Source organism: Stenotrophomonas sp. YJH_SMC_73, from assembly GCF_059370155.1.
In genome coordinates this window covers 338,745-727,923 of record NZ_JCAFTJ010000001.1, presented here as the reverse complement: position 1 = coordinate 727,923, position 389,179 = coordinate 338,745, and the positions used below count along the sequence as shown (strand labels likewise).

330 protein-coding genes, 3 tRNA genes, 1 other RNA gene, 1 pseudogene and 1 riboswitch (1 of these 336 running past the window's edge) are annotated in these 389,179 nt (G+C 67.3%); of the genes and pseudogenes, 140 read left to right on the top strand and 195 right to left on the bottom strand.

Annotated elements, in window-relative coordinates; translation table 11 throughout:
* Positions 1-164: 164 nt before the first annotated feature.
* Positions 165-278: pseudogene (locus tag AC5P8R_RS03225) on the top strand (16S rRNA (uracil(1498)-N(3))-methyltransferase); the annotation flags it as partial.
* Positions 279-377: 99 nt separating this feature from the next.
* Here AC5P8R_RS03225 and AC5P8R_RS03220 read toward each other — a convergent pair.
* The 7 genes from AC5P8R_RS03220 to pilG all read right to left on the bottom strand — a co-directional run bounded on the left by AC5P8R_RS03220 (position 378) and on the right by pilG (position 12,385).
* On the bottom strand, positions 378-842 hold the full coding sequence (locus tag AC5P8R_RS03220; RefSeq protein ID WP_014648089.1) for a chemotaxis protein CheW: 465 nt from the start codon (positions 840-842) through the stop codon (positions 378-380).
* The gene (locus AC5P8R_RS03215; RefSeq protein ID WP_049441322.1) at positions 839-2,176 is read right to left on the bottom strand and encodes a chemotaxis protein CheB; all 1,338 of its coding nucleotides are present in this window, start codon (positions 2,174-2,176) and stop codon (positions 839-841) included. Before AC5P8R_RS03215 ends, AC5P8R_RS03220 begins: the two co-directional genes overlap by 4 nt.
* The gene (locus tag AC5P8R_RS03210; protein WP_495222981.1) at positions 2,163-8,894 is read right to left on the bottom strand and encodes an Hpt domain-containing protein; all 6,732 of its coding nucleotides are present in this window, start codon (positions 8,892-8,894) and stop codon (positions 2,163-2,165) included. The genes AC5P8R_RS03215 and AC5P8R_RS03210 overlap by 14 nt, the downstream gene beginning before the upstream one ends.
* A 100-nt stretch (positions 8,895-8,994) precedes the next feature.
* Positions 8,995-11,031, bottom strand: a complete 2,037-nt coding sequence (locus tag AC5P8R_RS03205) for a methyl-accepting chemotaxis protein (RefSeq protein WP_014038185.1) — start codon at positions 11,029-11,031, stop codon at positions 8,995-8,997.
* Between the two features lie 41 nt (positions 11,032-11,072).
* On the bottom strand, positions 11,073-11,603 hold the full coding sequence (locus tag AC5P8R_RS03200) for a chemotaxis protein CheW (RefSeq protein WP_014648092.1): 531 nt from the start codon (positions 11,601-11,603) through the stop codon (positions 11,073-11,075).
* Positions 11,603-11,965, bottom strand: a complete 363-nt coding sequence (locus AC5P8R_RS03195) for a response regulator transcription factor (protein ID WP_014648093.1) — start codon at positions 11,963-11,965, stop codon at positions 11,603-11,605. Before AC5P8R_RS03195 ends, AC5P8R_RS03200 begins: the two co-directional genes overlap by 1 nt.
* 18 nt (positions 11,966-11,983) lie before the next feature.
* Positions 11,984-12,385, bottom strand: coding sequence for a twitching motility response regulator PilG (gene pilG, locus AC5P8R_RS03190; protein WP_005418455.1), 402 nt, complete (start codon positions 12,383-12,385; stop codon positions 11,984-11,986).
* A 240-nt stretch (positions 12,386-12,625) separates the two neighbouring features.
* Here pilG and gshB point away from each other — a divergent pair, with 240 nt between their 5' ends.
* Together gshB and AC5P8R_RS03180 are read left to right on the top strand one after the other, a co-directional pair.
* On the top strand, positions 12,626-13,573 hold the full coding sequence (gene gshB / locus AC5P8R_RS03185) for a glutathione synthase (RefSeq protein ID WP_032959093.1): 948 nt from the start codon (positions 12,626-12,628) through the stop codon (positions 13,571-13,573).
* Entirely contained in the window at positions 13,573-14,457 is an 885-nt protein-coding gene (locus tag AC5P8R_RS03180) for an energy transducer TonB family protein (RefSeq protein WP_014648095.1), read from the top strand. Before gshB ends, AC5P8R_RS03180 begins: the two co-directional genes overlap by 1 nt.
* 574 nt (positions 14,458-15,031) lie before the next feature.
* Here the strand turns inward: AC5P8R_RS03180 and tsaB are convergent.
* The 4 genes from tsaB to mrcB form a co-directional block, all read right to left on the bottom strand.
* Positions 15,032-15,745, bottom strand: a complete 714-nt coding sequence (gene tsaB / locus AC5P8R_RS03175; RefSeq protein WP_049440310.1) for a tRNA (adenosine(37)-N6)-threonylcarbamoyltransferase complex dimerization subunit type 1 TsaB — start codon at positions 15,743-15,745, stop codon at positions 15,032-15,034.
* Positions 15,746-15,754: 9 nt separating this feature from the next.
* The gene (gene yoaA / locus AC5P8R_RS03170) at positions 15,755-17,803 is read right to left on the bottom strand and encodes a DNA repair helicase YoaA (protein ID WP_495222980.1); all 2,049 of its coding nucleotides are present in this window, start codon (positions 17,801-17,803) and stop codon (positions 15,755-15,757) included.
* A gap of 603 nt (positions 17,804-18,406) precedes the next feature.
* Positions 18,407-18,943: a hypothetical protein gene (locus AC5P8R_RS03165; protein ID WP_014648099.1), complete on the bottom strand. Its 537-nt coding sequence runs from the start codon at positions 18,941-18,943 to the stop codon at positions 18,407-18,409.
* The gene (gene mrcB, locus AC5P8R_RS03160) at positions 18,940-21,378 is read right to left on the bottom strand and encodes a penicillin-binding protein 1B (RefSeq protein WP_014648100.1); all 2,439 of its coding nucleotides are present in this window, start codon (positions 21,376-21,378) and stop codon (positions 18,940-18,942) included. The genes AC5P8R_RS03165 and mrcB overlap by 4 nt, the downstream gene beginning before the upstream one ends.
* A 96-nt stretch (positions 21,379-21,474) precedes the next feature.
* On the opposite strand from mrcB, the gene AC5P8R_RS03155 reads away from it, so the two are divergent.
* Positions 21,475-23,574: a glycosyltransferase gene (locus tag AC5P8R_RS03155; protein WP_262088065.1), complete on the top strand. Its 2,100-nt coding sequence runs from the start codon at positions 21,475-21,477 to the stop codon at positions 23,572-23,574.
* Here the strand turns inward: AC5P8R_RS03155 and AC5P8R_RS03150 are convergent.
* Positions 23,571-25,136, bottom strand: a complete 1,566-nt coding sequence (locus tag AC5P8R_RS03150) for a hypothetical protein (protein ID WP_046432065.1) — start codon at positions 25,134-25,136, stop codon at positions 23,571-23,573. The genes AC5P8R_RS03155 and AC5P8R_RS03150 overlap by 4 nt on opposite strands.
* A 30-nt stretch (positions 25,137-25,166) precedes the next feature.
* Complete coding sequence (locus AC5P8R_RS03145) at positions 25,167-27,323, bottom strand: RelA/SpoT family protein (RefSeq protein WP_142235268.1); 2,157 nt, start codon at positions 27,321-27,323, stop codon at positions 25,167-25,169.
* A 130-nt stretch (positions 27,324-27,453) separates the two neighbouring features.
* Between AC5P8R_RS03145 and AC5P8R_RS03140 the strand changes: the two genes are divergently transcribed.
* Positions 27,454-27,978 (top strand): hypothetical protein, encoded by a 525-nt coding sequence (locus AC5P8R_RS03140; protein WP_014648104.1) that lies wholly within the window; start codon positions 27,454-27,456, stop codon positions 27,976-27,978.
* 75 nt (positions 27,979-28,053) lie between these two features.
* Here the strand turns inward: AC5P8R_RS03140 and hrpA are convergent, their stop codons facing one another.
* On the bottom strand, positions 28,054-32,136 hold the full coding sequence (gene hrpA, locus AC5P8R_RS03135) for an ATP-dependent RNA helicase HrpA (RefSeq protein ID WP_049440316.1): 4,083 nt from the start codon (positions 32,134-32,136) through the stop codon (positions 28,054-28,056).
* A gap of 86 nt (positions 32,137-32,222) precedes the next feature.
* On the opposite strand from hrpA, the gene AC5P8R_RS03130 reads away from it, so the two are divergent.
* The 6 genes from AC5P8R_RS03130 (at position 32,223) to AC5P8R_RS03105 (ending at position 39,221) form a co-directional block, all read left to right on the top strand.
* Positions 32,223-32,771 (top strand): Dps family protein, encoded by a 549-nt coding sequence (locus AC5P8R_RS03130; protein WP_005410730.1) that lies wholly within the window; start codon positions 32,223-32,225, stop codon positions 32,769-32,771.
* 571 nt (positions 32,772-33,342) lie between these two features.
* Positions 33,343-35,148 (top strand): DNA helicase RecQ, encoded by a 1,806-nt coding sequence (gene recQ / locus AC5P8R_RS03125; protein ID WP_032958973.1) that lies wholly within the window; start codon positions 33,343-33,345, stop codon positions 35,146-35,148.
* Positions 35,149-35,352: 204 nt separating this feature from the next.
* Positions 35,353-35,733 carry a CopL family metal-binding regulatory protein gene (locus AC5P8R_RS03120; protein ID WP_014648107.1) on the top strand — a complete coding sequence of 127 codons (381 nt, stop codon included), beginning with the start codon at positions 35,353-35,355 and terminating at the stop codon, positions 35,731-35,733.
* A 75-nt stretch (positions 35,734-35,808) separates the two neighbouring features.
* Complete coding sequence (locus AC5P8R_RS03115; RefSeq protein ID WP_227864318.1) at positions 35,809-37,620, top strand: copper resistance system multicopper oxidase; 1,812 nt, start codon at positions 35,809-35,811, stop codon at positions 37,618-37,620.
* Positions 37,617-38,627: a copper resistance protein B gene (locus AC5P8R_RS03110; RefSeq protein ID WP_495222979.1), complete on the top strand. Its 1,011-nt coding sequence runs from the start codon at positions 37,617-37,619 to the stop codon at positions 38,625-38,627. Before AC5P8R_RS03115 ends, AC5P8R_RS03110 begins: the two co-directional genes overlap by 4 nt.
* Before the next feature lie 81 nt (positions 38,628-38,708).
* Entirely contained in the window at positions 38,709-39,221 is a 513-nt protein-coding gene (locus AC5P8R_RS03105; RefSeq protein WP_495222978.1) for a GNAT family N-acetyltransferase, read from the top strand.
* Between the two features lie 78 nt (positions 39,222-39,299).
* Here the strand turns inward: AC5P8R_RS03105 and AC5P8R_RS03100 are convergent, their stop codons facing one another.
* Complete coding sequence (locus AC5P8R_RS03100; RefSeq protein ID WP_046432080.1) at positions 39,300-39,605, bottom strand: TFIIB-type zinc ribbon-containing protein; 306 nt, start codon at positions 39,603-39,605, stop codon at positions 39,300-39,302.
* A 149-nt stretch (positions 39,606-39,754) separates the two neighbouring features.
* On the opposite strand from AC5P8R_RS03100, the gene AC5P8R_RS03095 reads away from it, so the two are divergent.
* Both AC5P8R_RS03095 and AC5P8R_RS03090 read left to right on the top strand, forming a co-directional pair.
* A complete protein-coding gene (locus AC5P8R_RS03095) occupies positions 39,755-40,522 on the top strand; it encodes a CPBP family glutamic-type intramembrane protease (protein ID WP_495222977.1) in 768 nt (255 codons plus the stop codon).
* Positions 40,523-40,614: 92 nt separating this feature from the next.
* Positions 40,615-41,037, top strand: a complete 423-nt coding sequence (locus tag AC5P8R_RS03090; protein WP_014648113.1) for a response regulator — start codon at positions 40,615-40,617, stop codon at positions 41,035-41,037.
* An 8-nt stretch (positions 41,038-41,045) separates the two neighbouring features.
* On the opposite strand, the gene AC5P8R_RS03085 is transcribed toward AC5P8R_RS03090, so the two are convergent.
* From AC5P8R_RS03085 to AC5P8R_RS03055, 7 genes are all read right to left on the bottom strand, one after another.
* Positions 41,046-41,984, bottom strand: a complete 939-nt coding sequence (locus AC5P8R_RS03085) for an alpha/beta hydrolase (RefSeq protein ID WP_046432083.1) — start codon at positions 41,982-41,984, stop codon at positions 41,046-41,048.
* A gap of 84 nt (positions 41,985-42,068) precedes the next feature.
* A complete protein-coding gene (locus AC5P8R_RS03080) occupies positions 42,069-42,932 on the bottom strand; it encodes an alpha/beta hydrolase (RefSeq protein WP_014648115.1) in 864 nt (287 codons plus the stop codon).
* A 49-nt stretch (positions 42,933-42,981) separates the two neighbouring features.
* Positions 42,982-43,446, bottom strand: coding sequence for a lysis system spanin subunit (locus tag AC5P8R_RS03075; RefSeq protein ID WP_014648116.1), 465 nt, complete (start codon positions 43,444-43,446; stop codon positions 42,982-42,984).
* Between the two features lie 3 nt (positions 43,447-43,449).
* On the bottom strand, positions 43,450-43,986 hold the full coding sequence (locus AC5P8R_RS03070) for a glycoside hydrolase family protein (RefSeq protein WP_014648117.1): 537 nt from the start codon (positions 43,984-43,986) through the stop codon (positions 43,450-43,452).
* Positions 43,983-44,180, bottom strand: a complete 198-nt coding sequence (locus AC5P8R_RS03065) for a hypothetical protein (RefSeq protein WP_014038210.1) — start codon at positions 44,178-44,180, stop codon at positions 43,983-43,985. The genes AC5P8R_RS03070 and AC5P8R_RS03065 overlap by 4 nt, the downstream gene beginning before the upstream one ends.
* Before the next feature lie 125 nt (positions 44,181-44,305).
* On the bottom strand, positions 44,306-44,734 hold the full coding sequence (locus AC5P8R_RS03060) for a hypothetical protein (protein ID WP_014038211.1): 429 nt from the start codon (positions 44,732-44,734) through the stop codon (positions 44,306-44,308).
* On the bottom strand, positions 44,724-44,984 hold the full coding sequence (locus AC5P8R_RS03055) for a helix-turn-helix domain-containing protein (protein WP_032958958.1): 261 nt from the start codon (positions 44,982-44,984) through the stop codon (positions 44,724-44,726). Before AC5P8R_RS03055 ends, AC5P8R_RS03060 begins: the two co-directional genes overlap by 11 nt.
* An 85-nt stretch (positions 44,985-45,069) precedes the next feature.
* Between AC5P8R_RS03055 and AC5P8R_RS03050 the strand changes: the two genes are divergently transcribed.
* Both AC5P8R_RS03050 and AC5P8R_RS03045 read left to right on the top strand, forming a co-directional pair.
* Positions 45,070-45,576 (top strand): hypothetical protein, encoded by a 507-nt coding sequence (locus tag AC5P8R_RS03050; RefSeq protein WP_069116304.1) that lies wholly within the window; start codon positions 45,070-45,072, stop codon positions 45,574-45,576.
* Positions 45,577-45,664: 88 nt separating this feature from the next.
* Positions 45,665-45,898, top strand: a complete 234-nt coding sequence (locus AC5P8R_RS03045; RefSeq protein WP_032958956.1) for a hypothetical protein — start codon at positions 45,665-45,667, stop codon at positions 45,896-45,898.
* Positions 45,899-46,184: 286 nt separating this feature from the next.
* Here AC5P8R_RS03045 and AC5P8R_RS03040 read toward each other — a convergent pair.
* Positions 46,185-46,260: transfer RNA gene (locus tag AC5P8R_RS03040), tRNA-Lys, on the bottom strand.
* Between the two features lie 177 nt (positions 46,261-46,437).
* On the opposite strand from AC5P8R_RS03040, the gene AC5P8R_RS03035 reads away from it, so the two are divergent.
* Entirely contained in the window at positions 46,438-47,394 is a 957-nt protein-coding gene (locus tag AC5P8R_RS03035) for a DUF2268 domain-containing putative Zn-dependent protease (RefSeq protein WP_329890341.1), read from the top strand.
* Between the two features lie 139 nt (positions 47,395-47,533).
* On the opposite strand, the gene queC is transcribed toward AC5P8R_RS03035, so the two are convergent.
* The 18 genes from queC to aspS all read right to left on the bottom strand — a co-directional run bounded on the left by queC (position 47,534) and on the right by aspS (position 63,544).
* Entirely contained in the window at positions 47,534-48,199 is a 666-nt protein-coding gene (gene queC, locus AC5P8R_RS03030) for a 7-cyano-7-deazaguanine synthase QueC (protein WP_032958954.1), read from the bottom strand.
* Positions 48,200-48,277: 78 nt separating this feature from the next.
* Positions 48,278-48,979 (bottom strand): 7-carboxy-7-deazaguanine synthase QueE, encoded by a 702-nt coding sequence (queE, locus tag AC5P8R_RS03025; protein ID WP_014648156.1) that lies wholly within the window; start codon positions 48,977-48,979, stop codon positions 48,278-48,280.
* A 206-nt stretch (positions 48,980-49,185) separates the two neighbouring features.
* Positions 49,186-50,004 (bottom strand): tol-pal system protein YbgF, encoded by an 819-nt coding sequence (ybgF, locus tag AC5P8R_RS03020; RefSeq protein WP_014648157.1) that lies wholly within the window; start codon positions 50,002-50,004, stop codon positions 49,186-49,188.
* A gap of 3 nt (positions 50,005-50,007) precedes the next feature.
* On the bottom strand, positions 50,008-50,526 hold the full coding sequence (gene pal / locus AC5P8R_RS03015; RefSeq protein ID WP_014648158.1) for a peptidoglycan-associated lipoprotein Pal: 519 nt from the start codon (positions 50,524-50,526) through the stop codon (positions 50,008-50,010).
* 64 nt (positions 50,527-50,590) lie between these two features.
* Positions 50,591-51,910 carry a Tol-Pal system beta propeller repeat protein TolB gene (gene tolB, locus AC5P8R_RS03010; protein WP_014038220.1) on the bottom strand — a complete coding sequence of 440 codons (1,320 nt, stop codon included), beginning with the start codon at positions 51,908-51,910 and terminating at the stop codon, positions 50,591-50,593.
* 284 nt (positions 51,911-52,194) lie between these two features.
* Positions 52,195-53,250: a cell envelope integrity protein TolA gene (tolA, locus tag AC5P8R_RS03005; RefSeq protein WP_014648159.1), complete on the bottom strand. Its 1,056-nt coding sequence runs from the start codon at positions 53,248-53,250 to the stop codon at positions 52,195-52,197.
* On the bottom strand, positions 53,240-53,668 hold the full coding sequence (gene tolR, locus AC5P8R_RS03000) for a protein TolR (protein WP_006438804.1): 429 nt from the start codon (positions 53,666-53,668) through the stop codon (positions 53,240-53,242). Before tolR ends, tolA begins: the two co-directional genes overlap by 11 nt.
* A gap of 24 nt (positions 53,669-53,692) precedes the next feature.
* Positions 53,693-54,472: a protein TolQ gene (tolQ, locus tag AC5P8R_RS02995; RefSeq protein WP_005410752.1), complete on the bottom strand. Its 780-nt coding sequence runs from the start codon at positions 54,470-54,472 to the stop codon at positions 53,693-53,695.
* 10 nt (positions 54,473-54,482) lie between these two features.
* Positions 54,483-54,914 carry a tol-pal system-associated acyl-CoA thioesterase gene (ybgC, locus tag AC5P8R_RS02990; RefSeq protein WP_014648160.1) on the bottom strand — a complete coding sequence of 144 codons (432 nt, stop codon included), beginning with the start codon at positions 54,912-54,914 and terminating at the stop codon, positions 54,483-54,485.
* Positions 54,904-55,944 (bottom strand): Holliday junction branch migration DNA helicase RuvB, encoded by a 1,041-nt coding sequence (gene ruvB, locus AC5P8R_RS02985; protein WP_495222976.1) that lies wholly within the window; start codon positions 55,942-55,944, stop codon positions 54,904-54,906. Before ruvB ends, ybgC begins: the two co-directional genes overlap by 11 nt.
* Before the next feature lie 136 nt (positions 55,945-56,080).
* A complete protein-coding gene (locus tag AC5P8R_RS02980) occupies positions 56,081-58,000 on the bottom strand; it encodes a potassium transporter Kup (protein WP_075075726.1) in 1,920 nt (639 codons plus the stop codon).
* A gap of 49 nt (positions 58,001-58,049) precedes the next feature.
* Positions 58,050-58,643, bottom strand: a complete 594-nt coding sequence (gene ruvA, locus AC5P8R_RS02975) for a Holliday junction branch migration protein RuvA (protein WP_014648163.1) — start codon at positions 58,641-58,643, stop codon at positions 58,050-58,052.
* A 13-nt stretch (positions 58,644-58,656) separates the two neighbouring features.
* Positions 58,657-59,178: a crossover junction endodeoxyribonuclease RuvC gene (gene ruvC / locus AC5P8R_RS02970; RefSeq protein ID WP_014648164.1), complete on the bottom strand. Its 522-nt coding sequence runs from the start codon at positions 59,176-59,178 to the stop codon at positions 58,657-58,659.
* Positions 59,179-59,283: 105 nt separating this feature from the next.
* The gene (locus AC5P8R_RS02965) at positions 59,284-60,015 is read right to left on the bottom strand and encodes a YebC/PmpR family DNA-binding transcriptional regulator (RefSeq protein WP_014648165.1); all 732 of its coding nucleotides are present in this window, start codon (positions 60,013-60,015) and stop codon (positions 59,284-59,286) included.
* Between the two features lie 176 nt (positions 60,016-60,191).
* On the bottom strand, positions 60,192-60,824 hold the full coding sequence (locus AC5P8R_RS02960; protein ID WP_032958946.1) for an esterase/lipase family protein: 633 nt from the start codon (positions 60,822-60,824) through the stop codon (positions 60,192-60,194).
* A 75-nt stretch (positions 60,825-60,899) separates the two neighbouring features.
* Positions 60,900-61,421 carry a GNAT family N-acetyltransferase gene (locus AC5P8R_RS02955; protein WP_014648167.1) on the bottom strand — a complete coding sequence of 174 codons (522 nt, stop codon included), beginning with the start codon at positions 61,419-61,421 and terminating at the stop codon, positions 60,900-60,902.
* 31 nt (positions 61,422-61,452) lie between these two features.
* A complete protein-coding gene (locus AC5P8R_RS02950) occupies positions 61,453-61,776 on the bottom strand; it encodes a hypothetical protein (RefSeq protein WP_014648168.1) in 324 nt (107 codons plus the stop codon).
* Between the two features lie 16 nt (positions 61,777-61,792).
* Positions 61,793-63,544, bottom strand: coding sequence for an aspartate--tRNA ligase (gene aspS, locus AC5P8R_RS02945; RefSeq protein WP_046432163.1), 1,752 nt, complete (start codon positions 63,542-63,544; stop codon positions 61,793-61,795).
* A 157-nt stretch (positions 63,545-63,701) separates the two neighbouring features.
* Here aspS and AC5P8R_RS02940 point away from each other — a divergent pair, with 157 nt between their 5' ends.
* Complete coding sequence (locus AC5P8R_RS02940; RefSeq protein WP_032958942.1) at positions 63,702-64,436, top strand: DUF3011 domain-containing protein; 735 nt, start codon at positions 63,702-63,704, stop codon at positions 64,434-64,436.
* Between the two features lie 99 nt (positions 64,437-64,535).
* Here AC5P8R_RS02940 and AC5P8R_RS02935 read toward each other — a convergent pair whose 3' ends face one another.
* From AC5P8R_RS02935 to blaL2, 3 genes are all read right to left on the bottom strand, one after another.
* Complete coding sequence (locus tag AC5P8R_RS02935) at positions 64,536-65,177, bottom strand: hypothetical protein (protein ID WP_495222975.1); 642 nt, start codon at positions 65,175-65,177, stop codon at positions 64,536-64,538.
* Positions 65,178-65,230: 53 nt separating this feature from the next.
* Positions 65,231-66,445, bottom strand: a complete 1,215-nt coding sequence (locus tag AC5P8R_RS02930) for a cation:proton antiporter (RefSeq protein ID WP_169410653.1) — start codon at positions 66,443-66,445, stop codon at positions 65,231-65,233.
* Between the two features lie 85 nt (positions 66,446-66,530).
* The gene (gene blaL2 / locus AC5P8R_RS02925) at positions 66,531-67,445 is read right to left on the bottom strand and encodes a L2 family extended-spectrum class A beta-lactamase (RefSeq protein WP_049440342.1); all 915 of its coding nucleotides are present in this window, start codon (positions 67,443-67,445) and stop codon (positions 66,531-66,533) included.
* 175 nt (positions 67,446-67,620) lie between these two features.
* Between blaL2 and ampR the strand changes: the two genes are divergently transcribed.
* Complete coding sequence (ampR, locus tag AC5P8R_RS02920; protein WP_049440344.1) at positions 67,621-68,487, top strand: LysR family transcriptional regulator AmpR; 867 nt, start codon at positions 67,621-67,623, stop codon at positions 68,485-68,487.
* Between the two features lie 76 nt (positions 68,488-68,563).
* Here ampR and AC5P8R_RS02915 read toward each other — a convergent pair whose 3' ends face one another.
* Positions 68,564-70,429 (bottom strand): ABC-F family ATP-binding cassette domain-containing protein, encoded by a 1,866-nt coding sequence (locus tag AC5P8R_RS02915; protein ID WP_014648175.1) that lies wholly within the window; start codon positions 70,427-70,429, stop codon positions 68,564-68,566.
* Between the two features lie 334 nt (positions 70,430-70,763).
* Between AC5P8R_RS02915 and AC5P8R_RS02910 the strand changes: the two genes are divergently transcribed.
* The 4 genes from AC5P8R_RS02910 to ybaL all read left to right on the top strand — a co-directional run bounded on the left by AC5P8R_RS02910 (position 70,764) and on the right by ybaL (position 76,521).
* The gene (locus tag AC5P8R_RS02910; RefSeq protein WP_495222974.1) at positions 70,764-73,151 is read left to right on the top strand and encodes a TonB-dependent receptor plug domain-containing protein; all 2,388 of its coding nucleotides are present in this window, start codon (positions 70,764-70,766) and stop codon (positions 73,149-73,151) included.
* 279 nt (positions 73,152-73,430) lie between these two features.
* Entirely contained in the window at positions 73,431-73,739 is a 309-nt protein-coding gene (locus tag AC5P8R_RS02905) for a hypothetical protein (protein WP_005418535.1), read from the top strand.
* A 9-nt stretch (positions 73,740-73,748) separates the two neighbouring features.
* Positions 73,749-74,630: an XVIPCD domain-containing protein gene (locus tag AC5P8R_RS02900; protein ID WP_053496367.1), complete on the top strand. Its 882-nt coding sequence runs from the start codon at positions 73,749-73,751 to the stop codon at positions 74,628-74,630.
* 193 nt (positions 74,631-74,823) lie between these two features.
* Complete coding sequence (ybaL, locus tag AC5P8R_RS02895) at positions 74,824-76,521, top strand: YbaL family putative K(+) efflux transporter (protein ID WP_041863753.1); 1,698 nt, start codon at positions 74,824-74,826, stop codon at positions 76,519-76,521.
* A 417-nt stretch (positions 76,522-76,938) separates the two neighbouring features.
* Here ybaL and AC5P8R_RS02890 read toward each other — a convergent pair whose 3' ends face one another.
* Positions 76,939-78,225: an O-acetylhomoserine aminocarboxypropyltransferase/cysteine synthase family protein gene (locus tag AC5P8R_RS02890; RefSeq protein ID WP_495222973.1), complete on the bottom strand. Its 1,287-nt coding sequence runs from the start codon at positions 78,223-78,225 to the stop codon at positions 76,939-76,941.
* Between the two features lie 179 nt (positions 78,226-78,404).
* Here AC5P8R_RS02890 and AC5P8R_RS02885 point away from each other — a divergent pair, with 179 nt between their 5' ends.
* From AC5P8R_RS02885 to AC5P8R_RS02875, 3 genes are all read left to right on the top strand, one after another.
* Complete coding sequence (locus AC5P8R_RS02885) at positions 78,405-79,142, top strand: winged helix-turn-helix domain-containing protein (protein WP_014648178.1); 738 nt, start codon at positions 78,405-78,407, stop codon at positions 79,140-79,142.
* Positions 79,139-80,428 (top strand): ATP-binding protein, encoded by a 1,290-nt coding sequence (locus AC5P8R_RS02880; RefSeq protein WP_495222972.1) that lies wholly within the window; start codon positions 79,139-79,141, stop codon positions 80,426-80,428. The genes AC5P8R_RS02885 and AC5P8R_RS02880 overlap by 4 nt, the downstream gene beginning before the upstream one ends.
* 140 nt (positions 80,429-80,568) lie before the next feature.
* Positions 80,569-81,369, top strand: coding sequence for a MipA/OmpV family protein (locus AC5P8R_RS02875; RefSeq protein WP_046432175.1), 801 nt, complete (start codon positions 80,569-80,571; stop codon positions 81,367-81,369).
* A gap of 39 nt (positions 81,370-81,408) precedes the next feature.
* On the opposite strand, the gene AC5P8R_RS02870 is transcribed toward AC5P8R_RS02875, so the two are convergent.
* From AC5P8R_RS02870 to AC5P8R_RS02860, 3 genes are all read right to left on the bottom strand, one after another.
* Positions 81,409-81,954 (bottom strand): hypothetical protein, encoded by a 546-nt coding sequence (locus tag AC5P8R_RS02870; RefSeq protein WP_329857740.1) that lies wholly within the window; start codon positions 81,952-81,954, stop codon positions 81,409-81,411.
* A gap of 93 nt (positions 81,955-82,047) precedes the next feature.
* A complete protein-coding gene (gene clpB / locus AC5P8R_RS02865; RefSeq protein WP_012481080.1) occupies positions 82,048-84,633 on the bottom strand; it encodes an ATP-dependent chaperone ClpB in 2,586 nt (861 codons plus the stop codon).
* 181 nt (positions 84,634-84,814) lie between these two features.
* Entirely contained in the window at positions 84,815-85,636 is an 822-nt protein-coding gene (locus AC5P8R_RS02860; RefSeq protein WP_046432180.1) for a DUF3014 domain-containing protein, read from the bottom strand.
* 169 nt (positions 85,637-85,805) lie between these two features.
* On the opposite strand from AC5P8R_RS02860, the gene AC5P8R_RS02855 reads away from it, so the two are divergent.
* Entirely contained in the window at positions 85,806-86,516 is a 711-nt protein-coding gene (locus AC5P8R_RS02855; RefSeq protein ID WP_014648184.1) for a glutathione S-transferase, read from the top strand.
* Between the two features lie 165 nt (positions 86,517-86,681).
* Here the strand turns inward: AC5P8R_RS02855 and AC5P8R_RS02850 are convergent, their stop codons facing one another.
* The 4 genes from AC5P8R_RS02850 to AC5P8R_RS02835 form a co-directional block, all read right to left on the bottom strand.
* Positions 86,682-88,292: a SulP family inorganic anion transporter gene (locus tag AC5P8R_RS02850; RefSeq protein ID WP_049440354.1), complete on the bottom strand. Its 1,611-nt coding sequence runs from the start codon at positions 88,290-88,292 to the stop codon at positions 86,682-86,684.
* 629 nt (positions 88,293-88,921) lie between these two features.
* Positions 88,922-90,640: a thiamine pyrophosphate-dependent enzyme gene (locus AC5P8R_RS02845; protein ID WP_169410659.1), complete on the bottom strand. Its 1,719-nt coding sequence runs from the start codon at positions 90,638-90,640 to the stop codon at positions 88,922-88,924.
* A gap of 108 nt (positions 90,641-90,748) precedes the next feature.
* On the bottom strand, positions 90,749-91,606 hold the full coding sequence (locus tag AC5P8R_RS02840; protein WP_169410661.1) for an SH3 domain-containing protein: 858 nt from the start codon (positions 91,604-91,606) through the stop codon (positions 90,749-90,751).
* Between the two features lie 36 nt (positions 91,607-91,642).
* Complete coding sequence (locus AC5P8R_RS02835) at positions 91,643-92,125, bottom strand: DUF3574 domain-containing protein (protein ID WP_126411289.1); 483 nt, start codon at positions 92,123-92,125, stop codon at positions 91,643-91,645.
* A 216-nt stretch (positions 92,126-92,341) separates the two neighbouring features.
* Here AC5P8R_RS02835 and AC5P8R_RS02830 point away from each other — a divergent pair, with 216 nt between their 5' ends.
* From AC5P8R_RS02830 to otsA, 4 genes are all read left to right on the top strand, one after another.
* The gene (locus AC5P8R_RS02830) at positions 92,342-94,777 is read left to right on the top strand and encodes a TonB-dependent receptor plug domain-containing protein (RefSeq protein WP_169410663.1); all 2,436 of its coding nucleotides are present in this window, start codon (positions 92,342-92,344) and stop codon (positions 94,775-94,777) included.
* Between the two features lie 236 nt (positions 94,778-95,013).
* The gene (gene otsB / locus AC5P8R_RS02825; protein WP_014648189.1) at positions 95,014-95,772 is read left to right on the top strand and encodes a trehalose-phosphatase; all 759 of its coding nucleotides are present in this window, start codon (positions 95,014-95,016) and stop codon (positions 95,770-95,772) included.
* Between the two features lie 41 nt (positions 95,773-95,813).
* Positions 95,814-97,595: a glycoside hydrolase family 15 protein gene (locus tag AC5P8R_RS02820; RefSeq protein WP_032960733.1), complete on the top strand. Its 1,782-nt coding sequence runs from the start codon at positions 95,814-95,816 to the stop codon at positions 97,593-97,595.
* The gene (gene otsA, locus AC5P8R_RS02815; RefSeq protein WP_014648191.1) at positions 97,592-98,956 is read left to right on the top strand and encodes an alpha,alpha-trehalose-phosphate synthase (UDP-forming); all 1,365 of its coding nucleotides are present in this window, start codon (positions 97,592-97,594) and stop codon (positions 98,954-98,956) included. The genes AC5P8R_RS02820 and otsA overlap by 4 nt, the downstream gene beginning before the upstream one ends.
* Before the next feature lie 70 nt (positions 98,957-99,026).
* On the opposite strand, the gene AC5P8R_RS02810 is transcribed toward otsA, so the two are convergent.
* From AC5P8R_RS02810 to rluD, 4 genes are read right to left on the bottom strand one after another with little or no spacing between them, the layout of a single operon-like run.
* Positions 99,027-99,464, bottom strand: a complete 438-nt coding sequence (locus AC5P8R_RS02810; protein ID WP_169410665.1) for a thiol-disulfide oxidoreductase DCC family protein — start codon at positions 99,462-99,464, stop codon at positions 99,027-99,029.
* On the bottom strand, positions 99,439-99,945 hold the full coding sequence (locus AC5P8R_RS02805; protein WP_495222971.1) for a DUF4166 domain-containing protein: 507 nt from the start codon (positions 99,943-99,945) through the stop codon (positions 99,439-99,441). The genes AC5P8R_RS02810 and AC5P8R_RS02805 overlap by 26 nt, the downstream gene beginning before the upstream one ends.
* Positions 99,946-99,965: 20 nt before the next feature.
* Positions 99,966-100,736, bottom strand: coding sequence for a peptidoglycan editing factor PgeF (gene pgeF, locus AC5P8R_RS02800; RefSeq protein WP_495222970.1), 771 nt, complete (start codon positions 100,734-100,736; stop codon positions 99,966-99,968).
* Positions 100,736-101,725, bottom strand: coding sequence for a 23S rRNA pseudouridine(1911/1915/1917) synthase RluD (gene rluD, locus AC5P8R_RS02795; RefSeq protein WP_014038257.1), 990 nt, complete (start codon positions 101,723-101,725; stop codon positions 100,736-100,738). The genes pgeF and rluD overlap by 1 nt, the downstream gene beginning before the upstream one ends.
* A 113-nt stretch (positions 101,726-101,838) precedes the next feature.
* Between rluD and AC5P8R_RS02790 the strand changes: the two genes are divergently transcribed.
* Positions 101,839-102,726 (top strand): outer membrane protein assembly factor BamD, encoded by an 888-nt coding sequence (locus AC5P8R_RS02790; protein WP_032960726.1) that lies wholly within the window; start codon positions 101,839-101,841, stop codon positions 102,724-102,726.
* Between the two features lie 199 nt (positions 102,727-102,925).
* Positions 102,926-104,128: a lipase family protein gene (locus tag AC5P8R_RS02785; protein WP_495222969.1), complete on the top strand. Its 1,203-nt coding sequence runs from the start codon at positions 102,926-102,928 to the stop codon at positions 104,126-104,128.
* A 142-nt stretch (positions 104,129-104,270) separates the two neighbouring features.
* On the opposite strand, the gene AC5P8R_RS02780 is transcribed toward AC5P8R_RS02785, so the two are convergent.
* From AC5P8R_RS02780 to sucC, 3 genes are all read right to left on the bottom strand, one after another.
* Positions 104,271-105,905, bottom strand: coding sequence for an NAD+ synthase (locus AC5P8R_RS02780; protein ID WP_014648197.1), 1,635 nt, complete (start codon positions 105,903-105,905; stop codon positions 104,271-104,273).
* A gap of 181 nt (positions 105,906-106,086) precedes the next feature.
* Positions 106,087-106,962, bottom strand: coding sequence for a succinate--CoA ligase subunit alpha (sucD, locus tag AC5P8R_RS02775; protein ID WP_005410793.1), 876 nt, complete (start codon positions 106,960-106,962; stop codon positions 106,087-106,089).
* Between the two features lie 20 nt (positions 106,963-106,982).
* Positions 106,983-108,152 (bottom strand): ADP-forming succinate--CoA ligase subunit beta, encoded by a 1,170-nt coding sequence (sucC, locus tag AC5P8R_RS02770; RefSeq protein ID WP_004154430.1) that lies wholly within the window; start codon positions 108,150-108,152, stop codon positions 106,983-106,985.
* Between the two features lie 405 nt (positions 108,153-108,557).
* Between sucC and AC5P8R_RS02765 the strand changes: the two genes are divergently transcribed.
* From AC5P8R_RS02765 to AC5P8R_RS02750, 4 genes are all read left to right on the top strand, one after another.
* Positions 108,558-110,171: a sensor histidine kinase gene (locus tag AC5P8R_RS02765; RefSeq protein WP_014648198.1), complete on the top strand. Its 1,614-nt coding sequence runs from the start codon at positions 108,558-108,560 to the stop codon at positions 110,169-110,171.
* Positions 110,172-110,231: 60 nt separating this feature from the next.
* Positions 110,232-111,605 (top strand): sigma-54-dependent transcriptional regulator, encoded by a 1,374-nt coding sequence (locus AC5P8R_RS02760; RefSeq protein WP_014648199.1) that lies wholly within the window; start codon positions 110,232-110,234, stop codon positions 111,603-111,605.
* 171 nt (positions 111,606-111,776) lie between these two features.
* A complete protein-coding gene (locus tag AC5P8R_RS02755) occupies positions 111,777-112,106 on the top strand; it encodes a hypothetical protein (protein ID WP_141098642.1) in 330 nt (109 codons plus the stop codon).
* Complete coding sequence (locus AC5P8R_RS02750) at positions 112,078-112,833, top strand: zeta toxin family protein (RefSeq protein ID WP_046432224.1); 756 nt, start codon at positions 112,078-112,080, stop codon at positions 112,831-112,833. Before AC5P8R_RS02755 ends, AC5P8R_RS02750 begins: the two co-directional genes overlap by 29 nt.
* A 50-nt stretch (positions 112,834-112,883) precedes the next feature.
* On the opposite strand, the gene pilB is transcribed toward AC5P8R_RS02750, so the two are convergent.
* The 3 genes from pilB to AC5P8R_RS02735 all read right to left on the bottom strand — a co-directional run bounded on the left by pilB (position 112,884) and on the right by AC5P8R_RS02735 (position 115,740).
* Positions 112,884-114,614 carry a type IV-A pilus assembly ATPase PilB gene (pilB, locus tag AC5P8R_RS02745; RefSeq protein ID WP_014648200.1) on the bottom strand — a complete coding sequence of 577 codons (1,731 nt, stop codon included), beginning with the start codon at positions 114,612-114,614 and terminating at the stop codon, positions 112,884-112,886.
* Positions 114,615-114,838: 224 nt separating this feature from the next.
* On the bottom strand, positions 114,839-115,246 hold the full coding sequence (locus AC5P8R_RS02740) for a pilin (protein WP_075076080.1): 408 nt from the start codon (positions 115,244-115,246) through the stop codon (positions 114,839-114,841).
* An 80-nt stretch (positions 115,247-115,326) separates the two neighbouring features.
* Positions 115,327-115,740 (bottom strand): pilin, encoded by a 414-nt coding sequence (locus AC5P8R_RS02735; protein WP_075076079.1) that lies wholly within the window; start codon positions 115,738-115,740, stop codon positions 115,327-115,329.
* A 355-nt stretch (positions 115,741-116,095) separates the two neighbouring features.
* Between AC5P8R_RS02735 and AC5P8R_RS02730 the strand changes: the two genes are divergently transcribed.
* From AC5P8R_RS02730 to coaE, 3 genes are read left to right on the top strand one after another with little or no spacing between them, the layout of a single operon-like run.
* Positions 116,096-117,355, top strand: a complete 1,260-nt coding sequence (locus AC5P8R_RS02730) for a type II secretion system F family protein (protein ID WP_075076078.1) — start codon at positions 116,096-116,098, stop codon at positions 117,353-117,355.
* Between the two features lie 7 nt (positions 117,356-117,362).
* The gene (locus tag AC5P8R_RS02725; RefSeq protein ID WP_075076077.1) at positions 117,363-118,226 is read left to right on the top strand and encodes a prepilin peptidase; all 864 of its coding nucleotides are present in this window, start codon (positions 117,363-117,365) and stop codon (positions 118,224-118,226) included.
* An 11-nt stretch (positions 118,227-118,237) separates the two neighbouring features.
* Positions 118,238-118,849: a dephospho-CoA kinase gene (coaE, locus tag AC5P8R_RS02720; RefSeq protein ID WP_075076076.1), complete on the top strand. Its 612-nt coding sequence runs from the start codon at positions 118,238-118,240 to the stop codon at positions 118,847-118,849.
* A 172-nt stretch (positions 118,850-119,021) separates the two neighbouring features.
* Here the strand turns inward: coaE and AC5P8R_RS02715 are convergent, their stop codons facing one another.
* The 10 genes from AC5P8R_RS02715 to AC5P8R_RS02670 all read right to left on the bottom strand — a co-directional run bounded on the left by AC5P8R_RS02715 (position 119,022) and on the right by AC5P8R_RS02670 (position 127,478).
* Entirely contained in the window at positions 119,022-119,408 is a 387-nt protein-coding gene (locus tag AC5P8R_RS02715) for a hypothetical protein (protein WP_495222968.1), read from the bottom strand.
* A 531-nt stretch (positions 119,409-119,939) separates the two neighbouring features.
* Positions 119,940-121,310 (bottom strand): sensor histidine kinase, encoded by a 1,371-nt coding sequence (locus AC5P8R_RS02710; RefSeq protein ID WP_032957212.1) that lies wholly within the window; start codon positions 121,308-121,310, stop codon positions 119,940-119,942.
* Positions 121,273-121,950, bottom strand: coding sequence for a response regulator transcription factor (locus tag AC5P8R_RS02705; RefSeq protein WP_005410804.1), 678 nt, complete (start codon positions 121,948-121,950; stop codon positions 121,273-121,275). Before AC5P8R_RS02705 ends, AC5P8R_RS02710 begins: the two co-directional genes overlap by 38 nt.
* 162 nt (positions 121,951-122,112) lie before the next feature.
* Positions 122,113-122,574 (bottom strand): hypothetical protein, encoded by a 462-nt coding sequence (locus tag AC5P8R_RS02700; protein ID WP_014648206.1) that lies wholly within the window; start codon positions 122,572-122,574, stop codon positions 122,113-122,115.
* Between the two features lie 115 nt (positions 122,575-122,689).
* Positions 122,690-123,160, bottom strand: a complete 471-nt coding sequence (locus AC5P8R_RS02695; RefSeq protein WP_014648207.1) for a hypothetical protein — start codon at positions 123,158-123,160, stop codon at positions 122,690-122,692.
* Positions 123,161-123,255: 95 nt separating this feature from the next.
* The gene (locus tag AC5P8R_RS02690) at positions 123,256-123,735 is read right to left on the bottom strand and encodes a hypothetical protein (RefSeq protein ID WP_032957208.1); all 480 of its coding nucleotides are present in this window, start codon (positions 123,733-123,735) and stop codon (positions 123,256-123,258) included.
* Between the two features lie 258 nt (positions 123,736-123,993).
* Complete coding sequence (gene rimK / locus AC5P8R_RS02685; protein ID WP_005418651.1) at positions 123,994-124,872, bottom strand: 30S ribosomal protein S6--L-glutamate ligase; 879 nt, start codon at positions 124,870-124,872, stop codon at positions 123,994-123,996.
* A gap of 177 nt (positions 124,873-125,049) precedes the next feature.
* On the bottom strand, positions 125,050-125,268 hold the full coding sequence (locus AC5P8R_RS02680) for a hypothetical protein (protein WP_046432239.1): 219 nt from the start codon (positions 125,266-125,268) through the stop codon (positions 125,050-125,052).
* Between the two features lie 123 nt (positions 125,269-125,391).
* Positions 125,392-125,465: transfer RNA gene (locus AC5P8R_RS02675), tRNA-Gly, on the bottom strand.
* 159 nt (positions 125,466-125,624) lie between these two features.
* Entirely contained in the window at positions 125,625-127,478 is a 1,854-nt protein-coding gene (locus tag AC5P8R_RS02670) for an autotransporter domain-containing esterase (RefSeq protein ID WP_046432240.1), read from the bottom strand.
* A 207-nt stretch (positions 127,479-127,685) separates the two neighbouring features.
* On the opposite strand from AC5P8R_RS02670, the gene thiS reads away from it, so the two are divergent.
* The 4 genes from thiS to AC5P8R_RS02650 all read left to right on the top strand — a co-directional run bounded on the left by thiS (position 127,686) and on the right by AC5P8R_RS02650 (position 131,408).
* The gene (gene thiS, locus AC5P8R_RS02665) at positions 127,686-127,886 is read left to right on the top strand and encodes a sulfur carrier protein ThiS (RefSeq protein WP_005418796.1); all 201 of its coding nucleotides are present in this window, start codon (positions 127,686-127,688) and stop codon (positions 127,884-127,886) included.
* 118 nt (positions 127,887-128,004) lie between these two features.
* Complete coding sequence (locus AC5P8R_RS02660; RefSeq protein WP_005418798.1) at positions 128,005-128,799, top strand: thiazole synthase; 795 nt, start codon at positions 128,005-128,007, stop codon at positions 128,797-128,799.
* Positions 128,799-129,533, top strand: a complete 735-nt coding sequence (gene trmB / locus AC5P8R_RS02655; RefSeq protein WP_019660186.1) for a tRNA (guanosine(46)-N7)-methyltransferase TrmB — start codon at positions 128,799-128,801, stop codon at positions 129,531-129,533. The genes AC5P8R_RS02660 and trmB overlap by 1 nt, the downstream gene beginning before the upstream one ends.
* A gap of 27 nt (positions 129,534-129,560) precedes the next feature.
* Positions 129,561-131,408, top strand: a complete 1,848-nt coding sequence (locus AC5P8R_RS02650; RefSeq protein ID WP_032957191.1) for an SLC13 family permease — start codon at positions 129,561-129,563, stop codon at positions 131,406-131,408.
* A gap of 304 nt (positions 131,409-131,712) precedes the next feature.
* Here AC5P8R_RS02650 and AC5P8R_RS02645 read toward each other — a convergent pair whose 3' ends face one another.
* Positions 131,713-132,048, bottom strand: coding sequence for a Rieske (2Fe-2S) protein (locus AC5P8R_RS02645; RefSeq protein ID WP_012511947.1), 336 nt, complete (start codon positions 132,046-132,048; stop codon positions 131,713-131,715).
* A 178-nt stretch (positions 132,049-132,226) separates the two neighbouring features.
* Here AC5P8R_RS02645 and AC5P8R_RS02640 point away from each other — a divergent pair, with 178 nt between their 5' ends.
* The 4 genes from AC5P8R_RS02640 (at position 132,227) to AC5P8R_RS02625 (ending at position 135,426) form a co-directional block, all read left to right on the top strand.
* Complete coding sequence (locus tag AC5P8R_RS02640) at positions 132,227-132,508, top strand: hypothetical protein (protein ID WP_005410817.1); 282 nt, start codon at positions 132,227-132,229, stop codon at positions 132,506-132,508.
* 75 nt (positions 132,509-132,583) lie between these two features.
* The gene (locus tag AC5P8R_RS02635) at positions 132,584-133,300 is read left to right on the top strand and encodes a fumarylacetoacetate hydrolase family protein (protein ID WP_019660190.1); all 717 of its coding nucleotides are present in this window, start codon (positions 132,584-132,586) and stop codon (positions 133,298-133,300) included.
* A 54-nt stretch (positions 133,301-133,354) separates the two neighbouring features.
* Complete coding sequence (gene mscL / locus AC5P8R_RS02630; RefSeq protein WP_005418809.1) at positions 133,355-133,759, top strand: large-conductance mechanosensitive channel protein MscL; 405 nt, start codon at positions 133,355-133,357, stop codon at positions 133,757-133,759.
* 245 nt (positions 133,760-134,004) lie between these two features.
* Positions 134,005-135,426 carry a M28 family peptidase gene (locus AC5P8R_RS02625; protein WP_032957185.1) on the top strand — a complete coding sequence of 474 codons (1,422 nt, stop codon included), beginning with the start codon at positions 134,005-134,007 and terminating at the stop codon, positions 135,424-135,426.
* A gap of 60 nt (positions 135,427-135,486) precedes the next feature.
* Here AC5P8R_RS02625 and AC5P8R_RS02620 read toward each other — a convergent pair whose 3' ends face one another.
* The 10 genes from AC5P8R_RS02620 to AC5P8R_RS02575 form a co-directional block, all read right to left on the bottom strand.
* On the bottom strand, positions 135,487-136,938 hold the full coding sequence (locus AC5P8R_RS02620; RefSeq protein WP_134966441.1) for an alanine/glycine:cation symporter family protein: 1,452 nt from the start codon (positions 136,936-136,938) through the stop codon (positions 135,487-135,489).
* A gap of 10 nt (positions 136,939-136,948) precedes the next feature.
* Complete coding sequence (locus AC5P8R_RS02615; protein ID WP_262088094.1) at positions 136,949-137,935, bottom strand: hypothetical protein; 987 nt, start codon at positions 137,933-137,935, stop codon at positions 136,949-136,951.
* Positions 137,936-138,101: 166 nt separating this feature from the next.
* On the bottom strand, positions 138,102-138,935 hold the full coding sequence (locus tag AC5P8R_RS02610) for a TrmH family RNA methyltransferase (RefSeq protein WP_478441833.1): 834 nt from the start codon (positions 138,933-138,935) through the stop codon (positions 138,102-138,104).
* The gene (locus AC5P8R_RS02605; RefSeq protein WP_495222967.1) at positions 138,936-140,447 is read right to left on the bottom strand and encodes an alanine/glycine:cation symporter family protein; all 1,512 of its coding nucleotides are present in this window, start codon (positions 140,445-140,447) and stop codon (positions 138,936-138,938) included.
* 180 nt (positions 140,448-140,627) lie between these two features.
* Positions 140,628-141,224, bottom strand: coding sequence for a GNAT family N-acetyltransferase (locus AC5P8R_RS02600; protein ID WP_495222966.1), 597 nt, complete (start codon positions 141,222-141,224; stop codon positions 140,628-140,630).
* Positions 141,217-144,342 (bottom strand): efflux RND transporter permease subunit, encoded by a 3,126-nt coding sequence (locus AC5P8R_RS02595; RefSeq protein ID WP_014648225.1) that lies wholly within the window; start codon positions 144,340-144,342, stop codon positions 141,217-141,219. Before AC5P8R_RS02595 ends, AC5P8R_RS02600 begins: the two co-directional genes overlap by 8 nt.
* A complete protein-coding gene (locus tag AC5P8R_RS02590) occupies positions 144,339-145,445 on the bottom strand; it encodes an efflux RND transporter periplasmic adaptor subunit (protein ID WP_032957171.1) in 1,107 nt (368 codons plus the stop codon). Before AC5P8R_RS02590 ends, AC5P8R_RS02595 begins: the two co-directional genes overlap by 4 nt.
* 273 nt (positions 145,446-145,718) lie before the next feature.
* Positions 145,719-147,782 (bottom strand): TonB-dependent copper receptor, encoded by a 2,064-nt coding sequence (locus tag AC5P8R_RS02585; protein ID WP_495222965.1) that lies wholly within the window; start codon positions 147,780-147,782, stop codon positions 145,719-145,721.
* Positions 147,783-147,854: 72 nt separating this feature from the next.
* Positions 147,855-148,274 carry a DUF2946 family protein gene (locus AC5P8R_RS02580; protein ID WP_495222964.1) on the bottom strand — a complete coding sequence of 140 codons (420 nt, stop codon included), beginning with the start codon at positions 148,272-148,274 and terminating at the stop codon, positions 147,855-147,857.
* A 627-nt stretch (positions 148,275-148,901) separates the two neighbouring features.
* Positions 148,902-149,885 carry a LysR family transcriptional regulator gene (locus AC5P8R_RS02575; RefSeq protein ID WP_010481448.1) on the bottom strand — a complete coding sequence of 328 codons (984 nt, stop codon included), beginning with the start codon at positions 149,883-149,885 and terminating at the stop codon, positions 148,902-148,904.
* A 208-nt stretch (positions 149,886-150,093) separates the two neighbouring features.
* Between AC5P8R_RS02575 and cysK the strand changes: the two genes are divergently transcribed.
* Together cysK and AC5P8R_RS02565 are read left to right on the top strand one after the other, a co-directional pair.
* On the top strand, positions 150,094-151,053 hold the full coding sequence (gene cysK / locus AC5P8R_RS02570) for a cysteine synthase A (protein ID WP_014648230.1): 960 nt from the start codon (positions 150,094-150,096) through the stop codon (positions 151,051-151,053).
* A gap of 273 nt (positions 151,054-151,326) precedes the next feature.
* Complete coding sequence (locus tag AC5P8R_RS02565; RefSeq protein WP_014648231.1) at positions 151,327-151,926, top strand: O-acetyl-ADP-ribose deacetylase; 600 nt, start codon at positions 151,327-151,329, stop codon at positions 151,924-151,926.
* 92 nt (positions 151,927-152,018) lie between these two features.
* Here AC5P8R_RS02565 and AC5P8R_RS02560 read toward each other — a convergent pair whose 3' ends face one another.
* The 8 genes from AC5P8R_RS02560 to gap all read right to left on the bottom strand — a co-directional run bounded on the left by AC5P8R_RS02560 (position 152,019) and on the right by gap (position 163,827).
* A complete protein-coding gene (locus tag AC5P8R_RS02560) occupies positions 152,019-153,161 on the bottom strand; it encodes an ABC transporter substrate-binding protein (protein WP_495222963.1) in 1,143 nt (380 codons plus the stop codon).
* A 129-nt stretch (positions 153,162-153,290) separates the two neighbouring features.
* The gene (locus AC5P8R_RS02555) at positions 153,291-154,295 is read right to left on the bottom strand and encodes a class I fructose-bisphosphate aldolase (RefSeq protein WP_014648233.1); all 1,005 of its coding nucleotides are present in this window, start codon (positions 154,293-154,295) and stop codon (positions 153,291-153,293) included.
* Positions 154,296-154,518: 223 nt separating this feature from the next.
* The gene (gene pyk / locus AC5P8R_RS02550; protein ID WP_032959168.1) at positions 154,519-155,985 is read right to left on the bottom strand and encodes a pyruvate kinase; all 1,467 of its coding nucleotides are present in this window, start codon (positions 155,983-155,985) and stop codon (positions 154,519-154,521) included.
* A gap of 210 nt (positions 155,986-156,195) precedes the next feature.
* A complete protein-coding gene (locus AC5P8R_RS02545) occupies positions 156,196-156,849 on the bottom strand; it encodes an HAD hydrolase-like protein (protein WP_014648235.1) in 654 nt (217 codons plus the stop codon).
* A complete protein-coding gene (locus tag AC5P8R_RS02540) occupies positions 156,846-158,021 on the bottom strand; it encodes a phosphoglycerate kinase (protein WP_014648236.1) in 1,176 nt (391 codons plus the stop codon). The genes AC5P8R_RS02545 and AC5P8R_RS02540 overlap by 4 nt, the downstream gene beginning before the upstream one ends.
* Positions 158,022-158,645: 624 nt before the next feature.
* Positions 158,646-160,022, bottom strand: coding sequence for a DUF3999 domain-containing protein (locus tag AC5P8R_RS02535; protein ID WP_032962132.1), 1,377 nt, complete (start codon positions 160,020-160,022; stop codon positions 158,646-158,648).
* Complete coding sequence (locus AC5P8R_RS02530; RefSeq protein WP_495222962.1) at positions 160,019-162,697, bottom strand: DUF2339 domain-containing protein; 2,679 nt, start codon at positions 162,695-162,697, stop codon at positions 160,019-160,021. Before AC5P8R_RS02530 ends, AC5P8R_RS02535 begins: the two co-directional genes overlap by 4 nt.
* A 125-nt stretch (positions 162,698-162,822) precedes the next feature.
* Positions 162,823-163,827 carry a type I glyceraldehyde-3-phosphate dehydrogenase gene (gene gap, locus AC5P8R_RS02525; RefSeq protein ID WP_005414333.1) on the bottom strand — a complete coding sequence of 335 codons (1,005 nt, stop codon included), beginning with the start codon at positions 163,825-163,827 and terminating at the stop codon, positions 162,823-162,825.
* A 192-nt stretch (positions 163,828-164,019) separates the two neighbouring features.
* Here gap and AC5P8R_RS02520 point away from each other — a divergent pair, with 192 nt between their 5' ends.
* The 3 genes from AC5P8R_RS02520 (at position 164,020) to AC5P8R_RS02510 (ending at position 166,838) form a co-directional block, all read left to right on the top strand.
* Positions 164,020-164,649, top strand: a complete 630-nt coding sequence (locus AC5P8R_RS02520; RefSeq protein WP_014648239.1) for an OmpW/AlkL family protein — start codon at positions 164,020-164,022, stop codon at positions 164,647-164,649.
* Positions 164,650-165,207: 558 nt separating this feature from the next.
* A complete protein-coding gene (locus tag AC5P8R_RS02515) occupies positions 165,208-166,026 on the top strand; it encodes a S1/P1 nuclease (protein ID WP_014648240.1) in 819 nt (272 codons plus the stop codon).
* A gap of 11 nt (positions 166,027-166,037) precedes the next feature.
* Positions 166,038-166,838 (top strand): MBL fold metallo-hydrolase, encoded by an 801-nt coding sequence (locus AC5P8R_RS02510; RefSeq protein WP_014648241.1) that lies wholly within the window; start codon positions 166,038-166,040, stop codon positions 166,836-166,838.
* 53 nt (positions 166,839-166,891) lie between these two features.
* Here AC5P8R_RS02510 and AC5P8R_RS02505 read toward each other — a convergent pair whose 3' ends face one another.
* Genes AC5P8R_RS02505 through AC5P8R_RS02495 form a run of 3 tightly spaced genes read right to left on the bottom strand, consistent with a single transcriptional unit; the run spans position 166,892 to position 169,051 of the window.
* Positions 166,892-167,455 carry a hypothetical protein gene (locus tag AC5P8R_RS02505; protein ID WP_014648242.1) on the bottom strand — a complete coding sequence of 188 codons (564 nt, stop codon included), beginning with the start codon at positions 167,453-167,455 and terminating at the stop codon, positions 166,892-166,894.
* The gene (locus AC5P8R_RS02500) at positions 167,452-168,693 is read right to left on the bottom strand and encodes a M56 family metallopeptidase (protein WP_495222961.1); all 1,242 of its coding nucleotides are present in this window, start codon (positions 168,691-168,693) and stop codon (positions 167,452-167,454) included. The genes AC5P8R_RS02505 and AC5P8R_RS02500 overlap by 4 nt, the downstream gene beginning before the upstream one ends.
* On the bottom strand, positions 168,686-169,051 hold the full coding sequence (locus AC5P8R_RS02495; RefSeq protein ID WP_014648244.1) for a BlaI/MecI/CopY family transcriptional regulator: 366 nt from the start codon (positions 169,049-169,051) through the stop codon (positions 168,686-168,688). Before AC5P8R_RS02495 ends, AC5P8R_RS02500 begins: the two co-directional genes overlap by 8 nt.
* Before the next feature lie 118 nt (positions 169,052-169,169).
* Between AC5P8R_RS02495 and AC5P8R_RS02490 the strand changes: the two genes are divergently transcribed.
* Together AC5P8R_RS02490 and AC5P8R_RS02485 are read left to right on the top strand one after the other, a co-directional pair.
* Positions 169,170-169,727 carry a flavin reductase family protein gene (locus tag AC5P8R_RS02490; RefSeq protein WP_014648245.1) on the top strand — a complete coding sequence of 186 codons (558 nt, stop codon included), beginning with the start codon at positions 169,170-169,172 and terminating at the stop codon, positions 169,725-169,727.
* A 33-nt stretch (positions 169,728-169,760) separates the two neighbouring features.
* On the top strand, positions 169,761-171,713 hold the full coding sequence (locus AC5P8R_RS02485; protein ID WP_049406588.1) for an acetyl-CoA hydrolase/transferase C-terminal domain-containing protein: 1,953 nt from the start codon (positions 169,761-169,763) through the stop codon (positions 171,711-171,713).
* Between the two features lie 125 nt (positions 171,714-171,838).
* On the opposite strand, the gene tkt is transcribed toward AC5P8R_RS02485, so the two are convergent.
* The 13 genes from tkt to AC5P8R_RS02420 all read right to left on the bottom strand — a co-directional run bounded on the left by tkt (position 171,839) and on the right by AC5P8R_RS02420 (position 187,689).
* Positions 171,839-173,836, bottom strand: a complete 1,998-nt coding sequence (tkt, locus tag AC5P8R_RS02480; RefSeq protein WP_014648248.1) for a transketolase — start codon at positions 173,834-173,836, stop codon at positions 171,839-171,841.
* Between the two features lie 214 nt (positions 173,837-174,050).
* Complete coding sequence (locus AC5P8R_RS02475) at positions 174,051-175,370, bottom strand: dicarboxylate/amino acid:cation symporter (RefSeq protein ID WP_014648249.1); 1,320 nt, start codon at positions 175,368-175,370, stop codon at positions 174,051-174,053.
* Between the two features lie 57 nt (positions 175,371-175,427).
* Complete coding sequence (locus AC5P8R_RS02470; RefSeq protein WP_227864371.1) at positions 175,428-177,143, bottom strand: BatD family protein; 1,716 nt, start codon at positions 177,141-177,143, stop codon at positions 175,428-175,430.
* On the bottom strand, positions 177,140-178,978 hold the full coding sequence (locus AC5P8R_RS02465; protein ID WP_495222960.1) for a VWA domain-containing protein: 1,839 nt from the start codon (positions 178,976-178,978) through the stop codon (positions 177,140-177,142). The genes AC5P8R_RS02470 and AC5P8R_RS02465 overlap by 4 nt, the downstream gene beginning before the upstream one ends.
* Entirely contained in the window at positions 178,975-179,979 is a 1,005-nt protein-coding gene (locus AC5P8R_RS02460; protein WP_014648252.1) for a vWA domain-containing protein, read from the bottom strand. Before AC5P8R_RS02460 ends, AC5P8R_RS02465 begins: the two co-directional genes overlap by 4 nt.
* Entirely contained in the window at positions 179,976-180,425 is a 450-nt protein-coding gene (locus tag AC5P8R_RS02455) for a DUF4381 family protein (RefSeq protein ID WP_014648253.1), read from the bottom strand. The genes AC5P8R_RS02460 and AC5P8R_RS02455 overlap by 4 nt, the downstream gene beginning before the upstream one ends.
* Complete coding sequence (locus tag AC5P8R_RS02450) at positions 180,422-181,351, bottom strand: DUF58 domain-containing protein (protein WP_046432294.1); 930 nt, start codon at positions 181,349-181,351, stop codon at positions 180,422-180,424. Before AC5P8R_RS02450 ends, AC5P8R_RS02455 begins: the two co-directional genes overlap by 4 nt.
* Positions 181,352-181,359: 8 nt before the next feature.
* Positions 181,360-182,385 carry an AAA family ATPase gene (locus AC5P8R_RS02445; RefSeq protein WP_014648255.1) on the bottom strand — a complete coding sequence of 342 codons (1,026 nt, stop codon included), beginning with the start codon at positions 182,383-182,385 and terminating at the stop codon, positions 181,360-181,362.
* 186 nt (positions 182,386-182,571) lie between these two features.
* The gene (locus AC5P8R_RS02440) at positions 182,572-184,542 is read right to left on the bottom strand and encodes a type IV pilus secretin PilQ (protein WP_262224771.1); all 1,971 of its coding nucleotides are present in this window, start codon (positions 184,540-184,542) and stop codon (positions 182,572-182,574) included.
* 21 nt (positions 184,543-184,563) lie between these two features.
* Positions 184,564-185,097: a pilus assembly protein PilP gene (locus AC5P8R_RS02435; RefSeq protein ID WP_005418914.1), complete on the bottom strand. Its 534-nt coding sequence runs from the start codon at positions 185,095-185,097 to the stop codon at positions 184,564-184,566.
* Positions 185,097-185,753 carry a type IV pilus inner membrane component PilO gene (locus tag AC5P8R_RS02430; RefSeq protein WP_014648258.1) on the bottom strand — a complete coding sequence of 219 codons (657 nt, stop codon included), beginning with the start codon at positions 185,751-185,753 and terminating at the stop codon, positions 185,097-185,099. The genes AC5P8R_RS02435 and AC5P8R_RS02430 overlap by 1 nt, the downstream gene beginning before the upstream one ends.
* Positions 185,750-186,631, bottom strand: a complete 882-nt coding sequence (locus AC5P8R_RS02425; protein WP_014648259.1) for a PilN domain-containing protein — start codon at positions 186,629-186,631, stop codon at positions 185,750-185,752. The genes AC5P8R_RS02430 and AC5P8R_RS02425 overlap by 4 nt, the downstream gene beginning before the upstream one ends.
* Positions 186,631-187,689 carry a pilus assembly protein PilM gene (locus AC5P8R_RS02420; protein WP_014038321.1) on the bottom strand — a complete coding sequence of 353 codons (1,059 nt, stop codon included), beginning with the start codon at positions 187,687-187,689 and terminating at the stop codon, positions 186,631-186,633. The genes AC5P8R_RS02425 and AC5P8R_RS02420 overlap by 1 nt, the downstream gene beginning before the upstream one ends.
* Before the next feature lie 219 nt (positions 187,690-187,908).
* Here AC5P8R_RS02420 and AC5P8R_RS02415 point away from each other — a divergent pair, with 219 nt between their 5' ends.
* Both AC5P8R_RS02415 and AC5P8R_RS02410 read left to right on the top strand, forming a co-directional pair.
* A complete protein-coding gene (locus AC5P8R_RS02415; protein WP_014648261.1) occupies positions 187,909-190,332 on the top strand; it encodes a penicillin-binding protein 1A in 2,424 nt (807 codons plus the stop codon).
* A gap of 212 nt (positions 190,333-190,544) precedes the next feature.
* Positions 190,545-191,189, top strand: coding sequence for a hypothetical protein (locus tag AC5P8R_RS02410; RefSeq protein ID WP_043034094.1), 645 nt, complete (start codon positions 190,545-190,547; stop codon positions 191,187-191,189).
* 357 nt (positions 191,190-191,546) lie between these two features.
* Here the strand turns inward: AC5P8R_RS02410 and AC5P8R_RS02405 are convergent, their stop codons facing one another.
* The 15 genes from AC5P8R_RS02405 to gmk all read right to left on the bottom strand — a co-directional run bounded on the left by AC5P8R_RS02405 (position 191,547) and on the right by gmk (position 213,260).
* Positions 191,547-192,293 (bottom strand): membrane protein, encoded by a 747-nt coding sequence (locus AC5P8R_RS02405; protein WP_014648263.1) that lies wholly within the window; start codon positions 192,291-192,293, stop codon positions 191,547-191,549.
* Positions 192,294-192,362: 69 nt separating this feature from the next.
* On the bottom strand, positions 192,363-197,018 hold the full coding sequence (locus tag AC5P8R_RS02400) for an ESPR-type extended signal peptide-containing protein (protein WP_495222959.1): 4,656 nt from the start codon (positions 197,016-197,018) through the stop codon (positions 192,363-192,365).
* 62 nt (positions 197,019-197,080) lie between these two features.
* Complete coding sequence (locus tag AC5P8R_RS02395; protein ID WP_014648264.1) at positions 197,081-197,788, bottom strand: alpha-fimbriae chaperone protein; 708 nt, start codon at positions 197,786-197,788, stop codon at positions 197,081-197,083.
* Positions 197,789-197,805: 17 nt separating this feature from the next.
* Complete coding sequence (locus AC5P8R_RS02390; protein ID WP_495222985.1) at positions 197,806-198,891, bottom strand: CblD like pilus biogenesis initiator family protein; 1,086 nt, start codon at positions 198,889-198,891, stop codon at positions 197,806-197,808.
* Positions 198,892-198,941: 50 nt separating this feature from the next.
* A complete protein-coding gene (locus tag AC5P8R_RS02385; protein WP_495222958.1) occupies positions 198,942-201,668 on the bottom strand; it encodes a TcfC E-set like domain-containing protein in 2,727 nt (908 codons plus the stop codon).
* Between the two features lie 60 nt (positions 201,669-201,728).
* Positions 201,729-202,226 carry a CS1 type fimbrial major subunit gene (locus tag AC5P8R_RS02380; RefSeq protein WP_014648266.1) on the bottom strand — a complete coding sequence of 166 codons (498 nt, stop codon included), beginning with the start codon at positions 202,224-202,226 and terminating at the stop codon, positions 201,729-201,731.
* A gap of 460 nt (positions 202,227-202,686) precedes the next feature.
* Positions 202,687-203,751 carry a hypothetical protein gene (locus tag AC5P8R_RS02375; RefSeq protein ID WP_495222957.1) on the bottom strand — a complete coding sequence of 355 codons (1,065 nt, stop codon included), beginning with the start codon at positions 203,749-203,751 and terminating at the stop codon, positions 202,687-202,689.
* Between the two features lie 344 nt (positions 203,752-204,095).
* Positions 204,096-205,373 (bottom strand): citrate synthase, encoded by a 1,278-nt coding sequence (locus AC5P8R_RS02370; protein WP_014648268.1) that lies wholly within the window; start codon positions 205,371-205,373, stop codon positions 204,096-204,098.
* Between the two features lie 296 nt (positions 205,374-205,669).
* The gene (locus AC5P8R_RS02365; protein WP_010484049.1) at positions 205,670-205,912 is read right to left on the bottom strand and encodes a type B 50S ribosomal protein L31; all 243 of its coding nucleotides are present in this window, start codon (positions 205,910-205,912) and stop codon (positions 205,670-205,672) included.
* 88 nt (positions 205,913-206,000) lie between these two features.
* A complete protein-coding gene (locus tag AC5P8R_RS02360) occupies positions 206,001-206,939 on the bottom strand; it encodes a nucleoside hydrolase (RefSeq protein ID WP_049407499.1) in 939 nt (312 codons plus the stop codon).
* A gap of 321 nt (positions 206,940-207,260) precedes the next feature.
* Entirely contained in the window at positions 207,261-209,372 is a 2,112-nt protein-coding gene (gene recG, locus AC5P8R_RS02355; protein ID WP_495222956.1) for an ATP-dependent DNA helicase RecG, read from the bottom strand.
* A gap of 7 nt (positions 209,373-209,379) precedes the next feature.
* Positions 209,380-209,766, bottom strand: a complete 387-nt coding sequence (locus AC5P8R_RS02350) for a RidA family protein (RefSeq protein WP_005418954.1) — start codon at positions 209,764-209,766, stop codon at positions 209,380-209,382.
* Positions 209,767-209,915: 149 nt separating this feature from the next.
* Complete coding sequence (locus tag AC5P8R_RS02345) at positions 209,916-212,078, bottom strand: RelA/SpoT family protein (RefSeq protein ID WP_005418955.1); 2,163 nt, start codon at positions 212,076-212,078, stop codon at positions 209,916-209,918.
* 106 nt (positions 212,079-212,184) lie between these two features.
* The gene (gene rpoZ / locus AC5P8R_RS02340; RefSeq protein WP_005410877.1) at positions 212,185-212,484 is read right to left on the bottom strand and encodes a DNA-directed RNA polymerase subunit omega; all 300 of its coding nucleotides are present in this window, start codon (positions 212,482-212,484) and stop codon (positions 212,185-212,187) included.
* Positions 212,485-212,594: 110 nt separating this feature from the next.
* A complete protein-coding gene (gene gmk / locus AC5P8R_RS02335) occupies positions 212,595-213,260 on the bottom strand; it encodes a guanylate kinase (protein ID WP_014648271.1) in 666 nt (221 codons plus the stop codon).
* A gap of 291 nt (positions 213,261-213,551) precedes the next feature.
* Between gmk and fdnG the strand changes: the two genes are divergently transcribed.
* From fdnG to selD, 8 genes are all read left to right on the top strand, one after another.
* A complete protein-coding gene (gene fdnG, locus AC5P8R_RS02330; protein ID WP_495222955.1) occupies positions 213,552-216,620 on the top strand; it encodes a formate dehydrogenase-N subunit alpha in 3,069 nt (1,022 codons plus the stop codon).
* 10 nt (positions 216,621-216,630) lie between these two features.
* Positions 216,631-217,548: a formate dehydrogenase subunit beta gene (gene fdxH, locus AC5P8R_RS02325; protein WP_005410881.1), complete on the top strand. Its 918-nt coding sequence runs from the start codon at positions 216,631-216,633 to the stop codon at positions 217,546-217,548.
* A complete protein-coding gene (locus tag AC5P8R_RS02320) occupies positions 217,545-218,192 on the top strand; it encodes a formate dehydrogenase subunit gamma (protein WP_049440476.1) in 648 nt (215 codons plus the stop codon). The genes fdxH and AC5P8R_RS02320 overlap by 4 nt, the downstream gene beginning before the upstream one ends.
* Before the next feature lie 231 nt (positions 218,193-218,423).
* The gene (gene fdhE / locus AC5P8R_RS02315; RefSeq protein WP_032956068.1) at positions 218,424-219,407 is read left to right on the top strand and encodes a formate dehydrogenase accessory protein FdhE; all 984 of its coding nucleotides are present in this window, start codon (positions 218,424-218,426) and stop codon (positions 219,405-219,407) included.
* A gap of 4 nt (positions 219,408-219,411) precedes the next feature.
* Positions 219,412-220,836, top strand: coding sequence for an L-seryl-tRNA(Sec) selenium transferase (selA, locus tag AC5P8R_RS02310; protein WP_495222954.1), 1,425 nt, complete (start codon positions 219,412-219,414; stop codon positions 220,834-220,836).
* Complete coding sequence (selB, locus tag AC5P8R_RS02305; protein ID WP_495222953.1) at positions 220,833-222,764, top strand: selenocysteine-specific translation elongation factor; 1,932 nt, start codon at positions 220,833-220,835, stop codon at positions 222,762-222,764. The genes selA and selB overlap by 4 nt, the downstream gene beginning before the upstream one ends.
* Positions 222,765-222,788: 24 nt before the next feature.
* Positions 222,789-222,884 (top strand) — tRNA-Sec (locus AC5P8R_RS02300).
* A 26-nt stretch (positions 222,885-222,910) separates the two neighbouring features.
* Positions 222,911-223,990, top strand: a complete 1,080-nt coding sequence (gene selD, locus AC5P8R_RS02295; RefSeq protein WP_495222952.1) for a selenide, water dikinase SelD — start codon at positions 222,911-222,913, stop codon at positions 223,988-223,990.
* A gap of 57 nt (positions 223,991-224,047) precedes the next feature.
* Here selD and AC5P8R_RS02290 read toward each other — a convergent pair whose 3' ends face one another.
* Positions 224,048-224,908 (bottom strand): YicC/YloC family endoribonuclease, encoded by an 861-nt coding sequence (locus tag AC5P8R_RS02290; RefSeq protein WP_005410888.1) that lies wholly within the window; start codon positions 224,906-224,908, stop codon positions 224,048-224,050.
* A 124-nt stretch (positions 224,909-225,032) separates the two neighbouring features.
* Between AC5P8R_RS02290 and rph the strand changes: the two genes are divergently transcribed.
* The 7 genes from rph (at position 225,033) to pepQ (ending at position 232,281) form a co-directional block, all read left to right on the top strand.
* A complete protein-coding gene (gene rph / locus AC5P8R_RS02285; RefSeq protein WP_046432330.1) occupies positions 225,033-225,758 on the top strand; it encodes a ribonuclease PH in 726 nt (241 codons plus the stop codon).
* Complete coding sequence (locus tag AC5P8R_RS02280; RefSeq protein ID WP_069117953.1) at positions 225,755-226,144, top strand: VOC family protein; 390 nt, start codon at positions 225,755-225,757, stop codon at positions 226,142-226,144. Before rph ends, AC5P8R_RS02280 begins: the two co-directional genes overlap by 4 nt.
* Positions 226,141-226,737 (top strand): RdgB/HAM1 family non-canonical purine NTP pyrophosphatase, encoded by a 597-nt coding sequence (rdgB, locus tag AC5P8R_RS02275; RefSeq protein WP_014648282.1) that lies wholly within the window; start codon positions 226,141-226,143, stop codon positions 226,735-226,737. The genes AC5P8R_RS02280 and rdgB overlap by 4 nt, the downstream gene beginning before the upstream one ends.
* 58 nt (positions 226,738-226,795) lie before the next feature.
* Positions 226,796-228,022 (top strand): radical SAM family heme chaperone HemW, encoded by a 1,227-nt coding sequence (gene hemW, locus AC5P8R_RS02270; protein WP_014648283.1) that lies wholly within the window; start codon positions 226,796-226,798, stop codon positions 228,020-228,022.
* A 201-nt stretch (positions 228,023-228,223) separates the two neighbouring features.
* Positions 228,224-230,503, top strand: coding sequence for a DUF1631 family protein (locus AC5P8R_RS02265; protein ID WP_046432332.1), 2,280 nt, complete (start codon positions 228,224-228,226; stop codon positions 230,501-230,503).
* Positions 230,500-230,874, top strand: a complete 375-nt coding sequence (locus tag AC5P8R_RS02260) for a PilZ domain-containing protein (RefSeq protein WP_014648285.1) — start codon at positions 230,500-230,502, stop codon at positions 230,872-230,874. Before AC5P8R_RS02265 ends, AC5P8R_RS02260 begins: the two co-directional genes overlap by 4 nt.
* 75 nt (positions 230,875-230,949) lie before the next feature.
* Positions 230,950-232,281, top strand: coding sequence for a Xaa-Pro dipeptidase (pepQ, locus tag AC5P8R_RS02255; protein ID WP_495222951.1), 1,332 nt, complete (start codon positions 230,950-230,952; stop codon positions 232,279-232,281).
* 515 nt (positions 232,282-232,796) lie between these two features.
* Here the strand turns inward: pepQ and AC5P8R_RS02250 are convergent.
* Both AC5P8R_RS02250 and AC5P8R_RS02245 read right to left on the bottom strand, forming a co-directional pair.
* The gene (locus AC5P8R_RS02250) at positions 232,797-234,119 is read right to left on the bottom strand and encodes an aminopeptidase P N-terminal domain-containing protein (RefSeq protein WP_087786593.1); all 1,323 of its coding nucleotides are present in this window, start codon (positions 234,117-234,119) and stop codon (positions 232,797-232,799) included.
* A gap of 5 nt (positions 234,120-234,124) precedes the next feature.
* Positions 234,125-234,673, bottom strand: a complete 549-nt coding sequence (locus AC5P8R_RS02245) for a YecA/YgfB family protein (protein ID WP_014648288.1) — start codon at positions 234,671-234,673, stop codon at positions 234,125-234,127.
* Positions 234,674-234,827: 154 nt separating this feature from the next.
* Here AC5P8R_RS02245 and AC5P8R_RS02240 point away from each other — a divergent pair, with 154 nt between their 5' ends.
* The 8 genes from AC5P8R_RS02240 (at position 234,828) to AC5P8R_RS02205 (ending at position 239,016) form a co-directional block, all read left to right on the top strand.
* On the top strand, positions 234,828-235,049 hold the full coding sequence (locus tag AC5P8R_RS02240; protein WP_005410898.1) for a TIGR02449 family protein: 222 nt from the start codon (positions 234,828-234,830) through the stop codon (positions 235,047-235,049).
* A complete protein-coding gene (locus AC5P8R_RS02235) occupies positions 235,046-235,342 on the top strand; it encodes a cell division protein ZapA (RefSeq protein WP_005410899.1) in 297 nt (98 codons plus the stop codon). Before AC5P8R_RS02240 ends, AC5P8R_RS02235 begins: the two co-directional genes overlap by 4 nt.
* A 193-nt stretch (positions 235,343-235,535) precedes the next feature.
* Positions 235,536-235,721: non-coding RNA, 6S RNA (ssrS, locus tag AC5P8R_RS02230), on the top strand.
* An 83-nt stretch (positions 235,722-235,804) separates the two neighbouring features.
* The gene (locus AC5P8R_RS02225; protein WP_014648289.1) at positions 235,805-236,398 is read left to right on the top strand and encodes a 5-formyltetrahydrofolate cyclo-ligase; all 594 of its coding nucleotides are present in this window, start codon (positions 235,805-235,807) and stop codon (positions 236,396-236,398) included.
* On the top strand, positions 236,395-236,874 hold the full coding sequence (locus AC5P8R_RS02220; RefSeq protein WP_014648290.1) for an EVE domain-containing protein: 480 nt from the start codon (positions 236,395-236,397) through the stop codon (positions 236,872-236,874). The genes AC5P8R_RS02225 and AC5P8R_RS02220 overlap by 4 nt, the downstream gene beginning before the upstream one ends.
* 22 nt (positions 236,875-236,896) lie before the next feature.
* Positions 236,897-237,544 carry a ribose-5-phosphate isomerase RpiA gene (gene rpiA, locus AC5P8R_RS02215; RefSeq protein WP_014648291.1) on the top strand — a complete coding sequence of 216 codons (648 nt, stop codon included), beginning with the start codon at positions 236,897-236,899 and terminating at the stop codon, positions 237,542-237,544.
* A 21-nt stretch (positions 237,545-237,565) separates the two neighbouring features.
* Positions 237,566-238,012, top strand: a complete 447-nt coding sequence (locus tag AC5P8R_RS02210; RefSeq protein WP_014648292.1) for a DUF192 domain-containing protein — start codon at positions 237,566-237,568, stop codon at positions 238,010-238,012.
* 158 nt (positions 238,013-238,170) lie between these two features.
* Complete coding sequence (locus AC5P8R_RS02205) at positions 238,171-239,016, top strand: SirB1 family protein (RefSeq protein ID WP_024957828.1); 846 nt, start codon at positions 238,171-238,173, stop codon at positions 239,014-239,016.
* Positions 239,017-239,056: 40 nt separating this feature from the next.
* Here the strand turns inward: AC5P8R_RS02205 and AC5P8R_RS02200 are convergent, their stop codons facing one another.
* Entirely contained in the window at positions 239,057-239,281 is a 225-nt protein-coding gene (locus AC5P8R_RS02200) for a rubredoxin (protein ID WP_075076014.1), read from the bottom strand.
* Between the two features lie 34 nt (positions 239,282-239,315).
* Between AC5P8R_RS02200 and thiE the strand changes: the two genes are divergently transcribed.
* Together thiE and hemL are read left to right on the top strand one after the other, a co-directional pair.
* Positions 239,316-239,942, top strand: a complete 627-nt coding sequence (gene thiE / locus AC5P8R_RS02195) for a thiamine phosphate synthase (RefSeq protein WP_014648295.1) — start codon at positions 239,316-239,318, stop codon at positions 239,940-239,942.
* Between the two features lie 16 nt (positions 239,943-239,958).
* Complete coding sequence (gene hemL / locus AC5P8R_RS02190; protein WP_049407023.1) at positions 239,959-241,248, top strand: glutamate-1-semialdehyde 2,1-aminomutase; 1,290 nt, start codon at positions 239,959-239,961, stop codon at positions 241,246-241,248.
* 73 nt (positions 241,249-241,321) lie between these two features.
* Here the strand turns inward: hemL and azu are convergent, their stop codons facing one another.
* Complete coding sequence (azu, locus tag AC5P8R_RS02185; RefSeq protein ID WP_032956045.1) at positions 241,322-241,771, bottom strand: azurin; 450 nt, start codon at positions 241,769-241,771, stop codon at positions 241,322-241,324.
* A gap of 123 nt (positions 241,772-241,894) precedes the next feature.
* Between azu and AC5P8R_RS02180 the strand changes: the two genes are divergently transcribed.
* Positions 241,895-242,497, top strand: a complete 603-nt coding sequence (locus AC5P8R_RS02180; RefSeq protein WP_495222950.1) for an HAD-IA family hydrolase — start codon at positions 241,895-241,897, stop codon at positions 242,495-242,497.
* A gap of 144 nt (positions 242,498-242,641) precedes the next feature.
* Here AC5P8R_RS02180 and AC5P8R_RS02175 read toward each other — a convergent pair whose 3' ends face one another.
* Entirely contained in the window at positions 242,642-243,868 is a 1,227-nt protein-coding gene (locus tag AC5P8R_RS02175) for an acetylornithine transaminase (RefSeq protein ID WP_014648299.1), read from the bottom strand.
* A 63-nt stretch (positions 243,869-243,931) separates the two neighbouring features.
* On the opposite strand from AC5P8R_RS02175, the gene AC5P8R_RS02170 reads away from it, so the two are divergent.
* Complete coding sequence (locus AC5P8R_RS02170; RefSeq protein ID WP_014648300.1) at positions 243,932-244,804, top strand: ion transporter; 873 nt, start codon at positions 243,932-243,934, stop codon at positions 244,802-244,804.
* Positions 244,805-244,906: 102 nt separating this feature from the next.
* Here AC5P8R_RS02170 and AC5P8R_RS02165 read toward each other — a convergent pair whose 3' ends face one another.
* From AC5P8R_RS02165 to AC5P8R_RS02155, 3 genes are all read right to left on the bottom strand, one after another.
* Positions 244,907-245,848, bottom strand: a complete 942-nt coding sequence (locus tag AC5P8R_RS02165; protein WP_142235213.1) for a YiiG family protein — start codon at positions 245,846-245,848, stop codon at positions 244,907-244,909.
* Positions 245,849-246,003: 155 nt separating this feature from the next.
* Positions 246,004-246,996 carry a YiiG family protein gene (locus AC5P8R_RS02160; protein WP_046432348.1) on the bottom strand — a complete coding sequence of 331 codons (993 nt, stop codon included), beginning with the start codon at positions 246,994-246,996 and terminating at the stop codon, positions 246,004-246,006.
* A 93-nt stretch (positions 246,997-247,089) separates the two neighbouring features.
* A complete protein-coding gene (locus AC5P8R_RS02155; RefSeq protein ID WP_495222949.1) occupies positions 247,090-247,932 on the bottom strand; it encodes an SDR family oxidoreductase in 843 nt (280 codons plus the stop codon).
* 84 nt (positions 247,933-248,016) lie between these two features.
* Here AC5P8R_RS02155 and AC5P8R_RS02150 point away from each other — a divergent pair, with 84 nt between their 5' ends.
* Positions 248,017-248,700 carry a hypothetical protein gene (locus tag AC5P8R_RS02150; protein ID WP_032956036.1) on the top strand — a complete coding sequence of 228 codons (684 nt, stop codon included), beginning with the start codon at positions 248,017-248,019 and terminating at the stop codon, positions 248,698-248,700.
* A gap of 502 nt (positions 248,701-249,202) precedes the next feature.
* Here AC5P8R_RS02150 and AC5P8R_RS02145 read toward each other — a convergent pair.
* The 5 genes from AC5P8R_RS02145 to AC5P8R_RS02125 form a co-directional block, all read right to left on the bottom strand.
* Positions 249,203-249,463: a hypothetical protein gene (locus AC5P8R_RS02145; RefSeq protein WP_481479049.1), complete on the bottom strand. Its 261-nt coding sequence runs from the start codon at positions 249,461-249,463 to the stop codon at positions 249,203-249,205.
* A 153-nt stretch (positions 249,464-249,616) separates the two neighbouring features.
* Positions 249,617-250,171: a hypothetical protein gene (locus AC5P8R_RS02140; protein WP_495222948.1), complete on the bottom strand. Its 555-nt coding sequence runs from the start codon at positions 250,169-250,171 to the stop codon at positions 249,617-249,619.
* Position 250,172: 1 nt separating this feature from the next.
* Positions 250,173-250,520: a DUF6984 family protein gene (locus AC5P8R_RS02135; RefSeq protein ID WP_032956031.1), complete on the bottom strand. Its 348-nt coding sequence runs from the start codon at positions 250,518-250,520 to the stop codon at positions 250,173-250,175.
* A gap of 767 nt (positions 250,521-251,287) precedes the next feature.
* Positions 251,288-251,794: a DUF2867 domain-containing protein gene (locus tag AC5P8R_RS02130; RefSeq protein ID WP_032956030.1), complete on the bottom strand. Its 507-nt coding sequence runs from the start codon at positions 251,792-251,794 to the stop codon at positions 251,288-251,290.
* Entirely contained in the window at positions 251,791-252,453 is a 663-nt protein-coding gene (locus AC5P8R_RS02125) for a serine/threonine-protein kinase (protein ID WP_262224758.1), read from the bottom strand. Before AC5P8R_RS02125 ends, AC5P8R_RS02130 begins: the two co-directional genes overlap by 4 nt.
* 85 nt (positions 252,454-252,538) lie before the next feature.
* Between AC5P8R_RS02125 and AC5P8R_RS02120 the strand changes: the two genes are divergently transcribed.
* Entirely contained in the window at positions 252,539-254,536 is a 1,998-nt protein-coding gene (locus tag AC5P8R_RS02120) for a bifunctional DedA family/phosphatase PAP2 family protein (protein ID WP_046432354.1), read from the top strand.
* Positions 254,537-254,721: 185 nt separating this feature from the next.
* Here AC5P8R_RS02120 and AC5P8R_RS02115 read toward each other — a convergent pair whose 3' ends face one another.
* The 3 genes from AC5P8R_RS02115 to AC5P8R_RS02105 all read right to left on the bottom strand — a co-directional run bounded on the left by AC5P8R_RS02115 (position 254,722) and on the right by AC5P8R_RS02105 (position 257,556).
* On the bottom strand, positions 254,722-255,300 hold the full coding sequence (locus AC5P8R_RS02115; RefSeq protein WP_032956024.1) for an LON peptidase substrate-binding domain-containing protein: 579 nt from the start codon (positions 255,298-255,300) through the stop codon (positions 254,722-254,724).
* Positions 255,297-256,661, bottom strand: a complete 1,365-nt coding sequence (mpl, locus tag AC5P8R_RS02110; RefSeq protein WP_014648310.1) for a UDP-N-acetylmuramate:L-alanyl-gamma-D-glutamyl-meso-diaminopimelate ligase — start codon at positions 256,659-256,661, stop codon at positions 255,297-255,299. Before mpl ends, AC5P8R_RS02115 begins: the two co-directional genes overlap by 4 nt.
* Positions 256,662-256,992: 331 nt before the next feature.
* Positions 256,993-257,556, bottom strand: coding sequence for an adenylate kinase (locus AC5P8R_RS02105; protein WP_032956019.1), 564 nt, complete (start codon positions 257,554-257,556; stop codon positions 256,993-256,995).
* Positions 257,557-257,692: 136 nt separating this feature from the next.
* On the opposite strand from AC5P8R_RS02105, the gene AC5P8R_RS02100 reads away from it, so the two are divergent.
* Together AC5P8R_RS02100 and AC5P8R_RS02095 are read left to right on the top strand one after the other, a co-directional pair.
* Positions 257,693-258,949, top strand: coding sequence for a 6-phosphofructokinase (locus AC5P8R_RS02100; protein WP_495222947.1), 1,257 nt, complete (start codon positions 257,693-257,695; stop codon positions 258,947-258,949).
* Between the two features lie 117 nt (positions 258,950-259,066).
* Positions 259,067-259,456, top strand: a complete 390-nt coding sequence (locus AC5P8R_RS02095; protein ID WP_495222946.1) for a DUF488 domain-containing protein — start codon at positions 259,067-259,069, stop codon at positions 259,454-259,456.
* A gap of 74 nt (positions 259,457-259,530) precedes the next feature.
* Here AC5P8R_RS02095 and AC5P8R_RS02090 read toward each other — a convergent pair whose 3' ends face one another.
* On the bottom strand, positions 259,531-260,034 hold the full coding sequence (locus AC5P8R_RS02090; RefSeq protein WP_014648314.1) for a hypothetical protein: 504 nt from the start codon (positions 260,032-260,034) through the stop codon (positions 259,531-259,533).
* Between the two features lie 355 nt (positions 260,035-260,389).
* Here AC5P8R_RS02090 and AC5P8R_RS02085 point away from each other — a divergent pair, with 355 nt between their 5' ends.
* Positions 260,390-262,417, top strand: coding sequence for a sodium-translocating pyrophosphatase (locus AC5P8R_RS02085; RefSeq protein ID WP_032956016.1), 2,028 nt, complete (start codon positions 260,390-260,392; stop codon positions 262,415-262,417).
* A 78-nt stretch (positions 262,418-262,495) separates the two neighbouring features.
* Here AC5P8R_RS02085 and AC5P8R_RS02080 read toward each other — a convergent pair whose 3' ends face one another.
* Genes AC5P8R_RS02080 through AC5P8R_RS02060 form a run of 5 tightly spaced genes read right to left on the bottom strand, consistent with a single transcriptional unit; the run spans position 262,496 to position 265,451 of the window.
* A complete protein-coding gene (locus tag AC5P8R_RS02080; RefSeq protein WP_014648316.1) occupies positions 262,496-263,218 on the bottom strand; it encodes an energy transducer TonB in 723 nt (240 codons plus the stop codon).
* Positions 263,215-263,640 (bottom strand): TonB system transport protein ExbD, encoded by a 426-nt coding sequence (gene exbD, locus AC5P8R_RS02075; RefSeq protein WP_053495202.1) that lies wholly within the window; start codon positions 263,638-263,640, stop codon positions 263,215-263,217. Before exbD ends, AC5P8R_RS02080 begins: the two co-directional genes overlap by 4 nt.
* Positions 263,641-263,649: 9 nt before the next feature.
* Positions 263,650-264,378, bottom strand: coding sequence for a tonB-system energizer ExbB (exbB, locus tag AC5P8R_RS02070; protein ID WP_014648318.1), 729 nt, complete (start codon positions 264,376-264,378; stop codon positions 263,650-263,652).
* A complete protein-coding gene (locus tag AC5P8R_RS02065; RefSeq protein ID WP_014648319.1) occupies positions 264,365-264,832 on the bottom strand; it encodes a YbaN family protein in 468 nt (155 codons plus the stop codon). The genes exbB and AC5P8R_RS02065 overlap by 14 nt, the downstream gene beginning before the upstream one ends.
* A gap of 31 nt (positions 264,833-264,863) precedes the next feature.
* Positions 264,864-265,451: a biliverdin-producing heme oxygenase gene (locus AC5P8R_RS02060; protein WP_075076023.1), complete on the bottom strand. Its 588-nt coding sequence runs from the start codon at positions 265,449-265,451 to the stop codon at positions 264,864-264,866.
* A 105-nt stretch (positions 265,452-265,556) separates the two neighbouring features.
* On the opposite strand from AC5P8R_RS02060, the gene AC5P8R_RS02055 reads away from it, so the two are divergent.
* Positions 265,557-265,814, top strand: coding sequence for a DUF2789 domain-containing protein (locus AC5P8R_RS02055; RefSeq protein ID WP_006390068.1), 258 nt, complete (start codon positions 265,557-265,559; stop codon positions 265,812-265,814).
* Between the two features lie 115 nt (positions 265,815-265,929).
* On the opposite strand, the gene AC5P8R_RS02050 is transcribed toward AC5P8R_RS02055, so the two are convergent.
* From AC5P8R_RS02050 to AC5P8R_RS02030, 5 genes are all read right to left on the bottom strand, one after another.
* Complete coding sequence (locus tag AC5P8R_RS02050) at positions 265,930-268,848, bottom strand: TonB-dependent receptor (RefSeq protein ID WP_495222945.1); 2,919 nt, start codon at positions 268,846-268,848, stop codon at positions 265,930-265,932.
* Between the two features lie 222 nt (positions 268,849-269,070).
* Complete coding sequence (locus tag AC5P8R_RS02045) at positions 269,071-270,006, bottom strand: FecR family protein (protein ID WP_049408701.1); 936 nt, start codon at positions 270,004-270,006, stop codon at positions 269,071-269,073.
* A 105-nt stretch (positions 270,007-270,111) separates the two neighbouring features.
* The gene (locus AC5P8R_RS02040) at positions 270,112-270,612 is read right to left on the bottom strand and encodes an RNA polymerase sigma factor (RefSeq protein ID WP_014038389.1); all 501 of its coding nucleotides are present in this window, start codon (positions 270,610-270,612) and stop codon (positions 270,112-270,114) included.
* An 84-nt stretch (positions 270,613-270,696) separates the two neighbouring features.
* A complete protein-coding gene (locus tag AC5P8R_RS02035) occupies positions 270,697-271,170 on the bottom strand; it encodes a hypothetical protein (RefSeq protein WP_075076025.1) in 474 nt (157 codons plus the stop codon).
* A complete protein-coding gene (locus tag AC5P8R_RS02030) occupies positions 271,170-271,661 on the bottom strand; it encodes a hypothetical protein (RefSeq protein WP_075076026.1) in 492 nt (163 codons plus the stop codon). The genes AC5P8R_RS02035 and AC5P8R_RS02030 overlap by 1 nt, the downstream gene beginning before the upstream one ends.
* 187 nt (positions 271,662-271,848) lie before the next feature.
* On the opposite strand from AC5P8R_RS02030, the gene ppa reads away from it, so the two are divergent.
* A complete protein-coding gene (gene ppa, locus AC5P8R_RS02025) occupies positions 271,849-272,385 on the top strand; it encodes an inorganic diphosphatase (protein WP_005410935.1) in 537 nt (178 codons plus the stop codon).
* A 152-nt stretch (positions 272,386-272,537) separates the two neighbouring features.
* Positions 272,538-273,659 carry an HDOD domain-containing protein gene (locus tag AC5P8R_RS02020; protein WP_014038392.1) on the top strand — a complete coding sequence of 374 codons (1,122 nt, stop codon included), beginning with the start codon at positions 272,538-272,540 and terminating at the stop codon, positions 273,657-273,659.
* Between the two features lie 59 nt (positions 273,660-273,718).
* Here AC5P8R_RS02020 and AC5P8R_RS02015 read toward each other — a convergent pair whose 3' ends face one another.
* From AC5P8R_RS02015 to thiC, 6 genes are all read right to left on the bottom strand, one after another.
* Complete coding sequence (locus AC5P8R_RS02015) at positions 273,719-273,928, bottom strand: hypothetical protein (protein WP_014648325.1); 210 nt, start codon at positions 273,926-273,928, stop codon at positions 273,719-273,721.
* 169 nt (positions 273,929-274,097) lie between these two features.
* Positions 274,098-276,947 carry a TonB-dependent receptor plug domain-containing protein gene (locus AC5P8R_RS02010; RefSeq protein WP_014648326.1) on the bottom strand — a complete coding sequence of 950 codons (2,850 nt, stop codon included), beginning with the start codon at positions 276,945-276,947 and terminating at the stop codon, positions 274,098-274,100.
* Between the two features lie 49 nt (positions 276,948-276,996).
* Positions 276,997-277,896 carry a helix-turn-helix transcriptional regulator gene (locus tag AC5P8R_RS02005; RefSeq protein WP_032955994.1) on the bottom strand — a complete coding sequence of 300 codons (900 nt, stop codon included), beginning with the start codon at positions 277,894-277,896 and terminating at the stop codon, positions 276,997-276,999.
* Positions 277,897-278,011: 115 nt separating this feature from the next.
* On the bottom strand, positions 278,012-280,336 hold the full coding sequence (locus AC5P8R_RS02000; RefSeq protein WP_014648328.1) for a winged helix-turn-helix domain-containing protein: 2,325 nt from the start codon (positions 280,334-280,336) through the stop codon (positions 278,012-278,014).
* Positions 280,337-280,595: 259 nt separating this feature from the next.
* On the bottom strand, positions 280,596-281,267 hold the full coding sequence (locus AC5P8R_RS01995; protein WP_014648329.1) for an ion channel: 672 nt from the start codon (positions 281,265-281,267) through the stop codon (positions 280,596-280,598).
* A 93-nt stretch (positions 281,268-281,360) separates the two neighbouring features.
* Positions 281,361-283,205, bottom strand: a complete 1,845-nt coding sequence (gene thiC / locus AC5P8R_RS01990; protein WP_329890645.1) for a phosphomethylpyrimidine synthase ThiC — start codon at positions 283,203-283,205, stop codon at positions 281,361-281,363.
* Positions 283,206-283,287: 82 nt separating this feature from the next.
* Positions 283,288-283,388, bottom strand: a riboswitch (TPP riboswitch).
* Between the two features lie 253 nt (positions 283,389-283,641).
* Between thiC and AC5P8R_RS01985 the strand changes: the two genes are divergently transcribed.
* Complete coding sequence (locus tag AC5P8R_RS01985) at positions 283,642-285,219, top strand: BCCT family transporter (protein WP_014038399.1); 1,578 nt, start codon at positions 283,642-283,644, stop codon at positions 285,217-285,219.
* 563 nt (positions 285,220-285,782) lie between these two features.
* On the opposite strand, the gene ggt is transcribed toward AC5P8R_RS01985, so the two are convergent.
* Positions 285,783-287,501, bottom strand: a complete 1,719-nt coding sequence (gene ggt, locus AC5P8R_RS01980; protein WP_169412634.1) for a gamma-glutamyltransferase — start codon at positions 287,499-287,501, stop codon at positions 285,783-285,785.
* A gap of 688 nt (positions 287,502-288,189) precedes the next feature.
* Between ggt and ilvC the strand changes: the two genes are divergently transcribed.
* The 9 genes from ilvC to leuB all read left to right on the top strand — a co-directional run bounded on the left by ilvC (position 288,190) and on the right by leuB (position 297,844).
* Positions 288,190-289,164: a ketol-acid reductoisomerase gene (gene ilvC, locus AC5P8R_RS01975; RefSeq protein WP_014648333.1), complete on the top strand. Its 975-nt coding sequence runs from the start codon at positions 288,190-288,192 to the stop codon at positions 289,162-289,164.
* 39 nt (positions 289,165-289,203) lie between these two features.
* Positions 289,204-290,940 carry an acetolactate synthase 2 catalytic subunit gene (gene ilvG, locus AC5P8R_RS01970; RefSeq protein ID WP_014648334.1) on the top strand — a complete coding sequence of 579 codons (1,737 nt, stop codon included), beginning with the start codon at positions 289,204-289,206 and terminating at the stop codon, positions 290,938-290,940.
* The gene (locus AC5P8R_RS01965) at positions 290,924-291,175 is read left to right on the top strand and encodes an ACT domain-containing protein (RefSeq protein WP_014648335.1); all 252 of its coding nucleotides are present in this window, start codon (positions 290,924-290,926) and stop codon (positions 291,173-291,175) included. Before ilvG ends, AC5P8R_RS01965 begins: the two co-directional genes overlap by 17 nt.
* Positions 291,176-291,271: 96 nt before the next feature.
* Positions 291,272-292,363: a threonine dehydratase gene (locus AC5P8R_RS01960; protein WP_014648336.1), complete on the top strand. Its 1,092-nt coding sequence runs from the start codon at positions 291,272-291,274 to the stop codon at positions 292,361-292,363.
* Positions 292,360-293,946 (top strand): 2-isopropylmalate synthase, encoded by a 1,587-nt coding sequence (locus AC5P8R_RS01955; protein WP_134967015.1) that lies wholly within the window; start codon positions 292,360-292,362, stop codon positions 293,944-293,946. The genes AC5P8R_RS01960 and AC5P8R_RS01955 overlap by 4 nt, the downstream gene beginning before the upstream one ends.
* Positions 293,947-293,956: 10 nt before the next feature.
* Positions 293,957-294,736 carry a class I SAM-dependent methyltransferase gene (locus tag AC5P8R_RS01950; RefSeq protein ID WP_014648338.1) on the top strand — a complete coding sequence of 260 codons (780 nt, stop codon included), beginning with the start codon at positions 293,957-293,959 and terminating at the stop codon, positions 294,734-294,736.
* 60 nt (positions 294,737-294,796) lie between these two features.
* Complete coding sequence (gene leuC, locus AC5P8R_RS01945) at positions 294,797-296,215, top strand: 3-isopropylmalate dehydratase large subunit (RefSeq protein WP_032958185.1); 1,419 nt, start codon at positions 294,797-294,799, stop codon at positions 296,213-296,215.
* Positions 296,215-296,793: a 3-isopropylmalate dehydratase small subunit gene (gene leuD / locus AC5P8R_RS01940; RefSeq protein WP_005410953.1), complete on the top strand. Its 579-nt coding sequence runs from the start codon at positions 296,215-296,217 to the stop codon at positions 296,791-296,793. Before leuC ends, leuD begins: the two co-directional genes overlap by 1 nt.
* Positions 296,783-297,844 carry a 3-isopropylmalate dehydrogenase gene (gene leuB / locus AC5P8R_RS01935; RefSeq protein ID WP_329890605.1) on the top strand — a complete coding sequence of 354 codons (1,062 nt, stop codon included), beginning with the start codon at positions 296,783-296,785 and terminating at the stop codon, positions 297,842-297,844. Before leuD ends, leuB begins: the two co-directional genes overlap by 11 nt.
* Positions 297,845-297,985: 141 nt before the next feature.
* Here leuB and AC5P8R_RS01930 read toward each other — a convergent pair whose 3' ends face one another.
* A complete protein-coding gene (locus AC5P8R_RS01930; RefSeq protein WP_053496223.1) occupies positions 297,986-298,759 on the bottom strand; it encodes an SDR family oxidoreductase in 774 nt (257 codons plus the stop codon).
* 117 nt (positions 298,760-298,876) lie between these two features.
* Between AC5P8R_RS01930 and AC5P8R_RS01925 the strand changes: the two genes are divergently transcribed.
* Entirely contained in the window at positions 298,877-299,782 is a 906-nt protein-coding gene (locus AC5P8R_RS01925; RefSeq protein ID WP_053496224.1) for a LysR family transcriptional regulator, read from the top strand.
* A 585-nt stretch (positions 299,783-300,367) separates the two neighbouring features.
* Here the strand turns inward: AC5P8R_RS01925 and AC5P8R_RS01920 are convergent.
* The gene (locus AC5P8R_RS01920) at positions 300,368-303,529 is read right to left on the bottom strand and encodes an efflux RND transporter permease subunit (protein ID WP_053496227.1); all 3,162 of its coding nucleotides are present in this window, start codon (positions 303,527-303,529) and stop codon (positions 300,368-300,370) included.
* Positions 303,530-303,533: 4 nt separating this feature from the next.
* Positions 303,534-304,664: an efflux RND transporter periplasmic adaptor subunit gene (locus AC5P8R_RS01915; protein ID WP_032958176.1), complete on the bottom strand. Its 1,131-nt coding sequence runs from the start codon at positions 304,662-304,664 to the stop codon at positions 303,534-303,536.
* Positions 304,665-304,783: 119 nt separating this feature from the next.
* Here AC5P8R_RS01915 and AC5P8R_RS01910 point away from each other — a divergent pair, with 119 nt between their 5' ends.
* The 3 genes from AC5P8R_RS01910 (at position 304,784) to AC5P8R_RS01900 (ending at position 307,623) form a co-directional block, all read left to right on the top strand.
* On the top strand, positions 304,784-305,464 hold the full coding sequence (locus tag AC5P8R_RS01910) for a TetR/AcrR family transcriptional regulator (RefSeq protein WP_032958174.1): 681 nt from the start codon (positions 304,784-304,786) through the stop codon (positions 305,462-305,464).
* 136 nt (positions 305,465-305,600) lie between these two features.
* Positions 305,601-306,248: a protein-L-isoaspartate O-methyltransferase family protein gene (locus tag AC5P8R_RS01905; protein WP_014648346.1), complete on the top strand. Its 648-nt coding sequence runs from the start codon at positions 305,601-305,603 to the stop codon at positions 306,246-306,248.
* Between the two features lie 16 nt (positions 306,249-306,264).
* Entirely contained in the window at positions 306,265-307,623 is a 1,359-nt protein-coding gene (locus AC5P8R_RS01900; RefSeq protein WP_014648347.1) for a TolC family outer membrane protein, read from the top strand.
* Between the two features lie 100 nt (positions 307,624-307,723).
* Here the strand turns inward: AC5P8R_RS01900 and AC5P8R_RS01895 are convergent, their stop codons facing one another.
* Positions 307,724-308,968 (bottom strand): amino acid transporter, encoded by a 1,245-nt coding sequence (locus AC5P8R_RS01895; RefSeq protein ID WP_262088122.1) that lies wholly within the window; start codon positions 308,966-308,968, stop codon positions 307,724-307,726.
* A gap of 223 nt (positions 308,969-309,191) precedes the next feature.
* A complete protein-coding gene (gene waaA / locus AC5P8R_RS01890; protein ID WP_014648349.1) occupies positions 309,192-310,490 on the bottom strand; it encodes a lipid IV(A) 3-deoxy-D-manno-octulosonic acid transferase in 1,299 nt (432 codons plus the stop codon).
* A gap of 60 nt (positions 310,491-310,550) precedes the next feature.
* On the opposite strand from waaA, the gene AC5P8R_RS01885 reads away from it, so the two are divergent.
* Positions 310,551-311,468, top strand: a complete 918-nt coding sequence (locus AC5P8R_RS01885) for an LpxL/LpxP family Kdo(2)-lipid IV(A) lauroyl/palmitoleoyl acyltransferase (RefSeq protein WP_014648350.1) — start codon at positions 310,551-310,553, stop codon at positions 311,466-311,468.
* A gap of 101 nt (positions 311,469-311,569) precedes the next feature.
* Here AC5P8R_RS01885 and AC5P8R_RS01880 read toward each other — a convergent pair whose 3' ends face one another.
* From AC5P8R_RS01880 to AC5P8R_RS01870, 3 genes are read right to left on the bottom strand one after another with little or no spacing between them, the layout of a single operon-like run.
* Positions 311,570-312,901, bottom strand: coding sequence for an O-antigen ligase family protein (locus AC5P8R_RS01880; RefSeq protein WP_046432437.1), 1,332 nt, complete (start codon positions 312,899-312,901; stop codon positions 311,570-311,572).
* Entirely contained in the window at positions 312,882-313,997 is a 1,116-nt protein-coding gene (locus AC5P8R_RS01875; protein WP_014648352.1) for a glycosyltransferase, read from the bottom strand. Before AC5P8R_RS01875 ends, AC5P8R_RS01880 begins: the two co-directional genes overlap by 20 nt.
* 15 nt (positions 313,998-314,012) lie before the next feature.
* Positions 314,013-314,210 (bottom strand): zinc-finger domain-containing protein, encoded by a 198-nt coding sequence (locus AC5P8R_RS01870; protein WP_005410967.1) that lies wholly within the window; start codon positions 314,208-314,210, stop codon positions 314,013-314,015.
* Between the two features lie 420 nt (positions 314,211-314,630).
* Between AC5P8R_RS01870 and AC5P8R_RS01865 the strand changes: the two genes are divergently transcribed.
* On the top strand, positions 314,631-317,975 hold the full coding sequence (locus AC5P8R_RS01865; protein WP_495222944.1) for a GH92 family glycosyl hydrolase: 3,345 nt from the start codon (positions 314,631-314,633) through the stop codon (positions 317,973-317,975).
* The gene (locus AC5P8R_RS01860; protein ID WP_032959489.1) at positions 317,972-318,715 is read left to right on the top strand and encodes a basic secretory protein-like protein; all 744 of its coding nucleotides are present in this window, start codon (positions 317,972-317,974) and stop codon (positions 318,713-318,715) included. Before AC5P8R_RS01865 ends, AC5P8R_RS01860 begins: the two co-directional genes overlap by 4 nt.
* Positions 318,716-319,246: 531 nt before the next feature.
* Here AC5P8R_RS01860 and AC5P8R_RS01855 read toward each other — a convergent pair.
* Together AC5P8R_RS01855 and AC5P8R_RS01850 are read right to left on the bottom strand one after the other, a co-directional pair.
* On the bottom strand, positions 319,247-321,538 hold the full coding sequence (locus AC5P8R_RS01855; RefSeq protein WP_014648356.1) for an NADP-dependent malic enzyme: 2,292 nt from the start codon (positions 321,536-321,538) through the stop codon (positions 319,247-319,249).
* Between the two features lie 230 nt (positions 321,539-321,768).
* Complete coding sequence (locus AC5P8R_RS01850) at positions 321,769-323,112, bottom strand: dicarboxylate/amino acid:cation symporter (RefSeq protein ID WP_014648357.1); 1,344 nt, start codon at positions 323,110-323,112, stop codon at positions 321,769-321,771.
* Positions 323,113-323,444: 332 nt separating this feature from the next.
* On the opposite strand from AC5P8R_RS01850, the gene AC5P8R_RS01845 reads away from it, so the two are divergent.
* Positions 323,445-324,614 carry an OprO/OprP family phosphate-selective porin gene (locus tag AC5P8R_RS01845; protein ID WP_032959491.1) on the top strand — a complete coding sequence of 390 codons (1,170 nt, stop codon included), beginning with the start codon at positions 323,445-323,447 and terminating at the stop codon, positions 324,612-324,614.
* A gap of 66 nt (positions 324,615-324,680) precedes the next feature.
* On the top strand, positions 324,681-327,323 hold the full coding sequence (locus tag AC5P8R_RS01840; protein WP_014648359.1) for a hybrid sensor histidine kinase/response regulator: 2,643 nt from the start codon (positions 324,681-324,683) through the stop codon (positions 327,321-327,323).
* A gap of 451 nt (positions 327,324-327,774) precedes the next feature.
* Here AC5P8R_RS01840 and AC5P8R_RS01835 read toward each other — a convergent pair whose 3' ends face one another.
* From AC5P8R_RS01835 to AC5P8R_RS01820, 4 genes are read right to left on the bottom strand one after another with little or no spacing between them, the layout of a single operon-like run.
* A complete protein-coding gene (locus AC5P8R_RS01835; protein WP_014648360.1) occupies positions 327,775-328,425 on the bottom strand; it encodes a response regulator in 651 nt (216 codons plus the stop codon).
* Positions 328,426-328,453: 28 nt separating this feature from the next.
* Entirely contained in the window at positions 328,454-329,509 is a 1,056-nt protein-coding gene (locus AC5P8R_RS01830; RefSeq protein ID WP_495222943.1) for an ABC transporter substrate-binding protein, read from the bottom strand.
* Positions 329,506-330,897 carry a sensor histidine kinase gene (locus AC5P8R_RS01825; RefSeq protein ID WP_014648362.1) on the bottom strand — a complete coding sequence of 464 codons (1,392 nt, stop codon included), beginning with the start codon at positions 330,895-330,897 and terminating at the stop codon, positions 329,506-329,508. Before AC5P8R_RS01825 ends, AC5P8R_RS01830 begins: the two co-directional genes overlap by 4 nt.
* Positions 330,890-331,579 carry a response regulator transcription factor gene (locus AC5P8R_RS01820; protein WP_005419188.1) on the bottom strand — a complete coding sequence of 230 codons (690 nt, stop codon included), beginning with the start codon at positions 331,577-331,579 and terminating at the stop codon, positions 330,890-330,892. Before AC5P8R_RS01820 ends, AC5P8R_RS01825 begins: the two co-directional genes overlap by 8 nt.
* Before the next feature lie 244 nt (positions 331,580-331,823).
* On the opposite strand from AC5P8R_RS01820, the gene AC5P8R_RS01815 reads away from it, so the two are divergent.
* The 4 genes from AC5P8R_RS01815 (at position 331,824) to AC5P8R_RS01800 (ending at position 337,657) form a co-directional block, all read left to right on the top strand.
* Complete coding sequence (locus AC5P8R_RS01815) at positions 331,824-332,963, top strand: OprO/OprP family phosphate-selective porin (protein ID WP_053496099.1); 1,140 nt, start codon at positions 331,824-331,826, stop codon at positions 332,961-332,963.
* Positions 332,964-333,038: 75 nt separating this feature from the next.
* Positions 333,039-334,367 (top strand): CitMHS family transporter, encoded by a 1,329-nt coding sequence (locus tag AC5P8R_RS01810; RefSeq protein ID WP_005419191.1) that lies wholly within the window; start codon positions 333,039-333,041, stop codon positions 334,365-334,367.
* Between the two features lie 24 nt (positions 334,368-334,391).
* Positions 334,392-335,132, top strand: a complete 741-nt coding sequence (phbB, locus tag AC5P8R_RS01805; RefSeq protein WP_005419193.1) for an acetoacetyl-CoA reductase — start codon at positions 334,392-334,394, stop codon at positions 335,130-335,132.
* Positions 335,133-335,359: 227 nt separating this feature from the next.
* Positions 335,360-337,657, top strand: coding sequence for a TonB-dependent receptor (locus AC5P8R_RS01800; protein WP_169412036.1), 2,298 nt, complete (start codon positions 335,360-335,362; stop codon positions 337,655-337,657).
* A 419-nt stretch (positions 337,658-338,076) separates the two neighbouring features.
* Here the strand turns inward: AC5P8R_RS01800 and AC5P8R_RS01795 are convergent, their stop codons facing one another.
* Both AC5P8R_RS01795 and rsgA read right to left on the bottom strand, forming a co-directional pair.
* Complete coding sequence (locus AC5P8R_RS01795) at positions 338,077-339,330, bottom strand: flavohemoglobin expression-modulating QEGLA motif protein (RefSeq protein ID WP_014648365.1); 1,254 nt, start codon at positions 339,328-339,330, stop codon at positions 338,077-338,079.
* 126 nt (positions 339,331-339,456) lie between these two features.
* Positions 339,457-340,566 carry a ribosome small subunit-dependent GTPase A gene (rsgA, locus tag AC5P8R_RS01790; RefSeq protein ID WP_041863803.1) on the bottom strand — a complete coding sequence of 370 codons (1,110 nt, stop codon included), beginning with the start codon at positions 340,564-340,566 and terminating at the stop codon, positions 339,457-339,459.
* A 114-nt stretch (positions 340,567-340,680) separates the two neighbouring features.
* On the opposite strand from rsgA, the gene AC5P8R_RS01785 reads away from it, so the two are divergent.
* The 3 genes from AC5P8R_RS01785 to AC5P8R_RS01775 are packed head-to-tail and all read left to right on the top strand — an operon-like array spanning position 340,681 to position 343,300.
* Positions 340,681-341,955 (top strand): pyridoxal phosphate-dependent aminotransferase, encoded by a 1,275-nt coding sequence (locus tag AC5P8R_RS01785; RefSeq protein ID WP_046432453.1) that lies wholly within the window; start codon positions 340,681-340,683, stop codon positions 341,953-341,955.
* Between the two features lie 3 nt (positions 341,956-341,958).
* The gene (locus tag AC5P8R_RS01780) at positions 341,959-342,576 is read left to right on the top strand and encodes an SGNH/GDSL hydrolase family protein (RefSeq protein WP_014648368.1); all 618 of its coding nucleotides are present in this window, start codon (positions 341,959-341,961) and stop codon (positions 342,574-342,576) included.
* A 4-nt stretch (positions 342,577-342,580) separates the two neighbouring features.
* On the top strand, positions 342,581-343,300 hold the full coding sequence (locus AC5P8R_RS01775) for a class I SAM-dependent methyltransferase (protein ID WP_478406095.1): 720 nt from the start codon (positions 342,581-342,583) through the stop codon (positions 343,298-343,300).
* A gap of 100 nt (positions 343,301-343,400) precedes the next feature.
* Here AC5P8R_RS01775 and AC5P8R_RS01770 read toward each other — a convergent pair whose 3' ends face one another.
* On the bottom strand, positions 343,401-344,180 hold the full coding sequence (locus AC5P8R_RS01770; RefSeq protein ID WP_049440647.1) for a polysaccharide deacetylase family protein: 780 nt from the start codon (positions 344,178-344,180) through the stop codon (positions 343,401-343,403).
* 59 nt (positions 344,181-344,239) lie between these two features.
* Between AC5P8R_RS01770 and grxD the strand changes: the two genes are divergently transcribed.
* A complete protein-coding gene (gene grxD, locus AC5P8R_RS01765; protein WP_032956577.1) occupies positions 344,240-345,166 on the top strand; it encodes a Grx4 family monothiol glutaredoxin in 927 nt (308 codons plus the stop codon).
* A 119-nt stretch (positions 345,167-345,285) separates the two neighbouring features.
* Here the strand turns inward: grxD and AC5P8R_RS01760 are convergent, their stop codons facing one another.
* The 3 genes from AC5P8R_RS01760 to AC5P8R_RS01750 all read right to left on the bottom strand — a co-directional run bounded on the left by AC5P8R_RS01760 (position 345,286) and on the right by AC5P8R_RS01750 (position 350,149).
* Positions 345,286-345,825, bottom strand: a complete 540-nt coding sequence (locus tag AC5P8R_RS01760; protein WP_495222942.1) for a DUF924 family protein — start codon at positions 345,823-345,825, stop codon at positions 345,286-345,288.
* 43 nt (positions 345,826-345,868) lie between these two features.
* Positions 345,869-346,645, bottom strand: coding sequence for an AMP nucleosidase (locus AC5P8R_RS01755; protein WP_005419211.1), 777 nt, complete (start codon positions 346,643-346,645; stop codon positions 345,869-345,871).
* 117 nt (positions 346,646-346,762) lie between these two features.
* Complete coding sequence (locus AC5P8R_RS01750; protein ID WP_095377940.1) at positions 346,763-350,149, bottom strand: autotransporter domain-containing protein; 3,387 nt, start codon at positions 350,147-350,149, stop codon at positions 346,763-346,765.
* 255 nt (positions 350,150-350,404) lie between these two features.
* Here AC5P8R_RS01750 and AC5P8R_RS01745 point away from each other — a divergent pair, with 255 nt between their 5' ends.
* The 6 genes from AC5P8R_RS01745 (at position 350,405) to AC5P8R_RS01720 (ending at position 355,991) form a co-directional block, all read left to right on the top strand.
* Positions 350,405-351,814: an amidohydrolase gene (locus tag AC5P8R_RS01745; RefSeq protein WP_111205465.1), complete on the top strand. Its 1,410-nt coding sequence runs from the start codon at positions 350,405-350,407 to the stop codon at positions 351,812-351,814.
* Positions 351,814-353,076, top strand: a complete 1,263-nt coding sequence (locus AC5P8R_RS01740) for an amidohydrolase family protein (protein WP_014648375.1) — start codon at positions 351,814-351,816, stop codon at positions 353,074-353,076. The genes AC5P8R_RS01745 and AC5P8R_RS01740 overlap by 1 nt, the downstream gene beginning before the upstream one ends.
* 20 nt (positions 353,077-353,096) lie before the next feature.
* Positions 353,097-353,729: a DsbA family protein gene (locus AC5P8R_RS01735; RefSeq protein ID WP_164077735.1), complete on the top strand. Its 633-nt coding sequence runs from the start codon at positions 353,097-353,099 to the stop codon at positions 353,727-353,729.
* Between the two features lie 95 nt (positions 353,730-353,824).
* Complete coding sequence (locus tag AC5P8R_RS01730) at positions 353,825-354,766, top strand: DegV family protein (protein ID WP_032956590.1); 942 nt, start codon at positions 353,825-353,827, stop codon at positions 354,764-354,766.
* A 77-nt stretch (positions 354,767-354,843) separates the two neighbouring features.
* The gene (locus tag AC5P8R_RS01725) at positions 354,844-355,182 is read left to right on the top strand and encodes a hypothetical protein (protein ID WP_005410998.1); all 339 of its coding nucleotides are present in this window, start codon (positions 354,844-354,846) and stop codon (positions 355,180-355,182) included.
* A gap of 245 nt (positions 355,183-355,427) precedes the next feature.
* A complete protein-coding gene (locus AC5P8R_RS01720; RefSeq protein WP_495222941.1) occupies positions 355,428-355,991 on the top strand; it encodes a DUF3916 domain-containing protein in 564 nt (187 codons plus the stop codon).
* Positions 355,992-356,135: 144 nt separating this feature from the next.
* On the opposite strand, the gene AC5P8R_RS01715 is transcribed toward AC5P8R_RS01720, so the two are convergent.
* The 4 genes from AC5P8R_RS01715 to AC5P8R_RS01700 form a co-directional block, all read right to left on the bottom strand.
* Positions 356,136-357,548: an efflux transporter outer membrane subunit gene (locus AC5P8R_RS01715; protein WP_495222940.1), complete on the bottom strand. Its 1,413-nt coding sequence runs from the start codon at positions 357,546-357,548 to the stop codon at positions 356,136-356,138.
* The gene (locus tag AC5P8R_RS01710) at positions 357,545-358,627 is read right to left on the bottom strand and encodes an HlyD family secretion protein (RefSeq protein WP_169412046.1); all 1,083 of its coding nucleotides are present in this window, start codon (positions 358,625-358,627) and stop codon (positions 357,545-357,547) included. The genes AC5P8R_RS01715 and AC5P8R_RS01710 overlap by 4 nt, the downstream gene beginning before the upstream one ends.
* 20 nt (positions 358,628-358,647) lie before the next feature.
* Complete coding sequence (locus tag AC5P8R_RS01705) at positions 358,648-360,177, bottom strand: MFS transporter (RefSeq protein ID WP_495222939.1); 1,530 nt, start codon at positions 360,175-360,177, stop codon at positions 358,648-358,650.
* A gap of 153 nt (positions 360,178-360,330) precedes the next feature.
* A complete protein-coding gene (locus AC5P8R_RS01700; protein WP_014648381.1) occupies positions 360,331-361,248 on the bottom strand; it encodes a LysR family transcriptional regulator in 918 nt (305 codons plus the stop codon).
* Positions 361,249-361,389: 141 nt separating this feature from the next.
* Here AC5P8R_RS01700 and AC5P8R_RS01695 point away from each other — a divergent pair, with 141 nt between their 5' ends.
* Together AC5P8R_RS01695 and AC5P8R_RS01690 are read left to right on the top strand one after the other, a co-directional pair.
* Positions 361,390-361,836 carry a universal stress protein gene (locus AC5P8R_RS01695; protein WP_046432504.1) on the top strand — a complete coding sequence of 149 codons (447 nt, stop codon included), beginning with the start codon at positions 361,390-361,392 and terminating at the stop codon, positions 361,834-361,836.
* Between the two features lie 5 nt (positions 361,837-361,841).
* Positions 361,842-362,312, top strand: coding sequence for a hypothetical protein (locus AC5P8R_RS01690; protein WP_262224743.1), 471 nt, complete (start codon positions 361,842-361,844; stop codon positions 362,310-362,312).
* A 39-nt stretch (positions 362,313-362,351) separates the two neighbouring features.
* Here AC5P8R_RS01690 and AC5P8R_RS01685 read toward each other — a convergent pair whose 3' ends face one another.
* The 6 genes from AC5P8R_RS01685 to AC5P8R_RS01660 form a co-directional block, all read right to left on the bottom strand.
* Positions 362,352-363,797 (bottom strand): GGDEF domain-containing protein, encoded by a 1,446-nt coding sequence (locus AC5P8R_RS01685; protein WP_049408786.1) that lies wholly within the window; start codon positions 363,795-363,797, stop codon positions 362,352-362,354.
* Between the two features lie 160 nt (positions 363,798-363,957).
* A complete protein-coding gene (gene fghA / locus AC5P8R_RS01680; protein WP_495222938.1) occupies positions 363,958-364,788 on the bottom strand; it encodes an S-formylglutathione hydrolase in 831 nt (276 codons plus the stop codon).
* A gap of 63 nt (positions 364,789-364,851) precedes the next feature.
* Complete coding sequence (locus AC5P8R_RS01675) at positions 364,852-365,208, bottom strand: YqcC family protein (RefSeq protein ID WP_053496250.1); 357 nt, start codon at positions 365,206-365,208, stop codon at positions 364,852-364,854.
* 8 nt (positions 365,209-365,216) lie between these two features.
* A complete protein-coding gene (locus AC5P8R_RS01670; protein ID WP_014648387.1) occupies positions 365,217-366,326 on the bottom strand; it encodes an S-(hydroxymethyl)glutathione dehydrogenase/class III alcohol dehydrogenase in 1,110 nt (369 codons plus the stop codon).
* A gap of 58 nt (positions 366,327-366,384) precedes the next feature.
* Positions 366,385-366,660 (bottom strand): formaldehyde-responsive transcriptional repressor FrmR, encoded by a 276-nt coding sequence (gene frmR, locus AC5P8R_RS01665; RefSeq protein ID WP_005411009.1) that lies wholly within the window; start codon positions 366,658-366,660, stop codon positions 366,385-366,387.
* A 70-nt stretch (positions 366,661-366,730) separates the two neighbouring features.
* Positions 366,731-367,636, bottom strand: a complete 906-nt coding sequence (locus AC5P8R_RS01660) for a LysR family transcriptional regulator (RefSeq protein WP_046432481.1) — start codon at positions 367,634-367,636, stop codon at positions 366,731-366,733.
* A gap of 129 nt (positions 367,637-367,765) precedes the next feature.
* Here AC5P8R_RS01660 and AC5P8R_RS01655 point away from each other — a divergent pair, with 129 nt between their 5' ends.
* Complete coding sequence (locus AC5P8R_RS01655; protein WP_169412053.1) at positions 367,766-368,869, top strand: alkene reductase; 1,104 nt, start codon at positions 367,766-367,768, stop codon at positions 368,867-368,869.
* Positions 368,870-368,981: 112 nt separating this feature from the next.
* Here AC5P8R_RS01655 and AC5P8R_RS01650 read toward each other — a convergent pair whose 3' ends face one another.
* Positions 368,982-369,659 carry an SMI1/KNR4 family protein gene (locus tag AC5P8R_RS01650; protein ID WP_049440660.1) on the bottom strand — a complete coding sequence of 226 codons (678 nt, stop codon included), beginning with the start codon at positions 369,657-369,659 and terminating at the stop codon, positions 368,982-368,984.
* Positions 369,660-369,773: 114 nt separating this feature from the next.
* Between AC5P8R_RS01650 and AC5P8R_RS01645 the strand changes: the two genes are divergently transcribed.
* Positions 369,774-370,190, top strand: a complete 417-nt coding sequence (locus tag AC5P8R_RS01645; protein ID WP_014648391.1) for a VOC family protein — start codon at positions 369,774-369,776, stop codon at positions 370,188-370,190.
* A gap of 12 nt (positions 370,191-370,202) precedes the next feature.
* Here the strand turns inward: AC5P8R_RS01645 and AC5P8R_RS01640 are convergent, their stop codons facing one another.
* Positions 370,203-370,898: a DAPG hydrolase family protein gene (locus AC5P8R_RS01640; protein ID WP_046432484.1), complete on the bottom strand. Its 696-nt coding sequence runs from the start codon at positions 370,896-370,898 to the stop codon at positions 370,203-370,205.
* A gap of 75 nt (positions 370,899-370,973) precedes the next feature.
* Between AC5P8R_RS01640 and AC5P8R_RS01635 the strand changes: the two genes are divergently transcribed.
* Positions 370,974-371,636: a TetR/AcrR family transcriptional regulator gene (locus tag AC5P8R_RS01635; protein WP_046432486.1), complete on the top strand. Its 663-nt coding sequence runs from the start codon at positions 370,974-370,976 to the stop codon at positions 371,634-371,636.
* 152 nt (positions 371,637-371,788) lie between these two features.
* Here AC5P8R_RS01635 and AC5P8R_RS01630 read toward each other — a convergent pair whose 3' ends face one another.
* On the bottom strand, positions 371,789-372,673 hold the full coding sequence (locus AC5P8R_RS01630; protein ID WP_495222937.1) for a LysR family transcriptional regulator: 885 nt from the start codon (positions 372,671-372,673) through the stop codon (positions 371,789-371,791).
* Between the two features lie 107 nt (positions 372,674-372,780).
* Here AC5P8R_RS01630 and AC5P8R_RS01625 point away from each other — a divergent pair, with 107 nt between their 5' ends.
* On the top strand, positions 372,781-373,839 hold the full coding sequence (locus tag AC5P8R_RS01625) for an NAD(P)-dependent alcohol dehydrogenase (RefSeq protein WP_014648395.1): 1,059 nt from the start codon (positions 372,781-372,783) through the stop codon (positions 373,837-373,839).
* 122 nt (positions 373,840-373,961) lie between these two features.
* Here AC5P8R_RS01625 and AC5P8R_RS01620 read toward each other — a convergent pair whose 3' ends face one another.
* On the bottom strand, positions 373,962-375,326 hold the full coding sequence (locus AC5P8R_RS01620) for a glutamate--cysteine ligase (protein WP_111205457.1): 1,365 nt from the start codon (positions 375,324-375,326) through the stop codon (positions 373,962-373,964).
* Between the two features lie 152 nt (positions 375,327-375,478).
* On the opposite strand from AC5P8R_RS01620, the gene AC5P8R_RS01615 reads away from it, so the two are divergent.
* From AC5P8R_RS01615 to AC5P8R_RS01605, 3 genes are all read left to right on the top strand, one after another.
* On the top strand, positions 375,479-376,183 hold the full coding sequence (locus tag AC5P8R_RS01615; RefSeq protein ID WP_014648397.1) for a VIT1/CCC1 transporter family protein: 705 nt from the start codon (positions 375,479-375,481) through the stop codon (positions 376,181-376,183).
* Positions 376,180-377,004: a helix-turn-helix transcriptional regulator gene (locus AC5P8R_RS01610; protein ID WP_069117884.1), complete on the top strand. Its 825-nt coding sequence runs from the start codon at positions 376,180-376,182 to the stop codon at positions 377,002-377,004. The genes AC5P8R_RS01615 and AC5P8R_RS01610 overlap by 4 nt, the downstream gene beginning before the upstream one ends.
* A gap of 707 nt (positions 377,005-377,711) precedes the next feature.
* Positions 377,712-378,683, top strand: a complete 972-nt coding sequence (locus AC5P8R_RS01605) for an MBL fold metallo-hydrolase (RefSeq protein ID WP_014648399.1) — start codon at positions 377,712-377,714, stop codon at positions 378,681-378,683.
* A gap of 73 nt (positions 378,684-378,756) precedes the next feature.
* On the opposite strand, the gene yihA is transcribed toward AC5P8R_RS01605, so the two are convergent.
* Entirely contained in the window at positions 378,757-379,359 is a 603-nt protein-coding gene (gene yihA, locus AC5P8R_RS01600; protein ID WP_005411022.1) for a ribosome biogenesis GTP-binding protein YihA/YsxC, read from the bottom strand.
* Positions 379,360-379,515: 156 nt separating this feature from the next.
* Between yihA and AC5P8R_RS01595 the strand changes: the two genes are divergently transcribed.
* The 4 genes from AC5P8R_RS01595 to AC5P8R_RS01580 all read left to right on the top strand — a co-directional run bounded on the left by AC5P8R_RS01595 (position 379,516) and on the right by AC5P8R_RS01580 (position 382,805).
* Complete coding sequence (locus AC5P8R_RS01595; protein ID WP_014648400.1) at positions 379,516-380,316, top strand: c-type cytochrome; 801 nt, start codon at positions 379,516-379,518, stop codon at positions 380,314-380,316.
* Positions 380,317-380,422: 106 nt separating this feature from the next.
* A complete protein-coding gene (locus tag AC5P8R_RS01590; protein WP_032960695.1) occupies positions 380,423-381,073 on the top strand; it encodes a thiol:disulfide interchange protein DsbA/DsbL in 651 nt (216 codons plus the stop codon).
* A gap of 107 nt (positions 381,074-381,180) precedes the next feature.
* Positions 381,181-382,014 (top strand): thiol:disulfide interchange protein DsbA/DsbL, encoded by an 834-nt coding sequence (locus AC5P8R_RS01585; protein ID WP_014648402.1) that lies wholly within the window; start codon positions 381,181-381,183, stop codon positions 382,012-382,014.
* 53 nt (positions 382,015-382,067) lie between these two features.
* Positions 382,068-382,805 carry an endonuclease/exonuclease/phosphatase family protein gene (locus tag AC5P8R_RS01580; RefSeq protein WP_014648403.1) on the top strand — a complete coding sequence of 246 codons (738 nt, stop codon included), beginning with the start codon at positions 382,068-382,070 and terminating at the stop codon, positions 382,803-382,805.
* Between the two features lie 87 nt (positions 382,806-382,892).
* Here the strand turns inward: AC5P8R_RS01580 and AC5P8R_RS01575 are convergent, their stop codons facing one another.
* The gene (locus AC5P8R_RS01575) at positions 382,893-383,762 is read right to left on the bottom strand and encodes an EamA family transporter (RefSeq protein ID WP_126411362.1); all 870 of its coding nucleotides are present in this window, start codon (positions 383,760-383,762) and stop codon (positions 382,893-382,895) included.
* A gap of 72 nt (positions 383,763-383,834) precedes the next feature.
* On the opposite strand from AC5P8R_RS01575, the gene AC5P8R_RS01570 reads away from it, so the two are divergent.
* The 3 genes from AC5P8R_RS01570 to fhuE all read left to right on the top strand — a co-directional run bounded on the left by AC5P8R_RS01570 (position 383,835) and on the right by fhuE (position 387,270).
* Positions 383,835-384,317: an Lrp/AsnC family transcriptional regulator gene (locus AC5P8R_RS01570; RefSeq protein WP_495222936.1), complete on the top strand. Its 483-nt coding sequence runs from the start codon at positions 383,835-383,837 to the stop codon at positions 384,315-384,317.
* 77 nt (positions 384,318-384,394) lie between these two features.
* Positions 384,395-384,946 carry a M23 family metallopeptidase gene (locus AC5P8R_RS01565; RefSeq protein WP_111205678.1) on the top strand — a complete coding sequence of 184 codons (552 nt, stop codon included), beginning with the start codon at positions 384,395-384,397 and terminating at the stop codon, positions 384,944-384,946.
* Between the two features lie 185 nt (positions 384,947-385,131).
* Positions 385,132-387,270, top strand: a complete 2,139-nt coding sequence (gene fhuE, locus AC5P8R_RS01560; RefSeq protein WP_495222935.1) for a ferric-rhodotorulic acid/ferric-coprogen receptor FhuE — start codon at positions 385,132-385,134, stop codon at positions 387,268-387,270.
* Positions 387,271-387,402: 132 nt separating this feature from the next.
* Here fhuE and AC5P8R_RS01555 read toward each other — a convergent pair whose 3' ends face one another.
* On the bottom strand, positions 387,403-389,179 hold the 3' portion of the coding sequence (locus AC5P8R_RS01555) for a TonB-dependent receptor plug domain-containing protein (RefSeq protein ID WP_032957323.1). Its footprint extends 1,085 nt past the window's final position; only the last 1,777 of its 2,862 coding nucleotides appear in the window; the start codon falls outside the window, past its right edge; the stop codon is at positions 387,403-387,405.

Sequence of the window (389,179 nt, the reverse complement as noted above, 5' to 3'; positions counted from 1 at the left end):
TCTGGGGTAAGGCTTCGTGGTAGTGCCGGCCGCTGGCCGGCATCCACGGGATCATGAGGTTGCCGGCCAGCGGCCGGCACTACCAGCTACCCGACCGGCGGATTGCCGATCAGGCCGCCTGCGGATGTCGACGCTGGAAGCCGCTCCCGCTGGCGGCATCGTGATTGCAATCGGCGGGATTCCAGGGGCTGCAACTGGGGCCGCGGATCCTGCGCACGGAAACGGCCGGGCTGGCCGCGATCGCGGCGTTGCAGGCGCGGTTGGGCGATCTGGGGTAAGGCTTCGTGGTAGTGCCGGCCTCTGGCCGGCATCCACGGGATCATGAGGTTGCCGGCCAGCGGCCGGCACTACCAGCTACCCGACCGGCGGATTGCCGATCAGGCCGCCAGCGAATCCAGCGCCGCTTCCAGTGCATCCAGGTTCGGCAGCAGCGCGCTCTGCTCACCCAGCAGCACGCGCATGTGCACGATCTGCGGCAGGGTTTCTTCGGAGGCGTCGGCCAGCAGGCCGTCGCGCGGCACCGAGATCAGCTGCGGGAAGTTCTGCGTCAGCAGCGCGTAGTACGGGCGCTGCGCGTTGCCGCTGAGGGACTTCAGTACCACCACCTTGTTGTGGCCGGCCACCGTCTCTTCGCCCAGCCCGGAAAGGCGTGCGAACGACACCAGCGGCACCTGCCAGCCGTGCCAGCCGATCTCGCCAACCAGCCAGCGCGGCGCATCGGAGACCGGCTGCACCGGTACGCGCGACATCATTTCGGCCACGGTGGCATTGGGCAGCAGTACGCGCTCGTTGCCGGCCTGGATCAGGACGCCGCGTATTTCGTCGTTGCTGGCGTAGCTCATGGTGCCTCTCCGTTGTCGTCCTGCTCACCCCAGCGCGCGGCAATTGCCTGCGCCAGCTCCTGCGGTTCACCGGCCACCATGCCGGCAGCAACCACGGCGGTGGCCGCAGCCGGGTCGTAGCAGCCCTCGCCTACCTGCCCGGCCACCCACGCACCGGCGGCCGCCAGGTCCAGCGCCGGGCCGACATGGGCCAGGTCGGCACCGCTGAGCAGCACCAGCGCAGTGTGTGCGGCCGGCAATGCAGCGAGCGAAATACCGGTGGCATCGCTCTGGAAATGCAGGCCATCGCTGGCCGCGCGCACGCCGATATCATCAGCCAGCACGTGGACCTCGCCCGGCGCGGCGCGCTGGCCGGCCTCGGCCAGCTGCACCGGCAACGGCGAAACACGCGACATCTGCTTGACCAGGTTGCCGTAGCGGCCACCGTCCAGGCGCATGTGCACCAGGACCGGCACGCTCAACGACGCGGGCAGTGCGCCGAGCAGGCGACGCAACGCATCCGGGCCACCGATGCCGGCCAGCACCAGCACTGATGCGGCGCGCGCACCGGCCGGGGCGGCGGCATCCAGATCGACCAGGGTCAAATGATCGGTATCGAAGGAGGGCTGCGGCGCAGCGGCCGGCGCCGCCACTTCTGCCGGTGCCGGCGCTTCGATCGATTCCTCGACCAGCGACCAGGCGGTGTGATCGAAGGAGATCGGCGGTGCCGCAGGCGCCGCCGGTTCGGCCGGCGCTTGCGGCGGCGAAGGCGGATCCCGTGGTTCGGGCACGTCCGGCTGCAGTGCCGCCAGGGCCTGCTCCAGCGCGATCGGTTCGTGCAGGTGTGCCGGCGGCGAATACAGACCGTCGGCCGGAACGTCATCGGCCCAGCTCAGCGCCTGCGCCAGATGCGGCTGCAGGGCTTCTTCCTGCGGTGCCGGCGCGGGCGCCGGATGGCCGGGCTCCAGCTGCAGGCTGGGCTCTTCCTCGGCACCCGGCGGCAACACCTGCTGGTGGCCGTGCAGCTTGGCCGCCAGATGGCGCCCCCAACGCTGCGCCTCCCAGCCGTCGCGGCGCGCGGCCAGCTCGGCCTCATCGAACACCAGGGTCAGCCCCGGTGCCGAGAGCGCGGCGTCCAGCCGTTCCAGTGCGTCCTCGATGGCCGCTTCCAGCGCGATCACCACGAACTGCGGATCCGCAGCCTGCAGGACCTGTGGCTCCAGGCCGTTCGGGTCATCTTCCAGAACCAGCTGCACATCTGCATGCGACAGCGCCTCGCGCAGGCGTTCGCGCGCCGCACCGGGGCGGGCCAGCAGGGCGACGGCCGGGGCCGGATGGGTTTCACTCACGGACACGGGCGATCCCCAGCAGGTCGTACACGTTACGCATCAGGTCCAGTTCCTGGTACGGCTTGCCCAGGTAACGCTGGACACCGATCTCGAAGGCGCGCTGGCGGTGCTTGTCGCCGCTGCGCGAGGTGATCATCACGATCGGCACATCCTTGTAGCGCGGGTCGGCGCGCATCGCCGTGGCCAGCTCGTAGCCGTCCATGCGCGGCATCTCGATATCCAGCAGCATCAGGTCCGGCACGCGCTCTTCCAGCCGCTCCAGTGCTTCCACGCCATCGCGGGCGACGCTGACTTCGAAGTTGTGCCGTTCGAGGATGCGTCCGGTCACTTTGCGCATGGTCAGCGAGTCATCGACCACCATCACCAGCGGCACCTGGCGTTCGTCGCGCGGTGCATTGGCCAGCACCGGTGCGGTCGGATTGGCGAGGAAACGGCGCACCAGCGGCGCGACGTCCAGGATCACCACCACGCGACCATCGCCGGTGATGGTGGCACCGTAGATGCCCGGTACCGATGCGATCTGCAGGCCGACCGGCTTGACCACGATTTCGCGGTTGCCCAGCACCTGGTCGATCGCCACGGCAGCGCGCAGGTCACCGGCACGCACCAGCAGCAGCGGCACCTGCTCCTGGCCATCGGCGCGTGCCGGGGCCTGCCCGACCAGGCTGCCGAGGTCATACAGCGGATAGTCTTCGCCGCTGTAGCGGTAGCTGCTGTCGGCGGCCTCGAAGCGTTCGCGTGACAGGCGGCCGATACCACTGACCGAGGCCACCGGCACGGCGAAGGTGGTTTCACCGATCTGCACGAACACCGCCTGGGTGACGGCCAGCGTCTGCGGCAGGCGCAAGGTGAAGCGCACGCCCTGGCCACGCACCGACTGGATGTCGACCGAGCCGCCGAGCTGGCGCACTTCGTTGCGCACCACGTCCATGCCCACGCCACGACCCGCCAGCTGGCTGACCTGGTCGGCGGTGGAGAAACCGGAGGCGAAGATCAGGTTGTCCAGTTCCTGCTCGCTGGGCTGCGCATCGGCGGCCAACAGGCCACGATCGATGGCGCGGCGGCGGATCGCTTCGCGGTCCAGGCCAGCACCGTCATCGGCCACTTCCAGCACGATTTCCGAGCCTTCACGGTGCAGGCGGATGGCGACTTCGCCCTCCTCCGGCTTGCCGGCGGCGCGACGCTGTTCCGGCGCCTCCAGGCCGTGGGCCACGGAGTTGCGCAGCATGTGTTCGAGCGGCGCGACCATGCGATCGAGGACATTGCGGTCCAGTTCGCCGTGGGTGCCCTCCAGGGTCAGGTGCACCTGCTTGCCGGTATCCATTCCGGACTGGCGGACCACGCGGCGCAGGCGCGGCACCAGGCCATCGAACGGCACCATGCGCGCGCGCATCAGGCCATCCTGCAGCTCGGAGCTGACGCGCGACTGCTGTTGCAGCAACGAATCGTACTGGCGTGACAGATCGTCGAGCACGCCCTGCAGGCCCCCGAGATCGGCCGCCGACTCGTTCAGTGCACGGCTGAGCTGCTGCAGCGTGGAGAAGCGGTCCAGTTCCAGCGGATCGAACTTCTGATCGGCCTGGTCCTGCTCACGCTGGTAGCGGGCGACGATCTGCGCCTCGGTTTCCAGGTCGAGTCGGCGCAGCTGGTCGCGCAGTCGCGCATTGGTGCGCTCCAGCTCGCCCATCGCGCCGCGGAAGGCACCAAGCTGCTGTTCCAGGCGCGAGCGGTAGATCGCCACTTCACCGGCATGGTTGACCAGGCGGTCGAGCAGATCCGCGCGCACGCGCACCTGTTCCTGCTGCGGGCGCGCCAGCGGATCTTCATCGATCACGCCTTCGGCCGGCAGCGGTGCCGACAACGGCGCATCGAGCAGTGCCGGCGCAGGGCCGGCGACCGCTGCCGACGCGGTTTCTGCAACGCTCGCCACGTCCGCTGCGCCTGCGGCAGCCGCTGCTGCTGCGGCAATATCGGTGGTGGTACGCACTTCGAACGCATCGACCAGATCCTGCGCCGGTTCCACCACGCGGTGGTTACCGGTGCGGGTCAGCAACTGGTGCAGGCGATCGAATCCGCGCTCCAGCAACTGCACATCGCGGCGTTCGATCTCGGTGCGACCGGCGGCGACCGCCTCCAGCAACGATTCGATGCTGTGGCCGAGATCACCGATGGCGTTGATGCCGGCCATGCGTGCGCCACCCTTCAGGGTGTGCAGGTCACGCTGCAGGCCGGCCAGCACCTCGCGGTCCTGCGGTGCATCACGCAGCTCGCTGATCAGGCCATCGCAGTGGTCGAGCAGGTCCTTGCCTTCCTCGACGAAGATGTCGACCAGCTCGCGATCGTAGACGCTGAAGTCGAGCGTATCGGTGCTGTCTTCCGGCACCGGCATGGCAAGGATGTCAGGTGTCACGGTTTCAGGCACGTCGGCTTCGGGCGCGCTGGCTGCCACGGCATCCGACACCGCAACCGCATCGACGCCGGCAGCTTCGGCGTGGACCTCCGCCTGGCCCGGCGCGTCTTCCAGTTCGAAGAAGCGTACCGGTTCGGCGGTGGCCTGCGCTGCGGCCTCCGCGATCTCCTCATTCACCGTCGCCGGGGACGGCTGATCGGCGCTCTCTCCTTCACCGATCGCCGCCTCCCCGCCGACGTCCGCATCCTCGGCAACGGCTTCCGCCTCGCCCGGCGCGAGTTCGCTGGCCTGCAGGCCGAGCACGGGCCATTGCCCGTCGTCGGCCAGGGGCTGCTCTTCGTCGATCACGTGCAGGCCGGCCTCGAGCGCGGCTTCCAGCGAGACCGGTTCTGCAAACCCCGGCGCAGCCATTTCATCCTGCAGGCTCGACAGCTCGCTGTCGAGTGGCAGTGCAGCAGGCATTTCGAACGCCGTGGCATCAGCGCCGTGCGCGTGATCGGCCGAGGGCGCATTCAGGTCAGATGCGACGGCTTCGACAGCGGCCGGAGTCTCTTCGACGTCGCGGTCGTCAACCGGCAGCGCACTGGCATCCAGGTACGGCGACAGATCATCCACGACGGTCAAACCGGCATCGTCGGACAACCGCAGCACGCCTTCGGCCTCCGCCTCGACACCGGCTACGGCAACGGCTGGAACGTCGTCGGCCACCTGGATCGATTCGACCACCGGCAGCGACGCATCCTCCTCACCCGGTACGGACGGCCATCCGGCATCGAAGTAGCGCGAAAGATCATCGCTGGCCGTCAGCTCACCGACCTCCAGCCCGGCCTCGATCGCCACGTCGGCGACCGGGGCTTCGGCAGTATCGGCACGTGCTTCCGCGTCCTGCTCCGGTGCGGCAAACGAATGCGGCACCGCATCGGATTCAAGCGCGACGGCTGTCGATGCATCCGCGTCCAGTTCCACCGGCGGTTCGTCATCCAGCGCCAGATCGTCTTCTTCGTCTTCCAGGCCCACCATCGGCCAGCGCGCTTCCGGCAACGCGCCAGCCAGCGCCTGCAGGCGCTGCGCGAGTACCTGTTGCGGCGCGATGCGCGGCTGTTCGGCCTGCAACGCTTCCATGGTGGCGGTGATCGCCTGCGCAGTCGCATCCAGGGCGGCTACGCCTTCATCACCCGGGACCACCTCGGCGGCCAGTGCGCGCTTGATGTAGGACTCCGCGCCGCCGGTCACCGCCGTGATCTCGGGCACTTCGGTCATCGCGAAGGCGCCGTTCATGGTGTGCACCGCGCGCAGCAGTGCATCGCTGACCGGTTGCGGCGCCTGCTGCGCCGAACGCAGCCAGTCCTGCAGGGTGGCCTGGTGGACTTCCACCTCGGCCTCGAGAATCTCGCGCAGCACGCTGTCGATGTTGGCCGGCGTACCGGCCACTTCGGCCTCCACGTCGGTATCGGCCGGCGCCGAGGCGGCAGCCTCCGCGTCGAGAATGCGGCTGATCTCGTCTTCGCCGTCAGCTTCAGCAACCGGTACAACCGGCGCAGCCGCACCCGGCAGCGGTACGTAGTAGGTTTCCTCGCCTGCGCCGACACGATCGGCAATGGCCTGCATGGCCTGCAGGTCGACGCTGATGCGCTGGCCGTGGCGCAGCGCTGCGTTCAGCTGTGGCAGCGCCGCATGTGCGTTGTCGACCATCGCCAGCACCGCCGGCGAGGCGGCGCGGCTGCCATCCAGCACGCGGTTGAGCATGCCTTCGATCTTCCACGCGAACTCGCCCAGCGTACGTGCGCCAACCAGGCGGCCACTGCCCTTGAGGGTATGGAAGATGCGGCGGATCGGGCGCAGCCGGTCCATGTTGTCCGGCTGCATGCGCCACGCCGGCAGCAGCGTGCCCAGATTGGCGAGCTCGTCGTCGAACTCTTCCAGGAACACCTCGCGGATGTCCTCGTCGATGTTCTCAGCGTCGTCGTCGAAGCCGGCGTCAAAGCCCGTAGTCGCGTCGGCATTGGCGTCGGCGCCGGTCGCAACGACCGCCTCCGGTGCCGTCGCGGTGGGCATCGCCTGCGGATTGAAGCCGGCAGCGGCTGCGCTCAGCTCGGCGAAGAACTGGGCATCGGCTTCGCTGAAATCGATCGGCGCGATGGTGTCGATATCGATCACCGACACGGCCGGCGCCGACGTTTCCGCTGCCGGGGCGGGCGCTTCGATCGACGGCGGCGTGATCGACGATGCCGGCAGGTCATCCGGAGCCTCGTCCACCCTGACCTCCGCCGCAGGCGATGCATCGGCCAGCGGCGGCGCCACGGCATCGACGATCTCCAGCGACGGATGCAACCCGGCGTCATCGTCCAGCGACAACGTTTCCATCGCATGCAGCGACAGCACGTCGTCAGCGTTGTCCAATGCATCGGCGTCGAAGCGGAACACCACGTCGTCGGCCTCGGCAACCGCGCCCTGTTCGGCCGCTACCGGATCGAACACCGGCGCAGCATCGAATCCGGTCACGGGCGAAACCATGCTGTCCGTCGTCTCGTCGATCGCAGGCGCTGCGCTTTCCTCGAGCACCTGCGGCGCCTCGGACAGCGACCACTGCGGTGCATCGGCGTGATCGCTGTCGGCCAGTTCGAAGCTGACGGGATCGAAACTGGCGAACGTCGGCGCGCGTTCGTCGCCGGCGGGCGCGGCCGCCTCGGCTTCGGGGTAGAACGGCGCCAGCTCCCACTGCGGGACATCAGGCGCAGGTGCGCTGGACGCGGCGAAGACCAGCGATGCCTCGGCATCATCCTGTGTTGGCAGCGGCGAGGCGCCAGCATCCAACGGGCTGGCGGCCACGACGCCCGCGGTGCCCAGCGCGCCGAACATCAGGCTGTTGTCGGGCACCCTCGGTGCCGGTGTGGCCGGCGGCGGATCGAAGGTGAAGTCCGGCAGCGATACCGGCACGTCGCCGGCCGCGGGCGCAGCAGGCTGCACCGGTACCTCGATGCGCTCGGGCTGCAGCGGCTCGACCTGCACCGGCAGCGGCTCACGTTCGATCGCAAGCGCTGCCGGCGCTTCCGGTGCGGCGGCGTTGCGTTCGGGCAGCGGCCAGTAGCGCAGTGCCTCGAGGCTGCTGCGGGTGATTTCGAGGATGTCTTCGCGGCCCGGGCGACGATCGCGCAGGGCTTCCAGGTAGTACTCCAGGCTGGCCATGGCATCGGCCAGGGTGTCCAGCTGGCGGCCGCTGGGCACGCGCTGGCGGCCGATCAGCTCGGCCTCGATGTACTGCTGCACGCCACGCAGGTAATCGGCGGCGGTACCCAGGTCGAGCATGCGCAGCGCGCCGGACACATCGCCCAGCAGGCGCGGTACATCCTGCAGCTCGGCATGGTTCCAGCTGGTTTCGATGAAGGCGACGAAATGCTCGCGGGCGGCAGCGAAGTTGGCGATGGCTTCATGGGCCAGCACTTCCACCGTGCGCCGGTTCTCCACCGCGCTCGGATCGTCCTCGCCACTGCCGCCGGCGCCCAGATGGGCAACCTGGTCGTCCAGCGAGGCATCGACGTACAGCAGCGCACCGGCGATATCCAGCAGCAGGTTCTCGTCGATCTGCTGGCGCCCCTCGACCACGCCACGCAGCGCGTCGCGCTGCTGCACGACCACGCCGCGGGCCACGCCCAGGCCCATCATGCCCAGCGTGTCGGCCACGGCGCCCAGTTCGTTGGCCTGGGTCTGCAACTGTTCCGGTGCACCGCCGGTGCGCAGGTGCAGGTCAAGCGCATCCTTGATGCGCAGCAGTTCTTCCTTCACTGCGCTGCCGACGGTATCGAGCAGCTCGCGGTTGCGCCCGCTCAGGCTGCCCCGGGCATGGTCCAGTTCGGCCTCGGTGGCGGTAATGCTGTCCGGCGCAAAGGCCAGCAGCACGCTGTCGTTGACACCTTCTTCGCCACGCGACGCGCGGATCTCGTTGAGCAGCGGCATCAGCACGATCGGAATGTCGCGATGGCCGTTCTGCAGGCGCTCCAGATAGTCCGGCAGCAGCACGCTGCCACGCATCAGGGTCGCACAGGCTTCATCCCGGTCGGCCACCTGGCCGGCGCCGATGGCATTGGCCAGCTGCTCCAGCTCTTCGGCCACCATCGCCGGGGCATACAGTTCAACCATGCGCAGAGTGCCCTGCACCTGGTGCAGGTAGCCGGCGCAGATGCGCATGCGGCTGGCATCGCTCGGGTCTTCCGCGTAGTACTCGACCTCGTTGCGCACCTGGCGCAGGGTCTCGTCCAGCTCGGGCTTGACCCAGCCCAGCGCTGCGTGGCTCATCGCATCGCGCAGACTGCTCATGGACGCGCTCCGTTCGCCGCCGCGCGATGGCCGCGCGGATTCTGGCGTGGGGAATGGAAATGCTTCATCGACTGGTTCCTTGCTCGCCGCCCTGCCCGCGTCACGCCGGCAGCTTGAAGTCGGCGACCGAACGGCGCAGGTCCGCCGCCAGCTGCGCGAGGTGGCCGATCGACTCTGCGGTCTGCCCGGCACCCTGCGAGGTCTGGCCGGTGATCTGCCGGATCACGCCCATGGTGCGGGTGATGTCCGAGGCCGCGGCCGACTGCTGCTGGGCGGCGATGGAGATGTTCTTGATGAGGGTATTGAGGGCGTTGGACACGCGCTCGATCTCGGTCAGCGCGGTACCGGCGTCCTCGGCCAGGCGCGCACCGGACACCACTTCGGCCGTGGTCTGCTCCATCGAGGTGACCGCTTCGTTGGTATCGGCCTGAATGGCCTGGACCAGGTTTTCGATGCGTCGGGTCGCACCCGAGGTACGTTCTGCCAGGCGCTGCACTTCGTCGGCCACAACCGCGAAACCGCGGCCCGCTTCGCCCGCCGACGCCGCCTGCACCGCCGCGTTCAGCGCCAGGATGTTGGTCTGCTCGGAAATGTCATTGATCAGTTCCACGATCGAGCCGATTTCCTGCGACGACTCGCCCAGGCGCTTGATGCGCTTGGAGGTTTCCTGGATCTGGTCGCGGATCTGGTCCATGCCCTGGATGGTCTCGCGCACCACGCCGGCACCTTCGGCGGCGATCACCACCGAGCGCTGTGCCACGTCGGCCGACTCGGCCGAGTTGCGCGACACCTGCTCGATGCTCGCTGCGATTTCGCCGATGCGGTCCGAGGCGGAGGTGATCTGGTTGGCCTGGTGGCCCGCCGCCTCTGCCAGCTGCATCGCGGTGGCCTGGGTTTCCTGGGTGGACATCGCGACCTTGGCCGAGGTGTCGTTGATGGTGGTCACCAGGTGGCGCAGCTCGTCCACCGCATAGTTGATCGCGTCGGCGATCGCGCCGGTCATGTCCTCGGTCACCGAGGCCTTCACCGTCAGGTCACCCTCACCGAGCGAGGAGATTTCGTCCAGCAGCCGCATGATCGCCTGCTGGTTGCGGCTGTTGAATTCCACCTGGGTCTGGTAACGCAGTTCCTGCTCGCGCGAGCGGCTGCGCACGTTGGTGGAGACGAAGCCGATGATGGCGATCAGCGACAGCGCGCCGGACACCACGCCGATCCAGAAGTTGGGGAACAGGCGGGTGTCGGACACCGAGCCGAACGAGGAGAACGCATCGAACAGCTTGCGGCTGTCGTCCAGCATGTGGGCCGAGCCCTGGCCCAGCGCGGTCGCCGCCGACTGCGCCGCGAACAGCTGGCGCGAGCTGGCCAGGATCGCGTCGGCGTCCTGCTTCATCGCTTCCCACTTCTGCTGCGACTGCTCCAGTGCGGCCACGGCGGCAGCACCGCGCACGGCGGTGATGCCCAGTTCCTCGTTGCCGTTGCGCAGGCCGTCGAGCACCTGCGAGAACACGGTGATGTCACGCGCCAGCGCATCCCCGGAGGTCGCTGCGGCGCTGCCACCGGCACGCATTTCGGTCACCCGACGGGCCATCGAACCGGCCACCACGACCTGCTGCAGTGCGCTGTACACCTGCGACGAGGGGGCGCCGGAGGCGGACATCGCGCGCACCAGCTCGTTCAGCTGGGCCTGCAGGCCCGGTACCGCGCCGGTGAAGTTGTTGGCATTGCCGGCCAGCGCCAGCACCGCCGGCTCGCTGGCCACCAGCTGCCCGGCCTGCTTGCCCAGCGGCGCCCAGGTTTCGCCCAGGGTGGCGATGGCGCCGGACACGCCCGGCTCCTTGCCATAGCGGCCCTGCAGCGTCGACACGTTCTGTTCGATCGCGTTGCGGGTGGCCTTGAAGGCGGTGAAGGCCTGGGCGTTGCCGCCGACCGCGTCACGTCCCTGGTTGGCCAGCTGCTGCGACAGCACCTGCAGGTCGGCGGCCTTGGAGCCGGCGTCGGCAAGGCGGCTGCCCTGCCAGGTGGCGACGCCGGTGTTGACGCCGAACAGGATCATCGATGCCAGCAGCAGGAACAGCCAGAGGTTGCTGCCGCCCAGCCGCAGCTTGCCGGTCTTGGTGGCGTCCGAAGCAGTACTCATCGTTCAACCTCGATCTTCAATGCAGGGGGCGATGCCCGGCCTCAGGCCGCGGCTTGCCGGAATTCAGGGGTGCGCGACAGCAGCGAGAGCGAGAACACGCCCCAGTCATGGCCGTCGGCATGGAAGGCACGGTCAACGAAATGGCCGTAGCGGCCTTCGGCCAACGTGCCCGCGTCGATCTGCTGGTCCAGCTCGAAGCTGCGCTGGCCGAACAGTTCATCGATGGTCAGTGCGACGTCGCCGCCAGCCTGGCGCATGATCAGCACGCGCTGGCCTTCCTGCTGCACGGTGCGCGTGCCTTCCAGGAAGTACTTCAGGTCGACCACCGGGAACAGGTTGCCACGCAGGTTGCCCACGCCCAGCAGCCAGGGCTGCGCGCAGGGCACCGGGGTCACCGGCGGCATCGGCACGATTTCCACCACTTCGCGGAAATCGGACACCAGCCGGCGCTGGCCGACGCGGTAACCGACGCCACGCCACAGGTCCTGGGCGAACTGCCGCCCGGGCAGCTGCACTGCATGGGCCAGGCTGCGTCGTTCGTAGGCTTCAAGGATGTCGAAGGGCGAGCGCATCAGGCCACCAGTTCGTTGATCCGCGCGATCAGTTCATCCTCGCGCGGCGGCTTGACGATGTAATCGGCTGCGCCCTGGCGCAGGCCCCAGGCCTTGTCGGTTTCCATCGCCTTGGTGCTGACGATGATCACCGGGATGTGCTTGATCGCCGCATCGCGGGCCATCGCCCGGGTGGCCTGGAACCCGCTCATGCCGGGCAGGACCACGTCCATCAGCACCAGCTGCGGCGCCTGGTCGCGGACCAGCTGCAGGCCATCCTCGGCGTTGTCCGCTTCCAGCACCTCGTGGCCGGCACGGCGCAGCCACTGGGTGAACACCGCGCGGTCGGTCGGTGAATCCTCGATCAGGACGATACGAGCCATTGTGCCTTTCCCCCCTGGTCAGGCGTTGACGTATGTGCGGATGGCACCCAGCAGTTCTTCGCGCGTGAAAGGCTTGGTCAGGTATTGCTCCGAGCCGACGATGCGCCCCCGCGCCTTGTCGAACAGACCATCCTTGGACGACAGCATGATCACCGGGGTCGCCTTGAACAGCTGGTTGCCCTTGATCAGCGCACAGGTCTGGTAGCCATCCAGGCGCGGCATCATGATGTCGACGAAGATGATCTGCGGCTGCTGGTCTGCGATCTTGGCAAGCGCTTCGAAGCCGTCGGTGGCGGTGACCACCTCGCAGCCTTCGCGCTTGAGCAGCGTTTCCGCAGTCCTGCGGATGGTCTTCGAATCATCGATGACCATCACCCGGAGTCCTGCGAGTTCCCCGCCCGCAGTCGTGTTTTCAGTCATTGCCTATCCCCAAGCGCACGGCCCAATCTCTGGCGGGAGCCGCTGCGAAAGCGTATCTATATCGCACTTCCCGCGCCCGCTTCAAGGCCGGCCTGCCGCGCAGGGGGTAGCACCGGGCTGAACGTGACCGGGTTCGCAATGACTGCGCTGCCGGCAGGCGGACGCTGCGTTGCACTACGGCGGGGAGGCGCACGGCCGGCGTTGCCGCTACCATCAACGCCTTGCCTGACAGGTGCGCCCATGCCGTTGAACGTCATCGTGGTGATGGACCCCATCGCCCACATCAAGATCGCCAAGGACACCACCTTCGCCATGTTGCTGGAAGCCCAGCGCCGCGGCCACGCCCTGCACTACGTGCGGCCCGGCGGGCTGGCCCTGGAAGGTGGCGTGGCGGTGGCCCAGACCGCACCGCTGCAGGTGCGCGACGACCCGGCCGGCTGGTATGAGCTGGGCGCGTTCAGCCGTACCGCGTTCGGTCCCGGCCAGATCGTGCTGATGCGCAAGGACCCGCCCGTCGACGCCGAGTACATCTACGACACGCAGGTGCTGGACGTGGCTGCCGCTGCCGGCGCCTGCGTGGTCAACAACCCGCAGGGCCTGCGCGACTACAACGAGAAGCTGGCCGCCCTGCTGTTCCCGCAGTGCTGCCCGCCGACCCTGGTCAGCCGCGATGCCAAGGCATTGAAGGCCTTCGCGCTGGAGCACGGCCAGGCCGTGCTGAAGCCGCTGGATGGGATGGGCGGCCGCTCGATCTTCCGCAGCGGCCAGGGCGATCCGAACCTGAACGTGATCCTGGAAACCCTGACCGACGGCGGCCGCAAGCTGGCGCTGGCCCAGAAGTTCATTCCCGACATCACGGCCGGCGACAAGCGCATCCTGCTGGTCGACGGCGAACCGGTCGACTACTGCCTGGCGCGCATTCCCCAGGGTGACGAGTTCCGCGGCAACCTGGCGGCTGGCGGCCGTGGCGAAGGGCGCCCGCTGAGCGAGCGTGACCGCTGGATCGCCGGCCAGGTTGGCCCGGAGATGAAGCGCCGTGGCATGCGCTTCGTCGGCCTGGACGTGATCGGCGATTACCTGACCGAGGTCAACGTGACCAGCCCGACCTGCGTGCGCGAGCTCGACGCGCAGTACGGCCTGAACATCGCCGGCACCCTGTTCGACGCGCTCGAGGCCGGCCTGCGCTGATGGCGGCCGCACCTGCCGTCCTGCCCCCGCCGGCGCGCGAAGCGCAACGGCTGGGCGCGACCATCGCGCTGTCGATCGTGGTCCACGCCCTGCTGATCCTGGGCGTGGGTTTTGCGGTGAAAGGCGACGCACCACTGGTGCCGACGCTGGAGGTGATCTTCAGCCAGACCCGCACCGCACTGACCCCGAAGCAGGCCGATTTCCTTGCCGCCGCCAGCCAGGAAGGTGGCGGCGAGCACGACCGTGCGCAGCGCCCGCGCGACAACCAGGCCGGCATCGTTCCGCAGGCCCAGGCGGGGCTGAGCCCGGTGCCGCAACAGCAGCAGTCGGCCGCGCCGGCGCCCCCGCCGCAGGCGCGGGTGGTCAGCAGCCGCAACGGCGAAGAGGCAGTGGCCCAGGCGCAGGCGCGCCCGACACCGGAGCAGCCGGAACCGGATGCACCGCTGACCGCGCGCGAACAGCGCGACGCCGAGATGGCACGGCTGGCGGCCGAGGTGCATCTGCGCTCGGCGCAGTACGCCAAGCGCCCGAACCGCAAGTTCGTGTCGGCCAGCACGCGCGAATATGCCTACGCCAATTACCTGCGCGCCTGGGTCGACCGCGCCGAGCGCGTCGGCAACCTGAATTACCCGGACGAGGCCCGGCAGCGCCGGCTCGGCGGCCAGGTGGTGATCAGCGTGGGCGTGCGCCGCGATGGCAGCGTGGAAAGCAGCCGGATCCTGCGTTCAAGCGGGACGCCGTTGCTGGATGAGGCGGCGCTGCGGGTGGTGCAGCTTGCGCAGCCATTCCCGCCGCTGCCGAAGACCGAGGACGAGATCGACATCCTGCAGGTCACCCGCACCTGGGTGTTCCTGCCGGGTGGCACCCTGCACGACGACCGGTAGGGGTTTGTTGCCCGGGCCTGCGGCCCGGGACCCGCTGGAAGCAAAGTCAAAGTCAACATCAACAGCAGCGGTCGGGATATTGGGTTTGGCGGGGCGGTATGGGCTTGCAGGACACGCCGTAAACCCGTCCCTGGGGGCTCGATGGCGCCATCCATGGCGCCAACGGTCCTGCAAGCCCATACCGCCCCGCCTCTGACAGATCCCGACGCATCATTGCTGTTGGTAGGTGTCGACCTTGGTCGACACACATCCACGCTACGCGTGGATGCGAGCGAAGCGATCCGCTGTTGACTTTGATTTTCTTTTGATTTTCCGTGGCGGACGCACACGGAAACTGTCAGAGGTCGGGCGGGGTGGGTTCGCGGGGGTGTCCGCGGCATGGATGCCGCGGCCAAGCCCCCATGGGTGAGGGCGCTTTGCTTGCGAAGCACTGCTTCGCAAGCGCCCGAACGCACAGCCGCCAGCGGCTGGACCGGACCGCGGAGCGGGGTTCACGGCGTCCCCCGCGAACCCACCCCGCCCGGCCAAGCGCGGCTTTGGGTTTATGCGATCAACCAACCCCGCCACGAGGGGCTCAGCCGTTGGCCTTCGCCTTCGCCTCGCGCGCGGCCTGCTGCTCGACCAGGGTCAGTGCCACGTTGTCGCGCAGGTAGGCCGGCTCGACCTTCTCCGGTGCAATGGCTTCGCCGCGCGCGAACGCCGGCACCGCCAGTGCGAGCACGTCCGACGCACGCGGCAATGCCGTGGCGTCGAATCCGCGCAGGCCAGTACCGAGCTGCGCGACCAGCGCACCCTCGGCTGCGGCGAACCCGGTACCGACACCGTAGGCCGACAGCCCTTCCGGCAGCGCCACCGCTGCCGGCGCGCAGACGCGCTCGGCATCGCGCGCGACCGGCAGGCCGTCCACGCGCTCGAAGCGGGCGACGTAGAGTTCGCCCATCCGCGCATCGATGGCCGACAGGATCTGCGTTTCTTCCGCCGGTGCGCGCAGCGCCAATACCTGCAGCGTCGAGACCGGCAGCAGCGGGCGGTCCAGTGCCAGTGCGATGCCCTGGGCAATGGCAATCGCCAGGCGCACGCCCGTGAACGCACCCGGACCGCGACTGAGGGCGATGCCATCAAGCTGGCGACGGCTGATGCCGGCGTCGGCCAGCAGCGCCTCGGCCCACGGCAGGCTCAACTCGGCGTGCCGGCGCGGGGCGATCTCGAAGCGTTCCAGCACCTGCCCATCGACATGCAGGGCAACGGAACAGGCTTCGGTGGCGGTTTCAAAGGCGAGCAGTTTCATTGGATCAGGTCAGAACAAGGGGAACGTAGCACCGGGAGCAGGCTCCGGGCCCGCCGCAACGGCGGCCGGGGCACCCGCATCATCGGCCACGGGCAGCCATTGTGGCCTAAAGAAGGCCTGCACATCGGCCAGGCTGCGGGTGCGCCGGAACGGCGGCAGCGACTCAAGAAAGACCCGGCCATAGCCACGGTTGAGCAGGCGCGGATCGCACAGGACCAGCACGCCCCGGTCGCTTTCGCTGCGGATCAGGCGGCCAACGCCCTGCTTCAGGGCGATCACCGCCTGCGGCAGCTGCTCGTCGCGGAACGGGTTGCCCCCCCGGCTGCGGATCGCCTCCAGCCGCGCCTCGTATACCGGGTCATCCGGTGCCGCGAACGGCAGCTTGTCGATCATCACCACGCTCAGCGCTTCGCCGACCACGTCCACGCCCTCGCGGAAACTGGCCGAGCCCAGCAGCACGCCATTGCCCGATTCGCGGAAACGCTGCAGCAGCGCCGCGCGTGGCGCCTCGCCCTGCACGAACAACGGCCACGGCCCGTCGCGCAGTGCCTCGGCGGCCTCGCGCAATGCACGGTGCGAGGCGAACAACAGGAACGCCCTGCCCTGCGAGGCCTGCAACACCGGCCGCAAGGTCTGGATCAGCGCGGTGCCAAACCCGCGCGCCGCCGGATCGGGCAGGCCTTCGGGCAGGTAGCACAACGCCTGCTCGGGCCAGTTGAACGGGCTCGGCTGGACCAGCGTGTGCGGATCGTCCAGGCCCAGGCGCGTGGCGATGTGGTCGAAGCCACCGCCCACGGTCAGCGTGGCCGAGGTGAAGATCCATGCCGCGCGGCTGCGCTCGCGATGCTCGCGCAGCGGGCCGGACACATCCATCGGCGTGCGCTGGCAGCGGAAACCACGCGGGGTGAGCTCATACCAGAGCACATCGGCGGCACGGGGGGTCTCCGCCGGATCGGTATCGAAATCGAGGGCGGGCTCATCATCGCCCAGCCAGCGCTGCAGCCGCGACACCGCCTCGCGTGCCCGCGCATGACAGGCATCCAGACCCGCCGCCGCCTCGCGCAGCGGTTGCAGTGCCTGCTCCAGCGTCACCAGGCCGGCCATCACCGTATCGAATCCATCGCGCACCTGTGGCATCGCCAGCGCACGCCACTGCGTACCCCGTGGCGGCAGCCCCTCCATCGCCGAGCGCAGCGCCAGCAACGCCTGCTGCAACTGGTCGACCGGTTCCTGCAGGGCCGACTGCGCGCCGCCTACGCCGCGCGCCTCGGCCAGGCAGTCGCGGCCGAGTTCCTGCCACGGGCGCATGCCGAAGCCTTCGCCGAAAAACTGCGCGGCCAACTCGGGCAGCTGATGCGCCTCGTCGATGACAAAGGCCTGCGCCCCCGGCAGCAACTCACCGAAGCCGTCCTGTTTCAGTGCCAGGTCGGCCAGCAGCAGGTGGTGGTTGACCACCACCACGTCGGCAGCCTGCGCACGTTGGCGCGCGCGCACCACGAAGCAGTCGTCCCAGAACGGGCAATCGGTACCCAGGCAGTTGTCGACCGTGGAAGTGACCATCGGCAGAAGCGGCGAGTCATCGGCCAAGCCTTCCAGTTCGGCGATGTCACCGAACTCCGAACGGCCGGACCAGGCCAGGATGCGCTGGAACTGCGCAGCCTGCTCCGGGCTGGAAAAACGCGGTTCGCCCCGCGCCTGCTGCAGGCGGTAGCGGCACAGGTAATTCGCGCGCCCCTTCAGCAGCGCGCTGCGCAGGCCAACGCCCAGTGCCTGGCGCACGCGCGGCAGATCGCGGTGGTAGAGCTGGTCCTGCAACGCGCGGGTACCGGTGGAGATGATGGTGCGCAGCCCGGACAGCAGCACCGGCACCAGATAGGCGAAGGTCTTGCCGGTGCCTGTACCGGCCTCGGCCAGCAGCAGGTCGCGCTGCTGCAGCGCTTCGGCGATGGCGTCGGTCAGGTGCAGCTGTGCCGGACGCGGGACAAAGGCATCCAGATGCGAGGCGAGCGCGCCGCCTTCGCTGAGGGCTTCGCGGCTGGCATGGACAAGGTCGGACATCAGAGGGAGAGGATACCCGGCCGGGCGCTGCCCGGCACCCGTTTCAAGCCAGAGCGCAGGCAAAGGCAACAGCAACAGCGTGGTTCATGGCTCTGGGTTGCTGCGTGTTTGGCGGGGCGGGAGGGGCAGGCAGGACACGCCGTAAACCCGTCCATGGGGGCTCGATGGCGCCATCCATGGCGCCAACGGTCCTGCCTGCCCCTCCCGCCCCGCCTTCGACAGTTTCCCGGTGACGGATGGACGTGCTTCGTGGCGTCGCGCTTGCTCGACTGGATTCAGAAGCGGTGGGTGGAACGGAAACAAGAAGGGGTCGGATCCGTTTTCCTGCGGAAAACGGATACGACCCCACAACGAGTGCGCGCAGCGCGCGACCCGCTTTTGATTTTCTTTTTCTTTTCCGTGGCTGGACGCACACGGAAACTGTCAGAGGTTGGGCGGGGTGGGTTCGCGGGGGTGTCCGCGGCATGGATGCCGCGGCCAAGCCCCCAGGGACGGGTTCACGGCGTCCCCCGCGAACCCACCCCGCCCGGCCAAGCGCGGCTTTTGCTTCTGGCTTCAGCGACCAACCCACAGCCACGAGGGGCTGCGCCGTTGGCTGGAAATTCAGTACCGCTTGATCCCCGGCACCGTGCAGCCCTCAATCTGCGCATGCGCCGACACCGCATTCTCCTTCTCGCCCCGCGCCAGGCGCGACTGCTCGATCGTCGCCCAATGCCGGCGGCACAGCGGCCCGGTCTTCGAGCCCAGATCCACCGCCTTGCGCGCGAAAGTCTCCGCCTGCGCCCACTGGCCCTGCAGCAGCGCCAGTTCGGCACGTTCCTGCAGCACTGCCGGGTCACCCGCCACGATCTCCAGCGCGTGGTCCAGGCTGCTGGCCGCGCCGGCCAGGTCGTTCGCCTGGCGTTGTGCCAGTGCGGTTACCCGCAGATCTTCCACCTGCGAATCACGCAGCGGCTGTACCGACAATTCCTTGTCGTCCGGACCCGCTGCAGCGTCCACCGCAGCCAGGCGCTGCGCCGGCGTGGTGGTATCGACCGGCTTGACCACCGGTGGTGCGCTGCTCACGCAGGCGGCCAGGGCCAGGCTGAGGCCGGTCAGGGCCAGGGGCTGCAGCAGGGATCGCATGTTCATCGGCATCATCGGCTCGGGGGAGGAGTGGCGGCGGCAGGTGCCGCGGCAGGTTCGGCAGGCGCTTCCGGCTTGCGGTCCAGGCCGAACCAGCTGCGCCAGCCACCGCCCTCGCCTTCGGCCTCGCCCTGCCCCTCCGGCGACGCGGCCGGCGCGCACGGCGCATAAGCAGGCGCATAGCCCACCACGAACGGGAAACGACGCGCGCCGGGGCAGCCTTCATCGGTGCTGTTGAGGCCGGTGGGGGCCACCGACTGCCAGTCCAGGCCCTTGTTGCTGACCCGCAGCGGCGCGCTCGGCAGGCGCTGGAAGATGCCCGACCAGACCCGCATCGCGCCGGTGGCGCCATACAGGCCGGCCTGCGCGTTCTGGTCGTTGCCGATCCAGATCACTGCCAGGTGATCACCGGTGTAGCCGGCATACCAGCTGTCACGGCCATCGTTGGTGGTGCCGGTCTTGCCGGCGGGCTGCAGGCGGCCGAGGCCATCGGCATTGAGCCGCTGCGCGGTACCGCTGGCGACCACCTGCTGCAGGCCGACACTGATCAGGTTGGCGGCAATCGAGTCGCCTTCCTGCGCCGGTGCCGGGGTCTTGTCGTATCGCTTGAGCAGCTTGCCCTGCGGATCGAGCACGCCACGCACCGCGTGCAGCGGCTGGATCTCGCCGCCGGACGCCAGGAACTGGTACAGCTGCGCCATCGCGTACGGGCTCTGGTCGGTCGAGCCGAGGATCACCGCCGGGTTGGCGTCAGCCTTGATGCCGGCCAGGACATGGATCAGCTGGGTCACGCGCTCCGGGCCGACCTGCATGCCCACGCGCACCGTGGCCTGGTTGTAGGAATGCGCCAGTGCGTCGATCAGGCGCACCGTGCCGTGGCTGCGGTTGTCCGCGTTGCCGGGACTCCAGTTGCGGCCGCGGCCGAGCTGCACCGTCACCGGCGAATCATCCACCCAGCTGGCCAGCGAGTAACGGTCCGGCTGCGCCAGGGCCAGCAGGTAGACGAACGGCTTGAGCAGCGAACCGACCGGACGCTGCGCCTCGATCGCGCGGTTGAAGCCGACCTCGGACACCTCGCGGCTGCCGATCACCGCCAGCACGTCGCCGTTGTGCACGTCGGTCAGCACCATGCCGGCCTGCAGCTCGGGGCGGCGCTTGCTTTCCAGCGACTTGATGGTGCGGGTCACCGCGCCTTCGGCATAGGCCTGCGCGGACGGCGACATGCCGGTCATCACGCTCAGGCCCGCGCCCTGCAGCGCCGATTCCGGATAGTCATGGCCGAGCTGGCGGCGGACCAGGTCAACGTAGGCCGGGAAGCGGTTGGCTGCCACCAGGCCCGGCGTCTTGGGCACGCCCAGCGGTGCCTTAAGCGCGCGCTGGTACTCGGCATCGTCGATCAGCGTGGCCTCGTGCAGCTTGCCCAGCACGAAGTTGCGGCGATCCAGCGCGCGCTCCGGGTTGCGCCGCGGGTCGTAGAAGGACGGCCCCTTGACCAGGCCGATCAGCAGTGCGATCTGCTCGGTCTCCAGCGACTGCAGGTCACGGCCGAACCAGAACTCGGCGCCGGAGGACATGCCATGGATCGCCTGGCTGCCGCGCTGGCCCAGGTACACCTGGTTGAGATAGGCCTCGAAGATGGTGCGCTTGTCATAACGCGCTTCCATGATCAGTGCGTACAGCACCTCATTGAACTTGCGGGTGACCGTCTGCTCCTTGCCGATGCCGAGCAGGCCGCTGCGGGCCAGCTGCTGGGTCAGCGTCGAAGCGCCCTGGCGGCTCTGGCCACCGGAACGGATCGTCACCCACACCGCGCGCGCGATGCCGGACAGGTCGATGCCGTGGTGGCGGTTGAAGTCCTTGTCCTCCACCGCCTGCAGGCCAGTCACCAGCAGGTCCGGCGCCTCGTCCATGCGGATCAGGCGGCGCTCTTCCTGCTTCTGGCCGTACAGGGTGGCGATGCGCGCCGGATCCAGCCGCGCGGCCTTCAGCGCCTTGCGGTTGTCGGCGTCGCGCAGCGAGGCCACGCCGCCATCGGCCAGCGACAGCTCCACCCGGCGCGGGGCCACCCGGCCGTCAACGTCGTTGAAGCCGCGGCTGGAGATGACGAAGCGCCCGCCGTTCACCGCATAGGTGGCCGGCTCCTTGCCCTGCCCGTCATCGCGGTAGGCAGAGGCGGCCAGCTCGGTCTTCAGCGTAGACGCATCCATCGCCTTGCCGGGGGTGAGCACCAGCGGGCGCGCGTACACGCGCGTCGGGATCTGCCAGCGCAGTTCACCGAAACGCTGGGTCACCTGTTGGTTCAGGTACAGCGTATAGGGAATGAGGAAACCCAATCCCAACGCGACCGCAGCCATGCTCCAGGTGATCAGCCGGCGCCGCCACAGCGGACCGTTGTCCTGCTGGTCGTCGTCGGAATCGTCGATGTCGTCGGAATCGTAGCGTCGGGGCACGGGAATGCGAGAATGTAGGGTCTGGCGAGTCTACCCCAGCCGCTGCGGCTGGCGAATTCTCCCGGGTTCCCCTGCTTAAGCTGGAGTTGCAACCGGATGGCGATGTCCCTGGCCGAGATCCGATACCTGATCAACCGCCTGTCGGGCCTGGCCCGCCGGAGCCTGGCAAGCCTGCGCACCCGTGGCTGGCGTGCCACCTGGCAACGCATCCGCGTGCATGCCCAGCGCGCCGTCCCCGCCCCGCGCACGCCACTGTTCCTGCCGCCAGCGCAGGATTTCGCCCCCTTCACGGTGCCGTTCAGCGAGTCGCCGGAGGTGAGCATCGTCATCCCGGTCTACAACCACGTCGCCCACACCGTGGCCTGCCTGCGCGCCCTGGCGGCGCACCCGCCGGCCGCCGCGTGCGAGATCCTGGTAGTGGATGACGGCAGCAGCGATGCCACCGTGCAGTGGATGCCGCAGGTGGCCGGGCTGCGCTATGAAGTGCGCGCGCACAACGGCGGCTTCATTGAAGCCTGCAATGACGGTGTATCGCGCGCACGCGGCCGCTACGTGGTACTGCTGAACAACGATACGGTGCCGCAGCCGGGCTGGCTCGACGCCCTGCTGGACACCTTCGGCAGCGTGCCCGACGCCGGCCTGGTCGGCAGCCAGCTGCTGTACCCGGATGGCCGCCTGCAGGAGTCGGGCGGGGTGATCTTCGCCGATGGCAGTGGCTGGAGCTACGGCCGCTTCGAGGCCGCCGATGATCCGCGCTTTGCCAGCCTGCGCGACGTCGACTACTGCTCGGGCGCGGCGCTGATGCTGCCACGCGCCCTCTGGCAGCAGCTGGACGGCTTCGACACCCGCTACAAGCCGGCCTACTACGAGGACACCGACCTGGCCTTCCGCGTGCGTGCACACGGCCTGCGCGTGCTGGTGCAGCCGGCCAGCCGGGTGATCCACGACGAAGGCACCAGCAACGGTACCGACACCGGCAGCGGGGTGAAGGCCTACCAGGTACGCAACCAGGCCATCTTCGCCGCCCGCTGGGCCACCGAACTGGGCCGTCATCCGGCGGTCGGCGAAGTGCCGTCTCCGACGCTGCTGCTGCGCGGCCGGCGCCAGGTGCTGATCCTGGACGAGGAAGTACCGCAGCCGGATCGCGATTCCGGGTCACTGCGCCAGGTCAATCTGATCCGCCTGCTGCTGCAGGGCGGCGCCCACGTTGTGTTCGTACCGACCCGGCGCGAGCACGCCGGTGCGGCCACCGAAGCGCTGCAACGGATGGGCGTGGAAGTCTGGTACGCGCCCTTCCTGGACGGCGTAGCCGGCTGGCTGCGCAGCCACGGATCGCGTTTCGACGTGGCAATGCTGGTGCGTCACCACGTCGCCCACGAATGCCTGCCGCTGCTCAAGCGCTATGCACCGCAGGCACGGACCGTGTTCGACACCGTTGACCTGCACTACCTGCGCGAACGCCGCGGTGCCGAAGTCGCCGGCGACGCAACCCTGCTGCGTGCAGCGGAACGTACCCGCAGCAGCGAACTGGCCGTGATGGAGCAGTGCGACATCACCGTGCTGGTCAGTGCGGCCGAACGGGAGCAGCTGCAGTCCGATGCGCCGCAGGTGCGGGTGGAGCTGATCTCCAACCTGCATGAGGTCGCCGGTGCCGGCGCCGTATTCGAGCAGCGGCGCGACCTGGTGTTTGTCGGTGGCTTCCGTCATCCGCCGAACCTGGACGGCATGGAATGGTTCATCGGCGAGGTCTTTGCCCGCATCCGCGCCCGGTTGCCGGAAGTGCGCCTGCACTGCATCGGCGCCGCGGCGCCGGAGTCGCTGCTGGCACTGGCCGCACGCCAGCCCGGTGTGCAGATGCACGGGTTCGTCGAAGACATCACGCCCTACATGGACGGCGCGCGCATCGCCATTGCGCCGCTGCGGTTCGGCGCCGGCGTGAAGGGCAAGATCAACCTGAGCATGGCCCACGGCCAGCCGGTGGTCGGTACCACCTGCGCCGTGGAAGGCATGCACCTGCATCCCGGCCAGGACGTGCTGGTGGCCGATGACGCTGTCGGATTCGCCGATGCGGTGATCCGCCTGTACCAGGATCCACAGCTGTGGCAGCAGTTGTCCGATGCCGGCCTGGCCAACGTCGCCCAGCATTTCTCACTTGATGCCGCCCGCGCGACCGTGCAGCGGGTGTTCTTCGCCTAGTCCGCCCGTCCACCGGCGCGACGCAGGCGGTCTTCGAACGCCGGCAGTTCGGCCAGGTCCGGTTGCAGCAACCGCGCCTGTTCGGCAGCGTGCGCGGCAAAGGCCAGGTCGCCATTGCCGAGCCGTTCGCTGCCGATCGCCAGCCAGCGCTGGGCCAACCGCAGCCGCGCCGAGGGCAGGCCCGCTGCGGTCGGTGACAGCGTCTGCCAGGCCTGCAGGCAGGCACCCGCCGCCTGTACCCGGTTCTGCCGCAGATTGTCGTCGAAGCAGCGGCGACTGGCGGGCAGCAGGCGTGCTGCGGCAGCCTTCACCCGCGTGTCGCGGGGGGCCAGTGACTGGGCTTCGCGCAGTGCGTCGAACGCGCTGTGCCCCGGTGGGCTGATCCACTGCCCTGCACGTTCGGCACGCTCGATCTTGCGCAGGTGGTCGCGCAGCTGGCGTTCGCGCTGCGCCGTACTGATCGCGGGCTGCTGCAGGGCCTGTTGCGCCTGGCGCGCACGCTGCAGGCGCTGTGCCAGTTGCTGCCGGATTGCCTGCGAAGCGCCCAGCTCCGCCGCCAGGGCTGCATCGCGTTGCGCCGCATCGAACTGGAAGTCGTCGGCGGATGTCTGGCTGCGCACGACCACCGCCTGCAGCGCCTGCTCACGCCCCCGCTGGGCATTGGGATCATCGGCCGCCACCGCAAGCACTGCCAGGAAACCCTGGGCCGCGGCGTCCAGCTGCTGTCGTTGCAGTGCCCGCTGCGCCTGCCGCAGGCGCTGGTCCACCGCGCGCGCCAGGGCTTCCTCGCTGGCCGGCAGATCGGCATGACCGGCATCGAACTGGCGGGCACGACGCAGGATCGCGGCCGCCTCGGCCAGCTCTCCGCGCCCTGCCAGCGTGCGCGCCTGCAGCAGCAGGTCGCTCAGCGCATCTTCGCGACCTTCCAGCGCCGGCAGGTTGTCCGGCTGCAGGGCAAGGATGCGCTGGAACAAGGGCAACGCACTGCTGTCGCCATCATCCAGGCGTCCGGCCGCGAACGCGTTGCGCGCCTGGGCCAACAACGCACCAATACCGGCTCCGGCACTGCGTCGCGCCTGCAGCTGGCGGGCGACCGCATCGGCTTCGCCCTGCGGCACCTGCAGCTCACGGGCCAGTGCCAGTGCCTGCGCGCTGCCGTCCAGGTCACCGGCGTGCAGGCGATCGCGCGCCTGTTGCAGCGCTGCCGCGCCGGTATTGGCCAGGCCCTGGCGCGCCTGCGGGCGATCACCGTCCAGCGCCAGCACCGCCTGGTAGCGCTCGCGCGCACCACTGCCATCGGCATCGCTCAAACGACCGGCGGCCAGCGCACGATCCCCCTCGGCCAGCAGCTGTTCGATCTGCGGCTCATCCCAGAACCAGTCGGCCAGCGGCTTGCGCAGCAGGACCAGCAGCACGAACACGGCCAGCGCCGCAAGCAGCGCCCAGCGCCAGACCCGGCGCGCATGGCGTGCCTGCAGCCACCACCAGCGACCCTCGCGACGGACGCGGTCCAGCGCAGGATGTTCAGCGCCATGCGGGCGATGCGGGGGCTCGCGTTCCATGCGTGCAGGGTAGCCGGGGCAGCGTGAAGCTCAGCCGAGGCGACGTGCCTCGCTCACGCCCGGCAGCGCATCAAGCTTGCCCAGCAGCGTCGACAACTGCCCGTAGTCGCTGACCTTCAGCCGCAGCCGCAGATGGGCACGGCCACTGTTGCGCACGTTGTCACTGTGGATGTCGAGCACGTAAGCGTCTTCCTGGGCGATCAGGTTGGTGATGTCCTTCAGCAGCCAGCGGCGGTCGACCGCGTCGACCACCACGTCCACTTCGTAGCCGCCACCGGCCTGGCCCCACTCCACCGGCAGGATGCGCTGCGGGCTGGCGGCGGCCAGCCGGGCCAGCGCGGCACAGTCTGCACGATGCACAGTGACACCACGGCTACGGGTCAGGTAGCCGACGATCGGCTCGCCGGCCACCGGCTGGCAGCAGCGTGCCAGCTGCACCAGCAGGTTGCCCACGCCCTGCACGGTGAACTTGGACTTGCCCAGGTTCTCGCGGCGCGCGGTCGGCCGCGGCAGGGTCGGCGCGGGCGCGGGCTGGCTGGCGGCACGTTCCGCCTCCAGCAACGTCCGGCTGACCTGGTTCGGGCCGGTATCGCCCAGCGCCACCTGGATGTACAGGTCATCGACGCTGTCGGCATGGAATTTCTTCGCCGCGACGGCCAGGTCCGAGTGCTGCAGGCCCAGCCGCTTCAGCTCGCGCTCGAGCAGCTCGCGACCGGCCTGCACGTTGCGCGCGCGGTCCAGCTTGTGGAACCAGCTGCGCACCTTCTCGCGCGAGCGGTTGCTGGCCAGGAAGCCATTGGCCGGCATCAGCCAGTCGCGGCGCGGGTCGGCCTCCTTGCCGGTCAGGATCTCGACGCGGTCGCCGCTGCGCAGGCGATAGGTCAGCGGCACGATACGGCCGTTGACCTTGGCGCCGCGGCAGCGATGCCCGACCATGGTGTGCACCTGGTAGGCGAAATCGAGCGGCGTAGCGCCCTGCGGCAGGTCCAGCACCTCGTCCTTCGGGCTCAGCGCATAGACCCGGTCCTCGGTCAGCTCGGCATCGAGCGCCCCGGCCAGTTCATTGCCCTGCCCGTCCTGCGCCTGCTCCAGCAGCTGGCGCATCCAGGTGATCTTGCGATCGAAGGACTTCTCCGCGCCCTTGCCGCCTTCCTTGTACTTCCAGTGCGCGGCCACGCCCAGCTCGGCCTGCGAGTGCATTTCATGGGTACGGATCTGCACTTCGATGGTGCGCCCTTCCGGGCCGACCACGGCGGTATGCAGCGAGCGATAGTCGTTGGCCTTCGGGCGTGCGATGTAATCATCGAACTCGCTTGGTACCGGCGCCCACAGCGCGTGCACCACGCCCAGCGCGGCGTAGCAGGCGGCGACGTCGTCGACCATTACGCGCACCGCACGGATGTCATACAGCTGGTCGAAGGCCAGCCGCTTCTTCTGCATCTTCCGCCAGATGCTGTAGATGTGCTTCGGGCGGCCGCTGACTTCGGCCTTGATGCCCTGGGCGACCAGCTCGCGCGACAGCACCTTCTTGACGTTCTCGACGTAACGCTCGCGGGCGATGCGGGTTTCGTCCACCTCGCGGGCGATGCGGCGGTAGGTTTCCGGTTCCAGGTGGCGGAACGCCAGGTCCTCCAGCTCCCACTTCAGCTGCCAGATGCCCAGGCGGTTGGCCAGGGGCGCGTGGATGTCGCGGGTCAGCTGGGCCAGCGCGCGGCGTTGCTCGTCGTCCAGCTTGTCGGCCGCGCGCATCCTCGCGAGCTGGCGCGCCAGCAGGATCGGCACCACGCGCAGGTCGCGGATGATCGCCAGCAGCAGCCGGCGCAGGCCCTCGCTGTTGCGTCCGGCCTCACGGCCGGCGTGCAGCGCCCACACCGGGTCGGCGGCATCCTGGCCGTCGAGCAGGCCGATCACCGCCGCCTGGTGGTTGCCCAGCGGCAGCTGGTCCAGGCTGGCACGCAGGCCCGGCAGGTCGAACAGCAATGCTGCCACCACCGCGCCTTCGTCGGCCGAGAGCATCGCCAGCGCATCGAGGGTATCGCCCAGCACCGACCATGTGGCACGCATCTGGTGGTCGCAATCCGGCGCTTCCCAATGCTCGCGCAGGGCCTGGCGCAGCGGAGCAGGCAGCACCGCTGCCGAGGGACGGTTCAACAAGGCATCCAGGCCAGGGACGGAAGCGCGGTTCACAGCATCGAGCAGGCAAGACAGAGGCCCCTACACTAGCGCCGGCGTCGTTCAGGGACAATCACTGCGGCCACCATCACCCGGCATGAAGACATGCCGCTACACTCGCCAACACATCCAGGAGAGACCCGCCATGCCTTCGATTGCCCTGCGCGTCCGTCCACGGCTGCTGGCCTGTGCCGCCGTGTTGCTGTCCCTGTCCGCGCCTGCGCTGGCCCAGCGCGTGGTGGAGGGCGACCTGCAGCAGCAGATGTCGCCCACCGAGTTCAAGGCCGCCGGCCTGGACAAGCTCAGCGCCGCTGAACTGGCCACGCTCAACCGCTGGCTGCAGGGCAAGGTCGAGGCGGCCACCACCCAGGCCGTCGCCGCAGCGCGCGAAGAAGGCCGCCAGGAAGTGATCAAGAAGAACCGCGGCTTCCTGGACTTCGGCAGCAGCGAACCGATCGAAAGCACCCTGCAGGGCGAATTCCGTGGCTTCGGCCAGGGCCGCCGCTACGTGCTGCAGAACGGCCAGGAGTGGGAGCAGATAGACGCCACGCACTATTCCGGTGGCCGCAAGGAAGCGCCGAACGTCAGCATGCGCCCAGGCGTGATGGGCGCCTGGTACATGAAGGTGGACGGGGTGAACGTGCAACCGAAGGTTCGTCGCACCAAGTAACGCCCGGGCATTCCGGCCGTGCCGGATCCATGCCCGGCGGCCATGGTCGCCCGATGGGGCGACCATGGCGCGCGTTCACGCCTGGCGAAGTGCAGCCACCCGCTGCGCCAGCTTCTTCGCCGAAATGCCGGTGCGTGCCCCCAGCTCCTGCGCGAACAACGACACCCGCAGCTCTTCCAGATCCCAACGCAGCGCCTGCCATTGCGGGCGATCACGCAGGCCCTGCTGCTCGCCCGCTTCCAGCGCCTCCAGGAACGGGTGCAATTCCAGCATGCGCGCCTGGTCACGCGGCGGATCACGCTTGGCACGCTCGGTGCGCAGGATCATCGCCTTCAGGTAGCGCGGGTACTGCGCCAGCGCGTCGGCCGGCGTGTCGCGCAGGAAGCCGGGGTGGATCAGCCCGGCCAGCTGCGCTTCCATGTCGTCCAGGTTGCCACGCGCCCAGCCCATCAACGGCGCCTCCAGCAACGGCTTCAGTTCCGCCACCAGCGCCAGGATGGACTCGGCCAGTTTCAGCCGCGACATCGCCTCGCCGAACAGGGCCTTGGCCGCATGCTCGCGGCGTTGCTCGAAGGCTGCCGCATCGCGGATGTCTTCCAGGCCTTCGGCCAGCACCGCGTTCATCGCCGCATCCACCAGGTCTCCACGCAGGCGTTCCTGCGATTCGATCGCGGCATACAGCAGGCCGGTCTTGGCACCCACCGGCAGCTGCTTGCGCGCCTGCTTGACCTTCTCGGCCAGGGCAATCTCCAGCAGCCGGCGCACACCCAGCGGGTGGGCCTCCTGCGCCTGCTGGCGATCGGCGAAGATGCGCAGCGCCACGCTGTCGCCCTCGTCCAGCAGCGCCGGATAGGCCGGAACGCCGGCTTCACCGGGCACCTGCAGCGGAATCGGCGCGGCCGGGAACGTGCGCAGGCCATCGGCCGCCATCTCGCGCCCCGCCCGTGCAGCGAAGGCATCGCCGGCACGGCCGCCGAATTTCGCGCGCAACGCATCCAGATCCCGCGAGGTCGCCAGCACCTTGCCGTGCTCGTCGCGCAGGCGCAGGTTCATGTGCAGGTGCGGTTCGATCGAAGCGGGTTCGAAATCGAGCGCCGTCACCGTCGCGCCGGTGGCACGTGACAAAAAGCGCGCCAGTTCGCCAGTGATGGCATCGGCGCTGGGCTGCGGGAATGCCTCGAAGAACGCACGACCGAAGTCCGGCGCCGGCACGTAGTTGCGGCGCATCGCCTTGGGCAGGCTGCGGATGAGTGCCGAAGCCTTGTCGGCGACGAAGCCAGGCGCCAGCCAGCCCAGCTGCACCGGGTCCAGCGCGTTGAGCAGGTGCAGCGGCACGTCCAGGGTCACGCCGTCATCATCGGCACCCGGCTCGAAGCGGTAGTGCAGTGGCAGGCGCGCCTGGCCCAGTGGCAGGTACTTCGGGTAGCGCTCCTGTTCGCTGCCCTCACCCGGCAACAGGTCGACCAGTGACCAGTGCAGGGTCTTGCGCTGTTCCGGCGCCAGCCCCTTCCACCAGGTATCCAGCCCTGCGGCCGAATGGATCTGCGGCGGCACCCGGTCCAGGTACCAGCGCGCCTGCCAGTCCTCGTCGGCCACGATGCCGGCGCGGCGCAGCTTCGCTTCCTCCTCGCGGGCGACCTCCAGCACTTTCTGGTTGTCGGCCACGAAGCTGGCGCGGGTGTTGATCTCGCCGGTCACCAGCGCCTGGCGCACGAAGATGTCGTGCGCCTCGCCCGGTGCGATGCGGCCGTAGTGCACCGGCTTCTTCGGTGCCAGCACCAGGCCGAACAGGCTGATCTGCTCGGAGGCCAGCACCTGGCCCTGCGCGCGCGACCAGTGCGGGTCGAAGTGCTTGCGCAGCAGCAGGTGCGGCAGTTCGGCGATGACCCAGTCCGGCTCGATCGCGGCCAGGGTCATGCCCCAGACCTTCTGCGTGTCCAGCAGGTTGGCCACCAGCAACCACGGCGGCGGGCGCTTGGACAGCGCCGAACCGGGGAACGGCAGGAAACGGCGCTGGCGTGGCGCCTGGAAATCGCCCTTCTCGGTGCGGTGCCCGATCTGCGTCGGCAGGCCCGCCACCAACGCCCGGTGCAGGGTCTGGTAGGCAGCCGCGCGCACGCGTTCGCTGAAGCCGCCGCCCGCCGGTGCCTGCTCCTTCTGTGCACGTACGGCCACCGGCGTCGGCGCCGCTTCGGCCTTGCCTTCGCGGGCCAGGCGTGCAGCGCGGTGCAGCTGGCCACGGGTGGCCTTCACTGCGGCGGCATCATCACGCGCTGCCGCCGGCGCACTGCTGCCGGCCAGCAACGGCGCCATCGACGCCTCGCTGGCCTCTTCCTTCCAGCCCAGTTCCTCGCACAGCAGCCGCAGCTGGCGGTGCAGCTCGCGCCACTCGCGCATGCGCAGGAAGCCGAGGAAATGACGGCCGCACCAGTCGCGCAGCTTGGACTGGGTCAGGTCTTCATGGGCCTGCCGGTAGGCATCCCACAGGCGCAGCACGCCAACGAACTCGGAACGACCATCGGCGAACTGCGCATGCGCGCTGTCGGCGGCACCGCGTGCTTCGGGCGGACGTTCGCGCGGGTCCTGGATGCCCAGGAACGAGGCGATCACCAGCATCGGCCGCAGGCAGCCGGCGGCCTGCGCGGCGACCAGCATGCGCGCCAGCTTCACGTCCACCGGCAGGCGTGCCATCTGCTTGCCGATGGTGGTCATGCGCCGCTCGGCGTCGATCGCACCCAGTTCGGTCAGCTGCTGCCAGCCATCGGCCACCGCACGCTCGTCCGGCGCTTCCAGGAACGGAAACTCCTCGATGCGGCCCAGGCCCAGCTGCAGCATGCGCAGGATCACCCCGGCCAGGCTGGAGCGGCGGATTTCCGGATCGGTGAACTCCGGCCGCGCCTGGAAATCGGCTTCGGCGTACAGGCGGTAACAGATGCCCTCGGCGATACGGCCGCAGCGGCCCTTGCGCTGGTTGGCACTGGCCTGCGAGATCGGCTCGATGTGCAGGCGGTCCAGCTTGTTGCGCGGACTGTAGCGCTTGACGCGGGCAAAGCCCGGATCGACCACGTAGCGGATGCGCGGCACCGTCAGCGAGGTCTCCGCGACGTTGGTGGCCAGCACGATGCGCCGGTTCGGCCCGGGATTGAACACCCGGTCCTGGTCCTGGTTGGACAGCCGCGCATAGAGCGGCAGCACCTCGGTGTTGCGGTACTTGCGGCGCTCCAGCGACTGGTGCGCATCGCGGATCTCGCGTTCGCCCGGCAGGAAGATCAGCACGTCGCCGCGCGCATCCAGGCGGGTGATCTCGTCGATGGCCGACACGATGGCGTCGTTGACGGTGCGTTCGCCCTGGTCTTCGCCCTCGCCTTCCAGCGCGCGATAGCGCACTTCCACCGGGTAGGTGCGGCCTTCGACGCTGATCACCGGCGCATTGTCGAAATGCTGGGCGAAGCGTTCGGTATCGATGGTGGCCGAGGTGACGATCAGTTTCAGGTCCGGGCGCTTGCGCAGCAGCTGCTTCAGGTAGCCCAGCAGGAAATCGATGTTGAGGCTGCGTTCGTGCGCCTCGTCGACGATGATCGTGTCGTAGTTCGACAACCAGCGGTCACTGGCGATCTCCGCCAGCAGGATGCCGTCGGTCATGAACTTGATGCGGCTGTCGTCGCTGACCTTGTCGTTGAAGCGCACCTGGTAGCCGACCAGCTGGCCCAGTTCGCTCTGCAGTTCCTGCGCCACGCGGCTTGCCACCGCACGTGCGGCAATCCGTCGCGGCTGGGTGCAACCGATCATGCCGGCCTGGCCACGGCCTGCGGCCAGGCACAGTTTCGGCAGCTGGGTGGTCTTGCCCGAGCCGGTTTCACCAGCGATCACCACCACCTGATGGTCGCGGATCAGCCCGATGATGGCGTCGGCTTCACGCGCAATCGGCAGCTGCGGGTCCAGAGTAATGGACGGCTGCTGCTGCGCCCGGACCTGCCGGCGCTGCACCGACGCCTGCAAGGCCTGCTCGAAGGTAGCGGCCAACGCCGCATCCTGTGGCTTGGCCTGGCAACGCGAGAGCATCCCCAGCAAACGGCCCCGGTCGCGGCTCATGGCGCCGTCGATGGCGGCGCGCTGTTGGCGCAGGCGGGACGATGGATTTTTATCGATAGAGTTCATCAATCGGTTCGTTCAAAACTTTGATAGCGACCAGTCATCACGACCGGTTTATTGTGAAGGCCAACGATTCCACAAGGAGGAACCCCATGGCGAAGACCAAGAGCACGACCAAGGCCAAGACCGGCAAGCAGAAGCTTGCAGCGGCGGCACCGTCGGCGCCGAACATCGATATCGGGATCACCCAGGGCGACCGCAAGAAGATCGCCGACGGTCTGTCGCGCTTCCAGGCCGATGCGTTCACGCTCTACCTGAAGACGCACAACTTCCACTGGAACGTGACCGGGTCGATGTTCAACTCGCTGCACACCATGTTCGAGACGCAGTACACCGAGCAGTGGGCGGCACTGGACGACGTGGCCGAGCGCATCCGCGCGCTGGGCTTCAATGCCCCGGGCTCCTACCGGGAATTCGCTGCGCTGACCTCGATCGCCGAGGAACCGGGCCTGACCGACAGCGCGGACTGGCGTGAAATGGTACGCCAGTTGGTGGTCGCCAACGAAGCAGTCTGCCGTACGGCACGTGAAGTGCTGGAGGTGGCGGCCAAGGGAGACGACGCCCCGACCGAGGATCTGATGACCCAGCGGCTGCAGACCCACGAGAAGTACGCCTGGATGCTGCGCTCGCTGCTGCAGTAAGAGTTGGGGGGCCCGGCAGGGCTGCGCCCTGCACCCGCAGAGGCCTTAAAGCCAAGGCCAGAGCCAGAGCAAAAGCTGGCCTCCTGTGGGTAGGCGGGATGGGGCCGGTGGCAGGGGACGCCGTAAACCCGTCCTTGGGGGCTTGGCCGCGGCATCCATGCCGCGGACACCCCTGCCACCGGACCCACCCCGCCTTCGGCAGTTCTCCGCGATCTGCCGGCAAAGCCATTGGGGTCGGATCCGTTTTCCGACGGAAAACGGATCCGACCCCATTTTGTTTGTCGAGTTCTGACAGTTTTCATCCACGCATGGCGTGGATTGATCTGGCCCCCGTCACCGGGAAACTGTCGGGGGTGGGGCGGTGTGGGCTTGCAGGACCGTTGGCGCCATGGATGGCGCCATCGAGCCCCCAAGGACGGGTTTACGGCGTGTCCTGCAAGCCCACACCGCCCCGCCCAATAAGCAGACAGCCCAGAGCCGGCTGTTGCCTTTGACGTTGCACTGGCTTGCAGCAGGTGCAGGGCGCAGCCCTGCCGAACCCCTACCCCTCCCTCCGGGGTAAACTAACCGGATGGCTTCCCGTCCCGCGCACGACCTGCTCCAACGCGTCTTTGGTTACGACGATTTCCGTGGTCCGCAGCAGGACATCGTGGAGCATGTGGCTGCCGGTCACGATGCCCTGGTGCTGATGCCCACCGGCGGCGGCAAATCGCTGTGCTACCAGGTCCCGGCCCTGCTGCGTGACGGTTGCGGCATCGTCATCTCGCCGCTGATCGCGCTGATGCAGGACCAGGTCGAAGCCCTGCGCCAGCTCGGCGTGCGCGCCGAGTACCTGAATTCCACCCTGGATGCCGAGACTGCCGGCCGCGTCGAGCGCGAACTGCTCGCCGGTGAGCTGGACATGCTCTATGTCGCTCCCGAGCGGCTGCTGACCGGTCGCTTCCTGTCGCTGCTGTCGCGCAGCCAGATCGCCCTGTTCGCCATCGACGAAGCACACTGCGTGTCGCAGTGGGGCCACGACTTCCGCCCGGAATACCGCCAGCTGACCGTGCTGCACGAGCGCTGGCCGCAGATCCCGAGGATCGCGCTGACCGCCACCGCCGATCCGCCAACCCAGCGCGAGATCGCCGAGCGCCTGGATCTGCAGGAAGCACGCCACTTCGTCAGCTCCTTCGACCGCCCCAACATCCGCTACACCGTGGTGCAGAAGGACAACGCCCGCAAGCAGCTGACCGACTTCCTGCGCAGCCACCGCGGCGAGGCCGGCATCGTCTACTGCATGTCGCGGCGCAAGGTCGAGGAGACCGCTGAATTCCTCTGCGGCCAGGGCTTCAACGCCCTGCCCTACCACGCCGGCCTGCCGCCGGACGTGCGCGCGAACAACCAGCGCCGCTTCCTGCGCGAGGACGGCATCGTGATGTGCGCCACCATCGCCTTCGGCATGGGCATCGACAAGCCGGACGTGCGCTTTGTCGCGCATACCGACCTGCCCAAGTCGATGGAAGGCTACTACCAGGAAACCGGCCGCGCCGGTCGCGATGGCGAGGCCGCCGAGGCCTGGCTGTGCTACGGCCTGGGCGACGTGGTGCTGCTCAAGCAGATGATCGAGCAGTCCGAGGCCGGCGAAGAGCGCAAGCAGCTGGAGCGGGCCAAGCTCGACCATCTGCTGGGCTACTGCGAATCCATGCAGTGCCGCCGCCAGGTGCTGCTGGCCGGTTTCGGCGAGACCTACCCCCAGCCCTGCGGCAACTGCGACAACTGCCTGACACCGCCGGCCTCGTGGGACGCGACCATTCCGGCACAGAAGGCGCTGAGCTGCGTCTACCGCAGCGGCCAGCGCTTCGGCGTCGGCCACCTGATCGACATCCTGCGTGGCAGCGAGAACGAGAAGGTGAAGCAGCAGGGCCACGACAAGCTCAGCACCTATGCGATCGGTCGCGATCTGGATGCGCGCACCTGGCGCAGCGTGTTCCGCCAACTGGTCGCCGCCAGCCTGCTGGAAGTGGACAGCGAGGGCCACGGCGGCCTGCGCCTGACCGACGCCAGCCGCGACGTACTGACCGGCCGCCGACAGATCAGCATGCGCCGCGACCCGGCCAGCAGCACCAGCGGGCGCGAGCGCAGTGCGCAGCGTACCGGGCTGTCGGTACTGCCGCAGGATCTGGCGCTGTTCAACGCCCTGCGCGGCCTGCGTGCCGAACTGGCCCGCGAACAGAACGTGCCGGCGTTCGTGATCTTCCACGACAGCACCCTGCGCAACATCGCCGAACAGCGCCCGACCAGCCTGGATGCACTGGCACGGGTCGGCGGCATCGGCGGCACCAAGCTGAGCCGTTACGGCCCGCGCCTGGTCGAGATCGTGCGCGAAGAGGGCTGACGGTATCGCGTTGCCGCGCTGCGCGGCCGCCGGGCATGGTCCCAACGGCGCGCGGGCGCCCCTGTAGAGCCGAGCCCACGCTCGGCTGCCCCTGCGCGAACAGCAGCCGAGCGCGGGCCCGGCTCCACCTTGGTGCAGCTCCAACCTTGAACCGGCCATTCAGCCGGAAGTGCATCCGCGCCCGCTTGCGGCTAGATTAGCGCCATGTCCCTGGCTTCGACCCTGCTTCGTGTCGTGCTCATGCTCAGCCTGTTGCTCAACGGGCTGAACGCGGCCATGGCCAGCGGTCATGAAGAAATGGGGCGGATGGCACACGCCGTCGCGGCCGCCGCAGCTGGCGGTGACGCCGACTGCCACCACGCCGGCATGCAGGCCGACCCGGCCCCGCAGGCCAAGGCCCCCGCCCACGACGCCCACTGCCAGATCAAGGACTGCGTGCGCAGCTGTGCCCAGCACCCGTTGCTGGTGGTGCAGCCGTTGCCGTTCATGGCCGGCCCGGCGTTGTCGCTGGCACCACAGCCGATGCCGGCCACCGGCCGTCCGGCGCCGCCGCTGCCGCCGATCTCACGCCCTCCCATCGGCTGATTCCACATGCACCGTGCGCCCTGCGCACCGTAGCCGGCCACCTGCCGGCGCCTTTACGTGTCTGGAGTCACCACCATGAATACCCGCATTCCCCCCGGTCCGGGCGCCGTGCCCATGCCGTCGCGCCGCCTGTTCGTGCAGGGCCTGGCCGCCGGCGGCGTGGTTGCCGGCATCGCCGCCGTCGGCGTACCACAGCGCGCGCTCGCCGCCGCCACGGCCACCCCGCGCCTGGCCGGCGCCCCAGCCGTGCTCAGCGACACCCGCATCGAACTGGCCATCGGCGAATCACTGGCCAACTTCACCGGCCGCACCCGCCCGGCGATCACCGTCAATGGATCGCTGCCGGCGCCGATCCTGCGCTGGCGCGAAGGCCAGACCGTGGACCTGTTCGTGCGCAACACGCTGGAACGCCACCCGACCTCGATCCACTGGCACGGCATCCTGCTGCCGGCCAACATGGACGGCGTGCCCGGCCTGAGCTTCAACGGCATCGGCCCCGGCGAGACCTACCACTACCACTTCCAGCTGAAGCAGTCGGGTACCTACTGGTACCACAGCCACTCGATGTTCCAGGAGCAGGCCGGCCTGTACGGCGCGCTGATCATCGATCCGGCCGAACCGGCGCCGTACAGGCACGACCGCGAGCACGTGATCATGCTGTCCGACTGGACCGACATGGATCCGGGTGCGCTGTTCCGGCGCATGAAGAAGCTCGCCGAGCATGACAACTACTACAAGCGCACCCTGCCCGACTTCCTGCGTGACGTGAAGCGCGGGGGCTGGTCAGCCGCGCTGTCCGACCGTGGCATGTGGGGGCGGATGCGGATGACGCCGACCGACATCTCCGACATCAACGCCCACACCTACACCTACCTGATGAACGGCACCGCCCCGGCCGGCAACTGGACAGGGCTGTTCCGCAGCGGCGAGAAGGTGCTGCTGCGTTTCATCAATGGCGCCTCGATGACCTACTTCGATGTGCGCATTCCCGGCCTGAAGATGACCGTGGTCGCCGCCGATGGCCAGTACATCCACCCGGTCAGCATCGATGAATTCCGCATCGCGCCGGCCGAGACCTACGATGTGCTGGTGGAACCGAGCGGCCAGGATGCCTACACGATCTTCTGCCAGGACATGGGCCGCACCGGCCACGCTGCCGGCACGCTGGCGGTGCGCCATGGCCTGCAGGCGCCGATTCCCGAGCGCGACCCGCGCCCGTTGCTGACGATGAGCGACATGGGCCACGACATGGGCAGTGGTGGCCACGGCGGCCACGACATGACCGCGATGAAGGGCATGGAAGGCGGCTGCGGCGCCAGCATGGGCCACGGTGCGCATGGCGGCGGTGATGCCGCCAGCAAGGCGCCAAAGCACCCGCCCAGCGAGCGCAACAACCCGCTGGTGGACATGCAGAGCTCGGCGACCGAACCGAAGCTGGACGACCCCGGCATCGGCCTGCGCGACAACGGCCGCCAGGTGCTGACCTATGGCGCGATGCGCAGCCTGTTCGAGGACCCCGATGGCCGCGAGCCCAGCCGTGAGATCGAACTGCACCTGACCGGGCACATGGAGAAATTCTCCTGGTCGTTCGATGGCATTCCGTTCGCCAGCGCCGAACCGCTGCGGCTGAACTACGGCGAGCGCATGCGCATCGTGCTGGTCAACGACACCATGATGCAGCACCCGATCCACCTGCATGGCGTGTGGAGCGATCTGGAGAACGCGCAGGAGGAATTCCAGGTGCGCAAGCACACCATCGACATGCCGCCCGGCACCCGCCGCAGCTACCGCGTGCGCGCCGATGCGCTCGGCCGCTGGGCCTACCACTGCCATCTGCTGTACCACATGGAAGCGGGCATGATGCGCGAAGTGAGGATCGAAGAATGAGCCGCTCACTGCTTTCCCCCAGCCTGCTGGCCCTGGGCCTGGCCGCCGCATTGCCGGTGTTCGCGCAGTCGCACGCCGGGCATGACATGGCCGCGATGGATCCGCCCGCAAAGACCGCCAACGCGCCGGCCGAACAGGCCGATCATTCGAAGATGGAACATTCGAAGATGGATTCGGGCGCCACAGATCATGCCGGCATGGATCACTCGAAGGTGGACCATGGCGCGATGCAACCGGCGGCGATGGACCATTCGCAGATGGACCACGGGGCAATGGGCCATGCCACGCCCGCGCCCACCGAACCGCGCGCCCCCATCCCGGTGCCGACCGATGCCGACCGCGCTGCCGCATTCCCACCGATCGCGCACGGTGCGATGGAGCATGCGCCGGAGATCAACAGCCTGCTGCTGATCGACCGCCTCGAACATTGGGACGGCAAGAGCAGCAATGGCCAGGCCTGGGAGGCCACCGGCTGGATCGGTGGCAACATCAACCGCCTGTGGCTGCGCACCGATGGCGAACGCAGCCGCGGCCGCACCGAGTCATCGTCGCTGGAAGCACTGTATGGCCGCAGCGTGTCGCCGTGGTGGGACGTGCTGGTCGGCGTGCGCCAGGACTTCCGCCCGGCCGACTCGCGCACGTGGGCGGCCATCGGCATCCAGGGGCTGGCACCGTACAAGTTCGAGAGCTCGGCCACGCTGTATATGGGTTCCGGCGGCCAGGTGCTGGCCAAGGCCGAGGTCGAGTACGACGTGCTGCTGACCAACCGCCTGATCCTGCAGCCGCTGCTGGAAGCCACCATCGCGGCCAAGGATGAACCGGAGTACGGCATTGGTCGCGGACTGAACAAGGTCGAAGCCGGGCTACGCCTGCGCTATGAGTTCAGCCGCCGTTTTGCGCCATACATCGGCATCAGCCACGAGCGCACGTTTGGCGACACCGCCGACTATGCCGGTGACCACGCGCGCGACACACGCTGGGTGGCCGGCGTACGCATGTGGTTCTGAGCAGCGGTTCGTGAGCAATGGCCAGCCCCGGCAGCCGCCGGGGCCGGCTACACTGCGCCACGTTCCAGTGCAGGCACCGCCATGTCGTTGCAGATCCGCCGCGCCACCCTTGCCGATGTCGATGCCCTGTCGGCGATCGCCATCACCACCTACACCGAAACCTGGGGCGACTCGTACCCCGAGCAGGAGCTGCATGATTTCCTGCAGGCGCACTACAGCAGCGAACCGCAGCGCACTGAACTGTCCGACCCACGCAGTGCCATCTGGCTGCTGATGGACGGCGACGCCGTGGTCGGCTACCTGGCCGCCGGTGCCAACACCCTGCCGCATGCCGATGCACGCGAGGGCGACATCGAACTGAAGCGGTTCTACATCCTGGCCGCACACCAGAACGGCGGCCATGGTGCACGCCTGATGGACGCGTTCATGGCCTGGCTGGACCAGCCGCAGCGCCGCACCCTGTGGGTGGGCGTATGGGAAGAAAACTTCGGCGCGCAGCGCTTCTACGCGCGCTATGGCTGCAGCAAGGTCGGCGAGTACGATTTCATCGTCGGTGATACCCACGACCGCGAGTTCATCCTGCGGCGGCCGTGATCATGCAGCCCATGTAGCGTCGAGCCATGCTTGGCCAGGGGCCGCAATATCCAGTCGAGCATGGCTCGACGCTACAAACTAGAAATCGAACAGTTCCGACAGGAAGCTGTCCTTCTTCTTTTTCTTGTAGCCCTGGCCCCGGTTGTCCTCGTAGCGCTGGCCGAGGTGGCGGGTATCACGGTGCATCACCGGTGGCGGCGACGCCGGCTGAGCCAGCACGGGCGCTGGCGGCGGTACGGCCGCACCAGCGCCTGCGCGCTCGATGATCTTGTCCAGCTCGCCACGATCCAGCCACACGCCGCGGCAACTTGGGCAGTAATCGATCTCGATGCCGTGGCGTTCGGCCATCTGCAGCGTCTGGGTCTTGCACACGGGGCACAGCATCGGTATTGCTCCTGTCGGTCTGGTTTCGACTGTACCTGCACCGCGATGACTGTGCGGCAACGCGTGACCGATGGCACAGGGACTTCCGGCGCGTGCCCACATGCGTACCGCGCGGCACACTGCGCCCTTGTTCCACAGGGAATGCGTACATGACCGTGTTGTCCCGCCTGCCCACCACCGCGCGCCTGTTGCTGCTGCTGCTGGGTGTCGGCCTTGGCCTGAACCTGCGGGATATCGCCGCGGCCATCGGCACACCGGTTCCCGCACTGCCCATCCCCTATGGCGGCAGCCTGTTGGACAACGCGCTGGCGGTACTGGTGACACTGCTGCTGGCCGCGCTGCTGCGGCCCCGTGACATGGGCCTGATGGCCAGCTTGGGACTGCGCGGAAACGGCTGGGGCGGCCCGTTGTGGGTGCTGCTGGCCAGCCTGCCCTGCTGGCTGGGACTGGCGCTGCTCGGAACTCCGAACACGGCACTGACTGCGCTGGATGCCACGATGCTGGCCGCGCTGTTCCCGCTGGCCGAGGAAGTGCTGTTCCGTGGCCTCGGCTTCGTGCTGCTGGTGAAGATCGTGCGCGGTCCGTGGCCGTTGCTCGCGCTGCCGCAGGCACTGCTGTTCGGCATGGTGCACTGGCTCGGCTTCGGCGGGTTCGACGGCGGCGGCATCGCACTGTTCATTGGCGCGGTGATCGCGCTGGGCGGCTTCATCTTCGCCTGGCTCGACCACCTCGACGGCGACACCCTGTGGTGCGGCCTGATCCTGCATGTTTCGATGAACCTTGCCTGGAATGTGTTCAGCCTCGATGACGCCATCGCATTGGGTTGGCAGGCCACCGGCCTGCGCATCGGCACCGCCCTGCTCGCGGTGGCGGTGCTGGCCTGGCACGTGCGGTTCAGGCGCCAGAGAGGGCTGTAACGCCCGCTTAGCTTGCCGTGCACGTCGGGATCACTGCCGGCTTGCGCATACTTGCGCGCCTTTTCACCGTTGCTGTCCGGAGTTGTCGCGTCATGTTGCTGTCCAAGCGCCACGTTGAACCCCGCGTCCTGCTCATCGAGGACGCCGAGGAAACCCGCGAGCTGAGCCGACTGGCGCTGGAAAGCCAGGCCTGCCACGTAGTGGGCGTGAGCTCTGCCGAAGCGGCGCTGGGCCTGCTGGCGGCCGGTGAGCGTTTCGACCTGCTGTTCACCGACGTCAATCTGGGTGCGATCAGTGGCATTGAAGCCGCCAACCGGGTCCGCAGCCTGTATCCCCAGCTGCCGATCCTGGTGACGTCGGGCATGGACCAGCACCAGGTGCTGCCGCAGCTCCGCGACGGCATCCATTTCCTGCCCAAACCCTACAACATGAGCGAGCTGCTCGACGCCATCCGGCTGTGCTTCCGGCACGCCGATGTGGGCGTATTGACCGGGCCGGACGCACAGGCGGCCTGAGGCACTCATCAACCGCTGCTGTACGGCCCGGTACCCGGGAACACCTTCAGCAGCGCGCGGGTGATCATGTCCGGGTAGACGGTGAAATGGTCCTCGCCGTCGATCACCATGTTCTCCACCTTCAATGATCGCCCGCTGCTGCGCAGCTGCTCGGCGAACTCGGCGTTGTGGCGCAGCATGTCGTTGCGGGTGAAATAGCGCGGCTCCGGCTTGACCGTTTCGAAGCTGCCGATCGACAGCACCACCGTGGTCGGCTGCGCAGGCGCCTTGGCTTCGGCCAGCATGCGCGGCACCCGATGGTTGTCGAACCACAGCGACGGGCTGGACAGGATGTAGCTGCGGAACATGTCCGGGCGCGTGGTCAGCACGTAGGCGCCGAACAGGCCGCCATAGGAATGACCGGCATAGGCTCGCCGCGCCGGATCGGTGCGGTAGCGCGCATCGATCAGCGGCAGTACGCGCTCGGCGAGGAAGTCGCGGTAATGCGCGGCGCCGCCGTAGCTGACGTCGTCGCTGTAGTCACGCGGATCGGTGCGCGCCGGATCGCTCGGCGTGTAATCCCGCGAGCGGCTCTGCCTGGAGGTCAGGCCTTCCTGCGGCGGCAGCCCGACCAGGATGAAATCCTCGATGTTGACGCCCTTCTGCCCGACCAGGTTGCGCACGCTGCGCACCAGCGGGAAGCTGTACAGCGCATCGGTCACGTACAGCACCGGATAGTGCTTTTCCGGATGTGCGGCGTAGTCGGCCGGCAACGCCACCCAGATCGGGTAATCGCGTCCCACCGGGTCGTGCACGCGCAGCGCCTCGGTATCCGGCAGCACCACGCCCTGCGCGGCGGTGGCCGCGCTTTCCTTCGCTTCATCCGGAGTTGCCGGTGGCGCCACCGACATCGCACAGCCCCCCATGGCCAGGCAGGCCGCCACACTCCATCCACGCACACGCTGCATCCACACTCTCCCGTTGCGGGCGACGCACCCGGGTGGCGTCGCTACCGCATCCTCACACGTCGCGCGGCGCCGCGCCACGCGCGGTCAGGGCGAGGCCGGCGGCGGCGCCGGGAACAGTGTGCGCAGCGCCTGCAATGCGGCCGGGTGGTAGACGGTCGCGTGGGTTTCCTCCGGCAGCGGCAGGTACTTCACCAGCGGCGACGGCGAGGCCTGCTGCAGCAGCGCGGCCAGTCGTGCCGTGGAGGCGGCCAGTTCCGGTTGCCCGCTGCTGGCCAGGAACACGTGCGGCTGTGCACGCGTCACCGCCGGCAGCTGCCGGGATGCTCCGGCCAGCATCGCACCACGGTTCCACCACAGGCTGGGGTCCAGCGCGATATAGCTGTTGAACAGCGTCGGCTCCTGCAGCAGCGTCTCGACCACGAACAGGCCAGCCAGCGACTCACCGATCAGCGCACGCTCGTCTGTGGTCGGGTAGCGCTGGCGTACCTGCGGCATCAGTTCATCGCGCAGGAAGCTGCGGTAGGCCGCCGAGCCACCGATGCGTGGCGCGATCTTCTGGTCCTGCGGGTCGCTGCTGGGGCCGGTCATGTCGCGGCGGCGCTCGGTATTCTCGATGCCGACCAGCAGGAACGGACGCATGCTGCCATTGCCGGTCAGCACCTGCACCAGCCCTGCCACATGCAGGAAATCCTCGCCGATGCCGCCATCGGCCATGTACAGCACCGGCAGCGGCGCCTTCGGATCCAGGCCCCAGGGCTGCGGACGATAGACATTGATGCGGCGGGTCTCGCCCAGTGCCTTCGACTGCACGGTGAAGGTCTCGCCGATCACCAGTGGTGCGGCCGCAGCGGTCGATGCCGGCGGTGCTGCCGACACGGTGGGAACAGCTGCGAGGCCCGGCCCTGCGGCGGCCAGCAGGATCAGGGCGGAGAGAGCGACGACGCGCATGCGAACTTCCATTTTCGAGAGGACGGCCAGCATAACTGCGCCGGCGCCCTCAACGGCGATCCAGTTCGATCACGGCCTGGCAGGCACGGAGCTGGTCGTCGGCATCGCGTCCGATTCGAACAAGCGCTGCCGCAACCTCTGCTCGTAACTGGGCGCCCGCATCACGTTCGCCGGTGCGGGCGGCGGCTTCGGACAGACGGCCGGTATGGCACGCGGCGAGGTCGTCGCGCAGGCGGAGAGTGCCAGCGCGCAGGGCAGCCACCACATCGGCATCCACCTCGGCCGCGCGCTCACGATCCTGTTCATGTTGTTCCCCCAGTGAGGCCATCGCCTCGCTCCGTTCTTCCTGATCCCGGCGCAACCGCCGTTCGGACTGCACCGCGCCGGCCTGTTGCTCCACATCGGCACGCGCCATCGCGAGGTCGCTGCGATCACCGCGCCAACGCCAGCCAGTCATGAACATCAGCAACGACCACAGCAGCAGCGACGCCATCACCACCAGCATGCGCGGCATGGGTCACTGCTCCGCCAGGCAACGCGCGTGGCGCTGCTGCTGGCGCTCCCACACTCCCCAGCACACGGTGTTGGGGCGGCCGTCGATGCGGGTTGAACAGTCGTAGCCCCCTGCCCGTCTCCACAGCAGCAAGGCATCGCAGGCCTGGTGATACTCACCCTGCAGCAGATGCCGGCGCATCGACGACGCGCGCCAGTTGCCGATGCCGTACTGGTAGAGGAAATCGACATAGACGTCGTACTCGCCCTGGCTGAGCGCCACACCGGGCAGCGACGCGCGGAACTGCCCTTCCTCCCTGGCCAGATGAGCCTGCACGGCATGCAGCGCGCGTACTGGCGTGGTGCGGTCGCCCAGCCTCACCGGCGTGCCATCCTCGCGAACGGTCGAGCCGAAGCCATAGGTGGGCCGGTCATTGCGCGTGGGCACCACTGCGGCGTCGGTGTATCCCTCGCGGTCAACGATGGCGATCAGGCCCGCAGCACTCAGCGCAAGCGCGGCGACCAGGCTGCGTACCGGCAATGTACTGCCGGGCCGGCTCATTCGCGCTCCCTGCGGCGCCATTCGCGCAGCCAGCGCCAGCCCAGATAGGCAATCTGCGCCGCCAGGTAGATGATGGTGAGGACCACGACCAGGCGGTCCAGGGTGATGCCGGCTGCAAGCGCACCGGCGACGGTAACCGGCGGCGCCGACTTGATGGCCGCCGCGCCGGCCGTGCTGATGATTTCTTCTTTCATGATGGGTCCTGGAGGGAATGCAGGCCGCGTCGCATCGACGTGGCCCGAAGAGGTGCCCGCCCCGCTGCCGGCTCGGCACGAGGGTTGTTCCGGTCGGGAGGCGGGCGGAAGATCGGTTCCGCCGCTCATGCGGCCTGGGCGATGCCCTCCATCCAGCCACGTACGCGCTGGAAGCCAAGTTCGACCAGGTTGAGGTAATGCCGGTTGGATACCGGCCGCTGCCCGCTGTTGGCCAGCAGCAGATTCGCCGTTTCGAATCGTTCGACCTTGCGTCGGCCACGCCCGCAGTAGTAGCCGCGCAGCGCACAGGCCATCGCCACGTTGTCACGCGCGACCGCCGTGATGATGTCTTCGATCTGCTGCGCCAGCTGATCGGTTTCCAGAGGCTTGTAGCCCTGGGCCCGCCCCGGCATGTCACCACGATGCTCGATCAGCACCGCCAGCAGGTTGCGCGACTGGAAGCCGAGGTATTCGCAGTCGCGATGCAGCGCATATTCGCCGCCCCAGTGCTCCAGGCGGCTGCGGACATACTCACCGAACGTATCAAGCTGCATGGGTGGCTTCTCCTTTGACGGGCGACGGGGCCGGACCGAACACATCCGGGCGCAGGGATTCGCGGCGCACGGCGCCCGCAGTGGCCAGCTCGATGCGCCGGCACAGGCGCGCGCCGGGCAGCTTGTGGCCGCGGGCGATCATGTAGAGGGTCCGCAGCGCGCAACCGGTCTGGTGGGCCAGGCGGCGCATGACGGGACAGCTGGGGGTGCCGTAGCCCCCTTGGGAGATGGCGTAGTCGATGAGGTTCATGGGCCACACATTACTGCCACGGTAATGGATAGTCAATACCGTTTTGGTCATTTGCTGGATTGGTAATGCAGCGCACCATCTACAGATGGACGCCAGTACCGCTCGCACCCTCAACATGCGCCTCCGCGTGGCCGCCGCCGGCGGCCCGGCCGAGTGGGCCCGCCTGTACGGTGGCACCCGCTGGGCCCAGCCCCAGGTCAGCCAGTGGATTTCCGAGAGCAACCCGAAGAGCATCGGCCATCGGCTTGCGCGCGATCTTGAATCAGTGATGCAGCTTCCACATGGAACGCTGGATCGCGTCGATCAGGACGGAGACGTGTCGCTTCAGTCTCAATCTGCGGGACTGGATTTCGAGAAAATGAGCGCTGCGGTCAAGGTGCTTTCGCACTACCTGGAGCTGGTCGGCGATCCACCGGAATGGATCTACGATCCCGTGCTGCTGGAGACCGCATTCATGGTCGTGGACGAGTTCGGTCAGCCCTCTGCACCGGACAATGTGCTCGACCTGACGAAGCTTCTGGCAAGACGGATCAGGGAGGCAAAGGATGACTCACACGCGACTCGAGGAGCTCGCACAGCGGTTGGCCGCTAGGACCCAGGAACTGCGCGGCGAGCGCACCCCGGCGCCGGCATTGCGGGTGGTGGCGGGAGACGCACATGTGGTCCGCGGGGAGAGGCGCATGGACGCGATCATGCGCGAGTGGCATTGCCGCATGATCCGCAACGTACGCCGACGCTGGGGCGAACCCATGCAGCATGTGATCGACCAGGCATGTTGCGGTGTGGTCAACATCGAGCAGCTCGCCGACGACGCACTGATCCAGTTGCACAAGGACATGGAGCGCGCGGAGGAGTGCATCCGCGAGGGCATTTCCTTCCACGACGCCGGGCTGTTGCGCGCGCATTACGGCTGACAGCGTCCCTCGCCGGCCGGAAACGGCCGGTTCTGATGAGATCAATTACCTTAAATTACCGATATTGTTACCTTAGTGGTAACTTTGAGGTAAGCGACGTGGGACAACAGCGATGGAAGCAGGTGCGCGGAGCGCCGCTTCCCCGCACCCGCTGCCAGCGGGCGCCGGGAGTCGATAGCACCTGCAACACCGCATCGTTGCAGCGGCGCTTCCCCCATTGCGGAAGTGCTTTGAAGGAAGCAACAAAAAAGGCGCCCCTTGGGCGCCTTCTTGATCGTCAATGCAATGGTGGGCCGTGAAGGATTCGAACCTTCGACCAAAAGATTAAAAGTCTTCTGCTCTACCGACTGAGCTAACGGCCCGATGCATCGCCCGGCCTTTCGGCGGGGTCCGCATTCTACCCTACTTTGCCGGGTCGCGCGAAGTACAGGGGTGTTGCGTGTGCCGGCCAGCGGCCGGCACTACCCGGTCGGGTCAGCCCGCTTAAACCTTCCGGGCCTTCCACGCATCCCACCCATGTTCACCACCCGGAGCCACGGATGCGCTTTTCCAGCTATCTGATCGCCATCCTGCTGTTGCCCTGCACAGCAGTGGCCTCGCCGTCCCAGGTCGTCACTGACGACATCGCCCGCTTCTGGGCCACCTATGACGCGGTGCGCGCCGAGCCTGATGCCGAACGCCGCGTGGTGCTGGTCCAGCAACGCTACATCGATCCCGGCAGCCCCGGACTGCATGCACTGATGCAGGTCCGCAACTACACGGCCCGCGAATACGCCGAGGCCATGCAGTCATGGCCACGCTTCTGGACTTCGGTACGGCCGTTGACTGCGAACGCGCAGCAGGCCAGCGCCACGCTGGACCGGGACCTGGACGCGTTCCGCGCGCTCTACCCTGCACTACGTCCGGCCACCATCACCTACGCGATGGGCGTGCTGCGTACGGGCGGCACCACGTTGGGCGACAAGGTGTTGATCGGGGCGGAGATGGCGCTGGGCGATGAGCGCGTGGACGTAAGCGAGCTGCCCGCGCCGATGCGCGGCCGCCTGCGGATCTTCTACGACAGCCGCCCCGGTGCGAACAACGCGCAGAACAACCTGCACGAGTACGTGCATACCCAGCAGCGCGAGACCACCGGCAGCCTGGCCCAGTACGCAGTACGCGAAGGCGTAGCCGAATACGTGGCAGAGCGCATCAGCGGTCGCCGTCCGGCACTGCCGCTGTACGCCTATGGGCCCGCGCACGAGGCACAAATCCGCACGCGCTTCCTTGCCGAGATGCACGGTGACAGCCTGGACAACTGGCTGTACAACAGCGCGCGCAATCCGTTCGGGGTGAGTGATCTGGGCTACTACGCCGGATACCGCATCGCGCAGGAGTACATGCGCCAACAGACCGACGAGGGGGCCGCCATCGCGCGGATGATCGAACTGGACTACGCCGATCCGGACGCGGTGCGCGGCTTCATCGAGGCATCGGGATGGTTGCAGGCCCGGTAGGTCAAGGAGTGCGAACCAACGGTTCGCACCCACCGAGAGGGGGGGGCGCACCCACCGAGAGGGGCGGCTTGCACACACCAAGAAGGGGCGGTTCGCACCTGCAGTGAAGCCGGCCAGCGGCCGGCTCTACCAGACGCGGTCAGGCGTACAGCGTGGGGTCGGGCACGCCGGCCTCGGCAAAGCCCTGCGCGCGCAGGCGGCAGGCATCGCAATGACCGCAGGCGGCGCCGTGAGCGTCGGCGTTGTAGCAGGACACGGTCAGGCCGAAGTCCACGCCCAGGCGCACGCCTTCGCTGACGATCTGGCCCTTGCTGAGGAACTGCAGCGGTGCGTGCACCTTGATGCCCGCACCTTCCACGCCCGACTTGGTGGCCAGGTTGGCCAGCGCCTGGAACGCCGCCACGAACTCGGGGCGGCAGTCCGGGTAGCCGGAGTAATCCACGGCGTTGACGCCGCAGAAGATGTCGTTGGCGCCAAGCACTTCGGCCCAGCCCAGGGCCAGCGACAGCATGATGGTGTTGCGCGCCGGCACATAGGTGACCGGAATGCCGGCACCGCCGGCCTCCGGCACGTCGATGTCGTCGGTCAGTGCCGAGCCGCCGATGCTGCGCAGGTCCACGTCCACGGTCTTGTGCGCGACCACGCCCTGGGCCTTGGCCACGCGGGCGGCAGCGTCCAGTTCGGAGGTATGGCGCTGGCCATAGCGCACGCTCAGGGCATGCACGGCGAAGCCCTGTTCCTGGGCCATGGCGATGACGGCGGCTGAATCCATGCCGCCGGAGAGAAGCACGACTGCCTTCTTCATGGGAAAAACATCCGGTTGGGAGGGGAAAGCCAGCACGCTGTCCCGCGCCGGAGTTACATCAGGGGACGCTGCGCCGGCTCATCGGCCCGGCTCGTCGTTCCACAGGATTTTATGCAACTGCATCTGGAAGCGCACCGGCAGCCGGTCTTCGACAATCCAGTCGGCCAGCTGCCGCGCGGTGATCTCGCCCTTGCTGGGCGAGAAGAACACGGTGCAGCGCTGCACCAGGCCGTGCCCGGCGACCATCGCCTTGGCCCAGTCGTAGTCCTCGCGGTTGCAGATGACGAACTTGATCTGGTCGCGGGCGGTCAGCAGCGACAGGTTTTCCAGGCGGTTGCGGGCGGCTTCGGCCGAACCCGGCGTCTTGATGTCGACGACGCGCGACACCCGCGGGTCCACCGCGCTGACGTCCAGCGCACCGGAGGTTTCCAGCGAGACGTCCATGCCGGCATCGCACAGCTTTTCCAACAGCACCAGGCAGCGCTTCTGCGCCAACGGCTCGCCACCGGTCACGCACACGTGGCGCACGCCCTGGGCCAGCACCTCGGCCACGATGTCGTCGATATCCCACCAGGTGCCGCCGTGGAAGGCATAGGCGGTGTCGCAGTACTGGCAACGCAGCGGGCAGCCGGTCAGGCGCACGAACACGGTTGGCCAGCCGGCGGTATCGGCTTCGCCCTGCAGCGAGGTGAAGATCTCGGTGATCTTCAGGCGTGGCAGGGGCGACTGCACGATCTCACTGGGCGTGGCGGCGGCGCTGGACGGAGTAACGGCGGTCATGGCGGGTACTTCTTGGTGGGACACGTGGCGGGTGGGCTACCGTGGCCGGTAACGAACGCAGCCGAGCATGGCTCGGCTCTACGAAAACAACCGGGCAGACAGGGCCCGGCGCTGCCGGATCCGGGCGGGTTTGCCGAACCGGAAACGAAAGCAGCCGAGCGTGGGCTCGGCTCTACAGGGCACCTATTGTACGCCGGGTCAGCGGATCAGCGGATCTGCTTGCCGAGGCGGATGGACTGCAGACGGTCCTGCGCGGTGCGCGCGGCGTCCGAGCCGGGGTACTGCGCCACGACGGCCTCCAGCGTCTGCTGGGCCTGGTCGACCTTGCCCTCGCCATACTGCGAGAGACCGACCTTGAGCAGGCCGCCGGCGGCCTTGTCGTGGGTCGGATAGCGCGAGAGCAGTTCGCGGAACTGGGTCTCGGCCATCGGGAAGTTGCGGGTGGCGTAGTAGCTCTCGCCCAGCCAGTACAGCGCGTTCGGCGCGTAGACGCCGTTCGGGTACAGCTGCAGGAAGCTCAGGAACAACTGCGCCGAATCATCGTACTTGCCGGCCTTCAGCGAATCGAAGGCGACGTTGTAGGAGGTGCGCTCGTCGCCGGTGGCGGCAAGACTGCCGGCATCACCGTGGACGGAAGGCGGCCGCTCGGAAGTGGCCGCCGCTGCGGGTTTTGCCGGGGCCGGTGCGGCCTTCGGCGCGCTCGCCGGAACGGGCGGCAGGGCCGGGGCGGCATTGCCCCCTTCCAACCGGTTCAGGCGGCTGTCCAGATCCAGGTACTGGTCCTGGGCGGACTGCTTGAGCTGGGCGTTGTCGTGCTGCAACTGCTCGATCGAGGCCTGCAGGCTGGTGACCTGCTGCCGCAGCTGATTGATCTGGTTCAACAGGTCCTGGTTGGCGCTGTTGTTGTACATCTGCTGCTCGAGCGCGCCGACACGGTCGGCCAGGCTCTGTCGCTGTGCATGCGCCGGTGCGGCAGCCACGAGGGCTGCCGCAACGACCAGCATCAGTTTGATGCCAGTGCGCATGGATTACTGCGCGGTGTAGACGATTTCGACGCGACGGTTCTGCGACCAGCAGGACTCGTTCGACTCGGTGCAGACCGGACGCTCTTCACCGTAGGACACGACGGTCAGCTGCGAAGCCGAGCCACCGTTGGCCTGCAGGGCCGAGTTGACGCCGTTGCCACGACGCTCACCCAGGGCCTGGTTGTACGCGCGCGAACCGCGTTCGTCGGTGTGGCCCTGCAGGGTGATGCGCGAGGACGGACGGTCACGCAGGTACTTGGCGTGGCAAGCCATGATGGCCTGGAATTCCGGCTTCACGTCTTCCTTGTCCAGGTCGAAGTAGACAACGCGCTGGCGCAGGCAAGCGTCGGTGTCCAGGTCGCCCGGGCCGTACAGGCCGGAGGTCGACGGACCGGTCGGGGTGGTGGTGGAGGTGCCGGTGTCGACCGGGGTTGCCGGCTCTTCCTTCACCTTCTTCGAGCAACCGGCCAGGACGGCCACAGACAGCAGGGAAACAAGCAGAACGCGGGTGGACTTGTTCATGGCGATACCTTTGTGGCTCCTAGGCCGATGAGGGGTTCAAGACAGCGAAAATATTAACACTCTTTTAGCGCTGGGTACGGTATGGGGACCATGCCGGTTCGCGCACATCTCCGTCAGCCAGAACCAACCGCTGGCGCACGCGCGCATCGGCGGAAACGGCGTACAGCACACCACGGCCACCCTCGCGGGCGGCGTACAACACCATGCTTGCGTTGGGCGCAAAGCTCGGAGATTCATCCAGCGAACCCGGGGACAGCGTGCTCCAGCGGGGCGAACCCAGCGAGCTGTCCATCATCGCGATCTTGTAGCTGTTGCCCGAGCCCTGCGCAACGGCGATCTTCTTGCCGTCGTAGGACACCGAGGGCTTGGCATTGTAGTTGCCCTGGAAGGTCACGCGCTCGGCACTGCCGCCACCTGCGCCGACCTTGTAGACCTGCGGGCGGCCGCCGCGGTCGGAGGTGAAGTACACCGCGCTGCCATCCGGCGCCCAGGTCGGCTCGGTGTCGATGGCGAAGTGGTTGGTCAGCTGGGTCAGCTGCTTGCTGCCCAGGTCCATCACGTAGATTTCCGGGTTGCCCGAACGCGACAGGGTCAGGGCCAGCTTGCGGCCATCGGGTGAGAACGCCGGGGCGCTGTTGATGCCGCGGAAGCTGGTGACCAGTTCGCGCGCACCGGTGCCGATGTTCTGGATGTAGATCGCCGAATTGCCACGCTCGAAGCTGACGTAGGCCAGCTTGCTGCCATCCGGGCTCCACGACGGCGACAGCAGCGGCTCGGCCGAACGCACGATGGTCTGCGGGTTGTAGCCGTCGGAGTCGGCCACCATCAGCGCATAGCGCATGGCATCGCCCTTGCCGCTGGCGGTCACGTAGGCGATGCGGGTCCAGAAGGCGCCGCGCACGCCGGTGATCTTCTCGTAGATGGCGTCGGCCATCTGGTGGGCGACGTCGCGCATGGCGTTGCCACGGGCGGTCATCGCCAGGCCCAGCAGGCGCTCGCCCTTGGGCACGTCGAACAGTTCGTACTCGACGCGGTAGGCACCAGCACCGGCATCGAGCACGCGGCCGACCACGATGTAGTTCTGCTTCAGCGCGCGCCAGGTGGCGAACTGGATGTCACCGCCACGCACGGGCTTCTCGACGATCTGCGCTTCCGGCAGCGTGCGGAACTGGCCCGAACGCTCCAGGTCGGCGCGGACCACGCCGGCGACGTCGGTCTGCGGAGCGGCCGACGAACCCTGGTAGGGCATCGGCACGATGGTGATCGGCAGGGCGGAGGCATTGCCGCCGATGATGTCGATATCCAGCCCCTTCTGCTGCGCGACGGCAGCAAAGGGCAGCAACAGGGCCGCAAACACGGCAAGCCAGCGAGGCATCTTTTTCATGGAGCGCTCAATAGGGGGAAACCGGAACGAGGGATAACAAAGCGGGAGTGAACCGCTTCGCAATCATGAACCAAGGGTACGTGAATTCCGGGTCAGTTCCAGCCCGTCCTCTCACGCACCGTTAACGTCGTGGCTAACATCGCACCTGCCTGCCCGGTCACGCCGCCCCTCGGGGCGGTGTTCGACAGCAGCCTGCAGCCTGCCCGGCCGAAACCGAGCACGCCAGAGGCAAGCGCGACATCCGTGGGCAGGAGTGGCCCGAGGCCACCCCTGCCCTGCCCGCCTCAGCGATCCTGGGCGGTAAAGGTGAAGTTGAGCGTACGCGCGAACACCGACTCGAAGCCGCGGTACGGCAGTGGCTGCGCATTGAGCACCGCGGCCTCGATCGAACGCTTGCCGGCCTCGTCATAGGGGCAGTTCGGGCTGACCTTGGCCTGCATCACCGTGCCGCCCGGAATCTGGGTGATGGTGATCTGGCAACGCTGGCCCAGCGGCACCGTATCCGGGCGCACCCACTGCGACAGCACCTTGGCCTGGATCGCTGCGGCGTACTTGGCTGAAAGATCGTCGCTGTTGCCACCACCACCGGCCGCCGGCTGGGAAGCGCCGCTGGAGCCGGCAGCGGCACTGCCGGCAGCATTGCGCGCGGCGGCGACCTCGCGCAGCTTCCGCTCGGCCAGCTTGGCTTCCTTCTCGGCCTGCTCGCGGCGGGCACGGATCTCGGCGATCTTCTTCTGCTTCTCGGCCTCGGCCTTGTCAGCCGCGACACGCTCCTGCTCGGCCTGCTTCTTCTTCTCGTCCGCTTCCTGCTGCTTGGCCAGGCGCAGCTTCTGCTCCGCTTCTTCCTGGCGCTTGCGTTCGGTCAGGTCGATCTGCTCCTGGCGGCGCTTGGCTTCCTGTTCCTGCTTGGCCTTCTCCTGCGAGATGGCCAGTGCGCTCACCGCTTCCTGGTCCTTGGTGTCCGGCTGCGCAACACGCTCCTGCGCCTGTTGCTGCTGGGGCGTGGGCGCGTCCTGCGGGCGCGGCTCGGGAATCGGCTGCGGTGGCGGAATGGTGTCTTCCGGCACCGGGATCGGCTCGGCGACCGGCGGCGGCAGGTCCTCCAGCTTCTCCGACTGGCGCAGCGCCTGGCGTGCGGCGGACGCCTCGGAGGCGGACAGCGCCAGGCTGGCCTCGACCGAGGGGTCGCCAGCGGCGGCATCGGTGTTGCGCTGGGGCGACCACAGCCAGGCCACGATGAAGACCAGCGCGACCAGCAGGTGCACCAGCAACGCCAGCGCCAGGGGCAGACCCCAGCCGGGTTCGCGCTGATGCGGGGGTGGCAGGGCGTCAGCGTGCATCGGTGGCCAGGCCTACCTTGTCTACCTTGGCGCGCTTGATCACGTCCATCGCGGCAATGACCTTCTCATAGGCCACGGCGCGGTCGGCGGCGACGATCACGCGCACGCCCTTGTCCTGGGCGGCGATGCCGGCCAGGCGGCCTTCCAGTTCCTCGGCCGACACGGCGGCCGGCTCCTTGGCGTCGGGCAGCTTCAGGCTGAGCTGGCCGTCCTGGCGCACCGAGACGATCACCGGGTCCTGCTTGCTCTCCAGCGCCTTGGCGTTGGACTGCGGCAGGTCGACGTCGAAGCTCAGGGTGAGCAGCGGTGCGGTGACCATGAAGATGATCAGCAGCACCAGCATGACGTCGATGTAGGGAACGACGTTGATTTCCGATTTCAGCTTGCGGCGCTTGCGGCGACCGATGGCAGCGGACATGGCTTGGACTCCCGGGTCAGGCGCTTACTCGTCGCCAGCGCTCTGGCGCTGCAGGATGGAGCTGAACTCTTCGGCGAAGGTCTCGAACCGCACCGACATGCGCTCCACGCGGGTGGTGAAGCGGTTGTAGGCCCACACCGCCGGGATCGCCACGAACAGGCCGATGGCGGTGGCGAACAGTGCCTCGGAGATGCCCGGCGCGACGGCGGCGATACCGGCCTGGGCACCGCTGCTGATCATGTCGTGCATGGTCACCATGATGCCGAACACGGTACCGACCAGGCCCACGTACGGGGCAGTCGAGCCGATGTTGGCCAGCAGCTCCAGGTTGCGCTCGAGCTGGTCCACTTCGCGGGTATAGGTGGTGCGCATCGCGCGCTGCGCGCCTTCAAGCTGCGCACGGCCATCCAGCCGGCGCTTGTCGCGCAGGCGGGTGTACTCGCGGAAACCGGCTTCGAAGATGGCTTCCAGGCCGGTCACGCTGCGGCTGCGGTCGGTGGCTGCGCTGTACAGCTTGCCCAGGTCGGCGCCGGACCAGAAGCGGTTCTCGAACTCGTCGGCTTCGCGGGTGGCCTGCTTGAACACGCGGGCCTTGCGGAAAATGATCACCCAGCTGACGAACGAGCCGACCAGCAGCAGCAGCACGATGATCTTCACCGGCAGGCTGGCCTTGGCCATCAGTTCGAGGTAGTTGATGCCGCCGCCGGTGGTGGCCTGGGCAAGGGTCTGTGTCGCGGCGTTGCTGACGTCGGCCGGCAGTGCCTCGGTGACCGTGGCCTGCAGGGCCAGGAGCGTTGCGATCATCCGTTGTTCCTCAATGTTCGGATTCGGGGTGGAGGTGGGGTTGCAGCACGGCAAGGACGGCATCGTCCATGCCACGCGGGCGGAAACTGGCCGCTTCCAGTGCGGCGATGCGGACCTGCGCGGACAGCAGCAGCTCGCCGTCGCGCAGGATCTGCTGGTCGAAGACCATGCTGGCCTTCTTCAGCTGGACCAGGCGGGCAGTCACCTGCAGGGTGTCATCCAGCCGTGCCGGCCTGATGAAATCCATCTGCATCGAGCGCACCGCGAAGACCATCCCGTGCTCGGCGCGCATGCGCTCCTGGCCGTAGCCGAGCGCGCGCATCCATTCGGTCCGGGCCCGTTCCATGAAGGCCACGTAGCGGGCGTGGTAGACCACGCCACCTGCGTCGGTATCTTCCCAGTAAATGCGTGTCGGCCAACTGAATCGGGGCTCAACCGACATCGGGAACCTCCGCGAACAGGTCCTGCGGCGGGTTCTTCGGCTTCAGGCCCATGTGCCGGTAAGCCTTGTGGGTGGCCATGCGGCCGCGCGCGGTACGCACCAGGAAGCCCTGCTGGATCAGGTACGGCTCGACCACGTCTTCCAGCGTGCCGCGCTCTTCGGACAGCGCCGCGGCCAGCGATTCGATGCCGACCGGGCCGCCGTCGAAGTAGTCGACCAGGGTCTTGAGCAGGCGCCGATCGAGCTCGTCGAAGCCTTCCGGGTCGACCTTGAGCATCTTCATCGCCGCCTGCGCCACGGCCTCATCGATGTGGCCACCGGCCTTGACCTGGGCGTAGTCGCGCACGCGGCGCAGCAGCCGGTTGGCGATGCGCGGGGTGCCGCGCGCGCGCCGCGCGATCTCGCCGGCGCCGTCGGCGGTGCAGTCGATGCTGAGGATGGTGGCCGAGCGGCGCACGATCCGGGTCAGCTCTTCGACGCTGTAGAACTCCAGGCGCTGGACGATGCCGAAGCGGTCGCGCAGCGGCGCGGTCAGCAGGCCGGCGCGGGTGGTGGCACCAATCAGGGTGAATGGCGGCAGGTCGATCTTGATCGAACGGGCGGCGGGGCCCTCGCCGATCATGATGTCGATCTGGAAGTCCTCCATCGCCGGGTACAGCACTTCCTCGACCACCGGCGACAGGCGGTGGATCTCGTCCACGAACAGCACGTCGTGCGGCTGCAGGTTGGTCAGCAGTGCAGCGAGGTCGCCGGCCTTCTCGATCACCGGGCCGGAGGTCACCCGCAGGGCCACGCCCAGCTCGTTGGCGATGACATGGCTGAGCGTGGTCTTGCCCAGGCCGGGCGGCCCGAAGATCAGCACATGGTCGAGCGCGTCGCCACGGGCCTTGGCCGCTTCGATGTAGATCTCCAGCTGCTCGCGCACCGGGGCCTGGCCGAGGTAGTCGGCCAAGCGCCTGGGGCGGATGCTGGCGTCGGCGGCGTCATCCTCGCGGGTGGCGCCGGCGCCGATGATGCGGTCGTCGGTCATGTGCTGATTATGCGGCAAAAGCGTATGGGGTCGGATCCGTTTTCCAGAGGAAAACGGCTCTGACCCCGAACCGGAACACCGGGAACATGGGGTCAGAGCCCTTTTCCTGCGGAAAAGGGATCCGACCCCGCGCGCGTCAGATCTCGACCTGGGCCCCGAGTTCGACCAGGCGGTTGCCCGGAATCCGGAAGAAGCCGGTGGCCGGGGCGGCGTTGCGATGCATCAGCGCGAACAGCTTGTCACGCCAGATCGGCATGCCGCGGTTGGCGGTGGCGACGATGGTCTCGCGGCTGGCGAAGAAGGTAGTGTCCATCGGATCAAAATAGATGCCACCGTGGTCGCACGAGCGCATCAGCGCCAGCGGCACGTCCGGGGTCTCCATGAAGCCGAAGCGCACGTAGACGCGGTAGAACTCGTCACCCACCGATTCGATCTTCAGCCGCTGCCCTTCCATCGCATACGGGATCGGCAGGGTTTCCACGTGCAGGAACACGTTGCGCTCGTGCAGCACCTTGTTGTGCTTGAGGTTGTGCATCAGCGCATGCGGCGCCACGGTCGGGTCGGCGGTGAGGAACACCGCGGTGCCCGGCACGCGCACCGGCGGGGCCAGCATCAGGCCCGGCAGGAAGGTATCCAGGCGGATGCCGTCCTTGCGGATCTCGTCGCGCAGCAGCTCGCGGCCACGGCGCCAGGTGCGCATCATGGTGAACAGGAAGATGCCCAGCACCACCGGGAACCAGGCGCCCTGCAGCAGCTTGGCGCCGTTGGCGATGACGAAGCCGAGGTCGATGATGAAGAACACCACGCACAGCGGCAGCAGCCAGCCACGCGACTTCGGCCACAACGTCCGCGCCACCACGGCCAGCAGCAGGGTGTCGATCAGCATCGTGGCCGACACCGAAATGCCGTACGCCACGGCCAGGTTGGACGAACTGCGGAACGCCAGCACCAGCCCGAACACCATCACCGCAATGCCCCAGTTGATGCCCGGGATGTAGATCTGGCCGATGGTGTCGTGCGAGGTGTGCTTGATGCGCATGCGCGGGATGTAGCCCAGCTGCATGGCCTGGCGCGAGACCGAGAATGCGCCGGTGATGACCGACTGCGAGGCGATCACCGCCGCCATGGTGGCCAGGATGATCATCGGGTACAGCGCCCACGACGGCACTGCCTCGAAGAACGGATTCTTCAGGGCCTCGGGGTGGTTGAGCACCAGTGCGCCCTGCCCCAGGTAGTTCAGCACCAGGCACGGCAGCACGAAGAAGTACCAGGCGTGGCGGATCGGGCGCAGCCCGAAGTGGCCCATGTCCGCATACAGCGCTTCGCCGCCGGTCACCGCCAGCACCACTGCACCGAGAATGAAGATGCCGTGCCAGCCGTGCTCCATGAAGAAGCGGATGCCCCACCAGGGGTTGAAGGCCTTCAGCACCTCGGGCGCATCGACGATGTTGTAGATGCCGATTGCCGCCAGCGACACGAACCAGATTGCCATGATCGGGCCGAACGCCTTGCCGATCTTCTCGGTACCGAAGCGTTGCGCGGCGAACACCGCCAGCAGCACCACCAGGGTGACCGGCACGATGAAGACATGAAGTCCGGGCGCGGCCACCTCCAGGCCTTCGACCGCACTGAGCACGGACATGGCCGGAGTGATCACGCCGTCGCCGAAGAACAGCGAGGCGCCGAAGATGCCGAGGATGCCCACCACATAAGCCGAGCGCGAGCCGTTGCGCAGCGTGCGTTGGGTCAGCGCCATCAGCGCCATGATGCCGCCTTCGCCATCGTTGTCGGCGCGCATGATGATGGTGACGTACTTCAGGGTCACCACCAGGTTCAGCGCCCAGAACGCCAGCGACAGCACGCCCAGCACGGTGTCGTGGTCGCTGTTGAGCCCGTAGTGTGGCGAGAACGCTTCCTTCAGGGTGTACAGCGGGCTGGTACCGATATCGCCGAACACCACGCCGATCGCACCGATGACCAGCGCCAGTCCTCCAGTGGAGGGGGCGTGGCCATGGCCGCCGGGGGCGGCTGCGTGCGGGGTTTGACTGCTGGACATGGGACTCCTGGCGAAGCTCAGGCGGTAGGTTGGGGGAAAGGGACGCGGTTCAGCGCAGCGCGGACTGCAGCGCCTTGCGGATCACAGTGGCCACTTCGTCGCCTTCATTGAAGGCATCGCGGGCCATGCGGGCCGCTTCGGCCGGCTTGTAGCCCAGCTGCTGCAGGGCCACGGTGGCATCGGACAGCGGATCGGCCGGGGCCGGACCACTGCCGGTGGGCAGCGCGCCGCCGGCACCGAACTGGGCCGCGCGGTCACGCAGTTCCAGCACCATGCGTTCGGCGGTCTTCTTGCCGATACCCGGGATGCGGGTCAGCGCGGTGATGTCGCCGGCCTGGACCATGCGCGCGAATTCTTCGACGCTGACACCGGACAGCACGGCCAGCGCGATCTTCGCGCCGATGCCGCTGACCTTCTGCACGTCGCGGAACAGGCGCCGCTCGCCCTCGCGCAGGAAGCCGTACAGCGAGACGCTGTCTTCCTTCTGCGAGTAATGGGTGTACAGGGTGACCTCGCGGCCGAGCTCGGGCAGGTCGTAGAAGGTGCTCATCGGCGCCTCCAGTTCGTAGCCCACTCCGTTCACGTCCACCACCAGCCACGGCGGCGCCTTGTAGGCGACGATGCCGCGCAGTCGACCGATCATTGCGTGCAGCTCCTCATTTGCGGCCCCACGCCTGGCGGGCACTGAGCCCCAGGCGGTTGGCCGTCGCCCTTACGTGGGCATGGGTGATCGCCACCGCCAACGCGTCGGCCGCGTCGGCCTGCAGCTTGGTTTTCAGGTTGAGCATGAGCCCGACCATGTGTTGAACCTGTTGCTTTTCGGCACCACCGCGCCCGACCACCGCGAGCTTGATCTCGCTGGCGGCGTATTCGTGCACCGGCAGGTCGCGCAGCACCACGGCCGAGATCGCCGCGCCGCGGGCCTGGCCCAGCTTCAGCGCCGAATCGGGATTGCGCGCCATGAACACCTTTTCGATGGCCACTTCATTGGGCTGGTACTCGCGGCACAGATCGGCCAGGCCCAGCACCAGCAGTTTCATGCGCTGCGGGAAGTCGTCGGCGCCCAGCAGCACCAGCGGCTGGTGGTGCACGTAACTGACGCGGCCGGCGGCGTCGACATCGATGATGCCGACCCCGGTCCGCTGCGAACCGGGGTCGATGCCGAGGATGCGGGTCATGCCGCGCTCCTGGCGGGGCGGAACGGGGAGCGCTGGCAGGCGTATGGGCTCATGACTGTCCGCGGTGACCGTTCAACGGCCCGCGCCCAGGCCGTCGAGGACGGCTCAGGCGTAGGCGTCGGCGCCGAGTTCGGCGTTGGAATACACGTCCTGCACGTCGTCCAGGTCTTCGAGCATGTCCAGCAGCTTCTTGACCTGCAGGGCGACCTCGCCTTCGACCTTGATGTCGTTGTCGGCGCGGAAGGTGATCTCGGCGTGGTCGGCGACATGCCCGGCGGCGACCATTGCGTCCTTGACTGCGTTGAACGCGTCAGGGCTGGTGACCACGTCGATCGAGCCGTCATCGGGGTAGACCACGATGTCGTCGGCGCCGGCCTCGATGGCTGCTTCGGTGATGGCTTCCTCGTCGGCACCCGGGGCGAAGCTGAGCACGCCCAGGCGCTTGAACATGAAGGCCACCGAGCCTTCGGTGCCCATGTTGCCGCCGCACTTGCTGAACGCATGGCGGACGTCGGCCACGGTGCGCACGCGGTTGTCGGTCAGGCAGTCGACGATCACGGCCACGCCACCCGGGGCATAGCCCTCGTAGCGGATTTCCTCGTAATCGACGCCTTCCAGTTCACCGGTGGCCTTCTTGATGGCGCGCTCGATCACGTCCTTGGACATGTTCACGGCCAGGCCCTTGTCCACCGCCACGCGCAGGCGCGGGTTGTTGTTGGGGTCGCCTCCACCGCCGCGCGCGGCAACGCCGATCTCGCGGATGATCTTGGTGAAAATCTTGCCGCGCTTCGCGTCGGACGCGTTCTTGCGGGCTTCGATGGAGGGGCCTCTACCCATGGGTGCTACCGTCTGGCTGCTTCAGGATCAAGGCGCGGATTCTACCTGATCGGGCGCTGCAACCGTGTCTAGGCCCGTATTGTTGTAGCGCCGGGCCAATGCTCGGCTCAATGGGCCCGACGGAATGCAGCCGAGCATGGGCTCGGCGCTACAAGGCGGCCCCGCCTGCCCTGCCCCTATGCCGCCGCCGCGTCGCGGCTGTGGTCGAAGTGGCCGTGGCGCAGGAAATGCGCGGTCTGCCGCGCGGCGTCGGGCGACACCACCAGGCCGCTGTGGCTGGTACGCACCACGCAATGGTCGGCCAGGCCCGGCAGGCGGGTCTCGGCCAGGGCCACGGTGCCGTCGGACGCATCGTCGATCGCGCCCAGCAGGCTGCCCAGCCCGTGCGGCACCGAACCGGCGATCAGGCCAACCTCGGCCTTGCCCTGCCAGTCCGGCAGGCCGTCCAGCAGCAGCTCGCTGCTGCGCCCCAGCGCCAGGCCCCAGCCATGATCGGACAACGAGCGCGCGGTACCACTGCCGCGCAGCGGCGAGCCCAGGCAGACCACGCGCTGCACTGGCAGCTGCGGATCGCGGCGCAGCGCCTCCAGTGCCAGCAGTCCGCCCAAGCTGTGACCGACCAGCGACAACGGCCCGGCGTCGGCCAGACGTTCCAGCAACTGCGGCACTGCCACATCGGGGCCACCGAACACCGAGGGATAGCCGAACGCGTGTACCTGGAAACCACGCGCGCGCAGGCGCCAGGCCAGTGGCCCGACCCAGGCACGGGCATTCCAGATGCCATGCAGCAGCAATACGGGGGGAGTCATGCAAACAGCCTGGCGGTCAGCGGGGCAGGAACGTGAGGTGATTGAACACGCGCGCGCGGCAAGCGGCGGTGAACGTCAGGCCGCGCGCGGCGCGCGGCGCAGGATGAATTCGAGGTCCTGGGTGTCGCCGACAGGGAACAGGTACTCGCCGGCCTTCTCGAAGCCGTAGCGGGCGTAGAAGCGCTGCGCGCCGAAGTTCTCCGACCACACGCCCAGCCACAACGTGCGCGGGCCTTCGTGTTCCAGCCAGGCCAGCGCGGTTTCCAGCAGGCGGCTGCCCCAGCCGCAGCTCTGCTGCGTCTTGACCAGGTACAGGCGCTTGAGTTCGCCGTCACCGGGTTTCACATCCGGATGCGGCAGGCCACAGGGGCCGGCGGCGGCATGGCCGACCGCCTCCCCATCCAGTTCCAGCAGCCACACCGCGTAATCGGGGTGGGACAGGATCACGCGCTGGCGCTCGACCGTGTAGGCCTCCTCGAGGAAGGCCTGCAGGTCCTGCGGCGGGTACAGATGGCCGAAGGTTTCAGTGAACGTGCGTGCGGCCAGCGCCGACAGGGTCGGCGCGTCGTCCACAGTGGCGCGGCGGATCGAATACATGCAGGAAGTTGACGTCAGGGCGAAGCGCGGGTCAAGCCTTTCCAGGCGATTCCGCTTCTTCTTCCTCGTCCTCTTCCTCGTATTCCTCTTCGTCCTCGTCCTCTTCTTCCTCGCCTTCCTCGTCCTCGTCGTACTCTTCTTCCTCTTCGTCGTCCTCGTAGTCCTCGACGCCGAAGTCTTCACCGTCCCAACGGCCTTCGCCGTCGGCGACGAAGGTCAGGGCCATCGCGGCCGGATTGGTACCGACGCGGACCAGCCACCCCCCGAACACGCGTGCACGCTCGGTGACCAGGGTGGCCTCGGAGCCTTCATTGCCCAGCTTTTCCCACTCCAGCGAAAACGCAAACTCGGTCATTGCCTGGATCTCCTGATCAGTTGGTCTTGGGGCGAACCTGGATGTGCACTTCGGCCAGCTGCGCGTCGACGATCGGCGACGGCGCGTCGGTCATCAGATCCTGTGCACCGGTGGTCTTCGGGAACGGGATGACGTCGCGGATCGACTCGGTTCCGGCCATCAGCGCGGCGATGCGGTCGATGCCGAAGGCGATGCCACCGTGCGGCGGCGCGCCGTAGTTCAGCGCGTCGAGCAGGAAGCCGAACTTGGCGCGGGCCTCTTCGGCGCCGATGCCCAGCAGCTCGAACACCGCGCTCTGCATGTCCGGACGGTGGATACGGATCGAACCGCCGCCGATTTCATTGCCGTTGAGCACCATGTCGTAACCGCGCGAGACGGCGGTACGGGCATTGGCGCGCAGGTCGGCGATGTCGTCCACGGCCGGTGCGGTGAAGGGGTGATGCAGGGCGACGTAGCGCTGTTCTTCCTCGTCCCACTCGAACATCGGGAAGTCGGTGACCCACAGCGGTGCCCAGCCGTCGGCGACCAGGCCAAAGTCCTTGCCGGCCTTCAGGCGCAGCGCGCCCATGAAGTCGGAGACCTTGTTGTAGCCACCGGCACCGAAGAACACGATATCGCCGTTGCCGGCACCGACATGGGCCACCAGCGCCGCGAAGCGCTCTTCGCTGAAGAACTTCTGGATCGGCGAGCTGACTTCGCCGTTGTCGGCGATCTTGATGTAGGCCAGGCCCTTGGCGCCGTACTTGGCGGCATGCGCGGCGTACTCGTCGATCTGCTTGCGGCTCAGCGACGCGCCGCCCGGGATGCGCAGCGCGGCGACGCGGCCTTCGGCATCGTTGGCCGGGCCGGTGAACACGGGGAACTCGCTGTCCTTGACCAGTTCAGCCACGTCGACCAGTTCCAGCGCGATGCGCAGATCCGGCTTGTCCGAACCATAGCGACGCATCGCCTCGGCCCAGGTCATGCGCGGGAAGCTGGCATCCAGCTCGACATCGACCACTTCCTTGAAGATTGCGCGGATCATGTCCTCGACGAAGTCCTGCACATCGCGTTCGCGGACGAAGGCGAACTCCATGTCCAGCTGGGTGAATTCCAGCTGGCGGTCGGCACGCAGGGCCTCGTCGCGGAAGCAGCGCGCGATCTGGTAGTAGCGGTCGAACCCGGCCACCATCAGGATCTGCTTGAACAGCTGCGGGCTCTGCGGCAGGGCGTAGAACTCGCCCGGATGCATGCGCGCCGGCACCAGGAAGTCGCGCGCGCCTTCCGGAGTGGCCTTGGTCAGGATCGGGGTCTCGATGTCCTGGAAGCCCTTTTCGTCCAGGTGGCGGCGCAGCGCCTGCACCAGCTTGATGCGGGTGCGCTGCATGCGCTGCATTTCGGGGCGGCGCAGGTCCAGGTAGCGGTACTTCAGGCGGGTTTCCTCGCCCGGGTTCTCGTGGGCGTGGAACGGCAGCGGGGCGGCCTTGTTCAGCACGGTGATGGCGGTGGCGATCACTTCCACCTTGCCGGTGCGCATCTTGTCGTTCACCGCGTGGCGGGCGCGCACGACGCCCTCCACCTGCAGCACGTCCTCATAGCCCAGCGACGCGGCCACGGCGAACACGTCGGCGTTGTCGACCTCCACGGTCACCTGCACGATGCCTTCATGATCGCGGAGATCGATGAAGCAGACGCCGCCCTGGTTACGGGCCACGTCGGTCCAGCCGGCGAGGGTGACAGTCTGGCCAATCAGGGTCTCGTCGACCAGGCCGCAGAAGTGGGTACGCATGGGGGAAGCTCCGCTGGAGAACGCCGGCACCGGATGGGGGCCGGAAAGCCTCGTATTCTGCGGCCGAGGCCCCGGCCGGGGCAAATCCGGGCAGTCACGCCGGCTTGATCGCCCCGGTCCCTATAGTCGGGCACCTGCCACCGTATGGGATGCCGCCATGAAATCGTTGTCCCTGGCCAGCCTGGCCGTGACCCTGAGCACTCTGGCCGTGCTCGCCCTGCCCTCTGCTCCGGCCGCTGCGCAGGACGGGGTGATCCGCTGCGAAAGCCAGAACAACCGTGAACGTGTCTGCAGCACCGGCTGGCGCAATGCGCAGCTGGTCCGCCAGCTGTCCGGCAGCGCCTGCGACGAGGGCCGCACCTGGGGCAGCCGCAATGGCAGCATCTGGGTCAGCAATGGCTGCCGCGCCGAGTTCGTTGAAGCCCGTGGCGGCTGGGGCGGTGGCAATGGCGGTGGCTGGGGCGGCAACAACGGCCGTCCCGGCGAAACCATCCGCTGCGAGAGCCAGAGCAACCGTGAGCGCAGCTGCCCGGTCGGCTGGCGCAACGCCCGCCTGGTCCGCCAGCTGTCCGGCAGCCCCTGCGACGAAGGACGCACCTGGGGCGTGCGCAACGGCGCGGTCTGGGTCAGCAACGGCTGCCGCGCCGAGTTCGCCGAGGCCCGCGGCTGGGGCGGCGGCGGTGGCTGGGGCGGCGGCAACAGCAATTATTCGATCACCTGCAGCAGCAACAACAACCGCACGCAGAACTGCGACTGGGATGAGCGCCAGGGCCGGCCGGTGCTGCAGCAGCAGCTGTCCGGCAGTGCCTGCCAGGAAGGCCGCAGCTGGGGCTATGCACGCGGCCAGGTGTGGGTGAGCAACGGCTGCCGTGCACGCTTCAGCGCGCGCTGAGCCCCGGGGTCGGATCCCTGGCCGACGGCCAGGGCTCTGACCCGTGGGTTCATGCAGTGACCGGGTCGGACCCTCCGCAGGAGGGATCCGACCCGAAGATCAGGGTGCCGGCGCCTTCTCGTCGCCCCACGGTGCGGGCGGCAGCTCGACCGGCTTGCTCAGGTCGAACTTCACGCGGAAACGGCGGCCTTCCGGGCGCGTCAGTTCGTAGACGAAAGTCTGGTCGGGGTCGATCTCCATCGCCCAGGTGTTGTGCGTGGAGGCCAGCATGTCGGCACGACGGAACATCGCCACCGAATCGGAGTCGGCTGGGAACCGCTGGCGCTCGGCGGTGCCCGGTGGCGTGCTGTCGCCGCCATAGAGGGTGATCGCGTCGGGGCTACCGTCTTCGTGGCGATGATCGTGTTTCAGGCGCAGGCCGTTTCCGGTGCGGGTCAGCACCCAGGTGCGCGAATGGTCATCCCCCACATGGAAGGGAATCCGCAGTTCATGGGCGGGGTCGGCACAGCCGCGCACATGCATGACCAGGCGCTGGCCGGCGAACGGGTTCTTGCCGGTCGGTGCCGGCGTGTCCTCCACCACCCGGCCCTCATAGGCCTGGCCGCAATGCGCGGCGATGGCAGCCATGAAGGCATCGGCCGGTGCGGTCGCCAGATCATGCGCGACCGTATCGGAACGCTGCGAGCAGGCAGCGAGGCTGAGCAGGAGGGCGGAAGCGGTGACAACGGCAGGCAGTTTCATGCCCCAACCCTAACGGCCATGGCCGACGGGCGCAAACCGCGCGCGGCAACCGGTCAGCGTTCGGCGATGTGAGGTTCCGGCCGCGTCTCGGTGGCCGCTACCGGCGCGGACTCGCCCTCGCCCGCCGGCTCCTGCTCCACCGGATCGACGTCGAAGGGTGTGCGGAACACCAGCGACGGCAACAGTGTGGTCAGTGCGGCGTACAGCAGCAGCGCGCCGAACAGTACCGCCGGAATCTGGAAACGCTCGCGCATGATCGCCGCCAGCACCAGGGTGAAGATCAGGGTCGGGGCCAGCGCCAGCGAGACGCGCAGGCTGCTGCGGAAGCTCTCGCCGAACATCACCCGGCGCTGCAGCCAGACCACGCCGATGCGCAGCGGCAGCACCACCAGGGTGATCACGATGCCCAGCCCCAGCGCCTCGAAACTGAGGGCTTCGCTCGGCACCTTGGTGCCGGCATTGAAGAAATAGAATGGCACGAAGAACGAGGCGAACAGGCGCAGCGCGTGCAGGTTCTCGTGCGAGGCCAGCAGCGGCATGCGCTGGTGCAGCAGGCGCGCGACCAGGCCGGCGATGAACGCGCCCACGAGGTAATACACGCCCAGCAGATAGGTGATGTACGCCGCCACCATGCCGACCATCACCAGCAGCGAGAACTCCGAGCCCGGCGCGTGCGGCGCCACCCAGCGGCCCAGCGCGATGAACAGCAGCGGCAGGCCGATCATCATCGCCAGCAGGGCCAGGCTGGACAGCGCCATGTGGCCCGGGTCGCCGGCCTGCAGCACGATGAACAACGCCGCCAGCGCCAGCAGTTCGCCGGCGATGGCCTTGCTGGTGACCCAGAACCGCTCGTCCTCGCTCAGGCCCAGCCGCGACAGCGAATCCATGATGAAGCCGGTGGAGGGCGTCAGCAGCGCCAGCGCCAGCAGCCCAGCGGCCTGCCATGGCATCCCCGCATAGCGCCAGGCCAGCCAGCCCACGCCGAACAGCGTGCCGGTACGGATCACCAGGTGCGCCAGCAGCGGCCACATGCCACGCCGCAGCGCCTGCAGATCCACTTCCAGGCCCGCGAACAGGAACAGCGAGGAAATGCCCAGCGTGGCCAGCAGGCCGATCACCGCGTCGTGTGCCTGGTCGCCCAGCCAGAGCATGCCGATGATGCCGAACAGCAGGCAGGTCAACGGCGCCGGCAGGCTGAAGCGCTGCAGTGCGCGCGGGATCACCAGCAGCGCGAAGATCAGCAGCAGGTAGATCAACTCATGGCTCATCGGGGTCTTCCGTGGGGTTCGAACGCGCGCAGGATGCGCGTGCCCGACCGATCCGGCAAGCCATTTCCCAATGACCCCGGTTACCTCATCCGATCATCGCATCGGCCAGCGCCCCCACCCGTGCAAGCACTGCTGCGCGCTGGTCGTCATCGACCGATGCGCCCTGCAGATAGGCGGTGACCACCCACGCGGTGCCGCCCGCATGCGGCCACAGCACGGCGATGTCGTTGCGCGTGTCATCACCGTTGCTGCCGGTCTTGTCCCCCACCCGCCAGCGCTTGCCCAGCCCGGCGCGCAGGCAGGCATCGCCGGTCTGGTTGTCGATGAGCCAATCGGCGAACTGCCGGCGCGATGCAGGCTGCAGGCCATTGCCCACCGCGAAGCGGGCCAGGCTGGTGGCCATCGCGGCCGGGCTGGTGGTATCGCGCGGGTCTCCCTTCGCGAACAGATTCACGTCCGGCTCGTTGCGGTCATTGCGGGTAATGCTGTCGCCCTGCCCGCGCAGGAATGCCGTCAGCGCCGACGGCCCGCCCACCACCTCCAGCAGCAGGTTGGCCGCCGTGTTGTCGCTGGTGGTCAGCGTGCCCCGGCACAGGTCGCGCACGGTCAGATCCTTGCCCACGTGGCGGCGCACCACCGGAGCGTAGGACAGCAGATCCTTCCCGGCGATGGGCACACGGGTGTCGAGCGAAACGCGGCCTGCATCGGCAAGGCTCAGCACATGGGCGACCAGCATCGACTTGAACGTGCTGCACATCGGGAAGCGCTCATCCTGCCGATGCCCGCCGATGCGACGGCCGTTGCCGGTGTTCAGCACGGTGACACCCAGGCGGCCACCGCTGGCTTTCTCCAGCGCGGCGAAATCGGCGGCGCCGGCAATGGCGGCGTTCGCGGCGGGTATGCCAGACGAGGCGGAAACCGGTTGCGCCAGCGCCGGGGCAAGCAGCGAGGACGCAACGGCAGCACCACTGAACTGCAGGAATCGGCGACGGGCGAGCATAGGGGTTCTCCTGGTGACCGCTCGATTATTGGCGCCTCCCCTGCAGCCGACCAGCGCGAAAAATCAAGGCAAGCCATAAGTGGAATTCATGCCTGTCGCGATCAACTCATTGAGATTTACGAAATTCCTCATTGAACGAGTACGATCAGCCATCATCCTGGCTCACGGCTTTTCGATGTTGCACCCTACCCTGCCGCTGAACGCGCTGCGCGCTTTTGAAGCCGCCGCCCGCCACCAGAACTTCACCCGTGCCGCGCTCGAGCTGTGTGTCAGCCAGGCCGCACTGAGCCATCAGATCCGGGGCCTGGAAGACCGGCTCGGCATCCGCCTGTTCCATCGCCTGCCACGCGGCGTGGCGCTCACCGATGAAGGGGCAGCGCTGTACCCGGTGCTCAACGAAGCGTTCGAGCGCATTTCCGCCAGCATCGCGCGCTATACCGGTGGCCCGGCACGCGAGGTGCTGACGCTGGGCGTGGTCGGTACCTTCGCCACCGGCTGGCTGCTGCCACGGCTGGCGGCGTTCGAAGCCGCGCACCCGGACATCGAGCTGCGCCTGCAGACCCACAACAACCGTATCGACCTGGCCGGCGAAGGGCTGGACCTGGCGATCCGCTTCGGCGATGGCGACTGGCAGGGCCAGGCCTGCACGGCAATCCTCGATGCGCCCTTCGCACCGCTGTGCGCCCCCGCATTGGCGCGGCGGCTGAAGCAACCGCGCGACCTCGCCACACTGCCGTTGTTGCGTTCCTACCGCAGCGACGAATGGCCGCGCTGGTTGCAGGCGGCCGGGGTGAGCGGCGTGGAAGCCCGCGGGCCGGTGTTCGATTCCTCACTGACGGTGGCGATGGCCGCCGCCGGGGGCGCCGGCGTGGCCTTGCTGCCCTTGTGCATGTTCGAGCAGGAACTGGCCGAAGGCCGCCTGCTGCAGCCCTTCGGCACCACCTTGGAGCTGGGCCGCTACTGGCTGACGCGGCTGCGCTCGCGCGCCGAGCGTGAACCGGCCAAGCGGTTCCGCGAATGGCTGCAGGCGCAGGGCACGTAACAAAAAAGGGGACGGAGGGGATTAAGTCGTTTGTGGCACAAACGACTTAATCCCCTCCGTCCCCTTTTTTGCGTGATCAGGACTCCAGCAGCTCCATCCACGCCGCTTCGGCCTTCTCCAGCTGCGCGGCGGTGGTTTCGCGGTCACGTCCGATCACCGCCATGCGGGTGGCATCGGCATAGTTGGCCGGGTCGGCCAGCTGGCGGTCGAGCTCGGCCAGCGCGCCCTCCAGTTCGGCCACCTTGGCCTCGGCAGCCGCCAGCTTGTGTGGGTTCACCGGCTTCTTCTGCACCACCTGCGCCACCGGTGCGGTCTTGACCACCACCGGCTCTTCCACCTGCTCCATGCGCGCCTTGGTGCCCTGCGCCTGCGGGCGGGTGCGCAGCCACGCGGCGTACGCGTCCAGGTCGCCATCGAACGGTTCGACCACACCATCGGCCACGCGCCAATAGGTATCGCAGACCAGGCCGATGAGGTGGCGGTCATGCGAGACCATCACGATCGCGCCTTCGAAGGTGGCCAGCGCTTCGGCCAGTGCTTCGCGCATTTCCAGGTCAAGGTGGTTGGTCGGTTCGTCCAGCAGCAGCACGTTCGGCTGCTGCCAGGCGATCAGCGCCAGCGCCAGGCGGGCGCGTTCGCCACCGGAGAACCCATCGACCGGCTCGAATGCACGGTCGCCCGGGAAGTTCCACTTGCCGAGGAAATCGCGGAACGACTGGTTCGGTGCGTCCGGGGCGATCTCGCGGAAGTGCTCCATCGGCGACTGGCCTTCGTGCAGCGACTCCACCGTGTGCTGGGCGAAGTAGCCGATCTTCAGGTCCGGATGCGCCATGCGCTCGCCAACGATCGGCGCCAGCTCGCCCACCAGGGTCTTCACCAGGGTGGTCTTACCGGCACCGTTCGGGCCGAGCAGGCCGATGCGCTGGCCCGCTTCCAGGCCAAAACCGACGTTATGCAGGATCACCGCGTCCTTGCCGTAGCCGGCCTCGACGTGGTTCAGGCGGATCAGCGAGAACGGCAGCTTCGCCGGCGGCGCGAACTCGATGCGGAACTCACGCTCGGCGCGCACCGCTTCGGTGCCGGCCAGCTTGGCCAGGCGCTTCATGCGGCTCTGCGCCTGCGCGGCCTTGCTGGCCTGCGCCTTGAAGCGGTCGATGAAGCTCTGCAGGTGGGCGCGCTCGGCCTGTTCCTTCTCGTGCGCGATCTGCTGCTGGCGCAGCTGTTCGGCGCGCTGGCGCTCGAAATCGGTGTAGCCGCCCGGGTAGAGCTTGGCGCCGCCGCCATGCAGGTGCAGGGTGTGGGTGGCCACGTTGTCGAGGAACTCGCGGTCATGCGAGATCAGCAGCAGGGTGCCCGGGTACTTCAGCAGCCACTGTTCCAGCCAGTACACCGCGTCCAGATCCAGGTGGTTGGTCGGTTCGTCGAGCAGCAGCAGGTCGCTGGGCATCATCAGCGCGCGGGCCAGATTCAGGCGCACGCGCCAGCCGCCGGAGAACGAGGACACCGCACGGTGGTGCGTCTCGGCAGGGAAGCCGAGGCCGTGCAGCAGCTTGCCGGCACGCGCTTCGGCGTCGTAGGCCCCCATCTCGGCCATCTTGGTGTGCGCGTTGGCCACCGCCTCCCAGTCTTCGCGCGCGGTCGCCTCGGCCTCTTCGGCCAGCACCGCGGCCACCTCGGTATCGCCGCCCAGCACGAAGCTCAGCGCCGGATCCGGCAGCGACGGGGTTTCCTGGGCCACGCTGGCGATGCGCACCTTGCCGGGCAGGTCGACGTCACCCTTGTCGGCCTCCAGCTCGCCCTTCACCGCCGCGAACAGGCTGGACTTGCCAGCACCGTTGCGGCCGACCACACCTACCCGGTAACCGGCGTGCAGGGTCAGGTCGACATTGGACAACAGCAGCCGCTCGCCGCGGCGCAAGGCGAAATTACGAAGGGAGATCATCGGGGGAGGGGTCCATATAACCGGATGGAATGTGCTGGTGAGCACTGTTCCTGCGACGCAATTCTAGCGTTAACGAATACTTGACGCGTCCCGGGATGCGCAGTGGCCGACGTTCCTCTCTCCCACGTCCCCGCCGCGCGCGTCCCGGGGTCCCTTCCTGCCAGCGCTGATCCGGGCTAAATGGTTGCTGCTGCAACGTTTTTTCTGACGCCTGGCATTTGACAGGCACTGAATATCCCGTTAATTGCTGTATTGCGCACCGCAACAACCGCCGTCCGCCTCACGCTCGTGATGTCGATTCCGGTGCCGCCCCCGCCAACCGGAGCCCATCCCGATGACCCGCAAGACCCGCCTGATCGCCGCCGCCGTCGCTGTCGCACTCGGTGGCTCTCCGTTCGTCGCCGCTGCACAGCAGGCCGGCACCGCCGCCAACACCCTGGACACGGTGATCGTCACCGGCACCCGCGTGGCCGACCGCACGGTCGCCGAATCGCAGTCGCCGATCGACATCATCACCCCCGAAGTGCTGCAGTCCACCGGTACCAGTGAACTGGCCACCGCACTGTCGCGCGCCCTGCCCTCGCTGAACTTCCCGCGCCCGGCGCTGACCGACGGCACCAGCGGCGTGCGCCCGGCGCAGCTGCGCGGCCTGTCGCCGGACCAGGTGCTGGTGCTGGTCAACGGCAAGCGCCGCCACACCTCGGCGCTGATCAACGTCAACGGCAGCATCGGCCGTGGCTCGTCGGCGGTGGACATCAACGCGATCCCGATCGCCGCGATCGAGCGCGTGGAAGTGCTGCGCGACGGTGCCTCGGCGCAGTACGGCTCCGACGCCATCGCCGGCGTCATCAACATCGTGCTCAAGGGCAGCGGCCGTGGCGGCAGCCTGGCAGTGGACTACGGCCAGTACTCGGCCGGCGACGGCAACAAGTACCAGCTGTCCGGCGACACCGGCGTCGAGTTCGGCAACGGCCGCGGCCGCGTGCACGTGGCCGGCCAGATCAGCCAGCAGGACGAGAGCAACCGCGCCGGCCCGTACCGCGGCACCACGCCGAACACCGGCAACTTCCCCAGCATCGGCCAGAAGACCTTCATCGTCGGCGACCCGCGCGTGGATGCCACCGCGGCCTCGGCCAACGCCAGCTTCGACTTCAGCGACCACGTGACCGGCTACGCCAGCGCGCTGCTCAGCAACCGCGACATCACCTCGTTCGCGTTCTACCGTTCGCGCAACCACAGCGGGCAGCGCGCGCTGCTGGCGCAGACCTACCCGGACGGCTACGTGCCGGAGATCAACCAGTATTCCAAGGACCGCTCGCTGGTGGCTGGGGTCAAGGGCAACACCGACAACGGCTGGACCTGGGACCTGAGCCTGAATCACGGCGAGAACACCCTGGACTTCCACACCCGCAACAGCATCAACTACAGCCTGGGTGCGACCAGCCCGCGCTCGTTCTACGACGGCACGCTGAAGTACCAGCAGGACATCTTCAATGCCGACCTGACCAAGTCGCTGGACTGGGGCCTGGCCTACCCGGTCACGCTGTCCTTCGGCGGTGAGTACCGCAAGGAGAAGTGGGACCAGAACCCGGGCGAACTGAACTCGTACACGGGCAGTGGCGCGCAGGGCTTCGGCGGCTTCACCCCGACCAATGAAGTGCATGCCGACCGCCACAACTACGCGGTCTATGCCGGCCTGGAAGCGGACCTGACCGACAAGTTCTCGGCCGGCATCACCGGCCGCTACGAAGACTATTCGGACTTCGGCGACCGCTTCTCGGGCAAGCTGTCGGCGCGCTACGCGTTCACCGACAAGGTGGCGCTGCGGGCCACCGCCTCCAGTGGTTTCCGCGCGCCCTCGCTGGCGCAGCAGGGCTACCAGGCGGTGACCAGCCAGTTCCTCAATGGCGTATTCGTCGAGCGCGGCACCTTCCCGACCACCAGCCAGGCCGCGCAGGCGCTGGGCGCCTCGCCGCTGAAGGCCGAGACCTCCACCTCCTACAGCCTGGGCCTGGTGCTGCAGCCGGTCGACCGCCTGTACATCACCGTCGATGCCTACCAGATCGACATCGATGACCGCATCGCGCTGTCGTCGAGCATCACCACCAATGCCGCGACCAGCGCGCTGCTGGGCACCCTGGGCCTGCCGCAGGTGACCGCGTTCTCCTACTTCACCAACGGCCTGGATACGCGCACCCGCGGTGTCGACTTCGTCTCCAGCTACACGGTGCCGTTCAGCGCCAGCAGCCTGGAGCTGACCGCGGCATACAGCTACAACGACACCGAAGTGCGCCGCGTTGGCGGCACCCCGCCGGTGTTCGGCACGCTGGGCCTGACCCAGTCGCTGATCGGCCGTGATGAGATCGGTCGCATCGAGGACAGCTACCCGCGCGACAAGGCGATCCTGAGCGGCACCTGGCGTTCGGACCACTGGGAGCTGGGCCTGGCCGCCACCCGCTACGGCAAATTCACCGTGCGCAACTCGGCCACCGCGCTGCGTGACCAGACCTACGGCGACGCCTGGGTGGTGGATGCCTCGGCCAGCTACAAGCCCAGCAGCAACTGGACCCTGACCGTGGGTGCCGACAACCTGCTGGACAAGTACCCGGACCGCACCGAAGACCTGCAGAACTCCACCTTCGGCATGCTGCCGTACAGCAACTACTCGCCGTTCGGCTTCAACGGCGCGTATGTGTACGGGCGGATCAAGTACACCTGGTAAGGGGTAATGGGTGCGCCGGGCCCTGCCCGGCGCTGCTCCACACACCCGCCCGCGGCCTCGGGGCAGGCGCGGCCCTGACCGTATACCGTTGCCAGCTCCTGCACCCGGTTTCCAGGCTGTGCTCTGTTGCACGCGCCTCATAGGTCGTCCCGTGCATAATCAGCGGACCAACGAAGGAGCCGCTCCGTGACGAGAGCCTGCATCACTCGCCGCCATGTGTACGCTGCGCTCGCGTGGGTTGCGCTGGCGGCCCCCCTGTCAGGGTGTTCAGGAGATCACGTGAAACCCAGCTATTCCAAATCGAGCCTTGAGCCGGTCGTCGTCACCCAGCTCTCCGCGTCGAAGCTCCAGGTCCAGTTCAATGAACCGATGGAAAGCATGTATTACGCGGCAGGGATGAGCTATGTCGTGGAAGGGGACACCATGAAAGTCGTTGTAGATCGCTGCCCCATATCCGGCCAATGCACAACCATGCTGCGGCGCGACGTGAAGCCTGGACCTGCTGGCCCGGCCCGTCAGGAAATTCCCTTGATGGCGCCGCGCGTGGTGATGCTGTACGCCGATGGCGAAACACAGATTTTTCCGTAAGGGCATCCGATGAGCGACAAGGTCGTCCTCGGCATCCATAGTCACGTAGACCCCAATACACAGGGGTCGTTCAATCAGTTCGTGGACGGCCACGCCTGGATCTCGGTGACGCGAAACGGCCATACGACGTTCCATGGCCTGTGGCCAGACAACCATCCACTCGTTGAGGACAATGGCCCAGGTTCGGACATCCGCGAAGGCATGGAAGCCCGGGCCACACCTTCGGCCTCACGCTATTACGAATTGACTCCCGAGCAGGTCAAGCGACTTGACCAGGCCTTGGGCGAAAATGTCACCTGGTCATATGGCAATACCTGCGCATCGTGGGCGACCAGTACCGTGAACAAGGTTACCGGGCAGTCCCTGGATGCAGGCGAACTGCTGTTCACCGATACACCGCGGGAGCTGATCGAGTCCATTCGCAAGGCAGAGCGCGTGCGGCCCACCAGTCCTTCGCAGCCGCAACCGGCAACCGAACGGCCGGAAACCAGCATCCCATCGCTGAGCGATGCCTCGGCATCACTTCACCAGCAGGCACTCGCCGGCGTCCACGCGCTGGACGCATCGCTGGGTCGCGCATCTGATGAAGCCAGCCAACGCATGGCGGCCAGCCTCACCCAACTTGCCCGGGCACAAGGTCTGGAACGGATCGACCATGTGGTATTGGGCTTGCCGGCTGGTCAGCCCCCAAGGCCGGAGAACATCTTCGTCATTCAAGGAGCCTTGGATGACCCGGGCCATCTGCGTGCCCACATCAACATTGAAACGGCCCTTCAGCCACCCGTTGCGGAGTCGCTGCGGCAGATTCATCAGTTGGACAAGCAGCTGGCCGCCTCGCCGCAGCAGGCCGAGCCTGCCCTGGAAGAGACCCAGCGCCGGCAGATGGTGTGATCATCGACGGCTACGCCTGGAGCCCCCCATAGGTAGGCACCATTCGGCCCGTCAGGGCCTGCCATCTCTCAACAAGGCTTGATATCTCGCCCGTACAAGCCGCCCACGCAACGATCCGATACGCTGGCCAGGTTTGCCGTATGTGACCGCATCGGTGAAAATCGGGGCATCCCCCGATTGCCTGCGAGTGCCGATGCACCATGACACCGACCTGATCAACATCGTTGCCGTTGGCCTGGGGCTCGCCTTCATCTTCGGCGCGCTGGCCAACAAGCTCCGCTTGTCTCCCCTGGTCGGTTACCTGGTTGCTGGCATCTGCGTAGGCCCGTTCACTCCCGGCTTCGTCGCCGACCAGGCGCTGGCCAACCAGCTGGCCGAACTGGGCGTCATGCTGCTGATGTTCGGCGTCGGCCTGCACTTCTCGCTGAAGGACCTGATGGCGGTCAAGGCGATCGCCATTCCCGGCGCCATCGGCCAGATCGCGGTGGCCACCCTGCTCGGCTGGGGCGTGGCCTCGCTGATGGGCTGGCCGGCCATCCATGGCGTCATCTTCGGTTTCTCGCTGGCCACCGCCAGTACCGTGGTGCTGCTGCGGGCGATGGAGGAACGCCGCCTGCTGGAAACGATGCGCGGCAAGATCGCGGTCGGCTGGCTGATCGTGGAAGACCTGGCCTGTGTGCTGGCGCTGGTGATGATGCCGGTGATGGCCGGTGTGTTCGGTCCTGACGCGGCCAAGGAATCGCACTCGCTCGGCAGCGTGCTGGCCGACATCGGCTGGACCTTCGTGCAGCTGGGCCTGTTCGTGGCGGTGATGCTGGTGGTCGGTCGGCGGGTCATCCCGTGGATCCTCGAGCGCATCGCCGGTACCGGTTCGCGTGAGCTGTTCACCCTGTCGGTGCTGGCGATCGCGCTGGGCGTGGCGTTCGGCTCGGCGATGCTGTTCGGCGTCTCGTTCGCGCTGGGCGCGTTCTTCGCCGGCATGCTGCTCAACGAATCGGAGCTGAGCCACAAGGCCGCGCATGATTCGTTGCCGCTGCGCGATGCGTTCGCGGTGCTGTTCTTTGTGTCGGTCGGCATGCTGTTCGACCCCAACATCCTCGTCCAGCATCCGTGGCAGGTACTGGCCACCGTCGCCATCATCATGTTCGGCAAGTCGGCGGCGGCGTTCTTCATCGTGCGTGCGTTCGGCCACCCGACCAGCACCGCGCTGACCATCTCGGCCAGCCTGGCGCAGATCGGCGAGTTCGCCTTCATCATCGCCGGCCTCGGCGTGGCGCTGCAGATCCTGCCGAAGGAAGGCCAGTCGCTGGTGCTGGCCGGCGCGCTGGTGTCGATCATGCTCAACCCGCTGGTGTTCGGCCTGCTGGACCGTTGGCAGGCCAAGCAGGAGCAGTCTCCGCAGGTACCCGAGCCGCCCGAAGCGATCGGCCCGTCGCGCGACCTGCATGACCACGCCATCGTGATCGGTTACGGCCGCGTCGGCAGCGAACTGGCGCAGGTGCTGCGCGACCGTGGCGTGCCGGTGCTGGTGATCGATGACAACAAGGAACACGTCGAGCAGGCACATGCCAAGGGCCTGGCGGCGATCCGCGGCAGTGCCGCCGCCGACCGGGTGCTGGCCGAGGCCCATCCGGAGCGCGCCAAGATCGCGGTGCTGGCGATTCCGCAGCCGCTGGAAGCCGGTGAGGCGCTGGCCAAGCTGCGGGCGATCAATCCGGACCTGACCCTGCTGGCGCGCGCGCACAGCGATGCCGAGGTGAAGCATCTGCTGGAGCACGGCGCCGATGGCACGGTGATGGCCGAGCGCGAGCTGGCGTATTCGCTGGCGGAGATGATCATGTCCACGCCGCCGTACCGGAATCTGGGGCAGCACAGCATTCCGGTGGTGTGAGGGGTGTGCGTGCGGCAGGGCTTGCAGCCCTGCACCTGCCGAAACAACGGCAACGGCAAAAGCGGGCATAGCGTGGGATGGCGGGGTGGGTCCGATTGCGGGAGACGCCGTAAACCCTTCCATGGGGGCTTGGCCGCGGCATCCATGCCGCGGACACTCCCGCAACCGGACCCACCCCGCCTTCGACAGTTCCCTGCTGCTGTTGGTGGATGTCGACCTTGGTCGACACGGCGGCGCGCGGGGTCAGATCCGTTTTCCACAGGAATCTGACCCCGGAAACAAAAAATCCCCGGTCGACCCGCATCGACCGGGGATCTGGATCGCCACGTTGCCATGCCTTGGAGAGGCAGTTCCACCGTAACCCATCGCGGTGCCGGCGGTGATCGCCTGTGGCGATGATGACCAAGCGCGCAGCTATCAGGCGCCGGCCAGGGCCTGTTCCAGGTCCGCGCGCAGGTCGCCGATGTGCTCGATGCCGATCGACAGCCGCACGGTGTCCTCGCTGACACCGGCCTTGGCCAGCTCCGCTGCATCCAGCTGGCGATGCGTGGTCGAAGCCGGATGGGTGGCCAGTGACTTCGCATCCCCCAGGTTGACCAGGCGGGTGAACAGCTTCAGCGCATCGAGGAAGCGGGCGCCGGCCTCGCGCCCACCGGGCAGACCGAAGGTCAGTACGCCCGAGCCGTGTCCACCCAGATAGCGCTGCGCGGCGGCATGCTCGGGGTCGTCGGCCAGTCCGGCGTAGCGCACCCAGGCTACCCTGGCATGCGCCTTCAGGAACTGCGCAACGGCCAGCGCATTGGCATTGATGCGTTCCATGCGCAGGGCCAGGGTCTCGATGCCCTGCAGGATCAGGAACGCGTTGAACGGCGACAACGCAGCGCCCGTATTGCGCAGCGGCACCACCCGCGCGCGGCCGATGTAGGCCGCTGGCCCCAGGGCTTCGGTATAGACCACGCCGTGGTAACTGGGGTCGGGCTGGTTGAGCCGTGCGAAGCGTTGGGGCTGTGCGGTCCAGTCGAAGTGGCCGGAATCGATGATCGCGCCGCCCAGGCTGTTTCCGTGTCCCCCGAGGTATTTGGTCAGCGAATGCACCACGATGTCGGCGCCGTGCTCGAACGGGCGCAGCAGGAACGGTGTGGCCACGGTGTTGTCGACGATCAGCGGCACGCCCGCGGCATGCGCGACCTCGGCGATCGCAGCGATGTCGGTGACATTGCCGCGCGGGTTGCCGATGGATTCGACGAACACCGCCTTGGTGCGTTCGTCGATCAGCGCGGCGAACGCGGCCGGGTCGGCCGGATCGGCCAAGCGCGCCTGGATGCCGTACTGCGGCAGCGTGTGCGCCAGCAGGTTGAGGCTGCCACCGTAGAGCGCACTGGAGGCGACGATGTTGTCGCCGGCCTCGGCGATGGTCTGGATGGCATAGGTGATCGCGGCCTGCCCCGAGGCCAGCGCCAGCGCGCCGATGCCGCCTTCCAGCGCGGCCAGGCGCTGCTCCAGCACGTCGGTGGTGGGGTTCATGATGCGCGTGTAGATGTTGCCCGGCACCTTCAGGTCGAACAGGTCGGCGCCGTGCTGGGTGTCATCGAAGGCATACGCCACGGTCTGGTAGATCGGCACCGCCACCGCGCGGGTGGTCGGGTCGGGACGGTAACCGCCGTGCACGGCCAGGGTTTCCAGTTGCCACTGCGGGTCGCTCATTGCACCAGGCTCCATCCGGGAAACCGCCACCATAGGCCAGCCGGGGCCGCCTGCTGAAAGCCGCTGGCGATGACGTCCGTACCCGCGGTTATCAGGTTGGCCGCGATTCAGGCAGTCGTCATGGGGCGTTGCTAGGCTGCGCCGCCGGGCGCTCCTGCCTGGGAACGGAGGCCCCACGCATGCAGCCATCCCCCTGGACTCCCCCTGCCAGCAGTTCGCCCACGTCGGTCCTGCTGGTGGAGGACGACCGTCGCCTGGCCGAACTGGTCAGCGACTATCTCCACGAACATGGCTTCGCCGTGCAGCACGTGGCACGCGGCGACCTCGCCAGCGCCGCCTGCCGCCAGCATGCACCGGAACTGGTGGTGCTGGACCTGATGCTGCCCGGCCTGGGGGGCATCGATGTGTGCCGGCAGATCCGCAGCTTCTCCGATGTGCCGATCCTGATGTTGACCGCCTGTGAGGACGACATCGAGCAGGTGCTGGGCCTGGAATCGGGTGCCGATGACTATGTGCACAAGCCGATCGAGCCACGCCTGCTGCTGGCCCGCCTGCGCGCCCTGCTGCGCCGCCGCCACGGCAGCAGCAACACCGGCACGCCCAGCCGGCTGATGCATGGTGAGCTGCTGATCGATCGCATGCAGCGCGAGGTGCACCTGCACGGCCAGCCGGTCGAGCTGGGCACCACGGAATTCGAGATCCTGTGGCTGCTGGCCAGCCAGCCGGGGCAGATCCTGTCGCGCGACCAGATCCTGCAGGCGGTGCGCGGCATCGGCTTCGACGGTCTGGACCGCAGCGTCGACGTCTGCATCGGCAAGCTGCGCCGCAAGCTCGGCGACGATGCGCGCGAACCGCGGCGGATCAAGACCGTGTGGGGGCGCGGCTACCAGTTCAATCCTGCGGCCTGGTCGGAATGAAGCGGCTGTTCCTGTGGCTGTGGTTCATCACCGGCGCCTGCTTCCTGGTGTCGGTGTTCTTTCTCAACCACATCCTGGATGGCATCTACACGCCCGTGCAGGATCGCGTGTTCGTGCAGCAGGTGCGCGGGCAGGTGTACGCCCTGCGCAGTGGCCTGGCCGGCCTGGACGCCGTCCAGCAGCGTGAGCGCCTGGAACAGTGGCAGCCACACTACGGCATCGCCCTGACCCTGCTCGACACACCTCCCGCGCTCGACGCGCAGGAACAGGAGGCCGTGAAGGCCGATGGCTTCGTCGTGCGCGATCAGTACCAGCAGGTGCTGCTGCCCATCGACGGCATCGGCGGCCGCTGGCTGCACCTGCGCCTGCCCGGCGCGGTGCAGATGACGACGTACATGACCATCGCCGCCTACCTCAGCATCCTGCTGCTGGTGGGCGCCAGCCTGTATGCCTGGGTGCGCCTGCTCTGGCGCGATCTGGAAGCACTGCGCCGGCACGCCGACCGCATCGGTTCCGGCGACCTGCAGGCACGTGCGCAGGTTTCGCCTCGCTCGCAGATCCGGGTCATCGTCGAACACTCCAACCGCATGGCGGCACGCGTGGCCGAACTGGTGCAGCGCCAGCGCGACCTGACCCATGCCATTTCGCACGAACTGCGCACGCCCATCGCGCGCGTGGCCTTCGGCCTGGACCTGATGCAGGACAGCGATGACCGCGAACGCCGCGAACGGCTGGCGCAGGGCCTGCACGGCGACCTGGCCGAGCTCAACCGGCTGGTCAGCGAACTGCTGGCCTACGAACGGCTGGAGCATCCCAGCGAGGGCGAACCGATGCAGCGCATCGAAGCCAACGACTGGCTGCAGGCCTGCCTGGCCGATGCCCGCCGCGATGCCGAACGTGCCGGCATTGTCCTGCGCGTGCAGCCCAGCGCGTTGCCGCGAGTGGATGCCGAGCCACGCCTGTTGCAGCTGGCGCTGAGCAACCTGGTCGGCAATGCGCTGCGCCACGCGCGTTCGCAGGTGGAGGTCTCGCTGGTCGGTATCAGCGGCCGCGCCTGCCTGCGCGTGGACGATGACGGCCCGGGCATCGCCGAAGCCGATCGGGAGAAGGTGATGCGCCCGTTCACCCGCCTGGACGACAGCCGCAGCCGCGATACCGGCGGCTTCGGCCTGGGCCTGGCCATTGTCGGCCGCATTGCAGCCCGCCACGGCGGCGAGCTGCGCATCAGTCGCGCCACGCTGGGCGGCGCGCGCCTGGAAATGCACTGGCCGCTGGCTGCCAGCTGAACGCCCAAGGGCGCGATTACAGTTGATTACAACTCCCGCACAACTGCGGACGGATCGGTCGCCGGCATATCGCCACGCTGGCAACCCTGCAGCACTCGCCGGATGCGCGCGCTGCTTTCCTCCCATTGCCGAGAGTTTCCATGTCCCAGCTTCGCCGTTCCCCCGCCCTGCTCTGCCTGGCCGTGTTGCCGCTGTTCGCCGCCCCGATCGCCCACGCCAAGGATGACCACTGGACCTTCGAGCTCGCCGCCGGTGGCGGCGTGGCACCGCGTTACAGCGGCAGCGAGGAGTATCGTGCGACGCCGTCGCTGTCATTTGATGTCACCTCGCCGGGGGGATGGTTTCTGGGCACCAGTGGCATCGGCTGGGGCACCTCCCTCGGCGAGCACACGCGCGTGCGTGCCTATGTCGGCGCCAGCGGCATCCGCAAGGACAAGGACTCGCTGCTGGGCGGTTCGGACTTCCTGCGCGGCATGGGTGATATCGATACCCGTCCCCTGGTCGGCGTCTCGGCTGGTTATACGCTGGGCGAAGCCGTGCTGAGCGGCTCCTGGCAGTTCACCCGCAAGGACGAGGACAAGGCCGAGAACGGCCTGGCCACCCAGCAGATCCATCTGAACCTGAGCATGCCGCTGTTCGACCTGGCCGGTGGCGTGGTCAGCGGCAGTGTTTCCACCGACTACGGCAACCGCGGCTACATGCAGACCTGGTACGGCGTCAGCCCGGAACAGGCCAAACGCACGGGCTTCGCCGAGCACAGGCCGAAGGCCGGCCTGGTCAGTGCCGGTGTCGGCCTGAAGTGGAGCCACCGCGTGGGCCGCAACGGCAACTGGTACATCTCGGCCGAAGGCACGCGCCTGCTCGGCGATGCGGCCAACAGCCCGATCGTGCAGAAGGCAAACCAGTTCGGGCTGATGAGCGGTTACACCCACCGCTTCTGATGCATGAAGGGCGCCGCTGGGCGCCCTTTCCCTCTGCGGTCAGCGGCAGGCCGGTGCGTCGCCGCTGCCGCACAACCCGACCTCGCGCAGCCAGCCGATCCACTGCACGACGTCCTCCTTCTCCGGCTCGGAGCGGAACGACTTCTGCACGGTGTGGAAGCCCTGCCTGCCCTGCACGCCCTTGATCCAGGTGAACTCCGGCTTGCCTGTCCCCGGATTCCGCGGGCAGCCGAGCATCAGCAGGGCGAAGGGCCGTCCCCCTTCTTCACCTTCGCGGATCCAGTGGCTCTGCGCCGCCGGACAGGCGATGCGCCACCCCGCCTCGATGATGCCGAGGAACTCACGCGGACTCACATGGCCACTGTTCGGCGCATCGTTGACGGTGACCATGTCGGTCCAGTCGTGCACGGTCTGGCCCTGTGGCACGTACTCGGTGATGCGGTTGCCTTGCGCGTCGGTGCTCTGGTGGGCCTGCTGGTAGCCCTTCATCGGCGGCAGCTGGACCTGTTCGGCGGCCGCGGCGTGTCCACAAACAGCAGCCAACGCCAGCGTCATGCAGAGTGAAGCCCTGCGGGCAACGTCCATGCGGTTCTCCTCATCCTTGCGAAAGTGAAACAGGACCATCGTGCGCTGCCAAGGCTCTGATGGCGCCCCAGCCATGGCTGGGGCTCCACCGGTTCAAGCCTTGGCGAACACCAGGCGACCACCGTCGTTGCCGACTTCGATGGTATCGCCGTTGACGAAGGCGCCGGACAGGATCTGCTGCGCCAGCGGGTTTTCCAGCTGCGACTGGATCGCACGCTTCAACGGGCGCGCGCCGTACACCGGATCGAAGCCGACGTTGCCGAGCAGGTCGAACGCCGCATCGGAGACCGCCAGCTTCAACCCGCGCTCGGCCAGCCGCTTCTCAAGCCCGCGCATCTGGATGCGCGCGATCTGCTTGATCTGCTGCTTGTCCAGCGGGTGGAACACCACGATGTCGTCCAGGCGGTTGATGAACTCCGGACGGAAGTGCGCCTGCACCACGCCCATCACCGCTGCCTTCATCTGCGTGTAGGCCTCCGGGCTGTCGTCGGCGCTCATGTCCTGGATCTGGTGCGAGCCCAGGTTCGAGGTCATCACGATGACGGTATTGCGGAAGTCCACGGTGCGGCCCTGGCCATCGGTCAGGCGGCCATCGTCCAGCACCTGCAGCAGGATGTTGAACACATCCGGATGCGCCTTCTCCACTTCGTCCAGCAGGATCAGCGAGTACGGGCGACGGCGCACCGCCTCGGTCAGGTAGCCGCCTTCCTCGTAGCCCACGTAACCCGGGGGGGCGCCGATCAGGCGGGCGACGCTGTGCTTCTCCATGAATTCGCTCATGTCGATGCGGATCATCGCGTCGGCGCTGTCGAACAGGAATTCGGCCAGCGACTTGCACAGCTCGGTCTTGCCGACGCCGGTCGGGCCGAGGAACAGGAACGAGCCGGCCGGACGGTTCGGATCGGACAGGCCTGCACGCGAACGGCGCACGGCATCGGAGACGACCTTGATCGCTTCCTCCTGGCCGACCACACGGTTGTGCAGCACTTCTTCCATGCGCAGCAGCTTGTCGCGCTCGCCTTCGAGCATCTTGTTGACCGGAATGCCGGTCCAGCGCGACACGACCTCGGCGATCTCCTCGTCGGTGACCCGGTCCTGCACCAGCTTGAAGTCCTTGTGCTCGGCTTCCTGGGCCGCGGCCAGCTGCTTTTCCAGCTGCGGCAACAGGCCGTACTGGATCTCGCTCATCTTGGCGAAATCCTGGCGGCGCTGCGCGGCTTCCAGTTCCAGCTTGGCCTGCTCGACCTGCTCCTTGATCTTGGTGGCGCCCTGCAGCGCAGCCTTCTCCGATTTCCAGATTTCATTGAGGTCGGAGAACTCGCGCTCCAGCCCGTCGATGTCGTTCTCCAGGTCGGCCAGCCGCTGCCGCGAGGCTTCGTCCTTTTCCTTCTTCAGCATCTCGCGCTGGATCTTCAGCTGGATCACCCGGCGTTCCAGGCGATCCAGCTCCTCCGGCTTGGAGTCGATCTCCATGCGCAGGCGCGAGGCAGCCTCGTCCATCAGGTCGATGGCCTTGTCCGGCAGCTGGCGATCGGTGATGTAGCGGTTGGACAGCGTGGCGGCGGCCACGATGGCCGGGTCGGTGATCTCCACCCCGTGGTGCACGGCGTACTTTTCCTTCAGCCCGCGCAGGATCGCGATGGTGTCCTCCACCGACGGCTCACCGACGAAGACTTTCTGGAAGCGGCGCTCCAGCGCAGCGTCCTTCTCGATGTACTTGCGGTATTCGTCCAGCGTGGTCGCACCGATGCAATGCAGCTCGCCGCGTGCCAGCGCCGGCTTCAGCATGTTGCCGGCATCCATCGCGCCGTCGGCCTTGCCCGCGCCGACCATGGTGTGCAGTTCATCGATGAACAGGATGATCTGGCCTTCGTTCTTGGCCAGGTCGTTGAGTACACCCTTCAGTCGCTCCTCGAATTCGCCGCGGAACTTGGCCCCGGCGATCAGCGCGCCCATGTCCAGCGACAGCACGCGCTTGCCGCGCAGGCCCTCGGGTACTTCGTCGTTGATGATGCGCTGGGCCAGCCCTTCCACGATCGCGGTCTTGCCCACGCCGGGTTCGCCGATCAGCACCGGGTTGTTCTTGGTCCGGCGCTGCAGCACCTGGATGGTGCGGCGGATTTCCTCGTCACGGCCGATCACCGGGTCGAGCTTGCCGCTCTCGGCCCGCGCGGTCAGGTCGATGGTGTACTTCTCCAGCGCCTGCCGCTGCTCCTCGGCATTCTCCGACTGCACGTTCTCGCCGCCACGCAGCTTGTCGATCGCCGCCTGCAGGCGCGTCTTGTCGGCACCAGCGGCGCGCAGCGCCATGCCCAGCGTGCCGCCATCGTCCAGCGCCGCCAGCACGAACCACTCGCTCGCAATGAAGGCGTCCCCGTGCTGCTGCGCCAGCTTGTCGGTCTGGTTCAGCAGGCGCCCCAGATCGTTGCCCATCGAGACGTTGCCGGCCTGGCCGGATACCTTGGGCAGTGCGTCCAGCGCCTCGGTCAGGCGCTCGCGCAGCACCGGCACGTTCACCCCGGCCTGGGCCAGCAGCGGGCGCGTGCTGCCACCCTGCTGGTCCAGCAGCGCGCTGAACAGGTGAACCGGTTCGATGATGCTGTTGTCGCGGCCCACGGCCAACGACTGTGCGTCTGCCAGCGCCTGCTGGAAACGCGAGGTGAGCTTGTCCATCCGCATTGCGAATCCTCATCGGTCTTCAGGGCCGGCCTGGGCCGGCAATGCTGGAAAGATGCGGTTGCCCCACCCGGTTTCAAGGGTGGCTGCGACTGCACCCCGGGGCCAGTCAGCCTGCGGCCAGCATGCCGGAGCGCGTGTGGTCGGCGCGTTGATCCCGATCAGTTCCGCACGGTGGACGGGCTCAGCGGGTGATCGCGCTGCGGATCGCCCGCAGCTGCTGCTTGATCGCCCGCGCCTGTGCAGGATCCATGCGTAGCAGGGCCTTCTGCCCGATCGAGCGTGACTGCAGGGTGGGATCGACGAAGCGATAGCGGCCGCGCTCATCGCGCTGCACCAGCGGCGACTGGGCCAGTTCCGGGGTGTCCAGCAGGTGGTCGATCACCATGACCAGGCGGTCGTTGAAATAGCCCTCGGGCCGGCCAAGGTCGGCATAGGCCTGCTGGATCAGCGGATAGAAGCGCTTGTAAGCGGTAGCCGTTGCCGCCGGGTCCAGCGCAGTGAACGCCTGTACGTAAGGCGCATAGCGTGCCGCATTGCTGGCGGCGATGCGTTCGCCGCCTTCGCCCGTATCGACCTGCAGGTTGCCCGGCAGCGGCCGCGCGCCCAGCGCGGTCGGCGGCACGCTGGGCTTGTCCAGGTTGTCGACCTGGGTGACCAGGCGCTGGATCAGGTGATCACGCAGCAGCAGGGTCAGCGGCCCCTCGCCCTGGAACAGCTGGCTCAGTGCGCCCCAGGCCGCGGCGTCGCTGTCAGCCAGTTTCGGCAGCGCCGGGTCGGCGGCGGCCTCGGTATCCAGCGGATGCCTGATCGATGGTGGTGCTGGCGCGGGCTCTGCGGCCGCCTGCGATTGTGCCGGTGCACTGGTACTGGCAGGGTTTGATTGCACCGGCACCGGGACACCGTCGGCCAGGCTCTTCAGCTGATCGCGGAACAACCAGCCGCCCGCGCCACCGATCACCACCACACCCAACACCCAGGGCCAGACCGCCTTTCCACTCTGCATGATGCAGCACCTCGTTTCACACGCAATGGAGAAGGTGTGACCCCATCGATTGCAGCCGGTTCCCCGCCTGTTCCGCTGCCGTTCGGGTTCAGGCACGCGTCGTCCACGCTCACGTCTGCTTTGCGCCACCCGCGCGAGGCTAGGAGTCCTGTCCCGTGGAGACTCTGCCATGCAGTACGCGCTGTACTACTGGACCGGCATCCAGGGCCGTGGCGAGTTCGTGCGCCTGGCGCTGGAAGATGCCGGCGCCGACTACATCGACATGGCGCGGGTGCACGGCGATGCGGTGATGCAGCCGTTTCTGGAGGGTCGCAACGAAGGGGCACAGCCCTTTGCGCCGCCGTTCCTGAAGGCCGGCCGCCAGGTCATCGCGCAGGTCGCGGCGATCCTGGATTTCCTCGGCCCGACGCTGGACCTGGTGCCGCAGGCCGCATCGCGGCGGATGCAGGCGCTGCAACTGCAGCTGACCATCGCCGACCTGGTAGCCGAGGTGCACGACACCCACCATCCGATCGCCGCATCGAAGTACTACGAACAGCAGAAGACCGAGGCCAAGGCACGAGCCGCGTCACTGCGCAGCGAGCGCCTGCCCAAGTTCCTCGGCTATTTCGAGCAGGTGATGGCCGCCAACGGTGGCCGCCATGCACTGCGCGAGCACTCCTATGTGGATCTGTCACTGTTCCAGCTGCTGAGCGGGCTGGACTACATGTTTCCGCGCCGCATGCAGGCGCTCGGCCCCACCCTGCCCCGGCTGCGCGCGCTGCAGGAACGAGTGGCGAAACGACCCAACATCGCCGCCTATCTGGCGTCTGAGCGGCGGTTGCCGTTCAACACCAACGGCATCTTCCGCCATTACCCGGAACTGGACGCCGAACGGTAGTGCCGGCCGCTGGCCGGCAGAGCGCGCTGTGATCATTCGCCGCCTGCAACACGCCCCTGTAGAACCGAGCCATGCTCGGCTCAGAGCAGCCGAGCGCGGGCTCGGCTCTACAGAGCACCAGAAGTGGAAGGAGCGGTAACGCCGGGCCATGCCCGGCGTCACCGGTCAATGATCGGTGCGATCATCCAGCGGTTTCACCGGCTGCTTCTGCAGCGACAGCAGGCCCAGCAGCAGCGCCAATGCCACGTAGGCGCCGGCGAACTGCAAGCTGATGATGCGTGCCAGCCCGTCCAGATCCCACGGCAGGTAGATGCCGCCACGCGGGTCCACCGAATGGATCAGGCCGAACAGGGTCAGCACCGCCGCCACCAGCAAGAAGCCGCAGGCACGGCGCAGGCGGCCATCGACCATCGCGGCTACCGCCGAGATCCACAGCATCGAGGTGATGATGAAGCCGTTGCCGAGGGTGAAAATCACCGCCAGCTCGGGCAGGCCATGGCCGTCGAGCTTGGTCAGCAGCTGCGGCAGCTGGTCCGGTGCGATCCAGCCGGGCGCCTTGATCGCCAGCAGGTAGGCCACCGACGGCAGGAAACCGAACACCATCGCGCCGGTATGGTGGCGCGGCGTGGCCTGGAAGGCCTGGGTGGTGATGTCGATGGCCACGTACACGATGATCGGTGCCAGCACCGCCAGCGGCAGCCACTGCACCAACCCGGAGATGATGCCGAGCATGCCGCCAATGCCGACGAACAGGCCGGTCAGCAGCGTGTAGCCGCTGCGCGCGCCCATGTGCTTGTAGGCAGGCTGGCCGATGTAGGGCGTGGTCTGCGCGACACCGCCACAGACACCCGCCACCAGCGTGGCCACCGCTTCCACCAGCAGGATGTCGCGGGTGCGGTAGTCATCGCCAGCCGCGCGTGCGCTTTCAGACACATTGATGCCGCCCACCACCATCAGCAGGCCGAACGGCAGCAGCAGCGGCAGGTAGGTCATCGCGGTGGGCAGGCCATCGAGGAAGCCCAGCGTCGGCAGCGGCAGCACCACCTGCGGCGGCACCCATTCCGGCACATGGAAGCCGGGCGCGCCCAGCCCGGCCAGGCCAAGTCCGTAATACAGCACGGTGCCGAACACGAAGGCCAGCAGCACGCCCGGGCCACGCACCGGCAGCTTGCCCTTGGCGATCAGCACATACAGCAGCAGGCCCAGCGTGGTGAAGCCGACCAGCGGCGAGCGCAGCGTTTCCAGCAGCGGCAGCAGGCCCATCAGCACCAGCGCGATGCCCGCGATGGAACCCAGCAGCGCAGCTCGCGGCAGTGCGCGGGTGACCGCTTCACCGAAGAACGACAGCACGAACTTGAGCACGCCCATGATGACCAGCGCGGCCATGCCCAGCTGCCAGGTGGCGATGCCCGCAGCGTGCGGGTCCATGCCCTGCTGCTTGAACGCGAGGAAGGCCGGGCCGAGCACCAGCAGGGCCATGCCGATGCTGGTGGGGGCATCCAGGCCGAGCGGCATGGCGGTGACATCGTCGCGGCCGGTACGTGCCGCCAGCCGGCGCGCCATCAGGGTGTACAGCAGGTTGCCGACCAGCACGCCAAAGGCGGTGCCGGGGAACATTCGGCCGAACACCACGTCGGCGGGGAACTGGAAGATCCCGACCAGGGCCATGGCGATGAAGCCGAGGATGGAGAGGTTGTCGACGACCAGGCCGAAGAAGCCGTTGAAGTCGCCGGCGACGAACCAGCGACGCGGTACGGCGGAAGCGGGAGCGGACATGGAAGGGGCGGTGGGGGTGGGGAGCGCCGATGGTAGGCCCAGCGGGGCCGGCGCGCCAATTCCGTCGTGGAATGATGGGTTCCAGCCAACGGCGGGGCCCCTCGTGGCTGGTCGCGGATAGAGTCGACTGTTAGTCGACCGGCATTGCGAGTTCGGCCGGTCGGGGGGGCTGCGCAGGACACGCCGTAAATCCCCAGACCGGCCCAGCCGCTGGCGGCTGTGCGTTCGTGCCTTGCGAAGCAGTGCTTCGCAAGCAAAGCGCCCTCACCCATGGGGGCTCGATGGCGCCATCCATGGCGCCAACGGTCCTGCGCAGCCCACCCGACCGACCCCTGACAGTTTCCTGCGCGCGGCAGCCACGGAAGAAGATCAAAAGATCCAAAGCCAAGGCAGGCTCTCGCTGCAGTGCCGAGCCCATGCTCGCCCGCTGTACGCGAAGGCTCTGAGCCGAGCATGGCTCGGCTCTACAGAAGATTATTTCGATCATTCGTTCGTTCATCCACGCATGGCGTGGATCTACCGTGTCGACCAAGGTCGACACCTACCACACGGATGGCCGCCGTTGCTTCTGAGTGGCCGGCCAGCGGCCGGCACTACCGCGGGTGCAGGGCGCAGCCCTGCATCGCGCCCTACTTCTTCAGGAAGTTGTCCACCAGCAGATGCTTCACGTCGTCGAAGCGGCCATTCAACACCGCCTTGGCGGCATACAACGCCGTACCTGCCACCTGCTTGGCCTCGATCTGCGGCGGCATCACCAGCTCCGCGCGGCTGGTATGCACGTCCAGCAGCGCCGGGCCGCGCTGGGACAGGAAATCCAGCACCGCCTCTTCCAGATCCTCGCTGCGGGTTACCGTGCGGCCGTGGAAGCCGATGACCTCGGCCAGGCGGCCGAAGTCCGGGTTCTTCAGGTCGGTGTAGTTGTCCAGCAGGCCCTCCACCTTCTGCTCCAGCTCGACGAAGTTCAGCGAACCATTGTTGAACACCACCACCTTGATCGGCAGGTTCTCCTGCACTGCCGTGAGCAGGTCACCCAGCAGCATCGCCAGGCCACCATCACCGGACAGCGAGATCACCTGCCGGCCGGGGAAGGCCTTCTGCAGGCCCAGCGCCTGCGGCATCGCGTTGGCCATCGTGCCGTGCAGCAGGCTGGTCAGCGTGCGGCGGCGGCCGTTGACGCGGATATGGCGCAGCACCCACACCATCGGCGAACCGCCGTCGGCGGTGAACAGCGCATCGTCGCTGGCATGCCTCGACAGCAATGCCGTCAGGTGCTGCGGATGGATCAGTTCACCCTCGCCCGGTTGTTCTTCCTGTTCGCGCTTCTTCAGCGCCTTGTCGCGATGCCCGATGCACTCGTCCAGGAAACTGCTGTCCTCGCGCGGCGGCAGCATCGGCAGCAGCGCGTCCAGCGTCGGTGCGATGTCACCGACCACGCCGAGGTTCACCGGGTGGCGGCGGCCGAGGTGGCTGCCATCGCGGTCGACCTGGATGATCGTGGCCTTGTCCGGGTAGAACTGGCCCCAGGCGAAATCGGCGCCGAGCAGCAGCAGCGTGTCGCACTCCATCAGCGTGTGGAAGCCGGATTCGATGCCGAAGATGCCGGTCATGCCCATGTTGTACGGGTTGTCCGGCTCGACGAAATCCTTGGCGCGCGAGGTATGCGCGATGGGCGCCTGCAGGCGCCGGGCCAGCTCCAGCAGCTGCGCGTGCGCGCCCTGGCAACCGGCACCGGCATAGATGCCGATGCGCTTGCCCTGCCCCAGCAGTTCGGTGATGCGCTGCAGCTCGGCATCGGACGGGCGCAGCACCGGCTGGGTGTAGTGAACCGAGAACGGCACATCGTGCTTCACCTCGGCCTGGCTGATGTCGGCCGGCAGGATCACCACCGCCACGCCACGGCGGCTGATCGCGGCCTGGCAGGCCAGGGCCACGACGCGCCGCGCCTGCTCCGGGCTGTGCACCTGCTCGCAGAACACCGAACAACTGGCATACACCGCCTTGAAGTCCACTTCCTGCGGAAATTCCATGCCCAGCTCACTGGTCACCACCTGGCTGGCGATCAGTACCATCGGTGCACGGTTGCGATTGCTCTCGAAGACGCCGTTGATGAAGTGCAGGCCACCGGGACCACAAGAACCCGCACAGGCGGTCAACTCGCCGCTCACCAGCGAATCGGCGCCGGCAGCGAAGGCGGCCACTTCTTCGTGGCGTACATGTACCCAGTCGATTTCACTGCGGTGCAGGGCATCGGTGACGTGATTCAAGGTATCGCCAACGATGCCGTAACAGCGGCGGACGCCCGCCTGCTGCAGGGTATCGACAACGATCTCGGCAACGCGCTTGCTCATCGGATACATCCTCGAGGGGAGAGCATCCGAGGCTAGACCCGAAGAAGTGATGCCTCCGTGGGCAAGGCGCACATCACCTCGATAGGCAAACTACCGGCGGAGATCGAGTCAATCGTTGACGTTGATCCAGCCCTCCACCGCGCCCTGCTTCGGGTTGCGGTAGCGCAGCTTCACCCAGCCATCCTGTTCATCCAGCATCTCCACGCGGTCTCCCTGCACCAGGTAACGCCTGGTGCTGGATGCGCCGGGTCGATCGAACAGGAACAGCCGCGCGGGTACCACGGTGGCCTGCTGGCCACGCAACGGTCCATCCGGCGGTGCACCCAGGCCATCGGCGATGGCACTTTCCAGCACCCGGCCGGCGGCATCATAGGTGCGCCAGACCGCCAGCGGGCCCTGCTCGCCGGTCTGTTCCCACTGCAGCGCGGCGTTCAACGTATCGCCCAGCATCAGCACGCTCTCGGCGCGGTACAGATAGAGCTTCCCGCCTGCAAACCGGTACTGGTCGGTGTACCACATCGGGCCGCTGCGGCAGCTGCTGGTCAGCGTGCGGCTCGGACGGTCGACCGCCAGCCCCATCAGGTCACCGCAACTGTCCTTGCCGTGGGTGTCGGCCTGCAGCGCGCGGAACCCGGCACTGGCCGGATCGAAGCGGTACACCGTCACCGCTTCGTTGACCATGCCCACCGAGGCGCGCGCGACCAGTTCCGGGTAGCCATCGAAATCGACATCTTCGAGCGACCATCGCGAATTGCCGTCGGCATCGGCCGCGCCCTCAAGCGTCTGGCGCTTGCCTGACGGTGACAACTGCACCGCGATGCTGCCGTCCTGCTGGGGATCGGCGTGCGCCTGCACGTGCGCGGCCACCTGGAAGCGCAGCGTTTCGCCGTCGTCCCCCCCCGCCTGCGCCGTCGGTGCCAGCACGCCTGCCAATGCCAGGCCCAGCATGCATTCCCTGTAGTTCATCATTGCTCCCTGCGGCACCTCGGCGGCACCTTCCACTCAGAACGATACCTCGACCGGCTGCCGCGACCACAGCACCGATTGATGTTTAGTCTGCTGCTTCCACGCCAGGCGGATGGCTTCGATATCGGCACGGCGCTGCGGGGTGTCTTCGTGCAGCACCACCAGCACCTTGGTGCGCAGACGGTTGGGCGAGGCATCACCGCGGAACAGCCACTGGCCGTAGGCATCGAACACGGTCAGGCCATCCGGAAAGCGCGGGGTCACTTCCTTGTCCAGGAAGGTGCGCCACTGCGCCTCGCTGATGGTGTCGGCCTGCGGGCGGTTGCCGGCGCCCTGCTCTTCGCCTACGCCGAAGTACAGCTCGCTGCGCACCCAGCCGTGGCCGGCGGACGGACGCGCGGCATCGCCCTTCAGTTCGGCGGTGGTGGCCGTGGCATAGGCGCTGGGCGCCTGCGAAGAGAGGCTGGCGCAGCCACTGGTGGCCAGCAGCACGGCGAAGACGAGGCCAAAGTGTTTCATCGGTACAGCTCCGGGGAAGGGGAACAGGGCGAGCCGGCAGCGTACAGCGCCACTGGCCCGGCGTGCTGATGCCAACCGGGCATCAGCTCATGCCGGACCGGCAGGGACTTGCATCGGCACCGGCCATCACGCGAAGATAATATATCGCTTCATCCGGATGGATGTAAGTGAAACTATCTCCCCCCTTCCCCGTCGTCGTTGTTGCTGGAGCCCTCCATGTCCGCCCGCCTGCCCGCGTCGCCGCTCGGCCTCGCCATCGCCCTCGCGCTTTCCTCCGCTGCCATCCCGGCCCTGGCCCAGGACGCCACCAACCTGGACACCGTGATCGTCACCGGCACCCGCGCCGCCGATCGCACCGTGCTCGAATCCACCTCGCCGGTGGATGTGCTCACCGCCGAGGACATCCGCAAGGCCGGCGTGGTCAACGGTGAACTGGGCAGCGCGCTGCAGGCGCTGCTGCCGTCGTTCAACTTCCCGCGCCAATCCAACTCCGGTGGCGCCGACCACGTGCGCGCCGCACAGTTGCGTGGCCTGTCCCCCGACCAGGTGCTGGTGCTGGTCAACGGCAAGCGCCGCCACCACACCGCGCTGGTCAACACCGACAGCAAGATCGGCAAGGGCACCACCCCGGTCGATTTCAATGCGATCCCGGTCAGCGCGATCAAGCGCATTGAAGTGCTGCGCGACGGTGCCGGTGCGCTTTACGGCTCGGACGCCGTGGCCGGCGTGATCAACGTGATCCTCGACAACGGCGGCGACGGCGGCGAGATCGAGGCCAGCTACGGTGCCAACCACACCGACCTCAAGCCGATCGGCCGCACCCTCACCGATGGCCAGACCGGCAACATCAGCGCCAAGGTCGGCACTTCGCTGGGCGAAGACGGCGGCTTCCTGCGCGTCGGCCTGGAATACAAGCACCGCAACGGCACCAACCGCGCTGGCTTTGACCAGATTCCGCCGTGGGACCAGACGCCGGACAACCTGGCGCTGCAGGGCAAGCGCAACTATGTGCTGGGCGATGGCAAGAGCAAGGACATCAACCTGTGGCTGAACACCGAGATTCCAGTGGGCCAGACCTCGACGTTCTACGCGTTCGGCACCTTCAACCAGCGCGATACCGAAGGCGCCAACTACTTCCGCTATCCCGATGGCGAGGCCAACTGGAAGCAGGTCTATCCGAACGGCTACCGACCGATCTCCGAAGGCGAGAACCGCGACGTACAGGCCGTGGCCGGCGTGCGCGGCCAGTGGGGCGAGTGGAGCTACGACAGCAGCCTGGATTACGGCCAGAACGACTTCACCTACCGCCTGCGTGATTCACTCAACGCGTCGCTGGGCCCGACCAGCCCGACCCGCTTCAAGACCGCCGACTACGAGTACGCGCAGACCGTGGGCAACCTCGATCTGAGCCGCGTGTTCACCCAGAGCGACAGCATCAGCCACACGCTGGGCCTGGGCGTGGAAGCGCGCCATGAGCGCTACCAGACCCGCCCCGGCGACCCGGCCAGCTATGCGGCGGGCCCGTACACCGACCGCCCGACCGGCTCGCAGGCCGGTGGCGGCCTGACCCCACAGGACGCCGCCACCCTGTCGCGCGACGTGGCCAGCGCCTATGCCAGCCTGTCCAGCCAGTTCGGCGAGAAGTTCTCCACCGACCTGGCCGCGCGCTACGAGCACAACGACGACTTTGGCGGCGAACTGACCGGCAAGCTCGGCCTGCGCTACGAATTCACCCCGGCGTTCGCACTGCGCGGTGCCATCTCCAACAATTTCCGCGCTCCGTCGCTGGCGCAGATCGGCTACGAATCCACCTCCACCGGCTACAACGCCGGCGGCCAGCTGGTGCAGGGCCGGCTGCTGTCGGTCAACAATCCGATCGCGCGTGGCCTGGGTGCGCAGAACCTGAAGCCGGAGAAGTCGATCAACACCTCGCTGGGCTTCACCAGCCGCATCGGCGAGCATTTCGACCTGTCGCTGGACTTCTTCCAGATCGATATCGACGACCGCATCGCGCTGTCGGAGAGCATCACCGGCGATGCGCTGACCGATTACGTGGCCGCCAGCTACGGCGTCAGTGGCCTGCAGAGCGCCAGCTTCTTCGTCAATGCCGCCGATACCCGCACCCGTGGCGCCGAGCTGGTAAGCAACTGGCGGCAGTCGCTGGGCGATGGCCAGCTGCTGCTGACCGGCACTTACGCCTACACCAAGACCACGCTGAAGAATGTGCTGGCCACGCCGGCGCAGCTGCGCGCGCTGAACCCGGACTACGTACTGTTCGGCATCGAGGAGACCAACACCCTGACCGATGCCACCCCGCGCACGCGTGGCAGCTTCTCGGCCGCCTGGAGCAACGACCACTGGTCGCTGAGCACCCGCGTGAACCGTTACGGCAGCGCCACCCGGGTGTTCAACTTCGGTGATGGCTACATCCCGCGCCAGACCTACCAGGCCGAATGGCAGCTGGATGCCGAAGTCGAGTACCGCATCACCCCGCAATGGAGCGTGGCGATCGGTGGCCAGAACCTGACCGACAACTACCCGGATCGATCCAACAGCGATATCCACTACTTCGGCAACCTGCCGTACGACGTGCTGTCGCCGATCGGCAGCAACGGCGCGTACTACTACGGCCGCGTCCGCTATACGTTCTGATCGCATTGGGTGGGTGCGGACCGTTGGTCCGCACAACACGGTAGTGCCGGCCGCTGGCCGGCAACTTCGTGATCCGGGTGCGGATCTGCTTTGGGTGGGGGCGGACCGTTGGTCCGCGCTGTTTGGGCTGGATGCAGGCTGACCTGCCGTGCCGACCAACGGTCGGCACCCACCGAAGCTGATCCGCAGCCTGCCCTCGACCCCACGTACACGCCCAGGCTGGCAGGCTGGTCGTCATGGCTGAACCGCTCCCCCTGCGTCCGCCACCGCCATTGCTGGACGACGCCTGTGCGTTGTTCCTCGATGTCGATGGCACCCTCATCGAATTCGCTGCACGACCGGATGCCGTGCAGCTCCTGCCGGATGTGCGCGAAGCCATCGGCCGCATCAGTGACCGCCTGGAAGGCGCCGTGGCACTGGTCAGTGGCCGACCGCTTGAACAGCTGGACCAGCTGTTCGCTCCCCTCCAGCTGCCTGCCGCCGGCCTGCATGGGCACGAACTGCGCGGCGAGGATGGTCGTGTGCTGCGCGACGAACACGACGACGACACCGCCGAGTGGCTGCACGCGCTGCACCAGCAGGCGATGCGCTTTGCCCACGGCCATCCCGGCGTGCTGGTGGAAGACAAGGGCGTCGGCCTGGCCCTGCATTGGCGCGGTGCGCCGCACGCGGCAAGTGATGTGCGCGCCTTCGCCGATCGCCACGTGCGGGGCCGCGCCAGTTACCGCCTGCAACCCGGCGACCATGTGGTCGAGTTCGTGCCCGTCGGCACCGACAAGGGCCGTGCCGTGCGCCGGATGATGCAGTACCTGCCCTTCCGCGGCCGCCTGCCGGTGTTTCTCGGTGACGACCTCACCGATGAATTCGGCTTCGACGCCGCCAACAGCCAGCATGGCTGGAGCGTGCTGGTGGGTGAACGTGAACCCAGCGCGGCGGTGTTCGCGCTGCCCGACATACGCAGCGTGCACGCCTGGCTGCGTGAGAATGCCTATTGACCCGGCCAACCCCCACGGCCGCAACCGAGATGTACCGCGTGATGACCCAACCCGATCTTGATCTGGGCGTGGTCGGCAACGGCAGCTTCGGCGCCCTGGTCGACAAACGTGCCCGCGTTGTCTGGAGCTGCCTGCCCACCTTCGACGGCGACCCTACCTTCTGTGCGCTGCTCGGCCCCAACCAGCAGACCGGTGGCGACTTCGCCATCGAGCTGGAAGACTTCGCCAGCAGCGAGCAGGAATACCTCACCAACACGGCGATCCTGCGCACGGTGCTCCGCGACGCGCACGGCGGCGAACTGGAAATCCTGGATTTCGCCCCCCGCTGGCGGCAGAACGACCGCTTCTACCGGCCGGTCAGCCTGATCCGCCAGGTGCGTCCGCTGGCTGGCAGCCCGCGCATCACCGTGCGTGCGCGCCCGCTGGCCGACTGGGGCGCACGCGTGCCAGAGTCGACCTGGGGCAGCAACCATGTGCGCTGGATCCTGCCGGAGCACGTGCTGCGGCTGACCACCGATGTGCCGGTGCGCTTCGTGCGCGACGGCCTGCCGTTCGTGCTCAACCATCCCATCCACCTGATCCTGGGCGTGGATGAGTCACTCAACCGGTCGATCAGCGGCTACGTGCAGGAAGCCTTCCAGCGCACCCGCGACTACTGGCGCGAATGGGTGCGCTACCTGTCCATTCCACTGGAGTGGCAGGACGCGGTCATCCGCAGTGCGATCACGTTGAAGCTGTGCCAGTACGAGGACAGCGGCGCGATCATCGCGGCGATGACCACCTCCATTCCGGAAGCACCCGGCAGCGTGCGCAACTGGGACTACCGCTACTGCTGGCTGCGTGACGCAGCTTTCGTGGTGCGGGCACTGAACCGTCTCGGCGCAACGCGCACGATGGAACAGTTCCTCGGCTACATCTTCAACCTGGCCACCACCGACGGCACGCTGCAGCCGCTGTATGGCATCGGCTTTGAAGCCAAGCTGGACGAAGACGAAGTGCCCAGCCTGTCCGGTTATCGCGGCATGGGCCCGGTACGCCGCGGCAACCTGGCCTGGGTGCAGCGCCAGCACGATGTCTACGGCAGCGTGGTGCTGGCCTCCACGCAGCTGTTCTTCGACCGCCGCCTGCAGGATCCCGGCGACGCGCACACATTCGCCCGCCTCGAACCGCTGGGCGAACAGGCCTTCGCCCTGCATGACGTGCCCGATGCGGGCCTGTGGGAGTTCCGTGGCCGCACCGAGGTACACACCTACACCAGCGCGATGTGCTGGGCCGCCTGCGACCGCCTGTGCAAGATCGCCGTGCGCCTGAAGCGCGATGACCGTGCACACTACTGGCGCGAGCGCGCCGACACCATCCATGCGCGCATCATGGCCGAGTCCTGGAATGAGGAACTGGGCCACTTCACCGATACCTTCGGCGGCCATCGCCTGGACGCCTCGCTCCTGCTGCTGGCCGACATCGGCTTCATCGATGCGATGGACGCCCGCTTCATCGCCACCGTCGATGCGATCGGCCGCGACCTCAAGCATGGCAATTCGCTGTACCGCTATGTCGCGCCAGATGACTTCGGTGAGCCGGAAACCAGCTTCACCATCTGCACGTTCTGGTACATCGATGCGCTGGCGGCGATCGGGCGCATGGACGAGGCGCGCGAGATGTTCGAGCTGCTGCTGAAGCAGCGCAACCACCTGGGCCTGCTGTCGGAGGATCTGGCCTTCGACAGCGGCGAGGCCTGGGGCAATTTCCCGCAGACCTATTCGCACGTCGGCCTGATCACTGCCGCGATGCGCCTGTCGCGGTCCTGGCAGGAGGCATCGTGAGTCGTCTGGTGGTGGTTTCAAATCGTGTGGCCGTACCCGGCGAGAACCGCGCCGGCGGCCTGGCTGTCGGCCTGCTGGCCGCCCTGAAGGAACGCGGCGGCCTGTGGTTCGGCTGGAGCGGCAAGACGGTAAAGGACGGCAGCGGCACGCTGCACCGGCAGAAAGACGGTGACATCGACTACGTCACCATGGACCTGAGCAAGCGCGAGGTGGACGGCTACTACAACGGCTTTGCCAACCGCACGCTGTGGCCGCTGCTGCACTTCCGCCTGGATCTGGTCGACTACGACCGTGCCACCCGCGAGACCTACCACAAGGTCAACGCACTGTTCGCCGACAAGCTCGCGCCCTTGCTGCGCGAGGATGACATCGTCTGGATCCACGACTATCACCTGATCCCGCTTGGCGCACTGCTGCGCGAGCGTGGCATCGGCTGCCGCATCGGCTTCTTCCTGCACATCCCGATGCCCTCGGCCGACCTGCTGCAGGCGATGCCCGACCACCTGCGGCTGTTCTCCGCGCTCTACGCGTATGACCTGGTGGGCTTCCAGACCCAGCGCGATGCCGATCGCTTCCAGACCTACCTGCGCCTGTTCGGCGGCGGTCGGGTACTCGCCAACGGCGAGCTGGAGGCACCGGGCGGGCGTCGTTTCCGCGCGGCGGCGTTCCCGATCGGCATCGACACCGAGCTGATCGCGCGCCAGGCCGGTACCGCCGCCACCAAGGCCGCCGTAAAGAACCTGCGCGCCAGCCTGCGTGATCGCCAACTGGCGATCGGCGTTGATCGCCTGGATTATTCCAAGGGCCTGCCCGAGCGCTTCCTCGGCTTCGAACGCTATCTTGAGCGCCATCCCGACCAGCGCGGGTCGCTGACCTACCTGCAGATCGCCCCCGTCTCGCGCGGCGATGTCACCGAGTACCGGCAGCTGCGCAGCCAGCTGGAGCAGATCGCCGGCCACATCAACGGTGGCCACGCCGAGCCGGACTGGACGCCGCTGCGCTACGTCAACCAGAACTTCACCCATGCCACCCTCACCGGTTTCTACCGTGCAGCGGCGGTGGGGCTGGTCACGCCGCTGCGTGATGGCATGAACCTGGTGGCCAAGGAATACGTGGCCTCGCAGGACCCGGAGGACCCGGGCGTGCTGGTGCTGTCGCTGCTGGCCGGCGCCGCCGACGAACTCAAGCAGGCACTGCTGGTGAACCCGCACGACCTGGATGGCGTTGCCGACGCCATCGCCACCGCGGCGACGATGTCGCTGCGCAAGCGCAAGGAGCGCTGGCACGCCATGATGGAGCACCTGCGCACCTACGACATCAACCACTGGCGGCGCAGCTACCTGGACGCACTGGAAGGCTGAGGAAAAAGGGGACGGAGGGGATTAAGTCGTTTGTGCACAAACGACTTAATCCCCTCCGTCCCCTTTTTCTTCAATCCAGGAATCGCGCTGCCTGCTCCGGTGCGGGCAGATGACAGGCATCATGCCGCCCGAACCAGCGGTAGCGGTTGCGGGCCAGCGCGCGATACGCGGCATCCCGCCAGCCGCGCGGCAGCACCTTCAGTACGCCGCTCAGGCGCCATCCACCGCCCAGCCCGGCCAGTACACGCAGGATGGCATCGGTATCGGTCCAGGTGCCCTGCGCGTCCAGCAGCAGGAACGACGCCGGGTCCTGCGGGTCCAGCCCGTGTGCGCGCAGCAGCGCACTGCCCCGCTCGCCCTGCATCGCTGCAAAGCGATAACGTTCCTTGCGGTCGAAATGCAGCAGGAAGCGCACCCAGCGATTGCACAGAGCGCATACGCCGTCGAACACGATCACCGCGCTGCCAGTCTCGGCGGCACCGTCACTGTGGTTCGAGCCAGCCTTCATAGCGGATCAGGGCTCCGGCCCAGGGCAGCGTCACATCGACCAGGAAAGTGTAACGCTCGCCGCGCGAGGCTTCACGGCAGCGCACACCGCCGAACCAACGCGTCGGCAGCGGCAGCAGCCCGAACGCCCAGACCCGCCGCACCGACCAGTCGATGCCACCCTCGCGGGCCTGCAGCGCGAACTCGAAGCGAACCGCGCCCAGTTGCTCGCGCAGAAGCCCTTCGTGCGCCCACAGCCGCGACACCATCGGCCAGCGGCCAAACCGCCGCGCCCACTGCTCGCCCTGCCCGCGTGCACTGAACGCCACTTCGGTGGGCAGCGCGTCGCCGTCCTTCGGCAGCCGCGCCAACGCGGCCAACAGCGGCACCAGCCAGTGCCGCCCTCGCACGATGCGCGCCTGCCCCACGTAGCGGCAGGGCAACGACGCGGCATGCAGCGCCTGCACCGGCGCTGCCAGGGTGGCGAAGGCCGGCCCCAGCACGCGCGCGAACAGCGGCGTGGTCAGGGCGCGATCCAGGCCAGGGTCGCCATGCGCCCGGTACGACGGTCGCGCCGGTGCGAATACAGGTCAGGATCGGCCATGGTCGACACCGTGCCGCCATACACCTGCGCCGGGTCCATCCCCGCCGCCTGCAACCGCTGCCGCGCCAGCGCGAACAGGTCCACCTTCCAGTGGCCCGGCCGGGTCGCCACGAACGCCGCCCCGGCGGCCGGATCATGGCCGACGAAGGCGTGGTAGACCTCCTCGCCGATCTCGTAGTCGGCCGGCCCGGCAGCCGGGCCCAGCCAGGCCCGCAACTGCGCCGGCGGCGTCTGCAGGGCGGCCACCGTGGCCTCCAGCATGCCGTCAGCCAGCCCACGCCAGCCGGCATGGGCCGCACCCACCTCGCTGCCATCGGCCGCGGCAAACACCACCGGCAGGCAGTCGGCGGTCAGGATCGCCAGCACCACGCCCGGCACCGAGGTCACTGCGGCGTCGGCCACCGGTTCGCTGGCGCCGGGCACCGGCGGCGCGGTGAAGCGCAGCACGGTGCTGCTGTGCACCTGGCGCAGCCAGTGCGGTGCCGAGGGCAGTGCCAGCCCCTCCTGCAGCAGCTGGCGGTTGTGCTCCACGTTGGCCGGGGTATCACCATCGGCCGCGTGCCGGTTGCCGAGGTTGAACTGCGCGAACGGCGCCGGCGAAATGCCCGCGCCATGCCGGCGCGTGGTCAGCGCATGGACGCCTGCCGGCGCCGGCCAGTCCGCCTGCAGCAACGGCAGCGCGGCGGCCATCACCAGCGATCCCGCTCGCGGGCGGCGAAGGCTTCGCTGTCTTCGCGCAGCACCTTCATCAGGTGCAGCATGTCCTCCGGCACCGGCGCGGTATTGCGCACCGGCTCACCGGTGATCGGATGCATGAACTCCAGGGTCTCGGCGTGCAAGGCTTGGCGCTTGAAGCCGCGCAGCGCGGCCACCAGCTCGTCGCTGGCACCCTTGGGCAGCTTCAGCGCACCGCCGTACAGCGGGTCGCCGATGATCGGATGGCGCACGTGTGCCATGTGCACGCGGATCTGGTGGGTACGGCCGGTTTCCAGGCGGCACTCCAGCGCGGTGTGCGCACGGAAGCGCTCGCGCAGGCGGTAGTGGGTCACCGCTTCCTTGCCGTCTTCGCGCACCGCCATCTTCAGCCGGTCGCGCGGGTGGCGGTCGATCGGGGCATCGGCGGTACCGCCTGCCACCAGCGCGCCCATCACGATGGCCAGGTACTGGCGGTGCACGTCACGGGCCGCCAGTTGCTCGACCAGCGCGGTCTGCGCTTCCAGGGTCTTGGCCACCACCATCACGCCGCTGGTGTCCTTGTCCAGGCGGTGCACGATGCCCGCGCGCGGCAGCACCGCCACCGAGGGGTCGCGGAACAGCAGCGCGTTGACCAGGGTGCCGCTGTGGTTGCCGGCGCCGGGGTGGACCACCAGGCCGACCGGCTTGTTGATCACCAGCACATGCTCGTCCTCGAACAGCACGTCCAGCGGGATGTCCTCCGGCTGGGCGTCGGTCTGGGTTTCCAGCACCACATGGAGGGTCACCACCTCGCCGCCGCGCAGCGGATCGCGCGGGCGCACCTGGGCGCCGTCCAGCAGGACGTCACCGGACTTGATCCACTCGGTCAGGCGCGAACGCGAATATTCGGGGAACAGTTCGGCCACGACGGCATCGAAACGACGGCCGGCGGCGGTGTCGGGGACGATGGCCTGGCGGGCCGATTCAGAGGGTTGTTCAGACATGGCAGGGGGCATTCTTTGAAATTTTGGGGTCCCGGCGGCCGGTTTCAGTCGCTGGACAGGACACTAGGCTATCATCGACCCTTCGTATTCCAGCCGCGTCCCGCCTCGACCCCATGATCCGACGCTCCGCCATGCTCTCCGCGCCCGTCCGCCTCACCGCCCTGCTGCTGGTGCTGGTCATCGCCGCAACCGGCTGCCACCGCGGCGCCAAGAAGGGTGATCGCCCCGACGAAGGCGTGCCGGTCGAACAGCTGTACGAGAAAAGCCACAAGCTGATGCAGGGCGGCAACTGGAGCGGCGCCGAAGCCAGCTTCCGCCGCCTGGTGGCCCAGTATCCGTACGGCCCGTACACCGAGCAGGCGATGATCGAAACCGCCTACGCCCAGTACAAGGCCGGCAAGCACGATGACGCCGTCTCCAGCATCGACCGCTTCATCCGCACCTACCCGACGCACCGCAACATCGCCTACCTGTACTACCTGCGCGGCCTGGCCAATTCCAACCGCAGTACGGTTTTCCTGCGCCGCGTATGGTCGCTGGATGCCAGCCGCCGCGACCTGTCCACGCCGCACCAGGCGTACTCGGACTTCAACATCGTGGTTGATCGTTACCCGAACAGCCGCTACGCCGCCGATGCGCGTCAGCGCATGCTGGAGCTGCGTGACGTGTTCGCCCAGCACGAGCTGGACAACGCCCTGTACTACATGCGCCGCGGCGCCTGGGTCTCGGCCGTGGGCCGCGCCAACTACCTGCTGGAAACCTACCCGCAGAGCGCCTTCCAGTACGACGCCGTGGCCGTGCTGGCCGATTCCTACACCCACCTGGGCAACAAGACCCTGGCCGACGACGCCCGTCGCGTCCTGCAGCTGAACCAGCCGGATCACCCGTGGCTGGAAGGCAAGTGGCCGAAGTACCCGTGGATGATCCGCAAGCTGAACCCGTTCGCCGGCGAGAAGTCCGCCAGCACGGGCCAGCGCAACGCGCGACTGGAGAAGAAGTAAGAGAGGGCCCCGAAAGGGGCCCTTCTTCTTTGTGGAGTCGAGCCACGCTCGACTGCTTTCCTCATCCGCCTCCCCGCGCCGGGGCCGGCACCTAGGAATGCTACGAATCCAGCGCGGATGCGACGCCGGTCGCAGCCCGCCTGGGCGAGGCGCTCCACACTGCGGCGCAACGGCCACACCGGCCATCACGGAGCGTCCCATGGCCCCACTGCGCTGCAGTTTCCGTCCCCTGTCCTGCCTCATCGCCACCGCCCTGCTGGCGCTGTCCCCGCGCCCCCTGGCCGCTGCACCGGCCGCGCCGGGCGATCTGCTGTCTGCTGCCCCCTATCGCGCGTCGTGGGTGCCGTCGAAGGCCGCGCAGGCCTACAAGCTGCACTACCGCACCCCGGACCACCGCGGCCAGCTGGCCGAAGGCACCGGCCTGCTGTACCTGCCCGCCGGCGCGGCGCCTGCGGGCGGGTGGCCGGTGGTGTCCTGGGCACATGGCACTCAGGGCATTGCGGATCGCTGTGCGCCCTCGGTCTCCGGCCCCACCCATGCCGAACGCGACGGACGCTTCCTGGACGTGTTCCTGGCCCAGGGCTATGCCGTCGCCGCCGCCGACTACCAGGGCCTGGGCAGCCCAGGCAATCATGCCTACCTGCACGTGCGTACGGCGGCGCGCAACGCCATCGACATGGTCAAGGCCAGCCGCCAGTACCTGGGTACGGCAACATTGTCGCCGCGCTGGGTCTCGGTAGGCTATTCGCAGGGGGGCGCGGCCGCGCTGGTCGCCGGCCACCTGGCGGCGTCCCATGGCGGGCCCTCACTGCAGTACCGCGGCAGTTTCACCGCCGGAACGCCCACCGCAGTCGAACTGACCGCGCTGGTGATGAATCCCGGCAACCGCACCGCCAATCCTGGCGCACCCAACGCATATCACGCGTATCTGCTCGACGGCCTGCTGCAGGCCGCGCCTCAGATCGACCGCGTCCTCAGCGACGCAGGCCGTGCCCGTGTGGCAGTGGCCCGCGAGCAGTGCCTGAGCGAACTGACCGCCACGCTGGACGGCGCCGATACCGGCAGCATGTTTACTGCACCACTGACCAGCGTGCCGGGCATCTGGGCGGTGCTGTACGACTATCTGGGTGTACCGCGCCGCGGCTTCAGCCAGCCGCTGATGCTGGCCCATGGCAGCGAGGACCGCGACGTGCCCTATCTGACCACCCTGCTGTACGCCGCAGGCCTCGCCGTGCGAGGCGAGCCGGTCGCGTTCCGGCGCTACCCGGTCGATCATCGCGGCACGCTGGATGCGGCGGCGGCGGATGCCCTGGCGTTCGTGCGTGCACGACTGGAGGGCGACCACTTCAACGACGCTGCGGAGATCGCAGGCCTCGAACAACGGCTCGACGAAGCCCGGTAGATCCACGCCATGCCGGATACGCGATCCAGGAAGTTGCCGGCCAGCGGCCGGCACTACCGAATGCAGTAGATCCACGACATGCGTGGATACGCGCTATAGGGCGTTGCCGGCCAGCGGCCGGCACTACCTGCCAACCGCTGCCTCAGCCCTTGTAGCCGTTGCTGATCGGGTAACGACGCTCGCGGCCAAAGGCGCGGCGCGAGACCTTCGGCCCCGGCGCGGCCTGGTGCCGCTTCCACTCGCTGATGCGCACCAGCCGCAGCACGCGGTCGACCACGGCCGCGTCATAGCCGGCCGCCACGATCTCCGTGCGCGACTGCTCTTGGTCGATGTAGCGGTACAGGATGCCGTCCAGCACGTCATAAGCCGGCAATGAATCCTGGTCCAGCTGGTTCTCGCGCAGCTCGGCCGACGGCGGGCGGCTGATCACCGCCGGCGGGATCACCGGCGCGCCGCCCACGGTATTGCGCCACTTGGACAGGCCGAACACTTCGGTCTTGTACAGGTCCTTCAGCGGCGCATAGCCACCGCACATGTCGCCGTAGATGGTGGCGTAGCCGACCGCATACTCGCTCTTGTTGCCGGTGGTCAGCAGCAGGCCACCGAACTTGTTGGCCAGCGCCATCAGGATCACGCCACGGCTGCGCGACTGCAGGTTCTCTTCGGTCACGTCCGGCGCGGTGCCCTCGAACATCGGCGCCAACGCTTCCATCAGGCCCTTGAACGCCGGCTCGATCGACACCGCCTCCAGCTTCACGCCCAGCGCCTGGCACTGCTCGGCCGCCAGGTCGTTGGACAGGCCCGCGGTGTAGCGCGACGGCAGGCGCACGGCGGTTACGTTCTCCGCGCCCATCGCGTCGACCGCCATGGCCAGCACGATCGCCGAGTCGATGCCGCCGGACAGGCCCAGCCACACTTTCTTGAAGCCGTTCTTGCGGCAGTAGTCCTGGATGCCACGGGTCACCGCGCGCCAGGCCAGCGCGTCCATGCTCTCGTCGCCGTCGTCCATCCACACGTGCGGCATGAAGCGGCGGCTGGCGCCGTCGTACTCCACCACCAGCCACTGGTCGACGAAGGCAGCAGCGGCCGGGTGCACCGTGCCATCACCGTCGGCCACCACCGAGGCGCCATCGAACACCAGCGCGTCCTGGCCGCCAACCACGTTGAGGTAAGCGATCGCCGCCCCGCTCTCGCGGGTACGTGCAGCCAGCACGGCGTCGCGCTGGGCATGCTTGCCACGCTCGTACGGCGAAGCATTCGGCACCACCACCAGCTGCGCACCGGCGCGCATGGTGTCGGCCAGCGGCTCGGCAAACCACAGGTCCTCGCAGATCAGCAGGCCAACCGGAATACCGTTGACCTCGAACACGCAGCTGCCGCCATCCGGATCGACATCGAAGTAGCGGCGCTCGTCGAACACGGCGTAGTTGGGCAGCTCACGCTTGCGGTAGGTCTGCTCGACCAGGCCATCACGCAGCACGCTGGCGGCGTTGTAGACCACCGCGCCAGCCGCCTGCGGCCAGCCGACCACGGCGGTGATGCCGCGGCAGGCGGCAGCGATGCGGGCCATCGCCTGCTCGCACTCGTACAGGAAGCCCGGGCGCAGCAGCAGGTCTTCCGGCGGGTAGCCGCTCACCGCCAGCTCGGGGAACATCACCAGCTCGGCGCCGTACTCGTCGCGCGCCTGGCCGATCATCTCGATGATGCGCTCGGTGTTGCCGGCGACATCGCCGACCGGGAAGTCGAACTGCGCCATCGCGATGCGGATCGAAGCCATGGGATTCCAGCCTGTGGTTGCAATGCCGCCATTGTAACGCCGGGGTCAGATCCGTTTTGCGCAGCAAAAGGGATCTGGCCCCACGCCAGACGCAGAAAGGCCGCCCGGAGGCGGCCTTTCTGTGTTCAAGCAGCCGGCCAGCGGCCGGCTCTACAGCATCGTCTGCCGGAGGCAGTCGATCTTATTTCACCAGCTTGGCGATGGCAGCGCCCAGGTCGCCCGGCGAGCGGACGGTGACAACACCGGCAGCTTCCATGGCGGCGAACTTGCCTTCGGCAGTGCCCTTGCCGCCCGAGGCGATCGCACCGGCGTGGCCCATGCGCTTGCCGGCCGGAGCCGACGCACCGGCGATGAAACCGACGACCGGCTTCTTCACGTGGTTCTTGATGTACTCGGCGCCGGCTTCCTCGGCGTCGCCGCCGATTTCGCCAACCATGATGATGCCTTCAGTCTGCGGGTCTTCGTTGAACAGCTTCAGGCAGTCGACGAAGTTCAGGCCGTTGATCGGGTCACCACCGATGCCGATGCAGGTGGACTGGCCCAGGCCGACTTCGGTGGTCTGCTTGACCGCTTCATAGGTCAGGGTGCCCGAACGCGACACGATACCGATCTTGCCCGGCTGGTGGATGTGGCCCGGCATGATGCCGATCTTGCACTCACCCGGGGTGATGACGCCCGGGCAGTTCGGCCCGATCAGCACGGTGTCCGGATGCGAACGGGTCAGCACGTTCTTGACGCGCAGCATGTCCAGCACCGGGATGCCTTCGGTGATGCAGACGATGACCTTGATGCCGGCAGCAGCGGCTTCCAGGATCGCGTCGGCCGCGTACGGCGGCGGCACGTAGATGACCGAAGCGTTGGCGCCGGTGCTCTGCACGGCGTCGGCAACGGTGTTGAAGACCGGCAGGTCGATGTGGGTGGTGCCACCCTTGCCCGGGGTCACGCCGCCAACAACCTGGGTGCCGTACTCGATCATCTGAGTGGCGTGGAAGGTGCCCTGCTGGCCGGTGAAGCCCTGCACGATCACCTTGGTGTTCTTGTTAATCAAAACAGACATGGGAATTCCTTGGTGTCGAATCAGGCAGCGTTCTTGACAGCTTCAACGATCTTCTTGGCGCCATCGTTGATGTTGTCAGCCGGGATGATGGCCATGCCGCTGTCGCGCAGCAGCTGCTTGCCTTCTTCCACGTTGGTGCCTTCCAGGCGCACCACGACCGGAACCTTGACGCCCACTTCCTTCACGGCGGCGATGATGCCTTCGGCAATCATGTCGCAGCGGACGATGCCGCCGAAGATGTTGACGAAGATGCCTTCAACCTTGTCCGAGGACAGGATCAGCTTGAACGCTTCGATGACGCGCTGCTTGTTGGCACCGCCGCCCACGTCCAGGAAGTTCGCCGGCTCGCCGCCGTTGAGCTTGATGACGTCCATGGTGGCCATGGCCAGGCCGGCGCCGTTCACCATGCAGCCGATGTTGCCGTCCATGGTGACGTAGTTGATGTCCAGCTCCGAAGCGATCACTTCGGTCGGATCTTCCTGGGTCTTGTCGCGCATGGCGACCAGGGCCTTCTGGCGGAACGCGGCGTTGTCGTCGCTGTCGAACTTGCCGTCCAGCGCGTACAGGTTGCCGTCGTCCAGGATGGCCAGCGGGTTGATTTCAACCAGGGCCAGGTCCTTTTCGTTGAACAGGCGGTACAGGTTCACCATGATGCTGGCGAACTGGCCGGCCTGCTTGGCAGTCAGGCCCAGCTTGAAGCCGAAATCACGGCCGTGGTAACCCTGCACGCCTTCGACGAAATCGACGTTCAGCGAGTGGATCAGCTCCGGGGTTTCAGCAGCGACCTGCTCGATTTCCACGCCGCCTTCCGAAGAGGCGATGTAGGTGATGGTCTTGGTGCCACGGTCGACCAGCACCGACAGGTACAGTTCCTTGACGATCTCGCCGGCGGTGGTCACCAGCACCAGGTTGACCGGCAGTTCAACGCCTGCGGTCTGGTAGGTGGCCATCTTGGTGCCGAGCATCTTGGCCGCAGCGGCCTTCACGTCGTCGGTGGTCTTGCAGAACTTGACGCCGCCAGCCTTGCCGCGGCCGCCAGCGTGGATCTGCGCCTTGACCATCCAGGGGCCCTGGCCCAGGGAGTTGGCAGCGGCAACCGCTTCGTCCGGGGTCGCAGCGACCTTGCCGGCCGGGACCGGGATGCCGTACTCGGCAAGCAGTTGTTTTGACTGGTATTCGTGGAAATTCATGCGTCACCGTGGGAATAGGAACGACCGCACGCAATTCCTCAGGGCCCCGGCGGGGCGCCGGCATGGACCGCGGCGGGCCCACTATTGTGGCCGAGCCGGCGCCGGGGCGCAAAGAAGTCTGTACAAAACGCCAGACCCGGCCAGATTTCCGCCGTCATTCAGGCAGTTGCGCCCGGCGGCCCACTGGCCACCGGTATCCATCCCGGGCCAAATGCGCGATCCGGGCGGCTCCGGCGGCGCCCTGCCCGGGGCCCTATACTGGCCGACCAAGGTGTGTAGAGTCGGGCTTGCCCTGCTGCTTCCACCGCAGGCCACATCGAAGCGACGTGCCCGCCCGGCCTCAGGGGACGCCGGGCAGGCCTGCCGCAGATTCCAGACCCAGGCAGCCAGAAGGGGAGTTCCGGCGTGTCACCCAGTGCTTCATTGATCGACCGCATCGAATCGATTCCGCGGCGTGAGCTGTATTTCTTCGCGCTGTACCGGGTGCTGATCGCCTCGGTCATCGCCGCCCTGCTCTACAGCCCGCTGTCGGCCATGGTCGGCGAAGCGCACCACCCGCGGCTGGCCGACACCGTCGCCGCCATCTACCTGGTGCTGTCCCTGCTGGCCCTGGTGATCGGCCGCAACGAACGCTGGCTGCGCCCGATCGTGGTCAGCGGCGTGCTGGTGGACATCGTCGCCGCCACCCTGTTGTCGCATGCCCTGCCCGGTGCCAGCGCCGGCATCTCGATGTCGCTGCTGTTCAACATCGCCGCCGCCGCCACCCTGCTGCCGCTCAGCCTGGGGCTGGGCCTGGCCCTGGCCGCCAGCCTCGCCACCGGCGTGGAGTACACCTGGAAGCTGCTGGAAGGCGGCGACCCCACCCGTACCCTGGCCGAACTGGCCATGTTCGCCACCAGCTACCTGGCACTGGCCTTCATCAGTTACCAGGTCGGCAGCCGCGCGCGCCGCAACCAGCAGCTGGCCAACCAGCGCGGCGACGAAGTGGCCAACCTGTTCCAGATCAACGAGCTGATCATCCGCCGCATGCGTACCGGCGTGCTGGTGGTCGACGCCGACAACCGCGTCACCCTGGCCAACGAGGCCGCCTCGATGCTGCTCGGTGACAGTGATGGCAGCGGCGAAAGCGGCCGCCTGGACCTGGCCAGCGCCGCCCCGGAACTCGCCCGTCGCCTGCAGCGCTGGCGCAATGGCTGGGCGCAGGACGAACTACCGCTGCAGCTCAACCCCGACCAGCCCGAAGTGCAGCCGCGCTTTGCCCGCCTGCTGGCCGGCAGCGACCTGGCCCTGGTGTTCCTGGACGACTCCAGCGTGGTCTCGCGCCGCGCCGAATCGCTCACCCTGTCGGCGATGGGCCGCTTCTCGGCCAGCCTCGCCCACGAGATCCGCAACCCACTGGCCGCGATCAACTACGCGGTGCAGCTGCTGGAAGAAGGCACCGGCTTCAACGAAAGCGACCGCCGCCTGCTGCAGATCATCCGCCAGCAGTGCCAGCGCACCAACGGCATCGTCGAAAGCGTGCTGGGCCTGGCCCGGCGCGAGCGCGCCACGCCGGAGAACGTCGACCTGGCCGCCTTCGTGCGCCGCTTCGTGCTGGAGTACAAGCAGGGCCAGACGCTGGAGACCGACAGCATCGAGCCGATCATCAACGACACCTCGGTGCTGGCCCAGGTCGACACCAAGCACCTCTACCAGGTGCTGACCGTACTGGTGCACAACGCGCTCAAATATGGGCGCATCGGCCAGCAGCCGGCGCGGGTGCGCCTGCGCGTGGCGCAGCACGAGCGCAGTGCGGTCATCGACGTGATGGACCGTGGCCCCGGTATTCCCGAGAGTGTGGCCGCACAGTTGTTCCGGCCGTTCTTCACCACGTCCGAGCATGGCACCGGGCTGGGCCTGTATATCGCCCGCGAGCTGTGCCGGGCCAACCAGGCGCGGCTGGACTACATCCCGGTTCCCGCTGGAGGCTCCTGCTTCCGCCTGGTGCTGCCCGGCCCGCATACGCTGTTGCCCACCTGATCTCGATTCCGTGCGTCAAACATTTGTCGCTTCCAGCCCCCTCGTTTATCTTTCACGCCCATGAACGAAACCCGCAGCGCCCTCGTCGTCGACGACGAACGCGACATCCGCGAACTGCTGGTACTGACGCTCGGCCGCATGGGGCTGCGCATCAGTACGGCAGCCAACCTTGCAGAAGCGCGCGAACTGCTGGCCAGCAATCCGTACGACCTGTGCATCACCGACATGCGCCTGCCGGACGGCAATGGCATCGAGCTGGTCAGCGAGATCGCGCAGCACTACCCGCGCACGCCAGTGGCGATGATCACCGCCTTCGGCAGCATGGACCTGGCCGTGGAAGCGCTGAAGGCCGGCGCCTTCGACTTCGTCAGCAAGCCGGTGGATATCGCCGTGCTGCGCGGCCTGGTCAAGCACGCGCTGGAACTGAACAACACCGAGCGCCCTGCACCCGGCCCCGCCGCCGAACAGGGCGCACGCCTGCTCGGCGATTCGCCGGCCATGGACGTGCTGCGTACCACCATCGGCAAGGTCGCGCGCAGCCAGGCGCCGGTCTACATCCTCGGCGAATCCGGCGTGGGCAAGGAGCTGGTCGCACGCACCATCCACGCCCAGGGCGCCCGCGCGGCCGGCCCGTTCGTGCCGGTCAACTGCGGCGCCATTCCCGGCGAGCTGATGGAAAGCGAATTCTTCGGCCACCGCAAAGGCAGCTTCAGCGGCGCCCACGCCGACAAGCCCGGGCTGTTCCAGGCCGCGCATGGCGGCACCCTGTTCCTCGACGAAGTGGCCGAGCTGCCGCTGCAGATGCAGGTGAAGCTGCTGCGCGCGATCCAGGAAAAATCAGTGCGCGCGGTGGGCGCGGCTACCGAGGAGCCGGTGGACGTGCGCATCCTCTCGGCCACCCACAAGGACCTGGCCGAGCTGGTCGAGGACGGGCGCTTCCGCCACGACCTCTACTACCGCATCAACGTGATCGAACTGAGGGTGCCGCCGCTGCGCGAGCGTCGCCAGGACCTGCCGGAACTGGCCGCATCGGTACTGGCACGGCTGGCCCGCAGCCATGGCCGCCCGACGCCGTTGCTGGCGCCGTCGGCGCTGGACGCACTGGCCCAGTACGCCTTCCCCGGCAACGTGCGCGAACTGGAGAACATCCTGGAACGCGCGCTGGCCCTGGCCGAAGAAGACCGCATCGGCGCCGACGACCTGCGCCTGCCGCAGCATGCCCCGCGCACGCCCGGCAGCGCAGCACACGCCGAGGCCGTGGTGGACCTGCAGCCGGGCAGCGCCGCCCTGCCCTCGTACATCGAACAGCTCGAGCGCAGCGCCATCCAGCGCGCGCTGGAAGAGAACCGCTGGAACAAGACCCGCACCGCCGCGCAGCTGGGCATCACCTTCCGCGCGCTGCGCTACAAGCTGAAGAAGCTGGGGATGGAGTAAGGACAGGGTCGGATCCCTTCCGAAGGAAAGGGCATCAGATGGTCCAACAAACTGAATAAGTAAATGGACGCAACATCCATTGATCAGGCTACCTTGTTGTCGCCCGAATGATCTGATAGCGTCCGCTCCATGTCCCGGAAATCGCCCCCGCAGCCATACAGGCAAACGCTTGTGGTCGCCGACCGCGTTGCCGTCGCCCGTCAGAAGCCAGGTACCAAGAAGGCCACGGACAACTGGCGCCAGATTCAGTTCGGCTCAGTACTCATCAATAGTCCAGCGCTAGACGCCAAGGCTGGGCGGCAAGGCCGTGCGGAAAGCCAGCGCGCGCTACAAGCACTTGGCCAGGCACTAGGCCGCCCTGGCGTCACACTCAAGGAAGCGCGAGGCGTTCCTTACTACAGTGCAGACCCACAGCATCCTGGCGTGATCATCCGCCGCCTCGATGGAAAGATAGCCCAAGGACGGTTTATCAATGGCAAGTTCAAGGAAAACGCCGCCTGACCTGGCGACTGCATTCGGCCGTATAGAACAGGCAAGGGCAGAAACTAATCGCCCGCTTGCGGTCATTCTTGCCGGCCACAATGGGTCTGGTAAATCGACATTGTGGTATGAACACTTGGCCGATTCGTTGCAGATTCCTCTGATCAATGCTGATCGCATGATGCTGTCCATCCTGCCAGATGCGAACAAGCAGGCGCTCCCACAATGGGCGGTGCAACTACGAGACGAAAATGACGCATGGATGAAGGTCGCACAGCAAGGAGTCCAGGCTTTCGTCGGCCACGCGATGACGGCAAACGTTCCCTTTGCGTTTGAGACGGTGTTCTCGCACTGGCAGCCTCGTGGCGACGGTACGTTTGAATCAAAGATTGATCAAATCCAACAACTGCAGGAGGCGGGCTACTTCGTCATTCTGGTTTTTGTTGGGTTGGCCAATGATCAACTTTCCATCGCACGGGTTCTAACACGTGTTGCCAGCGGCGGACACAACGTCCAGCCGGGAAAGCTGACCTCGCGCTTTCCTCGAACGCAAAGGGCCATTGCGGCTGCAGCGGGCGTGGCTGATGCCTGCATTCTGACCGACAACAGCCTGAACGAAGAAGAAGCGTTTACGGTATGTCGGATACAACTCGGCAATATCGAAATTTTCGACTGCCGTACGGACGATCATGCAGTGGCCAAGCCCATCCTTGAATGGATGAACATTGTCAGTCCGATCGCCGCGTGACTATGGAAAGAGCCCCACCCAGCGGAGCTCTACAATGATCACTCTCCGCCTCAATCTTTCGTAACGCGGTTGATCTCGGCCAAGCTCGTGACGCCAGCAGCCGCCTTCTTCAACGCCGACTGGCGCAGATCGTTCACCCCGATCTGCTGTGCGGCCTCGGCAATCTGCAACGCATTGCCACCGGCCAGCACGATCGTGGCGATCTCGTCGGTCATCGGCATCACCTGGTAGATACCGGTGCGGCCCTTGTACCCCTCGGTGCACTCGTCACAGCCGACCGCCTCGTACAGCTCGATACCCGCATCCAGCTGCGCCTGGGTAAAGCCCTCGGCCAGCAACGCATGTTCGGGCAGGTTGGCCGGGCGCTTGCAGTTGTTGCACAACCGGCGCGCCAGGCGCTGGGCGATCACCAGCGTCACCGAGCTGGTGATGTTGTACGGCGCGATGCCCATGTTCATCAGGCGCGCGATGGTCTGCGGTGCATCGTTGGTGTGCAGCGTGGATAGCACCATGTGGCCGGTCTGCGCCGCCTTGATCGCGATCTCGGCCGTCTCCAGGTCGCGGATTTCGCCGACCATGATGATGTCCGGATCCTGTCGCAGGAACGAGCGCAATGCCGCGGCGAAGGTCATGCCGCGCTTGTTGTTCTGCTGCACCTGGTTGACGCCGGGCAGGCGGATTTCCACCGGGTCTTCGGCGGTGGAGATGTTGCGCGTCTCGTCGTTGAGGATGCCCAGCGCGGTATACAGCGACACCGTCTTGCCCGAACCGGTCGGGCCGGTCACCAGCACCATGCCGTAGGGCTTGTGGATGGCGTCCAGGAACAGCTTCTGCTGGTCCGGCTCGTAACCCAGCTTGTCGATGCCCAGCTTGGCCGCGCTGCCGTCCAGGATACGCAGCACCACCTTCTCGCCGAACAGGGTCGGCAGCGTGCTAACGCGGAAGTCGATCTGCTTGGTCTTGGACAGGTTGAGCTTGATGCGTCCGTCCTGCGGCACGCGCTTCTCGGCGATGTCCAGCTGCGCCATCACCTTCAGGCGCGCGGCGATGCGCTGGTTCAGCTTCACCGGCGCGCGCGCGACCATCTTCAGCAGGCCATCGATGCGCAGGCGCACGCGATAGTCGTCTTCATAGGGCTCGAAGTGGATGTCCGAGGCGCCCTTGCGGATCGCGTCCACCAGTACCTTGTTGACGAACTTCACCACCGGGGTGTCATCACCCTTGGCATCGATGCCGGAGTCGCCACCGGCGCCGAGATCCTCGTCTCCGGCCGCAACATCCAGGTTGCCCATGCCATCGTCGTCACCGCCCAGCGCGTCGCCCAGCGTGTCATGGCTGGCATGCCACTGCTCGAGCGTGCGGCGGATCTGGTCTTCATCCACCAGGATCGGCTCCACCACCAGATTGGTGTGGAACTTGATCTCGTCCAGCGAATGGGTCGGATTGCTGGTACCCACGAACAGCTTGCCGCCGCGCTTGAACAGCGGCAGCACGTTGTGCTTGCGCAGCAGCTCCTCGCTGACCAGGCTCATCGCGTTCTGGCTGGCGTCGAACGTGGACACGTCGAACAGCGGCATGCCGAACTCGACCGCGTTGGCCGCCGCCAACTGGGCCGCCCCGACCACCTTGTTCTGCGCGAACCAGGTCGGCAGCGGCTGCCGGGCCGCAGCGGCCTTGGCCATGGCGTCGCGGGCGGAAGCCTCGTCCAGCGCACCATCCTGGACCAGGCGACGGGCCAGGCCGGTGATGCCGACGAGATTGGCGGTGGTTACGGCGTTCATATGGATCCTTGGCTCATCATGGGTCAGGCAGTGCGGCGCGCCTTCCAGAGGCACCGCACAGGGCAGCAGAACCTGCCGCGACCCGATGGCCGACGACGACGCCAATCCTTCAGCATGACTGCCTCGCCCGGCACTCCCAGCCCGGCAGGCACGATCCTGACTCCCCCGGGGATGATAGCCCCGTCAACGGCCCGCCAACATCCCATTGGCAGGCCGAAGTGTGATCAACAGCCGGTTGGGCGATAGCGCGCTTCGAAGGCGCTGCCGTCGCAGGTCCAAGTGCCGTCGGCTGCGCGACGGAGGACCAAGTTCTTGCCCGATACTGGCGCCCCTCCAACGAGAGTGCACGTGATACTGCCCACGCCCGTCGCCGCCAGTTCCGCTGAAACCGCAGAACACCTCGTACTCGGCTTGAGCCCAATGTATTCCGCGTTAACCAGAGATGCGTTCTGGTTGTCCTGGGCAACGGACTCCATCGTGGTCTTACCCGGCCGGATATCCGACAAAGCTGCAGCCAAATCAGCCTTGGCCACGTAATCCTGATACATCGGCAATGCAATAGCTGCCAGGATGGCAATGATGGCAACTACTATCATCAGCTCGATCAGTGTGAAACCCCTAGTTCGCTTCATGGCTCCCCCAGCTCATGAGTGAGTTATCGCCCTTCCAAACGAAAGAAGCCCCGCTTTCGCGGGGCTTCTTCCGGAGCGCTTTAGGCGCCGGTGCAGCCCGTCGGGGCGTACTTCTTCAGTACGGTCGTGGCACAGGTCCAAGTACCGTCAGCAGTGGCGCGGGTCAGGGTGATGGTCTTGTCCTTCACCTGAGAGTTACCAGCCAGGGTGCAGGCGATCGACGCTGCACCGGAAGACGCGGTGCCCTTCACGGTGACGGTCGGGCAACGGGTCGAAACCTTCAGACCGATGTCAGCCGGATCAGCGAAATCCTTGCCTTCGTTGAGTGCGACCTCAGCAGCGGTCTTGCCGCTGGTGACTTCGGCCAGGCCCGCCGCAGTCTGCGACTTGGCCACGTAGTCCTGGTACATCGGCAGGGCGATGGCGGCCAGGATGGCGATGATCGCAACGACGATCATCAGTTCGATAAGGGTGAAGCCCTTCTGGTTCTTCATTTGGTACATCCCCAAGATAAGTGGTGGTTGATTTCAGAAGTCAGGATCGGTCTGACCAGCGGCCAGCTGAGCGGGTCCTGCCCCCTGCGGGTGGATCAACGCAGGTTGCGTGCCAACCCCGGCACGCCTCCCCCTGGATTTCCCCGCGCCCATGATGGCAGCTATTTCACGGATGGGAACCCCCCGGATGCGAATCTGCGATGGACGCGGCAATGTGACGCAGTGCGTCACCTTTGGCCGGCAACCGGCACGAATTCGCATCATGGGCCCCTTGGCAACTGCCCAGACGGGCATGAACCCGCTACCATCGACGGCTAGACGCCCGCCTGGGGATGGCGGGTCTTGGGGAGCCGATATGTCTGTCAGTCGCAGTGCGATCAAGAAGGAGCCCGTGGCGCGCAGCACCACGGAACTGCAGCCGTTTGTCTGGGAGGGGACCGACAAGCGGGGCGTGAAGATGAAAGGGGAGCAGGCCGCGAAGAACGCGAACCTGCTGCGGGCTGAACTACGCCGCCAGGGCATAAATCCCGGCGTGGTCAAACCCAAGCCCAAGCCGCTGTTTGGCGCGGCCGGGAGCAAGATCACACCCAAGGAAATCGCTTTCTTCAGCCGGCAGATGGCCACCATGATGAAGTCAGGCGTACCCATTGTGGGGTCGCTGGACATCATCGCGAACGGGCACAAGAACCCGCGCATGAAGAAGATGGTGGATGGCCTGCGCACCGACATCGAGGGCGGCTCGTCGCTCTATGAGGCTGTCAGCAAGTACCCGGTACAGTTCGACGAGCTCTACCGCAACCTGGTACGGGCCGGTGAAGGCGCCGGTGTCCTGGAGACGGTGCTGGACACTGTTGCCAACTATAAAGAGAACATTGAGGCGCTGAAGGGCAAGATCAAGAAGGCGATGTTCTACCCGGCGATGGTACTTGCGGTTGCCCTGCTGGTCAGCGGCATCCTGCTGGTCTGGGTCGTACCGCAGTTCGAAGACGTATTCAAAGGCTTCGGTGCAGACTTGCCGGCGTTCACGCAGTTGATCGTCAACATGTCTAGATTCATGGTCTCATGGTGGTGGCTGATCCTGCTGGTCATCATTGGCTCGGTAGTAGGCTTCATCGCCGCTTATAAGCGTTCACCGAAACTGCAGCACAGCATAGATCGGCTGATACTGAAGCTGCCGGTCATTGGGCAGATCATGCACAACAGCTCGATCGCCCGCTTTGCCCGTACCACCGCCGTGACCTTCAAGGCGGGCGTACCACTGGTGGAGGCACTGAGTATCGTGGCCGGCGCTACCGGCAATACGGTTTACGAGCATGCCGTATTGCGCATGCGCGACGACGTGTCGGTCGGTTACCCGGTCAACATGGCCATGAAGCAGACCGCCCTGTTCCCGCACATGGTCATCCAGATGACCGGCATCGGTGAAGAGGCGGGCGCCCTGGACGCCATGCTGTTCAAGGTGGCCGAGTACTATGAGCAGGAGGTCAACAATGCCGTTGACGCCCTGAGCAGCCTGCTGGAACCTGTGATCATGGTGATCATTGGTACCATCGTCGGCGGCATGGTCATCGGCATGTACCTGCCGATCTTCAAGCTCGCTTCCGTCGTCGGATAATCACTACATGGCATTTCTCGACCAGCATCCCGGCCTCGGCTACCCCGCCGCGGCCGCCCTGGGGCTGCTGCTGGGCAGTTTCCTCAACGTCGTCATCCTGCGCCTGCCCAAGCGGCTGGAGTGGCAGTGGAAGCGCGATGCGCGCGAGGTCCTGGAGGAACCGGACTTCTACGAACCCCCGCCACCGGGGATCGTGGTCGAGCCCTCGCACTGCCCGCACTGCAAGCACAAGCTGAGCTGGTACGAGAACATCCCGCTGTTCAGCTGGATCATCCAGGGCGGCAAGTGCCGCCACTGCAAGGCGCCGATCTCGTTGCAGTACCCGCTGGTCGAGGCCCTGACCTCGGTGCTGGTGCTGGCCTGCGTCTGGCAGTTCGGCTTCGGCTGGCAGGGCTTCGGCGCCATCGTGCTGACCTGCTTCCTGATCGCCTTGTCTGGCATCGACCTGCGCACCCAGCTGCTGCCCGACCAGTTGACCCTGTCCCTGATGTGGCTGGGCCTGATAGGCAACATCGACAACCTGTACATGCCGGCCAAGCCTGCCTTGGTCGGCGCGGCGGTGGGCTATCTGTCGCTGTGGATGGTCTGGTGGCTGTTCAAGCAGCTGACCGGCAAGGAAGGCATGGGCCACGGCGATTTCAAGCTGCTGGCCGCCCTCGGCGCCTGGTGCGGGCTGAAGGGCATCCTGCCGATCATCCTGCTGTCGTCGGTGCTGGGCGCCATCATCGGCTCGATCTGGCTGTACACCCGGGGCCGTGACCGCGCCACGCCGATCCCGTTCGGCCCCTACCTGGCGATCGCGGGCTGGCTGTACTTCATGTGGGGCGCGCCCGTGGTGGAGCAGTACCTGGTGTTGAGCGGACTGCGCTGAGGGGAATCCCCATGAGCCGCTATGTGGTTGGCCTGACCGGCGGCATTGCCGCCGGCAAGAGCGAGGTGACCCGGCGCTTCGACGCGCTGGGCATCGTGGTGGCCGACGCCGATCTGGCCGCCCGCGCGGTGGTTGCCGCCGGCAGCCCGGCCCTGGACCGTATCGCCGAGCGCTTCGGCGCCGGCATGCTGCAGGCGGACGGTAGCCTGGACCGGGCACGCCTGCGGGCCCACGTGTTCGCCGACCCGGCCGAACGGGCGGCGCTGGAAGCGATCACCCACCCGGCCATCCGTCTGCTGATGCAACAGCAGTGCGAGCAGGCCGCCAGCCCCTATGCGATTGCCGCCATTCCGTTGCTGACCGAGGTCGGTGGGCGGCAGGCCTACCCGTGGTTGGACCGGGTATTGCTGGTGGATGCGCCCGAAGCCGTGCAGCACGCCCGGCTGATGCAGCGCGACGGCATCGACGCCGCGCTGGCCGACAAGATGATCGCCGCCCAGGCCAGCCGCACGCAGCGGTTGGCACTTGCCGATGATGTGGTGGTCAACGATGGTCACCCGGAAGAGCTGCAGGCGCAGGTGGAAGCGCTGCATGAGCGGTATCTGGGGTTGGCTGGGGGTTGAGGCTTGGTTGCCGGCCAGCGGCCGGCACTACCACACGCATCCACGCATTGCGGCGATTTACCCTGCACCAGCGCGGAACTGCTGTAGAGCCGAGCCCACGCTCGGCTGCGATCATCAAGCCGAGCATGGGCTCGGCTCTACAAAGCGTTCTGCATTCACGCGTGGCGTGGACCTACTCCAGCTGCAGGCGGGCATAACGGGCCAGTTCTCGTGCGCCGAGCAGCAGGCCGTCGACGACATCCGGGCTCAGCTGCTGGTGGGCACCGCCCTGTTCGCGGGCGGCTTCGGCGGCGTGCAGCACCTGCATGAGTGCATTCAAGCCGGCCAGGGTGCGGCTGAGACCGGCCATGGTGACCGCCTGGGCAGGGCTGAGGCCCTGCGCTTCCAGTCGCCGGCCGTCGGCGGCATCGCGGCCGTCCATGCGGGCAAGCAGCGCAGGCAGCAGATCCTTCGGATCATCGAGCAGGGTTTCGATGCGCGCGGCGACGTCGGCCGGCAGCAGGTCAGCGGCTTCGCCGATCAGTGCGTACAGTTGGGGGAACACGGGGCGTGCGGACATGGTGAATCTCCTCGCAGACGACGAGCCACCTGCGGATGCGAGGTGGCGGACGGTGCGGGTTGGCGTACCGGAGATCCGACATTCAGCAAAAATACTCCAGCGGATTCTGATGAATCCCCACGCACCGCCCGCCGAAGCAAGGCACGCGGTGCATTTTCAACGACTGGCCGAGGGGCCGTCGAAGAGAGCTGAATGTTGGTTTTTTTCAGGACGCCAATCCCGGCCAGGGCACCTGCCCCGGCCGCCCCATCTGGCCATCACGCAGCGCTGTGATCTGTAAGGAAATTCTCAAGCCGCTGTTGGGTGTACGAATGCGTGCATGCGGACACGCGCGCTACGTGGCAACGGTCACGGTGATGTCGTGTTGGGCTTCTGGCCCATCCTTCCTGCGAGGGGAATTCGGTGGCACAAGCGACAGAGGGCGCGACACGAACCCGCTGTGGAGCCGAGCCCATGCTCGGCTTCGGGAAGCCACGGCAGCCGAGCGCAGGCTCGGCTCTACAAGTGGAGCACCCACCCAAGCAGGGGCCCTTACAACGGCTTCGGCGAGAACGTCAGCGTGGCGATCACGCCGCGCTCGCCACCGGGGCGCACGCTGACCTGCCAGCCGTACAGATCGCACAGGCGGCTGACGATCGACAGGCCGATGCCACCACCCTGCGAATGGCCGGCATGGGTGCCGCGATAGCCGCGCTGGAACAGCTTGGCGGCGTCTTCTTCGCTCAGGCCCGGGCCGCTGTCAGTCACCGACACTGAATTGCTGCCGACAAAGACGCGCACTTCGCCATCCTGCGAGTACTTCACCGCGTTGCCGATCAGGTTGCCCAGCGCCACCGACAAGGCCGCCTCCGGCGCATCGATCACCAGGTTGCGCTCGCCTTCCAGCGCCAGCTCCAGCGGCTTGCCACCCAGCTGGGCGCGGTGGGCGTCCAGCAGCTGTTCGGCCACGCGCGCGACGTTGCTGGTGCCCTGCCCGCGCTCGTTGCGCGACAGCAGCAGCAGCGCGCCGATCAGGTCGCTGCACTGCTGTTCGGCGCGTTGGATGCGCTGTAGCCGCTGCAGCACCTTCTCATCCAGGCCGGGCCGGGTCAGCAGCAGTTCGGTGGCGCCACGGATCACCGCCAGCGGCGTGCGCAGTTCGTGGCTGACGTCGGCATTGAACTCGCGGTCGCGCTGCACCACTTCGGTCAGTCGCGACGAATAATCATCCAGCGCCTGCGCCAGCTGCCCCACTTCGTCGTCGGGGAACCGCGGCGCCAGCGGCTCGGGATCACTGGTGCCGCCGCGATAGGCACGCAGCCGCGCGGCCAGGTCCGAGACCGGCTTCATCACCTTCGATGCCGACCACCAGCCCAGCACCAGCGACAACAGGCTGAACACCAGCACCGACAGCACCAGCGCGCGGTTGAGCTGCTGCCCACCGCGCACGCTGTCGGTCATGTCGTAGGCCAGGAATGCCCAGGCGTCGGGCGTCTTGCGCACGGCCAGCTTGTAGGAATAGCGCTGGCCGCGCTCGTCCACGCCGCCCATGTTGTACAGGCCATCCTTGAACTCATACCAGTCCGGCTCTTCCTCGCGCAGCGCGTCAAACTTGTCAGGCTTGATCAGGCGCGCACGCATCTGCTGCACGGGCAGGTCGGGGTTGCGATCCGGGCTCTCGTAGAACCGCCGCACGTACTCGTTGATGTTGCGGTTCATCACGTCTTCCACCAGCTGGTTTTCCACGCGCATGCGGGCCCAGTTGGTGGCAAACGCGAACAGTGTCGTCAGGCAGAAGCCCAACAACACGAACGAGACGATGATGCGGCTGCGCAGGCGCCGCCGATACGGCGAACGCCGGCGCTCCCCCTTGGTTGCCACGGAATCAGGCTTCCGGGGTGGCGATGCGGTATCCGATGCCATGGCGGGTCTGGATCAGCGGCACTTCAAACGGCTTGTCGACCACCGCACGCAGGCCGTGGATGTGGACACGCAGCGAATCCGAGTCGGGCAGCTCCTCGCCCCACACGCGGGTTTCCAGCTCCTGGCGGGTGACCACGGCCGGCGCGGCCTCCATCAGGGCCTGCAGGATCTTCAGCGCGGTCGGGTTGAGTTGCAGCAGCTTGCCCTGGCGGCGCACTTCCAGCGTGTCAAGGTTGTATTCCAGGTCGCCGGTTTCCAGCACGCGGGTCTGCACGCCCTTGCCGCGGCGCGACAGCGCGTTCAAGCGCACTTCCACTTCCTGCAGCGCGAACGGCTTGATCAGGTAGTCATCGGCGCCGGAATCGAAACCGGCCAGCTTGTTGTCCAGCGAGTCGCGGGCGGTCAGCATCAGCACCGGGGTCTGCTTGCGCGCTTCGTTGCGCAGCTTGCGGCACACTTCGATGCCATCCATGCCCGGCAGGTTCAGGTCCAGAACGATGGCGTCGAACTCGTGGACCACGGCCAGGTGCAGGCCGGTCACGCCGTCGGCGGCGAAGTCCACGGTGTGGCCACGATCCTCAAGGTAGTCGCCAAGGTTGGCGGCGATGTCGCTGTTGTCTTCGATTACGAGAATGCGCACTGGGACCTCTGGTTCTTGAAGGGTCGTCGGGGGGCCAGGCCCACCCGCTCAGGATGCCCCTGCGTGGGTGGACGCGACGTCTACCTGCTGAACGATACAGGTTCCATTCTTAACATTTCGTACCGAAGGGCCGACACCGGCAAAAGCCCCCTCGGCGAGCGGTCAGCGGCTGATGCGCTGCTGGTCGGTCAGCGCCCGGCGGCTGTCTTCCTGGGCCTTGCGACGCTGGGCCACGGTCAGGCAGACGCTGGTCGGCATGTTGCTGCCGGTAAGGCGCTCGCGGCGGCAGATCATGCGGCTGTCGGCCTGGGCGCGGGTCATGATGGTGTTGACGATCTCCTGCTCGTTGAACAGGTCGTTGCGCTCCTGCGGGGCCAACTCATCCACCTTCTCCCGGCCATTCATCTTGATCCGGATCCGGTTCAGTGCCTGCTGCACGCGACTCTTGTCCTCCAGCCCGATCTCGCTGTAGTCCTCGCTGCCCATGGCCGTTTCAACGCGGCGGATCTGCTCGGACACCGGGGTGAAGGCATCCATCTGCACGGTGTCCTTCTGCGCCTTGGCCTGCACGGTGGCTACCAGGCCGAGCGACAGCATCAGGGCAAGTGTCGTATTGCGGTACATGACGAGCTCCATGTTCGTCCATGAATAGGGTCTCGACTGTACGATTCCGCCGATGCGCCCACAAGGGACGCACGGCAGGGTGACCGATGGCGGCATGCGATCGGTCCGGCAGCGATCAGGGCTTGTAGTTGTTGAAGCGCTGGTTGTCGTTGAGCGCCTTGCGGCTGTCTTCCTGCGCCTTGCGGCGCTGGGCCACGGTCAGGCAGACACTCTGCGGCATGTTGCTGCCGGTGGTGCGTTCACGACGGCAGACCATGCGGCTGTCGGCGTGGGCGCGGGTCATGATCGTGTTGATCACTTCCTGGTCGTTGAAGATCTCGGTGCGGTCCTGCGGACTGACCTGCTCCACGCGTTCGTGGTCGCCCATCTTGATCTTGATGCGGCCCAGCGCCTGCTGCACGCGGCTTTTGTCTTCCAGCCCGATCTCGCTGTAGTCCTCGCTGTTGATCGCCGTCTCAACGTTGCGGATCTGTTCGGCCACCGGTGCGTTGGCGTCGAACTTCACCTGCCCTTTCTCGGGCTTGGCGTGGGCGGTGGTGGCCAGGGCCAGGCCCAACATCAGGGCGAAGGGGGTCATGCGCTGCATCGTTACCTCCAGGTTCTTCCATGAGTGGAACATCGATCCTGCGGTGCCACCGATGCGCCGTCACAGCACGCTCGATGGGCCGAAGGGCGGTGCGGTCAACGCCCGGCGGGCGGTGGGCTGAGCGTGTTGTAGCTGCGCTGGTCGTTGATCAGCGCCTTGCCTTTCTCTTCGATCCGGCGCCGTTCGGCCACGGTCAGGCAGCGGCTCTTGGGCATGTTGCTGCCGGTGGTGCGTTCGTACCTGCAGATCTGCCGGCTGTCTTCATGGCCACGCGCCAACAGGGTGTTGATGCGTTCCTGCTCGTTGAAGACCTCGGCCTGCAGCTGCGGCGGCAGCTCCTGCACGGTCTGGCGTTCGCCCATGTGCTGGCGGATACGCGACAGCGACTGCTGCACCTGGCCGCGATCCTCGGCGGACAGTTCGGCATAGTCGGGGGCGGCCAGGGCGGTTTCCACCTGACGCATCTGCTCGGCGACCGAGCCCTGCCGGTCCATCTGTACAGCCACTTTCTCCGGCTTGGCGGCAACAGCGCCAGACAGGCCCAGCAGCAACGCGATCATCATGATGCGGTACATCGCCAACCTCCCGATCCATCCCGGAACGAAGGGCCAACTCTACGACCGTCACGCGGCCTCCACAAGAGACCTTGGGCATGGGGCCGACAGGCATAAAAAAGGCCCAGACGGTGCACCCGCCTGGGCCTGAAGTCGTATCCCGATACCGATCCTGCTGAGAGGCAGAGCTGCGGTTCGCTGAAGCCTACGCCCGATCCGATTAAAGCCTCGTTAAAGGCCCGGATCATTTGCCGGTGAGAATCATAACCCCATGGATAATCAGGGTTTTTTGATCTTCTCTACGTGCTCGATGATGCGTGTCGCCACGTCGACCCCGCAGGCCGCTTCGATGCCTTCCAGCCCGGGCGTGGAGTTGACCTCCAGCACCAGCGGGCCGCGCGCGGAACGGATCAGGTCCACGCCGCAGACCGACAGGCCCAGCGCCTTGGCCGAACGCACCGCCACCTGCTGCTCGGCACGGCTGGCCTTGGCCGCCACGGCGGTACCCCCGGCGTGCAGGTTGGAGCGGAAGTCGCCCTCCGGTGCCTGCCGCTGCATCGACGCCACCACCTGGTCGCCCACCACGAAGCAGCGCAGGTCGGCCCCCTTGGCCTCGCCGATGAATTCCTGCATCAGGAAGTTGGCGTACAGGCCGCGCAGCGCTTCGACGATGCCGCGCGAGGCACTGGCCTTCTCGGTCAGGATCACGCCGCGCCCCTGGGTGCCTTCATTGAGCTTCACCACGTGCGGCGGCGGGCCCAGCATGGACAGCAGGTCGACGGTGTCGTCGGGGTTGTCGCCGAACACGGTGACCGGCATGTCGATGCCCTTGGCCGCCAGCAGCTGGTGCGCGCGCAGCTTGTCGCGCGAACGCAGGATGGCGTCGGACGGATTGGGCGTGCGCGCGCCCATCAGCTCGAACTGGCGCAGCACCGCGGTGCCGTAGCGGGTGATCGAGGCACCGATGCGCGGAATGACCATGTCCACGCCGGTCATTGGCCGGCCCTTGTAGTGCATGGAAAAGCCATCGGCGGCGATGCGCATGTAGCAGCGCAACGGGTCCAGGATGCGCACGGTGTGGCCGCGCGCGCGCGCCGCCTCGACCAGCCGACGGGTGGAATACAGGGAGCTGTTGCGGGACAGGATGGCGAGCTTCATCGCGGTGGGATCGGTCGGCAGGCGCGAAGCATAGCGCGGGCGTGTGGCGGGTGGATGATGCCTGGCCCGTGCCGCCTGCGCCGGTAGTGGCCGGCTCCTGCGGCGACGATTCCGGCGAAAGAGTAACCGTCGCCGGATACACCACAGGCCCGCATCACCATGCGGGCTGGGTCCGCTTCAGAACCCGCGCGCGGATTCACCCAGCGCTGCGATGCAGGCCATCTGCGTGACCGATCCGGCCGAGGTCCCCTCATAGATCTGCCACAGAAGCTGCGCGGCCTTCGGCCCACCGGCGCGACCCAGTGCGCGCACTGCCGCCAGCTGGCGGGAGGTGCCGGCACCGGAGTTCTTGTAGATCTCATGAAGGCTGCCGACGACGTCGTCCTTCGTTTCCATGCGCTGCTTCCGTGTAGGAAATGCGGCAACGCTAACCGGGCGCGTATGGCCGTGGATATGAAACTAATCAGAAATGAAGAAGGCCGCTGATGAGCGGCCTTCTGTCTACGCGCGTGGCGTGATTGGAGCGGGCGATGGGAATCGAACCCACGTCAGTAGCTTGGGAAGCTACAGCTCTACCATTGAGCTACGCCCGCAGTGCGGGTGAAAGTCTATGCGGTGGGGCCGGTGTTGCGCAATGGCGGCGTGCCGCAATGGGGTCAGAGCCGTTTCCTGGCGGAAACGGATCCGCCCCCCGGCGCAACAGGTCAGAGCCCTTTCCTTGCGGAAAGGGATCCGACCCCGGCGGGTGCTGCTTAGAACGTGCCGCTGAAGTTGGCGAACAGGGTGGCGTCCTGCGCGCGCTTCTGGCCGGTCGACGCGCTCAGGCCGAAGTTGCTCTGCAGGCCGAACAGTTCGGTGCGGGCACCCAGCACGACGGTGGCGTAGTTCTTGTCGAACTTCAGGCCCGGCACGCGGTAGCTGCCCAGTTCCGGCAGGGTCTGCAGCCAGGCGCTGGCCTGCTTGGTGTCCTCGAACTCGTGATCGTAGGTCACCTGCGCGTACGGCTTGACGGCGCCGCCATCGAAACGGGCCTGCCAGCCGAGGCGGCCGACGGTCGAATCGACGTTCTGGCGGTCATAGCCCAGTGCGGTGGCCAGGGTGCCGGCCGCGGCGCTTTCGGTGTAGCCGTCGATCTTCACCTTCTGCCAGATCACCGAGGCGATCGGGCCGTGGCGGAAGCCGCCTTCGGTGCCGAACTCGTAACCGGCGTTCAGGGCGGCGGTCAGGTTGCTGCCGTCCGGCGAACCACCATGCTCACGGGTGGCCGGGCCCAGCTGGACCTTGCGGTTCACGTCATAGGACAGCCAGGTGTAGCTGACCTGGCCGTTCACCCAGATGCGGTCGCCATACCAGCCGGCGAACAGACCGGCGGTGGTGTCCTTCTGGGTGAAGTCGCCACGGCTGTTGCCGAAGTCGGCGCTGAGGCGGCCGAAGCCGGCGAAACCGCCGAACACCATGCCGTCGCGGGCCCAGTCGATACCGAACAGGCCGGCCGGGGCCAGGCCGTCGTACAGGTCTGCGTGGTCGTAGCGCTGCAGGTCACCGCGCACGCCGCCCCACCAGGACAGGCCGTCAGCCGGACGACCACCCAGGTGCATGCTGACCTGGTCGGCACGCGAGCGGCCGATGGTCTGTGCCGAGTGGCTCAGCACCTGCTGCAGGCGCGGGCCTTCCAGCACCGAGACCGCGTACTGACCCAGCAGCTGATGACCCGCGGTGGTCGGGTGCACGCCATCGGCGAACAGGTAGGTGTTGGCCGCATCCGGGCTGACGTAGCTGGTCGGGTTGCAGGTCAGGATGCTCTGCGTCGAGTTGGCCGGATCGATCTTGCAGGCGGTGCTGGTGACGTTGGTGAAGCCGTACATGCCCGGGTTGGCGGTCACTTCACGCAGGATGCTGAAGGTGTCGAGCGGAATGAACTCGATGCCCGCCTGCTTCAGACCACCGTACAGGGCCTTGTTGTAACCGGCCGACAGTGCAGTGGCGGCGGCGGCGTTGGGGCCACGGAACTGCGGAGTGATGCCCACGTCCGGCAGATTCGGCACGAGCACGTACTGGGCACCGGCCTGCTTCAGGGCGCCCACCAGCGCGATCTGGTCGGTGACCGCGGCGCCGATGATGCCCTGCACCTGGGCCTGCGAGGCACCACCGGCCGCTGCGCGCGTGGCCGCGAACAGATCATTGGCACCGCCCCATACGGTGTACAGGGCATTGGCGTCGGCCTTGCCACCATTCGCAGCAAGGTAACGGGTCGCCTGCGACTTCAGCGACGGAATGGCTCCGAGGCCACCCGCTTCGTCGGCCGATACACGGGCGCCGCCGACGGCGTAGTTGTCACCGTTCTGGCCATTGCCGTTGGGCGTGCCGTTGAGGCCGTAGTAGTTGGCGACCTGCTGCGCCCACACCCAACCCGGGTTGGTGGTGAACTGGCCGGTCACCGGACGCACATCGGCCGGCAGCAGCGGGCGGAAATAGCCAGCGTCGGTCAGGCTGTCACCGAAGAACACGGCCTTGGAATAGGGGGATTCGCCTGCCATGGCCGGAAGCGCGGCCAGCGCGATCGCGGCCGCCATCAGGGAGCGGATCGGGCGTTTGCTGAGCAGCATGTAAAAAACTCCTGTGGGGATATCGTTGAGGACCCGGCGGACGTACGCCGGCGCACGGTGAATGGTTCCACTGCGCCGCGTTTTGCTCACGCTGCGCCGCCGCATGGATTGTCGCCTGAGGGCGCTGGACCACGCTGTGCCGGGGCTGGCGATCAACGAAATTTGCAAGGGTTCCGATCCGCGCAGGCCATCGGCGACAATGCGGCGATGAACATCCAGCTCAACGGCGAACCCCGTACCCTGCCCGCTTCGGCGACCCTCCACGACCTGCTGCAGGCCGAGCAGCTGCTGCAGCGCCGGGTGGCGGTGGAGGTCAACGGCGAGATCGTCAGCCGCAGCCGCCATGGCGAGCACGTCCTGGCCGAAGGCGACGTGGTGGAGATCGTGCACGCGCTGGGCGGGGGCTGAGGCCTGCGCGGGTGTTCAGGGGTCAGTTCCCTTTGCCGATGGCAAAGGGAACTGACCCCACGCTCGACCCCGCCCTCTGCGTGACCCCATCTTCAGGCGGATAAGCGATAATCGCGCCATGAACGTTCATGTCTCCCCCGATTCGCTGGTGATCGCCGGCAAGACCTATGGCTCGCGGCTGCTGACCGGCACCGGCAAGTTCAAGGACCTGGAAGAAACCCGCCTGGCCACCGAGGCCGCTGGCGCCCAGATCGTCACCGTGGCCATCCGCCGCACCAACATCGGGCAGAACCCGGGCGAGCCGAACCTGCTGGACGTGCTGCCGCCGGAGCGCTTCACCATCCTGCCCAACACCGCCGGCTGCTACACCGCCGAGGACGCCGTGCGTACCTGCCGGCTGGCCCGTGAGCTGCTGGACGGCCACAACCTGACCAAGCTGGAAGTGCTGGGCGACCAGAAGACCCTTTACCCGGACGTGATGCAGACCCTCAAGGCCGCCGAGCAGCTGGTCAAGGACGGTTTCGAGGTGATGGTCTATACCTCCGACGACCCGATCCTGGCCAAGCGCCTGGAAGAGATCGGCTGCGCTGCGGTGATGCCGCTGGCCGCGCCGATCGGTTCGGGCCTGGGCATCCAGAACAAGTACAACCTGCTGCAGATCATCGAAGACGCCAAGGTGCCGATCATCGTCGACGCCGGCGTCGGTACCGCTTCGGATGCGGCGATCGCGATGGAGCTGGGCTGCGACGGCGTGCTGATGAACACCGCCATTGCCGGTGCGCGCAGCCCGGTGCTGATGGCCAGTGCGATGCGCAAGGCGGTCGAGGCCGGCCGCGAGGCCTTCCTTGCCGGGCGCATCCCGCGCAAGCGCTACGCCAGCGCCTCCTCGCCGGTGGATGGGCTGATCGGCTGATGACCAATCCTTTTGACAGCGCCGGTTCCAAGGCCCCGCCCAAGCCCTTCACCGTGAGCGAGGGCCGCCGCGAGGTGCGCAGCTTCGTGTTGCGCCAGGGCCGCTTCACCCCTGCCCAGCAGCGCGCGTTCGACGAACGCTGGCCGCGCTTCGGCCTCGACTACACCGGCCAACCGCGTGACCTGGACGCCACCTTCGGCCGCCCGGCACACAAGGTGCTGGAAATCGGCTTCGGCAACGGTGCCGCGCTGCGCTTCGCCGCCCAGCACGACCCGTCGCGCGACTACATCGGCATCGAGGTGCACGCCCCGGGCGTGGGCCGTCTGCTGAACGCGCTGGCCGAGGACAATGCCGACCACGTGCGCCTGTACCACCACGATGCGGTGGAAGTGCTGCAGAACGAGATCGCCGACGGCGCGCTCGATGAAGTGCGCATCTACTTCCCGGACCCGTGGCACAAGAAGCGCCACAACAAGCGCCGCCTGCTGCAGCCGGCGTTCGCCGAACTGCTGGTGCGCAAGCTGCGCCCGGGTGGCCGCCTGCACTGCGCGACCGACTGGGAAGACTACGCCGAGCAGATGTGGGATGTGCTCGATGCCACCGCCGGCCTGGTCAACCGTGCCGGCCCGCGTGGCAGCGTGCCGCGCCCGGACTGGCGCCCGCAGACCCACTTCGAGACCCGCGGCCAGAAGCTCGGCCATGGCGTCTGGGACCTGCTGTACGACCGCACCTGACGATCGCCTGAGGACGCCGCGCCCCACATGGATACCGCGCTGACGCTGACCAACGACATGAAGCTCGTGCTCGGGCTGGTCGGCTTCACGATGGCGATGTTCCTGTTCGAGCGCATCCGCGCCGACGTGGTCGCGCTGGTGGTGCTGGTGGTGCTCGGTGTCACCGGACTGATCGCGCCGGAGGAAATCTTCGGCGGTTTCTCCGGTAACGCGGTGATGAGCATCATCGCCACCACCATCCTCGGTGCGGGTCTGGACCGCACCGGGGCGCTGAACCGGCTGGCCGCCTGGCTGCTGCGGCGCGGCCACGGTGTCGAGCAGCGGCTGCTGATGATGACCACGGCCATCGCCGGCCTGAACTCATCCTTCATGCAGAACCCGTCGGTGATGGCGTTGTACCTGCCGGTCGCCTCGCGACTGGCAGCGCGCACCGGGCTGACGATGCAGCGCCTGCTGCTGCCGATCTCGGCGGCGATCGTGATGGGCGGCGCGCTGACCATGGTCGGCAATTCGCCGCTGATCCTGCTGAACGATCTGCTGGCCTCGGCCAACAACAACCTGCCCTCCGGCCTGGCCACCATCGAGCCGCTGCGCATGTTCGCGCCGCTGCCGATCGGCGTGGCACTGCTGGTCGCCTCGCTGCTGTACTTCCGCTACTACGGCGACCGCAAGCTGATCGAGGAAGAAAACCTGGTCAACGACGGGGTCACCCCGGCGCGAACCGAGAGCTACTTTGCCAAGACCTACGGCATCGAAGGCGATGTGTTCGAGCTGGTGGTCAGCGCCGAAAGCCCGCTGGTCGGCATGACCCTGGGCGAGGCCGAGACCCTGCACGATGCGCCACTGCTGCTGGCCCTGAAGACCGGCAATGACACCCGCCTGGCGCCGCCGGCGGAGATGCGCATCTGGGTCGGCAGCGTGCTCGGTGCGATGGGCCCGCGCCAGCAGATCAGCGACTTCGCGCAGAACCAGTTCCTGCGCATGTCCTCGCGCCTGAAGCACCTGGGCGACCTGTTCAACCCCAGCCGCGCCGGCATTTCCGAGGCGGTGGTGCCGCCGACCTCGAACGTGATCGGCAAGAGTGCGGCCGACCTGCGCCTGCGCAAGGAGCGCGGCATCAGCCTGCTGGCGATCAACCGCGACAAGCAGGTGATCCGCGAGGACGTGCGTGACGTGCAGCTGCGCGCCGGTGACATGCTGGTGTTCCACAGCATCTGGACCGACCTGGCGCAGGCTGCCAAGAGCCGCGACTTCGTGGTGGTGACCGACTACCCGACCGGCGAGCAGCGCCCGCACAAGTTCAAGATCGCGATGGCGATCTTCGCGTTGACCATCCTGATCGCGCTGACCAGCAAGCTGCCGGTGGCGCTGACGCTGATGACCGGCGTGGCCGGCATGCTGCTGACCGGCGTGCTGCGCATGGACGAGGCCTATGCCTCGATCAACTGGAAGACGGTGTTCATGATGGCCGGGCTGATTCCGCTCGGCTGGGCGATGGACTCCAGCGGTGCGGCCGCGTGGGTGGCCGGCCATACCATCGACAAGCTGCCGACTGGCATTCCGGTGTGGGTGCTGGAGGTGGCGCTGGCGCTGCTGACCACGGCGTTCTCGCTGGTGATCAGCCATGTAGGCGCGACCATCGTGATGGTCCCCATTGCGGTGAACCTGGCACTGGCGGCGGGTGGCAACCCGACCGCGTTCGCGCTGATCGTGGCGCTGTCGGCGTCCAACAACCTGATGACGGCCTCCAACCCGGTGATCTCGATGATCACCGGCCCGGCCAACTACACCCCGCGCGAGATGTGGCGGGTCGGCGGCCCGTTGTCGCTGATCTACACCTGCGTGGTGGTGCTGATGATCAACCTGATGTTCTGAGGGACTTGATCGGCAGGGCTGCGCCCTGCACCTGCAGAAGCCGAAGCAACAGCAACAGCGGGCATTCCGTGGGATGGCGGGGCACTGTGGGTTTGCGGGGGCGCCGTAAACCCATCCATGGGGGGCTTGGTCGCGGCATCCATGCCGCTCACACCCCGCAAACCCACAGTGCGCCGCCTTCGACAGTTTCACGCGGCGGGTGGTGGGTGCCGACCGTTGATCGGCACGGATCTCGCTCTGGTAGCTGTCGACCTTGGTCGACACGGCTTTTGTAGCGTCGAGCCGTGCTCGACTGCTTCTGGCCTCAAGCCAGGTAGACCTGCCCGTCGCGCACGTCCACCGGCACCGCGCGCAGGCGGTCGCCCTTGCACGGGCCGGCGATGCAGTCGCCACTGTCCAGCGCGAACGACGCGCCATGCGCGGCGCACACCAGGTGGCCCTCGCGGCTCTTCAGGAACTGCCCCGGCGCCCAGTCCAGGCGGCGGCCGGCATGCGGGCAGATGTTCAGGAATGCGCGCACCTGCGCGCCGTCGCGGTACAGCACCAGCGATTCGGCGTCTCCATCGACCACCGCTTCGACCTCGGCAAACGCGCCATCGGCAATGGCATCCAGGGCGATCAGGGCAGCAGCGGCAGTCATGGCGAAGGCTCGTACGGTAAACCCGCATTGTCGCATGCCCACTCAGCTGACTGGCTGCGACATGAACACAAGTCATTGATCCGTAATAAGCACAGGCTATATTTAACGAGTTTTTCACTCAATGACAGTGGCGCGTCCCGATACTCTGGTTTCGCTGATCCCAGCCTATCGAGCCGCCATGTTCAATCGCGCATCCGCCTTCAACCAGTTCCGCACCCTGTTCGCGCCGCGCAAGCCGCGCCACCCGCTGGTGCGCGTTGCCGTGGGCCTGCTTGGCCTGGCGATCCTGGCCGCGATGGTGTTCATCGGTGTGTTCGTCGGTGCGGCGATGATCCTGGTCGGCCTGGCGTGGAAGCTGCTGGCCTCGCGCAAGCCGGGTGTTGCCCGCCCGGTCGACCCGACCGTCGTCGAAGGCGAGTACCGCGTGGTACGCAAGCCGGTGTTGCCGGCCTCGCGCTGATCCACCTCCTCCGCGCCCGCTGACGGCGGGCGCCATGCGTTCTAGACTGCGGGCACGCCCTTCCTGGATGCCCGCATGTCCGATGTCTCCGATGTGATCCCTGCCGTAGCCCTGCCGCGTGTGCCGGTAGCCGGTGGTGGCAGTTTCCCCGTGCACCGCATCTACTGCGTCGGCCGCAACTTTGCCGACCACGCCCGCGAAATGGGTGCGGCAGTGCCGGCGGCCGATGACCGTGGCCGCCCGATGTTCTTCAGCAAGCCGGCCGATGCGATCGTGGTCGGCCACGACGATGCAATCCCCTACCCGCCAGCGACCGCCAACCTGCACCACGAAGTGGAGCTGGTGGTGGCGATCGGCCGCGATGCGCCCGCCGGCGAGCTGGCCGTGGCCGACGCCGACGCACTGGTCTACGGCTATGCCGTCGGCCTGGACCTGACCCGCCGCGACCTGCAGGCCGCGGCCAAGGACAAGGGCCACCCGTGGGACGCGGCCAAGGGCTTCGACGCCTCCGCGCCGATCAGCGAAATCGTCCACGCCGAGGAAGTCGGCGACCTGGCCGCGCTGAACCTGTCGCTGGAGGTCAACGGCGAGGTGCGTCAGCAGGCTCTGCTCGACCAGATGATCTGGAACGTGCCGGAGATCCTGCATGAGCTGTCCAAGCTGTGGCAGCTGCGTGCCGGCGACCTGGTGTTCATGGGCACGCCGTCCGGGGTGGCCGCGCTCAAGCCCGGCGACCGCTTCAGCGCGCGCCTGGAAAACGTGGCCGAGCGCCACGGCGTGATCGCCGGCTGACATCACCTGCGCTACCCTGCGCGCTGTCCACTTCCCCACTGGAGAAAAACAACAATGGGAATGCTCACCGAGTTCAAGGAATTCGCGATGCGCGGCAACGTCATCGACCTCGCCGTCGGCGTGGTGATCGGCGCGGCCTTCGGCAAGATCGTGACCGCACTGGTCGAGAAGATCATCATGCCACCGCTGGGCTACCTGATCGGCCGCGTGGACTTCTCCAGCCTGGCCTGGACGCTGTCGCCAGCCCGGCTCGGACCGGATGGCAAGGAGATCCCGGCGGTGGTGGTTGGCTACGGCGACTTCATCAACACCGTCATCCAGTTCGTGATCGTGGCTTTCGCGATCTTCATCGTGGTCAAGGCGATCAACCGCCTGTCGCGCAAGAAGGAAGCGGCACCGGCGGCGCCGGCCGAAGAAGTGGTGCTGCTGCGCGAGATCCGCGACAGCCTGAAGAAGTAAGGGTACCGGGCGCCTATGGGCGCCCCTCCCACCTGTAGAGCCGAGCCCACGCTCGGCTGATCTGCAAAAGGCAGCCGAGCATGGGCTCGGCTCTACAGAAGCAGGCGAAAGCCCCGCTCCGGCGGGGCTTTCGCTTTGCTGCATCTGGCGGAAAACAGCATCCGCGCCAGCCATGACCTCCCGCCCATGCGCCGGGCTGAACGACTGTTAAGCTCCAAGGCTTAGGTCCCTTCCCGGAGTTGTCCATGCGTCGCCGCGTCCTTGCCATCGCATCCTCCCTCGCCCTGTTGGCCGCCCCGGCCTTCGCGGCACCGCGCACCACCACCCTGCCCCCCGCCTCGCTGGCGACCGCCGCGCAGCTGCGCGACCAGGCGCTGGCCGATGACACCGGCTGGAAGGTGGTCGAGTCGCTCACCACCGAGATTGGTCCGCGCATCGCCGGCAGCGAAGCCGATGCCCGCGCCGTTGCCTGGGCCGAAGCCAAGTTCAAGGCCCTGGGCTTCGACAAGGTCTGGAAGGAGCCGGTGACGTTCCCGAAATGGGAGCGCCGCAGCGAACACGCCGCCGTGACCGGCAGGAACCCGCAGCCGCTGCAGATCACCGCACTGGGCGGCAGCCCGGGTGGCACCGTGGAAGCCGAGGTGGTGCGCTTCGCCGATCTGGCCGCGCTGCAGGCCGCACCGGCAGGTTCGCTGAAGGGCAAGATCGCCTTCGTCGATTACCAGATGCTGCCCTTCCGCGATGGCCGCGATTACGGCCGCGGCGGTGCGATCCGCAGCAAGGGCCCGTCCGAGGCGATCCGCAAGGGCGCGGTCGGTTTCCTGATGCGCTCGGCCGGTACCGACTCGCACCGCGTGCCGCACACCGGCATCACCCGTTTCGATGACGGCCTGACCCCGGTGCCGTCGGCCGCGCTGTCGGTGCCCGATGCCGACCAGCTGGCCCGCCTGCTGGCGCGTGGCAGCACCACGGTGAAGGTGGCACTGGATTGCGGCTGGGACGGCACCGCCACCTCGTACAACGTGATCGGCGAGATCACCGGCCGCAGCCTGCCGAAGGAAGTGGTGGTGATCGGTGGTCACCTGGATTCGTGGGACCTGGGCACCGGCGCCGTGGATGACGGCGCGGGCGTGGGCATCACGATGGCCGCCGGCCACCTGATCGGCCAGCTCAAGCAGGCACCGAAGCGCACCATCCGCGTGATCGCCTTCGCCAACGAGGAACAGGGCCTCTACGGCGGCAAGGCCTATGCCGAAGCGCACGCGAAGGACGTGGCCCTGCACCAGCTGGCCGCCGAGAGCGACTTCGGCGCAGGCCGCATCTACGCCTTCAATACCGGTTCGCCGAACCCGGAAGGCTCGCGCGAAGCGACGAAGCAGATTGCCGAAGTAATGAAGCCGCTGGGCATCGAGTACCAGGCCGACAAGGGTGGCCCGGGCCCGGACGTCGGCCCGCTGGCCGCCAAGGGCGGTGCGTGGGCGTGGCTGGCGCAGGACGGCTCGGACTACTTCCACCTGCACCACACCGCCGACGACACGCTGGACAAGATCGACCCGAAGGCACTGGCGCAGAACGTGGCCGCGTATACGGTGTTCGCCTACCTGGCGGCGGAAGCCGACGGCAGCTTCGGCAGCGAGGCCAAGGCGACCACGCCGCCGAACGAGTGATGCGGTGACACAGGGGGTCAGAGCCCTCGCCCTTGGCGAGGGATCTGACCCCTGATCGTATTAGCTCTCCCAGACCCGGGTGTTGCTTACCCCGATCGTCTGCGGTTTGAACAGCGGATCACGCTGCTTGCGCTTCTGCGCCTCGTAATCGCGCAGTGCGGCCAGGGCAGGCCTTTGCAACAGCAGGATGGCGATGATGTTCAGCCAGCTCATCAGGCCGACGCCGATGTCGCCCAGCGACCAGGCCACCGTTGCACTGTTCACCGCCGAGTAGCCGGTTGCCGCCAGGAACAGCAGCTGGAAGCCGCCCATCACCCAGGGCGTCGGCCGATCACGGCACAGATAGCTGACGTTGGTCTCGGCCATGTAATACAGCGCCAGGATGGTGGTGAACGCAAACGGCAGGATCGCCAGCGCCACGAACGAACGGCCGAAGCCCGGCAGCGTCGATTCCACCGCGTGCTGCACGAAGCGTGGGCCGGCTTCGACACCCGGCAGATTGCCCAGCAGCAGGCGCGCCTCATCCGGAATACCGTTCACCGCCGGGTCGTAGACGTTGTACAGGCCGGTGGACAGGATCAGGAAGGCGGTCGCACTGCACACCACCATTGTGTCGATGTAGACCGAGAACGACTGCACCAGGCCCTGCTTGACCGGATGCGAGACTTCCGCGGCGGCGGCCGGATGCGCACCACTGCCCATGCCGGCCTCGTTGGACAGCACGCCACGGCGCACGCCCCACTGGATGGCGGTGCCGATCATCGCGCCGAACGCCGCATCCACGCCGAATGCACTGCGCAGCACCAGCATGATCACCTCCGGCACCCTGTCCGCGTTGAGCACCATCACCAGCGCCGCGACCAGCAGGTAGGCCACGGCCATCAGCGGCACCACCCATTCGGCCACGCGCGCAATGCGCCGCACACCGCCGATGAGGATGGCACCCAGCACCACCAGCAGAACCGCCGTGGTGGTCATCACCGGCACGTCCCAGGCTTCGTTCACCGCACTGGTGATCGCATTGGACTGCGTGCCGGCCAGCATCGCGCCCGCCAGCACCGTCACCAATGCGAACAGCACTGCATACCAACGTTGGCCGAGGCCCTTTTCGATGTAGTACGCCGGGCCACCCCGGTATTGTCCTTTGCCGTCGCGCTCCTTGTAGATCTGCGCGAGCGTGGACTCGATGAAGGCGCTCGAGGCGCCGAGGAAGGCGACGATCCACATCCAGAAGATCGCGCCGGGCCCGCCGAAGGCGATGGCCATGGCGACGCCGGCGATGTTGCCCACGCCCACGCGGCTGGACAGCGAAAGGGACAACGCCTGGAACGGCGACACGCCGGCATCGGAGCGCTCATGGCGGAACATCAGGCGCAGCATGTCCGGCAATGCACGCAGCTGGATGAAGCGCGTGCGGACGCTGAAGTACAGGCCGGTGAGCAGGCACAGCACCACCAGGTAGGGGCTCCAGACGACGCCAAGGATCGCGTTGACGATGGATTCGATGTTCATCGGCGGCCCCTCAGAAGAACATGCCCAGGGCGACCTGGGGGCTGATGATGCGGCCGGTGTTGCGGCCGGCCACGCTGAACTCGACGCCGGCGATCAGGCCCAGTGACGGGCTGAAGTGGTACTCCACGGCCGGCGCCAGAGTGACGCTGCGGCTGGCCGGGCGATGCTCGTCGATGCGTTCGAAACCACCGCTGGCGTTGCGCGCGAAACCCCTCAGGCGCTGGCCGGTCTCGCGGCTGGCGGCCACTTCCATCACGCCCACCCAGCGCGGATTGAAGCTGTACTCGGCGCCGACCGACAGGCCCAGCACCGACCCCCGGGAGATGTGCCCCTGGAAGCTGTCGTCGGTGCCGTAGACGCTGGCCCCGGAGATCGCCGTCCGCGACGGCGCAGGCCCGGCGCCAAGCTGGGCACGCCAGCGCAGCGGGCGGTCGTTACCCAGCCAGACCACCTGCTGCACGCCCAATGCGGCAGTGGTGCGCTGCACACCGTCGCCCTGCGCATCGAGCGGATTGCCGGTGATGCGGTCATGGCTGCCGGTGCTGAAGCGCTGCACCAGCGCGACCGAGATGGCCGGACGCGTGCCATCGGCATTGGGCGCCTGCAACAGGTACTGCAGGCGCGCGGTGGTGTCACCGGCACGGAAACCACTGCTGCGCGCGCCGCCCTGTTCAGCACGCGATGCACTGAGATTGACCTGCCCCATCACCCGGTCGCTGAAGCCGTAGATGATCGGTACCACCGTTGCCCATGCGCCGCTGCGTTGCCCACTGCGGCGGCGATGGCCGCCATCGTCGTAATGATCGCGGCTGTCGATCCGCACCAGATAGGGTTCGATGTACCAGTTGCCCTGCGGCAGGCCAGCCGGGTTGGGGGTGATCAGCGGCCCGGTGAAGTTGACGCCGTCCAGGCTGCGTTCGCTGGCTGCGGCACGGCCGTTGGCAAGGACGCTGGTCAGGACCAGCAATGCGATGAGGATACAGCGTGGGTGATGCATGGCAGCCTCTTCTGGACAACGTGGGATGGAGTTCCACCCTGCGTTGCCGGAAGCGGCTGACCAATAAGGAAACTTTCAAAACATCATGCGCGCTTGACGCAATTACGGACCCTGGAAGGGGTCAGAGCCCTCGCCTGCGGCGAGGGATCCGACCCGGGATACCGGATCAGCCGCGGCGACTCGCCCACTGCGCCAGCAGTACCGCCGTGGCCGAGGCCACGTTCAGGCTCTCCACCGCGCCGCTGCCGGGAATCGAGACCTGCTGGTCGCACGCTCCCGCCAGGCTGCGGTCCATGCCCTCGCCTTCGGCGCCCATCACATACACCAGGCGGGCCGGCAGCGAGGTGCGGAACACGTCGTCACCGCCCTCCACCAGGGTCGCCGCCAGGCCGAAGCCGGCCGCACGCAGCTGCGTCATCGCCTGGGCGGTCTCCGGCAGCTGCACCAGCGGCACCGCTTCTGCACCGCCCTCGGCCACGCGCGCGGCGGCACCGGACAGCACCAGCGTGCTGCCGGCCGGCAGCAGCAGCGCCTTGGCGCCGAAGTGTGCGGCCGAGCGCAGGATCGCACCGAGGTTGTGCGGGTTGCCCACGCCATCAAGCCACAGCGCCAGCGCCGGGCCGTCGCCGACCTGCTCCAGCCACTGCGCCAGCGGCAGCGCCGGTGCGCGCAGCACATCGGCCACCACGCCTTCGTGGTGGGTGGTGCCGGCAAGCTTGTTCAGATCGCCGTCTTCAACCACGCGATACCCCACGCGGTTGGCCACGCACCACTTCAGCAGCGGCTGCAGGCGCGGAATGCGCGCCTCCAGCAGGTACAGCTTGCGCAGCGCCTGTGGCCGCGCTTCGAACGCGGCCAGCACGGCATTCAGGCCGTACAGGCGCAGCTCGTCGCTGCCACCGCGCCCACCACCGCCCGTGGCCGGCACCTCCGGGCGCGGCAACGGCGTTGCGCGCGGCGGACGGGCGGACGGGCGGCGGTTGTTCCAGGGGTTGTTCACTTACACACTCTCCTGCTTGCGCTGGCGCCAGAAATCGGCGTTCTTGATGCCCAGGGCATCAGGGTCGAACACCGGATCCAGGCCCAGCTTCTTCTGTCGTTCGTAGTCACGCAGGGCCAGCATCGCCGGCTTCTGGATGATGAGGATGGCAATGATGTTCAGCCAGGCCATCAGGCCGACGCCGATGTCACCCAGCGCCCAGGCCAGGGTCGCATTATGGAACGCGCCGAACACCACCATGCCGATGATGCCCAGGCGCAGCACCAGCACGGTCAGCGGGCGCTTCCTGTTGTGGTTCACATAGCTGAGGTTGGTCTCGGCCATGTAGTAGTACGCCATGATGGTGGTGAAGGCGAAGAAGAAGATGGCGATCGACACGAACGCCGAACCCCAGCCCGGCAGCACCGCTTCCACGCCGGCCTGGGCGTAGCCCGCACCTTCGGGAATGCCGGCCAGGCCCTGGAAGATCGGCGGGGCGCCGGCGCCTGCCGCCGAATACACGTTGTAGGTACCACTGGCCAGGATCAGGAACGCGGTGGCGGTGCACACCATCATGGTGTCGAAGTAGATCGCGAAGGCCTGCACGTAGCCCTGCTTGGCCGGGTGCGAGACTTCCGAGGCGGCCGCTGCATGCGGGCCCGAGCCCTGGCCGGCTTCGTTGGCATAGATGCCGCGCTTGATGCCCCACTCCACCGCCAGGCCCATCATCGCGCCGAATGCGGCATGCGTACCGAAGGCACTCTTGAAGATGATGCCGAACATTTCCGGCACGCGGTCGTAGTTGATGATCATGATGATGATGGCCATCAGGATGAAACCGGCGGCCATGAACGGCACCACCACTTCGGCGAAGTTGGCGATGCGCTTGACGCCACCGAAGATCACCACGCCCAGCAGCAGCGCCACCACGATGCCGATGCCCAGCTTCAGCGCCTGCACCGATTCCATGCCGAAGGCCTGGCCATCGAGCGGACCGCACAGCGCGGTGCCACGGCAGGCGTTGATGATGCTGTCGGCAATGGCGTTGGCCTGTACGCCCGGCATCAGGAAGCCGGCGGCGATGATCGTGGCGATGGCGAAGGCCAGCGCGTACCACTTCAGGCCCATGGCCTTTTCGATGTAGTACGCCGGGCCACCGCGGTAGCGGCCTTCGGCGTCCTTGGTCTTGTAGATCTGCGCCAGGGTGCATTCCACATACGACGTGGACGCGCCGAGGAAGCCCATCACCCACATCCAGAAGATCGCACCGGGGCCGCCGAAGGCGATGGCCGTAGCCACGCCGGCGATGTTGCCGATGCCCATGCGGCCGGCCATCGACATGGCCAGGGCCTGGAACGAGGACACGCCGGCGTCGGATTTCTCACCCTTGACGGTGAGGCGGCACATCTCGAAGAAACCACGGATCTGCATGAAGCGCGTGCGCAGGCTGAAGAACAGGCCGGCGCCCAGGCACACGAAGATCAGTGCCTTGCTCCAGATGATGCTGTTGATGAAGTGTACGGTTGCTTCCACGCGCGCTCTCTCCAGTCGGCGGGTTGTAAGGACGTCCCGTCGGCTGGAAGGGACCGGTCGATTCTCCCTGATCGCAGGCCGCTGCGGTAGCGCTGTTTTGTAGAGCCGAGCCCATGCTCGGCTTGGGCCCCCGAGGGCAGCCGAGCATGGGCTCGGCTCTACAACGGCCAGCCCGCGTGTTCACGGCAGCTGGGTGCGTACCCGGGCGAAACGGCGAAGGTCGTGCAGCACGCCGCGCTTGTAGACCGCGCAGCGCTCCACGCCCTCCTCCTGGAAGCCGTTCTTCTCCAGCACCCGCGCCGAGCCGAGGTTGAAGTCGACGACCGTGGCCTGCAGCCTGAACAGGCGCAGCTCGTCCATCACCCACGGTGCGAACAGCCCGACCACACGGGTCATCACGCCGTGCCCCCAATAGGCCTGGCCCAGCCAGTAGCCCAGTTCGGCGGTGTGCCCACGCTCGGCCATGCCCTGCTGGGCAGCGACGCTGCCGCAGGCCTGGCCGTCGATCTCGATGGCCAGATTCAGGGTTCCGGGGGCCAGCACGCGGCCGGCGAGAAAGGCCTCGCCATCGGTGCGCGTGTACGGGTACGGGAAACGGTCGCGCAGGCCGCGCGACACCTCGGGATCGTTGGCGTGGCGCAGCAGCGATTCCAGGTCTTCATTGCGCCAGGGACGCAGTCGGAAACCTTCACCCTGGAGTGGCGGGGTCAGAGCCCTTTCCGTTCCGGAAAGGGATCCGACCCCTGGTCCGACCCCGTCGGTGTGCCGGTCAGGCATGGCCGCCCACCGACGGCGATTCCGCTTCCTGCTTCTCCAGCTCGCGCTTCACCGCTTCCGGCGAACGGGTGTACGGGGCAAGCCGCGCGTAGAACGCCGGCACCACGAACAGCGACAGGAAGGTCGAGAGGGTCACGCCGAAGATGATCACGATGCCGATCGTGCCACGGCTGGCCGAACCGGGACCACCGGCCACCACCAGCGGAATGGCGCCGACCACGGTGGCGATCGAGGTCATCAGGATCGGGCGCAGGCGCACCATCGCCGATTCAATGATCGCCTCGCGCACGCTGCGCCCATCGTCGCGCAGCTGGTTGGCGAATTCGACGATGAGGATGCCGTTCTTCGCGGCCAGGCCAACCAGCATCACGATGCCGATCTGGCTGAACAGGTTCACCGTACCGCCACTCACCCACAACCCGACCAGCGCGCCGAGCACGCCCAGCGGCACGGTCAGCATGATGGTGAGCGGGTGGATGAAGCTCTCGAACTGCGCGGCCAGCACCAGGTAGACCACCAGCAGGGCCATGGCGAAAGTGAGCAGCACGGCGCCACCGGCGCTCTGGTACTCGCGCGATTCACCCTTCCAGTTCACCTGCGCGTACTGCGGCAGCTCTTCCTGGGCCACGTTCTGCGCCCAGGCAATGGCCTCGCCCAGCGGATAGCCCGGCGCCAGGCCGGCACTGATGGTGATCGAGCGCAGGCGGTTGAAGCGGTTCAGGGTGCCGGCCTCGGCCACTTCGCTCAACGTGACCAGGTTGGACAGCGGCACCAGTTCGCCAGAGGTGGCGCGCACGCGGATCGCGGCCAGGTCGGCCGGGCTGGCGCGACCGTCACGTCCGGCCTGCACCAGCACGTCGTACTCCTCGCCGTTGTCGACGAAGGTGGTGACGCGGCGCGAGCCCATCATGGTTTCCAGCGCCGAACCGATCGCGGTGACCGGCACGCCGAGATCGGCCGCACGCTGGCGGTCGATGTTGACCCGCATCTGCGGCCGGGTTTCCTTGTAGTCCGAGTCGGGGCCGACCAGGCCGGGGTTGTCGGCCATGCGCAGCAGGATGCGGTCGCGCCACTGCGCGATCTCCGCGTATTCCGGCCCACCCAGCACGATCTGGAACGGCTGCCCGCCGCTGCGCACCAGGCCGCCACCGACCTGGGTACGCACACGCACGCCGCGGATGGTGTCCAGTTCCTTCTGCAGTTCGTTGGCCACGTCCGGCGTGGCCTCGCTGCGCTGGCGCCACGGCTGCAGGAAGATGCTGACGCGGCCGGTGTGCATTTCCTCGCTGGCACCGAAGCCACCGGGCACGCGCGGGTTGGCACGCACGATCGGCTTGTCCGGGCCGACATGCGGGGCCAGCAGCGCCTCCACCTGCTGCACCTGCTGCACGGTGTAGTCGTAGCCGGCACCTTCCGGGCCGTCGATCATGATCTGGAACGAACCGCGGTCTTCGGCCGGCGCCAGTTCCGAGGGCAGCAGCTTGAGCAGGCCCCAGCTGGCGACCAGCGCGGCCACCATCACCAGCAGGTAGATCCAGGTGCGGTCGACATGGTGATCGAGCACCCGCCCATAGGCACCCGCGAGGCGTTCCAGGTTGCGGTTGATGAAGCCGTGCAGGCCACGTGGCGCCTGCCCGGTGTGCGGCTTGAGCAGCTTGGAGGCCATCATCGGCGTCAGTGTGAGCGCCACGAACGCGGACAACGCCACGGCGGCGGCCAGCGCCACTGCCAGCTCGCGGAACAGGCGCCCGGTGTTGCCTTCCAGGAAGCCGACCGGCAGGAACACTGCCACCAGCACGGCGGTGGTGGCGATCACCGCGAAGGCGACCTGCGCGGTGCCGCGCTTGGAGGCCACCAGCGGTGGCTCACCCAGGTCGATGCGGCGCTGCACGTTCTCCACCACCACGATCGCATCGTCCACCACCAGGCCGATGCACAGCACCAGCGCCAGCAGGGTCAGCAGGTTGATCGAGAAATCGAACGCGTACAGCGCGATGAACGCCGCGACCAGGCAGACCGGCACCGTCACCGCCGGGATCAACGCGGCGCGGAAACTGCCGAGGAACAGCCAGATCACCGCCAGCACCAGGATCATCGCTTCCACCAGCGTGGCGTAGACGCGGTCCACCGCCGCTTCGATGAAGGTGGTGTTGTCGAAGGCGACGAAGATCTGCGTGCCCTTGGGCAGGGTCAGCGCCACCCGCTCGGCTTCAGCGCGCGCGGTACGCGCCACGTCCAGCGAGTTGGCGGTGGAGGTCTTGACGATGCCCAGGCCGATGCCCGGTTCGCCGTTGCTGCGGTAGTACGCGCGGCGTTCGGCCGAGGCCAGCTCGATCTTCGCCACGTCGCCCATGCGCACCACGTAACCGTCGCGGCCCTTGCCCAGCGGGATGGTCGCGAAGTCTTCGGGCTTGATGTAGTTGCGCTCCACGCGCAGTGTGAAATCACGGTCGGTCGACTCGATGCGGCCGGCCGGCAGCTCCACGTTCTCGTTGCGCAGCGCGGTTTCCACGTCGCCGGTGGTCAGCCCGCGTGCGGCCAGCTGGTCCCGGTCCAGCCAGATCCGCATCGCATAGCGCTGGCGGCCGCCGATGCGGACCTGGGCCACGCCATCGAGGCTGGAAAAGCGATCGACCACGTAACGGTCGGCGTAGTCGCTCAGCTCCAGCGTGTCCATGGTCGAGGAGACCATGTTGAACCAGATGATGGGGTCGGCATCGCTTTCGACCTTGGCGATCTCCGGTGGCCGCGCCTCTTCCGGCATGCGGTCGGCCACGCGGCTGACCGCATCGCGCACGTCGTTGGCCGCCGCTTCGATATCGCGGTTGGAGGTGAACTCGATGCTGACCTGCGAGCGGCCGTTGGTGCTGCGCGCATTGATCGTATCGATGCCTTCGATGCCGGCCAGCGCATCTTCCAGCACCTGGGTGATGCGGCTTTCAATGACCGCCGCCGAGGCGCCGGTGTAGTCCACCGAGACCGAGACGATCGGCGGGTCGATGGCCGGCAGTTCGCGCAGGGTCAGGCGGGTGAAGGACATCACGCCCAGCACCAGCAGCAACAGGCTCATCACCACGGCGAACACCGGCCGCTGGATGGAGATGTCGGACAGCTTCATCCGCCGTGGCCCTCGGCCGCGGCCGGCGCAGCGTCTTCAGCGGGCTTTGCACCACTGGCGGGCGCTGCGTCCTTGGCGGCAACCTTCAGGCCCGGACGCAGCTTGCCGGTGCCATCGACCACGATGCGCTGGCCCGCTTCCAGACCCTGCCTGATCTCGACCACGCCGGCACGGCGCGCGCCAGTTACCACGTCCACACGCTCGACGCTGTCGTCAGCCTTGATGCGGTACACGAAGGTATCGCGACCGACCTGCACCACGGCGATTTCCGGAATCACCAGCGCCGGGCGCTCGGGGCGGAACAGGCGTACGTCCAGCAGCATGCCAGGACGCAGCGCATGGTCGCCGTTGGCAAAGTCGGCGCGCACGGTCACGGCACGGGTGGCCGGGTCGATGCGCGCATCGATGGTGCTGACCACGCCCTCGAAGGTGCGGCCCGGCCAGGCCACGCTGGTGGCGCTGACCTTGTCACCGACGCCCAGCGCAGCCAGTTCCACTTCAGGCACCTGGAAATCGATGTGCATGTGCTCGATGTCATCGAGCGTGGCGATGACCGTGGTCGGGGTCACCAGCGAGCCAGGGCTGACCTGGCGGATGCCGAGCACGCCGGCGAACGGCGCGCGCACACGGCGATCACCGATGTCTGCCTGCATCTGCATCACGCGCGCTTCGGCGGCATCGCGGATCGACTTCTGCGTATCCAGCGTGGCGCTGGACACCAGCCGCTGGGCGGCCAGCTCGCGCTGGCGCTTGTACAGCTGATCGGCTTCATGGAAGGTCGCCTGCGCCTGCACCAGTGCGGCCTCCTGGGCCTGCCCACGCAGGGTCACGATCGGCGCACCGGCAGCAATGTGCTGGCCGCTTTCGAAATGCACTTTCTCGACGATCTCACTGACCTTGGCGGTCACGCTGATCGATTCGCGCGCCTTGGCCGTGCCAAGCGCCTGCAGGGTGTCGCTCCACTGACGGGACTGCACGACCTGCGCAGTGACCGGCACCGCTTCTCCCTGCCGACGCGCGGCGGCCTCCTGTTTGCCTGCGCACCCGGCCAGCACGGCCAGGCTGAGGCCAAGGGCCAGGGTCGAAGCGATACGAGCCAACATGAACGGTCCAAATTGATCCACGGCCGCCGAGTGTAGGCAAGTGCCCCTGAAAGCGGTATGTGCCAAGCGTTTACCGGCGTGGAACCAGGGCTGCGATAGCGCCTTGAACCCATTCCGTGCAAGGCTGCCATGGGCAGTGTCGGCGTGTATCGGGGTGTATCCCGTCGTGCACCACCGGGTCAGTCATCGTAGAGTCGAAGCTGCCCGACGGAGGGCGTCGGGCGGGGACGGATCCTGGCGGGGATCCGGCCCCGTTTTTTTACATCCGGCGGATCAATACCGGTAGTTCAGCTTCATCCACACGCTGCGCCCCGGCTCGTTGATGCGCACCGGGTCGGCCGGGAAGCCGAAGTCGGCGCTGCCGGCCAGGTTCAGGTGCTCGCTGTAGGCGCGGTCGAACAGGTTGTCGACGCCTGCGCTGAGCTGCAGCTGCGAACCGAAACGGTACGCCGCGTTGAGCGCGAAGGTGGCAAAGCCCCCGCTCGGCCCGAGATCCTGTGCGACCACGTTGCCCTGGCCATCTGCGACACGGTGCTGGTGGGTCACCGCGCGCAGCAGCGCACCGGCGCTCCAGCGCTGGCCTTCCCAGTTCGCACTCAGGCGCGCTTCCAGCGGCGGCATCTGCGGCAGCGGACGCTGCTGGTCGCGGTTCTCGCCCCAGGCATAGGCCAGCGTGCCACCCAGCTTCCACTGTTCGGCCACGCTCACTTCCAGCCCCGCCTCGGCACCGGCGATGCGCGCATCGACGTTGCTGGCCTGGCTCATCCCCATCGCGCCGCTGCGGTGGTAGGTGAACAGGATGTAGTCCTGGATCTGCCCGGCGTACGCCGAGACCCAGGCCTGCACGCGCGGTCCCTTGTACTGCAGGCCAGCGTCGAGCTGGGTGGTGCGCTCGGGCTGGATGCCGGCAAACGCGTTCACCGCATCGGCCGGGCCGTGGTCGGGCGAGAACAGCTCCCAGTAGTCGGGCATGCGTTCACTGTGGCCGAGGCCGGCGTACCAGGTCAGGCCGTCGGCCAGGTCCTGCTCGTAGCGCAGGAAGCCACTGCCGAGCCATTCCTTGCGACGCTGGCCCGCAGTCGGATTGGGCATGTTGCCCATCATTCCGCGGAGCGACTGCCGCTCGTCGCGCACGCTGGCGCGATCGATGCGCAGGCCGCTGATCCAACGCTGATCGGTGCCGGCGCCGAGGGTCAACTCGGTGAACACGCCATAGCGGCGGAAGTGGGCATCGGTCTCCCACGCCACCTGGCGATAGGTGCCGCGGCCCATGCCCATGCGGCCACGATGGCGGCTGTCTTCGCCGTCCACGCCCGCCACCAGCTGCACGTCCTGCCAGCGCCACTCGGAACTGACCCGGCCGCCCTGGGTACGGCGATCCACGTTCGAGGCCATCGGCATCGGCATCATGCTGTTCGGGTTCGGCGCACGCAGCGTATAGTTGTCCATCACGTGATCGGCCTCGTTGTAGTACACGTTGGCCTGCACCGTGTCCCACGCACCCGGCAGGTTGCGCTTCTCGAAGCGCGCGGCATAGCTGGTGCGTTCGAACGCGGCCCCGTCCATGCCCCGTCCCGCATAGCGTGCGATCGCATCTCCGGCACCGGCAGAAATTTCCAGCAGCGTGTCGGCATCCGGCGTCCAGCCGATCGCCACGTCACCGTTCCACTTGCGCCACTTCGATGGCACCACATCGCCGTGGCCGTCCTTGTAGTCATCGGCTTCGGAACGGTTGCCACTGGCGCGCACATAGCCGGTCGGGTTGCCCAGGGTCAGGTCGAGCACCTGGTCGTTGCGGTTGCGCGAACCGACCAGCGCACTGGCATCGGCACGCAGGCCCGGCTCTTCGAAGCGCGGTGTATCGCGCTCGAAGCGTACGGTGCCAGCCGAGGCACCTGCGCCCCAGCGCACGCTCTGCGGGCCCTTGATGATGGTCAGCCGGTCGAAGCTCTCCGGCGCGATGTAGGACAGCGGATTGTCCATGCGCGACGGGCAGGCACCGATCAGGTTGCCGTCATTGCTGAGGATGTTCAGGCGCGAACCGAACATGCCGCGCAGCACCGGGTCACCGTTGGTGCCGCCGTTGCGGATGGCGGAGAAACCGGGAACGGTCTTCAGGTAATCGGCGCCATCACTGGCGGGTACCGGCTGCCGCGGCAGGCGTGGGTCGGTCACCCAGTGCAGTGGCGAGGACGGTGCGGCAGCGGTGACCACCAGGGTGTCGAGGGTACGCGCCTCTTCGGCGGGCGCGGCATGGGCGAGCGTTGCAGCTGCGGCCAGGCCAAGGGCAACCGGCAGGCGCGCACAGGCGCCCGCGGGGCGGGAAGTCATTTTCATCGGAACAGCTCCAAGGTACGCACGCGCGCACGGCGCCCGGTCAGGCGTCGTGCGGCAGATTCGACAGGGACATCAGCGAACGATGGAGAAAGGCGGCGGCCCACGCGCGGCATGCGCCGGCCAGCACAGCGCGGGCAGCACCTGCCGCGACCAGGGGAACACCAGCCGCGGCCGCCACAACAGCGGCAACAGCAGCACCAGCACGGCCAGCCACGGCAGCAGGCGCATCGCCAGCACGCAGTATTCGCAGGCTTCGCCGTGCATGGCGTGGGGATCGGCCGGTGGGGTCGGATCCGTGTGCCCGGGCAAGGGGCTCTGGCCCGCTACGGCACCATCATGCTGCATGTGCGCGTGGTCCATGCCGGCCATCGCAGCGTGGTCCATCGGCTGCGCATGCAGCGCGCGGCTGACCAGCGGCGCAAGCACCATCAGCAGCGTCGCCAGGACGGCAAGCTGGAGCAGAAGGCGCTGCGGGCGGGACAGCCGGGTCATCCCGCTAGTGTAGAGCCGGGTCCAGGGTTGCCCGTGCGACGAACCGTCGCAGGAGGGGTTTATCGGCAGGGCTGCGCCCTGCACCTGCAGAGGCCACGTCCACGGCAAGAGCCGAAGCAACAGCAAAAGCGGGTTCCTGTGGGTAGGCGGGGTGGGTCCGGTTGCGGGAGACGCCGTAAACCCATCCATGGGGGCTTGGCCGCGGCATCCATGCCGCGGACACTCCCGCAACCGGACCCACCCCGCCTTCGACAGTTTCCTGCGGTCTGTTGGAACGGCTTTGGGGTCAGATCCGTTTTCCGAAGGAAAACGGATCTGACCCCAGATGTATTTCGATATCTGACAGCTTTCATCCACGCATGGCGTGGATCTACCGTGTCGACCAAGGTCGACACCTACCAACAGCCGCGAAGATCTGTCAGAGGTGGGGCGGTGTCGGAGTGCGGGGTGTCAGCCGCATGGATGCGGCTGCCAAGCTTACAGGGACGTACTTGCAGCGTCCCCGCACTCCGACACCGCCCCGCCAACCCACGGAATGCCGCTTCTGCTGTTGCTGTTGCTGTTGCTGTTGCTGTTGCTTGAATGCCGCGGCAGGTGCAGGGCTGCAAGCCCTGCTCGACCAACCCCTCACACCGTGATGGTCTGGGTCAGTGATTCCCAGGTCGGTGGCACCGGCCACGCGGCCGCCTGGTTGCCATCCAGCACCCGCCGCAGGTCGCGGGGATCGATCTGCGGTGCCAGCACATGCACCAGCTCCAGCGCGTAATCACGCAGCACGCGGTCACGCGGCAGCACCGCCCAGGCGATGCACTCGCTGATCGGGTCCGGCGCCGGCCACGACCTCAGGTCTTCATCGTTGGAACTGACCGCCATTTCGGCCAGCAGGCCCACGCCCAGGCCGGTACGCACATAGGTCTTGATCAGATCGGCATCCAGCGCGGTCAGCGCCAGATCCGGCACCAGCCCGTTGGCGGCAAACGCACGCTGCAGCGACGAATTCGGGCGGGTCGAGGATTCGTAGCTGATCAATGGTTGCCGGGCCAGCGCGGCCAGGTCCGGTGCACGCCCGGCGCGGTCCAGCGGGTGGCCCTTGGGCACCACCACCAGGCGTCGCCAGCGGAACAGTGGCACCGCGATGCCATCGGTGGGCTCTCCCCCAGCGGTGCTGATGATGGCGATATCCGCGTCACCCTGGTTCAAGCGATCCAGCGCGTCGGCTTCACCGGCCTGCTGCAGGTGCACGCTGACCTGCGGGTAAGCCTGCTTGATCGCCGCCACCGCCGGCGGCAGCACGAAGCGCGCCTGGGTGTGGGTGGTGGTCAGGATCAGCTGGCCCTGGCTCTCGCGCCGCTGGTTGGCCGCGTAGGTGCGGATGTTGTTGGCCTCGGCCAGCACGGCGCGGGCGCGGGCGATCACCTCGGTCCCGGCCGGGGTGACCGACTCCAGGCTGCGGCCCTTGCGCACGAACAACAGGAAACCCAGCTCGTCCTCCAGCTGCTTGAGCTGCTTGGACAAGCCGGGCTGGGTGGCATGCACGCGCGAGGCGGCCAGCGTGATGTTCAGCTCGGCGTCGGCGATGGCAACCAGGTAGCGCAGCTGGGTCAGCGTCATGGGCAGGCAGGCGGCGTGGGGCGGAGGTCCACTCTAGGGTCAATTGCCGTCACCAGCTTATAACCAAAGGTTGTTTAAGAAAGGTATCTGGTCATTTCCGGGCGTCATATGCCGGCGCTACGGTCAGCCGGCAGCCGCTGGCCTGAACAGCCAGCCCTCCCCCTTCGCCCGCCGAAGCCCGGCGCGGCCCCGTTTCCGGAGCGCTTCCATGGCCCTGTACGACTCCATCCTCGACACCGTCGGCAACACCCCCATCGTCAAGCTGCAGCGTCTGGCACCGCCGCAGGTCAGCGTTTACGCCAAGGTCGAGTCGTTCAATCCGGGCGGCTCGGTCAAGGACCGCCTGGCTTTGGCGATCATCCTCGACGCTGAAGCGCGTGGCCTGCTCAAGCCGGGCGACACCATCGTGGAGGCCACCTCGGGTAATACCGGCGTGGCACTGGCGATGGTCGCCGCAGCGCGCGGCTACAAGTTCGTGGCGACCATGGTCGAGACCTTCTCGGTCGAGCGCCGCAAGCTGATGCGTGCCTATGGTGCCAAGGTGATCCTGACCCCGGCCGCCGAACGCGGCAGCGGCATGGTGCGCAAGGCAGCCGAACTGGCCGAACAGCACGGCTGGTTCCTGGCCAGCCAGTTCGCCAACCCGGCCAACCCGGCCTATCACCGCAACACCACCGCCGCGGAAATCCTGCGCGACTTCGCCGGCAAGCGGCTGGACTATTTCGTCAGCGGCTGGGGCACCGGCGGCACGCTCACTGGTGTGGGCGAAGTGCTGAAGGTCGCGCGCCCGCAGACCCGCATCATCGCCACCGAGCCGGCCGGCGCCGCCCTGCTCAAGGGCGATGACTGGAAGCCGCACAAGATCCAGGGTTGGACCCCGGACTTCGTGCCGGACGTGCTCAACCGCGATGTGGTGGACGAACTGGTCTCGGTCGAAGATGACCGCGCGATCGCCACCGCGCGCCGCCTGGCCGCCGAGGAAGGCATCTTCGTCGGCATCTCTGCCGGTGCCACCGTGGCCAGCGCGCTGGACGTGGCTGCCCGCGCCGAACCCGGCGCGGTGATCCTGGCGATGCTGCCGGACACCGGTGAACGCTATTTCTCCACACCGCTGTTCGCCGATGTCAACGAAGGCTCCGACGACGACTGGCTGGCCGGCCTGCCGTAAACCGCCCGGGGTCGGATCCCTTTGCCGCAGGGAAAGGGCTCTGACCCCACCCACGTGGATCAGCGACAGGGGTCAGAGCCTTTCCCATGCGGGAAAGGATCTGACCCCGTTCTGCTTCAGCCTGCGTGAAGGCGTCGCCCGCCATCGTGCGTGAAGGCCGTCGGATCGCAGCGCGTGAGACGGTCATGACGCAGTATCGATGCCCTGTCCCCTACCGTGGGAACAGCCGGCGCAGATGCTGCGCGGATCACCTCACAGGCAGGAGACGGACGCATGAAGATCGAGGTTTGGCAGGGTGACATCACGACCCTGGCGGTGGATGCGATCGTCAACGCGGCCAACGAAACACTGCTCGGTGGCGGCGGTGTCGACGGCGCGATCCATCGCGCGGCCGGCCCCGCATTGCTGGCCGAGTGCGCGCAGTTGCCGGAGCTGCGCCCGGGCGTGCGTTGCCCGACGGGCGAAGTACGCGCCACCAGCGCCCATGCGCTGCCGGCGCGCCATGTACTGCACACGGTGGGCCCGGTCTGGCATGACGGCCAGCGCGACGAACCGGCGCTGCTTGCCAACTGCTACTGGAAGTCGCTGCAGCTGGCCGAGTCGCTGGGCGTGCAGTCGATCGCGTTCCCGGCGATCAGCTGCGGCGTCTATGGCTATCCGCTGTACCAGGCGGCGCAGATCGCAGTGACCGAAACACTGGCGTGGCAGCGCAGCCATGCGCAACCGATGCGCATCGTGCTGGTGGCGTTCAATACCGCTACGGCCAAGGCCTACCAGCAGGCGTTGAGCGCCGCCGGGCAAAGCGCGGACAGCGAACCGCGCGGGTCGATGCTGCCGCCGCTGGGTGATGCGGGTTTTGCCGCCGCGCACTGAATCCCGGTGCGCGACGTAAAGAAAAAGGCCGGGCAGTACCCGGCCTTTTCCGTTGCACCGTTGTGCTCAGCCACGCATGGCGTGGGTCACGCTCAACGGCTGGCAGCTTCCACCGCGGCGGCGTCATCGGCCACGGCGGCTGCGTCGCCTGCGGCGCGTGCCGCCGAGGCCGCAGCCCCATCGGCGCTGGCGCCATCCACCTGCACGCGCACTTCCACCATGCCCGCGCCATTGTTCAGGCTGGACACGTCGACCGTGTAATGACCGGCCGGCAGGGTCTCTTCCAGGCGCGAATTGGTGCCGTTGCCACCATCGTCGTCGGTCAGCTCGACGTCGCCACCGACCACGCGCAGCACGGTATCAACCTGGCTGGAAATCGCATCCAGGCGCACATCGGCCGGGCGGTCCAGCGACAGCAGGAAGCGGCGACGGCCATCGTTGTCGAGCATCGTGTACACGCTGCCCGACTTCGGCAGTGCCGTGCCATCGCGCTCGACCAGATTGCCGGGCAGCTCGATGCGGTTGGCCGACAGGGTGAACATGCCGCTGACGCCGTCGCCGAGGCCGCGCGCGGTCAGGGTGTACTTGCCCGGCTTCAGTGACAGGGTCAGGCGCGAGTTGGTGCTGTCGCCGCCATCGTCATTCTCTGCATCCACGCCCTGGCCCGACAGCTTCAGCACCGGATCGAAGACATCCGACACCAGGCGGATCTCGTACAGGCCGGCCTTGTCCACCTGCAGGGTGTAGTCCTGGGAACCACCGGCCAGCATGTCGACGATCTCGCCGCTGCCCGCCAGCGGCTTGCCGTCGTACGGCACCAGCTTCTCGGCGCGCAGGCGGTAAGGACCGTAGTCGGTCGAGCCGTTGGCGTTGACCGCCACCTGGTAGGTGCCGCCACCGTTGGCACGGAAGGCCACCGAGACGTCGCCTTCGCGCTCGTAGCCGGTGTTGCTGCTGGCCACCAGGCTGCCGTTGTTGAACACGGCGATCGAGCCGCTCAGCGAACCGGTCAGCTTCAGCCCGACCAGCTGCTTGTCTTCCAGCTTGATCTGGTAGAGCTGGTGGTGGCTGCCGTCGTTGTAGTTGATGCCACTGCGCGAGGTGATCTCGCCGGATACCGGCTTGTCGAAATCGAGTGACGCGGCCTTGCCCGCGTCCGCGCCGCCGCCGATGCGGTTGCAACCGCTGGCGACCAGGACCGTGGCAACGGCCAGTGTGATTGCTGCCAAACGCATGTTGTTTCTCCTTGGCCTTCCATGTGGTTCCCGCATACCGGCCAGGCACGCGGGGGCGGAAAAGATACCCGCAAAAGCAAACGCCGGCGTGATGCCGGCGCTGCCTTGTTCATCCGGCGATGGGACGGATCAACCGTTCCACTTGCCCAGCGCGGCCAGGCCGTTGTCCTTGGCGCGCTCGTACACCGTCTTCTGGGCAGCAGCGTAGTTGCCCTTCATGTCCTTGGCCCACAGCTTCAGCGCGGCCTGCTGCATGGCGCGGCCGTAGGAGAAGCTCAGCGGCCACGGCAGGTTGCCCAGCTGGTTCATCGCGTTCAGGTGCTCGGTGGACTGCTCGTCGCTCTGGCCACCGGACAGGAACACCACGCCCGGCAGGATCGCCGGCACGGTGCTCTTCAAGCACATCACGGTCGACTCGGCCACTTCCTCGACATCGGCCTGCTCTTCACAGTCCTTGCCGGAGATGACCATCGAGGCCTTCAGGATGGTGCCTTCCAGCAGCACGTTCTGCTGGTACAGCGCGTCGAACAGCGAGCGCAGGGTGGCTTCGGTGACTTCGTAGCAGGTTTCGATGTCGTGGTCGCCGTCCATGATCACTTCCGGCTCGACCATCGGCACCAGGCCGCATTCCTGGCACAGCGCTGCATAGCGGGCCAGCGCATGGGCGTTGGACTCGATGCAGGTGCCCGACGGGATGCTCTCGCCGATGTTGATGACCGCACGCCACTTGGCGAAGCGCGCGCCCAGCTTGTAATACTCCTGCAGGCGCTCGCGCAGGCCGTCGAGGCCTTCGGTCACCAGCTCGCCCGGGCAGCCGGCCAGCGGGTGCGCACCCTTGTCCACCTTGATGCCCGGAATCATGCCGTGGTCGGCCATGTACTTGGCGAACGGCACGCCGTCCTTGGTCGACTGGCGGATGGTCTCGTCGTACAGGATGGCGCCGGAAATGTGCTCGTTGAGCTTCGGCGTGGTCAGCAGCAGCTCGCGGTAGGCGCGACGGTTCTCCTCGGTGTTCTCGATACCGACGCCGGCGAAACGCTTGGCGATGGTAGCGGTGGATTCGTCGATCGCGATGATGCCCTTGCCCGGGGCGACCATGGCCTGGGCGGTTTCAGCCAGCTGTTCGATGCTCATGTATTTCCTGTGGCGGGTGCGGGAAAAACGTAAGTATAGCCCTGCTGCCCGTTGCCTCGCCGTGGAGGACAGGATGGAAACGCTTCCACGTCTACGCAGGACAAAGGATGTCCTGCGGCATGGGGTCAGAGCCCTTTCAGGGATCTGACCCCTGGTCAGTACGGGGTCAGATCCCTTCAGGGCTCTGACCCCGGATCGGCAGCGCCGACCCGACCGTCAGGGCTTACAGATCGCCCAGGCCGATGGCGCGGCCATCCTCGCCCACTTCCAGCAGGCGCAGGGTGTTGGTGGCACCATGGGTTTCCATGTGCTCGCCGCTGGTGAACACAACGCGGTCACCGGCCTGCAGCAGTTCCGATTCGACCAGCAGGCGGATGCTGCCGCGCGCCGCTTCGCGCGGGGTCAGGCCGCGGCTGTCGAAGTTGATCGGGAACACATCGCGCATCAGCGCCATCTGGCGACGCGCGCCGTCGTGGCGGGTGACCGCGAACACCGGCGCCTTGGCGCGGAAACGCGACAGGTAACGCGCGGTGCCGCCGGATTCGGTCATGGCCACGATCGCGCGCACGCCCACATGCTGCGACAGGAACATGGTAGCCATGGCAATTGCCTGGTCGGCACGTTCCAGGTTGCGCGGCGAGGCGTTGAAATCGGTCTCGGTCTGGAACTGGCGCTCGGCACCCAGGCAGATGCGTGCCATCGCTTCCACCGCCTTGACCGGGTAGGCACCGGCGGCGGTTTCCGCCGACAGCATCACCGCGTCGGTACCGTCGATGACCGAGTTGGCCACGTCCAGCACTTCGGCGCGGGTCGGGATCGGGCTTTCCACCATCGACTGCAGCATCTGCGTGGCGGTGATCACCACCTTGTTCTGCGCCAGCGAGGCCTTGATGATCTTCTTCTGCAGGCCCGGCAGCTCGGCATCGCCGATTTCCACGCCAAGGTCGCCACGGGCAACCATCACCACGTCGCTGGCCTCGACGATTTCTTCCAGGTTCTCGATCGCCTCGGTGCGCTCGATCTTCGACACCAGGGCGGCATCACAGCCGTGCGAGCGGGCGATGTCGCGCGCGTCGTTCATGTCCTGCGCGTTGCGGCAGAACGACACGGCGATGAAGTCCACGCCGATCTTGGCAACGATGCCGATCAGTTCCTTGTCGCGCTCGGTCAGGGCACCCAGCGACAGGCCGCCGCCCTGCTTGTTCAGGCCCTTGCGGTCGGACAACACACCATCGTTGAGCACGGTGTTGACGATGCGCTCGCCCTGCACTTCCACCACCTGCAGCTGCATCAGGCCGTCGTCGAGCAGCAGCACATCACCCGGGCCCACGTCCTGCGGCAGGCCGAGGTAGCTCACGCCCACCTGGCTGGCGTTGCCCGGGCCGGCGTTCTCGCTGGCGATCAGGTCGAAGCGGTCACCCGCCTTCAGCTGCACCTTGCCTTCGGCGAAGCGCTCGATGCGGATCTTCGGGCCCGGCAGGTCGGCCAGGATGCCCACTTCCACGCCCACGCGGGCCGACGCGGCGCGCACTTCGGCAGCACGCTTGGCCTGGCCGGACGGATCGCCATGGCTGAAGTTCAGGCGCACCACATTGACGCCGGCGCGGAAAAGATCCTCCAGCACGCCCGGCGGATCAGTGGCCGGACCGAGGGTGGCAAGGATCTTGGTGCGACGCTGACGCTCGAACATGGTGGATGGGCCTCTCCCGTTAAAGAACGGAAATTAGCACATCCTTCACGCCGCATGTATACGGTTACAGCCTTGTGCTGCCTGACTCCGCAGGTCATGCAACGGACATTGTCCGGACATACGCTGGCGCAGGGCATTCCGTAGAGCCGAGCCCATGCCTGGCTGGCCACTCGCCGGAGCAGCCGGGCATCGGCTCGGCGCTACAGGAAGCTAGGCCAGCAGCGTTTCCAGCTGCGCCGGTTCGCGTGCCAGCTGGCCAGCGCCGGCCGCGGTGAGTTCCGCCTCACCGCCAAAGCCCCACAGCACACCCACGCTGCGCAGGCCGTGGTGACGCGCGCCTTCGATGTCCATGCGGCGGTCGCCGATCATCCAGCACTGTGCGGGCTGCACCTGCAGCCGGCGCAGAGCTTCCCCGACCAGCTCCGGCTTGTGGCTGCGCGAGCCATCCAAGGTCGAACCGATGATCTCCTCGAACAGCCCGCCAAACGGCAGGTGCGCAAGGATGCGGCGCGCATGCGGCTCGTTCTTGGCGGTGACCACCGCCAGGCGGTGGCCACGGCCATGCAGCGTGCGCAGCGTGTCTTCCACCTGCGGGTACACCGTGTGTTCACGCCAGCCTTCGACGTCGAAGCGCTCACGGTAGTAGCCCACCGCCTGTTCCACCCGTGCCGGTTCGACGAACAGCGGCGCGAAGGTGGTGCGCAGCGACGGACCGATCCAGCCCAGCAGCGTCTCCTGCGGCGGCACCGGATGGTCCATCTTCTGCAGCGCATAGGCGATGCAGGCGGTGATGCCCACCTGCGAATCGATCAGCGTGCCGTCGAGGTCGAAGAACAGGACATCCTTGCTACGGTCGGCACTCATGCGCCGCGCGCGTCGAGCGCGGCGACGGCCGGCAGGGTCTTGCCTTCCAGGAACTCCAGGAACGCACCACCGCCAGTGGAGATATAGCTGACCTGTCCGGCGATATCGAACTTGTCGACCGCCGCCAGGGTGTCGCCACCGCCCGCGATGGAGAATGCCGGCGAGCTGGCGATGGCGCGGGCCAGCGCTTCGGTGCCCTTGCTGAAGGCTTCGAACTCGAACACGCCGACCGGGCCGTTCCAGACCACGGTGCCGGCCTTTCCGATCAGCTGCGCGTACTGCGCAGCGGTCTGCGGGCCAATATCCAGGATCAGGTCGTCCTCGGCGACGGCGTCGACCGCCTTCACTTCGGCAACAGCGTCCGGCATGAACTGCTTGGCGGTGACCACGTCGACCGGCAGCGGGATGTCGGCGCCACGCGCCTTGGCATCGGCCACGATCTTCTTCGCGGTGTCCAGCAGGTCCGGCTCATACAGCGACTTGCCGACCTTGTAGCCGGCGGCAGCGATGAAGGTGTTGGCGATGCCACCACCAACGATCAGCTGGTCGACCTTGCCGACCAGGTTGGCCAGCAGTTCCAGCTTGGTGCTGACCTTGCTGCCGGCAACGATGGCCAGCAGCGGCTTGGCCGGTGCGTCCAGCGCCTGCGCCAGCGCGTCCAGCTCGGCCATCAGCAACGGGCCACCGGCCGCGACCGGGGCGAAGCGGATGACGCCATGGGTCGAGGCCTGCGCGCGGTGTGCGGTACCAAAGGCATCCATCACGAACACGTCGCACAGGGCGGCGTACTTCTTCGACAGGGCCTCGTCGTCCTTGCCCTCGCCGACGTTCATGCGGCAGTTTTCCAGCAGCACCAGCTGGCCCGGCTGCACGTCGACGCCGTCGACCCAGTCACGCACCAGCGGAACCTCGCGGCCGAGCAGCTCGGACAGGCGCTGGGCGACCGGCGCCAGCGAGTCGGCCTCGCTCCACACGCCTTCCTTCGGGCGCCCCAGGTGCGAGGTGACCATCACTGCCGCGCCCTGCTCCAGCGCGCGCTTGAGCGTCGGCAGCGAAGCGGTGATGCGCTGTTCGGAAGTGATGCGGCCATTCTCGATCGGCACGTTCAGATCCTGGCGGATCAGCACGCGCTTGCCGGAGAGGTCGAGGTCGGTCATGCGGACGATGGACATGGGCAACTCTTTGGCTCAGGGACGGGATGCCGGGCTACGGCAGGCGGCCATTGTATCGGGTGGCGATGCCTGCGGCAGGCAGAGGCGTACGGCAACAGCGAACTGCAACAGCCAAAGCGCTGGCGCTTCTTGGTGCTGAGGGTGAGCCGGGGTGCTGTGGGGTGGCAGGGGACGCCGTAAACCCGTCCATGGGGGCTTGGTCGCCGCATCCATGCGGCTCACACCCCTGCCACCCCACACCATCCCGGCCTCGACAGGTTCATGAGGCGGAGCGGATGGCAAAGGCAGGAGCAAGAGCGGTTTCTGATGTCGGAGAAACCAATGTAGAGCCGAGCCCATGCTCGGCTGGGTCTACCGCGAGCAGCAGCCGAGCGTGGGCTCGGCTCTACAAAGAGCGCCCAGCCAAGCAGCTTTTGCTCTTCTTTTTTCTTTCCGTGGGTGGACGCACACGGAAACTGTCAGAGGCCGGGCGGGTGGGCTGGGCAGGGGTATCCGCGCCATGGATGGCGCGGCTAAGCCTCCAGGGACGGATTCACGGCGTCCCCTGCCCAGCCCACCCGCTCGGCCCATCCACGGGATCGCGCTTTGCAGCCACCCACGAGGGGCTGCGCCGTTCGCCGGAACCTACGCCGAAGGCGTCGGCTTCTGCCGAAGCAGGCTGAGCGCCAGGCCACCCACCACCAGCACGCCCAGACCCAGCAGCGCCCACAACAGCCACGACTTCCAGTCATGCTGCGGTTTCAGCGCCGCGTCGCCCGCCAGCGGTTCCGGGCTGCCTTCCAGTCGCGCCAGCGTCGGCTGCCACGACGGATCGTTGCGCTGCCGAAGTTCCTCGATCAACACCCCGATCGGCGCGTCCGTGCGGCGCGCGGTCGCGCTGCCCACCGCCAGTGCGTAGGGCGCCGCACCCTGGCTCAGGAACACCAGCACTTCCGGTTGGTAGCCCAGGCGCAGCGTCGGCGCAGTGGCAGATTCCGCCGGATTCGCCACCAGCTTCCAGTAGCGGTCGCGGTGCACGCCGCCCAGCGGCTGCGCCGCCGACTGCTGGCGCTGGCCCTGCGTGCCCTGTTGCACCTGGTAGGCGATCCACGGCGCGCTGCGGCGCTGCCACTCGGCACTCTCATCATCACGACTGAACAGCGTCCATTGCACCAGGCTGTTGTCGGTGCTGGCCACATCGGCGCGCGCCACCGGGAACCGGCCATCCATCTCGAAGGTGTATTCGCCCTTGCCCTTCGACGTCGGCTCCAGCGACAGCCATTCCCACGGCAGCGTGGCCGGCGCTGGCGGCAGTTCCGCCAACACGCCGCGCAGGGTCGGCAGCCGCGAGTCGCCCTGCGCCAGGATGCGCAGGTAGCGTGCAGTGCCGTCCACCTGCAGGCGGCGCTGCAGCAGGCGCTTGCCGGCGCGCTGCAGATCCACCAGCGGCACGTCGCGACCCATCGATCGCCAGTGCTGCAGGTCATCACTGGCATCCAGCTGAACCTGCGCCTGCAGCGGCTGGCCGCTGTCGGCCCAGTCCAGCACCAGCGCCGCCAGCGGCTGCTGGTCGAGCATGCTGGCGTCGATCAGCCAGCCGCCCTGCCCGTTCGCCGTCGCCCCGCCACTCACCCGCGCTTCGACCCGGCGCACGCGCCCATCGGTATCACGCTCGGTCAGCAGCTGCAGATCGTTGCGCTGGGCATCGGCCAGCGGCGGCAGCACGAACCACGGCAGTTCACGCTGCACCGGCGGTTGCGCCAGCGGCTGGTCCGGCGCCAGCAGTGCCGACGGCAGCAGCTGGCTGGCTGCATTGAACACCTGCAGGTCGCTGAGGTCGGGACTCACGGCACGGCGGTAGATCGCCGGCTCCAGCACGATGCGGTAGGCACCGGACTGCGCGCTGGACAATGTGAGCGGCCATTGCTCGGCATACTGCGTGCGGTAATCAGCCGCCTGCACCACGACGGCGGCCAGCATGCCGAACATCGCCGGCAGCAGCGCCCTGCTCCACTTCCTCATTGCTTTTCCTCCACGGTCGGCGCCACGCTCGGCGGAGCCGGTGCCAGATAACCCACGACCGTGCACAGCAGGCCGTAGGCGATGAACGATGCGATGCCCAGCAGGTTGCCCAGGTGCTGGCGATCGACAATAACCAGCTTGGCCAGTACCACGCCCATCAGCACGGCACCGACCATCCACAGCACACGCTGGCCACGACGCGAACCCCACACCCAGGCAATCACGCCCAGCACGCTCCACAACACGGTCAGGCTGGTCTGGGCCAGGCTGAAGCGCATCATCGACGCGTTCCATGCCAGCCCACCCCACTGGTGCACGCCATGCAGCACCAGGCTGGTCAGTGCGACGAAGGCCGCCAGTGCCAGCAGCGGCATGCGGATGTTCAGCAATGCCTGCGGTGCCTGCGGTTGCTGATCGCCGTACAGCCAGCGCGCCAGCAGCAGCAGGCTCAACCACTGGCCGATCTCGGCTGGATTCAGCACCGGCAGCCACAACAGCGGCGCGGCGTCGCCCGGCAGCAGCTGGCCAAACAGCCAGCCGATCGACAGCAGGCCGAACAGCACGCATTGCAGCGGGGCGCGCACGCTGTCGAAAGCCTGCCCCAGCGGCCACCGCAGCGCATTCCAGCGCCACAGCGACAGTGCCGCCATCAGCAGCCACGGCAAGGTCACCAGCAGCGTCGTCCAGCCCTGCGCCAGATCGGCTTCGCCACCGCCCCACAGGGCCAGCAGCGAAAGCAGCGACGGCCACAGCAGCCACCACAGGAACTGCGCGATGCGGGCCACGGTATCGCCGCCCTGGCGCAGGCACAGCAGGGTCCGCACGCCCAGCACCGCGAACACCGCCCAGGCCAGCGCGCCATAACCGGCGAACGGCTGGTGGTGTGCATCGCTCTGCACCAGGGCCAGCGGGAAGCCCAGCGCGAGCATGGCCAGTGCGGTCACGCCCAGTGCACGCGCCGGCTGGCGACGCTGCACTTCGGCCACCAGCCAGGCAGTGACCGCGGCCAGCACCAGCAACGCGTCCACTTCGGTGCGGTACGGGAAGAAGCGCGTGATCTCATGGACCAGGCCGCCCAGCCACCACAGCAGGCCCCACAGGTAGTACACCAGTGCGACGTCATGACGTGGCCTGCGCTGGTAGCTCCACGCCGACGCGAAGCCGGCCAGGGCCAGCAACAGCGCGCCGATGGCGGTCGGGTTGATCAGGAAGCGCAGGTCTTCGTGCCAGTGGTCGCCACCGGCAACGAAGGCGAATGCGGCGCCGATCTGCAGCAACGCGCCGGATACCTGCGGCAGCCAGCGCTTCTGGCGCAGCCCCAACCAGGCCAGGCCTGCACCTTCCAGCGCAAACACGGCACCGGTGGCACGCGCCGACAAGGCCAGCGGCACCGCCAGCGTGGCGAAGCCCACCGCAAGCACGGCATGCGACTGCGCCAGCATGGTGTACGACGCACGTGCGATCAGCGCCCGTGCCAGTACCGCGTAGATCGCGGCCAGGCCCAGCGCGCATAGTGCCAGCGTCATCGGTTGTTCGTGCAGCATGCCTGCCTGCAACGAGAATGCGACCAGCGGCGCGCCGAACACCAGGCTGCCATCGATCAGATCGCGCCGGCCGGCCGGCTGGCGGCGCGCGTACAGCAGCGGGATCAGCAGGTAGAACACGAAGAACAACAGCAGGAACGGCTCAGTGCTGCTGAACTTGTCCGGTACGTACTGCAGCACGCCCCAGAAGGTGCCGATGCCGAAAGTGAAGGCGAAGCCCAGCAGGTTCAGCGCGCGCCAAGGGCGGAACCAGGCGATGGCGAAAATGCCCGCGTTGAGCACCGCGTAATAGCTGAACAGCCCCACGTGATTGCCGCTGCCGGTGGACAGCCACAGCGGTGCCATGAAGCCAGCCAGGATGCCCAGCACGGCCAGCGTGCGCGAGTTCTGCACCACCGCCAGCACGCACAGCCCGGCCACCAGGGCAATGGAGCTGGCGAAGGCGAAGCCCGGCGGAATCAGGTCGAAGCGCTTGAAGGCCGCGAAGATGGTCAGCAGCAGTACGCCGATGGCACCGCCCTGCAATGCCAGCGCAAACAGGCGCCGGCGCTCGCGCTGGTGCCAACCAAAGGCCAGCAGGCCCAGCGCCCCCACGGTGATGCCGGCCAAGCGCAGCTCGATCGGCAACACCAGCCAGCCCTGGTCGCTGACGTACTTCAGCAGCGCCGCGACACCGGCCAGCAGCACCAGCATGCCGATCTTGACCGGCACGTTGCCTTCGGTGAACCAGCGCTTGACCGCACTGATGCCGCGCTCGATGACGTTGGGCAGTGCCGGCTCGGAAGGCAGCGGCGGCTGCACCGGCACCGGGGGCACCGGCGGTGGCGCAGCAGGTCGGGGAACAGGCGCCTCGGTCGGCGCTGCTTCGCGCACCGTTGGCTGCGCGGGGTGCGGCGCAGCAGCGGCGACCGGCCGCAGGAACGGTGGATCGGCACTGGCCGTGGGCGTGGCCGCAGCCCGTTCGGGCGTGGGCGCGCTGGCGGCCGGCCTGGCGGTGGCAGGCGCGGCGGCCATCGCGCTTTCCAGCGCCGCGACGCGGCGGCGCAGGCCGGAGATCATCACCAGCGCCACCACCAGCAGCAGGGGGATGGCCAACAGGACCAATACGACCAGTGCGATCAGTGCTTCCATTGCGTGCTTCCATTGCGTTCCCGCGCCCCAGCGGCAGCGGTCGACCGCCCCATGCTACGACAGGGTGGGCCCCTTAAACGACGAACCCCGGCCAGGCCGGGGTTCGTCTGCGATCTACGCCGGCCTTACTTGGCGGCGATGACCTTGGCCATTTCCAGGCACTTGTTCGAGTAGCCCCACTCGTTGTCGTACCAGGTCACCAGCTTGACGAAGGTGCCGTCCAGGGCGATGCCGGCATCGGCGTCGAACACCGACGTGCAGGTTTCGCCGCGGAAATCGGTGGCCACCACCTTGTCTTCGGTGTAGCCCAGGATGCCCTTCAGCGGGCCTTCGCTCTGTGCCTTCACTTCGGCGCAGATCTCGGCGTAGGTGGCTTCCTTTTCCAGCTCGACGGTCAGGTCGACCACCGACACGTCCGAGGTCGGCACGCGGAAGCTCATGCCGGTCAGCTTCTTGTTCAGTTCCGGAATGACCACGCCGACGGCCTTGGCCGCACCGGTGGACGAGGGAATGATGTTTTCCAGGATGCCACGGCCGCCGCGCCAGTCCTTGTTGGACGGGCCATCGACGGTCTTCTGGGTGGCGGTGGCCGCATGCACGGTGGTCATCAGGCCGCGCTTGATGCCCCACTTGTCGTTAATGACCTTGGCCAGCGGGGCCAGGCAGTTGGTGGTGCACGAAGCGTTGGAGATGATCGCCTGGCCGGCGTAGGTCTTGTCGTTCACGCCATACACGAACATCGGCGTGTCGTCCTTCGACGGGGCCGACATGATGACCTTCTTGGCGCCGGCATCGATGTGCTTCTGCGCGGTTTCCTTGGTCAGGAACAGGCCGGTAGCTTCCAGCACCACATCAGCGCCGACTTCATCCCACTTCAGGTTGGCCGGGTCGCGTTCCTGGGTCAGGCGGATCTTCTTGCCGTTGACCAGCAGGTCGTTGCCCTGCACCGCCACGTCGGCCTTGAAGCGGCCGTGCACGGAGTCGTACTTGAGCATGTACGCCAGGTAGTCCGGCTCCAGCAGATCGTTGATGGCCACGATTTCGATGTCGTCGCCGAAGTTCAGCACCGCCGAGCGCAGGACGTTACGCCCGATGCGACCGAAACCGTTGATACCAACCTTGATTGCCATTTCTCAAGCTCCTGCGGCCGCGACAGGTGCGGCGGGATGGATAGGGCCCACAAGTCTAGCAAACCGCCGCTGGCCACCGTGGGCCAGCCGGGACCGCCGGCCGGCCCACGGACAGGATTTGATCCGGATCAAAGCGTTAGCGCGGCGTGAGGCCGAGACTGTCGCCATCCACCCAGCAACGAGAACACCCCCATGCGCAAGACCTCCCCCCTGATCGTGGCCAGCCTGGCCGCCGCCCTGTCGCTCGCCGCCGCCCCGGCCATGGCGCAGTCCAAGGGCGACTGGACCGTCTCGGCCGGCGTGCACCAGGTGGCGCCGAAGTCGAACAACGGCTGGCTGGCCGGCGGCACCCTGAAGGTCGACGTCGACAATGACGTCAAGCCGACCATCACCGGCGAGTACTTCATCGCCGACAACCTGGGCATCGAAGTGCTGGCCGCGCTGCCGTTCAAGCACGACATCAACATCAACGGCCTGGGCCGCGTCGGCAGCACCAAGCAGCTGCCGCCGGTGGTCACCCTGCAGTACCACTTCAACAGCAAGGGCAAGGTGTCGCCGTTCGTCGGCGCCGGCCTGAACTACACCACCTTCTTCAGCGAAGACACTACGGGTGCGCTGGCCGGCAGCAAGCTGAAGCTGCAGGATTCGTGGGGCCTGGCCGCACACGCCGGCGTGGACTTCGCGATCGGCGAGAAGGGCGCCCTGCGCGTGGACATGCGCTGGATCGACATCGACAGCAAGGTGAAGTTGAACGGCGAGAAGATCGGCACGGTCAACATCGATCCGCTGGTCTACGGCGCTTCGTACGTCTTCAAGTTCTAAAGCGGTGTATTGGGCGCGGGGGCTTCGCCCCCGCTCCCCCGCTACACGCAGAACCCTCGCAGCATGTTGCCCCGGTAATTGCCGGGGCTTTTTTGTGCCTGGGACTGAAGCGGTTCCGGAGCTGGGGCAAGGCAGGGAGCGGAGCCGGGACACGCCGTAAACCCATCCCTGGGGGCTCGATGGCGCCATCCATGGCGCCAACGGTCCCGGCTCCGCTCCCCGCCTTGCCCCTTCCCATCACCGCGTGCGTACCAGCTCAAGCAAAGGCAAGAGCAGAACCCGTGCATCCGAGGCGCAGTGATTGCCTGTAATTGCAGGAGGCCGATTTTGATCCTGCATTTGTTTTTGATGTTGCATTTGACGTTTGCATCCGCCCCCGCGGCCATGTTTGGAGGGGAGCGCAGAGGGAGGGGCGGCGGGACCGTTGGCGCCATGGATGGCGCCATCGAGCCCCCAGGGACGGATTTACGGCGTGTCCCGCCGCCCCTCCCTCTACGCTTCCACTTCGGAACAGGAACGCGCCGCTCTTCAATCCACCTACCCCGCTAGAATGGGCGCATGAAAGCCCTGCACTCCCTGTTCCTCGCCGCCGCCCTGGCGCCGGCCCTGCTGTCCGTCTCCGCCCCTGCCCATGCCTGGGGCGCGCAAGGCCACCGCCTTGTCGCCGAAGTCGCCGACGCCCGCCTCACCCCCGCCGCCCGCGCCGAAGTGGACCGCCTGCTGGCCACCGAACCGGACGCCACCCTGGCCAGCATCGCGCCCTGGGCCGACCAGCTGCGCGCCAAGGACCCGGGCCTGGGCCGTCGCTCGGCCGGCTGGCACTACGTCAACATTGCCGAAGACGACTGCCACTACGAAGCACCGAAGCACTGCAGGAACGGCAACTGCATCGTCGAAGCCCTCAAGGCGCAGAGCGCCATTCTGGGCGACCGCAGCCTGACTGACGGCGAGCGCCTGCAGGCGCTGAAGTTCGTCGTGCACCTGGTCGGCGACATCCACCAGCCGATGCACGCCGGCTACGCCCACGACAAGGGCGGCAATGATTTCCAGCTGCAGTTCGGCAACCGCGGTACCAACCTGCACTCGCTGTGGGACAGCGGCATGCTCAACACCCGCAAGCTGGACGATGCCGGCTACCTGCCGGTGCTGCAGAGCCAGCGCGCACCGAAGCTGGCGCGCCAGTCCAACCCGCAGCGCGACCCGCAGGTCTGGGCCGAGGCCAGCTGCCGCATCTCCATGCAACCTGGCGTTTATCCGGCCTCGCGTAAAATCGGTGACGAGTACACCGAGCGCTACCGGCCGCTGGCCGAAGCGCAGCTGCGGCTGGCCGGTGAAAACCTGGCGCAGTTGCTGAACCGCGTGCTCGGCACGCGCTGAGGAGAGCTCCAATGCCGGTCCAGGTGCAGTCGTTCTTCCACCGTGACAGCAACACCTTCAGCTACCTGGTCAGCGACCCGGCCAGCGGCGAGGCGGCGCTGATCGATCCGGTCCTGGACTACGACCCGGACACCGACGCCAGCAGCGAATCACCGCTGCGCGCGGCATTGCAGGCCATCGAACAACAGGGCCTGCAGCTGCGCTGGCTGCTGGAGACGCATGCCCACGCCGACCATGTGTCGGCCGGGCGCCGGCTCAAGCAGCGCTTTCCGCAGGCCACGCTGGCCATCGGTGAAGGCATCCGTGCGGTGCAGGCGACGTTTGCGCCACGCTATGGCCTGCAGCTTCCGGGCGCCGATGAAATCTTCGACCACCTGTTCAGTGACGGCGAGACCTTCACTTTGGGCGAACTGCGCTGCCAGGTGATCGCCGTGCCCGGCCACACCAGCGACAGCATCGCCTACCTGATCGACGATGCGCTGTTCACTGGCGACTCGCTGTTCATGCCCGACGGCGGCACTGCCCGCTGCGACTTCCCCGGCGGTGATGCCGCACAGCTGTACCGCTCGATCCAGCGCCTGCTGGCCCTGCCGGATGCCACCCGCGTGTTCGTCTGCCACGACTACGGCCCGGGCGGCCGCGACTTCGCCAACGAAACCACCATCGGTGAACAGCGCGCGCACAACATCCACGTGCACGACGGCGTGGCCGAGGCGGAGTTCGTCAGCGTGCGCCAGGCCCGCGATGCGACGTTGGAAGAACCGAAGCTGATGCAGCCTGCGGTAAAGGCCAATATCCAGGGCGGGGCCTGACGTACGCCGGGCAGAGCCCGGCGCCATCGGTTTCCATCACGGACCGCGAGCGTTCATTTTCCCTGCATCCGCACCACGTGCTGGCCCTTCACGATCTCGAACGTGAAGGCGTACTGCAGGGTGACCGCTACCGGCTCGACGCGCTCGGCGCCCCGGCAGTCACCGCGGTCGGCAGGCACCTTGCCCGCCGCGAAGTGGCAGACCGCTGCGGACGAGTACTTCCACATCGCCACGGCTTCCTGGGCAGCCTGCAGCAGGGGCGCATTCTCGCCCGCAGCACCTGCCGCGCACTCCGGACGATCGGTCAATGGCAGGCTTCGCTCCACGGCGCCATTGGCATCAACCACCACCTGCAGGCAGATCGTGGTCGGCGCCAGTTCCGCGCGCGGGTCACGATCGCCAACCTCCGGGTCCGGTGCCGCGTACAGCTGCGGCATCCGGTAGCCTTCGGTCGCACCCAGCGAATACACCTGCGACTGTCCACCGCCGCTGCCCGCCTGCGGCTGCAGGCGCTGGTGGCCGACATTTTCGCTGCGGGTATCCACCGTGGTCAGGCGGTCCTGGCTCGCGCACCCGACCAGCAGCGCTGCCGCCATGATCAGCGCAGCGGACTTCATTGGGTGTCCTCGGTGTTGTCCATGGCGAACGTGATCGGAATCTTCACCGCCGCTGCAACCGGCTTACCGTTCTTCATCGCCGGCCGATAGGTCCAGCTGCGTGCCGCAGCGATCGACACCGCATCGAACACGCCCGGATTGGTGGCACTGAGCACGCGGACATCGCTGGGACGCCCCTGCGCATCCACCTCCACGCGCAGGTTCACCACGCCTACCTGGCGCTGCTCGAACGCGGATTTTGGATAGGACGGCGGTGGCATCCTGTCGATCTGGATCGGACGGTCCAGCCCAGCCTTGGCCGCACCCTCTTCCGCGGTTGCGTACGGCTCGACACCGATCCCCGGGCTCCCGGCCGCGGCGCCCTGGCTGGCCCATGCCACCGCGCCCATGCCCACACACAACCCGACCACCAGCACCTGCCCGGACACCCACGGCAATGCCTTCCGCTTGGACTGCTTCAACATGGCGATACGCTCCTTCAAAACGGGTTGGCTGCGCCAATGGCAGACCGCGGGCGCAACCGGGTGGACCAGCTGCGCCTTCAGCAGCGTGCTGGCGTAGAGGCCGCGCAGCGCCGGCTGCGGGGCTATGGTGCGGGCATCGCAGGCCAGTTCCTGGTCGCGCAGGAAGCGGCCCGCAGCCCACGGCAGAAGCGGGTGGAACCAGAACACCGCGCGCACCAGCAGCAGCGCACCGTTGGCCCAGTGATCGCCATGACGGTGATGGCTGCGCTCGTGCTGCAGGATCAAGCTCTGTTCCTGTGCGGTGAACTGCAGGTCGAAGTCGGGACCAACCACGATGCGTGGGCGCCACAGGCCAACCAGCGCGGGCAAGCCGGGATCGCCGCTGGCCTGCCAGCTGCCATCGGTGCGCGGCGTCAGTGGGCCCATGCTCCGTTCGAAACGATGTTGTGCGTGCAGGTCGCGCAACAGGCGGATGCCCGCACCCAATGCCCACAGCGCGAACAACAGCCCGGCCCATGGCAACGAGGGCCCGCTCAGGGCATCGAGGGCACCGGGCATCACTTTCAGCGGCAGCGTGGGTACCTGCTGCAACACCGCAACCTGTGGCAATGGCAGCGTCAGGGCCACCAGCAGCAGCGGCAGCAGCCACCAGCTGCGGTAGGCCAGCCCAGCGCCCCCCAACCGCACCAGCAGCGGTCGCAGCACCGCCAGCAGGACCACACCCACGGCCAGCCACAAGCTGGCCCGCCACAGTCCGTCGAGCAGCTCAGTCATGGTCCAGCTCCTGGATCAGCTTCTTCAGTTCGGCGATGTCCTGCGCGCTCAGCTGGCCGCGTTCGCTGAAGTGCGCGACCAGCGGCGCCACGCGCCCTTCGAAGACACGGCCGATGAAGTCCTGGCTCTGCGCCTCCACCCACGCCTGTCGCTGCAGCAGCGGCCGGTACAGGTAACGCCGTCCATCGCGCTCGGCAGTGATCGCGCCCTTGGTCAGCAGGCGGTTGAGCAGGGTCTTGATGGTCGGCTCGGCCCAGTCGCGATGGGCCAGCGCGGCCACCACGTCATCGGCACTACGCGGTGCCTGCTGCCACAGCACCTCCATCACGACGGCTTCGGCTTCGCTGATCGGGGTCATGGTTTACATCCGTAATCGACAGATTGATTACGCGCGTAATCGATCTGCCTGTCAAGCCCCTCGACTCCGGGTTCATCCCGGCTGCGCCAGCATCGGTTCCTCCCGCCCCTGGCCCCGGATGAAAGCACTGCCGAAGAAGGATTTCCCGGTCGAGCAGGCCCGCCGCTTCCTCGAACCCGGCCCGATCGTGCTGGTCAGCACGGCATGGCGCGGCCAGCGCAACCTGATGACGATGGGCTGGCACATGGTCATGGGCTTCTCGCCTTCACTGGTCGCCACCTACCTGTGGGACGCAAACCACAGCCACGCGTTGGCGCGCGGCAGCGGCGAGTGCGTGATCAACGTGCCCGGGGTGGAGCTGCTCGATACCGTGGTGGACATCGGCAACTGCAGCGGCCGCGAGGTCGACAAGTTCGCCCGTTTCGGGCTCGACGCACTGCCCGCGCGTGAGGTCGGCGCGCCACTGGTCGGCCAATGCCATTCGTGCTTCGAATGCCGCCTGTACGACGACAGCCAGGTGGCAGCGAGCAATCTGTTCATCTGGGAAATCGTGCACGCCCATGTTGCGCCCCGGCCGAAACTGCCGCGCACGGTGCATTACCGCGGCGATGGGCAGTTCATGGTGGCCGGCGCGGAAGTCTCGCGTCGACGGCGGTTCAAGCCCGACATGCTGTAATGCCCGCACTCCCCCGACGCAGGACCGCCGCGCATGACCGAACACCTCACCGACCTGGACGCCGCCGTCGACTGGTTGTTTGCGCGCGTGGACGGGCCGCTGCGGATCGGGGCACCGCTGGCACTGGGCAAGCCGCATCGGCTGCTCAATGCCCTCTACGCGCGCGTCGAGCACGATCCGTCGCGGCCGCTGCAGCTGTATACCGCGCTGTCGCTGAATCCGCCGAAGGCGCGGGGCAACGGCCTGGAGGCGCGCTTCCTGGCGCCGTTCGCGCAGCGCCATTTCGGCGACGACTTCCCGCGCCTGGCCTATGCCGATGCGATCGCGCGCGACGCGTTGCCGGCACATGTGCAGGTGGAAGAGTTCTACATGCAGTCCGGCGCCCTGCTCGGGTCGCGCCAGGCGCAGTCCAGCTATACCAGCCTGAACTACACCCACGCCGCCGATGCGGTGGCGCAGCGCGCGCCACAGGTGATCGTGCAGAAAGTGGCGATGCGCCCGAACGACCGCCGGCTTTCCCTGTCGTGCAACAACGACATCACCCAGGACACGCTGGACGCGATGACCGCGCGTGGCCTGCCGCGTCCGCTGCTGATTGCCGAGATCGATCCCCAGTTGCCCTACCTGGGCGGCTCGGCCACGGTCGATGTCTCGTTCTTCGATCTGGTGATCACCCCACCGCCGCCGTACCCGGCGCTGTTCGGGCTGCCGCGGCAGCCGGTCGGCGATGTCGACTACGCCATCGGCCTGTACGCCAGCACGCTGGTGCGCGATGGCGGCACGCTGCAGATCGGCATCGGTACGCTGGCCGACGCGCTCAGCCATGCGCTGGTGCTGCGCCACACCGACAACGCGCGCTACCGCCGCGTGCTGCACGCGCTGGATCCGCAGCTGGCCAGCCACCCGCTGGTGCAGGAGATCGGCGGCGTGGACCCGTTCGAAGTGGGCCTGTACGGCTGCAGCGAGATGCTCAACGAAGGCTTCCGCAGGCTGGTGCAGACCGGGGTGATCAAGCGCAAGGTACACGATGACCTGGCGCTGATGCAGCGCATCGAGAACGGCAGCACGCTGTCGATCGACCACGCCACACTGGCGGCCGAAGGTGAGTACCTGCACGGCGCGTTCTACCTGGGCTCGCCGGAATTCTACGAGTGGCTGCGCACGCTGCCGGAGGACGAGTGCCGTGCGATCGGCATGCGCCGCATCAGCGAGATCAACCAGCTGTACGGCGGCAACGAAACGCTGGAACGCCTGCAGCGCCGCCATGCGCGCTTCTTCAACTCCTGCATGATGGCCACCGCGCTGGGCGCGGCGGTGTCCGACGCGCTGGACGATGGACGCGTGGTATCCGGTGTGGGCGGCCAGTACAACTTCGTGGCGATGGCACATGCCCTGCCGGAAGCCCGCAGCGTGCTGATGTTCCGCGCCGCGCGCGATGACAAGGGCCGACGCGAATCCAACGTGCGCTGGAACTACGGGCACACCACCATTCCGCGCCACCTGCGCGACATCTACCTCAACGAATACGGCATTGCCGACCTGCGCGGACTGACCGACGAGGACTGCGTGCATGCGATGACCGCAATCACCGAGGCCCCGTTCCAGGGCGGCCTGCTGCAGCAGGCGCACGCCTCGCGCAAACTGCTGGCGGTCGCGCAACCGGATCCGCAGCGGCAGCAGCGCAATACGCCGCAGGCGCTGACAGCGGCGCTGGCCCCGTTCCGCGCCGATGGCAGCCTGCCGGACTATCCGCTGGGCAGTGACTTCAACGAGATCGAGCAGGTGCTGGTGAAAGCGCTGGCGTGGCTGAAGGCCAATACGCAGACCCGCGGCGACAAGCTGCGTACCGTCTGGGCAGCACTACGGCAACCGGCCGGCGACGGCGATGCAGTGTACCTGCAACGCATGGGCCTGCAGGCGCCGAAGGATTTCGCCGAACGCCTGGACGCGCGCCTGCTGCGGCTGGCACTGGCGCGCACCGCCTGAGAAAAGGGGACGGAGGGGATTAAGTCGTTTGTGCACAAACGACTTAATCCCCTCCGTCCCCTTTTTCCTGCGGCAAAGAAAAGGCCGGCGTGCGCCGGCCTTTCCTCATTACGTCGCGATGCTGCTTACAGCGCCTTGGCGGCTTCCACCACGTGCGCGGTGGTGATGCCGAAGTGCTTGTACAGCTGGTCGGCCGGGGCCGAGGCACCGAAGGTGTCGATACCGATCACTGCACCGTCCAGGCCGACGAACTGGCGCCAGAAGCCGGTGACACCGGCTTCCACAGCCACGCGCTTGCGCACCGCGTTCGGCAGCACCGATTCACGGTAGGCCGCATCCTGGCGCAGGAACACGTCGGTGGACGGCATCGAAACCACGCGGGTCTTGAGACCAGCCGCGTCCAGCTGGGCCTTGGCTTCGGTGGCCAGCGAGACTTCCGAACCGGTGGCGATCAGGATCACATCCGGGGTGCCGGCGGCATCGGCCAGCACGTAACCGCCGCGCTCGATCTGCGCGATCTGCTCGGCGCTGCGCGGCTGGTGCGGCAGGTTCTGGCGGCTGAACACCAGGCAGCTCGGGCCGTCCTGGCGGGTGATCGCGGCCTTCCAGCTCACCGCCGACTCGACCGCATCGCACGGACGCCACACGTCGTTGTTCGGGATGTAGCGCAGCGAGGCCAGGTGCTCCACCGGCTGGTGGGTCGGGCCGTCTTCGCCCAGGCCGATCGAGTCGTGGGTGTAGACGTGGATGGCGTGCGCCGGGATCAGCGCGCTCATGCGCACGCCATTGCGGGCGTAATCGCTGAACACCAGGAAGGTGGCGTCGAACGGAATGAAGCCACCGTGCAGGGCCAGGCCGTTGGCAATGGCGGTCATGCCGAACTCGCGCACGCCGTAGTACACGTAGTTGGCGTTGGCGTCGTCGCTGGCAACCGATTTGCTGCCCTTCCAGAGGGTCAGGTTGGAGTGCGCCAGGTCGGCCGAGCCGCCGACGATTTCCGGCAGCAGCGGGGCATAGGCTTCAATGGCCAGCTGCGACGCCTTGCGCGAGGCGATCGTCGGGCCTTCCGCGGCCACCTGGGCGATGTAGGCATCGGCCTTGGCAACGAAGTCGGCCGGCAGTTCGCCATGCGAGCGGCGGGTCAGTTCGGCTGCTTCAGCCGGGTACTGGCTGGCGTACTTGTCGAACAGCTGTTCCCACTCAGCCTGACGCAGGGTGCCGGCGCCATTGGCGCGCCAGCCGTCGTAGATCGCCTGCGGGATCTCGAACGGACCGTATTCCCAGCCCAGCTGCTTGCGGGTGGCTTCCAGCTCGTCCTTGCCCAGCGGTGCGCCGTGGCTGGATTCCTTGCCCGCCTTGTTCGGCGAACCAAACCCGATGGTGGTGCGGCAGCAGATCAGGGTCGGCTTGTCGCTCTGCGACAGCGCGGCCTCGATGCCGGCCTTGATGCTGTCCGGGTCATGGCCATCGACGTCGCGGACCACGTTCCAGCCATAGGCCTCGAAACGCTCCGGGGTGTTGTCGGTGAACCAGCCCTCGACGTTGCCGTCGATGGAGATGTGGTTGTTGTCCCAGAAGCAGACCAGCTTGTGCAGGCCCCAGGTGCCGGCCAGCGAAGCGGCTTCATGCGACACGCCTTCCATCAGGCAGCCATCGCCCATGAACACCCAGGTGCGGTGGTCGACCACTTCCAGCTCCGGACGGTTGAAGCGCTGTGCCAGCAGCTTCTCGGCCAGGGCGAAGCCCACGGCGTTGGCGAAACCCTGGCCCAGCGGGCCGGTGGTGGTCTCCACGCCCGGGGTCTCGTGGCGTTCCGGGTGACCGGCGGTGTGGCTGCCCAGCTGGCGGAACAGCTTCAGCTGCTCGATCGGCAGGTCGTAGCCGCTCAGGTGCAGCAGCGCGTACTGCAGCATCGAACCGTGGCCGTTGGACAGCACGAAACGGTCGCGGTTGAACCAGTGCGGGTTGCTCGGGTTATGGCGGAGGTAGTCGTTCCAGAGGACTTCGGCGATGTCGGCCATGCCCATGGGCATGCCGGGGTGGCCGGACTTTGCGGTTTCAACCGCATCGGCGGCAAGGAAGCGGATGGCGTTGGCCAACTGGCGACGGGTAGGCTGCGTCATGGTTCTGTCGGAATCGGGAGGCGGCCGCGGACGTGCGGGCGGCCTATTGTCCCATAGTCGCCGGGCGGGGGGTCAGTTCACCTTGCCCGGTCGTGCCGGCCGCTGGCCCGCAAGGACGTGATCTCCGCCGGATTCCGCATGTGAAAGGGGCCGGAGCCCTTTCCCTGCGGAAAGGAATCCGACCCCGATCAGGTCGCCAGCAGTGGCGTTGGACTCAGTCCTGCTGCGGACCCAGCGCCGGGCCATCGTGCGACTCGCCCTTGGCCACCAGCGTGGTCAGGGCCAGGTCGCCGGTCACGTTCAGCGCGGTACGGCACATGTCCAGGAAGTGATTCACGCCCAGGATCAGGCCGATGCCCAGCGGATTCACACCGACCATCGCGCAGATCATCGCCACCACCGGCAGCGATCCCGACGGCACGCCGGCGGTACCGATGCCACCGAGGATGCAGACCGCCATCACCATGATCTGCTGGCCGATGCTCAGGTCCACGCCGAAGAACTGGGCCAGGAAGATCACCGTCACACCCTCGAACAGCGCGGTGCCGTTCTGGTTGGCGGTGGCACCCACGGTCAGCACGAAGCGCGACACGCGCTGCGGCAAGCCCATCTGGTCGGCCACGCGCAGCGCGGTCGGCAGGGTGGCATTGCTGGAGGCGGTGGAGAACGCCATCACCGTTGCTTCCTGGGTATCGCGGAAGAACGACAGCGGCGAGCGGCCGGACAGCCACACCGCGGTACCGTAGGTCACGATCATGTGCAGGCCCAGCGCCAGCACCACCACGCCCACATAGGCACCCAGGCGGATGATCAGCTCGAAGCCGAACAGCGCGGCCAGGTTGAACATAAAGCAGGCCACCGCATAAGGGGCCAGGCGGATGACCAGGTTGATCAGGGTCATCGAGATTTCGAACACGCCTTCGATGGCGCGGCGCAGCGGGGCAACCTTTTCATTGTCGGTCAGCACCATGCCGATGCCGAACATCAGCGCGAAGAACATCAGCGACAGGATCGCGCCGTTGTCCGACGCGGCCTGCAGCACGTTGCTCGGCACGATCGACAGCAGCATGTCCATGCCCTTCGGCGTGCCGTGGATGCCAGCGACGATTTCCTTGCTGCGCTCGGCGTTCTCCGAGAGCATCAGTGCCGCAGTCTGCGGATCGACGCCCGCGCCCGGCTTGAGCAGGTTGACCAGCACCAGGCCGATGCCCACCGCGATGCCGGACAGCAGCACGGTGTAGGCCAGGGTCTTCCAGCCGATGCGGCCGAGGGCGCGGATGTCGCCCATCTCCGACACGCCCATGATCAGCGCCGAGAAGATCAGCGGCACGATCAGCATGAAGATCAGGTTGAGGAACAGGCCCGACGCCGGGGTGGTGACGTAGTCCATTACCCACTTGGCACCAGCCTGCAGACCATCGACGCTGCCGCCCAGGGCGTGCACGATCAGTCCCAGGACCAGGCCGATCGCAAAGCCGATGCCCATCTTCCAATGCAGGGGCAACTTCTTCTTGTCGGCAGCAGCTGCTGTCATACGCGGGTTTCCTCGAAAAATGAATGCACTCTAACAAAGCGCGCAAGCGGCGCCGGTTCAGGTTCGCCGCGGCGGATACAGCGGCGCCAGGTCAGTGTCGGCGGTGCCCGCAGGCGCCGACCAGTGCGGTCCGTCACGGAAGACCTCGCGCAGGCGCGTGCGCAGCCGCGCCAGATCCCCCTGCCCGCCCCACCGCGCCTGCTGCAGGTCCTGTAGCACTTGACGCTGGGCTGCATCCCCAAGCCGCGCGATGACCTGCTCGATGCGTTCCACACCAGCCATCGCACACAGCTGTGCTTCCACCTGGTCGAAGCCCTCGCCATCCAGCGCGCGGCGCAGTTCTGCCAGGCCGGCACGCCCGCCCGCCGCAGTCGGCACAGAGGCCTTGCCCGCTACTGGCGCCACTGCGCGCGGGCGCCGACCTCGCTGCCAGCCCCACAGGAGAGTCAGCAGCCACAGCAACGCCAGGCCGATGGCCGCTGCCATCCACGGCCACGGACGCCCGGACAGGCCGCTGGCACGCGGATCGGTCGCGGCGATGCGGCTGTCCTGGCCATCGGCGCCCGGCAGCGCGGCATCGGTGTCGATCGGCGGCAATGGCGCCGGTGAGGCAGTGCCGGTGCCGGTGCCGGCCGCGACGGCCAGCGTCAGGTCCGGCAGCTTCGCCTCCTGCGCCTTGCCGTTACGCACATCCCACCAGGGCAGGCGCGGCCCCGGCACCACCAGCGAACCCGGCTGGCGCGGCACGATCGAATAGCGGCGGGTGATCTTCAGGCGCGGCGTGCTGCCGTTGAAGGTCTCTTCGTACTGTGCCGGTTCGGCGAACACCTGCGCATTGGTGCCGACATCCGGCACCGGCAGGTCGGTGAACTGCGCGCGCGTCGCGCCTTCGGCAACCGCTTCGACCACCACGTTGGCGGCCTCACCGGTGCGGGCACTGGTCGGCGCACTGGTGTAGCGCAGCTGCAGGCTCTGCAGTGGCAGCCACGGCTGCGGGGCCTGCGCCGGCTGTGCCTGCACCTGCAGCGTGCGGTCTGCGCCGGTGGCATTCATGCGGCCATCGCCACCGCCGAAGAAGTCGTCGAAGAAGCCACCCGCACTGCGCCCACTGAAACGGGCACCGGCCAGGCGCAACGCGCCGCTGCGCTCGGGGATCAGCAGGAAACGCCGTTCGACCACGTTGTAGCGGCGCCCGTTGACCTGGCGTACATCGGTGCGGTCGTCGCCCACACGCTGCAACGACGCGCCCGCCGGGGTATCCAGCACCAGCTCGCCGGAGGCCAGCTGCGAGGCGAAGTACAGCCGCACCACCACGCCCACGCTCTGCTGCACATACGGCGTATCGTCATCGACAACGGTTTCGATGAAGGCCATCGCATTGCTGTCGGGCCCCGCCACGGCGGCCGCATCGACCTGCAGCGTCAGCGGTGCGGTGCGCACACTGCCCACCTGCAGGCCCGGTACCACCAGCGCACCACTACGTCGTGGTGTCAGCGCCACGCCATACAGGTTGCGCTGCTGCATGCTGCCATTGCTCCATTCCACCTGGCGGCTGCTGGTCTGCCCGCTCAGGTCGAAGTCGGTGCGCAATGGCGTGAAGTCAGGGGCGCCCTGGTCGCTCTCGACATTGAGCGTGACCGTGTCGCCCATCGCGATGCGGTCGCGGTCCAGCCACGCGCGCGGCTGCGCCCAGGCCAGCAGCGGCAGCCACAACAGCAGCGCCGCCAGTACCTGTCGAGGCCAGTGCCCGTGCATGTTGATCGACCGCGTCATCGCCCTTCCCTCTTCCTGCGTTCGTTTTCCAGCTGGAACTTGGCCCGCAGCAATGCGCCCGGATCATCCGGCACACGCCGCATCCATGCCTCCACCGCCTGTTGCTCCTCGCGCTGGCGCGGCGTGCGGCCCTCACCACCCGGCACTGGCTTGTCCCCCTTGCCGGCCTCACCCTCGCGTGCCTGCTGCATCGCCTGCTGCATGCGCTGGCGCTGCTGTTCATCGGCCTGCGCCTGCGCCTTGGCATCTTCCACCTGCGGTGGTGCCTGCTGGCCATCGCGGCCACGTTCGCCAGGCTGAGGCTCCGACTGCGCGTTGTTGTCACCCGCCTTGGGCTGGCCCTGCTGGCCCGACGGCGGCTGGCCCTGGCCGGGTTGCTGCTGGCCCTGCTTCGGCTGTCCCTGTGGGTTCTGTTGGCCCTGCGGGCCCTGCGGTTGTTTCTGCTGCCCGTTCTGCGGTGGCTTCTGTTGATCCTGGCCTTGGCCGCCCCCGGATGGCCTGCGCTTGCGTGCGGCATCGACCACGGCGCGGTTGGCCACTGCATCGGCCATGCCCGGATGCAGCGCCAGTGCGCGGTCGTAGGCGGCGATCGCTTCGTCGTAGTTGCCTTCGCGTGCAAGCGTGTTGGCCAGGTTGTACCAACCGGCATCGCTGTCGATGCCTTCGAACTGTCTGCGTGCAGTGGCGAAGTCGCCCTTGCGGTAGGCCTGAACCCCCTCGGCCAGGCGTTGATGCTGCAGCTGGTCGCTGCGCTTCCACAGCGTGCCCTGCGCCGGCTGCGAGACAGGCGTCGCAGGGGCCTGCGCCTGCGCGTCATTCATCCATGGCAGCAGACCCACCGCGAGCACCGCGGCCAGCACCGCGCGACGGCGGAAGGCCAGCAATGCCAGCAGCATCACCGGCGGCAGCAACCAGAAGCCTTCGTCACGCCACTGCTTGCCTTCGCCCGGCCGCTGCGCCGCCGTGCCGTCGCGCGCGTCGAGTACACCGAGCGCACGCAGATCGCCGTCATCGGCAGAGATGCGCGCATAGCGGCCGCCACCGGCAGTGGCGACTGCACGCAGGCTGTCCTCATCCAGCGCGGCCTGGCGGATCTGCCCATTGCCATCGCGGTACGCCGCACCGGCAGGCGTGCCCAGGCCCAGCACCGACACCTGCAGGCCCAGGCTGCGTGCCTGCGCCGCCGCCAGTGCAGCTTCGCTGTCCGCCTGATCGCTGACCAGCAGGATCTGCCCCTGCAACGCGCCGATCTGCCGCATCAAGCGTGTCGCCCAGTCGATGCCGCGGTCGGCACGCTGGCCATCACGCGGCATCACGTCCGGCGACAGCGCATCCAGATACAACGCAACATTGCTGCCGTCGTCGGTCAGCGGCGCCACGGTGTAGGCATCATCGGCATACACCACCAGCCCCACCTGCCCGCCCTGGCGCGCGCGCAGCAGCTCGCCCACTTTCGCCCGCGCCTGCAGCAGGCGCGACGGCGGAAGATCGGTTGCCGTGATCCGGCTGGACAGGTCCAGCACCACCAGCAGCGGTGCGCTGGCCTGGAACATCGGTTGTGCCTGCTGGCGCCAGCTCGGCCCGGCCATGGCCAGCGATGCCAGTGTCCAGCCCAGCAGCAGCGCCCATGGCAGGCGCACTCGCCGCTTCGCGCCCGCGGCCAGCAGATGTGGCAACAGGTGTGCGTCCACCGCCTGCCGCCACGCATCACTGCGTCGCTGCCGGTACACCGCGAGCGCGAGGATCAGGGGCAACGCCAGCAGCGCCCACAACCACTCCGGTCGCAGGAAGTGCAATGCGCTCCAATCGGGGAGATTCGAAGCAAACGCGATCATCGGCGACGCTCCGGCCACAGCCAGGCCAGCACGCCCAGCAGCAACGCCAGCCCCAACGGCCAGGCATAGCGTTCTTCGCGCGGACGCAGGCTCGGCCCCTTCGCGGCGACCGGCTCCAGGCGATCGAGCTCGGCGTAGATCCCGGCCAGCTGCGCGGTGTCACGCGCGCGGAAGAACTGGCCACCGGTCATGCTGGCGATCTTCTTCAGGGTGGCCTCATCGACCGGATCCTGGTCGGTGGAAATCGGGATACCAAACAGGCGCATGCTGCCATCGCCGCCGAATGCAACCGTGTGGATGCGCACGCCTTCGGCGCGCGCGACTTCCGCGGCGCGCAGCGGCTCCAGCACACCGGCGTTGCTGACACCATCGGTCAACAGGATCAGCACGCGCTGTCCCTCCGGCTGGCTGCGCAGGCGCTTCACCGCCAGGCCGATGGCATCACCGATGGCGGTCTCGCGCCCGGCCAGGCCGACCACGCTGTCGCGCAGCTGATCGCGCACGCTGGCCAGGTCTGCGGTAAGCGGCGTAAGCGTGTAGGCGCGATCACCGAAAATCAGCAGGCCGACGCGGTCGCCGGCACGACGATCCAGGAAGTCGGCCAGCACGGCCTTGGCCGCGGTGAGGCGATCAACCGCCTGGGCTCCCAGCACCATGTCACCCTCGCCCATGCTGCCGGACACGTCCATCGCCAGCATCATCTGCCGGCCCTGCTGCGGCGGCGTGATGGCTTCGCCCAGCTGCTGCGGCCGTGCCAGCGCGATGCACAGCGCGCACCAGCCCAGCCATAGCAGCAGCGTGCGCAGCCACGACACGTCGACGCGGCCCCCACCGGACAGCGCTTCGAGCTCGGCGGCGGCGTAGGGCACACGCAGCGCGGCGCCCGGTTCTGCACGGCGCTTCCACCAGCGCATCAGCAACGGCAACGGCAGCGCGAGCAATGCCAGTGGCCATGCCAGCTGCAGGTCCGGCCATGGCCAATAGGTCGTCCAGAGGTTCATCGGCGGCGCTCCAGCAGCATCGCCAGATAGCGCTCGCGGGCCCAGCTGCGCACGGCCGCCACGTCGCTGCTGTCGACGCGTGGGCGATACGCGCCTTCGGCCAGCAGGCTGCGACGCGCATCGGGCAACGTGCCCTGCGGGTCTACACGCTGCCACCAGGCATCATCGCGCAGCGATTCACTGCCCGGCTTTGCACGGCGTGCGGCACGGCGCAGCAATCCGGCAATGGCCGCCAGTTCGGCCGCAGCGTCGGTGGTGGCTGCCAGTTCGCTATCGAACAGCTGCAACCAACGCTGGCGGCGACGGCGACGCCGCCACATCAGCACGGCGATCACCAACAGCACCAGCACAACCGCCGCGCCGACCATCAGGTAACCGGGGGCAGGCGGCCACCATGAAGGTGCCGGTGGCAACTGCACATCGCGCAGCGGCAGCGCGGCGCTCACGCCGGCACCTCGGTCGGTGATGGCGCCAGCCACGCGTCGCTGGGCGCATCCGTGGACAGCACCTGCACATCGACACGGCGTGCGCCGAGCTGGCGCCGCAGTTCCTGCAGCGGTTCGACGAAGTGTGCCTGCCAATGCGCCTGCACTTCACTGCGGCGCAGGTCGAGGCCGATGCGCTGCTGTGCGGTCTGGAACTGCAGCGCCGCCGAGGGGGGATGCAGTTCCAGCGGATCAACCAGCAGCACCAGGCTGAGATCGTGATGCTGGGCCAGCGCGCTCCAGCGCGCGGGCGGAATGCGGATGGCCTGCTGCGGATCGGCCAGCACCAGCATGCGTGCCCCCGGGCGCAGCACGCGACCGGCATGATCCAGTGCACGCGCCAGGCCCAGATCGTCGACCGGCGGCTGTGCATACCAGCGGGTCAGCGCGTCGAGCACGCGCAGCACGCCGCGTGGCCCGCCCGCAGGGGCAATCGGCGCTTCGCGGTCACTGCCGCGCAGCGCACCCACGCGGTCGCCGCGGCGCTGCGCCGACCACGCGGCAACCGCACCGGCACGGGCGGCCTGTACCGATTTGAAGCGCACGCGCGTGCCGAAGTACAGCGCCGGCGACGTATCGGCCACGATCAGGCTGACCCGCTCGCGCTCGGCCTGGAACAATTTGGTATGGGCGCGGCCGGTGCGCGCAGTCACGCGCCAATCGATGTGGCGCGCGTCGTCGCCAGCTACATATTCGCGCGACTCGGCGTATTCCATGCCGCGGCCGCGCAGTTGGGACGGTGCCTGGCCCGCGTTGCCGGTGCGGCCACGGCGCGGCGGCGGCGGACGCTGTGCCAGCCGCCGTAGCGCGACCAGTTCGGCCAGCTGCGGGCGCAGCCCGTCACCTTCGAGCGCGGACGGTGCCTGTTCCAGGGATGGATCGGTCATGCGCAGGCTCAGGGTGCCGGCACCCGGGCCAGCAGCTCCTGCACCAGGCGCTCGCCGTCCCAGCCCTCGGCGGTGGCTTCATAGCTGGGCAGCACGCGATGGCGCAGCACGTCGGCGGCGACTGCACGCACGTCGTCGGGCGTGACGAAGTCACGGCCGGCCAGCCACGCCCGCGCACGGGCACAGCGCTCCAGTGCGATGGAACCGCGCGGGCTTGCCCCCCAGGCGATGCGGCGGCCGAGGCCGGCGTCGTAGCGCGCGGGATCGCGCGAGGCCAGCACCAGTTCGATCAGGTAGCGCTCCAGTGCCGGTGCCATGTGCAGGTCCAGCACTTCGCGGCGGGCGTCGAACACGTCCTGCATCGGCATCTTGTCCGGCGCCGGCGCAGCCTCGCCCAATGCACCACGGGCACGCTCACGGGCCAGCCGCAGGATTTCCGATTCGGCGGCCTGGTCCGGGTAACCGATGCGCACATGCATCAGGAAACGGTCCAGCTGCGCTTCCGGCAGCGGGAAGGTGCCCTCCTGCTCGATCGGGTTCTGCGTGGCCATCACCAGGAACAGCGGCGGCAGCGCATAGGTATGGCGGCCAACCGTGACCTGGCGCTCGCCCATGGCCTCCAGCAGCGCCGACTGCACTTTGGCCGGTGCCCGGTTGATCTCGTCGGCCAGCAGGATCGGGTGGAAGATCGGGCCGGGCACGAACTCGAAGCGGCCCTCCTGCGGGCGCCAGATCTCGGTGCCGGTGAGGTCGGCCGGCAGCAGGTCAGGGGTGAACTGCACGCGGGCAAAGTCTGCTTCCAGGCGCGAGGCCAGTGCACGGATCGCCGTGGTCTTGGCCAGGCCCGGCGCGCCCTCCACCAGCAGATGGCCGTCGGCCAACAATGCAATCAGCAGGCGTTCGACCAGTGCCGCCTGGCCGACGATCTCGGCCGACAGCGCGTCGCGCAGCTGGGTGAACGCCGCATGCAGGCGGGAGGTGGCCGGCGCGGGCGGCGGCGAGACGGTTTCGGGCATCGGCGGTGGCAGGTTCATGGGGGCCTTTGACCGGCGCAGGACGGCACGGGTTCCCGACATCATCGCAGGGTGCCCTGCGATTGGCATCAAGAACCGCTGAACAGCCGTCCACGCTGGGCATGGATCTGCTTCGTGCATGCCGCCAGCCCAAACGAAGAAGGGCCGCACGGGGCGGCCCTTCTTCGAAGACTCCGGTGCGACGGCTCAGTTCTGCTTGGCCACGCGCAGCACCTTCGGGGTGACGAACACCAGCAGCTCGGCCTTGTCCTTGTTGCGACCGCGCTTCTTGAACAGGTTGCCCAGGAACGGCACGTCGCCCAGGAACGGCACCTTGCTGATGCTGTTGCGATCGGTGAACTCGTAGACGCCACCGATCACCACGGTCTGCCCATCCTCGACCAGCACCGCGGTGTTGACTTCGCGTCGGTTGATCGACGGCACGGTGCCGTAGCCCTCCAGCTGGATCAGCTGGTCGACTTCGTCCTTCTTCACCTGCATGTTGAGGAACACGCGGTTGTCGTTGGTGATGGTCGGGGTGACCTTCAGCTCCAGCACCACTTCCTTGAACTGCACGTTCGGCGTCGCCACGCCGCCAGCGGTACCACCGCTGATGGTGACGTAGCCGATTTCCTTGCCCTGCTTGATCATCGCTTCGCGCTGGTTGGTGGTGACCACGCGCGGGTTGGAGATCACCTCGCCTCGCGATTCCTGCTGCATGGCAGACAGCTCCACGTCCAGCAGGTAACCGGCATTGAGGATCGACAGCGCCAGCGAACCCGGGTTGCTGGCGGCGGCCACCGGCAGGTTCCAGTTCAGGCCGCGGGTGATCGCCGAGCCGGACTTCACCGGCGGCGGGCCGACCCGGCCACCGGCTTCCCAGTCACGCTCGGCCTTGGCATTGGCCAGGTCGGTCGCAACCTGCGACTCACGGGTCTTCGCATTGGCATCCAGGCTACCGCTGAAGTACACGTTGTCGCGGCTGCCGCTGACACCGAACTTCGCGCCCAGCTCGCGGGCGAAGGTGTCGGTAGCGATGACGATGCGGCTTTCGATCAGCACCTGGTCGACCGGGCGGTCGATCACGTTGATCAGCTCGCGCATGCGCGCGATCTTCTTCGGGATGTCGCTGATCATCAGCGTGTTGGTGCGCTCGTCGGCCACGATGCGGCCGCGCGAGGACAGGAAGCCACTGTCTTCCTGCGAGGAGCTGCCCGAACCACCACCACTGCCACCACCACCGCTGCCGCCGATGCCCTTGGCCTCGGTCAGCGCTTTGAAGATCTGCGTGGCGCTGTGGTAGTTGATCTGGATGTAGTCGGTCTGCAGGTCTTCGCGGTTCTCGATGGCGATGCGCGCGTCTTCCTTTTCCTGCTCGAACTTGGCCAGTTCGGCCTGCGGCGCCACCCAGATCACGCTGCCGTCGCGACGCTTGTCCAGGCCCTTGGCGCGCAGGACGATGTCCAGCGCCTGGTCCCACGGCACATTGACCAGGCGCAGGGTCACGTTGCCCTGCACCGAGTCGGACGCCACCACGTTCAGGTTGGACTCCTCGGCGATCAACTGCAGCACGGTGCGCACCGGCACGTCCTGGAAGTTGAAGGTCACCGGCTTGCCGGTGAAGCCGCGCTGGCCGACGGCCTTGGCCGCCTGGGTGACGCTGCCGGCGGTGACCGCACCCACGGCGGCTTGGGCCTGGCGCGGGCTGATCTCGACCACGTATTCGTTGCCGCTCTGGTAGGCCAGCGACTCCACCGCGCCACCGGTGCTCAGCACCAGTTGGGTGCCGGCGCCCGACGGCTTGGCGTCGATGCGCTGTACCGGCGTGGCGAAGTCGGTGACGTTCATCGGCTTCTGCAGGTTGGCCGGCAGCCGGGCATTGCCGACGTCGACCACCACGCTGTTGCCCTGCGTGCGCAGGTCAGGGATCGCGCCCTGCCCGTCGAACTGCACGATCAGGCGCCCGGCGCCGTCATCGCCACGCTTGAAATCGATCTTGGCCACCGACAGGCCCGCCGGCGCGGCGGCCGGTGCCACGGTGGCGCCCACCGGCTTTTCCGCCGGTGCGGCAGCCAGCGCCGGAGCGCAGGCCAGCATCAGCGCGACTCCCAGCGCGCTGACACGGTTCAAGGTAGAGCGCCGGATGGGACGCAGCCCCTTGGCTTGGTGAAAGGTCATCGTGCTATCCCCAGTAAACGATCATTGATCTTCAAGCGAGAGCGTTGCCGGCCGTTCCAGCCAGCCACCCGCGCCATCCGGCACCAGTTCGATCAGCTCCACGCGGTCTTCGAAGACCGCCGTGACCCGCCCGTCGCTCTGCCCCAGGTAACCGCCCGGGCGAACCCGGTAGGTGACCTTGTCCGGCCCCATCACCAGCGCCACGGTACCTGCGCCGGTACCGATGGTGCCGACCATGTCCAGCGCATCCAGCGGGAAGCCTTCCAACGGCTCCTTGCGCCGGTTCGGGTCCGGTCGCAATCCGCCGTTCCCCTGCTGCGGATTGGTCCAGGCATCGGTGAACGGATCGCGCATGCCCTGCGCGGAGTATTCAAAGGTCTCGAACTGCTGCATCACCGGCAGCGGCTCCAGCGGTTGCGCCGGTCGCGCGCGCTCGCCTTCCACCCACTTCTCAAGGTTCGGTGCGTCGCCGGGCGTGCTGGTCACGCCACGGCCGCAACCAGCCAGCAGCAGCACAGCCAGCACCATCGCACCACGTACGGTCTGCGCGCGCATCACTTCTTGCCCTCCTTGCCAGCGTCGGACGCCTGCTGCGCCTGCACCTCGGTCTCGTCCAGGTAGCGGTAGGTCTTGACCGTACCGGACAGTTCCAGTGCACCGCTGCGGACGTTGCCGCCGGTCTTTTCCTTGGGCTTGAGGTTGATGTCATGCATGGTCAGGATCACCACCCGCGGCAGCGAGGCCACGCCACTGACGAACGCGCCGAACTGGTGGTAACTGCCCACCATGCGCAGCTTGATCGGCTTCTCGGCGTAGAACTCCTTGATCTGCTCCTGCTCCGGCTCGAACAGCTCGTTGGTCAGGCCGCTGGACAGCGCGGTCTGCGAGATGTCGATGATCAGGTCGGGCATTTCGGTCTTGCTCGGCAGCTGCCGCAGCATCTGCTGCAGCACCTGCTCCATCTGCGCCAGCTGCTGCTTCAGCGGCCCCAGGTTCACCGCGCGTTCCTGCTGCTTGGTGAACTCGGTGCGCAGCTCGACTTCCTTCGATTCCAGGCCGGCCAGTTCTTCGCGCTTGCCGCTGATCAGCAGCATCCACGCCACGAACATGATGACCAGCGCCAGCAACGAGCAGAAGACGATCTTGGCCTTCTGCGGCCAGTTGCCGATGTCGTTGAAATCCAGGTTCTTGATGTCGATCTTCTGGCTCATGCGCGGTCCCCCTGCAGCAGCGCATTGAAGGCCTGCGGCGGCTGCGCCAGGCGGCTGCCCTCAGGCTTCGGGGCAGGTGCCGGGGCCGGCGCGGCGGCCGGAGCGGCCGGTTGGTTCGGCTTGGCCGGCGTGGCCGGTGCAGTGGCCGGTGCGGCGGGAGCTGCTGCCGGCTGGCCCGCTGCCGGGGCCGCAGGCGTCGCGGCATCCGGACCTGCGGCCAACGGTGCCACCGGTGCCGGCGCAGCCGTCGCCACCGAGCCATCGGCGTTCAGGCCCGGCGTCGCCGACACCTCTTCGCTCTGTGCCGGCAGTTTCACCTTGACCACGAACACGTAGGGCAGCGCCTTGATGTCGGCCAGCGGGCCGGCCTTGCCGTCCTTGTCCTTCTCCGGGTCACGCGCTTCGATGATCGACAGCTCCGGGTTGGTCATCCAGCCGGAGGTCTCCAGGTTGCGCATGTAGGCCGAAACGCGGGCGTTGGACTGGGTGCGGCCTTCCAGCGTCAGTACATCCCCTTCCTGCTTCAGCGCGGTCAGCACCACGCCGTCGGGAATGGTGCGCACCAGCGCGTCGAACAGGTGGACCATCTGCGAGCGCTTGGCCTGCAGCTCCTCGATCACCTTCTTGCGCGCCAGCAGGCGTTCCTTCTGCGCGTCGAGGCGGTCGATCTCCTTGTTCTGTTCCTTGACCTTCTCGATCTCGGCTTCCAGATAGGCATTGCGGTCCATCTGGCCGCTCACCTGACGGTCGTAGTAGAACCAGATCATCAGCGACAGCAGCAGGCCACCGACGGCGGCCATGCCCAGCATTGCGTAGAACTCGCGCTGGCGTTGCTTGCGCCGCTCGGCGCGCCAGGGCAATAGATTGATGCGTGCCATCAGTCAAAGCTCCTCAGCGCCAGACCGGTCGCGATCATCAGCGCGGGGGCATCCTGGGCCAACGCATGCGCGTTCACCTTCGGCCCCAGGGTCATCTGCGCCAGCGGGTTGGCGACCACGGTCGGCACGCCCAGCTGTTCCTCGACCATCTCCGGCAGGCCACCGAGCACGGCGCAGCCGCCGGCCAGCACGATGTGATCGACGCGGTTGAATTCGCTGCCTGCGTAGAAGAACTGCAGCAGGCGGCTGATCTGCTGGACCGTGGCTTCCTTGAACGGCTCCAGCACTTCCATCTCGTAGCTTTCCGGCAGGCCGCCCTGGCGCTTGGCCAGCCCGGCTTCCTCGTAGCTCAGCCCGTAGCGGCGCATGATCTCGTCGGTCAGCTGCTTGCCACCGAACACCTGCTCGCGGCTGTAGAGGCTGCGGCCGCCGCGCAGGACATTGAGGGTGGTCATGGTGGCGCCGATATCGACCAGCGCGACCACGCCGTCGATGGATACCGGCAGCTCGCTGGCGACCAGGGCGTAGGCGTTCTCGACCGCGAAGGCCTCCACGTCCATCACCTTGGCCTGCAGGCCACCGAGTTCCAGCGCGGACTGGCGCAGCTCGACATTCTCCGAACGCGACGCGGCCAGCAGCACCTGGACCATCTCCGGGTTGTTCGGGATCGACCCGATCACCTCGAAGTCCAGGTTCACTTCCTCGATCGGATACGGAATGTAGTTGACCGCTTCCAGCTCGATCTGGGCTTCCATGTCGTTTTCGTCGAGATCGGCCGGCATCGGGATCACCTTGGTGATCACTGCCGACCCCGCGACGGCGGCAGCGGCCAATTTGGCCTTGCTGCCTGAACGGTTCATCGCCCGACGGATGGCCTCACCCACGGCCTCCACTTCAACGATGTTTTTCTCCACCACCGCATTGGGCGGCAGAGGTTCCACAGCGTAATGTTCCACGCGGAAACGATTGCCGCTGCGGGACAGCTGCAAAAGCTTTACCGCAGTCGAACTGATGTCGACGCCTACGAGCGGCGACTGACTTTTTGGGATGAGCCCCACGGTTTCTCCCCTGCCGACGGGCACTTGGACGCAAGACCTGCGCCCAAGCATTAATAACGTATTCTTAGCAAATGGCAACGGCCCTGCTGTGAATTCCTTCACGGATTCACCATGCAGCCCCTGACTGTTCCCCTTGCGCTCCCCGGTGCCGACCCCAGCCGGCACCTTGCGTAATCTATACTCTGCGACCACGAAATTCGCAATCGGAATCTGAACCCGATGACTCGACTCCGCCGCTGGCTGCGCTGGATCTTCTTGATTGTCCTGGTCCTGGCGCTGATCGGCGCGGCCGCCGTGGGCGGTCTGTACTACGCCGTTTCCTCCAAGCTTCCCGACGTGCAGACCCTGCGCGACGTGGAAATGCAGGAGCCGATGTACGTCTATGCTGCCGATGGCAAGCTGATGGCGGTGTTCGGCGAGACCCGGCGGACCCCGATCACCATGAAGGACGTGCCGGAGAAGCTGAAGCAGGCCTTCCTGGCGACCGAGGACGCCCGCTTCTACGAGCACGGCGGCGTGGACTACATGGGCATCGGCCGGGCGGTCTGGCTGCTGGCCACCACCAGCGACAAGCGCGTGCCGGGTGGCTCCACCATCACCCAGCAGGTGGCCCGCCAGTTCTTCCTCAGCTCCGAGTACAGCTACACCCGCAAGCTGGCCGAGATCCTGCTGGCGCGGAAGATCGAGTCCGAGCTGAGCAAGGACGAGATCTTCGAGCTGTACCTGAACAAGAGTTTCTTCGGCAACCGCGCCTACGGCGTGGCCGCTGCCGCCGAGTTCTATTACGGCAAGAAACTGAACGAGCTGGACCTGGATGAGATGGCCTCGCTGGCCGGCATCCCCAAGTTCCCCTCGTCGGGCAACCCGATCTCCAACCCGGAGCGTGCCCGCCAGCGCCGCGACAACTACGTGCTGCAGCGCATGGCCGACCTGAAATTCGTCAGCCAGGCCGAGGCCGACGCGGCCAAGGCCGTGCCGATGCACGCCACCGCGCATGAGCCGCCGGTGCAGGTCGATGCTCCGTACGTGGCCGAGCTGGTGCGCCAGGAGATGATCGCCCGCTTCGGCGGCGACGTGGTCAACAAGGGCTATCACGTCACCACTACCATCGACTCCACCCTGCAGACCGCCGCGAACCAGTCGGTGCGCGACGGCCTGCTGCTGTACGACCACCGCCACGGCTGGCACGGCGTGGAGAAGCAGGTGCAGGTGGGTGCCGGCGAAGACGCCGCCGCCCTGGCCGAGCACCTGCGCGGCATGTACGGCCAAGCCGGCCTGCTGCCGGCGATCGTCGCCAGCACCGGCGCCGACGGCAGCGCCACCGTGGTGCTGGCCAACCGCAGCGAGATCGTGCTGCCGGCCGGCGCCGCCAAGTGGACCAACAAGACCCCGGGCAAGCTGGTGCAGCGCGGTGACATCGTGCGCGTGCGCGCCGGGGCCAAGGAGGGCGAGTGGCTGCTGGACCAGATCCCGCGCGGCCAGTCCGCGCTGGTCTCGCTGGATGCCCACAGCGGCGCGCTGAAGGCGCTGGTGGGTGGCTTCAGCTTCTCCGGCAACAAGTTCAACCGCGCCACCCAGGCCCGCCGCCAGCCGGGTTCGAGCTTCAAGCCATTCGTCTACGCAGCCGCCTTCGACAAGGGCTACAACCCGGCCTCGATCGTGCTCGACGCCCCGGTCGTGTTCCGCGACCGCCGCGGCAAGACCTGGGCCCCGCAGAACGACGGCGGCGGCTTCCGCGGCCCGATGCGTCTGCGCGAAGCGCTGGTGCAGTCACGCAACCTGGTGTCGGTGCGCCTGCTCGATGGCATGGGCGTGGACTACGCACGCAAGTACATCAGCGAGTTTGGCTTTGCCGAATCGGAGCTGCCGCCGAACCTGTCGATGTCGCTGGGCACCGCCTCGCTGACCCCGCTGTCGGTGGCGCGCGGCTACGCCGTGTTCGCCAACGGCGGCTCGCGCGTGGACACCTGGCTGATCGACCAGGTCAATGACCGCGACGGCAACCTGGTGTTCAAGGAAAACCCGGCGCTGGCCTGCCGCGACTGCGCCGGCAGCAGCGACCAGCCGGTCAACCAGGTGGTGGACGGCTTCAACTTCGGCGCTCCGGCCCCGAAGGTGGACCCGGCCGCCGCAGCCAAGGCCGAAGCCAAGGTCGAAACCCCGGCGGCACCGGCCAACCCGGATGCCCGCACTGCCCCGCGCGCGATCGACGCCCGCACCGCCTACCAGCTGGTATCGATGATGCGCGACGTGGTCCAGCGCGGCACCGGCGTGCAGGCCAAGGTGCTCGGCCGCGAAGACGTGGGCGGCAAGACCGGCTCCACCAACGACCACCGCGATGCCTGGTTCTCCGGCTTCGGCGGCCCGTACGTGACCACCGTGTGGGTGGGCCGCGACGACTTCCGCTCGCTGGGCTACCGCGAGTACGGTGGCAAGGCGGCGCTGCCGATCTGGATCGACTACATGCGCACCGCGCTGAAGGACACCCCGATCGCGCAGAACGACCCGCCCAGCGGCATGGTCCAGGCCACCCTCAACGGCGCGACCGAGTGGGTGAAGGTGGAAGACATGGACCGCCTGACCGACTACGACCTGAACCTCAATACGCCGCAGGCCGACGCCGCCGCGTTCGATATCTTCTGAGGAAGGGTCCGGTGGGTGCCAACGGTGAGTTGGCACCGATGCAGCTGTAGAGCCGAGCCCATGCTCGGCTCCGGGCGCCTGCGATAGAGCAGCCGAGCATGGGCTCGGCTCTACAGGATCAACGGCACCCGCTTGCTGGCCTCAATGAAATACCCACGCGGATGTCACATCCGTGCGCTAGTCTGTAGCCAGGTCGCAACAGGAGTCATCGCATGCATCGCGCCCGTCAGCATGCTGCCAGCCAGACCCGCGAGCGGCGCCATCGCCTCGCCCACGAAGCCGCCCGCCTGATGGCCGAAGGCGGCATCCGCGACTACCATCAGGCCAAGTTGAAGGCCGCCAGCCGGCTAGGCATCCACGACGATGCCTCCCTGCCCCGCAACACCGAGATCGAAGACGCCCTGCGCGAGTACCAGCGGCTGTTCTCCGGCCCCCAGCACGGCAACGAACTGCAGCGCCGCCGCGAAGCCGCGATGCGCGCGCTGGAGTTCCTGCACGGCTTCGCACCGCGCTTGGCCGGCCCGGTGCTGGAGGGCACCGCCGACGCCAACAGCCCCGTACAGCTGCACCTGCACAGCGACGACCCGGAAGCCGTGCACCGCTTCCTGGACGAGCACGGCATTCCCGCCGAGTCGCGGACGCGCCGACTGCGGATGGACCGCGAACGGAGCCTGGACGTGCCGGTGTGGGTGTTCAGCGCCGAGGAGCTGACCTTCGACCTGGCCGTGCTGCCGTATGACGCCCTGCGCCAGGCGCCCTTGTCGCCGGTGGACGAGAAGCCGATGCGACGCGCGTCTGTCGCACAGTTGCGGCAGCTGCTGGCCGAGGCGGAGATCACCGCGTACATCGGGGGGTGACGGTTGCGCCGACCTTGGGTGGTTCCGGCCTTGGGGGGTGCGGACCGTTGGTCCGCACTGCGCTTCAGACATTCGGACACCTGACCGAAGAGCAGCCGAGCATGGCTCGGCTCTACAGAAGGCGCGTTGCCTGCTTCCTTCTTCTGGTGGGTGCGGACCGTTGGTCCGCACGGTGCTTCAGGCATCCGGACACCTGGCCCAAGAGCAGCCGAGCATGGCTCGGCTCTACAGAAGGCGCGTTGCCTGCTTCCTTCTTCTGGTGGGTGCGGACCGTTGGTCCGCACGATGCATCAGGCATCCGGACACCTGGTCCAAGAGCAGCCGAGCATGGCTCGGCTCTACAGAAGGCGCGCTGCCCTACCAGACATCATGGTGCTGCTCCTCCGGCTCATCGCCAAGCAGGCGCATCAGCCACGGTGCTCCCACCCGCTGCGGGTACGCCATCATCATCCGCGCGTGCATGTTCTGCAGATCGCCCAGCAACCAAGTCTGGTTGTAGACATCGCCGAACGGGTCCGACCACGCCGTCTGTATCCGCGCGCGCTCACCGCCGTTGAGGTTGGGCATCCTGTCCAACGGCACCTCCAGCACCGGCTCCAGCCCCCGGTTGATGGCCGCGTTCTCCGCCTCCGCCGCACGCATGAGCTCCAGCCGGTGGCTCACCTGCCAGCATGGGAAGGGGAAGCAGCTGCCCGTGGCTTCGATGTATGCCGCCATGTCGGCCAGCATGTGGGCTTTCAGCTGCCACACCCTCTCACTGTCCAGCAGTTGTCGCACCCGCAGGGTGCGCAGCGTTCCCGCGCGGACGTCTTCCGGCGTGGTGAACGGCTCGCCCGGTGTCGGGCCGCCATGCCGCACCAGCACGATGCGGTGGATCGCTTCCTGGGTGATGTTCTCCACGCGCAGCGCGGCAGCCTCCGGATGCACGCGCGGTGGCGGCACGCTCGCCACCCGCCAGTGGTACCAGAGCACCAGCACCATGCCCACCAGGCACAACAAGGTGAACTGCACCCAGCGATCCAGATTGCGGGTGTAGTAGTAGAAACGCGCCCGCCACAGATAGAACGTGCGGTAGCTGATGAATCGGCTTACCCATCGATACATTGCCATCTCCTCGGCAAGGACCCCGGCGCGGCGGGGTTCATTACGCGCACCACGCCGGGGCTGCACGGCTTACCAGCCGATGCCCACGCCGACGCCCATGCTGCGCTCACCGCTGTTGGTGAACGCACCATTGAGGCTGAAGGTGGCCGAACCCTTCTCGTTCAGCACGCGCTGGTAGCCCACCGCCATCGCCGACTCACCCTCGCTGTAACCCACGCCCGCACCCAGGCGGTTGTAGGTAGCCAGGCCGGCGGTATTCATCGCCATCGCACTCTGTGCGCTGCTCATCGCCGCCATGCGGTTGAAGCGCTTGTCCATCTTGTCCAGGCGGCGTTCGAAGGTGCTGATCGCACCATCGGTGTACTCGTTGGCGCGGGCCAGCATCTTCTCCAGCTCGGCGGTGTCGACCTGCGGCTTGGGCGTGTCGTCCTGCTTCGGCTTCGGCTGCGGGGCCGGCTTGTCACCTTCACCGGTTGAGGCGATCTGCGGCGAGCCTCCGGTCTCCGGCGTCGGCGCGATCTCTTCGGTGGATGGCGAAGGCGTGGACGCCGCCGACATGGCGCGGGCCTGCGGATGATCGTCGATACGCTGCTCCAGCCCATCCATGCGGCCGTTGATCTGCTGCTGCATCGAATGCAGCTGGCCGCCATTGACCGCATCGCGGCTGCCGGCCGCGATCAGGCCGTTGGCCACGTTGGAGATGACCATGCCGTTGGCACCGGCCAGGGTGAGCTGGTGGGTGCCGTCTGCACGCACCGAGGGAGTTTCCTGGAACACGGAGCGGAGCTGGGATTCGACCTGGTTCACCCGCGAGGTGGTGCTGACGACTGCGCCGTCGAGCGCTTCCAATGCACCATTGAGCGTGGATTGGGACTGGCCCTGCACGTTGAAGCTGGGGCCGACGATGTTGCCATTGGTATCGACTTCGCTGCCGAGGGCGGAGAGTGCACCGCGCAGCTGGCCGACGGTGGCGGCGTTGTGGTTGGCGGTGCCGTTGGCGATGTTTACGAGACGGCGCGTCATCTCACCATTACCGAACGATGCAACTCCTACCTCGGTCGCATACGAGCCGAACCCAAGCGCCATCGAACCGTCGGCACCATTCCGAACCCTCGCACCGATGCCGAGAGCGATCCCACCAACTGCGGTTCCACCATCATACGTTCCGACTTCCGCGCCCGTCCCAATGGCAATGCTGAAATCGGAACCATTGAAGACGGTCGATCCCCGCCCAAGTGCCACCGAGTTCACCCCCAACGCAAGAGAGCGTGACCCAATCGCAGTTCCTCCTTCGGTGCCCGCCTTTGCAAGGATGCCAAGCGCGACCCCGGCTCGGCCGGCCTCCGCGCGGCCAGTCGTGGGACCTGTACCCACACTGAGAAACTGACCAGCATCTTCCAGTGCATCGAGTCGACCATTGGTCTCATAGAGCTGACTTCCGCGCACAACATCCGAGCTATCAGTCGACAGCTTCGCCTCGGCCACGCCAGTCAAACGCGCACCGCCGTAGTCGATGACGCTCGCATCCAATCCACGCATGGCCTGCTCGCCCATCTCCCGCTCCTTGCGCATCGCCTCCAGATCGTTCCGATTCTGCGAGATCTTCTGCTCTGCGGCGTACAACTGACTGCCGGTTACAGCATCGCGGCTTCCTGGCGCCACTCGGCCGTCAGTCAGGTTGGTCAGCACCATGCCATTCACGCCGTTCAGCGCGATCTGGTTCATGCCGTCGGCGCGGGTCGAAGGTGAGTCCTGGAAGATCAAGCTGAGCTGGCCTTCCACCTTGTCCGCGCGACGACCTGCGGTGACGACAGCGCCATCGAGTGCCATCAGCGCGTCCTCAACGGTGCTCTGAGTTCCACCCTGTACCGTGTAGGTCGGGGCGATGATGTTGCCGTTGGCATCCATGCCTGCACCACCACCGAGAGTGGCGAGGGAATCCTTGAGCTGAGAGACAGTGGTGACGTTGTGGTCGTCGGTGCCCCGAGCAACGTTGGTGAGCCGGCGCTTAACCTCGTCACTGCCAAACGAGGCGGTATGGGCCTCATCGGCTACAGATGAGGCTCCGAGAGCCAATGCACTAGTGGCACCCTTCTGAACAATGCTATTCGCCCCGATCGAGACACCACCAGCCTCCTGCACCGAAGCGAGAACGCCAAGAGCGAACCCATTGTCAGCTAGCTCATCCACGCGAGCAGCCCTGCCCAAAGCAACAGAATTCTTGCCACGAGCAGAAGAGAAGCCACCTACGGCGACAGCACCCTCACTTGAAACTGATGCCTCGGCGGAATCACCAATAGCAACGGCGATCAAGCCTGCTCGCGCCGCACCTTCAGGCCCACCCTTCCCGCTCGAAAAATAGCGCGAACTCTCAGCAATTTCCTCCATTCGTCTAACAGCTTCATCTGCGGTGTTCCTCGCTCCTTGCGCAGACTGCTCAACCGCATGCAGCTGCCCGCCATTGACTGCATCGGCACTACCAACGTCCAGCAGACCATCCGCCACACCAGTGATCTTCCGGTTGGCATTGGCGCTGTTACGCACATTCAGGGTCGTACCGCTGTTTTTCTCTCCGAAACGAACATCGCCAGAGGCGGAGACCTGCGCCACCAACCCGCCCAGAACCGCTGTTTCGGCCAGCGCCTTGGCCGCATCCGCTTTTGCCAGGGTCGCGTCCGCAGCCGCAGAGGTGGCCATGCCTTCCACAGCCACCACCTTCTCATTGGTGGCATTGAGCTGCCTGCCGTTGACGGCTTCGTAGCTGCTGGCGCTGACCACGCCATCGGCCACGCCGGTCAGCTTACGGTTCGCATTCGCGCTGTTGCGCACATCCAGTACGGTGCCGCTGTTCTTTTCACCCAGGCGGACAGCCTCCGTGGCCGAAACCTGCCCGATCAGCCCACCCAATACAGTGACTTCAGCCAAGGCCTTGGTGGCATCAACCTGTGCGGCGTTGGCAGTGGCTTGCGCTCCATTCGCGGCATTCTGTGCAGTCGTTACCCGGCCGTTGGTTTCATTCAACTGCTTGCCCGTAATGGCCTCGGTACTGCTGCTGCTGACAGCGCCATCCGCCAGGTTGACGATCTTGCGCTTGATACTGGAGCTGCCGATCGAGACCTGGTTGATGCCGTTGGTCTGCGAGCCGTTGCCCAGAGCGACACTTCCCGTATGTGATGCCAGTGCGCGGTCGCCCAACGCAATGGCACTTTCGGCCCCTGCCTTTGCAAGATTGCCAAGCGCCGTCGAATACAAGCCCGATGCGGCGGCCTCCCGGCCAATGGCGACGGCCTGATTGCCGCTCGCATCTGCCTTGTAGCCCAGCGCGGCGGCATGGGTCGCCGCGGCCGTCGCATCATTGCCCACGGCCACGGCGCGATCACCCACTGCCGAAGCACGCAGGCCTGCCGCCACCGCGCCATTGCCACCGCGCGTTGCAGCACCGAGAGCAACTGCACCGGTGGCAGCGCTCTTGTCGCCGTTGGCGTCGACACCGGCCCGAGCATCTGCACCAACTGCGATGCTGTTGGTGTTGTAGGCCTTCGCCGAGCGCCCCATCGCTACGCTGGCGGTGCTTCCGCTCCCTTCCGCCTCTGCCGCCAGCCCGATAGCCGGGGCGGATGCGTTCAGGCGCGCGGCTGCCGCGTCTGCGACGCGCTGTGCATCTGCCAGCTTGGTGTTGGTGGCATTCAACTGCTTGCCTGACACAGCATCGGTGCTGGACGTACTCAGCGTGGCATCCGCCACGCCCGTGATCCTGCGATTGGCGCTGGCGCTGTTGCGGACGTCCAGCACAGTTCCGCTGTTACTTGCACCTAGGCGAACGTTCCCCGAGGCAGACGTCTGGCTCAGGAGGCCGGAAAGCACATTGGCTTTCGACAAGGCATTGTCCGCATTGGACTTCGCCGTATCGGCAACAGTCCTGGCCGTCCTGGCGGTCGAGTAAGCCGAATCCGCAGTGCTTCGCGCCGAGGCTACATTCTGATTGGTTTCATACAGCTGACCACCGGTGACCGCGTCCGAACTGCCGTAGGAAATGTTACCTGATGCGACATTCACGATCCTACGTTTAATGCTGCTACTTCCCACCGAGACTGTGTTGCTTCCGTTGGCTACCGAATTGGCACCAATGGCCACCGCATTCGATGCGGTGGCCGAGGCGCCGCTTCCAATGGCGACAGCATTCTCAGCGCGAGCCGTTGAGCTGTTTCCCAAAGCGGTTGCGCCAATGTAATCGGCAAAGGCCTTGGCCCCAATGGCGACATTGTGGCCTCCATTGCTGCCGGTACGCGACGTGTAACCGATCGCCACGCTGTCAACGTCGGAGGAAGTAGAGTGGTATCCAAAAGCGACACTGTTCCGCTTCTCGATCCGTGCGCCTTGACCGAAGGCGAATGAGTAGCTTCCGTAGATCCTGGACCCCGCACCGATCGCCATCGAGTTCGTCACATCCAAACTCATGTCGGCATAGCCTGTCGACATGCGCGGATCCCACACACCCATGAATGGAATGCAGTGCCGGATGTTCCCGTTGTCACCCGAACAACCGACATCGAGGCCCGCATTCGCGCTGCCGGCCGCACCGGCCAGTGCGATGAAGACAATCAGTGCGGTCCCGCGACGATGAATCAAGGTGCTTCGTGGCTTTCCACGCGCTGCTACCAGCTCGCCCACGACCACCCAACACTGCTTTGCATTGCTCCAGATACGACGATAGATATGATTCATGCTCTCTTCCTTAACAGGACATCGAAAATGAGGCCCCGCGAACAGCGCGGGGCCAGGAACGATCAGGCGCTTGGCGCCAGGGTGGTTACGTGCTCGCGGTAGCCGTCCTTGGACAGGCGGTAATGCAGCTGCACGGTGTTGCCCGGCTGAGGCTGGAACGGCAGCTTCAGCTCCGCATCCGGGTACAGGCTTTTGGCAAAGTCGTGGGTCGTGCAGGCACCACTGCCGGTGCACTCGGCCAGCCCTGTGATGCCCACCCGCAAGGTCCCCACGTTGCGCAGGGTGTCGCCCTGCAGTTGCAGATCCACGCTGCCATTGGCGGGCAGCACGTTCACCAGCGCACCCCAGACCAGGCTGACGCCGACGTTGGCCTGTGCCGCCTGCTCGTCACCCTCGAGCAGGGTCCCGTCCGGTCCCCTGACACCCTCGAAGTAGACGCGGTAGGCCACTTCCTTCTCCACGCTGCGTAGCGGAATCACCCGGATCAGGCGATTGCCTCCGCCACTGAGTGCGAACTTCCCAGGGGTGATGGCGACCGCGGCATCGGCCGCCTCCATGTCCACCTCTTCCTCGCCAGCCTGGGCGGGATTCGAGATGCGCAACAGGCGTGCCTGCACGTACTGCGGCTGGGTGGAGTGCGAGTAGACGCGGATCTGCGTACCGCGCTTGCCATCGACGGCCGCGCGCATTGGATGGATGGAGAGGTTGGCATGTACCGGCGGCGCCAGCAGCGCGCTCAACGGCAGCAGACAGAACAACAGCTTCTTCATGATGAGGCTCCGTGGGATCAGGGTTTGGCGGTCGGCACGCGCAGCTCTACCGTCAGCTCGCCGTCGTAGAGACCGGGCCGCTTGCTGGCGATGGGCGTAGGCGGCGTTTCCAGCACCAGCGGCGTGGGCACGCAGTACACGGGTTGATTGATGCCCGGCAGCATCACCAGGCGCAGCTGCGCGCTGTCGATACCGCGCAGCAGCTGTTCCTCGCCGTGTTTCATGGCCAGCAGGTTTCCGCCGTACTTCAGGCCGACCTGGTAGTCCAGGCGCTGGGTGTCATCGCTGCCGCCGTCCCCGTGCCAGACTGCGAAGTCCCGTCCGGGCGGGGGCCGTGGACCGCTGTCGCGCACGGTGACGCCGAGGAACTCGCTCTGCGAGCCCACGCCGTCGTACAGGCACATGTCCACTTCCTTGTAGCCGCCGACCATCTTGCGGATGGGGTCGTAGCGCAGGTCCATGTTGACCAGCGGTGCGATGCCGTCGAAGCCCGGGAAGTAGATCGAGATCGCGTCGTAGTCGGTGACGGTGAAGTCGAAGTTGACGATGTACTTAGCCAGATGCCTTCCCGGTGGCATTCTCAGATTGAGTTCGAGACTGCCCCTCCAGCGACCGGCAACCAAGCGGGCAATGCTGTCCCCAGCGATCGCAATGGTCAGCCCGGTACCGACTGCATAGTCACTGCCGCAAGGTCTTGAATGCGATGACCAGATCGCATACCTGGTATCCCGAAAGTAATCGAGTGAGCATATCTGGGTGGAATCAGCCCTATAGATTGAAGCAGCGAAGTTGATCGTGCTTGGACTTCCCGTGCGCTCTTCTATCGCCCGTACCGGTATCACACTGGTTACATCGCCACTTTCTGCCTCTGTATCTTCGGTACGACACATTCCAGATGTGGGGTCACTGGCTGACTCGCACGTCAGGTAGAGCTTTCCGTACTGCTTACTCAGATCTATGTCGTACGCGATCAAAGTCTTGGGCGCCAGAATCTCGATGTCACCGGGCATCGCCGAGCGATCCCATCCCATGTTGATGTCACGGATAATCACACCGGCCGGCGGATCCGTATCAGGTGGACGTTGCGCCCACGCCCGTGGCATCACCAGAACCGGCGCACACACCAGCATCAACACACACATCCAACGCCGGCTCATGGCGTACCTCCTGCAGCAGCGGTCTGGGGCGTGGCGGCAATCAACGCGCGTTCCTGCAGCAGGCGGGTGACGCGGGCCTGCTGGCGGATCTCGGGCGGCAGCTGGGCCACGGCCAGCGGCTCGCAGTGCACGGCGCCGACCAGCAGCACCACCTGGCGGCGCTCACGCACCTGCAGCGGGCAATGCAGCAGGCGGTCGTCCTGCAGCAGGTACAGCGTTGTTTCGCGACGCGGGAAATCGGCAACGAAGCTGCCGTTGGCACTGGTGCCGGGCACCGGCGCGTTGAGGATGCGGGCGCCGCCCAGCGACGACCCCGCAAGGTCCTTGGCGTTGCCGATGAAGGTGTAGGTCACTTCAATCGGCACCGGCATGCGCATCAGCTTGCCGGGGGTGAGGAACATCGGCCGTGCACCGCCCACGCCGGTTACGCGGATCGCGGCGATGCTGTCCAGCGTGCTGGCGTCCTGCACTTCGGCGCGCTGCGACTGATAGGCCTGCAGCGGCAGCAGCCGGCGCTCGCCGATCTGCAGACGCTGTCGGCGCAGTCCCCCCACCTGCAATTCCGCGGCCACGCCATGCAGGTCGGCATCGTCGAAACCGTCCACCTGCACGGCCAGGCCGGCCTCGGCGCCGTTGGCACCGCTCCAGTAGAAACCACGACGGCCCAGTGCGAAGCCGGAGCTGTGACTGCCGCTGTAGCCGGTCTCGCCACGCCCGCGCTGCTGATAGTGCGCGATGCTGGCGGTGGTGTTGCCGATGCCATTCTGCAGCTGGCCACTCAGTGACGCGCTGTAACGGTCGTTGTTGTTGGCGCGCAGTTCAGCGTTCAGCTCCCGATAGTGCGTGTCCCGGTCCTGGCGCAGGCTCTGGCCCACGCTGTAGTCAATGGCCGGGCGCTGATGCTGCGGCTGGCGCACGTCCACCGCATAGCGGCGCTGGCCACTGCTGTCATGGTTGCGCTGCAGGCGGGTCAGGCTGAGGTTGAAGTAGATGCCACGGTCACGCTCGTTGCTGCCGCGCACGCTGTCGGTGCTGCGCTGCTGCCATAGCCCCACGCGCGTGGACACGCTGAAGTCCTGCCAGCGGTGGCTGCGGCTGAAACTGGCCTGCCAGGTGCGGCTGAGCACCGGCTCGCGGCGCGGCTCCAGCGGGCCGGGCGGCAGCAAGGGATCCAGCCCGAACAACGGGTCCTGCTCGAATTCAGGCCGATGCCAGCCGGTGCGCCAGGTCTGGCGCCGGGTGTAGCCCACGTAGACGTTGCCGCCGGCCAGCGGCAGCGATACCGAGCCGCTGAGTGAGTTGGTGCAGCCCAGCTGGTCGCGTGCATCGGCCTCGAACTGGCAGGCCTTGCCGCGCATGCGCTGCTGGTAAAGATTCCACGACGCCTTGCGCCGGTATGACAGCTGGTGCTGCTGACCATTGCTGCCATCGCTTCCACGCATGCCGCTGAGCGAGGCGCGCATTTCCTGGGTGGCCAGCACGCGGCGCAGGTCCAGGCGCAGCTCGCCGTAGCTGTGGCCGCCGAGGTTGGCGGCACCCGCGGTAAGTGCGGCATCGCGGCCCAGCGGCACGCGCACGCCGGCCATCGCCACACTTTCACCATCAAAGCGATCACTGCGGCGCTCGTTGCGGCGGCCGCCCTGCACGAACCACTGCCACTGGCTGTTGGTCCAGTCGCCGCCCTTGTCGAACGGTGCCTCCTCGGTGCGCACCAGTACACCATCTTCGTAGATGCGCATGCGCACCAGGTAGTTGCCGAAGGGGAAATTGCGGGTGTCGATCTGGTTGATGCCGGCCTGCAGGTAGAAGGTCTGCAGCAGCCGCTCGCCGTCGAACACGTCGACGCGTGCATCGCGCGCCAGCAGCACGGTCAGCGGCGTGGCCTGCACGGCGGCATCGGTGTCCACATAGGCCTGGGTGGTACCCACGCGCGCGCCCTGGAAACGGTCCAGCGGCAGCATGCTGAAACTGAAGGTGCCGCCCTGCGGGCTGGACAGGTTGCGGCGGTCCATACGCCCGGCCTGCAGGTAGTGCGCCTGGCCCAGGTCATGGCGGTAATAGACGTTGTCGAACTGGAAGTCGTCGTCGCTTCGGCTGCGGTAGCGTTGCTGGGTGTAGTACCAGTCGGCGGACAGGTGAGCGCGATCAAACAGTCCCAGCGTGCCTACGCCGCGCGCGGACAGCGCCTGATGGTCGCGGCCGCCGCTGACGTTGAGCGTCTGCTGGTGCAGGAAGGCGTTTTCGGCGTTGGCCGTGACTGTGTGGTAGCGCTCGGCGGCCGGCTCGCCGGGAATCCACTGCCGCGCCACGAACAGGCGCACCGCACCCTCGCCTTCGTCATACAGCGCGCGCGCGACGGCGGGATCGTCCGGTGGGTCAAGATAGCCGCAACCGGCCGTGGCGCCGCCAAAGCGGCACGCCAGGTGGCTGTTGCGCGGCAGCGGCTGCGACAACGCCGGCAGCAGCGCCGCCTGCGCTTCGGCAGGCAGGGCCAGCGCCTGCAGCACGCGCGCGGGGTCTTCCAGCTGCACGTGCTCCAGGGTCACGCGCACCGGCGACAGCCCGGCCGAGCGGCCGAACAGCTGGATGTCGAGTTGTTCGGTCTGGCCTTCGACCAGATCCTCGAAGCCGGCGGGGACGCCGTGGGCTGCGACCAGAGGAGCAGCCAGTGCCAGGGCGAGCGCGACCGCCAGCCGGGTAACGGCGGGGGCGTGTGGGGTCATTGGGGGTACCGCTGGAGTAGCGGCCGGCCCGGGGTGCGGGCCGGCGCGGGAAGCCGTGGATCAGGGCTTCTGGTTCATGACGATGTAGACCATGCCTTCGTAGCGGCCGTTGACCGTAAGCGGGCCGCCTGCACCCGCCTGGGCGATGGTCAGGGGCATCGAGATGGAGGCACCCGGCGTCGAGCTGGCGCCGTTGAACAGGTCAGCCGCCTTGAACTCGGTGACCGCAGTGGTCAGCGCGTCGGTATTCAGGCTGACGGCCAGCGGCACGCGCGTGGCGCCATTGAGCAGCACCGGATCGTGGCCGAGGCGAACTTCGATGTCCTTATCGATATCGTTGGAGTGGATGCGCACCTGCTGCGTCGACGGCAGCAGGCCGCGCAGCGGATCGTGGGTCATCTGCACGGTATCCGGCAGCGGGGTGCCGTCCTCGAGCAGCAACGCCAGGGTCGGGTCGACGTCGGCGTAGACGGTGATCTTGGTTTCCAGCGCGTGCGCGGACAGCGAAGCAGTGGCCAGCGCTGCAGCGAGCGCGGCCTTCTTGATAATGGCGTGCATGGTTGTCTCTCTCGGACAAGGGGGAATTTGAAAGCTCCCCTCCCCAAGGAGAAAAGGGAGGGAAGCGCCGCCCGCGGGGATGGGTGCGGGCGACGGAGAGAATGTTAGAAATCCATTGCCATGCAGGCCATTCAAGCATTCCTAAAACGTTGAACGTTAAGGAGAATTTTTGAAGGCGCTCTATGTTTGAGGGTTATGCAATTTCCCTCACTGTTTGAATGCAATAAACCTCATTGCATTGCGTTTGTAGAGTCGGGCATGGCTCGACTCTACTGTGGGGCATCCACGCGTGGCGTGGATCTGCGGGATGGCATCAGGCCGCCTTTCGGCGGCCTGATGACACGGCGCGGTGGTGCGCGATCAGAAGAAGATCGCGTACAGGATCAGCAGCGGAATCGGCACGCCCAGCAACCAGAGCAGAATCATCTTCATGGCAGGTCTCCTTGCATGGAAGGGTGGATTACAGGTCGCGGCGGCGGCCGCCCCAGGTGGCGCTGAGGCTGGCGAAGAACGCGCCGATCAGCAGGGTGATGAAGAGCCACAATGCGGCGTAGGCGGTCGCCTTCCGCGCATCGTCGGCAGCCTGCTTGGCGGTATTCCTGGCCTTCTCCAGCGCTGCACGCATGCGCGTCTGCACATCGGTCACGCGGGCCTGCGCTTCAGCCGGGCTCATCCCGGTATCGCGCGCGATCAGCTGTGACAGATACTGGGTATCGGCCGGATCCAGGCCTTCCCCCTGCAGGCTGTTGACGATGATGCGGTTCACTTCGGCACGCACTTCGCGGCGATCGCCGATCGGACCGTTGCCCGGCGCCGGTCGCGGCAGTGGGGCCATGCGCGCGTCGCGCGGACCGGCGCCCGCTGCCGGCGGTGGCGCGGCATCCGGGTCCATCGGTGCGCCCGGCGGCGGCGCTGCGGGATCGGCCTGCCCTGCGTGGGTCGTGCTGCGGAACAGCGCATCCACCCAATAGTCGAGGTCGCCTTCCGGTGCAGCCGCCACAGCGCCGCTGGCACCGGCTGCAGCCACGCCGACGGTGGACGCAGCGGCACCGGCAGTGGCGCCGGCCACCTTTGCGCCCGCACCCAGCACGCCACCGATGGCCGACGTCAGCAGGCCCGCGGTCAGCAGCGTGGCCACCGCCCACGACACGAAGCCGTGCGCGGTGTCGCGGAAGTACGTTTCGTCGCCGTGGATCTGCGTCCACTTGGTACGCAGGCGACCCGCCAGATAGCCACCCAGGCCGGAAGCGGCCAGCGCGGTGAAGGTGAGCCAGGCGATGCTGGACCAGCCGAAGGTTTCCTTGCTGACGCCTTCGAACGACCAGGGCGACACCGACGACAACCCCAGGCCCACGCCGAGGATCAGCAGGATGAGAGAGAGCGCAGCGGCGGCGGCGGCGCCAGCGAAGATGGCTCCCCACGACACCGCGCTTTCGCTGGCGGGAGGAACGATGGGGGCAGTGACGACAGCGGCGACGTCAGCGCCGAGCGGGCCGCGCTCGGGTGGGTCGAATCGGGTACTCATCGGGATGGACGCTCCATTTCAGGTGCTGCGGATGCAGCTGGCGTCCTGAGGCTGCGCGAGCGCTTGTGAAGCTGGTGAGACCCCTGAATCACGCGGTCTTGTCGCGTTGAAGAGCGTGCCAACCAAGGTTGGCACCTACCAAAGGCGGGAACGCGGTAACTCCATGCCACGCGTGGATGGGGGAGCGTGCCAACCAAGGGCGGGAACAAGTGGATCCACGCCATGCGTGGATGGTTTTTCGCGAGTGTCGAAAGCGTGCCAACCTTGGTTGGCACCCACCAGGGCGGCGGAAAAAAAACGCCCCGCGCATGCGGGGCGTTCTCGGCACAACCTACGCGGGGCGATCAGCCCTGGTAGTCGCGCACATCGCTGCCGGTGTAGACCTGGCGCGGACGGCCGATCTTCATTTCCGGATCGACCTGCTGTTCCAGCCAATGCGAGACCCAGCCGGAGGTACGGCCCAGGGCGAACATGACGGTGAACATTTCGGTCGGGATCTGCAGCGCCTTGTAGATGATGCCGCTGTAGAAATCGACGTTCGGGTACAGCTTGCGCGCGACGAAGTACTCGTCCTGCAGCGCGGCCTGTTCCAGCTTCACGGCCACGTCCAGCAGCGGATCCTGCACGCCCAGCTGCTTGAGCACCTTGCTGGTCATCTCGCCGATGACCTTGGCGCGCGGGTCGAAGTTCTTGTAGACGCGGTGGCCGAAGCCCATCAGGCGGAAGCCGGAGGTCTTGTCCTTGGCCTTGACCACGGCGGACTCGACGTTGTCGGCGCTGCCGATCTCTTCCAGCATCTTCAGCACGGCTTCGTTGGCACCGCCGTGGGCCGGACCCCACAGCGCGGTGACGCCAGCGGCGACCGACGCGTACGGGTTGGCACCGGTCGAACCGACCAGGCGCACGGTCGAGGTCGAGGCGTTCTGCTCGTGGTCGGCGTGCAGGATGAACAGCAGGTCCAGCGCCTTGACCACATCCGGGTTCAGATCGTACTGGCCGTCAGCCGACTCGAAGGTTTGCTTCAGGAAGCGGCTGACGTAGTCCAGCGACGTGTCCGGCTTGTTGGCCGGCAGGCCCTTGCCATGGCGGTAAATCAGCGCCGACAGGGTCGGCACCTTGGCGATCAGGCGCACGGCGGCCTGGCGGCGCTGTTCGGCGTCGGACAGGTCCAGCGCGTCGTGGTAGATGGCCGACAGCTGCGCGATCGCAGCAGCCAGGATGGCCATCGGGTGGGCGTCCTTGGCGAAGCTGCCGATCAGGGTGTTGATCGAGTCGTCGACATTGGCTTCGGCAGTCAGCTCATCGGTGAAGGCCTTCAGCTGCTCGGCGCTCGGGCGCTCGCCGTTGATCAGCAGGTAGGCCACTTCGACGTAGCTCGACTTTTCCGACAGCTGCTCGATCGGGTAGCCGCGATACAGCAGCACGCCCTTGTCGCCGTCGATGTAAGTGATGGCGGACTTGCAGCTGGCCGTCGCGGTGAAGCCGGAATCGTAGGTGAAAAACCCCGTTTCCTTGGTCAGCTTCGCGATGTCGACGCAGTCGTTGCCAAGGGTGGGTTTGATGACGGGCAGAACGACGGACTTATCGCCGGCGTTGAGCGTGACCTGATCAAGATCGGACACTGTGTGCGCTCCTTCATGGGAAGGCGCCTGCCCAAGCGCATTGGTCAGGCACGTGAATGACGTCCTCGGCCTGTGCCGGGGATCATGCCATTATCGCACAGCAGCATTTGCCCGGCGCTAGACAGAAGTCGTAGACGGCAGGCGGCCAGAACCCGGCCAGCAAGCGGCCCGGATCGGCAAAAGCGTTGTCACACGAACGCAGTGTTCTGTCCATCCAAACGCCCGTTGGGTAGGCGTTGGGGAAAAACAAACGGCCGCGCAGAGCGCGGCCGTCGGTTCGAAGCTGGATCGACAGATCAGCGCGCGTAGCGCTTCTGGAACTTGTCGATACGGCCCGAGGTGTCGATGACCTTGTGCTTGCCCGTGTAGAACGGGTGCGAAGCCGAGGAAATTTCAACCTTCACCAGCGGGTAGTCGTTGCCGTCTTCCCACTTGATGGTTTCCTTCGTCGCCATGGTCGAGCGGGTCAGGATCTTGAAATCGGAGGTGACGTCATGGAAGACGACGTCGCGGTAGTTCGGATGGATATCGGCCTTCATGGGCTCACACCGTAAATGGGCTGGTGGTCAAGAGCGGCATTATAAGCACCGGTTGCCGCCCGGGGCAACCGGTGCCGGTCAATCGGCTTCAGTCCGCGCCCAGGGCCTGGCGTACCAGGGCCTCGAAACGCTGCTGGTCGTAGGCCATCAGCAGATCGCAGTTGTCCGGCTGGCCGGTCTGGCGGTTCCAGTCGACGATGGTGGCGCCGCGGCTGAACGTACCATTCAGCTCCACGTTCAGCGGACGCGACTCGACCCGAAGCTGCCCTTCCGGGTTCAGTGCCCAGGCCATGGCAACCGCGTCGGCGGTGTACCAGCGGCCGCCCTTGCTGTCTTCGGACAGGCCCCGGGTCTTGCGCGAGATCAGCTCGTAGAAGCGGGCGCGATCGGAATCGGCCTGCAGCCATTTCTCGGCTTCTTCCAGCGGCAGGCCGTGGGCGACGGTGGCCTCCCAGTCCGACACCAGCAGGTGCTTGAACGAGGTGAACACCACATGCGCGGCTTCCGGGTCGAAGGCGATGTTGAATTCGGCTGCCGGGGTGATGTTGCCGTGGCAGGTGACCGCGCCGCCCATCACCACGATGCGCTTGATGCGCTGGGGCAGGGTCGGGTCCAGCTTCAGTGCCAGCGCGAGGTTGGTCAGCGGGCCAAGCATCACCAGCATCAGTTCGCCGGCATGCGCGTGCGACAGGCGCAGGATGGCCAGCGCAGCATGCTCGGCTTCGGCCTGGCGGCTCGGCGGCGGCAGGTCCACGTCGCCATAGCCATCACGGCCATGCACGTGGGCAGCGTCTACGGAAGGATGCAGCAGCGGATCCGGGCTGCCGGCAAACACCGGCACGTCGGTGCGGCCGACGATGTCGCAGAGCTTGAGGGCGTTGCGGACGGTGTACTGCAGGCCGACATTGCCGGCGGCGATGGTCAGGGCGACCACGTCATGCCGTTCATCGGCAAAGGCCATCAGCAGGGCCAGGGCGTCGTCCACACCGGGGTCGGTGTCGATCAACAGGGGGATCTTGTGGGTCATCGTTGCCGTCTTCAGATCGGCAACGAAGTGTGGACCGGGATGATGACCGTTGCAAGTATGGGGGGCGGCAGGGCTGCGACCTGCACCCGCGGTAGTGCCGGCCGCTGGCCGACAACTTCAACAGCAACGCCGAAAACGGGTTTCCCGCGGATGGCAGGGAAGAGCTCTCTGTAGAGTCGAGCCATGCTCGACTCCCGCGCGCAACGCGCACAGCAACCGAGCGTGGGCTCGGCTCTACAGTGGATCCACGCCGTGCGTGGATGAGCGTCCCGGGGATGGGGTCAGAGCCCTTTGCTGTGCAAAGGGGCCTGACCCCGCCACTTACGCCGAGGCGTAGCGCACGGCGGTGCCGATCCAGCGCTGCACCACGCGATCGGCCAACGCGGGCTGCTGGGCCAGCAGTCGCTCGGCCAGGTCATGCACGCCGGGCAGCAGGCCGGCATCGCGGGCCAGGTCTGCAATGCGGAAACCGGCCAGGCCGGTCTGGCGGGTGCCCAGCAGTTCGCCGGGGCCGCGCAGTTCCAGATCCTTCTCGGCGATGACGAAACCATCGTTGGTTTCGCGCATGGTCTGCAGGCGCTCACGCGCCATCTGCGAAAGCGGAGCCTGGTACAGCAGCACGCAGCGCGATACCGCCGAACCACGCCCCACGCGGCCGCGCAGCTGGTGCAGCTGGGCCAGGCCGAGGCGTTCGGCGTTCTCGATCACCATCAACGAAGCATTGGGTACGTCCACACCTACTTCGATGACCGTGGTCGCGACCAGCAGGTCGATCTCGCCGGTCTTGAACGCCACCATCGTCGCCAGCTTTTCGGCGGCTTTCAGGCGTCCGTGCACCAGCCCCACGCGAACGCCGGGCAGCAGTGCCTGCAGCGATTCGTAGGTGGCCTGCGCCGGGGTGGCATCCAGTTCTTCGCTTTCCTCGATGAGCGTGCACACCCAGTACACCTGCCGCCCTTCCTCGCAGGCCAGCGCGATGCGCTCGATCAGTTCCGGGCGACGGTCATTGTTGAGGGCGACGGTCTGCACCGGCGTGCGTCCCGGTGGCAGTTCATCGATGGCCGACACATCCAGGTCCGCGTACTCGGACATCGCCAGCGTGCGCGGAATCGGCGTGGCGGTCATCACCAGCTGGTGCGGCACGCTGTTGCCGCCCGCGCCCTTGTCGCGCAGCGCCAAGCGCTGGTGCACGCCGAAGCGGTGCTGTTCGTCGACGATGGCCAAGGCCAGATCCTGGAACACCACCGCCTCCTGCATCAGCGCGTGGGTACCGACCACCACCTGCGCTTCGCCACTGGCGACCTGCGCCATCACCTTGGCGCGCGCCTTGCCGGTGACCTTGCCGGCCAGCCAGGCGATACGCACACCGAGCGGCTCCAGCCAGCCGCGCAGGTTGTTGAGATGCTGTTCGGCCAGCAGTTCGGTGGGCGCTGCCAATGCGACCTGCTTGCCCTGCTCCACCGCCAGCATCGCAGCCAGTGCGGCCACCACGGTCTTGCCGGAGCCGACGTCGCCCTGCACCAGCCGCAGCATCGGGCTGGGGCGCGCGAGGTCTTCACGGATCTGCTTGAACACGCGCGCCTGCGCGCCGGTGAGCGCGAACGGCAGCTGCTTCAGCAGCGCCTTGGCCAACTTGCCAGGACCAGCCAGCGGCGGCGCATGGTGTGCCTGCAAGGCAATGCGCTGGCGACGCAGGCTGAGGTGGTGGGCCAGCAGTTCTTCCATCGCCAGGCGGCGCTGCGCCGGGTGGGTGCCGGCGGCCAGCGCGGCAAGGTCGGCATCCGGCGGTGGCCGGTGCACGGTCAGCAGCGCGCTGCGCAGCGACGGCAGGCCCAGGCCATCGAGCCAACCGCTGGGCAGCAGTTCCAGCGTGCTCTCCTCGGGCAGGCGATCCAGGGCCTGGCCGATCAGCTTGCGCATCGTCATCGGGCCCACGCCTTCGACGGTGGGATACACCGGGTCGAGGCGGTCGCCGAGTTCGGGATCATCGTTGCGGCCCAGCACCTGGTAGCTGGGATGGACGATTTCCAGGCCGAGGTGGCCGGGCTTGGGCGTGCCGAAGCAGCGCAGCCGGTTGCCGACCGCGAACTGGCCGACCTGCTGCTGGCGGAAATGGAAGAAGCGCAGCACCAGGGTGCCCTGCCCTTCGTCCTCCATCGCGACTTTCAGCATCGGCCGGTAGCGCATGCCGCGCTCGACCGCGACCACCCGCCCTTCCACCTGCGCCGGCACGCCGTTGCGCAGGTCTTCGATGCGGGTCAGCCGGGTCCGGTCTTCATAGCGCAGGGGCAGGTGAAGCCAGAGATCCTGCAGGGTGGCCAGGCCACGCGCCTGCAGTTTGGCGGCCACGGCCGGACCGACGCCGGCGAGCATCGCCAGGGATGCTTCGCCGGACGGTGACAGGACCGGGGTGACCGCCGCCTTGCGTGCCACGTGGTGGTCAGTCGATGACCATCACCGCGTCGACCTCGAAGCTGGCGCCCTTCGGCAGGCCGGAGACTTCGATGGTGGAACGGGCCGGGTACGGGGCCTGGAAGTAGTCCTGCATGACCGCGTTGACCTTGGCGAACTCGCCCAGGTCGGTCAGGTACAGGCCCAGACGCACGACCTTGTCCAGCGAGCCGCCGGCGGCTTCGGCCACGGCCTTGAGATTGTCGAAGGCGCGACGGGCCTGCGCTTCGACGTCGCCAGCGCCGACGATGTCGCCGGTGGCCGGGTCAAGCGGGATCTGGCCGGAGAAGTACACGGTGTTGCCGGCGCGCACGGCCTGCGAGTACGGGCCGATGGCGGCGGGGGCCTTTTCGGTGTTGATGATCTGGCGGGACATGGGTCGCTCCGGTGCTTTGGGGGAAAACAGAGCGGTGATTGTACCGGGTGGGCGCGGCATCGGCTGGGGGTCGGATCCGTTTCCCGGCGGGAAACGGATCCGACCCCGTATGTCGTGTGCGCGGAACGTCATCCACGCATGGCGTGGACCTACTGGCGGCGTACCGACTGCACGACCGACAGGCGGCGCAGGCGGCGCATCACTTCGGCCAGGTGGTTGCGGTCGCGCACCTGGATGTTGAACGCCAGCACGGCGGCGTTGAAATCGCGATCCAGGTAGTCCACGCGCTCGATGTTGGAGTGGCTCTGCGCGATGGCAGCGGCCAGCTGTGCCAGCACGCCGGTGCCGTTCTCCACTTCCACCACCAGCGAGGTGTCGTAGTCGCCGGAGACGGTGGTGTCCCAGCCGATCGGCACCCAGCGCTCGGGCGACTTGCGCAGCTCGGCCAGGTTCGGGCAGTCCATGCGGTGCACCACGATGCCCTTGCCGGCGGTGTGGTAGCCCATGATCTCGTCGCCGGGAATCGGCTGGCAGCAGCCGGCGAAGGTGACCACGCCACGCTCGCTGCCGTTGATCAGGATCTTTTCCTGCGAGTGGTGGCGCGAATGCGGGCCGCCACGCAGTTCGGCGTAGGCCATCAGCGCCTGCGCGGCCTGGGTCGGCATCCAGTTGCCCAGTGCGACCTCGGCCAGCAGGGCTTCCAGGCGCGGGAAGCGGTGTTCGGCCAGGAACGCATCCAGGCGCCCCTTCGGCAGCCGCTCCAGCGACGAATCCATCGCTTCCAGCGCACGGTCGAGCATGCGGTGGCCCAGCTGCACGGCATCCTCGTGCTCCAGCTGCTTGAGCTGGTGGCGGATGGCGGTGCGCGCCTTGCTGGTAACCACGAATTCCAGCCACTGCGGTTTCGGCGTGGCCGAGCGTGCGGTGATGATCTCCACCGACTGCCCCGACACCAGCTTGGTGCGCAACGGCACCAGTTTCTTGTCCACGCGCGAGGCCACCGCCATGTTGCCGACGTCGGTATGCACGGCGTAGGCGAAATCGAGCGCGGTGGAATTGCGCGGCAGGGCCAGGATCTTGCCCTTCGGGGTGAACAGGTAGACCTCGTCCGGGAACAGGTCGACCTTGACGTTGTCCAGGAACTCCAGCGAGGAACCGGCGGCACGCTGCGAGTCGATCAGCTCGACGATCCACGCGTGGGCACGGCTCTGTGCGCTGTTGGGCGAATCGCCGCCGAACTTGTAGGTCCAGTGCGCGGCCACGCCGCGTTCGGCGATCAGGTCCATTTCCTCGGTACGGATCTGCACTTCGATCGGCGAGCCATACGGCCCGAACAGCACCGTGTGCAGCGACTGGTAACCGTTGGCCTTGGGAATGGCGATGAAGTCGCGGAAACGGCCATCCAGCGGCTTGAAGGTGGCATGCACCGAACCCAGCGCGTGGTAGCAGCTGGGCACGCTGCGCACGACCAGGCGGAAGCCGAACACATCCATCACCTGGTCGAAGGATTTGTTCTCGTCGCGCATCTTGTTGTAGATGCTCCACGGGGTCTTGATGCGGCTGATCAGCCGATGCTCGATCCCCTCCTTGGCCAGGCGCTGCGACAGCTGCACTTCCACCTGCGCCATCGCCTCGCGACGCACCACCGGCTGGCTGCGGATGTGCTTCTCGATGATGGCGTGGCGCCACGGGTACAGCGCCTTGAAACCGAGGTTCTGCAGCTCGCTCTTGACCAGGCTCATGCCCAGGCGCTGGGCGATGGGCGCGTAGATCTCCAGCGTCTCGCGGGCGATGCGGCCGCGCGCTTCGCGGCTCTGCGCACCCAGCGTGCGCATGTTGTGCAGGCGGTCGGCCAGCTTGATCATGATCACGCGCAGGTCGCGCGACATCGCCAGCAGCATCTTGCGGAAGCTCTCGGCGGCCGCCTCCTGGCGGTCGCGGAACTTCAGCTTGTCCAGCTTGGTGACGCCGTCGACCAGTTCGGCCACGGCTTCGCCGAACTCGGCGGCCAGCGCCTCGCGGGTCAGCGGCGTGTCTTCGATGGTGTCGTGCAGGATCGCGGCGATCAGCGCTTCCACGTCCAGGCCGAGCTCGGCCAGCACCTGGGCCACCGCCACCGGGTGGGTGATATAGGGCTCACCCGACTTGCGCGTCTGCCCAGCGTGCGCGGAGGCTCCGACTTCCCAGGCACGGCGCAACAGCGGCAGCTGTTCCGGCGGCAGGTAATGGGCGGCGCGTTCAAGCTGGAGGACGTAGTCGGGTACGGCGGCAGTGGGGGCTGCGGCGACCTTGGCAGTGGGGCCTGGGTTCATGCCCGCAGCCTATTCCAGCGCGACGTTTACGGCAAATCCTGAATGCGAAACAGCCCGCACGGGGCGGGCTGTTCGGTGTATCCAACGATTACGTTGATCGATGCGATCAATCGTCGTTCTTGGACATGTCTTCGTCAGCGACCACTTCGGCGGCAGCCCACTCCAGCGCTTCGCGCTCGGCGCGCTCACGCTCGGCCTTCTCGACTTCGTCGATCAGCGCGTTGTCGATCTTGCGGGCGGCGATTTCGCGCAGCGCCAGCACGGTCGGCTTGTCCTCGGTCTCGCTGTTGTCCAGCGTGGCCTGCACGCCGTTGGCGAGCTGGCGGGCACGCTTGGATGCCATCATGACCAGTTCGAAACGGTTGTTAACGACTTCCAGGCAATCTTCTACGGTGATGCGGGCCATACGGGCTCCCGGCGACCGGTCGGCCGCTCAGTCGAATGAGGGAAAGGGGACGGAGTGTACTGGCAGGGGCTGGACAAAATCAAGCCAACCCCTACCCGATTCTTTTGGAATCAGTCAGTTGCGCCCGGATCGGGAGTCAGCAGGGCCTGGATCAGGCCGGCGTGGCGGACCTTCTGGGCCTCCCGGCGCAGGCGGCTGGCGGTGAAGATGGCGCACAACTCGTCCACGGCGGTGTCGAACACCTCGTTGACGATGACGTAGTCGAACTCGTTGAAGTGCAGCATTTCATCGCGCGCCGCGCCCAGGCGCTGGGCGATGACCGCCTCGCTGTCCTGGCCGCGCTTGCGCATGCGATCCTGCAGGGCCTGCCTGGACGGCGGCAGGATGAACACGGTGACCGTGCCCGGCACCAGCTGGCGCACCTGCTGCGCGCCCTGCCAGTCGATTTCCAGCAGCACGTCCTGGCCGGCGGCCAGCTGCGGCTCCACCGACTGCCGGGCCGTGCCCTTCCAGTCGCCGTGCACCCACGCATGCTCGAAGAAGTCGCCGGCGGCGATCATTTCCTCGAACCTTTCCGCAGAGACGAAATGGTAGTGCTGGCCGTTCACTTCCCCCGGGCGCATCGCGCGCGAGGTGAAGGAGATCGACAGCGCGATCTGCGGGTCACGCGCCAGGGTGGCATTGACGATGCTGCTCTTGCCGGCGCCGGAGGGGGCGGCAACGATGTACAGCGTGCCGCGCGCAACGGCGTCCGACGGCTTCGACGGGGCGCTCATGCGCGGAACCCAACTGGTTGATTTCGCAAAATTTTTCCTCGGTGTTCCAGATCCGGCGCGGAGGATCGCGCCAGGACGGCGGGGGCTGCGCGGAACATCCTGGAACCAGGCCCGGCAGACGCTTCCCCGGGGGGGCGGGCACGCAACTTTACCAGAGCGGCCCCGTTGCGCGCCCGCCCCGCCGGCGCCGGGCCTTGTGCCACATGGGCGTGCGGGGGCCTGTGCTATAACCGGGCCGTACCCAACGACAGCCCGGAGGCCCATGCCTCCCCGCCATCCCAGGAGAACGGCATGCCATCGATGAGCCGCCGCCAGTTCCTGAAAGTGACCGGGACAACCCTGGTCGGCTCCAGCCTGGCATTGATGGGCTTCGCGCCCGGCATCGCGCTCGCGGAGGTCAGGCAGTACAAGCTGACCCGCGCGACCGAGACCCGCAACACCTGTACCTACTGTTCGGTGGCCTGCGGAATCCTGATTTACAGCCTCGGCGACGGCGCCAAGAACGCCGAGCCGAGCATCTTCCATATCGAGGGTGACCCGGACCATCCGGTCAACCGCGGCACGCTGTGCCCGAAGGGCGCCGGCCTGGCCGACATCATCCACAGCAAGTCGCGCCTGCTCTACCCCGAGTACCGAGCACCGGGCTCCAACGAGTGGAAGCGGCTGAGCTGGGACGATGCGCTGGACCGCATCGCGCGGCTGATGAAGGAAGACCGCGATGCCAACTTCGTGCAGAAGAACGACGCCGGGCAGACGGTCAACCGCTGGCTGACCACCGGCATGCTGGCGGCCTCGGCCACCAGCAATGAAACCGCGGTGCTGACCCACAAGGTCGTGCGCTCCCTTGGCATGCTGGCATTCGACAACCAGGCACGTGTCTGACACGGCCCGACGGTGGCAGGTCTTGCCCCGACGCTAGGCCGTGGTGCGATGACGAACCACTGGGTCGACATCAAGAATGCCGACCTGATCCTGATCATGGGTGGCAATGCCGCCGAGGCACATCCGTGCGGATTCAAATGGGTGACCGAGGCCAAGGCACACAACAAGGCCCGGCTGATCGTGGTCGATCCGCGCTTCAACCGCTCGGCCGCGGTGGCCGACGTGTACGCGCCGATCCGCACCGGTACCGATATCGTGTTCCTGGGCGGCCTGATCAACTACCTGCTGACCGAGGACCGCATCCAGCACGAGTACGTGCTGAACTACACCGACATGCCGTTCCTGGTGAAGGACGAATTCGCCTTCAAGGACGGCCTGTATTCGGGTTACAACGAAGAAAAGCGCAGCTACGACCGTTCCAGCTGGGACTACGCCTACGGTGACGACGGCTACGTACGCAGCGACCCGACGCTGAAGGACCCGCGCTGCGTCTACAACCTGCTGAAACAACACTACGCGCGCTACACCGTGGAGATGGTCGAGCGCATCTGCGGCACGCCGGCCGACAGCATCCGCCAGATCTGGGACATGATCGCGTCCACCGCCGGCAAGGACAAGGCGATGACCATCCTGTACGCGCTGGGATGGACGCAGCACTCGATCGGCGCACAGAACGTGCGTGCCGGCACCATGGTGCAGCTGCTGCTGGGCAACATCGGCGTGGCCGGTGGCGGCATGAACGCGCTGCGCGGGCATTCCAACATCCAGGGCCTGACCGACATCGGCCTGATGTCCGACCTGCTGCCCGGCTACCTGACGCTGCCGAGGCAGGACGAGCAGGACTACGACGCCTACATCGCCAAGCGCACGCAGAAGCCGCTGCGCGCCAACCAGATGTCGTTCTGGCAGAACTATCCGAAGTTCCACGTCAGCCTGATGAAATCGTGGTGGGGCGATGCCGCCACCGCCGACAACAACTGGTGCTTCGATTACCTGCCAAAGCTCGACAAGCCGTACGACATGCTGCAGGCGTACGAGCTGATGAACGAGGGCAAGATCCACGGCTACATCTGCCAGGGTTTCAACCCGCTGGCCTCGGCGCCTAACAAGGGCAAGCTGATCAGCGCGTTCTCCAAGCTGAAGTTCATGGTCAGCATGGACCCGCTGGAAACCGAGACCATCGCCTTCTGGCAGAACCACGGCGCGTTGAACGACGTCGACCCGAGCACGATCCAGACTGAAGTATTCCGCCTGCCCACCACGTCCTTCGCCGAGGAGAACGGCGCGGTGGTGAACTCCTCGCGCTGGCTGCAGTGGCACTGGAAGGGCGCCAATCCGCCGGGTGAAGCGCGCAGCGACATCGAGATCATGTCCGAGCTGTTCCATCGCATCAAGGCGATGTACGAGAAGGACGGCGGTGCGTGGTGGGAGCCGGTGCGCGACCTGGCCTGGAAGTATTCCAACCCGGAGCTGCCGACGCCGGAAGAGCTGGCGATGGAATACAACGGCAAGGCGCTGGCCGACGTGTTCGATCCCAAGGACCCGACCAAGCTGGTGCGCAAGGCCGGCGAGCAGTTGGCCGCATTCGGCGACCTGCGCGACGATGGCAGCACCTCCTCCGGCTGCTGGATCTACATCGGTGCCTGGGGCCCGACCGGCAACATGATGGCGCGGCGTGACAACAGCGACCCCACCGGCATCGGCAACACGCTGGGCTGGGCCTGGGCGTGGCCGGCCAATCGCCGCGTGATGTACAACCGCGCGTCGTGCGACGTGGCCGGCCAGCCGTTCGACCCGCGCCGCACGCTGCTGGCCTGGAACGGCAAGAACTGGGGCAGCGTGGACGTACCGGACTTCAAGGCCGACGAAGATCCCGCCGGCGGGATGGGCCCGTTCATCATGAACCCGGAAGGCATCGCCCGCTTCTTCGCCAAGGCCGGCATGGCCGAAGGGCCGTTCCCGGAGCACTACGAGCCATTCGACACGCCACTGCGCAGCAATCCGCTCAGCCCCGGCCAGGCACTGACGCTGAACAACCCGGCCGCCCGCGTATTCGCCAGCGATCGCGCACAGATCGGTTCGCCGGACGAGTTCCCGCATGTGGCCACCACCTACCGCCTGACCGAGCACTTCCACTTCTGGACCAAGCACGGCAAGTTGAACGCCATCATCCAGCCCGAGCAGTTCGTCGAGATCGGCGCGGCCTTGGCCGACGAGCTGGGCATCAGCAACGGCAGCCGCGTGCGGGTCAGTTCCAAGCGTGGCCACATCGAAGCGGTGGCGATGGTGACCAAGCGCATCAAGGCCCTGCAGATCGATGGCCGGACCGTGCACCAGGTGGGCGTGCCGATCCACTGGGGCTTCCTCGGTGCGGCCAAGCCCGGATACATCGCCAATACGCTGACCAACGCCATCGGTGACGGCAACTCGCAGACGCCCGAATCGAAGTGCATCCTGGTCAAGGTCGAGAAGGTGTAGGAGACACGCCATGTCACTGCAATCGCTGGACATCATCCGCCGCTCGGCCACCACCACGCCCTCGCCGGAAGCGCGCGGTGCGCACACCGGCCAGGTCGCCAAGCTGATCGATGTGAGCAAATGCATCGGCTGCAAGGCCTGCCAGGTCGCCTGCATGGAATGGAACGACCTGCGCGACGAGGTCGGCAGCTGCGTTGGCAGCTATGACAACCCGCCCGACCTGAGCGACCAGTCGTGGACGGTGATGAAGTTCCGCGAGTACGAGGACGAGAAGGGCAAGCTGGAGTGGCTGATCCGCAAGGAGGGCTGCATGCACTGCAGCGACCCGGGCTGCCTGAAGGCCTGCCCGTCGCCGGGCGCGATCATCCAGTACGCCAACGGCATCGTCGACTTCCAGGAAGAGAACTGCATCGGCTGCGGCTACTGCGTGACCGGTTGCCCGTTCGACGTGCCGCGCATTTCCAAGAAGGACCACAAGGCCTACAAGTGCACGCTGTGTTCGGACCGGGTGGCGGTGGGCCAGGAACCGGCCTGCGTGAAGACCTGCCCGACCGGGGCGATCACCTTCGGCAGCAAGCAGGCGATGACCGAGCACGCGGCCGGCCGCGTGGAAGACCTGAAATCGCGCGGCTACGAGAACGCCGGCCTGTACGACCCGCAGGGCGTGGGTGGCACCCACGTGATGTACGTGCTGCAGCATGTGGACAAGCCGGAGCTGTACGCCGACCTGCCCAAGGACCCGCGGATCAGCCCGATGGTGGAAGTCTGGAAGGGCGTGGCCAAGCCGCTGGGCGTGCTGGCGATCGCCGCCACCGCCTTCGCCGGCTTCCTGCATTACATCGGCATCGGCCGCAACACGGTCAATGACGAGGAAGAAGAGGAAGCCGAACACGAGGCGAAGAAGATCGAAGAGGAGCAGCGGCCATGAAGTACGCCCCGCACCCGCGGCAGATCATCCGCTACCGCGCGCCGACCCGCATCAATCACTGGATCGTGGCGATCTGCTTCGTGCTGACGGCGCTGTCCGGGCTGGCACTGTTCCATCCCGCGCTGTTCCCGCTGACCCAGCTGTTCGGTGGCGGCCCGTGGACGCGCATCCTGCATCCATTCATCGGGCTGGCCATGGTGGTCGGCTTTGCGTTTCTGGCGTTCCGCATGTGGCGCGACAATCTGCCGACGGCCGACGATCGCGCATGGATGCGCGGCATGCGCGATGTACTGCGCAACGAGGATGAGAAGCTGCCGCCGGTGGGCCGCTTCAATGCCGGCCAGAAGCTCCTGTTCTGGGCGATCATTGGTTGCCTGTCGGCACTGCTGCTGACCGGCTTCGTGATCTGGCGGCAATACTTCAGCCATCTCTTCCCGATCGGGCTGATCCGCTTCTCGGTGCTGGCCCATGCGTTGTTCGGTTGGGTGCTGGTGTGCGCGATCGTGGTGCACATCTATGCGGCGCTCTGGATCAAGGGCTCGGTGCGGGCGATGACCCAGGGCAAGGTGACCTATGGGTGGGCGTACAAGCACCACCGGCAGTGGTTCCGCGACATCCTGCGCGGACGTCGGGAAGAGGGGTAACGGCAGGGCCTGCGGCCCTGCACCTGCAGAGGCGCCTTCGACAGTTCCCCGGTGCTTTTGGTAGGTGTCGACCTTGGTCGACACGATGAACACGCCAACAACCGATGGGGTCAGATCCGTTTTCCTGTGGAAAACGGATCTGACCCCGACCATTTCAAATGGCCTACAGTGCGCTGGACGCCAGCGCTGACAACGGCGAGGATGGAGGCTGGTTCTTCTGGCTGGCCCTGCATGGCGCAACGCATCCTTGAACCCGGTGAGATCGAGACGCTCGCCTCGCGCGACGTGCCGCGCATCATCCTGCCTGATACCGGGTCGCTGTTCGCCACACGCGCGGCGCGCCTGCGCAGCCTGGCCGCGCACAGCGCCATCGGCGGTTACCTGCAGCTGCTGGCGGCATTGGCCGATGCACAGCAGGCGCTGCTGGAGGAATTGACACCCCAGCAACGCGAGGCGCTGCAGGACCACGCGCGCGCGCAGCAGTCCAGCGCGGCCGCCAGTGCCGGCATGCCGTTGCGGCCCGCCAACACACTTCATCTGGACGGGCGCTGGCGCGACTGGCTGCGCACGCTGTGCCGGCACTGCGCCGACGAAGCGGGGCTACCGGCGGAAACACGGCAGGAATTGCTGCGCGTCGCCGCCGCCGACGACACCTGGCTGGATGCGCAGGCCCACGCCGTGCTGGAACGCGCTGACGCGCCCCCGGTCGACGCGGTCGCTGCGCTGCTGGTGATGAATGCGTTGCAGGTGTATTGGGCAGTACTGGCGGCCAGCTTCCGCCCCAGCGACCTGAAGCCGCTGGCCGATGCGCCAGGGCTGTGCCCGCTGTGCGGCACCCTGCCGGTGACCAGCATGGTGCAGGCCCGCCCGCCCTATGCCTCCTACCGCTACCTGTCGTGCTCGTTGTGCGCCTGCCAGTGGCACTACGTGCGCGTGCAGTGCAGCCAGTGTGGCGCCGCTGGCAAGGACATCGCCTATCGCGCCCTGGCTGATGCCGACGGCGATACCGGCCAGGCGGTGCGCGAGAGCGCGGTACGTGCAGAAACCTGCGACCACTGCCACAGCTACCGCAAGATCCTGTATCTGGAAAAAGATCCGTCGCTGGAACCGGTGGCTGATGACCTTGGCACGCTGGCGCTGGACCTGCTGCTGGGCGAGGAAGGCTATGCACGCGCCAGCCAGAATCCGCTGCTGTGGCAATCCGACGGCGAGTGAGGCGATGACAGCCACGCCCCCCACCCCGGCATCGGCTTCCGCGCTGCCCTCGCTGGACCGGTTGCTGCGCCTGCCTGCCTTGGCAACACTGATCGAGGGCCACGGCCGCAGCCGCATCACCCAGTTGCTGCGCGTACATCTGCAGGCGCTGCGTGAGCGCATCAGTGCCACGCAGCTCTCGGCAGAGCAGTTGCATCAGGCCATTGAAGGCCCGGCACTGGTCGCGGCGCTCGACGCCGCACTCATCGCCGATGCACGGCTGAACCTGCAGCCGATGTTCAACCTGACCGGCACCGTGCTGCATACCAACCTGGGTCGCGCCCTGCTGCCCGAGGCCGCGGTGCAGGCCGTCACCCGCGCGATGACCGCACCGGTTGACCTGGAATTCGACATCACCCGCGGCCGCCGCGGCGACCGCGATGCACGGGTGCAGGCGCTGGTCTGCGAGCTGACCGGTGCCGAAGCCGCCACCGTGGTCAACAACAATGCGGCGGCGGTCCTGCTGCTGCTCAACAGCCTGGCCAACCGCCACGAGGTGGTGGTGTCGCGCGGCGAACTGGTGGAGATCGGCGGTGCCTTCCGCATTCCCGATGTGATGCGCAGTGCCGGCGCGCGGCTGCTGGAAGTGGGCACCACCAACCGCACCCACCCGGCCGACTTCGCCCATGCCATCGGCGCGCGCACCGCACTGCTGATGGAGGTGCACGCCAGCAACTACGCGATCACCGGCTTCACCGCCAAGGTCGGCACCGCGGCGATGGCAGTGATCGCGCACGACCATGGCCTGCCGTTGGTGGTGGACCTGGGCAGCGGCAGCCTGTGCGACCTGGCGGCCTTCGGCCTGCCACACGAGCCGACCGTGCAGGAAACACTGGCGGCCGGTGCCGACCTGGTCTCGTTCAGTGGCGACAAGCTGCTGGGTGGGCCGCAGGCCGGCATCATCGCCGGCCGCGCCGACCTGATCGCGCGGATCAACCGCAACCCGCTCAAGCGTGCGCTGCGCATGGACAAGATGGGCCTGGCCGCGCTGGAGGCGGTACTGGCGCTGTACCGCGAGCCGGAGCTGCTGGCGCAACGGCTGCCGACACTGCGTACGCTCTCGCGCACGCAGCAGGACATGGATGCGCAGGCCCAGCGCCTGCTGCCGCCGCTGCGCTCGGCGCTGCCGACCGGCTACATGCTTGAACAGGCACGGATGCACAGCCAGATCGGCAGTGGTGCGCAGCCACAGGCGCAGCTCGGCAGTGCCGGCCTGCGCATCACCACTGCGCAACGTGGTGGCCTGGACCGCCTGGCCAAGCGCCTGCGCCAGCTGCCGCGACCGGTGCTGGGCCGCATCGGCGAGGACGCATTGTGGCTGGACCTGCGTTGCCTGGAACCGGCCGACGAAGCGGACTTCCTCGCCCAATGGAGCATGCTGCAACCATGATCGTCGGCACCGCCGGGCATATCGACCATGGCAAGACGCGCCTGGTGCGGGCACTGACCGGCATCGAAACCGATCGCCTGCAGGAAGAACGCACGCGCGGCATCTCCATTGAACTGGGCTACGCCTATGTCCCGGTGGAAAGCGCGAACGGCACAGGCCCCGCCGCGATGCTGGGTTTCGTCGATGTGCCGGGTCATGAGCGCTTCGTCCACACGATGGTGGCCGGCGCCACCGGTATCGATGTCGCCCTGCTGGTCGTCGCCGCCGACGACGGCGTGATGCCGCAGACCCGCGAGCATCTGGCGATCCTGCAGCTGCTGGGCGTGGATCGCGGCGCGGTGGCGCTGACCAAGATCGACCGCGTGGACGCCGCGCGCATCGCCCGGGTCGAGATCGAGATTGCCGCTTTGCTGGCCGGAACGCCGCTGCAGGGTTCCCCCGTGTTCGCCTGCAACAGCACGTCCCCCGATGACGCAGGCATCAACGCCCTGCGCGCCCACCTGCACGCATGGGCCGCCGGCGATGCCAACGCGCGCCAGGCCGCGCTGCGCAGCGAGCTGTTCCGCATGCCGGTGGACCGCGTGTTCTCGCTGGCCGGCCACGGCACATTGGTGACCGGCGCGGTACATGGCGGCGGCGTCACGGTGGGCGAGCACCTGCAACTGATGCCCGCCGCCACCGATGTGCGCGTGCGCAGCATCCACGCGCAGAACCAGGCCAGTGACCACGCCATGGCCGGGCAGCGCTGCGCGTTGAACCTGGCCGCCATCGCCCGCGACGAGATTCATCGTGGCGACTGGATTGCCGACCCGCGCGCGCTGCTGGCCACCACCCGCGTCGATGTGCGCCTGCGCTTGTCCGCACGGGCAGCACCACTGCGCGACTGGGCACCCCTGCACATCCACTGGGGCACGATGCACCGGCAGGCCCATGTGGTGCTGCTGGAGGACCGTGACCAAGGTGATGGGCAGTTGGTGCAGCTGGTGTTCGATGCACCGGTCTGTGCGATGTGTGGTGATCGCTTCATCGCCCGCGATTCCGCCGCGACCCACACGCTGGGCGGTGGCGTCGTGCTCGACCCGGACCCGCCACAGCGGCGCCGGCGCAGCCCGGCACGGCTCGCCTGGCTGGGCGCACTGGAGCAGCTGGCCACAGGTGCGGGAATCGGCCCGCTGTTGCAGCAGGCGCCCTTCGGCATTGCCATGGCCGCGCTGCAACGCTACTGCCGGCGCGCGGCCGACCGGATCGATCTTCCTGCAGACGCACAGCGCATCATCACCCGCGAGGACACGGTGGTCATCCTTGCCTCGCACTGGCAGGTGCTGCACGAGCAGGTGATCACATCGCTGCGTAGCTGGCATGAGCGACGCCCGGACGAACCCGGTGTCGACAGCGGGCGCCTGCAACGCAGCACCCTGCCCGCGCTTGCGACGGGGCTCTGGAATGCGCTGCTGCAGGACCTGCTGGACGACGGCAGCGTGCAACGCGTGGGCGCCTGGTGGCGCCTGCCCGGCCATGACCATGCGCCACCGGAACGCGAGCGCCTGCTGCTGGAACGCGTGCTGCCGCAACTGCACGCCGGTGGCTTCGATCCGCCGTGGGTGCGTACTCTGGCCGCCGACTTCGGACTGACCGAAGACGATGTCCGCGCCGTCCTGCGCCGCGCCGCCGCACGTGGCGAACTGTTCCAGGTGGTGCCGGACCTGTTCTATGCACCCGCGCGCATTGCGGAACTCGCCGCGATGGTCGCGCAGCTGTCACAGGCCAGCGGCGCGGTGGATGCGGCGGCCTTCCGCGATGCCATCGGCCTGGGCCGCAAACGCAGCATCCAGATCTTGGAGTTCTTCAATCGCGTTGGCTACACTCGACGCGTCGGTGACCAGCATCGGCCGCGCGGCGACCTGCAGTGGAACGCAGCCCGCGACTGAGCCCACCGGTACCGCCGTACTTTCGGAAGGCATGCGCATCCGGGCATGCGGCTGGGCTTCAAACCCAGTAGGGGGCGTCGATCGTTCCCTGGTAGGTTCGACTCCTGCTGCCTTCCGCCATTCGTGTTTCCGCAGGAGATGTCGGCATGGCCACGCACGCGCAGTCACCCGCCCCATCCACGGCCGATGCCACGCGACGACTGACCTCTCTCGCGCATGGCGGCGGCTGCGGCTGCAAGATCGCGCCGGGCGTGCTGAGCGAACTGCTGCGCGGCGTTCCAGCACTTCCCGCACCGGCCGAACTGCTGGTGGGCCGCGAGACCAGCGACGACGCCGCGGTGTACCGCCTCGATGATCGCCAGGCAATCGTCGCCACCACCGATTTCTTCATGCCCATTGTCGACGACCCGTTCGACTTCGGCCGCGTTGCCGCCACCAACGCGTTGTCGGACCTGTACGCGATGGGCGCGCGGCCGCTGTTCGCGCTGGCCATCGTCGGCATGCCGATCAACACCCTGCCGCAGGACACCATCCGCGGCATCCTGCAGGGTGGCGAACGCGCCTGCGCCGATGCCGGCATCGTGGTGGCCGGCGGTCACAGCATTGACTCGGTGGAACCGATCTACGGCCTGGCCGCGATCGGCGTGCTCGACCCGCAGCGGCTCAAGCGCAATGCTGATGCCCGCGCCGGCGACGTGCTGGTGCTGGGCAAGCCGTTGGGCGTGGGCGTGTACTCGTCGGCGCTGAAGAAAGAAGTGCTGGATGCAGAGGGCTACCGGCAGATGATCGCGTCGACCACCTGCCTGAACAGCGTGGGCGTGCCGCTGGCCGCGCTGGACGGCGTGCACGCGATGACCGACGTCACCGGCTTCGGCCTGCTCGGCCACCTGCTGGAAGTGTGCCGCGCCAGCGGCGTCGCTGCCGAAGTGGACAGTGCACAGGTGCCGCTGCTGCCGCAGGCGCTGGAGCTGCTGCAGCGCGGCTGCGTGACCGGCGCCTCCAACCGCAACTGGGCCTCGTACGGCGCCGAAGTGCGCTTCGCCGAGCGCTTGGCCGGCCACTGGCAGCCACTGCTGACCGATCCGCAGACCAGTGGCGGGCTGTTGGTGTCCTGCGCCCCGGAGGCAGTGAATGCGGTGCTGGCCTGCTTCCACGACGCAGGGTTCGGCCAGGCCGCCGTGGTCGGGCGATTGGGTGAAGGAGCGCCGGGCGTCAGCGTGCGCTGATGCGCTGGAACGACAAGGGCGCCCGAAGGCGCCCCTGCTGTATCGCTGGATGCAACATCATTCGATGTTCTGCACCTGCTCGCGGATCTGGTCGATCAGCACCTTCAGCTCCACCGCAGCATTGGACGTGCGGCTGTCCACCGACTTCGAGCCCAGCGTATTGGCTTCGCGGTTGAACTCCTGCAGCAGGAAGTCCAGGCGGCGGCCGACCGGCTCGCGCTGCTTGAGCACGCGGCGGATCTCGACGATATGGCTGCCGAGCCGGTCCAGCTCTTCATCCACGTCCAGCTTCTGCAGCCACAGGACCAGCTCCTGCTCCGCACGGCCCGGGTCGACCGGGTGCGGCAGGTCAGCCAGACGGGCGGCCAGCTTGGCGCGCTGGCCGTCGCGAATGGCCGGAATCAAGGTGCGCACTTCGGTGGCGATGCGTTCGATGCCGTCCACGCGTTCGCTGATGGCCGCAGCCAGCTTGCCGCCTTCGCGCTCACGCGCTTCGACGAAGCCGTCCAGCACCTGGTCCAGCAGGGCCAGCGCCTCGACCTGCAGGGCGGCGGCATCCGTGGCCTCGCCGCGGGTCACGCCCGGCAGCTGCAGCAGATCGGTGAAGCTGACCTGCAGGTTCGGGAAATCGGAGGTCAGGCGGTGGGCCAGGCGGCCCAGCTGGCCCAGCAGAGCCTCGTCCACCTGCAGGTTGGCAGCCGCCTCCGGCGCGCGCAGGCGCATCACCAGATCCAGCTTGCCGCGGCTCAGGCGCGCGGCGATACGCTCGCGCAGCTGCGGTTCGAGCGCCCGCAGTTCCTCGGGCAGGCGGGTGCCGACCTCCAGGAAGCGGTGGTTGACCGAGCGCAGCTCGCAGCCCAGCGTGCCCCACGGGGTGACCCGCTCGCCGCCGGCATAGGCGGTCATGCTTCGAATCATGGAATGTGTCCGGTGCGTGCAAAGGGGGAATGGTACCCTAGCGCCCTCACCAGAGCCCCCTTGCCCGCCCCGTGAAGGCCGCGGGCGTGGCGGCGTACTCCCTCGCCATTACGGAACCCGCACCATGTCCGATTCCCGCCCCAGCGGCCGCCAGCCCGACCAGCTCCGCCCGGTCGTCATCCAACGCGGCTTCACCCGCCACGCCGAAGGTTCGGTGCTGGTGTGCTTCGGTGAAACCCGCGTGCTGTGCACCGCCAGCGTCGAGAACCGCGTGCCGGGCTTCCTGCGCGGCAAGGGCGAAGGCTGGGTCACCGCCGAGTACGGCATGCTGCCGCGCGCCACCCATACCCGCAGCGACCGCGAAGCGGCCCGTGGCAAGCAGGGCGGTCGCACGCTGGAGATCCAGCGCCTGATCGGCCGCAGCCTGCGTGCCTGCGTGGACCGCAATGCGCTGGGCGAACGCACCATCACCCTCGACTGCGACGTGCTGCAGGCCGACGGTGGCACCCGCACCGCCGCCATCACCGGCGCCTATGTGGCCCTGGTCGATGCGGTGAGCGTGCTGATGAAGCGTGGCGACATCAAGCGCAACCCGGTCCTGGGCGCAGTTGCAGCAGTGTCGGTGGGCGTGTACCGCGGCACCCCGGTGCTGGACCTGGACTACGCCGAAGACAGCGACTGCGACACCGACATGAACGTGGTGATGAACGACGGTGGCGGCTTCATCGAGCTGCAGGGCACCGCCGAAGGCCACGCCTTCCGTCGCGATGAACTGGACGCGCTGCTGGGCCTGGCCGAGAAGGGCGTGGCCGAGCTGCTGGCCGCGCAGCAGGCGGCGCTGTCGGCATGAACCGGCGCATCGCCCTGACCACCCTGGTGGTGGCCGACTATGACGAAGCCATTGCCTGGTACACCGGCAAGCTCGGCTTCGCATTGCTCGAAGACATCGACCAGGGGCACAAGCGCTGGGTGGTGGTCGGCCCGACCGACGGCAGCGCCGCCGCCCTGCTGCTGGCCCGTGCCAGCGACGAGGAACAACGCAGCCGCGTCGGCAACCAGACCGGTGGCCGCGTTGCCTTCTTCCTCAACACCGACGACTTCCACCGCGACCACGCGGCGATGCTGGCCGCCGGCGTCGAGTTCCTGGAAGCGCCGCGCGAAGAACCCTATGCAACGGTCGCGGTATTCCGCGACCTGTATGGCAACACCTGGGACCTGTTGGAGCCCCGTCAATGAAGAAACTGGTACTGGCCAGCCACAATGCCGGCAAGCTGGTGGAGATGCAGGAGATCCTCGCCGACCTGCCGCTGCAGATCACCTCGGCCGCCGAGCTGGGCCTGGGCGACGTGGAAGAGACCGGCCTGACCTTCGTCGAGAACGCGCTGCTGAAGGCACGCGCCGCCTGCGAAGCGACCGGCCTGCCGGCGCTGGCCGATGATTCCGGCCTGATCGTCGATGCCCTGGGTGGTGCACCGGGCCTGTACAGCGCGCGCTATGCCGGCCACCCGACCAACGCCGCTGCCAACAACGCCAAGCTGCTGGACGCGATGGCCGGTGTTCCCGATGGTCAGCGCAGTGCCCGCTTCTATGCGGTGATCGTGCTGCTGCGCCACGCCACCGACCCGCAGCCGCTGATCTGCGAAGGCCGCTGGGAAGGGCAGATCATCCGTGAGCTGCGTGGCACGAATGGTTTCGGCTACAACCCGGTGTTCCTGGACACCACCCACGGCCTGACCGCCGCGGAAATGGAGCCGGCGCTGAAGAACGCCATCAGCCACCGTGCCATTGCCCTGCAGCAGCTCAAGCAGCAGCTGGCGACGCTGTACTGACGCCCGACCTGATCGAACCAGGGAAGCCGGCCAACGGCCGGCACTACCGATGAAGCCCATGCCGCACGCCCACGACCACTGCAACCACCTGCCCGGCGAAGCCTGCTCCGCTGACCACGACAGCGCACCGCGGCTGGTGCCGCCACCGCTGTCGCTGTACGTGCACCTGCCGTGGTGCGTGCGCAAATGCCCGTACTGCGATTTCAATTCGCACCAGGCCAAGGGCGAGTTGCCGTTCGAGGCCTACATCGATGCACTGCTGCGCGACCTGGACCAGGACCTGCCGCTGGTCTGGGGCCGGGTGGTGCACAGCGTGTTCTTCGGTGGCGGCACGCCCAGCCTGTTCCCGCCGGAGGCGATCGACCGCTTCCTGCAGCAGGCCAGCGCGCGCCTGCGCTTTGCCCCCAATGCCGAGATCACCCTGGAAACCAACCCGGGCACCGCCGAGCATGGCCGTTTCGACCGCTACCGCGCGGCCGGCGTGAACCGCCTCAGCTTCGGCATCCAGAGTTTCGACGACGCCATGCTCAAGCGCCTCGGCCGCATCCACGACAGTGGCGAAGCCGAGCGCGCGGTGAAGATGGCGCAGGACGCGGGCTACGACAATTTCAACATCGACCTGATGTATGCGCTGCCGGAACAGACCCTGGCCGGCGCCGAGGCCGACCTGGAGCGTGCATTTGCACTGCAACCGGCGCACATCTCGCACTACCAGCTGACCCTGGAACCGAACACGGTGTTCTTCGCGCGGCCGCCGCAGGGCATTCCCGATGAAGACAACGCCTGGGACATGCAGGAACACTGCCAGGCATTGCTGGCACAGGCTGGTTTCGGCCAGTACGAGGTCAGCGCCTATGCGCGCCCCGGCCGGCAAAGCGCGCACAACCTGAACTACTGGCGTTTCGGCGATTACCTGGGCATCGGTGCCGGTGCGCACGGCAAGATCAGCTCGGGCGCCGAAGAACACGTGCTGCGCCGCTGGAAGCTGAAGCATCCGCAGGCCTACCTGGACAGCGCGGGCACGCCGGCCTCTTTCGGGGGTGACGATGTGATCGCAGCCGAGCGCCTGCCGTTCGAGTACATGCTCAACCTGCTGCGCCTGCACGAAGGGTTCGGCCTTCGCGATTTCGAGTCGCGCACCGGGCTGCCGCGCGGCGTGCTGGACGCTCCGTTGGCCGAGGCCGTCCAGCGCGGCTGGCTGGAGGTGGCGGAGGGTCATGTGCAACCGACCGAGCTGGGCCGCCGGTTCACCAACGATGTGGTGAGCCTGTTCCTGGAGGAATAAGCCTTCCGCCATACCGGGTAGTGCCGGCCGCTGGCCGGCACTCTGGTAAAGACAGCGCTGCCGGCCAGCGGCCGGCACTACCGTTCATCCGTCGGCCCTGCCCGATGAACGTGAGACACGTTCAGCCTAAAGTAGCGCCGACTGCGGCCGACACGGTAGATTCACAGGATCGATCCGCGGGAATCCGGGTACCGCTCGCCGATGTCAGCTGTCTTTTCCATCACCTCTGCCGACAAAGCACGCCTGGCCGCCAGCGACCTGCCATCGCGGGTGCGTGAACTGCTGGGTGCGTTGATCGGCCTGTGCCGGCAAACGCTGGCCGCGCCCCTGATCCTGACCGTCGAAGCGCTGGAGCAGACGCTGCTGCACGACGCCGACCGTGCACGCAATCCGATGCAGCAGGCGGACCTGATGGCCCAGCGTGGCCAGCTGCACGCCTTCGCCGGCCATTTCGCCGACCGCATGCTCGATGCCGTGGCCGAAGCGCTGGCGGGCCTGCGCGAGCCGTCCATCGCCGCTGCGGCCCCTGCTTCGCCGCCGCCGCTACCGGGAGCGCTCGGCCTGTCGCTGGTCGATGAGCACGAGGTGGATCGCGACCTGCTGCTGACCGAAATGATCCGGCGCGAGACCCTGCGTTCAACCAATACGTTGAACCTGCTGGGACAGCGCCTGGGCGTGCTCGCGGCGGCGCCGGCGTTCGAGGCCGACACCCTGCCACTGGCACCGCAGGCCCTGTGCGCGATGGTGCGCCGGATCGCCGAACAGGACGCCCTTGGCGTGGAGGTGCAGCTTGCGCTGTACCGCAGCTTCGAGCGGCAGGTGCTGGAACGCCTGGGCGATGTGCTGGACCGCGCCAATGCGCTGCTGGCCCAGCATGGCGTGCTGCCGGGCCTGGTCTACACCCCGTACCTGGCACGCTCGTCGAGCACCCGGCGGATCATCACCCAGTCGGTGGGCGGCGGCCGCACGACCCAGCCTGCCAAGCGTTCCGCCGCGCCGTTGACCGGCTGGAACGGCTCCGCTCCGGCCGGTTCCTGGTCGAACCTGGTGCAGGACGCATTCAACGACGCGGGTACGCCGGGCGCAGCCACCGCCGGCGTGACCACGTCCACCGGCAGTGCGCTGCATGAATTGCTGCAGCAGGCCCGCCATGCCACTGCCCCTCCTGCGGACACCGCTGCCGTGCCCAGTGCGGCCGTCGATGCGGTCCTCGCGCGACTGCAGGCCCAGTCCAGCGCGGCCACCGGCGTCGCCGACCTGCAGGCTGCGGTGGTCGCCCAGCTGCGCAGCGAGCACGGCGCGCAGGCCCAGCTGGGCAGCCACGACCGCGACAACCTCGACCTGCTGCGCCTGCTGATGCAGCAGGTGCAGCAACAGCAGCGCCCCGACCCGGTGCCGGCCGCCCTGCTGGCGCGCCTGCAGGTACCGCTGGCGCGTGCGGCGATGGCCGACCCCGGCTTCTTCGTGCGCGATGAACACCCTGCACGCGAACTGCTCAACCAGATTGCCGAAGTCGGCGCCAACTGGCTGGGCGACGATGACGTGGACCCCCAGCTGCTGCAGCGCATGGCGCAGAGCGTGCAGGGTCTGCTCGGCCAGGATGCACGCTCGCCCGAGGCCTTCGCCGCCGCCAACGAAGACGTACAGCAGCATCAGCGCGCGGCGGCCCATCGTGCTGAACTGGCCGAGCGCCGCCACGTCGAGGCCGCGCGTGGCAAGGAACGGCTGGAACTGGCGCGTCGTCAGGCCAATGCGCAGATCGACCAGTGCTGCGACACACAGGCGCCGCCGCGCTTCGTGCAGACCCTGCTGCGCCAGGCCTGGGCCGATGCACTCACCCTCACCCGCCTGCGCCATGGCGAAGATTCGCCGCAGTGGCAGGAACGCCTGCTACAGACCGAGCGCATCGCCGCGGTGACCGCGCAGGCCGTCGATGCCAACGGTGGCACCGATGCAGTGCTGGCCAACGAGGTGGAATCGGCGCTCGTGCAGGTCGGCTATCACGCCGAGGAAGCCGCCGCCGTTGCGCGCCGCCTGGCCACGCCAGGAGGCGAGGATGAAAGCACCTCGCGCACCGAGCTCAGTGCGCGCCTGAAGGCACGTGCACGACTGGGCGAACATGCTGCCAGCGGCAGCGCCGACGCCCCGCGCACGCCGCGCAGCAGCGCCGAAGAGGCGGCCTACCAGCAGCTCGTGACCCTGCCCTTTGGCAGCTGGTTCGACATCGACAACGGTGACGGCACCCTGCGCCGCCAGCGCCTGTCCTGGTACAGCCTGCTGACCGGTCACGCCCTGTTCGTCAATCCGCGCGGGCAGAAGATCGCCGATACCGACCTTGATACGCTGGCCCGGCAGCTCAGCGCTGGACGCGCGCAGCTGGTCACCGAAGACAAGGGGCGGCTGGTCGATCGCGCATGGCAGGCCAGCCTCGGTGCGCTGCGTGCGCTGGCCGGCGGCCGTTACAGGGAGGCGTCCGTTTGAACGTGCAACCGCCGCAGGACACCCGCCGCGCGCCGCGTCGCCAGGTCTCGGATCTGGTACCGGTCACCGACCAGATGCGCGAATGCGTGGTGGGCCGGCTCGGCAATGTCTCCGAGACTGGCATGTTGATGCTGGCCAGCACCCCGCTGCGCGAGGACGCGCTGTACCAGTTCCGCTTCCCGTTGCCGATCGGTGACGGCCGCCACGAGGCCATTGACGTGGGCGTGCACCTGCTGTGGAGCGAGCCGGCGCATGTGCCCGGCCAGAGCTGGACCGGCTTCCGCTTCCTCACCCTGTCACGCGAACATCGGCAACTGCTGCGCCAGTGGATAGGCGAAGACAGCGACGAGGCACCGGTTTCGACGGCCTGAGTGCCGGTTCCAGCACAGCGGTTTTTCCCGGTATGCGGCAGAATCTAGGGCCGTTTTCCGTGTCGAGCCACCGCAATGATCCAGCAAGACCCCGGCGCCCTGTACCCCGACCACCTGGCCGTGCTGTGCCGACGTGCCGAACAGGCGCTGGCCCGCGGCGGCTTCGACCATCTGGTCGTGCCCAGCGGCACCCTGCACTACCAGGTGTTCGACGATCGCGACTACCCGTACGCGGTCAATCCGCAGTTCAAGGCCTGGCTGCCGCTGACCCGGGTGCCCAACAGCTGGATCGTGTTCACCCCGGGCAAGCGCCCGGCGGTGATCTTCCACCAGCCCTTCGATTACTGGCACGTGGTACCGGACGCACCGAGTGGCTGGTGGGTGGAGCACTTCGACATCCACATCATCCGCAAGCCCGAAGAGGCGCTGGCCCTGCTGCCGGCCGACCCGTCGCGCTGCGCGATCCTCGGCGAGCCGCAGAGCGCGCTGGGCAGCTACGTGCCGAACAACCCGGCACCGGTGGTGAACTACCTGGAATGGCACCGCGGCAGCAAGACGCCGTATGAGATCGCGCTGATGCGCCAGGCGCAGGTGCTGGGCGTGCGCGGCCACCGCGCCGCCGAAGCCGCGTTCCGCAACGGCGCCGACGAATTCAGCATCCACATGGCGTACTGCCAGGCCGTCGGCCAGGATGCCAACGAGCTGCCCTACGGCAACATCGTGGCGCTCAATGAACATGCCGCCGTGCTGCATTACACCGAGCTGGGCCGCAAGGCGCCGCAGTCGCTGCGCAGCTTCCTGATCGATGCAGGCGCCAGCGCGCACGGCTACGCCAGCGACATCACCCGTACCTACGCCGCGCAGGGCCACGACGAATTCGCTGCGATGATTGCTGCCGTCGACGCCGCCCAGCAGCAGATGTGCGCAGCGGTGCGCCCGGGCTTCGACTACAGGCAGCTGCACGTGGACGCACATCTTTCGCTGATGGGCGTGCTGAAGGACTTCGGCGTGATCAAGGTCTCGCCGCAGACCGCGCTGGAGACCGGCGTCAGCGCCGCGTTCTTCCCGCATGGCATCGGCCACCTGATCGGCCTGCAGGTGCACGACGTGGCCGGTTTCGCGGCCAGCGACGAGGGCGGCCGCATCGAGCGCCCGGCGGGCCACCCGTACCTGCGCCTGACCCGCGTACTGGAACCGGGCATGGTGGTGACCATTGAACCGGGCCTGTACTTCATCGACATGCTGTTGAACGAAGTGAAGGATGCCGGCCATGGTGATGCGATCAACTGGGACCGCGTGGATTTCTTCCGTCCGTATGGTGGCATCCGCATTGAAGACGAAGTGCTGTGCACCGAGGGCGAGGCGGACAACCTGACGCGGCCGGCGTTTGCGGCGGCGAACGGCTGAGCCCCTCGTGGTTGGGCGCTGATATCAAAGGCCGCGCTTGGCCGGGCGGGGTGGGTTTGCAGGACACGCCGTAAACCCATCCATGGGGGCTCGATGGCGCCATCCATGGCGCCAACGGTCCTGCAAACCCACCCCGCCCGTCCTTTGACAGTTTCCTGCTGCGTCCAACCACGGAAAAAGAAGAAAGAAAAGCAGAAGCGGGTCGCTCGCTGCGCTCGCTCCGTGTCGACCAAGGTCGACACCTACCAACAGCCGCGCGTGCCAATAACCGCGGTTGCCAACAGCCGCGTGAACCTGTCGAAGGCGGGGTACTGTGGGTTTGCGGTGTGTGAGCGGCATGGATGCCGCGACCAAGCCCCCATGGATGGGTTCACGGCGTCCCCGCACACCCACAGTGCCCCGCCATCCCACGGAATGCGCGCTGTTGCTGTTGCTGTTGCTGTTGCTGTTGCTGTTGCTGTTGCTCTTGCTGTTGCCTCTGCGGGTGCAGGGCTGCAAGCCCTGCAGAACACCCCTTACCCCGCCATCACCGCTTCAATCTCGTCGGCGCTGCGCGCCAGACCTTCGGTCAGCACGCGATGACCGTCGTCGGTGATCAGCACATCATCCTCGGTACGGATGCCGATGCCGCGCCAGCGCGGTTCCACCGTCGTATCGTCCACGCCGATGTACAGCCCCGGCTCGATGGTGAATGCCATGCCCGGCTCCAGCAGCCGCGAATCGCCCGCCAGGCGGTAATCGCCCACATCGTGCACGTCCAGCCCGATCCAGTGCCCGGTCTTGTGCCGGTAGAAACGCTGGTACAGGCCTTCGGACAGGTTCTTTTCCAGCGTCCCCTTCAGCAGGCCCAGCCGCAGCAGGCCCTCGGTCAGGGTCTGCACCGCGGCCAGGTGACCGGCCTCGTACGGCACGCCCGGCCTGGCCTGGGCCAGCGCGGCGGCCTGCGCATCGCCGACCAGGTCGTGCAGTGCACGCTGCTCGGCGCTGAAGCGGCCATTCACCGGAAACGTGCGGGTGATGTCGCTGGCGTAGCCACGGTACTCGGCACCGGCGTCGATCAGCACCAGCTCGCCGTCGCGCGAACGCGCGTTGTTGTCCCGGTAATGCAGGATGCAACCGTTGCGGCCCGCACCGACGATGCTGCAATACGCCGGCACTGCATCGCTGGCGCGGAACACGCGTTCCAGCTCGGCCTGCAGCTCGTATTCGTGGATGCCGGCCCTGGCAGCCTTCATCGCCGCCAGATGCGCACGCACGCTGATCTGCGCGGCGTGGTGCATCAATGCAACTTCCGCACCGGACTTGAACAGGCGCTGCTCGTGCAGCAGATGGCCCAGTTCAAGGAATTCATGCGGCGGCTGCGCGCCGTGGCGCACCTGCGAACGCACGCGGTTGACCCAGCCGATCAGCTTCAGGTCGAAATCGGCGTCGCGACCGAAGTGGTAGTAGACGCGCGAACGGCCTTCCAACAGGCCCGGCAGGATGTCGTCCAGATCATCGATCGGGTACGCATCGTCCATGCCGTACTGCGCCACCGCGCCTTCCTGGCCGGCACGGCTGCCGTCCCAGGCTTCGCGCTCGGCATCACGTTCGCGGCAGAACAGGATGGCCTCGCCGTGGCGCCGGCCCGGGATCAGCACCAATACCGCCTCCGGCTCCGGGAAACCGCTCAGGTACTGGAAGTCCGAGTCCTGGCGGAACGGGTAATGGGTATCGAGGCTGCGCACCTTCTCGGCCGCGGCCGGCAGCACCAGGATCGCGTCCTCGCCGGCCATGTCCATCAGCTGGCGGCGCCGACGCTTGTATTCGCCGGCCGCGATGCCGGTGCGCTGCTTGATGTCCATCAGTTCAGGCGCTGCCGATGGCGCGAGGCCAGCACCACGTCACCGTGCAGCAGCAGTACCGCCACGCGGATGAACTCCTCGATCTCCGACAGGGCTTCGTCGTCATCATCGCCACCCGCTTCGAAATCCTCGCTGGAGGCGCGTGCCAGGCTGGCCATGTCGGTCAGCGCTTCTTCACCCTCTTCGGACAAGGTCGGGCGACGGCCGCCGCTGCCCAGGCCGAAACCACCCAGGAACGAGCGGGTCCAGCTGAACATGGCATCGGCCTGCGCGGACACATCGTCGCCGTCTGTCAGCAGCAGTTCGAAGGCGAAGTCGCGGTCTTCCAGCTGCTTGATGGTCGCCTGCAGCAGCTGCCCCAGCACGCTGTCGGCAGCCACCGGCGGCAGGTTGTCGTCGGCCAGCACCCGTGCCGGCCAGTCGTTGCCGGGGGCGCCACCGGCGGCCAGCCAGCCACACAGCGCACCGTGCAGCTCGGCAGCGGTAGCGCCCAGGCCCAGTTCCTGGCTGGCGCGGGTAACGTCGTCGACGGAGGGAAGTTCGGTCATCGTGCGGCTCGTTCGGAGAAGGAAACCCGGGGCGCGCACGCGCGCGCCCGTGAGACCCCGTAGTGTAGCAACCCGGCGGCGTCCTCTCTGCGGCCGCCAGGCCTTGCTGCGACAACGCTTGACCGCCCTTGCCCGGCTTGCCTATCGTGCCCGCATGGAACCCGCCGATCCCCTTGCCCAGCTGCAGGACTTCGCCGCCCGCGTGGAAGCGTTGCTCGAACGCAACCAGCGCCTGGCCGAGGAGAACCGCAGCCTGCGCCACCAGCAGGAACAGCTGGTGGCCGAGCGTTCCACGCTGCTGGCCAAGAACGAGCAGGCACGCTCGCGGGTGGAAGCAATGATCAGCCGGCTCAAATCCCTGGAGCAGCACACATGAGCGCCGAACCGGTCAGTGTCCGCATCCTCGATCGTGAATACACGGTGGGTGTCGGCGGCGATGAACGCGACAGCCTGATGGCCGCCGCGCGCCTGCTCGATGCGCGCATGCGCGAAATCCGCGGCAGCAACCGCATGGCCGCCGTCGACCGCGTCGCCGTGCTGGCCGCACTGAACCTGGCCCACGAACTGCAGCTGCTGCGCGACGAGAACGCCCGCCAGGCCGTGGCCCTGCAGCAGACGCTGGCCGACCTGAACAGGCGCCTCGACCGCGCGATCGACGGCACCCCCTAGAAAAAGGGGACGGAGGGGATTAAGGCGCATTCGCCCCATCCGTGCCGGAAACGTCTTAATCCCCTCCGTCCCCTTTTTCCGTGCCGGAAACGTCTTAATCCCCTCCGTCCCCTTTTTCGCATATCTGAATTGGCACGGACTGTTGCCGACGAACGGCCTTTCCAGACCCTGCATGCTGGCTATAATGGCCACGCGTTCTCTGCGGTACTCGACGGCATGTGCAAACATTCGCCTTGTCCCTTAAGAACGACACCGGGAGCGCGACAGCGCCGGGAGTGCAGGTCCGCCTTGTAGCGGGAAGCCCGATGGTTCTCCAGCGTTCCCACTTGAGCCCCCGGGTTCAAGGTCGTTTCGCATGCATCGACATTGCGGAGAATGCAATATTCCAGCAAGGGCGGCGTCTTCGGGCGTCGCCCTTGTTCTTTCCGGCACAATGGCGGCTGATCCTTGCCGCACGCTGCCATGACCGACCCGCGCCAGGCCCTGCGCCACGACCTGCGGCAACGCCGCCGCGACCTTTCCGCCGGTGAGCGCATCGCTGCCGCCGAATCCCTTGCCGATGCCCTGCTCGCCCTGCCGTTCACCCCACGCGAAGGCGCCGTGGCCGGCTACTGGGCGCTGGATGGCGAAATCGCCCTGCACCGCTGGCAGCTGCAACTGCCCGAAGGCCTCACCTACTGCCTGCCGGTGCTGGCCGGCGAGGTGCTGCGCTTCGCGCCGTGGCGGCCGGGACAGGCGCTGACCAGCAACCGCTACGGCATTCCCGAACCGGACGTAGCGCTGGACGATACGCTGGAACCGGCGCAGATGGCGCTGGTGGTGGCCCCGCTGGTGGGCTTCGACGCACAGTGCCGGCGGCTGGGCATGGGGGGCGGCTGGTATGATCGCAGCTTCGCCTTCCGCCATGACCGGCCGGCGCCGCCCTGGCTGGTCGGTGCTGCGTTCGCGGTGCAGCAGGTCGAGTCCTTGCCGGTGGCGTCGTGGGACGTGCCGGTGGATGCGATCTGCACCGAAGACGGCACCCTGTTCCCCTCCGCTGCCCCCGTGAACGCATGACCGCCCGCAAGCGCTACTGGCTGATGAAGTCCGAACCGGACGCCTTCTCCATCGATGACCTGGCCAAGGTCAAGGTCGAACCCTGGAACGGGGTGCGCAACTACCAGGCGCGCAACTTCATGCGCGATGGCATGCAGGTGGGCGACGGCATCCTGTTCTACCACTCCAATACCAAGGTGCCGGGCATCGTCGGCCTGGCCACGGTGGCCAGCACCGCCTATCCGGACGACACCCAGTTCGATCCAAAATCCGACTACTACGACCCCAAGAGCACGCGCGAGAACCCGCGCTGGATGCTGGTGGACGTGGCCTTCGACCGCAAGCTGAAGCAGGTGATCGCGCTGGACGAGATCAAGCTGCACGCCGAGGAACTGGGCGAAGGCTTCCCGCTGGTTGCCAAGGGCAACCGCCTGTCGGTGTTCCCGGTGACCGCCGCGCAGTGGAAGCTGCTGCTGTCGCTGGAAAAGAAATCCTGATTCCCTGCCTGAGAGTTCTCCCATGTCCGAAGCCAAGCGCCTGGCCGCCGAGAAAGCCATCGAATACGTCGAAGACGGCATGATCGTCGGTGTCGGCACCGGTTCCACCGTGGCCTATTTCATCGATGCCCTGGCCCGCATCCAGCACCGCATCAAGGGCGCCGTGTCCAGCTCCGAGCAGAGCACCGCGCGCCTGAAGCAGCACGGCATCGAAGTGATCGAGCTGAACCACAGCGGCAACCTGTCGCTGTACGTGGACGGCGCCGATGAGTGCGATCCGAACAAGTGCCTGATCAAGGGCGGCGGCGCCGCACTGACCCGCGAGAAGATCATCGCCGAGGCCAGCGAGCGCTTCATCTGCATCGTCGACCCGAGCAAGCAGGTGCCGGTGCTGGGCAGGTTCCCGCTGCCGGTGGAAGTGATCCCGATGGCGCGCAGCCTGGTCGCCCGCCAGATCCGCGACATGACCGGCGGCCAGCCGACCTGGCGCGAAGGCGTGGTCACCGACAATGGCAACCAGATCCTGGACATCCACAACCTGCAGATCACCGATCCGGAAAAGCTGGAGCGCGAGCTCAACCAACTGCCGGGCGTGGTCTGCGTGGGCCTGTTCGCGCGCCGTCGCGCCGACGTGGTGATCGTCGGCGGCGAGCCGCCGGTCGTGCTCTGACCCTTCCGAAGGATCCTGACGATGTCGCTGTTGCGTTCGCTGCTGATGCTTCCGCTGCTGGCCCTGGCCGGCTGTGCCACCGACGCGGCCCGCCATTGGGTCGAACTGGATGGCGCCCGCTACCAGGTGGAGCTGGCCACCAATGACGAAACCCGCGCGCGCGGGCTGATGTTCCGCGACCAGATGGCGGCCGACCACGGCATGCTGTTCATCCACGACCGCGAAGAAATGCAGGCGTACTGGATGAAGAACACCAGGATCGCGCTGGACATCCTGTACTTCGACAGCCAGCGCAGGCTGGTCAGCCAGCAGCGCGACGTACCGCCGTGCTCGGCTGGCGACATGTGCCCGCCCTACCCCAGCGGTGGCCCGGCGCGCTACGTGCTGGAACTCAACGCCGGCCAGGCCGAGAAGCTGCAGTTGAAGGACGGCACGGAGCTGAAATTCGGCCCGGGCATCGAAAAGTAAGGTACGGCCGGGCCGCGCCCGGCACCCGCAGTAGTGCCGGCCGCTGGCCGGCAACCCTGCAGGGGTCAGATCCCCTTCGCGTGCGAAAGGGATCTGACCCCTGCATTTTTCACGCGGCACCGCTTGAAACGGCCTGCGAATGACGCCAGTCTGTGGCCATGCAGGACCGGATCACACTCCCCGACTGGGATGCACTGGCCGACCTCGAAGACGAGGCGCTGCCACTGTTGCCGACCGCGCTGCTGATCGCGCGCGATGAATACCCCGATCTGCAGCCGTCGACCTACGATGCGCTGATCCAGAGCCATGTCGACCACCTCCGCTCGGAAGTGGAGAGCATCGACAACAGTCCATTGAAGATGGCGGCGATCAACCGCCACCTGTTCGACGAGCTGGGCTACAGCGGCGACCACGACGAGTATTACGACCCGCGCAACAGCTACCTCAACCAGGTATTCGAGCGCCGGCTGGGCAACCCGATCTCGCTGGCGCTGGTGCAGATGGAAGTCGCGCGGCGGCTGGGCATTCCGCTCGACGGCGTGTCCTTCCCCGGCCACTTCCTGGTGCGCCTGCCGGTGGACGACGGCGTGCTGGTGATGGACCCGTTCAATGGTGGTCGCCCGCTGGACGTGGACGAACTGCGCGAACGCGCCAAGTCGCACCTGGGCGGGCAGATGCCCGACGACCAGGTGCTGGCGCAGATTCTGGACCCGGCGCCGGCGCGCGCGATCCTGATGCGCATGCTGCGCAACCTGCACGGCGTGTATGCCGAGGCCGGCGAATGGGACCGCGCCGCGCGCAGTGCCGACCGCCTGCTGAAGCTCGCCCCGGAGCAGGACGATGCGCTGCGTGACCGCGGCCTGGCCTACCTGCAACTGGAGTACCTGGCCGGTGCCCGCCACGATCTGGGGCAGTACCTGAAGCGCAACCCGGAAGCCAGTGATGCGCAGTGGCTGCGCGAGAAGCTGATCGACCTCGGCGGACCGATGCCGCGGCTGCATTGAGGGTGTCGGTGTGTGGACCAACGGTCCACACCTACCCTCATCAATCGACCTCGACCATCTCGAAATCGGCCTTGGTGACCCCGCAGTCCGGGCAGGTCCAGGTCTCCGGAATGTCCTCCCAGCGCGTCCCCGGCGCGATGCCCTCCTCCGGCAGGCCCTCCGCTTCGTTGTACAGGAAGCCGCAGACCACGCACATCCAGGTGCGCAAGGTGGTGGGGGTGGCATCGCTCATCGGATAATCAGGGCTGGATTCACGGGCCGCCATTGTCCCATCGCGGTCCACTCACCGGTAGCCATCGATGACTTCTGCTTCCCCGGCGCCCCGCGGCGTCTACCTGATCACCCCGGACGAGCCCGATACCGCATGCCTGCTGGCCCGTACCGCGCCGCTGCTGGCCGCTGGCGCCACCTGGCTGCAGTACCGCAACAAGACCGCCAGTGACGCGCTGCGGCGGGAGCAGGCCACCGCCCTGCAGGCGCTGTGCGCGGAACACGGCGTGCCGCTGATCGTCAACGACGACCCGGCGCTGGCCAAAGCCGTTGGCGCGGCGGGGGTGCACCTGGGCGGCACCGACGGTGACATCCCCAGCGCACGCGCCCTGCTCGGTGCCGAGGCCATCATCGGCGCCTCCTGCTACGACCAGCTTGCCAATGCAGAGAAGGCCGTGGCCGCCGGCGCCAGCTACGTGGCCTTCGGCGCGTTCTTCCCGACCACGACCAAGGTCACCAGCAGCCGCGCGCATACCGGCCTGCTGCGGCAAAGCGCCGCACTGGGCGTGCCGCGGGTGGCGATCGGCGGCCTGACGCCGGACAATGTCGGTCCCATCATCGACGCCGGCGCCGATCTGGTCGCCGTGGTCAGCAGCGTGTTCGCCGCCGAAGACCCGGTCGCGACCCAGCGCGCCTACCTCGCCCAGTTCGCGTAACGCCCAGGAAAGCCCCATGAACCACGACCAGTCCCACGCCCTGTTCTCCCGCGCCCAGCAACTGCTGCCGGGCGGCGTCAATTCGCCGGTACGCGCGTTCAAATCGGTCGGTGGCGAACCGTTCTTCGTCGAGCGCGCCGACGGCGCCTACCTGTACGACGTCGACGGCAACCGCTACATCGACTACGTCGGTTCCTGGGGCCCGATGATCGTCGGCCACAACCACCCGGCCGTGCGCCAGGCGGTGAAGAAGGCGATCGACAACGGCCTGTCCTTCGGCGCGCCGTGCGCAGCCGAAGTGACCATGGCCGAGACCATCACCCGCCTGGTGCCGTCGTGCGAGATGGTGCGCATGGTCAACTCCGGCACCGAGGCCACGCTGTCGGCGATCCGCCTGGCGCGTGGTGCGACCGGCCGCAACCGCATCGTGAAGTTCGAAGGCTGCTATCACGGCCATGGCGACTCGTTCCTGGTCAAGGCCGGCAGCGGCATGCTGACCCTGGGCGTGCCGACCTCGCCGGGCGTCCCGGCCGGGCTGAGCGAACTGACCCTGACCCTGCCCTACAACGATTTCGAAGCGGCCACTGCGCTGTTCGCGCAGCAGGGTGACGACATTGCCGGCCTGATCATCGAGCCGGTGGTCGGCAACGCCAACTGCATCCCGCCGCGCGAGGGCTACCTGCAGCACCTGCGCGAACTGTGCACGAAGCATGGCGCGCTGCTGATCTTCGACGAGGTGATGACCGGCTTCCGCGTCGCCCTCGGCGGCGCACAGGCGCACTACGGCATCACCCCGGACCTGACCACCTTCGGCAAGATCATTGGCGGCGGCATGCCGGTCGGGGCCTACGGCGGCCGCCGCGAGCTGATGCAGCAGATCGCCCCGGCCGGCCCGATCTACCAGGCAGGTACGCTGAGCGGCAACCCGGTGGCGATGGCCGCCGGCCTGGCGATGCTGGAACTGATCCAGCAACCGGGCTTCCACGCCGACCTGGCCGAGCGCACCGCGCGCCTGTGTGCCGGCCTGGAAGCGGCCGCCGCCGAAGCCGGCGTGGCCGTGACCACCACCCGCGTGGGCGCGATGTTCGGGCTGTTCTTCACCAGCGAGAAGGTGGAGACCTATGCGCAGGCCACTGCCTGTGACATCCCGGCGTTCAACCGCTTCTTCCATGCGATGCTGGACCAGGGCGTGTTCCTGGCGCCGTCGGCGTACGAAGCCGGTTTCCTGTCCAGCGCGCACGACGATGCGGTGATCGAGGCCACCCTCGCCGCTGCACGCGTGGCGTTCAAGGCCACCAAGGGCTGATCGCAAAAAGGGGACGGAGGGGATTAAGTCGTTTGTGCACAAACGACTTAATCCCCTCCGTCCCCTTTTTTTTCTAACCGAAGAGGAACTTGCCCTTCATCATCGCGAAGTGGCCGGGGAACGAACAGAAGAAGGTGTAGTCGCCACCTTTCTGCAGGCCCTGGGTAGAGAAACGCACGCGCGTGGTCTCGCCGCCGCCGATCACCTTGGTGTGCGCCAGCACGCGCTTGTCGGCCTTCGGCAGGTAGCTGTCAGCCAGGGTCATGCGCATGCCCGCCATCGCCACCGGCTGGTAATCAGCGCTGCGGGTCAGCACCCAGTTGTGGCCCATCGCGGTGACCGCCAGCTTGCCGGTATGGCGCAGGGTCAGGTCCACGGCGGTGCAATCAGCGGCAACCTTGATCTCGCGGCTGCTGAAGCTCATCTGGTCGGTGCTGTCGATGCTCACCGCACACACCCGCGCCATCGCCGACGGCGCCAGCATCAGCGCACCCAGTCCCACTGCCACCCTCCAAGCCTTCATCATTGCATCTCCTGCGGATTCAAGCGCCATTCTAGGCAGCCCCCTGCGGCGCCGTCTGCGACCGTCTGTCGCATGCCAGCTCCAGGGTTTCCCGCGCACTCATCGCAATGGCATGCTCAGCCGATGCGGATCGACCTGTTGCTGCTGGATGTGGATGGCGTGCTGGTGCAGTACCAGCGCGGGCAACGCGTGCTGCATCTGGCCCGGACACTGCAGGTTCCGACGCACGCCGTACAGGCCGCGCTGTACGACAGCGGGCTGGAAGCAGCGCATGACAATGGCACGCTGGATGGCCCGGCCTATCTGGCGCAGCTGGGAGAGCTTCTGGGCACGACTGTCGATGTGGCTGCATGGACCGCGGCGCGACGGGCCGCCAGCCATCCTCAGGCGGCCGTGTTGCAACGATTGCAGGCCCTGGAACTGCCAATCGCGGTGCTGACCAACAACGGCGCGCTGATGCAGCAGGCATTGCCCACCCTGCTGCCGGAACTGTTTCCTGCCCTGCAGGCGCGCGTGTTCTGCAGTGCGGATTTCGGCCTGCGCAAACCGGCGCCGGCGGTGTTTCTGCGCACGCTGGAAGCGCTGGGCGTGGCACCTTCGCGCACGCTGTTCGTCGATGACCTGTTCGCCAATGTGCGTGGCGCGCGCGCTGCCGGCCTGCACGCGGAAACCGTGCGCGATGGCCGGGGATTGGGCAAGGTGTTGAAGCGCTACCGGATTGCGTGAACCACTGTAGAGCCGAGCCCATGCTCGGCTGCTGTGGCTTGGCATCGCGATGAACCGAGCATGGGCTCGGCTCTACGGGCATTCCTCAGCAACGGGGTCAGAGCCCTCTCCGCAGGAGAGGGATCCGACCCCGGCATGATGGCCTCAGCGCGCGGCGATGAACGCGGCAATCGCCGCGCGCAGGCGCTTCAGGCCTTCGGCCACTTCTTCGTCGGTGATGTTCAGCGACGGCACGAAGCGCAGCACGTCCGGGCCGGCCTGCAGGGTCAGCAGGCCGTGCTCGGCGGCGTGGTCGAGGATCGCACCGGCCTGGCCGGCGAAGTCCTTGCTCAGCACCGCGCCCAGCATCAGGCCACGACCACGCACGTCGCTGAACACACCGAACTCGTCGTTGATGCGGGCGAAGCCATCGCGCAGCGCCTTGGACTGGCGGCTGACGTTGGCGGCGATCTCCGCCGAGGCCAGCTTGCGCAGCGCCACGCGGGCCACCGCAGCAGCCAGCGGGTTGCCACCGAAGGTGGTGCCGTGGGCGCCGAACTGCATGGTCTCGGCCACCTTCGGGCCGGCCAGCATCGCGCCGATCGGGAAGCCGCCACCGAGTGCCTTGGCCAGGGTGACCATGTCCGGCACCACGTCGTCCTGCCAGTGCGCGAACAGCGTACCGGTGCGGCCCATGCCGGCCTGGATCTCATCCAGCACCAGCAGTGCATTGTGCTGGTCGCACAGTTCGCGCACGCGCTTGAGGAAACCGGACTTGGCCGGCATCACGCCGCCCTCGCCCTGGATCGGCTCCAGCATCACCGCCGCCACGTCGCCGGCGGCCATCGCGGTTTCCAGCTGTACTTCATCGTTGAAATCGATGTAGCGGAAGCCGCCGGGCAGCGGCTCGTAGCCTTCCTGGTACTTCGGCTGGGCAGTGGCGGTCACCGCGCCCAGGGTGCGGCCGTGGAAACTGCCACGGAAGGTGATGATCACCCGCTTGTCGGCCGGGCGGCCCTGGCTGGAGGCCCACTTGCGGACCATCTTGATCGCCACTTCGTTGGCTTCGGCGCCGGAGTTGCACAGGAACACGCGCTCGGCGAAGCGGCTGGCCTTCACCAGCTCCTCGGCCAGGTGCAGCGGCGGTGCGCTGTAGAACACGTTGCTGGTGTGCCAGAGCTTGCCGGCCTGCTCGACCAGTGCGGCCACCAGGTCCGGATCGTTGTGGCCCAGCCCGCACACGGCGATGCCGGCAGCCAGGTCGATGAACTCACGGCCCTGGCTGTCCCACACGCGGGCGCCCTGGCCTCGCTCCAGTACCACCTGGCGGGGCTTGTAGACCGGCAGGTAATAGTGCGAAAGGGAGATCAGCGGATCGGTAGCGGCGGTCATGGCAGTCGGCAGGGTTCAGGAATCCCCATTCTCGCGCCGGAACCCCTGCGGCACAATGCGCCCATGCGACCGTTTTCTGCCCCCCAGCTGAACCCCGCCACCGAGACCGGCTGGCGCCGCCGGTGGTTCGACATCATCTACCGCCACGACTCGCGGCCCTCGCGCAATTTCGACCTGATCCTGGTAGTGGCGATCGTCGCCAGCATCCTGGTGGTGATGATCGACAGCGTGCAGCACCTGCATGCCGAATGGTCCACCGGCCTGTACATCCTGGAATGGGCTTTCACGATCATCTTCACCGCCGAGTACCTGCTGCGGCTGGCCGTGGTCAAGCGCCCGCTGCGTTACGCGGTGAGCATCTGGGGCATCATCGACCTGCTGTCGATCCTGCCCGCCTACCTGTCGATGTTCATTCCTGGCGCGCAGAGCCTGCTGGTGGTACGCGCGCTGCGCATCCTGCGCGTGTTCCGCATCCTCAAGCTGACCCGCTACATCGAGGAAAGCGGCGTGCTGATGACGTCGCTGTGGCGCAGCAGGCGCAAGGTGCTGGTGTTCCTGTTCACGGTGATCACCATCACCATCATCGCCGGCGCGCTGATGTACGTGATCGAGGGCCCCGAACACGGCTTCACCAACATCCCGGCCAGCATGTACTGGGCGGTGGTGACCATGGCCACGGTCGGCTTCGGCGACATCGTGCCGCAGACCGTGCTTGGCCGCTTCGTCACGTCGGTGCTGATCCTGATCGGCTACAGCATCATCGCCGTGCCCACCGGCATCTACACCGCGGAGCTGGCCAGCACCATGCGTGAAGCCGAGCTGGCCGCGCGCCGTGATGCGCGTGGCTGCCCGCACTGCGGGCTGGAAGGCCACGAGCCGGATGCCCGGCATTGCCGCAAGTGCGGGGGTGAACTACCGGATGCATTCAGCCATTGAGGCACATGCCGGCCAGCGGCCGGCACTACCAAACCCGCAGGGTGCGTGCCGGGCGTGACCCGGCACTACCCTCGGTAGCTCCACGCCATGCGTGGATCCTCCTCAACGCATGCGGTTGCTGGTGGTCACCAGGTCGTTGTAGGCATCCAGGATCGTCGACTGCGCGCCCTCAGGATCGGTGGTGAGCCAGCTGCCCGACGCCTTGCGCTCGGCGGCCAACGCATCGGCGGTGATCGGCTTGCCCTGCTCCAGACGCTCGACACCGCGACCGGCGGTACGCACCAGCTTGTCGGCCGAACGCTGCACATGACCCCACATCGGGTCGTCCTTGCCGACACCACTGTTCTGGATTTCCGTCACCAGCGCCTGATAGTCGGCCAGCTGGCCGCGCAATACCGCAACGTCCGGTGCGTCGCTCTGGAACGCCATCGCCAGCTGCTTGCCATCGCCGACAAGGCGCAGGTGGTAATAGGCCAGCGAGCGGCCTTCGCTTTCCTCGATCTGCTTCAGCTGGGCGGCGCGGCGATCGTTCTCGTTCTTTTCCAGCGCAGCATCCATCGCTTCGCTGGCCTTGAAGAAATCAGCATAGGCCTGCATCAGCGGGGTATGCTGGCTGCGCATCCCTTCGCCACCATCGCGACGATAGTCCTCGCGGGTGAAGTACCCATCGGCACGCTCGATCAGGGTGTTCAGTGCCTGGAATGCCCGCTGGTACTGTCGCGCTGGTGCATCCAGCGGCGTGGCAGGGGTCTTTGCCAGCGCATCGGTCAGCGGCTGGCCGCAATGGTCGACCCGGTGCGACAACAGCTTGCCGGGTGAACGCGGCTGCGCTTCCTTGCCGGTCGGGCCGGCCTCGGGATCCTTCATCCAGCCCGTATAGGTCTGGAAACCCTCGCGGATGGGCTGTTCGACGCCGTTGTAACACTCGATGTAGGCGTTCACCTTCCCCAGCCCGGGGTCGGCGACCGCCAGCCCCGCCGGGTTGTTGCAGCCGGCCAGCGCGCCAAGCAGGAGAACGGGAATCAGGCGTGTGGATGCGTTCAAATCAGTTCCTTGCACCAGTGAAAACTGCAGGCATCTTCATGCATGGCGCGGGCGCGCGCTCCAGCACCTCGGGAAGGTGCTGGCATTCGGGGCTGCGGGGCGCGTCATGTCGCAATCATCCTGCTCGATCGCGACAAAAATAACGTTGAGCTTCGCTACTGGCGGTTGCTCTGGAAAACCAGCGAGTTGTATTCCTGCATCAGCTTGTTGGCGGAGCCACGCGGCGCCATCGAGGGCGAATCCAGCATGCGTCGTTCGAAATCGCTGTAAGGCTTTTTCTCGCTGACGCGCTGCAGCCGCTCCTTGCCTTCGCGACGGAAGTTCTCGGCTTCACGCTCGAAGCTGTTCCAGTCCAGCTTGCCCGGCTCCTGATCAGCCACCTTCGCATGCGCTTCGTCGGAAATGCGGTTGAACGCATCCAGGCGCTCGCGCGCCTTGGCCTGATCGAAGTCATCCTCACTCATCAGATCCATGATGGCCTTGGCTTCCAGCATCATTGCCAGACGGTAGTACTCGCGCGTGCGTCCCTCGGCCTGTTCCAATACCTTGAGCTGCTCGCGCTGGGCGGCGTCGTTCTGGCGCTCCAGCTCGGCGTTGAACGTTTCGCTGGCAGTCACGAACTCCTTGAAGGCGGCCATCAAGGGCGCGTGCAGCTGCTTTCCCTTGGCGAACTGGTCGTCTTCGTAGTCCTGGCGATCGTAATAGTCGTGCGCGTCCTTGCTGAGCGGCACCAGTGCCTTCAGCGCCTGCTGGTAATGGCCAGCAGCGGCATCGAGCTCAGCCAGCGCCGGCTTGGCAGCCATCGCCTCGGTCACGGGACCATCGCACTGCTTCATGTCGTAATCGCTGATCTCGAACGGACCGTACACCTGGGTCTCGCGCCCGCTCGGGCCGGCCTCGACGTCCTTGATCCAGCGCGTATAGGACTCGATGCTGCCGTGGGTCTTCGAATCAAGCGTGTTGAAGCAGCCGATGTAGGCGTTGAGCTTGGCGGTCAACTGCTGCTGTGCGTCGGATGGCGCCGCGCTGGCGTCGGGCGTGCTGGAAGGGCCGGCGTCGCCAGTGGTTGCGGGTGCCTTGCCGCCGCAGGCAGCCAGGACAATCGACAGCGAAGCGGCCAGCGCCGCGACGGAAAGAGTGCGTGACATGGGTTCACGTCCTTGTTGAAAACGATTACAGCCGCGCATTCTAGCGCAGCAGGCCGAAGGTCGCAGCCCTCGGCCTCTGCCGGCGACGCGCGATCACTCCAGGAACAGATCCGGCAACAACGGACGCGATGGATCCACCGCATAGCCGGACAGATCGGTGATACCCGCCTGTGCCAGCACGTCATCGTCGATCAGGAACTGGCCGTGGAAACCCGCCGCCTCGCGCACCAGCACCGCGTGCGCAGCATCGGCCATGATCTGCGGCGTGCGGCAGCCGGCCGCATCGACGCCCGGAATCATGTTGATCGCATCGGTGGCGATCACCGTGCGCGGCCACAGCGCGTTCACCGCCACACCCTGCGGGCCGAATTCCGCGGCCAGGCCGAGCGTGACGAAGCTCATGCCCATCTTCGCCAGCGTGTAGCCGGTATGCGCGCCCCACCACTTCGGTTCCAGGCTCGGCGGCGGCGCGAGAGTGAGGATGTGCGGGTTCGGCGCCTGCAGCAGGTACGGCAGGCAGGCCTGCGCGCACAGGAAGCTGCCGCGCGAATTGACCTGCTGCATCAGGTCGAAGCGCTTCATCGGCGTATCCAGCGTGCCACGCAGCCAGATCGCGCTGGCATTGTTGACCAGGATGTCGATGCCACCGAAGGTATCGACCGTGGCCGCAACTGCGGCGTGTACCTGCTCCTCCTCGCGGATGTCGCACTTCAGGGCCAGGCCCTGCCCGCCTGCCGCCGTCACCGCTTCGGCCGCGGTATGGATGGTGCCCGGCAGCTTCGGATTCGGCACCGACGACTTGGCCGCAATGGCCACGTTGGCGCCGTCGCGCGCAGCGCGCAGTGCGATGGCCAGGCCGATGCCACGCGAGGCACCGGTGATGAAAAGCGTTTTGCCCTGCAGACTGCCCACGTCCCACACTCCAGCGTATGCCATGAGCCGCTAGTATGCCGCGCCGACGTGGAGTTCACCCGGCCTTGACGATACTTGGGCCTCCAGACAACGCACGAGGTCCACGCCATGCGCCGTTCCCGCCTGTTGCTGCCTGCCCTGGGGCTTGCGCTGCTGACCGCCTGCCAGGGCCGTTCACCGGAACCGGGCAAGGAGCCACCTGCCGGTGACACGCCCAGCGCAGAGAAGGCCGCCGCCGACGGCAAGCTGCGCTGGAGCGAGGCCGTGGTGTGGGATGGCGACCTCAACGCCTGCCGCCAGGGTGAGAACGCCGCCACGCGTGATTGCCTGCGCGATGCGATGCGCGCCGGCGGCGCCAGCGCCGATGCGATCACCGCCGCCGAACAGCTGTCCACCGGGGGCGAGCTGGCCTACGTGACGGCCTGGCACGAGAACGAAGGCCTGGGCATTGCGACGGTCGAGTATCCGTTCCGCGCCAACACCAACGAGGGCACCCGCCTGGTCGACGCCACCGGCAAGCGCATCGATGTGGATGCCGTGCAGCTGGACGACACCCTGCGTGCCGACCCCGCCGTGCAGGCCCTGCTGAAGGACCACCCGCAGGCCACGCCGTTCGCACCGGCGCAGTCGGCCGGGGCCACGCCGCTGGAGAACGGTGGCGTCCGCCTGCTGTACCGCACGCCGCTGCGCGACTGCCACGCCTGCCCGGATGTGGGCCAGCTGCAGATCGCGTACGACTTCGACGCCAAGCGCAACTTCATTGGCCAGCAGGTGGTGCCGGCGACGCCGTAAGGTCACCCGCCTCTGTAGAGCCGAGCCATGCTCGGCTCTACATTTCCATTCCTGGTACAGCACTTCCACGCCATCACCACGGGCAAGACGTCTCACCTGATCCAACGTATCCACCGCCATGACGGAGTACGTGACCTCCACACCGGAGTGCAGGCGTCCCTCGGCAGGGTCCTCATCAGTCTCTACTGATATCAGCTTGCGGATTCCGGCGCATCGATAGAGGGGCGCTCTACCGTCTTCACCCATCAGGCGGCCGCTCGGATCCTCATACCCGCGAACAAGCGCGTTTGCATTCTCAAGAGCGCGCTCGTCGTTATCGGCACTGATCAGGTACACGTTCTCATGCACCAGGAGCGAGTCCTACCCTTGGCTCTCGTAATAGAGGATGGCGTGTGCGCAGTCCCACATGCATTACCTCAACAGCACTCTGGTCAATCAACCTCATCGACCTTTGATGTGCGCGATATGAAAGGCGCCCTCAGTTCGCCCACGCAGGCACCGTTCACTGCCCCCCCGCGTAATACATCCCCTGGAGCATGACAAAGTACAGGCCTGGCTCGATGCCACGCACGGAGTCCTCGTACTCCGCGCCACTCAGATCGACCAGCGCATCGGCGGAGGGGCCGAGGGCATCACTGCTTCCACCCTCATGGAGCAGGTAGCCGAACGCAGCAAAGTGCCCGCCATCATAGCCGCCCGAGTTCGCAAGAAGCGCCTGCAGCGGTGTCTGGCAGGACTGCACATCATTGCGCGACCCACTCATTCCTTGGCAGATGCCTGGATGCTTGTCTCTGGAAAAGGCGGGAACCAGACCCGTCCCACCCGCTGCCAGCAGCAGGGATATACCAAGTGCTCTATTCAAACCGTTGCACGTCGACCACTTTCCGTTGTGATGGGCAGACCCCTTTGACAGCCATCAGCCACCGACGGATTGATGACCATATGACCCTTCAGAGCTGAGCCGACTCTCGATCACCGATCTGACATAGGCAGCCCTCGCTGTGCCAGACCCGGAGTACTCAGCCAGGAGCTCCATCGCCTCAGACCTCATCTCAGCACCGCCAGTGGCCACGAACACAGAAAATGCTGGCTCCAGGTAGCCAGGTGCCTCACAGATGAACCGCTTGCGTTCATCAAGCGGGAAATCGATGGCGTAGTCCGCCCACTCGATGTAGCGCTTCCAGAAAGCTGGCGCCGCGCGCTGCTGATCCTGCTGATCCTCCATCCGCATCAGCAGGGATAGCTGATCAGCGCACGCATCCACAACGTCCCCAGGCAAGTCCAATGCGGCGACGCGCCCGGGATCAACGGCCTGCCAACAGAACACCATGAAGTCGGCGACGAACGCCGCATCGCTTCGTTCAAGCATCAAGCGCTGATACATCGCAAGCGCTTCCGCGACATCCACTGGCTCTTCGAGGCTGGCATTCTGCACATTGCCCTTGTCGTCACCAGAATCCTTCTTCGCCACCTCATGCATAGCAGACCACGCTCTCGATCTGCGGAGATATCAGCTCGCCACCATCCCAACGAATGATCTCCAGCTCCAGTAGCCGGTCGTTTGCGTCCGCATGAAGAATCGGCGTGAGTTCAGCACCATCTGCGTCCTGCATCTGCAGCTCGACGGGATATGCGTGCTGCCCTAGATACGGCGGACGCTCATATCCAGAAATGACGAATCCCACCCGAGCTCCACCCAGACTGGTTTCCACAGCGCTTGCGGAAGCCAGGTCGGCTTGAAGCTGCGAAGCAGAGGCCGCAGGCAGGCAGACTGCCACAGCTTCAATCAGCGCTCTTTCAACGCTGGAAACGGTATGCATTGGGTTGCTCATTTCGTTCTGTTGCCAGCTCCCAAACTCAGCGACGCCATCTACCCTTCAAGGCATCTACAAAATATGACGACAGCAGAAAGGCTTGAAACACAAAAAAAAGGGTAAAGAGCAATTCGAGCCGCGTTGCCAATCCCTCTGTAGTCAAGGATGACGTAGATCAGCACAAAGAACAGCACCCCTCCTATCTCATAAACTAACAAAGAACGCGTTGATGTCTTCACTTCCTTTTCTCCAGTTCCTTCTGTGCTGCCGCAGTCGCCATCTGAGCTGATGCCTGGGCAGTCTGTGACATGGTGGCCTGCCCCAAGCTCTGCTTCGGAATAGCTGCTGCAGTTGACGCGGTCGCATGGGCCATATTTGGCACTCCGGGTGCAGAGGAGGCGACCATCCTTTGTAGATTCCCTTTGGCCGCAGCTCCCGCAAAATCACCAGCAGCCACACCAATTCCGCTCGCAACTAGACCGCCACCGACACTACCCGCCATCGCTGACGCAAGCTCCGCACCGGACGTGGGCTTTCCTTCCTAGGCATTCTGAGCAAGAACACTGCCCGCCCCCGTGAAGGCGTTGGTCACCGCTTGAATCGCGACAGCTCCTCCCACTGTAACTGTCCCTCGACCAATGGCACCGATCAACGCGCCTCCGACCCCGCCGCTCACAGCTCCGCGTTGTTGCCTGGCAGGCTGACATCGGTGACGGCAAACTCACTTGCACGCGACCATTGAATTGCTTAATGCACCCACGCATGGCGTGGATCTACCGGTACGCCTGCACCTGCTTCCTCAGCAGATGCGGCACGATCAGCCGATGCACCGGGGCGACCGGCAGCATGTACACACGCCCGAACGCGTTGTGCGTATGCACCACCGTCGCCACTTCCAGCACATCGCCCTGCCACTGCAGGGCCAGCTGCACACGCAGGTGGCGGTCGTCGTCTTCCAGCACGATGGCATCGTCATCCAGCGACTGCAGGGTGAAGATGCCCAGCCGTTGCCCCGGACGCGGCTGCGCGATGTCCTGCACCGCGCGCAACGAGCCCAGGTGCTTCATGCCGAGCAGGCGCATGCCGCGATTGCGCAGCGCCATCAGCCCATCGAACCAGCCGGGAATAGTCGCCGCCATGTCGCGATAGGCCTGCAAGGCCGAGCGCCCATCGCGACGGGTCGTCGCCTGGCAGGCGTGCACGAAGTCGGCACCGGCCAGCTGTGGGCGCAGGACGCTGCCCGCGCTCGGCGGGCCGGTCACCACCTGCGCACGGCTCACGGCTTCGGCCCCTGCCCCTCGTTGTCTTCCCAATGCAGGATGCGGCGGGTGACGAAGCGGTAGACCGGCTTGCCGGTGGCGAACCACAGCTCGCGCACCCAGGAGGTGCGCTTGAGCACCCGCTTTTCCACCGGGGTGAGCGACTCGCGGCAGTACATGCGCTTGTGCTTGAGCAGGTGGCGCAGGTCCTCACGGGCCAGCAGGCGCATCCAGCGCGAGCGCGGGTTGCCGATCATCGCCAGCTGGAAGTCGATCAGCGCCGGGCGGCCATCGTCGGTGACCAGCCAGTTGGCTTCCTTGGCCAGATCGTTGTGGGCCACGCCATTGCGATGCAGCTGCTGCAGCAGACGACGCGCGGCGCGGAACCAGGCCAGGTCACCGCGAGGCGGACGCTGGTACATGGCGTCGCCGGCCATGAAGCTGCGGTCGAGATGACGTCCATCCCACGCCAGCAGCTGCGGCACATCGGCCATGCCGTGGATGTGGCGCAGTGCGCGTGCTTCACGGCGGGCCAGCCACCAGGCCGGCAGCCGCAACCACAGTGGTGTGGCGCCCAGATCACGGCGTACAAAGGAGCCGGCCGGCCCTTCCACAAGGAGGATGCGACCGAAGCTGTCGGCCTTCAGGGCGTGCGAGGGCGTGTCTGACGAATGCGGCATGTGCCCATTCTAGGCGATGGCGCCCGTTGCAAACGGTCACCAAGCGGCTGGGAACCAGTCACCTTCACGCCCCTATAATCGGGCAATGGACTCTTCATGGATCGACGCCACCCTCGCGTGGATTGCCGCTCACCCCGTGCTGGCGGGTGCCGTTATCTTCCTCATCGCCTTCTGCGATGCGGTGATCATTCTCGGCGCCATCGTGCCGGCCCTGCCGCTGCTGTTCGCGGTGGGCGTGTTCATCGGGCTGGGCCAGATCTCCGGGCCGTATGCGGTGGCGGCAGCCGCACTGGGCGCATTCGCCGGTGATGGCATCAGTTACTGGATCGGGCGCCGCTGGGGTGACCGCCTGCGTGGCGTGTGGCCCTTCAGCCGTTACCCGCAGCTGCTCGACCGCGGCGAAAACCTGTTCCGCCGCAATGCCTTCAAGAGCATCCTGGTAGCACGCTACGTGGGCGCGATCCGGCCGTTCGTGCCGGCCATCGCCGGCATGATGAAAATGCCGGCCAGCCGCTACATGCAGGCCAGTGGCATCGCCAGCATTTCGTGGGCGGTGCTGTTCCTGGCACCGGGCTGGGTGCTCGGCGAGGCCTACGACGCGGTGGCCGCCGTCGCAGGGCGCCTGGTGGTGGTGGTCGGCCTGCTGGCAGTGATCCTCGGCCTGGTCTGGGCCATCGTGCTGTACGGCTACCGCTGGTCGGCCGCGCGCATGGACAACTGGCTGGCGCGGCTGCTGGACTGGTCCAACCGACACCCGACGCTGGGCCGCTACACCGTCGGTGTGCTGGACCCGAAGCGCCGCGAGTCGGTGCCGCTGGCGATGCTGGCGCTGATGCTGCTGGTGCTGGGCTGGGGCTGGTTCGCGCTGCTGACCGTGGTGGTCGCCCATGGCGAGCCGCTGGCGATCGACCTGCTGGTGCACCAGGCCATGCTGGCGCTGCGCAATCCGCTGGCCGATTACCCGATGGCCGCGCTGGCATCGCTGGGCGCCTGGCAGGTGTTGTTGCCGGCCACCGCTGCAGCGATGGGCTACCTGATCTGGCGCCGCCGCTGGATGGCAGCCGCGCACTGGCTGGCCGCGCTTGCCTTCGGCCTGGCGTTGACCATGCTGCTCGGCGCAACGGTGGATGTGGTGCGACCGGTCGATGCCAGCAGTGGCTTTGGCTTCCCGTCGGTGTCGGTGACCATGGCCACCATCACCTTCGGCTTCTTCGCGGTGCTGATCGCCCGCGAGATGCCTGGCCGCACCCGTGTCTGGCCGTACCTGGTGTCGGGCATCGTGGTCAGCCTGATCGGCTTCTCGCGCCTGTACCTGGGCGCGCACTGGCTGAGCGATGTGATCGGCGGCATGCTGTTCGGTACGTTCTGGCTGCTGGTGCTGGGCATCGCCTACCGCCGCCGCTTCAACCGCTCGTTCTGGGTGAAGCCGGTGGCGTGGCTGTTCTACGGTGTCTTCGCCGTGGCGGCGATGTGGTACGCGCCGCGCCACATTCCGGTGAAGCTGGAACGCTTCGAGCCGACCCTGCCGGCGGCGCAGGCGATGGACATGCAGGCCTGGTGGCAGCACGACTGGGCGACACTGCCGGCGCGCCGCAACGAGTTCGACGACGACCAGCGCTGGCCGCTGGACGTGCAGGTGGCGGGCCCGCTGGCCCCGCTGCAGGCGCAGCTGGAAGCACGCGGCTGGAAGCGGCAGGAACAGGCCGGCTGGCAGGAGGCGCTGCTGATGCTGGACAAGAACACGGGTGCCGACGAACTGCCGGTGCTGCCAGCCACGCTGGACACGCGCGTGGAAGCGCTGTTGATGGTGCGCCCGGGTACACACCGCGATGAGCGCTACGTACTGCGCCTGTGGCCAGCCCCTGCGCAGTTGCAACCGGGCAATACGCCGCTATGGCTGGGCAGTGCGCAGACCCTGCGCTACGAGCGTCATTTCGAGTGGATCGGCATGTGGCACCCGCTGCGTGGCGTCGACCCGGCGCTCAACGCAGTGAAGGACGCCGTGCAGGACCTGCCGCAGCGCGAGGATGTGCACAGCGAAACCGGGTTGCCGGTGCTGCGGTTGAAGACCACGGCGCCCTGACCGGCACCGGTGCGCGATCACCCACTGTAGAGCCGAGCCCATGCTCGGCTGCTCTTCGCGGGAACCATCAAGCCGAGCATAGGCTCGGCTCTACAGTAGATCAGTAGATCCACGCCGTGCGTGGATGGCATTCCACGCATGCCCCAGCGTGTGCACCAAGGTGCACACCCACCCAAGGCAGGCTGCTACGGCATCCAGCCCAGCAACTGCTGCAATCGCTGGTGCGGGTCGTCCATCTGCAGCAGCTGCAGGCGCTGCTGCTCGCTCAGCGGCAACAGCTCGGCCAGCCGCCAGCCGACCCAGCTGGCCTGGTCCAGCAACGCCGGGTTGGACGGCGCATAAGCCTCGCCGGCCTGTTCGATGATGTGCCCCAGCACCGTGGCCAGCAGCGCGTGCTGTGGTCGCAGTTCGTCGTCCGGGTCTTCCTCGCACCAGCGCACGTCGGCCACCACCAGGCCGTTGTCGCGCACGCGGGTACGCTCCACATGGAAACGGCGGGTGCCGCGCAGGCGAAGCTGCAGCACGCCATCGGCACCGACATCGAAGTCTTCGATGCGCACCTGCACACCGTAGGCCGCCGGCGTCGCCGGTGCGCCGACTTCCTCGCCATCGAGGATCAGGCAGACACCGAACCCCTCACCACTGCGGCCGCTGTCGCGGACCAGGTCCAGATAGCGGCGCTCGAAAACACGCAGGCCCACCGCCGCACCCGGCACCAGCGTGGTGTGCAGCGGAAACAGCGGCAGCGGGCTGTCGACGCTCATCGGGCCTGCAACGCGGCGAGGAAGCGGCGCGGGGCGCCGTCGAAGCCACCGTTGGACATGAACACCACGTGGTCGCCGCTACGCACGCTGGACTGCAGCTGCGCCAGCAATGCGTCGGTATCCGGCACCGCGTGGGCGTCACCACGTACCGCAGCGATCACCGCAGCGGCATCCCAGGCCAGTTCCGGGCGATGCAGGAACACCACTTCATCAGCCAGCGCCAGCGACGGTGCCAGTGCCTGCGCATGTGCGCCCAACCGCATCGAGTTGCTGCGCGGTTCCATCGCAACCACGATGCGCGCATCGCCGACCCTGGCACGCAGGCCCTCCAGCGTGGTGGCGATCGCGGTGGGGTGATGGGCGAAATCGTCGTAGACGGTGATGCCGCCATGGCTGCCGATCACTTCCATGCGGCGCTTGACGCTGCGGAAGCGCGCCAGCGCCGGGATCACCGTGGCCGGCGCCACGCCCACTGCATGCGCAGCGGCCAGCGCGGCCAGCCCGTTGAGCACGTTGTGGCGGCCCAGCAGCGACCACTGCACGTCGCCCAGCGCCTGCCCACGATGGTGCACGCGGAACGCGCTGCCATCGGCGGCCAGCAGCTCGGCATGCCACTCCAGCGACGGATCGAAACCAAACCGCTCGACCGGAGTCCAGCAGCCCATCGCCAGCACTTCGGCCAGGCGCTGATCCTCGCCGTTGACGATCAGCCGCCCACGTGCGGGCACGGTACGCACCAGGTGGTGGAACTGGCGCTGGATCGCCGCCACGTCCGGGAAGATGTCGGCGTGGTCGTATTCAAGATTGTTGAGGATGGCCACCAGCGGCCGGTAGTGCACGAACTTGCTGCGCTTGTCGAAGAAGGCCGTGTCGTACTCATCGGCTTCGACCACGAACTCGCGGCCCTGGCCCAGGCGCGCGGAGACTCCGAAATCCTCGGCGACGCCGCCGATCAGGAAGCCGGGCGAGCGCCCTGCACTTTCCAGCAGCCAGGTGAGGATGGTGGTGGTGGTGGTCTTGCCATGGGTACCGGCCACGGCCAGCGTGTCGCGGCCCGGCAGCACCTGCTCGGACAGCCACTGCGCGCCGGATATATAGCGCTGGCCGGCATCGAGCACGGCTTCCACGGCGGCATTGCCGCGCGACAGCGCGTTGCCGATCACCACCTCGTCGGTGCCGGCCGGCACGCTGTCGGCACGGTAGCCCTGGTCCAGGGTGATGCCCAGCTGTTCGAGCTGGGTCGACATCGGCGGGTAGATGGCCTGGTCGCTGCCGCTGACGGAATGCCCGAGTTCCCGCGCCAGGGCGGCCACGCCGCCCATGAAGGTGCCGGCAATTGCAAGGATATGTACGCTGCTCATGACCGAGGATTGTGACCGATGACGGCTGTATAGGGCCAATGTCCGCTATCGGGTAAGACAACCCCTACACGGGATGTGAGAAAACTCCAATTAGCTGTCAGGGAATTCCCGATAGCGATGTTCTGTGAACCCGGACACAATTCGAACTGCCAGCCGCAGTACCCGAACCGGTCCTACTCCCCAAGAGGCCATCCCCAAGGGAGCTCATGCTGCGGGGCCCTGAGCAAGCCCTTCGCTGGCGCCTGTCAAACGACACAGGCCTGATCCTCGCGGACCAGGCCTGTGTTTTTTTGCGCCCGGGGAGCCGGCAATTCGCGCCGGCCCGGCCGGATCAGGCCTTGATCGCCGCCAGGATGCGGGCTTCGATCTCGTCCAGCTCACCGACGCCATCGACGCGGGCCAGGGTGCCACGGCCGGCGTAGAAATCGACCACCGGGGCGGTCTGCTCGTTGTAGACCTGCAGGCGCTGGCGCACCGCTTCCGGATTGTCATCGGCGCGGCCCTGCTCCTTGGCACGACCGGCGATGCGATCCACCAGCAGCTCGGTGGCCACGTCCAGCTGCACCACGGCGTCCAGCGGCTGGCCGATCTTGGCCAGCAGGCCGTCCATCGCATTGGCCTGGGCCACGTTGCGCGGGTAGCCATCGAGGATGAAGCCCTTGGCGACATCAGCCTGGGTCAGGCGCGACTCCAGCATGCCCAGCAGGATGTCGTCCGACACCAGGTTGCCGGCATCCATCACCGTCTTGGCCTGCTTGCCCAGCTCGGTGCCGGCGGCGATTTCCGCGCGCAGCATGTCACCGGTCGAAATGTGGGCGATGCCCAGCTTTTCCTTCAGGCGCGTCGCCTGTGTCCCCTTGCCCGAACCGGGCGGTCCCAACAGAACCAATCGCATTGACCTGACTCCAACGTGTTGAAAACAAAGAAGGTTCGCGTCCCGGACGGTCCGGTATCGCTGCACCGCAATAGCGCCACTTTACCGCATCCGGGTAATGTCCCTGCAATGTCCCCTCCCCCGAGCAGGTAGAAGCATGCGCAACGGTACTCTCCTTTATGCCCAGTCCGGCGGTGTCACCGCCGTCATCAACGCCACGGCGGCGGCGGTGATCGAGCAGGCGCGGGCCAAGGGCATCAAGGTCCTGGCCGCCCGCAACGGCATCCTCGGCGCCCTGCGCGAGGAGCTGATCGACACCAGCAAGGAGAGTGCCGCGGCCATCCGCGCGCTGGCCCATACCCCGGGCGGTGCCTTCGGCTCGTGCCGGGTCAAGCTGAAATCGCTGGACGCCGACCGCGCCCGCTACGACCGCCTGCTGGAGGTGCTGCGCGCGCACGACGTGCGCTGGTTCCTCTACAACGGCGGCAACGACTCGGCCGATACCGCGCTGAAGGTCTCGCAGCTGGCCAAGGCCTCCGGCTACGACCTGACCTGCATTGGCGTGCCCAAGACCATCGACAACGATCTGGCGGTGACCGACACCTGCCCCGGCTTCGGCTCGGCGGCCAAGTACACCGCCGTCTCGGTGCGCGAGGCGGCGCTGGACGTGGCGGCGATGGCCGAGACCTCCACCCGCGTCTTCATCTACGAGGCGATGGGCCGCCACGCCGGCTGGCTGGCCGCGGCCGCCGGCCTGGCTGGCAACGGTGATGACGAAGCACCGCACATCATCCTGCTGCCCGAGCGCGCCTACGACGAGGCCGCGTTCCTGGCCAAGGTGAAGGCCGTGGTCGAGCGCGTCGGCTACTGCGTGGTGGTGGCGTCGGAAGGTATCGCGACCGCAGATGGCCGCTTCGTCGCCGACGCAGGCGGCGGCAAGGACTCGTTCGGTCACTCGCAGCTGGGCGGCGTGGCCGCGCACCTTGCTGCACGGGTCAAGGACCAGCTGGGCCTGAAGGTGCACTGGGCGCTGCCGGACTACCTGCAGCGCTCGGCCCGCCACCTGGCCAGCAGGACCGACTGGGAGCAGGCACAGGCGGTCGGCAGGGCCGCCGTGCAGCTGGCACTGAAGGGCCAGAACGGCGTGATGCCGGTGATCGTGCGCAGCAGCGATGCGCCCTATCGCTGGAAGATCGAAGCGGCCCCGCTGTCGAAGATCGCCAACCACGAAAAGAAGATGCCGGCCGGCTTCATCCGCCGCGATGGCTTCGGCATCACCGCCAAGGCGCGCGCCTACCTGTCGCCGCTGATCAAGGGCGAAGCGCCGCTTCCCTATGGCACCGACGGCCTGCCGAAGTACGTGACACTGAAGAACGTGGCGGTGAAGCAGAAGCTGCCGGCCTTCGAGGGCTGACCTGAAAAAGGGGACGGAGGGGATTAAGTCGCATACGCCCCTCTGTCATCTCCAACAGCATCAGCAGTGGGTCGGATACGACTTAATCCCCTCCGTCCCCTTTTCATGGAGGTAATCATGGCACTGCGTGTTGTTCGTCTCGGCAGCCCGCGCCAACCCGGTGAGGGCCTGCGCATCGGCACCGTGCGGCGACCACCGCGCGGCGTGCCCCGCAACGAATTCGCGAAACGGGACTGGTACGACGTCTGGTTCCCGACTCTGTCACCCAGCGCGGAGCTGGTGAAACAGGCCCATGAGGCGAAGACCGCCGCCGACTGGACTGCGTTCTTCCGCCACTACAAGGCCGAGATGAAAGCGCCCGATGCCGCGCACGCGCTGGACCTGCTGGCCGCGATGTCGCAGCACAGCGACCTCAGCGTGGGCTGCTACTGCGAGGACGAAGCGCATTGCCATCGCAGGGCGTTGCGCGAGCTGCTGGTGGCGCGCGGGGCGACGCTGGCGGAGTGAGATCAGCCGGATGCCGGCCAGCGGCCGGCACTACCACCCGTGGACGACTGCGTGGGCGCAGCGCACGCATCATCTCAATTGCAGGCCTTGCCTTCCATCTGCAGCTGCGCGGCGAACATCGTCACCTGCGGAATCTGGCCGGCTGCCGCCTGCTTCTTGGCCTCTTCCAGATAGATGCGCGACTGGCCCTGCCCATCCAGCTCGACCTTGTTGCTCGACGGCAGGCGCCACACCCGCACCACCGCCTGCTGCGCCGGGCATGCCGCGTTGGGCACGCGGATCACATCGTTGAGCTTCCAGCCCTTGTCGGCACTCGGCTGTGCCTTGGTGTAGTCGACGAAGCGCGCACGTGGCTGGCACTGCTCGCTGGTACGCACGGCGGAGAAGCGGTACGGGGCGGCGGCATCGCCGGTGAACGCACCTTCCAGGCGTGCGCAGGCCTCGGGAATCTGCCGCAGCGTATGCACCGCGCCCACCGCCTGGGGTGCGCCCACGGCACGCTGCAGCTCCGGGGTTTCCGCAGCGAGTGCCGGCACGGCCGGGGCCAGGGCGGCGAGCATCAACAGGGACAGGCGCATGGGGGATCTCCATCGGGACTCCGCGCAGGCTTGCAGAGGCTGGCTTAACGGGGTGCAAAGGCCGGTGGCTCGCAAATCATGCCCTTGCCTGGCGGCGGGTCCGCGCGCATGTCGACGCGTTCATTGGCAGGGCGCCCACGGGTCATGCGGCGCGGCTCCCACGGGCCAGTCGAGCATGGCTCGACTCTACAAAGAGCGGCACGCATACTGCGGGCACCAGGGAATGCTGAACACCGCCATACGTCGGACGACCACCAAGGTCGGTACGGGTTGGTTCCAGGCTGCAGCCCGTCGTCCCCCTCGTGGTGCCGTTCATCGCCACTGGATGCCTACATCCATTCTGCGGAGGGGTCTAATGCTGGAACGTCACGGGCTGTCACTGGCGCTGGGCTGCGCCATTCTCGCGATCCTGTTCGGAATCGTCTCGGCGCGCTGGATCCTGCGCCAACCCACCGGCAATGAGCGCATGGTTGCGATCGCCACCGCGATCCAGGAAGGTGCGCGTGCCTACCTCAACCGTCAGTACCTGACCATCGGCATCGCCGGCGTGGTGCTGTTCGTGCTGGTCGGGGTGTTCCTCAGCTGGTACACCGCGATTGGTTTCGCGGTCGGTGCGGTGCTGTCCGGCGCCGCCGGCTACATCGGCATGAACGTGTCGGTGCGCGCCAACGTGCGCACCGCGGAGGCGGCGCGCCAGGGCATCAGCGCGGCGATGGACGTCGCCTTCCGCGGCGGCGCGATCACCGGCATGCTGGTGGTCGGGCTGGGCCTGCTGGGCGTGGCAGGCTACTACGCACTGCTGCTGCGCATGGGCCTGCCGATGGAGCAGGCGCTGCACGCGCTGGTCGGGCTGGCGTTCGGTTCGTCGCTGATCTCGATCTTCGCGCGCCTGGGCGGCGGCATCTTCACCAAAGGCGCCGACGTCGGCGCCGATCTGGTCGGCAAGGTCGAAGCTGGCATTCCCGAGGACGACCCGCGCAATCCGGCGGTGATCGCCGACAACGTCGGTGACAACGTCGGCGACTGTGCCGGCATGGCCGCCGACCTGTTCGAAACCTATGCGGTGACCGTCATCGCCACCATGCTGCTGGGCAGCCTGATGCTGGCCGAGGCCGGCGCCAACGCGGTGCTCTACCCGCTGGTGCTGGGCGGCGTATCGATCATCGCCTCGATCATCGGTGCGCTGTTCGTCAAGGTGAAGCCGGGCGGCTCGATCATGGGTGCGCTGTACAAGGGCGTGATCGTCTCCGGCGTGCTGGCGGCGATTGCGTTCTATCCGATCACCACCGGGCTGATGTCCGACAACGTGCATGGGCCGATGGCGCTGTATGGCTGCGCGTTGATCGGGTTGGTGCTGACCGGGCTGATCGTGTGGATCACCGAGTACTACACCGGCACCCAGTACAAGCCGGTGCAGCACGTGGCGCAGGCCTCGACCACCGGCCATGGCACCAACATCATCGCCGGCCTAGGCATTTCGATGAAGTCCACCGCGCTGCCAGTGGTGGCGGTGTGTGCGGCGATCTGGGGAGCCTTCGCGCTGGGCGGCCTGTACGGCATCGCCATCGCCGCTACTGCGATGCTGTCGATGGCCGGCATGATTGTCGCCCTCGATGCCTACGGCCCGATCACCGACAACGCCGGTGGCATCGCCGAAATGGCCGAGCTGCCCTCGGAGATCCGCGACATCACCGATCCGCTGGATGCAGTGGGCAACACCACCAAGGCAGTGACCAAGGGCTATGCGATCGGATCGGCGGCGCTGGCCGCACTGGTGCTGTTCGCCGACTACACCCACAACCTGCAGGCGGCCAATCCCGGCCAGGAGTTCCGCTTCGATCTCAGCGACCACACGGTGATCATCGGCCTGCTGATCGGCGGCCTGATTCCCTACCTGTTCGGTGCGATGGCGATGGAAGCGGTCGGCCGCGCCGCCGGTGCGGTGGTGGAGGAAGTGCGCCGCCAGTTCCGCGAGATCCCCGGCATCATGCAGGGCACCGGCAAGCCCCAGTACGACAAGGCGGTGGACATGCTGACCCGCTCGGCGATCCGCGAAATGATCGTGCCGTCATTGCTGCCGGTGGCGGTGCCGGTGGTGGTCGGCTTGCTGCTGGGGCCACGCGCGCTGGGCGGCCTGCTGATCGGCACCATCGTGACCGGCCTGTTCGTGGCCATTTCGATGACCACCGGCGGCGGTGCCTGGGACAACGCCAAGAAGTACATCGAGGATGGCCACTTCGGCGGCAAGGGCAGCGAGGCACACAAGGCGGCAGTGACCGGCGACACCGTCGGCGATCCGTACAAGGACACTGCCGGCCCGGCGATCAATCCGCTGATCAAGATCATCAACATCGTGGCGCTGCTGCTGGTGCCGCTGTTGTAGATCCGCGCCATGCGTGGATGACGGCCTCGATGGGGTCAGAGCCCTTTCCTGCGGAAAGGGATCCGACCCCACCGTCAATCACCGCCCACGCAGGAAGAACGACACCGGCACCATCACTTCCACCGGGTCGCCGGCCATTTCGGCCGGCGGCGCCGGCAGCGGGCTGGCCCGCTGCACGGTGTCCAGCGTCTCCTGGTCGAGCAACGCGAAGCCGCTGCTGCGGCCCAGCACCACCGCCGAAACCACACCGTCGCGGGCCACGGCAAAGCGCACGTAGACCACGCCCTGCTGGCGCAGCCGCTCGGCCTGGCGTGGATAGCGCCGGTGCTTCTGCAGGTGCCCGAGCAGGCGTCCTTCCCAGGTCGCCTCGGCACGACTGCGCTCACCCGCCGTGGTCTGCGGCGCGGTGTAGCGAGCGGCAGCGTCGGCGGCCACCTGCGGCGGTGCGCTGGTCTGCGCGACGTTGGCATCGGCGCTGTCCGGCGCGGGCGCTGGTTCCGGCGCTTCTGGCGGAGGCAGCTCACCCTGCGGCTGCACGGGTGCCTTGGGTTGCTCACGCACGGCTGGCGCTGGCGCCTGCTGCCGCTGCTGTTGCTGCTGCAGCGGCCCGGTGGCGACCTCGCGCGGCGGCGCCGGCGGTGCCTGCGCCATCGGCGCCAGCTCCAGCGTCAGCGCTGCCGGGGGAGCCGTTGCAGCCTGCACCGGTGCGCGCGCCACCCACCAGCAGGCCGCGCCGATCAACAGCGCGTGCACCAGCAGTACGATCGCCAGGCTGGTCGCCCAGCGCCGCAGTCCGCTCATTGCGTGCGCTGCTCCAGGCCGACCAGTGCCACCTTCAGGTAGCCCGCCGCACGCAGCGCATCCAGGGTGGCCATCAGTTCGCCGTAGGGCACGTGGGTATCGGCGCGCAGGAAGATACGCTGCGCGGTGTCACTGTGAGTGGCCGCCTGCAATGCAGCCGCCAGACCGTCGCGCGCTACGGCCTGTTCGCCAACGCGAAGCGACAGATCGGCCTGCACAGTCACATACACCGGCGCCTGTTCGGGCGGCGTGGCACTGGCGCTGCTGGCCGGCAGCTGCACCGGCACCGACACGGTCGCCAGCGGTGCGGCCACCATGAAGATGATCAACAGCACCAGCATCACGTCGATGAAGGGCGTGACATTGATCTCGTGCGCTTCTTCGGGGGCATCGTCGCGGTCGGACGCGGTCCTGATCGCCATCGTCGCGCCTCAGTGCACCGCGCGCAGCGGCGCCGCAGCGGCACGCGGGACGGCACGATCAAGATCGCGCGACACCAGCTGCTGCACGGCGGCCGACAGATCGCCGAGCAGCCCCCGCAGGCCGGCCAGCACGCGGCTGAAATGGTTGTAGACCAGCACCGCGGGAATCGCCGCGACCAGGCCGAGCGCTGTCGCCAACAGGGCCTCGGCGATGCCGGGCGCAACCACCGCCAGGCTGGTGGTGTTGCTGTGGGCGATGCCGATGAAACTGTTCATGATGCCCCACACCGTACCGAACAGGCCGACGAACGGCGCCACCGCGCCGATGCTGGCGAGCGCGCCGATACCGCGCCGCTGCACGCGCGCGGTTTCCAGCTCGATGCGTTCCAGGCGCGAGGCGACGCGCTCCTTGATGCCGTCGTGGCTGTCCAGCTCCTGCGACAGGCGCAGTTCGGTGCGTGCAGCGTCCAGCATCGTCAGTGCGGCGCCCTGTTGCAGGGTCGCTTCCTCGCTCTGCGTCGGCAGCTGTGCGGACTGCAGCAACAGCGCGCGTGCCGCACGCAGCTGCCGGGCCTGCCGCGCCAGCTCCCAGCCCTTGGCCAGCAGCACGGTCCAGGTGGCCAGCGACGCCAGTGCCAGCGCGATCATCACGGCCTTCACCACCACGTCGGCGGCCAGGTACATGCCCCACGGGGTCAATGCGGGGGCGGCCACAGGGGCCAGGTCAGCAGGCAGCATCGTCTCGGTTTCCATCAGCATCAGGGGTCGCTGCGCGACGGCGGGTCGCACGCGGATCATTGGCGTCGTCCACTTCCACGACCGGATGGGGCTGCAGCCGCGGCGCGGGTCGGCTGAGCACGTAGCCGGCGCTGACCGCGAAGAACAGGCCCACGCCCAGCAGCAGGCGCCACGACGGGTGCGCTCCCCAGCAGAACAGCGCAAAACCCACGGCCATGCCGGCACTGGCGAACGCCTTGCCCTTGCGCGACACCGCACCCTGCTCACGCCACAGCCGCAGTGACGGGCCGTAGCGCGGATGCGCCAGCAGGCGCTGCTCGAACTTCGGCGAGCTGCGTGCGAAGCAGCCCACGGCGAGGATCAGGAAGATGGTGGTCGGCATCACCGGCAGCAACGCGCCGATCACCCCGAGGACGACCATCAACCACCCCAGCGCGAACCAGAGCCAACGCATCAGCGCTGCATCCGCAGGCGGGCACCAGGCATCAGGCGAATTCCACTTCGACGTGGCCGTGCACGCTGCGGAACGCGGCGTCGGCCGCATCGATCACCTGCTGCTCCTGCCTGGCACTCAGCGGTACCGCGTCCAGCGCAGCGGTGAACTCGCGCCAGTGGCGCGCCGCGCCATCCGGATGCGCGGCCAGGTGGCGGGCGCCGAAATCACGATCCAGGCCGAGCCTGGCGGCCATCTTGTACAGCACGGTGCCGCCCAGGTTGGACCCTTCGGCCACATACAGCCACCCCAACGCGGCGGGCAGTTCCAGATCGGACGGCAACGCCGCGATGTCGGCCCCGGGCAGCGTCTGCTCCAGATCCTGCAGGTCGCGCGCCACCTGGGCCAGGCGGCGGCGCTCGCCCAGGTCCGGCAGCAGTGCGTCCAGCGCAGGGTTGGCATACAGCGCATCGATGCTGCGATGGAAGCGGTACTGCACGCGCAGGAACCGGGCGAAGTTGCTGCGGTCGGCGAAGATGTCACCGGCCATGATGCGCTTGTCCAGGGCGCCATGGCTGTCGCGGGTGGCGGCCTTGAGCCGCAGGCTGCGGCTGTCTTCAGGGGCGATGTGTGCGTTCATGCGGGATGCCAAGGGGGTCGTCCTGCTGTAGACGTTCGCCACGGGGCTTTCCCCAAGGCTATGTGCGCCGATAATGGCGCATCCCTTCTACCGCAGGAACCGACGATGATCACCACCGAACCGCGCATGACCAACCTGTTCCTGCAGCTGGGCCTGGACGCCAGCGCCGAGGGCATCGCCCGCTTCATCCGCGAGCACCAGCTGGCCACCGATGTGGAAGTGGTCGAGGCACCGTACTGGAACGATGCGCAGCGCCAGTTCCTGTCCGAGTCGCTGCAGGCCGATGCGGCATGGACCACCGTGGTGGATGAGCTGAACGAGTCGCTGCACGAGGACGCGGTGAAGGCGGCGACGGGGCTGTAAGCGGGGTATCCCGCGCTGTTGGGGTCAGAGCCCTTTCCACAGGAAAGGGATCCGACCCCGCCGCTCGCCCTTTCCGGAGGAAAGGGATCCGACCCCAGCGCTCATCCGCGACCGATCAGTACTTCCAGGTCAGCGCCAGCCGCGCGGTGCGGCCCGGTGCCGGCATCACGCCCAGGGCCAGCGGGTCCAGGTAGTAACGATCGGTCAGGTTGTCCACGCCGGCTTCCACCGAGAGCTGGTCGTTGAAGCTCCAGCTGGCGAACAGGTCGACCAGCGTGGTCGGCCGGTACAACTGCTGGATCGCCGACAGGCCCACGTTCCAGTCCTTGTCCAGCTTGCTGATCGGGCCGGCGTTGTGGACCACGCGGGTGCCGAAGGTCAGGCGCTCCTCGAACAGGCGCGAGCCCAGGGTCAGGTTGACCATGTAGCGCGGCGGGTTCTGGGTATTGGTGTACGAGCCCTCGAAGCCGCCGTCCACGCAGTCGGGCGTGTTGGCCAGCTCGCCGTTCCTGCGCTGCGCCCCATAGGCACGGCGCTCGGCGGCGATGTCCGGCGCGCAGGTCTTGGCCTTGAAGTAGTAGTGCGCGGACAGATCGGCAAATACCTTGCCGCTGTCATAGCTGGACTGGAACTCCATGCCCGAGACCTTGAACTGGTCGACGTTGCGGATCAGGCCCGCCGACAGCGTGCGGTAGTCACGGGTGATCAGGTCGTCGATACGGGTATCGAAATACGCCAGCTTCAGCGCCAGGCGGTCGCCGGCAGTGAACAGGTCGTAGCGGAGGGTGCTGGCGCCGATTTCCCAGCTGCGCGCGCGCTCCGGCTTAAGCTCGCCCACCGGTTTGGCGGCGGTGAACAGGCCCAGCGTGGTCTCGAACAGGCTCGGCAGCTTGGTGCCTTCGGCGTACTTCACGTAGACCAGGGTGTCTTCGCTGAAGCGATAGGCCACGCTGGCGGTCGGCGAGAACGCGCTGTCGCGGCGGCGGATCGGCTGCGACCAGCTCCAGCTGACCGGCACTTCCAGATCCTGCGCCTTGCCAGCGTCATAGAAGTTCCAGCCACCGATGTCGGCCACCGTGCCCTTCTTGTACGGCGAGGCCAGCAGCGATTCCCGGGTGAAGTTGCCGTTGGCATCCGGGTACCAGTTCAGCAGCGCGATGCGCTTGGCCCGCCACGACGGCAGCGCCGGGTTGCCATTGAGCAGTTCGGTGTAGCGGTACTGTCCCTGCACTTCATAGGCATCGGGCGTGGCCAGGCGGTTGCGGTCATGCACATCCACGCGGTTCCAGCGGCCACCGGCCAGCAGCTCCCAGTGCTCATCGGGCTGCCACTTCAGCGAGGCCACCGCGCTGTATTCCTTGCGCTCGGCGTTGCGCAGGAAACGGTTGTTGACCAGATCGTCGTGCATGACCGGCCCCGAACTGCCCGGCGCGATGTCTTCGTCGCTGTAGGACAGGCCGTAGTCCAGCGTGAACGCGCCGGCCCGGGTGTCGAACTTCGAGGTATTGCTGACATCCAGGCCGAAGCGCTTCTGTCGCAGCGGATTGCGGTAGGCATCCTTGTAGCCGGGGTCACCGCTGAAGCTGGGCGCGTCATACCACTCGGTGCGGCGGTCGAAGTACCACGGGGTGATGCCGGTCAGGCTGTTGTACATCACGCTGTCGGTGTCGGTGTACGCGGCGTTGACGCGCAGGTCGATCAGCTCGCTGTCCGGATTGAAGCGGTAGCGCAGGCTGTAGCTGTCCATGTCGACGTGGCCCGGATCCCACTGTGGAATGCGGTCACGATCCACGCGGATGATCTGCGAGGCCATGATCTCGCCGGCAGTGCCTTCATAGCGGCGATAGCCGGCTTCCAGCGTCTGCGTGTCGTCGATGCGCCAGGTGCCCTTGAGCAGCGCCGACTTCGAGCGCGAAGAGGTATTGAAAACCTCGGTGCGCGGCGGATTCAGCGGCGCCAGCGTGCGCCGATCCTGCGGGAAGTCGTCGTAGCCATGGCGGCCGGAGAAGTAGTTGCCGTTGTCACGGTAGGCGTAGGCGGCGACCAGATCGAAGCGGTCCCAGTGCCCTGCGGCGGCCACGTTGAAGAACTGGCTGCCGGTGGCGCTGCGATCGGTGCGCGGTGCCGCACTGTAGGACGGCAGGCTGTTGGCACTGCCATTGGCCAGGCCGCCGCGCACGCGCACGCCGACGTCGCGGCCCTCGCGCAGCACGTCACCGATCTTCAACGTCTCCATCTCGACCACGCCGCCGATGCCACCGGACGCGTTGGCCTGCAGGCTCGGGCCCTTGGTGATGGTCAGGCTGGAGATCAGGTCCGCGTCGAGGTAGGTGCGCTGCGACTGGCCGGCGTAGCCACGGTAGGTATCCATGCTGGACTGGCCACCGTCGATGATCACCGGCACGCGGCCCTGGCCCTGGATACCGCGGATGTTGACGTCGAAGCCGTTGCCCACGCGCGGATCACCGGCGGTGACACCGGCCACACCCTTGACGATGTCGCCGTTGGAGGTGCCGCGGAAACGCTCCAGATGCGTGCGATTGAGCGTGGTGGTCGAACCCACGCTGCGATAGCTGTCGAGCAGGCGTGCTTCATCACTGGTCGCGCCGCTCCCGACGCGGTCGCCGGCCACACTCAGCGTGTCGGTGACGATCACACCACTGTCGGCCTGCAACGGCGTTGCCGCTTCCAGGGTGACCGCATCGGCGCTGACCCGGCGCACTGCCAGGCCACTGCCCTGCAGCAGCTGCTGCAGCGCCTCGTTGGCCGACAGGCTGCCGCCGACCGCGCGAGAGGTTACGCCACGTGCCAGCGATGCGGGATAGACCACCTGCACACCGGACTGGCGCATGTAGCTGCGCAGCGCGTCATCCAGCGGTTGCGCCGGAATATCGAAGCGCAGCACGGCCGCGTGGTCGCTGCTGGCGCTCTGCGCCAGTACGGACGGCGCGGCACTGGCCAGGCCGGCGGCGAGCAACGCGATGCACAGGCGGGACGGGCGCAGCACGCGGCCCGGGCGATGGAAGTCGAACATGGGGGAACCTGTCAGGTAATCGGTGCCGCGAACGCGGCGTCATCCGCAACACGGGCGGACACGGCGACGTACGTGGCGGCGGCGGGTACGTTCGCGGAGTAAGACGGATGAAAGCGTGGCAACCCCAAGGGGATTTGCAGTCGAAGCAGGTGCCGACGGTTGCGTGGCTGGTTGCAGTGGTGGGTGCCGACCGTTGGTCGGCACCGGGGCAATGGCGTGGATCTACCGATGGACGATGGCGACGCCGAGCGGCAGCCGGGTCACCTGCAATCCAGCCGTCGCGGCCAGCGCATCCAGCGCCTGTTCCGGGCGATCGATGCGCAACGCCGCGCTTACCGCCGGCAGCTGCGATAGATCACCACGCACGAAGGTCGGGCCAGCGCGATAGCGCCCCACCCATTGCACCGCGTCAGCGACGCGGGCCTGTTCCAACAGCAGCTCGCCCTGACGCCAGGCGCCGACGCTGTCGGCCGCAACGTCCCCCAATCGCCTCACCCCACTGTGTTCACCGTAGGCCGCGCGCTGGCCCTGCTGCAGGTAGGTCCAGCCACCGTCAACCGGGCTGGCCATCCGTACCCTGCCCTGCCCGACCTGGGTTTCCACCTGGTCGTGGCCCCGCGCCACGGTGAAGGCGGTCGAGATGTCCTCGACCACGCCATTGCCGGCGCGCACGCTGAAACGTCGCTGCGCATCCGGACTGACCTCGAACCAGGCACGCCCGCGCAACAGCTCGACCTGGCGGGCGTTCGCATCAAAGTGCACGGCAATCGCACTGTCGGCGTCCAGCACCGCACGGCTGCCATCAGGCAGCAGCACGTTCTGCACCTGGTGCGTGCTGCGGTGATCGGACTGCAGGCGCAGCCACGCCTCCGGCCATGCCACCAGCATCGCCAGCATTGCCGCCGCAGCCATGGCCCAACGCCGTCGGCGCGGGCGTCGACCAGCCACGCGGGCCGGCTGCGCTCGCGGCCCGACGCTGCGCCACAGCGCGCGCTCGTGTTCGAAGGCCCTGCGGTGCCCCGGCTGTTGCAGCCAGTGTTCGAACGCCTGCATGCGCGCGTCGCTGATATCGCCCGAGGCCAGCCACGCGATCCAGTCCCGGGCCTGCTCGGCCAGGGCATCGTCATTGGCGGCAGGCAGCATGTTCGGCGGGCTCATCGGCTGGCGGACAGGCGCATTCAAGCGCGGGGCGGGGGAACTGGACCGCATCCACGGTCCAATGATCAAGACGTTTGCGCGAAGGCCAGCCCCAAGGCGGCGCGATCATCGGCCGCTGCGGGCCCAGGCCAGGCGCTGCAGCGCGGTGCGTACGTGATTCTCCACCGTGGTCACCGATACCCCAAGGCGGCGTGCGATCTCGGCCTGGGTCAGGCCCTGAAGGCGGTTGAGCCGGAAGATGGTGCGGGTCGGCTCCGGCAGATGGCCGGCCGCGTCGAGTACCCGCTGCAGCTCGTCCTGCGCCATGGCCTGCTCTTCGGTGGAGATCACCTCGTCCGGCCCCCACAGGTAGTGATCGGCCAACAGGCGGTTGCGCCGGGTCGACTCGCGGCCGTGGTCGGTGGCCAGGTTGGCGGCCAGCCGGTACAGATAGGCGCGCGGATTGTCGATGGCCTGGCTGTCATCGACCCCACGGGCCTTGAACCACACCGCCTGGATCACGTCCTCGGCGCCGTTGTCGCCCCCCAGAATACGTTGCACCCGGCGCAGCAGCGCTGGCCGCTCGCGGATCAGCAGTTCGGTGAGGGAGGCAGCATTGGAGGACATGCGCGGAGCCGGGACGACAGACGGGAGGCGCCGCGCATGCTACTCCGCAAATGCGAATCAGTCACGTTTGCATTGTCGAAATGGTCACAGGCAATCAGTCAGCCCATCGTAAACGTGGGTGCTGGTTCCGGGCAGGGTGGCATGCAGGGCTTCATGCCCGGCGCGCTCCCACGCTGCCAGCAGCTCGTCCAGGCGGGTTCCCGCCGCCAGTGGCAGCATGCAGGCATAGCGTCCCTGGTCAACATCGATCTGCCCGGTCTTCTGGACCCAGGTGTAGCTCCCGGCGAACGTCCAGACACAACGGGCCACGACACCGGTGGCCCGCTGCACTGAGCAGCGCAAGCGCATCGCCCGCAGGTTGTAATACTGCCCTTCGCAGAAGGTATCCCCACAGATATCGTCAAAGCCGCGCACCAACAGACGTTCGGCCGCCAGGAAGCGCTCGCGCCCGGTTGCCGGATTCGGGTAGTCACGGGCATCGACAAATTGAGGGGTCGCCTGGGCGTTGGCTGCCATCAGCAGCGCGCAGACCAGCCATCGTGCCGGGAAGACGCGCATCACCCCACCCTCCCGGTCTTCCGGAGGCAGTCCGGCAGCGCGTCGAACAGGCCATGGTCAAGTCCAGGCAGGTTCGCCGTCAGGCCATCTGGTGCTTCCAGTGAAGCATGGAAGGCGTCAACAGGTACCCCTGGCCCCAACTCCAACGGACAGACCCAGCGGCCATTGTCGACCTGCACCTCCCCGGTATCGGCCTGCACGGCCAGCTCGCTGGCCACCACCACCCAGGCGCAGCGCTGCACCGTTCCGCGATGGGCCAGCACCGCGCAGCGGACCTCCATCACCCGGTAGTTGCTGTACTCACCTTCGCACCAGGTATCGGCACAGAGCCGGTCGAACTCCCTTGCCAGGGCGGCCTGCAGCCCGTAGGCGCGCTCCCAGTTGGCCTCGGGCCGGGGGTAATCGATCAGGTCCACGTGCAGACCGCGGGCGGAGACAGGCAGGGACGCCAGCAACAGCACGCCCCCCATGCATCGGGCATACCAGGACATCGGCGGAACTCCTCGGGAATGAGCGTCCAGCCTGCGCCGGCCTGCCCTCCTGGCCCATCGGCCAAGGGCGGCGCCCCCCGTCAGGCCTTGCCGCGTCGGCAGGTCGGCGACCCGCCCGCTGCACAGCGCCCGGCAAAGGCATAAAATGGTGAGCTATCCGTCTATATCCCCCCACCTGGAGCACACCATGGGTCTGGAACTCGTCTCGCCCGGCAAGAACCCGCCGGAAGAAATCAACGTCATCATCGAGATCCCGAAGGACTCGGAGCCGGTGAAGTACGAAGTGGACAAGGAAACCGGCGCGATCTTCGTCGACCGCATCCTCTCCACCCCGATGCGCTACCCGTGCAACTACGGCTACGTGCCGAGCACGCTGTGCGGCGACGGCGATCCGGCCGACGTGCTGGTGGTGCTGCCGCTGCCGCTGGTGCCGGGCTCGGTCGTGCGCTGCCGTCCGGTCGGCGTGCTGAAGATGAGCGACGAGGCGGGCAGCGACGAGAAGATCCTGGCCGTGCCGGTCTCGAAGATCTTCAGCGGCTACGCCCACGTCGAAGACATCGCCCAGGTCTCGAGCCACTGGCTGGAGCGCATCGGCCACTTCTTCGAGCACTACAAGGACCTGGAGAAGGGCAAGTGGGTCAAGCTGGACGGTTGGGGCGGCGCCGCTGAGGCCAAGCAGATCCTGATCGAGGCGCACCAGCGCCATCTCGACAGCAAGGCCTGAGCCTGAACCGGATCGCTCCGGCGGTACCCTGCCGGAGCGATGCGGGTCACGTTTCATGACGACGGCACATCACTCTTGCTGCCGTATTAGGTAAATTGCGTCACTTCACACGTCATCGACATCCATCGTCGAGACAGCCAGGGGAATGTGTCGTGCGTATTCTGCTTGTTGGGGATGCAGCCAGCCTGCCGGCCGAGCTGACCGAATTCATTGCCGATCTTGGGGAAGACTGGCAGCCGTTGACCGCCACCGATGGCCAGGCCGCGATGACCGCGGTGGCCACGCAGGGCGTGGACGCGGTGATCGTCTGCCCGCAATTGCCGGATCTCAATGCCACCACGCTGCTGGGGCAGATCCGGACCTTGCGCCCGGAGACCATCCGCATCGCGCTGGTCGATGCGCAGCATGGCAACCGGCCGCCGCCGGCGCGCCTCATTGGTGTCGCCCACCGCTTCCTGCCGCTGCCGCTGGCGCCGGAAGTGCTGCTGGAGGCACTGACCAGCCTGGAAGAACTGCGCGAAGTGCTGGACAGCCCGCGCCTGCGCGATGCCATCGGCCGTATCGAGAAACTGCCCTCGCCGCCGCACCTGTACCTGAGCCTGACCCAGGCCCTGGAACATGACGACGACGCCGACAGTGCCGATGTCGCCAAGCTGGTCGCCGCCGATCCGGCGATCGCCGCCAAGGTGCTGCAACTGTCGAACTCCGCCTTCTTCAGCCAGGGCCGCACCATTGCCGACCTGCGCACCGCCGTGACCCGGCTGGGCCTGGCCACGCTGCGTGACCTGGTGCTGGCCAGCGAAGTGTTCTCCGCACCGACGCTGTCGGCCGCCGAGCGCAACTCGCTGCAACAGCGCGCACTGCTGGCCTCGCGGCTCGCCGCACGCCTGCTGCCCGAATCCAGTGCCGAACTGGGAGCGACTGCCGCGCTGCTGGCCGACATCGGCCTGCTGCTGCCGGGTGTGCGCAACGAGCGCAGCGAGCCCTCGCTGGCCGGCGACACCCGCCCTGGCCATGCCGAGGCCGGCGCCTACCTGCTGGGCCTGTGGGGCCTGCCGATGCCGATCATCGAAGCGGTGGCCTTCCACCTGCAGCCGCAGCGCGCCAACACCCGCAGCTTCTGGGTGACCGGTGCGGTGCACGTGGCCCTGGCGCTGGTCAATGGCGATCCGGTGGACGAGGACTACCTGCAGCGCGCAGGCGTGCTGAACAAACTGCCGCAATGGCGCGAACACGCCAATGCGCTGATGGGACTGGTGCCCAGCGACGCCTGAGCGCGTTGCATGATGTCCGGATGACAGAGGGCGCACCCACAAGGTGCGCCCTTTCCATGTCAGCGGGTACCGCAGGCGTCCTGCACGCAGCGACGGTACTGCGACTCGCAGATGACCGGTGACTTGCCACTGGCCAGGCACTGCTGGCGGAACTCCTCGCAGTAGAGCCCACCGCCGCAGACCCCGAGGCCCTGCGCGAACACCGCGCCCACCAGCGTTGCGTAGATCAATGCAGCGGCCGATGCCTGCCGCAGCAACGTGTTCTTCATATCCCTCTCCACATGCAAGCGTCCGGTAGTGGACCTCCTGACTGTGTTGATTACGACACGACGGGACCGTGACTGCGCTCACCTTCCAACAATTTCCGGAATTCCCCTACAAGAAAAAGGGCGGACCTTGCGATCCGCCCTCCTTCTGTTGCTACCGCACTTCGATGAATCAGAAGCGCTGGGTGTACTTCATGTACAGGAAGCGACCCACGTCGAAGCCGCCGTAGTAGGCGAACGCCGAGTTCGGAGCCGAGTACTGCAGGGCACCCTTGTGGTCGAACACATTGTTCGCGCCCAGGGCGATGGTCGCATCCCACGGCGCCTTCCAGCTGACCTGCAGGTCGTGGAAGGTGTTGGAACCGGTGTGACGCAGCGGATCGGTCTCACCGTTGGCCATGTGGTTCGGAGCATCGCACCAGCCGTCAGCCAGCGAGATGCAGCTTTCCTTCATGCCCGAGTAGTAGCGCGCGGTGTAGTTCACACCGAAATCGCCGTACTGCCAGTTGACGCCCAGGTTCGAACGCACGCGGAACAGGCCCGGCTCGCTGACGCGGCCGACCATGATGTTGTCGCCCGCGCTGTTCTGGCGCTGCTCGTCGTACTTGGCGGTGTAGCTGGTCTGCCAGTCGATGCTGAACTGACCAATGGCCAGTTCCGGCAGGCGGTACTTGATGCCCAGATCGTAGCCCTGGGTTTCCATCTTGCCGAGGTTGGCGGTGCCGTAGGTGATCGCACTGACGTGGCCGTCAGCCGCACGGGTCACGCTCGAGCAGCGCGAAGCGTTACCCAGCACGTAGCAGTCACGCAGGATGCGGTCGACGCTGTCAGCGATGATCATGTCGCTGATTTCGTACTTGTACCAATCCAGCGACACGTCCAGGCCCTGCACCCAACGCGGGCTCCACACCAGGCCGAAGGTGGTGCTCTTGGAGGTTTCCGGCTTCAGGTTCGGATTGGCACCCGAGATGAACTGGTCACCCGACTGGCACGGCAGGGTCGAACATTCCTTGCCTGCCTGGCCCAGCTGCACGTAGTTGGCCGGCACGCCTGCGCCGGAGCACGCGGCATTGCCTGCAACGCTGCCCGGAGCCTTCACGCCGCACGGATCGATGTAGGACTCGAAGCTCGAGCTCAGGCCACCGTACAGGTCGCTGATGGTCGGAGCGCGGAAGCCCTCGGCGTAGGTGCCGCGGACCAGCAGTTCATCCAGCGGACGCCAGGTCAGGCCGAACTTGCTGTTGGTGGTGCCACCGAAGTTGCTGTAGTCCGAATAACGGCTGGCAACGTTCAGGGTCAGTTCCTTGGCGAAGGCCATGTCGGCCAGCAGCGGCACGTTCAGTTCGAGGTAGACCTCGTTCAGATCGTACTGGCCGCGGGTCGGCTTCTGGCCCAGGCCGGTGGACTGGCCCGACTGTGCGAAGGCGTCCGGCACGTAGCTGCCTTCTTCCTTGCGGTGCTCGACACCCAGGGCGAAGCCCAGGTCGCCGGCCGGCAGGGTCACGATGGCGCCCGACAGGTTGGCGGTGAAGCTGGTGGTCTTGGTGACGCCACGGGTGGTGAAGGTCGGGAACAGGAAGTCCTGCAGCTCCTGGTTCGCCAGCGAGCCCTGACCCTCAACGCCGTACGGCAGCAGCGGGTTCCACGGACGGCAATCGCCCAGGATCGGGTTGGCGGCGGTGCCGCAGCGGGCAACGCCACCGGCATCGATGAACGACGGGCCCAGCGCCTGACGCGCGCCGATCAGGCTCATGTCACCGCGGTTGCTCTTGATCGACTCGTTGCGGTTCCACAGCGCGCCGACATCCCAGTCGAAGGTCTTGCCACCCAGCTCGAAGAAGCCGGTCAGGGTCGGAGCGAAGCGCAGGGTCTTCAGCTGGCTGTCAGTGGTACGCGGCACTTCCCACAGGCGGCGGCGGAAGCTGACGTCCTGGCCAACCGGGTTGAAGGCGCTGTCTGCCGACAGCGGGGTGTTGATCGACTTGGAAGCGGACTGGTACGGATAGCCGGCGATCTGCTGGAACGTCTGGCGCTCGTTGTAGAGCACGTCGGTGTTCAGGCTGATCGAATCGGTGAAGTCGTAGGTGCCGTTGATGTAGACCGACTTGCGCTTCACACCGGTCAGCAGGGTCATCTGCTCGTTCGAGTTGGCGAACTCGTCTTCGGTGATCGCGTGGTAGTCGTTCGGGTTCTTCGGATTGCCACCCGGGTTCAGGGTCTGCCACACCGCGCTCGACTTGCTGCAGTCGTACAGCTTCGGGTTGCACCAGCTGCCGTTCTGGCTGATCGGGCTCCAATCAGCCGAGGTGGAGTTCGGACCCAGCGAGCCGTCACGGCTGTACCAGCGGTCCTTGGCCCACACCGGATCCTGCTTCGAGTACTCGGCCGACAGGGTCAGGCTGCCGCGCTCACCGCGGGCACCGAGGGTCATCGAATAGGTTTCGCTGTCGCCGTCGCCCTTGCCGTACTGGCCGACGTACACATTGGCTTCGCCGCCGTCGAAGTTCTTGCGGGTGATCACGTTGACCACGCCGGCAATGGCGTCGGAACCGTAGATCGACGAGGCGCCGTCCTTCAGGATCTCGATGCGCTCAACGGCCGACATCGGGATCTGGCTCAGGTCCTGCAGACCCGAGGTCGAAGCGCCCAGGCGCTTGCCGTTCATCAGCACCAGGGTGCGCTCGGCGCCCAGGTTGCGGATGTCGACGTAGTAGCCGCCCACGTTCTCGCCCGAAGCCAGCGACTCCGAACGCGAGATGGCCGGGGAGCCGGCCGAGGTCAGGTTGTTCAGCACGTCGGCGACGCTCGAGAAGCCCTGCTTTTCCAAGGATTCGCGGGTCATCGTCAGGATCGGCTGCTGGGTCTCCACCGAGGCGCCGCGGATGCGCGAGCCGGTGACCGAAATGCGGTCCAGGTCGGTGGTGCCCTTTGCTTCCTGAGCCGAAGCAAAGGCCGGCGCCAGCGCCAGCGCAATGCCGGCCGGCAGCAAGCCGAACCGCACTGCGGGATTACGAACGTTCATCTATCTCTCCAAGGTACGTGTTAGCAGCGTGTTAAAACACCCCAGCACGTTACGATTGCGTTGCAGCGCTGTATTTGCGCGAACCAACCGGAGACTTTGCAGATTGTGGCGGGAGCAAGCCGCCGTTCTCCCTGAAGCGCGACGCGGACTGGCCGTAGCGGGCGCGGAACGCACGCGCGAAGCTGCAGCAGTTGTCGAAACCGCTGGCGGCAGCGACCTCGCCCACCATCATGTCGGTGTCGCGCAGCAGATCAGCGGCGCGTTCGAGGCGCAGTCGTGCCGAAAGCGACTGCGGGCTTTCCTCGTACAGGCTCTGGAAGGTCTTGGAGAGGTACCAGCTGGAGAAGTTGGTCAGTTCGGCCAGTTCGCCGATGCGCACCACCCGGTGGCTGTTGCCTTCCAGATAGAGGCGCGCACGCTGCATGCGGCCGAACACCTGGCGCTTGCGGCTGCGCGAGCGGCCCGGGCAGCGCTGCACGTTGTCGGCCAGGCCACGCTGCAGGCCAGCAAGGTGCAGCAGCAACGGACGCAAGGCCTGGGCCGGCTGGCCGCTGGCCAGCGCATCGCGCCACAAGCGCAGCGCAACGCGGGCGTCACTGCGGTTCATGCGGCCACGACCGGCATACAGGCCACAGTCGGCCATCTCGGTCAGCACGCGAAGCGCTTCAACGTTCAGGTTCAGGCCAACGCACAGCCCGTTGCGACCGGCCTGCACCAACGGCCGCGATTCCTTCTCGAAGGCGATCCACTCGCCCTGGCGCAGGCGGAATCGCCCTTCCTTGGCCTCCACCCACGAACTGCCACGCACCTGCATCCAGACAGTGAAGCTGGAGCCGGCGGTCTGCAGGCTGCCCAGCCGGGCCACGCCCAGGCAGGTCGGCGTGACATCGTCGAGCGACCGGTCCAGGGAGACGGTTTGGCCGCGATCGGCCAGCGAGAGTTGACGCATGGGGGCACCACGGATTTGCCTAGTACAGGACTCCGTTTTGCCTAATCAGGCGGCACCGCGTCAGGAAAGTCCGACGAGATCGCCACGAATTCGCGACGAGATCCAGACGAAGAAATTACGAAGGCCCATTTCCACTGAAAAACAACAACTTGGAGAACGCCGGGAACAGCGCGGGGGGGCGTTCGGGCAACCGCATCACACCGATGTCGGCACCATCGCTGACCGCCATCGCCACGAACAGGTCACGCCCGTCAGCGCTGGCGCTGAGTCCGTTGCCGGCGCTGAGCCGTTCCGCATCTAGGCAGCGTTCCGGCTCCGCGCGGCCGGGCAGGATGCGCACGAAGGTGGTGCCACACGTGCTCGAAGTGCCGAGGTAACCGACGCCAGTGTTGCCGGCCACGGTCCAGGCCCGGTATCGCCAGCGGCTGGGCCGGTCATCGCTGATCTGCTGCACGCTGCCCGACGACAACGCGGCGTCGGCCGACCACAGGCCACCTGCGGCCAGGCGGGTGAACAACACGCGGCCACTGCTGCGGTCGAAGCGCGCCTGCGACACCCCTTCGATGCTGGCCAACCGGCGCCAGGGCTGGGTGCTGCGGTCGAACAGACTCAACCGGGTGCGCTGGTCGGCATCGCGCTCGACCACAAACAACTGCTCCGGCGACGCGCCATACAGGGCCTGCAGCGGCTGTTCGGCCGGGACCGGCAAAGGTTGCAGGCGTTCATCGCGTGGCGCGATCTCGTAGACCACCGTGCGCCCATGCGCGTCGCGGCCGACCACGAGCAGCTGGCGGCTGTCGGCCGACCAGTCCGGTGCCTGCCGCGCTTCCGGCCGCAGCCCTTCAATGGGGCGCAGCGAATCCGGCCGCTGCATGTCCGCCCACCACAGGGCGAAGCTGCCGGAGCGATCCGAGGTGAAGACCAGCTGGCGGCCATCCGGCGCTGCCATCGGCTGCCCATCGCGGCCACTGGATGCAAACAGGCGTTCGGGCGCGCCGCTGCCCTGCACCGGCACCTTGAACACGCCGAACTGCGCGCGCCGGTGGACGAAGGCCAGCATCCCGCCACGTCGCGACACGGCGGGCCACTGCGCATCATCCAGGCCGGCATCGCGCAGCGTGTGCCGCTCGACGTCCAGATAATAGAGCCGCGCCTCGCTGTCGACGCGGCGACCGAACACGATGGTGCGGCCATCGTCCAGCCAGGCCCATCCGCGCAGCTCTGCCGCCTCGTTGGTCAACTGCTCGGGCGTACCGCCCGCGGCCGGCACCCGCCACAGATCGCCCAGCTGCGGATTGCGCACGAACACCAGCCATTGCCCATCGGGCGAGTAACGCGGTGCGTAGTCGAAGTCGTCCTGGTCGACGCTGTACGCCAGCGCGCGCCACTGACCACTGGCCAGGTCCAGCACGCGGATGCCACGGTGCGCGTAGCGCCCGACCATGCTGCCGAACACCAGGCCGCGACCATCGGGCGTCCAGTCGAAGCTGAGCAGCTCGGTGCCATCGCAGCGCGTGGCCTGGCGCAGGGCGCCACCGGTTGCGCTGGCGATCAGCACCTGGCAGCCACCGTCGGCGGAGAACCGTGCGAAGGCAATTTCGCGACCATCCGGCGACCAGTTCGGGAATCGATCGACGGCACCGGCCGGCGGCGCCAGCAACTGGCGCGCCGGCGCGTTGCCGGAGGTCTGTACCTTGATCGCACCACCGCCGTTGCCATCTTCGTTGGCGCCTTCATAGGCCACCAGCGAACCATCCGGTGACAGCGTGGGATAGGTTTCAAAGCCGCTGGTTGCGGTGATCAACCGATAGGGACGCTGGGGGCTGCCGATCACCCGCGTGCCGTTCTCCACGGCGGCCTCCACCGGCGAACTGCTGGCCGGTGCGCGGCGCAGCAGCAGCGTGGTCATCACCAGCAGCGTGGCCAGCATCAACACGCCCAGCGCCAGCAGCACGCGGCGGCGGACATGGCGCCAGCGGCGGCGCGATTCCTGCGCGCGCGCGGGCAGCACCGCAGCGGCGGCGAGTGCGGGCTGCACGTCCACACCTTCGTCATCAGGCAAGCCCGCAGCCGACGGCTCCGCATCGTCCAGCGCCTGTACCGGCACCAGAAGCCGATAGCCGGTCTTGGCAATGGTCTCGATGTAGGCCTGGCCGCTGTCGTCGTCGTTGCTGAACGCCTTGCGCAGCTGGGTAACGGCCTGGGTCAGCACATCGTTGGTCGGCAGCGTGTCCGGCCACACCTCGGCGAACAACTCGTCGCGGGTGACCACACGGCCCGGCTGCCGCAGCAGCACGCGCAGCACGCCCAGCGCCTTCGGCGTCAGCCGGCGCGGACGACGCGCACCGACGACCTCGACTTCGCGCGAGGACAGAGTGACGATGCACTCTCCTATCCGTATCCGATCGGACACGGGTGGCTGTATTTCGCTGCTGTTCATTTTCTGCTACACAGTAGAGACAGGTCCCGGGCAGTGTTTGCCTTCGTTACGGTCCCGTCCTGGGAACAGCGAAAAGCCAGACTCCGCACAAAGCATCGGCGCATACCGCAAAAACAATCGAGCGCGCGAATACTAGCCTATGCAAGTTACCTCGCCTATCGCGTGGTCGACATCAGGCTCTCTCTCGCCGACGCATTCACATAATTCGCGACATCATTCGCGCCCTCTTGGGCGCGAAATTTTTATCTGGCGTTCATTTTCACATGCGCCGCAACATGGTCAATCCGACCAGCCGCGAAACCACCAAAGCCACGTACATCACGCCGGAAAACTGCTCCAGCATGACCAGTGCTCGTGCCTGTGGATGAAGCGGCACGACATCACTCAAGCCGACTCCAGACAGCAAGCTGAAGCTGAGATAAAGCAGCTCCATCCAACTGCGCTGCGCCTGCCCGCCGGTGCCCTGGAAACTGCCCGGATACCACTGCTGGCACACCGCGAACGCGAAGGCGAACGCCCACGCCAGCAGGGTGAAGGTTGCGCCAGCCGCGAACAGTTCGTCGCGGGTGACCTTGTGGTCCTGGAGCATGTAGGCAATCAGGGCGCCAGCCGTGTAGAAGTACAGCAGGCTCTCCAGCACCTGCGCGGTGGTCAGCAATGCGGTGCGCTCGAGCAATGCACCTGCCAACGAGAACACCACCGAGGGAATGGCCAGCAACAGCGCCAGCCAGGTGCCCAGCGGGCTGCGCTGGACCACCCACAGCGCCAGGCCGAGTACCGCCATGCCGAACATGCCCAGTGCCGCGCGGCCGGCGGCGGTGTCATCCAGCGCGGGATACAGCAGCACCGCCAGCAGCTGCGCGCCCAGCAACCAGGCCGAAGGATGCCGGCGGGCAATGGCCAGCCAACGGGTGGTCATGGCAACAGGCATGGTGTCCTTTCCCCGGGATGATGGGCGGAGGATAGCCGGGAGCGGCGTGATGAGCGGTAGTGCCGGCCGCGGGCCGGCACCACCGTCTGCGCATCACCCCTGGTGGTAGACCTCGGCACCCGCGGCGAGGAACTCCTCCGACTTCTCCTTCATGCCGGCCTCGGCGTAGTCACGCACATCCTGGGTGATCTTCATCGAACAGAAGTGCGGGCCGCACATCGAGCAGAAGTGCGACAGCTTGTGCGCATCCTTCGGCAGCGTTTCGTCATGGAACTCCCTGGCCTTCTCCGGATCCAGGCCAAGGTGGAACTGGTCTTCCCAGCGGAACTCGAAGCGCGCCTTGCTCAGTGCGTTGTCACGTACCTGCGCGCCCGGATGGCCCTTGGCCAGGTCGGCCGCATGCGCGGCGATGCGGTAGGCCATGATGCCGTCACGCACGTCCTGGCGATTGGGCAGGCCGAGGTGTTCCTTCGGCGTCACGTAGCAGAGCATCGCCGTGCCGAACCAACCGATCATCGCCGCACCGATCGCGCTGGTGATGTGGTCGTAGCCCGGCGCGATGTCGGTGGTCAGCGGCCCCAGCGTGTAGAACGGCGCTTCGCCGCATTCACGCAGCTGCTTGTCCATGTTCTCCTTGATCAGCTGCATCGGCACGTGGCCGGGGCCTTCGATCATGGTCTGCACATCATGCTTCCAGGCGATCTTGGTGAGCTCACCCAGCGTCTCCAGCTCACCGAACTGCGCCGCGTCGTTGGCATCGGCGATGCAGCCCGGGCGCAGGCCGTCACCCAGCGAGAAGGTCACGTCATAGGCCTTCATGATCTCGCAGATGTCTTCGAAGTGCGTGTAGAGGAAATTCTCCCTGTGGTGCGCCAGGCACCACTTGGCCATGATCGAACCACCACGGCTGACGATCCCGGTCACGCGCTTGGCGGTGAGCGGCACGTAGCGCAGCAGCACGCCGGCGTGGATGGTGAAGTAGTCCACGCCCTGCTCGGCCTGCTCGATCAGCGTGTCGCGGAAGATCTCCCAGGTGAGCGCTTCGGCGCGGCCGTCGACCTTCTCCAGCGCCTGGTAGATCGGCACGGTACCGATCGCCACCGGCGAGTTGCGGATGATCCACTCGCGGGTTTCGTGGATGTGCTTGCCGGTGGACAGGTCCATCACGGTGTCACCACCCCAGCGGATCGCCCACACCAGTTTCTCCACCTCTTCGGCAATGCCCGAGGACACCGCGCTGTTGCCGATGTTGGCGTTGATCTTGGTCAGGAAGTTGCGGCCGATGATCATCGGCTCGCTTTCCGGGTGGTTGATGTTGTTGGGCAGCACCGCGCGGCCGCGCGCGATTTCATCGCGCACGAACTCCGGCGTGATGATCTTCTGGATCGAGGCGCCGAACGCCTCGCCCGGGTGCTGCTGCAGCAGGCCGGCATCGCGGATCGCGTCCAGCCGCTGGTTTTCGCGGATGGCGACGAATTCCATTTCCGGCGTGATGATGCCGCGGCGCGCATAGTGCATCTGGGTGACGTTCGCGCCTGCACGTGCACGGCGCGGCAGGCTGCGTGTGGGGAAGCGCACAGCATCGAGCTTCGGGTCGTGCTCGCGATCGCGGCCAAACGACGAACTCAGGCCGTCGAGCTGTTCGGTATCGCCGCGCTCCTCCACCCAGCCACGACGCAGCGCCGGCAGGCCCGCGGACAGATCGATACGCGCGTCCGGATCGGTGTACGGGCCCGACGTATCGTAGACCGTGACCGGTGCATTCTCCTCGCCGCCGAACAGCGTCGGCGTGCGGGTCAACGCGATCTCGCGCATCGGCACCTGCAGATCCGGACGCGAACCGGGTACGTGGATCTTGCGCGAGCCGGGAATGGGCCGGGTCACGGATTCGGAGAGTTGCTGGGCCTGTTGCTGCAGGGCGGAGAGCTGTGCGTTCATCGGGCATCGTCCAGGAAGGTCAGGGACGAAGCGGCGGCGCACGGCACCCGCGCACGGACGGTCCTTGGGCGGAGTCCGGGCACGGCTGCATTGCAAAGCTTCCCTACGCCGGTATGAGCCGGATCAGGTTCCAAGGGACTGTCTCAACCGTGGCCACATGGCCCGGTACCCCCGCTTCTTGGTGCGCATTAGAGCATAGACCGCCCGCCCCCGCGGTCAGATCCGCTTTCCTGTGGAAAGCGGATCTGATCCGGATCGCTGTTCGTTAACAGAACCATGACGTCGCGTTCAGTAACGTGCACGTCCGTCGCCCTCCAGCGACCGATGCCTCCTTCGCCGCCGACGCGGCCCCTGCCCGGTTCGCGCTGCATGCCGCCGGTCCTTCGCTGCAAGCTCTGCTCGCTCCCCTCAATCCCTTGATCGGAGAAGCTCCTTCATGGTGTTTCGCGTTTCCATCGCACTGGTTCTGCTGCTGGTGCTGCTTGCCGGTATTGCACCAGGCCCCTTCAATGCCGTGGTGCAGTCGATGCTGGCAGAAGTCATCCGCAGCGTCGGCTGGCTGTACCTGCTGGTGGTATTCCTGGCCCTGGTGTTCCTGATGTACCTGGCTTTCGGTCGCTTCGGCAACCTGCGCATCGGTGGCGAAGACGCCGAGCCCGAGTTCTCGCGAGCCAGCTGGATGTCGATGCTGTTCGCCGCCGGCATGGGCATCGGCCTGGTGTTCTGGGGCGCCGCCGAGCCCATTTCGCACTTCAGCAAGCCACCGGAAGGGCTTGCTCCGCAGAGCCTGGATGCGGCACGCGCCTCGATGCGCTATGCATTCTTCCACTGGGGCCTGCACCCGTGGGCCATCTATGCGCTGATCGGGCTGGCAATGGCCTGGTTCCAGTTCAATCGCAACGGCCGCGGCCTGGTCAGCGACATGCTGCAGCCGATCATCGGCCGCCACCATCGCGGCTGGATCGGTAGGGTGGTCAACATCGCTGCAGTCGTCGCCACCGCGATCGGTGTCGCGACTACGCTGGGCTTCGGCACCATCCAGATCGCCGCCGGCATCGAGCGCGTGTTCGGCGTGCAGGCTACCGTCGCAGTGCAGATGACCATCATTGCCGTCGCCTTCGTGCTGTATATGGCGTCCACCGCCAGTGGCGTGGAGCGAGGTGTGAAGTGGCTGTCCAATTTCAACCTGGCGTTGGCTGCCCTGCTGGCCGCCATCCTGCTGGTGCTGGGGCCGACCGGATTCATCTTCGATACGTTCACCACCACGCTGGGCTCCTACCTCAACCAGCTGGTGACGATGAGCCTGCGCATGTCACCGTTCTCCGGCAGCACCTGGGTGGCGGACTGGACAATCTTCTACTGGGCCTGGTGGATCTCGTGGGCACCGTTCGTGGGGTCGTTCATCGCACGCATCTCGCGCGGCCGCAGCGTGCGCGAGTTCGTGATCGGCGTGGTGCTCGCGCCGACGCTGCTGGGTTTCTTCTGGTTCGCCGTTTTCGGTGGAACGGCCTTGTGGGCACAGATCTTCGGCCATGCCGATCTGGTGCAGGCGCTGGGCAATGGATATGAGACGGTGTTGTTCACGTTGTTCGACAGCATGCCGCTGCCGCTGCTGCTGTCGTGCATCGCACTGGTACTGCTGATGATCTTCTTCGTGACCTCGGCCGACTCGGCGGTACTGGTGCTGGCCAGCATGTCCACTGACGAGGCTGGCGATCCTCCGTTGAAGCGCAAGCTGGCCTGGGGCATTGCGGTGGCGTTGATCGCAGCGGCCTTGCTGCTGGCCGGTGGCCTGGATGCACTGCAGGGCATGATCACGATTGCGGCGTTGCCATTCGCGCTGCTGATGGTGCTGGTGATGGTGTCGCTGTACCGCGTGCTCGACCAGGAGTACACGCGTGAGCGGCGGCAGGCGCAGCGCCAGCGGCACATGATCGATGCGTGGATCGCGCGCGAGATGGCGGCGCAGGAGGAGACCCAGGCCGAGGCGGCGCGCGCGCAGGATTCGGATTGAGGATGTTTTGCAGCCTGCGGCTGCACTGCCTTTTTCAAGCAACGGCAACGTCTAAACCGGCTCTGGGATGCTGAGGGTTTGGCGGGGCGGTGTGGGTGGGCAGGACACGCCGTGAACCCATCCTTGGGGGCTCGATGGCGCCATCCATGGCGCCAACGGTCCTGCCCACCCACACCGCCCCACGCCCGACAGATTTCCGGTGACGGTTGGTTTTCCACGCTTTGCGTGGAAGATGTGTATCGGAAAACAAGAAGGGGTCGGATCCGTTTTCCTGCGGAAAACGGATCCGACCCCAACCATCAGCACGCGGCTGTTGCTGTTGCTGTTGCTGTTGCTGTTGCTGTTGCTTTTGATCTTCTTTTTTCTTCCTGCGGTGGCGGCCGCAGAAAACTGTCAGAGGCCGGGTGGGTGGGCTGGGCGGGGGTGTCAGCCGCATGGATGCGGCTGCCAAGCCTACAAGGACGTACTTGCGGCGTCCCCCGAACAGCCTACCCACCCGGCCCAACAAGCTATTCCGCTTCTGAACCCACCGCAGAGGGGGCTCAGCCCGTTGGCCGGGAAACTCAGTACCCCGCCGCCTGCCCATCCTTGCGACTCTCCGAAGCTCCGTAATAAACCCCGCTCTCGGGGTCGCGCATGATCGCCTGGTACCCGCCATAAGGCCCATCGGCGAACACGATGCGATGCCCCTTGCGCATCAGCGCACGCACCGTCTCGTAGGGGAAGCCGGTTTCCAGATTCACTTCGCCGCCATCGGTCATCGCCGTGGCCTGACCCGTCGGTTCAGTCGAGCCTTCGTGCTGGATGCGCGGCGCATCACCGGCTTCCTGCAGGTTCATCCCGAAATCCACCAGGTTCATCACGATCTGCGCATGGCCCTGCGGCTGCATCGCGCCGCCCATCACGCCGAAGCTGGCATACGGCTTGCCGCCCTTGGTGATGAACCCCGGAATGATGGTCTGGAATGGACGCTTGCCCGGCGCGTAGCCGTTGGGATGGTTCTTCTGCAGCACGAACATCTCGCCACGGTCCTGCAGGATGAAACCCAGACCGGGCGGTGCCATGCCGCTGCCCATGCCACGGTAGTTGGACTGGATCAGCGAAACCATCATGCCGTCGGCGTCGGCCACGGTCATGTAGATCGTGTCGCCCTCCTCCAGCTGCTTCGGCGTGCCCGGCTGCACTTCCTTCAACGCCTTGTCCATCGAAATCAGCGCGCGGCGCTGCGCGGCGTACTCCTTGGAGATGAGCTTCTGCACCGGCGCCGGCTGGAACGCCATGTCGGCGTAGAAGCGTGCACGGTCGGCGAAGGCCAGCTTCTTCGCTTCGACGAACAGGTGCACGTGCTCGGGTGAACCGAACGGGATCTTCGAGAAATCGTAGCCTTCCAGCACGTTGAGGATCTGCAGCGCGGCGATGCCCTGGCTGTTCGGCGGCAGCTCCCACACGTCGTAGCCACGGTAGTTGCTGCTGACCGGTTCGACCCACTCACCATGGTGGTCGGCCATGTCCTGGTAGCTCAGGTAGCCACCATTGGCCTTGAAGTAATCGCCGATGGTGTGGGCAATGGCGCCCTTGTAGAAGGCATCGCGTCCGCCGTCGGCAATCTGCTGCAGGGTGCTGGCCAAGTTCGGGTTCTTCCACATCTCGCCCTTGCGCGGGGCGTGGCCGTTGATCGTGAACTGCTCCTTGAAGCCCGGGTACTGCGACAGCTTGGGCACCGAGCGGTCCCAGTAGTAGGCGATCACCTCGGCGACGGGATGGCCCTCGCGCGCGTAGCGGATGGCCGGCGCCAGGTTGTCGGCCATCGGCTTGCGGCCGAAGCGGTCGTGCAGCGCGAACCAGCCGTCGACCGCGCCGGGCACGGAGACCGGCAGCGGGCCGGTGGCCGGGATGTCCTTCAGGCCACGTCGCTGGAACTCGGCCAGGGTCAGCGACTTCGGCGAGCGCCCCGAACCGTTGTAGCCGTAGAGCTTCTGCGTCTTCGGGTCCCAGACGATGGCGAACAGGTCGCCACCGATGCCGTTGCCGGTCGGCTCCATCAGGCCAAGCGCGGCGTTGGCGGCGATCGCCGCGTCCACCGCCGAGCCTCCCCCTTTCATCACGTCCAGTGCAATCTGGGTGGCCAGCGGCTGCGAGGTAGCGGCCATCGCATGCGGGGCGATCACCTCCGAACGGGTGGCAAAGGTGTGGCCGGTGATGCGGTCGGCGGCCGAAGACAGTGCGGGCACAGCGGCCAGTACAGCGGCGGCCAGCAGGGAACGGGCAAGGCGTCGGGACACGGTCGGGTTCCGATGGAAGGGTGGTCCCCCGATCTTCGCCGCTGCGGCCATCCTGGGGTATCGGGCAGAGGTCATGGACGTTGGTCCTGGGGTGGGTGTGCAAGGTCCGCACCCAGCAAGGCGAGGATCCGCCGGATTCCGCGCAAAAACCGTCCTGAAAGGAGTGAATTCCGGTTCACCGAAACACTTTCAGCGGCAACCATCCTTGTGCCACAGGCGATTGCGCCGGATGCAACGGAAACCAACAAGAATTCCGTCGCGAGGGTTGACATCGCCAAAACGGCTGTGTTTCTCTCGATCACATGTTGCATCACAACACGCCACCGCGAACCCACAACGAAGCCGCCGACATCGGCGCCGCCTCGCTGCGTTCGATTCTTGTGCTCGTACTTATTACCCAACCAACAGGTGCGGGACGAGCCAGCGTGTAAGCAACGAATACACCGGAACTCTTCAAAAACCCGCACCCGCCCCGGTGCGGGTTTTTTCATTTCAGAACCTGGTTTCAGACGCAACCACCATGCACAACGCCCAACGCAAAACCCGGACCCACACCGCCGCCACGCCTCGTGGTGGCTGTGCCTGCGCGGCGCATGGTGCCTCCTCCACCGCTTTCCCCTGACCGGCCGGTACGTCACCTCGACGACCGGCCGTTCTTTTTTTCTTCCCACCGCAAGGAACCTCCCCCATGAGCACCAACGACCTGCCCCAGACCAAGATCGCCGTCATCGGCTACGGCAGCCAGGGCCGCGCCCACGCACTGAACCTGCGCGAATCCGGCTTCGACGTGGTGGTAGGCCTGCGTCCGGGCGGCCCGACCGAAGTCAAGGCACAGGCCGACGGCTTCACCGTGAAAGCACCGGCCGACGCGGTGAAGGATGCGGACCTGGTCGCCGTGCTGACCCCGGACATGGTGCAGAAGAAGCTCTACGACGACGTGCTGGCGCCGAACATGAAGCAGGGTGCGGTGCTGCTGTTCGCGCACGGCCTGAACGTGCACTTCGACATGATCAGGCCGCGCGACGACCTGGACGTGGTGCTGGTTGCGCCCAAGGGCCCGGGCGCGCTGGTGCGCCGCGAGTACGAGATCGGCCGTGGCGTGCCCTGCATCTGGGCGGTCTACCAGGACAAGAGCGGCAAGGCGGCCGAGTACGCACTGGCCTATGCGGCCGGCCTCGGCGGTGCACGCGCCAACCTGATCCAGACCACCTTCAAGGAAGAGACCGAGACCGACCTGTTCGGCGAGCAGGCGGTGCTGTGCGGCGGTGCCTCGGCACTGGTGCAGGCCGGTTTCGAGACCCTGGTCGAAGCGGGCTACCAGCCGGAGATCGCCTACTACGAAGTGCTGCACGAACTGAAGCTGATCGTCGACCTGTTCTATGAAGGCGGTATCTCGCGCATGCTGGAATTCATCTCCGAGACCGCGCAGTACGGGGACTACGTCAGCGGCCCGCGGGTGATCGACGCCGGCACCAAGGCGCGCATGAAGGAAGTGCTGAAGGACATCCAGGACGGCACCTTCACCAAGAACTGGGTGGCCGAGTACGAAGCGGGCCTGCCGAACTACAACCGGTTCAAGCAGGCCGACCTGGAGCACCCGATCGAGAAGGTGGGCAAGGAACTGCGCGCCAAGATGGTCTGGTTGCAAGGACAGGCCGCGTAACCGCGCGGCCCTCCCCCACCCGCTTTGCAAGGTTCCCCCATGAACTCTTCCACACACCGCAGCGCGCCGCCCAACGGCGCGCGCTGGCTGACCCAGGCGCTGGAAGCCGAAGGCATCCGCACGCTGTTCGGCTATCCCGGCGGCACCATCATGCCGTTCTACGACGCGCTGGTGGATTCGTCGCTGAAGCACATCCTGGTGCGCCACGAGCAGGGTGCCGCACTGGCGGCGAATGGATTCGCCCGCGCCAGCGGCCAGGTCGGCGTCTGCGTGGCCACCTCCGGCCCGGGCGCCTCCAACCTGGTCACCGGCATTGCCGATGCGATGCTGGATTCGGTGCCGATGGTCTGCATCACCGGCCAGGTCGCCACGCCGCTGCTGGGTACTGACGCTTTCCAGGAACTGGATGTGTTCGGCCTGACCATGCCGATCGTCAAGCACAGCTGGCTGGTGCGCAGCGTCGACGACCTGCCGCGCGTGGTCGCCGATGCCTTCCGCGTCGCCCGCGAGGGCCGGCCCGGCCCGGTGCTGATCGACCTGCCCAAGGACGTGCAGCTGGCCGATGCCAGCCACCTGCCGGCGCACGTGCCGAGCAGCGTCGAGCCGCCACCTGCGCCGGCCGAAGCGGCCATCGCCGAAGCCATCGCCGCACTGGCAGCCGCCGAGAAGCCGGTGGTCTACGCCGGTGGCGGCATCGCGCTGGGCGATGCGGTGCAGGACCTGCGCGACTTCGTCGAAGCCAGCGCCATCCCCACCGTGATGACCCTGCGTGGCCTGGGCGCGCTGCCGGCCAGCCATCCGCAGTCACTGGGCATGCTGGGCATGCACGGTACCCGCGCGGCCAACATGGCGGTGCAGGAAAGCGACCTGCTGCTGGTGCTGGGTGCACGCTTCGACGACCGCGCCACCGGCAAGCTGGCCGAGTTCGCACCGTTCGCCCGCGTCGTCCATATCGATGCCGACGCCTACGAGATCTCCAAGCTGCGCAGCGCCGATGTCGCCGTGCCTGGCAACGTCGGCCATGCCATCCGTGCCCTGCGTGCGGCCTTCCCCTCCCCCAAGGCCCATCAGGACGCGTGGCGCAGGCGTTGCGCGCAGCACCGCGACCGCTTCTCGGCACGCTACGACGCACCGGGCCAGCACATCTACGCCCCGGCGCTGCTGAAGCGCCTGAGCGAGCTGGCCCCGGCCGATGCGGTGATCGCCTGCGATGTCGGCCAGCACCAGATGTGGGTGGCGCAGCACTGCCGCTTCAACCACCCGCGCAACCACCTGACCAGTGGCGCGCTGGGCACCATGGGCTTCGGCCTGCCGGCGGCGATGGGTGCGCAGTTCGCATGCCCGGAGCGCACCGTGGTGCTGGTGTCCGGCGACGGCAGCTTCATGATGAACGTGCAGGAGCTGGCGACCATCGCGCGTTGCCGCCTGCCGGTGAAGATCGTGCTGCTGGACAACAGTTCGCTGGGCATGGTGCGGCAGTGGCAGGAACTGTTCTTCGCCGAGCGTTACAGCGAGATCGACCTGTCCGACAACCCGGACTTCGTGGCGCTGGCACAGGTGTTCGGCATCGCCGCCACCCGCATCGACAACCGCGACGACGTGGAAGGCGGCCTGGCCGCGCTGCTGGCCGAACCGGGCCCGGCCCTGCTGCACGTGGCCATCGATGCACGTGCCAACGTGTGGCCACTGGTGCCGCCGAACACCGCCAACAGCACGATGCTGGAAAGCAACCCCGCCCATGCCCGCCAGGAGACCCCCAATGCAATACCGGCTTGACCTGGTGCTGCACCCGGCCGAAGGCGCGCTGCTGCGCGTGATCGGCATGGCCGAACGCCGCGGCTTCGCACCGCGCGCGATCAGCGGTGCGCCGGTGGCCGACGACGATGGCCGCTGGCACCTGCAGCTGGTGGTGGATGGCCAGCGCCCGGCGGAAACGCTGTGCCGGCAGATCGAGAAGATCTACGACTGCGTGTCCGTGCAGGTCACTGCCGTGGAAGGAGCATCCGTATGAACACCCGTACCGTAGTGACCACGGTGCCGGTACGGAGGCGTCTTCTTCGCCGCCCGTGCCCGCATGCGGCGGTCGCCCGCACCGCGCTGGTGGCCCATGCCGGCCGCTGATGCCAGCCAGGAAAGCGATGTCGGCGACGTAAGCGTCGCCGACGTACTGGCGGCGCAGGCCCGGCTGCGCCGCTTCCTGCCGCCTACCCCGCTGCACCATGCCGAGCGCTTCGGCACCTGGCTGAAGCTGGAGAACCTGCAGCGCACCGGGTCCTACAAGGTACGCGGCGCGTTGAACGCGCTGCTGGCCGGCCGCGAGCGCGGCGATACCCGGCCGGTGATCTGCGCCTCGGCCGGCAACCATGCCCAGGGCGTGGCGTGGGCGGCCTACCGCCTGGACGTGCCGGCCATCACCGTGATGCCGCATGGCGCACCGGCCACCAAGATCGCCGGCGTCGCCCACTGGGGCGCGACCGTTCGCCAGCACGGCACCAGCTACGACGAGGCCTACGCCTTCGCGGTCGAACTGGCACAGCGACACGGCTACCGCTTCCTGTCCGCGTTCGACGACGCCGATGTGATCGCGGGCCAGGGCACGGTCGGCATCGAGCTGGCCGCACACGCGCCGGACGTGGTGATCGTGCCGATCGGCGGCGGTGGACTGGCCTCCGGCGTTGCACTGGCGCTGAAATCGCAGGGCGTGCGCGTGATTGGCGCGCAGGTGGAAGGCGTCGATTCGATGACACGTGCGATCCGCGGCGACGTGCGCGAGATCGCCCCGGTTGCCTCTCTGGCCGACGGCGTGCGGGTGAAGATTCCCGGCTTCCTGACCCGCCGCCTGTGCACCTCGCTGCTGGACGATGTGGTGATCGTGCGCGAGGCCGAACTGCGCGAAACGCTGGTCCGGCTTGCGCTGGAGGAACACATCATCGCCGAGGGCGCGGGCGCGTTGGCGCTGGCGGCCGGCCGCCGCGTCGCCGGCCGCCGCAAGTGTGCGGTGGTGTCCGGCGGCAACATCGATGCCGGTGTCCTGGCCGGCCTGCTCACCGACATCCGTCCGCGCCCGCCACGCAAACCGCGGCGACGGCGCAGCGAAACCCCGCGCTCGCCGACCAAGGCCAGCGCCCTCGCCTCCCCCGCCTCTTCCCCTTCCCCCCTGCAAGCCGTCGCACCCGCTGTCGAGGAGATTTCCCTGTGACCACCATCGAACGAATTACCACCCCGCGCATCCGCATCTTCGACACCACCCTGCGTGACGGCGAGCAGTCCCCCGGCTGCAGCATGAGCCCGCCGCAGAAGCTGGTGATGGCGCGTGCGCTGGACGAACTGGGCGTGGACATCATCGAGACGGGCTTCCCGGCCAGCTCGCAATCCGACCGCGAGGCGATGGCGCTGATCGGCCGCGAGCTGCGTCGCCCGAGCCTGAGCCTGGCGGTGCTGTCGCGCTGCCTGCAGGCCGATATCGAGACCTCCGCACGTGCACTGGAAGCGGCAGCCAACCCGCGCCTGCACGTGTTCCTGTCGACCAGCCCGCTGCACCGCGAGCACAAGCTGCGGATGACCCGCGAGCAGGTGCTGGAGTCGGTACGCAAGCACGTCTCGTTGGCCCGTTCCTACATCGATGACGTCGAGTTCTCGGCCGAGGATGCCACCCGCACCGAGCTGGACTACCTGATCGAGGTTTCGCGCGTGGCGATTGCCGCCGGCGCCACCACCATCAACCTGCCCGACACCGTCGGCTTCACCACGCCGGAAGAAATCCGCGCGATGTTCCAGCAGGTCATCGCCGGGGTCGCCGACGTGCCGAACGCGGCCAACGTGATCTTCAGCGCGCACTGCCACAACGACCTGGGCCTGGCGGTGGCCAACTCGCTGGCCGCCATCGAAGGCGGTGCACGCCAGGTCGAGTGCACCATCAACGGCATCGGCGAGCGCGCCGGCAACTGTTCGCTGGAAGAGATCGCGATGGTGCTGAAGGTCCGCCAGGCCTTCTACGAACAGGACAGTTCGATCAACACCCCGCGCATCGTCGGCACTTCGCAGCTGCTGCAGCGTCTGGTCGGCATGCCGGTACAGCGCAACAAGGCCATCGTCGGTGCCAACGCGTTCGCCCATGAATCGGGCATCCACCAGCACGGCATGCTGCGCCACCGCGGCACCTACGAAATCATGCGTCCGGAAGACGTGGGCTGGGAAGATTCGCAGATGGTGCTGGGCCGCCACAGTGGCCGCGCCGCCGTCGAAGCGCGCCTGCGTGCGTTGGGCTTCTGGCTGGACGAAGACGAACTGAAGCTGGTGTTCGAGCAGTTCAAGGGCCTGTGCGAACAGCAGCGCGTGGTCACCGATGCCGACCTGCAGACGTTGATGCAGGGCGGCTCCAACGCGCAGGGCTACCGCCTGGCCTCGATGACCATCAGCGACGTCGGCAGCCGCGCCAACGCGCTGGTCGAACTGTCCGACCCGGATGGCAACCGCGTGGCCGAGACCGCGCAGGGCGACGGCCCGGTCGATGCGCTGTTCGGCGCGCTGTCGGCCGCCACCGGTGTGCAGCTGATGCTGGACAGCTACCACGTGCACAGCGTCGGCATCGGCGCCGATGCGCGCGGTGAAGCCAACCTGAGTGTGCGCCATGACGGCGTGGAGTACGACGGCACCGGCACCAGCAAGGACATCATCGAAGCCTCCGCGCTGGCTTGGCTGGATGTGGCCAACCGCCTGCTGCGCCAGCGTCAGGCCGCCGTCCACAGCAGCACCGACGTTCCCGCTTCCGCCACCGCCTGAGGATCCCACCATGAGCGCCTTCGACACCCCCACCCCGGCCAGCGCCGCTGGCCAGCAGTGGAACGCCCAGGACTATGCGATCGATGCCGGCTTCGTGCCGCTGCTCGGCGGTGCGGTATCGCGCCTGCTCGACCCGCGCGCCGGTGAGCGCATCCTCGACCTGGGCTGTGGCGATGGCGTACTCAGCACCGAACTGGCCCTGAGCGGTGCGCGCATCCACGGCGTGGATGCCTCGCCGGAACTGGTGATCGCCGCCCGTGCGCGCGGCGTCGACGCCCAGCTGATGGACGGCCACGCACTGTCGTTCGACAGCGAGTTCGATGCGGTGTTCAGCAATGCGGCACTGCATTGGATGACGACTCCGGACCGCGTACTGGAAGGCGTGCGCCGCGCCCTGCGCCCCGGTGGCCGCTTCGTCGCCGAGTTCGGCGGCCACGGCAACGTGGCCACGATCATCGCGGCCGTGCAGGCCGCGCGCGTGGCCCACGGGCATGGCGCCAGCACCTTCCGGTGGTACTTCCCGACGGCCGATGCCTACGCCGATCGCCTGCGCCAGCATGGCTTCCAGGTGCAACTGATCGAGTGCACGCCGCGCCCGACCGCACTGCCGACCGGCGTGGCCGGCTGGCTGCGGGTATTCGCCGCACCGCTGCTGGACGACCTGCCGGCCGAGGCCCGCGCCACCGTGCGCGAGGCGGCCACCGCACTGCTGGCCGAGCTGCCGCGTGACGCATCTGGCCAGCCGCTGGCCGACTACGTGCGCCTGCGTGTGCTCGCCCGCCGTCGCTGACTTGACCGTTCCGCTTTCCTTACTGATGTTCGCTATTTCGTACTTCTGCCAGGCATACGCATGACTTCCGCACCCCGCACCCTGTACGACAAACTGTGGGACGCCCACGTGGTGGTTCCCGAATCCGACAGCGCGCCCGCCGTGCTGTACATCGACCTGCACCTGATCCACGAGGTGACCTCGCCGCAGGCCTTCACCGAACTGCGCGAACGCGGCTTGTCGCCGCGCCGGCCGGACCGCACCAAGGCGACGATGGACCACTCCACGCCGACCCTACCGGCCGCCGCGGACGGCACGCTGCCCTATGCCAGCGCCGCCTCCGAGGCACAGGTCGCCACGCTGGCGCGCAACTGCGCCGAGCACGGCATCGAGCTGTTCGACATGGCGTCGGACAACCGCGGCATCGTCCACGTGATCGCGCCCGAGCAGGGCTTCACCCAGCCAGGCATGACCATCGTCTGCGGCGACAGCCACACCTCCACCCACGGTGCCTTCGGTTCGCTGGCGTTCGGCATCGGCACCAGCGAGGTCGGCCACGTGCTGGCCACGCAATGCCTGCTGCAGCGCAAGGCGAAGACGCTGGCGATCACCGTCGATGGGCCGCTGGCACCGGGTGTCGGCGCCAAGGACGTGGTCCTGCACATCATCGGCGTGATCGGCGTCAATGGCGGCACCGGCCACGTGATCGAGTTCCGCGGCAGCACCATCGAAGCGATGGACATGGAACAGCGCATGACCCTGTGCAACATGTCGATCGAAGCGGGTGCGCGTGCCGGTATGGTGGCGCCGGACCAGGTCACCTTCGACTTCGTCGCCAACACCCCGCGCGGCCCAAAGGGCGCCGATTTCGAGGCTGCGGTGGCGCGCTGGCAGCAGCTGCGCAGTGATGACGGCGCGCGCTTCGACAGCGAAGTGCACATCGACGCCGCCGATATCCGCCCGACCCTGACCTGGGGCACCCACCCGGGTACCGCCATCGCGGTGGATGCGCCGATTCCGGCCGCCAACGATGCCGCCGCACAGAAGGGCCTGGACTACATGCATTTCCAGGCCGGCAAGGCGCTGGCCGGAACGCCGGTGGACGTGGTATTCGTCGGTTCCTGCACCAACGGCCGCCTGAGTGACATGCGTGAGGTGGCGCAGGTGCTGCGCGGTCGTCGCGTCGCCGACCGGGTGCGCATGCTGGTGGTGCCGGGCTCGGAGATCGTCAAGCGAGAGGCCGAGGCCGAAGGCATCCATGAGATCGTGCGCGCGGCCGGTGCCGAATGGCGCGAGCCGGGCTGCTCGATGTGCATCGCCATGAATGGTGATCTGGTCGCGCCCGGGCAGCTGGCCGTGAGCACCAGCAACCGCAATTTCGAAGGCCGCCAGGGTCCCGGTTCGCGCACCCTGCTGGCCTCACCGATGAGCGCGGCGTGGGCCGCGGTGAACGGGCATGTCGCCGACACCCGCGAGCTGTTCGCACAGGAGGTGGCGTGATGGCCGGTTTCCGCACCTTGACCTCGGCCAGCGTGGTGCTGCGCCAGACCAACATCGACACCGACCAGATCATCCCGGCGCGGTTCCTGTCCACCACCGAACGCGCCGGCCTGGGCCGCAACGCCTTCAATGACTGGCGCTGGCAGGCCGACGGTTCACCGGTGGCCGACTTCGCCTTCAACCAGCCGCACAACGCCGGCCGCAGCATCCTGCTGGCGGGTCGCAACTTCGGCTGCGGCTCGTCGCGCGAACATGCACCGTGGGCGCTGACCGACCTGGGCCTGCGCGCCATCGTCAGCAGCGAGATCGCCGACATCTTCCGTGGCAACTCGCTGAAGAACGGCCTGCTGCCGATCGTGCTGGACGAGGCCGACGTGCAGGCGCTGATGCAGCGCCCGGATGATGAGCTGACCATCGACGTGGCCGCGCGCGAACTGCGCACGCCGGACGGCCGCGTCTATTCCTTCCCGCTGGACGGCTTCTCGCAGACCTGCCTGCTGGAAGGTGTCGACCAGTTGGGGTATCTGTTGGGCCGTGTCCCTGAAATCGAACGTTACGAGAGTGAGCATGCACGCTGAAATTGTTGTCCTGCCCGGTGATGGCATCGGCCCGGAAGTGGCCGCCGCGGCAGTCGCCGTCCTGAAGGCCGTCGCCAAACGCTTCAACCACACCTTCACCTTCAGCGAGCACGACATCGGTGGCATCGCCATCGACCGCCACGGCGAACCGCTGCCGGCGTCGACCCTGGCCGCCTGCCAGGCCGCCAGCGCGGTGCTGCTGGGCGCAGTCGGTGGCCCGAAGTGGTCCGACCCGAACGCCAAGGTGCGTCCGGAACAGGGCCTGCTGGCGATCCGCAAGGCGCTGGGCCTGTACGCCAACCTGCGCCCGGTGCGCACCCATGAGGCCGCGCTGCACGCCTCGCCGATCAAGGCCGAGCTGCTGCAGGGTGTGGACTTCGTGGTGGTGCGCGAACTGACCGGCGGCATCTACTTCGGCGACAAGACCCGCGATGCCGACAGTGCCAGCGACCTGTGCCGCTACACCGTGGCCGAGATCGAGCGCGTGCTGCGCAGTGCCTTCCGCCTGGCCCGGCAGCGGCGTGGCAAGGTCACCTCGGTGGACAAGGCCAACGTGTTGGAAACCTCGCGCCTGTGGCGCGACGTGGCCGCGCGCATCGGCCGCGAGGAGTTCCCGGAGGTGGCGCTGGAGCACCAGCTGGTCGATTCGATGGCCATGCACCTGCTGGCCAAGCCGCGCGAGTACGACGTGATCGTCACCGAGAACATGTTCGGCGACATCCTCACCGACGAAGCCTCGATGCTGGCCGGCTCGCTCGGCCTGCTGCCCTCGGCCTCGCTGGGTGAGCCGGGTGCGGTCGGCATCTACGAACCGATCCACGGTTCGGCCCCGGACATCGCCGGCAAGGGCATCGCCAATCCCTACGCGACGATCTTCAGCGCGGCGATGCTGCTGCGCCATTCGCTGGGGCTGGAAGCCGAAGCCGCAGCAGTGGAAGCGGCGGTGCACGCGGTGCTGGATGATGGGGTGTTCACTGCCGACCTGGCCGCCAAGGGCCAGGCCGTGAGTACCGCCGCCGCCACGGATGCGGTGCTGGCCAAACTCAACTGATCCGATGGCGCCACTCCATGCGTGGCGCCTCTGCCTTTGGTCATTGTGCGCAGCCACCCATGGGGTGGCTCTACTGTAGATCCACGCCATGCGTGGATCGTTCGAATGTCGCGCAGCAGATCCACGCCATGCGCGGCTGCATTATTTGGTGGTGTACCCACCATTGACCAGGATGGTCTGCCCGGTCATCCACCAGCCATCGGTGACCAGGAAGCGGATCCACGGCACGATGTCGGCGATGTCGGTCAGGCCGGTACGGGTGAACGCCGAGAGCGCGGCCGCGGTCTTGTGGTACGCCTGTGCATCGGCACTCTCGGCCGGGTAGAAGAACGGCGTGTCCATCGGGCCCGGCCCGATCGCAGTCACCGAGATGCCGCGCTCACCGAACTCCTTTGACGCCGCGCGGGTGAAATGCTCGACCGGTGCCTTGGTGCCGGCATAGCTGGAATAGAACGGCGTGAACGCACCCAGCAGTGAGGTGACCAGGGTGCAGATGCGACCGCCGTCGTTGACCTGGCGGCCGGCCTCCTTGAGGAAGAAGAATGCGGCCTTGGCGTTGACCGCGCTCATCTCGTCATACTCCGCTTCGCTGATCTCCAGCAGCGGCTTCTTCAGCACCTTGCCGACCGTATTGATGGCGATGTCGGGACGGCCGACTGCGGCCACGGCATCGGCGAACAAGCGCTCCATCGCTGCCGCCGACGTCAGGTCGCCCTGCAGGGCTACCGCCCTGCTGCCGGCCGCCTGCACGGCGGCAACGGTTGCTTCTGCATCGGCCTGGGTGGCGGCACTGTTGTAGTGGATGACGACGGCGCTGGCACCCTGGCGGGCGAAGTCGCGGGCGATCAGGCCGCCCAGGTTCTTGGCACCACCGGCAATCAGCACAGTCTTGCCCTTGAGGGAATGCTCGGTCATGGCTTCGGTCTCAGGAGGGGGCTGCCCGGGGTGGCAACCCTGCCCTGACGACGATATCGTGCAGAAAATGCGGATAAAGCCCGCCACATTGACTTAACTTTCCAGGACCAGCGAACAATGGACCGGATCGATCGCTTCCGCATCTTCACCCGGGTCGTGGAATGCGCCAGCTTCACCCGTGCTGCCGACCAGCTCGGCCTGCCCCGCTCGACCGTCTCGGCGGCGATTGCCGAGCTGGAACAGCGGCTTGGCACCCGCCTGCTGCAGCGCTCGACCCGACGGGTATCCACCACCCATGACGGCGACGTGTTCCATGCCCGCTGCCTGCGCCTGATCGCGGAGGTTGAAGACGCCGAGTCGCTGTTCCGGCAGGACGACGCGCAACCGGCCGGTTTGCTGAAGATCGACGTACCCAGCCGCATCGGCCGTCGCATCATCGCCCCGGCGTTGCCGGATTTCTTCGCGCGCTACCCGCAGGTGGAACTGGACCTGGGCATGACCGACCGCGCGGTGAACCTGATCGAAGACGGCTGCGATGCGGTGCTGCGGGTCGGCCAGCTGGGCGATTCCAGCCTGGTGGCGCGCACGCTGGGCCAACTCGACTTCGTCAACGTGGCCGCGCCGGCCTACCTGCGCGAGCACGGTGTTCCGCAGCATCCTGCCGACCTGCCGCAGCACCGCGCGGTGAACTATGCGTCGCCGACCACGGCACGGGTGGAACCGTGGGAATGGCAGGATGGCGGCCAGCTGCGCACGCTGCCGATGCCCGGCTGGGTACGCGTGAACAGCGCCGAGGCCTCGATCGCGTGCTGCGTGGCGGGATTGGGGCTGTTGCAGATTCCGCGCTACGACGTGCAGGCCGAGCTGCAGTCAGGCGCATTGGTGGAGGTGATGCCGCAGTACGCGGCGCAGCCGCTGCCGGTGACCCTGCTGCAACCGCATCGGCAACACCGTGCACTGCGCGTGCAGGTGTTCGTCGAGTGGCTGCTGCCAGTGCTGCGGATCGGCCTGCAGCTGCAGTAGATCCACGTCATGCGCGGGTGCTTCTGTAGAGTCGAGCCATGCTCGACTCATCCCATCATCGCGCGAAGAGCGAAGAGCAGCCGAGCATGGCTCGGCTCTACAGAAAGCAGATCCCGCGAGCAGATCAGTCCACGCCATGCGTGGATGCATGCTTCAGTGCCAACCAAGGTTGGCACCTACCAGGACAAGGACCAGTTGCGGTAGATCCACGCCATGCGGGGATGTTTCTGTAGAGTCGAGCCATGCTCGACTCATCCCATCATCGCGCGAAGAGCGAAGAGCGAAGAGCGAAGAGCAGCCGAGCATGGCTCGGCTCTACAGAAAGCAGATCCCGCGAGCAGATCAGTCCACGCCATGCGTGGATGCATGCTGCAGTGCCAACCAAGGTTGGCACCTACCAGGGCAACGATCCGCTGCTGTAGATGCACGTCATGCGTGGGTGCTTCTGTAGAGTCGAGCCATGCTCGACTCATCCCATCATCGCGCATAGCGCAGCCGAGCATGGCTCGGCTCTACAGAAGGCAGATTCCGCGAGCAGATCCATCCACGCCATGCGTGGATGGGTGCAGCCGCAGAACCCGGGCATTACGCCCCGGATTCGTCCGGCTTCACCCGGAACCACGCCGCGTACAACGCCGGCAGGAACACCAGCGTCAGCACCGTACCCACGATCAGACCACCCATGATCGAGATCGCCATCGAGCCATAGAACGCGCTTCGCGACAGCGGAATCATCGCCAGCACGGCCGCCAGCGCGGTCAGCACGATCGGGCGGAAGCGGCGCACCGTGGCATCGATGATCGAATGCCAGCGGTCATGCCCGGCATCGATGTCCTGCTGGATCTGGTCGATCAGGATCACCGAGTTGCGCATGATCATGCCCGCCAGCGCGATCGTGCCCAGCAGCGCGACGAAGCCGAACGGCGCACGGAACAGCAGCAGGAACAGGGTCGCACCGATGATGCCCAGCGGCGCGGTCACCAGCACCATCGCCGCACGCGAGAAGCTGCGCAGCTGCAGCATCAGCAGCGTCGCCACCACCACCAGGAACAGCGGCATGCCGGCCTTGATCGAGTTCTGCCCGCGCGCCGAGTCCTCCACGGTGCCGCCGGTTTCCAGCAGGTAGCCGCTGGGCAGCTCGGCACGGATGCCATCCAGCGTGGGCACGATCTGGTGCACCACGTCCAGCGCCTGCATGCCATCGCTGATGTCGGCGCGCACGGTCACGGTCGGCAACCGGTTGCGGTGCCAGATGATGCCGTCCTCGAAGCCGTACTCCATCGTCGCCACCTGCGACAGCGTGATGCTGCCGCCGTTGGCGGTCGGCATCGACAGGCTGGACAGCAGCTCCAGCTGGTTGCGCTCATCGGCCGGCCCGCGCAGCAGCATCTCGATCTGGCGGTTGCCTTCGCGATACACGCTCACCGACTGGCCGGCCAGCGAACTGGCCAGGAACTGGCTGACCTGGGCGCTGCTCACGCCCAGCGCGCGGGCACGCTCCTGGTCGATCACCAGCCGCACCACCTTGCTCGGCTCGCTCCAGTCCAGGTTGACGTTCATCACGTGCGGGTTCTCACGCACCTTGGCCTCGACCTGGCGCGCGATCGCCTGCACCTTCTCGATGTGCTCGCCGGAGATGCGCATCTGCACCGGATAACCGACCGGCGGGCCGTTCTCCAGGCGGGTCACGCGCATCTGCACGTCCGGGAACTTCGGAATCACCTCGTGCAGCAGCCAGTCACGAGTGCTTTCGCGCGATTTGATGTCCTTGGCCAGCACCACGAACTGGGCGAAGTTGGTCGCCGGCAGCTGCTGGTCCAGCGGCAGGTAGAAGCGCGGCGAACCGGTACCCACATAGGACACATAGTTGGCGATGCCCTCGCGGCTGGACAGCAGCTTCTCCAGCTTCTCGGCCTGGGCCTGGGTCGAGCGCAGCGACGCCCCCTCGGCCAGCTCGATGTCCACCATCAGTTCCGGCCGGGTCGAGTCCGGGAAGAACTGCTGCGGCACGAAGCGGAACATCATCAGTGAGAACACGAACAGGGCAACGGTCGCGGCGATCACCCACCAGCGGCGGCGCAGGCAGGCGTCGAGGAAGCGCCGGAAGCTGCGGTAGAACGGGCGCTGGTAGGGATCGTGGTCGTGCCCATGCTGCGGCGGTGCGATCAGGTTGGCCAGCGCCGGATAGCGGTCGGCCCACTGCTGGCGCTTGGCCAGCCAACGCGCGGACAGGCTGCCGGGCTTCGGCGGCTGCGGATTGAACAGGTCCGGCAGCATCTTGTCGCCCAGGTACGGGATGAACAGCACCGCTGCGATCCATGACACCACCAGTGCGATGGTCACCACCTGGAACAGCGAACGGGTGTATTCACCGGTGCTCGATGCCGCCGTGGCGATCGGCAGGAAGCCGGCTGCCGTGATCAATGTGCCGGTCAGCATCGGGAACGCGGTCGATTCCCAGGCGAAGCTGGCCGCGCGCAGGCGATCGAAGCCCTGCTCCATCTTGGTGGCCATCATCTCCACCGCGATGATCGCATCGTCCACCAGCAGACCCAGCGCCAGCACCAGTGCGCCCAACGAAATCTTGTGCAGGCCGATGTCGAAGTAATGCATGACGAAGAAGGTCATCGCCAGCACCAGCGGAATGGTCACGCCCACCACCAGGCCGGTGCGCAGGCCCAGCGAGAAGAAACTGACCAGCAGCACGATCACCACCGCTTCGGTCAGCACCTGCACGAACTCGCCAACCGACTCCTCCACCGACTGCGGCTGGTCGGACACCTTGCGCAGCTGCATGCCAGCCGGCAGGGTCTTCTGCAGCCGCTCGAACTCGGCGTCGAGGTTGGCGCCCAGCTTGAGGATGTCACCGCCATCCTTCATCGCCACCGCCAGGCCGATCGCCTCTTCGCCCATGAAGCGCATCTTCGGCGACGCCGGATCGGCGAAGCCACGCTTGACCTCGGCGATGTCGCCCAGGTGCACGGTGCGGTCGCCAGCACGGATCGGGAACTGGCGGATGGCGTCGATGTCGTTGAACTGGCCCGTCACGCGCAGCTGCACGCGATCGGTGGCGGTCTCGAAGAAGCTGGTGCCGGTGATCGCATTCTGGTCGGCCAGCGCCTGCTGCACCTGCTGCATCGACACACCCAGCGTTGCCAGCCGGGTGTTGGACAGTTCGATCCACACCTTCTCGTCCTGCAGGCCGACCAGGTCGATCTTGCCGACATCGGGTACGCGCTGCAGTTCCAGCTGGATGCGGTCGGCGTAGTCGCGCATCACCGCGTAGTCGAAGCCCTTGCCGGTCAACGCATAGATGTTCCCGTAGGTGTCGCCGAACTCATCGTTGAAGAACGGGCCGACAATCTCGCGCGGCAGCGTCGCACGGATGTCGCCCACGCGCTTGCGAACCTGGTACCACAGGTCCGGGATCTGCCTGGAACGCAGGCTGTCGCGCGCCATGAAGATGACCTGCGATTCGCCGGGGCGCGAATAGGAGCGGATGAACTCGTACTCGCCGGTGTTCATCAGCGCCTTCTCGATCGGCTCGGTCACCTGCCGCGAGACCTGTTCGGCGGTGGCGCCCGGCCAAAGCGTGCGCACCACCATCGCCTTGAAGGTGAATGGCGGATCCTCGGACTGGCCCAGATGCTTGTACGACCATGCGCCGATCAGCGCGAAGGCAAGCATCGCGAACAGCACCAGCGGGCGGTTGGACAACGCCCACTCGGAAAGATTGAAGCGGCGCACCGGCTTACTCCTTGGCCTTGGCGGCAGCGGCCGGCGTGGCCGGCTTCAGCACCGGGCGGTTCTGGCGGTCCACGGCGATCACCGGCTGGCCGGCACGCAACAGGTGTCCGCCGGCAGCGACCACCCAGTCACCCGCATTCACGCCGGACAGCACCGGTACCGATTCGCTGCCATAGGCACCGGTGGTGACCGACGCGGCCTTCAGCGTGCTGTTGGCCGGATCGACCACCCACACGCTGGCGGCACCGTTGGCACCGCGCTGCAGCGCACCGAGCGGCAGCTGCAGGGTGCCGTGGCGGCCGGCGCTGCTGTAGACGCGCGCGCTCTGGCCCAGTTCGACATCGGCCAGCGCATCGGCGGGCAGGCTGACCCGGGTTGCATAGGTGCGTGCCTGTGGATCGGCGGCAGCGGCGATCTCGCGGATCGTGCCTGGCAGGCGCTGGCCAGGACGGTTCCACAGCTCCACCTCGACCGGCTGGCCCACCGCATAGTCGCGGATGGTGGCCTCGGGCAGGTCGATCAGCACTTCGCGCCCGCCATCGGCGGCCAGGTTGAAGATGGTCTGGCCGGCCGACACCACCTGCCCGGCTTCGGCCTCGCGGCTGGCGATCACGCCATCGGACGGCGCGCGCAGCTGTGCGTAGTCGGCCTGGTTGCGCAGCACATCGAGGTTGGCGCGGGCGGCGTTGGCCTGGCCCTGCGCGGCCTTGAAGGCGGCGGACTGCTGGTCCAGCTGCGAGCGGCTGACCAGCTGCTGGTCGGCCAGCACCTGGTAGCGCTTGAGGTCATCACGGGCACGCACCAGATCGGCTTCGGCCGCAGCAAGCTGCGCCTGCGAGGCGCGGGCCTGCAGCGCGAAGTCGGCCACGTCCAGCTCGGCCAGCACGTCGCCCTTCTTCACCCGTTGCCCGGCATCGACGTGGCGCTTGACCAGGTTGCCGCCAACGCGGAACGACAGTGGACTTTCCTGCCGCGCACGCACCGTGCCCGGGAACGCCGCCGGCGCCTGCCCGGCCTGCTCGCCAGGGTGAACCACCAGCACCGGAACGGCCGCCTGGGGCGCCTGTTCCTGTCCCGAACAGGCTGCCAGCGCAGCCATCCACACCATACCGCCCATCCAGCGCACGATCTTCATCGGTCAACGTCCTGAAAACGCAGGGTTGCAACTAAGGGGGGAGCCGCGACTGCCGGCCCAATTTAATAAACCGGCCGGTATAGTATAAATATCGAACCGCTTGGTCTAGTATTGTCGTGATGAGTTCTCACACTTCCCGCAAGCCGTCGGCCAAGCCCGCTGCCAAGGCCGCCGGACCCGGGCGCCCCAAGGACCTCGGCAAGCGCGCGGCGATCCTTGAAGCAGCCAAGACACTGTTCATCGAACAGGGCTATACCGGCGTGAGCATGGACACCATCGCCGCTCAGGCCGGCGTCTCGAAACTGACTGTGTACAGCCACTTCGGCGACAAGGAGACCCTGTTCTCCGAGGCCGTGCAGTCGAAGTGCATTGAAATGCTGCCCGATGCCCTGTTCGTGGCCGACGCGGACGGCCCGCTGCGCGACCAGCTGATCGGGATCGGTCTGGCCTTCTTCGAACTGATCACGTCCGATGCGGCGATCTCGATCCAGCGCATGATGATGGCGCCGGAGACCGACGAACGCCTGCGCGAGCTGTTCTGGAAGGCAGGACCGGAACGTACCTGCGAGGCCCTGGCTGACTTCCTGCGGGCACGCGCCGAGCGCGGCGAGCTGGAAATCACCGACTGTTCGCTGGCTGGCGAGCAGTTCCTGACCCTGGTCAAGGGTGAAGTGCACATGCATATGATGTGCGGCATGCCACTGTCACCGGTGGAATGCGACCCTCTTGCCCACGTGACTGCCAGCATCGACTTCTTCCTGCGCGCCTATGCGCCGCGAGGGGCCGGGACGGCTGAATAACCAAAACTGAACGAACCGGAGGTCGCGATGACTTCCGGCACTGCGACCCCGGCCACCCGGCAGCTGATGCTCTGGGCGCGCCGCCGGCCTCCGGCACCGGTAAAATGGCCGGCCCACTGCGCTGGATTTGAACCTCATGACGATTGATTACGCCCACGCCCGCGAACTGATGGTGGAACAGCAGATCCGTCCCTGGGACGTGCTGGACATCAAGGTGCTCGACGTCCTGGCCCGCCTACCGCGCGAGGCTTTTGTCGCCGATGCACACCGGGCACTGGCCTACGCCGACGTCGAACTGCCGATCGGCCATGGCCAGAAGATGATGAAGCCGGTCATCGAGGGCCGTACCCTGCAGGCGCTGGACCTGCAGCCGGGTGACGAAGTGCTGGAAATCGGCACCGGCAGCGGCTTCCTGTCGGCCTGCATCGGCGCGCTGGCGCGCGACGTGCTGAGCCTGGAAATCGACCCGGAGCTGGCCGCCGCCGCGCGCGCTCGCCTGGACGCGTCCGGCCTGGGCACCAACGTCCGCGTGGAAGTGGCCGACGCCCTGTCCTGGCAGACCGAACGCCGCTTTGACGTGATCTGTGTCACTGGTGCGGTCGACGTGGTGCCGTCACAGTTCGCCTCGTGGCTGCGTCCGGGTGGTCGCCTGTTCGTGATCCACGGCCGCTCGCCGGCGATGGAGGCCCTGCTGGTCAAGGCCGACGGCAGCAGCGAGTCCCTGTTCGAGACCGATATCGATTACCTGCGTGGTGCCGCCCCGGCCCCCCAGTTCCACCTCTGAGTCCAAGGAAGCCGCAATGATCCGCCGATCCCTCGCTGTTGCGCTGGCCACTGCCCTGCTGCCGTTGTCCGCCCATGCCGCCGACCTGCTGCAGGTCTACGAAATGGCGCGCAATGGCGATCCGCAGCTGTCCGCCGCCGAATCGACCCGGCTGTATGACAAGGAAGGCGCCGTGCAGGCGCGCGCCGCCCTGCTGCCGCAGATCAACGGCCAGGCCCAGCTGAACCGCACGCGCAGTGAGCCGAACGCCGACGCCAACTCCGGCTCGTTCACCAACAAGCGCCGCACCTACACGATCGACGGCAGCCAGACGCTGTTCAACTGGACCCAGATCAACAACCTGCGTTCGCAGCGCGAGCTGAGCAAGGCGGCGGACTTCACCCTCGATTCGGCCAACGACAGCCTGATCGTGCGCACCTCGGCGGCCTACTTCAACGTGCTGGTGGCGATCGAATCGCTGAATGCCGCACAGACCAATGAAGCGGCCGCGAAGAAGCAGTTCGACTTCGCCGACAAGCGCCTGGAAGTGGGCCTGGCGCCGATCACCGACGTGCACGAAGCACGCGCCCAGTACGACCAGGCGCGTGCCAACACCATCGTTGCGCAGAACACCCTGGCCGATAACTACCAGGCCCTGACCGAACTGACCGGCCAGCCGGTGACCAACCTGCGTGGGCTGCCGGCCGACTTCCGCCCGGAAGTGCCGGCCAACCGTGGCAACATCGATGAGCTGGTGCAGCAGGCCACCACCCAGAATCCGGCGCTGAAGGCGCAGGAACTGAAGGTCAGCGCCGCCGAGGCTGGCGTGCAGGCCGCCCGTGGCGGCCATTACCCGACCCTGTCGCTGGGCGGCAGCTGGGGCAAGAGCGCGACCTGGGGTGACAGCACTGGTTCCGGTTCGCTGTCGCCGGACGCCCGCACCAACAGCATCGGCCTGACCCTGAGCGTGCCGATCTTCTCCGGTGGTGCCACCCAGTCCGGCGTGCGCCAGGCGCTGGCCCAGCGTGACATCGCCCAGGACGGCTACGAGCAGCAGAAGCGCGCCCTGGACCGCAACACCCGCAATGCCTACCAGACCCTGGTACAGGGCATCAGCGAAGTGGAGGCCCGTCGCCTGGCCGTGGTCTCGGCACAGAGCGCGTACGACGCCTCGCAGGTCGGCCTGGAAGTCGGTACCCGTACCGTGCTGGACGTGATCCAGAACCAGCGCATCCTGTTCTCGGCGCAGCTGGACTACGCCCAGGCCCGCTACACCTTCCTGCAGAACCGCCTGCTGCTGAGCCAGTCGCTGGGTGCGCTGGACGTGGCAGAGCTGCAGGACGTCAACCGCCTGCTGACCCAGGACGCGGGCAATCCGGCAACGACCACGCACTGATCCGTCGCCCTGCCGGCAACAAAGAAGCCACCCGCAAGGGTGGCTTTTTTGCAGGCGGTGCATCCGCCCGCAGCTACCCGTTGCGTGGCCCCGCGAACCCTCAGCCCGGCCATGCCCGCAGGCGTTCCAACGCCGCAAGGACGCACAGCGCGGCCGCCAAGGGCGCCAGCATCGGCAGCACCAGTTCGCGACCGGTTGCGCCCTGCCTCATGTCATTCCGCCGCCGCAGCACCGCCAGGCACAGCGCCGCCATCACCAGCAGGGTTGCCGGACCCGGCAGCGCCGGCAGGGTGCCCAACGGCAGCCACAGCACCAGCATCACCGCCGGCAGTCCGACCGCCGCCACGATCACACCGCGGGAGCGTCCCACTGCATCACCCGCCCCTGGCCACAGCGATGTTGCCAGCCGCAAGGCCAGCATCAGCAGCACCAGCTGCAGGGCGGCCAGGCCCGTAGCCCCCGCCAGCGGCAACAACGGCAGCATCCACTCCAATTGCGGATGCATCTGCAGCGCCACCGACAGTGGCCGGGGACTGGCAAGCGCGGAAAACTCGACCAGCCCTGCCTGCAGTGCTGCCAGCACGATCAGCAGCAGCATCGCCAGCAACGAGACCAGCGCCAGCACTGCCGGTTGCCACATCGCGCCCTGGCGGCGCAACGCAGGAAAGCCCAGTGCCAAGCCGACGCTGGCAAATACCCCCAGCAGCGGCACCGCAGCCGCCAGCACCCCGCCCAGCCCGAAGCGATACGGCGCGGTCGCCGGTGGCAGCCAGGGGATCCAGTGCGCGTAATGCACATGACGTGCCGCCAGCGCCAGCAGCAACACCCCCGCACCGATCTTCACCGTCAACAGGGCGCAGGCCACCAGCACCACACGCCGTGGCGGCAGCAATGCCAGCGCGCCCAGCATCAGCAGGCCCACCGCCGCCGTGACCTGTTCCGGCAGCCAGTCGCAGGGCTGGAGGCCTTCGGCGGCCAGCACCGCGTGCAGATGGAGGGCCATGGACTGCGCCACGCCCGCCGTGGTCGCCACCAGCTCCAGCAGCAGGGCCATGCCCAACACGCCCGCCACCCGCGGCCCCCAGCTGGCAGCCAGCAGCCCGTGCAGGCCCTCGCCCGCCGGCAACCGCAGCACCAGATCCTGCAGGCAGCACAGCACCAGGCCGGCCCCCAGTGCAGCCAGCAACAGGCTGAGCACGATGGCGGGGCCTGCCTGTGCCGCCGTGTGCTGGCCCACCAGTGCGATCACGCTGCCGCCCACCAACAGTGTCAACGCCACCACCGCCAGATGGTCCGTCCCCAGTCCGGCCCCACCCGTGCCGTCCCCGCCCCTGTCGCCGTCCATCGCAAGTTCCCTTGATATCCGCCCAAGCGCGGTCGACAGCAGGCTGGCAGCCTGCGTCGTCCTGCGGAATCAGAATCGGTGGAATGTGCGCAACGATGTGATGGCAGGCACGCTGCCAGCGGCAGGGTCGGTCCAGCAACGACAGAAAAATCGTCGCTAAGCAGAATTGATGAAGTTGATCACGACAATGCTCGTCAGCGCCGCTGACTCCGCGCTGCCGCGATCACTCGCGCGGTGGTGGCAGGTGCGGCGCCACCAGGGCAAGCGTGCGTTGCAGCGCGCCGCGGCCATTGCTGACCAGCGTGCATCCCGCCCGCGCCATGTCTTCGCGGGCCTGGGCATCGTCGAGCAGGTGCTGCAGCAGATCGCCCACCGCCTGCGCGTCCTCGCCGATCAGCAGCGCCCCGGCCTCGCGCATGCGCCGGGAAATTTCCGCGAAGTTGTGCAGGTGCGGGCCGGTCACCGCCGCCGTTCCCATCGCGGCCGGCTCCAGCAGGTTGTGACCACCGATGGCCTGCAGGCTGCCGCCGACGAAGGCGACCTGGGCGCAGGCATAGAACGGCATCAGCTCGCCAAGGGTGTCGATGACGAACACGTCGGTGGCCGCGTGTGGCCACTGGTCCACGCGGCGGGTCGCCACGCTCCAGCCCTGTTCGCGCGCCAGCGCTTCCACCTTCGGGAAACGCTCGGGATGTCGCGGTGCCCACAGCAGCAGCAGCTCCGGATGCCGCTGGCGCAGGCGCCGGTGCAGGTCGATCACCGCCTGCTCCTCGCCATCATGGGTACTGGCGGCGATCCATACCGGACGAGCGGCCGGTACCCGCGCGTGGAACTGTTCGACGAAACCCTGCACATCCGGCGTGGCGATGTCGAATTTCAGGTTGCCCAGCGCCTGCACCTGGCCGGGATCCGCCCCCAGCTGCACGAAGCGCTCGGCATCGTCCTGCGACTGCGCGGCCACGCAGGTGACGGTGCGCAGCGCGCGGCGGATCAGTGCCGCCAGCAACCGGTAGCCGCGCAGCGAACGCGCCGACAACCGGGCGTTGAGGATGTACACCGGAATGCCGCGGTCACGGCAGCCGAACAGCATGTTCGGCCACAGCTCGGTTTCCAGGATCAGCGCCAGGCTGGGCTGGAAATGGCCGAGGAAACGGTTGACGCTGCCCGGCACGTCGTACGGCAGGTAGACATGGTCCAGGGCGTCGCCCCACAGCGCGCGTACGCGCTCGGAGCCGGTCGGGGTGATGGTGGTGATCACCCAGCGGATGTCCGGGCGCTGCTGGCGCAGGGCATTGACCAGCGGCGCGGCGGCATTGACCTCGCCCACCGAGACCGCGTGCAGCCAGACCCGCGGCTGCCCGGTCGGCTGCGGATAGGAGGCATAGCGTTCATCCCAGCGCCGGAAGTATTCACGGACCCGGAAACCGCGCCAGACCAGGTGGTACACGGTGATCGGCAGCAGGATGTAGAGCACGACCGAATACAGGCCGCGCAGGATCCATTCGACAGGGTCTTTGCGCATGCGGCAAGGATACGGGAGCCCCCGGGGAAAGACACGCGGCCGCCTTGGTAGAATGGCCCCATGTCAGATGCCTCCACCGCCGTCCGCCCATCGCTGCGCGATCCGCGCAACTGGCCGATGTTCGCCGCCATGTTCGGCGCCTTCGCCATCGCTCGCCTGCCGTGGATGCTGCAGCGCGCGCTGGGCCGGGGCGTCGGCTGGATCACCTGGCGCCTGCTCGGCAGCCGCCGCCGCGCCGCCGAAGTCAACCTGCAGCTGTGCTTCCCCGAGAAGGACGAAGCCTGGCGCCAGCGCCTGGTGCGCGACAGTTTCGATGCGCTGGGCGTGGGCGTGTTCGAGTGCATCCGCGCCTGGTGGGGCAGCATCGACCGCATCCGCCCGCAGGTACGGATCGAAGGCCTGGAACACCTGCGGCAGATGGAGGCTGAAGGCCGCGGCGTGCTGCTGGTCTCCGGCCACTTCATGACCCTGGAAATGTGCGGACGCCTGCTGTGCGACTACGTCGACCTGTCCGGCATGTACCGCAAGCACAAGAACCCGGTGTACGAGTGGGCGGTGAAGTTCGGCCGCCTGCGCTATGCCAAGGCGATGTTCGCCAACGAGGACATCCGCGCGACCGTGCGCCACCTGAAGAAGGGCGGCTTCCTCTGGTACGCGCCGGACCAGGACATGCGTGGCAAGGACACCGTGTTCGTGCCGTTCTTCGGCCACACCGCTTCGACCATCACCGCCACCCACCAGCTGGCAAGGATGACCGGTTGTGCAGTGATCCCGTACTTCCACCGCCGCGAAGGCGGGAAGTACGTGCTGAAGATCGGCGCACCGCTGGAGAATTTCCCCAGCGAGGACGTGGAAGCCGATACCACGCGGGTCAACCAGGCCATCGAAGAGATGGTGCGCGAAGCCCCCGACCAGTACCTGTGGATCCACCGCCGCTTCAAGCGCCAGCCCGGCGGCCGGAGTGATTTCTACAAATAGCCGGATGCGGTGGAAGGGCCGGCGTCCTCGCGGTAGTCGCCAACCTTGGTTGGCGCCGGATGAACCGAGGCCGGTCCCGGGGAGCCCACCAAGGTTGGCAACTACTGCATCGGCGGAGATTCGTCCGATTCGCGGGCCAGCAGACTGCCGGCGAACAGGGCCGCCAGCAGCACGGTCAGGCCGCCCCAGAACGCAGAATAGAACGCCAGGTGCGTATTGAGCGGGAACACGGTAACCGCCAGCGCCAGCATCGCCGGGCGGGCGCGGTCACGCGCCGCCGGCGGTGCATAGCGCCAGGCCCGCCAGGCCTGCGCCACCGCCGCCAGCCACAGCAGCAGGCCCAGCACGCCGGTCTCGGCCAGGATTTCCAGCACGATCTGGTGGGCGTGCAATGCCGGTTGATTGCCCCACACGGCGGGGCCCTCGTCTGACACGCAGGCCGGATACGCATCACGGAAGCCGCGCGCACCGACACCGTTGACCGGATGTTCCTCGATCATGCACACCGCCGCCGTCCAGATGCGCGCGCGCCCCGAAAGCGCCTCGTCAACGCCCTGCCCGTCTTCGTTCCATGCCTGTGCCGTGCGCGCAACACGCTCGCGCAGCTGCGGCACGCCCGCTGTCAGTGCGGCCGTACCCAGCGCTGCCACAAGGGCCAGCAGCAGCAGCCGCTTCCAGCCGAACTGGCGCAGGCCGCTGTAGGCCAGCACCAGCACAAAGGTGATCCACGAGGCGCGCGAACCGGCCAGCAGCAGCACGCATCCCACTGCGGCGGCGGCCAGCAACCACCCCGCACTGCCGAAACGCCGCGCCATCGGCAGCAGCAGGAAGGGTGACAGGCTGGCCAGCACCTGGCCGAATTTCAGGTTGCAGGGCCCGAGCGCGCCACTGAGGCGGTCGGCCAGTGCGGCTTCGTCGGCCGGGCACAGCGCGTGGCCACTTACGGCCAGCTTCAGGTGCTCCAGCGACCAGAACCATGGGCTGGTGCCGGCCAGCGCCTGTACCAACGCGTCCAGCGTCCACGCGCCGGTGATCAGCGCCAGGCCGCCGAAGGTCAGCCGCCGCCGTTCCGGTGTGGCCACCGCGATCGCCACCAGCCACATGAAGGGCAGGTAGCGCAGTCCGGCGGCAGCCTTGGTCCACGAGGCCGCCGGATCGATCGCATCGATGGCCGAGAACGCCTGTGGCAGCCAGTAGCCGAGGAACAGGATCGAGGTCAGGGCCCACGCCGCCGTGCTCAACAGGTGCGGGCGGCGCTGCAGCCGGCGCATGACCATGCGCACGGCAGCATAGAGCGCGCCAAGGCCGAGCACGGTTTCAGCGATGCCTGGCAACGGCCACATCGCCACGTACGCCAGCACCCACCAGGGTGCCCAGCGCCCAGCGCGGTCGTCGCGCACGATGGCAGCGGGGTCAGCCGGCGAGATCGGCATAGAGGCGGAGGGTATCGCGCTGCATGGCCTGCAGGGTAAACGGGATGCGGGTCGGCAAGGATGGCGGCTGCGCCAGCAGGGCCAGCGCACGTTCACCCAGCGCGCGCGCGTCGCCGAGCGGCACCGCGCCGCCGGGCTGCAACTGCTGCAGCAGTTCGCCGACGCCACCGTGGTCCCAGCCCAGCACCGGGCGGCCGACCGACAGCGCCTCGACCACGGTGCGGCCAAAGGCTTCCGGCTTGTCCGACAGCTGCAGCACCAGATCGCTGGCGGCGTAGGCCAGGGCGATGCGTGCGGTAGGCGTGCTGATCTGTACGGCCTCGGCCACGCCCAGTGCCGCAGCCTGGCGGCGCAGATCGGCCACGTAGGCCTCACGCCCGGGTTCCTCGGTACCCAGCATCCACAGCTGCGCAGGCACGCCGGCGGCACGCACGTCGGCCAGCAGCTGCAGCGCGTGGGCGTGGCCCTTCAGCCGGGTACCGCGCCCGGGCAACAGCAGCAGCGGGCCATCAACCTGCGCCAGCCAGGGATAATCGGCGGCCAGGGCCAGCCGCGGGCGACGGTCGGCACGTGCTACGCGTGGGAACTGGCCGACATCGACACCGCGGGGAATGACCTGCAGTTTTTCTTCCGGCACCGTCGGGTAGTGGCGTTGCACGAAGGCGCGCACGGTATTGGACACGCAGATCACGCGTTCGCCACTGGTCATCACCGCACTGTAGCGGCTGGGCGAATTCAACCCGTGCACGGTGGTCACCCAGTGCGGGCGCTGTGCGGCGGGCATGGCGCGGATCGCGTACAGGCCCAGCCAGGCCGGCAGCCGCGAACGGGCGTGCACGATGTCCGCACCGACCTCGGCAAACAGGCGGCGCAGGGTCGGCAGATGGCGCAGGGTCAGCAGCGACTTGCGGCCGATGTCCAGGGTGAGGTGCTCGGCACCGCTGTCCAGCAGCGGCTGCACCAGGCGGCCACCGGCGGACACCACCAGTGCACGATGGCCGGCCGCGACCAGGGCAGCAGCGATTTCCAGGGTCGAGCGCTCGACACCGCCGGAGTGCAGCGCCGGCAGCAACTGCACCACGGTCAATCGGCGCATCGAAGGGGCCGCCGTTTAGTCGGCCAGCACGAACACGGAACCGCAGTACGGGCACTGCGCTTCACCGTTGGGCTCGTCTTCGATCGGCAGGTACACGCGCGGATGCGAGTTCCACAGCGCCATTTCCGGGGTCGGGCAGCTCAACGGCAGATCGCTGCGGTGCACGGTGTAGCGCTTCTCGGCGTTGGCGGGCGCGGTGGCGGTATGGCTCATGGCGGATGTCGGTGAACGGGTTGCGAGGCCTGTGATTCTAGCATCTGGGCCGCACCGACATTGCGCCACAACGGGCCTTTGCGCGCTCCCGCCGATGCCTCGCATCTCCCCGCCGCACGCCGGGCGGCGGCGGCGCCGGGGATTTCGCGGTCGTTCCGGCAGGTTCGCTCGCCAGAATCGACTCCAGCGATATTTCCCGCATTTGGATCGAACTAAATGGCACTTGCCAGCGCGCGACGGCTGTTGCAGGATCGGGCCAGGTCGCACCCCGACCCACCCAATCCAACCCGATCGCATGGCCCGCCCCCACCGGACCGGCATCGCCTCTTCCACTGCCAGCCTGGCGGGCGGAGCGATGCTGTCCGTGGTGTCCGCCGATGCGGGTTCTGCCCGCCGCCAGCCCTTCCGGGAGACCCTTGCATGACCCTGTCCGATCCGCGCCGCGCCCTGCTTCCACTCGCCCTGGCCCTGGCCTGTGCGACCACTGCGATGCCGGTGCTGGCACAGGGGCTGCAGACCTCGTTCGAGCCCGGCGAACCTGCCCCGACGCAGGCCGCGGGTGCACTTCAGGTCACGATCGGCAACGGCCCTGCGGCGCCTTACGCGGCCAAGCGCAACGCCGGCTACAGCGGCCTGCATGCACTGCGCTACAGCAGCGAAGGCGGCAGCGCGCGGCGCGAACTGTTCAAGGCCGACCTGCCCATCGAGGCCGATACCACGCTGTCGTGGCTGGTGCTGCCGGAGATCGTCGGCAAGGACACCGTCGCTTCGACCTATGTCTCGCTGGACCTGCTGCTGGACGATGGCAGCCGCGTGTCGGCCGGTACGGCGCGCGACCAGCATGGGGTGGCGATCGGCGCGCTCGCGCAGGGCGAATCGAAGACGCTGTACCCGCAACAGTGGGCGCGCAAGGCAGTGCGGCTGGGCGACGTACCCACGCTGAAGGGCCGCCGCGTGGTGGCGATCGAGCTGGAGGTGGCCAGTGCCGAGGGCGCGCCGGTCTCTGGCTGGATTGATGACGTGCGCCTGGACGCACAGCCGCGGCAGCAGCCACAGCGCGTCTCCGACTGGGTGCTGACCACCCGCGGCACCCAGGCCAACGGCACCTTCTCGCGCGGCAACAATTTCCCGGCCACGGCGGTGCCGCACGGCTTCAACTTCTGGACCCCGGTGACCGATGCCGGCGCACTGAACTGGCTGTACCGCTGGAACGAACAGAACGACGCACAGAACCGCCCGCAGCTGCAGGCGCTTGCGCTGAGCCACCAGCCCAGCCCGTGGATGGGTGACCGCCAGACCTTCCAGGTGATGCCCTCGGCCAGCCGTGGCGTGCCGGAGGCCGACCGCCGCAAGCGCGCGCTGTCGTTCGATCGCCGCCATGAAAGCGCGCGCCCCTACCGCTACGACGTGCGCTTCGACAACGGCATCGCTGCCGCCATCGCACCGACCGATCATGCCGCGTTGTTCCGCTTCGACTTCCCCGAAGGCGGTGACGCCAACCTGCTGTTCGACAACGTCGATGCACGTGGTGGCCTGACTCTGGATGCCGCCACACAGACGCTGTCCGGCTACACCGATACGCGCAGCGGCCTCTCCAACGGCGCCAGCCGCATGTACGTGGTGGCCAGCTTCGACAAGCCCTGGCGCAGCAGCGGCCGCCTCGACACCGGGCGCCCGACCGGTTACATCAAGTTCGATGCCGGCAGTGAGCGGCGGGTGACGATGCGCATCGCCACCTCGCTGATCTCGGTGGAGCAGGCGCGGCACAACCTCGCACTGGAAATCGCCGCCGCCGATACGCTGGAGAGCGTGGCCGGCCGCGCACAGGACGCGTGGGACGCGCGCCTGGCCCGCTTCGACATCGGCGATGCCAGCGACGACCAGAAGACCACGCTGTACTCCAGCCTGTACCGGCTGTACCTGTACCCGAATTCCGGCCACGAGAACGTGGGCAGCGCCGCCGCACCGGAGTGGCGCTACGCCAACCAGGCCAGCGCCAGCGATGACAACACCGAAGGCAGCGCGACCCGCAGTTACGCCGGCGTGCGCGATGGCAAGGTGTTCGTCAACAACGGCTTCTGGGACACCTTCCGCACCACCTGGCCGGCCTATGCACTGTTCACGCCCGACGATGCCGGCCAGCTAGTGCAGGGCTTCATCGAGCAGTACCGCGCCGGCGGCTGGATCGCACGCTGGTCGTCGCCGGGCTATGCGGACCTGATGGTCGGTACCAGCTCGGACGTGGCCTTCGCCGATGCGTGGCTGAAGGGCATCGGCGGTTTCGATCCGGCCGAGGCCTACGCCGCCGCGCTGAAGAACGCGACCGTGGTCCCGCCCGACCGCCATGTCGGCCGCAAGGGCATGGACCGTTCGACCTTCCGTGGCTACGCCAGCGCGGACGTGCATGAAGGCATGTCGTGGACGATGGAAGGCGCACTCAATGATTTCGGCATCGCCAACATGGCCGACGCGCTGGCCAAGCGTGCGACCACGCCGGCCGCACGCGAGCGCTACAGCACCGAGGCCGACTACTTCCGCTATCGCGCCGCCAGCTACACGACGATGTTCGATCCGGCCGCCGGTTTCTTCCAGGGCCGCACTGCCGATGGCCATTGGCGCGTGGACGCGAAGGACTACGACCCGCGCGTGTGGGGCCACGACTACACCGAGTCCAATGGCTGGACCTTCGCCTTCACCGCCGCCCACGATGGCGAAGGCCTGGCCGCGCTGTACGGTGGCCGCGACAAGCTGGCGGCGAAACTGGATGCCTTCTTCGCCACGCCGGAAACCGCGGACCCGGCACTGGCCGGTTCCTACGGCGGCACCATCCACGAGATGACCGAGGCGCGCGACGTGCGCATGGGCATGTACGCGCACAGCAACCAGCCGGCGCACCACATCCCGTGGATGTACCTGTACGCCGGGCAGCCGTGGAAGACCCAGCAGCACGTGCGCGAGATCCTGTCGCGGCTGTACGTCGGCAGCGAGATCGGCCAGGGCTATCCGGGCGACGAGGACAATGGCGAGACCTCGGCGTGGTACGTGCTGGCCTCGCTGGGCCTGTACCCGCTGCGCATGGGCGCCCCGGAGTATGTGATCGGTTCGCCGGCCTTCCGCCACGCGCGGGTGGAACTGCAGGGCGGCGCGGTGCTGACCGTGAACGCGGCCAACAATTCGCGAGAGAACGTCTACGTGCAGTCGCTGAAGATCAACGGCACGCCCTGGACGAAGACCTGGGTGCCGCACGAGCTGATCGCCAAGGGCGCGACGCTGGACTTCGTGATGGGCCCGCAGCCGTCGCGCTGGGGCAGCGGCGTGGATGACGTGCCGCGCTCGCTGACCGCCCGTGGCCAGCGCCCGCAGCTGCTGCACGACCTGCTCGGCAGCGGCGCGAAGGCGACGCTGGCCGATGGCCGCGCCCTGCCGGCGCTGGTCGATGACGATGCGGCCACCACCGTCGGCCTGGGTGGCGGCGCGACCATCGCACTGACCGGCCTGAGCAATGGCACGCCGACGATGTATACGCTGACCAGCGGTGACGGCCGCATCCAGGGCGGCGAATGGACGCTGGAAGCGCGCAATGGCAACGGCCACTGGACCGTGCTCGACCAGCGCAGCGGCGAAGCCTTCGAGTCTGCCCGCCAGACCCGTCCGTTCCGCATCGCCAGACCCGGTCGTTACAGCGAGTACCGGCTGCGCCTGGCCGCGCCGGGCCGGCTGCCGCTGGCGGAGATCGAACTGTTGGCGCCCAGCGCCGTACAATGAGCCCTATGCGCTACCGTCTGTTGCCTCTGGCCCTTGTTGCCCTTTCCTTCTCCAGCTTCGGCCAGACCCAGGCCTTTGATGCGCAGCTGACCCGCGACGGCGTGACGCTGAACTACCAGGACGCCCGTGGCGCCCTGGCCGCGCCGCAGCGCAAGCGGGTGATCGATACGTTCTACTTCGCCTACCTGCGCGAACGTGCGGACTTCCACCCGGCCGCGCCATCGATGGTGCGCATCGTGATCGATCCGGCCTACACCGGGATCGCCTTCGTCGGTGACAAGGACCAGGCGGCAACGATCACCATCAATCCGGGTTGGCTGGCGCAGCACCCCAACGACATCGACCTGGTCACCCATGAGGCCATGCACATCGTGCAGGGCTATCCGGGCCATGGCGACGCACGGGTGCCGGGTTGGCTGGTGGAGGGCATCGCCGACTACGCACGCGACCGCTACGGCATGGACAATGCCGCCGCGGGCTGGTCGCTGCCGGGCAAGGTCGAGAAGGGTCAGAACTTCGACAGCGGCTACCGGGTCACCGGTGCGTTCCTGAAATGGGCCGACGCCGAACACCCGGGCCTGGTGCTGGCACTGGACACGGCCCTGCGCGATGGCCGCTATGCACCGGCCCTGTGGCAGAAGCACACCGGCAAGGCACTGCCCGCACTGTGGGCCCAGTACGCCAAGCCGCGGTCGGATGCACCGCCGCCGGCCCCTGCACGCCGCGGCAAGCGGCGCTGACTGGCTGGTCAACTGGGAATTGGGGCGACTGGGTAGAGTCGACTGTTAGTCGACTGACTTTCGTACAGCCCCCGAAAACCCCGCGCTTCGCGCGATAGTCGACCAACGGTCGACTCTACCTCGCTGCTTTCTACGCCTCAGCGCGACTGCACGAAACCGGCGTACAGCGCGAACAGCTGCTGGAAATATCGCCGCGTGACTCGATTACGCATGACACCCTCGCCCATGAAAGTTGGTCGGGCCCAGGGTGGGAAGGCCGGTCCGGTACCTTCCCACGGCCGGGCCGCGTGGGCGTATTGGGCCGCAACGGCGTTGCAGGGAAATGACCGGGCGGCGTAGCGCGTGTGGCAGGTTCGGCGGCCGTTGCGGCAAATGAAAACACCGGGCAATGCCCGGTGTTTTCACTTGCGCCGACGTCCAGCCGCGCCAGCGCCATCATTCTCCCGACCAGGAGCCCCTTCTTGTTGAAGGGGCGCGCCGAAGGCGGGGGTAGAGGAAGAATGCGTGGGCAGCGGAAGTGGGAAAGAAGGCTTATGCCTTCTTTTCCGCTTCCAGCTGCTTGCGGATCTGCGCATCGACCGCCGCGATCGCGGTCATGTTCAGGATCCGGCGCGAAGTGGCGCTGGTGGTCAGGATATGCACCGGCTTGTTCACGCCCATCAGGATCGGGCCGATCGCCACGCCATCGGTGAACACGCGCACCAGGTTGTAGGCGATGTTGGCCGCTTCCAGGTTCGGCAGCACGAACAGGTTGGCGCGGCCCTGCAGGGTCGAGCCCGGCAGCAGCTTCTGGCGCAGCGCTTCATCCCATGCGGTGTCGCCCTGCATTTCGCCGTCCACGTTCAGGCGCGGGTTGCGCTTGAGCAGCAGCTCGCGCACCTGGCGCATCTTCAGCGCGTCCTTCGAATCGTGGCTGCCGAAGTTGGAGTGCGACAGCAGCGCGACCTTCGGCTCGATGCCGAACAACTTCATGCGGTAGGCCGCCTGCAGGGTCGCTTCGCACAGCTGCTCGGCGGTCGGGTCTTCCTGCACGTGGGTATCGACGAAGAAGAACACGCCCTGCTGGTTGATCACGCCGGTCATCGCCGAGGTCGAGGTGACCTTCGGCTCCAGCGGCAGCACGCTGCGCACGTAGCCCAGCTTCTTGTGGAAGCGGCCGACGATGCCGGTCAGCATCGCATCGGCTTCGCCGCGCGCCACCATCACTGCTGCGATCAGGGTCGGGCGCGAACGCATCAGGTTCTTCGCCGCGGCCACGGTCACGCCACGACGGCCGGTCAGGCCATGGTAGTACTGCCAGTATTCGTTGAAGCGCGGGTCATCGTTGATGTTGGTGACTTCAACGTTCTCGCCGATCTTCAGGCGCAGGCCGAGGCGTTCGATGCGCGACTCGATCACTTCCGGGCGGCCGATCAGGATCGGGTGCGCCAGGCCGTCATCGACCACGTTCTGCACCGCCTGCAACACCACTTCCTCTTCGCCTTCGGCGTACACCACGCGCTGCTTGTCGCTGCGCGCGCGGTCGTAGACCGGCTTCATCATCAGGCTGGTGCGGTAGACGAACTGGGCCAGCTTGTCGCGGTAGGCGCCCATGTCGTCGATCGGGCGCGAGGCCACGCCCGAATCCATTGCGGCCTGGGCCACGGCGGCCGACAGCTCCACCAGCAGGCGACGGTCGAACGGACGCGGGATCAGGTATTCACGGCCGAAGCTCGGGGTGTCACCGCCATAGGCCGAGCCCATGTCGGTGGCGGCGCGGCGGGCCAGTGCAGCGATGGCACGCACGCAGGCGATCTTCATTTCCTCGTTGATCGCGGTGGCGCCCACGTCCAGCGCACCACGGAACAGGTACGGGAAGCACAGCACGTTGTTGACCTGGTTCGGGTAGTCCGAACGGCCGGTGCCGATGATCGCGTCCGGACGGGCGGCGCGCGCCAGTTCCGGCATGATTTCCGGGGTCGGGTTGGCCAGTGCGAAGATCACCGGATCCGGCGCCATGGTCTTGACCATGTCGGCGGTCAGGATGCCCGGCGCCGACAGGCCCAGGAAGATGTCCGCGCCGTCGACGATCTCGGCCAGGGTGCGCTTGTCGGTGTCGCGCGCATAGCGCTGCTTTTCCGGATCCAGGTCGGTACGACCGGTGTGGATCACGCCCTCGCGGTCGAAGGCCAGGATGTTTTCCGGCTTCAGGCCCAGCTGCACCAGCATGTTCACGCAGGAAATGCCGGCCGCGCCCATGCCCGTGGTCGCCAGCTTCACGTCCTCGATCTTCTTGCCGGTGATCGCCATGGCGTTGAGCACCGCCGCGCCGACGATGATCGCCGTGCCGTGCTGGTCGTCATGGAACACCGGGATCTTCATGCGCTCGCGCAGCTTGCGCTCGACCACGAAGCATTCCGGCGCCTTGATGTCTTCCAGGTTGATGCCGCCGAAGGTCGGTTCCAGCGAGGCGATGATGTCGACCAGCTTGTCCGGGTCGGTCTCGTCGACTTCGATGTCGAACACATCGATGCCGGCGAACTTCTGGAACAGCACGCCCTTGCCTTCCATCACCGGCTTGCCGGCCAGCGCGCCGATGTTGCCCAGGCCCAGCACCGCGGTGCCGTTGGAGATCACCGCCACCAGGTTGCCGCGGGCAGTCAGCTCGCTGGCCTGCTGCGGGTCGGCCTTGATCGCTTCACAGGCGTACGCCACGCCCGGCGAATACGCCAGCGACAGGTCGCGCTGGGTCAGCATGGGCTTGGTAGCGGAAACCTTGATCTTTCCCGGCGGGGACATCCGGTGGTAATCGAGGGCGGCCTGTTTGAAATCTTCGTTGGACATCGATGTGGGTTACATGAATGGGCAGAAGGGACAGGGGATGATACCCCCGTTGGAGCGTCTGGACCTGTCGCTATCCTGTCGCAAGCATGCTGCGACCGCACAATTCCGTGCCGTATGCGACGGTACCGGGATGTCAGCTTCGGCGTTGCCCATGACAGCCATGGGACGCCCTGAAACGCCGCGGGGCCGTACCACTGTCGTGACCGGCCCCGCGGTACCACACACCTGGATCAGCCCTTGGCCGGCAGTGCCTCGGGCAGCGCATCGACCGGCGGCGGCAGTTCGCTTTCGCGGCCATCCAGCGCCAGCTTCAGGCGGTTGCGGTCCAGCGCGCCTTCCCAGCGCGAGACCACCACGGTGGCCACGGCATTGCCGATGAAGTTGGTCAGCGAGCGGCATTCGCTCATGAAGCGGTCCACGCCCAGGATCAGCGCCATGCCGGCCACCGGCACTTCCGGCACGACGGCCAGGGTGGCGGCCAGGGTGATGAAGCCCGCGCCGGTGACGCCGGCCGCGCCCTTGGAGCTGAGCATGGCGACCAGCAGCAGGGCGATCTGGTGGCCCAGGGTCAGTTCGGTGTTGGTGGCCTGGGCGATGAACAGCGCCGCCAGGGTCATGTAGATGTTGGTGCCGTCCAGGTTGAACGAGTAGCCGGTCGGGACCACCAGGCCCACCACCGACTTGCTGCAGCCGGCGCGTTCCATCTTCTCCATCAGCGACGGCAGCGCCGACTCCGACGACGAGGTGCCGAGCACCAGCAGCAGTTCGGCCTTCAGGTAGCGCGCCAGCTTGAACACCGAGAAGCCGCACAGGCGGCAGACCACGCCGAGGATCACCGCCACGAACAGGAAGGCGGTGAGGTAGAACGAGCCCACCAGCCAGGCCAGGTTGATCAGCGAGCCGACGCCGTACTTGCCGATGGTGAAGGCGATCGCACCGAAGGCGCCGATCGGGGCGGCCTTCATCAGGATGTGCACCAGCTTGAACACCGGAGCGACCAGCGCCTCCAGGAAGTTCAGCACCGGCTTGCCCTTCTCCCCCACCATCGCCAGCGCGATGCCGAACAGCACGGCCACGAACAGCACCTGCAGGATGTTGCCGTCGACGAAGGCGCTGAGCAGCGTCTTCGGGATGATGTCCATCAGGAAGCCGACCAGGGTCAGGTCGTGCGACTTCTCGACGTAGCTGTGCACCGCGGTCTGGTCCAGCTCGGCCGGGTTGATGTTCATGCCGGCGCCGGGCTGCACCACGTGCGCCACGATCATGCCGACGATCAGCGCCAGCGTGGAGAAGAACAGGAAGTACGCCATCGCCTTGGCAAAGACCCGGCCCACCGTACGCAGGTGGGTCATGCTGGCGATGCCGGTGACGATGGTGAGGAAGATCACCGGCGCGATGATCATCTTCACCAGGTTGATGAAGGCATCACCGAGCGGCTTCATCTTCTCGCCGATCAACGGCTCGTAATGGCCGAGGATGGCGCCCAGGACGATCGCCACGATCACCTGGAAGTACAGCTGGCGATAGATCGGCAACGGCTTTGCAGGCACCGGTGCTGCGGTCGGGATGTGCATGGCGGACTCCGGAAGGGGCGTTTTCAGGCACGTACGGCCCCGGAGCTGCACGGGAACCGTTACCGTGGAAACTGATCGCAGGCCCTGTGCAGCACGCACAGGAGGTGCGACCAATGGACGCCTTTGTACGCGCCAGGCACGCCAGCGCAGATAACCTATTGGTACTAGCCTCCCGGTTCAGGTGGCACAGGTGCCTACACTGGCGCCGCACCGCCCGATCCTGGGGAGGCTGGTGGCCCGGGCTGAACGGCTGGGTGAGTCTTTGCGAAAGTTCCGGCCCTTGCGGCCGTTGATGTCCTGTCCACACGCAATCTGAGAGAGCCGCACCCAACATGCGCCCGAATCCCACCTTGCTGGCCCTGTCGCTGGCCGCCCTTCCCGCCTTCGCCTCGGCCGCCGATTTCGACAACTGGCCGACCAAGTACACCTTCGGTGATGGCACCGAGCTGGCGGCCACCGCCAACATCGCCTACGACTACAACGACTTCTCCTCGGCCAGTGGCCTCGAGGACGACGATGCCGTGCGCCGCAAGGAATTCGGCGCGACGCTGAAAAAGAAGGGCGTCTACGATGCGATGGTCTACTACGACTTCCAGGCCGATACCTGGCTGGACGTGTTCGTGCGCTTCGAGAGCAAGGCCTTCTTCGGCCGTGACGTCGGCCGCTTCCGCTTCGGCTACATGAAGACCCCGGTCGGCCTGGATGCGAACACCTCTTCGCGTGCCGGCAGCTTCCTGGAAACCTCGCTGCCGGTGCAGGCCTTCTACGAAGGCCGCCGCACCGGCGTGGAGTGGGTGCTGGAGCGCCCGCAGTACCTGCTGCAGGCCGGGGCCTATGGCGGCAAGGACCTGCAGGGCGACAACCCCGGCACCACCCAGGCGGTGCGTGCGGTGTGGACGCCGGTGAAGGCACCAGGCGATGTGATCCACCTGGGCCTGGCCTACTCGCAGGAAAACCCGCGTGGCTACAGCGATGGCCGCGACGTGCATCACGAGGCCAGCGCCCGCCTGCGCGCGCGCCCGGAAGCCGGCCTGACCGACATCCGCTACGTCGATTCCGGTGCGCTGGTCACTGCCGACCAGATCCGCCGCACCGGCCTGGAAGGCATCTGGATCCGGGGCCCGTTCTCGCTGCAGGCCGAAGCGCTGCGCGCTACGGTCACCCGTCATGACGGCAAGCCCGACTACACCGGCAGTGGCCAGTACGCGATGGCCAGCTGGGTGCTGACCGGCGAATCGCGCCCGTACAACGCCGGCGCGGTGGCCAACATCAAGCCGGCGCACAACTACGGCGCGGTCGAACTGCTGGCCCGATACAGCCGTCTCGACCTGGACGATGGCAGCATCCTCGGCGGCCGCCAGCACGACCTGACGCTGGGCGCGAACTGGTACCTGACCAGCCACTTCAAGTTCCAGGCCAACTACGTGAAGGTCGACGCCAGCCGTCGTGGCGTGCACAGCACGCCGGAGATCTTCGAACTGCGCGCGCAGATGCACTTCTGACCCCTTCCACGTCAGACCCCGGCGGGCGTGCACGCCACGCCCGCCGGCCCTGCGTAGACTGCCGCCATGTACTGGCTCAGCCGCCACCGGATGCTGTTGCTGACCCTGCTGGTGATGGTCGGCGGTACCGTGCTGTGCGCGGTCGCCGCCGGTCATTACGCCTGGCGGCGCGCGCTCGGCGAGGAAAGCAGCCAGGTGCAACGCCAGCTGCAGCTGTATGGCCAGGGCCTGCAACAGCGCATCGACCGCTTCGGCACCTTGCCGCAGGTGCTGGCACTTGACCCGGATCTGCTGCATGCACTGCGCGTGCCGCCCTCGCCCAGCGAACGGCAGCGGCTGAACCTCAAGCTGCAACGCGCCAACGAAGTCACCCGTGCCTCGACCCTGACCCTGGTCGGCCACGACGGTGTGGCGGTGGCGGCCAGCAACTGGGACCAGCCGACCACCAACGTCGGCGAGAACTACAGCTACCGCCCCTACTACCGCCAGGCGCTGGCGCAGGGCCGTGGCCGCTTCTACGGCATCGGCATGACCACCGGCGTGCCCGGCTATTACCTTTCGCAGGCCATCGAAGAAGACGGCAAGCGGCTGGGCGTGGTGGTGATCAAGGTCGAGTTGTCCGCGCTGGAACAGGAATGGCTGAGCAGCCCGGACGTGGTGCTGGCCAGCGACGACCACGACGTGGTGTTCCTGGCCAACCGGGACAGCTGGCGCTACCGGCTGCTGCGCCCGCTGGGAGCCGATGAGCGCCGCGAGATGCTGGACGCCCGCCAGTACGCCGACCGCGCATTGCAGCCCCTGCGCGCACGCACCGAAGACGTGCTGGCCGATGGCGGCCGCATGGTGCGCCTGCTGGATCCGGCGCTGCCGCAGCCGATGCTGTGGCAGAGCCTGCCGCTGCCCGCCGAAGGCTGGAACCTGCACCTGCTGCACGATGCCAGTGCCGCCACCGGCGCCGGCCGCGCCGCCGCACTCACCGGTGGCGCTGCATGGCTGGCGCTGGGCTTCCTGGTGCTGTTCGTGCAGCAGCGCCGGCGACTGGCCAAGCATCGCCTGCGCAGCCGCCGCGAGCTGGAAACCCTGCTCAAGCAGCATGCACAGGAACTGCGTACCGCGCAGGATGGCCTGCTGCAGGCCGCCACCGATGCCGACAGCGGCCTCAGCCGCAGCCTCGAACACCTGCCGCAGGGCGTGGTGGTGATCGACCGCGAGCTGCGCCTGGTCGCGTGGAATTCGCGCTATCTGGAACTGTTCCGCTTCCCGCAGGACCTGGTTCGCGTCGGCCGGCCGATCGAGGAACTGTTCCGCTTCAACGCACGCCGTGGCCTGCTTGGTCCGGGCCCGGTCGATGAAGCCATCGAGCGCCGCCTGAATCACCTGCGCAGCGGCCGCCCGCACATGCGCGAGAGCGAAAAAGACGATGGCACCGTGCTGGAAATCCGCGGCAACCCGCTGCCCGACGGCGGCTTCGTCACCAGCTATGCCGACATCACCAGCTACAAGAACGCCGCGCGCGAACTGCGCTCGCTGGCCGATGCGCTGGAACACCGCATCGCCGAGCGCACCCATGACCTGGAAGAAGCACGCCGCGAAGCCGAGCAGGCCAACCGCTACAAGACGCGATTCGTCGCCTCGGCCGTGCACGACCTGCTGCAGCCGCTCAACGCGGCGCGCATGTTCGTCTCGGTGCTGCGCGGCAAGCTGGGCGACCCGGCGCAGCAGCAGACTGCGGACCACATCGATGCTGCACTGGCCGCGCAGGATGCGATCCTCAACAGTCTGCTGGATATCGCGCGCCTGGAATCCGGCAGCCTGCCGACCCGAGTGCAGGCGTTCCGGCTCGGGCCTTTGCTGCAGACGCTGGCGCGCGAATTCGGCATCGCCGCACAGTCGCGTGGCCTGGTGGTCGACTGGGTCGATACCGATGCGGTAGTGGTCAGCGATGAAGCCCTGCTGCGCCGAATCCTGCAGAACTTCCTGTCCAACGCGCTGCGCTACAGCGAACGCGGCCGCGTGCTGCTCGGCTGCCGTCGCCGTGAAGGCATGCTGTGGATCGAGGTGCACGACCAGGGCCCCGGCATTCCCGACGCGTTGCAGGGCGAGATCTTCGAGGAGTTCCGCCGCCTGCACGACGGCCAGCAGCGCGGCGCCGGCCTTGGCCTGGCCATCGTCGATCGCATCGGCCGCCTGCTTGGGCATCCGATCCGGCTGCGCTCGCAGCTGGGCCAGGGCAGCGTGTTCGCGGTGGGCGTGCCGTTCGGCGAAGCCAGCGCGATTCCCGCTACTGCTCCTGTGCCGGTGCTGGTGCAGGAACCGGCGGCGGACAACCCGCTTCGCGGTCGCCGGGTGTGGGTGATCGACGACGATCCGCACGTGTGCGCGGCCAGCCGCGCGCTGCTGGAGCGCTGGGGCTGCGAGGTGGCGCTGGCCGATGGCCCACAGGCGGCGCTGCAGCTGGCAGCAACAGGCGCAGTACCGGAGCTGGTGCTGCTGGATGTGCGCATGGGCGATCACCATGGGCCGGTGCTGTACGAGACATTGGCCGAATTGTGGCAGGCCCGCCCGCCGGTAGTGCTGGTTACTGCCGAGCGCGATGCGGGATTGCGTGAGATGGCCGCCGAACGCGGCTGGGGGATGATGGCCAAGCCGGTGAAGCCGCCGGCGCTGCGGGCACTGATGAGTCAGTTGCTGATCCGCCATCGCGGGTAGTTTCCAGCCAACGGCGCAGCCCCTCGTGGGTGGTGTCTGGGTGGTCGCGGAAAGCAGAAGCCGCGGGTGGGCCGGTTTCGGTGGCCTGCACCCACGGAGAAGAAAATAAGATCAAAAGCGGGTCGCGCGCTGCGCTTGCTCGTGTAGAGCCGAGCCCATGCTCGGCTTCACGGACCGGCCAGAAAGCAGCCGAGCGTGGGCTCGGCTCTACAAAAAGCGGCCTGTCAGGCTGCCTTTGCTTTTGATCTTCTTTTCTCTTCCGTGGGTGGATGCGCACGGAACCTGTCCGTGGCCGGGCAGGTGGGCTGCGCAGGGGCGTGAGCCGCATGGATGCGGCGACCGAGCTTACATGGATGTACTTGCAGCGGCCCCTGTGCAGTCCACCTGCCCGGCCTCACCCATGAACTGCTCTACGTGTCCACCCACGAGGGGCTGCGCCGTTGGCTGGAAACTACAGCCCGATGCCGGCGTCGCCCTCGGGCTCCAGCGCCTTCACCAGCACCGCCGCCTGTGTGCGGCTGTGGCACTCGAGCTTCTTCAGGATGGCGGTGACGTGCACCTTCACCGTGTTCTCGGCCAGCCCCAGGGTGTAGGCGATCTGCTTGTTGAGCAGGCCATCGGCCAGGCAGAGCAGCACGCGGAACTGCTGCGGGGTCAGCTGGGCCAGGCGGCTGGCCAGTAGTGCATCGGCCTCGGAACGCTCGGCGGCCATCGCCGGGAACCACAGGCCGCCATCGAGTACTGCCTGCACGGCCTCCCCGATGGTCTCGGCCGGCGCGGACTTCGGGATGAAACCGGCGGCGCCGAACTGCTGGGCACGGCGGATCACCCGCGGATGGTCGTTGGAGGAAAGGATCACCACCGGGATGTCCGGATGCGAGCCGCGCACGTGCAGCAGCGCGGAAAAACCGTGCGCGCCGGGCATGGTCAGGTCGAGCAGCACCAGGTCCACGTCCGGCTGTGCGTCGAGCGCCTCGGCCAGCGCATCGGCACTGGCCACCTCGCGCACCTGCGCCAGCGGCAGGCTCTGCCGCAAGGACTGCACCACCGCCGAACGCAGCAGCGGGTGGTCGTCGGCGATCAGGATGGTGTATTCGCTCATGCCGCCATTGTACGGGCAGGCCGGAGCCTCAGCGCCCCGCCGGCTCGACGCTGCTGCGCCAGGCATCGAGGAACTGGCGGCGCTTGAGCGCATCCAGGTACACCAGCAGGCCCGGGCCGAGCTGGATCGGACGCCGGCTGCGGCCGGGCGCATCGTCGCCACGTGCGTTGCCGGTCACGATCGGCATCAGCCGCGCCTCGCGCGACAGCACCTGCTGGCCACGGGGCGACAGCAGGTAGTCGAGGAAGCGCCGCGCTTCTTCCGGGTGTGGGCCGGTACGCGGAATCACCGCGGTGCGCAGCACCACCAGCGTGTAGTCCTCAGGCTCGACGATGGCCAGTGGCGCGCCGGCATCCACCCGTGCCTGCGCGTAGGAACCAAGCACGTTGTAGACCAGCGACAGCTCGCCGCTGGCCACCTTGTCCAGCAGCACGCCGGTGCGCTCTTCGCGCACTACGTCGTTGTCGCCGAGCGCCCCCAGCAGCGCGCCGGCGATGCTGCCGCGCTGCGCATCCTGGGTTGCCAGCAGGTAGCCGACACTGCTGCGCTCGATGTCATAGGTGCCGACCCTGCCGCGCAGCGGTGCACCTTCGGCACGCAGCCGGTCCAGCAGCTGGCGGCGCGTGTGCGGCACCTTTGCCGAAGGCATTGCGCGGGTGTTGTAGACCATCACCACCGGCTCGTAGCTGATGCCGAAGGCCTCGTTGCGCCACTGCGCCCAGGCTGGCAGCGCAGCGGTCAGCGCCGAGCGATGTGGCAGCGCGTGGCCATCGTTGACCAGCTTGGTCTGCAGGTCCATGCCGCTGGAGATCAGCAGGTCCGGCGATGCCGGTCCACCGCAGTCGTGCAGGTAACGCGCGTACAGGTCCTGGGTGATGATGTCCTCGTACACCACCTCGGTGCCCGGGTGCAGCCGCTGGTAATCGGCAATCACCACCGCGAACACTTCGATGTCGGTAGTGCCGTGAATGCGCAGCTGCGCGGTGGCCGCCCCCTGTGCGGGAAAACGACGCACATCGCCGGGCGCGGCCAGCACCGGCAGGGCCAGCAGCAGGGCAACGGCCGTGGCAAACAGGCGGATCATGGACTGCTCCGTGGCAGGCGGATGGTGGCGATCAGCCCGCCCTGCGGGCGGTTGCTGAGGTCGATGCGGCCGCCGTGGCTGTCGACCACCCGCTTGACGATGGCCAGGCCCAGCCCGGCACCGCCGGATGGCGCGCCTTCGCCACGCGCGAAGCGCTCGAATACGCGTTCGGCATCGGCAGCCGCGATGCCTGCGCCATGGTCGGCGATGGTCAGCACGGCCTGCCCGCTTTCCACGGTCAGCGCGATCTGCAACGGGCCGTCGCCGCCGTACTTCAACGCGTTGTCGACCAGGTTCTTGATTGCCTCGCGCAGCAGCAGCGCGTCGCCATGCACCTGCACCGGCTCGGCAGTCATCGCCAGTTGCACGCGCGGTGCAGGGCTTGCCTGCGGCAGTGCTTCATGCAACGCCTGGTGCACGGTCTCGGCCAGATCCACCGCCGCAAAGCGTTGCAGGTGCGAACGATGGATCACGCTGGCATCGCTGAGCAGCTGGTTGAGCAGCCGGCTCATATGCGTGGCGTTGCGCTCGATCGCCTGCAGGCTGCGTCGCATGTCCTCCGGATCGTCATCATCCAGCGCCAACTGCGCCTGAGCTCGCAATGCCGCCAGTGGCGTGCGCATCTGGTGTGCGGCCTCGGCCATGAACGCGCGCAGTGTCTCGTTGCTGCTGGACAGGCGCTCCATGAAGCGGTTCAACGCGGCCACCATCTGGTCCATCTCGCGCGGCACGCGGGCATCGAGCGGCTTCAGGTCGGACGGCTCGCGGCGCGACAGCTCGCGCTCCACCCGCACCAGCGGCCGGAACGCACGATGCACGCCGAACGCCACCAGCGCCAGCAGCAGCCCGGACAACACACCGATCGCCAGCAATGCACGATTGACCATGTCCTGCGCAACGGCTTCGCGCGCGCGCCGGGTCTGGCCCACCTGCACCTGCACCTCGCCCTGTGCCGAGGCCGCGGCGAAACTGCGGCCGACCACCACGAAGCGCACGGTTTCGCCGCTGTAGGGGGCGTCGAACAGCTGCGGCTGGGTACCGGGCCTGCGCGGCGGTGTCGGCAGATCACCGTAGCCGGTGATCAGCGTGCCGCGGCTGTCGGCCACCCGGTAGAACACGCGGTCCTCCGGCGCCATCGCCAGCAGGTCCAGCGCCGCATAGGGCAGATCGACCTGCCACTGGCCGTCGACCAGGGCCACCGAATCGGCAATGGACAGCGCCGAGGACACCAGCAGGTGATCGTAGGATCGGTTGGCGGCGCGCTGGCCGTAATCGCGTGCGGCGAACAGCAGGGCCACCGCGAACACCGCCAGCAGCACGCCGAGGTAGAGCAGCAGCGTGCGCCGCAGCGAACCCGGCGCCGCAGTCGCAGCACGCGTGTCAGCCATCGGCGTCGGCATGGGTATCGCTGGCTTCCAGCAGGTAACCGACGCCACGCACCGTGGTGATGCGCAGCGGCGCGCCCGCCAGCTTCTTTCTCAGGCGACCAACGTACAACTCGATGGCATTCGGGCCCGCTTCGTCATCGAAACCAAACAGGCCGTTGCCGATCTCGTCCTTGCCGACCACCTGGCCAAGACGGCCGACCAGGATCTCCAGCAGGCGGTACTCGCGATTGGGCAGTTCGATCGGCTCCCCGTCGAGGCTGACCCGGTGCGCCGCGTTGTCGAACTGGAAGCCGCCAATCTGCACCACTTCGCTGGCCTGGCCGCGCGCACGCCGCAGCAGCACGCGGCAGCGCGCTTCGAACTCGCGGAAATCAAACGGCTTGCCCAGGTAGTCGTCGGCCCCCACATCCAGCGCCTGCACGCGATCTTCGATGCCGTCACGCGCGGTCAGCATCAGCACCGGCGTGCTGTCACCGCGCTCGCGCATGCCGGCCAGCACGCGCAGGCCATCGAGCTTGGGCAGGCCGATGTCCAGCACCACCAGGTCGAAGCTCTGGTAGCGCAGCACGCTGGCAGCGGCCAGGCCATCGGCCTGCCAGTCCACGGCGTGCCCGCTGCGGCGCATCCGGCGGATGATCGCATCGGCCAGATCCGGATTGTCTTCGACCAGCAGCAGGCGCATGGGCACTCGGGTGGGAGGGGAACCGAATGCTACCGCATGCCGCCGCTGGGCTCGCCGGGCGCGGCACGGCGAGCCCAGCCGCCTGTGCTTTTCGCTGCACCGCACAATCCGTTGACAGGACGATGACAGCTTGCCCGACCCAGACTGCGGCCGCGCACCGTCCGGTGCCCACGATTGCCGCGCGCCTGGCGCGCACCTGGGAGGGTTTGTGGAATTCACGTTTGCCTGGCGGCGTCCTGCCGCCATGATGGCGCTGGCTGTCCTGTCGGTGCCGGCCTTCGCCGCCGAAGACGACCGTCCGGTCACCGCCACCCTGGGGGGCCGCCTGCACCTGGACTTCGCCACCTTCGACAACGACAACCGCGGAACGCCGAACAAGGATGACACCGAGATCCGCCGCGCCTGGGTCGATGTGTCCGGCAAGTTCTTCGTGGTCGACTACAAGCTGGAAGCCGACTTCTCCGGCGACCGCGTCGAGGCCAAGGATGTCTACCTGGCCCGCAGCTTCGGCAAGGCGGGCAAGCTGACCGTGGGCCAGTTCAAGCAGTATTTCTCGCTGGATGACCGTACCAGCTCCAACTACGGCAGCTTCCTGGAGCGCGGCAACGCCGGCACCACGCTGGCGCCGCTGTACCGCCTGGGTGCGTCCTGGCAGGCCAACCCGGGCGACTTCACCTGGGCGGCCAGCCTCTACAGCCTGGAGAGCATCGACGCCTGGCAGGTGAAGGGTCGCGCGGCGGGTGGTCGCATCACCTGGGCGCCCTCGCCCAGCGACGGCGACGTGCTGCACCTGGGCCTGTCGCTGGCCCGCGAGGCGTACGACAACCCCGGCGCCAATGGCGTGCCCGGCCTGCGCATCCGTCCGCGCCCGGCCGGCCACCTGTCCGACGAGAGCCGCCTGACCCTGGTCGACTTCTCCGCCGGCCGCGATACCGACGTCAACAAGTGGTCGCTGGAATACGCGCAGGTGCGCGGCCCGCTGTCGTGGCAGGGCGAGTTCAGTGGCGCCACCTTCGATGACGGCGCCCAGCGCGGCGACGTGATGGCCGCCTACGGCATGCTCAGCTGGTTCGTCACCGGCGAAAGCCGCGCCTATGACCGCAAGACCGGACGCTTCGCGCGGGTGAAGGACATCCGCCACAAGGCCGGTGCATTCGAAGTGGCGCTGCGCTACGACCAGATGTGGGGCGCGCAGCACCTTGATGGCGCGCCGGACCTGCGCCGCGGCAGCACCGAAGCCTGGACGCTGGGCGGCAACTGGTACCTGCGCGACAACCTGCGCTTCATGCTCAACGTGATCGAAAGCCGCAACCGCGACCGCCTGGCCGGGGTCACGGTGGACCGCACCCGCGCGGTCACCGGCCGCCTGCAGTACGACTTCTAGGCCTGACATTCCGGGCGCGCGGCGCCCGGCCCCTTCCACTCCCCACGTCCTGTTTTCGCAAGGAGTCCGCAGATGATGCTGAGCATCCTCGGCTTTGGCATGGTCATTACGTTCATGTACTTGATCATGAGCAAGCGCCTGTCGCCGCTCGTCGCCCTGATCACCATTCCCATCCTGTTCGCGCTGATCGGTGGCTTCGGTGCCGGCATCGACGAGATGATGCTGGAGGGCATCAAGAAGATCGCGCCGACCGGCGTGATGCTGATGTTCGCCATCCTCTACTTCGGGGTGATGATCGATGCCGGCCTGTTCGATCCGCTGGTGCGGGTGATTCTGCGCTTCGTCAAGGGCGATCCGATGAAGATCGTGCTTGGCACCGCCGTGCTGGCGATGCTGATCTCGCTCGATGGCGACGGTTCGACCACCTACATGATCACCGTCTCGGCGATGCTGCCGCTGTACCAGCGGCTGGGCATGAACGCGCTGAACATGACCTGCGTGACCATCCTCGCCGGCGGCGTGATGAACCTGACCCCGTGGGGCGGCCCGACCGCACGCGCGGCCACTGCGCTGCACGTGGACCCGGCCGATGTGTTCGTGCCGCTGATCCCGTCGATGGTGATCGCCTGTGCCGGCGTGCTGCTGCTGGCCTGGTACCTGGGCTTGAAGGAACGCCGTCGCCTCGGCGTGGTGACCCTGCCCAAGGGCGGCAGCTGGATGGACAACAGCGTATCGGACGACAGCAATCCGCTGCCGACCGTGGAAGACGCCGAGGACATCAAGCGGCCGAAGCTGCTGTGGGTGAACCTGGCCCTGACCGTGGCGCTGATGACCGCGCTGATCATCGGCGTGCTGCCGATGCCGGTGCTGTTCATGGTCGGCTTCGCCATCGCCCTGGTGATCAACTACCCCAACCTGGCCGAGCAGCGCCGCCGCGTGGTCAACCACGCCGGCAACGTGCTGTCGGTGGTGTCGCTGATCTTCGCCGCAGGCATCTTCACCGGCATCCTCAACAACACCGGCATGGTCGAAGCGATGTCGCACAGCTTCCTGGCGGTCATTCCGGAGTCGTGGGGCCCGTACCTGGCGGTGATCACCGCGGTGGCGTCGATGCCATTCACCTTCTTCATGTCCAACGACGCGTTCTACTTCGGCGTGCTGCCGATCCTGTCCGAGGCCGCCGGCAACTACGGCATCACTCCGGTGGAAATGGCGCGCGCCTCGCTGGCTGGCCAGCCGGTGCACCTGCTCAGCCCGCTGGTGCCGTCCACCTACCTGCTGGTGGGCCTGGCCAAGGTCGAATTCGCCGACCACCAGAAGTTCACCCTGAAGTGGGCCATCGCCATCTCGATGCTGCTGATGATCGGCAGCCTGCTGTTCGGCCTGTATCCCCTCGCCGCCTGACCCTTTGCCAAGGAGCCTTCTGCAATGACGCTTCGAATCGCTTACGTCACCAGTGGAATGGGCAGTGTCGGCACTGCCATCTGCCAGAGCCTGGCCCGCAGCGGCCACACCGTGGTTGCCGGCTGCGCGCCGAACTCGCCGCGCAAGGCCAACTGGCTGCGCGAGCAGCGCGAACAGGGCTTCGACTTCATCGCCTCCGAAGGCAACGCGACCGACTGGGCCTCGACCAGCGCCGCGTTCGCCAAGGTCCGCGCCGAAGTGGGTGAGGTCGATGTACTGGTCAACAACTCCGGCGGCAGCCGCGACCTGCTGTTCCGGCAGATGACGGTGGAGGACTGGAACGCGGTGATCGCTTCCAACCTCAACGCGCTGTTCAACCTGACCAAGCAGGTGGTCGACGGCATGGCCACGCGGGGCTGGGGCCGCATCATCAACATCGGCTCGGTCAGCGCCCACAAGGGCCAGATCGGCCAGGTGAACTACGCCACCGCCAAGGCCGCGATGCATGGCTTCAGCCGTGCGCTGGCCGCCGAAGTGGCTTCGCGCGGCGTCACCGTCAACACGCTGTCGCCGGGCTACATCGCCAGCCAGGCGATCAGCAGCTTCCCGCCGGATGTACTGGACCGGCTGGCGGCCTCGGTGCCGGTGCGCCGCCTGGGTCGCCCCGAGGAAGTGGCCGGCCTGTGCGCCTGGCTGGCCTCGGATGAAGCCTCGTACGTGACCGGCGCCGACTATCCGGTCAACGGTGGCCTGTACATGGGGTAAGCCAGTCTCCACGCTGCGCGTGGACCGCCTCCCCCACGGAGTGCGCGGGGCCGGTGAACCTTTGCTTGCGAAGGGAATCCGGCCCCTTTTTCATCCGGCTGCGGGACCTGCGCGGGTGCCCGGCACCATTCGTTGGTTTTCCGTAAAGAAGGTTTCATGTTCCGTTCGCATAGTGGCCCTGCACCGCGCACGCGTGCCGGTGATCACCCCCCATGCAACGGACCACCATGCAGACCCGACACCTGACGATCGCCGTAGCGATCGTGCTCTCCGCCGCCGCCAGCGCCCATGCCGCCACCACCGCCGATACCGGCGCCAGCACCGATGCCGCGCTGAGCGCGCAGACGCTGGATACCGTCTCCGTGATCGGCCAGGGCGAGACCCGCCAGGTGCAGCGCATCACTGCCGTGGACAAGCAGGTGCTGCCGCCGGGCACCAGTGGCCAGAAGATCCTCGACCGCCTGCCGGGCGTGTCGGTGCAGTCCAACGATGCCTTTGGCGCCAACGAGGAATCGCAGACCATCAGCCTGCGCGGCTTCGACAAGAGCCGCCTGGGCTACACGCTGGACGGCATCCCGCTGGGCGACAACAGCTACGGCAATTACAACGGCCTGAGCATCGCCCGCGCGATCATCGCCGAGAACCTGGCCGGCGCCGAACTGTCGCAGGGCATTGGTTCGCTGGGCGTGGCCTCGACCAGCAACCTGGGCGGCACCATCCAGTATTTCTCGATGGATCCGTCCACCGAATTCGGTGGCCGCGCCAGCGTCACCGTCGGCGACAACAACCAGCGCCGCGGCTACCTGCGCGTGGACACCGGCGACCTCAACGGCTTCTCGGCCTATGTGTCCGGCGTGCACCAGGACCAGGACATGTGGGCCGCGCCGTACCAGAACCAGACCACCCGCCAGTTCAATGCCAAGGCAGTGTGGAACGTTGGCGACCACCGTTTCGGTGCGTTCGTGGCGACCTCGCGCGCCAGCCAGGCCAACTATGCCTACCTGTCCAAGGACATGCTGGCACGCGGACTGGGATATGACTGGAACATCTACGCGCCGGACTGGGATCGCGCCGTCGCCGCCGCGTACTGCGCGCCTGGCACCTACAACAAGGCGCGCTGCAAGTTCAGCGGCGGCGTCAACAGCATCGACGATGCGTACTATCAGAGCCGTGCGCTGCGCGACGACAACCTGTACTCGGTCGATGCCGACCTGCGCCTGGGCGAGCAGGGCCGCCTGAAGCTGCTGGCCTACCACCACGACAACCGTGGCCAGGGCCACTGGTGGGCACCGGGCCAGCCGTCCTACCCGGGTACCGACAGGATGCTGCCGATCTCGATCCGCAGCACCAACTACACGATCAACCGCGATGGCCTGACCGCCGCGCTGTCGTGGACGGTGGGCATCCACGAGCTGGAAGCCGGCCTGTGGTACGAGCAGAACGACCATAACGTGTCGCGCAACTTCTACTACATCAGCGGCCCGTTCCTGGACGATCTGTACCTGAAGAACCCCGACCGCCTGCTGTTCAACCAGGACTTCGACATCCGCACGCGCCAGTTCTACGTGCAGGACCGCATGCGCTTCCTGGACCAGCGCCTGACCGTAGACGTGGGCATCAAGAGTCCCAACACCCGCATGCGCGCCACCGCGCAGCCCGGCGTTGAAACCCGCATTGCGTCGGGCACGCTGACCGCCAAGGAATCGGTGCTGCCGCAGGTAGGCCTGGGCTTCAAGCTCAACGCCAACAACGAGCTGTTCGCCTCCTACGCCGAGAACATCGCCGCCTTCGTCGGCGGTGGCAGCGGCGGCCCGCTGCAGGTGTCGCCGGAATCGTTCGCGGCCAGCGCCGGGCTGGAGCCGGAGAAGTCCAAGAGCCTGGAAGCCGGCTTCCGCACTTTCGGTGAGAAGTACCAGGCCTCGATCGCTGCATACAACGTCAAGTTCGACAACCGCCTGCTGTCGCTGAACCCGTGTTCGAGCATCGAAGTCGGCACGCGCCCGGAGTGCGTGACGCGCTTCATCAACGTCGGTTCGGTGAAGAGCCATGGCGCGGAACTGACTTTCATCCTCAAGCCGATTGATGGCCTGCAGTGGTACAACGCGCTGTCCTGGAACAAGACCACCTACGAGGATGACTACACCTCGGGCGGGGCGATCGTTCCGGTGGCCGGCAAGATCACGGTGGATACGCCGCAGCGCATGGCCTCCAGCGAGATCAGCTGGAACCGCGACGGCTTCTTCGCCAGCCTGCGTGCGAAGTACACCGGCAAGCGCTACTACACCTACACCAACGACCAGTCGGTGCCGGGCGTGACCACCTTCGACGCCGGTGCGGGCTACGATTTCGGCCCGGGCCTGGGCCTGCGCAACGTGCGGGTGTCGTTGAACGCGACCAACCTGACCAACAAGCGCTACGCCGGCCAGCTGAGTTCGTTCGCACCGACCGATCCGAAGGGCACGCGCTATGCGATCCATGCGAGTGCGCCGCGGCAGCTGTTCATGACGGTGGCGGCGGAGTTCTAGGTCAGAAGCGGGCGCTGCGGCGCATTGAGTGTTCCTGCATGGCGCAGGTAGGCAATTCCCAGCGCCGGCGCGGAGGCAATGGAAAGCAAGAGCAAAAGCAAAGAGCCGGGCATTGCCCGGCGCTTTGCTTTTCAAACTTCTCAAACGCAATCCCTCTGGTGGACCTGCTGCCGCGCCCGCAGGAAATTGTCTGGAGGAGGCGGGGCACCCTGGTCAGGACCGTTGGCGCCATGGGCCCGAGGCATGCCTCGGGCGGGTTGGGCAGGACGCGCAACCCCGGTCTTGCCGTGTGCGCAGGACAGCGCACACGAGCAAGGCGCCATCGAGCACCATGGAGGGGCTTTTGCGTGTCCTGACCAGGGTGCCCCGCCTCCTCCCAGCCGATAGCAGGCAGGCGCAGGAGGATCCGCCAACGCATTTCATTCCGGCGCCAGCTGGTCCATCCGTATCCGGTTGGCGAACAGCGAGAACGCCAGCATGCCGGCCAGGCCGTTCGCCCGGCTCACCCAATGCGGCAGCCAGCGCGGCGGCTTCAGCACCCCCGCCTCGAACAGCGGCGCGAACGCGATCGCATCGGCCAGGCTCATCTTGCCGGCGAACAACCAGCGGCAGACCTGCAGGCGGTCCTCGGCCAGCATGTGCCGGAAGAAGGTATGCACCGATACCAGGCCGCGCAGGTACACCGTGTCCTTGGTGAAGGCCAGGCCGCCACTCGGCGGCACGCCACGGAACACGCGCTGGGCCGAGGCGAAACTCTCTTCCGCGTTCTGCCCGGCATCGCAGAAATAGCGGAACACTTCGATGAAATCAGCGCCTTCGCGTGCCATCGCAATCGCTTCGGTACGCAGGCTGATGCGTTTCAGGCGCTCGATGTCGATGCTGCCGGTGATCTGCTCGGCGAAGGTCGCCAACCCTTCCTGGGTCGCCGTTACCCGTGGCGAGGACAACGCCAGGCTCGGCAGTACCGGCTGGCCGCGGCCATTCAATGCGGTCAGCGAATGCACCAGCGCTTCGTGGTGGAACAACTGCGCGCGGTCGTAGGCGCTGAAGCGCGCGCTGGTGCGCAGGCGGATGCGGGTCGGGCCGGCGGCGGCCTTGGACACCAGCTCCGGATCCAGCTGCACCTGGATGATGCGCGATTCGAAGAACGCATCCAGATCATTCTGCAGCTGCAGCTGCAGGGCGATGGCCGAGACCGGCACCTGCTCTTCCGGCGCCAGCAGTTCGTGGTCCAGTTCGGCGGCAATCTGGATGAAGTGGCGCGCCGCGTCGCGCGTGCTCGGGCCATTGCCCGGCAGCGGCTGCTCGGGGGCGCCGAACAGCTGCACCGAACAGGTATCAACGGCGGCGGTGCCCAGCCCTTCCAGCAGCTGCGCGGCCAGGTCCCAGCTCTGCGCTGACTGCTGCACGTAGTGGCCGAGTGGATGGCTGTCGTCGCAGTCGGCAGCGATCGCGGCCAGCGCGCGACGTTCTTCGCTGAAGTCCAGCCGTGGGTAATCCACCTTCGGCAGCACCGGCTGGCCACGCGCCACGCTGTCCAGGAACGGTGCCTGCAGCGTGGCCGGCCAGCTGGTCAGGCCCAGCAGGCGGATGCCTCCCACGGCCTCGACCAGGCGCGCATCGAGCGCTGCATGGTGGGCCACGTCACGGTCCAGCGTCGCAGTCGGTTCCATGCGCGGACTATAACGCCCTGCCGTGCCCGGCGCGGTGCGCCGCCGCCCGAGCATTGGCTCGGGCGCTACATGAAATGACTCCACCGCGGACCAGCTGTAGAGCCGAGCCCATGCTCGGCTGCCTTGTTACCGCCTACGCGGCTTGCCTGCCGGGCGGAACTGCTGGCCCTTGCCCTTCCTGCCGCCGCGCTCCTGCGCGGTCTCGGCCTGGCGTACCGCCAGTTTGGCGGCAGCGGCAGCCACTTCTTCCTTCAGCTTGAAGTAGTTCAGCAGCCGGCTCTCTTCGATCTCGCCCGCCTCGATCGCCGCACGCACCGCACAACCTGGTTCCTGCTGGTGCTTGCAGTCGTTGAAACGGCACTGTGCGGCCAGCGCCTCGATGTCGGCGAAGCCACCTTCGGACAGCGTCTCTTCGCCGGTCGGCTTCAGCTCGCGCATGCCCGGGGTGTCGATCAGGCAGGCGCCCGTCGGCAACGGCATCAGCGCGCGGTGGGTGGTGGTATGGCGGCCACGCGAATCGTTGGCGCGCACCGCGTTGGTCTTCATCCGCTGCTCGCCAAGCAGGGTGTTGGTCAACGTGGATTTGCCGGCACCGGAGGAACCGACCAGCACCACCGTGCGGCCCGGGCCCAGCCACGGTTGCAGCACCGCCACACTGTCGGCATCCAGGCCGTTGATCGCATGCAGCGCGATGCCCTGCATCTCCAGCTCTTCCAGCACCGCCAGCGCATCCTCGCTGTACTTGGTCTGGTCGGCCTTGGTCAGCACCACCACCGGTTCTGCACCACCACCGCCGACCAGCAGCAGGTAGCGCTCGATGCGGCGCGGATTGAAGTCGGCATCCAGGCCGCAGACGATGAACACCGTGTCGATGTTGGCCGCGATCACCTGCTGGTGGTAGTGCTCGCCGGCGGCGCCACGCTTGATCGCGGTGCGGCGTGGCAGCAGCGCGACAATGCGGATGCCGTCCAGCAGCACCCAGTCGCCCACTGCAGGCCGCTCGTGGCTGGGGAAGCGCGGGCGCTGCCATTCCGGCAGCGATTCGGCCTTGATCGACGCATCCGGGCCATCGGCCACCACGTAGTGGGTGCGGTGCTGTTCGATCACCCGCGCCGGGCGGGCCTGCGGATGTGCGGCCATCGCGGCCTGCCAGTCGGCCTGCTGCGCCGGGCCCGGCCAGGGCCAGCCAATGGTCTGCAGGGCGATGAAATCGGGGGTCTGGGTCATCGCCGCCATTCTACCCGTGCCGATGCCCTGCCAGCCCAGCAATGACGGGCCCGGCGCCCCTGCCATGCATTGCAGCAATTCCGGTAGGATGGAAGCCCCATGCCTTTTGACGGCCCAGCTCCCATGTCCACCAACTCGCCCAAGCCCCTGGCCATCCGCGAGCGCCTTTCCGAAGTGCGCTACGAAATCCGCGGAGAACTGGCGCGGCGAGCCCGGGAGCTGGAGGCGCAGGGCCGCAAGCTGATCAAGCTCAACATCGGCAACCCGGGCAACTTCGGTTTCCGCGCGCCCGAGCACCTGCAGCGCGCGATCGCCGATGACATGGGCCGCACCGACCCGTACACCCACCAGCAGGGCCTGCCGGTCGCACGCGAAGCCATCGCGGCGTACTACGCCCGCCGTGGCGCACCGGATGCGCACCCCGACCGTGTGTTCGTCGGCAACGGCGTCAGCGAACTGATCGACCTGTCGCTGCGCGCATTGCTCAACCCGGGCGACGAAGTGCTGGTGCCCTCACCCGACTACCCGCTGTGGTCGGCCTCGACCATCCTCAACGATGGCCGCCCGGTGTACTACCGCTGCGCCGCCGAGAACGGCTTCCAGCCGGACCCGAGCGAGATCGAGACGCTGGTGTCCTCGCGCACCCGCGCCATCGTGCTGATCAACCCGAACAACCCCAGCGGCGCCAGCTACCCGCGTGAACTGCTCGAGCGCGTGGTCGAGATCGCGCGCCGCCACAACCTGCTGCTGCTGGTCGATGAGATCTACGACCAGATCCTGTACGACGATGCGGTATTCCAGCCGGTCGCGCCGCTGGCCGGCGACCACCCGTGCCTGACCTTCAGTGGCCTGAGCAAGGTGCACCGTGCCTGCGGCTGGCGCGTGGGCTGGGCCCACCTCAGCGGCGACGACGCGCGCCTGGGCGACTTCCGCGCTGCGCTGGACCTGCTCGGCGCGCTGCGCCTGTGCGCCAACGTGCCGGGCCAGTACGCCATCGAGGCCGCAGTGAACGGCCCGGACACCATCTCCGAACTGTGCACCCCGGGCGGCCGCCTGTATGAAACCCGCCGCGCGGTGATCGAAGCCTGCGAAGCCAGTGAGCACCTGTCGCTGGTCGCGCCGGCCGGTGCGCTGTACGCGTTCCCGGCCGTGGTCGGTGCCGCCGCCAAGGGCTTCGACGACCACAACTTCGCGCTGGATCTGATGAACAATGAAGGCGTGCTGGTGGTACCGGGTTCCAGCTTCAACGTGCCCTACCGCCATCATTTCCGCGTGACCCTGCTGCCGGAAGCCTCGGTGATGCGCGATGTGTTCGCCCGCATCGACCGCGTGCTGGCCCGCCGTGCCGAGGACGCGACCAAGGTCGTACCGCTGAAGCCACGCCGTTCGGTGGCCTGAGCCGTGGCGCTGTCCTACCTGGCGCTGGGCGACTCGTACACCATCGGTGAAGCGGTTGCGGTCGAAGGCCGCTGGCCGTACCAGCTCGCCGCCGCCCTGCGTGCGCAGGATGTGGCGCTGGCCGACCCGCAGACCATCGCCACCACCGGCTGGACCACCGACGAGCTGGACGCCGGCATCGATGCGGCCGCGCCGCAGGGCCCGTTCGATTTCGTCAGCCTGCTGATCGGCGTCAACAACCAGTACCGCGGCCGGCCGCTGGACGAGTACCGCGTACAGTTCCACGCCCTGCTGCAGCGGGCGATCGGCTTTGCCGGTGGCCGCCCCGGGCGTGTGCTGGTGCTGTCCTTCCCCGACTGGGGCGCGACGCCGTTCGGTATCGGCAGCGGCCGTGACCTGGCCGCGATCGAGATCGAGACCGACGAATTCAACGCGGCCGCTGAAGTGATCTGCACCCAGCAGGGCGTGGCCTTCGTCGACATCACCGACATCAGCCGTGACCACGGTGGCGACCCGGCGATGATCGCCGACGACGGCCTGCACCCTTCAGCACGGATGTACGCGCTGTGGAGCGCGCGCGCGCTGCCGGTCGCCTCCCACCTGCTCGGCGGAACGGACTGACCCGATGGATGGCACGCCACGGAACGGCCAGCCCCTGCCCTGCACACCCTTGAGCGCCGCGCAGGCCCGCGCGATCGCCGAGGCATTCCGCCCCGCACACGCCTGGGCCAGCCGCCGCGACTACTACTACACCCGCAGCAAGCTGGGCAGCGACCCGCTGTATGACGGCGTGCTGCAGCACCTGCCTGGCGACGGGCAACCCGTGCTGGACCTGGGCTGCGGGCTGGGCCTGTTCGCCCACGTGCTGCGCCAGCGCGGTGGCTGCCAGCCCTACCGGGGCGTGGACGTGGATGCCGGCAAGATCGCCCGTGCCCAGCGTGCCGCCACCGGCCTGCCCGCTGTGCGCTTCGACTGTCTGGACGTGCAGGCGCCGCTGCCGGCGCAGGCCGGGCATGTGCTGCTGCTGGATGTGCTGCAGTACCTGGACGCGGGCCCACAGCAGGCACTGCTGCGTGAGGCCAGTATGCGGGTCGCTCCCGGCGGCCGCCTGCTGCTGCGCACGCCACTGGCCACCGGCGATGGCCGCGACCGCACCACGCGGGTGGCGGACCGGCTGGCCTGGCTGGTCGGCTGGATGGGCACGCGGCCGCGCCACTACCCCGACCCGCAGGTGCTGCAGGCGACACTGGCCGAGGCCGGATTGAAAGTGACGGCCCCGCGCCCCCTGCACGGGCGCACGCCGTTCAACAGCTGGTTGCTGGTGGCCGAACGCCCCGCGTTGTAGCGCCGAGTGCAGCATGTGCCGGCGCTACGCTACAGGATGATCGCCAACCCTTGTAGCGCCGAGCCCATGCTCGGCTGCTCCACACCACCAGGGCCCGGCGTTACGGAACCGGCAGCCGCGCCTTCAGCCCCCGCTCGTCCAGCGCCTGCAGCACGCGTTCGATGATCGCCAGGTTGTGGCCGTGGGCGGCCCCCTCATGCAGCAGCACGATGGCGCCCGGGCGCAGGTCCGGCAGCAGCCGCGACAGCACGCCCTCCGGCGTGCAGCCGACACCGTCGTAGCCACGGGCGCTCCAGCCCACGCGCACCAGTCCCAGCGCCTTCAGCACCGGCGCCACGAACGGATTGGTCATGCCCACCACCGAACGGTACCAGCGCACCGGGCGGCCGCTTACCGCCTGCAGCGCATGCTGGCATCCCTCGATCTCGGCACGCATCGCTGCCGGGCCCAGCCGCCAGAAGCGCGCCTGCGGATGGCTGTGGCTGTGGTTGCCCAGGTCGTGGCCGCGGCGCAGGATCTCCTGCACCAGGTCCGGCTGTGCCAGCGCACGCTCGCCCACCAGGAAGAAGGTGGCGCGGGCCTGGTAGCGGTCCAGCAGGTCGAGCACCGCACGGGTCTCCGGGCCGGGACCGTCATCGATGGTCAACCAGACGCTGTTTCCGGCCTCTCCCATCCGGCTCAGCACCGGCGCGTAGAAGCGGCTGTTGGGCAGGAATACCGGCACCAGGAACAGTGCGTGGCTGGCCACCATCACGGGCAGCCCCCAGTGCCAGCCGGCCAAGGCCCAGACCAGGATCACGGCCAGCTGCGACGCCACCAGCCAGGGCAGCCAGCGCCAGGGCCGGGTCGGGATGCGATGCAATGTTCCTGCGTTGCTCATCCCCCATGATGCCATGAGGGGTAGAATTGATGATTCGAATTCCCGGAACCCCGACGTCCATGTCCCTCGATCCCGCCCTGCGTTCGCGCATCGAATCCATCCTCAACGCCAACCGCGTCGTGCTGTTCATGAAGGGCCAGCCGTCGATGCCGCAGTGCGGTTTCTCGGCCAAGGCCGTGGGCGCCCTGCAGGACCTCGGCGTCGAGTTCGCCCACGTCAACGTGCTGGCCGACCAGGAAATCCGTGAAGGCATCAAGGCCTATGGCGACTGGCCGACCATTCCGCAGCTGTACATCGACGGCGAACTGGTCGGCGGCAGCGACATCGTGCTGCAGATGGCTGCCAGCGGCGAGCTGAGCAGCGTGCTGGGCCTGGCCGCGCCGGACCGTACCCCGCCGAGCATCACCGTCACCCCGGCGGCCGTGGAAATGCTCAAGGGCGCGCTGGCCGATGCCCCGGGCGCTGCTCTGCAGCTGTCCATCGACGCCGGTTTCCAGCCGAACTTCCAGCTGGCCCCGCACGACGAAGGTGCCATCGCCGCCGAGTCCAACGGCCTGCGCGTGCAGTTCGACCTGGCCAGCGCCCGTCGCGCCAACGGCATCACCATCGACTGGGTGGACGACATCCGCGGCAAGGGCCTGGCCATCGACAACCCGAATGCGCCCAAGCCGGTGCAGGAAATCAGCGTGCGCGATGCCGACGACCTGGTGCGTGCCGGCAACATCACCCTGGTGGACGTGCGCCCGGCCGACGAGCGTGAAATCGCCGCCGTGGGCGTGCCGTTCAAGACCTTCGACGGCAACGGCCGCGCCGCGCTGGAAGCCCTGCCCAAGGACACCGCGCTGGCCTTCATGTGCCACCACGGTGGCCGCAGCGCGCAGGCCGCCGAGCAGTTCCGCGCCTTGGGCTTCACCAAGGTGTTCAACGTCACCGGCGGCATCAACGCCTGGTCGGAAGACGTCGACAACGGCGTGCCGAAGTACTGATTGAAGGCCCGGGGTCAGAGCCCTTTCCTGCGGAAAGGCGATCTGACCCCTAAAAAGGGGACGGAGGGGATTAAGTCGTTTGTGGCAAAAACGACTTAATTCCCTCCGTCCCCTTTTTCTTAGCCGGCGAAACCGCCTTCGGCCAGGTAGTCCAGTTCTTCCGGTGAGGGAATGCGACCCAGCACGGCGTTGCGGTGCGGGAAGCGACCGAAGCGGCGGATGATGTCGCGGTGCAGCTCGGCGTACTGCAGGTATTCCTTGTCGCCCAGCACGTCGAACATCGCCACCGAGCGGTCCTGGTCCAGCGGATCCTCGGAGTGCTCGAACGGCAGGTAGATGAAGGCGCGCAGCTTGGGCACCAGCTGCAGGTCCAGGCCTTCCTCGATGGCGCGCATGGCGTAGTGCCGGGCCAGGCCATCGGTGGCGTAGGAATGGGCGCTACCGCGGAAGCAGTTGCGCGGGAACTGGTCCAGCAGCAGCATCAGCGCCAGTGCGCCCTCGGCACTGCCCAGCCAGTGTTCGCGCGCGCGCGAGGCGGCTGCGAAATGCTCATCCAGGAACAACTGGCGGAACTGCGCGTCGAACGCATCATTGCGGGCGAACCACTTCGCAGGGCCCGCCTCTTTCCAGAATTCCACCACGTGCGCGGCAACGTCCATCACCTACTCCCCAGGGCCGGCGCGCCGCGCCAGGCCATCATCATCATTCGTCGAAGCGCAGGTGGCGGACCGACTTGCCGTTGCGCCGGATAAGCTTAAGCGCCTCGATACCGATCTGGATATGGTTTTCCACGAACTGGGAGCTGACCTTGGCATCGGAGGCCTCGGTCTTGACCCCATCGGGGATCATCGGCTGGTCCGACACCAACAGCAGTGCGCCGCTGGGAATGTGGTTGGCGAAGCCAGCGGCGAACACGGTGGCGGTTTCCATGTCGATGGCCATGCAGCGCATCGCCCGCAGCCGCTCCTTGAACGCCTCGTCGTGCTCCCAGACCCGGCGGTTGGTGGTGTAGACGGTACCGGTCCAGTAGTCGTGGCCGAGATCACGGATCATGGTCGAGACCGCACGCTGCAGCGCGAACGCCGGCAAGGCCGGCACTTCCGGCGGCAGGTAGTCGCCCGAAGTGCCCTCACCGCGGATCGCTGCGATCGGCAGCACCAGGTCACCCAGCTGGTTCTTGCGCTTCAGGCCACCGCACTTGCCCAGGAACAGCACCGCCTTGGGCATCACCGCCGACAGCAGGTCCATGATGATCGCGGCATTGGGGCTGCCCATGCCGAAGTTGATCATGGTGATGCCATCGATGGTGGCGCTGGCCATCGGCCGGTCCAGGCCGATGACCGGGGCGCCGGTCAGCGCGGAGAAGGTGTGCAGGTAGCCGCCGAAATTGGTCAGCAGGATATGCTGGCCGAACTGGTCCAGCGGAACGCCGGTATAACGCGGCAGCCAGTTGTCGACGATTTCCTGTTTGCTCTTCATGCCCGGTCCGGTTCTGCAGGGGCGCCATTGTAGGCAACGCTGCGCCTGCCCTGCCACACAAAGAGAAGGGGCGGCCCAACGGCCGCCCCTCCTGGTTTCCCTGCGGGAGCCCGTGGCTTAGAAACGCACCGACCAGCGCAGGTTGGCACCGTGGTCGCGGCTTTCGTCGCCGAACTGGCCGCTGTAGCCCAGTTCCAGCTGCTGCTTGGCGGTCAGCCAGGCCGAGAGGCCCAGTTCGGCCACCACCGCGCTGTCGGCGATGGGTGCACCGTTGACCACGAAGCTGTCACCGCCGGTGGCAAAGCCCAGGCGGGCCGACGGGTTGCGGTCGCCGCTGGCGTGGCGGTACGCCACCGCGCCGCGCACGTGCAACCAGCTGTCCTGCTGGAACGAGGCCTTCAGGCCCTTGTCGAAGCGCACGCCGGCCGTGGCCAGGGTGGTGCGCACGTCGTCCACCGAACCCTGCAGGGCCGCAGCACCGCCACGCTCGTTCACGTGCTTGGTGTCCACTTCCACGCGGGCCACCTGCACGTACGGCTCCAGGCCAGCCTCGCGGCCACCGAAGCGGTAGGCCGCTTCGATGAAGGCCTGGCGGGTACGCGCGTCGTAGCGGGCGCTCAGGGTGTCGCTGTAACCGGCGAACGCCAGCTCACGGGTACTGTCCACATCGTGTTCGCTCCATGCCAGGCCGCCACGCAGGCCGAAACCGCCCCAGTTGTGGCTGGCGTAGGCGCCGAAGTGGGTGTTGTCCACCTTCGACCTCGCACGGCGGCCTTCGCCCTGCTTCACGTCGGTGCGGCCGGTACCGGCCAGCACGCCCACCTGCCAGCCGCCGAACTCGCGGTCGGCACCGACCAGCAGGCCGTTGCTGTTGGCTTCGGTGCGGGCGGTGTTGGTGTTGCCGTCCAGCGTGGTGCTGCCGGCCAGGGCCTGCACCCACACACCGCTGGCGTCGCCGCCTTCGGCACCCGGTGCAGCGGCACCGGCACGGCGGGCCAGCGCGGCATCACGCACGTAGCGGCTGCCTTCCAGCAGGGCCGCGCTGGTGGCGGCATGCAGTTCGCCGCTGAGGCTGTCCAGTGCGCTGCCCACCTGTTCCGGGAACAGCATGGTCAGCGGACGCGGCAGGCCCTGGTTGACCGCCAGACCGTCGACGACGGTGGCCACGGCCAACTGGTTGGCGGTGGTGGCCGCGGTAGCCAGCGCGTTGCCGCGGGTCACTTCAATGCGCGCGCCGGCGGCGGAGTAGGCCAGGCCGAACTGCAGGAAGGGCGAGAAGGCGCTGAAATCCGTGCTGGCGAACCGACCGTTCACGCCGCCGTCGGCCTGGATGAAGTTGAACTGCTCGCCCAGGTAGTAGGTGCCCGGTTCCGGCAGCGCCACCAGGGTGCCGCCCAGGGTGGCGGTGCCGGTCACGTGCAGCTGGTCGCTGCGGCTGCCCGGGGCCACCTCGGCCTGGTACACGCCAGTGGCGGTCTGCACATAGTCACCGTTGATGGTGAGCGTGCCGATGGAGTTGCCCGGAGCGATGATGCCGGCCACGGTGGTGTTTCCCAGCTGGCCCACGCCCTTCAGCGTGCCCTTTTCACCCACGAAGGTGCTGCCGCCGGTCTGCACGCCGTTGAAGGACACCACGCCGCCGGTGACGGTCAGGTCCGAGCCGTCCAGCACACCGGTGGCGGTGATGCGGCTGCTGCCGCCCAGGCTGTTCAGCGCTGTGTTCTGCAGGGTGCCGTTCAGCAGGAAGGTTCCGCCGGTCACGTCCACGGCGCTGGTCAGCGTGTTCACGCCGTCCAGTTCCAGCACGCCTTCGCGCACCACCGCGCCGTTGAAGCTGTTGTCGCCGCTCAGGCGCAGCCAGCCGATGCCGCTCTTGGTCAGTTTGCCCGGGCCGCCGATGTCATTGGTCCAGTCGTCCCATGCATCACCTTCCCACACCTTCAGGCCGCCGGCCTTCTGGTTCATCACCACATCGGTGTCCACGCGCAGCGAGCCGTAGCCTTCGACGGCCGCAGCCAGGTTCATCAGGCCCCAGCCGTAGACATCGTCCACGCCTGCAGCACCCAGGTCGGTGGCGGTGGTCAGCAGCACGTCGCGCACCTGCGCGCTGTCCAGGTACGGGAAGCGCTCGAACAGCAGGCCCAGCGCGCCGGTGACGTGCGGGGCGGCCATGGACGTGCCGCTCAGTTCCTCGTAATCGGACGACGGGGTCTGGCTGATGATGTCCACCACCAGGTTGCCATTGTCATCGTAGAAATCACCTTCGATCACCGAATCGGGACCGTACACGGTCGAGTTGATGTTCGAGCCGGGCGCGGCGAGGCACCAGTTCGCCGCCAGGCCACAGCGCATAGAGCGGTTGCTCAGCTCCAGGTCCTGATTGACGTTGACCACGGCCAGCCAGTACGGCTCGACGTCGGCGACGGCGCGCGGCAGCGAGGCATACATGCCGGCAATCGGCGCTTCTTCCGGCGAAGTGTTGGGCGAATCGGTGTTGCCAGCGGCCCATACCTGGATCAGGCCGCTGCTGCGCGAACCTTCGGCCATCGCAGCCAGACTGGCGGCGAACACCGGGTGCGACTGGTACATGTCCAGGTCTTCCGCTGTGGTCGGCTCGTTGGCCAGGCCCCAGCTGTGGTTGATGGCGCGCACACCCTGCTCGTTCATCTGCGCATACAGCTGCGGGTAGATCGAATCGTCGGCCTGGATGGCGGCGATGGTCTGTTCGTCCAGATACAGGGAACCGCCGATATTCACCACCGACAGGTAGGTGGCGCTGTTGGAGAACAGGCGGGCCACGCTCAGGTCGGCGCCGAAGGCAACACCGTGGGTGCCGTGGCCATCACGGTTGGCGGCGATGGTGCCCGACACGTGGGTACCGTGCACGTTGTAGCTCAGGCCTTCGTAGAAGCCATTGCGCTCCAGCAGATCGGCATAGTCCGGGTCGAGCAGCTGGTAGGACACGGCCACCTGGTCACCGTCGCTGGCGAAGCAGGCGTCCGGGCCACTCAGCACTTCGCGCGCGCACAGGCTGCCATCGGCCAGCACGTCGGCCAGATGGATGCTGCGGTGGTCCTTGCCGGCGAACTCGTCGTGGTCCAGGCCGGTGCCGCTGTCGAACACGCCCAGGCGGATGCCGGTGCCGGTCAGTCCGCGTGCGTAGGCCACATCGGCGTTGATCGCCTGCAGGCCCCAGTCGCTGTTGAATTCGGTGGTGCGCCAGCTGGCGGCATCACCCGGCTTGCCCATGATGGGTTCCGGATCGACTTCCACATCGGCGGCGGCGACGGCCAGCGACGGCGAAGCGGTGAGGACCGGTGCGGCAAACGCGGCCTGCAGGCTGCGCTGGAACTGGTAACGCGACAAGGCGTCTGCGTTGCTGTCCTGGGCCAGCGCCGGCAGAGCGGCGGCCATCAGCAGCGAGCCAACAATGGCCGAGGCCAGGGGTGAGGGGAGGATCGAGCGGCGGGAAGCGGTGGAGCGATACGACGGGAAGACAATCATCTGCAGTTACGTCCTTGATTCCTTGAAATATTTCAGGTGCAGCTCCGTCATGGAGCAATGGAAAGCACACCTCACGGCGGGTCAGCGCTCGCTGTCCCACCGGTTGGTAGCGGCAGGTGTCACAAAAAATTAATGCTTCGTTCAGAATTTTTGTATAGGAAAATCCCCACCCCTGCCCCTGCCCAAGGTCACTTGGCAAGTGGTATCGACGACGGATAGCGTCGGCGGATTCACGCGTGGGTTGGGGATCTCTGCATGGCATCGATGGTGTTGCGCGCCGCTCTTGGGCTGGCGCTGGTTTCGTTGAGCACGGCACCGGCGGTGGGCGCCTCGCGCTTCGTCGCCGATCCCTACCCCAGCACCTACCGGGCGCATCCCGATGCGCCGGTGCTGATCCAGAACGCCACCGTGCTGACCGGCACCGGCCAGCGCCTGGACAACGCCGACGTGCTGCTGCGCGAGGGCCGCATCGTCGCCGTGGGCCGCCAGCTGCAGGCCGATGCCGGGGTCACCCGCATCGATGCGCGGGGCAAGTGGGTCACCCCGGGCCTGATCGACGTGCACTCGCACCTGGGCGTGTACCCCAGCCCGGGCGTCGGCGCGCACAGCGACGGCAACGAGATGACCGCACCGGTCACCGCCAATGTCTGGGCCGAGCACTCGGTGTGGCCGCAGGACCCGGGCTTCGCTACAGCCCTGGCCGGAGGCGTGACCAGCATGCAGGTGCTGCCTGGCTCGGCCAACCTGGTCGGTGGCCGTGGCGTGACCCTGAAGAACGTGCCGGCCATCACCTACCAGGCCATGAAATTCCCGGGTGCTCCGTGGGGGCTGAAAATGGCCTGCGGCGAGAACCCGAAACGGGTTTACGGCGAAGGCAAGGGCGTCGCCCCAGCCACGCGGATGGGCAACGTTGCCGGCTACCGCGCCGCCTTCATCGATGCTGCCGACTACATCGCCAAGAACAAACCCAAGCCGGCCAAGCGCAAGGGCTGGTTCGGCAGCGACAAGGGCGACAGCGCCGGTGATGCCGGCGGCAAGCGCGATCTCAAGCTGGACACGCTGGCCGGCGCGATCGAAGGCGATATCCGCGTGCACATCCACTGCTACCGCGCCGACGAGATGGCCACCATGCTCGACCTGGCCAAGGAATTCGGCTTCAAGGTGGCGGCCTTCCACCACGGCGTAGAGGCCTACAAGCTGGCCGACCGGCTGGCCGCCGACGGCGTCTGCGGTGCGCTGTGGGCCGACTGGTGGGGCTTCAAGATGGAAGCCTTCGATGGCATTCCGGAGAACATCGCACTGGTCGACCGGCCGAAGAACAGCTGCGCCATCGTCCATTCCGATTCGCCCGAAGGCATCCAGCGCCTGAACCAGGAAGCGGCCAAGGTGATCGCCGCCGCGCGCCGCGCGCACATGCCGGAGATCACGCCCGAACATGCCATCACCTGGATGACGGCCAATGCCGCCAGAGCGCTGGGCATTGAAGGCCAGACCGGCACCCTGGAGGCCGGCAAGATGGCCGACGTAGTGGTGTGGAACGGCAACCCCTTCGGTTCCTACGCGCTGGCCGAACAGGTCTTCATCGACGGCCGCCGCCTGTACGACCGCAGTGCGCCGGCAGCGACGCCGCGTTCCGATTTCCAGCTCGGCCAGGAGGTGCACTGATGGGCGCGTTGAACAAGCGTCGCCGGGCATGGCTCGGCGCTACGGTCATGGTGCTGGCCTGCCTCTCCGCAGCCGCGCAGGCGCAGGACCTGCTGGTCCGCAACGCCACCGTACATACGGCCAGCGCGCGCGGCAGCCTGCAGCACGCCGATGTACTGGTGCAGGGCGGCATCATCCGCGCAGTCGGCAACGGGCTGTCCGCACCGGCCGGGGCCAACGTCGTCGAGGCCGATGGCCGCCCGCTGACACCCGCGCTGTTCGGGGGCATCACCGAGATCGGCATCGAAGAAGTCTCCGGTGAAGCGAGCACGGTCGACAGCACGCTGAAGATCGGCGAACAACCGTTGCGCCCCGAATTCGATGTCACCCTGGCCTACAACCCGGCCTCGGTGCTGATCCCGGTGGCGCGCCTGGACGGCATCGGCTTCACCGCCCTGGGGGCCGCCACCGGTGGCGGCTTCGTCGCTGGCCAGGGCGGTGTGATGCGGCTGGACGGCAGCGCCGATCCCCTCGGGCCGCGCGCGCTGTTCCTGCGCCTGGGGTCGGCCGCAGTGGAACTGACCGGGCATTCGCGTGCGGCGCAATGGATGCTGCTGCAGCAGATGGTGGACGAGGCGCGTGGCCAGGTCGCCGCGGACTCACCGCATGCGCTGCTGACCCCGGCCGGGCGCCGCACGCTGGGCCGCTACCTGGCCGGCCAGGGCCGCATCGTGGTGGAGGTGGACCGTGCGGCGGACATCCGCCAGCTGCTGCGCTGGGCCGCCCGCGAGAAGGTGAAGATCGCCATTGCCGGTGGCAGCGAAGCCTGGCAGCTGGCACCGGAGCTGGCCGCCGCGCAGGTGCCGGTGTTCGTCGACGTGCTGTCCAACCTGCCGGCCAGCTTCGACCAGATCGGTGCAACCCTGGAAAATGCGGCACGCCTGCAACGGGCCGGCGTGGCGGTCTCGTTCGTGCAGCGTGGCGACGCCTCGCACAACGCCCGCAAGATGCGCCAGCTGGCCGGCAATGCCGTGGCCAATGGACTGCCCTGGGCCGACGGCCTGGCCGGCCTGACCCGGGTGCCGGCGCAGGCGTTCGGTGTGGCCGACCAGATCGGCAGCATCGAGCCGGGCAAGCGTGCCGACCTGGTGCTGTGGGAGGGCGACCCGCTGGACGTGGCGCACTATGCCGAACAGGTCTGGCTGGGCGGCCGGGCGATGCCGATGCGCTCGCGCCAGACCGAGCTGCGCGATCGCTACCTGCTGCGCAACGCGCAGCCCTGACCGCATTGAAGGACACCACCATGACCACCCTGCGCTGGTATTTCGACTTCGTTTCGCCGTACTCCTACCTGCATTGGCAGAAGCTGAAGCAGCTGCCCGAGTTCCCGCGGATCCAGCCGGTGCCGATCGCCTTTGGTGCCGTGCTGCATCACCTGGGCAACCTCGGGCCGGCCGAGATTCCGGCCAAGCGCCGCTTCATCTACCGCCAGCTGCTGTGGACCGCGCAGGCCGAAGGCACACCGCTGCGGTTCCCGCCGGGCCACCCGTTCAATCCGCTGTCTGCCCTGCGCCTGTGCCTGGCCGCGGGTGGCAGCGCACAGGCGGTGGACGTGCTGTTCGACTGGATCTGGCGCGACGGCAATGCCGCCGACAGCGCCGAGGCCCTGCGCGAACCAGCCGCGCGGCTGGGGATCGAGGATGTCGCCAGCGCCATCGCGACTCCCGCGGTCAAGGAGCAGCTGCGGAGGAACACCGAGGCCGCCATTGCAACCGGCGTGTTCGGCGTGCCGACCCTGGCCATCGATGGCGAACTGTTCTGGGGCAACGACGCCCACCCACTGATGGCGGCGGTGCTGGCCGACCCGGATCTGCTGCGGCAGCCCGAATGGCAGCGCCTGGCCGAGCTTCCGGTGGCCGTGCAGCGCAGTCGCTGAACAGGGCGTGCCGCGTTTCCCTCGCGCGCCACGCCAGAATTTGAGATAGATTTCACATTTCCGAACCTACAACCGCCCTGGAGGGGGAGCCGCGGATGCGCATCGGAATCGTCGTCGACTCGGCCTGCGACCTGCCGCAGGACTTCATTGCCGAGCACAACATCGTGCTGCTGCCGATCACCGTACGGATCGGCGAAGCCGTGCTGGCCGATCATCGCGATGAGCAGGCCACCCTGAGCTTCCTGCACGCGCATGTGGCCGAACATGGCGCTGAAGCGGAAACCATCCCCTTCAGCGTCAACCAGATCCGCGACCTGTTCCTGCAGCAGCTGGTGATCGATTACGACCACGTGTTCTGCATGACCATCACCAAGACCCGCAGCCCGATCCACGACAACGCGCTGCAGGCCAGCTTCGCCATCCTCAACGATTACAAGCCGGTGCGGCAGGCAGCGGGCTACAACTCGCCGTTCGCGCTGCGCGTACTTGATACCCAGAACCTGTTCGCCGCGCAGGCCGTGACCGCGGTGGAGGCTGTCCGCCTGCGTGACAGTGGCGCCAGCGTGCAGCAGATCCGCGAACGGCTGGAAGAACTGGCCGGCAACGTGCACGGCTACATGATCACCCGCGACCTGTACTACATGCGCGCACGCGCGCGGCACAAGGGCGACCGCAGTGTCGGCCTGCTCAGCGCGGCACTGGGCAGTGCACTGGACATCAAGCCGGTGCTGCACGGCTACCGTGGCGAGACCGGGCCGGTGGCCAAGATCAAGGGCTTCGACAGCGCCGTGCAGAAGCTGTTCGCGGTGGTCGGCCAGCGCGTGCGTGCCGGGCTGATGACGCCGACGGTGTGCGTCAGCTACGGCGGCGAACTGGACGAGCTGCGCAGCCTGCCCGGCTATGCACAGATGAAAGAGGTCTGCGCCGGCCATGGCGTGACCGTGTACGAATCGGTGATGAGCCTGACCGGCATGGTCAACGTCGGCAAGGGCGCGGTCACCGTGGGATTTGCCGATGGGCCGCATCGGTTCGAATGAGCGCTGGCCACGGCAGGAATCTGCACATCGATTCCACCCCGACTGTGCCAGCCTTGCCGCACTTCAAGGAGAACTCCATGCCTGCGCAGTACCACATCAGCCTGCCCGATCCGTCCAAGGCCCGCGGCAACGACCCTGACCTGTCCTTCCATTCCCAGGGCGCCGCCGGTTTCGCCGAAGAGCTGCAGGATGCCCTGCGCAGCGGCACGCTGTTCGAACGCTGGAAGGCCAAGCAGCCCGACCCGGATGCGGTGGAACCGCAGTGGGGCGTGACCGACCCGGAGGCCACCGTGACCGGCGAGCAGAAGGACCTGCGCATCAACCTGGTCGCCACCACCCGCATCGACAGTGACGTGTTCAAGCAGCGCCTGCGCCTGCTGGCCGGCAGCCACTGGGAACTGCGCGACGTGCGTTGAGGCACCCGCCCGCCGGGCATGGCCCGGCGCTACCGTGCCCGTGTCGTGATCGACCCGGTGCCGATGACCATGCTCTGGTAGACGCCAACCTTGGTTGGCGCTTGCACAAACGGCTGCCAACCAAGGTTGGCCACTACTGACGCGCCGCCGGACATGGCCCGGCGCTTCCGAGGGCTGCTCCGGTAGATGCCAACCCTGGTTGGCGCTTTCCAACCCGCCGCGCATGTGGCTGGCACACTGTGGGAATGAGAAACAGAGATGCCATCACCCGGCCGGGTACGCGCGGCGAGAAGAAGCTGCGCGATGCCCCACGCCGACTACGCGACCTGCAGCATTGGGCTGACTGCTTCAGTGGTGCGTTTCCCTCGCCAGAGGAGTTGGGCAGTCAAGCTCGCTACTGGAACTACAAGGTTCCGACCCGAGCCGGTCTGATCAAAGGCCCGGCCACCACCCTGAGAATCCAGCGTGCCTGCGCCCAATCGCTCATCAGCGCCTGCGCAAATCTGATCCAGTCGCGGCCCGCTTCACAAGCTACTGTGCGGGTAACCTGCTGCATCGCCCAGCCAGGGATGTTCTCCAGCGAGATTTGCCTTTACCTGGACGAAGCGTACTTCCAGGGCCACGTCGCCTCGACAGCGGATGGCCAGGTCACCGCCATCACCTCGCGCAGTCTTTCCGCCGAATGGCAGCTCGTCCTACCCCAAGGCGTTGAGGAGCGAGGTGTGCAGGTCAGCATTCCTCCCACCGACCACGATGACGGTCTGGAACAGGAATACTGGTTTTACGGCGAGGTAGCGGACGGGCGTTGATGCGTCCACCGGGTCCACAGCACGTGGCCCGGCGCACGACGGGCTCTGGTAGACGCCACCCTTGGTTGGCGCTCCAAAAAAGCTGCCAACCAAGGTTGGCAACTACCGACGAACCCCCGGGCATGGCCCGGCGTTTCCCTATCGCTACCAGCCACCGCCCAGCGCGCGGTACAGCTCTACACGCGCGATCGCGGCGGCGGCCTGGCTGTTGGCCAGCGCGGCCTGGTTGTCCAGCGCGATGCGCTGGGTGGTCAGCACGTCCAGCATGTCGACCACGCCGGCCTGGTACTGCCGGCGCGCCGCCCCCAGTGCCGTCTCGCTCTCATCCACCGCCACGTGCAGCTGCACCGTGCGCTGCTGCGCGGCACTGTAGCCATCCATGGCGTCGTCCACCTCATGCCAGGCCTGCAACACGGTACGGCGGAACTGCAGGGCCGACTGTTGCTGCTGCAGCCTGCTCAGCGCGAGGTTCGCCTTCAGCCGCCCGCCCTGGAAGATCGGCAGGCTGATCGACGGCCCGATGCTGAAACGGTGCGCGTTCCAGCCATCCAGGTCATCCAGCTGCTTGGCCTGGAAGCCTGCGTCACCATTCAAGGTGATGCGCGGCAGGAAACTGGCCTTGGCCACGCCGATGCCGGCCGTTGCCGCATGCAGTGCCGCCTCGGCACGACGGATGTCCGGGCGACGCACGGCCAGTTCACTCGGCAGACCCACCGCCACCGCTGGCAACGCCGGCCAGTCACGGCGTGCATCCTGCAGCTGCGCGTCCAGCGCCTGCGGCGGCTGTGCCAGCAGGAACGCCAGCGCATTGCGCAGCTGCGATTCGCGATGCCGCAGCGGCGCGATGCGCGCCTGCAGCGAAGCCACCTGCGCGGCCGCGCTGGACACCTGCAGCGTGCTGGCCACGCCCTGCTTCTGGCGCGCCTCGGTCAGCCGTTTGATGTCATGCGCGATGCTGAGGTTGTCCTCGGTGATCGCCAGCAGCTGCCGCGTCGCACGCAGCTGCAGGTAATCACGCGCGGTTTCCGCCAGCAGCGCGATGCGCACGGCGTGTGCATCCTCCTCGGCCATCTGCACGCGTGCGTCGGCCGCTTCCACCTGGCGCCGAACGCGGCCCCACAGGTCCAGTTCCCAGCCCAGGCCGATACCGGCCTGGAACAGCCCGTAGTCATCACGGCCGCCGTTGCCGGACGGATCATTCAGGCCCACCTCGCTGTTGCGTGCACGCACGCCACTGGCGCTCGCGCTGACGCTGGGCAGGTGATCGGCGGCGGTGATGCCGCGCGCGGTGCGGCTCTGCTGCACGCGGTTGGCGGCCAGCTGCAGGTCCAGGTTGGCCGCCAGCACCTGATGGGCCAGCTGCCCCAGCAGCGGATCGTCGAAGCCGGCCCACCAGGCGGCGTCCTGATCGATGGCGTTGCCGGCGACAGCCCCACCCTGCCAGTGGCCGGGCAGTTCCGCCTGCGGGCGTACGAAGTCCGGGCCCATCGCGCAGGCAGCCAGGGCCGTGCACAGGCTGGCCGCAACGAAGGTGCGGAAAACGGTAATGGCGCTCATGCGCCCTCCCCGCGCTTGTGGCCCGGTCCGTGCTGCATGCTCTGCGCACGCGCGCGGCTGCCCAGGTCAACGCTGGCTTCCACCGACATGCCGGCACGCAGCTGGTCCAGCAGCGGCTGGCCCGGCTCCAGCACGATCTTCACCGGAATGCGCTGCACCACCTTGGTGAAGTTGCCGGTGGCGTTCTCTGGTGCGACTGCAGCAAAGGTGATGCCGGTGGCTGGTGCAATGCTGTCGATGTGCCCGCGCAGCGGCGTGCCCGGGAATACGTCCACCTTCAGTTCGACCTGCTGGCCGGCCTGCATGCGGGTCATCTGCGTTTCCTGGAAGTTGGCGACCACGAAGGCGCGCTTCAGCGGGACCACCGCAGCCACCGGCGTACCCGGGGTCAGGTAGGCACCGACGCGCACTGCGCGGCGACCGACCATGCCATCGATCGGCGCGCGCAGCACGGTGTGCGACAGATCCAGTTCGGCGCGTGCCTGTGCCGCTTCTGCACGCTGCACCGCCGCCTGTGCAGCCTGCACGCCCGCGCTGAGGATGTCGGTGCGCTGGCGTGCGGTCGACAGTGCGGCCTGGCCCTGCTGCAGATGCGCACTGGCCACGGCCTGCTTCGACTGCGCCTGCTGCGCGTTCTGCACGGTACCGGCGCCATCACGGGCCAGTTCGCGGTAACGCTGCTGGTCGGCACTGGCCAGGGTCAGTTCGGAACGGCTGACATCGACGCTGGCCCTGGCCTGCGCGATCAGCGAGTCCTGCTGGGCCAGTGCGGCCTGCGCATTGGCCAGCTGCGCACGGGCATTGGCAAGGTCGGCACGCGCAGCCTGCAGTGCCACCTGGTAGTCGCGGTCGTCGATGCGGGCAAGCACGTCACCGGCCTTCACCGACTGGTTGTCCTCTACCTCCACGGCACTGACGAAGCCGGCAATCTTCGGCGCTACCAGGGTGTAGTCGGCCACCACGTACGCATTGTTGGTGGTCTGGTGACCGCCATCGCGCAGCAGCAGCCACGCGCCGATGGCCAGGGCCAGCACGCCCAGGCCCAGGCCGGTGTTGAGAGGGGTTCGATTGATCGTCATGAGGGGTTCCTGCGAAAGGTTCAGGCCACGGCGCGTGGCGGATGGATGCGGGTGGGCATCCAGGCAATGAGGGGAATGAAGGCCAGCGCCACCAGTGCGACCACCCAGTACAGGTCGGCCGAAGTCAGCGCCTGTACCTGTGCATGCAGGCGCGCGCCCAGCTGCGGGCCATCGGCCAGCCACGGTTGCTCGCCAAGGCGGTCGACCAGCACGGTGGAATGGAAATGACGGCGGCCCTGGGCGATGGCATCCAGTACGCCACCGGCGAGCACCGCAGCGAAGCCCTTGATCGTGTTGAACCAGGCCGAGGCAAACGGGCCATCCTGTGGCGCCAGGCCGCCGGTGGCCAGCATCAGCAGCGGCAGCACCGCCATCGGCTGGGCAAACACCTGCAGCAGCTGCACCCACAGGAAGTTGTCGCGGATCCAGGCCACGTCCAGGTGCGAGCCCAGCCAGCAGGCCAGTGCCAGCATCGCCAGGCCGGTGGCCTGCACCCAGCGGCAGTCCACCGCGCGGATGTTCAACAGGGCCGCCACCAGCGGCAGCGCGATCACCTGTGGCAGTGCCACCCACAGCAGCATCGGTGCGGTCTGCAGCGGCCGGTAGCCCTGCACGCTGGCCAGGAAGCCGGACGGGATCGAGATCACCGCCAGCAGCACGAACAGCACGCCACCCAGCGTGACCAGCGAGTAGCTGAGATTGCGATTGGCCAACAACTGCAGCTTGAAGAACGGCAGCGGGTGGAACCATTCGTTGATCATGAACAGCACCATCAGGCCGGCACCGCCACCGATCATCAGCGTGATCATCGGCGAATCTAACCAGTTCAGCCGCGGGCCCTGCACCAGGCCCAGCACCAGCAGCACCAGCGCCGGCAGGCCGAGCAGCAGCCCAACGCCATCGAACTGGGCGAAGCGTTCCAGCCGCAGCGGGTCCTGTGGCAGGCCCCAGCCGACCATCGCCATGGCGGCCAGGCAGTACGGCACGATCTGCCAGAACGCCCAGTGCCAGCCCACCTGCTCGACCCAGAACGCGGCCAGCGGCGTGCCCATGCTCGGGCCGAACGTCGCCGTCAACGCGTAGCCGGCCAGGCCGTACAGCTTGATGCCAGGCGGCAGGAAGCGCAGCGCCACGCTCATCAGCAACGGCGGCAGTGCACCGCCGCACAGGCCCTGCAATGCACGCAGCAGCAGGAACACCTGCAGGTTCGGGGCGAGCGGGCACAGCACGCCCAGCACCATGAAGCCACCGATCATCGCCAATGCGAAGCGGCGCAGCGAGAAGGTGGCGGCACACCACGGCGCGAAGGCCATCGCGCTGACCGACATCGCGCTGTAGAGGGCGACGATCCAGCTGCCGTCGTCGACGCTGAAACCCATCGCGCCACGGATGTCGGCCAGGGCGACCTTGGTGATGTTCTCGTTGAAGCCGGACACCAGCACCGCCAGCAGCACGCCACACAGGCCGACCAGAATGCGGCGATCGAGCCCGGGGGCGGCGGCAGGACGGGGCGCTGCGGCGGCCGGGACAGCGGCGGCCGGCGCACTCATCGCCAGGCGCCGATCCGTGCAGTGCACGGCATGTTGAGGGTCATTGGAATGCGCTCAGTGAAACTCCGGGGAGCGCAGTCTAGGGAGCCGGTACCCTGTGAAAAATGGCGTCGCCGGCATCCCAGGCGTGCGTCCAGCGCACGCCTGCGGGTCTCAGCGGTGGGCGTCCTCGACGCGCTCGCACATGGTCTTGATCGAACGGCGAAGCCACTGGTGCGCGGCATCGTTGTCCAGCCGCGGATGCCAGGCCTGCACGATGGCCGCGGTACGCACCGGGATCGGCAGCGGGAACAGGCGCAGCGGCAGGCGCATGCTGACGATCCGCTCCAGCATCACGCTTGGCATCTGCGGCAGGATCAGGTCTGATTCGGCCGCCGCGAAGATCGCACCGTGGAAGGTCGGGCTGATCAGCGCCACGCGGCGCTGCAGGCCGAGCGTGGCCAGGTCATCATCGATCGGCCCACGTGGCAGGCCACGGCGCGACACCGCGATGTGGTCACACGCGGCAAAGCGCTCTGCACTGATCTCCTCGTCGAACAGTGGATGGTCCTCGCGCGCGGCGCCCATGAACGAGGTACTGAACAGGTTCTGCACCTTGGTATCGGGCGCATGCTTGCCGGCGGTGCTGATGTACAGGTCGATCCGGCCCTGCGCCATCGCATCATCGTCGGTATCGCCCTCGGGCACGAAGCGCAGCACCGCGCGCGGTGCCTGCTGGCGGAAGATCTCGCGCAGGCGACCGCCAAATCCACCGATGAAGACATCATTGGCGCGCACGCTGAAGGTTCGCTCGAGCACGCGCATGTCCACTTCACGACCAGCGTTGAAGACGCGGTGGGCCTGCTCGATCACATCGCGGACCTGCTCGCGCAGCTGCAGCGCGCGGGGCGTGGGCGCCAGACCGCGGCCGGCACGCACCAGCACCGGGTCACCCAGCGCAGTGCGGATCCGGCCCAGGGTGCGGCTCATCGCCGGCGCGCTCAGGTTCATCCGGCGCGCGGCGGCGGCCACGCTGCATTCGTCAATCAGCACGTCCAGTGCCAGCAACAGGTTCAGGTCCGGCAGGGGCATGACAGTCTCCAGTAAATCAGATGACTCTACGGCACTTGCAACCACCGTGGATTGCGTTCGACGCATTCATTGACTGCCGCGCACGGCATGGGTGCGCGCGGTGACATCGGCGACCATCCCCGTCCTGCCAAGGAGACATCCATGTTCACTACCCTGCTGGTCGCCCTGGATGGAGGCCCCCAGCACGCACGCGTGCTGGACCTGGCCGCCGCCATCGCCGGCCCCCACAGCCGCCTGCACCTGCTGTGCGTGCTCGACCCCGAATTCGCGCTGGCGGCCGATGCCAGCGAAGCCGATCGCACCGAGTATCCGGAAGCCGCCCGCCAGCGCTCCCGCGCCGAGGCAGTATTGGCCGAAGCCCTGGCCGAACTGCGCGAGCGCGGCGTCGATGCCATCGCGCAGATCCCCTCCGGCGATCCCGGCGAAGTCATCAGCGAGCAGGCCCGGCGCCTGGAGTGCGACCTGATCGTCATCGGCCATCGCCACCTGTCCCGGCTGGAACGCCTGTTCGAACCCTCGATCGGGCAATGGACCATCGACCACGCGCCCTGTCCGGTGCTGGTGGAAACCCGCGACCCACAGCCCTAGCTGCCATGGCCTCCCGTTCCCCGTTGTTTCCCACCCGGGTCAACTACCGCGCCTTCGGTCGACAGTTCGGCCGGGGCGAACAGGCGCTGCTGGGCGCGATACGGCAGTTGCGCGACCCCGATCTGCAGGCCGATGGCCTTGCCCAGCTGAGCGGACTCGGGCTTGGCCAGGAGGGCTGCGACGCCTTCATCGGCCTGCTGCCGCTGCTGGCCACCCCCGCCGCTCCGATCGATCTGCTGCCGGCCGGCTCTCCCTTCATTGCCGCCAGTGAACTGGACCTGCTGGTCTGCCTGCTGCGCATCGCACAATGGCGGCATGCGCGGCCCCGCGAGGACGACACGCTGGCACCGTTGCGCCGGCAGCTGGCGCGCTGTGCAATGGCCGTGCAGGCGGCACGCCTGCCGTTGCGGCAGCGCTCATTGTCCCCGGTCGGGCTGAGGCTGCTCGAACCGACCGGCTGGTTGCGGCAGCGATAAGCCGTCGCGCCCCCCGTGTGATCGCATGCAGAGAGCTGCTCAGCAGTCCATCGTTCCGTGCGTGCTGCCCTCGTCATCCAGCACGTGCGCATGCAGGATCACCTGGTTGCGGCCAGCCCGCTTGGCGGCATACAGGCCGGCATCGGCGTCTGCCAGCAACTGATCGGCACTGGCCAGAGCCGGCGGATGCAGGTAACCCACGCCGATGCTGATACTGACCGATCCTTCCGGCAACGGCAGCGCTTCCACCGCCTGGCGCAGGCGCTCGGCCAGCGCCAGAACGCCCGACAGCGCGCTTCCGGGCACGATCACCGCAAATTCCTCGCCGCCATAACGTGCGACGCTGTCACCGGCGCGACCGGCGCTCGCCTTCAGTACCGCTGCCACGGCCTGCAGGCAGCGGTCGCCGGCGGGATGGCCGTGGCGGTCGTTGAAGGCCTTGAAATGATCGATATCCAACAGCAGCAGGCCCAGCTCGGTCCCACTGCGCCGTGCGCGATTCCACTCGGCCAGCAGCAGCGCGTCGAACTCGCGCCGGTTGGCCACGCCTGTCAGGCCATCCTGGCGCGCCAGCTGGTCCAGCGAGGCCTGCCGTTCCATCAGGTCCACCTGCAGCAGGATGCTGCGCAGGCCGAACCCCAGCGTCGCCACCACGAAACCGCTCACGGCCAGGGGCCGGGCATGGTCGACCACCAGGGTGCCCACCACCAGCAGCAGCAGCGGCAGGATCATCGGGCCCGCCGCCTGCACCGTGCGCGCCATCCGCGGATGCGGCGTCAGGACCCGCGCCGGTGCCTGGCTGAGTGCGAGCAGCGCCAGCAGCAGGAACGGCAGGTCGATCAGCAGATCGGCATAGGCACCGAACGCATCACCGGAGGTGTAGTGGTTGATGTAATACGCCACCAACAGGTAGGTCGCCGCATACATCGCCAGCGCGCGGAAAAAGGTACGCCGCTCGGGAACGTCGCCGGCCAGCCAGCGCACCACCGCGAACACGGCGATGCACAGGTTCTGGATATCGAACATGCGTTGCATGTTGGACAACGCGTGGTCGTCGATGTCAACGCGGGCGGCGAACGACTGCGCGTGCACGAAGAACAGCACGCCCAGCAGCGCCGCCATGGCCGCATCGATCAGGCTGATGCTGACCCGTTCCCGGCGCGCCCTGGCCAGGATGAACACCAGGGGCACACCGTAGAGCACGTAAAGGAACAGGCTTGCGCGCGGGGTGAAATCGGCACGCCCGGCGCCCAGGGCGTCGATCATGTTGAACGCCATGCCGCCGGCCCACAGCAGCAGCGCCAATGCCGTGGCGCGCCACCCCAGTGCCGCGCGGTCGCGGCGGGCCCGCCACAGGCAGGCGGCCGCCGCCAGCAACGGGGCACCGGTCAGGAAAACGAAGGAGCCTACCCCGGCCGGACCAGGCCACAAGGCCAGCACCAGGCCATGGCACAGCACATACAGCAGCGCCAGCACTACCGGCATGCATCCCCCGATCCGCAAGGCCGTCTACGCGCACGATAGCGCGGGGCGACGCCACGAGGGTGTGATCCATCGCTGAAAAAGGGGACGGAGGGGATTAAGTCGTTTGCGGCACAGCGGCAAATGCGACTTAATCCCCTCCGTCCCCTTTTTTTCCGGGGGCTCAGCCCTGCAGGGCGCGGGCGTGGTGGGCGATGTGCTCGCCGATGTAGCTGCCAATGAAGTAGTAGCTGTGGTCGTAGCCGGGCTGCAGGCGCAGGGTCAGCGGATGGTCGGCAGCGGCGCAGGCCTCCTGCAGGCGCTGCGGCTGCAGCTGGGTCTGCAGGAACTCGTCCGCCTCGCCCTGGTCGACCAGCAACGGCAGGCGCTCGCTGGCCGCGGCAATCAACGCGCAGGCGTCCCATTGCGCCCAGTCGGCCGGGTTGTCGCCAAGGTAGGCGTGGAAGGCCTTCTGCCCCCACGGAACATGGCTGGGCGCGACGATCGGCGAGAACGCCGACACGCTGCGGTAGCGCCCCGGATTGCGCAGCGCGATCACCAGCGCACCGTGGCCGCCCATCGAGTGCCCGCTGATGGCGCGTGCGCCGGTCGCCGGGAACTCCGCTTCGATCAGCGCCGGCAACTCGTGCACTGCATAGTCATGCATGCGGAAGTGCTTCGCCCAGGGCGCACGGGTGGCGTTGAGGTAGAACCCTGCGCCCTTGCCCAGGTCGTAGCCTTCGGCATCGGCCACGTCATCACCGCGCGGGCTGGTATCAGGCGCGACAATGATCACGCCGTGTTCGGCCGCATAGCGCTGCGCGCCCGCCTTGGTGATGAAATTCTGCTCGGTGCAGGTCAGCCCGCTCAGCCAGTACAGCACCGGCAGCGTCTGCGTTTCCGCCTGCGGCGGCAGGTACACGGCGAACTGCATGTCGCAGCCCAGCGTGGTCGAATGATGGCGGTAGACATCCTGCCAACCGCCAAAACAGGCGCGGTGTTCAATGCGTTTCATGGTGCTCTCCTGCGCGGCGCGTCAGCGCACGCGTGCTTCTGGTAGATGCCGACCTTGGTCGGCTTATCCACGCCCGGCGTGGACGCCTTGGTTGATCAGTTCATCCAGCTGTGCCAGCAGGCGCAGCAACGATTCGACGCCAGGCTGGCCGTCCAGGTTGCGATACGCCGCGACCGCCACGTCGCTGCGCGGTGGCCACAGGCCGTCGGCGCGGGCTTCGTGCAGGCGCGGCAGGAATACCTGTGCCAGCCAGTGCTCGAACGGCATTTCATCAATGCCGAAGGGCGAGTCCACCACGCGCGGTGGACCCACGTCGCCCTCGACCCAGCCCAGCGCGCGCAGCGCCTGCTCGATCGGGTCGACCAGGGCCGCGCGTGGATCCTCCGCACGCGGCCTGCGCAGGGCGTCGAACCAGCCCACGCCGCGGCTCAGTAGTGGACCACCGAACGGATCGACTTGCCTTCATGCATCAGGTCGAAGGCGTCGTTGATCTTGTCCAGGTCCATGGTGTGGGTGACGAACGGGGCCAGTTCGATATCGCCCTTCATCGCATCCTCGACCATGCCCGGCAGCTGGCTGCGGCCCTTCACGCCACCGAAGGCGGTGCCCATCCACTTGCGGCCGGTCACCAGCTGGAACGGACGGGTGGAGATCTCCTGGCCCGAACCGGCCACGCCGATCACCACGCTCTGGCCCCAGCCACGGTGCGCGCATTCCAGCGCCGCGCGCATCACGTTGACGTTGCCGATGCACTCGAAGCTGTGGTCCACGCCCCAAGTCGTCATCTCGACGATGACCTGCTGGATCGGCTTATCGAAATCCTTCGGGTTGATGCAGTCGGTGGCGCCGAATTCGCGCGCCAGTTCGAACTTGGACGGATTGGTGTCCACCGCGATGATGCGGCCGGCCTTGGCCTGGCGCGCGCCCTGGATCACCGCCAGGCCGATGCCGCCGAGGCCGAACACCGCCACGCTGTCGCCTTCCTGCACCTTGGCGGTGTTGTGCACCGCGCCGATGCCGGTGGTGACGCCGCAGCCGAGCAGGCAGACGTGTTCCGGGTTGGCGTCCGGATTGATCTTCGCCAGCGACACTTCGGCCACCACGGTGTACTCGCTGAAGGTCGAGCAACCCATGTAGTGGTACAGCGGCTCACCGTTGTAGCTGAAGCGGCTGGTGCCATCGGGCATCACGCCCTTGCCCTGGGTCGCGCGCACGGCCACGCACAGGTTGGTCTTGCCGCTCTTGCAGAACAGGCACTCGCCGCACTCGGCGGTGTACAGCGGAATCACGTGGTCGCCCGGCTTGACGCTGGTCACGCCCTCGCCCACTTCAACCACGATGCCGGCGCCTTCATGGCCCAGCACCACCGGGAACAGGCCTTCCGGATCATCGCCGGACAGCGTGAATGCATCGGTGTGGCAGACACCGGTGTGGGTGATCTTCACCAGCACTTCGCCCTTCTTCGGCGGGGCGACGTCGATCTCGACGATCTGCAGCGGCTGGCCGGGACCAAAGGCGACGGCGGCACGGGACTTCATGGTGGACTCTCCAGAGACAGGCAATGACAGGATGGGCGGCGCCATGTTGCGCCGTCGTTTATTTCAGGTACGAACGGATCAACGCGCTCATGTCGCGCACGCGTTCGGCGCGTTGTTCGTCGGAGGCGGCGGGTTGCCCGAACTCCTCGCGCAGATGGGCCTCCATCACCTCGGACATCAGGCCGTTGACCGCGCCACGGATGGCGGCGATCTGCTGCAGCACCGGCCCGCAGTCGGCGCCAGCTTCCAGCGCGCGGTCCAGCGCATCGCACTGGCCACGGATGCGGCGCACGCGGGCCAGGACCTTCTTCTTCTCTTCGGGGGAGTGCGGCATGATCAGGCCACCTCGAAACTATACTGGGGGATAGTATACACGGGCAACCATCCCGCTCAATCGTGCCGTTTCAATCGAACAAGCCCTCACCCGCCAGCCGCGCCAGCTCATCCACCACATAGCGCACCTTCGGCCGCAGGTGCCGGGTCGGTGGCCACAGCGCATGGATGTCGATATGCCGTTGCATGTGCGCATCCAGCACCGAGTGCAGCGCGCCGGATTCCAGATGTCGGCGTACCAGTGAAATGGGCATCTGGCAGATGCCCAGTCCTGCGATGGCCGCATCGATCACTGCGTCACCATCGTTGAGCTGGTAGGCCGCGTTCGGGATGAACGTTCCCTCGGCGTCATCACTGCCAATCCGCCACGCCACCGGTTGCCCATGGCGGAAGCCGACGATGCTGCGATGCTGCGCCAGTTCCTCCACGGTCGCTGGCACGCCATGCGCCTGCAGGTACTCCGGCGATGCGCAGGTGACCAGGCGCTGGCGACCCAGCCGGCGCGCGACCAGGTGCTCGGCCTGGTGCAACCCGCCGAAGCGGATCAGCAGGTCGATGCCCTCTTCGACCGGATCGACGAAGTGATCGGTGAAGGTCATCGTCAGTTGCAGGTCCGGGTACTGCCGGCACAGGCGCAGCAGCACGGGCAGCACCACCAGCCGCCCGAACGAGGACGGCATGTCGATGCGCAGCCGTCCGCTGGGCAGGCCGGCCGACCCCAGGCAGGCTTCGGCGGCGGAGATTTCTTCCAGCGCCGCCGCGCACGATGCGTAGTACGCCTCGCCATCGGTGGTCAGCGCGATGCGCCGCGTGGTGCGGTGGAACAGGCGCACGCCCAGCCGCGCTTCCAGCCGGGCGATGGCCTTGCCCACTGCCGAGCGCGAGATGCCCAGCGCGTCGGCAGCCTCGGTGAAGCTGCCTGAGCGGGCCGTGGTAACGAAGGTCACCAGGCCATTCAACGATTCCAGCGGCAGCATCTATCACGCTCCATTGGGGACAAATAGTCCCGCGCCCAGGGAGATCGAAGCGCTTTATGCGTCCGCATGTCAACTCCATCCTGTGTGCATCGCGCCGCTGGCGCCTTCCCCCACACCGAGATGACCGACATGATCGCCGCCCTGTTCCGCCCCTTCGATCTGGCAGGCACCGCCCTGCGCAACCGCATCGCGATGGCCCCGATGACCCGCGCCCGCAACCCCGGTGCGGTCGCCAACGAACTCACCGCGCAGTACTACCGGCAGCGCGCCAGCGCCGGCCTGATCATCAGTGAAGGCACCCCGGTCTCGCCGCAGGGGCAGGGCTACATCGACGTCCCGGGTATCTGGTCGGCCGAGCAGGTGGCCGGGTGGAAGCTCGTCACCGAGGCGGTGCATGCCGCACAGGGCACGATCTTCGCCCAGCTCTGGCACGTCGGCCGCATGTCGCATTCCTCGCTGCAGCCCGACGGTGGGCAGCCGGTCAGCGCCGGTACCCGCCCGGTGGCCAGCGCACCGAAGAACACCTCGTTCGTGTACCTGGAGGATGGCAGCCGCGGCCACGCCGATCCCACCCCGGCACGTGCACTGGAGACCGCAGAGATCCCCGGCATCGTCGACGACTTCGTGCGCGGCGCAGAGAACGCCATCGCCGCCGGCTTCGACGGCATCGAACTGCATGCCGCCAACGGCTACCTGTTCGAACAGTTCCTCAACCCGGTCATCAACCAGCGCGAAGATCACTACGGCGGCTCGCTGCCCAACCGCGCGCGCTTGATCCTGGACACCGTCGATGCGATGGCCCAGCGCATCGGTGCGCAGCGCATCGGCGTGCGCCTGGCACCGAACAATCTCACCTTCGACATGCCGTTCTACCCCGACAACGAAGCTACCTATCTGTACCTGGCCGAGGAACTGGGCAAGCGCGGCCTGGCCTATGTGCATCTCAACGACAACCAGCAGGCGGGCCAGTCGGTGCTGGGCGAGGCCTTCCTGCAGCAGTTCAAGCAGGCCTACGGTGGCACCGTGATCCTGGCCGGCGGCATGACCCGCGAACGCGCCCTGCAGCTGGTCGAGGCCGGCACCATCGACCTTGCCGCGTTCGGCCAGCCGTTCATCGCCAACCCGGATCTGGTCGAACGCCTGCAGCGCAACATCGCGTTGGCCACGCCCGACCGCAGCACCTATTACGGGGGCGGCGAGGCGGGCTATCTCGATTACCCGGCCGCAGGCTGATCCCGCACGGGGCCCGCACGGGGTCGGATCCCCTTCCAACGGAAAGGGCTCTGACCCCTGTTCGGCGAACAAGGAGTCAGAGCCACGCTGCGCCCGGATCCGACCCCAGCCCTCAGGCGTCCTCGCGCACGTAGGCGAACGACTCGTCCAACCGCTCGAAGCCGATCACTTCAGCGACGATGGCCTGTGCCTCGTCTTCGCTGAAGTTCCCTTCTTCAATATCGTCAACGCGGGCGAACAGCCGCTGCAATGCCGCGTACTGGTCGCCGCGCAGGAAGGAATGGTGAGTCTGCAGCCAGCGCTGCAGATTCCCGGCCAGCTCGCCGTGCGACAGCAGCGTGTACGGCCGCTGGTAGTCGGCAACCGCTTCGACCATCTTGCGGAACACGAAATCCTGGTAGCTGGCGGCCAGCACGTCGGCACGGTCGTCGTCATGCCACACCATCACCACCGGCGGTTCGCTGAAACCGGGCGCGTTGCTCCAGAAACAGTAACTGTCACCCGCGCCGGTCCGCGCAAAGGGCAGCAACTGCAGGTCAGTGCGCAGGGGATTGTAATGATCCTCCGCGGTCAGCTCCTGCCACGCCTCGAGCAGTTCATCGTGTTCCAACGGCTCATAGTCCTGGGCGTACAGCAGCACCGGCGGTTCTGCCTGCAGCGCCGGGAATACCACCTCGGACCATTCCGGATGGGGAGCACCCCAGCTCAACCGACCCGCTGCATGCAACTGCTTGAACAGGGGCGGGAAGGTCTGGCCGGTGGCCTGTTCGATGCTGGATAGCGCGCTCATGGATGTCCTTGTCGATCGAGACCGCCCAGCTTGCCCGAATCCGCGCAGGAGATGAACCGGCAGCACCACGCGGCAGGACTAGACTGCGACCACCGGATGCCGCCCATCGCTACCATGAACGCCACTGCCCACAGCTTCATCGTCAACATGGACGTGCCCGACCTGGCCGCCGCCGAAGACTTCTACATCCGGGCCTTCGGCCTGCGCATCGGCCGCCGTCTCGGCCCGGGCGCCGTGGAGCTGCTCGGTGGGCCAACGCCGCTCTACCTGCTGCACAACGACGCCGGCAGCGCCGCCACGGAAGACGGCGACGTGCGCGACTACGAGCGTCATTGGACGCCGCTGCACCTGGACTGGGTGGTGGATGACATTGAAGCCGCGCTGGCACGTGCAGTTGCGGCCGGGGCGACACTCGAGCAGTCCGTGCGCGAGCGTCGCTGGGGACGCATCGCCGTACTGGCCGATCCGTTCGGGCATGGCTTCTGCCTGATCCAGTTCAGTGGCGAAGGCTACGATGCGCTGGTTGAATGACCGGCGCGCCGTTCACCACGGCAACGGCACTGCTTCGCCGTTGGCGCGCTCGCCGTAGTACAGCGAAGGCAGCAGCCGCGACAGGAAACTGAACTCCGTATAGCAGTGCCTGAGCAGGCCCAGGCCGACCGCGTCGCCGGCATCGCGACGCGGATCGGCGCTGTCCAGGCCGAGCACGAAGCGGCTGCGCAGCACGCAGCCAAACGGCGTATCGCGCGCCACGTGCAGCATCTGCCCATCGCAGGGATCGCCCTGTACATCCAGACGCACGTGATCACCGAAGCCGATGCGCGCGGCGATCACTGCCGATACATGGCCTGCATCCTGTGCCGCCTGCAGGCGTTCGGGCACCAGCAAGGTGCGCGGGTCATGGAACTTCAGGCGCGCCGACACCGGCGGAATGTCAGCGAGCGATTCCACCGCATGGATGCTGGCGCCGTGGTAGCTGCGCCCGCGCTGCCAGGCCGCGTCCCAGCCGCGATGCTCGACATGATCGACCGGATGCCACCAGCGGATGTGCTGGGTGGTCTCGAAGAAGGTGAACCACCAGTCCAGCATGCGGCCCTTGCAGCCGTGCAGATCGGTGCGCACCGCCACCAGCAGCGTGCCGTCTTCGCGGCGCTGGATGCCGGTTTCCAGATGCATCGGCGCCGGGTCCAGCAGATCGTGGTGGTCCAGCCAGGGGCGAGCGTTCACAGCGGTATCCATGGGAGTCTCCTACGGGTTGGGAGACCCGACAATAAGGAAACGCTTTCCGTTTCGCAATTAATCGGGTGCGGTAAGATGGGCGCAATGAACAGCACCACCCTGCCCGCGCCCACATCACCGACCCGCCGCCGTGGCCGCCCTGCGCGACCGGAAGCCGAAGTCCGCCACGCGGTGCTGCAGGCCACGCTGGAGCTGCTGCTGGCACAGGGTTACGAGGCCACCACCATTGAAGCGGTGGCGGCGCACGCCGGGGTGGCGAAGAAGACCGTCTACCGCCATGCCAGCAACCGCGAGGAGCTGGTCGGGTTGGCGGTGCGTGAGTGGACCGACGGCTTCGCGCCAAAGCTGCAGCGTGATGCGCGCAATGCCCAAGAGGTCGTGCCGTTGCTGCAGGACATCCTGCACGCGGTGTGCACGCAGGCGCTATCGGCGCAGGCGGTGCAGGTGTTCCGCCTGCTGGCCACCGATTTCCCCGGCAAGGACGCGCTGCTGCAGGCCTACCTCGACAACGGCATCGAACGCGGCCGTGCGCTGCTGGCCGACTGGCTGGCACGTCAGCAGCAGCGTGGACTGCTGCGCGAGGGAGATTCCGCATGCATGGCGCGGCTGATCCTGGCGATGGCCGTGGCCGAGCCGCTGCGCGAACGCGTGATCGGCGTGGTGGCCGAGGATGCGCCGGTGGAGATGCATCTGCGTGAGTGCGTGGCGTTGTTGGCGCCGGTGTTGCAAGGGCCGTAGCGTGGTGCCATCCACGCATGGCGTGGATCTACCGGCCGATGTCGATTCGTTGATCGGCAACGCCCTGCCCCGGCAGGTGCCGACCGTTGGTTGGCAATGGCCTGCCCCGGTGGGTGCCGACCGTTGGTCGGCACCACGTCATCCATCGCAACTCACTCGCGCAACATATCCACGAACGCACGCAACGCGCCCGGCATCTGCCGCTGCTTCGGGTAGTACAGCGCGAAGCCGGCAAACGGCTCGCTCCAGTCTTCCAGCACCGCCACCATCTGCCCCGATTCGATGTACGGCCTTGCCGTGTCTTCCAGCACGTACGCCAGGCCGATGCCATCCAGAACGGCGCGCACGATCGTGCCCTGCTCGCACAGGGTCAACCGCCCGGGCACGTCGATCTCCAGCGCCTGCCCATCGCGCTCGAACTGCCACTTGTACAGGTGCCCACTGGCGAAGCGGAAGCGGATGCATTCGTGCGCGGCCAGGTCGCGCGGATGCTGCGGTGCCGGCCGACGCCGCAGGTAGTCCGGCGAGCCGACGATCAGCCCGCGCAGTGGCGGCCCCATCGGCACCGCCACCATGTCCTCCGGCACGAACTCATGCAGGCGCACGCCGGCGTCGTAGCCCTCGGCGACGATGTCGACCAGGCCGTCATTTTCGGTCAGCTCCACCCGCACGTCGGGATGGGCGTGCAGGAAGCGCGCCAGCCTCGGCCCCAACTGGGTCGGTACCGCCGCGCGGGTGGCGTTGATGCGCAGCAGGCCGGCCGGGGCTGCGCGGAAGTGGTTCATTTCTTCCAGTGCGTCGTGCACCTGCCCCAACGCCGGCTGCAGGCGCTCCAGCAGGCGCTGCCCGGCCTCGGTCAGGGCCACGCTGCGGGTGGTGCGATGGAACAGGCCCACCCCCAACCGTTCCTCCAGCGCGCGGATCGCGTAGCTCACCGCCGAGGTCGACAGCGCCAGCTCGGCACCGGCACGGCGGAAGCTGCGGTGGCGGGCGACCGCGGCGAACGCGGCCAGGTGGGAGACGTTGTCAGTGGCCACGATTGTGCAGTTTCACTTGATGAATCATGCCGATATCCGCGCTTCTTGCTGCTGGTTGCGGGGCGTATTGTAAAACGCCTTTCGATAAACCCTGCCAAGGATTCCCCATGTCCCTCGCCCGTGGTTACGCCGCCCATTCCCATACCGACCCGCTGGTCCCGTACGAGTTCGAACGCCGCGCGGTCGGCCCGGACGACGTGCGCATCGAGATCCTCTACAGCGGCATCTGCCATTCCGACCTGCACCAGGCCCGCGATGACTGGGGTGGCTCGATCTACCCGATGGTGCCGGGCCACGAGATCATCGGCCGGGTGACCGAAGTCGGCAGCAACGTCACCCGCTTCAAGGTCGGCGACCACGCCGGCGTCGGCTGCATGGTCGACTCGTGCCGCCACTGCGACGCCTGTGAGCACGATCTGGAGCAATATTGCGCCGAAGGCGCGACCTGGACCTACAACGGACGTGAACGCGAAACCGGCGCGCCGACCTACGGCGGCTATTCCGACCACGTGGTGGTCGAGCAGCGCTTCGTGGTGAAGGTGTCCGACACCCTCGACCTGAAGGCGGCCGCCCCGCTGTTGTGCGCCGGCATCACCACCTGGTCGCCGCTGCGCCACTGGAAGGTCGGCCCGGGGCAGAAGGTGGGCGTGATCGGTCTCGGTGGCCTCGGCCACATGGGCGTGAAGTTCGCCAAGGCACTGGGCGCGCACGTCGTGATGATCACCACCACGCCGGAAAAGGGTGCCGATGCCAAGCGCCTGGGCGCCGATGAGGTACTGGTCTCGCGCGATGCCGCGCAGATGAAGGCGCACGCCGGCAGCTTCGACTTCCTGCTCAACACCATCCCGGTCGGCCATGACACCAACCCGTACATGGGCCTGCTCAAGCGCGAGGCCACCATGTGCCTGGTCGGCGTGCTGACCGAACTGGACCCGCCGCTGACCGGCGGCAGCGTGATCTTCGGCCGCAAGCACCTGACCGGCTCGGCAATCGGCGGCATGGCCGAAACCCAGGAAATGATGGACTTCTGTGCCGAGCACGGCATCGTCAGCGACGTCGAGATCATCGACATCAAGAACGTCAACGAAGCCTGGGAGCGCATGGCGAAGAACGATGTGCGCTACCGCTTCGTGATCGACATGGCGACGATGCAGAACGCCGCCTGATCCAGGGCAGATGCGAAAAAGAAAAACCCCGGCAATGCCGGGGTTTTTCTTCTGGTAGTGCCGGCCGCTGGCCGGCAACCCCATACATCTGCCGGCCAGCGGCCGACACTACCGCAATCCACTCAGTACGCGAACTCGCGGAACACCGGATCGACGTCGCCGTGCCAGCGGCCATGGAACAGCGCCAGCTTGCGCTCGGCCGGGGTCAGGCCGGATTCGACGATCTCCTGCAGCACGTCCAGGAACTTGCTCTCGTCCTGGCCGTCGGCATTGCGCGCCGCACGGCGCCTGAGGCCTTCGACGGAAATCTTCACCGCTTCGCGGGCCAGGTCGCGCACCGTGCCATTGCGGAACGGCAGGTTCATCGCATGCTTCGGCACGCCGTCGCGCAGTGCATGGCGCTCGGCCAGGGTGAAATCGCGTACCAGGTCCCAGGCGGCATCCAGTGCGGTGTCGTCATACAACAGGCCCACCCAGAATGCCGGCAGCGCACACAGGCGGCTCCACGGGCCACCATCGGCACCGCGCATTTCCAGGTACTTCTTCAGGCGCACTTCCGGGAACGCGGTGGTCATGTGGTCCGACCAGTCGCGCAGCGTCGGCAGCACACCCGGCAGCACCGGCAGCCTGGCCTGCATGAAATCGCGGAAGCTCTGCCCGCTGGCGTCGTGGTAGATGCCATCGCGGTAGGAGAAATACATCGGCACGTCGAGCAGGTAGTCAACATAGCGCTCGTAACCAAAACCATCCTCGAACACGAAGTCGAGCATGCCGGTGCGGTCGGCGTCGGTGTCGGTCCAGATGTGCGAGCGGTAGCTCAGGTAGCCGTTCGGCTTGCCTTCGGTGAACGGCGAATCGGCGAACAGCGCGGTGGCGATCGGCTGCAGCGCCAGCGACACGCGGAACTTCTTCACCATGTCCGCTTCGGTGGCGTAGTCCAGGTTCACCTGCACCGTGCAGGTGCGGGTCATCATGTCCAGGCCCAGCGAACCGACCTTGGGCATGTACGAGCGCATGATCTTGTAGCGCCCCTTCGGCATCCAGGGCATTTCATCGCGCTTCCACTTCGGCTGGAAGCCCATGCCGAGGAAACCCAGCTGCAGTTCGCCGGCCACCTGTGCCACTTCGTTGAGGTGGGTGCCGGTCTCCACGCAGGTCTGGTGGATGGTCTCCAGCGCCGCGCCGGACAGCTCCAGCTGACCGGCCGGTTCCAGCGTCACCGAGGCACCGTCGCGCAGCAGCGCGATCGTGTTGCCGTTTTCCTGCACCGGCTCCCAGCCGAAGCGGACCAGGCCGTTGAGCAACGCTTCGATGCCGCGCTCGCCCTCGAAGGTCGGCGGGCGCAGGTCATCCAGGCGGAACCCGAACTTCTCGTGCTCGGTGCCGATGCGCCACTGCGCGCGGGGCTTCTCGCCGGAGGCGATCACCTCCACCAGCTGCGAGCGGTCGGTAATGGGGGTATCGGCGACGTGGCTGGGGCTCGACAAGGGGAAGGCTCGCTGGACGGTGGCGGGGGATGTGGGGCTCGCGGCCTTCCATCGCAAGGGCGCACTATAGCGTGGCACCCCGTTGCGTCATGCGACGGTGACGGGTTTCAGCATCCTACCGACGCCCTCTTGACCCTCGTACACTCGGCGTCATGAACCGTCATTCGCGACACCCCGAACTGCACCGCTCCGAGCGCGTCGGCTGGTTGCGTGCCGCCGTGCTGGGGGCCAACGATGGCATCGTCTCGGTGGCCGGCCTGGTGGTCGGCGTGGCGGCCAGCGGCGCCTCCGCCACCACTATCCTTGCCACCGGCGTGGCCGGCACCGTGGCCGGCGCGATGTCGATGGCCGCCGGCGAGTATGTGTCGGTGCAGACCCAGGCCGACACCGAAGCGGCCGACCTGGCCATGGAAAAGCGCGAGCTGCGCGAAGACCCGCACAGCGAACTGGAGGAGCTGGCCGCGATCTACCGCCACCGCGGCCTGGAGCCTGCATTGGCCCGGCAGGTGGCCGAACAGCTTACCGCCCACGATGCACTGGGTGCACACGCCCGCGATGAGCTGGGCATCACTGACACCCTGCGCGCGCGCCCGCTGCAGGCGGCGCTGGCCTCGGCCGGTGCGTTCACCTGCGGTGCGGCGCTGCCGGTGCTGACCGCCCTGCTCGCGCCGACCGACAAGGTTGCGTTGATGACCACGGCCAGCACCCTGCTCGGCCTGTGCCTGACCGGCGCGGTGGCGGCCCAGGCCGGGGGCGCACCGCCTGTACGCGGCGCGGTCCGGGTGATGTTCTGGGGCGCGCTGGCGATGGCTGCGGCGGCCGGCGTCGGTCGCCTGTTCGGTGCCCAGGTGTCATGACCGGCATGCTGCCAGCGGCCACTGCGTTGTTGGCCGAGATGGCCAGCCTGGCCGGCTGCGGGCGCGCCGAGGGCTATGCCTGCATCACCGCACGCCGCGAGCATGGCGCCAGCTCGGTGGAGGTTCCGCAACCGCAGTTCGCGATCCTGCTGGAAGGCCGCAAGCAGGTACGTACCGCACACCAGTCGCTGACGTTCGTTCCCGGCGACATCCTGCTGCTGACCCAGCGGTGCCGCATCGACGTGGTCAACACCCCCGATCCCTGCAGCGGCCGCTACCTCAGTGCCATCGTGCCGCTCTGCACCGAAGTGCTGGCGGCGGCGCGTACGCTCTGGAATGAAGAGCTTCCCGCCCCCGGCCAGGCGATGGCGCGACTGCCGTTGATCGACCATGGCGCGGTGCTGCGCCAGTGGCGGCAATCGCTGCAGGACGGCCGTTACAGCGACGCGCGGCTGGCCCTGGCCTCGCTGGTGCTGACCCTGTGCCGACAGGGCCACGGCAACCTGCTGCTGCCGCAGGCGCCGAGCCTGGGCGAACAGATCCGCGACCGCATCGCCGCCGAACCAGCACGCGACTGGCAATCACGCGATGTGGAAGAACAGTTCGCGCTGAGCGGCGCGACCCTGCGCCGTCGCCTGGCGGCCGAGGACACCAGCCTGCGCCAGCTGCTCACCGAGGCCCGGCTGGCACATGGCATGCAGCTGCTCTACACCACCGACCTGCCGTTGAAGACCGTGGCCGCGCGCGCGGGCTACCGGTCTGCGGCCAGTTTCAGCAAGCGCTTCGCCGAGCAGTACGGGCTGGCTCCCACAGATATTTGAGGGGGTTCGGCAGGGCTGCGCCCTGCACCCGCAGAGGCAACGGCAACAGCCGAAGCAACAGCAACAGCAACGGCGTGCATTCCGTGGAATGGCGGGGCACTGTGGGTTTGCGGGGACGCCGTAAACCCGTCCATGGGGGCTTGGTCGCCGCATCCATGCGGCTCACACCCCGCAAACCCACAGTGCCCCGCCTTCGACAGATTCCGGCGGCTGTTGGTAGGTGTCGACCTTGGTCGACACATCTGTCAGTTATCGAATGAAATTCGTGGGGTCAGATCCGTTTTCCTGCGGAAAACGGATCTGACCCCGCGAGCTGACAGATCGCGGAAAACTGTCGAAGGCGGGGTGGGTCCGGTTGCGGGAGTGTCCGCGGCATGGATGCCGCGGCCAAGCCCCCATGGGTGAGGGCGCTTTGCTTGCGAAGCACTGCTTCGCAAGCGCCCGAACGCCCAGCCGCCAGCGACTGGGCCGGACCGCGGAGCGGGGTTTACGGCGTCTCCCGCAACCGGACCCACCCCGCCATCCCAGACAGCCCGCTGTCGCTGTTGCTGTTGCTTCGGCCGTTGCCGTTGCCTCTGCGGGTGCAGGGCGCAGCCCTGCAGCCCCCCCTTCCCTGAGCATTCCGCGCAGTGGTTTGAGCGCCGTGCACACGCCGGCCACGGCACGCTGGGCACAACGGAACCGCCCGTCATCCACCGAGAACCGCCATGATCCTGCGTCCCCTGCCGCTGCGCGGCGCCCTGCTGCTGGCCCTGTCGTCCCTGCCGCTGGCTGCACTGGCCGAAGCCACCTCGCCCGCTCCCACCCAGCAGGTGCCCGGCGTCTACCACCAGCGCGTTGGTGCGCTGCAGGTCACCGCCCTGTTCGACGGCGTGGTCGCGCTGGGCCGGCAGGAAGTGGTCAACGTGCCGCCGACACTGGTCAGCCGCCTGTTGGAAGGCCGCTACGTACCGGAAGACAAGAAGGGCCTGCAGACCGCGATCAACGCCTTCCTGGTGCGCCAGGGCAACCACCTGACCCTGGTCGATACCGGCACCGCGCAGTGCTTCGGCCCCGGCCTGGGCCAGGTGCTGGGCAACCTGCGCGCCTCCGGCGTGGACCCGGCCGAGGTGGACGAGGTGCTGCTGACTCACGCCCACCCGGACCATCTGTGCGGCGTGCTCGACGCGCAGGGCAAGCCGGCCTACCCGAATGCCACGGTGTGGCTGTCCAAGGCCGATGCCGATTACTGGCTCAGCCCGGCCAGCGAGGCCACGGCGCCGAAGGGCGTGCGCTTCGCCTTCCCGCTGGCACGCAACGCGGTCGCGCCCTACCAGGCCAGCGGCCACCTGCGCACGTTCAGCCCCGGCGATGCCCTGCCCGGTGGCGCGGTGGCGATGGACACCCACGGCCATACCCCCGGCCATGTCTCCTACCGGTTCGACAGCCAGGGCCAGTCACTGCTGGTGTGGGGTGATGTGCTGCACTTCCATGCGGTGCAGTTCGCGCACCCGGAAGCGGCATTCGAGGCCGATTCGGACCGCAAGGCGGCCATCGCCAGCCGTCGCGGGCTGCTGCAGCAGGCCACCGCCAACGGTTGGTGGGTGGCCGGTGCGCACCTGCCGTTCCCGGGCCTGGGCCATGTGCGTGGCGAGGGCCAGGCCTATGCGTGGGTGCCGGCGGAGTATTCGCCGTTGTGAGGGTGTGCCGACCAAGGTCGGCACCCACCCGATCGGGTAGCGCCCGGCTGCCAGCCGGGCGACCGTAAATGCCTTATTCCAGCCCCAGCCAGCCGCCGATCACGCCGCGGGCTTCGTCCACGCCGGTACGGTCTTCGCCGGAGAACACCTGCACGCTGACGCTGTCACCGTAAGCCGATTGCAGCTCCTTGCGCACCTTCTGCAGGGACTGCATCTGCTGGCTGCGGCTGAGCTTGTCGGCCTTGGTCAGCAACGCGTGCGCCGGCAGGCCACGCTGCACGGCATAGGACAGCATCTGCCGGTCGTAGTCCTTCAGGGGGTGGCGGATGTCCATCACCACCACCAGGCCCTTGAGGGCCTCGCGGGTGCGGAAATACTTGTCAATGAAGGCCTGCCAGTGCGCCTGCAGGTCCAGCGGCACCTTGGCGTAGCCGTAACCGGGCAGGTCGACCAGATGCGCTTCCGGGGTGACCTGGAAGAACACCAGCTGCTGGGTGCGGCCGGGGGTCTTGGAGACACGGGCCAGGGCGTTCTGGCGGGTCAGCGCGTTGAGCGCACTGGACTTGCCGGCGTTGGAGCGGCCGGCGAAGGCCACTTCAGCCCCTTCGTCGGGCGGCAGCTGCCGCACGTTGTGGGCCGAAAGGTGGTAACGGGCGCGTTCGATGAGCAATGACATGTGCCTAGGATCGCATGTTGCGGCGCCGCGCGCCCGTGCCGGCGGCCGCTGCGGCCATTTTGCTGCACTGCTGCGTTGACCGTGCGCGGAAACGGCGTTGATAATCCGGGCGATGCCGGCGGCCACCGTCCGGCCCGGTCCATACGGAGCTTCAGCATGCGCCACGCTCGCGTTCTTGCCGTATCCGCCCTTGCCACTGCTGTAGTCGTTGCCGCTGCTGCGTTCGCGCAGACCACGTTGACCCCGCTGCCCGACAACGGGCCGATCAATACCGCCTCGCTGGAGGTGGACTTCAGCAAGACCCACTGGGGCGATGCCAAGGCCGGCCAGACCAAGGCGACGGCCTGCGCGGCCTGCCATGGTGCCGACGGCAACTCCACGGTGGAGATGTACCCGTCCATTGCCGGCCAGAGCGAGCGCTACGTGGCCCAGCAGATGGCCCTGATCGCCAACGGCCAGCGCAGTTCCGGCGCGGCGGTGGCGATGGTGCCGTTCGTGCAGAACCTCACCCCGCAGGACATGCGCGATATCGGCGCCTACTTCGCCACGCAGAAGGCCAACGCCGGCATCGCCGATGACACGGCAGTGACCGATGGCCCCTACAAGGGCATGAAGTTCTACGAGATCGGCCAGCAGCTGTACCGCGGCGGCGATGCCAAGCGCGGCCTGCCGGCCTGCATGGCCTGCCACGGCCCCAGCGGTGCCGGCAATCCCGGCCCGGCCTATCCGCACCTCGGTGGGCAGCACGCCAGCTATGTCGCGCGCCGCCTGCAGGAGTACCAGGCCGGCCAGACCAACGAGACCGACAAGGCGCACTTCCAGATCATGGCCACGGTCGCGCAGAAGCTCAGCGAGCAGGAGGTGCAGGCGCTGTCGAGCTACCTGCAGGGCCTGCACAACAAGGCCGACGATGTGGCCGCTGCGGCCACGCCGACGCAACCGGCTGCCGCCCCCTGACCACCACTGGTCGGCCCGGGCCGCGACGCCGGCCCACGGCTGCGGTATGTTTCCTTCACGCCGGCGACCGCGCCGGCGTTGCTTTTTTCAACGGAGATGCGTGTCGATGAGGTTGATTTCCCGCCTGCTGTTGTCCGTGCTGGTGCTGCTGCCGCTGGCAGCCTGCGCCGCCACCCCCGCCAATGCCCCGCTGGTCGAGGGCAAAGACTACGAGCGCATCGCCCAGCCAGGCCCGTTCCAGCCGCTGGCCGGCAAGATCGAAGTGGTCGAGGTCTTCGGCTACACCTGCCCGCACTGCGCCCATTTCGAACCGCAGCTGGAAGCCTGGGCGGCCAAGCTGCCGGCCGACGTGCGTTTCACCCCGGTGCCGGCGGCCTTCGGTGGCGCCTGGGATGCCTGGGCACTGGCCTACTACGCCGCCGACGAAGTCGGCGTGGCCAAGCGCAGCCACGCTGCCGTGTTCAAGGCCCTGCACGAGCAGGGATCGCTGCCGATGCAGAACGTCTCGGCCGATGAGCTCGCCACGTTCTACAAGGCCTACGGCGTGACCCCGGACCGCTACCTCCAGGCGCTGCGCGGCGATGCCGTGCAGAAGAAGGTCGAGGCCGCGCGCGCGTTCGCCCAGCGCACCAAGATCCCGGGCACCCCGGCCATCATCATCAACGGCCAGTACCTGGTGCGGGGCAACAGCTTCGACGACCAGCTGCGCATCGCCTCGGCGCTGATCGCGCAGGCCCGCGCCGCCCGCGGCCGCTGAACCAACGCCCACCCTCGACACGGCGCTGTCGCCGCCGCATGTCATCATTTCCCCCTGGCTGGCGCCTGGCGCCGGCCCCCACCTTTCCAGATGCTGGAGACGTTTCCATGAAGATCCGTTACGCCCTCGCCCTCGCAGCGCTGCTGCCGATCCTGGCTGCCTGCAAGGCTGATGACGGCAGCACCAACACCACCGCGGCCCCGGCCGCACCGGCAGCCGCCCCGGCCACCGCCGAACCGGCCGCTGCGCCGGCCACGGGCAGCGAAGGCACCGCTCCGGCTGCCGCCGAAGGCGAAAAGGCCCCGGCCGAAGCCGCCCCCGCCGCGGCGCCGGCCCCGACCACCGCCGCGCTGACCGGCCCGGCCCCGGTGGAAGGCGCCGATTACCAGGTGATCCCGAACGGCCAGCCGTTCCAGCCGGCTGCCGGCAAGATCGAAGTGACCGAGATCTTCGGCTACGTCTGCCCGGCCTGCGCCGCATTCCAGCCGCTGGTCGGCCCGTGGAAGGCCGGCCTGCCCAGCGACGTGAACTTCGTCTACGTGCCGGCCATGTTCGGCGGCACCTGGGATGACTACGCCCGTGCCTTCTACGCCGCGCAGACCCTGGGCGTGCAGGAAAAGACCCACGAAGCGCTGTACGCCGCCATCCACTCGCAGAAGACCCTGAAGGGCGAGCGCGGCCGTGACTCGGTGGAAGACATCGCCAAGTTCTACGCCGCCTATGGCGTGGATCCGAAGCAGTTCGCCGCCACCATGGGCAGCTTCGCGGTGAACGCCAAGACCAACTCGGCCAAGCAGTTCGCCCAGCGCAGCCAGATCAGCGGCACCCCGTCGATCATCGTCAACGGCAAGTATCTGGTGAAGGGCAAGAGCTTCCCGGACATGCTGCGCATCGCCGACCACCTGATCGCCCGCGAACGCGGTGCGGCCCAGGCTCACTGATCCAAGAGAAGCATTTCCCGGCCGTGAATTCCCCCCGTACACGGACCCTGCGCTTGCTGACGGCCAACATCCAGGCCGGCTCAAGTACCCGCCGCTACAGCGACTATGTGACCCGCAGCTGGTCACATGCGCTGCCGGCGGGGCGCAAGCGCAGCAGCCTGGACGCGATCGCCACCCTGGCGCGCGACCATGACATCGTCGGCCTGCAGGAGGCCGACCCGGGCAGCCTGCGCTCGGGCTTCACCAACCAGACCCACTACCTGGCCCAGCGCGCCGGCTTCAACTACTGGAGCCACCAGCCGAACCGGCGCATGGGCGGCGTGGCGTCCAGTGCCAATGGCCTGCTGAGCAAGCTGGAACCGGTGGAAGTGCAGGACCATGCCCTGCCCGGCCGCATCGGCGGGCGCGGCGTGCTGCTGGCCAAGTTCGGCGATGGTACCGATGGCCTGGCGGTGGCGGTGGCGCATCTGTCATTGGGCGCGGGCTCGCGGATGTCGCAGCTGGGCTTCATCGCCGAGCTGCTGTCCGACCACCCCAACGCGGTGCTGATGGGCGACTTCAACTGCCTGGCCGAACGCCCGGAAATGCAGGTGCTGTACCAGAAGACCCGGCTGCAGCCCCCGGGCTGCATCGTGCCGACCTTCCCCAGCTGGCGCCCCGACCGCGCCATCGACCACATCCTGGTCAGCAGTGGCCTGCAGACTCGTACCGTGGAAGCCGTACCAGCCGCGTTCTCCGATCACCTCGCCCTGGCGATGCAGATCGACGTCCCGGCCGACACCCTGCGCTGACTCGCCCTTACGGTAGGTGCGGACCGTTGGTCCGCACGCCCCCTAAATCGGGGCATAAACGACTTAATCCCCTCCGTGCCCTTTTTTTCAGGCGGTGACGGGTGCCTTCAGGCGCCGCGCGGTCATCGTGCTGCCCACCGAGGCCAGCACCGTGCAGCCGATCGCCAGCCACTGCAGCCCATGCAGGTGCTCGTGCAGCAGAAGCATGGCCCACAGCGCGGCCACCGCCGGTTCCATGCTGATCAGGATGCCGAAGGTCTCCTTCGGCAGGCGCTTGAGCGCCATCATCTCCAGTGACATCGGGATCGCGCTGGACACCAGCGCCACCAGCAGCCCGGCGGCAAGGATCTTCGGGTCGAGCAGCGCGGCACCGGCATGCACCACGCCCACCGGCACCACCACCAGGGATGCCGCCAGCAGCCCCAGCGACACCGAATGCCCGGCATGCAGGTGGCCGGCACGCTTGCCGAACACGATGTACAGGCCCCAGCACGCCGCAGCCCCCATCGCATACAGCACGCCAGCGGGATCCAGCGCCGGACCACCGCCGATCGGCAGCAGCAACAGCAGCCCCACCGCCGCACAGCCCACCCAGAGGAAATCGATCGGCCGTCGCGACGACAGCATGGCCACCGTCAGCGGCCCGGTGAATTCGATGGCCACCGCGATGCCGAAGGGAATGGTGCGCAGGGCCATGTAGAACAGCAGGTTCATCAGGCCCAGGGTGAGGCCGTAGCGCAGGATGGTGATCGCATCCGGGCGGCTGGTCTTCCAGCGCCACGGCCGCCAGAACAGCAGCAGCAACAGCGCCGAGAAGCCCACGCGCAGCGCGCTGGTGCCCTGCGCGCCGATCAGCGGGAACAGGTGTTTTGCATAGGAGGTGCCGATGGCCAGCGAGGTGACCGAGCCAAGCACCGCCAGCGCCGGCAACATCGGCGCGAGTCGTGGGGTCTGCATGGGCAAAGTCTATTGCGCCAGCGCCGAGCACTTGGCTCAATTGACGGCCCGTTCGTGCAACTTCTGCTCGCCATGGCCACCGCCCCCGTGCTCGACAGCTTCGACCGCGCCATCCTCGACCTGCTGCAGCGGGACAACACCCTGCCGCAGCGCGAAATCGCCGAGGCCGTGCACCTGTCCACGCCGGCCGTGCAGCGCCGCATCAAGCGCCTGCAGGACAGCGGCGTGATCGCGGCCAATGTGGCGGTGGTCGCCGCCGCCAAGGTCGGGCGGCCACTGACCATCATCGTGGAGGTGCGCGTGGTCAGCGAGCAGCGCGAACGCGTGGCGCCGTTCAAGCGCCGCGTGCAAAACGACCCGGCCGTGCAGCAGTGCTACTCGATCACCGGCGATGGCGATTTCCTGCTACTGCTTTCGGCGGCGTCGATGGAAGAGTACGAGGCCATAACCGATCGGTTGTTCGGCGGCGATGACAACATCGAACGCTTCAGAACGTCGGTGGCACTGGGGACGTTGAAGCGGAGTTTCGAAGTGCCGCTGCTGCCAGGCCTGTAGAGTCGAGCCATGCTCGACTGCCTTCTGATCGCAACGCAACAGCAGTCGAGCATGGCTCGACTCTACACTTTGAAACCATGAGTACACCGCCCTCCCCCGCCCGTCGCCAGCGCCGCTGGCTGCTGCGTGGCCTAGGGCTGGCCATCGCCATCGTCGCCGCTATGGCGCTGTGGAACAGCCCATGGGCCGCTGCACCGAAGCTGCTGTGGACACTCTCGCGGATGTCTCCGGCCACCGAACTTCCGGTGCCGGTGGAGGGCGTCCGTCCCCGGCAGATCGCCGATACCTTCGGCGCGCCACGTGGCCGTGACCGCTCCCACGCCGGCATCGACATCTTCGCCAAGCGCGGCACCGCGGTGCGCAGCGTCACTGCCGGCGTCATCGCGGATGTCAGCGAGCGCGGCCTCGGTGGCCGCCAGGTCTGGGTGATCGGGCCCGGGCGCGAACGTTACTACTACGCCCATCTGGATGACTGGGCCGAGGGCCTGGCGCGCGGCCAGGTGGTCCAGGCCGGCGACCTGCTCGGGCATGTAGGCGACAGCGGCAATGCCAAGGGCACGCCGCCCCATCTGCACTGGGGCATCTACGGCGCCGATGGCGCGCGCGATCCGCTGCCGCTGCTGCGCTGAACACCATGCGCTGCGTCGCGGCCCGCGTGAGCGCCTACCTCGTTCATGATTTGTAAATAGGAATAGTTCGTATTACCATTTCTTTCATTTCCGGTGGTGCCAGGACGGCCTGCCCGCCCGTTTCCCACCCGTAGCGCCTCGCCTTCTGGATGCCGGCCGAGCGCGCGTGCTCGTCCAGGACCCCCATGACCCGTCCCGCCTTCCGTATCCCGCAACCGCAGCGGCTGTCCGTTGCCGTAATCGTTGCACTCTGCGCCCTGGCCCCGGCCGCCTTCGCCGACACCGCCGCCGATCCGACCACGCTGGACAAGTTGATGGTCAAGGGCGAACGCGCCGAAGGCTATTCGGTGCGCCGCACCTCGGCCGGTACCCGCTTCGACCTGGCACCGCGCGAGATCCCGCAGTCGGTCAGCATCATCAGCCACCAGCGCATCGAAGATCAGAAGCTCGACGACATCATCGACGTGCTGGCCAACACCACCGGCGTGACCAGCACCCAGTCCGACAGCGAGCGCACCGAGTTCTACGCGCGTGGGTTCTACATCGATGCCTACCAGTTCGACGGCCTGCCGACGCAGATGGTGCAGAACTGGAGCTACGGTGACTCCGGCCTGGATCTGGCGCTGTACGACCGCGTGGAAGTGGTGCGCGGCGCCACCGGCCTGCTCAGCGGCGCCGGCAATCCGTCGGCGTCGGTGAACCTGATCCGCAAGCATGCCGACAGCGCCGAGCTGACCGGCAGCGTGTCGGTGAACGTCGGCAGCTGGGGCCGCACCCGCACCACGGTGGATGTGGGCAGCGCGCTCAACGCCAGCGGCAGCGTGCGCGGTCGCGTGATCGGCAGCTACCTGGATACCGACGGCCAGATGGACCGCTACAACCAGCGCAAGACGCTGGGCTACGCCGTCATTGATGCCGACCTGACCCCGGACACCCAGCTGAGCGTGGGCTACGACTACCAGCAGAAGCGCGCCAATGGTGCGACCTGGGGCGGCTTCCCGATGTGGTACGCCGATGGCAGCCCGACCAACTACCCGACCTCGTTCAATCCGTCGCCGGACTGGACCTACTGGGACACCACCAGCAAGCGCGCGTTTGCCACCCTGCAGCACGCCTTCAGCAACGGCTGGAAGTTCAGGATCGGCGCCACCCACGACCGCACCAACGCCGACGACAAGCTGTTCTATCCGTCCTACACCGCGTTCGACAAGGCCACCGGCACCGGCGTCACGCCGATGGCCGGCTTCTACAACACCGAGCGCAAGGTCGATGGCATCGATGGCTACATCGACGGCCCGTTCCAGCTGTTCGGCCGCGAGCACCAGTTCATGGCCGGCCTGAGCTACAACAAGCGCGAATTCGCCAACTACGGTGACTTCCAGATGGGTGGCCCCGGCACCGGCTGGAATCCCTTCAGCTCCTATCTCGACTGGACCGGCAACATCGCCCAGCCGAACTGGAACCCGCTGGCGCTGGCCAGCCAGGGCACCATCACCCAGAAGGCCGGCTATGCCGCCACCCGTCTGTCGCTGGCTGATCCGCTGAAGCTGATCCTCGGTGCGCGCTACACCAACTGGAAGAGCGAAGGCGAGAACGACGACCGCGAACACAAGGTGACCACCCCGTACGCCGGCCTGGTGTATGACATCAACGATACCTACTCCGCGTACGCCAGCTACACCGAGATCTTCCAGCCGCAGACCGCACGTGACCGCAACGACCGTTATCTCGACCCGGTCGACGGCAAGAGCTACGAGGTGGGCGTCAAGGGTGCCTGGTTCGACAACCGGCTGAACGCCTCGCTGGCGGTGTTCCGCATCGAGCAGGACAACGTCGCCCAGGTCACCAGCGAGCCGATCATCGGCCGTCCGGGTGAGTTCGCCTCGATCGCCGCACGCGGCACCGTCAGCCGTGGCTTCGAATTCGAAGTGAACGGCGAACTGGCACCGGGCTGGAACGCGACCTTCGGTGCTTCGCGCTATGTGGCCAAGGACATCAACGGTGCCGACATCAACACCAACCTGCCGCAGACCGCATTGAAGCTGTTCACCAGCTACACCCCGCAGTCGCTGCAGGAACTGACCATCGGTGGCGGTGCCAACTGGCAGAACCGCATCTATTACGCCGCGCCGGTGGTGGGTCGCTTCGAGCAGGAAGGTTACGCACTGGTCAGTGCCTTCCTGCGCTACCGCATCTCGCCGGAGTTCAGCGTGCAGGCCAACCTCAACAACCTGCTGGACAAGAAGTACCTGTCGCAGATCAACGGCTACGGTGCCTACGGCGATGGCCGCAATGGCTCGCTGACGTTCACCTGGGCGTTCTGATCAGACGCGGGGTTCGCACGCCCCGCACCTGTAGAGCCGAGCCCATGCTCGGCTCAGAGAATCAGCCGAGCGCGGGCTCGGCTCTACACCCGCAAGGCAGCGCCGGAACTGACCGGCGCTGCCACCGTCACATCAGAAGCGCAGGTCCGCGCGCAGGTACCAGTAACGGCCACGCGGGATGTCGTAGGTCGAAGCGTCGTAGCCGTTCAACGAGCACGACAGGCAGATCGGCGGATCCTTGTCGAACACGTTGTTCAGGCCCGCGGTCAGCTGCAGCCCCTTCATCCAGTCGATCTTGTAGCCCACCTGCATGTCGTGGAAGGTGGTGGCCGACAGCGTGTTGGTGCCCGCAGCCTGGTTGCTGCACACCGGGAAGGCCGCCGCATCGCCGCAGTTCTCGGTCAGCTCGGAGATGTGGCGCACCGTCCAGTTGGCGCTCCAGCGATCCATCGTCCAGCCGAGGCTGGCATTGCTGGTCCACTCCGGGATCGAGCTGTCGGCCACTTCCACGCCCGGCTTCTGCGGCTGCTTCTGCCCGGCCGCGCCAGTGGCCTCGTAACGGCCGACGAAGGTGTTCTTCCACCCCAGCTTGAACTGGCCGATGGAGGTCTGCGGCAGCGTCCAGAACAGATCCACGTCCCAACCGTCGGTCTTGATCGAACCCAGGTTGGTCAGGCGGTTGTTGAAGCTGCTGACCGCACCGGTGCTGGCACGGGTGATGCCGTTGCAGTAGATCGGGTCCAGTGTATCCACGCACAGGTCCAGCTGGGTCTGCGCGTTGATGGCCTGGATCGCACCATCGATGGCATGGCGGTAGAAAGTGACTTCCACATCGAAGCGCTCCGACCACGAGGCGTTGTTGCCGAACCACGGGCTCCACACGAAGCCCGCGCTGAAGCTGCGCGAGCGTTCCGGGTCCAGCTCGCGGTTGCCGCCGGTGGTCACCGAGATCTGCGAGTTGGCCTGCTGGAAGCCGGCCGGTACGCCCAGTGCAGCACAGTTGGCCGCGCTGCCACGCGGCGGCGTGCCGCCCAGGCCCACCGAGCACGGATCGAACAGCTGCAGGTCGGCACGTGCGGCAGAGCCGTACAGCTCACCGATGGACGGTGCGCGGAAACCCTCGGCGTACGTGGTGCGCAGCACGAAGTCATCGGTCACCTGCCAGCGCAGGCCGTACTTGGGCGTGAACTCGCCGCCGAAGGTGGAGTAGTCCGAATAGCGGCCGGCCAGGCTCAGGTCCAGCTTCTTGCCGAACGAGGAGTCGGCGAAGATCGGCACGCTCAACTCCAGGTAGGCCTCGTTGACGTCGTAGGAACCGGAGGTCGGTTGCGACGGCACGCCGTTGTAGTGGCCGATCACCGTCAGCGGATCGGGCTGGTAGGCGCCCTTGTACTTGCGGTACTCGAAGCCGGTGGCGAAGGACACCGGACCGGCCGGCAGCGAGAACAGCTCGCTGGACAGGTTGGCGGTGAACAGGCTCAGTTCGTTCTGGCTGCGGTCGCGCACCACCGGCTGGATCCACTTCAGCATGTCCGGGGTGATCGAACCGGCGCCACCGAAGATGTTCAACGGCACGCAGCCAGGCGTGGCCGCGCACACCGCGGGATCGCCCAGCGCCATGTTCACCTTGTAGATGTCATAGCTGCCGTAGTTGGTCTGCTCGGCCTTGTTCTTGCTGTACATGCCGTTGACGTCCCAGTACCAGCTGCGGTCGGCGGCATGGAAGTCACCGACCAGGCCGGTGGCGAAGTAGGTGGTGTCCACTTTCTGCTTGAACACGCGCGCACCGCCCTCCACCGGGCGACGACCGATCAGGCTCATGTTGTCGCCGGAGACGAGATCGAAGCCGAACGGGTTGTACGGGTTCAGGCGCGAGACCACGATGTTGTCGGCCAACGGATTGCCGGTG

Bases quoted from the DNA above. Each gene is read 5' to 3' on its own strand.
- AC5P8R_RS03220 (WP_014648089.1), bottom strand. From the start codon at position 842: ATGAGCTACGCCAGCAACGACGAAATACGCGGCGTCCTGATCCAGGCC.
- AC5P8R_RS03210 (WP_495222981.1), bottom strand. From the start codon at position 8,894: ATGAGCAGTCTGCGCGATGCGATGAGCCACGCAGCGCTGGGCTGGGTC.
- AC5P8R_RS03205 (WP_014038185.1), bottom strand. From the start codon at position 11,031: ATGAGTACTGCTTCGGACGCCACCAAGACCGGCAAGCTGCGGCTGGGC.
- AC5P8R_RS03200 (WP_014648092.1), bottom strand. From the start codon at position 11,603: ATGCGCTCGCCCTTCGACATCCTTGAAGCCTACGAACGACGCAGCCTG.
- AC5P8R_RS03195 (WP_014648093.1), bottom strand. From the start codon at position 11,965: ATGGCTCGTATCGTCCTGATCGAGGATTCACCGACCGACCGCGCGGTG.
- pilG (WP_005418455.1), bottom strand. From the start codon at position 12,385: ATGACTGAAAACACGACTGCGGGCGGGGAACTCGCAGGACTCCGGGTG.
- gshB (WP_032959093.1), top strand. From the start codon at position 12,626: ATGCCGTTGAACGTCATCGTGGTGATGGACCCCATCGCCCACATCAAG.
- AC5P8R_RS03180 (WP_014648095.1), top strand. From the start codon at position 13,573: ATGGCGGCCGCACCTGCCGTCCTGCCCCCGCCGGCGCGCGAAGCGCAA.
- tsaB (WP_049440310.1), bottom strand. From the start codon at position 15,745: ATGAAACTGCTCGCCTTTGAAACCGCCACCGAAGCCTGTTCCGTTGCC.
- yoaA (WP_495222980.1), bottom strand. From the start codon at position 17,803: ATGTCCGACCTTGTCCATGCCAGCCGCGAAGCCCTCAGCGAAGGCGGC.
- AC5P8R_RS03165 (WP_014648099.1), bottom strand. From the start codon at position 18,943: ATGATGCCGATGAACATGCGATCCCTGCTGCAGCCCCTGGCCCTGACC.
- AC5P8R_RS03155 (WP_262088065.1), top strand. From the start codon at position 21,475: ATGGCGATGTCCCTGGCCGAGATCCGATACCTGATCAACCGCCTGTCG.
- AC5P8R_RS03150 (WP_046432065.1), bottom strand. From the start codon at position 25,136: ATGGAACGCGAGCCCCCGCATCGCCCGCATGGCGCTGAACATCCTGCG.
- AC5P8R_RS03140 (WP_014648104.1), top strand. From the start codon at position 27,454: ATGCCTTCGATTGCCCTGCGCGTCCGTCCACGGCTGCTGGCCTGTGCC.
- hrpA (WP_049440316.1), bottom strand. From the start codon at position 32,136: ATGAACTCTATCGATAAAAATCCATCGTCCCGCCTGCGCCAACAGCGC.
- AC5P8R_RS03130 (WP_005410730.1), top strand. From the start codon at position 32,223: ATGGCGAAGACCAAGAGCACGACCAAGGCCAAGACCGGCAAGCAGAAG.
- recQ (WP_032958973.1), top strand. From the start codon at position 33,343: ATGGCTTCCCGTCCCGCGCACGACCTGCTCCAACGCGTCTTTGGTTAC.
- AC5P8R_RS03120 (WP_014648107.1), top strand. From the start codon at position 35,353: ATGTCCCTGGCTTCGACCCTGCTTCGTGTCGTGCTCATGCTCAGCCTG.
- AC5P8R_RS03115 (WP_227864318.1), top strand. From the start codon at position 35,809: ATGAATACCCGCATTCCCCCCGGTCCGGGCGCCGTGCCCATGCCGTCG.
- AC5P8R_RS03110 (WP_495222979.1), top strand. From the start codon at position 37,617: ATGAGCCGCTCACTGCTTTCCCCCAGCCTGCTGGCCCTGGGCCTGGCC.
- AC5P8R_RS03105 (WP_495222978.1), top strand. From the start codon at position 38,709: ATGTCGTTGCAGATCCGCCGCGCCACCCTTGCCGATGTCGATGCCCTG.
- AC5P8R_RS03100 (WP_046432080.1), bottom strand. From the start codon at position 39,605: ATGCTGTGCCCCGTGTGCAAGACCCAGACGCTGCAGATGGCCGAACGC.
- AC5P8R_RS03095 (WP_495222977.1), top strand. From the start codon at position 39,755: ATGACCGTGTTGTCCCGCCTGCCCACCACCGCGCGCCTGTTGCTGCTG.
- AC5P8R_RS03090 (WP_014648113.1), top strand. From the start codon at position 40,615: ATGTTGCTGTCCAAGCGCCACGTTGAACCCCGCGTCCTGCTCATCGAG.
- AC5P8R_RS03085 (WP_046432083.1), bottom strand. From the start codon at position 41,984: ATGCAGCGTGTGCGTGGATGGAGTGTGGCGGCCTGCCTGGCCATGGGG.
- AC5P8R_RS03080 (WP_014648115.1), bottom strand. From the start codon at position 42,932: ATGCGCGTCGTCGCTCTCTCCGCCCTGATCCTGCTGGCCGCCGCAGGG.
- AC5P8R_RS03075 (WP_014648116.1), bottom strand. From the start codon at position 43,446: ATGCCGCGCATGCTGGTGGTGATGGCGTCGCTGCTGCTGTGGTCGTTG.
- AC5P8R_RS03070 (WP_014648117.1), bottom strand. From the start codon at position 43,986: ATGAGCCGGCCCGGCAGTACATTGCCGGTACGCAGCCTGGTCGCCGCG.
- AC5P8R_RS03065 (WP_014038210.1), bottom strand. From the start codon at position 44,180: ATGAAAGAAGAAATCATCAGCACGGCCGGCGCGGCGGCCATCAAGTCG.
- AC5P8R_RS03060 (WP_014038211.1), bottom strand. From the start codon at position 44,734: ATGCAGCTTGATACGTTCGGTGAGTATGTCCGCAGCCGCCTGGAGCAC.
- AC5P8R_RS03055 (WP_032958958.1), bottom strand. From the start codon at position 44,984: ATGAACCTCATCGACTACGCCATCTCCCAAGGGGGCTACGGCACCCCC.
- AC5P8R_RS03050 (WP_069116304.1), top strand. From the start codon at position 45,070: ATGGACGCCAGTACCGCTCGCACCCTCAACATGCGCCTCCGCGTGGCC.
- AC5P8R_RS03045 (WP_032958956.1), top strand. From the start codon at position 45,665: ATGGACGCGATCATGCGCGAGTGGCATTGCCGCATGATCCGCAACGTA.
- AC5P8R_RS03035 (WP_329890341.1), top strand. From the start codon at position 46,438: ATGCGCTTTTCCAGCTATCTGATCGCCATCCTGCTGTTGCCCTGCACA.
- queC (WP_032958954.1), bottom strand. From the start codon at position 48,199: ATGAAGAAGGCAGTCGTGCTTCTCTCCGGCGGCATGGATTCAGCCGCC.
- queE (WP_014648156.1), bottom strand. From the start codon at position 48,979: ATGACCGCCGTTACTCCGTCCAGCGCCGCCGCCACGCCCAGTGAGATC.
- ybgF (WP_014648157.1), bottom strand. From the start codon at position 50,004: ATGCGCACTGGCATCAAACTGATGCTGGTCGTTGCGGCAGCCCTCGTG.
- pal (WP_014648158.1), bottom strand. From the start codon at position 50,526: ATGAACAAGTCCACCCGCGTTCTGCTTGTTTCCCTGCTGTCTGTGGCC.
- tolB (WP_014038220.1), bottom strand. From the start codon at position 51,910: ATGAAAAAGATGCCTCGCTGGCTTGCCGTGTTTGCGGCCCTGTTGCTG.
- tolA (WP_014648159.1), bottom strand. From the start codon at position 53,250: ATGCACGCTGACGCCCTGCCACCCCCGCATCAGCGCGAACCCGGCTGG.
- tolR (WP_006438804.1), bottom strand. From the start codon at position 53,668: ATGTCCGCTGCCATCGGTCGCCGCAAGCGCCGCAAGCTGAAATCGGAA.
- tolQ (WP_005410752.1), bottom strand. From the start codon at position 54,472: ATGATCGCAACGCTCCTGGCCCTGCAGGCCACGGTCACCGAGGCACTG.
- ybgC (WP_014648160.1), bottom strand. From the start codon at position 54,914: ATGTCGGTTGAGCCCCGATTCAGTTGGCCGACACGCATTTACTGGGAA.
- ruvB (WP_495222976.1), bottom strand. From the start codon at position 55,944: ATGACCGACGACCGCATCATCGGCGCCGGCGCCACCCGCGAGGATGAC.
- AC5P8R_RS02980 (WP_075075726.1), bottom strand. From the start codon at position 58,000: ATGTCCAGCAGTCAAACCCCGCACGCAGCCGCCCCCGGCGGCCATGGC.
- ruvA (WP_014648163.1), bottom strand. From the start codon at position 58,643: ATGATCGGTCGACTGCGCGGCATCGTCGCCTACAAGGCGCCGCCGTGG.
- ruvC (WP_014648164.1), bottom strand. From the start codon at position 59,178: ATGACCCGCATCCTCGGCATCGACCCCGGTTCGCAGCGGACCGGGGTC.
- AC5P8R_RS02965 (WP_014648165.1), bottom strand. From the start codon at position 60,015: ATGGGTAGAGGCCCCTCCATCGAAGCCCGCAAGAACGCGTCCGACGCG.
- AC5P8R_RS02960 (WP_032958946.1), bottom strand. From the start codon at position 60,824: ATGACTCCCCCCGTATTGCTGCTGCATGGCATCTGGAATGCCCGTGCC.
- AC5P8R_RS02955 (WP_014648167.1), bottom strand. From the start codon at position 61,421: ATGTATTCGATCCGCCGCGCCACTGTGGACGACGCGCCGACCCTGTCG.
- AC5P8R_RS02950 (WP_014648168.1), bottom strand. From the start codon at position 61,776: ATGACCGAGTTTGCGTTTTCGCTGGAGTGGGAAAAGCTGGGCAATGAA.
- aspS (WP_046432163.1), bottom strand. From the start codon at position 63,544: ATGCGTACCCACTTCTGCGGCCTGGTCGACGAGACCCTGATTGGCCAG.
- AC5P8R_RS02940 (WP_032958942.1), top strand. From the start codon at position 63,702: ATGAAATCGTTGTCCCTGGCCAGCCTGGCCGTGACCCTGAGCACTCTG.
- AC5P8R_RS02935 (WP_495222975.1), bottom strand. From the start codon at position 65,177: ATGAAACTGCCTGCCGTTGTCACCGCTTCCGCCCTCCTGCTCAGCCTC.
- AC5P8R_RS02930 (WP_169410653.1), bottom strand. From the start codon at position 66,445: ATGAGCCATGAGTTGATCTACCTGCTGCTGATCTTCGCGCTGCTGGTG.
- blaL2 (WP_049440342.1), bottom strand. From the start codon at position 67,445: ATGCTCGCCCGTCGCCGATTCCTGCAGTTCAGTGGTGCTGCCGTTGCG.
- ampR (WP_049440344.1), top strand. From the start codon at position 67,621: ATGTTGCACCCTACCCTGCCGCTGAACGCGCTGCGCGCTTTTGAAGCC.
- AC5P8R_RS02915 (WP_014648175.1), bottom strand. From the start codon at position 70,429: ATGATCTCCCTTCGTAATTTCGCCTTGCGCCGCGGCGAGCGGCTGCTG.
- AC5P8R_RS02910 (WP_495222974.1), top strand. From the start codon at position 70,764: ATGACCCGCAAGACCCGCCTGATCGCCGCCGCCGTCGCTGTCGCACTC.
- AC5P8R_RS02900 (WP_053496367.1), top strand. From the start codon at position 73,749: ATGAGCGACAAGGTCGTCCTCGGCATCCATAGTCACGTAGACCCCAAT.
- ybaL (WP_041863753.1), top strand. From the start codon at position 74,824: ATGCACCATGACACCGACCTGATCAACATCGTTGCCGTTGGCCTGGGG.
- AC5P8R_RS02890 (WP_495222973.1), bottom strand. From the start codon at position 78,225: ATGAGCGACCCGCAGTGGCAACTGGAAACCCTGGCCGTGCACGGCGGT.
- AC5P8R_RS02885 (WP_014648178.1), top strand. From the start codon at position 78,405: ATGCAGCCATCCCCCTGGACTCCCCCTGCCAGCAGTTCGCCCACGTCG.
- AC5P8R_RS02880 (WP_495222972.1), top strand. From the start codon at position 79,139: ATGAAGCGGCTGTTCCTGTGGCTGTGGTTCATCACCGGCGCCTGCTTC.
- AC5P8R_RS02875 (WP_046432175.1), top strand. From the start codon at position 80,569: ATGTCCCAGCTTCGCCGTTCCCCCGCCCTGCTCTGCCTGGCCGTGTTG.
- AC5P8R_RS02870 (WP_329857740.1), bottom strand. From the start codon at position 81,954: ATGGACGTTGCCCGCAGGGCTTCACTCTGCATGACGCTGGCGTTGGCT.
- clpB (WP_012481080.1), bottom strand. From the start codon at position 84,633: ATGCGGATGGACAAGCTCACCTCGCGTTTCCAGCAGGCGCTGGCAGAC.
- AC5P8R_RS02860 (WP_046432180.1), bottom strand. From the start codon at position 85,636: ATGCAGAGTGGAAAGGCGGTCTGGCCCTGGGTGTTGGGTGTGGTGGTG.
- AC5P8R_RS02855 (WP_014648184.1), top strand. From the start codon at position 85,806: ATGCAGTACGCGCTGTACTACTGGACCGGCATCCAGGGCCGTGGCGAG.
- AC5P8R_RS02850 (WP_049440354.1), bottom strand. From the start codon at position 88,292: ATGTCCGCTCCCGCTTCCGCCGTACCGCGTCGCTGGTTCGTCGCCGGC.
- AC5P8R_RS02845 (WP_169410659.1), bottom strand. From the start codon at position 90,640: ATGAGCAAGCGCGTTGCCGAGATCGTTGTCGATACCCTGCAGCAGGCG.
- AC5P8R_RS02840 (WP_169410661.1), bottom strand. From the start codon at position 91,606: ATGAACTACAGGGAATGCATGCTGGGCCTGGCATTGGCAGGCGTGCTG.
- AC5P8R_RS02835 (WP_126411289.1), bottom strand. From the start codon at position 92,125: ATGAAACACTTTGGCCTCGTCTTCGCCGTGCTGCTGGCCACCAGTGGC.
- AC5P8R_RS02830 (WP_169410663.1), top strand. From the start codon at position 92,342: ATGTCCGCCCGCCTGCCCGCGTCGCCGCTCGGCCTCGCCATCGCCCTC.
- otsB (WP_014648189.1), top strand. From the start codon at position 95,014: ATGGCTGAACCGCTCCCCCTGCGTCCGCCACCGCCATTGCTGGACGAC.
- AC5P8R_RS02820 (WP_032960733.1), top strand. From the start codon at position 95,814: ATGACCCAACCCGATCTTGATCTGGGCGTGGTCGGCAACGGCAGCTTC.
- AC5P8R_RS02810 (WP_169410665.1), bottom strand. From the start codon at position 99,464: ATGAAGGCTGGCTCGAACCACAGTGACGGTGCCGCCGAGACTGGCAGC.
- pgeF (WP_495222970.1), bottom strand. From the start codon at position 100,736: ATGGCCGCCGCGCTGCCGTTGCTGCAGGCGGACTGGCCGGCGCCGGCA.
- rluD (WP_014038257.1), bottom strand. From the start codon at position 101,725: ATGTCTGAACAACCCTCTGAATCGGCCCGCCAGGCCATCGTCCCCGAC.
- AC5P8R_RS02790 (WP_032960726.1), top strand. From the start codon at position 101,839: ATGATCCGACGCTCCGCCATGCTCTCCGCGCCCGTCCGCCTCACCGCC.
- AC5P8R_RS02785 (WP_495222969.1), top strand. From the start codon at position 102,926: ATGGCCCCACTGCGCTGCAGTTTCCGTCCCCTGTCCTGCCTCATCGCC.
- AC5P8R_RS02780 (WP_014648197.1), bottom strand. From the start codon at position 105,905: ATGGCTTCGATCCGCATCGCGATGGCGCAGTTCGACTTCCCGGTCGGC.
- sucD (WP_005410793.1), bottom strand. From the start codon at position 106,962: ATGTCTGTTTTGATTAACAAGAACACCAAGGTGATCGTGCAGGGCTTC.
- sucC (WP_004154430.1), bottom strand. From the start codon at position 108,152: ATGAATTTCCACGAATACCAGTCAAAACAACTGCTTGCCGAGTACGGC.
- AC5P8R_RS02760 (WP_014648199.1), top strand. From the start codon at position 110,232: ATGAACGAAACCCGCAGCGCCCTCGTCGTCGACGACGAACGCGACATC.
- AC5P8R_RS02750 (WP_046432224.1), top strand. From the start codon at position 112,078: ATGGCAAGTTCAAGGAAAACGCCGCCTGACCTGGCGACTGCATTCGGC.
- pilB (WP_014648200.1), bottom strand. From the start codon at position 114,614: ATGAACGCCGTAACCACCGCCAATCTCGTCGGCATCACCGGCCTGGCC.
- AC5P8R_RS02740 (WP_075076080.1), bottom strand. From the start codon at position 115,246: ATGAAGCGAACTAGGGGTTTCACACTGATCGAGCTGATGATAGTAGTT.
- AC5P8R_RS02735 (WP_075076079.1), bottom strand. From the start codon at position 115,740: ATGAAGAACCAGAAGGGCTTCACCCTTATCGAACTGATGATCGTCGTT.
- AC5P8R_RS02730 (WP_075076078.1), top strand. From the start codon at position 116,096: ATGTCTGTCAGTCGCAGTGCGATCAAGAAGGAGCCCGTGGCGCGCAGC.
- AC5P8R_RS02725 (WP_075076077.1), top strand. From the start codon at position 117,363: ATGGCATTTCTCGACCAGCATCCCGGCCTCGGCTACCCCGCCGCGGCC.
- coaE (WP_075076076.1), top strand. From the start codon at position 118,238: ATGAGCCGCTATGTGGTTGGCCTGACCGGCGGCATTGCCGCCGGCAAG.
- AC5P8R_RS02715 (WP_495222968.1), bottom strand. From the start codon at position 119,408: ATGTCCGCACGCCCCGTGTTCCCCCAACTGTACGCACTGATCGGCGAA.
- AC5P8R_RS02710 (WP_032957212.1), bottom strand. From the start codon at position 121,310: ATGGCATCGGATACCGCATCGCCACCCCGGAAGCCTGATTCCGTGGCA.
- AC5P8R_RS02700 (WP_014648206.1), bottom strand. From the start codon at position 122,574: ATGTACCGCAATACGACACTTGCCCTGATGCTGTCGCTCGGCCTGGTA.
- AC5P8R_RS02695 (WP_014648207.1), bottom strand. From the start codon at position 123,160: ATGCAGCGCATGACCCCCTTCGCCCTGATGTTGGGCCTGGCCCTGGCC.
- AC5P8R_RS02690 (WP_032957208.1), bottom strand. From the start codon at position 123,735: ATGTACCGCATCATGATGATCGCGTTGCTGCTGGGCCTGTCTGGCGCT.
- rimK (WP_005418651.1), bottom strand. From the start codon at position 124,872: ATGAAGCTCGCCATCCTGTCCCGCAACAGCTCCCTGTATTCCACCCGT.
- AC5P8R_RS02680 (WP_046432239.1), bottom strand. From the start codon at position 125,268: ATGGAAACGAAGGACGACGTCGTCGGCAGCCTTCATGAGATCTACAAG.
- AC5P8R_RS02670 (WP_046432240.1), bottom strand. From the start codon at position 127,478: ATGCTGCTCAGCAAACGCCCGATCCGCTCCCTGATGGCGGCCGCGATC.
- thiS (WP_005418796.1), top strand. From the start codon at position 127,686: ATGAACATCCAGCTCAACGGCGAACCCCGTACCCTGCCCGCTTCGGCG.
- AC5P8R_RS02660 (WP_005418798.1), top strand. From the start codon at position 128,005: ATGAACGTTCATGTCTCCCCCGATTCGCTGGTGATCGCCGGCAAGACC.
- trmB (WP_019660186.1), top strand. From the start codon at position 128,799: ATGACCAATCCTTTTGACAGCGCCGGTTCCAAGGCCCCGCCCAAGCCC.
- AC5P8R_RS02650 (WP_032957191.1), top strand. From the start codon at position 129,561: ATGGATACCGCGCTGACGCTGACCAACGACATGAAGCTCGTGCTCGGG.
- AC5P8R_RS02645 (WP_012511947.1), bottom strand. From the start codon at position 132,048: ATGACTGCCGCTGCTGCCCTGATCGCCCTGGATGCCATTGCCGATGGC.
- AC5P8R_RS02640 (WP_005410817.1), top strand. From the start codon at position 132,227: ATGTTCAATCGCGCATCCGCCTTCAACCAGTTCCGCACCCTGTTCGCG.
- AC5P8R_RS02635 (WP_019660190.1), top strand. From the start codon at position 132,584: ATGTCCGATGTCTCCGATGTGATCCCTGCCGTAGCCCTGCCGCGTGTG.
- mscL (WP_005418809.1), top strand. From the start codon at position 133,355: ATGGGAATGCTCACCGAGTTCAAGGAATTCGCGATGCGCGGCAACGTC.
- AC5P8R_RS02625 (WP_032957185.1), top strand. From the start codon at position 134,005: ATGCGTCGCCGCGTCCTTGCCATCGCATCCTCCCTCGCCCTGTTGGCC.
- AC5P8R_RS02620 (WP_134966441.1), bottom strand. From the start codon at position 136,938: ATGAACATCGAATCCATCGTCAACGCGATCCTTGGCGTCGTCTGGAGC.
- AC5P8R_RS02615 (WP_262088094.1), bottom strand. From the start codon at position 137,935: ATGCATCACCCACGCTGTATCCTCATCGCATTGCTGGTCCTGACCAGC.
- AC5P8R_RS02600 (WP_495222966.1), bottom strand. From the start codon at position 141,224: ATGCCTGACCGGCACACCGACGGGGTCGGACCAGGGGTCGGATCCCTT.
- AC5P8R_RS02595 (WP_014648225.1), bottom strand. From the start codon at position 144,342: ATGAAGCTGTCCGACATCTCCATCCAGCGGCCGGTGTTCGCCGTGGTG.
- AC5P8R_RS02590 (WP_032957171.1), bottom strand. From the start codon at position 145,445: ATGTTGGCTCGTATCGCTTCGACCCTGGCCCTTGGCCTCAGCCTGGCC.
- AC5P8R_RS02585 (WP_495222965.1), bottom strand. From the start codon at position 147,782: ATGAAAATGACTTCCCGCCCCGCGGGCGCCTGTGCGCGCCTGCCGGTT.
- AC5P8R_RS02580 (WP_495222964.1), bottom strand. From the start codon at position 148,274: ATGACCCGGCTGTCCCGCCCGCAGCGCCTTCTGCTCCAGCTTGCCGTC.
- AC5P8R_RS02575 (WP_010481448.1), bottom strand. From the start codon at position 149,885: ATGACGCTGACCCAGCTGCGCTACCTGGTTGCCATCGCCGACGCCGAG.
- cysK (WP_014648230.1), top strand. From the start codon at position 150,094: ATGGCCCTGTACGACTCCATCCTCGACACCGTCGGCAACACCCCCATC.
- AC5P8R_RS02565 (WP_014648231.1), top strand. From the start codon at position 151,327: ATGAAGATCGAGGTTTGGCAGGGTGACATCACGACCCTGGCGGTGGAT.
- AC5P8R_RS02560 (WP_495222963.1), bottom strand. From the start codon at position 153,161: ATGCGTTTGGCAGCAATCACACTGGCCGTTGCCACGGTCCTGGTCGCC.
- AC5P8R_RS02555 (WP_014648233.1), bottom strand. From the start codon at position 154,295: ATGAGCATCGAACAGCTGGCTGAAACCGCCCAGGCCATGGTCGCCCCG.
- pyk (WP_032959168.1), bottom strand. From the start codon at position 155,985: ATGTTCGAGCGTCAGCGTCGCACCAAGATCCTTGCCACCCTCGGTCCG.
- AC5P8R_RS02545 (WP_014648235.1), bottom strand. From the start codon at position 156,849: ATGAGTGCCGACCGTAGCAAGGATGTCCTGTTCTTCGACCTCGACGGC.
- AC5P8R_RS02540 (WP_014648236.1), bottom strand. From the start codon at position 158,021: ATGTCCATCGTCCGCATGACCGACCTCGACCTCTCCGGCAAGCGCGTG.
- AC5P8R_RS02535 (WP_032962132.1), bottom strand. From the start codon at position 160,022: ATGAGGAAGTGGAGCAGGGCGCTGCTGCCGGCGATGTTCGGCATGCTG.
- AC5P8R_RS02530 (WP_495222962.1), bottom strand. From the start codon at position 162,697: ATGGAAGCACTGATCGCACTGGTCGTATTGGTCCTGTTGGCCATCCCC.
- gap (WP_005414333.1), bottom strand. From the start codon at position 163,827: ATGGCAATCAAGGTTGGTATCAACGGTTTCGGTCGCATCGGGCGTAAC.
- AC5P8R_RS02520 (WP_014648239.1), top strand. From the start codon at position 164,020: ATGCGCAAGACCTCCCCCCTGATCGTGGCCAGCCTGGCCGCCGCCCTG.
- AC5P8R_RS02515 (WP_014648240.1), top strand. From the start codon at position 165,208: ATGAAAGCCCTGCACTCCCTGTTCCTCGCCGCCGCCCTGGCGCCGGCC.
- AC5P8R_RS02510 (WP_014648241.1), top strand. From the start codon at position 166,038: ATGCCGGTCCAGGTGCAGTCGTTCTTCCACCGTGACAGCAACACCTTC.
- AC5P8R_RS02505 (WP_014648242.1), bottom strand. From the start codon at position 167,455: ATGAAGTCCGCTGCGCTGATCATGGCGGCAGCGCTGCTGGTCGGGTGC.
- AC5P8R_RS02500 (WP_495222961.1), bottom strand. From the start codon at position 168,693: ATGACTGAGCTGCTCGACGGACTGTGGCGGGCCAGCTTGTGGCTGGCC.
- AC5P8R_RS02495 (WP_014648244.1), bottom strand. From the start codon at position 169,051: ATGACCCCGATCAGCGAAGCCGAAGCCGTCGTGATGGAGGTGCTGTGG.
- AC5P8R_RS02490 (WP_014648245.1), top strand. From the start codon at position 169,170: ATGAAAGCACTGCCGAAGAAGGATTTCCCGGTCGAGCAGGCCCGCCGC.
- AC5P8R_RS02485 (WP_049406588.1), top strand. From the start codon at position 169,761: ATGACCGAACACCTCACCGACCTGGACGCCGCCGTCGACTGGTTGTTT.
- tkt (WP_014648248.1), bottom strand. From the start codon at position 173,836: ATGACGCAGCCTACCCGTCGCCAGTTGGCCAACGCCATCCGCTTCCTT.
- AC5P8R_RS02475 (WP_014648249.1), bottom strand. From the start codon at position 175,370: ATGACAGCAGCTGCTGCCGACAAGAAGAAGTTGCCCCTGCATTGGAAG.
- AC5P8R_RS02470 (WP_227864371.1), bottom strand. From the start codon at position 177,143: ATGACGCGGTCGATCAACATGCACGGGCACTGGCCTCGACAGGTACTG.
- AC5P8R_RS02465 (WP_495222960.1), bottom strand. From the start codon at position 178,978: ATGATCGCGTTTGCTTCGAATCTCCCCGATTGGAGCGCATTGCACTTC.
- AC5P8R_RS02460 (WP_014648252.1), bottom strand. From the start codon at position 179,979: ATGAACCTCTGGACGACCTATTGGCCATGGCCGGACCTGCAGCTGGCA.
- AC5P8R_RS02450 (WP_046432294.1), bottom strand. From the start codon at position 181,351: ATGACCGATCCATCCCTGGAACAGGCACCGTCCGCGCTCGAAGGTGAC.
- AC5P8R_RS02445 (WP_014648255.1), bottom strand. From the start codon at position 182,385: ATGAACCTGCCACCGCCGATGCCCGAAACCGTCTCGCCGCCGCCCGCG.
- AC5P8R_RS02440 (WP_262224771.1), bottom strand. From the start codon at position 184,542: ATGACCTTTCACCAAGCCAAGGGGCTGCGTCCCATCCGGCGCTCTACC.
- AC5P8R_RS02435 (WP_005418914.1), bottom strand. From the start codon at position 185,097: ATGCGCGCGCAGACCGTACGTGGTGCGATGGTGCTGGCTGTGCTGCTG.
- AC5P8R_RS02430 (WP_014648258.1), bottom strand. From the start codon at position 185,753: ATGAGCCAGAAGATCGACATCAAGAACCTGGATTTCAACGACATCGGC.
- AC5P8R_RS02425 (WP_014648259.1), bottom strand. From the start codon at position 186,631: ATGGCACGCATCAATCTATTGCCCTGGCGCGCCGAGCGGCGCAAGCAA.
- AC5P8R_RS02415 (WP_014648261.1), top strand. From the start codon at position 187,909: ATGACTCGACTCCGCCGCTGGCTGCGCTGGATCTTCTTGATTGTCCTG.
- AC5P8R_RS02410 (WP_043034094.1), top strand. From the start codon at position 190,545: ATGCATCGCGCCCGTCAGCATGCTGCCAGCCAGACCCGCGAGCGGCGC.
- AC5P8R_RS02405 (WP_014648263.1), bottom strand. From the start codon at position 192,293: ATGTATCGATGGGTAAGCCGATTCATCAGCTACCGCACGTTCTATCTG.
- AC5P8R_RS02400 (WP_495222959.1), bottom strand. From the start codon at position 197,018: ATGAATCATATCTATCGTCGTATCTGGAGCAATGCAAAGCAGTGTTGG.
- AC5P8R_RS02395 (WP_014648264.1), bottom strand. From the start codon at position 197,788: ATGAAGAAGCTGTTGTTCTGTCTGCTGCCGTTGAGCGCGCTGCTGGCG.
- AC5P8R_RS02390 (WP_495222985.1), bottom strand. From the start codon at position 198,891: ATGCCACGGGCGTGGGCGCAACGTCCACCTGATACGGATCCGCCGGCC.
- AC5P8R_RS02385 (WP_495222958.1), bottom strand. From the start codon at position 201,668: ATGACCCCACACGCCCCCGCCGTTACCCGGCTGGCGGTCGCGCTCGCC.
- AC5P8R_RS02380 (WP_014648266.1), bottom strand. From the start codon at position 202,226: ATGCACGCCATTATCAAGAAGGCCGCGCTCGCTGCAGCGCTGGCCACT.
- AC5P8R_RS02375 (WP_495222957.1), bottom strand. From the start codon at position 203,751: ATGAGTACCCGATTCGACCCACCCGAGCGCGGCCCGCTCGGCGCTGAC.
- AC5P8R_RS02365 (WP_010484049.1), bottom strand. From the start codon at position 205,912: ATGAAGGCCGATATCCATCCGAACTACCGCGACGTCGTCTTCCATGAC.
- AC5P8R_RS02360 (WP_049407499.1), bottom strand. From the start codon at position 206,939: ATGACCCACAAGATCCCCCTGTTGATCGACACCGACCCCGGTGTGGAC.
- AC5P8R_RS02350 (WP_005418954.1), bottom strand. From the start codon at position 209,766: ATGTCCCGCCAGATCATCAACACCGAAAAGGCCCCCGCCGCCATCGGC.
- AC5P8R_RS02345 (WP_005418955.1), bottom strand. From the start codon at position 212,078: ATGAACCCAGGCCCCACTGCCAAGGTCGCCGCAGCCCCCACTGCCGCC.
- rpoZ (WP_005410877.1), bottom strand. From the start codon at position 212,484: ATGGCCCGCATCACCGTAGAAGATTGCCTGGAAGTCGTTAACAACCGT.
- gmk (WP_014648271.1), bottom strand. From the start codon at position 213,260: ATGAGCGCCCCGTCGAAGCCGTCGGACGCCGTTGCGCGCGGCACGCTG.
- fdxH (WP_005410881.1), top strand. From the start codon at position 216,631: ATGTCACTGCAATCGCTGGACATCATCCGCCGCTCGGCCACCACCACG.
- AC5P8R_RS02320 (WP_049440476.1), top strand. From the start codon at position 217,545: ATGAAGTACGCCCCGCACCCGCGGCAGATCATCCGCTACCGCGCGCCG.
- fdhE (WP_032956068.1), top strand. From the start codon at position 218,424: ATGGCGCAACGCATCCTTGAACCCGGTGAGATCGAGACGCTCGCCTCG.
- selA (WP_495222954.1), top strand. From the start codon at position 219,412: ATGACAGCCACGCCCCCCACCCCGGCATCGGCTTCCGCGCTGCCCTCG.
- selB (WP_495222953.1), top strand. From the start codon at position 220,833: ATGATCGTCGGCACCGCCGGGCATATCGACCATGGCAAGACGCGCCTG.
- selD (WP_495222952.1), top strand. From the start codon at position 222,911: ATGGCCACGCACGCGCAGTCACCCGCCCCATCCACGGCCGATGCCACG.
- AC5P8R_RS02290 (WP_005410888.1), bottom strand. From the start codon at position 224,908: ATGATTCGAAGCATGACCGCCTATGCCGGCGGCGAGCGGGTCACCCCG.
- rph (WP_046432330.1), top strand. From the start codon at position 225,033: ATGTCCGATTCCCGCCCCAGCGGCCGCCAGCCCGACCAGCTCCGCCCG.
- AC5P8R_RS02280 (WP_069117953.1), top strand. From the start codon at position 225,755: ATGAACCGGCGCATCGCCCTGACCACCCTGGTGGTGGCCGACTATGAC.
- rdgB (WP_014648282.1), top strand. From the start codon at position 226,141: ATGAAGAAACTGGTACTGGCCAGCCACAATGCCGGCAAGCTGGTGGAG.
- hemW (WP_014648283.1), top strand. From the start codon at position 226,796: ATGCCGCACGCCCACGACCACTGCAACCACCTGCCCGGCGAAGCCTGC.
- AC5P8R_RS02265 (WP_046432332.1), top strand. From the start codon at position 228,224: ATGTCAGCTGTCTTTTCCATCACCTCTGCCGACAAAGCACGCCTGGCC.
- pepQ (WP_495222951.1), top strand. From the start codon at position 230,950: ATGATCCAGCAAGACCCCGGCGCCCTGTACCCCGACCACCTGGCCGTG.
- AC5P8R_RS02245 (WP_014648288.1), bottom strand. From the start codon at position 234,673: ATGACCGAACTTCCCTCCGTCGACGACGTTACCCGCGCCAGCCAGGAA.
- AC5P8R_RS02240 (WP_005410898.1), top strand. From the start codon at position 234,828: ATGGAACCCGCCGATCCCCTTGCCCAGCTGCAGGACTTCGCCGCCCGC.
- AC5P8R_RS02235 (WP_005410899.1), top strand. From the start codon at position 235,046: ATGAGCGCCGAACCGGTCAGTGTCCGCATCCTCGATCGTGAATACACG.
- AC5P8R_RS02225 (WP_014648289.1), top strand. From the start codon at position 235,805: ATGACCGACCCGCGCCAGGCCCTGCGCCACGACCTGCGGCAACGCCGC.
- AC5P8R_RS02220 (WP_014648290.1), top strand. From the start codon at position 236,395: ATGACCGCCCGCAAGCGCTACTGGCTGATGAAGTCCGAACCGGACGCC.
- rpiA (WP_014648291.1), top strand. From the start codon at position 236,897: ATGTCCGAAGCCAAGCGCCTGGCCGCCGAGAAAGCCATCGAATACGTC.
- AC5P8R_RS02210 (WP_014648292.1), top strand. From the start codon at position 237,566: ATGTCGCTGTTGCGTTCGCTGCTGATGCTTCCGCTGCTGGCCCTGGCC.
- AC5P8R_RS02205 (WP_024957828.1), top strand. From the start codon at position 238,171: ATGCAGGACCGGATCACACTCCCCGACTGGGATGCACTGGCCGACCTC.
- AC5P8R_RS02200 (WP_075076014.1), bottom strand. From the start codon at position 239,281: ATGGCGGCCCGTGAATCCAGCCCTGATTATCCGATGAGCGATGCCACC.
- thiE (WP_014648295.1), top strand. From the start codon at position 239,316: ATGACTTCTGCTTCCCCGGCGCCCCGCGGCGTCTACCTGATCACCCCG.
- hemL (WP_049407023.1), top strand. From the start codon at position 239,959: ATGAACCACGACCAGTCCCACGCCCTGTTCTCCCGCGCCCAGCAACTG.
- azu (WP_032956045.1), bottom strand. From the start codon at position 241,771: ATGAAGGCTTGGAGGGTGGCAGTGGGACTGGGTGCGCTGATGCTGGCG.
- AC5P8R_RS02180 (WP_495222950.1), top strand. From the start codon at position 241,895: ATGCGGATCGACCTGTTGCTGCTGGATGTGGATGGCGTGCTGGTGCAG.
- AC5P8R_RS02175 (WP_014648299.1), bottom strand. From the start codon at position 243,868: ATGACCGCCGCTACCGATCCGCTGATCTCCCTTTCGCACTATTACCTG.
- AC5P8R_RS02170 (WP_014648300.1), top strand. From the start codon at position 243,932: ATGCGACCGTTTTCTGCCCCCCAGCTGAACCCCGCCACCGAGACCGGC.
- AC5P8R_RS02160 (WP_046432348.1), bottom strand. From the start codon at position 246,996: ATGTCACGCACTCTTTCCGTCGCGGCGCTGGCCGCTTCGCTGTCGATT.
- AC5P8R_RS02155 (WP_495222949.1), bottom strand. From the start codon at position 247,932: ATGGCATACGCTGGAGTGTGGGACGTGGGCAGTCTGCAGGGCAAAACG.
- AC5P8R_RS02150 (WP_032956036.1), top strand. From the start codon at position 248,017: ATGCGCCGTTCCCGCCTGTTGCTGCCTGCCCTGGGGCTTGCGCTGCTG.
- AC5P8R_RS02145 (WP_481479049.1), bottom strand. From the start codon at position 249,463: ATGAGTGGGTCGCGCAATGATGTGCAGTCCTGCCAGACACCGCTGCAG.
- AC5P8R_RS02135 (WP_032956031.1), bottom strand. From the start codon at position 250,520: ATGCATACCGTTTCCAGCGTTGAAAGAGCGCTGATTGAAGCTGTGGCA.
- AC5P8R_RS02125 (WP_262224758.1), bottom strand. From the start codon at position 252,453: ATGCCGCATTCGTCAGACACGCCCTCGCACGCCCTGAAGGCCGACAGC.
- AC5P8R_RS02120 (WP_046432354.1), top strand. From the start codon at position 252,539: ATGGACTCTTCATGGATCGACGCCACCCTCGCGTGGATTGCCGCTCAC.
- AC5P8R_RS02115 (WP_032956024.1), bottom strand. From the start codon at position 255,300: ATGAGCGTCGACAGCCCGCTGCCGCTGTTTCCGCTGCACACCACGCTG.
- mpl (WP_014648310.1), bottom strand. From the start codon at position 256,661: ATGAGCAGCGTACATATCCTTGCAATTGCCGGCACCTTCATGGGCGGC.
- AC5P8R_RS02105 (WP_032956019.1), bottom strand. From the start codon at position 257,556: ATGCGATTGGTTCTGTTGGGACCGCCCGGTTCGGGCAAGGGGACACAG.
- AC5P8R_RS02100 (WP_495222947.1), top strand. From the start codon at position 257,693: ATGCGCAACGGTACTCTCCTTTATGCCCAGTCCGGCGGTGTCACCGCC.
- AC5P8R_RS02095 (WP_495222946.1), top strand. From the start codon at position 259,067: ATGGCACTGCGTGTTGTTCGTCTCGGCAGCCCGCGCCAACCCGGTGAG.
- AC5P8R_RS02090 (WP_014648314.1), bottom strand. From the start codon at position 260,034: ATGCGCCTGTCCCTGTTGATGCTCGCCGCCCTGGCCCCGGCCGTGCCG.
- AC5P8R_RS02085 (WP_032956016.1), top strand. From the start codon at position 260,390: ATGCTGGAACGTCACGGGCTGTCACTGGCGCTGGGCTGCGCCATTCTC.
- AC5P8R_RS02080 (WP_014648316.1), bottom strand. From the start codon at position 263,218: ATGAGCGGACTGCGGCGCTGGGCGACCAGCCTGGCGATCGTACTGCTG.
- exbD (WP_053495202.1), bottom strand. From the start codon at position 263,640: ATGGCGATCAGGACCGCGTCCGACCGCGACGATGCCCCCGAAGAAGCG.
- exbB (WP_014648318.1), bottom strand. From the start codon at position 264,378: ATGCTGCCTGCTGACCTGGCCCCTGTGGCCGCCCCCGCATTGACCCCG.
- AC5P8R_RS02065 (WP_014648319.1), bottom strand. From the start codon at position 264,832: ATGCGTTGGCTCTGGTTCGCGCTGGGGTGGTTGATGGTCGTCCTCGGG.
- AC5P8R_RS02060 (WP_075076023.1), bottom strand. From the start codon at position 265,451: ATGAACGCACACATCGCCCCTGAAGACAGCCGCAGCCTGCGGCTCAAG.
- AC5P8R_RS02055 (WP_006390068.1), top strand. From the start codon at position 265,557: ATGATCACCACCGAACCGCGCATGACCAACCTGTTCCTGCAGCTGGGC.
- AC5P8R_RS02050 (WP_495222945.1), bottom strand. From the start codon at position 268,848: ATGTTCGACTTCCATCGCCCGGGCCGCGTGCTGCGCCCGTCCCGCCTG.
- AC5P8R_RS02045 (WP_049408701.1), bottom strand. From the start codon at position 270,006: ATGAGCCCGCCGAACATGCTGCCTGCCGCCAATGACGATGCCCTGGCC.
- AC5P8R_RS02040 (WP_014038389.1), bottom strand. From the start codon at position 270,612: ATGTCCTCCAATGCTGCCTCCCTCACCGAACTGCTGATCCGCGAGCGG.
- AC5P8R_RS02035 (WP_075076025.1), bottom strand. From the start codon at position 271,170: ATGCGCGTCTTCCCGGCACGATGGCTGGTCTGCGCGCTGCTGATGGCA.
- AC5P8R_RS02030 (WP_075076026.1), bottom strand. From the start codon at position 271,661: ATGTCCTGGTATGCCCGATGCATGGGGGGCGTGCTGTTGCTGGCGTCC.
- ppa (WP_005410935.1), top strand. From the start codon at position 271,849: ATGGGTCTGGAACTCGTCTCGCCCGGCAAGAACCCGCCGGAAGAAATC.
- AC5P8R_RS02015 (WP_014648325.1), bottom strand. From the start codon at position 273,928: ATGAAGAACACGTTGCTGCGGCAGGCATCGGCCGCTGCATTGATCTAC.
- AC5P8R_RS02010 (WP_014648326.1), bottom strand. From the start codon at position 276,947: ATGAACGTTCGTAATCCCGCAGTGCGGTTCGGCTTGCTGCCGGCCGGC.
- AC5P8R_RS02005 (WP_032955994.1), bottom strand. From the start codon at position 277,896: ATGCGTCAACTCTCGCTGGCCGATCGCGGCCAAACCGTCTCCCTGGAC.
- AC5P8R_RS02000 (WP_014648328.1), bottom strand. From the start codon at position 280,336: ATGAACAGCAGCGAAATACAGCCACCCGTGTCCGATCGGATACGGATA.
- AC5P8R_RS01995 (WP_014648329.1), bottom strand. From the start codon at position 281,267: ATGCCTGTTGCCATGACCACCCGTTGGCTGGCCATTGCCCGCCGGCAT.
- thiC (WP_329890645.1), bottom strand. From the start codon at position 283,205: ATGAACGCACAGCTCTCCGCCCTGCAGCAACAGGCCCAGCAACTCTCC.
- AC5P8R_RS01985 (WP_014038399.1), top strand. From the start codon at position 283,642: ATGGTGTTTCGCGTTTCCATCGCACTGGTTCTGCTGCTGGTGCTGCTT.
- ilvC (WP_014648333.1), top strand. From the start codon at position 288,190: ATGAGCACCAACGACCTGCCCCAGACCAAGATCGCCGTCATCGGCTAC.
- ilvG (WP_014648334.1), top strand. From the start codon at position 289,204: ATGAACTCTTCCACACACCGCAGCGCGCCGCCCAACGGCGCGCGCTGG.
- AC5P8R_RS01965 (WP_014648335.1), top strand. From the start codon at position 290,924: ATGCAATACCGGCTTGACCTGGTGCTGCACCCGGCCGAAGGCGCGCTG.
- AC5P8R_RS01960 (WP_014648336.1), top strand. From the start codon at position 291,272: ATGCCGGCCGCTGATGCCAGCCAGGAAAGCGATGTCGGCGACGTAAGC.
- AC5P8R_RS01950 (WP_014648338.1), top strand. From the start codon at position 293,957: ATGAGCGCCTTCGACACCCCCACCCCGGCCAGCGCCGCTGGCCAGCAG.
- leuC (WP_032958185.1), top strand. From the start codon at position 294,797: ATGACTTCCGCACCCCGCACCCTGTACGACAAACTGTGGGACGCCCAC.
- leuD (WP_005410953.1), top strand. From the start codon at position 296,215: ATGGCCGGTTTCCGCACCTTGACCTCGGCCAGCGTGGTGCTGCGCCAG.
- leuB (WP_329890605.1), top strand. From the start codon at position 296,783: ATGCACGCTGAAATTGTTGTCCTGCCCGGTGATGGCATCGGCCCGGAA.
- AC5P8R_RS01930 (WP_053496223.1), bottom strand. From the start codon at position 298,759: ATGACCGAGCATTCCCTCAAGGGCAAGACTGTGCTGATTGCCGGTGGT.
- AC5P8R_RS01925 (WP_053496224.1), top strand. From the start codon at position 298,877: ATGGACCGGATCGATCGCTTCCGCATCTTCACCCGGGTCGTGGAATGC.
- AC5P8R_RS01915 (WP_032958176.1), bottom strand. From the start codon at position 304,664: ATGAAGATCGTGCGCTGGATGGGCGGTATGGTGTGGATGGCTGCGCTG.
- AC5P8R_RS01910 (WP_032958174.1), top strand. From the start codon at position 304,784: ATGAGTTCTCACACTTCCCGCAAGCCGTCGGCCAAGCCCGCTGCCAAG.
- AC5P8R_RS01905 (WP_014648346.1), top strand. From the start codon at position 305,601: ATGACGATTGATTACGCCCACGCCCGCGAACTGATGGTGGAACAGCAG.
- AC5P8R_RS01900 (WP_014648347.1), top strand. From the start codon at position 306,265: ATGATCCGCCGATCCCTCGCTGTTGCGCTGGCCACTGCCCTGCTGCCG.
- AC5P8R_RS01895 (WP_262088122.1), bottom strand. From the start codon at position 308,968: ATGGACGGCGACAGGGGCGGGGACGGCACGGGTGGGGCCGGACTGGGG.
- waaA (WP_014648349.1), bottom strand. From the start codon at position 310,490: ATGCGCAAAGACCCTGTCGAATGGATCCTGCGCGGCCTGTATTCGGTC.
- AC5P8R_RS01885 (WP_014648350.1), top strand. From the start codon at position 310,551: ATGTCAGATGCCTCCACCGCCGTCCGCCCATCGCTGCGCGATCCGCGC.
- AC5P8R_RS01880 (WP_046432437.1), bottom strand. From the start codon at position 312,901: ATGCCGATCTCGCCGGCTGACCCCGCTGCCATCGTGCGCGACGACCGC.
- AC5P8R_RS01875 (WP_014648352.1), bottom strand. From the start codon at position 313,997: ATGCGCCGATTGACCGTGGTGCAGTTGCTGCCGGCGCTGCACTCCGGC.
- AC5P8R_RS01870 (WP_005410967.1), bottom strand. From the start codon at position 314,210: ATGAGCCATACCGCCACCGCGCCCGCCAACGCCGAGAAGCGCTACACC.
- AC5P8R_RS01865 (WP_495222944.1), top strand. From the start codon at position 314,631: ATGACCCTGTCCGATCCGCGCCGCGCCCTGCTTCCACTCGCCCTGGCC.
- AC5P8R_RS01860 (WP_032959489.1), top strand. From the start codon at position 317,972: ATGAGCCCTATGCGCTACCGTCTGTTGCCTCTGGCCCTTGTTGCCCTT.
- AC5P8R_RS01855 (WP_014648356.1), bottom strand. From the start codon at position 321,538: ATGTCCAACGAAGATTTCAAACAGGCCGCCCTCGATTACCACCGGATG.
- AC5P8R_RS01850 (WP_014648357.1), bottom strand. From the start codon at position 323,112: ATGCACATCCCGACCGCAGCACCGGTGCCTGCAAAGCCGTTGCCGATC.
- AC5P8R_RS01845 (WP_032959491.1), top strand. From the start codon at position 323,445: ATGCGCCCGAATCCCACCTTGCTGGCCCTGTCGCTGGCCGCCCTTCCC.
- AC5P8R_RS01840 (WP_014648359.1), top strand. From the start codon at position 324,681: ATGTACTGGCTCAGCCGCCACCGGATGCTGTTGCTGACCCTGCTGGTG.
- AC5P8R_RS01835 (WP_014648360.1), bottom strand. From the start codon at position 328,425: ATGAGCGAATACACCATCCTGATCGCCGACGACCACCCGCTGCTGCGT.
- AC5P8R_RS01830 (WP_495222943.1), bottom strand. From the start codon at position 329,509: ATGATCCGCCTGTTTGCCACGGCCGTTGCCCTGCTGCTGGCCCTGCCG.
- AC5P8R_RS01825 (WP_014648362.1), bottom strand. From the start codon at position 330,897: ATGGCTGACACGCGTGCTGCGACTGCGGCGCCGGGTTCGCTGCGGCGC.
- AC5P8R_RS01820 (WP_005419188.1), bottom strand. From the start codon at position 331,579: ATGCGCCTGCTGCTGGTCGAAGACAATCCGGATCTGGCCGATGCGATC.
- AC5P8R_RS01815 (WP_053496099.1), top strand. From the start codon at position 331,824: ATGATGGCGCTGGCTGTCCTGTCGGTGCCGGCCTTCGCCGCCGAAGAC.
- AC5P8R_RS01810 (WP_005419191.1), top strand. From the start codon at position 333,039: ATGCTGAGCATCCTCGGCTTTGGCATGGTCATTACGTTCATGTACTTG.
- phbB (WP_005419193.1), top strand. From the start codon at position 334,392: ATGACGCTTCGAATCGCTTACGTCACCAGTGGAATGGGCAGTGTCGGC.
- AC5P8R_RS01800 (WP_169412036.1), top strand. From the start codon at position 335,360: ATGCAGACCCGACACCTGACGATCGCCGTAGCGATCGTGCTCTCCGCC.
- AC5P8R_RS01795 (WP_014648365.1), bottom strand. From the start codon at position 339,330: ATGGAACCGACTGCGACGCTGGACCGTGACGTGGCCCACCATGCAGCG.
- rsgA (WP_041863803.1), bottom strand. From the start codon at position 340,566: ATGGCGGCGATGACCCAGACCCCCGATTTCATCGCCCTGCAGACCATT.
- AC5P8R_RS01785 (WP_046432453.1), top strand. From the start codon at position 340,681: ATGTCCACCAACTCGCCCAAGCCCCTGGCCATCCGCGAGCGCCTTTCC.
- AC5P8R_RS01775 (WP_478406095.1), top strand. From the start codon at position 342,581: ATGGATGGCACGCCACGGAACGGCCAGCCCCTGCCCTGCACACCCTTG.
- AC5P8R_RS01770 (WP_049440647.1), bottom strand. From the start codon at position 344,180: ATGAGCAACGCAGGAACATTGCATCGCATCCCGACCCGGCCCTGGCGC.
- grxD (WP_032956577.1), top strand. From the start codon at position 344,240: ATGTCCCTCGATCCCGCCCTGCGTTCGCGCATCGAATCCATCCTCAAC.
- AC5P8R_RS01760 (WP_495222942.1), bottom strand. From the start codon at position 345,825: ATGGACGTTGCCGCGCACGTGGTGGAATTCTGGAAAGAGGCGGGCCCT.
- AC5P8R_RS01755 (WP_005419211.1), bottom strand. From the start codon at position 346,645: ATGAAGAGCAAACAGGAAATCGTCGACAACTGGCTGCCGCGTTATACC.
- AC5P8R_RS01750 (WP_095377940.1), bottom strand. From the start codon at position 350,149: ATGATTGTCTTCCCGTCGTATCGCTCCACCGCTTCCCGCCGCTCGATC.
- AC5P8R_RS01745 (WP_111205465.1), top strand. From the start codon at position 350,405: ATGGCATCGATGGTGTTGCGCGCCGCTCTTGGGCTGGCGCTGGTTTCG.
- AC5P8R_RS01740 (WP_014648375.1), top strand. From the start codon at position 351,814: ATGGGCGCGTTGAACAAGCGTCGCCGGGCATGGCTCGGCGCTACGGTC.
- AC5P8R_RS01735 (WP_164077735.1), top strand. From the start codon at position 353,097: ATGACCACCCTGCGCTGGTATTTCGACTTCGTTTCGCCGTACTCCTAC.
- AC5P8R_RS01730 (WP_032956590.1), top strand. From the start codon at position 353,825: ATGCGCATCGGAATCGTCGTCGACTCGGCCTGCGACCTGCCGCAGGAC.
- AC5P8R_RS01725 (WP_005410998.1), top strand. From the start codon at position 354,844: ATGCCTGCGCAGTACCACATCAGCCTGCCCGATCCGTCCAAGGCCCGC.
- AC5P8R_RS01720 (WP_495222941.1), top strand. From the start codon at position 355,428: ATGAGAAACAGAGATGCCATCACCCGGCCGGGTACGCGCGGCGAGAAG.
- AC5P8R_RS01715 (WP_495222940.1), bottom strand. From the start codon at position 357,548: ATGAGCGCCATTACCGTTTTCCGCACCTTCGTTGCGGCCAGCCTGTGC.
- AC5P8R_RS01710 (WP_169412046.1), bottom strand. From the start codon at position 358,627: ATGACGATCAATCGAACCCCTCTCAACACCGGCCTGGGCCTGGGCGTG.
- AC5P8R_RS01705 (WP_495222939.1), bottom strand. From the start codon at position 360,177: ATGAGTGCGCCGGCCGCCGCTGTCCCGGCCGCCGCAGCGCCCCGTCCT.
- AC5P8R_RS01700 (WP_014648381.1), bottom strand. From the start codon at position 361,248: ATGCCCCTGCCGGACCTGAACCTGTTGCTGGCACTGGACGTGCTGATT.
- AC5P8R_RS01695 (WP_046432504.1), top strand. From the start codon at position 361,390: ATGTTCACTACCCTGCTGGTCGCCCTGGATGGAGGCCCCCAGCACGCA.
- AC5P8R_RS01690 (WP_262224743.1), top strand. From the start codon at position 361,842: ATGGCCTCCCGTTCCCCGTTGTTTCCCACCCGGGTCAACTACCGCGCC.
- AC5P8R_RS01685 (WP_049408786.1), bottom strand. From the start codon at position 363,797: ATGCCGGTAGTGCTGGCGCTGCTGTATGTGCTGTGCCATGGCCTGGTG.
- fghA (WP_495222938.1), bottom strand. From the start codon at position 364,788: ATGAAACGCATTGAACACCGCGCCTGTTTTGGCGGTTGGCAGGATGTC.
- AC5P8R_RS01670 (WP_014648387.1), bottom strand. From the start codon at position 366,326: ATGAAGTCCCGTGCCGCCGTCGCCTTTGGTCCCGGCCAGCCGCTGCAG.
- frmR (WP_005411009.1), bottom strand. From the start codon at position 366,660: ATGCCGCACTCCCCCGAAGAGAAGAAGAAGGTCCTGGCCCGCGTGCGC.
- AC5P8R_RS01660 (WP_046432481.1), bottom strand. From the start codon at position 367,636: ATGCTGCCGCTGGAATCGTTGAATGGCCTGGTGACCTTCGTTACCACG.
- AC5P8R_RS01655 (WP_169412053.1), top strand. From the start codon at position 367,766: ATGATCGCCGCCCTGTTCCGCCCCTTCGATCTGGCAGGCACCGCCCTG.
- AC5P8R_RS01650 (WP_049440660.1), bottom strand. From the start codon at position 369,659: ATGAGCGCGCTATCCAGCATCGAACAGGCCACCGGCCAGACCTTCCCG.
- AC5P8R_RS01645 (WP_014648391.1), top strand. From the start codon at position 369,774: ATGAACGCCACTGCCCACAGCTTCATCGTCAACATGGACGTGCCCGAC.
- AC5P8R_RS01640 (WP_046432484.1), bottom strand. From the start codon at position 370,898: ATGGATACCGCTGTGAACGCTCGCCCCTGGCTGGACCACCACGATCTG.
- AC5P8R_RS01635 (WP_046432486.1), top strand. From the start codon at position 370,974: ATGGGCGCAATGAACAGCACCACCCTGCCCGCGCCCACATCACCGACC.
- AC5P8R_RS01625 (WP_014648395.1), top strand. From the start codon at position 372,781: ATGTCCCTCGCCCGTGGTTACGCCGCCCATTCCCATACCGACCCGCTG.
- AC5P8R_RS01615 (WP_014648397.1), top strand. From the start codon at position 375,479: ATGAACCGTCATTCGCGACACCCCGAACTGCACCGCTCCGAGCGCGTC.
- AC5P8R_RS01610 (WP_069117884.1), top strand. From the start codon at position 376,180: ATGACCGGCATGCTGCCAGCGGCCACTGCGTTGTTGGCCGAGATGGCC.
- AC5P8R_RS01605 (WP_014648399.1), top strand. From the start codon at position 377,712: ATGATCCTGCGTCCCCTGCCGCTGCGCGGCGCCCTGCTGCTGGCCCTG.
- yihA (WP_005411022.1), bottom strand. From the start codon at position 379,359: ATGTCATTGCTCATCGAACGCGCCCGTTACCACCTTTCGGCCCACAAC.
- AC5P8R_RS01595 (WP_014648400.1), top strand. From the start codon at position 379,516: ATGCGCCACGCTCGCGTTCTTGCCGTATCCGCCCTTGCCACTGCTGTA.
- AC5P8R_RS01590 (WP_032960695.1), top strand. From the start codon at position 380,423: ATGAGGTTGATTTCCCGCCTGCTGTTGTCCGTGCTGGTGCTGCTGCCG.
- AC5P8R_RS01585 (WP_014648402.1), top strand. From the start codon at position 381,181: ATGAAGATCCGTTACGCCCTCGCCCTCGCAGCGCTGCTGCCGATCCTG.
- AC5P8R_RS01575 (WP_126411362.1), bottom strand. From the start codon at position 383,762: ATGCAGACCCCACGACTCGCGCCGATGTTGCCGGCGCTGGCGGTGCTT.
- AC5P8R_RS01570 (WP_495222936.1), top strand. From the start codon at position 383,835: ATGGCCACCGCCCCCGTGCTCGACAGCTTCGACCGCGCCATCCTCGAC.
- AC5P8R_RS01565 (WP_111205678.1), top strand. From the start codon at position 384,395: ATGAGTACACCGCCCTCCCCCGCCCGTCGCCAGCGCCGCTGGCTGCTG.
- fhuE (WP_495222935.1), top strand. From the start codon at position 385,132: ATGACCCGTCCCGCCTTCCGTATCCCGCAACCGCAGCGGCTGTCCGTT.